The organism is Mycobacterium hainanense, assembly GCF_041890355.1.
GTDB classification, from domain to species: Bacteria; Actinomycetota; Actinomycetes; order Mycobacteriales; family Mycobacteriaceae; genus Mycobacterium; species Mycobacterium hainanense.
Window position 1 is genome coordinate 170,555 of the sequence record NZ_CP169059.1, and the last position, 461,373, is coordinate 631,927.

At 68.3% G+C, this 461,373-nt stretch carries 412 protein-coding genes, 8 tRNA genes, 1 other RNA gene and 1 pseudogene (1 of these 422 running past the window's edge); 229 read left to right on the forward strand and 193 right to left on the reverse strand.

The genetic code is table 11. The features are described 5' to 3' along the window. Positions 1 to 12: 12 nt before the first annotated feature. Together ACEL92_RS00810 and ACEL92_RS00815 are read right to left on the reverse strand one after the other, a co-directional pair. On the reverse strand, positions 13 to 1,341 hold the full coding sequence (locus tag ACEL92_RS00810) for an MFS transporter (protein WP_374023791.1): 1,329 nt from the start codon (positions 1,339 to 1,341) through the stop codon (positions 13 to 15). 177 nt (positions 1,342 to 1,518) lie between these two features. Continuing rightward, complete coding sequence (locus tag ACEL92_RS00815) at positions 1,519 to 2,103, reverse strand: hemerythrin domain-containing protein (protein ID WP_374023792.1); 585 nt, start codon at positions 2,101 to 2,103, stop codon at positions 1,519 to 1,521. A 181-nt stretch (positions 2,104 to 2,284) separates the two neighbouring features. On the opposite strand from ACEL92_RS00815, the gene ACEL92_RS00820 reads away from it, so the two are divergent. The 3 genes from ACEL92_RS00820 to ACEL92_RS00830 all read left to right on the forward strand — a co-directional run bounded on the left by ACEL92_RS00820 (position 2,285) and on the right by ACEL92_RS00830 (position 4,283). Further along, on the forward strand, positions 2,285 to 3,169 hold the full coding sequence (locus ACEL92_RS00820) for a cyclopropane mycolic acid synthase family methyltransferase (protein ID WP_374023793.1): 885 nt from the start codon (positions 2,285 to 2,287) through the stop codon (positions 3,167 to 3,169). A 122-nt stretch (positions 3,170 to 3,291) separates the two neighbouring features. Then, the gene (locus tag ACEL92_RS00825; RefSeq protein WP_374023794.1) at positions 3,292 to 3,798 is read left to right on the forward strand and encodes a hypothetical protein; all 507 of its coding nucleotides are present in this window, start codon (positions 3,292 to 3,294) and stop codon (positions 3,796 to 3,798) included. Between the two features lie 131 nt (positions 3,799 to 3,929). Then, complete coding sequence (locus ACEL92_RS00830) at positions 3,930 to 4,283, forward strand: VOC family protein (RefSeq protein ID WP_374023795.1); 354 nt, start codon at positions 3,930 to 3,932, stop codon at positions 4,281 to 4,283. 7 nt (positions 4,284 to 4,290) lie between these two features. Here ACEL92_RS00830 and ACEL92_RS00835 read toward each other — a convergent pair whose 3' ends face one another. From ACEL92_RS00835 to ACEL92_RS00870, 8 genes are all read right to left on the reverse strand, one after another. Continuing rightward, positions 4,291 to 4,557: a YdeI/OmpD-associated family protein gene (locus tag ACEL92_RS00835; protein WP_374023796.1), complete on the reverse strand. Its 267-nt coding sequence runs from the start codon at positions 4,555 to 4,557 to the stop codon at positions 4,291 to 4,293. 21 nt (positions 4,558 to 4,578) lie between these two features. Beyond that, positions 4,579 to 5,478, reverse strand: a complete 900-nt coding sequence (locus ACEL92_RS00840; RefSeq protein WP_374023797.1) for a glycosyltransferase family 2 protein — start codon at positions 5,476 to 5,478, stop codon at positions 4,579 to 4,581. Positions 5,479 to 5,576: 98 nt separating this feature from the next. Continuing rightward, positions 5,577 to 6,467 carry a hypothetical protein gene (locus ACEL92_RS00845; RefSeq protein WP_374023798.1) on the reverse strand — a complete coding sequence of 297 codons (891 nt, stop codon included), beginning with the start codon at positions 6,465 to 6,467 and terminating at the stop codon, positions 5,577 to 5,579. A gap of 8 nt (positions 6,468 to 6,475) precedes the next feature. Further along, positions 6,476 to 6,952, reverse strand: coding sequence for a (2Fe-2S)-binding protein (locus tag ACEL92_RS00850; RefSeq protein ID WP_374023799.1), 477 nt, complete (start codon positions 6,950 to 6,952; stop codon positions 6,476 to 6,478). A 4-nt stretch (positions 6,953 to 6,956) separates the two neighbouring features. Further along, on the reverse strand, positions 6,957 to 7,814 hold the full coding sequence (locus ACEL92_RS00855; protein ID WP_374023800.1) for a xanthine dehydrogenase family protein subunit M: 858 nt from the start codon (positions 7,812 to 7,814) through the stop codon (positions 6,957 to 6,959). Beyond that, a complete protein-coding gene (locus ACEL92_RS00860) occupies positions 7,811 to 10,024 on the reverse strand; it encodes a xanthine dehydrogenase family protein molybdopterin-binding subunit (protein ID WP_374023801.1) in 2,214 nt (737 codons plus the stop codon). The genes ACEL92_RS00855 and ACEL92_RS00860 overlap by 4 nt, the downstream gene beginning before the upstream one ends. A 50-nt stretch (positions 10,025 to 10,074) precedes the next feature. Further along, the gene (locus tag ACEL92_RS00865) at positions 10,075 to 11,118 is read right to left on the reverse strand and encodes an amidohydrolase family protein (protein ID WP_374023802.1); all 1,044 of its coding nucleotides are present in this window, start codon (positions 11,116 to 11,118) and stop codon (positions 10,075 to 10,077) included. 88 nt (positions 11,119 to 11,206) lie between these two features. Then, complete coding sequence (locus ACEL92_RS00870) at positions 11,207 to 12,541, reverse strand: MFS transporter (protein ID WP_374023803.1); 1,335 nt, start codon at positions 12,539 to 12,541, stop codon at positions 11,207 to 11,209. A 231-nt stretch (positions 12,542 to 12,772) separates the two neighbouring features. Here ACEL92_RS00870 and ACEL92_RS00875 point away from each other — a divergent pair, with 231 nt between their 5' ends. Then, entirely contained in the window at positions 12,773 to 13,492 is a 720-nt protein-coding gene (locus ACEL92_RS00875) for a CoA pyrophosphatase (protein ID WP_374023804.1), read from the forward strand. On the opposite strand, the gene ACEL92_RS00880 is transcribed toward ACEL92_RS00875, so the two are convergent. After that, positions 13,493 to 14,563, reverse strand: coding sequence for an LLM class flavin-dependent oxidoreductase (locus ACEL92_RS00880; RefSeq protein WP_374023805.1), 1,071 nt, complete (start codon positions 14,561 to 14,563; stop codon positions 13,493 to 13,495). Positions 14,564 to 14,617: 54 nt separating this feature from the next. Continuing rightward, the gene (locus ACEL92_RS00885) at positions 14,618 to 15,556 is read right to left on the reverse strand and encodes a catalase family peroxidase (RefSeq protein WP_374023806.1); all 939 of its coding nucleotides are present in this window, start codon (positions 15,554 to 15,556) and stop codon (positions 14,618 to 14,620) included. 517 nt (positions 15,557 to 16,073) lie between these two features. Here ACEL92_RS00885 and ACEL92_RS00890 point away from each other — a divergent pair. Continuing rightward, complete coding sequence (locus ACEL92_RS00890) at positions 16,074 to 18,989, forward strand: aminotransferase class I/II-fold pyridoxal phosphate-dependent enzyme (protein ID WP_374023807.1); 2,916 nt, start codon at positions 16,074 to 16,076, stop codon at positions 18,987 to 18,989. On the opposite strand, the gene ACEL92_RS00895 is transcribed toward ACEL92_RS00890, so the two are convergent. Then, on the reverse strand, positions 18,898 to 19,548 hold the full coding sequence (locus ACEL92_RS00895; protein WP_374023808.1) for a PadR family transcriptional regulator: 651 nt from the start codon (positions 19,546 to 19,548) through the stop codon (positions 18,898 to 18,900). The genes ACEL92_RS00890 and ACEL92_RS00895 overlap by 92 nt on opposite strands. A 121-nt stretch (positions 19,549 to 19,669) precedes the next feature. On the opposite strand from ACEL92_RS00895, the gene ACEL92_RS00900 reads away from it, so the two are divergent. Continuing rightward, positions 19,670 to 20,092, forward strand: coding sequence for a nuclear transport factor 2 family protein (locus tag ACEL92_RS00900; RefSeq protein ID WP_374023809.1), 423 nt, complete (start codon positions 19,670 to 19,672; stop codon positions 20,090 to 20,092). 9 nt (positions 20,093 to 20,101) lie between these two features. Continuing rightward, positions 20,102 to 21,139 (forward strand): LLM class F420-dependent oxidoreductase, encoded by a 1,038-nt coding sequence (locus ACEL92_RS00905; protein WP_374023810.1) that lies wholly within the window; start codon positions 20,102 to 20,104, stop codon positions 21,137 to 21,139. 53 nt (positions 21,140 to 21,192) lie between these two features. Here the strand turns inward: ACEL92_RS00905 and ACEL92_RS00910 are convergent, their stop codons facing one another. Both ACEL92_RS00910 and ACEL92_RS00915 read right to left on the reverse strand, forming a co-directional pair. Beyond that, positions 21,193 to 22,074 (reverse strand): hypothetical protein, encoded by an 882-nt coding sequence (locus ACEL92_RS00910; RefSeq protein WP_374023811.1) that lies wholly within the window; start codon positions 22,072 to 22,074, stop codon positions 21,193 to 21,195. A 253-nt stretch (positions 22,075 to 22,327) separates the two neighbouring features. Next, positions 22,328 to 23,542 carry an MFS transporter gene (locus tag ACEL92_RS00915; RefSeq protein ID WP_374023812.1) on the reverse strand — a complete coding sequence of 405 codons (1,215 nt, stop codon included), beginning with the start codon at positions 23,540 to 23,542 and terminating at the stop codon, positions 22,328 to 22,330. Between the two features lie 200 nt (positions 23,543 to 23,742). Between ACEL92_RS00915 and ACEL92_RS00920 the strand changes: the two genes are divergently transcribed. The 4 genes from ACEL92_RS00920 to ACEL92_RS00935 all read left to right on the forward strand — a co-directional run bounded on the left by ACEL92_RS00920 (position 23,743) and on the right by ACEL92_RS00935 (position 26,623). Continuing rightward, positions 23,743 to 24,021 (forward strand): hypothetical protein, encoded by a 279-nt coding sequence (locus ACEL92_RS00920; RefSeq protein ID WP_374023814.1) that lies wholly within the window; start codon positions 23,743 to 23,745, stop codon positions 24,019 to 24,021. Positions 24,022 to 24,144: 123 nt separating this feature from the next. Further along, complete coding sequence (locus ACEL92_RS00925) at positions 24,145 to 24,927, forward strand: ABC transporter ATP-binding protein (protein WP_374026418.1); 783 nt, start codon at positions 24,145 to 24,147, stop codon at positions 24,925 to 24,927. Next, on the forward strand, positions 24,927 to 25,877 hold the full coding sequence (locus tag ACEL92_RS00930; RefSeq protein ID WP_374023815.1) for an aliphatic sulfonate ABC transporter substrate-binding protein: 951 nt from the start codon (positions 24,927 to 24,929) through the stop codon (positions 25,875 to 25,877). The genes ACEL92_RS00925 and ACEL92_RS00930 overlap by 1 nt, the downstream gene beginning before the upstream one ends. Positions 25,878 to 25,912: 35 nt before the next feature. Next, complete coding sequence (locus ACEL92_RS00935; protein ID WP_374026419.1) at positions 25,913 to 26,623, forward strand: ABC transporter permease; 711 nt, start codon at positions 25,913 to 25,915, stop codon at positions 26,621 to 26,623. A 7-nt stretch (positions 26,624 to 26,630) separates the two neighbouring features. On the opposite strand, the gene ACEL92_RS00940 is transcribed toward ACEL92_RS00935, so the two are convergent. Genes ACEL92_RS00940 through ACEL92_RS00955 form a run of 4 tightly spaced genes read right to left on the reverse strand, consistent with a single transcriptional unit; the run spans position 26,631 to position 30,704 of the window. Next, positions 26,631 to 27,578: an NAD(P)/FAD-dependent oxidoreductase gene (locus tag ACEL92_RS00940; protein WP_374023816.1), complete on the reverse strand. Its 948-nt coding sequence runs from the start codon at positions 27,576 to 27,578 to the stop codon at positions 26,631 to 26,633. A gap of 21 nt (positions 27,579 to 27,599) precedes the next feature. Beyond that, positions 27,600 to 28,817 (reverse strand): GNAT family N-acetyltransferase, encoded by a 1,218-nt coding sequence (locus ACEL92_RS00945; RefSeq protein ID WP_374023817.1) that lies wholly within the window; start codon positions 28,815 to 28,817, stop codon positions 27,600 to 27,602. A 45-nt stretch (positions 28,818 to 28,862) separates the two neighbouring features. Continuing rightward, complete coding sequence (locus ACEL92_RS00950; protein WP_374023818.1) at positions 28,863 to 30,074, reverse strand: acyl-CoA dehydrogenase family protein; 1,212 nt, start codon at positions 30,072 to 30,074, stop codon at positions 28,863 to 28,865. Between the two features lie 27 nt (positions 30,075 to 30,101). Further along, on the reverse strand, positions 30,102 to 30,704 hold the full coding sequence (locus tag ACEL92_RS00955; RefSeq protein WP_374023819.1) for a TetR/AcrR family transcriptional regulator: 603 nt from the start codon (positions 30,702 to 30,704) through the stop codon (positions 30,102 to 30,104). 234 nt (positions 30,705 to 30,938) lie between these two features. Between ACEL92_RS00955 and ACEL92_RS00960 the strand changes: the two genes are divergently transcribed. From ACEL92_RS00960 to eccA, 11 genes are all read left to right on the forward strand, one after another. After that, the gene (locus ACEL92_RS00960; protein ID WP_374026420.1) at positions 30,939 to 32,267 is read left to right on the forward strand and encodes a sensor histidine kinase; all 1,329 of its coding nucleotides are present in this window, start codon (positions 30,939 to 30,941) and stop codon (positions 32,265 to 32,267) included. Positions 32,268 to 32,586: 319 nt separating this feature from the next. Then, positions 32,587 to 32,892: a PE domain-containing protein gene (locus ACEL92_RS00965; protein ID WP_374023820.1), complete on the forward strand. Its 306-nt coding sequence runs from the start codon at positions 32,587 to 32,589 to the stop codon at positions 32,890 to 32,892. 45 nt (positions 32,893 to 32,937) lie between these two features. Beyond that, positions 32,938 to 34,125: a PPE family protein gene (locus tag ACEL92_RS00970; RefSeq protein ID WP_374023821.1), complete on the forward strand. Its 1,188-nt coding sequence runs from the start codon at positions 32,938 to 32,940 to the stop codon at positions 34,123 to 34,125. A gap of 109 nt (positions 34,126 to 34,234) precedes the next feature. Next, positions 34,235 to 34,558: a WXG100 family type VII secretion target gene (locus tag ACEL92_RS00975; protein ID WP_067271862.1), complete on the forward strand. Its 324-nt coding sequence runs from the start codon at positions 34,235 to 34,237 to the stop codon at positions 34,556 to 34,558. A 51-nt stretch (positions 34,559 to 34,609) separates the two neighbouring features. Beyond that, a complete protein-coding gene (locus ACEL92_RS00980) occupies positions 34,610 to 34,900 on the forward strand; it encodes a WXG100 family type VII secretion target (protein WP_068081956.1) in 291 nt (96 codons plus the stop codon). Positions 34,901 to 35,040: 140 nt separating this feature from the next. After that, entirely contained in the window at positions 35,041 to 35,871 is an 831-nt protein-coding gene (locus tag ACEL92_RS00985) for an ESX secretion-associated protein EspG (RefSeq protein WP_374023822.1), read from the forward strand. Positions 35,872 to 36,002: 131 nt separating this feature from the next. Then, positions 36,003 to 37,028 carry a MinD/ParA family protein gene (locus ACEL92_RS00990; protein ID WP_374023823.1) on the forward strand — a complete coding sequence of 342 codons (1,026 nt, stop codon included), beginning with the start codon at positions 36,003 to 36,005 and terminating at the stop codon, positions 37,026 to 37,028. Next, a complete protein-coding gene (eccD, locus tag ACEL92_RS00995; protein ID WP_374023824.1) occupies positions 37,025 to 38,554 on the forward strand; it encodes a type VII secretion integral membrane protein EccD in 1,530 nt (509 codons plus the stop codon). Before ACEL92_RS00990 ends, eccD begins: the two co-directional genes overlap by 4 nt. Further along, entirely contained in the window at positions 38,539 to 40,200 is a 1,662-nt protein-coding gene (mycP, locus tag ACEL92_RS01000; protein WP_374023825.1) for a type VII secretion-associated serine protease mycosin, read from the forward strand. The genes eccD and mycP overlap by 16 nt, the downstream gene beginning before the upstream one ends. Then, positions 40,197 to 41,756 (forward strand): type VII secretion protein EccE, encoded by a 1,560-nt coding sequence (eccE, locus tag ACEL92_RS01005; RefSeq protein WP_374023826.1) that lies wholly within the window; start codon positions 40,197 to 40,199, stop codon positions 41,754 to 41,756. The genes mycP and eccE overlap by 4 nt, the downstream gene beginning before the upstream one ends. Before the next feature lie 27 nt (positions 41,757 to 41,783). Beyond that, a complete protein-coding gene (gene eccA, locus ACEL92_RS01010) occupies positions 41,784 to 43,622 on the forward strand; it encodes a type VII secretion AAA-ATPase EccA (protein ID WP_374023827.1) in 1,839 nt (612 codons plus the stop codon). A gap of 96 nt (positions 43,623 to 43,718) precedes the next feature. On the opposite strand, the gene ACEL92_RS01015 is transcribed toward eccA, so the two are convergent. Continuing rightward, positions 43,719 to 44,561, reverse strand: coding sequence for an NAD(P)H-binding protein (locus tag ACEL92_RS01015; protein WP_374023828.1), 843 nt, complete (start codon positions 44,559 to 44,561; stop codon positions 43,719 to 43,721). A 110-nt stretch (positions 44,562 to 44,671) separates the two neighbouring features. On the opposite strand from ACEL92_RS01015, the gene sigI reads away from it, so the two are divergent. Further along, positions 44,672 to 45,550, forward strand: coding sequence for an RNA polymerase sigma factor SigI (sigI, locus tag ACEL92_RS01020; protein ID WP_374023829.1), 879 nt, complete (start codon positions 44,672 to 44,674; stop codon positions 45,548 to 45,550). A 17-nt stretch (positions 45,551 to 45,567) separates the two neighbouring features. Here the strand turns inward: sigI and ACEL92_RS01025 are convergent, their stop codons facing one another. Beyond that, positions 45,568 to 46,785, reverse strand: a complete 1,218-nt coding sequence (locus tag ACEL92_RS01025; protein ID WP_374023830.1) for a MinD/ParA family protein — start codon at positions 46,783 to 46,785, stop codon at positions 45,568 to 45,570. Between the two features lie 637 nt (positions 46,786 to 47,422). On the opposite strand from ACEL92_RS01025, the gene gltB reads away from it, so the two are divergent. The 3 genes from gltB (at position 47,423) to ACEL92_RS01040 (ending at position 53,759) form a co-directional block, all read left to right on the forward strand. Then, a complete protein-coding gene (gene gltB, locus ACEL92_RS01030; RefSeq protein WP_374023831.1) occupies positions 47,423 to 52,006 on the forward strand; it encodes a glutamate synthase large subunit in 4,584 nt (1,527 codons plus the stop codon). Beyond that, a complete protein-coding gene (locus ACEL92_RS01035) occupies positions 51,999 to 53,465 on the forward strand; it encodes a glutamate synthase subunit beta (RefSeq protein WP_374023832.1) in 1,467 nt (488 codons plus the stop codon). Before gltB ends, ACEL92_RS01035 begins: the two co-directional genes overlap by 8 nt. Before the next feature lie 144 nt (positions 53,466 to 53,609). Then, positions 53,610 to 53,759 (forward strand): hypothetical protein, encoded by a 150-nt coding sequence (locus ACEL92_RS01040; RefSeq protein ID WP_156670030.1) that lies wholly within the window; start codon positions 53,610 to 53,612, stop codon positions 53,757 to 53,759. A gap of 102 nt (positions 53,760 to 53,861) precedes the next feature. Here ACEL92_RS01040 and ACEL92_RS01045 read toward each other — a convergent pair whose 3' ends face one another. After that, positions 53,862 to 54,710: an LLM class F420-dependent oxidoreductase gene (locus tag ACEL92_RS01045; RefSeq protein WP_374023833.1), complete on the reverse strand. Its 849-nt coding sequence runs from the start codon at positions 54,708 to 54,710 to the stop codon at positions 53,862 to 53,864. A 51-nt stretch (positions 54,711 to 54,761) separates the two neighbouring features. On the opposite strand from ACEL92_RS01045, the gene ACEL92_RS01050 reads away from it, so the two are divergent. Together ACEL92_RS01050 and ACEL92_RS01055 are read left to right on the forward strand one after the other, a co-directional pair. Beyond that, entirely contained in the window at positions 54,762 to 55,187 is a 426-nt protein-coding gene (locus tag ACEL92_RS01050; protein WP_374023834.1) for a hypothetical protein, read from the forward strand. Positions 55,188 to 55,371: 184 nt separating this feature from the next. Next, positions 55,372 to 56,379 carry a PHP domain-containing protein gene (locus ACEL92_RS01055; RefSeq protein WP_374023835.1) on the forward strand — a complete coding sequence of 336 codons (1,008 nt, stop codon included), beginning with the start codon at positions 55,372 to 55,374 and terminating at the stop codon, positions 56,377 to 56,379. A 9-nt stretch (positions 56,380 to 56,388) separates the two neighbouring features. On the opposite strand, the gene ACEL92_RS01060 is transcribed toward ACEL92_RS01055, so the two are convergent. The 3 genes from ACEL92_RS01060 to ACEL92_RS01070 form a co-directional block, all read right to left on the reverse strand. Beyond that, a complete protein-coding gene (locus tag ACEL92_RS01060) occupies positions 56,389 to 57,144 on the reverse strand; it encodes a YoaK family protein (protein ID WP_374023836.1) in 756 nt (251 codons plus the stop codon). Positions 57,145 to 57,294: 150 nt separating this feature from the next. After that, positions 57,295 to 58,500, reverse strand: coding sequence for a DNA polymerase IV (dinB, locus tag ACEL92_RS01065; protein ID WP_374023837.1), 1,206 nt, complete (start codon positions 58,498 to 58,500; stop codon positions 57,295 to 57,297). A gap of 116 nt (positions 58,501 to 58,616) precedes the next feature. Further along, a complete protein-coding gene (locus ACEL92_RS01070) occupies positions 58,617 to 59,258 on the reverse strand; it encodes a TetR/AcrR family transcriptional regulator (RefSeq protein ID WP_374023838.1) in 642 nt (213 codons plus the stop codon). 76 nt (positions 59,259 to 59,334) lie between these two features. Between ACEL92_RS01070 and ACEL92_RS01075 the strand changes: the two genes are divergently transcribed. Next, entirely contained in the window at positions 59,335 to 60,804 is a 1,470-nt protein-coding gene (locus tag ACEL92_RS01075) for a flavin-containing monooxygenase (RefSeq protein WP_374023839.1), read from the forward strand. On the opposite strand, the gene rraA is transcribed toward ACEL92_RS01075, so the two are convergent. The 8 genes from rraA to ACEL92_RS01115 form a co-directional block, all read right to left on the reverse strand. Further along, a complete protein-coding gene (gene rraA / locus ACEL92_RS01080) occupies positions 60,801 to 61,280 on the reverse strand; it encodes a ribonuclease E activity regulator RraA (protein WP_374023840.1) in 480 nt (159 codons plus the stop codon). The two genes, ACEL92_RS01075 and rraA, sit on opposite strands and share 4 nt — an antisense overlap. A gap of 29 nt (positions 61,281 to 61,309) precedes the next feature. Beyond that, positions 61,310 to 61,750, reverse strand: coding sequence for a nucleoid-structuring protein H-NS (locus ACEL92_RS01085; protein ID WP_374023841.1), 441 nt, complete (start codon positions 61,748 to 61,750; stop codon positions 61,310 to 61,312). A 96-nt stretch (positions 61,751 to 61,846) separates the two neighbouring features. Further along, positions 61,847 to 62,356, reverse strand: a complete 510-nt coding sequence (locus tag ACEL92_RS01090; RefSeq protein WP_374023842.1) for a copper resistance protein CopC — start codon at positions 62,354 to 62,356, stop codon at positions 61,847 to 61,849. Then, positions 62,353 to 63,030, reverse strand: coding sequence for a YcnI family protein (locus ACEL92_RS01095; RefSeq protein ID WP_374023843.1), 678 nt, complete (start codon positions 63,028 to 63,030; stop codon positions 62,353 to 62,355). The genes ACEL92_RS01090 and ACEL92_RS01095 overlap by 4 nt, the downstream gene beginning before the upstream one ends. A 23-nt stretch (positions 63,031 to 63,053) precedes the next feature. Next, entirely contained in the window at positions 63,054 to 63,710 is a 657-nt protein-coding gene (locus ACEL92_RS01100; protein ID WP_374023844.1) for a DUF6474 family protein, read from the reverse strand. A 137-nt stretch (positions 63,711 to 63,847) separates the two neighbouring features. Then, the gene (locus tag ACEL92_RS01105; RefSeq protein WP_068081870.1) at positions 63,848 to 64,246 is read right to left on the reverse strand and encodes a helix-turn-helix transcriptional regulator; all 399 of its coding nucleotides are present in this window, start codon (positions 64,244 to 64,246) and stop codon (positions 63,848 to 63,850) included. Positions 64,247 to 64,848: 602 nt separating this feature from the next. Next, the gene (locus tag ACEL92_RS01110) at positions 64,849 to 65,382 is read right to left on the reverse strand and encodes a peptidase (protein WP_374023845.1); all 534 of its coding nucleotides are present in this window, start codon (positions 65,380 to 65,382) and stop codon (positions 64,849 to 64,851) included. A gap of 194 nt (positions 65,383 to 65,576) precedes the next feature. Continuing rightward, positions 65,577 to 66,200: a superoxide dismutase gene (locus ACEL92_RS01115; protein WP_374023846.1), complete on the reverse strand. Its 624-nt coding sequence runs from the start codon at positions 66,198 to 66,200 to the stop codon at positions 65,577 to 65,579. A 769-nt stretch (positions 66,201 to 66,969) separates the two neighbouring features. Between ACEL92_RS01115 and ACEL92_RS01120 the strand changes: the two genes are divergently transcribed. Both ACEL92_RS01120 and ACEL92_RS01125 read left to right on the forward strand, forming a co-directional pair. Continuing rightward, positions 66,970 to 68,016 (forward strand): DUF4328 domain-containing protein, encoded by a 1,047-nt coding sequence (locus ACEL92_RS01120; RefSeq protein WP_374023847.1) that lies wholly within the window; start codon positions 66,970 to 66,972, stop codon positions 68,014 to 68,016. After that, positions 68,013 to 68,837: a glycerophosphodiester phosphodiesterase gene (locus tag ACEL92_RS01125; protein ID WP_374023848.1), complete on the forward strand. Its 825-nt coding sequence runs from the start codon at positions 68,013 to 68,015 to the stop codon at positions 68,835 to 68,837. Before ACEL92_RS01120 ends, ACEL92_RS01125 begins: the two co-directional genes overlap by 4 nt. Here the strand turns inward: ACEL92_RS01125 and ACEL92_RS01130 are convergent. Together ACEL92_RS01130 and ACEL92_RS01135 are read right to left on the reverse strand one after the other, a co-directional pair. After that, a complete protein-coding gene (locus ACEL92_RS01130) occupies positions 68,834 to 70,054 on the reverse strand; it encodes an LCP family protein (RefSeq protein ID WP_374023849.1) in 1,221 nt (406 codons plus the stop codon). The two genes, ACEL92_RS01125 and ACEL92_RS01130, sit on opposite strands and share 4 nt — an antisense overlap. A gap of 36 nt (positions 70,055 to 70,090) precedes the next feature. Further along, a complete protein-coding gene (locus ACEL92_RS01135) occupies positions 70,091 to 70,885 on the reverse strand; it encodes a DUF2470 domain-containing protein (RefSeq protein ID WP_374023850.1) in 795 nt (264 codons plus the stop codon). Between the two features lie 88 nt (positions 70,886 to 70,973). Here ACEL92_RS01135 and pheA point away from each other — a divergent pair, with 88 nt between their 5' ends. Further along, the gene (pheA, locus tag ACEL92_RS01140) at positions 70,974 to 71,924 is read left to right on the forward strand and encodes a prephenate dehydratase (RefSeq protein WP_374023851.1); all 951 of its coding nucleotides are present in this window, start codon (positions 70,974 to 70,976) and stop codon (positions 71,922 to 71,924) included. Beyond that, a complete protein-coding gene (locus tag ACEL92_RS01145; protein WP_374023852.1) occupies positions 71,921 to 72,607 on the forward strand; it encodes a histidine phosphatase family protein in 687 nt (228 codons plus the stop codon). Before pheA ends, ACEL92_RS01145 begins: the two co-directional genes overlap by 4 nt. Positions 72,608 to 72,614: 7 nt before the next feature. On the opposite strand, the gene ACEL92_RS01150 is transcribed toward ACEL92_RS01145, so the two are convergent. From ACEL92_RS01150 to ACEL92_RS01160, 3 genes and pseudogenes are all read right to left on the reverse strand, one after another. Next, entirely contained in the window at positions 72,615 to 72,806 is a 192-nt protein-coding gene (locus ACEL92_RS01150; RefSeq protein ID WP_374023853.1) for a hypothetical protein, read from the reverse strand. Continuing rightward, a pseudogene (locus ACEL92_RS01155) lies at positions 72,803 to 73,220 on the reverse strand (metallopeptidase family protein). The gene ACEL92_RS01150 and the pseudogene ACEL92_RS01155 overlap by 4 nt, the downstream one beginning before the upstream one ends. Before the next feature lie 4 nt (positions 73,221 to 73,224). Next, positions 73,225 to 74,595 (reverse strand): septum formation family protein, encoded by a 1,371-nt coding sequence (locus tag ACEL92_RS01160; protein WP_374023854.1) that lies wholly within the window; start codon positions 74,593 to 74,595, stop codon positions 73,225 to 73,227. A 112-nt stretch (positions 74,596 to 74,707) separates the two neighbouring features. On the opposite strand from ACEL92_RS01160, the gene serS reads away from it, so the two are divergent. Then, the gene (gene serS, locus ACEL92_RS01165) at positions 74,708 to 75,967 is read left to right on the forward strand and encodes a serine--tRNA ligase (protein WP_374023855.1); all 1,260 of its coding nucleotides are present in this window, start codon (positions 74,708 to 74,710) and stop codon (positions 75,965 to 75,967) included. A gap of 105 nt (positions 75,968 to 76,072) precedes the next feature. Here serS and ACEL92_RS01170 read toward each other — a convergent pair whose 3' ends face one another. Continuing rightward, entirely contained in the window at positions 76,073 to 76,822 is a 750-nt protein-coding gene (locus ACEL92_RS01170; RefSeq protein WP_374023856.1) for a helix-turn-helix transcriptional regulator, read from the reverse strand. A 55-nt stretch (positions 76,823 to 76,877) separates the two neighbouring features. Here ACEL92_RS01170 and ACEL92_RS01175 point away from each other — a divergent pair, with 55 nt between their 5' ends. Next, positions 76,878 to 77,447, forward strand: coding sequence for a methyltransferase domain-containing protein (locus tag ACEL92_RS01175; protein ID WP_374023857.1), 570 nt, complete (start codon positions 76,878 to 76,880; stop codon positions 77,445 to 77,447). A gap of 234 nt (positions 77,448 to 77,681) precedes the next feature. Here ACEL92_RS01175 and ACEL92_RS01180 read toward each other — a convergent pair whose 3' ends face one another. Next, positions 77,682 to 78,161, reverse strand: coding sequence for a DUF2834 domain-containing protein (locus tag ACEL92_RS01180; protein ID WP_374023858.1), 480 nt, complete (start codon positions 78,159 to 78,161; stop codon positions 77,682 to 77,684). 70 nt (positions 78,162 to 78,231) lie between these two features. On the opposite strand from ACEL92_RS01180, the gene ACEL92_RS01185 reads away from it, so the two are divergent. Continuing rightward, positions 78,232 to 78,855 (forward strand): TetR/AcrR family transcriptional regulator, encoded by a 624-nt coding sequence (locus tag ACEL92_RS01185; RefSeq protein WP_374023859.1) that lies wholly within the window; start codon positions 78,232 to 78,234, stop codon positions 78,853 to 78,855. 49 nt (positions 78,856 to 78,904) lie between these two features. Further along, positions 78,905 to 80,467: a phytoene desaturase family protein gene (locus ACEL92_RS01190; protein ID WP_374023860.1), complete on the forward strand. Its 1,563-nt coding sequence runs from the start codon at positions 78,905 to 78,907 to the stop codon at positions 80,465 to 80,467. Between the two features lie 8 nt (positions 80,468 to 80,475). Here ACEL92_RS01190 and ACEL92_RS01195 read toward each other — a convergent pair whose 3' ends face one another. After that, a complete protein-coding gene (locus tag ACEL92_RS01195; protein ID WP_374023861.1) occupies positions 80,476 to 80,820 on the reverse strand; it encodes a hypothetical protein in 345 nt (114 codons plus the stop codon). Further along, positions 80,817 to 82,367: a Rieske 2Fe-2S domain-containing protein gene (locus tag ACEL92_RS01200; protein ID WP_374023862.1), complete on the reverse strand. Its 1,551-nt coding sequence runs from the start codon at positions 82,365 to 82,367 to the stop codon at positions 80,817 to 80,819. Before ACEL92_RS01200 ends, ACEL92_RS01195 begins: the two co-directional genes overlap by 4 nt. A gap of 405 nt (positions 82,368 to 82,772) precedes the next feature. Between ACEL92_RS01200 and ACEL92_RS01205 the strand changes: the two genes are divergently transcribed. From ACEL92_RS01205 to ACEL92_RS01220, 4 genes are read left to right on the forward strand one after another with little or no spacing between them, the layout of a single operon-like run. Further along, complete coding sequence (locus ACEL92_RS01205) at positions 82,773 to 83,540, forward strand: lysophospholipid acyltransferase family protein (protein ID WP_374023863.1); 768 nt, start codon at positions 82,773 to 82,775, stop codon at positions 83,538 to 83,540. A 6-nt stretch (positions 83,541 to 83,546) separates the two neighbouring features. After that, entirely contained in the window at positions 83,547 to 84,302 is a 756-nt protein-coding gene (locus tag ACEL92_RS01210) for a lysophospholipid acyltransferase family protein (protein ID WP_374023864.1), read from the forward strand. 14 nt (positions 84,303 to 84,316) lie between these two features. Further along, on the forward strand, positions 84,317 to 85,102 hold the full coding sequence (locus ACEL92_RS01215; RefSeq protein WP_374023865.1) for a lysophospholipid acyltransferase family protein: 786 nt from the start codon (positions 84,317 to 84,319) through the stop codon (positions 85,100 to 85,102). A gap of 12 nt (positions 85,103 to 85,114) precedes the next feature. Next, entirely contained in the window at positions 85,115 to 85,963 is an 849-nt protein-coding gene (locus ACEL92_RS01220) for an HAD family hydrolase (RefSeq protein WP_374023866.1), read from the forward strand. A gap of 6 nt (positions 85,964 to 85,969) precedes the next feature. Here ACEL92_RS01220 and ACEL92_RS01225 read toward each other — a convergent pair whose 3' ends face one another. Further along, entirely contained in the window at positions 85,970 to 87,622 is a 1,653-nt protein-coding gene (locus ACEL92_RS01225; RefSeq protein ID WP_374023867.1) for an N-acetylmuramoyl-L-alanine amidase, read from the reverse strand. A gap of 134 nt (positions 87,623 to 87,756) precedes the next feature. Beyond that, positions 87,757 to 88,815, reverse strand: a complete 1,059-nt coding sequence (locus tag ACEL92_RS01230) for a PirG (protein ID WP_374023868.1) — start codon at positions 88,813 to 88,815, stop codon at positions 87,757 to 87,759. Between the two features lie 268 nt (positions 88,816 to 89,083). On the opposite strand from ACEL92_RS01230, the gene glf reads away from it, so the two are divergent. The 12 genes from glf (at position 89,084) to ACEL92_RS01290 (ending at position 109,818) form a co-directional block, all read left to right on the forward strand. Next, positions 89,084 to 90,307, forward strand: a complete 1,224-nt coding sequence (gene glf / locus ACEL92_RS01235) for a UDP-galactopyranose mutase (RefSeq protein WP_374023869.1) — start codon at positions 89,084 to 89,086, stop codon at positions 90,305 to 90,307. 62 nt (positions 90,308 to 90,369) lie between these two features. Further along, complete coding sequence (locus tag ACEL92_RS01240) at positions 90,370 to 92,265, forward strand: glycosyltransferase (protein ID WP_374023870.1); 1,896 nt, start codon at positions 90,370 to 90,372, stop codon at positions 92,263 to 92,265. Then, positions 92,258 to 92,797, forward strand: coding sequence for a phosphatase PAP2 family protein (locus ACEL92_RS01245; protein WP_374023871.1), 540 nt, complete (start codon positions 92,258 to 92,260; stop codon positions 92,795 to 92,797). Before ACEL92_RS01240 ends, ACEL92_RS01245 begins: the two co-directional genes overlap by 8 nt. Beyond that, positions 92,790 to 93,698 (forward strand): decaprenyl-phosphate phosphoribosyltransferase, encoded by a 909-nt coding sequence (locus tag ACEL92_RS01250; RefSeq protein ID WP_374023872.1) that lies wholly within the window; start codon positions 92,790 to 92,792, stop codon positions 93,696 to 93,698. Before ACEL92_RS01245 ends, ACEL92_RS01250 begins: the two co-directional genes overlap by 8 nt. Further along, positions 93,685 to 95,655: a terminal beta-(1->2)-arabinofuranosyltransferase gene (gene aftB, locus ACEL92_RS01255; RefSeq protein ID WP_374023873.1), complete on the forward strand. Its 1,971-nt coding sequence runs from the start codon at positions 93,685 to 93,687 to the stop codon at positions 95,653 to 95,655. The genes ACEL92_RS01250 and aftB overlap by 14 nt, the downstream gene beginning before the upstream one ends. Before the next feature lie 332 nt (positions 95,656 to 95,987). Continuing rightward, entirely contained in the window at positions 95,988 to 97,037 is a 1,050-nt protein-coding gene (gene ag85A / locus ACEL92_RS01260; protein WP_374023874.1) for a diacylglycerol acyltransferase/mycolyltransferase Ag85A, read from the forward strand. A 157-nt stretch (positions 97,038 to 97,194) separates the two neighbouring features. Beyond that, on the forward strand, positions 97,195 to 98,097 hold the full coding sequence (locus ACEL92_RS01265) for an esterase family protein (protein WP_374026421.1): 903 nt from the start codon (positions 97,195 to 97,197) through the stop codon (positions 98,095 to 98,097). A gap of 191 nt (positions 98,098 to 98,288) precedes the next feature. Next, entirely contained in the window at positions 98,289 to 99,299 is a 1,011-nt protein-coding gene (locus ACEL92_RS01270) for a cutinase family protein (protein ID WP_374023875.1), read from the forward strand. A gap of 288 nt (positions 99,300 to 99,587) precedes the next feature. Further along, positions 99,588 to 101,486, forward strand: a complete 1,899-nt coding sequence (gene fadD32 / locus ACEL92_RS01275) for a long-chain-fatty-acid--AMP ligase FadD32 (RefSeq protein ID WP_374023876.1) — start codon at positions 99,588 to 99,590, stop codon at positions 101,484 to 101,486. An 11-nt stretch (positions 101,487 to 101,497) separates the two neighbouring features. Then, complete coding sequence (gene pks13 / locus ACEL92_RS01280) at positions 101,498 to 106,840, forward strand: polyketide synthase Pks13 (protein WP_374023877.1); 5,343 nt, start codon at positions 101,498 to 101,500, stop codon at positions 106,838 to 106,840. A 65-nt stretch (positions 106,841 to 106,905) separates the two neighbouring features. After that, on the forward strand, positions 106,906 to 108,411 hold the full coding sequence (locus tag ACEL92_RS01285; protein ID WP_374026422.1) for an acyl-CoA carboxylase subunit beta: 1,506 nt from the start codon (positions 106,906 to 106,908) through the stop codon (positions 108,409 to 108,411). 36 nt (positions 108,412 to 108,447) lie between these two features. Further along, positions 108,448 to 109,818 carry a tetratricopeptide repeat protein gene (locus ACEL92_RS01290; protein ID WP_374023878.1) on the forward strand — a complete coding sequence of 457 codons (1,371 nt, stop codon included), beginning with the start codon at positions 108,448 to 108,450 and terminating at the stop codon, positions 109,816 to 109,818. 25 nt (positions 109,819 to 109,843) lie between these two features. Here ACEL92_RS01290 and ACEL92_RS01295 read toward each other — a convergent pair whose 3' ends face one another. Then, entirely contained in the window at positions 109,844 to 110,689 is an 846-nt protein-coding gene (locus tag ACEL92_RS01295; protein WP_374023879.1) for a helix-turn-helix transcriptional regulator, read from the reverse strand. A gap of 112 nt (positions 110,690 to 110,801) precedes the next feature. On the opposite strand from ACEL92_RS01295, the gene ACEL92_RS01300 reads away from it, so the two are divergent. Continuing rightward, entirely contained in the window at positions 110,802 to 111,737 is a 936-nt protein-coding gene (locus ACEL92_RS01300) for an SDR family NAD(P)-dependent oxidoreductase (RefSeq protein ID WP_374023880.1), read from the forward strand. On the opposite strand, the gene ACEL92_RS01305 is transcribed toward ACEL92_RS01300, so the two are convergent. The 15 genes from ACEL92_RS01305 to ACEL92_RS01375 form a co-directional block, all read right to left on the reverse strand. Beyond that, a complete protein-coding gene (locus ACEL92_RS01305) occupies positions 111,730 to 113,514 on the reverse strand; it encodes an acyl-CoA dehydrogenase family protein (RefSeq protein ID WP_374023881.1) in 1,785 nt (594 codons plus the stop codon). The two genes, ACEL92_RS01300 and ACEL92_RS01305, sit on opposite strands and share 8 nt — an antisense overlap. A gap of 10 nt (positions 113,515 to 113,524) precedes the next feature. Beyond that, on the reverse strand, positions 113,525 to 113,923 hold the full coding sequence (locus ACEL92_RS01310; RefSeq protein ID WP_374026423.1) for an FHA domain-containing protein: 399 nt from the start codon (positions 113,921 to 113,923) through the stop codon (positions 113,525 to 113,527). Positions 113,924 to 113,967: 44 nt separating this feature from the next. Further along, positions 113,968 to 114,426, reverse strand: coding sequence for a hypothetical protein (locus ACEL92_RS01315; protein WP_374023882.1), 459 nt, complete (start codon positions 114,424 to 114,426; stop codon positions 113,968 to 113,970). Between the two features lie 108 nt (positions 114,427 to 114,534). Further along, positions 114,535 to 115,002 (reverse strand): hypothetical protein, encoded by a 468-nt coding sequence (locus ACEL92_RS01320; RefSeq protein ID WP_374023883.1) that lies wholly within the window; start codon positions 115,000 to 115,002, stop codon positions 114,535 to 114,537. A 191-nt stretch (positions 115,003 to 115,193) separates the two neighbouring features. After that, positions 115,194 to 118,421, reverse strand: coding sequence for an arabinosyltransferase domain-containing protein (locus tag ACEL92_RS01325; RefSeq protein ID WP_374023884.1), 3,228 nt, complete (start codon positions 118,419 to 118,421; stop codon positions 115,194 to 115,196). Then, positions 118,418 to 121,753: an arabinosyltransferase domain-containing protein gene (locus tag ACEL92_RS01330; RefSeq protein WP_374023885.1), complete on the reverse strand. Its 3,336-nt coding sequence runs from the start codon at positions 121,751 to 121,753 to the stop codon at positions 118,418 to 118,420. Before ACEL92_RS01330 ends, ACEL92_RS01325 begins: the two co-directional genes overlap by 4 nt. Positions 121,754 to 121,820: 67 nt before the next feature. Then, a complete protein-coding gene (locus ACEL92_RS01335; protein ID WP_374023886.1) occupies positions 121,821 to 122,444 on the reverse strand; it encodes a maleylpyruvate isomerase family mycothiol-dependent enzyme in 624 nt (207 codons plus the stop codon). Between the two features lie 16 nt (positions 122,445 to 122,460). Continuing rightward, positions 122,461 to 125,727, reverse strand: a complete 3,267-nt coding sequence (locus tag ACEL92_RS01340) for an arabinosyltransferase domain-containing protein (protein ID WP_374023887.1) — start codon at positions 125,725 to 125,727, stop codon at positions 122,461 to 122,463. Then, the gene (locus tag ACEL92_RS01345) at positions 125,727 to 127,679 is read right to left on the reverse strand and encodes a galactan 5-O-arabinofuranosyltransferase (RefSeq protein ID WP_374023888.1); all 1,953 of its coding nucleotides are present in this window, start codon (positions 127,677 to 127,679) and stop codon (positions 125,727 to 125,729) included. Before ACEL92_RS01345 ends, ACEL92_RS01340 begins: the two co-directional genes overlap by 1 nt. Before the next feature lie 2 nt (positions 127,680 to 127,681). Further along, entirely contained in the window at positions 127,682 to 128,446 is a 765-nt protein-coding gene (locus ACEL92_RS01350) for a decaprenylphospho-beta-D-erythro-pentofuranosid-2-ulose 2-reductase (RefSeq protein ID WP_073874963.1), read from the reverse strand. Continuing rightward, positions 128,447 to 129,838, reverse strand: a complete 1,392-nt coding sequence (locus ACEL92_RS01355) for an FAD-binding protein (RefSeq protein WP_374023890.1) — start codon at positions 129,836 to 129,838, stop codon at positions 128,447 to 128,449. Between the two features lie 31 nt (positions 129,839 to 129,869). After that, on the reverse strand, positions 129,870 to 130,235 hold the full coding sequence (locus ACEL92_RS01360) for a GtrA family protein (RefSeq protein WP_374026424.1): 366 nt from the start codon (positions 130,233 to 130,235) through the stop codon (positions 129,870 to 129,872). A 106-nt stretch (positions 130,236 to 130,341) separates the two neighbouring features. Then, the gene (locus ACEL92_RS01365) at positions 130,342 to 130,821 is read right to left on the reverse strand and encodes a GreA/GreB family elongation factor (RefSeq protein ID WP_374023891.1); all 480 of its coding nucleotides are present in this window, start codon (positions 130,819 to 130,821) and stop codon (positions 130,342 to 130,344) included. Positions 130,822 to 130,915: 94 nt separating this feature from the next. Further along, positions 130,916 to 132,055, reverse strand: coding sequence for an SPFH domain-containing protein (locus ACEL92_RS01370; RefSeq protein WP_374023892.1), 1,140 nt, complete (start codon positions 132,053 to 132,055; stop codon positions 130,916 to 130,918). Positions 132,056 to 132,114: 59 nt separating this feature from the next. Beyond that, positions 132,115 to 132,330: a hypothetical protein gene (locus ACEL92_RS01375; RefSeq protein WP_374023893.1), complete on the reverse strand. Its 216-nt coding sequence runs from the start codon at positions 132,328 to 132,330 to the stop codon at positions 132,115 to 132,117. Positions 132,331 to 132,473: 143 nt separating this feature from the next. Between ACEL92_RS01375 and ACEL92_RS01380 the strand changes: the two genes are divergently transcribed. Next, positions 132,474 to 132,839, forward strand: a complete 366-nt coding sequence (locus ACEL92_RS01380; protein WP_374023894.1) for a DUF732 domain-containing protein — start codon at positions 132,474 to 132,476, stop codon at positions 132,837 to 132,839. Positions 132,840 to 132,873: 34 nt separating this feature from the next. Here ACEL92_RS01380 and ACEL92_RS01385 read toward each other — a convergent pair whose 3' ends face one another. From ACEL92_RS01385 to ACEL92_RS01405, 5 genes are all read right to left on the reverse strand, one after another. Further along, positions 132,874 to 133,704: an ABC transporter permease gene (locus ACEL92_RS01385; RefSeq protein WP_374023895.1), complete on the reverse strand. Its 831-nt coding sequence runs from the start codon at positions 133,702 to 133,704 to the stop codon at positions 132,874 to 132,876. Then, entirely contained in the window at positions 133,701 to 134,621 is a 921-nt protein-coding gene (locus ACEL92_RS01390; protein WP_374023896.1) for a glycosyltransferase, read from the reverse strand. Before ACEL92_RS01390 ends, ACEL92_RS01385 begins: the two co-directional genes overlap by 4 nt. Continuing rightward, the gene (locus ACEL92_RS01395) at positions 134,614 to 135,441 is read right to left on the reverse strand and encodes an ABC transporter ATP-binding protein (RefSeq protein ID WP_374023897.1); all 828 of its coding nucleotides are present in this window, start codon (positions 135,439 to 135,441) and stop codon (positions 134,614 to 134,616) included. The genes ACEL92_RS01390 and ACEL92_RS01395 overlap by 8 nt, the downstream gene beginning before the upstream one ends. Before the next feature lie 9 nt (positions 135,442 to 135,450). After that, positions 135,451 to 135,897, reverse strand: a complete 447-nt coding sequence (locus ACEL92_RS01400) for a bacterial proteasome activator family protein (protein WP_374026425.1) — start codon at positions 135,895 to 135,897, stop codon at positions 135,451 to 135,453. Between the two features lie 81 nt (positions 135,898 to 135,978). Beyond that, complete coding sequence (locus ACEL92_RS01405) at positions 135,979 to 137,955, reverse strand: DUF6541 family protein (protein ID WP_374023898.1); 1,977 nt, start codon at positions 137,953 to 137,955, stop codon at positions 135,979 to 135,981. Positions 137,956 to 138,073: 118 nt separating this feature from the next. Here ACEL92_RS01405 and ACEL92_RS01410 point away from each other — a divergent pair, with 118 nt between their 5' ends. Next, complete coding sequence (locus ACEL92_RS01410) at positions 138,074 to 139,270, forward strand: cysteine desulfurase-like protein (protein ID WP_374023899.1); 1,197 nt, start codon at positions 138,074 to 138,076, stop codon at positions 139,268 to 139,270. A 10-nt stretch (positions 139,271 to 139,280) separates the two neighbouring features. Here the strand turns inward: ACEL92_RS01410 and ACEL92_RS01415 are convergent, their stop codons facing one another. Continuing rightward, entirely contained in the window at positions 139,281 to 140,249 is a 969-nt protein-coding gene (locus tag ACEL92_RS01415) for an NAD(P)H-quinone oxidoreductase (protein ID WP_374023900.1), read from the reverse strand. Positions 140,250 to 140,286: 37 nt separating this feature from the next. Between ACEL92_RS01415 and ACEL92_RS01420 the strand changes: the two genes are divergently transcribed. Continuing rightward, positions 140,287 to 140,373: transfer RNA gene (locus ACEL92_RS01420), tRNA-Ser, on the forward strand. A 6-nt stretch (positions 140,374 to 140,379) separates the two neighbouring features. Here the strand turns inward: ACEL92_RS01420 and ACEL92_RS01425 are convergent. The 4 genes from ACEL92_RS01425 to ACEL92_RS01440 all read right to left on the reverse strand — a co-directional run bounded on the left by ACEL92_RS01425 (position 140,380) and on the right by ACEL92_RS01440 (position 143,894). After that, positions 140,380 to 141,498, reverse strand: coding sequence for a hypothetical protein (locus ACEL92_RS01425; protein ID WP_374023901.1), 1,119 nt, complete (start codon positions 141,496 to 141,498; stop codon positions 140,380 to 140,382). A gap of 36 nt (positions 141,499 to 141,534) precedes the next feature. Continuing rightward, positions 141,535 to 141,726, reverse strand: a complete 192-nt coding sequence (locus ACEL92_RS01430; protein WP_374023902.1) for a hypothetical protein — start codon at positions 141,724 to 141,726, stop codon at positions 141,535 to 141,537. A gap of 29 nt (positions 141,727 to 141,755) precedes the next feature. After that, positions 141,756 to 142,991 carry a lipase LipE gene (lipE, locus tag ACEL92_RS01435; protein ID WP_374023903.1) on the reverse strand — a complete coding sequence of 412 codons (1,236 nt, stop codon included), beginning with the start codon at positions 142,989 to 142,991 and terminating at the stop codon, positions 141,756 to 141,758. Between the two features lie 78 nt (positions 142,992 to 143,069). Next, on the reverse strand, positions 143,070 to 143,894 hold the full coding sequence (locus ACEL92_RS01440) for a crotonase/enoyl-CoA hydratase family protein (RefSeq protein ID WP_374023904.1): 825 nt from the start codon (positions 143,892 to 143,894) through the stop codon (positions 143,070 to 143,072). Positions 143,895 to 143,917: 23 nt separating this feature from the next. Between ACEL92_RS01440 and ACEL92_RS01445 the strand changes: the two genes are divergently transcribed. After that, positions 143,918 to 144,502 carry a TIGR03086 family metal-binding protein gene (locus tag ACEL92_RS01445; protein ID WP_374023905.1) on the forward strand — a complete coding sequence of 195 codons (585 nt, stop codon included), beginning with the start codon at positions 143,918 to 143,920 and terminating at the stop codon, positions 144,500 to 144,502. Between the two features lie 91 nt (positions 144,503 to 144,593). Here ACEL92_RS01445 and ACEL92_RS01450 read toward each other — a convergent pair whose 3' ends face one another. Together ACEL92_RS01450 and hisC are read right to left on the reverse strand one after the other, a co-directional pair. After that, positions 144,594 to 145,055 (reverse strand): DUF4334 domain-containing protein, encoded by a 462-nt coding sequence (locus tag ACEL92_RS01450; RefSeq protein ID WP_374023906.1) that lies wholly within the window; start codon positions 145,053 to 145,055, stop codon positions 144,594 to 144,596. Between the two features lie 12 nt (positions 145,056 to 145,067). Continuing rightward, entirely contained in the window at positions 145,068 to 146,135 is a 1,068-nt protein-coding gene (gene hisC / locus ACEL92_RS01455; protein WP_374023907.1) for a histidinol-phosphate transaminase, read from the reverse strand. Positions 146,136 to 146,219: 84 nt separating this feature from the next. Between hisC and ACEL92_RS01460 the strand changes: the two genes are divergently transcribed. Then, positions 146,220 to 146,311 (forward strand) — tRNA-Ser (locus ACEL92_RS01460). A gap of 29 nt (positions 146,312 to 146,340) precedes the next feature. Next, positions 146,341 to 146,413 (forward strand) — tRNA-Arg (locus ACEL92_RS01465). A 64-nt stretch (positions 146,414 to 146,477) separates the two neighbouring features. On the opposite strand, the gene ACEL92_RS01470 is transcribed toward ACEL92_RS01465, so the two are convergent. After that, positions 146,478 to 147,662, reverse strand: a complete 1,185-nt coding sequence (locus tag ACEL92_RS01470; RefSeq protein ID WP_374023908.1) for a tyrosine-type recombinase/integrase — start codon at positions 147,660 to 147,662, stop codon at positions 146,478 to 146,480. After that, positions 147,655 to 148,437, reverse strand: a complete 783-nt coding sequence (locus ACEL92_RS01475; protein WP_374026434.1) for a hypothetical protein — start codon at positions 148,435 to 148,437, stop codon at positions 147,655 to 147,657. The genes ACEL92_RS01470 and ACEL92_RS01475 overlap by 8 nt, the downstream gene beginning before the upstream one ends. A gap of 397 nt (positions 148,438 to 148,834) precedes the next feature. Here ACEL92_RS01475 and ACEL92_RS01480 point away from each other — a divergent pair, with 397 nt between their 5' ends. The 14 genes from ACEL92_RS01480 to ACEL92_RS01545 all read left to right on the forward strand — a co-directional run bounded on the left by ACEL92_RS01480 (position 148,835) and on the right by ACEL92_RS01545 (position 163,066). Continuing rightward, complete coding sequence (locus tag ACEL92_RS01480) at positions 148,835 to 149,734, forward strand: hypothetical protein (RefSeq protein ID WP_374023909.1); 900 nt, start codon at positions 148,835 to 148,837, stop codon at positions 149,732 to 149,734. Next, complete coding sequence (locus ACEL92_RS01485) at positions 149,731 to 150,270, forward strand: hypothetical protein (protein ID WP_374023910.1); 540 nt, start codon at positions 149,731 to 149,733, stop codon at positions 150,268 to 150,270. The genes ACEL92_RS01480 and ACEL92_RS01485 overlap by 4 nt, the downstream gene beginning before the upstream one ends. A gap of 421 nt (positions 150,271 to 150,691) precedes the next feature. Next, on the forward strand, positions 150,692 to 150,949 hold the full coding sequence (locus ACEL92_RS01490; protein WP_374023911.1) for a hypothetical protein: 258 nt from the start codon (positions 150,692 to 150,694) through the stop codon (positions 150,947 to 150,949). Next, entirely contained in the window at positions 150,946 to 151,221 is a 276-nt protein-coding gene (locus ACEL92_RS01495) for a WhiB family transcriptional regulator (RefSeq protein WP_374023912.1), read from the forward strand. The genes ACEL92_RS01490 and ACEL92_RS01495 overlap by 4 nt, the downstream gene beginning before the upstream one ends. Next, positions 151,218 to 151,607, forward strand: coding sequence for an NUMOD4 domain-containing protein (locus ACEL92_RS01500; RefSeq protein WP_374023913.1), 390 nt, complete (start codon positions 151,218 to 151,220; stop codon positions 151,605 to 151,607). Before ACEL92_RS01495 ends, ACEL92_RS01500 begins: the two co-directional genes overlap by 4 nt. 23 nt (positions 151,608 to 151,630) lie before the next feature. Continuing rightward, entirely contained in the window at positions 151,631 to 151,927 is a 297-nt protein-coding gene (locus ACEL92_RS01505) for a hypothetical protein (RefSeq protein ID WP_374023914.1), read from the forward strand. Between the two features lie 14 nt (positions 151,928 to 151,941). Next, a complete protein-coding gene (locus tag ACEL92_RS01510; protein ID WP_374023915.1) occupies positions 151,942 to 152,343 on the forward strand; it encodes a hypothetical protein in 402 nt (133 codons plus the stop codon). A gap of 142 nt (positions 152,344 to 152,485) precedes the next feature. After that, a complete protein-coding gene (locus ACEL92_RS01515) occupies positions 152,486 to 152,908 on the forward strand; it encodes a hypothetical protein (RefSeq protein ID WP_374023916.1) in 423 nt (140 codons plus the stop codon). Between the two features lie 2 nt (positions 152,909 to 152,910). Continuing rightward, on the forward strand, positions 152,911 to 153,393 hold the full coding sequence (locus ACEL92_RS01520) for a hypothetical protein (protein ID WP_374023917.1): 483 nt from the start codon (positions 152,911 to 152,913) through the stop codon (positions 153,391 to 153,393). Between the two features lie 293 nt (positions 153,394 to 153,686). Next, the gene (locus tag ACEL92_RS01525) at positions 153,687 to 154,016 is read left to right on the forward strand and encodes a hypothetical protein (protein WP_374023918.1); all 330 of its coding nucleotides are present in this window, start codon (positions 153,687 to 153,689) and stop codon (positions 154,014 to 154,016) included. Further along, positions 154,009 to 155,526: a terminase large subunit domain-containing protein gene (locus tag ACEL92_RS01530; RefSeq protein WP_374023919.1), complete on the forward strand. Its 1,518-nt coding sequence runs from the start codon at positions 154,009 to 154,011 to the stop codon at positions 155,524 to 155,526. Before ACEL92_RS01525 ends, ACEL92_RS01530 begins: the two co-directional genes overlap by 8 nt. Before the next feature lie 12 nt (positions 155,527 to 155,538). Then, a complete protein-coding gene (locus ACEL92_RS01535; RefSeq protein ID WP_374023920.1) occupies positions 155,539 to 156,003 on the forward strand; it encodes a phage terminase small subunit P27 family in 465 nt (154 codons plus the stop codon). Positions 156,004 to 157,079: 1,076 nt separating this feature from the next. After that, positions 157,080 to 162,383, forward strand: a complete 5,304-nt coding sequence (locus tag ACEL92_RS01540) for a phage tail tape measure protein (RefSeq protein WP_374023921.1) — start codon at positions 157,080 to 157,082, stop codon at positions 162,381 to 162,383. Next, complete coding sequence (locus ACEL92_RS01545; protein WP_374023922.1) at positions 162,383 to 163,066, forward strand: hypothetical protein; 684 nt, start codon at positions 162,383 to 162,385, stop codon at positions 163,064 to 163,066. Before ACEL92_RS01540 ends, ACEL92_RS01545 begins: the two co-directional genes overlap by 1 nt. Positions 163,067 to 163,078: 12 nt before the next feature. Here the strand turns inward: ACEL92_RS01545 and ACEL92_RS01550 are convergent, their stop codons facing one another. The 6 genes from ACEL92_RS01550 to ACEL92_RS01575 all read right to left on the reverse strand — a co-directional run bounded on the left by ACEL92_RS01550 (position 163,079) and on the right by ACEL92_RS01575 (position 166,895). Continuing rightward, positions 163,079 to 164,041 carry a hypothetical protein gene (locus tag ACEL92_RS01550; RefSeq protein WP_374023923.1) on the reverse strand — a complete coding sequence of 321 codons (963 nt, stop codon included), beginning with the start codon at positions 164,039 to 164,041 and terminating at the stop codon, positions 163,079 to 163,081. 21 nt (positions 164,042 to 164,062) lie between these two features. Next, positions 164,063 to 164,269, reverse strand: coding sequence for a hypothetical protein (locus ACEL92_RS01555; RefSeq protein ID WP_374023924.1), 207 nt, complete (start codon positions 164,267 to 164,269; stop codon positions 164,063 to 164,065). Between the two features lie 66 nt (positions 164,270 to 164,335). Then, positions 164,336 to 165,247, reverse strand: a complete 912-nt coding sequence (locus ACEL92_RS01560) for a hypothetical protein (protein WP_374023925.1) — start codon at positions 165,245 to 165,247, stop codon at positions 164,336 to 164,338. Positions 165,248 to 165,480: 233 nt separating this feature from the next. Further along, a complete protein-coding gene (locus ACEL92_RS01565; protein ID WP_374023926.1) occupies positions 165,481 to 165,747 on the reverse strand; it encodes a hypothetical protein in 267 nt (88 codons plus the stop codon). 135 nt (positions 165,748 to 165,882) lie between these two features. Continuing rightward, positions 165,883 to 166,614 carry a DUF732 domain-containing protein gene (locus tag ACEL92_RS01570; RefSeq protein ID WP_374023927.1) on the reverse strand — a complete coding sequence of 244 codons (732 nt, stop codon included), beginning with the start codon at positions 166,612 to 166,614 and terminating at the stop codon, positions 165,883 to 165,885. Beyond that, positions 166,614 to 166,895 carry a hypothetical protein gene (locus tag ACEL92_RS01575; RefSeq protein WP_374023928.1) on the reverse strand — a complete coding sequence of 94 codons (282 nt, stop codon included), beginning with the start codon at positions 166,893 to 166,895 and terminating at the stop codon, positions 166,614 to 166,616. Before ACEL92_RS01575 ends, ACEL92_RS01570 begins: the two co-directional genes overlap by 1 nt. Positions 166,896 to 167,217: 322 nt before the next feature. Here ACEL92_RS01575 and ACEL92_RS01580 point away from each other — a divergent pair, with 322 nt between their 5' ends. Beyond that, on the forward strand, positions 167,218 to 167,868 hold the full coding sequence (locus ACEL92_RS01580; protein WP_374023929.1) for a DUF1345 domain-containing protein: 651 nt from the start codon (positions 167,218 to 167,220) through the stop codon (positions 167,866 to 167,868). A 13-nt stretch (positions 167,869 to 167,881) separates the two neighbouring features. Here the strand turns inward: ACEL92_RS01580 and ACEL92_RS01585 are convergent, their stop codons facing one another. Continuing rightward, positions 167,882 to 168,391: a hypothetical protein gene (locus ACEL92_RS01585; protein ID WP_374023930.1), complete on the reverse strand. Its 510-nt coding sequence runs from the start codon at positions 168,389 to 168,391 to the stop codon at positions 167,882 to 167,884. Between the two features lie 19 nt (positions 168,392 to 168,410). Next, on the reverse strand, positions 168,411 to 169,409 hold the full coding sequence (locus ACEL92_RS01590; protein WP_374026426.1) for a phosphotransferase family protein: 999 nt from the start codon (positions 169,407 to 169,409) through the stop codon (positions 168,411 to 168,413). Between the two features lie 208 nt (positions 169,410 to 169,617). Here ACEL92_RS01590 and ACEL92_RS01595 point away from each other — a divergent pair, with 208 nt between their 5' ends. The 6 genes from ACEL92_RS01595 to ACEL92_RS01620 all read left to right on the forward strand — a co-directional run bounded on the left by ACEL92_RS01595 (position 169,618) and on the right by ACEL92_RS01620 (position 173,945). Next, positions 169,618 to 170,556: a class I SAM-dependent methyltransferase gene (locus ACEL92_RS01595; protein WP_374023931.1), complete on the forward strand. Its 939-nt coding sequence runs from the start codon at positions 169,618 to 169,620 to the stop codon at positions 170,554 to 170,556. A 62-nt stretch (positions 170,557 to 170,618) separates the two neighbouring features. Then, the gene (locus ACEL92_RS01600; protein ID WP_374026427.1) at positions 170,619 to 171,029 is read left to right on the forward strand and encodes an MmcQ/YjbR family DNA-binding protein; all 411 of its coding nucleotides are present in this window, start codon (positions 170,619 to 170,621) and stop codon (positions 171,027 to 171,029) included. A gap of 105 nt (positions 171,030 to 171,134) precedes the next feature. Then, a complete protein-coding gene (locus ACEL92_RS01605; RefSeq protein ID WP_374023932.1) occupies positions 171,135 to 171,383 on the forward strand; it encodes a hypothetical protein in 249 nt (82 codons plus the stop codon). Between the two features lie 10 nt (positions 171,384 to 171,393). Further along, positions 171,394 to 171,549, forward strand: a complete 156-nt coding sequence (locus ACEL92_RS01610; protein WP_197498930.1) for a DUF6131 family protein — start codon at positions 171,394 to 171,396, stop codon at positions 171,547 to 171,549. Positions 171,550 to 171,700: 151 nt separating this feature from the next. After that, positions 171,701 to 172,405, forward strand: coding sequence for a response regulator transcription factor (locus ACEL92_RS01615; protein WP_374026428.1), 705 nt, complete (start codon positions 171,701 to 171,703; stop codon positions 172,403 to 172,405). Next, positions 172,383 to 173,945: a sensor histidine kinase gene (locus ACEL92_RS01620; RefSeq protein WP_374023933.1), complete on the forward strand. Its 1,563-nt coding sequence runs from the start codon at positions 172,383 to 172,385 to the stop codon at positions 173,943 to 173,945. Before ACEL92_RS01615 ends, ACEL92_RS01620 begins: the two co-directional genes overlap by 23 nt. A 10-nt stretch (positions 173,946 to 173,955) precedes the next feature. Here the strand turns inward: ACEL92_RS01620 and ACEL92_RS01625 are convergent, their stop codons facing one another. Together ACEL92_RS01625 and ACEL92_RS01630 are read right to left on the reverse strand one after the other, a co-directional pair. Next, positions 173,956 to 174,423 (reverse strand): lipoprotein LpqH, encoded by a 468-nt coding sequence (locus tag ACEL92_RS01625; protein WP_374023934.1) that lies wholly within the window; start codon positions 174,421 to 174,423, stop codon positions 173,956 to 173,958. Beyond that, positions 174,420 to 174,545 carry a hypothetical protein gene (locus ACEL92_RS01630; RefSeq protein ID WP_374023935.1) on the reverse strand — a complete coding sequence of 42 codons (126 nt, stop codon included), beginning with the start codon at positions 174,543 to 174,545 and terminating at the stop codon, positions 174,420 to 174,422. Before ACEL92_RS01630 ends, ACEL92_RS01625 begins: the two co-directional genes overlap by 4 nt. 19 nt (positions 174,546 to 174,564) lie before the next feature. Between ACEL92_RS01630 and ACEL92_RS01635 the strand changes: the two genes are divergently transcribed. Further along, positions 174,565 to 176,439, forward strand: coding sequence for an alkyl/aryl-sulfatase (locus ACEL92_RS01635; RefSeq protein WP_374023936.1), 1,875 nt, complete (start codon positions 174,565 to 174,567; stop codon positions 176,437 to 176,439). Between the two features lie 66 nt (positions 176,440 to 176,505). Here the strand turns inward: ACEL92_RS01635 and ACEL92_RS01640 are convergent, their stop codons facing one another. From ACEL92_RS01640 to ACEL92_RS01665, 6 genes are all read right to left on the reverse strand, one after another. Further along, a complete protein-coding gene (locus ACEL92_RS01640) occupies positions 176,506 to 177,471 on the reverse strand; it encodes an NADPH:quinone oxidoreductase family protein (protein ID WP_374023937.1) in 966 nt (321 codons plus the stop codon). After that, positions 177,471 to 178,079: a TetR/AcrR family transcriptional regulator gene (locus tag ACEL92_RS01645; RefSeq protein ID WP_374023938.1), complete on the reverse strand. Its 609-nt coding sequence runs from the start codon at positions 178,077 to 178,079 to the stop codon at positions 177,471 to 177,473. The genes ACEL92_RS01640 and ACEL92_RS01645 overlap by 1 nt, the downstream gene beginning before the upstream one ends. Then, entirely contained in the window at positions 178,076 to 179,383 is a 1,308-nt protein-coding gene (locus ACEL92_RS01650) for an acyl-CoA dehydrogenase family protein (protein ID WP_374023939.1), read from the reverse strand. Before ACEL92_RS01650 ends, ACEL92_RS01645 begins: the two co-directional genes overlap by 4 nt. Positions 179,384 to 179,506: 123 nt before the next feature. Further along, positions 179,507 to 180,271, reverse strand: a complete 765-nt coding sequence (locus ACEL92_RS01655) for an SDR family NAD(P)-dependent oxidoreductase (protein WP_374023940.1) — start codon at positions 180,269 to 180,271, stop codon at positions 179,507 to 179,509. A 1-nt stretch (position 180,272) separates the two neighbouring features. Then, the gene (locus ACEL92_RS01660; protein WP_374023941.1) at positions 180,273 to 181,331 is read right to left on the reverse strand and encodes a phosphotransferase family protein; all 1,059 of its coding nucleotides are present in this window, start codon (positions 181,329 to 181,331) and stop codon (positions 180,273 to 180,275) included. A gap of 62 nt (positions 181,332 to 181,393) precedes the next feature. Then, positions 181,394 to 182,056, reverse strand: a complete 663-nt coding sequence (locus ACEL92_RS01665) for a class I SAM-dependent methyltransferase (protein WP_374023942.1) — start codon at positions 182,054 to 182,056, stop codon at positions 181,394 to 181,396. A gap of 104 nt (positions 182,057 to 182,160) precedes the next feature. On the opposite strand from ACEL92_RS01665, the gene ACEL92_RS01670 reads away from it, so the two are divergent. Both ACEL92_RS01670 and ACEL92_RS01675 read left to right on the forward strand, forming a co-directional pair. Next, positions 182,161 to 182,769 (forward strand): histidine phosphatase family protein, encoded by a 609-nt coding sequence (locus ACEL92_RS01670; protein ID WP_374023943.1) that lies wholly within the window; start codon positions 182,161 to 182,163, stop codon positions 182,767 to 182,769. 9 nt (positions 182,770 to 182,778) lie between these two features. Further along, a complete protein-coding gene (locus tag ACEL92_RS01675) occupies positions 182,779 to 183,825 on the forward strand; it encodes a phosphotransferase family protein (protein WP_374023944.1) in 1,047 nt (348 codons plus the stop codon). 4 nt (positions 183,826 to 183,829) lie between these two features. On the opposite strand, the gene ACEL92_RS01680 is transcribed toward ACEL92_RS01675, so the two are convergent. Then, the gene (locus ACEL92_RS01680) at positions 183,830 to 184,198 is read right to left on the reverse strand and encodes a lipopolysaccharide assembly LapA domain-containing protein (RefSeq protein WP_374023945.1); all 369 of its coding nucleotides are present in this window, start codon (positions 184,196 to 184,198) and stop codon (positions 183,830 to 183,832) included. Positions 184,199 to 184,298: 100 nt separating this feature from the next. Here ACEL92_RS01680 and ACEL92_RS01685 point away from each other — a divergent pair, with 100 nt between their 5' ends. Genes ACEL92_RS01685 through ACEL92_RS01705 form a run of 5 tightly spaced genes read left to right on the forward strand, consistent with a single transcriptional unit; the run spans position 184,299 to position 188,331 of the window. Beyond that, a complete protein-coding gene (locus ACEL92_RS01685; protein ID WP_374023946.1) occupies positions 184,299 to 185,246 on the forward strand; it encodes an ABC transporter substrate-binding protein in 948 nt (315 codons plus the stop codon). Then, positions 185,243 to 186,331, forward strand: a complete 1,089-nt coding sequence (locus ACEL92_RS01690) for an ABC transporter ATP-binding protein (protein ID WP_374023947.1) — start codon at positions 185,243 to 185,245, stop codon at positions 186,329 to 186,331. The genes ACEL92_RS01685 and ACEL92_RS01690 overlap by 4 nt, the downstream gene beginning before the upstream one ends. Before the next feature lie 3 nt (positions 186,332 to 186,334). Next, complete coding sequence (locus ACEL92_RS01695; protein WP_374023948.1) at positions 186,335 to 187,021, forward strand: ABC transporter permease; 687 nt, start codon at positions 186,335 to 186,337, stop codon at positions 187,019 to 187,021. Then, entirely contained in the window at positions 187,018 to 187,731 is a 714-nt protein-coding gene (locus ACEL92_RS01700) for an ABC transporter permease (protein ID WP_374023949.1), read from the forward strand. The genes ACEL92_RS01695 and ACEL92_RS01700 overlap by 4 nt, the downstream gene beginning before the upstream one ends. Next, entirely contained in the window at positions 187,732 to 188,331 is a 600-nt protein-coding gene (locus ACEL92_RS01705) for a putative glycolipid-binding domain-containing protein (RefSeq protein WP_374023950.1), read from the forward strand. Here the strand turns inward: ACEL92_RS01705 and ACEL92_RS01710 are convergent. Further along, positions 188,294 to 189,232 (reverse strand): prephenate dehydrogenase, encoded by a 939-nt coding sequence (locus ACEL92_RS01710; RefSeq protein WP_374026429.1) that lies wholly within the window; start codon positions 189,230 to 189,232, stop codon positions 188,294 to 188,296. The genes ACEL92_RS01705 and ACEL92_RS01710 overlap by 38 nt on opposite strands. A 146-nt stretch (positions 189,233 to 189,378) precedes the next feature. Between ACEL92_RS01710 and ACEL92_RS01715 the strand changes: the two genes are divergently transcribed. The 3 genes from ACEL92_RS01715 to ACEL92_RS01725 all read left to right on the forward strand — a co-directional run bounded on the left by ACEL92_RS01715 (position 189,379) and on the right by ACEL92_RS01725 (position 190,583). Next, the gene (locus tag ACEL92_RS01715; RefSeq protein WP_374023951.1) at positions 189,379 to 189,900 is read left to right on the forward strand and encodes a tRNA adenosine deaminase-associated protein; all 522 of its coding nucleotides are present in this window, start codon (positions 189,379 to 189,381) and stop codon (positions 189,898 to 189,900) included. A gap of 105 nt (positions 189,901 to 190,005) precedes the next feature. Beyond that, a complete protein-coding gene (locus ACEL92_RS01720) occupies positions 190,006 to 190,464 on the forward strand; it encodes a nucleoside deaminase (RefSeq protein WP_374023952.1) in 459 nt (152 codons plus the stop codon). A gap of 29 nt (positions 190,465 to 190,493) precedes the next feature. Continuing rightward, positions 190,494 to 190,583 (forward strand) — tRNA-Ser (locus tag ACEL92_RS01725). A gap of 76 nt (positions 190,584 to 190,659) precedes the next feature. Here ACEL92_RS01725 and ACEL92_RS01730 read toward each other — a convergent pair. The 3 genes from ACEL92_RS01730 to ACEL92_RS01740 form a co-directional block, all read right to left on the reverse strand. Beyond that, the gene (locus tag ACEL92_RS01730) at positions 190,660 to 190,938 is read right to left on the reverse strand and encodes a hypothetical protein (RefSeq protein ID WP_374023953.1); all 279 of its coding nucleotides are present in this window, start codon (positions 190,936 to 190,938) and stop codon (positions 190,660 to 190,662) included. A gap of 362 nt (positions 190,939 to 191,300) precedes the next feature. Beyond that, positions 191,301 to 191,801 (reverse strand): hypothetical protein, encoded by a 501-nt coding sequence (locus ACEL92_RS01735; RefSeq protein ID WP_374023954.1) that lies wholly within the window; start codon positions 191,799 to 191,801, stop codon positions 191,301 to 191,303. A 100-nt stretch (positions 191,802 to 191,901) separates the two neighbouring features. Continuing rightward, the gene (locus ACEL92_RS01740) at positions 191,902 to 193,035 is read right to left on the reverse strand and encodes a 1,4-beta-xylanase (protein ID WP_374023955.1); all 1,134 of its coding nucleotides are present in this window, start codon (positions 193,033 to 193,035) and stop codon (positions 191,902 to 191,904) included. Between the two features lie 313 nt (positions 193,036 to 193,348). Between ACEL92_RS01740 and ACEL92_RS01745 the strand changes: the two genes are divergently transcribed. The 7 genes from ACEL92_RS01745 to ACEL92_RS01775 all read left to right on the forward strand — a co-directional run bounded on the left by ACEL92_RS01745 (position 193,349) and on the right by ACEL92_RS01775 (position 198,878). Further along, positions 193,349 to 193,735 (forward strand): DUF2237 family protein, encoded by a 387-nt coding sequence (locus ACEL92_RS01745; protein ID WP_374023956.1) that lies wholly within the window; start codon positions 193,349 to 193,351, stop codon positions 193,733 to 193,735. A 71-nt stretch (positions 193,736 to 193,806) separates the two neighbouring features. Continuing rightward, positions 193,807 to 195,078 carry a sulfotransferase gene (locus ACEL92_RS01750; RefSeq protein ID WP_374023957.1) on the forward strand — a complete coding sequence of 424 codons (1,272 nt, stop codon included), beginning with the start codon at positions 193,807 to 193,809 and terminating at the stop codon, positions 195,076 to 195,078. 19 nt (positions 195,079 to 195,097) lie between these two features. Beyond that, positions 195,098 to 196,339, forward strand: coding sequence for an MBL fold metallo-hydrolase (locus ACEL92_RS01755; protein ID WP_374023958.1), 1,242 nt, complete (start codon positions 195,098 to 195,100; stop codon positions 196,337 to 196,339). Then, entirely contained in the window at positions 196,336 to 197,085 is a 750-nt protein-coding gene (locus tag ACEL92_RS01760) for an SDR family NAD(P)-dependent oxidoreductase (protein WP_374023959.1), read from the forward strand. Before ACEL92_RS01755 ends, ACEL92_RS01760 begins: the two co-directional genes overlap by 4 nt. 15 nt (positions 197,086 to 197,100) lie before the next feature. Then, a complete protein-coding gene (locus ACEL92_RS01765) occupies positions 197,101 to 197,580 on the forward strand; it encodes a VOC family protein (RefSeq protein WP_374023960.1) in 480 nt (159 codons plus the stop codon). Between the two features lies 1 nt (position 197,581). Next, on the forward strand, positions 197,582 to 198,553 hold the full coding sequence (locus tag ACEL92_RS01770) for an LLM class flavin-dependent oxidoreductase (protein ID WP_374023961.1): 972 nt from the start codon (positions 197,582 to 197,584) through the stop codon (positions 198,551 to 198,553). Positions 198,554 to 198,602: 49 nt separating this feature from the next. After that, entirely contained in the window at positions 198,603 to 198,878 is a 276-nt protein-coding gene (locus tag ACEL92_RS01775; RefSeq protein WP_374023962.1) for a hypothetical protein, read from the forward strand. 26 nt (positions 198,879 to 198,904) lie between these two features. On the opposite strand, the gene ACEL92_RS01780 is transcribed toward ACEL92_RS01775, so the two are convergent. Next, positions 198,905 to 199,555 (reverse strand): GntR family transcriptional regulator, encoded by a 651-nt coding sequence (locus tag ACEL92_RS01780; protein WP_374023963.1) that lies wholly within the window; start codon positions 199,553 to 199,555, stop codon positions 198,905 to 198,907. A 67-nt stretch (positions 199,556 to 199,622) separates the two neighbouring features. Between ACEL92_RS01780 and ACEL92_RS01785 the strand changes: the two genes are divergently transcribed. Genes ACEL92_RS01785 through ACEL92_RS01795 form a run of 3 tightly spaced genes read left to right on the forward strand, consistent with a single transcriptional unit; the run spans position 199,623 to position 203,081 of the window. Beyond that, positions 199,623 to 200,981, forward strand: coding sequence for an LLM class flavin-dependent oxidoreductase (locus tag ACEL92_RS01785; protein ID WP_374023964.1), 1,359 nt, complete (start codon positions 199,623 to 199,625; stop codon positions 200,979 to 200,981). Further along, positions 200,974 to 202,158: a CaiB/BaiF CoA transferase family protein gene (locus tag ACEL92_RS01790; protein WP_374023965.1), complete on the forward strand. Its 1,185-nt coding sequence runs from the start codon at positions 200,974 to 200,976 to the stop codon at positions 202,156 to 202,158. Before ACEL92_RS01785 ends, ACEL92_RS01790 begins: the two co-directional genes overlap by 8 nt. A 14-nt stretch (positions 202,159 to 202,172) precedes the next feature. Next, the gene (locus tag ACEL92_RS01795) at positions 202,173 to 203,081 is read left to right on the forward strand and encodes a CoA ester lyase (RefSeq protein WP_374023966.1); all 909 of its coding nucleotides are present in this window, start codon (positions 202,173 to 202,175) and stop codon (positions 203,079 to 203,081) included. Here the strand turns inward: ACEL92_RS01795 and ACEL92_RS01800 are convergent. From ACEL92_RS01800 to prpD, 5 genes are read right to left on the reverse strand one after another with little or no spacing between them, the layout of a single operon-like run. Further along, positions 203,078 to 204,163, reverse strand: coding sequence for an IS630 family transposase (locus tag ACEL92_RS01800; protein ID WP_374023967.1), 1,086 nt, complete (start codon positions 204,161 to 204,163; stop codon positions 203,078 to 203,080). The two genes, ACEL92_RS01795 and ACEL92_RS01800, sit on opposite strands and share 4 nt — an antisense overlap. A gap of 42 nt (positions 204,164 to 204,205) precedes the next feature. Then, positions 204,206 to 207,589: a pyruvate carboxylase gene (locus tag ACEL92_RS01805; protein ID WP_374023968.1), complete on the reverse strand. Its 3,384-nt coding sequence runs from the start codon at positions 207,587 to 207,589 to the stop codon at positions 204,206 to 204,208. A gap of 5 nt (positions 207,590 to 207,594) precedes the next feature. Next, positions 207,595 to 208,719, reverse strand: coding sequence for a bifunctional 2-methylcitrate synthase/citrate synthase (locus ACEL92_RS01810; protein ID WP_374023969.1), 1,125 nt, complete (start codon positions 208,717 to 208,719; stop codon positions 207,595 to 207,597). Next, positions 208,716 to 209,633, reverse strand: coding sequence for a methylisocitrate lyase (prpB, locus tag ACEL92_RS01815; protein ID WP_374023970.1), 918 nt, complete (start codon positions 209,631 to 209,633; stop codon positions 208,716 to 208,718). Before prpB ends, ACEL92_RS01810 begins: the two co-directional genes overlap by 4 nt. Then, positions 209,633 to 211,138, reverse strand: coding sequence for a 2-methylcitrate dehydratase PrpD (gene prpD / locus ACEL92_RS01820; protein ID WP_374023971.1), 1,506 nt, complete (start codon positions 211,136 to 211,138; stop codon positions 209,633 to 209,635). The genes prpB and prpD overlap by 1 nt, the downstream gene beginning before the upstream one ends. A 121-nt stretch (positions 211,139 to 211,259) precedes the next feature. On the opposite strand from prpD, the gene ACEL92_RS01825 reads away from it, so the two are divergent. Next, positions 211,260 to 212,675, forward strand: coding sequence for a short-chain fatty acyl-CoA regulator family protein (locus tag ACEL92_RS01825; RefSeq protein WP_374026430.1), 1,416 nt, complete (start codon positions 211,260 to 211,262; stop codon positions 212,673 to 212,675). On the opposite strand, the gene ACEL92_RS01830 is transcribed toward ACEL92_RS01825, so the two are convergent. Continuing rightward, positions 212,665 to 213,546 carry a PfkB family carbohydrate kinase gene (locus tag ACEL92_RS01830; RefSeq protein ID WP_374023972.1) on the reverse strand — a complete coding sequence of 294 codons (882 nt, stop codon included), beginning with the start codon at positions 213,544 to 213,546 and terminating at the stop codon, positions 212,665 to 212,667. The two genes, ACEL92_RS01825 and ACEL92_RS01830, sit on opposite strands and share 11 nt — an antisense overlap. A gap of 134 nt (positions 213,547 to 213,680) precedes the next feature. Here ACEL92_RS01830 and ACEL92_RS01835 point away from each other — a divergent pair, with 134 nt between their 5' ends. Genes ACEL92_RS01835 through ACEL92_RS01845 form a run of 3 tightly spaced genes read left to right on the forward strand, consistent with a single transcriptional unit; the run spans position 213,681 to position 217,064 of the window. Then, positions 213,681 to 214,601, forward strand: coding sequence for a zinc-binding alcohol dehydrogenase family protein (locus ACEL92_RS01835; protein ID WP_374023973.1), 921 nt, complete (start codon positions 213,681 to 213,683; stop codon positions 214,599 to 214,601). Further along, positions 214,598 to 216,058 (forward strand): aldehyde dehydrogenase family protein, encoded by a 1,461-nt coding sequence (locus ACEL92_RS01840; RefSeq protein ID WP_374023974.1) that lies wholly within the window; start codon positions 214,598 to 214,600, stop codon positions 216,056 to 216,058. Before ACEL92_RS01835 ends, ACEL92_RS01840 begins: the two co-directional genes overlap by 4 nt. A 19-nt stretch (positions 216,059 to 216,077) precedes the next feature. Further along, a complete protein-coding gene (locus ACEL92_RS01845; protein WP_374023975.1) occupies positions 216,078 to 217,064 on the forward strand; it encodes a D-2-hydroxyacid dehydrogenase family protein in 987 nt (328 codons plus the stop codon). Here the strand turns inward: ACEL92_RS01845 and ACEL92_RS01850 are convergent, their stop codons facing one another. From ACEL92_RS01850 to ACEL92_RS01865, 4 genes are read right to left on the reverse strand one after another with little or no spacing between them, the layout of a single operon-like run. Next, entirely contained in the window at positions 217,065 to 217,667 is a 603-nt protein-coding gene (locus ACEL92_RS01850; protein WP_374023976.1) for a TetR/AcrR family transcriptional regulator, read from the reverse strand. It lies immediately after the preceding gene. Next, positions 217,664 to 218,437, reverse strand: coding sequence for an SDR family NAD(P)-dependent oxidoreductase (locus tag ACEL92_RS01855; RefSeq protein WP_374023977.1), 774 nt, complete (start codon positions 218,435 to 218,437; stop codon positions 217,664 to 217,666). The genes ACEL92_RS01850 and ACEL92_RS01855 overlap by 4 nt, the downstream gene beginning before the upstream one ends. Beyond that, entirely contained in the window at positions 218,434 to 218,934 is a 501-nt protein-coding gene (locus tag ACEL92_RS01860; RefSeq protein WP_374023978.1) for a VOC family protein, read from the reverse strand. Before ACEL92_RS01860 ends, ACEL92_RS01855 begins: the two co-directional genes overlap by 4 nt. After that, complete coding sequence (locus ACEL92_RS01865; RefSeq protein WP_374023979.1) at positions 218,931 to 220,010, reverse strand: dihydrodipicolinate reductase; 1,080 nt, start codon at positions 220,008 to 220,010, stop codon at positions 218,931 to 218,933. The genes ACEL92_RS01860 and ACEL92_RS01865 overlap by 4 nt, the downstream gene beginning before the upstream one ends. A gap of 100 nt (positions 220,011 to 220,110) precedes the next feature. Here ACEL92_RS01865 and ACEL92_RS01870 point away from each other — a divergent pair, with 100 nt between their 5' ends. From ACEL92_RS01870 to ACEL92_RS01890, 5 genes are read left to right on the forward strand one after another with little or no spacing between them, the layout of a single operon-like run. After that, positions 220,111 to 220,968, forward strand: coding sequence for an SDR family NAD(P)-dependent oxidoreductase (locus ACEL92_RS01870; protein ID WP_374023980.1), 858 nt, complete (start codon positions 220,111 to 220,113; stop codon positions 220,966 to 220,968). A gap of 8 nt (positions 220,969 to 220,976) precedes the next feature. Then, a complete protein-coding gene (locus tag ACEL92_RS01875; protein WP_374023981.1) occupies positions 220,977 to 221,363 on the forward strand; it encodes a DUF1330 domain-containing protein in 387 nt (128 codons plus the stop codon). 43 nt (positions 221,364 to 221,406) lie between these two features. After that, positions 221,407 to 222,762, forward strand: coding sequence for a wax ester/triacylglycerol synthase family O-acyltransferase (locus tag ACEL92_RS01880; RefSeq protein ID WP_374023982.1), 1,356 nt, complete (start codon positions 221,407 to 221,409; stop codon positions 222,760 to 222,762). A 7-nt stretch (positions 222,763 to 222,769) separates the two neighbouring features. Further along, positions 222,770 to 223,255 (forward strand): NUDIX domain-containing protein, encoded by a 486-nt coding sequence (locus ACEL92_RS01885; protein ID WP_374023984.1) that lies wholly within the window; start codon positions 222,770 to 222,772, stop codon positions 223,253 to 223,255. A gap of 45 nt (positions 223,256 to 223,300) precedes the next feature. Then, complete coding sequence (locus ACEL92_RS01890; protein ID WP_374023985.1) at positions 223,301 to 224,527, forward strand: cytochrome P450; 1,227 nt, start codon at positions 223,301 to 223,303, stop codon at positions 224,525 to 224,527. Between the two features lies 1 nt (position 224,528). On the opposite strand, the gene ACEL92_RS01895 is transcribed toward ACEL92_RS01890, so the two are convergent. After that, positions 224,529 to 224,897 carry a hypothetical protein gene (locus ACEL92_RS01895; protein ID WP_374023986.1) on the reverse strand — a complete coding sequence of 123 codons (369 nt, stop codon included), beginning with the start codon at positions 224,895 to 224,897 and terminating at the stop codon, positions 224,529 to 224,531. A gap of 149 nt (positions 224,898 to 225,046) precedes the next feature. Between ACEL92_RS01895 and ACEL92_RS01900 the strand changes: the two genes are divergently transcribed. Then, the gene (locus ACEL92_RS01900; protein WP_374023987.1) at positions 225,047 to 225,337 is read left to right on the forward strand and encodes a hypothetical protein; all 291 of its coding nucleotides are present in this window, start codon (positions 225,047 to 225,049) and stop codon (positions 225,335 to 225,337) included. Positions 225,338 to 225,431: 94 nt separating this feature from the next. On the opposite strand, the gene ACEL92_RS01905 is transcribed toward ACEL92_RS01900, so the two are convergent. Then, positions 225,432 to 226,502: an ATP-dependent DNA ligase gene (locus ACEL92_RS01905; protein WP_374023988.1), complete on the reverse strand. Its 1,071-nt coding sequence runs from the start codon at positions 226,500 to 226,502 to the stop codon at positions 225,432 to 225,434. Positions 226,503 to 226,528: 26 nt separating this feature from the next. Here ACEL92_RS01905 and ligD point away from each other — a divergent pair, with 26 nt between their 5' ends. Next, positions 226,529 to 227,566, forward strand: coding sequence for a non-homologous end-joining DNA ligase (ligD, locus tag ACEL92_RS01910; RefSeq protein WP_374023989.1), 1,038 nt, complete (start codon positions 226,529 to 226,531; stop codon positions 227,564 to 227,566). A gap of 196 nt (positions 227,567 to 227,762) precedes the next feature. Here the strand turns inward: ligD and ACEL92_RS01915 are convergent, their stop codons facing one another. Both ACEL92_RS01915 and ACEL92_RS01920 read right to left on the reverse strand, forming a co-directional pair. Further along, on the reverse strand, positions 227,763 to 227,891 hold the full coding sequence (locus ACEL92_RS01915) for a hypothetical protein (RefSeq protein ID WP_374023990.1): 129 nt from the start codon (positions 227,889 to 227,891) through the stop codon (positions 227,763 to 227,765). Between the two features lie 418 nt (positions 227,892 to 228,309). Beyond that, positions 228,310 to 228,444: a hypothetical protein gene (locus ACEL92_RS01920; protein ID WP_374023991.1), complete on the reverse strand. Its 135-nt coding sequence runs from the start codon at positions 228,442 to 228,444 to the stop codon at positions 228,310 to 228,312. A gap of 554 nt (positions 228,445 to 228,998) precedes the next feature. On the opposite strand from ACEL92_RS01920, the gene ACEL92_RS01925 reads away from it, so the two are divergent. Then, complete coding sequence (locus tag ACEL92_RS01925) at positions 228,999 to 231,032, forward strand: glycoside hydrolase family 172 protein (RefSeq protein WP_374023992.1); 2,034 nt, start codon at positions 228,999 to 229,001, stop codon at positions 231,030 to 231,032. Between the two features lie 3 nt (positions 231,033 to 231,035). Here the strand turns inward: ACEL92_RS01925 and ACEL92_RS01930 are convergent, their stop codons facing one another. The 4 genes from ACEL92_RS01930 to ACEL92_RS01945 all read right to left on the reverse strand — a co-directional run bounded on the left by ACEL92_RS01930 (position 231,036) and on the right by ACEL92_RS01945 (position 234,708). Then, positions 231,036 to 231,743, reverse strand: a complete 708-nt coding sequence (locus ACEL92_RS01930) for a rhomboid-like protein (RefSeq protein ID WP_374023993.1) — start codon at positions 231,741 to 231,743, stop codon at positions 231,036 to 231,038. Positions 231,744 to 231,793: 50 nt separating this feature from the next. After that, positions 231,794 to 233,110 carry a diaminopimelate decarboxylase gene (locus ACEL92_RS01935; RefSeq protein ID WP_374023994.1) on the reverse strand — a complete coding sequence of 439 codons (1,317 nt, stop codon included), beginning with the start codon at positions 233,108 to 233,110 and terminating at the stop codon, positions 231,794 to 231,796. A gap of 246 nt (positions 233,111 to 233,356) precedes the next feature. Next, positions 233,357 to 234,106 (reverse strand): SDR family NAD(P)-dependent oxidoreductase, encoded by a 750-nt coding sequence (locus ACEL92_RS01940; RefSeq protein WP_374023995.1) that lies wholly within the window; start codon positions 234,104 to 234,106, stop codon positions 233,357 to 233,359. A gap of 62 nt (positions 234,107 to 234,168) precedes the next feature. Next, on the reverse strand, positions 234,169 to 234,708 hold the full coding sequence (locus ACEL92_RS01945) for a PaaI family thioesterase (protein ID WP_374023996.1): 540 nt from the start codon (positions 234,706 to 234,708) through the stop codon (positions 234,169 to 234,171). A gap of 90 nt (positions 234,709 to 234,798) precedes the next feature. Between ACEL92_RS01945 and ACEL92_RS01950 the strand changes: the two genes are divergently transcribed. From ACEL92_RS01950 to ACEL92_RS01960, 3 genes are all read left to right on the forward strand, one after another. Continuing rightward, positions 234,799 to 235,380 carry a TetR/AcrR family transcriptional regulator gene (locus tag ACEL92_RS01950; protein WP_374023997.1) on the forward strand — a complete coding sequence of 194 codons (582 nt, stop codon included), beginning with the start codon at positions 234,799 to 234,801 and terminating at the stop codon, positions 235,378 to 235,380. 83 nt (positions 235,381 to 235,463) lie between these two features. Continuing rightward, positions 235,464 to 236,297: a mycofactocin-coupled SDR family oxidoreductase gene (locus ACEL92_RS01955; RefSeq protein ID WP_374023998.1), complete on the forward strand. Its 834-nt coding sequence runs from the start codon at positions 235,464 to 235,466 to the stop codon at positions 236,295 to 236,297. 8 nt (positions 236,298 to 236,305) lie between these two features. Then, positions 236,306 to 237,508, forward strand: coding sequence for a cytochrome P450 (locus ACEL92_RS01960; protein ID WP_374023999.1), 1,203 nt, complete (start codon positions 236,306 to 236,308; stop codon positions 237,506 to 237,508). 6 nt (positions 237,509 to 237,514) lie between these two features. On the opposite strand, the gene ACEL92_RS01965 is transcribed toward ACEL92_RS01960, so the two are convergent. Beyond that, positions 237,515 to 238,099: a TetR/AcrR family transcriptional regulator gene (locus tag ACEL92_RS01965; protein WP_374024000.1), complete on the reverse strand. Its 585-nt coding sequence runs from the start codon at positions 238,097 to 238,099 to the stop codon at positions 237,515 to 237,517. 140 nt (positions 238,100 to 238,239) lie between these two features. Between ACEL92_RS01965 and ACEL92_RS01970 the strand changes: the two genes are divergently transcribed. Further along, complete coding sequence (locus ACEL92_RS01970; RefSeq protein ID WP_374024001.1) at positions 238,240 to 238,626, forward strand: PPOX class F420-dependent oxidoreductase; 387 nt, start codon at positions 238,240 to 238,242, stop codon at positions 238,624 to 238,626. Here ACEL92_RS01970 and ACEL92_RS01975 read toward each other — a convergent pair. The 4 genes from ACEL92_RS01975 to ACEL92_RS01990 form a co-directional block, all read right to left on the reverse strand. After that, positions 238,610 to 239,773, reverse strand: a complete 1,164-nt coding sequence (locus ACEL92_RS01975; protein ID WP_374024002.1) for a zinc-binding dehydrogenase — start codon at positions 239,771 to 239,773, stop codon at positions 238,610 to 238,612. The two genes, ACEL92_RS01970 and ACEL92_RS01975, sit on opposite strands and share 17 nt — an antisense overlap. A 176-nt stretch (positions 239,774 to 239,949) precedes the next feature. Continuing rightward, positions 239,950 to 240,933: an NAD-dependent epimerase/dehydratase family protein gene (locus tag ACEL92_RS01980; protein WP_374024003.1), complete on the reverse strand. Its 984-nt coding sequence runs from the start codon at positions 240,931 to 240,933 to the stop codon at positions 239,950 to 239,952. A 28-nt stretch (positions 240,934 to 240,961) separates the two neighbouring features. Further along, the gene (locus ACEL92_RS01985; protein WP_374024004.1) at positions 240,962 to 241,675 is read right to left on the reverse strand and encodes a cutinase family protein; all 714 of its coding nucleotides are present in this window, start codon (positions 241,673 to 241,675) and stop codon (positions 240,962 to 240,964) included. Beyond that, positions 241,672 to 241,845, reverse strand: coding sequence for a CsbD family protein (locus ACEL92_RS01990; protein WP_046182002.1), 174 nt, complete (start codon positions 241,843 to 241,845; stop codon positions 241,672 to 241,674). The genes ACEL92_RS01985 and ACEL92_RS01990 overlap by 4 nt, the downstream gene beginning before the upstream one ends. 61 nt (positions 241,846 to 241,906) lie before the next feature. Between ACEL92_RS01990 and ACEL92_RS01995 the strand changes: the two genes are divergently transcribed. Beyond that, positions 241,907 to 242,068, forward strand: a complete 162-nt coding sequence (locus tag ACEL92_RS01995) for a hypothetical protein (RefSeq protein WP_374026435.1) — start codon at positions 241,907 to 241,909, stop codon at positions 242,066 to 242,068. Positions 242,069 to 242,158: 90 nt separating this feature from the next. Here the strand turns inward: ACEL92_RS01995 and ACEL92_RS02000 are convergent, their stop codons facing one another. The 3 genes from ACEL92_RS02000 to ACEL92_RS02010 are packed head-to-tail and all read right to left on the reverse strand — an operon-like array spanning position 242,159 to position 245,696. Beyond that, complete coding sequence (locus ACEL92_RS02000; protein WP_374024005.1) at positions 242,159 to 243,226, reverse strand: dihydrodipicolinate reductase; 1,068 nt, start codon at positions 243,224 to 243,226, stop codon at positions 242,159 to 242,161. A 29-nt stretch (positions 243,227 to 243,255) separates the two neighbouring features. Then, positions 243,256 to 244,386, reverse strand: coding sequence for a hypothetical protein (locus ACEL92_RS02005; RefSeq protein WP_374024006.1), 1,131 nt, complete (start codon positions 244,384 to 244,386; stop codon positions 243,256 to 243,258). After that, the gene (locus ACEL92_RS02010; protein WP_374024007.1) at positions 244,383 to 245,696 is read right to left on the reverse strand and encodes a hypothetical protein; all 1,314 of its coding nucleotides are present in this window, start codon (positions 245,694 to 245,696) and stop codon (positions 244,383 to 244,385) included. Before ACEL92_RS02010 ends, ACEL92_RS02005 begins: the two co-directional genes overlap by 4 nt. Positions 245,697 to 245,780: 84 nt before the next feature. Between ACEL92_RS02010 and ACEL92_RS02015 the strand changes: the two genes are divergently transcribed. Next, the gene (locus tag ACEL92_RS02015; RefSeq protein WP_374024008.1) at positions 245,781 to 246,080 is read left to right on the forward strand and encodes a hypothetical protein; all 300 of its coding nucleotides are present in this window, start codon (positions 245,781 to 245,783) and stop codon (positions 246,078 to 246,080) included. A gap of 3 nt (positions 246,081 to 246,083) precedes the next feature. On the opposite strand, the gene ACEL92_RS02020 is transcribed toward ACEL92_RS02015, so the two are convergent. The 3 genes from ACEL92_RS02020 to ACEL92_RS02030 all read right to left on the reverse strand — a co-directional run bounded on the left by ACEL92_RS02020 (position 246,084) and on the right by ACEL92_RS02030 (position 249,695). Further along, on the reverse strand, positions 246,084 to 247,430 hold the full coding sequence (locus tag ACEL92_RS02020) for a CHAT domain-containing protein (protein ID WP_374024009.1): 1,347 nt from the start codon (positions 247,428 to 247,430) through the stop codon (positions 246,084 to 246,086). After that, positions 247,427 to 249,121 (reverse strand): hypothetical protein, encoded by a 1,695-nt coding sequence (locus ACEL92_RS02025; RefSeq protein WP_374024010.1) that lies wholly within the window; start codon positions 249,119 to 249,121, stop codon positions 247,427 to 247,429. Before ACEL92_RS02025 ends, ACEL92_RS02020 begins: the two co-directional genes overlap by 4 nt. 94 nt (positions 249,122 to 249,215) lie before the next feature. Then, positions 249,216 to 249,695 (reverse strand): lipoprotein LpqH, encoded by a 480-nt coding sequence (locus tag ACEL92_RS02030; RefSeq protein WP_374024011.1) that lies wholly within the window; start codon positions 249,693 to 249,695, stop codon positions 249,216 to 249,218. 19 nt (positions 249,696 to 249,714) lie between these two features. Between ACEL92_RS02030 and ACEL92_RS02035 the strand changes: the two genes are divergently transcribed. The 3 genes from ACEL92_RS02035 to ACEL92_RS02045 are packed head-to-tail and all read left to right on the forward strand — an operon-like array spanning position 249,715 to position 250,978. Further along, positions 249,715 to 249,870: a hypothetical protein gene (locus tag ACEL92_RS02035; protein ID WP_374024012.1), complete on the forward strand. Its 156-nt coding sequence runs from the start codon at positions 249,715 to 249,717 to the stop codon at positions 249,868 to 249,870. Beyond that, on the forward strand, positions 249,839 to 250,219 hold the full coding sequence (locus ACEL92_RS02040) for a hypothetical protein (protein WP_374024013.1): 381 nt from the start codon (positions 249,839 to 249,841) through the stop codon (positions 250,217 to 250,219). The genes ACEL92_RS02035 and ACEL92_RS02040 overlap by 32 nt, the downstream gene beginning before the upstream one ends. A 15-nt stretch (positions 250,220 to 250,234) precedes the next feature. Then, the gene (locus ACEL92_RS02045; RefSeq protein WP_374024014.1) at positions 250,235 to 250,978 is read left to right on the forward strand and encodes an enoyl-CoA hydratase/isomerase family protein; all 744 of its coding nucleotides are present in this window, start codon (positions 250,235 to 250,237) and stop codon (positions 250,976 to 250,978) included. 22 nt (positions 250,979 to 251,000) lie between these two features. Here ACEL92_RS02045 and ACEL92_RS02050 read toward each other — a convergent pair whose 3' ends face one another. Together ACEL92_RS02050 and ACEL92_RS02055 are read right to left on the reverse strand one after the other, a co-directional pair. Further along, positions 251,001 to 251,816: a hypothetical protein gene (locus ACEL92_RS02050; RefSeq protein WP_374024015.1), complete on the reverse strand. Its 816-nt coding sequence runs from the start codon at positions 251,814 to 251,816 to the stop codon at positions 251,001 to 251,003. Between the two features lie 94 nt (positions 251,817 to 251,910). Then, positions 251,911 to 251,996: transfer RNA gene (locus tag ACEL92_RS02055), tRNA-Ser, on the reverse strand. Positions 251,997 to 252,061: 65 nt separating this feature from the next. On the opposite strand from ACEL92_RS02055, the gene ffs reads away from it, so the two are divergent. The 3 genes from ffs (at position 252,062) to ACEL92_RS02070 (ending at position 255,449) form a co-directional block, all read left to right on the forward strand. Further along, an RNA gene (gene ffs / locus ACEL92_RS02060) (signal recognition particle sRNA small type) lies at positions 252,062 to 252,156 on the forward strand. 68 nt (positions 252,157 to 252,224) lie between these two features. Then, positions 252,225 to 253,517 (forward strand): aminotransferase class I/II-fold pyridoxal phosphate-dependent enzyme, encoded by a 1,293-nt coding sequence (locus tag ACEL92_RS02065; RefSeq protein WP_374024016.1) that lies wholly within the window; start codon positions 252,225 to 252,227, stop codon positions 253,515 to 253,517. 108 nt (positions 253,518 to 253,625) lie between these two features. Beyond that, a complete protein-coding gene (locus ACEL92_RS02070; protein ID WP_374024017.1) occupies positions 253,626 to 255,449 on the forward strand; it encodes a DNA polymerase III subunits gamma/tau in 1,824 nt (607 codons plus the stop codon). Positions 255,450 to 255,455: 6 nt separating this feature from the next. Here the strand turns inward: ACEL92_RS02070 and ACEL92_RS02075 are convergent, their stop codons facing one another. Both ACEL92_RS02075 and ACEL92_RS02080 read right to left on the reverse strand, forming a co-directional pair. Then, a complete protein-coding gene (locus ACEL92_RS02075) occupies positions 255,456 to 256,763 on the reverse strand; it encodes a class I SAM-dependent methyltransferase (protein ID WP_374026047.1) in 1,308 nt (435 codons plus the stop codon). A gap of 5 nt (positions 256,764 to 256,768) precedes the next feature. Next, positions 256,769 to 258,115, reverse strand: coding sequence for an FAD-binding oxidoreductase (locus ACEL92_RS02080; RefSeq protein WP_374024018.1), 1,347 nt, complete (start codon positions 258,113 to 258,115; stop codon positions 256,769 to 256,771). Positions 258,116 to 258,239: 124 nt separating this feature from the next. On the opposite strand from ACEL92_RS02080, the gene ACEL92_RS02085 reads away from it, so the two are divergent. Next, positions 258,240 to 258,677, forward strand: coding sequence for an SRPBCC family protein (locus ACEL92_RS02085; protein WP_374024019.1), 438 nt, complete (start codon positions 258,240 to 258,242; stop codon positions 258,675 to 258,677). On the opposite strand, the gene ACEL92_RS02090 is transcribed toward ACEL92_RS02085, so the two are convergent. From ACEL92_RS02090 to ACEL92_RS02110, 5 genes are all read right to left on the reverse strand, one after another. Continuing rightward, positions 258,674 to 259,396, reverse strand: coding sequence for a class I SAM-dependent methyltransferase (locus ACEL92_RS02090; protein WP_374026048.1), 723 nt, complete (start codon positions 259,394 to 259,396; stop codon positions 258,674 to 258,676). The two genes, ACEL92_RS02085 and ACEL92_RS02090, sit on opposite strands and share 4 nt — an antisense overlap. Positions 259,397 to 259,434: 38 nt before the next feature. Continuing rightward, the gene (locus ACEL92_RS02095; protein WP_374024020.1) at positions 259,435 to 278,568 is read right to left on the reverse strand and encodes an amino acid adenylation domain-containing protein; all 19,134 of its coding nucleotides are present in this window, start codon (positions 278,566 to 278,568) and stop codon (positions 259,435 to 259,437) included. Between the two features lie 2 nt (positions 278,569 to 278,570). After that, entirely contained in the window at positions 278,571 to 295,082 is a 16,512-nt protein-coding gene (locus ACEL92_RS02100; RefSeq protein ID WP_374024021.1) for an amino acid adenylation domain-containing protein, read from the reverse strand. A gap of 18 nt (positions 295,083 to 295,100) precedes the next feature. Continuing rightward, positions 295,101 to 301,316 (reverse strand): sulfolipid-1 biosynthesis phthioceranic/hydroxyphthioceranic acid synthase, encoded by a 6,216-nt coding sequence (pks2, locus tag ACEL92_RS02105; RefSeq protein WP_374024022.1) that lies wholly within the window; start codon positions 301,314 to 301,316, stop codon positions 295,101 to 295,103. A 686-nt stretch (positions 301,317 to 302,002) separates the two neighbouring features. Beyond that, positions 302,003 to 302,776 carry an Rv3717 family N-acetylmuramoyl-L-alanine amidase gene (locus ACEL92_RS02110; protein ID WP_374024023.1) on the reverse strand — a complete coding sequence of 258 codons (774 nt, stop codon included), beginning with the start codon at positions 302,774 to 302,776 and terminating at the stop codon, positions 302,003 to 302,005. 98 nt (positions 302,777 to 302,874) lie between these two features. Here ACEL92_RS02110 and ACEL92_RS02115 point away from each other — a divergent pair, with 98 nt between their 5' ends. Next, complete coding sequence (locus ACEL92_RS02115) at positions 302,875 to 303,216, forward strand: YbaB/EbfC family nucleoid-associated protein (RefSeq protein WP_374024024.1); 342 nt, start codon at positions 302,875 to 302,877, stop codon at positions 303,214 to 303,216. Between the two features lie 10 nt (positions 303,217 to 303,226). Beyond that, the gene (gene recR / locus ACEL92_RS02120; protein ID WP_374024025.1) at positions 303,227 to 303,838 is read left to right on the forward strand and encodes a recombination mediator RecR; all 612 of its coding nucleotides are present in this window, start codon (positions 303,227 to 303,229) and stop codon (positions 303,836 to 303,838) included. A gap of 6 nt (positions 303,839 to 303,844) precedes the next feature. Here the strand turns inward: recR and ACEL92_RS02125 are convergent, their stop codons facing one another. From ACEL92_RS02125 to ACEL92_RS02135, 3 genes are read right to left on the reverse strand one after another with little or no spacing between them, the layout of a single operon-like run. Beyond that, positions 303,845 to 304,288 carry a hypothetical protein gene (locus tag ACEL92_RS02125; protein WP_374024026.1) on the reverse strand — a complete coding sequence of 148 codons (444 nt, stop codon included), beginning with the start codon at positions 304,286 to 304,288 and terminating at the stop codon, positions 303,845 to 303,847. A gap of 1 nt (position 304,289) precedes the next feature. Then, entirely contained in the window at positions 304,290 to 305,009 is a 720-nt protein-coding gene (locus tag ACEL92_RS02130) for a type 1 glutamine amidotransferase (protein ID WP_374024027.1), read from the reverse strand. Beyond that, on the reverse strand, positions 305,002 to 306,231 hold the full coding sequence (locus ACEL92_RS02135; protein ID WP_374024028.1) for a MurT ligase domain-containing protein: 1,230 nt from the start codon (positions 306,229 to 306,231) through the stop codon (positions 305,002 to 305,004). The genes ACEL92_RS02130 and ACEL92_RS02135 overlap by 8 nt, the downstream gene beginning before the upstream one ends. A gap of 189 nt (positions 306,232 to 306,420) precedes the next feature. Here ACEL92_RS02135 and ACEL92_RS02140 point away from each other — a divergent pair, with 189 nt between their 5' ends. Continuing rightward, complete coding sequence (locus ACEL92_RS02140) at positions 306,421 to 307,413, forward strand: DEDDh family exonuclease (RefSeq protein WP_374024029.1); 993 nt, start codon at positions 306,421 to 306,423, stop codon at positions 307,411 to 307,413. Here the strand turns inward: ACEL92_RS02140 and ACEL92_RS02145 are convergent. Further along, positions 307,410 to 308,495, reverse strand: coding sequence for an IS630 family transposase (locus tag ACEL92_RS02145; protein ID WP_374023432.1), 1,086 nt, complete (start codon positions 308,493 to 308,495; stop codon positions 307,410 to 307,412). The two genes, ACEL92_RS02140 and ACEL92_RS02145, sit on opposite strands and share 4 nt — an antisense overlap. An 88-nt stretch (positions 308,496 to 308,583) precedes the next feature. Between ACEL92_RS02145 and ACEL92_RS02150 the strand changes: the two genes are divergently transcribed. From ACEL92_RS02150 to ACEL92_RS02160, 3 genes are all read left to right on the forward strand, one after another. Continuing rightward, positions 308,584 to 309,033: a hypothetical protein gene (locus ACEL92_RS02150; RefSeq protein ID WP_374024030.1), complete on the forward strand. Its 450-nt coding sequence runs from the start codon at positions 308,584 to 308,586 to the stop codon at positions 309,031 to 309,033. Continuing rightward, the gene (locus ACEL92_RS02155) at positions 309,033 to 309,596 is read left to right on the forward strand and encodes a TetR/AcrR family transcriptional regulator (RefSeq protein ID WP_374024031.1); all 564 of its coding nucleotides are present in this window, start codon (positions 309,033 to 309,035) and stop codon (positions 309,594 to 309,596) included. Before ACEL92_RS02150 ends, ACEL92_RS02155 begins: the two co-directional genes overlap by 1 nt. Positions 309,597 to 309,807: 211 nt before the next feature. Next, positions 309,808 to 311,439, forward strand: a complete 1,632-nt coding sequence (locus ACEL92_RS02160) for a chloride channel protein (RefSeq protein ID WP_374024032.1) — start codon at positions 309,808 to 309,810, stop codon at positions 311,437 to 311,439. A 9-nt stretch (positions 311,440 to 311,448) separates the two neighbouring features. Here ACEL92_RS02160 and leuA read toward each other — a convergent pair whose 3' ends face one another. After that, positions 311,449 to 313,404, reverse strand: coding sequence for a 2-isopropylmalate synthase (leuA, locus tag ACEL92_RS02165; protein WP_374024033.1), 1,956 nt, complete (start codon positions 313,402 to 313,404; stop codon positions 311,449 to 311,451). 242 nt (positions 313,405 to 313,646) lie between these two features. Between leuA and ACEL92_RS02170 the strand changes: the two genes are divergently transcribed. The 12 genes from ACEL92_RS02170 to egtE all read left to right on the forward strand — a co-directional run bounded on the left by ACEL92_RS02170 (position 313,647) and on the right by egtE (position 326,035). Beyond that, positions 313,647 to 314,912, forward strand: a complete 1,266-nt coding sequence (locus tag ACEL92_RS02170; RefSeq protein WP_374024034.1) for an aspartate kinase — start codon at positions 313,647 to 313,649, stop codon at positions 314,910 to 314,912. Between the two features lie 2 nt (positions 314,913 to 314,914). Continuing rightward, the gene (locus ACEL92_RS02175; protein WP_374024035.1) at positions 314,915 to 315,961 is read left to right on the forward strand and encodes an aspartate-semialdehyde dehydrogenase; all 1,047 of its coding nucleotides are present in this window, start codon (positions 314,915 to 314,917) and stop codon (positions 315,959 to 315,961) included. A 7-nt stretch (positions 315,962 to 315,968) separates the two neighbouring features. Continuing rightward, positions 315,969 to 317,117: a DUF4185 domain-containing protein gene (locus ACEL92_RS02180; RefSeq protein WP_374024036.1), complete on the forward strand. Its 1,149-nt coding sequence runs from the start codon at positions 315,969 to 315,971 to the stop codon at positions 317,115 to 317,117. A gap of 75 nt (positions 317,118 to 317,192) precedes the next feature. Beyond that, a complete protein-coding gene (locus ACEL92_RS02185) occupies positions 317,193 to 317,576 on the forward strand; it encodes a hypothetical protein (protein ID WP_374024037.1) in 384 nt (127 codons plus the stop codon). Positions 317,577 to 317,733: 157 nt separating this feature from the next. After that, a complete protein-coding gene (locus ACEL92_RS02190) occupies positions 317,734 to 318,198 on the forward strand; it encodes a hypothetical protein (protein WP_374024038.1) in 465 nt (154 codons plus the stop codon). Positions 318,199 to 318,305: 107 nt separating this feature from the next. Then, positions 318,306 to 319,754, forward strand: coding sequence for a catalase (locus ACEL92_RS02195; protein ID WP_374024039.1), 1,449 nt, complete (start codon positions 318,306 to 318,308; stop codon positions 319,752 to 319,754). Positions 319,755 to 319,793: 39 nt separating this feature from the next. Then, entirely contained in the window at positions 319,794 to 320,441 is a 648-nt protein-coding gene (locus tag ACEL92_RS02200; protein ID WP_374026049.1) for a sensor domain-containing protein, read from the forward strand. Between the two features lie 159 nt (positions 320,442 to 320,600). Further along, the gene (egtA, locus tag ACEL92_RS02205) at positions 320,601 to 321,875 is read left to right on the forward strand and encodes an ergothioneine biosynthesis glutamate--cysteine ligase EgtA (RefSeq protein ID WP_374024040.1); all 1,275 of its coding nucleotides are present in this window, start codon (positions 320,601 to 320,603) and stop codon (positions 321,873 to 321,875) included. A 44-nt stretch (positions 321,876 to 321,919) separates the two neighbouring features. After that, entirely contained in the window at positions 321,920 to 323,215 is a 1,296-nt protein-coding gene (gene egtB, locus ACEL92_RS02210; RefSeq protein ID WP_374026050.1) for an ergothioneine biosynthesis protein EgtB, read from the forward strand. Continuing rightward, the gene (egtC, locus tag ACEL92_RS02215; RefSeq protein ID WP_374024041.1) at positions 323,215 to 323,928 is read left to right on the forward strand and encodes an ergothioneine biosynthesis protein EgtC; all 714 of its coding nucleotides are present in this window, start codon (positions 323,215 to 323,217) and stop codon (positions 323,926 to 323,928) included. The genes egtB and egtC overlap by 1 nt, the downstream gene beginning before the upstream one ends. Beyond that, positions 323,925 to 324,890: an L-histidine N(alpha)-methyltransferase gene (gene egtD / locus ACEL92_RS02220; RefSeq protein WP_374024042.1), complete on the forward strand. Its 966-nt coding sequence runs from the start codon at positions 323,925 to 323,927 to the stop codon at positions 324,888 to 324,890. The genes egtC and egtD overlap by 4 nt, the downstream gene beginning before the upstream one ends. Beyond that, complete coding sequence (gene egtE / locus ACEL92_RS02225) at positions 324,887 to 326,035, forward strand: ergothioneine biosynthesis PLP-dependent enzyme EgtE (RefSeq protein WP_374024043.1); 1,149 nt, start codon at positions 324,887 to 324,889, stop codon at positions 326,033 to 326,035. The genes egtD and egtE overlap by 4 nt, the downstream gene beginning before the upstream one ends. A 13-nt stretch (positions 326,036 to 326,048) precedes the next feature. Here egtE and ACEL92_RS02230 read toward each other — a convergent pair whose 3' ends face one another. Together ACEL92_RS02230 and ACEL92_RS02235 are read right to left on the reverse strand one after the other, a co-directional pair. Continuing rightward, positions 326,049 to 326,729 carry a class I SAM-dependent methyltransferase gene (locus ACEL92_RS02230; RefSeq protein WP_374024044.1) on the reverse strand — a complete coding sequence of 227 codons (681 nt, stop codon included), beginning with the start codon at positions 326,727 to 326,729 and terminating at the stop codon, positions 326,049 to 326,051. 22 nt (positions 326,730 to 326,751) lie between these two features. Then, entirely contained in the window at positions 326,752 to 328,224 is a 1,473-nt protein-coding gene (locus ACEL92_RS02235) for a glutamate--cysteine ligase (protein ID WP_374024045.1), read from the reverse strand. Positions 328,225 to 328,360: 136 nt separating this feature from the next. Between ACEL92_RS02235 and glpK the strand changes: the two genes are divergently transcribed. Then, on the forward strand, positions 328,361 to 329,827 hold the full coding sequence (gene glpK, locus ACEL92_RS02240; protein WP_374026051.1) for a glycerol kinase GlpK: 1,467 nt from the start codon (positions 328,361 to 328,363) through the stop codon (positions 329,825 to 329,827). 25 nt (positions 329,828 to 329,852) lie between these two features. Here the strand turns inward: glpK and ACEL92_RS02245 are convergent, their stop codons facing one another. Continuing rightward, positions 329,853 to 330,560, reverse strand: coding sequence for a PadR family transcriptional regulator (locus tag ACEL92_RS02245; protein ID WP_374024046.1), 708 nt, complete (start codon positions 330,558 to 330,560; stop codon positions 329,853 to 329,855). A gap of 205 nt (positions 330,561 to 330,765) precedes the next feature. On the opposite strand from ACEL92_RS02245, the gene ACEL92_RS02250 reads away from it, so the two are divergent. Further along, the gene (locus ACEL92_RS02250; protein ID WP_374024047.1) at positions 330,766 to 331,167 is read left to right on the forward strand and encodes a hypothetical protein; all 402 of its coding nucleotides are present in this window, start codon (positions 330,766 to 330,768) and stop codon (positions 331,165 to 331,167) included. Positions 331,168 to 331,179: 12 nt separating this feature from the next. On the opposite strand, the gene ACEL92_RS02255 is transcribed toward ACEL92_RS02250, so the two are convergent. After that, a complete protein-coding gene (locus ACEL92_RS02255; RefSeq protein ID WP_374024048.1) occupies positions 331,180 to 332,058 on the reverse strand; it encodes an RDD family protein in 879 nt (292 codons plus the stop codon). 36 nt (positions 332,059 to 332,094) lie between these two features. Between ACEL92_RS02255 and ACEL92_RS02260 the strand changes: the two genes are divergently transcribed. Then, complete coding sequence (locus ACEL92_RS02260) at positions 332,095 to 333,087, forward strand: stage II sporulation protein M (RefSeq protein WP_374024049.1); 993 nt, start codon at positions 332,095 to 332,097, stop codon at positions 333,085 to 333,087. A 71-nt stretch (positions 333,088 to 333,158) separates the two neighbouring features. Here the strand turns inward: ACEL92_RS02260 and ACEL92_RS02265 are convergent, their stop codons facing one another. The 5 genes from ACEL92_RS02265 to ACEL92_RS02285 are packed head-to-tail and all read right to left on the reverse strand — an operon-like array spanning position 333,159 to position 338,596. Next, complete coding sequence (locus tag ACEL92_RS02265; RefSeq protein ID WP_374024050.1) at positions 333,159 to 334,481, reverse strand: DUF58 domain-containing protein; 1,323 nt, start codon at positions 334,479 to 334,481, stop codon at positions 333,159 to 333,161. Next, a complete protein-coding gene (locus tag ACEL92_RS02270; protein ID WP_374024051.1) occupies positions 334,481 to 335,464 on the reverse strand; it encodes an AAA family ATPase in 984 nt (327 codons plus the stop codon). The genes ACEL92_RS02265 and ACEL92_RS02270 overlap by 1 nt, the downstream gene beginning before the upstream one ends. After that, complete coding sequence (locus tag ACEL92_RS02275; RefSeq protein WP_374024052.1) at positions 335,461 to 336,606, reverse strand: DUF4350 domain-containing protein; 1,146 nt, start codon at positions 336,604 to 336,606, stop codon at positions 335,461 to 335,463. The genes ACEL92_RS02270 and ACEL92_RS02275 overlap by 4 nt, the downstream gene beginning before the upstream one ends. Beyond that, positions 336,606 to 337,259 (reverse strand): DUF4129 domain-containing protein, encoded by a 654-nt coding sequence (locus ACEL92_RS02280; protein ID WP_374024053.1) that lies wholly within the window; start codon positions 337,257 to 337,259, stop codon positions 336,606 to 336,608. The genes ACEL92_RS02275 and ACEL92_RS02280 overlap by 1 nt, the downstream gene beginning before the upstream one ends. 14 nt (positions 337,260 to 337,273) lie before the next feature. Continuing rightward, positions 337,274 to 338,596, reverse strand: a complete 1,323-nt coding sequence (locus ACEL92_RS02285) for a hypothetical protein (protein WP_374024054.1) — start codon at positions 338,594 to 338,596, stop codon at positions 337,274 to 337,276. On the opposite strand from ACEL92_RS02285, the gene ACEL92_RS02290 reads away from it, so the two are divergent. Beyond that, positions 338,595 to 339,059, forward strand: coding sequence for a GatB/YqeY domain-containing protein (locus tag ACEL92_RS02290; RefSeq protein WP_374024055.1), 465 nt, complete (start codon positions 338,595 to 338,597; stop codon positions 339,057 to 339,059). The two genes, ACEL92_RS02285 and ACEL92_RS02290, sit on opposite strands and share 2 nt — an antisense overlap. On the opposite strand, the gene ACEL92_RS02295 is transcribed toward ACEL92_RS02290, so the two are convergent. The 3 genes from ACEL92_RS02295 to ACEL92_RS02305 all read right to left on the reverse strand — a co-directional run bounded on the left by ACEL92_RS02295 (position 339,043) and on the right by ACEL92_RS02305 (position 342,133). Then, positions 339,043 to 340,752 (reverse strand): SelB C-terminal domain-containing protein, encoded by a 1,710-nt coding sequence (locus tag ACEL92_RS02295; protein ID WP_374024056.1) that lies wholly within the window; start codon positions 340,750 to 340,752, stop codon positions 339,043 to 339,045. The genes ACEL92_RS02290 and ACEL92_RS02295 overlap by 17 nt on opposite strands. After that, positions 340,740 to 342,020, reverse strand: coding sequence for an L-seryl-tRNA(Sec) selenium transferase (selA, locus tag ACEL92_RS02300; protein WP_374024057.1), 1,281 nt, complete (start codon positions 342,018 to 342,020; stop codon positions 340,740 to 340,742). The genes ACEL92_RS02295 and selA overlap by 13 nt, the downstream gene beginning before the upstream one ends. A gap of 18 nt (positions 342,021 to 342,038) precedes the next feature. Continuing rightward, positions 342,039 to 342,133 (reverse strand) — tRNA-Sec (locus ACEL92_RS02305). 27 nt (positions 342,134 to 342,160) lie between these two features. Between ACEL92_RS02305 and selD the strand changes: the two genes are divergently transcribed. The 10 genes from selD (at position 342,161) to ACEL92_RS02355 (ending at position 353,467) form a co-directional block, all read left to right on the forward strand. Further along, complete coding sequence (gene selD, locus ACEL92_RS02310; RefSeq protein WP_374024058.1) at positions 342,161 to 343,162, forward strand: selenide, water dikinase SelD; 1,002 nt, start codon at positions 342,161 to 342,163, stop codon at positions 343,160 to 343,162. A 39-nt stretch (positions 343,163 to 343,201) separates the two neighbouring features. Then, complete coding sequence (gene fdh, locus ACEL92_RS02315; RefSeq protein WP_374024059.1) at positions 343,202 to 346,489, forward strand: formate dehydrogenase; 3,288 nt, start codon at positions 343,202 to 343,204, stop codon at positions 346,487 to 346,489. Beyond that, positions 346,482 to 347,453: a 4Fe-4S dicluster domain-containing protein gene (locus tag ACEL92_RS02320; RefSeq protein ID WP_374024060.1), complete on the forward strand. Its 972-nt coding sequence runs from the start codon at positions 346,482 to 346,484 to the stop codon at positions 347,451 to 347,453. Before fdh ends, ACEL92_RS02320 begins: the two co-directional genes overlap by 8 nt. 7 nt (positions 347,454 to 347,460) lie before the next feature. After that, complete coding sequence (gene nrfD / locus ACEL92_RS02325; protein ID WP_374024061.1) at positions 347,461 to 348,546, forward strand: NrfD/PsrC family molybdoenzyme membrane anchor subunit; 1,086 nt, start codon at positions 347,461 to 347,463, stop codon at positions 348,544 to 348,546. 45 nt (positions 348,547 to 348,591) lie between these two features. Then, on the forward strand, positions 348,592 to 349,578 hold the full coding sequence (locus tag ACEL92_RS02330) for an LLM class F420-dependent oxidoreductase (protein ID WP_374024062.1): 987 nt from the start codon (positions 348,592 to 348,594) through the stop codon (positions 349,576 to 349,578). Between the two features lie 177 nt (positions 349,579 to 349,755). Continuing rightward, positions 349,756 to 350,685, forward strand: coding sequence for an SRPBCC family protein (locus tag ACEL92_RS02335; protein WP_374024063.1), 930 nt, complete (start codon positions 349,756 to 349,758; stop codon positions 350,683 to 350,685). Continuing rightward, a complete protein-coding gene (locus ACEL92_RS02340; RefSeq protein WP_374024064.1) occupies positions 350,682 to 351,854 on the forward strand; it encodes a zinc-dependent alcohol dehydrogenase in 1,173 nt (390 codons plus the stop codon). Before ACEL92_RS02335 ends, ACEL92_RS02340 begins: the two co-directional genes overlap by 4 nt. 27 nt (positions 351,855 to 351,881) lie before the next feature. After that, positions 351,882 to 352,436 (forward strand): type 1 glutamine amidotransferase domain-containing protein, encoded by a 555-nt coding sequence (locus tag ACEL92_RS02345; RefSeq protein ID WP_374024065.1) that lies wholly within the window; start codon positions 351,882 to 351,884, stop codon positions 352,434 to 352,436. A 96-nt stretch (positions 352,437 to 352,532) separates the two neighbouring features. Next, positions 352,533 to 353,222 (forward strand): HemK2/MTQ2 family protein methyltransferase, encoded by a 690-nt coding sequence (locus ACEL92_RS02350; RefSeq protein WP_374024066.1) that lies wholly within the window; start codon positions 352,533 to 352,535, stop codon positions 353,220 to 353,222. Beyond that, entirely contained in the window at positions 353,219 to 353,467 is a 249-nt protein-coding gene (locus tag ACEL92_RS02355; protein ID WP_374024067.1) for a CDGSH iron-sulfur domain-containing protein, read from the forward strand. The genes ACEL92_RS02350 and ACEL92_RS02355 overlap by 4 nt, the downstream gene beginning before the upstream one ends. Here the strand turns inward: ACEL92_RS02355 and ACEL92_RS02360 are convergent. The 6 genes from ACEL92_RS02360 to ACEL92_RS02385 are packed head-to-tail and all read right to left on the reverse strand — an operon-like array spanning position 353,415 to position 359,030. Further along, positions 353,415 to 354,434 carry an iron-containing redox enzyme family protein gene (locus ACEL92_RS02360; protein WP_374026052.1) on the reverse strand — a complete coding sequence of 340 codons (1,020 nt, stop codon included), beginning with the start codon at positions 354,432 to 354,434 and terminating at the stop codon, positions 353,415 to 353,417. The genes ACEL92_RS02355 and ACEL92_RS02360 overlap by 53 nt on opposite strands. Positions 354,435 to 354,477: 43 nt before the next feature. Further along, positions 354,478 to 356,700, reverse strand: coding sequence for a SpoIIE family protein phosphatase (locus ACEL92_RS02365; protein WP_374024068.1), 2,223 nt, complete (start codon positions 356,698 to 356,700; stop codon positions 354,478 to 354,480). Beyond that, positions 356,697 to 357,323 (reverse strand): SpoIIE family protein phosphatase, encoded by a 627-nt coding sequence (locus tag ACEL92_RS02370; protein WP_374024069.1) that lies wholly within the window; start codon positions 357,321 to 357,323, stop codon positions 356,697 to 356,699. Before ACEL92_RS02370 ends, ACEL92_RS02365 begins: the two co-directional genes overlap by 4 nt. After that, the gene (locus tag ACEL92_RS02375; RefSeq protein ID WP_374024070.1) at positions 357,316 to 357,726 is read right to left on the reverse strand and encodes an anti-sigma regulatory factor; all 411 of its coding nucleotides are present in this window, start codon (positions 357,724 to 357,726) and stop codon (positions 357,316 to 357,318) included. Before ACEL92_RS02375 ends, ACEL92_RS02370 begins: the two co-directional genes overlap by 8 nt. Then, positions 357,716 to 358,105 (reverse strand): STAS domain-containing protein, encoded by a 390-nt coding sequence (locus tag ACEL92_RS02380; protein WP_067270791.1) that lies wholly within the window; start codon positions 358,103 to 358,105, stop codon positions 357,716 to 357,718. Before ACEL92_RS02380 ends, ACEL92_RS02375 begins: the two co-directional genes overlap by 11 nt. 22 nt (positions 358,106 to 358,127) lie before the next feature. Continuing rightward, positions 358,128 to 359,030: an STAS domain-containing protein gene (locus ACEL92_RS02385; RefSeq protein ID WP_374024071.1), complete on the reverse strand. Its 903-nt coding sequence runs from the start codon at positions 359,028 to 359,030 to the stop codon at positions 358,128 to 358,130. A 163-nt stretch (positions 359,031 to 359,193) separates the two neighbouring features. On the opposite strand from ACEL92_RS02385, the gene ACEL92_RS02390 reads away from it, so the two are divergent. Both ACEL92_RS02390 and ACEL92_RS02395 read left to right on the forward strand, forming a co-directional pair. After that, complete coding sequence (locus ACEL92_RS02390; RefSeq protein ID WP_374024072.1) at positions 359,194 to 359,562, forward strand: STAS domain-containing protein; 369 nt, start codon at positions 359,194 to 359,196, stop codon at positions 359,560 to 359,562. Positions 359,563 to 359,712: 150 nt separating this feature from the next. Continuing rightward, positions 359,713 to 360,213, forward strand: coding sequence for a DUF6328 family protein (locus ACEL92_RS02395; RefSeq protein ID WP_374024073.1), 501 nt, complete (start codon positions 359,713 to 359,715; stop codon positions 360,211 to 360,213). On the opposite strand, the gene ACEL92_RS02400 is transcribed toward ACEL92_RS02395, so the two are convergent. Next, positions 360,181 to 360,873 carry an HAD family hydrolase gene (locus ACEL92_RS02400; RefSeq protein WP_374024074.1) on the reverse strand — a complete coding sequence of 231 codons (693 nt, stop codon included), beginning with the start codon at positions 360,871 to 360,873 and terminating at the stop codon, positions 360,181 to 360,183. The two genes, ACEL92_RS02395 and ACEL92_RS02400, sit on opposite strands and share 33 nt — an antisense overlap. Positions 360,874 to 361,081: 208 nt before the next feature. Between ACEL92_RS02400 and ACEL92_RS02405 the strand changes: the two genes are divergently transcribed. From ACEL92_RS02405 to ACEL92_RS02415, 3 genes are all read left to right on the forward strand, one after another. After that, on the forward strand, positions 361,082 to 361,402 hold the full coding sequence (locus ACEL92_RS02405) for a hypothetical protein (RefSeq protein WP_374024075.1): 321 nt from the start codon (positions 361,082 to 361,084) through the stop codon (positions 361,400 to 361,402). Positions 361,403 to 361,474: 72 nt separating this feature from the next. Next, on the forward strand, positions 361,475 to 361,765 hold the full coding sequence (locus tag ACEL92_RS02410) for a hypothetical protein (protein WP_374024076.1): 291 nt from the start codon (positions 361,475 to 361,477) through the stop codon (positions 361,763 to 361,765). 75 nt (positions 361,766 to 361,840) lie between these two features. Next, positions 361,841 to 362,143 carry a DUF4193 domain-containing protein gene (locus ACEL92_RS02415; protein WP_374024077.1) on the forward strand — a complete coding sequence of 101 codons (303 nt, stop codon included), beginning with the start codon at positions 361,841 to 361,843 and terminating at the stop codon, positions 362,141 to 362,143. Positions 362,144 to 362,186: 43 nt separating this feature from the next. On the opposite strand, the gene ACEL92_RS02420 is transcribed toward ACEL92_RS02415, so the two are convergent. From ACEL92_RS02420 to ponA2, 5 genes are all read right to left on the reverse strand, one after another. Next, the gene (locus ACEL92_RS02420) at positions 362,187 to 362,765 is read right to left on the reverse strand and encodes a hypothetical protein (protein WP_374024078.1); all 579 of its coding nucleotides are present in this window, start codon (positions 362,763 to 362,765) and stop codon (positions 362,187 to 362,189) included. Positions 362,766 to 362,848: 83 nt separating this feature from the next. Beyond that, a tRNA-Pro gene (locus tag ACEL92_RS02425) sits at positions 362,849 to 362,922 on the reverse strand. Positions 362,923 to 362,983: 61 nt separating this feature from the next. Then, positions 362,984 to 364,108, reverse strand: a complete 1,125-nt coding sequence (locus ACEL92_RS02430) for a PLP-dependent cysteine synthase family protein (protein WP_374024079.1) — start codon at positions 364,106 to 364,108, stop codon at positions 362,984 to 362,986. Continuing rightward, complete coding sequence (locus ACEL92_RS02435; protein ID WP_374024080.1) at positions 364,105 to 365,154, reverse strand: metallophosphoesterase; 1,050 nt, start codon at positions 365,152 to 365,154, stop codon at positions 364,105 to 364,107. The genes ACEL92_RS02430 and ACEL92_RS02435 overlap by 4 nt, the downstream gene beginning before the upstream one ends. Positions 365,155 to 365,223: 69 nt before the next feature. Next, the gene (gene ponA2, locus ACEL92_RS02440; RefSeq protein ID WP_374024081.1) at positions 365,224 to 367,653 is read right to left on the reverse strand and encodes a transglycosylase/D,D-transpeptidase PonA2; all 2,430 of its coding nucleotides are present in this window, start codon (positions 367,651 to 367,653) and stop codon (positions 365,224 to 365,226) included. A gap of 362 nt (positions 367,654 to 368,015) precedes the next feature. Between ponA2 and ACEL92_RS02445 the strand changes: the two genes are divergently transcribed. Then, on the forward strand, positions 368,016 to 368,366 hold the full coding sequence (locus tag ACEL92_RS02445) for a WhiB family transcriptional regulator (RefSeq protein WP_065443482.1): 351 nt from the start codon (positions 368,016 to 368,018) through the stop codon (positions 368,364 to 368,366). Between the two features lie 21 nt (positions 368,367 to 368,387). Here ACEL92_RS02445 and ACEL92_RS02450 read toward each other — a convergent pair whose 3' ends face one another. Both ACEL92_RS02450 and ACEL92_RS02455 read right to left on the reverse strand, forming a co-directional pair. After that, on the reverse strand, positions 368,388 to 369,557 hold the full coding sequence (locus tag ACEL92_RS02450; RefSeq protein ID WP_067270749.1) for an ArsA family ATPase: 1,170 nt from the start codon (positions 369,555 to 369,557) through the stop codon (positions 368,388 to 368,390). Further along, positions 369,554 to 370,576, reverse strand: a complete 1,023-nt coding sequence (locus ACEL92_RS02455) for an ArsA-related P-loop ATPase (protein WP_374024082.1) — start codon at positions 370,574 to 370,576, stop codon at positions 369,554 to 369,556. Before ACEL92_RS02455 ends, ACEL92_RS02450 begins: the two co-directional genes overlap by 4 nt. 77 nt (positions 370,577 to 370,653) lie before the next feature. Between ACEL92_RS02455 and ACEL92_RS02460 the strand changes: the two genes are divergently transcribed. The 3 genes from ACEL92_RS02460 to ACEL92_RS02470 are packed head-to-tail and all read left to right on the forward strand — an operon-like array spanning position 370,654 to position 372,071. After that, complete coding sequence (locus ACEL92_RS02460; protein ID WP_073871548.1) at positions 370,654 to 370,815, forward strand: DUF4177 domain-containing protein; 162 nt, start codon at positions 370,654 to 370,656, stop codon at positions 370,813 to 370,815. Next, the gene (locus ACEL92_RS02465; RefSeq protein WP_374024083.1) at positions 370,816 to 371,280 is read left to right on the forward strand and encodes a RidA family protein; all 465 of its coding nucleotides are present in this window, start codon (positions 370,816 to 370,818) and stop codon (positions 371,278 to 371,280) included. Further along, positions 371,277 to 372,071: an MBL fold metallo-hydrolase gene (locus tag ACEL92_RS02470; protein WP_374024084.1), complete on the forward strand. Its 795-nt coding sequence runs from the start codon at positions 371,277 to 371,279 to the stop codon at positions 372,069 to 372,071. Before ACEL92_RS02465 ends, ACEL92_RS02470 begins: the two co-directional genes overlap by 4 nt. A 135-nt stretch (positions 372,072 to 372,206) precedes the next feature. On the opposite strand, the gene crp is transcribed toward ACEL92_RS02470, so the two are convergent. Beyond that, entirely contained in the window at positions 372,207 to 372,881 is a 675-nt protein-coding gene (crp, locus tag ACEL92_RS02475; RefSeq protein ID WP_044508824.1) for a cAMP-activated global transcriptional regulator CRP, read from the reverse strand. A 98-nt stretch (positions 372,882 to 372,979) separates the two neighbouring features. Continuing rightward, positions 372,980 to 373,375: a hypothetical protein gene (locus tag ACEL92_RS02480; protein ID WP_374024085.1), complete on the reverse strand. Its 396-nt coding sequence runs from the start codon at positions 373,373 to 373,375 to the stop codon at positions 372,980 to 372,982. Positions 373,376 to 373,548: 173 nt separating this feature from the next. Between ACEL92_RS02480 and nth the strand changes: the two genes are divergently transcribed. Genes nth through marP form a run of 4 tightly spaced genes read left to right on the forward strand, consistent with a single transcriptional unit; the run spans position 373,549 to position 376,936 of the window. Next, a complete protein-coding gene (gene nth / locus ACEL92_RS02485) occupies positions 373,549 to 374,229 on the forward strand; it encodes an endonuclease III (RefSeq protein ID WP_374026053.1) in 681 nt (226 codons plus the stop codon). 9 nt (positions 374,230 to 374,238) lie between these two features. Next, positions 374,239 to 374,886, forward strand: a complete 648-nt coding sequence (locus ACEL92_RS02490) for a TlpA family protein disulfide reductase (RefSeq protein ID WP_374024086.1) — start codon at positions 374,239 to 374,241, stop codon at positions 374,884 to 374,886. A gap of 29 nt (positions 374,887 to 374,915) precedes the next feature. Then, positions 374,916 to 375,731 (forward strand): CoA pyrophosphatase, encoded by an 816-nt coding sequence (locus ACEL92_RS02495; RefSeq protein WP_374024087.1) that lies wholly within the window; start codon positions 374,916 to 374,918, stop codon positions 375,729 to 375,731. Between the two features lie 11 nt (positions 375,732 to 375,742). Beyond that, complete coding sequence (gene marP, locus ACEL92_RS02500) at positions 375,743 to 376,936, forward strand: acid resistance serine protease MarP (protein WP_374024088.1); 1,194 nt, start codon at positions 375,743 to 375,745, stop codon at positions 376,934 to 376,936. Here the strand turns inward: marP and ACEL92_RS02505 are convergent. Together ACEL92_RS02505 and ACEL92_RS02510 are read right to left on the reverse strand one after the other, a co-directional pair. Then, positions 376,929 to 377,882 carry an alpha/beta fold hydrolase gene (locus ACEL92_RS02505; protein WP_374024089.1) on the reverse strand — a complete coding sequence of 318 codons (954 nt, stop codon included), beginning with the start codon at positions 377,880 to 377,882 and terminating at the stop codon, positions 376,929 to 376,931. The two genes, marP and ACEL92_RS02505, sit on opposite strands and share 8 nt — an antisense overlap. Further along, positions 377,883 to 378,401 carry a phage holin family protein gene (locus tag ACEL92_RS02510; protein ID WP_374024090.1) on the reverse strand — a complete coding sequence of 173 codons (519 nt, stop codon included), beginning with the start codon at positions 378,399 to 378,401 and terminating at the stop codon, positions 377,883 to 377,885. A 283-nt stretch (positions 378,402 to 378,684) separates the two neighbouring features. Here ACEL92_RS02510 and ACEL92_RS02515 point away from each other — a divergent pair, with 283 nt between their 5' ends. Beyond that, a complete protein-coding gene (locus ACEL92_RS02515) occupies positions 378,685 to 379,383 on the forward strand; it encodes a serine protease (protein ID WP_374024091.1) in 699 nt (232 codons plus the stop codon). A 5-nt stretch (positions 379,384 to 379,388) separates the two neighbouring features. On the opposite strand, the gene acs is transcribed toward ACEL92_RS02515, so the two are convergent. Further along, on the reverse strand, positions 379,389 to 381,347 hold the full coding sequence (gene acs, locus ACEL92_RS02520) for an acetate--CoA ligase (protein ID WP_374024092.1): 1,959 nt from the start codon (positions 381,345 to 381,347) through the stop codon (positions 379,389 to 379,391). Between the two features lie 174 nt (positions 381,348 to 381,521). Between acs and ACEL92_RS02525 the strand changes: the two genes are divergently transcribed. Further along, a complete protein-coding gene (locus ACEL92_RS02525) occupies positions 381,522 to 382,004 on the forward strand; it encodes a DUF4232 domain-containing protein (protein WP_374026054.1) in 483 nt (160 codons plus the stop codon). A 6-nt stretch (positions 382,005 to 382,010) separates the two neighbouring features. Here the strand turns inward: ACEL92_RS02525 and ACEL92_RS02530 are convergent, their stop codons facing one another. After that, positions 382,011 to 382,853 carry a hypothetical protein gene (locus ACEL92_RS02530; RefSeq protein ID WP_374024093.1) on the reverse strand — a complete coding sequence of 281 codons (843 nt, stop codon included), beginning with the start codon at positions 382,851 to 382,853 and terminating at the stop codon, positions 382,011 to 382,013. A gap of 75 nt (positions 382,854 to 382,928) precedes the next feature. Here ACEL92_RS02530 and ACEL92_RS02535 point away from each other — a divergent pair, with 75 nt between their 5' ends. Genes ACEL92_RS02535 through ACEL92_RS02555 form a run of 5 tightly spaced genes read left to right on the forward strand, consistent with a single transcriptional unit; the run spans position 382,929 to position 388,741 of the window. After that, positions 382,929 to 384,560, forward strand: a complete 1,632-nt coding sequence (locus ACEL92_RS02535) for an ABC transporter substrate-binding protein (RefSeq protein WP_374024094.1) — start codon at positions 382,929 to 382,931, stop codon at positions 384,558 to 384,560. A 4-nt stretch (positions 384,561 to 384,564) separates the two neighbouring features. After that, positions 384,565 to 385,491: an ABC transporter permease gene (locus ACEL92_RS02540; RefSeq protein ID WP_374024095.1), complete on the forward strand. Its 927-nt coding sequence runs from the start codon at positions 384,565 to 384,567 to the stop codon at positions 385,489 to 385,491. Next, the gene (locus ACEL92_RS02545) at positions 385,484 to 386,347 is read left to right on the forward strand and encodes an ABC transporter permease (RefSeq protein ID WP_374024096.1); all 864 of its coding nucleotides are present in this window, start codon (positions 385,484 to 385,486) and stop codon (positions 386,345 to 386,347) included. The genes ACEL92_RS02540 and ACEL92_RS02545 overlap by 8 nt, the downstream gene beginning before the upstream one ends. Beyond that, positions 386,335 to 387,960, forward strand: a complete 1,626-nt coding sequence (locus ACEL92_RS02550) for a dipeptide ABC transporter ATP-binding protein (RefSeq protein ID WP_374024097.1) — start codon at positions 386,335 to 386,337, stop codon at positions 387,958 to 387,960. Before ACEL92_RS02545 ends, ACEL92_RS02550 begins: the two co-directional genes overlap by 13 nt. A gap of 22 nt (positions 387,961 to 387,982) precedes the next feature. Further along, positions 387,983 to 388,741 (forward strand): oxidoreductase, encoded by a 759-nt coding sequence (locus ACEL92_RS02555; protein ID WP_374024098.1) that lies wholly within the window; start codon positions 387,983 to 387,985, stop codon positions 388,739 to 388,741. Between the two features lie 437 nt (positions 388,742 to 389,178). Here ACEL92_RS02555 and ACEL92_RS02560 read toward each other — a convergent pair whose 3' ends face one another. Beyond that, positions 389,179 to 390,024: an HAD-IB family hydrolase gene (locus ACEL92_RS02560; RefSeq protein ID WP_374024099.1), complete on the reverse strand. Its 846-nt coding sequence runs from the start codon at positions 390,022 to 390,024 to the stop codon at positions 389,179 to 389,181. 430 nt (positions 390,025 to 390,454) lie between these two features. On the opposite strand from ACEL92_RS02560, the gene ssd reads away from it, so the two are divergent. From ssd to ACEL92_RS02595, 7 genes are read left to right on the forward strand one after another with little or no spacing between them, the layout of a single operon-like run. Beyond that, positions 390,455 to 391,555, forward strand: coding sequence for a septum site-determining protein Ssd (ssd, locus tag ACEL92_RS02565; protein ID WP_374024100.1), 1,101 nt, complete (start codon positions 390,455 to 390,457; stop codon positions 391,553 to 391,555). Then, the gene (locus tag ACEL92_RS02570) at positions 391,552 to 392,712 is read left to right on the forward strand and encodes a TadA family conjugal transfer-associated ATPase (protein WP_374024101.1); all 1,161 of its coding nucleotides are present in this window, start codon (positions 391,552 to 391,554) and stop codon (positions 392,710 to 392,712) included. The genes ssd and ACEL92_RS02570 overlap by 4 nt, the downstream gene beginning before the upstream one ends. Beyond that, positions 392,709 to 393,512, forward strand: coding sequence for a type II secretion system F family protein (locus tag ACEL92_RS02575; protein WP_374024102.1), 804 nt, complete (start codon positions 392,709 to 392,711; stop codon positions 393,510 to 393,512). Before ACEL92_RS02570 ends, ACEL92_RS02575 begins: the two co-directional genes overlap by 4 nt. Continuing rightward, positions 393,509 to 394,105 carry a type II secretion system F family protein gene (locus ACEL92_RS02580; protein WP_374024103.1) on the forward strand — a complete coding sequence of 199 codons (597 nt, stop codon included), beginning with the start codon at positions 393,509 to 393,511 and terminating at the stop codon, positions 394,103 to 394,105. Before ACEL92_RS02575 ends, ACEL92_RS02580 begins: the two co-directional genes overlap by 4 nt. 27 nt (positions 394,106 to 394,132) lie before the next feature. Then, positions 394,133 to 394,324, forward strand: coding sequence for a DUF4244 domain-containing protein (locus tag ACEL92_RS02585; protein WP_374024104.1), 192 nt, complete (start codon positions 394,133 to 394,135; stop codon positions 394,322 to 394,324). 23 nt (positions 394,325 to 394,347) lie between these two features. Continuing rightward, a complete protein-coding gene (locus ACEL92_RS02590; RefSeq protein WP_374024105.1) occupies positions 394,348 to 394,650 on the forward strand; it encodes a TadE family type IV pilus minor pilin in 303 nt (100 codons plus the stop codon). 52 nt (positions 394,651 to 394,702) lie between these two features. Beyond that, entirely contained in the window at positions 394,703 to 394,972 is a 270-nt protein-coding gene (locus ACEL92_RS02595) for an Rv3654c family TadE-like protein (protein WP_374024106.1), read from the forward strand. A 42-nt stretch (positions 394,973 to 395,014) separates the two neighbouring features. On the opposite strand, the gene ACEL92_RS02600 is transcribed toward ACEL92_RS02595, so the two are convergent. Beyond that, a complete protein-coding gene (locus ACEL92_RS02600; RefSeq protein WP_374024107.1) occupies positions 395,015 to 396,052 on the reverse strand; it encodes a PAS domain-containing protein in 1,038 nt (345 codons plus the stop codon). A gap of 318 nt (positions 396,053 to 396,370) precedes the next feature. Next, positions 396,371 to 398,713: a DEAD/DEAH box helicase gene (locus ACEL92_RS02605; RefSeq protein WP_374024108.1), complete on the reverse strand. Its 2,343-nt coding sequence runs from the start codon at positions 398,711 to 398,713 to the stop codon at positions 396,371 to 396,373. A 248-nt stretch (positions 398,714 to 398,961) separates the two neighbouring features. On the opposite strand from ACEL92_RS02605, the gene cspA reads away from it, so the two are divergent. The 3 genes from cspA (at position 398,962) to topA (ending at position 402,913) form a co-directional block, all read left to right on the forward strand. Continuing rightward, positions 398,962 to 399,165 carry a cold shock protein CspA gene (gene cspA, locus ACEL92_RS02610; RefSeq protein ID WP_007772268.1) on the forward strand — a complete coding sequence of 68 codons (204 nt, stop codon included), beginning with the start codon at positions 398,962 to 398,964 and terminating at the stop codon, positions 399,163 to 399,165. Positions 399,166 to 399,312: 147 nt separating this feature from the next. Further along, positions 399,313 to 399,903, forward strand: a complete 591-nt coding sequence (locus tag ACEL92_RS02615) for a hypothetical protein (protein ID WP_374024109.1) — start codon at positions 399,313 to 399,315, stop codon at positions 399,901 to 399,903. A 193-nt stretch (positions 399,904 to 400,096) separates the two neighbouring features. After that, on the forward strand, positions 400,097 to 402,913 hold the full coding sequence (gene topA / locus ACEL92_RS02620) for a type I DNA topoisomerase (protein ID WP_374024110.1): 2,817 nt from the start codon (positions 400,097 to 400,099) through the stop codon (positions 402,911 to 402,913). A 3-nt stretch (positions 402,914 to 402,916) separates the two neighbouring features. Here the strand turns inward: topA and ACEL92_RS02625 are convergent, their stop codons facing one another. Beyond that, a complete protein-coding gene (locus ACEL92_RS02625) occupies positions 402,917 to 404,596 on the reverse strand; it encodes an adenylate/guanylate cyclase domain-containing protein (RefSeq protein ID WP_374024111.1) in 1,680 nt (559 codons plus the stop codon). Positions 404,597 to 404,696: 100 nt separating this feature from the next. Between ACEL92_RS02625 and ACEL92_RS02630 the strand changes: the two genes are divergently transcribed. Together ACEL92_RS02630 and ACEL92_RS02635 are read left to right on the forward strand one after the other, a co-directional pair. Next, complete coding sequence (locus tag ACEL92_RS02630; protein WP_374024112.1) at positions 404,697 to 405,914, forward strand: DNA polymerase III subunit delta'; 1,218 nt, start codon at positions 404,697 to 404,699, stop codon at positions 405,912 to 405,914. A gap of 54 nt (positions 405,915 to 405,968) precedes the next feature. Continuing rightward, positions 405,969 to 406,044 (forward strand) — tRNA-Thr (locus ACEL92_RS02635). 224 nt (positions 406,045 to 406,268) lie between these two features. On the opposite strand, the gene ACEL92_RS02640 is transcribed toward ACEL92_RS02635, so the two are convergent. Continuing rightward, positions 406,269 to 408,077 (reverse strand): hypothetical protein, encoded by a 1,809-nt coding sequence (locus tag ACEL92_RS02640; RefSeq protein ID WP_374024113.1) that lies wholly within the window; start codon positions 408,075 to 408,077, stop codon positions 406,269 to 406,271. Between ACEL92_RS02640 and ACEL92_RS02645 the strand changes: the two genes are divergently transcribed. Beyond that, complete coding sequence (locus tag ACEL92_RS02645; RefSeq protein WP_374024114.1) at positions 408,043 to 408,987, forward strand: NAD-dependent epimerase/dehydratase family protein; 945 nt, start codon at positions 408,043 to 408,045, stop codon at positions 408,985 to 408,987. The two genes, ACEL92_RS02640 and ACEL92_RS02645, sit on opposite strands and share 35 nt — an antisense overlap. 53 nt (positions 408,988 to 409,040) lie before the next feature. On the opposite strand, the gene ACEL92_RS02650 is transcribed toward ACEL92_RS02645, so the two are convergent. The 3 genes from ACEL92_RS02650 to ACEL92_RS02660 are packed head-to-tail and all read right to left on the reverse strand — an operon-like array spanning position 409,041 to position 411,390. After that, positions 409,041 to 409,391 (reverse strand): DUF2304 domain-containing protein, encoded by a 351-nt coding sequence (locus tag ACEL92_RS02650; RefSeq protein WP_374024115.1) that lies wholly within the window; start codon positions 409,389 to 409,391, stop codon positions 409,041 to 409,043. After that, positions 409,388 to 410,089 (reverse strand): glycosyltransferase family 2 protein, encoded by a 702-nt coding sequence (locus ACEL92_RS02655; protein WP_374024116.1) that lies wholly within the window; start codon positions 410,087 to 410,089, stop codon positions 409,388 to 409,390. The genes ACEL92_RS02650 and ACEL92_RS02655 overlap by 4 nt, the downstream gene beginning before the upstream one ends. Before the next feature lie 23 nt (positions 410,090 to 410,112). Continuing rightward, positions 410,113 to 411,390 (reverse strand): hypothetical protein, encoded by a 1,278-nt coding sequence (locus ACEL92_RS02660; RefSeq protein WP_374026055.1) that lies wholly within the window; start codon positions 411,388 to 411,390, stop codon positions 410,113 to 410,115. Positions 411,391 to 411,479: 89 nt separating this feature from the next. Here ACEL92_RS02660 and ACEL92_RS02665 point away from each other — a divergent pair, with 89 nt between their 5' ends. After that, complete coding sequence (locus ACEL92_RS02665) at positions 411,480 to 412,565, forward strand: DUF475 domain-containing protein (RefSeq protein WP_374024117.1); 1,086 nt, start codon at positions 411,480 to 411,482, stop codon at positions 412,563 to 412,565. Here the strand turns inward: ACEL92_RS02665 and ACEL92_RS02670 are convergent. Beyond that, positions 412,562 to 413,254: a hypothetical protein gene (locus ACEL92_RS02670; RefSeq protein ID WP_374024118.1), complete on the reverse strand. Its 693-nt coding sequence runs from the start codon at positions 413,252 to 413,254 to the stop codon at positions 412,562 to 412,564. The two genes, ACEL92_RS02665 and ACEL92_RS02670, sit on opposite strands and share 4 nt — an antisense overlap. A gap of 67 nt (positions 413,255 to 413,321) precedes the next feature. Then, complete coding sequence (locus ACEL92_RS02675) at positions 413,322 to 413,810, reverse strand: inorganic diphosphatase (RefSeq protein ID WP_374024119.1); 489 nt, start codon at positions 413,808 to 413,810, stop codon at positions 413,322 to 413,324. Positions 413,811 to 413,923: 113 nt separating this feature from the next. On the opposite strand from ACEL92_RS02675, the gene dacB reads away from it, so the two are divergent. The 4 genes from dacB to hpt are packed head-to-tail and all read left to right on the forward strand — an operon-like array spanning position 413,924 to position 417,952. After that, a complete protein-coding gene (gene dacB, locus ACEL92_RS02680; protein WP_374024120.1) occupies positions 413,924 to 415,309 on the forward strand; it encodes a D-alanyl-D-alanine carboxypeptidase/D-alanyl-D-alanine-endopeptidase in 1,386 nt (461 codons plus the stop codon). After that, positions 415,306 to 416,349 (forward strand): zinc-dependent metalloprotease, encoded by a 1,044-nt coding sequence (locus tag ACEL92_RS02685; protein ID WP_374024121.1) that lies wholly within the window; start codon positions 415,306 to 415,308, stop codon positions 416,347 to 416,349. Before dacB ends, ACEL92_RS02685 begins: the two co-directional genes overlap by 4 nt. Further along, entirely contained in the window at positions 416,328 to 417,290 is a 963-nt protein-coding gene (tilS, locus tag ACEL92_RS02690) for a tRNA lysidine(34) synthetase TilS (protein ID WP_374024122.1), read from the forward strand. Before ACEL92_RS02685 ends, tilS begins: the two co-directional genes overlap by 22 nt. Positions 417,291 to 417,340: 50 nt before the next feature. Further along, positions 417,341 to 417,952, forward strand: coding sequence for a hypoxanthine phosphoribosyltransferase (hpt, locus tag ACEL92_RS02695; protein WP_374026056.1), 612 nt, complete (start codon positions 417,341 to 417,343; stop codon positions 417,950 to 417,952). Between the two features lie 113 nt (positions 417,953 to 418,065). On the opposite strand, the gene ACEL92_RS02700 is transcribed toward hpt, so the two are convergent. After that, on the reverse strand, positions 418,066 to 418,812 hold the full coding sequence (locus ACEL92_RS02700; protein WP_374024123.1) for an SIMPL domain-containing protein: 747 nt from the start codon (positions 418,810 to 418,812) through the stop codon (positions 418,066 to 418,068). Between the two features lie 455 nt (positions 418,813 to 419,267). Here ACEL92_RS02700 and ACEL92_RS02705 point away from each other — a divergent pair, with 455 nt between their 5' ends. Together ACEL92_RS02705 and ACEL92_RS02710 are read left to right on the forward strand one after the other, a co-directional pair. Continuing rightward, entirely contained in the window at positions 419,268 to 419,567 is a 300-nt protein-coding gene (locus tag ACEL92_RS02705) for a PE family protein (protein WP_374024124.1), read from the forward strand. 11 nt (positions 419,568 to 419,578) lie between these two features. Next, on the forward strand, positions 419,579 to 420,814 hold the full coding sequence (locus ACEL92_RS02710) for a PPE family protein (protein ID WP_374024125.1): 1,236 nt from the start codon (positions 419,579 to 419,581) through the stop codon (positions 420,812 to 420,814). A 58-nt stretch (positions 420,815 to 420,872) separates the two neighbouring features. On the opposite strand, the gene ACEL92_RS02715 is transcribed toward ACEL92_RS02710, so the two are convergent. The 3 genes from ACEL92_RS02715 to ACEL92_RS02725 are packed head-to-tail and all read right to left on the reverse strand — an operon-like array spanning position 420,873 to position 424,038. Beyond that, on the reverse strand, positions 420,873 to 421,886 hold the full coding sequence (locus ACEL92_RS02715) for a zinc-binding dehydrogenase (protein ID WP_374024126.1): 1,014 nt from the start codon (positions 421,884 to 421,886) through the stop codon (positions 420,873 to 420,875). After that, complete coding sequence (locus ACEL92_RS02720; RefSeq protein WP_374024127.1) at positions 421,886 to 423,073, reverse strand: LLM class flavin-dependent oxidoreductase; 1,188 nt, start codon at positions 423,071 to 423,073, stop codon at positions 421,886 to 421,888. The genes ACEL92_RS02715 and ACEL92_RS02720 overlap by 1 nt, the downstream gene beginning before the upstream one ends. After that, positions 423,070 to 424,038, reverse strand: a complete 969-nt coding sequence (locus ACEL92_RS02725; RefSeq protein WP_374026057.1) for an alpha/beta fold hydrolase — start codon at positions 424,036 to 424,038, stop codon at positions 423,070 to 423,072. The genes ACEL92_RS02720 and ACEL92_RS02725 overlap by 4 nt, the downstream gene beginning before the upstream one ends. 134 nt (positions 424,039 to 424,172) lie before the next feature. Here ACEL92_RS02725 and ACEL92_RS02730 point away from each other — a divergent pair, with 134 nt between their 5' ends. The 19 genes from ACEL92_RS02730 to ACEL92_RS02820 all read left to right on the forward strand — a co-directional run bounded on the left by ACEL92_RS02730 (position 424,173) and on the right by ACEL92_RS02820 (position 443,012). After that, entirely contained in the window at positions 424,173 to 424,589 is a 417-nt protein-coding gene (locus ACEL92_RS02730) for a VOC family protein (RefSeq protein ID WP_374024128.1), read from the forward strand. A gap of 324 nt (positions 424,590 to 424,913) precedes the next feature. Beyond that, on the forward strand, positions 424,914 to 427,319 hold the full coding sequence (ftsH, locus tag ACEL92_RS02735) for an ATP-dependent zinc metalloprotease FtsH (RefSeq protein ID WP_374024129.1): 2,406 nt from the start codon (positions 424,914 to 424,916) through the stop codon (positions 427,317 to 427,319). Between the two features lie 15 nt (positions 427,320 to 427,334). Further along, the gene (gene folE / locus ACEL92_RS02740; protein ID WP_374024130.1) at positions 427,335 to 427,949 is read left to right on the forward strand and encodes a GTP cyclohydrolase I FolE; all 615 of its coding nucleotides are present in this window, start codon (positions 427,335 to 427,337) and stop codon (positions 427,947 to 427,949) included. Between the two features lie 19 nt (positions 427,950 to 427,968). Then, the gene (folP, locus tag ACEL92_RS02745; RefSeq protein WP_374024131.1) at positions 427,969 to 428,802 is read left to right on the forward strand and encodes a dihydropteroate synthase; all 834 of its coding nucleotides are present in this window, start codon (positions 427,969 to 427,971) and stop codon (positions 428,800 to 428,802) included. Then, a complete protein-coding gene (folB, locus tag ACEL92_RS02750; protein WP_374024132.1) occupies positions 428,795 to 429,196 on the forward strand; it encodes a dihydroneopterin aldolase in 402 nt (133 codons plus the stop codon). The genes folP and folB overlap by 8 nt, the downstream gene beginning before the upstream one ends. After that, positions 429,193 to 429,741: a 2-amino-4-hydroxy-6-hydroxymethyldihydropteridine diphosphokinase gene (gene folK / locus ACEL92_RS02755; RefSeq protein ID WP_374024133.1), complete on the forward strand. Its 549-nt coding sequence runs from the start codon at positions 429,193 to 429,195 to the stop codon at positions 429,739 to 429,741. The genes folB and folK overlap by 4 nt, the downstream gene beginning before the upstream one ends. Further along, positions 429,741 to 430,217 carry a DUF3180 domain-containing protein gene (locus tag ACEL92_RS02760; RefSeq protein ID WP_374024134.1) on the forward strand — a complete coding sequence of 159 codons (477 nt, stop codon included), beginning with the start codon at positions 429,741 to 429,743 and terminating at the stop codon, positions 430,215 to 430,217. The genes folK and ACEL92_RS02760 overlap by 1 nt, the downstream gene beginning before the upstream one ends. A gap of 86 nt (positions 430,218 to 430,303) precedes the next feature. Further along, positions 430,304 to 431,689: a DUF6779 domain-containing protein gene (locus tag ACEL92_RS02765; protein ID WP_374024135.1), complete on the forward strand. Its 1,386-nt coding sequence runs from the start codon at positions 430,304 to 430,306 to the stop codon at positions 431,687 to 431,689. Between the two features lie 127 nt (positions 431,690 to 431,816). Beyond that, the gene (locus tag ACEL92_RS02770) at positions 431,817 to 432,728 is read left to right on the forward strand and encodes a Rossmann-like and DUF2520 domain-containing protein (protein ID WP_374026058.1); all 912 of its coding nucleotides are present in this window, start codon (positions 431,817 to 431,819) and stop codon (positions 432,726 to 432,728) included. Then, positions 432,725 to 433,663, forward strand: a complete 939-nt coding sequence (gene panC, locus ACEL92_RS02775) for a pantoate--beta-alanine ligase (protein ID WP_374024136.1) — start codon at positions 432,725 to 432,727, stop codon at positions 433,661 to 433,663. Before ACEL92_RS02770 ends, panC begins: the two co-directional genes overlap by 4 nt. Beyond that, positions 433,663 to 434,082, forward strand: a complete 420-nt coding sequence (panD, locus tag ACEL92_RS02780) for an aspartate 1-decarboxylase (protein WP_374024137.1) — start codon at positions 433,663 to 433,665, stop codon at positions 434,080 to 434,082. The genes panC and panD overlap by 1 nt, the downstream gene beginning before the upstream one ends. A gap of 2 nt (positions 434,083 to 434,084) precedes the next feature. Continuing rightward, positions 434,085 to 434,900: a type III pantothenate kinase gene (locus ACEL92_RS02785; RefSeq protein ID WP_374024138.1), complete on the forward strand. Its 816-nt coding sequence runs from the start codon at positions 434,085 to 434,087 to the stop codon at positions 434,898 to 434,900. Positions 434,901 to 435,000: 100 nt separating this feature from the next. After that, entirely contained in the window at positions 435,001 to 436,512 is a 1,512-nt protein-coding gene (lysS, locus tag ACEL92_RS02790; RefSeq protein WP_374024139.1) for a lysine--tRNA ligase, read from the forward strand. Between the two features lie 124 nt (positions 436,513 to 436,636). Continuing rightward, entirely contained in the window at positions 436,637 to 436,975 is a 339-nt protein-coding gene (lsr2, locus tag ACEL92_RS02795; protein ID WP_003875617.1) for a histone-like nucleoid-structuring protein Lsr2, read from the forward strand. Between the two features lie 318 nt (positions 436,976 to 437,293). After that, positions 437,294 to 439,828 (forward strand): ATP-dependent protease ATP-binding subunit ClpC, encoded by a 2,535-nt coding sequence (gene clpC1 / locus ACEL92_RS02800; protein WP_374024140.1) that lies wholly within the window; start codon positions 437,294 to 437,296, stop codon positions 439,826 to 439,828. 347 nt (positions 439,829 to 440,175) lie between these two features. Continuing rightward, positions 440,176 to 440,385: a CbtB-domain containing protein gene (locus tag ACEL92_RS02805; RefSeq protein ID WP_374024141.1), complete on the forward strand. Its 210-nt coding sequence runs from the start codon at positions 440,176 to 440,178 to the stop codon at positions 440,383 to 440,385. A gap of 4 nt (positions 440,386 to 440,389) precedes the next feature. After that, positions 440,390 to 441,166: a CbtA family protein gene (locus ACEL92_RS02810; RefSeq protein ID WP_374024142.1), complete on the forward strand. Its 777-nt coding sequence runs from the start codon at positions 440,390 to 440,392 to the stop codon at positions 441,164 to 441,166. Beyond that, complete coding sequence (locus ACEL92_RS02815) at positions 441,163 to 441,693, forward strand: histidine phosphatase family protein (RefSeq protein WP_374024143.1); 531 nt, start codon at positions 441,163 to 441,165, stop codon at positions 441,691 to 441,693. The genes ACEL92_RS02810 and ACEL92_RS02815 overlap by 4 nt, the downstream gene beginning before the upstream one ends. A 74-nt stretch (positions 441,694 to 441,767) precedes the next feature. Further along, entirely contained in the window at positions 441,768 to 443,012 is a 1,245-nt protein-coding gene (locus ACEL92_RS02820; protein ID WP_374024144.1) for an HNH endonuclease signature motif containing protein, read from the forward strand. A 95-nt stretch (positions 443,013 to 443,107) separates the two neighbouring features. On the opposite strand, the gene ACEL92_RS02825 is transcribed toward ACEL92_RS02820, so the two are convergent. Next, complete coding sequence (locus tag ACEL92_RS02825; protein ID WP_374024145.1) at positions 443,108 to 444,472, reverse strand: serine hydrolase; 1,365 nt, start codon at positions 444,470 to 444,472, stop codon at positions 443,108 to 443,110. After that, a complete protein-coding gene (gene mhuD / locus ACEL92_RS02830; RefSeq protein ID WP_067282414.1) occupies positions 444,447 to 444,767 on the reverse strand; it encodes a mycobilin-forming heme oxygenase MhuD in 321 nt (106 codons plus the stop codon). The genes ACEL92_RS02825 and mhuD overlap by 26 nt, the downstream gene beginning before the upstream one ends. A 63-nt stretch (positions 444,768 to 444,830) precedes the next feature. Between mhuD and ACEL92_RS02835 the strand changes: the two genes are divergently transcribed. Continuing rightward, on the forward strand, positions 444,831 to 445,586 hold the full coding sequence (locus tag ACEL92_RS02835; protein WP_374024146.1) for an alpha/beta fold hydrolase: 756 nt from the start codon (positions 444,831 to 444,833) through the stop codon (positions 445,584 to 445,586). On the opposite strand, the gene ACEL92_RS02840 is transcribed toward ACEL92_RS02835, so the two are convergent. Further along, entirely contained in the window at positions 445,569 to 446,453 is an 885-nt protein-coding gene (locus ACEL92_RS02840) for an A/G-specific adenine glycosylase (RefSeq protein WP_374024147.1), read from the reverse strand. The two genes, ACEL92_RS02835 and ACEL92_RS02840, sit on opposite strands and share 18 nt — an antisense overlap. A 30-nt stretch (positions 446,454 to 446,483) precedes the next feature. Between ACEL92_RS02840 and ACEL92_RS02845 the strand changes: the two genes are divergently transcribed. Together ACEL92_RS02845 and ACEL92_RS02850 are read left to right on the forward strand one after the other, a co-directional pair. Beyond that, positions 446,484 to 447,113, forward strand: a complete 630-nt coding sequence (locus ACEL92_RS02845; protein ID WP_374024148.1) for a carbonic anhydrase — start codon at positions 446,484 to 446,486, stop codon at positions 447,111 to 447,113. Between the two features lie 100 nt (positions 447,114 to 447,213). Beyond that, on the forward strand, positions 447,214 to 448,017 hold the full coding sequence (locus ACEL92_RS02850) for a hypothetical protein (protein WP_374024149.1): 804 nt from the start codon (positions 447,214 to 447,216) through the stop codon (positions 448,015 to 448,017). Here ACEL92_RS02850 and disA read toward each other — a convergent pair. From disA to ACEL92_RS02865, 3 genes are read right to left on the reverse strand one after another with little or no spacing between them, the layout of a single operon-like run. Then, positions 448,014 to 449,087: a DNA integrity scanning diadenylate cyclase DisA gene (gene disA / locus ACEL92_RS02855; protein ID WP_007166542.1), complete on the reverse strand. Its 1,074-nt coding sequence runs from the start codon at positions 449,085 to 449,087 to the stop codon at positions 448,014 to 448,016. The genes ACEL92_RS02850 and disA overlap by 4 nt on opposite strands. Then, positions 449,084 to 450,514 carry a DNA repair protein RadA gene (radA, locus tag ACEL92_RS02860; RefSeq protein ID WP_374024150.1) on the reverse strand — a complete coding sequence of 477 codons (1,431 nt, stop codon included), beginning with the start codon at positions 450,512 to 450,514 and terminating at the stop codon, positions 449,084 to 449,086. Before radA ends, disA begins: the two co-directional genes overlap by 4 nt. A 59-nt stretch (positions 450,515 to 450,573) precedes the next feature. Beyond that, positions 450,574 to 451,140 carry a hypothetical protein gene (locus tag ACEL92_RS02865; RefSeq protein ID WP_374024151.1) on the reverse strand — a complete coding sequence of 189 codons (567 nt, stop codon included), beginning with the start codon at positions 451,138 to 451,140 and terminating at the stop codon, positions 450,574 to 450,576. A gap of 297 nt (positions 451,141 to 451,437) precedes the next feature. On the opposite strand from ACEL92_RS02865, the gene carD reads away from it, so the two are divergent. The 6 genes from carD to ACEL92_RS02895 are packed head-to-tail and all read left to right on the forward strand — an operon-like array spanning position 451,438 to position 456,479. Next, on the forward strand, positions 451,438 to 451,926 hold the full coding sequence (gene carD, locus ACEL92_RS02870) for an RNA polymerase-binding transcription factor CarD (protein ID WP_003419482.1): 489 nt from the start codon (positions 451,438 to 451,440) through the stop codon (positions 451,924 to 451,926). Positions 451,927 to 451,942: 16 nt separating this feature from the next. Beyond that, a complete protein-coding gene (gene ispD, locus ACEL92_RS02875) occupies positions 451,943 to 452,629 on the forward strand; it encodes a 2-C-methyl-D-erythritol 4-phosphate cytidylyltransferase (protein ID WP_374024152.1) in 687 nt (228 codons plus the stop codon). After that, positions 452,626 to 453,105, forward strand: coding sequence for a 2-C-methyl-D-erythritol 2,4-cyclodiphosphate synthase (ispF, locus tag ACEL92_RS02880; RefSeq protein ID WP_374024153.1), 480 nt, complete (start codon positions 452,626 to 452,628; stop codon positions 453,103 to 453,105). Before ispD ends, ispF begins: the two co-directional genes overlap by 4 nt. A gap of 48 nt (positions 453,106 to 453,153) precedes the next feature. Beyond that, positions 453,154 to 454,563: a cysteine--tRNA ligase gene (gene cysS / locus ACEL92_RS02885; protein WP_374024154.1), complete on the forward strand. Its 1,410-nt coding sequence runs from the start codon at positions 453,154 to 453,156 to the stop codon at positions 454,561 to 454,563. Continuing rightward, positions 454,564 to 455,496 (forward strand): 23S rRNA (guanosine(2251)-2'-O)-methyltransferase RlmB, encoded by a 933-nt coding sequence (gene rlmB / locus ACEL92_RS02890; RefSeq protein WP_374024155.1) that lies wholly within the window; start codon positions 454,564 to 454,566, stop codon positions 455,494 to 455,496. It abuts the gene before it with no gap. Between the two features lie 5 nt (positions 455,497 to 455,501). Further along, positions 455,502 to 456,479 (forward strand): glycerophosphodiester phosphodiesterase, encoded by a 978-nt coding sequence (locus ACEL92_RS02895; RefSeq protein ID WP_374026059.1) that lies wholly within the window; start codon positions 455,502 to 455,504, stop codon positions 456,477 to 456,479. Positions 456,480 to 456,481: 2 nt separating this feature from the next. On the opposite strand, the gene ACEL92_RS02900 is transcribed toward ACEL92_RS02895, so the two are convergent. Continuing rightward, a complete protein-coding gene (locus ACEL92_RS02900) occupies positions 456,482 to 457,879 on the reverse strand; it encodes an FAD-dependent oxidoreductase (RefSeq protein WP_374024156.1) in 1,398 nt (465 codons plus the stop codon). A gap of 178 nt (positions 457,880 to 458,057) precedes the next feature. Between ACEL92_RS02900 and ACEL92_RS02905 the strand changes: the two genes are divergently transcribed. Beyond that, positions 458,058 to 460,676, forward strand: coding sequence for a LuxR C-terminal-related transcriptional regulator (locus ACEL92_RS02905; protein ID WP_374024157.1), 2,619 nt, complete (start codon positions 458,058 to 458,060; stop codon positions 460,674 to 460,676). Between the two features lie 89 nt (positions 460,677 to 460,765). Next, on the forward strand, positions 460,766 to 461,077 hold the full coding sequence (locus tag ACEL92_RS02910; RefSeq protein WP_374024158.1) for a DUF3303 domain-containing protein: 312 nt from the start codon (positions 460,766 to 460,768) through the stop codon (positions 461,075 to 461,077). On the opposite strand, the gene ACEL92_RS02915 is transcribed toward ACEL92_RS02910, so the two are convergent. Further along, positions 461,074 to 461,373 carry the end of an SLC13 family permease gene (locus ACEL92_RS02915; RefSeq protein ID WP_374024159.1) on the reverse strand. The gene runs 942 nt beyond the window's last position, so 300 of the gene's 1,242 nt are visible here — the last part of the coding sequence; its start codon lies beyond the right edge, outside the window — the gene reads right to left on this strand; its stop codon occupies positions 461,074 to 461,076. The genes ACEL92_RS02910 and ACEL92_RS02915 overlap by 4 nt on opposite strands.

Sequence of the window (461,373 nt, forward strand, 5' to 3'; positions counted from 1 at the left end):
CGCCGGCGTGGTTTACCGGACGCCCTCGGCCAGCTCGCGCGCCTCCTGCTCGGTTTCCACCGCGGGCCCGGACCCCGGCAGCGGCTTCCCCGCGACTTCGGGCGTGAACAGCAGCGTGACCGCGCCGACCAGGCCGCCGAAAATCAGCATGTAGGCGGGCGCCATGACGTTGCCGGTTCCCGACACCAGCGCTTGGGCGATCAGCGGCGTGGTGCCGCCCACCGCGGATATCGAGATGTTGTACGAGATTGCCAGCGCCCCGTAGCGCACGTCGGTGGGGAACAGGGCGGGCAGCATGGCGGGCGCGGTGCTGTCGAAGCACAGCTCCATCAGCCCGATCAGCAGCACCCCCATGAAGATCACCGGGTAGATCCCGCCAAAGCGGATCAGCAGGAACGCGGGGATCGAGCCCACGCCCAGCAGTGCGCAGCCCGTCCACATGATCGGCTTGACGCCGATGCGGTCGGACAAGCTGGCCACCAGCACCACCGTGACCATCAGGATCGCCAACGTCAACACGATCATCACCAGACCGGCGGTGTGGCCGGCCCGCACGAAGAGCTTGAGGTAGGTCGGCAGGTAACCGGTGAGCATGAAGTCGGCGACCTGGGAGGTGAGCACCAGCGCCGCACAGATCAGCAATCCCCGCCACTGGTCGAGGACCGTGCGCCGGAATTGCTGCCGGCGCCCGCTCGACTCGCGCGTGCCCTCCGTCGCGCTCTGGTAGGCGGACGACTCCTTGAGCCGAAGCCGCAGGAACAGCGCGAACAGACCAAACGGCGCGCCCAGCAACAGCGGGATCCGCCAGCCGTAGGTCAGCATGTCGTCGTCCGGCAGCCAGGTCTGTAACGCCGTGACCAGCATCCCGGCCAGCACGAACCCGACCAGGTTTCCCATCGGCAGAAATCCGACCATCTTGCCGCGTTTGTGGTCCGGGGCCTGTTCGACCAGGTAGGTCATCGCGCCGACGTACTCACCGCCGGTCGACAACCCCTGGAATATGCGCGCGACGACCAGCAGGATCGGCGCCCAGATGCCGATGGCGCTGTAGCCGGGCAGCAGACCCGTCACGCTGGTGCTGATCGTCATCATGAGGATCGTGACCACCAGCACCCGATGCCGCCCGATGCGGTCGCCGAGCGGTCCGAAGATGAAGCCGCCGAGCGGACGCACCACGAACGCGGCGGCGAGCGTTCCGAAGGTCGCGATCAGATGGACACCGCTGACACTCTTGCCGGGGTAGAACACCTGGGCGAGGGTGGTGGCGATGTAGCCGTAGACCCCGAAGTCGTACCACTCCATGAAGTTGCCGATGGCGGTGCCCATGATGGTCTGGCGCATGGCCGGATCGGCGACCCTGATCTCGTTACGTGCCCATCTTCCACGGCGGCGTCGAGCATTCATCGACGAATTGCGTACCCAGAAGTCCCGTGGGCCGAACAAGTTGCACTCCCATCCGGCTTGTCGTCAGCATCGGCCGGTGGCCGATCGTAGCGACCGGGCTAGGTCAAGAAGAACTCACTGACCTTTCAGGCTGCCGATGCGAAGCGAATAATCCTTGGGCGTCGACCGCTCCTCCGATTGGGAGGACTCGATTTCTTCGACATAGCGCTGCGGGTCCCGGTCGACGATCGGCAAACCCTTCGTGGTGGGGTGCTCGGCCATGAAATCGCCGTATTGCCGGCCCAGCGCTTCGCGAAGGCCGATGGGAGCGGTGCGACGAAAGTCCGACAGCCCCTCGCGCTCCTCTTCGCCCATGTGGTCGTCGTTGGCCTCCCGGGTGCGGCCGACCGCCGCCCACCATTCGTCGGTGCCCACCCCGGCGGCGTTGGCGTCGCGCACCCCGTCGCGGATGTCGTTGTGGTCTCCGATCGCATCGAGCGTCTCACCCTCGGCGTCATCGCCGACCCGCTTCAGCAGCTGCGGATAGAAGATCTTCTCTTCGATGTAGGCGTGCACGTCCAGCTTGTCGGCGAGCGGCCGCCACACGCGCGCCAGGGCGCTTTCGTCGACGGGCGTCTGCGCCTGCAGATAGTCCAGCTTGGCGAACTGTTCGCGGAACCATTCGTGGTCGGCGAGGATCAACATGGTGATGTCAGCCATCGCGACGCCCCACCTCCCTCACCGCTGCGGTTCGCGCCATGGTGTCCCATCGCGGTGCAGCCAGTCAACCGGGAGGAATGCTCTGGTTCGGCGCCGTAGACCCTGCGGATACACTGGAACACCGGCGTGCCGGTCGACCGCGATGGCACGCCGGTAATCCCACCGATGTCAGAGGTTGTTTGTGCCGGAAAACCGCAGCGAGCCCGTGAGCCTAGAGCCGCACTTCGACGACGTTCAGGCCCACTACGACCTGTCCGACGACTTCTTCGCGTTGTTCCTCGACCCGACGCGGACCTACAGTTGCGCCTACTTCCAGCGCGACGACATGACCCTCGAAGAGGCGCAGCTCGCCAAGGTCGACCTGTCGCTCGGCAAGCTGGGGCTGCAACCGGGGCAGACCTTGCTCGACATCGGCTGCGGCTGGGGCACGACGATCGTCCGGGCGCTCGAGCAGTACGACGTCAACGTCGTCGGTCTCACCCTGAGCCGCAACCAGCAGGCGCACGTGCAGCGCCGCCTCGACGAGCACCCCAGCCCGCGCAGCAAGCGGGCGCTGCTGCAGGGCTGGGAGCAGTTCGACGAGAAGGTGGACCGCATCGTGTCCATCGGCGCCTTCGAGCACTTCGGCCGCGACCGCTACCCCGACTTCTTCAAGATGGCCTACGAGGCGCTGCCCGCCGACGGCGTGATGATGCTGCACACGATCATCCAGCCCAGCCGCGAAGAGTTCGAGGAGCGGGGCCTGCCCATCACCATGACCAAACTGCGGTTCATGAAATTCATCATGGACGAGATCTTCCCGGGTGGAGACCTGCCCGCCGCCAAGACCGTCGAAGAGCACGCGACCCGCGCCGGCTTCAGCCTCAAGCTCTACCAACCGCTGCGCCTGCATTACGCGCGCACCCTCGACACCTGGGCGGCCGCCCTCGAGTCGCGCCGCGACGACGCCATCGCGATTCAGTCGCAAGAGGTCTATGACCGGTACATGAAGTACCTGACCGGCTGCGCCGACCTGTTCCGCGAGGGCTACACCGACGTCGCGCAATTCACCCTCGTCAAGGGCTGACGACCCGGCACAACTCCCCAGCCCGGTTTATCCGTGCAACGCCGGGGGTAAAACCACGAGCAACAACCTGATTCGGTGGGCGCCGGCCGTCGTCGGCGCGAAACCGCAGGGAAGGATTGATCGTGGGTGCCAAGCATCGGATGACCGGGCCGCCGGAGCAAAGAACTCCGGTGGGTCCGACGCGGCGACCGCGGTCGGGCGCAGCGGCGGTATGTGACATCCTGTCCGGCTCCCTGCTGTGCGCGGCGGCGTGCGCAGCCTTGGTGCTCAACGCGCCGCACAGCGAAAAGCGGACGATCGAGGCGAGTCAGGAGCCGCCGGCCGCGTCGCAGCCGGTTCGCCAAGAGGGCACGGTGGTCGCCGTGTCAGCCGGCTCGGTCACCGCGCGCAGCGCCAACGGCTATACACAGACCTATCTCGTCACGCCCAACACCACGCTCATCGGTGACGGGGGCCAACCAGCCGCTGCCACTTCCCATTTCACGGCCAACGATCATGTCGTCATCGTCGGAACCATTGAGGGCGACACCGCCATGGCCACCGCGGTGGCCGACCACGGCGCGGGACACGGGGACGGGCCGCCGATGGACTACCTTGACGGCCAGGTCATTCCGGCCGGGCGCAGCTGATTCCCAGCGCCCCGACACGCTCAGCGCGCGGCAATGACCTTGCGGCGCAGCGACTTGGTCGTTCGATCGGTACCGCCGCTTCCCGCCTTCTCCCGGAATAGTCTGTATGCCATCCAGCCAGAGGAGGCGCCGTGAGTGAGCACGAAGTCAAAATGATCATCCTGTCGACCGACGACCTCGACGAGTCGATCCGGTTCTACAGCGAGACGCTGGGCATGGCGCTGAAGTTCCGCGACGGGGCGCACTTCGCCGCCCTCGACGCCGGGCCCGTCACGCTGGCGCTGGCGACCGCCGTGGACCATCCCATACCGGGCCAGGTCGTCGTCGGCATCAAGACCGCCGACGTCGACGCCGCGGCGAAGGCGGTGGAGGCCAGCGGCGGCGGGATCGTCAACGGGCCGTACGACGACGCGCACGAACGCCGTGCCGTGGTCTATGACAACAAGGGCAACGGCCTGGTGCTCTACCGCTCGCCGGGCCGCTGACCCGCCGCTATTTCCCGTTACGCTCGCGGTGCCTGCACCCGGGCCAGCAGCAGGGCCGGCGCTTGCCCTCCTCCAGCTCCTCCTGCGTCCGGCGAATGCGCCGCTGCCGGGTGGCTTCCTGCTTGGCATCCTCGACCCAGCAGATGAATTCGTTTCGCGCCAAGGGCGTGATGTCCTTCCATGCGGCGAGCGCCGTGGCGTTGCCGATCAGCGACTCGCGCAGGTCCGCCGGAAGCTTGTGCACCACTCCGCCGGGTATCCGCTGGCTGCTCATGGGGTTAGGCTAACCCGCCGGTCAGGACACGTAGTTGCGGGCAGTCCCGTTGAGCTGCATGTCTTCCAGCTGTCGATAGCCTCGCTCCACACCGGCCGGCACGGGGTTTCTTTCCCGCAGCACCCAGGGCAGTCCCCGGATCGCGTCGCCGAGGCCTTGTGCCGTCACCCGATCCCGGGGCAGTCGGCGCAGCAGGCGGGCGGTCCGGACGGCCGCGCTGGGCAGCGGGCGTCGAAGCCAGGTGAACCACAACGTGTTCCGGATGCCGTGACGCCGGCGCAGGTGCGCGTCGCGAAGCGGGGAGGCGTGATGGTGGGCGACGACCTGTGGGACGTAGCTCATCCGCCATCCGGCCCGGGCCAGGTCGGAGGCCAGCAGTTCCTCCTCGCCGCCGAGCCACAGCCGGGCGGAGAACCCGCCCGCGGACAGGAACGCCTCCCGGCGCACGATCGAGACACCGGCAAGGAAACTCAGCAGGGGATGTCCGGGGATGCCGGGCGCGGGGTCCAGCGGTGATTCGGCCATTTCCGAACAGATGGAATCGAGCCTCCCGTCGGGCTCGACGGTGATGCTGCCCGTCACCACCGCGAGCGTGGGGTGTGCGTCGAGGAGGTCCGCGGCATAGCGCAGCGCCCCCGGGTCATACCAGGTGTCGTCGTCGCAGAAGGCCACATAGGGCGTGTCGGCCGCCGCGACACCGAGGTTGCGGCCGACCGCGCCGAGGTTGGCCCCCGGGGTCAAAAGGGTGACACCGGGATGGCACGAACGCACCATGTCGCCCGTCCCGTCGGTCGACGCGTTGTCGACGACGATGACGCGCGGCCTCTCGGGCAACGCGGCCAACCGGCGCAACGTTCGTTCGAGTTCCTCGCACCGGTTGTGGGTGATCACCACCACGCTGACACGCTCGTCGGGCGCCATGGGTCCTCCTTGCTGCGGCTGCGTTCCTCCTCCCCTGCTGTACCCCGCGGACCCCGAGGCAATCCGGCGCGCTGTAGCTAAGAAGTCAAATGCGCGAGCTAAGAAGTCAAATGCGCGCTGTCGTCGTGCAATTCGTCGCGGTGCAAGCCCATCGGGGTGAGGGCGGGCACATCGCCGCCGGCAACGACCGCGCGCGTGATCGGTGTCAGCACCCGGAACAGCGTCTCCACTTCGTCGTCGTCGAGCGCGTCGAGCGCGGACAGGGAAAGCGCGTCCGTGGAGCGTTCGATGTGGTCCTTCAGTTCCCTGCCGGCCGCGGTCAGCGAGCCGTCATCGTCGAGCAGTCCCCGCTCGGTCAGCCGCCGCTCGTGGTGCCGCCACGCGGCCTCGTCGTAGTCGCGGGTGCGTGCGATGTACTCGCGCGGAACGCCGCGGGCCGCGGCGTGCAACACGTTGGACTCCCGGCCCGAGATTCCCGCCGCGGCCAACACCGCCACGTGTCCGTCGCCCCGGTGCTCGCGCAGCAGCGTCGTCGCGTGCCACAGCGCGGTCAACGGATCATCCGGCCACGGCAGCGCCAAGTTGGCGGCGAACAGCGGGCGCGCGTCCAGCGGGGCCTGCCGAGCCGCCTTGCCCGCCAATTCCGCCGCGATACGGATGTTTTCGTCGTCGCCCAGCCCGTAGCGGCGCAGCGCCGCGACAGCGGATTCCTGCCGGGCCCGCAGCGCCGCGTCCGGGCCGGCGACCTCCCATGCCGCCGGCAGCGCCTTGGCGACGCGCTCGGGGGCGAAGTTGTAAAAGATCGCGGCGACCACCTCCCGGGGCACCGTCCCCAGCGGCGCCGAGCGGGCGGCGAAGTAGCCCATCCAGAACCCGCGGTAGCCCAGGCCGTCCAGCGCCGCCCGTGCCTCCGGAGCGAAATACGTCACCCCGTGCACCGGTTCGAAGCGGTCGAAGAAGCGCCGTGCCAGCGCCGGTTGTCTTTGCACGGTCGCAGTTAACCACACTCGCCGGTTCGGGTGGCCCTGACGACGGCACGCCGGATCGCCTCGTACCCGGTGCAGCGGCAGAGGTTGGAGGTGAGCAGCTCCCGCAGCCGCTCCGGATCGTCGGCGATGCCGGGATCAGCGTCCAGCGCACCCACCGCCAGCATCAGGAAACCCGGAGTGCAAAAGCCGCACTGCAACGCGTGTTCGGCCGAAAAAGCTTGCTGCAGAGGGTGATCAGTTCCGTCGGGCGCCGCGAGGCCCTCCACCGTACGGATCCGCCGCCCGCCGCATTGAACGGCGAACATCAGGCAGGAGCGCACCGCGTCGCCGTCGACCAGCACCGTGCAGGCCCCGCAGACGCCGTGTTCGCAGCCGAGGTGGGTGCCGGTCAGCCCGCAGTCCTCCCGCAGGGCGTCGGCGAGTGTGCGGCGCGACGGCACGTCGATGACGTACTGGTGCCCGTTGACCGTCAACTCGATGTGCACGGCATCATCCTCGGTCTCGGGCCTGGGTCAAAGCGCGGCGGGTGAGCACACCCACCGCGTGCCGTTGGTACGCGACGTCGGCGTGCGGCTGGGGGAGCGGGTCGGCGTCCTCCTCGGCGGCGGCGCGGGCGGCAGCGGCGATCGCGTCGTCGTCGAGCGAGTGTCCGATCAGCGCCGCCTCGGCCGCGGCGGCACGCACCGGTCGGTCCGCCGCGTTGACCAGTCCCACCGAGGCGGAGGCGACGCGGCCGCCGGCGACGGTGACGGCTACCGCCACGGCCAGTTCGGCGAAGCTGGCGTGGGTGCGCCGATGTTCGACGAAGCCGACGGCCGTGCCGTCCGGGAGCAGGGGCAGGCGCACCGCGACGAGCAGTTCGTCAGGGCGCCGGAGTGTGGTGAACGGACCGGTGAAGAAATCTCCCGCGCGCACCGTGCGGCGCCCGCCTGCGCCGAGCAGGTCGACTTCGGCTCCCAGTGCCACGGTGATCATCGGCCACTCCGCCGCCGGGTGGGCGTACGCGAGGCTGCCGAGCATCGTGCCCCTGGCGCGGATCGGGGGGTGGGCGATGTGGTGGGCGACGCGCCGCAGCAGCTCGCCCAATGGCCCTGGCGTGGAATCGGATTCGAAGGCCCGGTGCCTGACCAGCGGGCCGACCCGTAGCATGTTGCCGTCGCGCGTCGTGCGGTCGAAACCCGCGACGCCGTTGATGTCGACCAGCCGTCGGGGCCGGATGGTGCGGAAATTCATCTCCAGCACCAGGCTTTGCCCGCCCGCCAAGACGTGCCCATCGCCGTCGGCGAGCGCGGCCACGGCGTCGTCCACGCTGCGCGGGGCGACGTAGTCGAACGGCGCGGGTTTCATCGCGCAGCCCGCCAGCAGTCGTATGGGGTAAGTGGCATCTGCAGCCGCGAGGGGTCGTCGATTCCGAGCGCGTCGACGACGGCGTTGACGATCGCGGCGGGCGTTCCGATACAGCCCGCCTCGCCGGCGCCCTTCGCGCCCAGCGGTGTGTTGGGGTTGGGCGTGCAGGTCTCGGCGAAGCGCAGCGGCGGCAGCTCCGAGATGGTCGGGATCAGGTAATCGAGCAGGCTGAGCGCGGCCGGGCGGCCGTCCGGGTCGTAGCGCACCTGCTCGTACATGGCCTGCCCGAGCCCCTGCACCGTGGAGCCGTAACCCTGGCCGTCGACGATCAACGGATTCACCACGACGCCATAGTCGTCCACGGCGACGACCTTGCGCACGGTGATCTCCCCCAGCTCGGTGTCGACCTCGACGACGGCGATGTACGCGCCGAAGGGAAACGCTTCCGGAGGCGCGAAAACCTCGTCGGCGCGCAGTTGCCCGTCTGCGGCCAGGTCGGCCAGGCTCATCGTGCTGCCGCCGGCGTGCACCTCGCCCTTGCGGTATTCGACATCGGCGATCGGGACGGCGCAGACTTCCGCCATGCGCTGCCGGGCGGTGTCGATCAGCTTGCCGGCGGCCCGGTGTAGCGCCGCGCCGCCGGTCTGCATCGACCGGCTGGCGAATGATCCGATGCCCTGGGGAACGACGCCGGTGTCCCCCTCGACCAGCCGCACCCGCTCCACGTCGACGTCGAGCACGGCCGCGACCACCTGCGGGAAGGACGTCTCATGGCCCTGGCCTGTCGAGCAGCAGCCGGACAGTGCCACAAACGTGCCGTCCGGGCACGCCTCGACCGCGCCGAATTCGTCACCCGCCCCGGAGCGTTCGACGTAGGTGCACAGCCCGATGCCGATCGGCCGCTCGCCGGAGGCGCGCCGGCGGGCCTGCTCGGCGCGCCACCCCTGGTAGTCCGCCTCCCGCACGGCCAGGTCGAGGGCGGCGGCGTAGTCACCGCTGTCGTAGGTGTGTCCGGTCGGAGCGGCATACGGAAATTCCTCGGGGGCAATGAAATTCCGCCGCCGAAGCTCGACCGGATCCAAGTCGAGCCGCCGGGCCAACAACTCGACCGTCCGCTCGATCGCCGACGCGGCCTCGGGCCGGCCTGCGCCGCGGTAGGGACTGGTGGGCGCGGTGTTGGTGACCACGGCGCGGGCCCGGACATGCACGTGCGGGATCGCGTAGGCGCCGGTGGCCATCAGCGACGTCGCCGTCGGCACGAACGATCCGGTGTGCGGGTAGCCACCCACGTCGGCGTCGACGCGCAACTCGTAGGCGAGGATGCGCCCATCGGCGCTCGCGGCCATGCGGACCCGCTGGTTCTGGCCCCGGCCGTGCGGTGGACCGGTCAGCGACTCGGCACGATCCTCCAGCCAGCGCACGGGCCGGCCCAGCCGCCGCGCCGCGGCGACCACCGCCAGATACTCGGGCCACGTCTCACTCTTGCCGCCGAACGCACCCCCGACGTCGGGCACGATCACACGGACCTGCTCCGGCCGAAGCGCGAACCCGGCGGCCAGGTCGCGGCGGAGCCGGTGCGGCGCCTGATGCGAAACCCACACGGTCAGCCCGCCGCCCGGCTCCGGGCGCACCAGGATCGCCTTGGGCTCCATGAACATGTGCGAGACCAGTTGTTGGCGGTAGTTGGCCGTCACGACCACGGCCGCGTCCCGCCACACCGACTCGTCGATGCGATCACCAAAGTCCTTGTCGGTGGCGGCATTTCCCCTGCCCGGGAACAACTGCACATCGCTGCCGGCCGCCTCGGTCGGGTCGAGCAGGACGGGCAGCGGCGCGATGTCGACGCGCACCGCGTCTCGGGCGTCCTCGGCCAGATACCGGTCGGCGGCGACGACGATCGCCACCGGCTCCCCGACGTAGCGCACCCGGTCGGTGGCCAGCGCCGGCCATGGCCGGCCCTCCACTGAGCCCGGGTCCAGCATCGGGGGCGTGTCCGGCAGGAACGGAAGGTCGTCGTGCGACCACACGGCGGCCACACCCGGCAACGATCGGGCCGCCCCCGCGTCCACCGCGCCCAGCTCCCCGTGTGCGACGTCGCTGCGCACGAACGCGGCGTCCAGGCATCCGGGGAGACGCAGGTCCCCGACGTAGCGGCCCGCGCCGCGCACCAGGCGCGCGTCCTCGCGGCGCGGCAGCCGCGAACCGATCATCCGGCCCCTTTACCCATGTACCGGGCGCGACAAACGAATCGCCACAGGGCTCAAAGCCTCAGCAGCCGCTCGGCATTGAGGTGGGCGATCTTCTCCCGCTCACCTTGGTTGATCGGCATCCGGTCGAGGAACTGCCGGCACGCCTTGATGTTGCCGTAGGGGTAGTCGGCGGTGAAGACCACGCGGTCGATGCCGATCACGTTGACCATGGCCAGGTAGGCGTTGTATGACAGGCTCCAACTGGGATCCGTCGCGCCGGGCTTCTGACTGAAGAAATCGCCGGCGAGGATTCCGCCGTAGAAGTTCTCCCGCAGGTACTCCTTGACGGTGCGTTTGAGACCGGTCGCCTCGACCGGAAACGAGTAGTCGGTCCGCCAGCCCATCCAGCTGAGCCCCTCGAAGTGGTGACCGACGATGATCTGCAGCTGCGGGAACCGGTCGAACACCCCGCCCAGGATCAGCCGGAGGCAGTGCACCCCGGTGTCGATGTGCCAGCCGACCCCGGCCGCCGCGAACCGCGCGGAAACCTTGGGGTCGAAGCCGGCGTAATAGGTGTCGATGATCGGCTGGGGCGGGATGGTTGGGTGTAAAAATATTGGCACGCCGAGGGTTTCGGCGGATTCGAAGACCGGCCAGAAGAAGGTGTCGTCCAGGTAGCGCCCGTTGACGTGGCCGTTGATCAGGGCGCCCACGAAGCCGTGATCGCGGACGGTGCGCTCGAGCTCGGCGGCCGCCGCCGCGGGGTCGCGCATCGGGAGGGTGGCGAAGCCGCGGAACCGGTCGGGATGTCGGCCGACCGCGGCGACCACCGCGTCGTTGGCCCGCCGGGCCAGCTCGACCGCCGCCGAGGGGGCCAGCGTCTCGGGTCCCGGTACGGAGTGCGAAAGGATCTGCATGTCGATGCCCGCGGCGTCCATCGCGGCGATCCGGCTCTCGCCCAGGTCGTTGATGCCCGGTGGCCATTCGCCTTCCGCGCCGGGAGGGCCGTAGTCCGCGTTCTGCAGTAGTTCGGTCGCCGGGTCCGGCCTGTCGTTGCGGTGCGCTTCGCCTATGGCAGGGAGCTTGTAATGCTCTTCGAATCCGATGACCTTCATTCGTTCCCTCTCATCCATCACACCCACGAATCCGGACCGACGGGCGTTCACCGGGTACCCGGGGGAGGCGGGTCTGTCATGGCGGCCGCTAGGCCTTTTCGCCCGCTACCCTCCACCGAGTCGCCAGGACGGCGGCGATGAGTGCCGCGGCGCCCGCGGCCGTGACGACGAATCCCCAGCCCCGGCGGATCGCGGCCAGGTCGATGCCGGGTTGGTAGAGCATGGTCAGCACCGCGGTGCCCAGCACTGTGCCGAGCTGCCGCGCGGTATTAGTCAGCGCCGACCCGGCGCCCCAGCGGTGGGACGGAAGCGCGAGGCCCGCGACCGCGGACAGGCTGGGCATGACCAGGCCGACGCCCGCGCCGGTGAAGACCTGTCCGGGGAGGAAATCCGCGAGGTAGTTGGGCTCGGGAGTGATGCGCAACAGCCAGATGAGGATTCCCACCACGTACAGGCCGGCGCCGAGCGCGGCGACGGCGCCCACGCCTGCTTTGTCGATCAGCCGGCCGGCGAGCGTGAGGGAGACGAGCACCACGACGGCGGGGCCCGGGGAAAGGCACAATCCCGCTTCATCGGGCGCCTTGCCCCAGACGACGGTGAGCAGCATGACGCTGCCGAGCAGCATCGCGGCGAATGCCGCCGCGAACAGCAGCATCGACAGGCAGCTCGACCACATCGGAACCAGCCGGACCACGATGAGGTCCAATGCCGGCGAGGGATGACGCATGGATCGCCACACCGCCAGCGCCAGCGCGCACGCGGCTCCGGCCGTCGCAAGGACAATCTTCGTGGCAGCCCAGCCCGCCGCGGGCAGTTCGATCAACGCCCACACCAGCGCTCCCACGCCGACCACCAGGCTCAGCGCGCCGAAGAGATCGGGAATGCCGCCTCCGGTTGTGCTGGCCTTGGCGAGCACCATCGGGCCTAGGGCAAGGGCCAGCAGGCCCAACGGAAGGTTGACGAAAAAGATCCAGCGCCAAGATATTTCGACAAGCAGACCGCCAACCGGCGGACCGAGCGCCGCGGCCATGGCGGCCACCGCCGACCATGTGCTGACCGCCACCGCGCGGCGTGCCGCCGGAACGGCGGCCAGCAACAGCGCCAGCGAACTCGGCATCAGCATGGCGGCGCCGACCGCCTGAACCACGCGGGAGGCGATCAGCATGGCCAAAGATGCGGCGAACCCGCAGGCGGCCGAGGCCAGCATGAAGACGGCGAGGCCCCAGAGGAAGACCCGGCGATGCCCGTACCGATCGCCCAGCCGGCCGGCCGGATTCATGAACGCCGCAAAGACCAGGGTGTAGCCGTTGAGGACCCACGACGTCGAGCCGAGGTCGGCCGAATCGAAAGCCCGCCGGATCTCGGGAAAGGCGATGTTGACGATGAAGAGGTCAAGGCTGGCCAGGAAGGCGGCGGTGGACACCACGAGAACCGTTGCTACTGGGCGCGTCGCCGACTCCCGCGTCATCACCCGCACCAGCCCGCCTCGTATTCCGTTCCGTCATCCACCGGCGAGGGCAGACCGCCGCCTCTAGATATAGCAAACTATACCCAGAAGCGGGATGGTGTGGATGCCGCAGTCGCGGTTCGATGCATCACACCCACGCTCGGCGCCCAGTCCAAAAGCGGGGACACCCCGGCATAGTCTCGATCCGTGACCATCCCGTATGACGACGCGCTGCGCGAGCGAATCCGCAATCACCTGGCCGAATACCCGCGCCGCGTCGTGAACGACCCGGAGAAGCGGCACGCGGCGGTCGCCGTGGCGCTGGTCGACTCGAACGTCGGGGAGGACCGGGTGGACCCAATACCGGTCGAAGAGTGGAACGGTGACCGCCCGATACCGGCGCCCGGGCTGGACGGACGCATGGTGGGCGTGTCCGGCGGCGCGGCATTCTTGCTGTGCCGCAGGGCTTCTCGATTGAGCACCCACGCCGCGCAGTGGGCTCTTCCCGGTGGCCGGCTCGATCCGGGCGAAACCGCGGTCGACGCGGCGCTGCGGGAACTGCACGAGGAGGTTGGCATCGCCCTGCCCGCCTCCGCCGTGTTGGGCCTGCTGGATGACTACCCGACGCGGTCGGGATATGTCATCACCCCGGTGGTGCTCTGGGGAGGCGGTCGCCTCGACCCCCGCCCCGCGCCCGACGAGGTGGTGGCCGTGTACCGGGTGGGGCTGCACCAGCTGCAACGTGACGACTCCCCGCGGTTCATCACCATTCCGGAGAGTCCGCGACCGGTGGTGCAGATCCCGCTGGGCAATGACCTCATCCACGCGCCGACCGGGGCGGTGTTACTGCAGCTGCGGTGGTGGTGTCTGGAGGGCCGCCACGACCCGGTCGACGGGCTCGAGCAACCTGTCTTCGCGTGGAAGTAGTTATCCCGCAGTAACTTCGCGTCCCGACTGCGCGACCAGGGGCCGGCTCCGAATGCGTACCCGCAGCACGGGGGCGACCTCGGACTGGAACAGCTCGAAACTGCGCCGCTGCTGGTCGGCGGTCACACCGTCGGCATCGGCGGACAGGTGCATCACCTCGTGGCCGAGCTGCTCGTGGTAGCGACCTACCTTGTCGATCACCTGCTCGGGGCTGCCGATCAACGCCGAGCTTCGCTCGACGAAATCGTCCATCGACTCGAAGACGACGGGTAGCCCCGCGCGGCGCGCGAACGCCGAGCGCGCCTCGAACATCGGCCGGTAGGCGTCCACGGCCTCCTGAGACGTCCGGGTGACGTAGAACCCGGCGGTGCCCGCACCGACGAGCGCGTCCTCGGGTCGATGGCCATAGAACTCCCAGCGCTGCCGGTAGTGACGGACCAGCTCGGCATACGGCTCGACGGGATGGCTGACGTTCGCGGAGAAGATCGGGTCGCCGTGCCGTGCCGCGAGGTCGACGGAGTCCTTGCTCGTCGCGCTGCCGTGCCAAACCCGGATCCGGCGCTGCAGGGGGCGCGGCAGCGCTTTGGCGTTGACGAGCGGCGGCCGGAACCGGCCCGACCACGTCACGCTCTCGCTCTCCCACAGCTGGCGGAACAGCTCGTAGCCTTCCCGGTTGCGGTCCCACTGATCGGCGGTGGTGACGTGGAACAGCTCGGCCTGCGCCGCACCGTTGCCCTTGCCGATGATCAACTCCAGGCGCCCGCCGGACAGATTGTCCAGCGTCGAATAGTCCTCGAACGCGCGGACCGGGTCGAGCAGACTCAACGTCGTAACCCCGGTGAACAAAGATATTTTCGAGGTGCGCGCGGCGATGTTGCTCAGCACCACCGGCGGTGAGGAGGAGATGAACGGATCCTCGTGCCGCTCACCGACAGCGAATCCGTCGAAACCCAGTTCCTCGGCCAGCAGCGCCTTCTCGATGACATCGCGCAGCCGATCGGCCGGGCTCTTCTTCTCGCCCGAAACCGGATCGGGGACATGCGTGATCAGTGTGATCAAGAGGAACTTCATCGGCTTGTATAAGGCGACGGGCCGCCGAGTTCATTCCCGCATCGGCCGGCCCCGTCACGCGGCCCGGCGCCGGCGCCCGCTGATCAGGTAGAGGGCGGCGCGAAACTCCAGCAGCGGGTCGTCGGACGGCTCGATTCCCGCCAGCCGGGGGATCGGGTCAAAGATGATCTGTTTCTGCTGTGCGGCGTCGTCGGCGACCGGGGTGGTGAGCTCGATGGTGCCCAGCTCAGCGACCTCCCGGTCGGCCGGCCAGCCCACGGTGATGTCGTTGACCTCGTCGCCGTCCTCGGCCAGCTGCAGAGCAAGCGTCAGCCGCGTCGGCCCGGCCGCGATGCGCTCGACGATCTCGGTGAACAGGTAGTTGTCGCCCTTGGACCGCACCGCCTCGTCGTCCAGGTACTCGTTGCCGGCTTCCGGGACGATCCGGTAGCGCCCGAATCTGCTGTGGCCGGCTGCGTCGGTGAATTTCAGCGCGTTCAGGCCGAAATACGATTCTCGCGCAAAGCTGGCCGGAAATGGCTTGGGCTGCACGAACTTCAGCGCCGCCGGGTGTGAGCCGAGGAACGCTTGCAGCGGTGAGCCGGCCGGGTTGGCCGGATCGCTGCTTGCCAGCGCCTCGAGGAATTGCAGAAATTCCTCGCCGTTGCGGGCCGGGAAGGCGTCGGCCGAATGGCCGATGATGTCGGTGTGCACATGCTCGGCCAACACGAATCGGACACCGATTCCCTTGGGGAGGCTGTTTGGATCGGTGTCGGGAATCGTCGGGAGCCCGGTGGAGTCGGAGAAACGGACGAGCACTGGAGTCGATGCCTGCTGAAAGTGTTGCGCGACCGACAACTCGGCAGCAGCGGCGGTGGGGGTGAAGGTCCCATTCAGCAGGATGCCCTTGCCGTGGGCCGGGCGAATCCCAGGATGCTCGCCGAAGATCTTCGCGAACGCCGCCAGAACGTCGTCGCTGAGTTGCAGCAGCTTCTCGTCAGTGGGCAAGGGCATGGCGTTTCTCCTGTCCGGCGCCGGGCGGTGGCGTAGCAACTGTAAACCGGTCGGCACCCGCGGGCAGCCGGGTCGACGACCCCGCACGGCCGACGCGTGCGGCCAGGCGGATCGAAAAACCAAGGCGCACTGCGACTATGCGAGAATTGCGCCGACGACTGGTGCATCGGCGCATTCGGATCCAAACCATTGCACTTCGCGGGTGGGCGCGGTCGGATTTTCTCCGACGCCAGGCAAGGGGAGTCGATGCGGATGACGGCTACCTAAACCGTCCCGTATGCGATATCGACGAGGCGACCGCCCATGCGCTGCGCCAGGACTTCTAGCAGGGGCCAGGCGCCTCTCGCAGGGTGATCGGAGTTGACGTCCGGTGCCGCGTGCCGGGACGTCCCGCCCCGTTCGCTGACGGACACGCAGTGTTTGCCTGCTGGTCACCATGGGGGACCGGCAGGTCTGAAACCCTTGACCGCATGCACGGGGGCGGATGAGTCGCCGCGCGACTCGGGAAAGGGCCGTCATGACAGAACATCTGCGCGCATACAACAGCCTGTGGCAGGTCCGCAGCGACTCCTGGTGCCGGTTGGAGGAAGCTGCCGACCGCCTGACGCGGCCGAGCACCACCGGGACGCTGAAGGACAAATGGGCGGGCGCCTGCCAGGAGTTGCTTACGCGCCTGAGCACCTTGGAGCCCTACTGGGCCTACCCCGGCGCACCCCAGTTCGCCCGCATACAAAGGCTTTTCGCGGCCGGCAGCTATGACAAGTTCGCGCAGGCGGTCGCCCAGGTCAACCGGGCGCTGACCACCGAGTCCTACCGCACGGGGGACGTCGACAACGCCGGCGCCGACGAACTGGACATGTTCCCGTCCGATCCGCGTGCGCTCATCGAGCACCAGCCGGCGTCGCAGCGCGACCGCCCTTATTTCGAGGTGCTCGTCGTCGAAAAGATGACCGAAGACCAGGAGCGTGCCCTGCGCAGTGAGGTCCGCAAATGGCGGCGCCCCGACGACGAATTCGTCTATGAATTGGTGGTGGTCTCCAGCGGTGACGAGGCCCTCATCGCGGCGCGGCTCAACGTCAACCTTCAGGCGGTCGTGATCCGCCGACGCTTCTCCCATCAATCGACGCGGGACCTGTCCGCGCTCTCCGAGTTCGTCGACACGGCCGTATCCGAGGAGCTGAACGACCATCAGACTCCAGAGGACCGCGCGCGGATCCTGGCGATTTCACTGGCCGAACTGCGGCCGGAGCTCGACCTGTACCTGATGACCGAGATCGACGTCGAAGACATCGCCGGGCGGCTGGGCCAGTACTTCCGCAGGGTGTTCCACGCCCGCGAAGGCATGCTCGAGCTGCACCTGTCGATCCTGCAGGGGGTCGCGGCGCGCTACCGCACACCGTTCTTCAGCGCGCTCAAGCAGTACAGCCACCGGCCCACGGGTGTCTTTCACGCCCTGCCGATTTCGCAGGGCAAGTCGATCGTCAACTCGCACTGGATCAGGGACATGGTGGGGTTCTACGGCCTGGACGTGTTCATGGCCGAGACGTCGGCGACGTGCGGTGGCCTCGACTCGCTGCTCGAACCGACCGGCCCGCTGCGCGAGGCGCAACAACTCGCCGCGCAGGCCTACGGATCGCGGCACACGTATTTCGTCACCAACGGAACCTCCACGGCCAACAAGATCGTCACGCAGGCGCTGGTGGCGCCGGGTGACATCGTCCTGCTGGACCGTAACTGCCACCAGTCGCATCACTACGGGATGATGCTCGCCGGCGCGAACGTGGTGTACCTGGAGGCGTACCCGCTCAACGAGTATTCGATGTACGGCGCGGTCCCCCTGCGCGAAATCAAGTCAAAGCTGTTGGCGCTCAAACGGGCCGGCAAGCTTCACCGCGTCAAGATGATGTCGCTGACCAACTGCACCTTCGACGGCATCGTCTATGACGTCGAGCGCGTCATGGAGGAGTGCCTGGCCATCAAACCCGACCTGGTGTTCCTTTGGGACGAGGCCTGGTTCGCCTTTGCCCGGTTCCACCCCGTCTACCGGACGCGCACCGCCATGGCCGCGGCACGTTCGATGCGCGAGCGGCTGCATGACACCGGTTACCGACGCCGCTACGAGGAATACCTTGCGGCCGGCGGCAACGAGGCATCCACCGATGACGAGCTTTTGGACCGCCGGCTGCTGCCTGACCCGGCGCGGGCCCGAGTGCGGGTGTACGCCACGCAGTCGACGCACAAGACGCTGACCGCGCTGCGGCAGGGGTCGATGATCCACGTCTTCGATCAGGACTTCGACCAGAAGGTCGCCGAGCCGTTCCACGAGGCCTACATGGCGCACACGTCGACGTCGCCCAATTACCAGATCCTCGCGTCCCTGGACCTGGGCCGCCGGCAGGTGGCGCTCGAGGGCGTCGAGCTCGTGCAGCGGCAGATCGAGAACGCGATGCAGTTGCGCGACGCGATCGACAACCATCCGTTGCTCAGCAAGTACATGCGCTGCCTGCGCACGTCGGACCTGATCCCGGAGCCGTTCCGGCCGTCGGCCATCGCCCAGCCCCTGCGCTCGGGCCTGCGCAACATGATGGCGGCTTGGGACCAGGATGAATTCGTGCTCGACCCGTCGCGGATCACGTTGTTCATCGGCCCGACCGGTTACGACGGCGACACCTTCAAACGCCAGCAGTTGATGGACCGCTACGGAATCCAGATCAACAAGACATCGCGCAACAGCGTGCTGTTCATGACCAACGTCGGCACCACGCGCAGCTCCGTCGCGTTCCTGGTGGAGGTGCTGGTCAACATCGCCACCGAACTCGACCAGAACATCTCCGAAATGAGCCTCGGCGAGCGAGAGCACTTCGAGCGCGCTGTCTACCGGCTCACCGAAATGTCCTTGCCGCTACCCGACTTCAGCGGGTTCCATCCCGCCTTCCTGGACCACAGCGGAACCGAACCGACGCCCGAGGGCGACGTCCGGCGCGGGTTCTACCTCTCCTACGACGACACCAACTGTGAATACCTCACCGGCGACCAGATCGATGAACGGCTCGACGCGGGGCTCGACGTCGTGTCGGCGACGTATGTGACGCCCTACCCGCCGGGCTTCCCGGTCCTGGTGCCCGGTCAGCTGTTCAGTCGCGGCATCCTGCAGTTCATGCGTGACCTGGACACGCCCGAAATCCACGGCTACCTACCAAATTTCGGCTACCGCGTGTATACCGACAAGGCCATCGAAATGGCCGGCCACAGCGTCGGCCTGCCGTCCAACGGCCACCGCGCCCCCGAAGACCCCGACGCGCCGAAGCAGACGCCGAAGAAGCCGGGCAAGCGCACGCGGCTCACAGGCGACGGGAATGTTCCGGAGGTCGGTCAGGATGAGCTGGTCGGCCAGCAGCAGCCCGGCGACGCGGTGAGTTCGGGGTCTGCTTAGGCCGGGCGGACAGGCGGTGGTCGATGACGGCCAGCGCGCGCTCGGCCCATCGAATGTTCTCTTCCTCGAACGCAATTCCGCGCATCAGGGTCAAATAGGGCCCGATCCGCTCGGCACGGGCCAAGAATTCCTCCTCGGCGCGTCCGTCGAGTATGCGCACCCGCAATCGTTCGTAGCGTTGCAGTTTGGCCGTGGCCCACTGTAGGCGCTCGACGATGAACCCCCGCACGGCGGACGTGTCGCCGGCGTCCGCCGCCTGGACCTTGATCAGCAGTTCGTCGCGAATCGCCGACGGCTTCGGCGCGCTCGCGGTGAACTCCCGGATCGCGTCGTGGCCGGCGTCGGTCAGCGAGAACAGGCGCTTGTTCGGACGGCGCTCCTGCTGCACGACGCGCGCCCTGATGAGCCCCTGCTCGGCGAGGCGGTCGAGTTCGCGGTACAGCTGCTGAGGCGTCGCCATCCAGAAGTTCGCCACCGAGGCGTCGAACTCCTTGGCCAGGTCGTATCCGGACGACTCGCCCTCGAGGAGGGCCGCCAGGACAGCGTCACGCAGCGACATCGGAGAAGAGTACAACGATACGAGTAATCAACAAAGTGATTAATCGCACTATGGACACCGGCGGGCCGACGGCATAGCGTCAACGGCACTTCCCAACCGAATCCCAAAGGCGAGGTGTCGGATGCATCCCTTCCGCAAGGCGGTCGAAGACCGCGACGAGAGCGGCCTGTACGCGCTGCTGGCCGACGACGTCGTGTTCACCAGCCCGGTCGCGTTCAAGCCCTATGTCGGCAAGCCGATCACCGCGGCGATCCTGCGCGGCGTGTTGCGCATCTTCGAGGACTTCCGCTACGTCCGTGAGATCCACGACGGCAACGGCCGAGACCACGCCCTCGTGTTCGAGACCGGAATCGCCGGAGCGCCCGGGGTCACGATCACCGGCTGCGATTTCCTGCACTTCAACGATGACGGCCTCATCGACGACTTCATGGTGATGGTGCGACCGCTCTCGGGTGCGAAGGCGTTGTCCGAGGCGATGGGCGCCCAGTTCGAGCGGATCCAGCAGGAGGCGCTCGAACTGGCCGACACGTTCGCCACCGCGTAGGGGCCGACCATGCGAATCGGATTGGGCATCAACTATGCGGGCGGCTTCAAGGACGTGGCCGCCGAAGTGGCCGACCTCGAGCGTGCCGGGCTCGACATCGTCTTTGTCCCCGAGGCCTATTCGTTCGATGCGGTGAGCGCGCTGGGCTACCTGGCCGCCAGCACCGAACGGGTCGGGCTGGCCTCCGGAATCCTGCAGCTCTACACCAGAACGCCCACGCTGACCGCGATGACCGCCGCCGGGCTCGACTACGTCTCCGACGGCCGGTTCACCCTCGGGCTGGGCGCTTCGGGGCCGCAGGTCATCGAGGGTTTCCACGGGGTGCCCTACGACGCGCCGATCGGCCGGACCCGCGAAGTGATTGACATTTGCCGGCAGGTCTGGCGACGCGAGCCCGTCAAGCACCAGGGCAAGTACTACACGATCCCCCTGCCCGCCGGGCAGGGCACCGGCCTCGGAAAGCCGCTGAAGCTGATCAATAACCCAGTGCGAGAGCGCATCCCGATATTGGTCGCGGCGTTGGGCCCCAAGAATGTGGAGCTTGCGGCCGAGATCGCCGAGGGCTGGCAGCCGATCTTCTTCCTGCCGGAGAAGGCGCAGGACGTGTGGGGCGAGGCGCTGGCCGCCGGCCGCGCCAAACGGGCTGCCGATCTGGGTGAGTTGGACATCTACGCCGGCCCGGTGCTCGCAATCGGCGAAAACGTGGAGCCGCTAAGGGAATTCGTCAAACCCCATTTGGCCCTCTACATCGGCGGCATGGGCGCGAAGGGCAAGAACTTCTACCACGCCCTGGCCACCAAGTACGGCTACGGCCCGCAGGCCGATCGGATCCAGGAGCTCTACCTGGCCGGCGACAAGGACGGCGCGGCCAAGGTCGTGCCCGACGAGCTGGTCCGGGACGTGAACCTGATCGGCGACCGGGGGTTCGTCAAGGATCGACTGGCCGCGTTCCGGGAAGCAGGGGTCACCACCCTCAACGTCGCGCCCCTCGCATCCACCCCGGGCGAGCGGGTCAAGCTGATCGAGACCCTGCGCGAACTTCTCTGAACGCCGGCCGGGCTACCCCTCGGCGGGTGAGCGCCCCAACGCGCGGGAGCACGTCACCAAGGCGACCAACGTGACCGAAAACTACGCCGCCAGAACGACGAACGGTAGTGCGCGCTGATCATGCGGAAAGTAGGTCGCCGTGTGGATGGCGGTGACCGCGGCGCCGCTCGGCAGGGCGTGGTTGAGGAACGCGAACGGCTGCGGCAAGAGTGACGCCGAAACCGCGCCCCCCCGACGACGTGTTGCCCAGCAGAATGAACACGCCCCAGGTCGGGATGATCGCCCACCGATGGATCAACACCAGCATGGTCGAATTGAACAGCGCCGCAACGGCAATCTGCATCGAGATCAGCAACCACTTCCGGGAAGCGGGTATTGAGCGCGCCCAGCACCGGCCCGGCCACCACGGTTAGTGCCGCCCCACCGATCACGGACAGGGCGCCCACGCAGATCAGCCACCCGCGCAGCGTGAGCGTCTTGACGTTCGCGCGCAACTGGAACATTGTGACGAACCCCAAGATGGTGGCGGCGATGGTCACGTAGAACGTCGCCAGGCCGGACGGATCGGAGGGCGGCAGCGGGTGCAGGTCGGTGATCGGCAGCAGATAGCGTCCGGGCGCCGGTTCGTCCAGTTGCGTCAAGACGCGAGCCGCCGACGAGCTGCTGGCGCTCGACAGCAGGAGTTGCGGCGGCGCCGCGGTGCCGTCGATGACGGCGGTGATGGTTTGACGATCGACGGCCGCGATCGCCGCCTCCCGCGATGGGTAAGTGCGGACGTTGAATTCGTGCCGCCCTGCTGCATTCCGGCCACGATGGGCGCAGTGACCGCGACCGGCCCGACGACGCCGATGGGCAGGCTCCCGCGGGGCGGGCCGGCCCAGCGCAACCGTGTAGGCGGCCGCGAACGTCGACGTCATGACCACCGCGATGGCCATAACCGCTGCGGCCTTGCGAATCTCGAGCGGCAGTCGCCGAAGCGACAGACGGTGCACGGTGTTGCGGCCGGATTCCCGCGGGTCGACGACGTGGTCGACGTCGTCAACGGCCGGCGTCGCGATGCTCGCGGAAGCGTCTCTAGTCATGGGGCGGTGAATTTCTCCCGTCGGAGGCGGCGCTCCGCGAAACCACCCCGCCGCGGATCGTGACCACTGTGTGGTACCCGCGCGGTGCAAGGCGAAACCTGCGGTGTCACGCCCGGCGGTGTGCGTCCCCCCGGAGCCGAACGGCGCGACTCACGGCGGCCAGCAAGGCCAGCGCCGCCATCACCACCAGAATGGTCGTCGCGACCGCCGACCCGACCGTGGTCAAGATCAGCGGCAGGCCGAAGCCGACGTAGGTCACCACGTAAAAAGCGCCCACCAGCGCCCCCCGCAGGCGCTTCGGCGCCGCGGCCTCCAAGTCAATGAGGCCCTCGCGCAAACAAAGGCCGGACGCGCACCCCAGCACCAGGAACAGCGGCACACCCAACACCGGCGAAATGGTCGGCGGCGCCAGCGCGGTGACCGCGTAGCCGAGGGCCGCCAGCGCCGCACCGGCCGTGCCGGCCTGCGGCCCCCACCGGCGTGCCCGGGCGAGCACCTGGACTAGCCCGCTGACACCATTGACCGCCAGCGTGGCCACGCCTGCGGCCATCGGCGCAGTGAGCCCGGTGTGAAGCCGGGCCGGAATCGCGATGAACCCCAGCGTCGCCGACGCGAATACCCATGGCGCCAGCGGCATGGCCCAGCCCAACGCCCGCGCGGCGCCCTGCCCCGCGGACGGCTCCCATACCGGTGCGGCCGGCGGCGCTTGGGCCCGGGATCCGCGCCCCGCGACCAGCGCGATGGCCATCGCCGCCACGCCGATGGCGGCCGCCACCCCGAACGACAACCGAATGCCGGCCGGCCCGATCTCGGCGATCAGGGCGCCGACGAATGGGCCGATCGCGAAACCGCCCATCAACACCGCGCCGGCGGTGGCCGCCCCGGCGGGCCCCCTCAGATCCGAGGCCCATGCGGTGCAGGAGCTCATGGCCAGCCCGACCCCGAGCCCGACGACCAGGCGGCCCAGCAACAGGGCCTCGTACTGCTGCGAACACAGCATCGCAACCGTTCCCGCGACGGCGGTCGCCGAACCGGCCAGCGCCACGGACCGGCGCCCGAACGCATCGGACGCGCGCCCGCCGACGAGCAGACCCGGCAGCAACCCGAGCGCGTAGATGCCGAAGATCGCGTCGAGCGTGGCCGAGCCGAGGTGCTGCCGAACGCTGAGCAAGGGCATCAGCGCGACGAAATGGTTGGCGACCCAGCCGATGGACAGCAGCAGCACCAGCACGCTGGTGAACGCACCCCGGCCCGGATTCGCACGGTCTGAATGGTCCAGCGTGGCCAACGTCGACCGGGGAGTGGACCCGTTGGAGGACACGGAACATCCCTTCGCGTAGGCGCTGGGCGCGGTCGGACCGACGAAACCTAGACGACGCCGTGGACGAGGCGGTTATTCCCGTTCGCCCTGGAAATGCACGCGGAGCAAACGGCCGGTCGGCCGGCAAATCGCGTGCGGGGGTTTCAAGTCGGTCGATTTGGTGAACTGATACCACTACTGAAGCTCCAGGAGGGCAAACGATGAAGCACATTGCGGCCGCGACGTTCGCGTTAGCCGTGCTGCTGTCCAGCGCGTGTTCGGCGTCACAGGTGATCAACACCGGCGGCGACACCAAGTGCAAGGACTTCACGACGCAGGACGAGAAGAAGCAGAACGACGAAGTCAGCAAGATGCTGAAGGACAAGAACGGCACCGACCCCTCCAACGCCGAGATCACCGCCACCCGGTTGTCGGCGGCTACCTACTGTCAGACATTGGGCAAGCCGGACACCAAGATCTCGGAGGCACCGCACGGCTGACATCGGTCGCCGGGTAGCGATGGCGCGTCGCGGGTTTTAATCATCGGCAACGCAAACCTGGTGGGTGCCGGACGCGATTCCTAGGCTGCCCGGGTGATGTCGACCAGTCTCGCGCCGGCACGCGTGTCATTGCGTCGGGTCGACCGCACGTTCGGAACGCGGACCGTGCTGCGCGACGTCGACATCGAGATCGAACCCGGTCGGGTCGTCGCGCTGCTCGGCCCGTCGGGCAGCGGCAAGTCGACGCTGTTGCGACTCGTGGCCGGTCTCGACCGGCCCAGCGCCGGGCGGATCGAGATCGACGGGAAGGCCGTCCGAGGCGCCGACCCGCGTTGCGCCGTGGTGTTCCAGGAGCCGCGCCTGCTGCCGTGGCGATCGCTCGCGGCCAACGTGGCCTTCGGCCTGCCGCCCGGCACCGCGCGTGCGAAAGGTGCTGGGGAGATCCAACATTGGCTCGATGTCGTCGGGCTGACCGAGTTCGCCGACCATCGCCCGCGGCAGGTATCCGGCGGCATGGCGCAACGCGCCGGGCTCGCGCGGGCTCTCGCGCGCCGGCCGAGCGTCCTGCTCCTCGACGAGCCGCTCGCGGCCCTCGACGCGCTGACCCGGCTGCGGATGCAGGACCTGCTCGACAGGGTCCAGCACGAGGCGGGCGCCACCACGTTGCTGGTAACCCACGACGTGGACGAGGCGGCGATTCTCGCCGACCGGGTGCTGGTGCTGCGCGCCGATTCAACGGGCGCAGCCGCCATCGGCGCGACCTTCGACGTCCCGATCCCCAACCCACGCGACCGCGCTGACCCGCGCATCGCGGTGCTGCGCGAACAGTTGCTGGACGAACTCGGCGTACCGCGACGCGGCGTCGCCAATGCCGGTTCGGCGGTTTCGGAGGAGGCCAAGACGTGATGAAAATGCGCTACCTTATCGCTGTTTCGGTGCTGGCCGCTGGCTGCGGTTCGCCGACCGGGACGACGGCGGCCAAGGAGATCCGGCTGGACTACGCGTACTACAACCCGCTGAGCCTGGTGGTGCGCGACCAGCACCTGCTGGAAGGCCGGGGCTACAACGTGACGTGGGTGCTCTCGGCGGGCAGCAATAAGGCCAACGAGGGTCTGCGGTCCAAGGGGCTCGATTTCGGGTCCACCGCCGGTTCGGCTGCGTTGGTTGCGCGGGCCAACGGCACGCCGATCAAGATGATCGACGTGTACAGCAAGCCGGAGTGGACCGCCCTGGTGGTGGGCAGGAATTCGACGGCCAATTCGGTCGCCGATCTGAAGGGAAAGAAGATCGCGGTCACCAAGGGCACGGACCCGTACTTCTTCCTGCTGCAATCCCTTGCCACCGTGGGGCTTTCACCGGCCGACGTGGAGATCGTCAACCTGCAGCACGCGGACGGGAAAACCGCCTTGGAGCGTGGCGACGTGGACGCCTGGTCCGGGCTGGATCCCTTCATGGCGCAGACCGTTCAGCAGCAGGGCTCCCGGTTGCTCTACCGCAACCCGGATTTCAACTCCTATGGCGTGCTGAACGTCCGAGACGACTTCAGCGCCGCGCATCCCGATGTCGTCCAATCCGTGGTCAACAGCTATGAGGAGGCCCGGAAATGGGCGAAGGCGCATCCCGACGAGCTGGCGGCGCTGCTGGCCTCGCAGGCGAAAGTGCCACCGAGCGTGGCGCAGGAGGAGTTGCGGCGGACGGCGCTGGACATCCCGCCCGCGCCGGGAGATCCGCAGCGGACGGTGTTGACCAACATCTTGCCTATCGCGGTGGCGGACTCCGACATCAAATCCGACGACGCCGGACGCGGGGCACTCGGGACGATCATCGAGCCGAAGTACGCCCAACACGCGTCCTGAGGGTCTCGCTCGCCCTGGCGGGCCTCGCGGTCCCGCTGCTGTTGCTTGCCGCCTGGCAGCTGGTGACCGCTGCGGGATTGTTCTCGCCCAGCCAATTACCTCCGCCCGGCGATGTGGTGGCGGCGCTGGGTGAACTGCTGCGCCGCGGTGAGCTCTGGACCCATTTGCAGGCCAGTCTCGTGCGCGTCTCGCTCGGGTACTTGGTCGGCTCGGCCGCGGCGCTCGCGCTGGGATCGCTTGTCGGGCTGTCTACTACCGCGCGCAGGCTGCTCGGCCCGACTGTGGCGGCCTTCCGCACCGTGCCATCGCTGGCGTGGGTCCCGCTGCTGCTCTTGTGGTTTGGCATTGACGAGACACCGAAGGTGCTGCTGGTCGCGATCGGCGCGTTCTTCCCCGTGTACACCACGACGGCGTCGGCGCTGTCCCACGTCGACCCGCAACTGTTGGAAGTGGGCCGCGCCTATGGCCGGCGCGGGGCCGTGCTGTTGACGACGGTCATGCTTCCCGCGGCGGCCCCCGCCCTGCTGAACGGGCTGCGGCTGGGCCTGGCGAATGCGTGGTTGTTCCTGGTGGCCGCCGAGTTGATCGCCTCGTCGAAGGGGCTCGGCTTCCTGCTGATCGACAGCCAGAACACCGGCCGCACCGATGTGATGCTGTTGGCCATCGTGCTGCTCGCCGCGCTGGGCAAGTTGAGCGACGCGGCGCTGGGCGCGGTGGAGAAGCGAATGGTGCGGCGGCGCAACTGAGGTGAATTCAGATCTCGGTCAGGTCGTCGGGCAGTTCCGCTTCCAGCACGGCCCGCGCGAGCAGTTCGCCGAGTAGCGGACCGAACTTCATCAGGTTGGCGCCCACGAACGCGATGACGCGGCCGCGCCGTGCCACGGCCCAGCCGTCGCCGCCCGCGTCGAGCCACGGCGCGCGGACCGTCACGCAGTCCACCCGCCCCACCGGCGCGAGCGCCGGGAACAACGCGCGCACCGTCGCGGGGTCCGGCACCTCCTGCCCGAACGCCCAGCGCCCCGTGCCGCCGAGCGGCAGCCCGTAGCCCTCGGGCGCCGACAGGCACGCGGCGCCGGTCGCGTCGGCGCCCGCATAGGTGAACCGGGTGTGCGGCGCGAATTCGACGCCCAGCGGGCCGAAGAGCGCCGGTGTCCGAGCGCCCGCGCAGATCAGCACGCGATCGCCCCGCAGCACTCCGCCGTCGGCCAGGGACACCTCGCCGTCGTCGGAAACCGAAACGGCGTCACCACGGCGGACGTCGACCCGCCGCGCCACCGCCGACAGCGCGCGGCGGATACGCAGGCTGCCGCCGAGCGGATCCAGCACACCGGCCTCCCACGGCGGGGCGGCGAACGGGATCCGCGCGGCGATCTCCGCCCGGTCCACCCAGCGGAACGAGGCGCCCGCCTCCGTCATGGCCGCCGCGGTCTGCGCGCAGGCGCCGGCGGCAATGAAGCCCTCCGGGCCCAGCAACCGGCCCGCGCCGAGCTCGTCCTGCCAGCGCTGCCAGCCGGCGCGCGCCCGCAGCGCGAGGCGGCACAACGACGCGCGTCGATGCGCGGTCCGGAAGATGCGGGCCAATCCCGTCGACTGCTCGCCGAACGGCTGCCCGCGTTCCAGCACGAGCGCGGTCTCCCCGCGCCGGCCCAGCTCGTAGGCCGCGGCCAGCCCGCACACCCCCGCCCCGATGATGACGATCACGCGGTCCGCATACCCGCGCGGCTAGAAGAAGAACCCGGCGTGGGGCGCGTGCGGGACCGCGAACAGCCGATCGGCCGCGGCGATCGCCGCCGGGTCGTCGGCTCGGGCCACCCCCGCGACGGCGAGGTGGCGCCAGGTCGCGCCTCCGAGCAGAACGGCGCCCAGCCCCTCGACGTCGACCTCGAGTTGCGCGCGCCCCTCGGTCGGTTCGGCGCCGCCCCCGGAGATCGTGAAGCGACCCGAGTTGTCCGGCAGCATGCGGTCTTTGACCGCGATGGTCACGGCGTCACCGCCGCCGTAGCGGCGTGCCGAGAGCGCCCCGGGCACGTCGATGACACGCAGCCACGTTTCGTCATGCACGGCGGTGACGCGCGCGGCCCGCCGGTCGGCCAGCAACCAGGGCAGTGGATCGTCCATTGGCAGCATCCAAAACACCACGCGGTCAATGAGATCGAGCTCCAGCAGGAACCGCAGCAGGCCGAGATAGGCCTCCGCGGTGGGCGCGAAGAAGTCCTCCACCGCGATGGTGCGCTGATCGCTGACGAACCACCTGTCGGTGTCGACGGGGCGGTAGCGGGCGAAACCGGATTCGGCTCCCGGTGCGCCGTGCACCGCGACATACGAAGGCTGCGGCGACGATTCGGAACGCAGCCGCAAGCTCTGCCACCAGGCGTCCGGCCGGTCGATGGATCCCGGCCGCGACGGTCGATTCTCGGCGTAGATGCGCGGCAAGAGCTCCCAGGCCTGCGCCGCGTCGATCAACCGCACCGGGCCGCCGGCCCCGACGCCGCGCCGCAGCGCCGCCCGCCCGGTCTGGACCTCCACCGTCTGTGACGAGCTGGCGACGCCGTACCCGTACCGGCCGTAGATCGTCGCCTCGGACGCCCGCAGCGACGCGACCACCTCGCCGCGGGCGGTGATGTCGCGCAACTGATGACGAATCAGCTCCGTGGCGATGCCCCGCCGGGTGAAGGACGGCAACACCCCGATGTGTGTGACGGCGGCATGCCCGACCGTAGCCCCGCCGGGGAGCGTCATTCGGCTCGTCACGGCGTCCGCGGTGCCAACGAGTTGCTCGCCGACGAATGCCCCGACGGTACGGCCGGGCTCGAGCAGCTTGGCGATCTGGCCGGGCGGGAGTTCCGGCATCGGCGGGAAGCCGATCATGGCGACGCGAAACACGTTGGCCGCGGCCAGCAGTTCATCCTCGCTGTCGAGGACCCGGATCTCGGTGGTCATCCGGTCATCATGTCGCGTGCCCGCCAGGGCGCGGACCGCGGGCCGTTAACGAATCTGCAAGCCGGTCAGCGCCCGGGAGATCACCAGGCGCTGGATCTCGCTGGTGCCCTCGAAGATGGTGAAGATCTTGGCGTCGCGGTGCATCCGCTCCACGGGATAGTCGCGGGTGTAGCCGTTGCCGCCCAGGATCTGGATCGCCTCGTCGGTGACGTAGACGGCCGTCTCGCTGGCCACCAGTTTGGCCATCGATCCCTCGGCCGCGTCGAAGGATTGGTTGTTGCGCGCCATCCAACCGGCCCGCCACACCAGCAGGCGGGCGGCGTCGATCCGGCTCTTCATGTCGGCCAGCTTGAAGGCCACCGCCTGAAATTCGCCGATCTTGCGGCCGAATTGCTCACGCTGGCAGGCATAGTCGAGCGCGTACTCGTAAGCGGCCCGGGCCACGCCGACGGCCATGGCCCCGACGGTGGGCCGGGTGCGCTCGAAGGTCTTCATCGCTGCCTGGCTGCGTGCGGAGGCACCCGACTTGACTCGTGCGATGCGCGCATCGAACTTCTCCCGGCCGCCCAGGATGTGGTCCTCGGGCAGGCGAACGTTGTCCAGTACCACCTCGGCGGTGTGGGACGCCCGGATGCCGTGCTTCTTGAACTTCTGGCCCTGCGCCAAACCATTGACGCCCGCCGGGACGACGAACGTGGCCTGGCCGCGGGTGCCGAGTTCCGGGTACACCGACGCCACCACGATGTGCACGTTGGCGATGCCGCCGTTAGTCGCCCAGGTTTTGGTGCCGTTGAGCACCCACTCGTTGGTGGCCTCGTCGTAGCGCGCCCGGGTGCGGATCGCCCCGACGTCCGACCCGGCGTCGGGTTCGGAAGAGCAGAACGCACCCAGCTTCGGCTCATCGGCGGTGCCGAACATCTCGGGCAGCCACCGGCCCAGCTGTTCGGGAGTTCCGTTGCCCGCCAACGCTGCCGCAGCCAGGCCGGTGCCCATGATGGACAACGCGATGCCGGCGTCGCCCCAGAACATCTCCTCGAACGCCGTGAGCATGCCCAGTCCCGTCGGCTCGGCCGCCTGCTGCGCGAAGAAGTCGGGGGAGTACAGGCCCACCTTCGCGGCCTCCTGGATCACCGGCCAGGGGGTTTCCTCCCGCTCGTCCCACTCCGAGGCGGCCGGGCGGATGACGTCGGCGGAGAATTTGTGCACCCAGTCGCGCACCTCGATCACGTCGTCGGTCAGTTGCAGTGAGAAAGTCACGGTTTCACTCCTGAAAGGTTGTTGTGCTCAACGGGTTCCGTACTGGGCGAGGACGCTGACGGTCTGGTTGACCCACGCCTCGAAGTAGCGCTCTTCGTCGATGTTGCCGGGCAGTCGGCCGGTCAGCGCCCGCAACGTCGCGGCATAGGACAACGACCCGATGGCGACCGCCGCGGCCGCCTCGGGATCGGGTATGCGGGTCCGGCCGGACCGATTTGACGCGGCCAGTTCGTCGGCGAAGCGCTGATAGGCGTTGTCGGTGATTACCTGCCACGTCTTCTCGTCGAGGTCGCCGAGCTCCTCGGGTTCGCGCAGCATGACTTTGAGCAGGTCCTCGCTGTCTTTGAAGTTGCTCCAGATCAGCTGCCCCGCCGTGCGCACCGCCTGCTCGACGCCGGCCGGCTGCCCCGCGTCGTACTGCTCGCGCGCGGCCACGATGCTGTCGATCCGGTGTGCGACGGCGGCCTCGAGGAGCTCGCGCTTGGAGCCGAAGTGCTTGTAGAGCGCGCCCGACCCCGGAGCGAGACCCGACGCCCGCTGGATGTCGGCCACCGACGTCGCCGCGTAGCCCTTGGCGGCGAAAAGCTTCAGCGCCTCGGCGAGCAGCCGATCGCGTCCGGAGGCGAGCATGGTGAGAGAGTACTCACTCACCACGGTGGAGGCAAAACAGCACTGGTCAGGGCGGCGGCGGGCGTGGGCCCGAAATTTGGCGTTAGATTTTCTGCGAAACGCCACGACGCCTGAACGCGGCGAATCGCGAAGGGTGTGAGGGTTGTGGTCAGGTTGTCGACACCGTCGCCGGCCGGCGCCGTGAGCGCACAAGAGGAGCGTGACATTCGCGTGTTACCGCACGTACAGCTGCCGATGCGGGTGTTGTCGCTGCGCACCATCGTCGTCGTCGCCGCCCTGTCGGTGATCACCCTGGTCGTGCTGCTGGGCACGTGGGTGTGGGTCGGTGTCACCAACGATCAGTACAGCCAGCTGGACCGCCGGCTCGACTCCGTCAGCAGCCTGGGTGACATCAATTCACTGCTCAACAACGTCGAGCACGCCCGACCCGACCAGCCCATGCCGGACGGCAACCTGGTGCGCACCGCGCGCATCGGCGACGTCACGGTCTCGGTGCCCAGCAACATCGTGCTGCCCAAGCTGCCCAACGGATACGCGAACACCACCATCAACGGCGTGCAATACCGCGTCCGCACGTTCTCGGCCGGCCCCGCCTCGATCGCGCTGGCCGCGCCGTTCGCCGAAGCGCAGCACCGGATCAACGAGCTACACCTGCGGGTGTTGCTGATCTGCGCGAGCGTCATCGGCGGCACGGTGGTCGTCGGCTGGGTGATCTCGTTGATCATGGTGAACCCGTTCCTGCTGCTGGCGCAGCAGGCCCGCGCGATCAACGCCCAATCCAGCCCCGACGAGGTGCAGGTGCGGGGGGTGCGTGAGGCCGTGGAGATCGCCGAAGCCGTCGAGGGGATGCTCGCGCGCATCGGCAAGGAACAACAGCGCACCAAGGCGGCGCTGGAGTCGGCGCGCGACTTCGCCGCCGTCGCCTCCCACGAGCTGCGCACTCCGTTGACCGCGATGCGCACCAACCTGGAGGTCCTGTCCACCCTCGACCTGCCCCGCGAGCAGCGTCAGGAGGTGATCGGCGACGTCATCCGCACCCAGAGCCGCATCGAGGGGACGCTGACGGCGCTGGAACGGCTGGCGCAGGGCGAGCTGACCACCGTCGACGACTTCGTCCCGTTCGACATCACGGAACTGCTGGACCGCGCCGCCCACGACGCGCTGCGGATCTATCCGGAAGTCGAGGTGTCGCTGGTGCCCTCGCCGACCGTGCTGATGGTGGGGCTGCCCACCGGCCTGCGGCTGGTGATCGACAACGCCATCGCCAACGCCGTCAAGCACGGCAACGCCGGCAAGATCCAGCTGACCGTGGGCAGCTCCAGCGAGGGCGTGGAGATCGCGATCGACGACGATGGCACCGGGGTTCCGGAATCCGAGCGCGCCGCGGTTTTCGAGCGTTTCGCCCGCGGCTCCACGGCGTCGCGGTCGGGCTCCGGGCTGGGGTTGGCTCTGGTCGCCCAGCAGGCCGAACTGCACGGGGGAACAGCGGCATTGCAGACCAGTCCGCTGGGAGGCACCCGGCTGCTGTTGAAACTGGCCGGCGACGGTCGCGGACCCGCGTAGTTCCGGTCGGCGTTTCCGCGACGGAAAAGCCCGACCGGACACTTTTTGGTTCACGCCGCACCGAAATGCGGGTTCGTCACTGCCGGCCATTCGCCCGGATTCACCACCGGGCGCGCGGTAACCGCGTGACCTGTGTGCCTGCAGTGGCCTGCGAGGTTGTTTGACTTATGACTCATAGCGGGAATACCGGCGGACAGGCTAATCACGAAATTCGAGGCCGGAAGCCCGTGAGAAATGCGACTGACTACACGAACGGTAGAACCGCACTAGACTGATGCGCCAAGCCCGTCTTATGACGTTGAGCAATCGGAGGGAAATCATGGTGCTGCAGGTGCAATCGGAGGCTGTGCTGGCATCGGCGGCCGCGGAGTCGGGGATCAGCGCCGAAACTCAGGCGGCGGCCTCGGCGGCCGCGCCCGTGCTGTTGGGGGTTCTGCCGATGGGCGCAGACCCGGACTCGGCGATGTTCGCGGCGGCGCTGAACGCGTGCGGCGGAAGCTATTTGGGAGTGGTGTCCGAACACGCCGCCCAGCGCGGTTTGTTCGCCGGCGCGCAGAGCATTGCCTCGGGCACGTACGTCGTCACCGAACTCATGCGCAGCTTGGCGTTGGCGATCGGCGCCTGACAGTCAGCGACACCAGAATAGGGGCAGCAAAGGGGGAAGTGCGGCATGGCGGATCCGGGGTGGGCCGCGCGTACGCCTGAAGACAACGATCTGTTGCTCAAAGCGGGTGCCGGCGTCATCACTCATCTGGCCAATCAGGCCGCTTGGACAGCGCTGGCGGCCACCCACCACGGTTCGAGCATCGCCTCGGAGATCAACACCGTCGCGACGTCGGCGAGCTGGACCGGTGTCGGTTCCCTCGCCTCCGCAACCAACGCCACCACCCTGAACGCGTCGCTGCACGGGCTCGCCGGCTGGGTGGATGTCAAACCCGCGGTGGTCTCGACGGCGGTGTCGGCGTATCAGATGGCGTACGGCACGATGCGCCCGGCGCCCGAATGCATCGCGAACCGCACCGAGTGCGCCACCGACTACGGCATCAACCCAATTGTGCTGGGGGCCTTGACGCCCCGCATCACGTCGCTCGAGCTCGAGTACTTCGGATCGATGTGGCCGAACAACTCGGCCGTCGGGGCCAGTTACGGAACGATCCTGACCGCGTTGAGCGAGAGCCTCGCCATTCCGCCGCCGATTGCGACCATGGGCGCATCACCGGCCGCGCCGGCGGAGGCCGCCGCGGCGGTGGGGCAGGCTGCCGCCAATGTCGGAGCCGGTGACGGCATGCGCGCAGCCATGCAAGGCGCCCAGACCGGCACGCAAGGCGCCGGGCAGGCCGCGTCCGGCGGCCAGGACATCATGAGTCAGGCCGGCTCGTTCATGGAACCGGTGCAATCGATGGTGGGCGCGGTCCCCCAAGTGATGCAGGCGCCGATGCAGATGATGCAGGCGCCGATGCAGATGATGCAGCCGCTGCAATCGATCATGGGCATGTTCGCCAACCCCGGTGCCATGGGCGGGGCTGCGCCGGGAGTTTCGGCGGTCTCTGCGGCGGAGGTGTCGGCTGTCGGCGCGTCGGGCGGCGGCGGGGCGGCGTCCCTGGGCGGCGCCGGCATGCCCGCCACCAGCTTCACCCGCCCCGTCAGCGCGTTCGAACCGGCCAGCAGCGGCCGGCCCGTGGGGTTGCGCCCGAGCGGGGCGCTGGGCGCCGAGGCCATTCGTCCGCAGACCACGACGGTCGGCGGCGGTACACCGATGGGCGGCATGCCGGTGGGGCATGGGGCGGGAGGAGAACGGGGAGCCCGAGACAAAGCCGAACAGCCCGCGACGGTGCGGGTTGTCGACACCAGAGTGTGAAGCCGGCCCGGCTCAGGGTGAATCGACAGATAAATACAGCAGCCATACACTTCGCTCCATGCCCCAGGTAAATCCGGGGGAGGGCATCAGTAGTTAGGAGAAACCGCAAGTGGACAGTTCAACAATCCAAGTATCGGCTCAGGTGCTTCGCGATGCTTCCAACCATATCCAGGCGAACATGGAACACGCGATTGCGATTGCCCAGGGCTACATCGCGAATCACGAAAACGTGATGAACCCTTCGACCTGGTCCGGTGAGGCCGTGACCGCGTCCCACGCGACGGCCATCGAAATTCAGAACGACCTGAACAAGGTCCTCAACGGCGGAACCCGCCTGGCCGAGGGTCTCAAGCAGGCGGCGGCATTGATGGAACACCACGAGGCGGATTCGACGCACGCCTTCAGCGCGCTATTCGGCGGCCACGGCTCCTAACCCATCCACCATTCGTAATTTCACAATCGGTCTTTTGAAGGGAAGTGCACAATGTCCAACCCGATCACCTATAACCCTGGTGCCGTAGCCGATTTCGCGTCCGACATCGGATCGCGCGCCGGCCAGCTGCAGGGAATCTACGACGACACCTCGAACCGGACCAACCAGCTGACGGAATTCTTCGCCGGTCATGGCGCGAAGCAATTCTTCGAGGCGCAGGCGCAAATGCTCTCGGGGTTGCAGGGGCTGATCGACACGGTAAGCCAGCACGGCATGACGACGTCCCACGTGCTGGACAACGCGCTCGCCACCGACCAGAACATCGGCCACTTGTTCGGCTGAACAACCGGCACCAGGCTCCGATCTGCTGAGGGGGCGTGGTGGGTGAGATTGAAGGCGGGGCAGATGCGTTCGAGCGCATGTGCCCCCCTTCGGTGTGTAGCCCGCCGGTCAAGGGCGCGTGGCTTTGAAAGCGAAGTGACATGCTGACGACGACGGTCGACGGCCTGTGGGTGTTGCAGGCGGTTACCGGGGTGGAGCAGACCTGCCCCGAGCTGGGCTTGCGGCCGTTGCTGCCGCGGCTCGACACCCCGGAGCGCGCGCTGAGCCACCCGATCGCGGACGAGTTGCGGGCCGCCGGCGCCCTGGACGAGGCGGGCGGTGTCGACCCGATGATCCGCGAATGGCTGACCGTGCTGCTGCGGCGGGACCTGGCACTGTTGGTGAACATCGGCGTGCCGGGCCGCGAGCCGACACGGGCGTCCATCTGCCGCTTCGCCAGCTGGTGGGTGGTGCTCGAACGCCACGCCGAGCTGATCCGCCTGTACCCGGCCGGCACCGCCAATGACGAGGGCGGGGCCAGCGATCTGGTGGTGGGCCAGGTCGAGCGGCTGTGTGGGGTGGCCGAGGTGGCGCCGCTGAAGCCGGTCACGCTTGACACCGAGCAGTTGCTCGCCTCGGTGCGCGACGCCGCCAGCCTCCGGACGTTTCTGCTCAGCCAGAACCTCGACGTCGACCAGCTGCAGATCGTCACCATGGCCGCCGACCCCGCGCGTTCGGCGCACGCGGCCATCGTGGGGCTACAGGCGGGGGTCGGGCCGGACGAGATGGCGCGAATCGCCGTCGGCGATTCGACCGTCTCCATCATCGACACCCCCGCGGGCCGCGTCTGCGTCGAAAACGTCATCTCGGGTCAGCGCCGCTACCAGATCGTTTCGCCCGGTTCGCGCAGCGATATCAGTGGTGCCGTCCAGCGGCTCATCCGCCGCCTGCCCGCCGGCGACGAGTGGTATTCCTATCGGCGGGTGGTCTGACCCGGCGTCCGACTTCTCGACTGACCCGAGATAAGTCAGTTAACCAATGCCCTGGAATAGCAACCTGTTACGTGCTTGAAGGGTTTGTTGATCGGTAAACGTGGTATCGCCGAGCGTGTTAGCATCGCGACGTGACGAGCCCTTGGAATGACCCGAATATGTCGGACGAAGGGGCGCTCAGACGGGGGGATCCGTCAGGGGGCCGCAACTTCCCGGATTCGGTATCCGACACCATGCGCATTACCGATCTTGCCGCGCCTCGAAAGATTCCTCCGGGCTCGGGTTGGCGGAAATTCATCTACGTCATCTCTTTTAAAAAAATCAATCCCGGGGAATCGCCCGCCGAGCGGCACTACCGGGACTTGCAGAACCGTATCCGGCGGCACATCCGCAGGCAGTACGTGATCACGGTGGTTTCCGGCAAGGGCGGGGTCGGGGTCTCAACGATGGTCGCCTGCATCGGTGGGGTGTTCCGGGAATGCCGCCCGCAGAACGTGATTGCGATTGACGCCGTCCCGGGTTTCGGCACGCTGGCCGACCGCATCGACGAGTCGCCGCCGGGCGACTACACCGCGATCATCAACGACACCGACGTGCAGGGCTACGCCGACATCCGGGAACACTTGGGGCAGAACCCAATAGGGCTCGACGTCCTCGCCGGAAACCGCACGTCTGACCAGCCCCGCCCGCTGGTGCCGGCGATGTTCTCCGGGGTGCTGTCGCGCCTGAGGCGAACCCACACCGTGATGATCGTGGACACCTCCCCCGATCTGGAGCACGAGGTGATGAAGCCGGTGCTGGAAAACACCGACACTCTCGTGTTCGTTTCCGGCATCACCGCGGACCGGTCGCGGCCCGTGCTGCGTGCCGTGGACTACCTGCGGTCGCAGGGCTACCACGAGTTGGTTTCGCGCAGCACCGTGATCATCAACCACACCGATCAGATCACCGACAAGGATGCGCTGGCTTACCTGACCGAGCGGTTCAGCAAAGTCGGCGCGACAGTCGAGGAGATGCCGTTCGATGCACACCTGGCCAAGGGCGGCCTCATTGACACGGTTCATGAATTGAAGAAAAAGACGCGGTTGCGTCTTTTTGAAATTACGGCCGGCTTGGCCGACAAATACATTCCGGATGCGGAGCGGACGACGCCGTGACATCAGCGCATAAGGTCGCCTTCCCGGCGCGCTGTGCGGTCAACATTTCCTACGAGAAGCATCTCTGCTCACAAGTGTTCCCGGCCGGAATTCCGGTGGAGGGATTCTTCGAGGGAATGGTCGAGCTGTTCGACGCCGACTTGAAGCGCAAAGGCTTTGAAGGCATTACGTTGCCGGCGGGCAGCTACGAACTGCACAAGATCAACGGTGTCCGCCTCGACATCAACAAGAGTCTGGACGAGTTGGGCGTGCAGGACGGCGACACGCTGGTGCTGGTCCCCCGCGTCGCCGGCGAGTCCTTCGAGCCGCAGTACGAGTCGCTGTCGACCGGTTTGGCGGCCATGGGCAAGTGGCTGGGCCGCGAGGGTGGTGACCGGATGTTCGCCCCGGTGACGCCGTTGACGGCCGCGCACACCGCCGTCGCGATCGTCGCCATGGCGGCCGCGGTGGTGGTGGCGCTGACGCTGCGCGCGCGGACGTTCACCGACAGCCCGATCCCGGCCGCGGTGGCCGGCGCCGTCGGTGTCTTGCTGGTGATCGCGACATCCATCGTCTGGTGGGGCTGGCGCGAGCGGCGCGACCTGTTCAGCGGGTTCGGCTGGCTGGCCGTGATGGTGCTGGCGGTCGCGGGCGCCTGCGCGCCGCCGGGCACCCTGGGCGCGGCGCACGGGTTGATCGGACTGGTGATCGTGATCCTGGGTGCCATCGCCATCGGCGTGACGACGCGGAAGCGGTGGCAGACCGCGGTGGTCGCCGCGGTGGTGACGGTGTGCGGGATCTTGGCTGCCGTTGCCGCCTTCCGGATGTTCCGCCCGGCCTCCGTGCAGGTGCTGGCCATCTGCGTGCTGGTCGGACTGCTGATCCTGGTCAGGATGGCCCCGATGATCGCATTGTGGGTGGCTCGGGTGCGGCCGCCGCACTTCGGATCGATCACCGGCCGCGACCTGTTCGCCCGGCGCGAGGGCATGCCCGTCGACACGGTCGCGCCGGTCAGCGAGGACGAATCCGAGGATGAGGACAACGAATTGACCGACATCACCGCGCGCGGCGCGGCCATCGCTGCCTCCGCGCGACTGGTCAACGCGGTGCAGGTGGGTGTCTGCGTCGGGGTGTCGATCGTCCTGCCCGCCGCGGTGTGGGGGGTGCTGACGCCGGGGCGACCGTGGGCGTGGTTGGCGCTGGTGGTCGCCGGCCTGGTGGTGGGCATCTTCATCACCCAGGGCAGGGGATTCGCCGCCAAGTATCAGGCCGTCGCGCTCGCCTGCGGCGCCGCCGCCGCCGTGTGCGCCGGTGTGGTCAAATACGCCATCGCGGATCCGAAAGACGTTGCCGGCGGGTTGCTTTGGCCCGCGGTGGCGGTGGCGGCCTTCGCCGCATGCGGCCTGGCCGCGGCGCTGTTGGTGCCGACGGTGCGGTTCAGGCCCCTGATCCGGTTGACCGTGGAATGGGTGGAAGTGTTCGCCTTCATCGTCTTGCTGCCAGCGGCGGCGGCCCTGGGAGGGCTGTTTACGTGGATTCGCCACTAAAGCGGGGGGCGGCGGTGACCGTGGCCGTCGCCCTGGTCGCGCTGTCCGCGAATGTTCCTGCCGCCCAAGCCATCACACCCCCGCAGGTCGATCCGGGCATGGTGCCGCCCGACGGTCCCCCTCGAAGCGACCAACCGATGCGGCGCGCCAACAGCTGCTCGACGCCCATCACCGTGCGTAACCCCGACGTGGCGCAGCTGGCGCCGGGCTTCAACCTGCTCAACGTCAGCAAGGCTTGGCAATACAGCACGGGCAACGGCGTACCGGTGGCCGTCATTGACACCGGTATTTCACCCAATCCCCGGCTGCCGGCCGTGCCCGGCGGCGACTACATCATGGGCGAGGACGGACTCTCGGACTGCGACGCGCACGGCACGGTCGTCGGCTCGATCATCGCCGCCGCGCCGCAAGGGATTCTGCCCATGCCGAGACCGATGCCGTCGACACCGGCGTTTCCTCCCCCGGCCGGGCCTCCGCCGGCCATCGGCGCACCGCCGCCACCGGTCGAGGTCCCGCCGCCGGTCGCGCCACCGCCACCGCCGCCGCCGGTGACGATCACCCAGGTGATTCCGCCGCCGCCCCCGCCGCCCCCGCCGCCACCCGAGGGTGGGGGCGCCACCGCCGCCTCCAACGGGCCGGCGGATCCGCAGACCGAGGACGAACCCGCGGTGCCCCCGCTTCCGCCGGGAGCGCCCGACGGGGTGGTGGGCGTGGCACCGCACGCGACGCTCATTTCAATTCGGCAGTCGTCCAGGGCCTTTGAGCCGGTCAACCCCGGGCCGGGGGACCCCAACTCCGACGAGAAGGTCAAGGCCGGCACGCTCAACACGGTGGCGCGCGCGGTGGTGCACGCGGCCAACATGGGTGCGAAGGTGATCAACATCTCGGTCACCGCTTGCCTGCCGGCGGCGGCGCCCGCCGACCAGCGGGCGTTGGGCGCGGCGTTGTGGTACGCCGCCACCGTCAAGGACGCCGTGGTGGTGGCCGCGGCGGGGAACGACGGGGAAGCCGGCTGCAACAACAACCCGATGTACGACCCGCTCGAACCGTCGGATCCCCGCGACTGGCATGAGGTCAAGATCGTCTCGTCGCCGTCGTGGTTCTCCGACTACGTCCTGTCGGTCGGTGCGGTCGATGCCACCGGAGCCGCGCTCGACAAGAGCATGTCGGGACCCTGGGTCGGCGTCGCCGGGCCGGGCACCCACATCATGGGTCTGTCGCCCCAGGGGGGCGGGCCGGTCAATGCCTACCCCCCGTCGAGGCCGGGTGAAAAGAACATGCCGTTCTGGGGCACCAGCTTCTCGGCCGCCTACGTCAGCGGCGTCGCGGCCCTGGTTCGGGCAAAATTCCCCGACCTGAGTGCGCATCAGGTGATCAACAGGATCGTCCAGTCGGCGCACAATCCGCCTGCCGGCGTGGACAACAAGGTCGGGTACGGGCTCGTCGACCCCGTCGCGGCACTGACGTTCAACATCCCGCCCGGTGACCGGATGCCCCCGGGCGCCCAGAGCCGGGTCATCAGGCCGGCCCCGCCGCCGCCACCGGCGGACCACCGGGCGCGCAACGTCGCCATCGGGTTCGTCGGCGCGGTGGCCGCCGGTGTGCTCGTCGCCGCGATCGCGGCCCGGTTGAGGCGGGCACGGTGAGTTCCGGGCTGACCGGGTTCGACCCGGGCAGCAATCGGCGGGTCCTCGGGGTATGGGTGGTGTTCCTGCTCGCCGTGGCGAGTTGGGCCGTCGGCGGATACGTCGGTGCGGCTGTCGCCGTGGTGATCGGCGTCGCCGTGGTGTTCGTCCGCTGGTGGGGCCAGCCCGCCTGGTCGTGGTTGGTGCTGTGGCGGCGCGGACGGCGTCCGATTCGCTGGGATGCGCCAATCACCGTGGCCAACAACCGATCCGGGGGCGGTGTCCGGGTGCAGGATGGTGTCGCGGTGGTGGCCGTGCAGCTCTTGGGCAGGGCGCACCAGGCCACCATGGTGACCGGCTCGGTGACGGTCGAGACCGACAACGTCATCGACGTGGTCGACTTGGTGCCGATGCTGCGGCAGGCGCTGGGCCTGCAGCTCGATTCGATCAGCGTCGTCTCGCTCGGTTCCCGGCACGGCAATATCGGGGACTATCCACGCGTGTACGACTCGGAGATCGGCACCCCGCCGTATGCGGGCCGGCGTGAAACCTGGCTGATCATGCGTTTGTCGATCATCGACAACACGCAAGCGCTCCGCTGGCGCACAACCGTTGGGGCCGCGGCCATTTCAGTGGCGCAGCGCATCGCCGGGCTGCTGCGCTGCCAGGGGTTGCGGGCGAAGGTGGCCACGGCCACCGACCTGGCCGAGCTCGACCGTCGGCTGGGATGTGACGCCATCGAGGGGGACTCGCAGCGGTGGAAGGCCATCCGCGGTGAGGCGGGCTGGATGACGACCTACGCCTATCCCGCCGAGGCGATCACGTCGCGCGTCCTGTCGCAGGCGTGGACGCTGCGCGCCGACGAGGTCATCCAGAACGTGACCGTGTACCCGGATGCGACCTGCACTGCGACCATCACCGTGCGCACACCCACGCCGGCCCCCACGCCGCCCAGCGTGATCTTGCGCCGGCTCAACGGCGAGCAGGCCGCCGCGGCGGCGGCCAACATGTGCGGCCCCCGGCCCCACCTGCGAGGGCTGCGCCCCAGCCCGCTGCCCGAACACCTGCTCACCGAGATCGGCCCCTCGGGCGTGCTGATCGGCAAGCTGAGCAACGGGGACCGGCTACTGATCCCGGTCACCGACGCCGGTGAGCTGTCGCGGATTTTCGTGGCCGCCGACGACCCGGTCGCCAAGCGGATCGTGATTCGCACGGCCGGCGCGGGCGAACGGGTTTGCGTGCACACCCGCGACATGAGCCGCTGGTCCACCGTGCGGATGCCGGAGATCAGCGTCGTCAGCACGCCACGGCCCGCGCCGCGCACCACCGTCAGCGTCATCGAGCACGTCGCTCCGATCTCGCCCACCCCACGGCCCGTGACCGTGATCACCGTCGCCCCGTCGGGCACGAGGCTCCCCGAGGCGCACCGGCACAACTTCGAGGTGATCATCGAGCAGGTGGGCCCCGCGACGGTGCGGGTCAGCGCGGCGGGCAAGGATTGGCTCGCCGAGATGGACATGTTCCGCGCCGAGAACCGCTACGTGAGCCTTGAGCCGGTCACCATGTCGGTCATGTAGAACGTCAAGGATTCGAAGGCACAAACGATGGGTGATTTGCACACTGCCCGTAGGCATTTCGACCGCGCGATGGCGGTCAAGAGCAGGCAGGGCCGCGCCGCGGCGTTGCCCGACTTCGTCGCGGCCACCGACGCCGACCCGTCGATGGCCGACGCGTGGCTGGGCCGCATCGCCTGCGGCGACAACGACCTGGCCTCGCTGAAGCAGCTGTACGCCACCAGCGAATGGCTGCACCGCGAGACCACCCGCATCGGGCAGACGCTCGCCGCGGAGATTCAGCTGGGCCCCTACATCGGCATCACCGTGACCGACGCGTCCCAGGTGGGCCTGGCGTTGTCTTCGGCGCTGACGATCGCGGGGGAATACGCCGAGGCCGACAGGCTGCTGGCCAACCGGGACCTGCTGGATTCGTGGGCCAACTATCAGTGGCACCAGTTGGCCCGCGCCTTCCTGATGTACACGACGCAGCGCTGGCCCGACGTGTTGTCGGCCGCCGCCGAGGAGCTGCCGCCGCAGGCCATCGTCATGTCCGCGGTGACGGCGTCGATCTGCGCGCTGGCGGCCCACGCGGCCGCGCATCTCGGCCAGGGCCGGGTCGCGCTGGACTGGCTCGACCGAGTCGACGTGATCGGGCAGACAAACGCCTCGGGCCGGTTCGACGCGGATGTGCTGACCGCGTCCATCGGGCCGGCCGACATCCCGCTGCTGGTCGCCGACCTGGCTTACGTGCGCGGGATGGTGCACCGCCAGCTGCGGGAGGAGGACAAGGCGCAGGTCTGGCTGTCGAAGGCGACCATCAACGGCGTCCTGACCGACGCCGCCAAGGCGGCTCTGGCCGACTCCAACCTGCACCTGGTCGTCACCGACGAGGAAACCATCGCCAGCCGCACCGACCGCTGGGACGCGTCGACGGCCAAGAGCCGCGACGAGCTGCACGACGATGCCACCGCCGAGCGGCGCGCGGAGCTGCTGGCCGAGGGCCGCGCGCTGCTGGCCAAACAGGTCGGGCTGGCAGCCGTCAAGCAGGCCGTGTCCGCGCTCGAAGATCAGCTCGAAGTGCGCATGATGCGCCTCGAGCACGGGCTGCCGGTGGAGGGGCAGACCAACCACATGCTGCTGGTCGGGCCGCCCGGCACCGGTAAAACGACCACCGCCGAGGCCCTGGGCAAGATCTACGCCGGCATGGGAATCGTGCGCCACCCCGAGATCCGGGAGGTGCGTCGCTCCGACTTCTGCGGACACTTCATCGGCGAGTCGGGACCTAAGACGAACGAGCTGATCGAAAAGTCCCTTGGTCGAATCATTTTCATGGACGAGTTCTATTCGCTGATCGAACGCCACCAGGACGGCACACCGGACATGATCGGCATGGAGGCCGTCAACCAGCTCCTGGTCGCGCTGGAGGCGCACCGCTTCGACTTCTGTTTCATCGGCGCGGGTTACGAGGACCAGGTGGACGAATTCCTCACGGTCAACCCGGGTTTGGCCGGCCGGTTCAATCGCAAGCTGCGGTTCGAGTCCTATTCCCCGGCCGAGATCGTCGAGATCGGGCAGCGCTACGCCGCACCCCGCGCCAGCAAGCTCGACGACGCGGCGCGCGCGACCTTTCTCGACGCGGCTACCACCATCCGCAATTACACGACCCCCGGCGGGCGGCACGGCATCGACGCCATGCAGAACGGCCGGTTCGCCCGCAACGTGATCGAACGCGCGGAAGGCTTCCGCGACACCCGCGTGGTCGCGCAGAAGCGCGCGGGCCAGCCGGTGACGGTCGAGGATCTGCAGATCATCACCGCCCCCGACATCGAGGCCGCGGTGCGCAGCGTGTGTTCGGACAACCGTGACATGGCGGCCATCGTCTGGTGATCGGCTGGCCGTTACGTCGGATCGAACCGGGCCACCATCACCTTGTTCATGGGCTTGAGGAAGCGCGGTGGGCGCGGTTGGGACATGTCAGGTTCCTTAACCGGTGGCGGTGAAGACGTCGCGATGCTCGGCGACCCACTGGGCGAACGGGGCTGCCGGGCGTCCGAGGATCTTCTCGACGTCGTGCGTGACCAGCGCCGGCGCGTCGAGCGTCCCGGCGAGCATGGTGATATAGGCGTCGGCGAAGGCTGCCGGAAAGCCCAAGGCGATGAACCGTTGGCGGACAGCGTCGTTCGGTATTTCGCAGTAGTTCAAGGGTCGATCCAGGACGGCGCCGATCACCTCGACCAGTTCCGAATTGGTGAAGGCCTGCGGACCGGTCAGCGGGATCCGCTGTCCCACCAACTCGTCGGTGAGCAGCGCCCGCGCCGCCACCGCGGCGATGTCGCTCTCGACAATGGGTGCCACCGAAGCCGAGGCGTACGGACCATAGACGACGTCGCCGGCGCGGATCTGCGATGCCCACATGCCGGCGAAATTGGTCGCGAAAACGGTGGGCCGCAGGCTCACCCAGGCCAGGCCGGAGTCAACAGCGAGCTGCTCCACCTCTTTATTGCGGTCCCCGCGGAAGCGGGACGGTTGCAGGGCCAAGTCGTCATCGGCGTTGATGGCCGAAAGCGCGACCAGCTTGGTGACACCGGCGCGCACGCATCGTGTCACCACCCTCTCCAGGTCCGCACCCAGCGCCCGGGAGTTGAGGAACACCGCCGAAGCACCGGGCAGCGCGTCGGCCGCCGAGTCCATAAGTTCCACACCGGCGGGAAGCCCGGCTTTGTCCGGGGCGCGGGTGATCGCCCGGACCGGGGCTCCCGCGGCGAGAAGCGCGCTGACAAGGGGTCGCCCGACGTTGCCGGTCGCGCCGGTTATCACGATGGTCATGGGAAGGTTCCTCTCTGAATTTTTTGCAGTACTCCAACGACGGGGCGAGAGGTGGGAAAGTTACAGCGGAGATTCCGTAACTTTTTGCCGCAGCAGATCGTCGAAGACACATGAACCAGTCGCAATCAGCGAGCGACCACGTCGCCGAGGCCTGGCGTCGTCACCGCCCCTATCTGGTCAACCTCGCCTACCAGATGCTCGGCGACATCGGGGAGGCGGAAGATGTTGCGCAGGAGGCCTTTCTGCGCTTGTCAAGGGCCGAGATAGGTGAGATCGAGGACGTCCGGGGATGGCTGACGGTGGTGGCCAGCCGGCTTTGCCTCGACCAGGTGCGCTCGGCCCGGGCTCGCTACGAACGCCCAGGTGAAGTCGGAGAGCGGCAGGCACCGCACCGCTCCGACCCAGCCGACCGGGTAACCCTTGACGACGAGATCCGCGCCGCGCTGCTCGAGGTGTTGCGCAGACTCAGTCCGGGGGAGCGGGTCGCCTTCGTCCTACATGACGTATTCGGCGTCCCGTTCGACTCCATCTCCGAAACGGTGGGCCGACCGGTCGGTACGTGTCGGCAGCTGGCCCGGCGCGCGCGGGCGAAATTCGTTGCTGCTCAACCTAAAACAACCGTGGTGGCCTCAACCGAGCATCAGCTCGTCACCGAAAGATTCATCACCGCATGCGCCAACGGTGACCTTGCCGGGCTGGCCGCGGTGCTGGACCCGACCGTGTGGGGCGTCGGCACCATTCTCGCCGACCCGCCGCCGCCCCCGCAGATCAACCACGGGCCGGATGCGGTGGCCACCAACCTGCTGCGGTACTTGTGGCCGGACGTGACGCTGGTCAGCGGGCCCGTCGGGCAACCGGTGCTGCTGGCATTCAGCCACCGCCGACTGTTTGCCGTCATCGTGCTGACGATTCGCGGGTCGAGGGTGGCGAAGCTCGAGGCGATCGCCGACCCGTTCGCGCGGATGGGCGATGTCGCCGAGCAGGCCTAGCTGCCTGGGCAGTACACCTAGCCCGGCCGCTGGCGCTCGGAGCGGGCCGCGAAGTAGCCGGCGATTGTCGCGGTGACCTCGAGGAACTTTCGCCTGGTGGCGGCCGACATTTCGCGGCTCACATCGATGACGCCGCCGGGCCGAAGGTGCGGGTCGAAGGGGACCTCGATCACCGGACGGCCGTGGTCGGTGAACTCCCGGGCCAGCTGCGCCCGCGTGCGTTTGTCGGCGTGCCCGTCGGAATCGTTGAGCACCACGACGCTGCTCTGCAGCAGAGTGTCGAAGCCGTGGTCCGCCAGCCACTCCAGGGTTCTGGCGGCGGCGGACGCACCGTCGGCCCACGGCGACGAGACCACGATCAGCGCGTCCAGATCGCGCAGCACCTCCTGAGTGACCGGCGCGTCCATCGTCGAACCGCAGTCGATGACCGAGATCGCGAAGTGGCGGTCCAGGCGCAGCGCGGCCTCCCGGTAGATCGCGGCGTCGAGCACCCGGCGGGGACCGGACGCCGGCTCACCGGCGAGGACATACAGGCCGGCGGAGTTACGTCCCACGCGGGCAACCACATCGCCGAAGGACTGCAGGTTCTTGTCGGCGGTCAGCTCCCAGAACGAGCCGGTGGCGGCCGGGTCGATTCGGTTGCTGAGCCGGCCGAACGCCGTGTCGGCGTCGATCGCCACCGTGTGATCCTGCCGCCGCAGGTCGGCAAACAGCGATCCGACGCTGGCGGCCACCGACGTCTTTCCCACTCCACCCTTCCCGAGGACGCCGACCTTGTAGTTGCCGTGCAGACGGGTACGGATGATCGCCTCGAACTGTGCGTCCTGCTGTTGGGCCGGTGACGGGCCCAGCGTGACCAGGCCGAAAGTCATCCGCCGGAGAACGCGCCGCCAACCGCGGTCGGGCACCGCCTCGACGCCCGCCGGGGCCGGTGAGGGGCCAACCGGTGCGACGGGGGCTACGGGGGCGAGCGAGGCGGCCTGTGGGGGCGGCATCGCGGGCGGTCGGGCCGCAGCGCCGGCGGCCCCGGGTTGCTGGGGCGGCGGGGCTGGGCGCGGCGGAGGCGCAGACGGTCGGGGCGGCGCCGCCGCCAGCGGTGGCCAGGGCGCGGGGCGCTGGCCGACCGGAAACGGGGGCGGCGGCACGGACCTGGGCGGGAAACCGGGCGGGCGTGCCGCCGGGGCGCCGGTCGGCGGTTGCAGGCGGTCCCGCAGGAATTCGTCGCGCTCGTTCATGGGCTCCTCGGGTGCCAGGCGATCGAGTGGCGCTCATGTGGTTGTCCGGCGCCAGTGATAAGCGCCACGGCCCACCACCGACGCCGGGAACTCCGACCGCTACCGGTCCAGTATCTCCTGCATGGCGCGCTTTGCCACCGCGCAAACTTAGCAGGGCTTACTGCACAGCGCCCGCGGCGGGTTCGGCCGCCCGCTGAGCACGGTCATGCGGGCCAGCTGCAACGCGCCGCACACACTCACGGCTTATGACAGCAAACTTCGATGCTGGGCCGGTCCGCCGCACCGGACCGCCCGGATCCCGACGGCTGTGACGGAAATTGCAGACCCGAGACAGCATGTCGGCGCGGTTGCGGCGGCTCCCTCGCCGACAAATTTACGGGGCTGCCAGCTGGCGGTTAGACTTGACGAAGTTGGCATGTCAGGCGGGTATTGTCATATCGTTTTACGACTTGTCGAGACCGGTTTCCAGGCCACCGTTCAGCGCTGCACGGACGCATCCCTAACAGGATCATCTCCGCCTGGGGGACAGCCTATCGAGACAAGGCCGAGGGGTCACAGCCCGCAACCCTCGGGTGCGATCTCATCGGAGCAGCCGGCATCGGCCGCTCGAAACGTTTAGGTGAAGGGTCAGGTGCATATGACGCCCAAGCGCGCCGGGTTGTACAACCCCGCGTTCGAGCACGATTCGTGCGGGGTAGCCATGGTCGTCGATATGCACGGCCGTCGTAGCCGCGACATCGTGGACAAGGCCATCACCGCGCTGCTCAACCTCGAACACCGCGGTGCCCAGGGCGCCGAGCCGCGCAGCGGCGACGGGGCCGGCATTCTGATGCAGGTTCCGGATGCGTTCTTGCGTGAGGTGGTGGACTTCGAACTGCCCGAACCGGGCAGCTACGCCACCGGCATCGCCTTCCTGCCGCAGTCGTCCAAGGACGCCGCGGCCGCCTCCGACGCGGTCGAGAAGATCGCCGAGGCCGAGGGCCTGACGGTGCTCGGCTGGCGCAACGTGCCCATCGACGACTCCTCGCTGGGCGCGCTGTCCCGCGACGCGATGCCCACCTTCCGGCAGGTGTTCCTGGCCGGCGCTTCGGGCATGACGCTCGAGCGTCGCTGCTATCTGGTCCGCAAGCGCGCCGAGCACGAACTCGGCACCAAGGGGCCCGGTCAGGACGGCCCCGGTCGCGAAACCGTCTATTTCCCAAGCCTTTCCGGTCAGACGATGGTCTACAAAGGCATGCTGACCACCCCGCAGCTCAAGGCGTTTTACCTTGACCTGCAAGACGACCGGGTGACCAGCGCGCTGGGCATCGTGCACTCGCGGTTCTCCACCAACACCTTCCCGTCGTGGCCGCTGGCCCATCCGTTCCGTCGGGTCGCCCACAACGGCGAGATCAACACCGTGACCGGTAACGAGAACTGGATGCGGGCCCGTGAGGCGTTGATCAAGACCGAGGTCTTCGGCACGGAAGCCGATCTCGAGAAGCTGTTCCCGATCTGTACCCCGGGCGCCTCCGACACCGCACGCTTCGACGAGGTGCTCGAACTGTTGCACCTGGGCGGCCGCAGCCTGGCCCACGCGGTGCTGATGATGATCCCCGAGGCCTGGGAGCGCAACGAGTCGATGGACCCGGCGCGTCGGGCCTTCTACCAGTACCACGCCTCGTTGATGGAACCCTGGGACGGTCCCGCGTCGATCACCTTCACCGACGGCACCATTGTGGGCGCCGTGCTCGACCGAAATGGCCTGCGCCCCTCGCGGATCTGGGTCACGGAGGACGGCTTGGTGGTGATGGCCTCCGAGGCCGGTGTCCTGGACCTGGACCCCGCCAAGGTGGTCCGCCGGATGCGACTGCAGCCGGGCCGGATGTTCCTGGTGGACACCACCCAGGGGCGCATCGTTTCCGACGAGGAGATCAAGGCCGAGCTCGCTGCCCAGCACCCGTACCAGGAATGGCTCGACCGCAACCTGGTCCCCCTCGAAAAGCTGCCGCAGGGCGACTATGCGCGGATGGCTCATGATCGACTTGTCAAGCGCCAGTTGACATTTGGTTACACCTACGAGGAGCTCAACCTCCTGGTGTCGCCGATGGTGCGCACCGGCGCCGAGCCGATCGGCTCGATGGGTACCGACACCCCTGTTGCGGTGCTCTCGCAGCGGCCGCGGATGCTTTACGACTACTTCCAGCAGCTCTTCGCCCAGGTGACCAACCCGCCGCTGGACGCCATCCGTGAGGAGGTGGTGACCAGCCTGCAGGCCGTCACCGGCGGCGAGCGCGACCTGCTGACGCCGACCGAGCACTCCTGTCACCAGATCGCCTTGCAGCAGCCGATTCTGCGCAACCACGAGCTGGCCAAGCTGGTCAACCTCAACCCCGACGACGAGGTCAACGGGCGTCCGCATGGCATGCGGTCCAAGGTGATTCGCTGCCTATACCCGGTCGCCGAGGGCGGCGCGGGGCTGGCCGCGGCGCTCGACGACGTGCGGGCACAGGCGTCGGCCGCGATCGAGGACGGCGCTCGGGTGATCATCCTGTCCGACCGGGACTCCGACGAGCAGATGGCACCCATCCCGTCCCTGCTGGCCGTGGCCGGTGTGCACCACCACCTGGTGCGCGACCGGACGCGCACCCAGGCGGGCCTGGTCGTCGAGTCCGGTGACGCCCGCGAGGTGCACCACATGGCGATGCTGATCGGCTGCGGCGCGGCGGCGATCAACCCCTACCTGGCATTCGAGTCGATCGAGGACATGCTCGATCGTGGCGACTTCGACGGGCTCGACCGCGACAAGGCGCTGAACAACTACGTCAAGGCCGCCGGCAAGGGTGTGCTCAAAGTGATGTCCAAGATGGGCATTTCGACGCTGGCCTCCTACACCGGGGCGCAGCTGTTCCAGGCGGTGGGGATCTCCGAGGACGTGCTCGACGAGTACTTCACCGGGCTGAGCTGTCCGATCGGCGGGATCACGCTGGAGGACATCGCCGCCGACGTCGCCGCCCGTCACCGGCTGGCCTACCTGGACCGCCGCGATGAGCGGGCGCACCGGGAGCTCGAAGTGGGTGGGGAGTACCAGTGGCGCCGGGAGGGTGAGTACCACCTGTTCAACCCGGAGACTGTGTTCAAGCTGCAGCACTCGACCCGCACCGGCCAGTACAAGATCTTCAAGGACTACACCCGGCTGGTCGACGACCAAAGCGAGCGGATGGCCTCGCTGCGCGGCCTGCTCAAGTTCCGCGGCGGTGTGCGTCCCCCGGTCCCGCTGGAAGAGGTCGAACCGGCCAGCGAGATCGTCAAGCGCTTCTCCACCGGGGCGATGAGCTACGGATCGATCTCGGCCGAAGCGCACGAGACGCTCGCCATCGCGATGAACCGGCTGGGCGGGCGATCCAACAGCGGTGAGGGCGGCGAGGACGTCAAGCGTTTCGACCGTGACCCCAACGGGGATTGGCGCCGCAGCGCGATCAAGCAGGTGGCGTCCGCACGGTTCGGCGTGACCTCGCATTACCTGACGAACTGCACCGACATCCAGATCAAGATGGCGCAGGGCGCCAAACCCGGTGAGGGTGGCCAGCTTCCGGGTCACAAGGTCTACCCGTGGGTCGCCGAGGTTCGGCATTCCACACCCGGCGTCGGCCTGATCTCTCCGCCGCCGCACCACGACATCTACTCCATCGAGGATCTCGCGCAGCTGATCCACGACCTGAAGAACGCCAACCCGTCCGCGCGGGTGCACGTCAAGCTGGTCTCCGAGAACGGGGTGGGCACGGTCGCTGCCGGTGTTTCCAAGGCGCACGCCGACGTGGTGTTGATCTCTGGCCACGACGGCGGCACGGGCGCGACGCCGCTGACGTCGCAGAAGCACGCCGGCGCCCCCTGGGAGCTGGGTCTGGCCGAGACGCAACAGACCCTGCTGCTCAACGGGTTACGTGACCGGATCGTCGTACAGGTGGACGGCCAGCTCAAGACGGGGCGCGACGTGATGATCGCCGCGCTGCTGGGCGCCGAGGAATTCGGCTTCGCCACCGCGCCGCTGGTGGTGGCGGGCTGCATCATGATGCGGGTCTGTCACTTGGACACCTGCCCGGTCGGCGTGGCCACGCAGAACCCGCTGCTTCGGGAGCGCTTCACCGGTAAGCCGGAGTTCGTCGAGAACTTCTTCATGTTCATCGCCGAAGAGGTTCGGGAGTACATGGCGCAGTTGGGTTTCCGCACCCTCAACGAGGCCGTCGGCCAGGTGGGTGCGCTGGACACCACGCTGGCGCGCGCACACTGGAAGGCGCACAAGCTCGATCTGAACCCGGTGCTGCACGAGCCCGAGTCGGCGTTTATGAACCAGGACCTGTACTGCAGCTCGCGGCAGGACCACGGTCTGGACAAGGCGCTGGATCAGCAGTTGATCGTGATGAGCCGGGAGGCGCTCGATTCCGGTAAGCCGGTGCGCTTCTCCACGACGATCAGCAACGTCAACCGCACGGTGGGCACCATGCTCGGCCACGAGGTGACGAAAGCCTATGGCGGCCAAGGCCTTCCGGATGGAACCATCGACATCACCTTCGATGGCTCCGCCGGCAACAGTTTTGGGGCCTTCGTGCCGAAGGGAATCACCCTGCGTGTCTACGGCGATGCCAACGACTACGTCGGCAAGGGCCTGTCCGGCGGCCGAATCGTCGTGCGCCCCTCGGACAATGCCCCGCAGGACTATGTGGCCGAGGACAACATCATCGGGGGCAACGTGATCCTGTTCGGCGCGACCAGCGGGGAGGCGTTCCTGCGCGGCGTGGTCGGCGAGCGGTTCGCGGTCCGCAACTCCGGTGCCCACGCGGTGGTCGAGGGCGTGGGTGACCATGGATGCGAATACATGACGGGTGGTCGAGTAGTGATTTTGGGCCGCACGGGCCGCAACTTCGCCGCGGGAATGTCGGGCGGTGTGGCTTACGTTTACGACCCCGACGAGGAACTGCCGGACAATCTCAACATCGAGATGGTGGACATGGAGGCGCTGGACTCCGACGATGCCGAGTTCCTGCACGGCATTATCCAGGCGCACGTGGATGCCACCGATTCCGCGGTGGGCCAGCGCATACTGGCCGACTGGCGCGGCCAACAGCGCCACTTCGTCAAGGTGATGCCGCGCGACTACAAGAAGGTGCTGCAGGCGATCGCCGAAGCCGAGCGCGACGGCACCGACGTGGACAAGGCGATCATGGCGGCCGCGCATGGCTGATCCGAGCGGCTTCCTGAAGTACACCCACCGGGAACTGCCGAAGCGTCGGCCTGTCCCGCTGCGGTTGAAGGACTGGCACGAGGTCTACGAAGACTTCGACGAAGGCACCTTGCGCGAGCAGGCGACCCGATGCATGGATTGCGGTATTCCGTTCTGCCACAACGGCTGTCCATTGGGCAACCTGATCCCGGAATGGAACGACCTGGTGCGCAGGGGCCGCTGGCGCGACGCGATCGAGCGGCTGCATGCCACCAACAACTTCCCGGACTTCACCGGCCGGCTGTGCCCGGCGCCGTGTGAACCGGCGTGTGTGCTCGGCATCAACCAGGATCCGGTGACGATCAAGCAGATCGAGCTGGAGATCATCGACCGCGCCTTCGAGGAAGGCTTCGTGGTTCCGCTGCCCCCGGACAAGCTGACCGGGAAGAAGGTCGCGGTGGTGGGCTCGGGCCCGGCCGGTCTGGCCGCGGCGCAACAACTGACCCGCGCCGGCCACACGGTCACCGTCTTCGAGCGGGCTGACCGCATCGGCGGCCTGCTGCGTTACGGCATCCCGGAGTTCAAGATGGAGAAGCGGGTCCTCGACCGGCGTCTGGACCAGATGCGCGCGGAAGGCACCGAGTTCCGCGCCGGCGTCAACGTCGGGGTCGACATCACCGCCGAACAGCTGCGCGCCGACTTCGATGCGGTGGTGCTGGCCGGTGGCGCGACCGCCGGGCGGGATCTGCCCATCCCCGGTCGGGACCTGGACGGGATCCACCAGGCGATGGAGTACCTGCCGTGGGGCAACCGGGTGCAGGAGGGCGACGACGTCCTCGGCCCCGACGGGGAGCCCCCGATCACCGCCAAGGGCAAGAAGGTCGTCATCATCGGCGGCGGCGACACCGGCGCGGACTGCCTGGGTACCGCCCACCGCCAGGGCGCAACCGTCGTGCACCAATTCGAGATCATGCCGCGCCCGCCGGAGTCTCGGGCCGAATCGACCCCGTGGCCGACCTACCCGCTGATGTACCGGGTGTCGTCGGCGCACGAAGAGGGCGGCGAGCGGGTGTTCTCGGTGAACACCGAGCAGTTCGTCGGCGAGGACGGCCGCGTAACAGCGCTCAAGGCGCACGAGGTCACCATGCAGGACGGCAAGTTCGTCAAGGTGGAGGGCTCGGACTTCGAGCTGGAGGCCGATCTGGTGCTGCTGGCGATGGGCTTCGTCGGCCCGGAACGGGAGGGTCTGCTCACCGACCTCGAGGTCAAGCTCACCGACCGCGGCAACGTCGCGCGGGGCGCCGACTTCGACACGTCGGTGCCGGGCGTATTCGTCGCGGGGGACATGGGCCGCGGCCAGTCGCTGATCGTCTGGGCGATAGCTGAGGGCCGGGCCGCGGCCGCGGCCGTGGACCGCTACCTGATGGGCGCCACCGCGCTGCCGGCGCCGGTCAAGCCCACCGCCGTCCCGCTCCAATAGTCACAGAAGTCACACCAGAAACACCCGCACCAAAATCGGCGAGTCTGCCACCGTTTGCCAGACAGCGGGTGTCTAATGACCCGTTGTGGGCTTCGTCACACGGGCGAATGATCGGGGCCCCGGCTGAACGGAACGATCGCAGGAGTGATCACTGTGCACATCAATCCAGTACCTCGATCACGGATGGGGCGAATCGCCTGGTCCTGGTTTCGTCACCCAGTGAAGAGCCGCGAGTTCCCGGCCAAGCACGAGCGCCTGGTCACCGCCGCCGAATTGCTGATCTTCGGGGCGTAGCCACCCGAGCGCGCCCCTCCGGGCGCGACGCAGGGGGGTTTGCTCAGCGCAGCGGTTAAAGGGATTGCCGGGCCGCGCGAAATTTCGCGGTTACCCGGTTCATCAACCCAGCAATCCCGAATCGCGGAGGGCCTCGGCCAGCGGTTCCAGGACGCTCGGGTCGTGGGGCGGGTTGATGTAGACGATGCCCAGGCCGAGTCCTTCGGCCGCCAGGCCGGCCGCCTCGTCGACGACCTGCTGGTAGTTGCGCTGCTCGTCGAGGCGCAGGTGGGCCGACAGCAGGATCTCCTTCGGATCGCGCCCGAGCTTCTCGCATTCCGCGGCCAGGACGTCGCGTTTGCGCGCGAACAAATCGGGCGGGCCGCCGACGAAGTTCCAGTGCTGCGCGTAGCGCGCGGTGATCGGCAGCGTTCGTTTCTCCCCGTTGCCGCCGATGCAGATCGGCGGGTGCGGGCGTTGCACACCCTTGGGTTCGTTGCGGGCGCCCTTGAGCTGGTAGTACTTGCCGTCGAAGTCGGTGGTGTCCTGACTGAGAAGGCTGGTCAGCACCTGGCACGCCTCCTCGAATCGATCGAAGCGTTCCCGGATGCTGCCCAGCTCGATGCCGTAGGCGCCCGATTCCTCCTCGTTCCAGCCGGCTCCGATGCCCAGCTCGAGTCGCCCGTTCGAGATGATGTCGAGTGCGGCGGCCATGTTGGCCAGCACGGCGGGGTGGCGGTAGTGAATGCCGGTCACCAGGGTGCCCAGGCGCAACCGCTTGGTGGCCTGCGCCAGCGCGGTCAGCGTCGTCCACCCCTCGAGGCAGGGCCCGCTGCTGTCGGAGAAGATCGGATAGAAGTGGTCGAAGGTCCACCCGGACTCGTAAACGTCGATGTCGTCGGCGGCCTGCCAGACGGCGAGCATGTCGGCCCAGGTGGTGTTCTGCGGTGAGGTTTTGAAGGCGAATCGCATGACATCGACGTTAGTCGACGTTTATGAAGGGCAACTAAACTCATGCGCGCGATGAACCCCGGACTCGACACCAAGGTCACGCTGCTGGCGGCCGGGCTGATCTTTCTGCTGGCGCTGGTGCTCGGGGTCTGGAAGTACCGGCAGATCACGGCCGCCGATGATCACCGCGCCCATCCCTACGTCGACATCGCGCACCGGGCGGCGTTGCTCTACTCGTTTGCGACGTTGCTGCTGGCGGTCTTCGTCGAGCTGAGCGCGTGGCCGGCGTGGGTCAATCTGACCGCGGCCGGCGTGATCGTCCTCTTTTTCGTCGGCGCCATCCTCAGCTACATCGGGCACGGGGCGCGGCGCGACACGGTCAACCAATTCGAGAATCCGGTCCGCGGGACCGGGGTCATGATGGCGTCGCTGATCGCCGGTGAGATCGGAGGCTTTTGCGTGCTGCTCGCCGGGTTCATCGCCGGGCAGTTCCGCTGAACCGGGCGGCTTTGGCGGTGACCTGCGTCGCCCGGCTCCGCCGCGCTTGCAGTCACCGGGCGGCTTTGGCGGTGACCTGCGTCGCCCGGCTCCGCCGCGCTTGCAGTCACCGGGCGGCTTTGGCGGTGACCTGCGTCGCCCGGCTCCGCCGCGCTTGCAGTCACCGCGCAGGCACACTGGAGTCATGGATCCCGTAGAGGCTTTGCGGCACATCGCCTACTACAAGGACCGCAGCCGCCAGGACCCCCGGCGCGTGATGGCGTATCGCAACGCCGCCGACATCGTCGAGGGGCTCGACGACGCGGCGCGCGAGCGGCACGGCCAGGCCAACAGCTGGCAGTCGCTGCCCGGCATCGGACCAAAGACCGCGAAGGTCATCGACCAGGCCTGGTCGGGCCGCGAGCCCGACCTTCTTGTCGAATTACGTGCGGCCGCGGAGGATCTCGGCGGCGGCGACATCCGTGCGGCGTTGCGCGGTGATCTGCATCTGCATTCGAACTGGTCGGATGGGTCGGCGCCGATCGACGAGATGATGGCGACGGCGTCGGCCCTCGGACATGAATATTGCGCGCTCACCGACCACTCGCCGCGGCTGACGATCGCCAACGGGCTGTCCCCGGAGCGGTTGCGCGCCCAGCTCGACGTCATCGACAAGCTGCGCGACCAGTTCGCCCCGATGCGCATTCTCACCGGCATCGAGGTCGACATCCTCGAGGACGGCAGCCTCGATCAGGAACCCGAGCTGCTCGAGCGGCTCGACGTGGTGGTGGCCAGCGTGCATTCGAAGCTGTCGATGGACGCCGCGGCGATGACGCGGCGCATGGTGCGCGCCGTGTCGAATCCGCACGCCGACGTGCTGGGCCACTGCACCGGCCGGCTGGTATCGGGCAATCGGGGCATCCGTCCACAATCACAGTTCGACGCGGAAGCGGTTTTCGCCGCCTGCCGCGATCACGGCACCGCGGTAGAGATCAACTCGCGACCCGAACGCCGCGACCCGCCGACCCGGCTGCTCAAGCTGGCTCTCGAAACCGGCTGCGTGTTCAGCATCGACACCGACGCGCACGCGCCCGGCCAGCTGGACTTCCTCGGCTACGGCGCGCAGCGGGCCCTGGACGCGGGCGTTCCCGTCGACCGGATCGTCAACACCTGGCCAGTCGACAAGCTGCTGGAGTGGACCGGCTCGAATTGAGACGCCCGCTCAGACCCGCAGCGATTCGGCGCGCTCGGGAACGGGTCCGTCGCTGCGGCCGGCGCTCTGCAGCAGGTTGGCGGCGGCGACGGTCGCGCAGGTCGCGGCCGGGATGAGCAACGCGTAACCCCCAAATCGAGCGCCGAACACGATCCCGGCCACACCGCCGCCTAGGAACAGCAGGAGGGTCGTCGCCAGGATCGCGGCTTTCCATTTCTGGATCCCGTGCAGCCGGCTGCGACCGAGAATCAGCCCGAGGTCGGTGACGGTCCCGGTGAAGTGCGTGGTGCGGATCGCCATTCCGCGGAAGCTGGATGTCAGCCCGTTTTGCAGGCCCAGCGCCGCGGCGGCGAACAGCGCCTGCACCGCGGTCTGCTCGACCCCCAGGGCGTTGATCTGCGCCTTGACGACGGTCTCCTCGACACCAGCCGCGGCCAGCACCAGCAAGGCTGCCTCCAAGAACAGCACGGCGGCGTGGCGAGGGCCGGCAAGGGCATCGGTGGGTGCGAGGATCGCCCCGGCTATGGTCGCTCCGGTCAGGAAGCCAAAAAAGATGGCGGCGAGCACGTGACCTTCGTACAGCCACGGGTTGGCCGTGTTCATGCCCAGCTGGGTGGTGATCGCGGTCAGGTTACCGACGGGCAGCGCCAAGATCAGCAACGCCACCGCGTTGACGAAGCCCGCCGACAAGGCGAGTAGCGCACTGTAACCGAGGAGGAGACCCTCGCGAGGCAGGCCGGTGTCGCGGGCTGGCTGCGGCGGCATCGGGTTCGTTGCTCACTTTCGAGGTCGGGTTTTCGTCAGCCTAACAATCAGGCCGTCGCACACGCGGCGCCGCGAGGCTGATTCAAACCAACCTCAAATCATCGAAAGTGCTTGTCGCGGAAAGCGATTGGTGACGACAGTCACTACCCGTCAGTCGGGAAGGTGTGGCATTTCGGTACCCGGATCGCGGCCGAGGTAAACCGCGGGCGCCAGCGCGGACGTTCCGTACCGGTCGCGAACACGGTCGATGGCCGCGTCGACGGCGAGCCCCTTGTCGTCCTCGTCGAAGGGCAGCGTCAGTTGTTGGGCTCCGCTGCGGTCGATCCCCGACACCGCGAACCCGACCAGCGTCAGCCCGCGCTGCGCGATCACCGGAGCGGCAGACGCGACCAGCCCCCGAGCGGCGGCCAGGATCGGCTGCGTCGAGGACGTCGCCCACGGCAGCGTCCGCGACCGGGTCGCCCGCCCGAAGTCGTCAAAGCGCAAACGCAGCACCACCGTTCGGCCGGTACGACCGGCGGCACGCATCCGGCGGGTGATGCGGTCGATCAGGTTGATCACCACCGCGTCGATCTCGTCGGCCGACATGGTGTTGCCGGCGCGGCCGAGGGCCCGCTGCGCCCCGATCGACCGGCGGCGTACGCCGGTGGTCACCCGGCGGCGGTCGATGTTGCGGGACAGCGCGAACAGCTGGCGCCCCATTGCGCCGCCCAGCAGCGAGGCCAGCGTCGACTCGCTCAGCTCGGCGACGTCGGCGACGGTCACCAGCCCGTGGGAGTGAAGCTTCTCGGCCGTCTTGGCGCCCACCCCCCACAGCCGCCGGACCGGCAGCGGCCGCAGGAAGGCGAGCTCCTGATCGGGCGGCACCAGCAGCAACCCGTCCGGCTTGGCCTCTTGGCTGGCGACCTTCGCGAGAAACTTCGTCCGGGCGATGCCCACGGTGATGGGCAGCCCGACGCGGTCGCGCACGTCGGCGCGCAGGCGTCCGGCGATCTGCACCGGCGTCCCGGAGACCCGACGCAGCCCGCCGACGTCAAGAAACGCCTCGTCCACCGAGAGCGGCTCCACGATCGGGGTGCAGTCGCGAAACACGTCGAACACGGCATCACTGGCGCGGCTGTACGCGCTCATCCGGGGCGGGACGACGACGGCGTGCGGGCACAAACGTCGCGCCTGCGCACCGCCCATCGCGGTGCACACGCCGTAGGCCTTGGCCTCATAGCTGGCGGCGAGAACGACGCCGCCGCCCACGATGACCGGGCGGCCGCGCAACGTCGGATCATCCCGTTGCTCCACGGACGCGTAGAACGAATCCAGGTCCGCGTGCAGGATGGACGCCTCGCACCGCACGAACATATGTTCGCACGCGCCGGTGACGATCCGCTTCGCCCGGCTACGCCGCGCTTGCGATCGCCACATCATTCTCTGGTGGCGACCCGCTTCGCCCGGCTACGCCGCGCTTGCGATCGCCACTAGCCAGACTCGCCGTAGATGCTGGTGACCCAGATGTGGGTGAGCGTGTCGACCACCCGGTCCTCGTCGACCGCCGGCCTCTCGGCGGACAAGGCCGCCATCATGGTGCGCTCGTTCATCTGGTTCAGCGAGGTCGCGAGGTCCACGGCAGGGATGGTCTCCGGCGCGGCGCCGCGAACGCGTTCGGCGGCGATCAGGGCCGCCGTCTGGTCGATCCACTTCTGCATGAAGCCCAACCACACCACGCGCAGCTCGGAACTGGTCGCCAACGCCTCGGTCGCGGCGCGGGCCAGCCGGCGGTGAGTGCTGAACGCCGTGAAGAACGCCTTGATGCCGTTTCGCCACACCCGACGGGGATCCTCGGGTAGCCGCTGTACCGCGCCGTCGAATTCCGAATCGGCGCGCGCGATCACCGGCTCCAGCAGCGACAGCAGCACCGCTTCCTTGGACTTGAAATAGAAGTAGAACGTCGGCCGCGACAGGCCCGCGCCCTTGGCCAGGTCGTCGACCGAGATGTCGGCGAACGATCGCTCTTCCAACAAGCGTTCGGCGGTCGCGATGATGGCCTGCTCGCGGTCGTCGCCCGAGGGGCGGATGGCACGGCGACCCCGCAGGGCGCGAGTCTGGCCAGCGGTAGTCACGGCCGCTACTTTACACGGTGTCGAAAGTTTCGACACACTGTTGACTATGTCGACATGCCGTTGATAGCGTGACCCTATGACTGAGCACCTTGACGTGATCATCGTGGGCGCCGGCATCTCGGGCATCAGCGCGGCATGGCATCTGCAGGAGCGCTGCCCGACCAAGAGCTACGCGATCCTCGAACGCCGCGACGACCTGGGCGGCACCTGGGACCTGTTCAAATACCCGGGCATCCGGTCGGACTCCGACATGTTCACTCTCGGGTTCCGGTTCAAGCCCTGGCTGTCGGCGAAGTCGATCGCCGATGGCCCCGACATCAAGGCCTACATCAAGGAAGCCGCTGTCGAGAACAAGATCGACCGGCACATCCGCTACCGGCAGCGCGTCCTGGCCGCCGACTGGTCCGACGCCGACAACCGCTGGATGCTGACCGTCGAGTCCGACGGCCAGCAGCGCGAACTGACCTGCTCGTTCCTGTTCGCGTGCACCGGCTACTACAACTACGACGAGGGATACTCGCCCACCTTCCCCGGCGCCGAGGACTTCGAGGGCCGGATCGTCCACCCGCAGCACTGGCCGGAGGACCTTGACTACACGGGCAAGAAGATCGTCGTCATCGGTTCCGGCGCCACCGCGATCACCCTGATCCCCGCGCTGGTGAACTCGGGTTCGGGTCACGTCACGATGCTGCAGCGCTCGCCGACCTACATCGGCTCGCTGCCGGGGGTCGACCCGTTCGCCGAACGCGCCAACCGGCTGCTGCCGGACCACCTGGCGCACATCGCGAATCGTTGGAAAGCCATCGCGTTCAGCACCTTCCAGTACCAGCTGTCGCGGAAGGCCCCCGCCTACATGCGCAAGACGTTGATGACGATGGCCAAGCGTCGCCTGCCCGAGGGCTACGACGTCGAAAAGCACTTCGGGCCGCGGTACAACGTCTGGGACCAGCGGCTGTGTCTGGCGCCCGACGGTGATTTCTTCCGCACCATCCGGCACGGCAAGGCGGACGTGGTCACCGACACCATCGACAGGTTCACCAAGACCGGCATCAAACTCACCTCGGGTGAGGAGTTGCAGGCCGACATCATCATCACCGCAACGGGCTTGAACATGCAGCTGCTCGGCGGTGTGAAGCCCACCAGGAACGGTGAGCCGATCGAGCTGACGTCGTTGATGACCTACAAGGGCCTGATGTTCTCCGGCGTGCCGAATTTCGCGATTACTTTCGGCTACACCAACGCGTCGTGGACGCTGAAGGCCGACCTAGTCTCCGAATTCGTCTGCCGGTTGCTGAACTACATGGACGCCAACGGGTTTGACTTCGTCGAACCGCAGCACCCCGGCGATGACGTCGACGAACTGCCGTTCATGGACTTCAGCCCCGGCTATTTCCAGCGGGCGATGGACATGCTGCCCAAGTCGGGGTCGCGTGCGCCCTGGCGGCTCAAGCAGAACTACTTCTTCGACATGCGCACGATCCGTCGCGGCAAGGTTGCCGACGAGGGCCTGCGATTCGCGAAGAAGCGTGCGCCGGTTGCGGTTTAGGGTTTGACGACGACGATTCCGTCGTCGTCGCTGTAGGCGATCTCTCCGGGTACGAAGGTCACGCCCCCGAGCGTGATCTCGACATCGCGCTCACCGGCACCGGTCTTGGTGCTCTTGCGTGGATTGGTGCCCAGCGCCTTGATGCCGATGTCGAGGCCGCGCAGCGCGGCGGCGTCACGCACCGCACCGTTGACGACGAGACCGGCCCAGCCGTTGGAGCGGGCCAGCTCGGCGATGACGTCTCCGACCAGTGCCGAGTGCAGGGAGCCGCCGCCGTCGATGATCAGTACCCCGCCCGCACTCGGCTGGGAGAGCACCGATTTCAGCAATGCGTTGTCTTCGAAACACCGGACCGTGCTGATGGGTCCGGCGAACTCCGACCGGCCACCGAACTGGCGGAATTGGACGTCGCAGCTTCTTACGTCGGGGCCGATGTCGTCAACGAGGTCGGCGGTGGGCTGGAAGGACACGGTCACGTCTGACACCGTAGCGGCTCGGTGGCCGGTCAGCGGCGCCGGAGCTGCCGGATCAAGAGGATCGCCAGCAGGCTGACCACCAGAGCCACGAGCAACGGCAACCGGGATTGGGCCAGAACATCCATCGGAGCGTCGGGCGATACCGGGTTGTTGGCGGTGTCGACAGAGGATTTCGCTTGTGCGGCTGCGTCTTTGGCGGCTGCGGTGAGATCGCCGTTGCTTTCGATTCGCTGTTGCGCTTCGAGGGTTGGTGCGGGGGCCTTTGCCGGAGGCTCGGCGCTCTTGGCGGGCGCTTTCTTCGCCGGTGCTTTCTTGGCCGGTGCTTTTTTGGCGGGCGCCTTTTTCGCGGGGGCTTTCTTGGCGGGTGCTTTCGCGGCCTTCTTGGCCGCCTTGGCCGGGGGCTTCTTTTCCGGCGGCGGGGTGAAGCCGCCGTCGGGCTCGCTATTGGGTTGGTCCTGCGGGTCTGCCATGCGGCCGCTCCTCAAGCAATGTTCGGTGATCCTCTAGTCCAGGCGGGTTCTTCGAACCCATCATGCCAGCACGTACGCGGGCGCCTTTGCCGCCGGTCACGGCCGGCGGCGAACCGCCCACAGGGCGCCTCCGGCGACGAGCGCCACCGCGACCACGATGAACGGCCAGACGGGGACGCCCGCGTCCCGGCCCCCGGCCGGGCCACCCGCGGCCGGGGGTCCCGGCGCGCCCGTACCGGGGACCGTCAGCCGAAACGACCAGGATCCGGAGACCACGTGGCCATCCGCGGACGTGACCCGGTAGTTCACCGTGTACGTCCCGGCCGGGCCGAGCGGCCGCACGCCGATGCCGACGACGGCGCCGCGGACCGTCGGATCGCCGGCCGACCACACGTTGCCGTCGGGCCCGACGATGGTCATGGCCACGAACGTGGTCTGCAGCTGCTCGTTGAACGTGGCGCTCACGCGCTCGGGACCCGTCGCGAGCACCGCGTTGTCGGCCGGATCGGTGGCCACCCGCGCGGCGTGCGCCGAGGCCACCTGCGCGGTCATCGTCGCGATCACCCACAGGGCCCCGACGCATGCGGCAATCGCCACCCGCCTCATGCCCGGCGGCGGATCAGCGCAAGGCAGATTCCCAGCGCGCCCACGACCAGGGCCGCGCCACCCAACACCCGGGCGGTGTTGTCCGCGGGTCTTGGCGGCGGCGCGGCGGACGGCTGGTCGGCCGGCGTGGCAGCAGGCGGATGGTGGTCGGGGGACGCCACCGGTCCGGTGGCAAGCGTCAGCGCGGGCGCCGGGTGCTCCGGCTCACCGCCGCCCGGTTGCGGTGGCTGGTCCCACCTGACGACGGTGCCGTCGGAATAGGTCTGCGTGGCGGGGAAACTGACGGTGTCGGTGTCGGGCAGCTTCATCGAGACGCGGAACAGCGCGAACTGATCAACCCCGATGCCGCCGCCTGGCACGGCCGTCCACGTCACCGAGCGCACGGCGCCCGATGCCGCATCGCGATCCAGCTTGGCCGTCCATCCCGGGGCGCTTTCGGTGCTGGCTGCGGCCACGTCGGGCAGTGCGACGCTCAGCGCGGTGGTCAGCGCGCCCGCGTTCGATTCGTTGGGCACCTGGAAGGTGACGATCGCCATGGCGCCGCGCACCGCATTGTCGCTGCTGGCGTGGACGTGGGCCCACGCCGCCGGAAGCTGTGCGGCCGATGCGGCGTAGAGGGCGAGGGCGGCGACGACCGCGACGGGAAGGCGGGTCGGCCGCGCCCGGATCGACATGCCAAACCGCCGCATTCGGCTGATCAGCTCAACCCGAGCCGGGCCATCAAGTCCGCCTCGATCCCGTCGAGCTGCGCCGAGATCGCCGCGTGGGCCGCCCGCCGGCGCGTGGCCGGCATGTTCTCCGCGGCGGTGACAGCCGCCGACAGGTCGGTGAGCCGCTCGGTGATGGCGGACACGAACTGTCGCGTTTCGGGGTCCTTGGGCTTCTTGTCCTGCACCGTCCGCAGGGATTTCTCCGCCCCGGCGATCCTGGCGGACAGCTGCGCGCCGTGGCCGGAGAACCGCCCGATCTGCGCCAGGGGGATCCCGAGTTGATCCGCGCGACGCTGATCGATCAGGGCGCGCGCCGAGACGGCGGCCCGGTAGATGACTGGCGCGAGGATGGGGGCAAGCAGGCGGGACACCGTCAGTGCCCGACGGATCCGTGTCGGCGACAAGATCTTCCCTTCGCGCGCCGCTTTGAGTTGGGCCTCGGCGACTTTCAGCGCGTTGCGGTCGCTGTCCCGCTGCGCCTTGATCTGCGCCCTGAGGGCTCGGGCCTCCGCCCGGTGGGCGGCCTTGTACCGGCGGGTCTCGTTCTTGGCGGCGAGCTTGGCCTCCAGCTTGGCGCGAGCCTTGATCGCACGGGCTTCGGCGCGACGCGTCGCGCGACTCTTTCGCTTGCGGAACAAGCCCATACCCTCACCGCCTCCCCGGTCTCTCGTGGTCTCTCGCTCTCGGGCGTGCGCTATCCCGTGAGCCAACCCTAATCGGGGTGGGCGGGCACGAGCCCTCCAGGTAGGGCCGGGCAGCCCGGTGTGTGCTCGGCGGTCCGCTAAGCGTCCAGGTGCTCGGCGCGACGCAGCTCGTTGACCCGCTGCATGACCTCGTGTTGGGCCTCGGGGGACAACTCGGATGCGCGCAGGGCGATGCGGCGCACCCCGTCGTCGCGCATCGTGGCGAGGATGGACAGCTCCTTGTCGAGCTTCTCGTAGTACTCGTCGTCGGTGAAGTACGCCGGCTTGATGCGGAAGAAGTTGGCCAACGCGGCCATGGTCGCCGCCGAGGGGTTGGTGCGGTTCCCCGAACGCAACTGCGACAGGTAGGGAGCCGACATCGTGATGCCCTCCGCCTTGAGCGCCGCGATCACTTCAGCCGAGGTGTGCGGCCCCCGCCCCGGTGGATACACCGTGTCGAACAGGCGGTTCAGGCGAGCAGCGAACGTCGTGCTCATTGGATATGACCTCCACGGGGCTGTAGAAGTGAACTATTACCTAGGTGTATTTGCTGATCATGGTAGCGGGGGTTTGTGTCCCGAAACAGGTGCAAACCCCCCCGGATTCGGCGTAGGCGTAGCGGGTGCTTGCCCATACCGCACTTGACGAGCGTCTAACTGATTCGCTGGGGTGTCCACTAAATCCACGAAACTCACAGGTTATCCGCAGAATTCGGCATCCGGACGAAGGTGGCGGGCCGGAGAGCGCGGGGCTGGCCACGTGTAGAATAGCCGCGTGCTGGGCGGTCGCACCGCAACCGGGCAGCAATTTATGCTTGCTTAACGCCTTATTTGCTGTCGATGCCAGCTGGGGGCGGAAATCGCCCTTCGCGAACGCGCCGGATATGTGAATCCGGGTTCGGAAGCCGGCCGCGACGGCCGCATCGGAGGCGCCGTCGCGCCGGCCCTAAAGCGAAAGCGAATGGCGCACGGCGGCGGCCCGTAAAGGGCTCTCCGGACGGTTGAGCAGCGTCGTGCACTCCGAATCCGACGGGTGCGCATATGCCGGCGATTACTGCCGAAAAAGACTTTGATTCTCTAATTCACGCCGAAGTAAATGGCTATGCCGCAAGAAGCATCGCCAGGATGGCGGTATCGGGATGGCTGATGGGGTCGACGCCGACGCGGCTGACCATTGACGTGATCGTGCCGTCGGCCTCCGCTTCCACCCACGCCGCTCGATGCTCGAGCCCCAGGTAGGGCAATCCGGGGAGCAGGACGCATCCCGACGCCGCGCCGTTGCACTCCGGCAAGGAAGGCGTGGTCTCTGAGGGCGGGTGCAACATCATCAGCGCGGGGGGCTGATGATCGGCGAAATAGCCTGGCTGGATTGCGGATTCGCCGAAGACCGTACCCTCGGCGAGCACTAGGCCGACCGTGCCCGGCTCGGGCTCGTCGGGGAGCTCCTCACGGGCGCCGAACACCGTTGTAGTGGACAGCAATCCGGGCAGCGACGCGACGCGGACCGCGACCATCAGCAATTGGGCCCACTCCTTGGTCGAATCAGGCCAACGCCCGGAAATCACGAACCCTTTCAGGGCACCACGAGCATGGAAAGGGGAAACCCCTATCGGGCGGTCAGACCCAGTCTCCATTTCGACCTCCGCGCGACGCCTCCGTCCGATTAACCACACTGGTAGCTCGAATAATCAAGCATGCCTGCGGGTTCGGTGCCGTGCAACCCGACACGGCCAAAGGCGGACACCTTCTCGGAGTGCCCAATTCGCGACCGCGCAAACGACAGGGGCGCCGCGCAGCCGCGCGACGCCCCTGCCGATTGAGATCCGGCTCAGCCGAAGATCAGTCCGTTGGTCTTCGACGTGGCGGCCGCGTACCGCTTCTGCACGTCGGCCCAGTTGACGACGTTCCAGAACGCCTTGACGTAGTCCGCCTTGACGTTCTTGTACTGCAGGTAGAAGGCGTGCTCCCACATGTCGACCTGCAGCAGAGGAATGATGCCGAGCGGGACGTTGGCCTGCTGGTCGTAGAGCTGGAAAGTGAGCAGCCTGTCCCCGAGGGTGTCATAGCCCAGCACCGCCCAGCCCGAGCCCTGAAGTCCGTTGGCGGCGGCGCTGAATTGGGCGCGGAATTTGTCGAACGATCCGAACGCGTCGTCGATCGCCGCGGCCAGCTCGCCGGTCGGCTTGTCGCCGCCGTCCGGCGACAGGTTCTTCCACCAGATCGAGTGGTTGACGTGGCCGCCGAGGTGGAAAGCCAAGTTCTTTTCGTTCAGGAAGATCGCGGCGTGGTCGTCGTTGGCGCGTGCCTCTTCCAGCTTGGCGATGGCGTCGTTCACGCCTTTGACGTACGTGGCGTGGTGCTTAGTGTGATGGATTTCGTTGATCTGACCAGAGATGTGGGGTTCCAACGCTGCGTAGTCCCAGTCCAAATCGGGCAGGGTGTATTCAGCCACGGCGTTCCTTTCTTCGATTGTCTTCTAACGCTCATACGCGGGTCTGCCAAGCGGCAGCCAGCCGTAGATAACCCTGCTCCATGACTGCGCGGACCGCAAGAATGACCGCGATGAGCCGGAAGGCGAGTACCCGTTCAGCGTCGATTCAAGACAGAACGATGAGAAGCAGAACCGCCAGCAACGCCAGCGCGATGAGCCCCGCGCGCAAAGCGGCAACGCTATAACTGTGATTCCACGCGGGTGAGCCCGAGTACGACTTCGACGGGGCCGGAGAACCCGGACCGAACGAATGCGTGGCCATCAGTCGCCTTTCACCCGTTCCTCGCCTCGCGGTAGTGAGGTGAGTCACAACATTTTTGCGCGAACGCGATCATAGCGCTTCCGGGCGGGCTTGGAAAATAATGCTCTGAGCTGGGCGTTGCCGCCTGCCCTCGCCGGGGCCCAGCCGAGGGCTTGGCCAGGGCGCAGTGCGGGGTTGCTGAGGATGCTTAGTGAGGCAATCCATTTCGCTCAACACCGTTCTTGGGCTGTCTATGGCATGCATCGGCTCCGCGGTGTTATCCACATGTGGAACCGCGGCCAGCCGGTAAAGCTGTAGTAACGCTTCCCCTACCCAATAACCACATGTGGATAAACCTGTGGAAACTGTGGATAGTTGGGCTGGCTGAATAGATAGCCGACGGCGGGACTCCAGCCATTCCTGAGCGTCGTGCGGCACCCCATAGCTCGCCGCACGCGAAGCCGATCGTCGCGAGGCTACGCTGGTCCGGTGATCCAGGTGTGCTCCCAGTGCGGCACTCGGTGGAACGTGCGCGAACGGCAGCGCGAATGGTGTCCACGTTGCCGGGGAGCCTTGATGGCGCCCCTAGCGGAGACCCCGGCGCCCGACCCGCGGTGGGGCGTGCACACCGCGTCGCCTGCGAGCCGACCGTCCGCGGCCAGGGGCTGGCAGCGCACCCCACCCAGGCTGCCCCCGGGCTTTCGCTGGATCGCGGTGCGTCCCGGCGCCGCGCCGCCTCCCCGGCGTGGTCGACGTCCCCTCGGCCCGACGCCGCGCTATGCGGTGATGCCGCGGTGGGGTCTGGCCGATCGCGTGCAACCGACGGCCGCGCAGGCCGGTGGTCCCACCCGACCCGGGCCATCGGCGGCGAAGATTCGTACCACGCTGTTCGTGAGCGTCCTCGTGCTAGGCGTCGCCGCCCTGATCTACGTCGTGCGCTACGTGCTGCTGATCATCAACCGGAACACTTTGCTGAACTCCTGGGTGGCGGCCGGCGCGGACTGGCTCGGCGTGCTGGCCAGCGTGGCCGCGATCGCGGCGGTGCTCGCATCGGGGGCGCTGTTCATCCTGTGGCTGATCGCCCGGCGCGCGGCCGTATTCGCGCATCATGGCCTGCCGGAGCCGCGGTCCACCCGAGCGTTGTGGGCCGGATGCGTGGTGCCGCTGGCCAACCTGCTGTGGGCGCCGGTGTACGTCATCGAGCTGGCGATCCTCGAGGAGCACTACGCCCGCATCCGCCGCCAGATCGTCGAGTGGTGGATCGCGTGGGTCGCCAGCTACCTGGTCTCCGTCTTCGCCATGGCGACCAGCTTCTCCACGGACGCCCAAGGTATCGCGAACAACACCATCACGATGGTTTTCGCCTACTTGCTCGCGGCCCTGACGCTGGCCGCGGCGGCCCGCGTCTTCGAGGGATTCGAGCGCAAACCGGTCGAACGGCCGGCGCACCGCTGGGTTGTGGTCGCCGAAGATCGGCCGCCGACGCCGGGTCCGGTTGAGCTCGAGGGGCAGCACGCGGCAGCATTACGCGTATGACGTGGGCCGAGGAGGTGCTCGCCGGGCATCCCTTTGTGGTGGCCCATCGCGGCGCATCGGCGGCGCGGCCCGAACACACATTGGCCGCTTACGATCTCGCCCTCAAAGAGGGGGCCGACGGCGTGGAATGCGACGTGCGGCTGACCCGGGACGGCCACCTGGTGTGCGTGCATGACCGCCGGTTGGACCGCACGTCGACCGGGGCCGGTCTGGTCAGCACCATGACCCTCGCTGAGTTGCGCGAGCTCGAGTACGGGGCGTGGCACGACAGCTGGCGCGAAGACGGCACGCACGGCGACACCAGCTTGTTGACGCTGGATGCCCTGGTATCGCTAGTCCTGGATTGGCATCGGCCGGTGAAGCTGTTCATCGAGACCAAGCATCCGGTGCGGTACGGCTCGCTGGTGGAGACCAAGCTGCTCGCGTCGCTGCACCGGTTCGGCATCGCGGCGCCAGCCTCCGCCGACCGGTCGCGCGCGGTGGTGATGTCGTTCTCGGCGGCGGCGGTCTGGCGGGTCCGGCGCGCCGCGCCGCTACTGCCGACCGTGCTGCTCGGCAAGACCGCGCGCTACCTGACCAGCGGCGCGGCCACCGCCGTCGGCGCCACCGCTGTCGGGCCGTCGCTGTCGACGTTGAAGGAATATCCCCAACTCGCCGATCGCGCGATCGCCCAGGGCCGCGCCGTGTACTGCTGGAACGTCGACGAGTACGAGGACCTCGACTTCTGCCGGGACGTCGGGGTGGCCTGGCTCGCCACCCACCACCCGGGCCGCACCAAGGCCTACTTGCAGAACGGTCGGGCGGGCGCGGGCGGCGGTTAGTCCGGCGGAGCCGTGGGGACGGGCGCGTCGGCGGCCAGTGCCTCGAACAGCCGGCTCGCCTCGTCGTGGTTCCACACCACCACCGATCCGGCGTCGCCACTGGTGAACTCGCCGATGGGGACGGTCAGAGTCGCGGGGGGGCCGCGCAGCCCCCAGCCGAGGCGGGCCAGGTCCCACACGTGGTCGCCGCGGTCAACGGTCAGGGCGTCCGCCAGCGCGCGCGGCACCGAGTACCAGCGCCACGGATTGAGCCACACCGCGGGGCGGCCGGCGGCCTGCAGCAGCGCCGCCACGAACTGCCGCTGATTGACCATCCGGTCCAGGTCCGCCCGGGGAGTGGCGCGCGTCCGGACGTATCCAAGCGCGTTGCGGCCGTTGAGTTTCTGGCAACCGGCGGGCAGGTCGATGCCGGCCAACGGATCGTCGATCGGCATCGTCGGGCATACCGTCACCCCGCCCAGCGCGTCGACCACGCCGGCGAATCCGCCGAATCCGATTTCGGCGTAGTGGTCGAGGCGCAACCCGGTGGCCTGCTCCACCGTCTGCGCCAGCAGCGATGCCCCGCCGATCGAGAAGGCGGCGTTGATCTTGTCCTTGTCGTGGCCGGGGATGGGAACGTAGGAGTCGCGCGGTATCGACACCAACGTCACTCGCCCGCCGGACCACAACTCGGGCAGGTGCACCAGCAGGATGGTGTCGGTGCGACTGCTGCCGATGTCACCGCCGGTGGCCAGCTCCTCCTGCTGTTCGGGGCTGAGTCCCTGGCGGCTGTCCGAACCCACCAGCAACCAGTTCGTGCCGCGGTGATAGCCAGGGCGTCCGGGGTAGTCGGTCAGGATCTCGTCGCGGTGCAGCCGGCTGTCGAACCAGATCGCCCCGCACACGACGGCGATGCCGGCCAGCATCGAACCGATCACCAGGGTCGAAGCCAGCGCCCGGAGCCACCGGCGCCAGCCGCGCCGGCGCCGGGGCCGCGGTGCGGTGGGCCGCGGCGGGGGTCCCGCCGGTGGACGCGCGGTCGATGCGGGCGGGGCAGCGGCGGGCAGTGGTGGCGGCGCCGAACGCCGCAGCGGCGTGGTCCGTTCTGCCGGCGCCGGCGGGGGGAGCACGCGCCGGATGACTTGTGACGGCTCGGTGCGCGGTTCGGGCGGCTTCCGCCCGGGCGGCCCCGGTGGGCCGAGCGGGCGCGCCCGGTGCGGAGGTCGATCGCCGTTCACCCGGTTAACGTACCGGCAGCTGCGCCCGAGGTTCGACTACGAGCGGGCGCGCAGACCGTTGATGAAAGGGCACCCCATCAACACCCGGATGGCCTGGCTCAACCCGGTCATGTCGTCCACCGGCTTGTGGAACGGCAGCCGGACGTCGTGGTCGCGGTCCGGGCCTTCGACGCGGAACCGCACACCGTAGCGATCGAGTCCGAGAGGACGCACCTGTCCGCGGCGCAAGGGCGCGGGCAACCGCGACACCAGCCGCGCAACCACATCGCTGTGGGCCGTGTCCAGATGCCACAGCAGGTTCGACTCGACCTCGCAGAACGGATCGGGCCGGGCGGCGAGAAGATCGTCGACGCTGACGGGCTCTGCGCCGGTGGCGTCGGTGACGACGACCGACGCAACCTCCAGGCGGACCAGCGTGTACCGCGGCTCCTGCCCGTCCGACGGCGCGCACCGCGGCGTATCGACCTGGAGCAGCGCGGGGTGCGGCCACTCGGCGGCGATCCGGTCGACCGTCTCGGCGACCTCGGCGGAGTCGAATTTTTGCACGCGTCCCCGCACCCACACCAGCGAGCGCACCGGCTCCCGTAGCGGCAGCGGGGCGTAGTCGGTCAGCTCCAGGAGCGCCTGCGCTCCGGCGACCGCTTCGCCCGCGCTGGGAAGGGCCAGCGCGAAGGACCCGTCGGGCAGCAGGTGATGGACCGGGGTCACGACCGGATCCTGGCGCGCGGGCACGGTCTCCAGCGCCAGCAGGGCACCGCCGGCGCGGACACACGCGCTGCGGATTCGTTCGGCAGTCGTCGGGGCGGGGCAGGCGGGCAGCGGTAACACCATTCTCCTTAAATTAGGTAAGGCTAAGTTAACTTAGAGGGCGGGCCGCCGCAAGAGGCCGTATGGCGGCGGACGCCGCTAGGGTTGTGGCGTGGTCCGCATCGCTTATCTCGGTCCGGAAGGGACCTTCACCGAGGCGGCGCTGTTGCAGATCACGGCCGCCGGTCTGATTCCCGAACAGGGCGTGGACGAAGTCCGGCGATTGCCCATCGACAGCACCGCGGCGGCGCTGGACGCTGTCCGGGACGGCGGGGCCGAGTACGCCTGCGTTCCCGTCGAGAATTCGATCGACGGGTCTGTGACGCCCACCCTCGACAGCCTGGCCATCGGCTCGCCGCTGCAGGTGTACGCCGAGACCACCCTGGACGTCGCGTTCACCATCGTCGTCCGACCGGGCCGCACCGCCGCCGCTGTGCGCACCCTGGCGGCGTTCTCGGTGGCGGCCGCGCAGGTGCGGCACTGGGTCGCCACCCACCTGCCCGACGCCGAGCTGCGGCCCGCCTACTCCAACGCCGAGGCGGCGCGGCAGGTGGCCGAGGGCCAGGCCGACGCCGCGGTGACCTCGCCGCTGGCCGCCGCCCATTGGGGGCTCGCCGCGCTGGCCGAAGGCGTGGTCGACGAACCCAACGCCTGCACGCGCTTTCTTCTGGTCGGCCTGCCCGGGCCGCCGCCGGCTCGCACGGGCGCCGACCGCACCGCGGTGGTGCTGCGCATCGACAACGCTCCGGGTGCGCTGCTGGGCGCGCTGACCGAATTCGGGATCCGCGGCATTGACCTGACCCGGATCGAATCCCGGCCGACCCGGACGGCGCTGGGCACCTACATGTTCTTCGCCGACTGTGTGGGCCACATCGACGATGACGCCGTCGCCGAGGCACTCAAAGCGCTGCACCGCCGTTGTGACGACGTGCGATACCTGGGATCTTGGCCGACCGGCTCGCCCGCCGGGGTGCTGCCCCCGCCGGCCGACGAGGCGGCGCGCTGGCTGGCGCGGCTACGCGAAGGAAAACCCGAAACCGCGGCCGAAGGAATGGAGCCATGACCGGGCGGCTGGTGCTCCTGCGACACGGCCAGTCCTACAGCAACGTCGAACGCAGGCTGGACACCCGGCCGCCCGGGGCGGAGCTGACGCCGCTGGGCCGCGACCAGGCCCGCGCCTTCGCCCGTGGTACGAGCCGGCCGGCGCTGCTGGCCCACTCGGTCGCGATCCGCGCGTCGCAGACCGCAGGGGTCATCGGCGGCGAACTCGAGATGGCGCCCATCGAGGTTCCCGGCATTCACGAGGTGCAGGTCGGTGGCCTGGAAAACCGCAGCGACGACGATGCGGTCGCGGAATTCAACGCGATCTACGAGCGGTGGCATCACGGCGATCTGGACATCCCGCTGCCCGGCGGGGAAACCGGCAACGACGTGTTGGACCGTTACGTGCCGGTGCTCACCGAGCTGCGCCTGCGCTACCTCGACGACCGCGACTGGACCGGCGACATCGTCGTCGTGAGCCATGGCGCGGCCATCCGGCTGGCCGCCGCCGTGCTGGCCGGTGTGGACGCCGGCTTCGCGTTGGACCACCACCTCGACAACGCCGAATCGGTGGTGCTGGCGCCCATCACCGACGGACGGTGGAGCTGCGTGCGGTGGGGAACCCTGACGCCGCCGTTCTACCCAGAAGCCGACGCGACGCCCGTCGCCGACGCGGTGCACTCGAGCACCGACCCGATGGGTTGACGGTCGGTCAGACGGCGACCGCGATGGCTTCCGAGCAGCCGCAGCCGACGGCGTCGCAGTCGACGACGAAGGCGTGCGGCAACAGCTCGGGGCTGAAGCAATCGGGCTCCGTGCACTCCGAGCGGCGCAGGGAATGGCGAATGATGGTGCCGTGACAGTGATCCAAGCCTGCCCGGCAGTCGCGGCAGTCAGCACTCATAACCCGTTCATAGCACCGGCGACGGACAAATCCGGGATGCCGCGCCCATAGAACCGGCTGACGTCAGGCCCAGCCCAGTTCTTCCAGCCGCGTGTCGTCGATGCCGAAGTGGTGGGCGATCTCGTGGATCACCGTGATCGCGACCTCCTGGACGACGTCGTCGTCGGACTCGCAGACGTCCAGCAGCGCCTCTCGGTAAATGGTGATGGCGTCGGGCAGGGATCCGGCGTAGTCAGAGTCACGCTCGGTCAACGCCACTCCTTCGTAGAGACCGAGGAGTTCGTCGTCGTCGGGGTGGCGATCTTCGACCAGCACGACGACGTTGTCCATCGCCGCCGCCAGCTCGGGTGGGATCAGGTCGAGCGCGTCGGAAACCAGTTCCTCGAACCGCTGCGGATCCATCCGCACGGGCACTCGGCTACCCCCCGGCGGGCGGCGCGGCGGGCGGGGCCTCCGGCGGAGGGTTGGCAGGCGGAGGCGGCGCCCCACCGTCCGCGGGCGGCGGGGCCTGCGGTGGCGCTCCGGCATCCGCGGGCGGTGGCGCCTGAGGAGCCGGCGAGTTGGTCTCGGGCGCCTGGGGCGTCACGACCGGCTGCTGACCCGGGAGATGCTGGTTGTTCGGCGGGATCTCGGGGGTGGGGCTGGCCTGGCTCTGCGGGGCCTGCGCCGGTACCTGAAGCGGAATCGGCGGGAGGGTGAGCCGCTCTTCGGGAATGTCGGGGGGCGGCACCGGCGCCTGGCCATTGATCAGGAGCTGCCCCTTGGCGCTGTTGACGAGGGTGGCCCAGCCGCCGTTGCCCAGTGTCGCACCGATGCTGCAGGCGACCTCCCGGCTGCCGGCCGTCCAGCTGGCCAGCGGCACGGTCGGGTAGATCAGCGTCAGGGTGGTGGTGCGCAACTTGACCGGCGCCAGATAGGCGTCCGTCATCTTGGTGCACAGGTCCTTGATGTAGCCGTCCTGGTCGGACTCGGCCGGCAGCGCGCCGGGGAACTTCTCGGCCAGGTTGACGGTGCCGGTCACCTCCATCGCGTGCGGTGCGGCGCACTCGACCGGAGCGTCGATCGGCTGGTTGGTGGTCGAGTCGATGCCCAGGCAGGTGCCGGCCGGCCAGACCTTGGACTGGTCGACTTCGGCCACCTTGCCCTTGAAGGCCTGTTGTTGATTGTTGGTGCCGGGCAGTTGCAGGCCGCACAGCATGCGGCGCTCGCCGGACTGGCGCCAGGCCCGGTCACCGGGCCAGAGCAGGCTGACGACGAACCTGCTGTTGGGATCGAACTTGGGTCCCAGGTAGTTCCGCGCGGCGGACTCGCACTGCTCCTGGGTGATCTGCTGGATGCGAGCCGGAGACGGCGGAGCGGCGTTGGGGCCGTACTCGGAGCCGGGGAAGGTGCGCATGTCGAGGGACTCGGCGACTTCGAATTTGTGGTCATCGGCGCAGCTGACGATCTTGGCCGACTCTGGGGTGGTGTCCGGCCACATCAGGCAGTCGCCGCTCGCGGCCTTGTTGAAGGCAGCGTCGCTTTTGGTCCCGGTGGTGGGTACGGGATTGCCGTCCAGGTAGCCGGACAACCGGCCGGGACCGGTGCCGCCGACCGGCAGCGCAGTGACCACCCCGGCGATCAACAAGCCGCCCAGTGCGGTCAATAGCAGGGCGCGCCGGGTGGCCTGCGCCTGCAGGCTGCGCGGCCACCGAAACCCCGCCGGGAGCCGTTGCGGCGTGGCGGCGGGGGCGTCGGCCTCCTGGGCTTCCGGAAGGTCCGTCTCGGGCGCTTGCGACATCGGCTCCATTCTGACAGCAGCGCCTGTGAGGTGTGACAATTGTTACTGATGTGAGTCCTGGGATGACGATAGGTGGGATGCTCTGCCCGCCGGTCGGAGTCGAAAAAGTAGTGTCAGGGCCGTGATCGACCTGAAGTTGCTCCGGGAAGACCCTGACGCAGTGCGCCGCTCCCAACTCGACCGCGGCGAGGATCCAGCGCTGGTCGACGCGTTGCTGGCGGCCGACGCCGCCCGCCGCGCGGCCATTTCGTCCGCCGACGCGCTGCGCGCGGAGCAGAAGTCCGCCAGCAAGAGCGTGGGCGCCGCGTCCCCCGAGGAGCGGCCGGCCAGGCTGGCGCGCGCCAAGGAAATGGCCGAGCAGGTGAAGGCCGCCGAGGCCGAGCAGGCCGAGGCGGAGGCGGCGTTCACCGCGGCGCACATGGCGATCTCCAACGTCGTCATCGAGGGCGTGCCCGCCGGCGGGGAAGACGACTACCGCGTCCTGGACGTAGTGGGCGAACCCACTGCGCTGGAGAACCCCAAGGACCACCTTGAGCTGGGCGAGTCGCTGGGCCTCATCGACATGCAGCGCGGCGCGAAGGTGTCCGGCTCGCGCTTCTACTTTCTGACCGGCCGCGGCGCGCTGCTGCAGCTGGGGCTGCTGCAGATGGCGCTCGGCCTGGCCGTCGAGAACGGTTTCATCCCGATGATCCCGCCGGTGTTGGTGCGCCCCGAGGTGATGGCCGGCACCGGATTCCTCGGCGCTCACGCCGACGAGATCTATCGGGTCGAGGCCGACGATCTGTACCTGGTCGGCACTTCCGAGGTGCCCCTGGCGGGTTACCACGCCGACGAGATCCTGGACCTGTCCGGCGGGCCGCTGCGATACGCGGGCTGGTCGTCGTGCTTCCGCCGCGAGGCCGGCAGCTACGGCAAGGACACCCGCGGCATCATCCGGGTGCACCAGTTCGACAAGGTCGAGGGGTTCGTCTACTGCACGCCGGCCGATGCGGAGGCCGAACACGAGCGACTGCTGGGCTGGCAGCGCGAGATGCTGGCCCGCATCGAGGTGCCCTACCGCGTGATCGACGTCGCCGCAGGCGATCTCGGGTCCTCGGCCGCCCGCAAATTCGACTGCGAGGCGTGGGTTCCGACGCAGGGCGCCTACCGCGAGCTGACGTCGACATCGAACTGCACCACGTTTCAGGCGCGTCGGCTTTCCACGCGCTACCGCGACGACAATGGCAAGCCACAGACCGCCGCGACCCTCAACGGCACGCTGGGCACCACCCGGTGGCTGGTGGCGATCCTGGAAAACCACCAGCAGGCCGACGGCAGCGTGCGGGTGCCCGCCGCGCTGGTGCCGTTTGTCGGCACCGAGCTGCTCGAGCCCATTGGCTAGGGGCGATCGCGAGCGCGGCGTGGCCGGGCGCTGCGGGTCGCCCCCATTTGGCTAGGGGCGATCGCGAGCGCGGCGTGGCCGGGCGCTGCGGGTCGCCCCCATCGGCTAGGGCGCCTTCGCGATCGCCCGGCCCGGCGTGTGCCCGAAGGCCCGCCGGTAGGTGTCGATGAAGGCACTCGCTGTGGCCCAACCACATTCGGACGCCACCGATGTGACGTCGCGGCGCTGCGCGAGCAGCACCAGGGCGCGTTGCAACCGGAGCTGGGTGCGCCATTGCGGAAAGGTCATTGCCAGCTCGTCGCTGAACAGGCGGCTCAGGGTGCGCTGGGCGATGCCGATCCGGCGGCTGATCTGCTCCAACGTCAACGGCGCACGCAGGTCGTCGGCGATCAATGCGCACGCGTCGCGGAGCCGGTCGTCGACCGGTGTCGGAAGCCAAAGGGACTCACCGGGATTGGCCGTGCGCACCTGGTCATGCAGCACTTCCAGCATCCGATGGTGCTCGTCGGTCTCGGTTCCCTCCGCCCGTGAACACGCGATGATGAGTTCGCGCAGCAAAGGGCTGACCGCCAGCACGGCCGGCACCGCGGGACCGCGGCGGTAGCGGACCGGGTCCAGCGCCACGCCGTGAAACTGCGTGTGGCCGTGGAACGTATGTTCATGCCAGCAGCCGGCCGGAATCCAGATCGCGCGATTCGCCGGGGTGATCCAGGTGCCCGCGGGCGTGGTGACCGAGACCGCGCCCGTGGACGGGTAGACGATCTGGTGCAAGGGGTGTCGGTGCCGCTCGATTCGGGCGCCCGGCGCCAGCGCCTGCGACGAGGTCGCCACCCCGTGGTGGCTGATTTCCGACATAACACGGCAGAATATCGGAAGCGCGCGGTGCATGCCGCCGCCTAGCGTGGCCGTCATGGCGATGAATCTCTTGCACCGGCGCCGGTGCAGCTCGGCGGGCTGGGAGAAGGTAGTGGCCGATCAGTTGCTGCCGTGGGCGCTGGACGGCGTCGAATTAGGCGCCCGCACTTTGGAAATCGGCCCCGGGTACGGCGCGACGCTCCGAGCGCTCCTCGAGCGCACCGAATCGCTCACTGCCGTCGAGGTCGACGCCGCGATGGCCGACCGCCTGCAACGGCGCTACGGCAACCGGGCCCGCGTGATCCATGGCGACGGCACAGACACCGGCCTGCCGGCCGACCACTTCACGTCGGTGGTGTGTTTCACGATGCTTCATCACGTTCCCACCGCCGAGTTGCAGGACGGGCTGTTCGCCGAGGCGTTCCGCGTCCTGCAACCGGGTGGGACGTTCGCCGGCAGCGACGGCGTCCCGTCGCTGCGGTTCCGGTTGCTGCACGTGGCCGACACCTACAACCCGATCGCTCCGCAGGATCTGGGCGCGCGGCTGCTCAAGGCGGGCTTCGCCGATGTTCAGGTCGACCCGTCCGGCGGGCGGCAACGGTGGCGCACCCGCAAACCGACGTGAGCGCGACCGGCCGCTCTCAGACGGAGCCGATGCCGGCGAAGGTTGGGCTGCCCGGCTCGAGCGGCACCCGGGCGGCACGTGCGGTGACGCTGATCGTTGGGAGCGCGGGCTTTTGAGCGGCTCGGCGAACTGACCGACGCGGGCCTGGTGGTCCAGCGTTGCGAGCTCAGCGAGGGCGGCCTGTCACTGGGCGAGGCCCTCGATCCGGTGGGCGCGCCGCCGGGCGGAGGGAAGCTAGGCGTTTACCGTCTCGCGGGCCTGCTTGTGCCGGCGCTGCCGTTCCATGGTGGCGAAGTAGAAGGCAAAGGGAAAGGCGAAGCTCGTGAAAAAGCTCGACAGAAAGAACAGCCAGGGCCGCCGTAGGCCGCGCCGATAGCCGTCGATGATGGTAAACACCGGCATCAGAATGACATTGGCGATCATGTAGTCCTGGTTGCCCGAGCCGCACGCCGGGGTCGCGAACTGTCCCTTGATGAATTCGGGGTAGCTGGCGGGGCCCGAGATCAAGTTCCCCTGCCCATGCGCCGCCATCACGAAGTGAATGTTGAACCAGTAGCCCAACACGATCGACGCGATGCCCGCGGCGTAGTACACGCATTCCAGCGGCGAGAGCAATGCCCCGCCCGCCGGTTTGGCATAAACCTTGGGGTTGGAAGCGATGATCCAGGCAATGCATCCCAGCCCGAGTAGAAAGTGCACGACAATGGAGACCATCGGCGCAGTCTCACCCGGCGGCCAAAGTTTTGTCAATAGTGACAAAAGCTAGTTGCGGTACCTTACTTGCATGGTCAGGCCCGCGCAGACGGCGCGCAGCGAACGCACCCGTGAGGCGCTGCGCCAGGCCGCCATGGTGCGTTTCCTGGCCCAGGGGGTCGAGGACACCTCGGCCGAACAGATCGCGGCCGACGCTGGAGTCTCGCTACGAACCTTCTATCGACACTTCAGCTCCAAGCACGACCTGTTGTTTGCGGACTACACCGGGCTGAACTGGTTTCGTGCGGCGCTGGACGCCAGGCCCACCGACGAACCGGTCATCGATTCCGTACAGTCGGCCATCTTCGCCTTCCCCTATGACGTTGAGGCCGTGGCGAAAATCGCCGCAATGCGCGGTGGCGAGCTCGACCAGGACCGCATTCATCGCCACATCCGCGACGTCCAGGCCGACCTCGCCGACGCCATCGAGGCGCAACTGCAAAGGCGTAACTGCGCGGCGCCACGAAAGCCCGACGCGGGGCTGCGGATTACCGTGACCGCCCGTTGCATCGCGGCCGCGGTGTTCGGCGCGATGGAAGCCTGGATGGTTGGCGAGGAGCGATCCCTCGGGGAGCTGGCGCGGATGTCACATGTCGCGCTGGAATCGCTGCGGGACGGCATCTCCGGTACGTGGGTCACCACAGTTTTGTCATAATTGACAAAACTGTGGCCGCATGCCAGCCTGCTGTGCGGGAGGTCGTGACATGTCTGATTACGACGCGATAGTTATCGGTGCCGGGCACAATGGCCTGGCGGCGGCGGTGCTGCTGCAAAAGGCGGGGCTGCGCACGGTGTGCCTGGATTCCAAGCTGTACGCCGGCGGAATGGCATCCACGGTGGAGCTTTTCGACGGGTATCGGTTCGAGATCGCCGGATCGGTTCAGTTCCCCACCTCGACGGTGGTCGTCGAGGAGCTGGGCCTGGACGCCTTGCCGACGATCGACCTGGACGTGATGTCGGTGGCGGTGCGCGGCGTCGGCGACGATCCGCTGATCCAGTACAGCGACCCCATCAAGCTCTTCACCCACCTCAACGAGGTGCACGGGGCGGACGCGGTCAACGGGATGGCGGGGCTGATGGCCTGGAGCCAAGCACCCACCCGGGCTTTGGGCAGGTTCGAGGCGGGAACCGAGCCCAAGACGTTCGACGAGATGTATGCCTGCGCCACAAACGAATTCGAACGCTCGGCCATCGATGACATGCTCTTCGGCTCAGTCACCGACGTGCTGGACCGCTACCTTCCCGACCGCGAGAAACACGGCGCGCTGCGCGGCTCGATGACCGTGCTGGCCGTCAACACCCTGTATCGCGGGCCGGCCACCCCGGGCAGCGCGGCCGCGCTCGCCTTCGGCTTGGGTGTCCCCGATGGCGACACCATGCAGATGAAGAAGCTGCGGGGCGGCATCGGGGCGCTCACCTCGCATCTGGGCGAGCTCTTGGAAAGCCACGGCGGGCAAGTCCGGCTGCGGTCCAAGGTGACCGAGATCCTGGTCGCCGACGGGCGGGTGCGCGGGGTGCGCACCGAAGCCGGCGAGGAGTTGACAGCCCCGATCGTGGTCTCCGGCATCGCGCCCGACGTCACCGTCAACGACCTGATCGACCCGGCCCTGGTGCCCGCCGACATCCGCGAGCGATTTGCCCGGACCGACCATCGGGGCAGCTACCTGCAGATGCACTTCGCGCTGGAGGAGGCGCCGGAGTTCGCCGCGCCCTACGAGGCGCTCAACGATCCGGCGATGCAGGCATCCATAGGCCTGTTCTGCACGCCGGAGGAAGTTCAGCAGCAGTGGGAGGACTGCCGCCGCGGAATCGTGCCGGCGGACCCCACCGTGGTGTTGCAGATTCCGACGCAGAACGACCCGGACCTGGCGCCCGAGGGTAAGCACGCCGCCTCTGCGTTCGCGCTGTGGTTCCCGATCGAGGGCGGCGCCGACTACGGCGACGCCAAGGTCGAGATGGGCCAGCGCGTGATCGACAAGATCACCCGATTGGCGCCGAACTTCGAGCGCAGCATCATCCGGCACACCACCTTCACCCCCAAACACATGGGCGTGATGTTCGGGGCCCCGGGCGGCGATTACTGCCACGGGCTGCTGAGTTCGGATCAGATCGGGCCGAACCGGCCCGGCCCCAAAGGCTTTCGGGGCCAGCCAATCCCGATCGAAGGCCTGTACCTGGGCAGCGCCGGCTGCCATGGGGGTCCGGGCATCACCTTCACGCCCGGCTACAACGCGGCGCGCCGGGCGCTCGAAGAGCGCACGGACTAGCCGCGTGGTCAACCGCGCTGACTGAGCAGCTCGTCCAGGAGCGCGGTGAACTCCTCGGGGCGCGCCGGGGTGAAGGCGGGACTGGGCACAATGCCCGGCGCATCCAGCGTGATCAGCGTCGACTTGAACGGACGGCTCACGTCCAACGGCAGCCAGCGGCGCAAGTCGGAGCTTCCCCAGATCCGGAATCGATGCGTGAGTAGGCCCAAACCCTCGGCCTTATACCCCCGAACCGCGCTCAGTGCGATGACTTTCGACGTGCCGGAGGGAAAGTGGTAGCGGCGCAGCGTGATCGCCGCACGGTCCAGCTGAACCAGGCCGTCGTCGTAACACTGGCCATGGTTGGCGGTCATGCCCGCGAACTTCTCAGTTCGTGACCGCGCGCCGTCAGGCAGCGACCGTCGTCCAACCGCCATTGCCAGCCATGCAGGTTGCAGGTCAGCGTGTTGCCTTCCACCACACCGAATTTCGACAGGTCGGCCTTCAAGTGGGGGCAGCGGCGCTGAATCTCCCAACCGTCCAGCGTGACAGACGAAGAATTGTCATGCGTCTCGGCGAACCAGCCGTCGGCGTAGGCGATTCGCTCCTCGGTGAGGCATTTGAAGAAGGTGTACAGGTATTCGTTGTAGCCGCCGACGCGCCACGCCCTGAACCGGGTGGACAAGAAGATCGTGTTGACCCAATCCGGCTCCCGGTCGCGCAACACGGTGCGGACCAACTCCGGCGCAATGGCGAACCCGTAACGAAGCTTTTCGTCGGGAATACGTTCGCGCACAGTGCGTTTCGGGAAGTCCAGGACGACGGTCTCGGGTCCGATCACCAGTTCGACGGGATAGCCGATACCGTCGCAGATCTCGTCGCTTTGCGACATGATCGGTTCGAACAGCGCACGCAGCGGCTCCAGCAGCGGTTCGCCGGTGGCGGGAGCCCATCGCGACTTCTCGGCGGCCAGGACGGGTGCCATCCGCTCGGCGTAGTCGTCGATGTAAGCCCGCTTCCCGGTGGTGAAGATCGCCTCGACCTGGTCGTCGGGCAGCGGGTGGCTCAGCGAGTTCAGGGCGACGCCGGTGAAGTCCGCGGTCGAACCGGGGATCATCAGCAAGCCGCCGTCGTTGCCGTGGCCCCGCATCTGGTCAAGGAACACCATCTGGTCGGGGAAGATGTTGGCCGGGTCGCCGTGGTCGTCGTTGAGGTCGCGCAGCTCGGGGTCCAGGAAGCACGGCGGGCCGGCCGACGGGATGACCCACGTCGCGCCCACCTGGGCGATGTACTGGCGGGCTCGGTCCATCTGCCGCTGCCGCTTCTGGACGCCGAACGACTCCTTGGCGCGGGCCGGCATGTCGTAGACCATCGGGTACCAGATGGCGCCGGAGTACTGCAGCATGTGCACGTCGATGTGGCCGAACGACGACGTCAACACGTCGAGGTCGACGGGCCGGGCGTCGTTCATGTTGAAAGCCGTTGTCACGCCGTCGGAAACCACCAGTGCGGAGTCACCGAGCGGCCCGTCGGCCGGCGCGCGCAGCGCGATGATCATCACGTCCAGCTCGCCCTTCGGGCCGCTGACGCGGTGTTTGACCGAGCTGCTGGTCTCGAAGAACCGGTAGAAACCCAGCTCCTGCAACGCATTTCGGAGGTCGGGCACCGGGAAGTCCGGCAGCAAGACCACCGCGTCCTTGTTGACATGCTCGGCCAGGTTCTTGGCGTCGAAATGGTCCTTATGCAGGTGCGACAGGTACAGGTAGTCGCAGTCGCCCAGCCTGTCCCAGTCGAGCCGGCTGTTGTCGGGAAACGGGAACCAGGACGCGAAGTACGCGGGATTGACCCACGGGTCGCAGAGGATGCTGCCCGCTGGGGTCTCGATCAGAAATCCGGCGTGACCGACGCTGGTGACCTGCACAAACACCTTCCTGGGGGCCGCCAAAAGGACCTTCGCCGCCCGCGGCCGGCTAACGACTTTTCAGCCCCCGAGCTTAGCGCGAGCCAGCATCGTCGGCCCGCCCGCAGCCATCGGTAGGTCGATGCGAACGGAGGCGGGCTCGGCCCCACCGCAGCCGAGTCGCTTCACCGGCAAAGTCGGCCGCGCCGGCGTCCGCGATCTTGGCGAACTCGGTGCCAACGGCGCCGGGGCCGATGCGGAAGGCCACCCGCCGATCTCGTTCACCCAACACGGCGCACCGCCCTGCCGAAGGCAAACCTGCGGACCGCCTTGGGTGGCGGAACGGGGGCCGCGGCGAAGCTCACGGGATGGCCTCCTTTCGCCACTTCGAGTGACTCACAGCCAGGAGCATTAGGCTGATCAGCTGTGGAACCGGTATACGGGACTGTCATTCAGCTCGCCCGCCTGGTTTGGCGCCTTCAGGGCCTCAAGATCACGGTCGCGGGCGTCGACAACCTACCCAAAACGGGCGGTGCGGTCATCGCCATCAACCACACCGGCTACCTCGACTTCACGTTCGCGGGTCTGCCCGCCTACCAGCAAGGACTGGGCCGCAAGGTGCGGTTCATGGCCAAGCAGGAGGTCTTCGACAACAAGATCACCGGCCCGATCATGCGCAGCCTGCGCCACATCTCGGTGAACCGGCAGGATGGGGCCGCGTCCTACGAGGAGGCGGTCAGGAACCTCAAGGACGGCGAGCTGGTCGGCGTCTACCCGGAAGCCACCATCAGCCGCAGCTTCGAGGTCAAGGAATTCAAGTCGGGCGCCGCCCGGATGGCCGTCGAGGCCGGGGTGCCGATCGTTCCCGTGATCGTCTGGGGCGCGCAGCGCATCTGGACCAAGGGGCACCCCAAGAAGTTGCTGCGCCCGAAGGTGCCGATCACGGTGCTGGTCGGCGAGCCGATCGAACCGACGCTGGGCGTCGAGGAGCTCAAGGGGCTGTTGCACTCGCGGATGCAACACCTCCTGGAGCGCGCCCAGGAGATGTACGGGCCGCACCCGGCGGGTGAGTTCTGGGTGCCGCGCCGGTTGGGCGGCAGTGCCCCGTCGCTGGCCGAAGCCGCCCAGATGGACGCCGAGGAGGCCGCCGCTCGAGCTGCCCGCCGGGCCCGATCCACGGGACCCCCGGAGTAGCGATCAATGGTGGAGCCCGTCTTCCGCACGCTCGAGATTCTGGCTCGGCTGGTGGTCGTCGCCACCGACACCCAGATCTCTTACGGAGGCGAGCAACACATCCCCGACACCGGCGGCGCCGTGATCGCGATCAACCACACCAGCTATGTCGACTTTCTGCCCGCCGCGCTGGCCGTGCACCGGCGCGGCCGCCGGCTCAGGTTCATGATCAAGGCCGAAATGCAGCAGGTGAAGATCGTCAACTTCCTAATCAAGCACACCCGAACAATTCCGGTGGACCGCGGCGCCGGGGCCGGCGCCTACGCCGTAGCCGTGCAGCGGCTCCGCGAAGGCGAGCTGGTGGGGGTGTATCCGGAGGCCACCATCAGCCGCAGCTTCGAGCTCAAAGAATTCAAGACGGGCGCCGCCCGCATGGCCATCGAAGCGGACGTTCCCATCGTCCCGGTGATCGTCTGGGGAGCCCACCGGATCTGGACCAAGGACCACCCGCGCAACGTGGGCCGCGCCAAGGTGCCGATTAGAGTGCAAGCAGGCGCGCCAGTGCCGGCGGCCGACGACATCGCGCGGACCAACGCCGCGCTGCGCGAGTCGATGACCGCACTGCTGCACCACGTTCAGCAGGATTATCCGCACGAGCCGGGGGCGTACTGGACGCCGCGCCGGCTGGGCGGCGGGGCGCCGACCATGGCGGAGGCGGCCCGGATGGAGGCGGACGAGGCCGCGGCGCGGGCGGCGGGCCGTAGTGGACCGCCGTCGCGGTAGGCGAAGGAGAAGACATGCCCGAGGGGTTCTACCGGTTGTGCGAATGGGTCGTGCCGCCGATGGTCGCGATGCAGGGAACCAAGTTCACCTTCCGCGGCCTGGAAAACATCCCCGAACGGGGCGGCGCCCTGCTGGCCCAGAACCACACCAGCTACCTGGACTGGCTGCCAACGCTTCTTGCGGTACGCGAGCGCGGCCGGCGGGCGTATTTCATGATCAAGGCCGAGATGGCCGACGTGAAGGCGGTCAACTACGTGATCAACCACGCCAGGCTGATCCCGGTGGATCGCAGGACCGGCCACGACGCGCTCGAGGTGGCGGTGCAGCGGCTTCGGCAGGGTGAGCTCATTGGGATGCATCCCGAAGCCACGATCAGCCGTAGCTTCGAGCTGCGCGAATTCAAGAGCGGCGCGGCCCGGATGGCGCTGGATGCCCGGGTGCCGATCGTTCCGGTGATCGTCTGGGGTGCCCACCGGATTTGGCCCAAGGATCATCCAAAGAAGTTGTGGCGCAACAAGGTTCCGATCACCGTCGCCGCGGGTCGGCCGCTGCCGCCGCATGGCACGCCCGAACAGCTCAACGCGGCGCTGCGCCAGGCGATGAATGCGTTGCTGTATCAGGTGCAGGAGGAATACCCCCACCCGGAGGGCGAATTCTGGGTCCCGCGGCGCCTCGGCGGCACCGCGCCCAGCCAGGAAGATTCCCGGGCGATCCGTCTGTCGGAGCTGCAGGCACGGATGCAGAAGTACGGCACCGACGGCGTGACCCGACCCGGACAGGACCAGAGTGGAGTGCATTGACCAGACCGGTGAATGCGAACGCGAAACCGTCCAGATGACTGCACAGTGACCCAGCCGGCGCTCATAGCCTGTGACGTCGACGGCACCCTGTTCGACGACAACGAAACCATCACCCCGCGCACCCGCGGTGCCGTGCGCGCCGCCGTCGATGCGGGCGCGACGTTCGTGGTGGCGACCGGCCGCCCGCCGCGGTGGATACGCCCCGTCGTCGACGCGCTCGGCTTCGCGCCGATCGCGGTGTGCGCCAACGGCGCCGTCGTCTACGACCCCGCCACCGACCGGGTGATTTCGACGCGCACCCTGCCCGTCGACACGCTGGCCGAGCTGGCGGAGCTGGCCACGCGCGTCATTCCGGGCGCCGGCCTGGCCGTCGAGCGAATCGGTGAACGCGCCCACGACACCGCCACCCCCCAATTCATCAGCTCGCCGGGCTACGAGCACGCGTGGTTGAACCCGGATAACACCGAGGTGTCAATCGAGGACCTGCTCAGCGCGCCCGCGATCAAGCTGCTCATCCGCCGAAGCGGGGCCCGCAGCGCCGATATGGCCGCCGCGCTCGCCAAGCACGTCGGTATCGAGGGCGATATCACCTACTCCACCAACAACGGCCTCGTGGAGATCGTGCCGCTGGGCACCAGCAAGGCCACCGGTGTGGACGAGATCGCCAAACCCCTGCAGATCTCCCGCGGCGAGGTGCTCGCGTTCGGTGACATGCCCAACGACCTGCCGATGCTGCGCTGGGCCGGCCACGGCGTGGCGATGGGCAACGCGCACCCCGACGTGTTGGCCGCGGCCGACGAGGTCACCGCCGTCAACAACGACGACGGGGTAGGCCGGGTGCTCGAGCGCTGGTGGCCGTAGGGGCGGCTAGGTGGCGGACGGGTGCGCCGGTAAGGAGAAGTGTTCGGCCGGCACGCTGGGGCCGCTCGGTGATTGCGTCGAGAGCGGCGTGGTGATGCCCTCCGCGACCTCGGTGACGTTGCCAGTGAGCCGCTCGTAGTTCAGCGTTCCGTGCTGGAAATTCTGCGTAATCTGTAGCGGCTCTTGAAGTTCCGCGCTGGTCGGCAACCCGAGCGGTCCGCGTTCGTAGCTCAGCAACGCCCAGGCGTCGTAGATCGCGCCGGTGACGGGCTGCGCGCCGGTTTCCGGCGACCAGTACATCGCACCCCGGGTGAACGTGACGTACCGCGCGTCACCGTCGGCGCTGTCCTCCGGGGACGTCGGCGCGCCCAGCACACTGTTCATGCCGCCCATCGCCTGCCAGTGGTCATAGATCGCGCCGCCCTGCAGTGCCTTGATCAATTCCTCGGGCGGATCGTTGAAATGCGAAGCGACGTCACGGACTTCGTCCATCAGCGCGTAGGCGGCGTTGCCCGGGCAATCGGTGTTGCCGACATCGCGGTGCGTGAAGATCGTGGGCAGCGTCGCGATGGAACCGGCCGGGAAGGTGGTGTAGTGGCTGCCCGCCGACTCCAGCGACACGGTGCCCTTGGGGTCGACCCCGTCCAGCCCCAGGCGCCAGCCCAGCAACCGGCCCAGGGTGCGCAGTTGGATCGGCGTCGGTGGTACGTCGTCGAAATTGCCGATCATCGCCACGCCCCAGGTGTTGCGGTTGAATCCGCCGGTGTGGAAGGCCTCGACCGCCTTGGTCAGCCCCCCGGCGCTGCCCTCGAACACCTGGCCGTACTTGTCGACCAGGGCGTTGTAGGCGATGTCACACCAGCCCAGAGTCTTGCTGTGATAGGTGTAGATGGCCTTGACGATGCCGGCCGATTCCAGCGGTGAGTAGTCGTTGCTGCCCGCGGTGTGGTGCACGACGGCGGCGCGAATCCCGTTGTCGTACTGTGGACTACCGCATCGCAGCGACTCGTCTGCGCCCCACTCCGCCCGGCTGATGATGGCGGGGGCCTGGCCGGGCATCAACACCCCCGACGGGGGCGTCCACTGCGCTTTCGCCGGCGCTTGTGGCGGAGAGATGAGGATCGCGGAGATGTTCTGCCCGAAGGGTTGTTCCCGGGACGCCGGTTTGTAGCCGAGGCCGGTGTCGTTCGGGGGTGCGGACGGCGGTCCTCCGGTTGGTGACCCGGCGGTCGGCGGCGCATCGATCGGACGGGCGACCGCGATCTCGACGGTGGTGGTGGTGCCGACGAACACCGGGTCGGTTCCGCGCGGCCCTTCGAGCGATCCGGCCGCCGCCGCCCCGTCGGGCGCCGCTGTCTCGTACTCGGTCTGGTACCAGGGGCCCCACGAACCGTCTGCCCGCCTCGCCCGCACCCGGGTCGAGGTGCCCGCCAGGTCGCCCGTGAGGGCGACAAGGGAGAACGGGGTCTCTTGGCTGATCTGGCGAACGGTGACGCCGCCGCCCAACCCGACCAGCGGCTGTTCGGCCAGCTGGGTGTCATGGGTGGGCGGCGGGCTGTCAGTGCGGTGGCCGCGCGTCGTGTCCGCTACCCACGAGACGATGACGACGGTTGCCGCGATGGCGGTGAGCAACGTCGTCGGCCCGCGACTAGGAGACACCAGGCGATGTTACGTGTGTTTCTAATGTTAATGATGAGACGACACGACCTCCGGCGCGTCGAATCTGCGACCAAATTCGACGGCACCGCAGAAGAAATCTGCGGTGCCGTCTGGTTGGAAGGTTCCCCGGAGGTCTAGACGGGAGGCAGGACCGGTGCCGCGCCCGCGGCGGCCGGCAACGCCCCGGCAGCGGCCGGCAAGGCACCCGCGGCGGCACCGGGCAGGGCGCCCGCGGCACCCGGGAGGGCGCCCGGCAGCGCACCGGCGGCGGCCGGCAGGGCACCGGCGGCACCGGGAAGGGCACCGGCAGCGCCCGGCAGCGCACCGGCGGCGCCCGGCAACGCGCCGGCCCCGCCGTGCATGCCCTGCGTGATCGCCGGCATCACCAAGCCCTTCAGCAGGTCGATGGCCTGACCGGCGCCAAGCTGGTTGGCGGCCTGCATCACGTCGTTGACCAGGCCACCACCACCGCCGCTGGAGCTTCCGCCGCCCCCGCCGAGGCCGGTGCCACCACCAATCGGTGAACCGCTACCGAAGGACGACGGGTCGCCCAGGATCGGGTAGGTACCGTCGGCGCCCGGGTCCAGGCTGGCCGGAGCCGTGATCGGCACTTCACCGGCGGCCGTCGGGCTGCCCAATCCGGGCGCGACCCCGGCCGGGCTGGTCAGCCCGGGGTTGGACAGCGCCGGGTTGAGCCCCGCACCCGGGGTCGCCACCCCGGCACCCGGGGTGGTCGGCAGCGCGCCGGGCGCCGTCAGACCCGGCGTCGTGGGCGCCAGGCCCGGGCTGGTGAGCCCGGGGCTCGTCAGGCCGGGGCTGGTCAGGCCGGGGCTGGTCAACCCCGGGCTCGTCAGGCCCGGACTGGTCAGACCAGGGCTGGCGAGTCCGGGAGTCCCGAGGCCCGGAGTGCCCAGGCCGGGGCTGGCCAGGCCGGGAGTGCTGGCCGCGCCGCCGCCCAGCGCAGGCACCGGAGGCAGGTTGATCCCGAATTGGGACAGCCCCTGCGACAGCGCGCCCATCAGCTCGCCGGGCAGGTCGGTCATCACGGCCGCCTGTTTGAAGTCGTGGTGCTCAGGCGGCTTGCTGCCGGCCGTCGATTCGTAGACCAGGAAGTATGCGCATGGACTCGCCACTGCCAGGGCGGCGACCGCGCTCATGGCTGTCGAAAGCTTGCGTCGGCGTCGGTTCGGCACGGAAGTCTCCTCAATCTGGACAACTCAATCGTCAACTGTGTTGTGTCAGTGCGGCCTTACCGCTTCCTCGCTGGCGACAACCACACAGAGTCGATGGTACGAGTGAGATTGTTGTGACTAGAGTGGTGATATTGAATCGTGAGGTAATTGCGACCCGGACCGTGATCGCCCGATTCGGGGTCGAGGAAACTTCTCCCACGACCGATCGCGGACTCCCTGGCCTCGCCAAATGGGTTAGGCCCACGCCGTCGGATACCCTAAGCAACCGATGACTTCTCCTTTTAGTCGCTTTGACCTCTTTGTCGTCGGCTCCGGGTTCTTCGGCCTGACCATTGCCGAGCGCGTGGCTACCCAACTCGGGAAGCGCGTGCTCGTGGTCGAACGCCGCCCACACATCGGCGGCAACGCCTATTCCGAGGCCGAGCCGCAGACGGGCATCGAGGTCCACAAGTACGGCGCCCACCTGTTCCACACCTCCAATAAGAGGGTGTGGGACTACGTGCGGCAGTTCACCGACTTCACCGGCTACCAGCACCGGGTGTTTGCGCTGCACAACGGGCAGGCCTACCCGTTGCCGATGGGGCTGGGCCTGGTTTGCCAGTTCTTCGGCAAGTACTACAGCCCCGACGAGGCGCGCCTCCTCATCAAGGAGCAAGCTGCCGAGATCGAGTCCGCCGACGCGCAGAACTTTGAGGAGAAGGCGATCTCGCTGATCGGGCGCCCGCTGTACGAGGCGTTCATGAAGAACTACACCGCCAAGCAGTGGCAGACCGACCCCAAGGAGCTGCCGGCATCCACCATCACGCGGTTGCCCGTGCGCTACACGTTCGACAATCGCTACTTCAACGACACCTACGAGGGGCTGCCGGTCGACGGCTACACCGCGTGGCTGAAAAACATGGCCGCCGATGAGCGCATCGAGGTGCGGCTGGATACCGACTGGTTCGACGTGCGCGACGAACTCCGCGCCGCCAGTCCGGATGCCCCAGTGGTATACACCGGCCCGCTGGACCGCTACTTCGACTACTCGGAGGGCCGATTAGGATGGCGCACTTTGGATTTCGAGGTCGAGGTGCGCGACACCGGCGATTTCCAGGGCACGCCGGTGATGAATTACAGCGATCTAGACGTGCCCTATACCCGCATCCATGAGTTTCGCCACTTCCACCCGGAGCGCGACTACCCCACCGACAAGACGGTGATCATGAGGGAGTTCTCGCGGTTCGCCGCCGACGACGACGAGCCCTACTATCCGATCAATACCGAGGCCGACCGTGCCCTGCTGGCCGCGTACCGCGCCCGGGCGAAGGCCGAAACCGCGTCGGCGAAAGTTCTCTTCGGCGGGCGGCTGGGCACCTACCAATACCTGGACATGCACATGGCGATTGCCAGCGCATTGAACGTGTACGACAACACCCTCGCGCCGCACCTACGCGACGGCAAGGCTCTGGTGGAGGAAGGCGCCGGGGGGATGACCGCGGCGACGAAATGAGGCCAAATGAAGGGAGCAGCGATGAGGTGGGGGCACCACCCGCGTGCGGGGGACGGCGCTAAATGACCGCCGTAAGCCTGCTTTCCAGAATCATCCTGCCGCGTCCGGGTGAACCCCTCGACGTGCGCAAGCTGTACCTGGAGGAATCGACCACCAACGCGCGGCGCGCGCACGCGACCAGCCGTACCTCGCTGGAGATCGGCAAAGAGTCCGAGGTGTCGTTCGCCACGTACTTCAACGCGTTCCCCGCCAGCTACTGGCGCCGCTGGTCCATCTGCACGTCGGTGGTGCTGCGCGTCGAGCTCACCGGAACCGGACGCGTCGACGTGTACCGCACCAAGGCCACCGGGGTGCGAATCTCGGTGGAGGGCCGCCAATTCGTCGGGACCGACGATCAGCCGGCCATCGTCGAGATCGAGGTGCCGCTCAAGCCGTTCGAGGACGGGGGCTGGATCTGGTTCGACATCACCACCGACACCGCGGTGAACCTGATCAGCGGTGGCTGGTACGCGACCGAGCCCGCGCCAGGCACTGCCAACATCGCCGTCGGCATCCCCACGTTCAACCGCCCCGCCGACTGCGTCAACGCGCTGGCCGACCTCACCGCAGATCCGTTGGTGGACGCGGTGATCGGAGCGGTGATCGTCCCGGACCAGGGCACCCGAAAGGTGCGCGACCACCCGGACTTCCCGGCGGCGGCCGCCGGGCTGGGCAGCCGGCTGTCCATCCACGACCAGCCCAACCTCGGCGGCTCGGGAGGTTACAGCCGGGTGATGTACGAGGCGCTGAAAAACACGGACTGCCAACAGATCTTGTTCATGGACGACGACATCCGCATCGAGCCCGACTCGATCCTGCGGGTGCTGGCCCTGCACCGCTTCGCCAAGACGCCGATGCTGATCGGCGGTCAGATGCTCAACCTGCAGGAGCCCTCGCACCTGCACATCATGGGCGAGGTCGTCAACCAGTCGAACTTCATGTGGACCGCCGCGCCGCACGCCGAGTACGACCACGACTTCGCCAAATTTCCGTTGAACGACAAGAACGATCGAAGTGCACTGCTGCACCGCCGCATCGACGTCGACTTCAACGGTTGGTGGACGTGCATGATCCCGCGCCAGGTCGCCGAGGAACTCGGTCAGCCGCTGCCGCTGTTCATCAAATGGGACGATGCCGAGTACGGTCTGCGCGCCGGCGAGCACGGGTACCCGACCGTCACGCTGCCCGGCGCGGCGATCTGGCATATGGCCTGGAGCGACAAGGACGACGCGATCGACTGGCAGGCCTACTACCACCTGCGCAACCGGCTGGTGGTCGCCGCAATGCACTGGGACGGCGACATCACCGGGCTGGTACGCAGCCACCTCAAGGCGACCCTGAAACACCTTGCCTGCCTTGAGTATTCGACCGTCGCGATCCAGAACCGGGCAATCGACGACTTCCTCGCCGGCCCGGAGCACATCTTCTCGATCCTGGAATCCGCACTGCCCGAAGTGCATCGGCTGCGCAAGGAATATCCGGACGCGGTGGTGCTGCCGGCCGCGAGCGAGCTTCCGGCGCCGTCGAACAAGACCAAGGCGATGAAGCCGCCCGTGAATCCGCTGTCGATCGGTTACCGGCTGGCCCGCGGCATCCTGCACAACGCGACCAAGGCCGACCCCGAAGCCCACCGGCGCCCCCAATTCAACGTGCCGACCCAGGACGCCCGCTGGTTCCGGCTGTGCACGGTCGACGGCGTCACCGTGACGACGGCCGACGGGTGCGGCGTCGTCTACCGGCAACGCGACCGGCGCAAGATGTTCCAGCTGCTGTTCGCATCGCTGCGCCGGCAGCGCCTTCTGGCGAGCCGCTTCGACGAGATGCGCAAGACGTACCGGGACGCGCTGCCGGTGCTGTCCAGCAAGCAGCAATGGGAGACGGCGCTGCTGCCCGCGCACGCCGGGCGAGAGCATGGTTGATTCGGCCCCCCCGCGCGGCGAAGTGGCCGCCCTGGTGGCCGTGCAAGCCGCGCTGGCGGAGCGCCCCGGCGTGCTGACGGCGGCGCGCGGGCTGTCCCATTTCGGCGAGCACAGCCTCGGCTGGCTGGCCGTGGCGGCGGTCGGCGCGCTGCTGGCGCCTAAGCGGCGATGGGACTGGCTGGTCGCCGGGGCGGGGGCGTTCGCCGCGCACGCCGCCGCCGTGCTGGTCAAGCGGGTGGTGCGGCGCCAGCGGCCGCATGACCCGGCCGTCGTGGTGAACGTCGGCACCCCCAGCCAGCTGAGTTTCCCCTCGGCCCATGCCACCTCGACGACGGCCGCGGCCATCCTGCTGGGCCGGATCACCGGCCTGCCACTGGCCGCCCTCCTGGTTCCCCCGATGGCGTTGTCCCGGATGCTGCTCGGCGTGCACTATCCCAGCGACGTGGCCTGCGGCATCGTCCTCGGTGCCACCGTCGCGCGAATCACCGTTCGGCTACGGGGCCGGGCGGGGAAGGTCTGGGCGAATGAGTGAGGACGTGGTAACCGGGCGTTCGGGCAACCTGGTGGTCGGGGTCGTCAAGGCGATCCGTCCGCGGCAGTGGGTGAAGAACGTTCTGGTGCTGGCCGCGCCGCTGGCCGCGTTGGGCGGCCCGGTGCACTACAACTACGCCGACGTGCTGACCAAGGTGTCCGTGGCGTTCGTGGTGTTCTCCCTGGCGGCCTCGTCGATATACCTGGTGAACGACGTGCGCGACGTCAACGCCGACCGCGAGCACCCCACCAAGAGATTCCGGCCCATCGCGGCGGGTGTGGTCCCCGAATGGCTGGCCTACACCCTCGCGGTGGTTCTCGGTGCGGCCTCGCTGGCGCTCGCGTGGTGGCTGACGCCCGACCTGGCGGTGGTGATGGCCGTCTACCTCAGCATGCAGCTGGCGTACTGCTTCGGCCTCAAACACCAAGCGGTCATGGACATTTGCATCGTGTCGTCGGCATACCTGCTGCGGGCGATCGCCGGCGGCGCCGCCACGGGCATCCCGCTGTCGCAGTGGTTCTTGCTGTCAGCGGCGTTCGCCTCGCTGTTCATGGTGGCCGGCAAGCGGTACGCCGAGCTGCAGGTCGCCGAGCGCACCGGCGCCGCGATCCGCAAGTCCCTGGAGAGCTACACCAGCACCTACCTGCGGTTCGTCTGGACAATGTCGGCCACCGCGGTGGTGCTGTGCTACGGGTTATGGGCGTTCGAGCGGGACCGCCACTCGGGATCGTGGTTCGCGATATCGATGGTCCCGTTCACCATCGCGATCCTGCGCTACGCCGTCGACGTCGACGGCGGGCTGGCCGGCGAGCCCGAAGACATCGCGCTGCGGGACCGGGTGCTGCAGCTGCTTTTCCTAGCGTGGATCGCGACGCTTGGAGCTGCCGTTGCCTTCGGTTAGCCCCGAACTGCAGGCCCTCAAAGCGCGCATGATGCGCACCCGGCCGGTCACCAAGCGGTTGGGCTGGCCGGTGTTCCCCTATACGGCGCTGGTCCGGGTCAGCCTGTGGATCAGCGTGGCGGTGGTCTCCGTGCTGTTTGCCTGGGGCGCCTGGCAGCGGCGCTGGATCGCCGACGATGGGCTCATCGTGTTGCGCACGGTGCGTAACCTGCTCGCCGGCAACGGGCCGGTCTTCAACCAGGGCGAGCGGGTGGAGGCCAACACCTCCACGGCCTGGACCTACCTCATGTACGTCGGCAGCTGGGTGGGCGGGCCGATGCGGATGGAATACGTGGCGCTGGCGCTGGCCCTGACGCTGTCGGTGGTGGGCGTGGCGCTGCTCATGCTGGGCGCCGCGCGGTTGTACGCGCCCAGCCTTCGGGGCCGCAAGGCCGTCATGCTGCCCGCCGGCGCGTTGGTCTACATCGCGCTGCCGCCCGCACGTGACTTCGCGACCTCCGGTTTGGAGAGCGGGCTGACGCTGGCCTACCTCGGGTTGCTGTGGTGGATGATGGTCTGCTGGGCGCAGCCGGTACGGAACCGGCCGGATCGCGACGTGTTCATCGGCGCCCTGGCGTTCGTGGCCGGCTTCAGCGTCCTGGTCCGGCCCGAGCTGGCGTTGATGGGCGGGCTGGCGCTGATCATGATGCTGGTCGCGGCGCGGACCTGGCGCCGCCGGGTGCTCGTCGTCGTGGCCGGCGGGTTGCTGCCCGTCGGCTACCAAATTTTCCGCATGGGCTACTACGGCCTGCTGGTGCCCGGGACCGCGCTCGCCAAGGACGCGGCCGGCGACAAGTGGTCCCAGGGCATGATCTACCTGTTGAACTTCGACGCGCCCTACGCCCTCTGGGTGCCCGTGGTGCTCCTCCTGCCGCTGGGACTGCTGCTGCTCGCGGCGCGCCGCCGGCCGTCGTTCTTGCGGCCCGCCCTCGCGCCCAACTACGCGCGGGTGGCCCGGGCGGTTCAAAGCCCGCCGGCCGTCGTGGCTTTCGTCCTGGTGAGCGGCCTGCTGCAGGCGCTCTACTGGATTCGGCAGGGCGGCGACTTCATGCACGGGCGGGTGCTGCTGGCGCCGCTCTTCTGCTTGCTGGCCCCCGTAGCCGTGATCCCGCTGGCCATCCCGGACGGGCAGGACTACTCGCGGGAGACGGGCTATTGGGTGGCCGGCGCGGCTAGCGTGCTCTGGCTGGGTGTGGCCGGCTGGTCGCTGTGGGCGGCGAATTCACCTGGGATGGGCGACGACGCCACCCATGTCAGCTATTCCGGGATCGTCGATGAGCGGCGCTTCTACGCGCAGGCGACCGGGCACGCGCACCCGCTCACCGCCGCCGACTACCTGGGGTATCCGAGGATGGCGGCCATCCTGGCGGCGCTCGACAACACCCCGGACGGCGCGCTGCTGCTGCCGTCGGGCAACTACATTCAGTGGGACCTGGTGCCCATGGCGCAGCCGGGCCCCGACAAGCCGCCCCAAAAACCGCAGCACGCAGTGTTTTTCACCAACCTGGGCATGGTCGGCATGAATGTCGGTCTCGATGTCAGGGTGATCGACCAGATCGGATTGGCGAATCCGCTTGCGCAACACACGGAACGGTTGCAGCACGGGCGCATCGGGCACGACAAGAACCTCTTCCCCGATTGGGCGATCGCCGACGGGCCGTGGGTGAAGGTATATCCCGGGATTCCGGGCTATCTGGATCAGCAGTGGGTCGCCGAGGCGGTGTCCGCACTCAAATGTCCCGAGACCGAGGCGGTGCTGAGTTCGGTGCGGGCACCGATGACCCCGCACAGATTCCTGTCCAACCTGCTGCATTCCTATGAATTCACCAAATACCGGATCGACCGCGTGCCGCGCTACGAGCTGGCCAGATGCGGTCTGCCGGTGCCCGAAGAGGCCCCGCCGCCGCCTCGCGAGTAAGCCCCGCGCAGAAGAATTTTCGACCAATCTCAAACATTCGCTTCAGGCGGGCCCCGTGAAAAATTGCCAGCAACATCACAATTGGGCCTTGACCAGCCGGCAATGATGCCCAAGTACATGCGAAAACGCGGATTCCGTGGTCGCTGTTTCACCTGGAAAGCCCCGGGTGACGCGGGCCGAACGATGCTTTGGGGGGCCGCCTCGATGCGACCGGGCGACCGAAGGTGTGGTTGACTACACGAGCACTGCTGCGCGGAGATCGTATGCAGTACGACCCAAATCATGGACGCGTCCGGATGATCGGCGCGCCGAATAAGGATGAGGAAGCAAGGATGACGCTTGTCGACAGGTTTCGCGGCGCCGTGGCAGGTATGCCGCGGCGGCTCGTGGTGGCGGCCGCTGGTGCGGCGCTGCTCTCGGGCCTGATTGGCGCCGTGGGGGGCTCGGCGACCGCTGGTGCCTTCTCGCGCCCCGGTCTGCCGGTGGAATACCTGCAGGTTCCTTCCGCCGGAATGGGCCGCGATATCAAGGTTCAGTTCCAAAGCGGTGGGGCCAACTCGCCCGCGCTGTACCTGCTCGACGGCATGCGCGCGCAGGACGACTTCAACGGCTGGGACATCAACACCCCGGCGTTCGAGTGGTACAACCAATCCGGCATCTCGGTTGCGATGCCCGTCGGGGGCCAGTCCAGCTTCTACTCCGACTGGTACAAGCCCGCCTGCGGCAAGGCCGGCTGCACCACCTACAAGTGGGAGACCTTTCTGACCAGCGAGCTGCCGCAGTACCTGTCGGCGCAGAAGCAGGTCAAGCCGACCGGCAGCGCCGTGGTCGGTCTGTCGATGGCCGGTTCGTCGGCGCTGATCCTCGCTGCCTACCACCCGCAGCAGTTCGTCTACGCCGGCTCGCTGTCGGCGCTGCTGGACCCGTCGCAGGGGATGGGGCCGTCGCTGATCGGGCTGGCCATGGGAGACGCCGGTGGTTACAAGGCCGCCGACATGTGGGGTCCGAAGGAGGACCCGGCGTGGGCCCGCAACGACCCGTCGCTTCAGGTCGGCAAACTGGTCGCCAACAACACCCGGATCTGGGTGTACTGCGGTAACGGCAAGCCGTCGGACCTCGGTGGCGACAACCTGCCCGCCAAGTTCCTCGAAGGCTTTGTGCGGACGTCCAACCTGAAGTTCCAGGACGCCTACAACGGCGCCGGTGGCCACAACGCGGTGTGGAACTTCGACGCCAACGGCACCCACGACTGGCCCTACTGGGGCGCGCAGCTGCACGCCATGCTGCCCGACCTGCAGTCGACGCTGGGCGCAACCCCGGGCGCCGGGCCGGCCACGGCCGCCGCGGCTGCCGGGAATGGCACCAACGGCCAGGGCACCTAAGCCCACCAACAACGCGACTGGCGGCGGGAACCCTTCGGGGTTTCCGCCGCCAGTTGTTTTGGCGTGTGATTTGTTTCACTACCCCGCGGGCGGGGGAACTACGGCGCTGGCTAATGTGCTCGTCAGCGACTAGACGATGGAGGGTGACATGAGGGTCGTGCGGGGTGCGTCAGCGCTACTTCGGGTGTTCTCCGTAGCGGCGTTGGCGATCGTGCTGATCGGTGTGACCGTGACGGGCGGGCAGGCCGGCAAGGCGAGGGCGGCCGGCTACGAAAGCTTGATGGTGCCGTCGGCCGCGATGGGGCGCGACATCCCGGTGGCCTTCCTGGGCGGCGGACCGCACGCGGTCTATCTGCTGGACGCCTTCAATGCGGCCCCCGACGTCAGCAACTGGGTCACCGCGGGCAACGCGATGAACACGCTCGGCGGAAAGGGCATCTCGGTGGTGGCGCCCGCGGGCGGGGCTTGGAGCATGTACACCAACTGGGAGCAGGACGGCAGCAAGCAGTGGGACACCTTCTTGTCCAGCGAGCTGCCGAACTGGTTGGCCGCCAACAAGGGCCTGGCGCCCGGTGGTCACGCCGCCGTGGGCGCCTCGCAGGGCGGCTACGGCGCGATGGCGCTCGCCGCGTTCCACCCCGACCGCTTCGGGTTCGCGGGCTCGTTGTCCGGGTTCCTGTACCCGTCGAGCACCAACTATAACGGCGCGATTCTGGCCGGTTTGCAGCAGTTCGGCGGTGTGGACGGTAACGGGATGTGGGGCGCCCCGCAGTTGGGTCGGTGGAAGTGGCACGACCCCTATGTGCACGCGTCGTTGCTGGCGCAGAACAACACCCGCGTGTGGGTCTACAGCCCGACGAACATGGGCGGCGACGACGCCGCCATGATCGGCCAGGCGGGCGCGGCCATGGGCAGCTCCCGCGAGTTCTATCAGCAGTACCGCAGCAACGGGGGCCACAACGGTCACTTCGACTTTCCGGGCGGTGGCGACAACGGGTGGGGCTCGTGGTCGGGTCAGCTCGGGGCGATGTCGGGCGACATCGTCGGCGCCATTCGGTAGCAAGTCGCTGCCCGGCTGAGTGGCGGCGATCGCAAGCGCGGCGGAGCCGGGCGTTGGGGGCACCCCCGCGGAGCTGGGGGACGGGTCGCTGCCCGGCCGAGGTAGTCCCGCGAGCCGGTACCGTGTAGAGGTGCAGCAGGGGTCGGGAGGACCGCTTCGCTGCGATCCACCGACTCTGCTAGCGGGAGAACATGGCCACCAACGCCCGGCGTAAGCGCCACCGAGCCCTCGCCTGGACCGCCGCCTTGGCGATGGCGGGGGTGGTGTTGTTGGTCATCGTGCTCGTGGTCGTCATGCTGCGCAGCCGCGAATCACCGCCCAGCGCCGTGCCGCCGGGCGTCCTGCCGTCGCCGTCCACGACCACTCACCCGCACAAGCCCCGGCCCGCTTCGCAAGACGCGTCGTGCCCCGACGTTCAGCTGGTCAACGTCCCCGGCACCTGGGAGTCCGCCCCGCAGGACGATCCGCTCAACCCGATGCAATTCCCCAACGCGCTGCTGCACAAGGTGACCGCGACGATCACCCAGCAATTCCCCGCGTCCCGGGTGCAGGAGTACACCACCCCCTACACCGCGCAGTTCCACAACCCGCTCAGCGGCGACACGCAGATGTCGTACAACGAAAGCCGCGCCGAAGGCACCCGCGCGACGGTCCAGGCGATGACGGACATGAACGCCAAGTGCCCGCTGACCAGTTACGTGCTGATGGGCTTCTCGCAGGGCGCGGTGATCGCCGGGGACATCGCCAGCGACATCGGCAACGGTCGCGGACCCGTCGACGACGACCTGGTGCTCGGTGTGACGTTGATCGCCGACGGTCGCCGCCAGCCCGGCGTGGGCAACGACATCGGGCCCAACCCGCCCGGGCAGGGCGCCGAGGTCACGCTGCACGAGGTGCCGGTGCTCTCCGGCCTGGGCCTGACCATGACCGGCGCGCGGCCCGGGGGGTTCGGCGCGCTCAACGACAAAACGAATGAGATCTGCGCGCCGGGCGACCTCATCTGCGCCGCCCCGGACGAGGCGTTCAGCGTGGCCAACCTGCCCAACACCCTCAACACCCTGGCCGGCGGCGCCGGCCAGCCCATCCACGCGTTGTATGCGACCACCCAGTTCTGGAACCTGGACGGGCAGCCGGCCACCGATTGGACGCTGAACTGGGCTCAAGGACTGATCGCCAACGCGCCGCATCCCAAACATGGATGACCTGGCCGCGGGACACAGCCGTCAGGAGCCCGTTGCCGGTGCAGATCAGCGGTACCTTGTGATTTGGTGTGCTGCGGGCCGCCCCTTAACATTAAGAGGAATTTAAGAGCTATAACACTTTGTTGCGGACCGATCCTGGTGGAAGCCGGCCTGGATGAACAGGGGGTCGGCGCCCGCGGCGCCGCGCGAGGACTGGCCCGCGTAGAAATGGAAGCCGTCGGCATGGCCGACCGAAGGACAACAAGCCGGCGTAGCGCCGGCCTAAAACAGGTGTGACAGGAGAGCGGAATGCCGTACCACAACCCGTTCATCGTGAATGGAAAGATCAGGTTCCCGGACAACACCAACCTGGTCAAGCACGTTGAGAAGTGGGCGAGGGTTCGCGGCGACAAGCTGGCCTACCGGTTTATCGACTACTCCACCGAGCGCGACGGGGTGTACCGCGACATCGTCTGGCGCGACTTCAGCGCCCGCAACAGGGCGGTGGGCGCTCGGCTGCAGCAGGTCACCCAGCCCGGTGACCGCATCGCCATCCTGTGCCCCCAGAATCTGGACTACCTCATCGCCTTCTTCGGCGCGCTGTACGCCGGCCGGATCGCGGTGCCGCTGTTCGACCCGGGCGAGCCGGGCCACGTGGGGCGGCTGCACGCGGTGCTCGACGACTGCACGCCGTCGACCATCCTGACCACCACGGAGGCCGCGGAAGGCGTCCGCAAATTCATCCGCGCGCGCGCAGCCAAGGAACGGCCCCGCGTGATCGCCGTCGACGCGGTGCCCACCGAGGTGGCGTCCACCTGGGTCGAGCCCGAGGCCGACGAGAACACGATCGCCTACCTGCAGTACACCTCCGGCTCCACCCGTACCCCGACCGGCGTGCAGATCACCCATCTGAACCTGCCCACCAACGTGCTGCAGGTGCTCAACGGCCTCGAGGGCAAGGAAGGAGACCGCGGCCTGTCCTGGCTGCCGTTCTTCCACGACATGGGCCTGATCACGGCGCTGCTGTCGCCCGTGCTCGGCTACAACTTCACGTTCATGACCCCGGCCGCGTTCGTGCGCCGGCCCGGCCGCTGGATTCGGGAGATGGCGCGCAAGCCCGAAGACGCCCCGAACTGCGAAGTCGTCACCGTCGCGCCGAACTTCGCGTTCGAGCACGCCGCGGTGCGCGGCGTGCCCAAGGACGGCGAACCACCGCTGGACCTGAGCAACGTCAAGGCGATCCTCAACGGCAGCGAGCCCGTGTCCCCGGCGTCGATGCGCAAGTTCTACGAGGCATTCAAGCCGTACGGCCTGCGCGAGACGGCGATCAAGCCGTCCTACGGCCTGGCCGAGGCCACGCTGTTCGTCTCCACCACACCGATGGACGAGGCGCCCACGGTCATCCACGTCGACCGCGACGAGCTCAACAAGCAACGCTTCGTCGAGGTGGCCCCCGATTCGCCCAAGGCCGTCGCGCAGGTTTCCGCCGGCATCATCGGCGTCGACGAGTGGGCCGTCATCGTCGACCCCGACACTGCCAGCGAGCTGCCCGACGGGCAGATCGGCGAGATCTGGTTGCACGGCAACAACATGGGCACCGGCTACTGGGGCAAGGAAGACGAGACCACCGAGACCTTCCGTAACCTCCTCAAGTCGCGCATCAGCCAGTCGCACGCCGAGGGCGCCCCGGACGACGGCATGTGGGTGCGCACCGGCGACTACGGCACCTACCACAACGGCCACCTCTATATCGCGGGCCGGATCAAGGACCTCGTCATCATCGACGGCCGCAACCACTACCCGCAGGATCTCGAGTACTCGGCGCAGGAGGCCAGCAAGGCGCTGCGCACCGGCTATGTGGCCGCGTTCTCGGTCCCGGCCAACCAGCTGCCGCAGGTGGTGTTCGACAACCCGCACACCGGCCTCAAGTACGACGCCGAGGACAGCTCCGAGCAGCTGGTGATCGTGGCCGAGCGTGCCCCCGGCACGCACAAGCTCGACTACCAGCCGATCGCGGACGAGATCCGGGCGGCCATCGCCGTCCGGCACGGGGTGACCATTCGCGACCTGCTGCTGGTGCAGGCGGGAACGATTCCGCGCACCTCCAGCGGCAAGATCGGGCGCCGCGCGTGCCGTGCCGCCTACCTCGACGGCAGCCTGCGTAGCGGTGTCGGGTCCCCGACCGCGTTCGCCGGCGCTAACGACTGAACCCTGGAACCATGGCTGAACTAGACGACCCCCAGGACCAGCAGGAGAATCCGCCCGCCAAGAAGACGGACTTAACGGTTCCCGAGATGCGCGAATGGCTGCGCAACTGGGTGGGCCGGGCCGTCGGGAAGTCGCCGGACGACATCGACGAGTCGGTGCCGATGGTCGAGCTCGGCCTGTCGTCGCGCGACGCCGTCGCGATGGCCGCCGACATCGAAGACATGACCGGTGTCACGCTGTCGGTCGCGGTGGCCTTCCAGCATCCGACCATCGAGTCGCTGGCCACCCGGATCATCGAGGGCGAGCCGGAGCTCGACACCTCGGGTGACGACGTCTCCGACTGGACGCGCAACGGCCCCGCCGAGCGTGTCGACATCGCGATCGTGGGCCTGTCGACCCGGTTGCCCGGGGACATGAACACCCCCGACGAGACCTGGAACGCGTTGATGGAGGGCCGCGACGCCATCACCGACCTGCCCGAGGGCCGGTGGGCGGAGTTCCTCGAAGAGCCCCGGCTGGCCGAGCGGATGGCCAAGGCCCGCACGCGCGGCGGCTACCTGAAGGACATCAAGGGCTTCGACTCGGAGTTCTTCGCGGTGGCCAAGACCGAGGCCGACAACATCGACCCGCAGCAGCGGATGGCGCTGGAGCTGACCTGGGAGGCGCTCGAGCATGCCCGCATCCCCGCGTCGAGCCTGCGCGGCAAGCCCGTCGGCGTCTACGTCGGCGTCTCCAACAACGACTACAGCTTCCTGGCGGTGTCCGACCCGACCGTCGCGCATCCCTACGCCATCACCGGCACCGCGACGTCGATCATCGCCAACCGGGTCTCCTACTTCTACGACTTCCGCGGTCCGTCCGTGGCCGTCGACACTGCCTGTTCGAGCTCGCTGGTGGCCGCCCACCAAGCGGTCCAGGCGCTGCGCAACGGCGAGTGTGACGTGGCCGTCGCCGGCGGCGTCAACGCGCTGATCACACCGGTCGTCACGCTCGGGTTCGACGAGATCGGCCAGGTGCTCTCGCCCGACGGCCGGATCAAGTCGTTCTCCTCCGACGCCGACGGCTACACCCGCTCCGAGGGCGGCGGCATGCTGGTGCTCAAGCGGGTCGACGACGCCCGCCGCGACGGCGACCAGATCCTCGCGGTGATCGCGGGCAGCGCGGTCAACCACGACGGCCGGTCCAACGGCCTGATCGCCCCCAACCAGGACGCGCAGGCCGACGTGCTGCGCCGGGCCTATAAGGACGCCGGCATCGATCCCCGCAACGTCGACTACATCGAGGCGCACGGCACCGGCACCGTCCTCGGCGACCCGATCGAGGCCGAGGCGCTGGGCCGCGTCGTTGGCCGGGGCCGCCCCGCCGACCGCCCGGCGCTGCTGGGCGCGGTGAAAACCAATGTGGGCCATCTGGAGTCGGCGGCCGGCGCGGCCAGCTTGGCCAAGGTGGTGCTGGCGCTGCAGCACGACAAGCTGCCGCCGTCGATCAACTTCGCCGGCCCCAGCCCCTACATCGACTTCGACGCGATGCGCCTGAAGGTGGTCGACCAGGCGACCGATTGGCCGCGCTACGGCGGCTACGCCCTCGCCGGGGTGTCCAGCTTCGGTTTCGGTGGGGCCAACGCGCACCTGGTGGTGCGCGAGGTCTTGCCCCGTGACGTCGTGGAAAAAGAGGCGCGTGAGCCGGAGCCGGCGCCCGAACAGCAGGCCGCCTCGGAAACCGCCGAGGCCCCCACCATGGAAAGCCACGCGCTGCGGTTCGACGACTTCGGCAACATCATCCCGGATGCCGAGGCGCCCGAGGAGGAAGAGTACGAGCTGCCGGGGGTCACCGACGAGGCGCTGCGGCTCAAGGAGATCGCGCTCGAAGAGCTTGCGGCGCGGGAGGCCGCTGAGCCCACCAAGCCCCTGATCCCGCTCGCCGTGTCGGCGTTTTTGACCTCGCGCAAGAAGGCGGCGGCCGCCGAGCTGGCGGACTGGATGGAAAGCCCGGAGGGGCAGGCGTCGTCGCTGGAATCGATCGGGCGGTCGCTGTCGCGGCGCAACCACGGCCGCTCCCGCGCGGTGGTGCTGGCCCACGACCACGAGGAAGCCATCAAGGGTCTGCGCGCCGTCGCCGAGGGCAAGCAGCGGCCGGGCGTGTTCAGCGTCGACGGGCCCGTGACCAACGGACCGGTGTGGGCGATGGCCGGCTTCGGCGCGCAGCACCGCAAGATGGGGAAGAACCTCTACCTGCGCAACGAGGTGTTCGCCGAGTGGATCGAGAAGGTCGACGCGCTGATCCAGGATGAGCGCGGTTACTCGGTGCTCGAGCTGATCCTGGACGACTCGCACGAGTACGGCATCGAGACGTCCAACGTGGTGATCTTCGCGATCCAAATCGCGCTGGGCGAGTTGCTCAAGCACCACGGCGCCAAGCCCGCCGCGGTGATCGGGCAGTCCCTCGGTGAACCCGCGTCCGCCTACTTCGCCGGCGGGCTGTCGCTGGCCGACGCCGCCCGGGTCATCGCGTCGCGCTCGCACCTGATGGGTGAGGGCGAGGCGATGCTGTTCGGCGAGTACATCCGGTTCATGGCGCTCGTCGAGTACTCCGCCGACGAGCTCAAGACGGTGTTCGCCGACTTCCCGGGCCTGGAGGTGTGCGTCTACGCGGCGCCCACCCAGACGGTCATCGGCGGCCCGCCCGAACAGATCGACGCGATCGTCGCCCGGGCCGAGGCCGAGGGCCGTTTCGCCCGCAAGCTGCAGACCAAGGGCGCCGGCCACACCTCGCAGATGGATCCGCTGCTCGGCGAGTTCTCCGCGGAGTTGCAGGGCATCGAGCCGATGACGCCCACCGTGGGGATCTTCTCGACGGTGCACGAGGGCACCTACATCAAGCCCGATGGCGAGCCGATCCACGACGTCGCCTACTGGGTCAAGGGGATGCGGCACTCGGTGTACTTCACGCACGGCGTCCGCAACGCCGTGGACAGCGGGTTCACCACCTTTTTGGAGCTGGCGCCCAACCCGGTGGCGCTCATGCAGATCGGCCTGACCACCGCCGCGGCCGGGTTGCACGACGCGCAGCTGATCCCGACGCTGGCCAAGAAGCAGGACGATGTCGAGGCGATGATCGCGGCCATGGCCCAGCTCTACGTCTACGGCCACGACCTGGACATCTGGACGCTGTTCAGCCGGGCGTCCGGTCCCGAGGACTACGCCAACATTCCGCCGACCCGGTTCAAGCGCAAGGAGCACTGGCTGGACGTGCACTTCGCGCACGGCAGCAGCTCGGTGCTCATGCCGGGCAACCACGTCGCCCTGCCGGACGGCCGCCACGTCTGGGAGTACAACCCCCGGGGCCTGACGGACCTGCCCGCGTTGGTGAAAGCCGCCGCGTCGGAGGTCCTTCCGGACGCGCAGCTGGCGGCCGCCGAGCAGCGTGCGGTGCCCGGCGAGGGCGCTCGGCTGGTGACGACGCTGACCCGGCACCCGGGCGGCGCATCGGTGCAGGTGCACGCCCGCATCGACGAGTCCTTCACGCTCGTGTACGACGCGCTGGTGACCCGCGCCGGTGAAGGCGGTGTCGCCCTGCCGGCCGCGGTCGGCGCGGCCGCGGCGATCACCGCTCCGTCCAACGGGGCGGCCGCCGCGCCGGCGGAGTCCGGCGACGAGGCCGAAGCCGAAACCCTGACGGACAGCCTGACCAACCGGTATTTCTCGGCCAGCATGGGCAAGTGGTCCCCGGACTCGGGCGAGACGGTCGCGGAGCGCCTGGGGTTGATCGTCGGCTCCGCCATGGGTTACGAGCCCGAGGACCTGCCGTGGGAGGTGCCGCTGATCGAGCTCGGCCTGGACTCGCTGATGGCGGTGCGGATCAAGAACCGCGTCGAGTACGACTTCGACCTGCCGCCGATCCAATTGACGGCCGTTCGGGACGCCAACCTCTACAACATCGAGGAGCTGATCAAGTACGCGGTCGAGCATCGCGACGAGGTCGAGCAGCTGCACGAGTACCAGCAGACGCACTCGCCCGAGGAGATCGCCAAGGCGCAGGCGCAGTTGATGAGTGGTGCCTCACCCGCCACGGTGGCCGCGCCCGCGCCCGACCCGCAGGCAGAGCCGGAAACCCAGCCGGCGCCGCCGTCGGCGTCCGACATTCCGATCCCGCCGCCACCCACCGACCCGTCCGGGCCGAAGGCGAACGGCGGGCAGCCCGCACCCAACTTGGCCGGCGCCGCCCAAGCGCTGAACCAGGAGGCGGTCACCAAGGCGCTCAACTCCGACGTGCCGCCGCGCGACGCCGCCGAGCGGGTCACGTTCGCGACGTGGGCGATCGTCACGGGCAAGTCCCCGGGCGGCATCTTCAACCCGCTGCCCAAGCTGGATGGCGCGCAGGCCGAGAAGATGGCGCAGCGCCTCTCCGAGCGGGCCGAGGGTTCGATCACCGCGGAGGACGTGCTGACGTCGGAGAACATCGAGGCGCTGGCCGAGAAGGTGCGCACCTACCTTGAGGCCGGTGAACTCGACGGGTTCGTCCGCACCATCCGGGCGCCGCAAAACGACTCGCAGGTACCGGTTTTCGTGTTCCACCCGGCCGGCGGTTCGACGGTGGTCTACGAGCCGCTGCTCAAGCGGTTGCCGCCGGACACCCCGATGTACGGGCTGGAGCGCGTCGAGGGCACCGTGCAGGAACGGGCCGCCCAATACGTGCCCAAGCTGATGGAGATCAACGGGGACAAGCCGTTCATCCTGGTTGGCTGGTCGCTGGGTGGCGCGTTGGCCTACGCCTGCGCGATCGGGCTCAAGCGGATGGGCGCCAACGTGGCGTTCGTCGGCATGATCGACACAGTCCGGGCCGGCGAGGAGATCCCGCAGACCAGGGAAGAAACCCGCAAGCGGTGGGACCGGTACGCGAGATTCGCCGAGCGCACCTTCAACGTCGAGATCCCCGCGATTCCCTACGAGCAGCTCGAGGAGCTCGACGACGAGGGTCAGGTCAAGTTCGTGCTGGATATCGTTCAGCAGAGCGGCGTGCAGGTCCCGGGCGGGATCATCGAGCACCAGCGCACGTCATACCTGGACAACCGCGCCTTGGAGACGGTCCAGATCGAGCCGTACGACGGCCACGTCACCCTCTACATGGCGGATCGCTACCATGACGACGTCATCGAGTTCGAGCCGCGGTATGCCATTCGCCAGCCGGATGGCGGCTGGGGCGAGTACGTGTCCGACCTGGAGGTCGTGCCCATCGGTGGCGAGCACATCCAGGCAATCGACGAGCCGATCATCGCCAAGGTCGGCGCGCACATGACCGAGGCGCTGGAGAACATCGAGGCGGGGCGCCGCCGGAAGAGTGAGGTGGGCAACTAGTGACCGGTGCGGAGCCTTCTCGCGCTCACACGACAGCCGAAAAGCTGGCCGAGCTGCACGTTCGCATGGAGCTGGCCAAGGAGCCCGGCGGTGAGAAGGCCGTCGCCAAGCGCGACAAGAAGGGCATACCCAGCGCCCGGGCCCGCATCCACGCACTGGTCGACCCGGGCACCTTCCTCGAGGTCGGCGCGCTGGCCAAGACACCGAACGACCCGAACGCGCTCTACGGCGACGGCTGCGTCACCGGACACGCCACGATCGACGGCCGGCCGGTCGGGGTGTTCTCCCACGACCAGACGGTGTTCCAGGGCACTGTCGGCGAGATGTTCGGCCGCAAGGTCGCGCGCCTGATGGAATGGTGCGCGATGATCGGCTGCCCGATCATCGGCATCCAGGACTCCGGCGGAGCGCGGATCCAGGACGCGGTCACTTCGCTGGCCTGGTACGCCGAGCTGGGCCGCCGCCACGAGGCGCTGTCGGGACTGGTGCCGCAGATCTCGCTCATCTTCGGCAAATGCGCCGGGGGAGCGGTCTATTCGCCGATCCAGGACGACCTGCTGGTCTCGGTGCGCGACCAGGGTTACTTCTTCGTGACCGGTCCCGACGTCATCCGGGAGGTCACCGGCGAGGAGGTCACCCTGGACGAGCTCGGCGGCTCGGACGCGCAGGCTCGCTACGGCAACATCCATCAGGTGGTGGATTCCGAGGCCGAGGCGTTCCAGTACGTGCGGGAGTTCCTGTCGTTCCTGCCCTCGAACTGCTTCGACAAGCCGCCGATCGTCAACCCCGGGTTGGAGCCGGAGGTCACCCCGACCGATCTGGAGCTCGATTCGATCGTGCCGGACTCCGACAACATGGCCTACGACATGCACGAGATCCTGCTGCGCATCTTCGACGACGGCGACTTCCTCGAGGTGGCCGCGCAGCACGGGCCGGCCATCATCACCGGATACGCTCGCGTCGACGGGCACCCGGTGGGCGTGATCGCCAACCAGCCCATGCACCTGTCTGGGTCGATCGACAACGAGGCCTCCGACAAGGCGGCGCGGTTCATCCGGTTCTGCGACGCGTTCAACATCCCGCTGGTCTTCGTGGTGGACACCCCCGGGTTCCTGCCGGGCGCCGAGGAGGAGAAGCGCGGCATCATCAAGCGCGGCGGGCGTTTCCTCTACTCGGTCGTGGAGGCCGACGTGCCGAAGGTGACCATCACCGTCCGCAAGTCCTACGGCGGTGCGTACGCCGTGATGGGGTCCCGGCAGCTGACCGCCGACTTCAACTTCGCCTGGCCGACCGCGCGCATCGCGGTGATCGGCGCCGAGGGCGCCGCGCAGCTGCTGATGAAACGCTTCCCGGACCCGACCACGCCCGAGGCGCAGCAGATCAAGAAGGACTTCATCGAGGGTTACAACCTCAACATGGCGATCCCGTGGACTGCGGCCGAGCGCGGCTTCATCGACGCGGTCATCGATCCACACGACACCCGGCTGTTGCTGCGTAAGTCCATGAAGTTGCTGCGGGACAAGCAATTATGGTTCCGCACAGCGCGAAAGCACGGGCTGATCCCGGTTTAGCGTCAGGCCGAATTCGCCTGCGAGACAGGGATCTGCATGCCGGAGGATCAATATCCCGCAGTTGACCCCGTCGCGGCAGCAGCGCGGCATTGGCAATCGGCGCATGCCACGCTGGGGCCACAACACGAATCGACCTTGGCTGCGCTGCTGGCGCTGGCCGAGGCGCGGCAGAACGCCGGTGACACACTGGGTGCTGTCGGTGACGCCGGCGCAGTCCTCGACGTACGTCGCGATGTGCTCGGACCGGAACACCCGGACACTCTCGCGGTGGCCGGCGCGATCGCGCGGTGGCGCTTCCTCCTCGGTGACATCGGCGCGGTTGATCAACTGCGCGAACTAGTTCCGGCGATGGTTCGTGTGCTGGGCGCTGAGCACCCCGACACGCTGCGGGCAAGCCATGTCGTGGCCTACGCCGAGTATCCCGATGAGGATGCCGGGACCAGGCTGGCGCGCTGGGTGTGGCTGTGCGGCGCCGAAACTCGCGCGTTCGGTGTCGAGCACGAGGTGACGCTTTCGGCGGCCTACATGGTGGCGCAGGCCCGCTACGATCTCGGCGACCCTTTCGGCGCCAGCTCCGATGCGGTGGCCGTAGTCATGTACCGCCGCCAGCTCCTGGGAGAGCATCATCCCGAAACTCTGGCCACCGAACTGGCGCGGCTGGCGTGGCTCGGGGAAGCCACGGGCGTCACCAGTTTCGTCCTCAAGAGCCTCAACAAGCTGATAACGGCCGCCGAAAACGCGCTCGGCCACGACAACGAAATCACCATGCGGGCGCGTTACGTTCTTGCGCTTTGGGCGCCGAAAACGGCAGGCACCGAAGTGGACTGCATCTCCGAGTGGGAAGTACTGGCCGAGGACATCGCCCGCGGCCTCGGCGAGGCGCATCCGCTGAGTGTCGCTGCGCGCGAACAACGTTCAGCGGCGCGCGCCGAGTGGGAGCAGAACCTCAACGAGGTGCGCGACCTCGCCTTCCATTTGTACGTCGACATGGAATCCGAGGAGCGCGACATCGACCAGCCCCCGACGCGGGGGTGGCTGGACACCGGAAACCTCGACGAAGACACGGTCGAGAAGGTGACTGAGGACGCCGACGAGCAGCGGTCCGAGCGCGCCGAGTTGATGGAAAACGTTGTGGCAGCGAAGAGATCGTTGTCCCGAAGCGCCCGCACCGCGGGCAATGACGCCTACGAGACACTGCTGTGGCGTTATTATTTGGCGTGGCTGTTCTGGGAGGGGCACGAATTCGAGGCGGCCGGCCAGCGGACCCGGCGGTTGATCGACGATTGCGTGCGGCTGCTCGGCGGCGACCACGAACTCACGGAGGCGTCGCGAACGATGTTGCAGTTCATCGACACCCACACCTGGACCGGTCTGCCCCTGTTCTGGGATGGCAGCGCGATGGTCTGAAGGGGATCCAGGCTTAGCGCCTGATCTAGTCGACCAGCGACTGGGTCCCCAGGACGATGGCGAGGGCGAGCCGCTCGGCGTCCTCGGTGCCGGGTTCGGCGGTGTAGACCATGATGCGGATGTCGTCGGCGGCGACGATGAACGTGTCGCAGGCGAGGCTGATGCGCCCGACCTCGGGGTGGTCGATCACCTTGTGCCGGCCGAAGTCCTGGTGTGGTTGCGGCGCGCCGGTCTCCCAGAGCTCGACGAACCGCGGGCTGTGCGCGGCGAGCTCGCGGATCAGCGACTTCAACCGCTGGTCGGCGGGATAGCGGGCGGCGGTCAACCGCAGATCGGCGACCAAGCCGGCCTCCAACTCGGCCCTCTCCCGAGGGCTGTGAACGGCTCGGTTCCCGGGGCCGACGAGGTTGCGCCAAAGGCTATTTCGCTCGTTTCCCCGCCATGCCGTGGTGGGCCCCATCAGCGCGTCATACGGGGCGTTGGCGACCAGGAGCGTCCAGGTGGCGTCGAAGACGGCGACCGGCGTGTTCGCCAGCCGGTCCAGGATTCGCTGGACGCTGGGCGTCACCCGCGACGACACCATGTGCTGCCCGGGCGTGGCGTGCCCGGCCAGCCGGAAAAGCAATTCGCGCTCGGAGTCGGACACCCGCAACGCACGGGCGAGGGCCTCGACGACCTGGACCGAAGGTGAAATAGCCCGGCCCTGTTCGAGCCTGGTCAGGTAGTCCACTGAGATCCCGGCCAGCGCCGCGAGCTCTTCGCGGCGCAGCCCCGCCGCGCGCCGGCGCCCACCGGCCGGGACGCCGACCGCGGCGGGCGCAACGCGGTCACGCCAATGCCGCACCGTTCGCCCGAACCCCCACGTTTCCATCACTTCACTGTGCGGGACACCGGCGTCATAGGAAAGAGGTTGTCCTGGCCCTGCCAGTCCTACGACAACCGGACGACTGCCTGAACATCCGACCGGGGTCAATGCTGCAACCATGAACGACATCCCTTCCGGAACCATCTTGCTCACCGGTCCCACCGGCGGCCTGGGAAAGGCCGCGACGCTGGCCATTGCCCGACGTCCGCCGTCCAATCGTCCCGATCTGCTGCTGGTGGGCAGGCCGGGGCGGGCGCTGACCGACGTGGCCGAGGAGGCCAGGTCGGTGGGCGCGACCGTGCATGAGATCGGCTGCGACCTCTCGCGGCTTTCCGACGTGCGCAGCGCGGGCAGCACCGTTAAAAGTCTGTTGGACGCCGACGCAGTCCGTCCGCTGCGGGGGATAGTGGCCAACGCCGGCCTTTCGGTCGCCGACACCCATACCGCGTCGGCCGACGGATACGAACTGACCTTCGCAGTGAACTATCTGGCGCACGCCCAGCTCATAGGCGCCCTGGTGGACTCGTTGGCTAAGCCGTCGCGCGTCGTGCTGGTGGGCTCGAACACGTACTATCAGAACATCTTCCGGCGATTACTCAGAGTGCCGCCGGCACATTGGCGCGATCCGCTCGAACTTGCCCGACCCACCGCGGCGGACGTTCCGTCGACATTCGAGAAGTGCGGGATCGCATACTCCAATTCCAAACTTGCGCTGTTCTACTACGCGCACGAACTGCAGCGACGAGCACCGGAGGGAATCAATGTGACGGTGTTCGAGCCGGGCTTCATGCCGGGCACCGGCCTGAGCAGGGCCCACGGCCCCGGCGTGCAGCGGGTGGGGCGCCTGATCGAGCGCATCCCCGGGGTATCTTCGCCGCGCGGGTCTGGCCCCGCGCTGGCATCGATCGTGCTCGACCGCCGGTTCGAACATCTACGCGACGGCGCGTTCGTCGTCAAAACCCAAGAGCGCCCGGTGAAACCGTTCGCGCAGGACCGCCAGCGCGAAACGCGGCTGTGGGAGGCCACCGCCGAACTGCTCCACGCCGCTAAGTGACCGCTTCCCCCGCCAGCGCGCCGTCGACCAGTTCGTCGAAGCGCTCCAGCGCCTCGTCGGACTCGACGTCAATGCCGCGCAGCGCCCCGCGATCCGCAAGGTAGCGCTGCGCATAAAGCCGGGCGACCAGCGCCTTACGCTCGCCGCCGCGGGTCTCGCGTTCCCAGGCGGCCTGCTCGGTGAGCAGCGCGCCGGCGTACACATCGCCCATGAACTGAGCCAGCGGGAACAGCCGCGCCTCGGCCATGTCGCGGTCCAGCTTGGACCACGCCGTGATGGCCGCGTCGAGGTCCTCGATGCGCCCGGCGACCAGCCGCGTGGTGTCGTCGTAGTCCGACACCGACACCGCATCGCGCAGCCGCGCCAACAACGCCTCGTGCGCGCGGGTCTGCTCGATGCCGCGCCGCACATCCAGGCACAGGATGTTGTCCGGCCCCTCCCAGATGGTGTTCACCTGTGCGTCGCGCAGCAGCCGGGCCACCGGCCAGGTCTCGATATAGCCGTTGCCGCCGTGGATTTCGATCGCGTCGGACGCCGCGGTGATGCCGAGCCGGCAAGCCTTGAGCTTGGTGACCGGCACGGCGATGCGTTGCCGCATGCCGCGGGGCTGGCGATGGTTGGTCGCGCCGGTGCCGTCGAAGACCATCGCTTGCGCGGCTTCGACGTCGACAATCATCTCCGCGAGCTTGCGCCGCATCAGCGGCTTGTCGATCAGCGCGCCGCCGAACGCGTGCCGTTGGCGGGCGTAGCACAGCGACTCGACCAGGGCGCGGCGCGCGTTACCGAGCCCGAAAAGCGCGATGCCGAGGCGCGCGGCGTTGGTCAGCTCCATCATGCGGCCCAAGCCCTTGCCGTCCGACGGGCCCGCCTCGCCGCTGGGCTCCCCGGACAGCAGAAACGCCTCCGCGTCAACGAATTCCACCTCGCCGGAGGCCACCGAACGGGTACCGAGCTTGTCCTTCAGGCGGCGCACCCGCACCCCGTTGCGTGACCCGTCGCGCCGGGTGCGCAGCACCAAAAAGTTGGCGACGCCGCGTGTCGAGTCGGGCGCACCCTCCGGCTTGGCCAGTACGACGAAGGCCTCCCCGGCGCAGTTGGAGGCAAACCACTTGAACCCATTGAGAAGCCAGGCATCCCCGGCGCGAGTCGCCGTCGTCTCCAGCGTGCCCAGGTCCGAGCCGCCGGTGCGTTCGGTCAGCAGTTGCGCGGTCTCCCCGGCCCACTCGCCGGAGGCGAATTTGGCCAGCACGTGCTCGCGCACGTCGGCCGGCGCGTACGCGGCCACCAGCGAGGAGACCATGCCGCCACCGGTGCCCAGCGCGCAGCCCATCCCGATGTCTGCCTGGTTGAGCAGATAATTCGATGCGAACAGGCCCAGCCCCGAGCTCACCTTGGCCGCGCGGGTGTCGTTGCGCAGTGCCTGCTGGGCGTCCAGGACCGCCCGCTTGGACTGGGTGAAAGACGCCGGCATGACGACCCGGCTCACGTCGTGCCCCCACCGGTCATAGCGTTCCAGCCGCGGTGGGTTCTGATCGGTTTCCTCCGCCCATCTCGCGACCGGACCGCCCATCAGCTCGCCCATGCGCACCAAATGCGGCTCCACGACGGCCAGTTCCTCCGGCTGCAGGTAGTACGCCATGGTGAACTGCAGGGTGGGGTCGGTGAGGTACCAGTTGAGGCCGACGGCCCCGCGGTAGTTCTCGGTCCGGTAGCGCTGCGCCTTCTCCTCGGTGGAGAAGGGCAGCCTGTCTAACGCCTCTGCGGCGTAGTCGCTCATGGCTCAGACGCTACGCGCTCGTGAGGAAAACCAGACGGACCCTGCCGATTTGGATTTCGTCGCCGTTGGCGAGCACCGCCGAGTCGACGGGCTCCCGGTTGACGTAGGTATGGTTCATGCTGCCCACGTCGACGACGCGGAATTCACCGCCGTCGCTTCGAAATTCGGCGTGCCGCCGGCTGACAGTGATGTCGTCGAGGTAGATGTCGCTCTCGGGGTGGCGGCCCGCGGAGACGACGTCCGCGGTCAGGGGAAAGCGCGAACCGGCGTTGGGGCCGCGTTTGACGACGAGCAGCGCCGAGCCCGGCGGCAATGCCGAGGTGTCCTCGATCGCGGCGTCGGCGGTGGTCGCCGGCGCGTCGAGCTCGCCGGGCATGGCGCTGCCGATGGCGCCGGTGCGGTCCTCCAATTCTTTGCGCCGAGCTGGCAGGTGCGGCGTCGACCCGGTGTCGCTCACGCGGCTCGCGGCAGGTTCGGGTTGGCCGCCGCCGTTTGCGACGTCGTGCGCTGCGGCGCCGGCAGCCAACCGACGTAGCTCAGGTACAGGCCGACCACGGCGAAGACGACGCACGCCGTGATCCACCAGCCCCGCGCGCCGATCATGTCGTTGGCCAGCGCGGCGAAGAACTTGGGGAAGGCCACCAGCAGTAACCCGCGCAGCACGATCAGCCAGCCGAGCAGGGAAACGGCGACCGCCGCGGCGCCGCGCCAGCTTTGGTGCGCCGCGACGATGGTGAGGCCGAGCAGGAAGATGAAGGCGCCGGTTACGAAGGTCCACATCGAATTCGCCTCGAACTGCGCCAGCAGCGACTGCATGTCCGAGGCGCGCGCCACGGCCGTCACGTCGACGACGACGAGAAAGGGACCGAGCACGCGGCAGAAAAAGCGCGTCGACGGTTGAGAATCGTCCATTGGAGTACCTTTCGTCCGACGCCGGTCACGCGGCGACTCTTTTATCGGAGCACTCGACCGCGGCCTCGAGATAGGGACTTAAGGCACTGCCCGCGGCCAAAGGCGTGGTTATACCGGTGCGACGAACTCCGATGTGTAGAACTCCGCCGGATTCTGCGAGTTAGGGCTGGCCCGCTCGATAATCACCCACACGCCGGTGGTGCCGGGCCGAATGGTGTCTTGCACGGTCGTTGTTCCGTTGCCCGCCGCGTCGATATCCATGCCGGAAAAAGCGGTGCCGGGGTCACCCGGTCCGCAGGTGCTCGACGACGGCCGGGGCATCTGAATCAGCCCGACGTCGAAGTGGGTGCCGGGCCCGGGCTCGTCGTACAGGTGCACCTCGGCCACCGCTCTTGACCCGCTGGTACGGATCACCGCCGAGCCGGTCGCCAGCATCGGGCTCCCCACCTTGGGGTCTACGCCGACGCGGCTGAAATCGCAGCGTCGTAAGTAGTTGTCCAGCACCACTGTGGTGCCACCTTCGGCGTGGGCCCTGACCCCGAACGTCATCGGCCAGGTGATGGCCACCGCGACCATTGCGGCACCTGTGCGGATATGTCTCAGCGCGTACATGGGCCCCACCCGTCCCTCCCGTGTGAACTGGATCACAGCGGTTAGGTGGTAACCGGAATGCGGGAAGATCAAACCAATTCCCGACGATTACTCAATCGTTAATTAATGCGTTATTGGGCGGCTGACCAATTGCGGAAGAAAGGCGTAATAAAGCCTTACGGTTTAATGCGGATCGGCCCCGGGGACCACCAGCCGCTGCGGGTCGCGGTGCCCAGCTCGAGCTGTGCGGGATGGGCGTCGGCGATGGTGTCGAACTTGCGCAGCGATCCCCAGTCCCGGCCCCAGTCGTGCGACAGGTAGGTCGACATCACATGGGCCCGCAGCAGCAGATCGGTGATGCCCAGCAGGCCGCCATTGACACCGTCCTGCCACGTGTCGGTGTCCTGCTTCTTGGCGTTGTAGTCCGGCGTGATGCGGAACCTCGGGATCTCGGTGACACCGTTGACATGCAACATCGGCTGCTGGCACGGGAAGGCCAACCCGACCGCCCAGTCCATCAGCACCGGCTGCGTCGAACCCACGTACTCCTGCAACGAGCGCAGTTCCGGCACCCGCGGCGGGGTGACCGCGATCCAGTCGTCCGGGGTCAGGGACAGGTCCTCGGCGACCAGTCGTACGGCGACGGCGTCGCCGGGGATCTGGGAGCGCGCGAAGCGCAGGTTGCGCCACACCTTGGGTTGCTCACCGTAGAGGTCGTAGGGCACCAGCCTGCCGCCCGGTTGCACGGATCCGCCCGGGCCGGGCCTGCCGAATTCCAGCTCGACCGTCTGGCCGCTGGTGTAGTGGTGCAAGATGCTGTTGCCGGCGATGGTGCCGGCGGCGGTGACGACTACCAGCGGGTGCCCGTCATCCGCCTTCGGGAGCTGATACCACGCGGAGGTGAGCCGGCTCTGCTGTTGCGCCCCGGTCGTGTAGCTGCCGGCCAGCGGAACCTGGGCGGCGTTCAGGCCGTACGGCAGCGGCACCGTCGATCCGTTGATGCCGGGAGCCGTCAGCTTGAGCGGCGCGTCCCAGTCGTAGTCGGTGCCCGGCTGCGGCACCGCCGTCTCCTTGACCGACTCGGCCAGTGTGCGGTCCGGAACGCCGTTGGGAGCGAATCCCGTCGGGTTCACGCCGCCCAACGGCCCCAGCGGACCGTAATCGCCGGGCAGGGGCGCCATGAAGCCGGCGTTACTGTCCGGCTCGACGAGCACGTCGTCGGCCAGGCCGCAGCCTCCACTGAATTCGCGCAGGTTGTCCCAGGCATTGGAGTAGGTGGGGTACTGGCGCACGATGCCGGCCACCATTGACGCCACGAACACCAGCGCCATGAAGCCGGCCGCCAGCGGGATCGGCGCGGCCGTCAGCGCGCGCGCCAACCGGCCCTCGCCGTGGCCGGTGTCGGCGAAGTGCAACCAGGCCGCATACACGGCCGCGATCACGAACAGCGCGAAAAATATTGTGCTGATCGAGATTCCGCCAACCCTCGGCATGCTGCTGTTGAACGGCACGCCGTAGCTGGACACGTACCACCAGCCGTTGGTGGTGGCGAAGCACAGCGCCAGGATGAACAGCACCGCCGCGAGGAACGCCATTCGGTTCCGCGACCAGCGCAGCACCTTCGGCGACACCAGCACCGTCGTCAGAGCGGCCATCGCCGCGCCCACCGCGGCGAACAGCCCGAAGTGATGCACCCACTTGGTGGGGGTGAACATCAAGAAGAACATGGTTCCGAAGATGACGCCCATCAAGCGCCACGCCGGCCCGCGGGCCACGCCCGGAACCCGCTTGCGCCGCAACATGATGAATACGGCGGTGAACAGGCACAGCGCGGTGATCAGGAAGCCGAAGCGGCGGGAGAGCGAACCGTCGACGGTGGGCAGAATCAGGTAGTAGTAGCGCAGGTTTTCGGTGTACCACGCCTGACTGGGTCCGATGGCGGTCCGAATCCTGGTGGCCTCCAACACCGTTGACAACGTCTGATCGGCGAAGACCACGGTCAGGATGACCGTGCCGGCGGCCAGCATGGGCGCCACCAGCGGCAAGGTGCCGACCAGCCGATGCCGGCGGACCAGGATGCGCAGGATCGGACGGCCACCGGCGACCAGCGCGGCCACGGCGATCAATCCGGTGGGCTGGACGCCGAGGGTGAACGCCGCGGTGATGACCGCCAGCGCGGCCGGCGTCAGACGGCTGTAGCGCATGGAGCGCTCGATCAGCACATAGGTGATCAGCGAACCCACGGCGATGATCGGCTCCGGGCGCAGGCCGTTGTCGAACGGCATCCACGCGGTCAGCAGGACCATGCCCGCCGCCCAGTTCGCCGCCTTGCTGCCGGCGACCGCGGGTCCCAGACGGGGCAGCACCTCACGCGAAAGCAGGAGCCAGCAGACGATTCCCGCGATCAGGTCCGGCAGCCGCATCCACAGGCTGGCGTCGCTGACGTGGGTCATCAACGCCAGCAAGTTGTAGTACCAGCCGAACGGGTCCTCCGGACTGCCGAACCAGCGGAAGTAGTTCGACATGTAGCCGGCGCGGTCGGCGACCCGGGCCATGCCCAGGATGTAGCCGTCGTCGGACGAGTTCGCCCCGATCACGTGCCACAGCAGGAACCCGAAGATGACCGTGACGTCGGCCAGGGTGAAGGTGCGCCAGTTCGCCGGAATGAGCCGGCGCATCCGGTGACCGTCCAGCTGGTCGAGGCGCCACAACGCGATCAGCGCGACGATCGTGGACACGATGGCCAGCACCATCGCGGTCAGCTTCAAAGTCGTTGGGGTGGTGGAGAACCGGGTGTCGATCGTGGCCGACAATTTCAGGCCCGGCGGGGCGGGGCCGGTCAGGTCGGTGAACACCCCGACGATCTGCGGCCTCAGGTTCGGGTCGGGGAAACCGCCGCCGATCGGCCTGCCCGCCGAATCGTTCAGTCCGACGAAGGTGGCGAAGGCGCCGGCTTTCGTCGAGGTGATCTCGATGCGCTGACATTGGCTCGACATCACCTGGTCGCGAGACGCGCTGGCGATCACCACATTCCGGTCGGTGACGTCGACACGCTTGGCGTTGACGACGACGAACAACGCGTTCAGCGCGGCGTCCTTGCCCTTCTTGGGCGCCGTACTGAGCACGACCCCACCGTCCGGCGGCAGGGCGCCCACCACCGAGCACGGCACGGTTGCCGTCACGTTCACCGGGGTCAGCGAAATCAGCGGCGCCGTAACGCTGTTCAGCTGGCCGCCCTGCGGCCAGTTGAGGGTGGCGGTGGTCTGCACGACGGGCAGCAATGGCGTCGCGACCGACAGAACGAAGCCGATCAGGCCGGCGATCGTCGCAACCCAGCGCGTCGCCCGCACGTCTTGACGGGCGGTCACCTTGTCTTCCCGGTTGTTCACCGTCGTGACGCTCATGGAAGTGCCCGAATCGGTCCCTGGCGGCTCCAGCCGTGCACTGTCATCACACCCTGTTCGATTGCGGCGTCCGGCGCCTGGTCGGCCGGCACCAGCCGGAAGTACTGCTCCACGGAGCCCCAGTCCCGATACCAGTCGCCGCGAAGATACGTCGAGACCGTCGAGGTGCGCAGCATCGCCTGGGTGACCAGGAACGGGCCGCCGGCCTCGCTGGCCTGCCATCCGTTCGACGACGACGCCGTCTGCTTGTGATCGGGCAGGATCCGGTACTGCGGAAGTTCGGCCACGCCAAGGTGTTCGGAGAACGGGTGCTGGCACGGAAAGTTCGCAGCGGTCGCGATGTCCATCAGCACGGGCGTGCGCGACCCGATCAGCTGCTGCAGGGTTTGCAGCACCGGCACCCGCGGCGGCGTAAACGCGAACCACTGATCGGAGCTCAGGTTCGGGTCGTAGGCGACGATGCGTGCGACGTTGGCCTCGGGCGGCGCCCAGGTCAGGGGGAACCGCAGGTTGCGCCATGCCGGCTCGGGGCCGATGTCGATCGGCTGCACCTCGGCCAGCGGCTGGGTGGTGCCGTCGGGGCGGGTGACTCCCCACTGCAATTTCAGCGACTGCCCGTAGGTGAAGGTGCCGTCCTCCTTGTACGACCAGATCGCGCCCGACGCCGACACCACGACGATCGGCCGGTCCGGGGTGCGGGGCGGCAGCTGGTACCACGCCGACGTCGCCGTGGCGGCCAGCGAGTTCTCGCCGTAGCTGCCCATCACCGGGGTGCGGGCCGGGTCGAGGCCGAACGGCAGCGCCGCGTGAGAGCCGTTGACGCCGGCGGGGCCCTTCCCGCCGGCCGTGCCCGCCGAGTCGCTCATGGCGGCGTTGGGCTTGTTCGGCGACGCATCCGAATTCACCACGCCCGGCTTGGTCACCACCGGGTACGACCGCAGGTCGTCGCCGACGCCGTCGGGCTTGAAGCCGACCGGGTTGACCCCGCCGAGCGGGCCGTCGGGACCGAACGGCTGCCCGGGCGCCGGCGTCAGCATGCCGGCGTTGGGGTCGGGCTCGGCGAGCACGTCGTCGGCCATGGCGCAGCTCTGGCGGGTGGGCCCCGCAAGAACATCAGCGATGGCGGCGAGGTTGGCCTTGCCGGTGGTGTAGAGCGGGTAGCGGAACACCGCGCCCTTGGTCAGCGAGGCGACTTCGCCCACCACCATGATGCTCGCGACCACGAGCAGCGGGGTCGACGCCAGCACCCGGTTGCGCCGGTTGTCCTTGACTTCGGTGTGGCCGGCGTAGTCCATGCGGAAGTGCTGCCACGCGGCGAGTAGCCCGGTGAGGATCGACAACGTCAGGAACATCGACGTCACCGGGTGGCTCGCGATCACCGGCTGGATGTCATACCAGGGCACCCCGTAGTTGCCGACGTAGAACCAGCCGTTGATGCCCGAGGTCGCCACGGCCACGACGAACAGCAGCGCCGTGACATACAGCGTCAGGTTGCGGCGGTTGTGCAGGCCGATCCGCGAAAGCGCGAACGCGGTGACCGCCCCCAACGCGCCCGCCAGTCCGGCGAAGGCGCCGAACTGGACCGCCCACTTCGTCGGGGTGAACGTCAGGAGCAGGAGGCCGATGGCGGTGGTGCCGATCAGTCGCCAGGCCGGGCCGCTGGCCACCCCGGGCACCCGCCCCCGCCGCAGCAGGATGACCAGCATCCCGAACAGGCATAGCAGCAGCACCAGCACCGCGAATCGCCTCGCCATCGACCCGTCAGGGTTGGACTCCACCGTGAGGAAGTAGTAGCGAAGCCAGTCCTGGTACCACGCGATCGTCGGACCGACCTTGTACTTGATGCGCGCCGACTCGGCGACATTGGCCAGCGTCTGACCATGGAACACCACGACGGTGATCAGCGACAGCGACCCCGCGAGCACCGCCAGCGGCGCGATCAGCCCGTCGGTCGCCCGGCGCCGCCGGACCGTGCGGGCGATGGCCCGCGAACCGGTCAGCAGCGCGGCGACGGCGATCAGGCCCTGCGGCGCCAGCGTCACGGTGAGCATCGCGACGAAGATCGCGACCGCGGCCGGGGCCAGGCGCTGCAGCGCGATCGCCCGCTCCACCAGCATCCAGGTGACCAACACCCCGAGGGCGATCAGCGGCTCGGGCCGCAGCCCGTTGTTGAAAGGCAACCAGGCGGCCAGGAACACCGCGCCCGCGGTGAAGACCGCCACCCGATTCGCCGCCAGGCCGCCCGTGCCGGGGCCCAGCCTGCGTAGGACCCAGTGGCTGATCACCAGCCAGCACGCGATCCCGGCCAGCGTGGCGGGCAGCCGCATCCACACCCCGGCGGTGCTCACCGACGCCAGCTTGGACAGCACCCCCAGGTACCAGTCGAACGGCGCGTCCGTCGTACCGAAGTAGCGGTAGTAATCGACGATGTAGCCGGCCTTCGGGGAGACCCGGGCGATGGTCAGGTTGTAGCCGTCGTCGGACGAGGTGGCGCCGATGACGTGCCAGACCAGCAGCGTCGCGATCACCCCGACATCGGCGATCCAGGTTGCGAGGCCGACGCGGCGCCAGGAACTCCACCGCTCCCGGGGGCGATACCGGGCGAGCCAGGCGATCGGCGACCGCCAGTTGACCAGCGTGCCGCCGCCGCGGCTGCGACGGTCGAGGGCGGCAAGCGCAATGACGGCGGTCAGCACGGCCAGCGCGCCCACGGCCATCGCGAGCTGCTTGAGGGCGGTCGGGGCGGTGATGAAGCGCGTGTCGATGTCGATGCGGGCCGACAGCCCCGGCTGGGCCGGCACCTTCAGGTCCGTGAAGATGCCGCCGACTTGTGGTTTCTTCTCCGAGGGCAGCCTGCCCGCGGCGCCGGGCATGCCCACGAACTCGGCACCCGCCGCGCCCGCGTTGGCCCAGACGCGCAGCACGCTACAGGCCCCGCCGGCGACCGCCGCCCGCGGCGCGGCCGCGGCCACGGTGTCGCGGAACGCGACGACCACCAGGTCCTTGTCTGCCCGCACGAACAGCCCGTCCTTGCCGGCGTCGATGCCGCCGGCGGGCAGGGTCGAGACCACCAGCCCGCCGTTGGCGGGCAGGGTGGCGATCGCCGCGCACGGGATGGAGATGTCGAGCGCGCGCGGCGCCCCGGACACCAGGGGTGCGGTGATCTGGGTAACGTGCCCGTCCATGACGCCCTGCGGCCACAGCACCGTCGCGGTGGTCTGCTTGACGGGAAGCAACGGGACGAGCGCGCACAACAGCAGCCCCACGATGCCCGCGACGGCGGCCACGAACCGCGGGATCCGCTGCGATCGCTGATAACCGTCGTGGGGCACGAGGCTCGATCGTAAGCGAAGCAGCTTTGTCCCCGGAGGACGCGGGGCCGCGCGGGGCGGCGCGGCGTCAGCGGGGGAGCCGGGCGGCCAGGGTGCTCAGGCCCGGGCCGTCGAGGTCCGCGAGCGCCGCCGGGCGGCCCGACATCGCCATCAGCAGCGCCTCGCCGGGGCCGGTGACTTCCGGCCCGCGGCCGTGTTCCCAATCGACGTCGGTGGCGCGCAGGCGCAGCCCCCGGATCCGGCGTCCGGCGCCGAGCCTCGGGTTGCCCGGCACCAGACCGAGAACGCGCTCGAGCCGATCGGCGGGGACGGTGCGGGGCCGGTTGAGCGCGCGGCGGATGTCTTGGTGATGAATGGTGCCGTCGACGAGGGCGATCATTCCGCCGAAACCCGCTGTCAGCCCACGCGGTTGGAGGTGGGTTCGCAGGAACTCGAGCAGCTGTTCTGGACTCAGGCGGGCGAACTCGTCTACGCCCACCTGGTTGGCGCGGACGACCCAGCCCTTCGCGAAGCGCTTGACCAGCCCCAGCGGGCCCAGCTCTTCATAGCTGATCGTGTGCGCGACAACGTCTTTGACCGTCCAGCGGGTACACAGGCTGGGCGCCTCCCACTGCTGGGGCGTCAGGGTGGCCAGGAATTCCGCCAGGTCGGCCCGCTCGTCGCGGGCCATGCTCATCAGGCTTGCCGTCATTGCGGGTCCCCGGCCTTCAGCTCTTGCGCAGCGGCGCGGGGCTCCACAGACCGCTGCGGGTGGCGGTCCCCAGCTGCAGGCGGGCGGGCTGCGCGCCGGCGTAATACGGCGTCAACCGTTGCAGGGAACCCCAATCGCGCGACCAGTCGTCCTTCAGATAGGTCGCCATGGTGGTCGCCTTCAGCAGCAGCTCGGTGACGCCGAGCGGGCCGCCGCCGTTGTTGTCCATCACCGGCGAATTGGCTTCGGCGCCGAAACGGTCCGGCAGGATGCGCCATTTCGGCGTCTCGTCGACGCCGTTCTGATGGCCGAACGGGCGCTGGCAGGGGAACGCCAGGCCCACCAGCCAGTCCAGGAACACCGGGTCCTTCGAGCCGACGACGTCCTGCAGCGTGCGCAGCTGCGGGATGCGCGGCGGGGTGAGCGCGATCCAGTGCTGCGGCGCCAGGTCTTCGTCGTCGGCGACGAGCCGGATCTGGGTGGCGTCGCGGGGGATCGCCGACAGCGGCAGGCGCAAGTTGCGCCAGGCGGGGGACGCGCCGACGTCAGCCAGTTGGAACGACCCGCCGGGGTGTCCGCTGGCCGCTTGGTCGTCGGTGGCCCACTGCACCTGAACCTCGCGGGGGTCGAAGCGGCCGGCCGCGCTCACCACCAGCAGCGGCCGGGCGTTGTCGCGGGTGGGCAGCCGGTACCAGCCCGACCGCAGGTGGGCGGGCAATTGGATGCCCGACCGCCAGCTGCCGAGCACCGGGGTGCGCGCCGGGTCGAGGTTGTAGGGCAGCTGGGCGACCGAGCCGTTGATTCCCGGTGCCGGGGTGGTGCCGCCCTCGGTGCCCGCCTCGGCGCCGGTGACCAGCCTGTCGTCGTTGATGAAGCTGCGGTCGCCCGGGCGTTCCATCACCGGGTCGGCGCGGACATCGGCGGGAATACCGTTGGGGGTGAAGGCTTCCGACAGGCCCTCGCCCAGCGCGTCGGCCACCGTGGCGCTCACCGGTGCCAGCGCGCCGGCGTTAGGGTCCTGTTCCACCAGCACGTCCTCGGCCAGTCCGCAGGACTTGCCGGTGAGGGCCTCGAGGTTGGAGCGGCCTACCGTCCAGGCGGGGTACTGGTCGACCATCGCCAGGGTCAGCGAGGCCACCTCGAACACCACCAGCAGCCACGTCGCAATGGCCAACGGGGACTGGACGATTCCGGCGACCCGCGCGCCCAGGCGGGTTTTCGGTGCGCCGTTGTCCGGATCGACGAAATGGAACCACGCGGCCAGCAGCAGCACCACAACCGTCAGCCCGAGCAGCGCGGTGGCGAAGGCGTAGTGCCACGCCGGGAACGAATTCGACCATGGCACACCGAAATTGGAGACATACCACCAGCCGTTGACGCTGGCGAAGGACAGGGCCATCAGGAACAGCACCGCGGCGGCGAACATGGTGCGGTTGCGCCGGGACCGCATCGCGAGTGAGGTCACGGCGACGGCGGCCAGCGCGCCCAGCGGTCCGGCCAGCCCGGCGAACACCCCGTAGTGGTGGGTCCACTTGGTGGGCGTGAACATCATCGCGATGAACGAGATGATCGTGATCCCGACGATGCGGCGGCTCGGTCCCGCGGCCGTGCCCGGGATCCGGCCCTTGCGCAGCGACATTGCGACGGTGATCGCGAGCGCCAGCACCAGGGCCAGCACGGCGAAGCGGCGGGCGACCGAGCCGTCGGGGCTGGCCATGAACAGGCGCTCGTAGCGGATGTGTTCGTCGAACCAACTCAGGCTGGGGCCGACGGCCCGCTTGAGCATGCTGGCCTGGATTTCACCGGCCAGGGTTTGGTCGCGGAAGATCAGGATGGCGGTGACGGTGACCGCCGCGAGCAGGGGCGCCACCAGCGGCAGCGCGCCGAACCGTTTCGACCGGCGGTGCAGGATGGTCCGCAACGGTCCGATGGCGACCAGCAGGGCGCCGATCGAGGCGATCCCGGTCGGCCCGGAGAACAGCGTCAGGGCACCGATGATGCAGGCGACGGCCACCGGCAGCAGCCGGCTGGTGGCCACCGCGCGTTCCACCGAACACCAGGTGAGCAGGATGCCCAGCGCGATGATCGGCTCGGGGCGCAGCCCGTTGTTGAGCGGCAGCCACACGGCCAGGAACATGCCGGCCGCGGTCCACGCCGCGCCGCGGTTCTGTTTGACGGCGTGCCCCAGGCGGGGCATGACCTCACGGCTGATCACCCACCAGCACGTCAGCGCCATGGCCAGAGTGGGCAACCGCATCCAGATGCTGGCCGTGCTGACATGGGCCCACACCGCGAGCAGGTCGTAATACCAACCGAAGGGCGCCTCCGGCGTGCCGAACCAGCGGTAGTAGTTGGCCATGTAGCCGGCGTGCTCGGATACCCGGGCCATGGTCAGGATGTAGCCGTCGTCGGAGGTGTTGGCGCCGACGAACTGCCACCACACCAAGACGGCGATGACCAACGCGTCCAGCCCGCCAATCGACCACCAACGCGACGGCAGGAACCGGCGGTGCCGGGTGCCGTCCGCGGTGTCGAGCAGGTGCAGCGCGGCCAGCGCGGCTGCCGTCAGCACGACCCCGAGGATCATCGCCGCCATCTTCAGTTCGGTGGGGCTGCTGCTATACCGGGTGTCGATGGTCGCCGAGAAGCTCAGGCCCGGCGGCGTCGGACCGCTCAGGTCGGTGAAGACGCCGACGATCTGGGGCCGGAAGTCGTAGCCGCTCTTCTCGCCGCGCAGCGGTGAGCCGGGGTGCTCGGCGTTGGGTCCCTGGGTCAGGCCGACGAATTCGGCGGTGACCTTCTCGGCGTGCGCGGTGAAGGTCAGCCGCTGGCAGGCCGGGCTAAGCACCTGGCTCAGCGGGGCGGTCACCACCGCGACGTTGCGCACCACCACCACGAGGTAGTCGTTGGCGCGCTGGATGAGCAGCCCGCGGTCGACGGCCTTGGGGGCCTGCTTGGGCACCGTGGACAACAGCACCGTCTTGCCGGCGTTCTGCGGTCCGGCCAGCCCGGCGGCGGCCTGACACGGCACGGTGATGTTCAAGTCGGTCGCCACGTAACCGATCAGGGGAGCGTCGACGCTTGCGAACGTGCCGTTTTGCGGCCAATTCAGCTGGGCGGTGGTCTGGTTGACCGGCAACAGCGGGGTGGCGATGGCCAGCAAAGCCCCGAGCAGCCCGGCGACGATAGCAACCCACCGAGCGATCCGGTGGTTCGCTCCCGTGTCGGTCACGGTGCTAGATGCTAGTTCTTCGACGCCCGGCGTCGAGGTGTCGGTGCTCATCAGCGGCCCGCCGCCGGCTTGCGGATGGCCAGCACGAACGGGCCGGCGCTTTGGACGACGAACTGCGGGCTCTCGAAAAGGGCGGCCCGCAGGTCGACGGTGTAGCGCCGGACATTGGGCTGGTTGGGATAGACGTCTTCGGCGAGCCGCAGCGTGTAGTTGCCGTTCGCGCCGCGGCGCATCAGGAACACCGTGGGCGGCGGCCAGGGACAGGTGTCCAGCGCGTGCAGCAGCTCGTCGGCGGACTTGAGTTTGGACCACTTGTTGATCTGGGCGGCCCGCAGGTCGAACTGCGCCAGCGGGTTGGCGTAGTGCGACGTCAATCCCTGGAATCCCCAGTAGGGATAGAAGGACAGGAAGCTGTAGTCGGCGGTCATCACGACGGTGTGGTCGCGGGGCTTGCCGGTCACGGTCACGATGGCGTGGTCGATGTCGGGGTAGAACTTCTCCGAGCTGGGCGGTCGCCGGTCGCCGCGCTGGCCGTTGCCGTCGGTGTCGGTGTAGGCGACGGTGAGATCCGGACGCAGCACGTCGGGGATGTCCTGGCTGAACGCGATCGCGGCGGCCAGGCCGACGGCGGCGGCGAGGGGCAGGACGGCCCTGCCCCGCGCGGACAGCGCGCGCACGGCCTCGACGAAGCCGAACGCCCCCGCGGCGACCAGCAGCACGGTCAGGGTGGGCTGCAGCCGGAACGACAGCAGCGTGGTGCGCGCCAGCGTGGTCAGCATCGACAGCAGCGACCACAGGTAGATGGCCAGCACGCCGATCGCCAGGGCGCCGGCCCGTACCGACGAGCGGGCCCGCACCACCAGCCACAGCGCGCCCAGCAGGCAGATCGCGCCCAGCAGGGAGAACTGCAGCATCGGGAAGGTCAGCACGGCGCCGTCGGCCGGCAGGTAGTGCGCCGCGCTGCCGGAGTTGCTGACCGGGCTGCGGACCGCCCGCAACAGGAACGGCAGCCAGGTGGTGCTGCCGATGGCGGCGGCGATGACGGCGATCACGGCCAGCCGGCGCAGCGGGTCGAGCGCCGCGCTGAAACCTCCTTGTCGCCAGCGCGAGCCGGCCAGCGCGAGGCCCATCACCGCCATCGCGAACGCGGTGAAGCCGAACAGCAGCGTGTACCAGGTGGCGGTGAACCCAAGGAAGAGTCCGGCGGCGATGACGGCGGCCCATCCGCTTCTTGCGTCGGGGCGCGGCTCCTCGTCACCGCCGAGTGTCACGCCAGGGTGGCCGTCGCCGTCGAGCGCCACGCTGGCGTGACGCTCGCGGGCGCCGCCGCGCAGGCCGGACCACGTCAGCACCAGCACCGGCGGCAGCAGCACGGTGATCATCGCCGCGTACGGTTCGGGCGAGCCGTAGGCAAGCGTCGCCGCCGCCGTCGCCGTGGTGACGATCAGCGCGTACTCGAACCGGACCATCCGCCACCACAGCACCAGGGCGACGGCGACCGCGATGGCGATCGAGGTGATGGCCCAGGGCTTGTAGATCTCCCAGGCCGGCGTCCCGCTCAGCGCCGCGGCCCGGCCGCCGATCCAGAACCAGCCGGGCGCGTAGAACGGCGGCAGCCCGATGTAGGTCATGTCGCGCAGGGCGGGGCTGTCGGCCAGCCGGGTCAGGTACTCGGTGCGGAACTGCTGATCGACGGAGACGCCGAACAGGTACAGCTTGGTCGCGCCCAGCGGCATGCCCAGCGTCACGACGGTGAACGCCGACACGAACACCAGCCCGCCCAGCCGCGCCGGCCACCGCCACCGCCGCCACGCCCAACCCGCGGCGACCAGGCCGGCCAGGCAGCCGACCTGTCCCACGGTGGTCAGCGCATGCAGCTGATTCGACGACGGAAAGGCCGGCCACTGGACTCGAGAGATGGCGACCAGCGAGACCACGGCGACGACGACGGCCACCGCGGCCGCCAAAGCCATCTGGCCGAGGCTGGCCAGCGCGTTACGCATGATCAGATGGGCAGCTTGCGGAAGATGGGCCGGGGGATGTGTCGCAACACCATCATCACGTACCGGAATGCTCCTGGCGCCCAAACCAATTCCTTACCCTTTGCGGCCGCGGTCACCGCGAGGTTGGCGACATACTCCTTGTCCACCGTCAGCGGGGCTTCCTTGACGTGCGCGCTCATCCGGGTGCGGACCTGGCCCGGGCGGATCACCAGGACGCGAACCCCGTACTCGCGGAGCGCTTCTCCGAGACCCAGATAGAAGCCGTCCAGTCCCGCCTTGGTGGAGCCGTAGACGAAGTTCGATCGCCGCACCCGCTCGCCGGCGGCCGAGCTCATCGCGATGATCTGGCCGAAGCCCTGCGCGCGCATCTTCTCGCCGAGCAGCACGCCCACCGAAACCGCTGCGGTGTAGTTGATTTCGGCAGCCAAGACGGCTTTGCGCTGATCCTGCCACAGCTCCTCGGCGTCTCCGAGGATGCCGAACGCGACGATCGCCACGTCGACGTCACCGTGGGCGAAGGCCGCCTCGATCGTCTTCGGATGGCTGTCGGCGTCGGTGGCCTCGAAGTCGATCAGCTCCACCGACCGGGCGCCCGCCGCCTTCATCTGGGCGACGGCGGCGTCGCGTCCCGGGTCGTCGGGCATGGCGGCCAGCACGATCCGGGCGTGCGCGTTTTGCAGGTAGCGCTCACAGATGGCCAGCCCAATCTCGGAAGTACCGCCGAGCAGCAGGATGGTCTGCGGATTTCCCACGGCGTCCAGCACCATTTACAGCAGCTCCAAACGTCGGGCCATGTCGGAGGCGAACACCCCGGCGGGATCCACCTTGCGGCGCACGGCGATCCATTCGTCGATGCGCGGGTACATGGCGTGGAAGGTCTCGGCGCTGACGCGGGAATCCTTGGCGGTATACACCCGGCCGCCGAATTCCAATACGCGCCGGTCGAGTTCGTTGAGGAACTCGTTGATGCCCGGCTTGTTGGGGAAGTCCATGGCGACGTTCCATCCGGCCATCGGGAAACTCAGCGGCGCGCGGTTGCCCGGGCCGAACAATTTGAACACGTTCAGCGCCGAGTAATGGCCGCGGGTCTGGATCCAACGGATGATGGCCTTGAACTCGTCCATCGCGTCCGGCGGGACCAGGAACTGATGCTGCGCGAAACCCATTGGGCCGTAAGCATTGTTCCAGCCGCTGACCAGGTCGAGCATGTGGTAGAACTGCGACAGGTTCATGATCTTGCCGGTGTAAGTGCCGCCCAGCCGGTAATACACCTCGCCGATGGCCATGAACGACAGCTTGTTCATCGCGCTGACCGGAAAGATGTTCGGCACCGTCAGCAGCTGGGGCGCATCGAATTTCAGCGGATTCTTGGCCAGCTTCTTGGGCAGTTGGTCCAGCTTGGCCAGGCTGCCGCGGCTGACCGCGGCCCGGCCGAGTTTGGGCGGCGGGCTGATCAAATCGAACCAGGCGCTGGAGTACGTGTAGTTGGCCTCGCTGCCGTCGAGGTGAACGGCGACCGTCTCGTCGAGGTCCTTGGTGGCCACGCCGTCGGCGATGAAGTACGCCGTTTCCGTCGGCGTCATCTCGATGGTCGCGCGCAGCACGATCCCGGTCAGGCCGTTGCCGCCGACCGTGACCCAGAACAGTTCGGCGTCGTCACCGTCGGGAGTGATGGTGCGGACGGTGCCGTCGGCCAGGAGCAGGTCCATCGAGCGCACGTGGTTGCCGAAGCTGCCCGCGCTGTGATGGTTCTTGCCGTGGATGTCGCAGGCGATCGCGCCGCCGACGGTGACCTGGCGCGTGCCCGGCAGCACCGGCACCCACAGCCCGAACGGCAGCGCCGCCTTCATCAGCTGGTCCAGGCTGACGCCGGCGTCGACGTCGACCAGCCGGGTGTCGGCGCTGATCGAGTGAATGCGGTTGAGCGGGGTCATGTCGATGACCAGGCCGCCGCCGTTTTGGGCGTTGTCGCCGTAGGACCGGCCCAGACCGCGCGCGATGACGCCCCGCCCGTTCGGGCCGCCGGACTCGGCTACCCGGGCGACGGTCTTGGCGATCACCTCGGGATCGCGGGTCGAGAGCACCTCGGCCACCGACGGCGCGGTGCGGCCAAAGCCCGTCAGCCGGGTGGTGGTGGTCGAAACGTCGGTGCTCAACATCGTCAAAGAGGGTACCGCTTGCGCACGTGGCTCAGCGGATGCGGAAGATAACGGCTCGCTGCACGATGAAGTTGATGACCGTCGCGGTGCCCTGAGCGATCACGAACGCGACGGGGATGGCCCACCCGCGGTAGTGCAAAAGCGCCAGGCACAGGTGGTTGAGCCCGACCTGGACGGCGAAGGTGATGCCGTAGAGGATCATGACCCCGACGAAGCGGGCGGTGCTAGGGGCCGCCTGGAACGTCCACCGGCGGTTGATCAGGTAGGCGGTGATGGTGCCGACGACGAAGCTGGTGGCCTTGGCCAGGTCGACCTGGACACCCACCGCTTTGTACAGGGCCAGGTACAGGCCGAAGTCCACGATTCCCGCCAGGCCGCCGGTGGCGACGAAACGCATCACCTGTGTCGTCAGGCTCAACTGCGGGCGGGGCGGGGCGGCATCGGGCGGCGGGGCAACCATCGGGCGCAGTCTATCCGGGCCGGCGGGCCACGCCGGGGACGCTTCAGCGGGGCAGCTTGACCGCTATCAGCTCGACCTGATCCTCGCCTTGCGGCGTGGAGTAGGTCACGGTGTCGCCCGCCTTGTGTCCGGCCAGGGCCTGGGCCAGCGGGCTGCGCGCGGTCAGCGTCTCACCTTCCCGGCCCACCGGCGTCTCTTCCACGATCGAGATCACGTGCATGGTGACCACTTCACCGTCGGAGAACCGCAGGGTCACCTCGGTGCCACCCGGCAGCGTCTCCGATGCGTCGGACTCCGACGGCCCGGTCCGCAGCCGGCGGTCCAGCTCGTTGATCCGGTCGCTGAGCCCCACCAGCTCCTCGGCGCGCTGGATCGCCTCGGCGGCGTCGCCGTGATCGCCCACCATGCCGCGGTCGTTGCGTACCTCGACCTCGAGGCGGTCCCGCCGCTGCCGCAGCCGCTCCAGCTCCGCGGCCAGGTTCTCCCGCGCCGCGTCCGCCGCTGATTGCGCCTTCTTGCTCACGTCGGACCTTTCGCCCAATTTGCTCAGGTGGCGTTCCAGTGTTGCACCACGACGGGGCGGCCGCCACTGTTATTGAACAAGGGGCAATTTTTGCTCAGTGGCTGGTCGAGCCCGATTCGGAGTTGGTGGTGAGCGGCGGCGCGCCGGTTTCGTCGTCGTAGTAGTCGACGGTGCCCCGCAGGGCGTCGAAGATCGCGCGGCCCTGGGCAACCAGGCCGCTGGCCACCTCGGTGAGCCCCTCGGCGCCGTTGAGCACGGTCACGTTCGCGTTGGCGAGCCCCCGCGCCGCCTTCTCCACGATTTCGGGCAGCTGATCGATCAGCGCCTTGTCGAGGGCGACCCGGTTGTGCGAGGCCGCGGCCTCGGCCTGAATCTTCATCTTCTCGGCGTCGGCCACCGCCAGGATCCGCACGCGTTCGGCCTCGGCCTCGGCGGGTTTGACCACCTCGGCGACCAGCTCCTGCTGGCGCAGCTCGGCGGCGCGCTGGGCCAGCTCGGTGCGCATCTGTAGCACCTCGCGCTGGGCCTCGGCCTCGGCCAGCGGGCCCGCTTGGGCCGCCTCGGCCTGAGCCTTGTCGACCTCGGCCTTGTACTGCGCCTTGACGATCGCGGTCTCGCGGGCGAACTCGGCCTGCTTGCGCTGCGACTCCTGCTCGGCTTCGGCGGCGGCCTGGTTGGCCTGCGCCTGGGCGATCTGCGCCTGCTGCTGGATGGCCGCGTTGTGCGGTGCCGACATCGCGTTGATGTAGCCGAGCCCGTCGTCGTCGATGGACTGGATCTGCAGCGCGTCGACGGTGAGGCCGATCCGGGCCATCTCCTCCTTGGAGCCGTCGAGGACCTCGGTCGCCAGCTTTTGGCGTTCCCGGATGATCTGCTCGACGGTCATCGACCCGATGATCGACCGCAGGTGGCCTGCGAAGATGCGCCCGGTCAGCACGGACATCTGGTCCTGTTCGGACAGGAATCGCTGCGCGGCGCTGATGATGCTTTCGGTGTCGTTGCCGACCTTGAAGGCGATCACCGCCCGGACGTTGAGCGTGATGCCCTGCTGGGTCACGCATTTCTCGGCGACCTCGGCCTCACACATCGCCAGCGTGAGGAAGCGGGCCTTGCGGAAGAACGGCATGATGAAGGCGCCGTGGCCGGTCACGACGCGGAACGGGGCGTTGCTCTTGCTTCGGCCGCCCGAGACCAGCATCGCCTCGTCGGGGGCGGGCACTTTGTAACCGAGCATGGGGTCCTTACCTTTCGTTTCGCTGTTGTATCCCGGCGAATCCGGGTCGTCAATTCGGATCAGGCGAGGCCGTGCCACGGTTCGACGACCACCGTCCGGGCTCCCCTGACCTCCACCACCAACACCTGAGCGCCTTTTGGCAGGGGTTCGTCGGACCACGCCAGGAAGGCCTCCTTGGCGCCCCGCACGGTGACCAGCACCTCGCCGGCGCCGCGGTCGCCGCGGGTTGCCACGGTCAACGTCCCAACGCAGCCGATTGCCGAGGGGTCACTCACGAACGCATACTCCCGCATCGGCATTGCGAACGTCGTGTTTCGTCTAAACGGGACCGGCCGTGGCATGGGCCGAGCGTCCGCCGCCGGCCTTGCGGGATCCTCAATGAATTCTTGGCGGCTGATCGCGGCCTATCGTGGTGGGTATGAACGTCGGTCCGGCAACGAGGTCGACGATCGCCGCGGCCACGCTGGCCGTCGTCGCGCTGCTTTCCGCGGCCCCGGCAGCCGCCGACCCATCCGATGACGCCTTCCTGGGCGCGCTGGCGGACAACGGAATCGTCATGAACGACCCTGGCACCGCGGTCTCGATGGCCCGCTCGGTCTGCGCCGGGCTGGACAGAAACCAGAAGACGAGCGTCGTGGTGATGAAGGTAATGAAGGACACCAATCTTTCGGCGCGACAAGCCGGATTCTTCGTCGGCGCCTCGGTGTCCGCCTACTGCCCGCAATACAAAGGGCAGACCGACGGTTCGCTGGACTGGCTCAATCCGCTGCCCCCGCTGATGTGAGCGCTACAGCGATTGCCCGCCTCCTCGCGCCGCGCTAGACCCAGTACGGCACCCGGGCGCGGTATTGCCGCATCGCGAACGCCGCCAGCACCCAGCCGACGGCGGTCAGCGCCGCCACCACGGCCCAGTGCCGCAGCTCCTGGTGGGCGCCCAGCAGTGGGGCGCGCACGATGTCGAGGTAATGCAGCAGCGGGTTGAGTTCGACGACGCGCGACCAGCGTCCGGCGCCCTGCTGCCGCAACGTGTCGTCGTTCCAGATGATCGGCGTCATGAAGAACAACAGCTGGACGACCGAGAACAGCAGCGGGCCGATGTCGCGGTAGCGGGTGGCCAGGATGCCGAAACACAGTGACACCCAGATGCAATTGAGCACGATCAGCCCGAGCGCCGGGATGACCGACAGATCCGCCCACGACCACGGCTTCGGATAGATGATCGCGATGACGGCGTAGATGACGATGTTGTGCGCGAACAAGATCATCTGCCGCCACACCAGCCGGTAGACGTGCACGGACAGCGGCGTCGGCAGTTGCTTGATCAGTCCCTCGTTGGCGACGAAGACATCGGCGCCCTCCAGGATGGCGGCGTTGATGAGGTTCCAGACGATCAAGCCCAGCGTGACGTAGGGCAGGTGCACGGCGAGCTCGAGGTGGAACAGCTTCGAGTACAGGCCGCCCATCGCGACGGCGGTGGTGCCGGTCGCGATGGTGATCCAGAACGGGCCCAGCACCGAGCGGCGGTAGCGCTGCTTGATGTCCTGCCAACCCAGGTGCAGCCACAGCTCGTGCCTGCGGAAGCCGGCGATCAGGTCGCCGCGCGCGCGGGTGAAGGTCCGCGACTGGGCGGCGGCGTCCAGGAACGTCATCGGGACCCTCCCGCATCATGCTCGCCGAACTGTTCCCGACGCCCCAAGCGCCGCAACCGGATCCACTCCGACAGGCCCTTGGGATCGCGGCGGGTGACCAGGAAATACCAGCCGAACCGGACCCACTCCTGCACCAGCAACTTGCGCAGGCCGGGCTGCGACAACAGGTAGCCACGGTTGCGGTAGGTGTAGAACCGCTTGGTGGGGTCGTCGGGGTACTGGGTGTGCATGCGGCCGCCCAGGATCGGCCGGAATTCCGCCGACCCGCACGGGTGTAGGTAGATCGTGTCCAGACAGGTGCCGAACGGCAGGCCCGACCGCACCAGCCGCCGGTGCATCTCGACTTCGTCGCCGCGGATGAACAGGCGGACATCGGGGACACCGATCGCGTCGAGCGTGGACGCCCGGAACAGCGCGCCGTTGAACAGCGACGCGATCCCGGGCAGCAGGTCCTGTCCCGCCTCGGTGCGCAATTCACTTACCCGCCTACGCCATACCAGCCCGCGGCGCAGCGGAAATGCCAGCCGTTCCGGGTCGTCCATATTGCACACCATCGGGGACACCTCGGCCAGCGCGTGCTTTTCGGCGCACGCCAGCAGGGCGGCCAGCACGTGCGAATCCTGCGGCCGCCCGTCGTCGTCGGCCAACCACACCCAGTCGGCCCCCTGGGCCAGCGCGTGCAGCATGCCCAGCGCGAAACCCCCTGCGCCGCCGAGGTTTCGGCGAGAGGGCAGGTAGGTGGTCGGGATTGGCTGGCCGGCCACCAGGTCGCGGACCCGGCCGTCGCCGCACCCGTCGTTATCGACGACGATGAGATGGTCGGGTACCCGGGTCTGGCTGCTCAGGGTGCCCAGCGACTTGGCCAATTCGTCGGGACGCCGGTGGGTGACAACGACGGCGAAGATGGACTCACTCATCCCCGGCTGCTCTTTGTGCCAGCGGGTTGTCGGCGGCCGTCTCGGCGAGCACCTCGCGCACGTGCCGGGCGGCGTCCTCGCCCTCGTAGGCGCGCACCACGTCTTCGATGCCGCCGGACATGCGGATCACGCCGTGGTCGATCCACATCGCCGTCTTGCACAGCCGGGCGAGGAATTCGTTGGAGTGGCTGGCGAACACCAGGATTCCGGACCGCTCCACCAGGCTCTGCAGCCTGGACTGGGCCTTCTTCATGAAATCGGCGTCGACCGCGCCCAAACCCTCGTCGAGCAGCAGGATTTCGGGGTCGATGCTGGTGACCACGCCCATGGCCAGCCGCACCCGCATCCCGGTGGAATACGTGCGCAGCGGCATCGACAGGTAATCACCCAGCTCGGTGAACTCGGCGATCTCGTCCACCTTGGCCATCATCTGCTTGCGGGTCTGCCCCAGGAACAACCCGCGGATGATGATGTTCTCGTAGCCGGAGATCTCGGGGTCCATGCCGACGCCCAGATCGAAGATGGGCGCGACCCGGCCGGTGACCTTCGCCCAGCCGCGGGTGGGTTCATAGATGCCCGAAAGCAGCCGCAGCAGAGTCGATTTCCCCGCGCCGTTGTGGCCCACCAGGCCGACGCGGTCGCCCAGCTCCAGCGACATGGTGATGTCGCGCAGCGCCTCGACGACGACCACGTTGGAGCTGTTGCGGCCGATGGTGCCGCCCGCCTTGCCCAGGAAGGCTTTCTTCAGGGAGCGCGACTTCGCGTCGAAAATGGGAAATTCCACCCACGCGTTGTGCGTCTCGATGTGAGGACCCGCCACCGTGCTCGCTTAGAGGTATTGGCCGTGTCCGGAGCCACCCGGCTTGCCGACGCCCGGGGGCAGGGCGCCCTGGCGCATGTTCTCCAGCTGCGCACGGGCGGCCATCTGCTGGGCGAACAGCGCGGTCTGGATGCCGTGGAACAACCCCTCCAGCCAGCCGACCAACTGGGCCTGGGCGATCCGCAATTCGGCGTCCGAGGGCGCCGTGTCCTCGTTGAACGGCAGGGTGAGGCGGTCGAGCTCCTCGCGCAGTTCCGGCGCCAGACCCTCTTCCAGTTCGCGGATGCTGGTCGCGTGGATCTCGCGCAGGCGGTTGCGGCTGGCCTCGTCGAGCGGTGCGGCGCGCACCTCCTCGAGCAGTTGCTTGATCATCGTCCCGATGCGCATCACCTTGGCGGGCTGCTCAACCAGATCGGTCAGGGAGCGCTCGTCGGAGTCGTCCTCCGCCACCGCCATGCTCCGCGGGTCGACGCCGCCGATGATCTCGATGCCGTCGTCGTCGTTGCGGGTACTCAATCCTTCACCATCCTTTGTGGACTAAGAGTGCGGCGCCGCGCCGATTCCGCGCCATTCGTATATTCGGGCTCCACCGTTGTCGTAGATCAGCGCCCACGACTTCGATTTATCCAGTGAGACTAGTCCGTCGGGTACGGCGAAGCCCCGGACCGTCGGCGTGCTGGTGTAGATGTACCGAATATTGAGCGCTTTAATCGCCTCGACCACTCGCGGATCGGCATCGCCCTTGCGGGCGCCGGCCCAGAAGATGTACCGGTTGGGGCCGGGGCCCATCTGCTGCGGGTAGTCGTAGTGGGTCCACAGCGGATGCAGGTCGGCGACGGCGTACATCCACGCCGTGCCGTCGGTGTTCGCGTTGCCGATCACGGTGGTGTGCGCATCGGGCAGCGTGGCCAAATAGGCCATGGCCATCAAGTCGCGTTGGTCGATCATCACCGAGTCGTACTTGTCGCCGAACAACACCAGGTGCCGATAGAAGTAGTGCCGCGCCGTGAACACGGTCGTCACCAACAGCAGGACCGCCGTGGCGGCGGTCCAGGCCGGCGGGGGCAAAGGTTTGAATCGGCGGTCGGCGACCCGCTGGGCCGCAGCAACCACCACCGTCACCACCAGGAATAGGGCCAGCCCCGCCATCGGCATCAGTAACAGGGTGATTGCCGCCGAGATCCGCCGCGGGTCCTTGTAGAAAAACTCTCCGAAGGCGCCGGCCAGGGCGCCGAGCGGGCCGCCGAGCGGTGTGCCCGCGTCGAGGTCGACGAGCACGAGCAGCAGCCAGACCGCGAGCGGCCACCAGATCTTCTTGTAGGCGAAGACCAGCCCGCCGGCGATCGTCAGCGCCATGAGCCCGTACTGGTAAGGGAAGTCGTTGAGGTGCCGCGAGTGCTGGAAGACGGCGTCCCAGAGCCCGCGCTTCTTGCTGAGGTGGGTCAGGAAGGAGTGTCCGGCGATGATGTCTTCCTGTTGGCGGACGCTGATGAACTGCGGCAGCAGGATCAGCCCGGTGGCCACGGTCACGCCTGCGAGCGTCAGCGCGTCGGGAACCCGGCCCCGCACCGGGCGCCACAACACATCCAGTAACCACCAGGCGACCAGGAACAGGATGACGATGAACCCGCCCGTCAGGTGGACGGACATCAGCCCGACGAACGCCAGCACCGCCAGCGGGATGCGGTCGCGGTGGCGCAGCGTCGAGGCGATTAGCACGAACGTCGGGACGGCGACACCGTAGGCGGCCAGGTTTGGCATCGCGGCCACGCCGAACTCGACGTAGGGCAGGGCGGTGAACGACACCGACAGCGCGGCGGCGGTGGCGGCCACGCCGGCGGTGCGCCATTCCGCCCACTGCGGGCGCAGCAGCTTCCAGGTCAGCATCGCCGCGCTGGTCGGGAACAGCCACACCGAGGCGGCCACCGAGCTCAGCGTGTAGCCGGTGGTCGGCGCGGCGCCGGTCAGCTGGCAGTACACCGCGGCCAGAGCGTGAAACACCGACGGGTAGTACAGCGTCTGATGCGTTTCGACGTTGCGCAGCTCGCCCATGTGCGTGGACGACGCCTGCCCGGTGTCGAGAATGAACCGGATCTCGTTGGCGTGCCAGACGGCATCCCAGGTGCTGGGGATGGTCTGCCAATGCGCGGCCAGACCGCGATAGACCGCCCACATGATCAACAGCGCGCCGAGCAGCACCCCGGCCGCCACGGTCAGCGCCGGCCAGCGGCCGATACCCCGGGCTTCGGCCTCGCTGTCGCGGTAGCGGCCGAGCAGGAGCTGCAAGACAACCATCACCAGGCACACCACGACCAGCGTGGCCAGCGCCGTCCAGCCGTTCCAAGGGATTCCGACGGCGCCGAACGGGATGATCGCCAGCGCGACCGCGCCGTAGGTCAGCGCCGGGCCGACCGCGACCGCGATGGGCCAACTCAGCTGACTGATTCGCGCGATGATCGATCCGGGGGCTATCAGCAAGAACAATGCGATCAGCGTTCCGAACCAAAGGCCCACTGGACTAGTATGGCTGGCCGGGTGTCCTGTCTCGGGAAGCCACCGGTTGGCCGGAACGTCTGCAGCACCCGCTACGGTCACAGTTTCGCGGAAATGCGCAAGCTCTAAGGTGGCTGGCATGGCTTACGACGTCGCCCGGGTGCGCGGACTGCATCCGTCGCTGGGTGACGGGTGGGTGCACTTCGACGCGCCGGCCGGGATGCTCATCCCCGATTCCGTCGCGACCACCGTTTCCACCGCCTTCCGGCGGTCCAGCGCCACCACGGTGGGTGCGCACCCGTCAGCGCAGCGCAGCGCCGCCATCCTGGAGGCGGCGCGCGCGGCGGTGGCCGACCTGTTCAACGTGGATCCGGCGGGTGTGGTGCTCGGGGCCGACCGCGCGATCCTGCTCTCGGCGCTGGCCGAGGCGTCGTCATCACGGGCAGGGCTGGGCTATGAGGTGATCGTCAGCCGCCTGGACGACGAGGCGAACATCGCCCCGTGGCTGCGTGCGGCGCACCGCTATGGCGCCAAGGTGAAGTGGGCCGAGATCGACATCGAGACCGGCGAGCTGCCGACCTGGCAGTGGGAGGGCCTGATCGGGAAGTCGACCCGGCTGGTGGCGGTCGCGTCCGCCTCCGCCGCGCTGGGCACGGTCACCGACCTGCGGGCCATGACCAAGCTGGTGCACGACGTCGGCGGGCTGGTGGTGGTCGACCACTCCGCCGCGGCGCCGTACCGGTTGCTTGACGTCAAGGAAACCGATGCCGACGTGGTTGCGGTGAACGCCCTCGCGTGGGGCGGCCCGCCGATCGGCGCGATGGTGTTCCGCGACCCGGCGCTGCTCAATTCGTTCGGCTCCATCTCGACCGACCCCAAGGCGACCGGCGCGGCGCGGCTCGAGATCGGCGCGCACCAGTTCGGTCTGCTGGCCGGGGTGGTCGCCAGCATCGAGTATCTGGCGGCGCTCGACGAGTCCGCTCGCGGTACCCGGCGCGAGCGCCTCTCGGTGTCGATGCAGTCGGCCGCTTTGTACATGACTCGGATCTTCGATTACCTGATGGTGGCGCTGCGCTCGCTGCCGCTGGTCATGGTGATCGGCCGTCCGGAGGTGCGGATCCCCGTGGTCAGCCTCGCACTGAACGGCGTGCCCGCCGAGCGGGTGGTGCAGCGGTTGGCGGACAACGGGATTCTGGCCGTCACGTGCGAGAACTCCCGCGCGCTCGACGTGTTGGGGGTCAACGACGTCGGCGGTGCCGTGACCATCGGGCTGGCGCACTACTCGACGACGGCCGAGGTCGACCAGCTGGTGCGCGCCCTGGCGTCCCTGGGCTGACGAGCGGCGGCTAAACCGTCAGCACGACCTTCCCGGTCACCTTGCTCGCGGTCAGCAGTTGATGTGCCTCACCGGCCTGCTGAATGGGCAGGCGGGCCCCGATGATCGGGCGGACCCGGCCCTCGGCGATCATCGGCCACACCGACGCGATCACCGCCTGCACGATTTCCGTCTTGCTGTTGGGTCCGGTGACCGGTCGGGCGCGCAGCGTGGTGCCGATGACCCGGGCGCGCTTCATCAACAGCTTGCCGATGTTGAGCTCACCTTTGATGCCGCCCTGCATGCCGATGATGACCAGCTGGCCGTCGGTGGCCAGGGCGTCGATATTGCGGTCCAGGTACGCCGCACCCATGATGTCGAAAATGACGTCAGCTCCGCCGTTTTCCTGCAGCCGCTCGGCGAAGTCCTCGTCGCGATAGTTGATCGTGATTTCGGCGCCCAGCTCGCGGCAGAACTCCAGCTTCTCCGCCGAGCCGGCGGTGACCGCCACCCGCGCGCCCAGCGCCCGCGCGACCTGAATCGCGTGGCTGCCGATGCCGCTCGCGCCGCCGTGCACCAGCAGCAGCTGACCTTTGCCCAGGTGCGCGGTCAGCACCAGGTTGGACCACACCGTGCAGGCGACTTCCGGCAGCCCCGCGGCGTCCACCAGGTCGACGCCCTCGGGAATCGGCATCACCTGGCCGGCGGGGACAACGACGTATTCGGCGTATCCGCCACCGGCCAGCAGTGCGCAAACCTGTTGTCCGGCCGACCAATCCGCCACGTCGTCGCCGGTGGCGGCGACGACGCCGGACACCTCCATGCCGATGGTTTCGCTCGCGCCGGGCGGCGGCGGATACTTGCCGGCGGCCTGCAGCACGTCGGCGCGGTTCACGCCGGCCGCGGCAACCTTGACCAGTACCTCGCCGGGGCCGGCCGACACGTCGGGCACCTCTTGCCAGGAGAGCTGATCGGGGGATTCGGCGACGATGGCTCGCATGGTGGCCACGCTACCGACCCCCGTTACCCTTAGCAGCGGTGGCGTGGCAGAGCGGCCTAATGCACTCGCCTTGAAAGCGAGAGACGGCTAACACCGTCCGGGGGTTCAAATCCCTCCGCCACCGCAGCGGTCAGCCGGCGGGCTGGTGCAGCGTCGGCGCGTAGCGAAGCAGTGCACCGATCCCGTCGGCCGGGGTGATCCGCTCGTCGATCCGTACCAGCGCCGCCCCGACGGAAATCGCGAACAGCGGCAACGCCTCGTCGGCCCGCAGGGTCTTGTCCGGGGCCGCACCTTGTTCCGACAGCACGTTTTCGTTGGGGGCCACGGTCGTCAGGTCGGCGTCGGCGACGACGGTGGCGTCACCGACGTCACCGATGATCAACGTGTCGACCGCGCCCTGGCGCAGGGCCGAGCACACCGCGTCCAGCCCCTCGGCGGCCAGCCCGGATTGCCGGCCCACTTCCGCGGTGAAACGCTCGGCCGCAGCGGCGATCACGTCCAGGTGGCGGCGCAGGCATCCGTCCTCGATGGCGCGCTGCAACTCGTCAGCGTCGTGTCCGCTGTGGCGCGCCCCGACGTTCAGCTCGTCCACCAGCTGGATTATCCGCTCGGGCAGTTCGGCGAGCAGGTCCGAGCGCGACCGGACCTCGCCGACGACGAAGACGACCTCGATGTTCGCCCCGTCGACGAGCTCCGCGATCCGGTCGGCGACCGCGCGCATGTTCTTGCGTGCGGCCTCGTCGCTGCGCAGCTGCGGGTCGCCGTAGCCGGCCGTTTCGGCGCCCTTGGCGTGGTGGACGGGGAACCCGCCACCGTCGACGGCCTCCGAGCGCAGCGCGCCTCCGACTCGGCGAGTGATGTCCGCGCCCGTGTGGTCGACCTCCACCACCAGGTAGTCCGGGCAGTGAAAGCCGTGTTCGACAATCGGGACGATGTAAGGCAGTTCGGACACCCGCACGATCGGCTGTGCCGTTGACCTCAGCAGGTGTTCGTTGAGCAGCACGCCCTCGGCGCCGGCTACGACGGCGCGGCCGCTGCGCCCGATCGGCGGGCGCAGGTCCATCACCGCGCGCCCCATGTCCTCGACGACATTCTCGGCGGCGCCCTGGGTTTCGAGTTCTTCCTTCAACGCCCGCCACTTGAGCTCGAGCTGAGCCTCGGCGTCGTGGGTGTCATGCGAGTCATCGAAGTAGACCGACGCGAACGGGCCTGAGGCGTCGAGCAACTTGCGGAAGCGATCAGAGTCCATGCCTTTTCGGGTGCCCCGCCGACCGGGACGCAAACCCTAGTAGCTGCGATCGCCTTCGCTGTCGTCGAAGAAGCGCCACTCGCCGTCGGCCTCGACTTCCATGCGCCAGCCAAGTTCGTTGCCCTCGACCGCCTCGTCGGTGAACCACGCGTGCGCTTTGTCGGCGCTTTCGATGTCCTTGGTCGCGACGACGTCGCCCTTGGGGTTGAGCACTCGGTAGGTAGCCATGCGGGCAGTGTTCCCACCCGGGGGCGCCCTCAATCGGTGGGGATTTCGGCGGTGATCGCGTCCATCAGGGCGGTGTAGCGTTTCGCTTCCGGGTCACGCCCGGGTTTGCCGCTGCTGACGACGCCGGCCGCCAGACCCCGGGCGGGGTCGGCCCAGATCGCGATGTTGACCAGCCCCAGATTGCCGAAAGCGTTGGGGGCGTGGCGCCCGAACGGCCCCCACCGGTCGGTTCCGAGGATGAAGCCGGTGCCCCACCGGGCGGGCTGCAGTCCGACCGCGAAATCCGGTCGCAGACGGCGGCATTGCTGGATCGCGCCGTACATCGTCTCCGGGCTCATCACCCGGACCCCGTCGAGATTGCCTCCGCGACGCCAGATTTCGGCGAACCGGGACATCTCCTGCGCGGTGGACACCGTGTTGGACGACGGGATGATGGTGGTGAGAAACAGCGGCGTGTTCGTGATGGGAATCATCTCGTGCACGGTTCCGCCGATCGCTTTGCGGAAGATCTGGGCGACCACCGGCGGCAACGGGCGCCCGGTCGCGTGGCTCGGCGCGACCAACGGCAGGTCTTCCTGGGAGACGCCGAAGTTGGTCCATCGAAAGCCGAGCGGGTCGAGAATTTCGGCGGCGAGGATCTCGCGAATCTCCTTGCCGGTGGCCGCATAAACGAGCTCGCGCACCAGCGGTCCCCAGGTCAGCGCGTGGTAGATGTGCACCAGGCCTGGCCGGTAGAGCGGGCGCAGCTCGCCCAGCTTCTGCTGCGCGTACTCGTGGTCGTCGGCCCGTTTGACGTCCGGCTTGGCCCCGGTCGGGAAGGGCAGTCCGGCGCTGTGCGTCATGACATGGCGGATGGTGATGCGGTGTTTGCCGTGACTGGTGAACGTCGGGATGTAGTCGCACACCCGGTCGTCGAGAGAGAAGACCCCGCGCTCCACCAGCATGTGGATGACGGTCGCCGCCATGCCCTTGGCCGCCGAGTACACGCAGAACGGCGTGTCGGGCGTGACGGGGATCTTCTCGGCGTCGGGCGGGTCGGTCGGGGCGTTGCCCCAGCCGTGGCCGATCGCGCGGTTGAGCACGACACGCCCGTGCCGGCGGATGCACAGCTGGATGGCGGGGTGGAAGCCGCCCCGGTACCAGTGCCGGGCGGCCGCCCAGATGCGGTCGACGGCGGCGCTGTCGATATCGGAGTGGTCTTCGGCGCCGATCACCGTCACGGCGTCCAGGTCAGCCGGGAGGCGGATCCTGCCGTCTGATGTCACTGGCGCCGCTCCTCCACATCGCCGCACTCTGCATCGTCGCCCGCGCTTGTCGACGTCACCCCAGCGAGGGTACGTGCCTCACTCGCCCGTGAACTGCGGCGGCCGCTTCTCGAATGTCGCCGCGATGCCCTCGGTCAGGTCCTTCGACGGCAGGAAGGCGGCGTTCCAGGCGGCGACGTAGCGCAGGCTCTCCGAGACCGCGGCGACGCGCTGCTGGTCGAGCACATCCTTGACCCCGTGGACGGTCAGCGGCGGGTTGGCGGCGATTTCGGCGGCGGTGGCGTGCGCGGCCGCCAGGGTCGCCTCGGCGTCGTCGTACACGTCGTTGACCAGGCCGATCTTCTCGGCCCGGGCGGCGTCGATGTCCTTACCGGTCAGCGCCAGTTCGCGCAGATGTCCGTCGCTCAGGATGTACGGGAGGCGGGCCAGGCTGCCGACGTCGGCGACGATGGCCAGCTTGACCTCGCGCACCGAGAATTTGGCGTCGGCGCTCGCGTAGCGGATGTCGACCGCGGAGATCAGGTCGACCCCTCCGCCGATGCACCAGCCGTGCACAGAGGCGATGGTCGGGGTGCGGCAGTCCGCGACCGCGGTGATCGCGCCCTGCATGCGTTTGACCTCGCGATGGAAGACCGCTCTCGGGCCGGCCAACGCGTCCCCGGACAGCAGCGGGGTGAACGAGCCGCCCATCGCGGGCACGTCCAGGCCGTAGCTGAAGTTCCTGCCCGAACCGGTCAGCACGATGGCCCGCACCTCGGGGTCGGCGTCCAGCGTCGCGAACAGCTCCGGCATCTCGGACCAGAACGCCGGACCCATCGCGTTGCCCTTGCCCGGTCCGATCAGCGTCACCTGCGCGACGTGATCTTTCGTCTCCACCGTGACGGATTCGTATGCTTGCGCCATATCGAGACCGTAGCGTGGCAAATATGGCTCCTGATTTGCGGCCCGGCCCCGATTCCCCGCCCCCCGACGAACTGCACAGCGCCGAGGACACGCTCGGAGTGCTGCAGCGGGTGCTGCACACGATCGCGGCCGACGACCTGTCCCGGCGAACGCCGTGCACGGAGTTCGACGTCGCGCAGTTGACCGGTCACCTGCTGGGCTCGATCACGGCGCTGGGCGGCATGGTCGGCGCGCAGATTCCGGAGCGCGACGAAGGCGATTCGGTGGAACGGCAGGTGATTACCGCGGCCCGACCGGCGCTGGATGCGTGGCACCGGCACGGCCTGGACGGGTCGGTGCCGTTCGGCAAGGGTGAGATGCCCGCCAAGAGCGCGTGCGCCGCCCTGTCCATCGAATTCCTGGTGCACGCCTGGGATTACGCCGTCGCCGTGGGACACGAAATCAGCGCGCCCGAGCCGCTGTCCGAATACGTGTTGGGGCTTGCCCGTGAGGTCATCAAGCCGGAGTTTCGCGGTGGCGCCGGGTTCGACGACCCCGTCGACGCGCCCGAGGATGCGGGCGCGCTCGAGCAGTTGGTCGCGTTCACCGGCCGCAATCCGGCCCGGTAGCTGCCGTCAGCGCGCACGGGGTGCGAGTGTGCGGCCAGCCGCACATTGGTCGCCGAGTGTGCGGCCAGCCGCACACGCGAAGGCCCAGCCGTTAGACCCGCTCGAGGTAGAAGTAGTAATAGCGGCCGTTGTCCCGGACGCCCTTGCCGTTCATGATGCCCATGACGGCGTCGTCGTCGATCTTCTTGAAGTGGTCGTGCACGGGCTGGCCGTCGTAGACCATCGTCGCGGTGACCTCGCCGCGGAACTCCTCGAGCCACAGGCTGGCCTCGCCCTTGCCCATCGCCACGTTGGAGTACTTGTTGCCGTCGGCGTCAAGGCAGACCAGCGGCTGCACGTCGCGGGCCGACTTGAACGTCTTGCCGAACCAGCGGGCCTTCTCGAGCTGGCCGTTCATCCGGTGGCCGGTGCGGAACTCGCCGCCCTTCCACTCGCCCAGCATTCCCTCGATCGTCGCCGGCTCAAGGCTGGCCCAGAAGTCATCGAGTTCGGTATCGGGAATCTCGCCGCCGCGCTCCTTGAACTCGGTGAACAGTTTGCGCGCCAAGTCCAACGGACACTTTCCTTACGGTTCGGTGCGGGAAATCCAGTCGCAGGCGAAGTCCAACAGGGCGTCATTCTCCTCCACCGCACCGATGGTGACGCGCACCCCCTCGCCCGCGAACGGTCGCACCACCAGGCGCGCGTTGGCGGCCTGCTCGGTGAAGTCCTCGGTGCGAGCGCCCAGCGGCAGCCAGACGAAGTTGGCCTGCGACGGCGGCAGGGTGAACCCGGCGTCGCGCAGCGCCGCGCTGACGCGGGTGCGCTCGGCGACCAGCGCGTCGGTGCGGGCCGCCAGTTCGTCGGACGCCTCCAGCGACGCGATCGCGGCCGCCTGGCCGACGTTGGTCACGGCGAACGGCATGACGACCTTGTCCAGCGCGGTGATCAGTTCCGGGTGGCCGACCGCATAACCGACGCGCAGCCCCGCCAGCCCGTAGGCCTTCGAAAATGTACGCAGCACAACGACATTGCCGCGGGACAGGGCCAGCTCCAAGCTGTTGGGCAGCATGCCGTCGCGGATGTATTCGACGTAGGCCTCGTCGATGGCGATCAGGATGTGCGGCGGCACGGCTTCGACGAAGCGGACCAGGTCGTCCGGGTCGACGACCGTGGATGTCGGGTTGTTCGGGTTGCACACGAAGATCAGCCGGGTGCGGTCGGTGATCGCGGCGAGCATCGCATCGAGGTCGTGCGTGTGGTCGGTCAACGGCACCTTGACGGTCGCCGCGCCCGACACCTGGATGATGGGCAGGTAGCACTCGAAGCTGCGCCAGCCGATCATCACCTCGTCGCCGGCGGCGGCGGTGATCTGGACCAGCTGCTGGCACAGGGTGACCGAACCGCTGCCAACCGCGATGTGCTCGGGGGCGACGTCGGAGCCGAGGTGCATGGCCAGCGCGGCCTTGAGGTCCACGCTGGCGTTGTCCGGGTAGCGGTTGACGACGGCCACCGCGCGTTCGATAGCGGCGTGCACGCTGGGCAGCGGCCCGTACACGGTCTCGTTGCTGGCCAGTTTGATGGAGCCCGGCACGTTCTTGCCGGGCACATAGACCGGCAGTCCGGCCAGTTCGGGACGCAAGCGGGCAGTCACTTCGACAGTTTATGTCGCAAATGTGTACGCTATGGCCGGTTCCGCGAGACCGGGAAGGGGTCGGGTACCCTCAAACAGTCCAAGGGAGGCGTGCCAGAGCGGCCGAATGGGGCTCACTGCTAATGAGTTGTCCCCCTCAAAGGGGACCGGAGGTTCAAATCCTCTCGCCTCCGCCAAGGAACACAACGCGAGACAACTGAACACTGCGCCCGTAGCTCAACGGATAGAGCATCTGACTACGGATCAGAAGGTTAGGGGTTCGAATCCCTTCGGGCGCGCTTTGTACCTGCGGAAATGGCTTCCCAGCCACAGGCAACACGCCCGAGATCCGATACTTTCCCATCACATTCGATCTCCACTATCGCTACCTGCGAATTCCTCAAGCACCCCCCGCACGTCCGGCCCGCGCGTCTGCCGCTGCAAATAATGAGCTTCCGTGGTCGCCAGCTTGGTGTGACTCAATTGCTGCTGAGCCGCCGCTGGGCCATGCGCGTCGCGCACGACCGTCGCGACGGTGCGCCGGAAACTATGCGGTGTCACCCACTCAAGGTCACCCGGCAGCGCCGCCCGTAGCGCACGGCGCATATTCGCCAGACTCATCCACCCGCCATTACGGTTGGCGAACACCGGACCACCTAGGCCTCCCGTTTCGGCGACGAGCGTGGTCAGCGCCTCGACGCCAAACTTCGGAAGCACAACAGTGTGCGGTGGTGCTCCGTGCTTGCGGTGGTCCTGGCGATGCAGCGGCTTGCCGGCGATCTTGCCGTGATCGATCAAGGTCCCGGTGACCGTGACCGTAGGTGGATCAGCGAGGAGGTCGACGTCTGGCCACTCGATCGCGAGAACCTCGTTGGGCCGGACGCCGGTGGCCGCCAAGCATTCGATGAAGGCGGGCAGCAACTGGCTCGCTCCTCTACGCGGCCCTGGCCGTTTACGGTCAACGTGCGCCTTCACCGCTGCCCTGATGCGGGCGAATTCAGTCGGCGTCGCGGCCCTCGTTGGCTTGCGCCTAGTCCTACTTGTCCGTGTCTCCCGGACGGGATTCACGGCCAAGACGTCGTACCGCACGGCTAGGCCGCACATGCCCGACAGGATCATTCGGAGCCGCTTCGCTTGCGTGGTGGCGCCCATCTGCTGCAGCCGCGCGTTGACGCGACTAGTCGGCAACTCAGTTATGCGCAGCGCACCGAGCTGACGATCGCCATGCACCTTCCACACGTCCCGGTACTGACCCGCTGTCTGCTGGCTGACCCCGTCCACCGCGGCCTTCGTCTCAATCCAAAGATCGAACAATTCCGACAGAGTGGTCTTATCGGTGACGGTCTGACCTGCGAGCGGCGTGCGCCGGTTCGCCAGGTGACGCTGGAGAATCCGCCGGGCATCCTCGATCGATTTTTCGCTCGACCGCTCCACCCGCCGACGCTTGCCGTCGCCATCCCGAACATAGGTTGCCGCGAAATGCTTGCCACCGCCAGACCATTCGGTGATTCGTCCATGCTCGCCGGGCTGAAGGCGTTGCCTAGGCATCGTGGATCACGCCGCCGTTGTCGCGGATCAGTGCGCTGAGTCGGTCGATCTCGTCGCGGTTGCTCGACTCCTGGGTCTTGAGGGCGGCCTTGACAAGCTCGTCGGGTGCAGCGGCGGCCGCGATCTGCAAGCCGGGGAGCGTCGCAATCAACTCTGCACGCCTGCGGGTCGCGGCCAACAACTCGGCGCCCTTGGACGGCCTAGCGCCGGGGTTCGTGAACGACGGAGCCTCGCCAGTCGCCCATAGGTAGGCGTCCCAACTGCTGCCCGGCCGCCCAGGGATCAATTCAACCTCGCCGTCCGCCAGGTCGGGGTACAGCAGCACCAGTGGCGGAACCTCAAGTGCCGCAGCAAGAACCAGCAGCTCAGCGACGTTGAGAACATTGCCGCGGTGACCCGAATCCAGCTTCGCTATGACCGTGGGTGAGATCCTGTACCCAAGTTCCGCAGTGCGCTCGCTGAGCCAGGCCGCCGACTTGCCATCGCGGGCCTTTTTGACTGCGAGGCCGACGCGCTTGACCAGTTCGGAGGCCCACTTCTCGCCGGGGTCGTCATTCGCCACGCGCAGAGTATTGCACATAGTGTTGCGTCCAAGGAAGGCCATGCTAGTATATTGCGCGTAGAGAATAATCCAGCGGCAGATTATGCGCTGTGCACCGAAGGAAATTCCGATGACCAACGACTGCTTCGAGACCGCCAACAGGTTAGGAGTGGGCCGCTCGACCGTGTTCAAGCTCTGGAAGAGCGGGGAACTCAAATCGGTCACGATCGGCAAGCGCCGATTTTCCACCGACCGCCAAATTGCCGAGTACGTCCACCAGCTAGAGGTGGCCAGCGACCAACGAGTTGCCCCAGTTCTCTCGGGGGCAACTAGCCACCTAGGCCACGCAACGCAAAACCACCGTACATCAACATAATTAACCGCTCCGCCGAACCACGCACCGGCGTCAAAAGAGAGAGAGACTTCAGTTGTCCACCACCCAGACAGGGTGTGGGTCTCCGGTGCGCGCGATTTTTGTGCCGCCAGGGGAAGGTGCCGCCCCACCACAGGGCGGCGCCCACACCATCAACATCAGCCAAACCACCACCACAGAGGCTATCGCTGACGAAGTCGATATTACCACTGCACAACACAATTCGCCTCATCGCACCTCTCCGGCCAGGCCGACAGAATGAGCGGGAAGCTGGTGGGGGAAGTTATCCACGCGGCGGCATCCCTGAAGGCAAAGGGTTTGTCTGGGACGGCCTTCCACGCCCTGATCGCCATCGCCGAGAAGTGCAGCCAGGTATCGGGGCAAGGCTCGGTACGGTGGAGCCACATCTGTGACGGCATCTACGGCAGCGGCGATCAGCTCCCGTCAAAACGTACTGCGGAGCGCGCCGTCCGTGAACTAAAAGACGCCGGGTTGCTCCGTGTCGTAAGGCCCGGCTTCAATAACAACCACGGGCACGTGTGCGCCCCGGTCTACGAGATTTTGTTGCCGACCGATACCGACATCCAGCTGTCGCGATCGGTCCCGACCGATACCGACGTCCAAGTGTCGGCATCGCCACCGACCGATACCGACATCCAGCTGTCGCGATCGGTCCCGACCGATACCGACAAACACGAGACCGATACCGACAAAATCGGGACCGATACCGACACCCTGGGTGTCGTACTTGACGGTTCTTCTGACGGTACTTCTGACGGAAACGTCACGTCTGTAGGTGCACCCGCTGAGAATTCGGCGCGGGCCACGCCGGCCGACACCAAGCGCGGGTGCCGCATCCCCGGCGACTGGCGACCATCCCAAGCCACCACGCAATGGGCTCGAGAGCGTTTCGGCCACTTGGACCTGAATGCCGAATGGGAAGCCTTCGTCAACTACTGGTTGGGCGAATCGGGACAGCGCGCCTGCAAACAGGACTGGGATCGGGCATTCAGGACCTGGCTGCACCGAGCACGTCCGAAGCCAGCATTAAATCGTCCCAGCGTCAACGCTGATGGCCTCACTGCAGGCGAAGCGAAAGTCGCCGGGTGGGCCAGCCTTGGCGCCCCAAACCCCAACCCGCAGACGGAGATCGAATGACCGACTACCACCAAACCGCCGCCAGGGCTCTTGCGAAATGTGCGGCATACGACCCGTGGTTTCCCCAACCCAACCGCGCCACCGTCGACGCGTGGGCCGAAGCGATCGAGGAATACAAGCTCGGGGAGGCCGATGTGCTCAAAGGCGTGAAAATCGCGTACCGGGACAACGGGGCCGGTTTCCGGCCCCTGCCCCGCGACGTCATCCAAGCCGCACGACAGGTACGCCGCGACCGCGCCGAAGCCGAATCGGATGCCGAACGTGAGGCGCGGGAGGATCGGCACGACCAAGCGTTAGAGGCCCGAAACCGTGCCCGGCTCGGCGATGTCGTCGAGCAGATCGGCCACCGGGTAAGCATGCCCGCACCGACGCCCAGCACACCCCAACGTAACCCGCACAACCCATTAAATGTCGCCTGCCCTTGGTGCCACGCAACCATCGCACGGGCATGCACCAACGCTGCCACCGGCAACCCCACCAGCCCGCACCCCAGCCGGATAGAGGCCCTACAGGCCGCGATCGTAGGCGTCGCATGACAGACAACGTGATCGCGCTGCGCCCCCGGAAAACACAGGTAATCTGGATGGCTTACGAGGCGGCCGGAGACGCGTTACAACGCCCATGTGGGCATTGTGGCGCCCCGGCGGGCCAATTTTGCACCGCCGACGACGGACGTCGCTTACGCCGGGTGCCGTGTGTAAGTCGCTGTGCCAGCGGAGATCGGCTAAGCGCAGCAGCGCTTACCGGCGCTGATGCGGCGGTCGATTTCAGCGAACCCAGGCACGTGCGGGAGTCGACATGAACCCCGCCGACATCGCTGCCGCACTAGTCGTGAGGTGCGGCCTCTGCAAGGCCCGACCGGGTGAGCCGTGCCGCAACACGATCAAGCCCGGCCAACCGCTACCCGGCCGCGAAATCCACTACTACCGAGTCCCCACCACCTGAAAAGGAAACGCAATGACCACCACCATGTCCGCCACAGTGAACTACCCGGAACTGCTGAGGCTCAGTGACATGATCGCCACCGCCGACGAGGCGTGGGCCGAACTCAGGGCGCTCGAAAAGCGAATAGCCGATTTCGAGACCGAACACCAGGCCGTATTCGCTCGCCACAGTGAGCTGCACAGGGAGTTACGCCGCGTCGAAAACTCGGCATGGAACGCGTCAGAGGACTTGTTTGATTTCGGGCGTGAGGCCACCGGGGAAACGTCGTGACCACCGCCTCCGAACTGATTGCCGACGTGCGCGCCCAACCGGATTTGAGCGCCGGACTGTGTGTCGGCGAGCCCGAACTATGGGGCGACCCCGAGGACCCCGTACTCGTCGACCGCGCCATCGCGTTGTGCACGGAGTGCCCCGTGCTCCAAGTTTGCGCGGAATGGGCCGGCGGCTTGGCGGAGGGCAGCGTTCATGGCGTTGTCGGCGGTCAAGTGCGGCAATGGTTGTCGCCGAACCAACGCTGGCGACGAGGGCGGCGAGCGGCATGACGGGATCGCTCGTGTCGGACGACATCCCTGAAACCTGGCTGCCTATCGGCGGATACGAACACCGCTACGAAATCTCGAACCTGGGGCGTCACCGGGGCCTACCGCGCCAAGTCCGCTACAGCCCGAACGGCGAGGAACGGACGCGCCTGGTGCCCGGCGGCATCCTGGTCCCGATGCGCCGACGTGAAGGCGACAGGTGGCGCATCAAGTTGTACAAGAACAACACTGCCGCACATTTCGACCTGGCCGACCTCGTCTTGGCGACATTCCACGGCCCGGCGCCTACTCCCCACCACTATGCACAGCACATTGACTGCGATCTCGACAACTGCCACCTGGCGAACCTGCGCTGGGCGCTTCGGGACGCAGAGGAAGCCGCCGCATGACCCACCACCAGAAAAGGAACCCCATGAATACTCCGACCGAATCCGAAGAGCAGCCCACGCCTTCCGAGCTCGGGGCGCTCCTCGCGGCCACCCGCTGGTTGCTGCTCGCCGGCGTGACCGGTGACCAGGATCGCGTGGCCTCAGAGGTTATGCGGATCGCCGGGAACGGCATCGAGGTCACCGCGTTCGTGCTGGGCGCCCTGACCAAGAGGGCAGCCGCAGCGGTGGTGCGCGAACACGGGTCACGTGAGGCGGCGATTGCCGCGGTCAACGCCGAAATTGTCGCGGCGGAATTGCAGGCGGCGGGGGAAGCGGAGTAAACGTGAATCGGGCGATGGCGGAGTTGGACTCTCAGGTGATGCACCTGCCTGGGGGCAGCCTCATTGCGCCCGAAATGGTGGCCGAGTTATGCGGCGTAATCGCATTCGTTGACGCCGAATTGGCCAACCGGAGCCGTCTCGTTAGTGTTCGCCTTCGTCAACTGCACGCCGCCTTGGCGCCGGGCCGCCGTCGTCGCGTAGGCGCGACAGATGCGACCTTCAGGGCGCTCTCGTCCATACAATTCGGTAGTGCAGAGATCGACTCGACCACGGCCGCGGGGATGCTGGAGATGAAACCCGACACACTGCGTAAGAAGCTTCGGCTTGGACTTATTGAGGGGCGCCGCGACGCCAGCGGCCGGTGGTGGATGCCGTTATCGGCGGTCGAAGAACTACTACAGCAGAAGGCGGCCTGAAGTGCAGAGCAGTGACCGAACGATGAGCCGCGACGAATGGGCACACTTATGGGGCCGTCTCAAGACACGCGGCTTCGCAACCGGCTCCGCTTCAACGCATCTCGTAGACGCAGCCTTTCGAGGGGTGAGTCCGTTCCAACTCATGACCCTTCTCGACCAGGCAGCCGACGACGATGAGCGTCTGGGCGACATTGTCGTCGGCACGCTCGCCCTCTGCTGCACACTGGCCAAACGCAATCGCACACCACAGGGGTTGATGGAGATAACGGCCACGTTGCTAGACATCGAGCAGTCAGCGCAAGCGCAAACCACCAGGGCTGCTGCTCGGTTGCTGCTGGCCCACCAAATCACCTATGACGTAGCAAATCTCGACGATTCAGATCGAATCGACCCAGCTGCGCTTTGGGCTATCGGCGCCAACCAGTACAACACGGTCTTACGCGCGGCCGACGACCTTGCTTCCGCGGTCGTTGTGGAGGCGCTGATCCTGTGGGCGCGGCTGCTGCCCGAGATATCCACGAGAACCGTTAAAGCCGTGGCGGGCCAACTCTTTGGAGCTAATTAACTATGGCGCTAACAAAAGCCGGGATTCGCATCCAACAGATCCACCAGGAGCGCGAAATGATCTGGGGGCAGGTCAAAGCAGTAGTCGAGCCGGCGGCCAGCGAAGAGCGTTATTTAACCGAGGACGAGGACCATATTTTTATGGCGGGATGCGCAAAACTCGACGAGCTTCTTGAAGAACAGCGGCAACTGGAAAGGGCGCAGGCGATGCGAGACCATCCGGGAAACGAGGGTGAACACGCCGACGTCAACACGCGCCTGCGCCGCGATCAGCTTGACTTGCACGCGCGCAAGATCAAGAACGCCGATGCCGCCCGCGTCCAGCAAGAAAACATCAACCGCACCAGAGACCTTCAGAGAAAGCTGGAGTCGATTGAGGTGGACCAGAAAATCAAAGAACGGCAGATCCAACTAGATCACCACCGCCGCCGCGCGCAACAGGCCGACCTCGACCTGGCCGCACTCCAACGACGGCTGGAGACCTGAAACCCAATGCTCCCGTTGCCCCTCCCCGCTGCGTGCGACCTGGGCAGCCATCGGCCCTGGTGTGCAGCGGGGCCACGCCACCCGGCGCTGGCGGCGCTTCTTCCGTTCCCGCCGCCAGCGCCGGGCCACCAGCCGAACCAACGCGGGAAGGAAGCCCAACGGGTTCGACTGCGGTCAAGACGCCACGAAGCGATGGAAGCGCTGACGGCGGGCTTGACCACCCAACTCCGGTGCCCCCGGTTTCACCCCTCGGCTGGGGGCACCGGATCAACAAATGATTAGGAGCAGCATCCATGGGCGAAATGGGGTTCGATTGGGGCAGTCTGGCCGAGCAATTCGGCCTACTCGAATATGGCGTCGAGAGCCTCGGAGAGCGTGTGGAGGCTTTGCGTGAACTGCCTGAGGTCGCTGGCTCACAGCAGCTGCAAGACGTCCTTGGCGCGAATGGCATGAGCGGCCACCTGGAGTGGACGGGGCGGGTGCTTGCCCGCGTGGACTCCAAGCTGAAGGAGGCGTTCGAATTGCTCGGCGCCAGCTCCCTCAACTGGGAGGATTTTAAGGCCATCGCCGGAGGATGGGTGCCGCCGCGGCCGCCAACATTCGAAGGCGATGACGATGGCTGAGGTGGTGGCGTGGCCTGCCGAGGTGCCCGAGCCGCTGTCGGCACCGCCGTTGACCAACGCACCCTCCGACGGGCCTGAGGTTATCGCCTGGATCGAGCAGCATTGTGTGTACGGGGAGGGCGACTTCTACGGCCAGCCGGTAGAGCTCGAACTCTTTGAAAAGCTGCTCCTGTGGTGGCTTTTCGAGAAGAAGCCAGACGGCCGCTACCGGTATCGGCGCGCGCTGATCGAAATGCCGAAGGGCAACGGGAAGAGTCTGTTGATGACCGTCATCGCCCTCTACTTGTTGTGCAACCGGTTTTCGCCGGTGATCCCGATCGGCGCCGCCTCCTTTGAGCAGGCAGGCCTGGTGTTTCGTGACATGCAGACCAATGTGCAAGAAAGTCCCAGTCTGCGTGAGCGTCTCGTGGCTTACGAAAGCGACATCCGCCGCAAAGACGGGCCGGGCCGCGCCTACCGCGTTTTCGCAACAGACGGAACGAACGACGGTGCGAGGCCCACAACGGTTTTAGCGGACGAGATTCACGCGTGGATGTCGCCAAAGCAGGAACGCTGCCACTTGGTGTTGACCAACGGTTTGTCCAAGCGTGAGCACGCACTCGAACTGAACGTGACAACGCCGGGTTACCACCGTGATTCGCTTGCCGGCCGAATGCATGACTACGGGCTCAAGGTCAACAGCGGCGAGATCAAAGACCCTTCGTTCTTGCACGTGCAGTGGGGCTGTGAACCGGATCGATTCGACCTCAGCACGTACGAGGGAATCTGCGCCGCAATCCGCGCCGCGTCTCCGGCCGCGGACAAGTTCCTCAACGTGGAAAGCGTCGCGGCCAAATACTATCAAATCGATGAATTGGAATTCCATCGCTATCACTTAGGTGTGTGGACGGTGTCGATCGACTCATGGCTGCCCAGCGGGGCATGGGATGCGTGTGCCGATCCCGGCCGAACCATCGCAAACGGTGCACGGGTGGTGCTCGGGTTCGACGGGTCGTTCTCTCGGGACTCCACCGCACTGGTAGCGGTCACCGTCGACGACGACAAACCCCACATCGATGTTGTGGAGTGTTGGGAACGCCCGGCGAATGCGTGGCAAGGGTGGCGGGTGCCCACGCTGGACGTCATCCAGGCTATCCGGGACGCCTGCGGCCGGTACGACGTCGCCGAAGTAGTGGTCGACCTCTTCGCGTGGAAACACATCTTCGAGGAACTGGCCGAAGAGGGCGTCAACGTGGTGGACCACCCGCAACAACAGAGGCAAATGGTCGGAGCCACCGAGCGAGCTTTCGACGCCATCCGCGAAGGAAACATCACACACTCCGGTGACCCGCGGTTGGCCCGGCACGTCGCCAACGCCCGCGCGAAGACCGGGCCACGTGGCCGCACGCTGTGCAAGGAAAGCCCCCACAGCCCCAACAAAATCGACCTCGCCGTAGCAATGTGCATGGCGCTGGATAGGGCTGCCGCGCTGCGCCCAGCGCAGTACGACATTCTCGAATCCGTGTGGTGAGGAGGCAAACTCGTGAGCAGACGCCCAAACCCTAACCACAACCCCAAAAGCGATCAGCCGCGGCCGGTACCGACGCCTCCGGCCGGGCTCGGCACTGACGGTCTGGCAGCCTGGAAGTGGATCTGGTCGCCTGAACACGCCTGGATCACCAACCGCCACCTAGGGCTCGTTGAGCGTTATTGTCGGCTTCGCGACTTCGTTGACCAAGCATTCACGCAGATCCGCGAAGATGGACTCCTCGTGACCGGCAGCCAAAAGCAGCCCCGCGTACACCCCGCACTGACACTGCTGAAAAACCTGGCCGTCGAGCTACGCCTGAGTGAGATTGAGCTCGGCCTAACACCAGCCTCAGAATCCAAGACGACCACACCAACGGCAGCGCCCACCACGACAGCGCCGCCGACCAACACCGACACCAAACCCGCTGACACGTCGATCGTCACCTTGCTGAGCGACCACCGTAGCCGCAAGTCCTAAACGCAACCCCCTACCTAATCCGGACCGATTTCGCCCGCCAACAGGCAAATCAGAGCCCAACACGGGCAAAAGAAGCCCAACCAGCGGCGAGCAAAAAAAGTTTTCATTCGGCGTCGGAGAGACTTTCATTGGCATCGGGTCGAGCGCGCCCATCCCTAAAAAACCGGCGCCAGGAGGGGCCGGTAGGGGTGGTGTTGGGATGGTTGGGTTTTGGGTGGACACCCTTGCAAATCGTGCTAGTTATCACGGTTTGGCCTCTGCGGTGGTGTGTCCGCGGTTCGGTTGGTTGGTGTGCGCGGTTGTTGGCGCGGTAGGTAGTGCTAGGGCGGTTGGCGGCCGGAGTAGGTGCGCTAGGGCGTGGTTGTTGGTGGTAGGTGGGGCTCCGCGTTGGATAGCCGCAGGTGGGGCCGGTAAAAACTCCGGGCGCCCTGACCAGGCGGTTTGGTACCTGACAGTTGCCAAGCCGAGGTCAGAACGGGCAGTCGGCGACGACGTCGTTGGTGGTGTGGTTGTCGCTGTTTGGTGGGCACGCGAATTCGCGTGCCGTGGGTTCCGAATCCGCGCAATTGCGCGGGTTTGCCGCTGTGGTGGACGCCCTTGGTCGGTGGCCGCGGTTGCAATCCCTATGCTCTGGCGCTGACGGCTTGTTGGCAGTTCGTGATTCGGTGTGCCCGAGGTCCCATGGTTCGTCGGGTTGGATGAGTTGTTCGCAGCCGGGCCGGCGGCAGATGACGCCGCCTGCGGCGACGATTGGTGTCCAGTGTGCGCGTAGTGCGCGGTGTTGGGCGCCGTAGCCGCGTTGGGTGCTGGTGCCGCGTAGGTGTTCCCATTGGCGGCGGCATGTGTCGCAGCGGCCGCCGGTATTGCGGGTGAGTGCGGTGCAGCGCGCGCCGTTGACGCCGAGGCACGGCCGTGGGAATTGACTCACGTATTTGACGGTATCGCTTCGGGGCCAACGTTATCCGTTCGCGTCGCGCCGACGCGACGGCCAACGTGATTGGGCCGCAGCGCCTTTAGTCTCGGGTCATGCCGGATGATGTGCCCGACGCGGAGGGGGCCGAATAGTGCCTGTGTATTTGGATGTTGAGCTGCGTGGGGCTCAGCAGGCGGCTGCGGCGGCCGCTAAGGAAGTCACGTCGGTGTTCTCGGCTGCTGGTGCGGACATCAAGAAGATTCTGGGCGGTTCTGTCTCTGAGGCGATGAAGGCGTTGGGGGGCGCTAGCGAGCTTGATCTGCTGAAGAACAAGTTGGTGGAGGCTGGTCAGGCCGAGTTTTTGTTGGCGCAGAGGGCTGAGGCCGCGTCTGTTCGTTCTGTGGCTGCGTGGCGTGCCGCTGAGTCGGCGGTGGATAAGTACGGGGCTGCCAGCGCTAGGGCCGCGAAAGCGACCGCCGGTGCGATCGACGCGTCCGCACTGGCCACTGTTGCGGCCAATAAGCACGCCAAGTCGGTCGAAGACAGCGCCGCAGCCCACCAGGCCCTTGAGGGCGCCGTTGCGGGGTCGGTCGGGGCGATGGGTCGCTACCAGAAGGCTGCCACTTTGGCGGCGGGCGCGGTGGTGGGTGGGTTTGTTGCCGCCGCGGCTGATGCGACGAAGGCGGCCGGCGACTTTCAGGTGCAGTTGGTTCGGCTGGAGACGGTCGGTGGTGAGCTGCCCAAGAATTTGAAGACCATTCACGACGGCCTCATGAATCTGGCGAGCAGTACCGGTTGGAATCCCACGGAATTGGCGACGGGGATGTTGAAGGTCGAGCAGCAAGGGTATCGCGGTGCTGAGGCGCTGACGGTGATGAAGGCCGCGGCGCAGGGTGCTGCGGAAGAGGGCGTTGGTTTGGATGAGGCCGCTAACGCGGTCACCACGACCCTGCATGACTACCATCTCGGAGCCGATCGGGCCGCTGACGTCACGTCGAAAATGATGCAGGCCGTCCGGGACGCCAAGACGACATTCTCTGAATTCGTTGGCGCGTTGCACAATGTCGAGCCGACCGCGAACGCTGCTGGGGAGAGTATCGACGATCTCTTCGCCTCGATGGCCATGCTGACCAAGTCCGGGATGCACCCCGATCAGGCCAGCCAGAACCTGAACCACGCCATCAACACTTTGAGCGGGCCGAAGCCCGGCCAGAGCGAAATGTTCGCCGCTCTTGGCTTGGACCCCCGCAAGATTCCGAACGACATCAAGTCCCTAGGATTCATCGGGACGGCGCAGGAGATCCGCAGCGCTGTCGACCGGCGCATCGGGCCCAACGGCAACGTGATCTTGGATGCGTTCGAAAACAATCCGGCGTCGCAGGCCTTAGAGCAGGAGCAGTACGGCAAGCTCAGCCCGGCCGAGCAGGCTGTTGCCGACCGCATTATGCAAGGGCAGCTTTCGCAGAAGGAATTCCGTAAAAGCCGCGGGGGCCTTGGGGTTACCGAGGCCAAGATCGTTGACGCGTGGCTGAACACCCACGAGAACAATCAAGGGTTTAACCGCGTCCTGAAGAGCCTCAACACCGACCAGATGGGTGTGCTGCAAGCGCTGACGAAGGCCGTTGGCGGGCAGGATGCTGCCCGTACCGTTCTGCAGGTGACGGACCAGAACAATCCCGAGGCCTTGCAGCACCGGCAGGAGATCGCTGACGCCCACGCCGATCGCAACGGCGATGTTATGGAGTTCAGGCGGTCGCAGCAGAACTTCAACGCCCAGTGGAAAGATCTGAGGGGAGCGATCGATTCGCTCAAGATTGAATTCGGCGAGGACTTCCTGCCGATGGCCACCCAATGGGTACACGACCTTGAAATCGGTGTGCATTGGATGCAGCAGCACCGCGCGCTGGTCAAGGATCTGATCGAGGACGTCACCGCTTTGTCTGGCCTGTTCCTCGGCATGAAGCTGTCGAACTCCCTGATCAGCACCGTCAAGACGTTCAACTCCAACCTCGGGTTGACCAAGAAATCAGCTGATCAGGTGAACACGTCGCTGCGGGAATCCGGTCCGGCGGCGCAGGCTGGTGCGACTGGTGTCAATCGCGCCTCCACCGAGGAGGCCAGTGCGCAACAGCGCGTGAAAGACGCCGTGTATCAGGCTAACCAGGAGCTGCGCAACAGCGGTAGCGCCGCGCAGGCTGGTGCCTCCGGTGTCAATGCGGCCGCTGGCGAGGAGGTCGGGGCGCAGAACCGTGTCAAGACCGCGGCCGCGGAGGCGAACGCGGAGATGCGTGCCGCTGGTGCTGCCGCAGAGGCGGGCGCTGCAGGTGTAGTTACCGCTGCTAACACCGAAATCGGTGCCATGAACCGCGTTATGGGTGCCGCCAATAGGGCTAAGAGTGCTCTTGCGCTCGTGGGTGGTGCGGCCGCGTCGCTGGGTGGGGATGCGCTGCAGGCGAACACACGGACCAATACCAATCCGTACAAGCTCGGTGTCATCGCCTCCGATGCGGGGAATATGGCCCTGGCGGGTGGTGCGATCGGTTCGATCATTCCGGGCGTCGGCACCGGCATCGGCGCCGCTATCGGTGGTGTGCTCGGCGGCGGCTACGCCATCTGGGACCAGTACTTCAGCGGCGACCACGATGTGGCTGCCCCGGACAACGCCAGCCCTGACATGGGGCCGGTGCCCGTGATTCCGCAGCCTGATGTCGCGCAGCCGACCCCGGACCTCACGCCGCCCACACCCATGTCGCAGCCCGAAACCCCGGACGTGCCATACGCAGGTGGCGGCGGCGAAGGCGGCGGCAAGAAGCGCAAGGACGACGATCCGTTAGACGAAGACCTCAAAAGGATTGAGCGTCTTCAAACAGAAGCGAATGAAATCCAGGGCCGTATCGCCGATGACAGGGCGTCGAACGACCCGGCGCGGCGCGGCGAAATCCCGTGGCTGCAAAAGAAGCTGGACGAGATCAACCGTGAGCTTGCCGGGATCAGCGGGAAGGGCAAGGGCGGCGCGGGCGGCCAAGAGCCGTGGATGCCGGTCAAGCTCGATGACAACTGGCTGCAGGGCGGTTTGCCAAGTCTGGTTCGCAATACGGTCGGGTTCCTAGAAGACCTGGTGCTTGGCCCGCTGGAAGTGGCCGCGTTCCATGGCATTCCAGACTTCGACGGTGCGGGTGGCCGGGTCGGTAGGCATTCCCGGCGCGGCGCGGGTGCTCGGCGCTCCCACGAAGAGGGTCTGGGCGAAGAAGGCCCCGAGGGTTTGCTCCCTGGTGCCAGAGGTGCTGGATCGGGAGTGGTCCCGGTCTTTGTCACCAACTGGGCATCCGGTGGTCCAGGTGCCCCTGGTGGTGCTGCCGGAGCAGCGGGTATCGGAAACGGCGCGGCCGGTGTCGGTTTCGCCGGTGGCGCTTCCGGTGCGGGTGGTGGCTCGTTCTCAGCCGGGTCCGGCGGTCCCGGCTTCGGCGGCCCTTCAGCCGCTGCCCCGCTTGATCTGAGTGGCCCTTTGACCGCTGACCAGATCCGCAGCCTGGCACCGGATCAGCAGAAGCAACTGTTGCAGGCCGCTTTCCGTTCCGGCGGGGCTGCCGGTGGCGGGGCCGGGTATCCGGGCATCACGTTGGGCACTGAGCCGGCCCACGACCCGCAGTCGGTAGCTCGCTACATCTACAGCGCCGCGCTAGCGCGTGGTTACACGCCTGATCAGGCCACCCAAATCGTTGCCTACTCCGTTGGCGAAAGCGGGCTTAACCCCGGCATTTCCGGTGGAGTGCAAGGCGATGACGAAGTCATTGGCCTCTTTCAGGAGAAGACGGCGTTCGCCCGTGGCCGAAACCGTTCTTCGGTGGTTGGCAACGTTGAGGCATACCTCGATCAGCTTGAGGCGAACCGTAATAAAGCGTGGGGAGCCGCCTACGGAGTCGGCTACGGGGCCTTGGCGTCCACCTCTGTCGGCGGCCCTCTCTCGCGGGAGGGCGCCCAAGCATGGGAGCCGCTCATGGAGCGTGCGCGGGCCTACCTCGGCACGCCGCCGCCGCCAACTCCGGTTCCGGCCTCCCCGGCTAACGCGTCCGCCGCGCACAACTTCTACAAAGACTGGTACGGGGGCATGCCGCCGGCCCAAGACTTTGACGCCGCTCACCTGCCGCCCGACGTCCTTGCGTATGCCCGGCAGCACGGGATGCTGGACGCCGACGGCAATGTGATCGGACAACTGCCTGCCAGCCTTGGGCCGAAGTCGGTTGCGCCGCCGGTGAAGATGCAGCCCGATTTGTCGCGGCTGCTCACGCCTAAGCCACCTCAGCCGCCGGGTCCGCCTGGTCCTCCGGGACAGCCTTGGGTTAACCCGACCACCGATCAGCCGTGGTGGGGCGGTGGCCCAGGACATGGGGGCGGATTCAACTTCGGAAAGCTCGGCGATAGCGTCCGCTCGTTCTTTGACTCGAATAGCCATTGGTACACCTCGGGTGGTCTGGTCAAGTACTTCGCGACCGGCGGCCCGTCGGGTACGGACACGGTCCCGGCGTGGTTGACCCCCGGCGAGTTCGTGATGAACGCGGACGCCACTCGGCAGTACTTGCCGTATCTGCAGTCGATGAATAAGGGTGCCGGGTTAAGTACGGGTGGTTTGGTGCCGCTGTACCTTGCGCCCGGCTCGGACAACCCTGTGCCGCCGTCGCAACCCGCGCCGCCACCGCAGCCCAAGCCGGGCCAGGGCGCGCTCCCCAACGTTGCCGGTCCCGGTAGCCCGAAGGATAAGGGCTCGGGCACCAGCATGCGCGACATGGCCGTACCCGGTGCACAGCAGCCCCCTTCGCCGGGAGCGGTGGGTGGCCTGCCGCCCGGCGGCGGGGCAGAAACGCCGGGCGCACAGAAAGGCCAGGAGGGTCTTGCCACACCCGGTGCGGGTGTGCAGCAGCCCGGCGAGAACCTGCCCGCGTCACCGGGTATCGGATTCAGTGGCGGCATCATCGGCGGCCTGGAGGGCGCGGCCACGTCGGCGGCGGCGATGGGTGCCGACATGGGCACCTTCGGGGCTGGCGGCGGCGCAGCGTCGGCGGCGATGCAGATTGGGTTCCAGGAGTTGAACCGGGCGGCCGCTTATGGCGCGCAGGCGGCCGGTATCGCGGCCAAGGGCATTTTGGAGGCCTTCACGGTCAGCTCATCATCGACCGGGGGTGACTGGGCGGAAACCATTCCTGGGCGCCTGCTTTCGGGGATCGCTGGTGTGCGGCCCAGCCAAAACACCGCCGGGCAAACGCAAACCCCGCTTGCCGGTAACCAAAACGCCGGATATGCCGACGCCGGCGGCGGCAGCACCTACGAAAACCACTTCCACGGACCAGTCACCGTAAAGGCAAATGACCCCATGGAGTTCCACGACGCCATGCAGCAATTCAACAACAGCTACACCATCGCGGAGAACACACACCCCATGTCGGGCTCCATGTTCACGGGACGCAGCTAATGAGCGGGCACCTACTCGGGCGCGGCTTTCCGAACAACGCGCTTCTGAGGGCACGGCCGATCCGACTCGTTCCTGTCACGTTTGACGCGGCCGGGGGGGGCAACAACGGTGCCGCGAATCCGCTCAGCTGGTCAGAAACCATCACCGGTAACGCCGTGCTAGTCCTGGGATCGGTGCTGAGCAACACGCTCACCGGTATCACCGCAACAGTGGGCTCTGCCTCCATGAACCAGCTCCCTGGCAGCCCATTCTATGTAGGGTCGAATCTGTATCTGTTCGCGTTCGGACTGGTCAACGGACCCACCGGAACCCAAACCATCGCAGTTGATTTCGCTGGCGGGGTCAGCAACGGGTCAGCAGCAGACTCCCTCTCGTATAACAACCTCGCTGGTTTCGGCACGCCCGTAACAAATAACGCTGCCAGTGGCACCGCGATCTCCGTGTCCGCGGCATCGGCGCCTCTGAACATGGTGGCCGCCGTCATGTCTTCGGCGGGATCAACCGCATCCAGCATCTCTAACTTCAACCAGACGATCCGCTACACCCACGCCACCGTTTCTGGGGGCAGCAGGGCAACAGTGATTGGTGACGCGCCCGGCGCACCAACTGTGACATTCACTGGTACAGCACCTGGTTCATCAGCTTGGGGCGCGATGGCTGTCCCGCTGCTCCGCATCCTTTGATGCGATAGAAGCTCAATCCGACGCGTCCAGAAAGTCAAGAACCAGACGCAACAGCTCAAAGTGAACCTGTCCTAAATCTGTTGCGGTTGGCCGGGTTTCGTTCTTGCTTCTCTTGCGGTGGAGCAGCTTGCTTCGCAGATCGTAAACCGTCCGAAAGAAGGCATCGACCGCCTCCCCGTTGTACGTATCCTTCAACACCGCAGACAGTTGATCGCGGGCCGCACGCGATATTGACTCTTTTCGGTCCTCGCGGAGGATTTCCAGGAGACGCGTCCGAACGCCATCCCGGTCGTCGGGTCGGCGTTTCACCTCATCTATGAACCGGTTCAACTCCTTCAACACATCCAGATGTGGGTCCTGTTGTTGGAGAACAACTTCGATGGCAGTGACCAATTGGATATGCTGTGTTTCGGGGTTGGTGTCGCGCAAGGCATAGGTGACGAGTCGGTGGGCGAGCGTCTTTTCTGCCGACCACGGTCGATTAGTTTGTGCACGAGCGTCTTTCAGGTGACCGTCGAATTGCTCGGCGCCTCTCAAAAGAACGCCGCGGGCCTGCATACGAACGAACGTTGGCCGCGGTTCAGACTTGACCACCAGCAACCCGTGCGCGTCGACAACCAGCCGGTCGCCCGGCTGGACACCGCCTTGTATCAATTCCGCAGCAGCATCATCGATGACAACGTCAAGCGACGGCCGACCCAAATCGTCGGGGCCGAAATCAGTGCCCATATGTGTGCGAGCAAACGCAACGGTCAGCGCCCGCCGCCATCGCCGGCCGGCAGCGGCCGCGGTCACCTCGTCGGGATATCCGCTGCCCTCCACCACGAGATCGCCGGTGTCCTTAATCATCGTCTCGGCTGTGCCGGCCAGCAGGACTACCCGCTCACGGTCGGTATCGGCCAGCACATAACTGCCCGCGTCGATGTTGATGCGCTCGTTGAACGTCGTGAAGCGGTTGTGAAATGTGTACGTCAATTCAAAGCCCTACTGCCGCCGTCACGAAAAGACGATCGAATCGATCCTGTCGTCGCCACGCAACGCATCCGCGAAGAACCCCTTCAAGTAGAGATCGTTCAACACCCGCTGGGTGGTCTCATCCTCGAATCCGGTCACTTCCCTGATGGCATTGGCGGACACCGGTTGTCGCGTTCGATCCCAGATGTCCCGTGCGGCTTTGTACACAACTCGCTCACGAAGGTTCACACCGGAGACGCTACTCGGCGTCACTGACAACTTTTGTTTTCGCGTACACCCGAAAGCGGCCCTTCATCAGATTCCGCCGATTGCTCTGTCCAGCAAGACGGCGAATCCGAAGTACAGATGACTCAGCCCGACGATCGAATTTAGGGCAGCGTATGTGTAGTACGCCTGATGGCGAGGGTCTGCCAGCAAGTTGTCCAGCTGGCTCCGTTCGCTTCCGAAGTGCAGCGAGTCGCCATAGTTGAAAGTTCGGATTAGCTCTTCGGGGTTGATGTTGCCGTAGCTCACCGGGTTGTCGAAGGTGGCGTTGCCCGCTTTAAGGGCAGTAAGTGTTTGGAGGGTATGTTTCTGCAGTCTGTCCCGCGCAGCGCGCCACTGCTTCACCGTCTCGCGGAGCGGGGTTTGTTGTTCCTCCGGAAGGGTTTTGATTGCCTTGAACAGCGCGTTGGAGACCTTGATGAACGAGGCTGGCTCACCGTCGTTGTGCAGCTGACGAAACGCGGCGGATGTACCCATGAAGCTTTCGTCGCTTGGCGGGTCTACCACGCGCACATGCCACACACCGGCGTCGCTACCGACAGACAACTTGGACTTGTCGTTGTTGATCACACTGAACCCCGCGAGCCGTCGGCACAGTCCGATGTACCGTTCGACGATCTCCCGGTCGGCTTCGAGCGACGACGGGATCTCCGGGAACACATACGGATCGGGTAGTTCGAAAACGTAGTCCAGTTTCTCCCAGTGGTGACGGAACCCCTTGGCATCGCCGAGGCCGTATTGCTGCAGCGGCGGTTGAAAGGGCAGCGGTCTGGGATGGATCGTGTCCTCCACCGGCACCGTTTTGAACGACAACGTTTCCTGGCTGAGATTCACGATCCGCTCGGTGATCTTCAGCAGAAACTGGATCGACGGAGCGCCTGGCGCATCCGGTGGGAATTCGATCGACATGTACTCGGATTCCGACACCATATCCGGCGTCATCGAACCACCGCGGGAGCCCCGCGCTCTCGATGAGCCCGGTGGTCCCGCTGTCCGGAGCTTCTGCCGGGACGCCCTCGCCTTCTGTGCCTCTTCAACAGGTTTCGGACTCAGTCTCGGTTTCGGGGTCCGGTTCGGCGCCCGTTCCGTGGTGCTGCAACGCTCTGATTCCGCGCGCCGCTTGTCTCGCTGCTTGGCACGCCTTTTGTCGCCTCTCTTACTCATCTGACGCCCCGCTACGGCTGCTCGACGGGGCGCTGGGTGACGGTGTAGTCGAGCTGATCGAGATCGACCTCCCACGCCGTCGCAACCTGGGTCGCGCGTTGCTGCGCACCACCCTCGGTGGCGTGTACCGACAGATAGGTGGCCGACCCCGAGGTATGCCACGCCTGAAGGACAAACACACCGGTCAGCTCTCGGGCCAACGTCTCTTGTTGCTGGCTCAGGAGCGATCCCATGTCGACAACGCCGTCTTCGCCGGCCCCGGAGAGCTTCTTGATCACACCGGAAAGCCTATCCACGACAACTGACACGGTGGACTACAAACGGTTCGATTCCCAGCAGAAAAAAGGGCGCGCCCCCCGGAGAGCTAGGAGGCGTGCCCAACATATCCGACGCTGATCGGGGCGATCTGGTTCCTATTGCTGGTCTGGGCAGTAGGCCGTGACCGAGGCGTTCACCGTCGCCGAGGCCTGCCAGGCGGTGAACGTGGGGTCGTTGGCCAGCACCTGCTGGGTGGCGTCGTCGTGGCTGTGTCCGGCCCGGAGGTAGCCGCATACGCGGTGTGCCCCGGCCTCCGCGACCTCCCAGTTAATGACGGTGACGCCGGGGATGCCGCGCACGAAATTGCGGAACACCGTGTCGGGGTCGGGTGCTGGTGCTGGTGCTGGTGGTGGCGGAGCGTGCGGGGTTGCGGTGACGGTCACCGTGGGCGGCTGCGGTGCGGCCACCGGCGCCTGGGTCGGCGGGGCCAGCGGCTCGGACGAGATCGGCGGCAACGCAGTGGCCGGCATCGTGGTCGGAACACCCGTCACCACCGGATTGCCCAGAGCCTGGGCGTCGCGGGCCTTCTCCTGTGATCCCAGGAAAAACATGGCACCGACAATGGCCGCCAACACGCACACCACCACGATCGCGGCGGCGATACCCCACACCAACCCCCACGGCACGGCAAGGGGGTCCAGGACTCCCGCCGCCGTCGTGGACACCCTTTCGTCATCGTCGGCCGACCACGCGAGGTCGGGCGCAACCTCACTCGGCGGTGGCACTATCGTGGTCGCGTCATCACACGGCCCGACAGCCGTAGCGGGCTCCTTGTCGGGGTCAGGGTGGCGCCTCTCGGCGCCACCCTCCCCGATCGTCGTGGTCATTACCCGTCGCTGCCGTTGGAAGCCGCCGCGGCTTCAACCTCATCGGCTGCCGCGATCAACGCGCGCGCCACCTGACGAGCGTGCGCCACCGTCAGCCCGTCGTCGGAGTGCAACTGGTCCACGACGATCTCGCGTTCGACAGCACCGTCAGGGCGCTGCCAGCCGCGCACAGAGACCGTGATGTCCTGCGCACTGGAGTATGGGGCGTCGCTTCGGTCAATCACACGCTCCGGCCCCTGGAAATGGTGGTCGACAGCGTTGGTGGTGGTGGTTACAGACATGCGTGGGTTTTCCTTTCGGAGTTGAGGGGTTGCTGAGTTATAGCTCGGAGGGGCGACAGATCGCTGCAGAACGGACGTCACCGGGAGGGCCCCGCGCCGCCGCACGGTCATCACTTTCCTGATACAAACGCCCGCGGATTGACCTAGATTCGCGTGCACGGCTATGCATGGTGCTCGCCCAATAGCGTTGGGCGGCAAACGTTCATGGATTCCCACACACCCGTGCGGACGCACGAATATATCAGAAGGTTAGGGGTTCGAATCCCTTCGGGCGCGCTTTTAAAATCCCGGTTCGGCGACCTCATCTGCTTAAGTCGACGCTGTGACGTCCTATGTTCGCCTTGTCCGCGACACCGTCGCGGTGCGCCTCTTTGTCGCCTTACTGGCCGGCATGGCGGTCGCCGTCGCGATCGGTCAGGGCGTCGGGTGGAGGTTTGCGCTCCTCGGCTGGGTGGTCGCCGCGGCGGTGTACGTCGCGTGGAGTTGGCTGATCATCGCGCGGATGGATGCCGAACGCACGGCCCGGCACGCAACGCGCGAGGACGCGACGCGGTTGCTGGCCGACGTGGTCGTCGTGTCGGCGAGCCTGGGCAGCCTCGGCGGCGTCGGATACGTCGTCGCCGCGGGCGCGCATTCGGGCAGGGAATCCCTCGCCGCAGCCGGCGTCGGCGTGCTGGCGGTGGCGGCCTCATGGTTCGCCGTGCACACGCTTTTCACGGCGCACTACGCACGCCTCTACTACTCCGACGAGGTCGGGGGCATCGACTTTCACGACCCACACCCGCCGCGCTACGTCGACTTCGCCTACGTGGCGTTCACCGTCGGCATGACCTTTCAGGTTTCCGACACAGAGATCAACGCATCTCGGCTGCGGGCGACCGTCTTGCGCCATGCGCTGCTGTCGTACCTGTTCGGCGCGGTCATCCTCGCGGTCACCATCAACCTGGTCGCCGGCTTGAGCGCGAAACTGTGACGGGCGCCGGTCGCTAGCGTCCGCCGAACGGACCCCCGAACGGCCCACGGCGCGGCGGGACGGTCACGGTTTGCGTGACGGTGCTGGTCTCGGTGCTTGGTGAAACCGTGACGGTGCTCGGCGGCTCCGTGGTGGTGGGAGTAGGAGTGTCGGTGCTCGGTGGCGGCGCCGTCTCCGTGACGGTCTCGGTCGGCGCGCCGCCCCCACCTCCGCCGCCACCGCCGTGGTGCCGGGGCCGCTCCGTGGTGGTGGTCACGGTGGTCGACGGAATCGTGGTGGTCGTCGTGGTTGTCGTCGTCGCGGGGCTGTGCGCGGGGGAACCGGCCACCAGCTTGACGACAGCGAACGCCACCAGCGCCAGCACGATCACCCCGATCGCGCCGGCCGCCACCAGCGCCGCCGGACGGCGATACCACGGCGTCGGCGGCTCGGGCTCGGGCGTCGGCTCGTCGTAATACCCGCCATACCCCGCGGCCTGGGTCGGCTCGGAGTAGTAGTCGGGCTCTTCGGGGTAAGGCGGCACGAGGGGAGATTTTAGTGGATCAGCGCTCGCCCTCGATCAGGCCCAGCGCGCGCTCGAACAGGTGGACCGTGCCCGCGTGCAACTGGTCGCCGACCTGCTTCTCGGCCTTGCCCGCACAGGCCCGGGCGAGCGTGCCCTCGATGACGATGCCCAGCTTGAAGCAGGCCAGAACGGTGTACCAGGTGATGTGCGACAGGTCGCGGGTGGTGTTGGCCGCGTATCGCTCGAGCAGCTCGCCGGTGCTGGCCAGCCCGTCCTGGCCGCCAAGGGCGTGGCTGAACACGCTGGAACCGTCGGGTTGGCGCCACGTGGCCAGCAGCCAGCCCAGGTCCAGCAGCGGGTCGCCGATCGTGCACATTTCCCAGTCGACGATGGCGACCACGTCCGGGCCGGTCCGGGAGAACATCACGTTGGCGGCGTGGTAGTCGCCGTGCATGATGCCCGGGCTCCAGGCGGTCGGCCGGTGGCGCTCGAGCCAGCCCGCCACTTCGTCGATGCCGGGGATGTCCGGCCCCGGGTAGCCCTCGTACTCGCTGTAGGAGTCCAGCTCGGCAAGCCAGCGCGGCACCTGGCGTTCCAGGAAGCCCTCCGGCTTGCCGAAATCGGCGAGGCCGACCGCGACGTGGTCGACGGCGCCCAGCCTGGCCAGCGCATCGGCCATCGACAGGCCCATGCCGTGCCGCACGCCGGGATCGCCCGCATGCAACGGTGGCAGTCCCTCGCCGGCATTGAACCCGTCGATCGGGTCCATCAGATAGAAGACGGCATCACCCAGCACGCCGGTGTCCTCACAGGCGGCGATTAGGTGCGGGTGCGGCACATCCGAACCGGCTAGGGCGGCAAGCACTTTCGTCTCCCGCAGGATCACGCTGTTGCTGCGCGGACGCAGGTGGCGCGGCCCGCGCCGCAGCACGTAGGGGCGGCCGGCCCGGGTGAACCGCAACATGACGTTCTGGGTGCCGCCGGTGACCGGGGAGACGTCCTCCAACGGGCCCTCGCCGAGGCCCTGCTCGGACATCCACGCCGCGACGGCGTCCAGGTTCACGGCGTCCACGCGTGACCATTGCCGATCGGGGCGAACAATTCCGTCATGCCAGCGCTCCTCTGCAACCCTGTGGGGCGTCTGGGAAAAAGCCTAGGCGACCGTTTGGGAGCGGCCCCGGGCGGCGGAGGCTGGAACAATAGTGTGTGCAACTAACAGACTTGCCCTCGGAAGGGAACTGGCGATGCCGCGTACCGACAACGATTCCTGGGACATCACCCAAAGCGTGGGAGCCACCGCGCTGGGCGTGGCCGCGGCGCGGGCCGCCGAGACCGAGAGCGCCGACCCGCTCATCAACGACCCCTTCGCGCGCGTGTTCGTCGACGCGGCCGGTGAAGGCATGTGGAGCATTTACGCTGATCCCAAGTTGTTGGCCAATGCCGTCGAACTGGAACCCGACCTGCGCTCGCGGGTCCAGCTGATGATCGACTTCATGGCCACGCGGACAGCGTTTTTCGACGAGTTCTTCCTGGGCGCGGCCGACTCCGGTGTGCGTCAGGTGGTGATTTTGGCCGCGGGCCTGGACGCCCGCACCTGGCGGCTGCCGTGGCCCGACGGCACGGTCGTCTACGAGCTGGATCAGCCCAAGGTCCTGGAATTCAAGACCAACACCCTGCGCGAGCACGGGGCAGAGCCGAAGGCGCGACTGATCAACGTGCCGATCGATCTGCGCCAGGACTGGCCGAAGGCGCTGCAGGAGGCGGGCTTCGATCTGTCGAGGCCGGCCGCGTGGTCGGCCGAGGGCCTGGTGCGGTACCTGCCCGCGCAGGCGCAGGACCTGTTGTTCGAACGGATCCACGCGCTGAGCGCGGGCGGGAGCTGGCTGGCCTCGAACGTGCCGGCTCCCGGATTCACCGATCCCGAGACCGTCCGGCGCCAGCGGGAGGATATGCAGCGCATGCGGGCTGCGGCTGCCAAGCTGGTCGACTCCGAGGTCACCGATTTCGACGACCTCTGGTACGCCGAAGAGCGCACCGCGGTCGACGGGTGGCTGCGCGAGCACGGCTGGGAAGTCACCACCGCGACGTTCGCCGAGTTGATGGCCCGCTACGGCCGCAGCATTCCGCAGGATGCCGAGGCCACGATGCCGCCCACTCTGTACGTCTCCGCGCAGCGCCGCTGATCACCAGGGCTCGCGACCGCTGAATCGCCCACGCCCGCAAGGCCGCTACGCTCGCCGGTGTGGTGGTTGATCGACCCGCACAAGTGAGCGACGTGCACGAGATCGCCGGATCGATGCCGCACGTCGAGCGCCTGGAGGGGCCGAAGGGCAACGCCATTTATCAGGTCGGCGGCAAGTCGTTCGTGTTCTTCCGGACGCCGCAACCCGACGCCACCGATCCGGACACCGGTGAGCGCTATGCCGACGTGATCATGCTCTGGGTGGAGTCGGAGAGCGACAAGTTGGCGCTGATCCAGGATCCCGCCTCGCCCTTCTTCACCACCGACCATTTCGACGGTCATCCGTCGGTGCTGGTGCGGGCGGCCCGATTGCCCGAAATCGGCAAGGCCGAGCTGACCGAGTTGATCCAGGATGCGTGGCTTTCCCGGGCGTCGAAGAGGCGGGCCTCGGCCTGGCTGGCCGGCCGGCCTTAATGTGCGCCGGGCTCCCCTGGGGCACCGCCGAATTCGCCAGCGCGCCATGTTTAGACACAAGTCGAATGGGTAACTATCGTCCACGAGAAATTTTTCTCGACCACATTGGAGGTCACCATGCGTGGCAGCGGAATCATCGGCACGATTGCCCTGGTATGGCTGCTCATCGGGGTTTTCGCGGCATGGCAACGCGATTACTTCAAGGGTGACTCAACCAGTTGTGTCACGGCGGGAAACATCGCCTTGACCGTAATCGCGGGGCCTTTGAATTACGGGGGCGTCAACCCGAAAGTCAAGGACTGCCATGTTCCGCAGCCCAGTTCAATGCCTGGTGTCCTAGTGGCCCTGACCTAAAGGAGTCGTCATGATTGTCCTCGGCGTAATCCTGCTTATTCTCGGCTTTGTATTCAGCATCCCATTGCTATGGGAGATCGGCGTCGTCGTGCTCGTTATCGGCGCCGTGTTGTGGATCATGGGCTCGATTGGCCGCCCGGTCGCCGGCCGGCGCTACTGGTATTAGCCACTTCGCCGGAAAACGGGGTCGCGCGACTGCTCAGCGGTCGCGCGATCCCCTTCACAGCACACGCAAAGCCAGGCCATAGCGGCGGCTCAGCGCGGTGAGCATACTGGAACGTGTGACCCAGCCCCGAGCCTCCGTCGAGCGGGTCGTCATGTGTCGAGCCGATGGCAATCCGATCAATGTGTTGGTCGTCGACGACGAGTCAGTCCTGGCCGAGATGGTGTCGATGGCGCTGCGCTACGAGGGCTGGAACATCGCGACGGCCAGCGACGGGGCATCTGCCATCGCCGCCGCCCGCGCCCAACGTCCGGACGTGGTCGTCCTCGATGTGATGCTTCCCGACATGAGCGGGCTCGACGTCCTGCACAAGCTGCGCGAGGACAACCCCCAGCTGCCGGTGCTGCTGTTGACGGCCAAGGATGCCATCGAGGATCGCATCGCCGGGTTGACCGCCGGCGGCGATGACTATGTCACCAAACCGTTCAGCATCGAAGAGGTGGTGCTGCGCCTGCGCGCATTGCTGCGGCGCACGGGGGTGACGACGCTGGACAGCGGAGCGCAATTGGTGGTCGGCGATCTGGTCCTCGACGAGGACAGTCACGAGGTCACCCGCGGCGGTGAGCCGATCTCGTTGACCTCCACCGAGTTTGAGTTGCTGCGGTTCATGATGCGCAACTCCAAGCGGGTGCTGAGCAAGGCCCAAATCCTCGACCGGGTGTGGAGCTATGACTTCGGCGGCCGGTCCAACATCGTCGAGCTCTACATCTCTTATCTGCGCAAGAAGATCGACAGCGGTCGCGAGCCCATGATCCACACGCTGCGTGGCGCGGGTTATGTCCTCAAGCCCGCGCGCTAGCAGCGATCGCAAGCGCGGCGAAGCCGTGCGCGGCGGGTCGCGACCGTCGGCCGGCGCACGGCGGGCCTGGTCCCTGCGGCTGCGGCTGCTGGTCGGGCAGATCGTCGTGTTGGCCATCGTGTGTGTGGGCATCACCGCGGTGACCGAGCTGGCGCTCAACCACCACCTGGTGAAGCAGCTCGACGGGCAACTCGCCGGCACGTCTTTCCGCTCGGCGCTGATGTACCCCGAGCCGAACCGCCCGCGGCGCGAGCACTCGTACTATCCCCGGCCCGGCCCGGGCCCGCGGTTCCTGGATGCCCCGGGTCAGCCGGCGGGCATGGTCGCCGCGGTTGTCAACCACGGAAAGGCAGTCGACGCCGGCTACCTCACCAGCAGCGGCGCCCGGGCCGCGCTGACCCCGGCCGCCCAGACGCAACTGGAGCAAATCGCGGGCAGCCGCGCGCCGGTCACCCTGGACCTGGACGGGCTCGGCCGGTATCGGGTGGTGGCCGCCCCGAGCCGCAACGGCGGCGACATCATCGTCACCGGTCTTTCGATGGCCAACGTCGACGCCACCCTGATCCGGATGCTGGTGATTTTCGCGATCGTCACCGCGGTCGCGCTGGCCGCCGCGACGATCGCCGGGGCGATCATCATCCGGCGCGCGCTGGCGCCGCTGCGCCGCGTCGCGCAGACCGCCAGTCGGGTGGCCGACCTACCGCTGGACCGCGGTGAGGTCGAGCTGCCGCTCCGGGTGCGCGAAGCCGACGCCAACCCCTCGACCGAGGTGGGCCAGCTCGGGTCGGCTCTCAACCGGATGCTCGATCACATCGCGGGAGCGCTGTCGGCCCGGCAGGCCAGCGAGACCCGTGTCCGCCAGTTCGTCGCCGACGCCAGCCACGAACTGCGGACGCCGCTTGCCGCGATCCGCGGCTACACCGAACTCACCCAGCGCATGGGCGATGACCGGGAAGCGGTGGCACACGCGATGAGCCGGGTGGCCTCGGAGACCGAACGGATGACGCGCCTCGTGGAGGACCTGCTGCTGCTGGCGCGGCTGGACTCCGGCCGGCCGCTGGAACGCGAACCGGTCGACCTGTCGCGGGTCGCGGTCGACGCCGTCAACGACGCGCATGTCGCCGGGCCGGACCATCAGTGGGAACTCGATCTGCCCGAGGAGCCCGTGATCGTCACCGGCGACGCGGCCCGCCTGCACCAGGTGCTGGCCAACCTGCTCGCCAACGCCCGCCTGCACACCGGCGCGGGCACGGTCGTGACCACACGGTTGAGCACCGAGCCGGCACACACCGTGCTGCAGGTCATCGACAACGGCCCCGGGATCCCGGCGCCCCTTCAATCCGAAGTGTTCGAGCGCTTCGCCCGCGGCGACACCTCGCGGTCCCGCAAGGGCGGCAGCACCGGGCTGGGGCTGGCGATCGTGTCCGCGGTGGTCAAGGCGCACAACGGGACGATCGCCGTGGACAGCTCGCCCGGCCATACCGAGTTCACGGTGCGGTTGCCACTCAACGGGTGGCAACCGCCCGCACGCACGTCTTAACTCAATCGAGTCAGGAGCAAGTCGCGTCGATTTCGAACGGCTTGTTCACCGGCTGCATCGGGTTGGCCATGTCGACGCCGGTGGCCGTGCCGGTGACCTTGTAGGTGTTGCCGTCCTTGGACACCGACGCGTTGCCCTGACCGCCTTGCGCGTACTGCAGTGTCACGCCGTTGACGTTGCCGAGTTGGACGGCCTTCACGGTGGGCGGGTTGGCGTCACCGAGCACGACGCTGATCCCGGTCGTGTTGCCGCCGACCGCGATCGAGATATCACCGCCGGCCTTGGTGCAGATTGTGGTGCCCTGGACGCTCTGGTCCTTGCCGTCGATGATGACCTTTGTCGAGTTGTTGCCGCCGGCCGACACTGAGCCTCCCGGCACCGACGTCGAAACGCCACCCGACTTGTTGCTCGAACACCCCGATAGTGCGGCGGCCAGAATTGCCGCTCCTGCCGCTGCAACTGTCAGTCCACGCTTCACCTGTTCTCCTTCGCCCGATGGTTGCGGCCCTCGACGTTGAGGGCCGTCAAGGCAGTATGCGTGTTTGCCGGGTCGCGCACGCCGAGTTTGATGAAATATTCTCCGGCCTTCGGGAGCCGCATCGGTGGCAATGTATAGCCGGTGCAACACAAACCCCCCACGGAAGTCATCGAGGCGGCGCATCGCGCACACGCGCTGCCAATCGATGACGACACGGACTTTCACGACGCCGATCGCGGATTCATCGCCGCCCTGTCCCCGTGCGTCATCAAGGCGGCCGACGGCCGCGTGGTGTGGGACAACGACGCCTACTCCTTCCTCGCCGGTCCCGCCCCGACTTCCGTGCACCCCAGCCTGTGGCGGCAGTCGACACTGGCCGCCAAACAGGGTCTCTACGAAGTGGTTTCGGGCATCTACCAAGTCCGTGGCCTCGACATCTCCAACGTCACGTTCGTCGAGACCGACACTGGGATCATCGTCATCGATCCGCTGGTGTCCACCGAGGTCGCGGCGGCCGCGCTGGAGCTGTATCGCGCCCACCGCGGGGGCGACCGGCCCGTCGTCGCGGTGATCTACACCCACAGCCATGTCGACCACTTCGGCGGCGTGCTCGGCGTCACCTCGCAGGCGGACGTCGACGCCGGCGCCGTGGCCGTCTTGGCGCCGGACGGCTTCGTCGAGCATGCGGTCCGGGAGAACGTGTACGCCGGCCCGGCCATGACGCGACGGGCCACCTACATGTACGGCAGCATGCTGGCCCGCGGCCCCAGCGACCAGGTGGGCTGCGGCCTGGGGCAGGCCCCGTCGACCGGCGAGGTGGCGATCATCGTGCCGACCATCGACATCCGGGAGACCGGCGAGAAGCACACCATCGACGGGGTCGAGATCGAGTTCCAGATGGCGCCCGGCACTGAGGCGCCCGCCGAAATGCACTTCTACTTCCCGCGGTTTCGCGCGTTGTGCATGGCCGAGAACGCCACCCACAACCTGCACAACCTGCTGACCCTGCGCGGCGCCCTGGTGCGGGACCCGCACGCGTGGTCCGGCTACCTCACCGAGGCGATCGACACCTTCGCCGACCGCGCCGACGTGGTGTTCGCCTCCCACCACTGGCCGACATGGGGACGGGAGAACATCGTCGGGTTCCTGTCGCTGCAGCGCGACATGTACGCCTACCTGCATGACCAGACGCTGCGGTTACTCAACCAGGGCTACACCGGGATCGAGATCGCGGAGATGTTCCGGATGCCACCGGCACTCGAGCGCGCGTGGCACACCCACGGGTATTACGGGTCGGTCAGCCACAACGTGAAGGCCGTCTATCAGCGCTACATGGGCTGGTTCGACGGCAACCCGGCGCGGTTATGGCCGCACCCCCCGGAAGCCATCGCGCCGCGCTACGTCGAGGCGATGGGCGGGATCGACTGTGTCGTCGGTCAGGCCCAAAAGGCTTTTGACTCGGGCGATTTCCGTTGGGCAGCAACGTTACTGGACCACGCCGTGTTCACCGACAGCGCGCACGAGGGCGCCCGCGAGCTGTACGCGGACACGCTCGAGCAGCTGGCCTATGGCGCCGAGAACGCCACGTGGCGCAATTTCTTCCTCAGTGGCGCAACGGAATTGCGGGTCGGGAACTTCGGCACCGCCGCGCAGGTCGCCTCACCCACCATGCTCTCCCAGCTGACGCCCGAGCAGATCTTCGACAGCCTCGCTATCCGGGTCGACGGCCCGCGCAGCTGGGAACTCGACCTAGCCGTCGACCTCACCTTCGCCGATATCGCCACCAATTACCGGCTCACGTTGCGCAACGGGGTGCTCGTCCACCGGAAGGTGGCGGCCGAGCCGGCGACGGCATCGGCCACGGTGCGGCTGGACAGCAAGTTTCGGCTCCTCTCCGCGGCGATGGGTGACTTCTCCTCGCCCGGGTTGCAGATCTCCGGCAATCAGGCTGTGCTGCAGGCGCTCCTCGCTGTGCTGGATCAGCCCGACCCGAGCTTCGACATCGTCACGCCGTGACGGCGAGATTGCCGCCAGGGCGGCCGCCCGTCGGGCTCCGGCGACCGTGGCGGCAATCTCGGCGCGTCAGATGTCGATAACGACCTTGCCCAACACCTTGCGGTCGGCGACATGCCGCAACGCCGCCGCCGTTTCGGCCAGCGGGAACCGTGCGCCGATGTACGGCCGGATGATGCCGGCGGTGAACATCTCCGACAGCTCCCGCAAGTCGCGGGCCGAGTCGTCCGGGTGGTCGGTCGCGAAGGTCCGGATTTCCATGCCACGCACGCAGATGTCCTTGAGCAGAACGAGGTTGAGCGGAATCGCCGGGATCGTTCCCGCGGCATAGCCCAGGGTGACGAAGGTGCCGCCGCGAGCCAGCGCGCGCAGCGCGGGCTCCGCGTACGGCCCGCCGACGGGGTCGAGGACCGCCCGGGCGCCGTCGCCGGTCAATTCGCGGATGCGCGACTTGAGGTCCTCCCGGTCGTAGTCGACGGTCGCCTCGGCGCCCCGATGCCGGCACAACTCGAGCTTTTCGGGGCTCGACGCCGCTGCCAGCACCCGCGCCTTCATGGCGACGGCCAGGTCGACCGCGGCCAGCCCCACGCCGCCCGCGGCGCCCAGCACGACGACCCAATCCCCTTCTGTCACCGCGGCTGTCGAGCGCAGCGCATGGTAGGCGGTGCGATAGGTCACGCCGAAGGCGGCGGCCGACGCGAAGTCGACGTCGTCGGGCATCAGCGTGGCCTGGCTCGCATCCAGCAGCGCCTGCTCGGCGAACGCCCCAAAGGTGGTGCCGGACACTCGCTGTCCCTGCGCGAATCGGGCGCCCTCACCGGCGGCGATCACCTCGCCGGCGACTTCATTGCCGGGGATGAACGGCGGCGGAATCTTGACCTGGTACTTGCCGGCGATGAACAGGACATCGGGAAAGTTGACCGCCGCGGCGTGCACCCGCACCAGCAGCTGGCCAGGCCCCGGCACTGGGTCGTCGACGTCCTCGAGAACCAGGTCTTCCGGAGCGCCATAGGAACGACAGACGACGGCGCGCATCAGACCCCCAGACCACGTAGACAGAACTTCACCAGGTGCGCGATGTCCGCGGACCCGGGCCGGTTGGCAGACCCCACGTAGCGGCGCATCGTTGCGGCGGTGCAGCTGAACACGGCCTCGACATCGCGCTCGACATCCGTGCTGCCCAGGGCCGCAATGGGTTCGACAAGGAGGTCTCGCAGCGGCCGCATCATCTCCCGATCGGCCGCGCGCCAATTCGCGCCGGCCGACATCTGGCCGGCGGCCGCCCGGCTCATGCTGATCAGGTGCGGGTCGGCCACCTGCGCGAGCGTGCCCTCGATCCAGCGGGCGACCTGTTCGCGGGGCTCACGCTCCTTGGCCATCTGGTGCTCGAGGTAGGACACGACGATGGCGACCCCGCGCTCCATGACGGCCAGGATGAGGTCGTCCTTGCCGGCGAAATAGCGGTAGAACGCCTTGTTCGACGAGCCGGCCTCGGCGACGATGTCGCTCACCCGCGGCGGTTCGGGCGCAACCCGTTCCATGACGCGTACGGCGGCGGCCAAGATCCGCTCCACCTCTTCGGTCGCCTCCCGCTGGCGCTCGTCGAGCGCCCGTTCGACGGCCGCTGTCACCCGGCTGCTCATGGCGAATCGGGCAGCGCCGGAACCCGGTCGATCAGGTCGCCGTACTTGGTACGCGCAGCCTCACGGCGGATGTCGAGCAGTTCGCTCGGCCACTCGGCGTCCTCGGCCTCGTATCCCTTGAGCAGCAGCCGGGCCAAGTTGACCTTATGAGCTTCGGTCGGTCCGTCCGCCAGGCCCAATGCCACGCCGCCGAGCAGCACGTTGACCAGCGGCAGCTGATCGGTGGTCCCGAGCGCGCCGTGCACCTGGATCGCGCGCAAGCCAATGGATTTGAGCACCTGCGAGGCCAGGATCTTGCAGGCGCCGATCTCGGCGCGGGCCGCATGCTCCCCGGCGGTGTCGATGAGCCACGCCGCGTGCAGCACCGCCAGCCGGAACGGCATCAGCTCGGTATACGAGTCGGCGATGAACGCCTGCACCAGTTGCTTATCGGCTAACGAACTTCCTTGAGTAAAGCGGCTTTTCGCGCGCCGGGCCATCATCTCCACGGCCCGTTGGGCCACCCCGATCGAGCGCATCGCGTGATGCAGCCGTCCGCCCGCCAGCCGGGTCTGCAGAATCATGAAGCCCTGGCCGGGTTCGCCGAGCATCGCGTCCGCCGGCACCCGGACACCGTCGTAGTGGACCAGCGAGTGCCCGGGCTCGTGCGGCAGCGCGCCGACCAGGTGATGGGTGGCTTCGATGGTGAGGCCTTCGGTGTCGGCGGGCACCAGGAACGTCGAAGCGCCGCGGTGGACCGGCACGTCCGGGTCGGTGATCGCGACGACGATGAAAAAGGACGCGACGGAGGCGTTGGAGGAGAAGTACTTTCGCCCGGTGATCACCCAGTCGTCGCCGTCGCGGAAGGCGCGCGTCCGGAAGACGCGCGGGTCGGCGCCGCCCTGTGGCTCCGTCATCGAGAAGCACGAGAAGATCTCCCCGGACAGCAGCCCCGCCAGATAGCGATCCTTCTGCTCCTGAGTCCCGAAGCGGGCGATGATCTCGGCGTTGCCGGTATCGGGCGCCTGCGTGCCGAACACGATCGGCGCCCACGGACTGCGTCCAAGGATCTCGTTGATCAGTGTCAGCCTGACCGCGCCGAATCCCTGCCCGCCCAGCTCGGGGCCCAGATGCGGCGCCCACAGGCCACGGTCGCGAACCTGCTGTTTGAGCGGATCGACGATGCGGCGGCGCTCGTCGTTGAGCGGCAGGAACTCGCAACCGGGGAACAAAACCTCAAGGGGTTCTACCTCGTGGCGGACGAACTCGCGGACCCAGTCGATTTTCTCCTGAAATTCCGGTTCGGTGGAGAAGTCCCAAGACATTCGAATCTCCTAATCTCTCATCGGCGGCGACCCGCTGCGCCCGGCGTCGCCGCGCTTGTGATCGCCTCGTTCATCGGCGGCGACCCACTGCGCCCGGCGTCGCCGCGCTTGTGACCCGCCGCGTCAGGGAATTCCACCGTCGGCACGCAGGATGGAACCGGTGGTGAAGCTGGAGGCGTCCGACGCCAAAAACAAGGCAGCGCCGACGATTTCGGCCGGGTCGCCGGCGCGCTGCAGCGCCAGGTGCCCGAACGGCTGGCCGGGTGCCGCGTCGAGGTTCCACGCCTTGCTCACGTCGGTAAGAAACGGTCCGGCCATCAGCGTGTTGACCCGCACCGACGGACCGAACGCCTTCGCGAGCGCCTCGGTCATGGCGTTGAGCCCCGCCTTGGCTGCGGCGTAGGGGATGATGTCGGGTGTCGGGCGTAACGAGCCGGCCGTGCTCACGTTGATGATCGATCCACGGCCGGCGGCTACCATTCGCTCGCCCACCAAGGCCGACAACCGGAACGGGCCCTTGAGGTTCAGGTTGACCACCGCGTCGAACAGTTTCTCCGTGACGTCGGTCAGCTTGTCGTACAGCGGTGACATGCCGGCGTTGTTGATCAAGGTGTCGACCCTGCCGAACCGGTCATAGGTCGCCTCGACCAGTCCGTCGAGCTGATCCCACCGACCGACGTGCACCTGATACGGCAGCGCGGAGCGCCCGGTTTCGGCCTCGATTTCCTTGGCCGTGGCCACGCAGTTGTCCATGTTGCGGCTGGCGATCACCACATCGGCGCCACAGCGGGCCGCCGCGAACGCCATCTCGCGTCCCAGCCCGCGGCTGCCGCCGGTGATCAGCACCACCCGATCGGTGAGCTCGAAAAGCCGGTCGGCGTAACCCATTTCAGCGGCTTCCGAAAGGCAGTGACCGCGCGAGTTCGGCGGCCGTGGCGATCAGCTGCGGAATCATCGCCCCGAAGGCATCCTGGATCTCGGGGTCCACCCCTCCTTCGCCAGTCCCCATGCGTACCCCGATTGCGTAGGTCTTTTCCAGCACGATGCCGAGTTTCCAGTTGGCCAGGACCAGGTAGTAGTCGATGTTTTCGGTGGACAGGCCGCTGATCGCCTCGTAGTGCGCCAGCAGCTCGCTGCGTGTGGGCATGCCGGCCATGTCCAGGTAGAACCCGTCGGCCTTGGGCTCTTCGCCGTCGTAGCCCAGCAGGCACCAGGCCAGATCGAGCAGCGGGTCGCCGACCGTCGTCATTTCCCAGTCCACGATCGCGGCCAGGCGCGCCGGCTCCCCGTGCGCAAACATCACGTTGGCGAACTGGTAGTCGCCATGCATGATTCCCGGCCGGTACTGCGCGGGCCGGTTGTTCCGCAGCCAGTGGGCGGCCTCGTCGAGCCCGGGAAGGTCGCGCACCTTGAAGGCGTCCAGGAAGGTCAGCCAGCGATCGACCTGCCGCTCGTGGAATCCGTCGGGGCGGCCGAAGCCGTCGAGGCCGTGGGCCCGCCAGTCCACCCGACCCAGTTTGGCGGCGCCCTCGACGAGCTGGAAGGCCAGTCCGCGTCGGGCCGCCAAGTCGGTGTCGAACGGCGGCTGCCATCCACCGTCCATCGGGCTCCAGCCGTCGATGGCCTGCATGACATAGAACGGCATGCCCAGGACGGACCCGGTGTCGTCGGCGGCGATCAGCGCCGCATGCGGGACGTCGGTACCGGACAGCGCTCGCACCAGGCGGATCTCGCGCAGCAAGCCGTCGATGCGCGCGGCGTCGGCGCGGGCGCCGGGCATCCGCAACACCATCCGCTCACCGCCGCGATCGAGCAAGTACAGCGTGTTCTGCGAACCGCCCTTCAGCTGCTCTACGCGCGGTTCTTCACCGCTTCCCGGCGCCTCGCTCGCATCGAGCCAGCGCCCAAGCGCGGCCGCATCCAGTCCGGATTGATCCACTGCCGCCATCGGCACACCCCACTCTCTGAGCGGAGAATAGCATTCTCCGGCAGCGCGCCGGGGTTTTCTGCTCAGTCCGGCTTGTGCGCCGTCACCAGGAACCCGGGGGCCAGGAAGTGACCTTCGTCGTCGCGATCCAGGTGTGCCAGCGGGCCGTCGGCGGATTCGGGGGCGTTGCCGTAAACGTGCGCCGGACGCAGATCGTCGACCCGCCAGAGCTGCGAGACGGCCTCGCGCAGTTCCTCCTCGGCGAAGCCACGCGGCCCGCCCCCGCCGTCCGACTCGCCCAGGGCCCCGGCGGCGAAGGCCAGGATGTACAGCGCGGCTCCCGGCGCCGCCGCCCGGAAGATCGACCGCAGGTAGTCCTGGCGCCTCTCCGGCGGCAGCGCGTGCAACAGCCCGCTGTCCACGATGGTGGAGAAGCGGCCGTCATAGCCGCGGAAATTCGTGACATCGGCCTGCGCGAAGGTCGCCGTCGTCAGGCCGCGTTCGGAGGCCGCCACCGAAGCGGCCTTGATCGCGGTTGCGCTGCTGTCCAGGCCCACGACGGTGTAGCCGCGCTCGGCCAGCGCCAGCGACAGGGCGGCGTGGCCGCACCCGGCGTCGAGCACGTCGCTGCGCATCCCGCCTCCGTCGATCACTGCCGCCAGCTCCGGCTGCGGCCGCCCGATGCTCCACGGCGGTGGTGTTCCCTGCCGGTACGCGGCGTCCCAATCCATGTTCGGCTCGGTCATGCGTCCTCCTCGAAATCGGCCTCCCCCTCAGCCCTATTTTGCGGCGGCGGGTCCGCATGCTTTGAATGAACACGTCGCGCTGAACCACAGACAGGAACGAACACATGCAATTGCTTCTGGTCCGCCACGCGCTGCCGCTGCGCAGCGAACACGGCGAGGGTTCCGACCCGGACCTGTCGGACCAGGGATTGGCACAGATCGAGCGACTGCCCAAGGCGCTGGCCAGGTTTCCGATCTCCCGGGTGGTCAGCAGCCCGCAGCGGCGCGCCATCCAGACCGCCGAGCCGGTCGCGGCGGCGCGCGCGCTGACCGTCGAAATCGATGATCGATTCGCCGAATACGACCGCGACCTTCCGCTGTACATCCCCGTTGAGCAGATCCGCGAGGAGATGCCCGAAGAGTGGGCACGCCTGGCGCAGGGGCACCTGCCCAGCGCGGTCGACGAGAACGCGTTCCTCGCCCGGGTGCGCGCGGCGGTCGACGACCTCGTCTCCTCCGTCGATCCCGAGGACACCGTCGCGGTCTTCAGCCACGGCGGGGTGATCAACGTGCTGCTGCACCAGATCCTGGGCACGTCGCGGCTGTTGTCGTTCCCCGTCGACTACGCCTCGGTCACCCGGCTGCTGTTCTCGCGATCCGGTCAGGCGACGGTCGCGGGGGTCAACGGCGTTGAGCACGTGTGGGACCTGCTGCCGCGGAATCAGAGGTGGTAAACAAGTCCGGTGACTTCTGCTGACCAACTCGAGGGGCTCGACCTGGCCTCGTTGGACTCCTACCTGCGTTCGCTGGGCATCGGGCGTGTCGGCGAGTTGCGCGCGGATTTCATCTCCGGTGGCCGTTCCAATCTCACCTTCCGCGTCTACGACGACGCGACCAGCTGGCTGGTCCGGCGCCCGCCGCTGCATGGGCTGACCCCGTCGGCGCATGACATGGCCCGCGAGTACCGGGTCGTCGCCGCGCTGCGGGACACGCCCGTTCCGGTGGCGCGCGCGATCGCGCTGTGCCAGGACGAGTCGGTGCTGGGGGCGCCGTTCCAGATCGTCGAATTCGTTGCCGGCCAGGTCGTGCGCCGCCGCGCCCAGCTCGAAGCGTTAAGCCACACGGTGATCGGGGGCTGCGTCGACTCGCTGATCCGGGTCCTCGTCGACCTCCACTCCGTCGACCCCGCGGCCGTTGGCCTGGCCGACTTCGGCAAGCCCAACGGTTACCTGGAGCGCCAGGTGCGGCGGTGGGGTTCGCAATGGGCACTGGTGCGGCTGGCCGACGACCGTCGCGACGCGGACGTCGAGCGCCTGCACTCCGGTCTGCAGGACGCCATCCCGCAGCAGAGCCGGACGTCGATCGTGCACGGCGACTACCGGATCGACAACACCATCCTGGACGCCGACGACCCGACGAAGGTGCGCGCCGTCGTCGACTGGGAGCTGTCCACCCTTGGGGACCCGCTGTCCGACGCCGCCCTGATGTGCGTGTACCGCGACCCCGCCCTCGACCTGATCGTCAACGCGCAGGCGGCCTGGACGTCACCCCTGCTGCCGACGGCCGACGAGCTGGCGGATCGCTATTCGCTGGTCGCCGGTCTGCCGCTGGCGCATTGGGAGTTTTACATGGCCCTGGCCTACTTCAAGCTCGCCATCATCGCCGCGGGGATCGACTTCCGCAGGCGGATGTCGGATCAGGCTCGCGGAGTGGACTCCGACCACATGCCGGAGGTCGTCGCGCCGCTGATTTCGCGCGGGCTGGCGGAGCTCGCGAAGCTGCCCGGTTAGGCCGCTAACGGGACGCGGCGGCGTGGTGCTTCTTGGCGGCCCGGCGCAGCTGCATGATGCGCGCGGTGCCGACGGCAACCGTGATCAGCCCGCCGACCACGGCGGCGAGCAAAATGGCCACCCCCAGCGGCAGGCTCCAGTGCCAGCCCAAGAACTGGAACGACGTCGACGTCGTGTTCTGGGTGATGAAAATCAGCAACAGGATCAGGATCAGGAACCCGGTGATCAGGGACGACCACAGCGCACCGGCGCGGGTGAACCCAATGGCCGGCTCCTTGGGTGCCGGGCCGGACTTGGGCGCCGGGCCGGGCTTGGGCGCCGCGGCGGGCTGGGCGGGCGGCTGGTTGGGCGCGGCAGGGTTAGGGCTGCTCATAAGGTCATCTTCGTCCGATCCGGCACAGAATGAAACCACGCAGCGCAACCGGCCTGCTTCGTCCGGGCGCAGGGCAGGTTCTGACGTTACTGTCGGCGGTATGGGGATGCCGTCGCGCGCGCACCGCGCGATCGTCCAAGCGGCGGTGTTGCTCACGGCGATCGGTGTTCTCGCCGCGTGCAGCAGCTCCGACCCGCTGGGTGCCGAGGTCCGCAGCCCGAAATCGATCGTGGTGGGATCCGGTGACTTCCCGGAGTCGCAGATCATCGCCGAGATATACGCACAAGCATTGCAGGCCAACGATTTCGAGGTCGGCCGGCGGATGGGCATCGGCAGCCGGGAGACCTATATTCCCGCTCTCAAAGACCATTCCATCGACTTGGTGCCGGAGTACATCGGCAACCTGCTGCTCTACTTCGAGCCGGAGTCGACGGCGACCGTGCTCGATGCCGTCGAGGTGGAGCTCGACCGTAATCTCCCGGCCGACCTGGCCATCCTCACCCCGTCGCCCGCCGCCGACACCGACACCGTGACCGTGACCGACGGGACCGCCAAATCGTGGAAGCTGAAGACAATCGCCGATCTGGCGGCACATTCGGCGGACGTGAGGTTCGGGGCGCCGTCCGCGTTCGCCAACCGCCCCGCCGGCCTGCCGGGGCTGCGCCAGAAATACGACCTCGACATCAGGCCCCGAAACTTCGTCGCCATCAACGACGGTGGCGGCGCGGTGACGGTGCGCGCCCTGGTGGGAGGACGGGTCAACGCCGCCAACATTTTCACCACCTCACCCGCGATTCCGCAGAACCACCTGGTGGTGCTCGAAGACCCTCAGCACAACTTCATCGCCGGCAACATTGTGCCGCTGGTCAATTCGCAGAAGAAGTCGGACCGGCTCAAGCAGGTGCTGGACGCCGTGTCGGCGAAGCTGACCACCACGGGAGTGGCCGGACTCAACGCCGCGGTGGCGGGGAACGCCGGCATCGACCCCGACCAGGCCGCGCGGAACTGGTTGCGGGACAACGGCCTTAATCATCCGGTGGCACGATGATCGTCTTCGACGACGTCAGCAAGGCGTTCGCCGACGGGACCACCGCGGTGGACCGGCTGAGTCTGGTGGTCCCCACCGGCGAGCTGACCGTCTTCGTCGGTTCGTCGGGCAGCGGCAAAACCACCGCGCTGCGCATGGTCAACCGCATGATCGAGCCGACGTCCGGCACCATCACCGTTGGCGGCGTGGACGTGTCCACGCTCGACCCGGTGCGGCTGCGCCTCGGGATCGGCTACGTGATGCAGCACGCCGGCCTGATGCCGCATCTGCGGGTGATCGACAACGTCGCAACGGTTCCGGTGCTGAAGGGACAGTCCCGCCGGGCGGCCCGGGACGCCGCCTACGGGGTGCTCGAACGCGTCGGGCTGGACACCAAGCTCGCCACCCGCTACCCCGCGCAGCTGTCCGGCGGTGAGCAGCAACGCGTCGGCGTGGCGCGCGCACTGGCCGCCGACCCGCCCATCTTGTTGATGGACGAGCCGTTCTCGGCGGTCGACCCGGTGGTACGCGTCGACCTGCAGAACGAAATCCTGCGCCTGCAAAGCGAATTGCGCAAAACCATCGTGTTCGTCACCCACGACATCGACGAGGCGCTCAAGCTGGCCGACCGGGTTGCCGTCTTCCGGGCCGGCGCGCTGCAGCAGTACGACGAACCAGCGCGCCTGCTGTCGCGGCCGGCCAACGATTTCGTCGCGAGGTTCATCGGCCTCGGCCGCGGCTATCGCTGGTTGCAACTCATCGACGCGTCCGGCCTGCCGCTACACGACGTGCGGTGCATCCCCGCGGCCGCTCTTCCCGAGACCCTCCCCGACGGTTGGGCGGTGGTGGTGGACGGCGCGCACGCACCGATGGGCTGGATCGACAGCGACGGCCTGCGCCGGCACCGCGCCGGCGCGTCGTTGTCGGAGAGCATGAGCGGCGTCGGTTCGCTGTTTCGTCCCGGCGGCAATCTCAGCCACGCCCTGGATGCGGCGCTGTCGTCGCCGTCGGGGGTGGGTATCGCCGTGGACGACGGCGGCAAGGTCATCGGCGGCGTGCTGGCCGGCGACGTGCTGGCCGCAGCGGATGCCCGGCGGCGGGGGTGACCCATGCGCTATCTGCTCACCCACCTCGACGACGCCTGGGCCTTGACGCTCGTACATCTGCGCCTGTCGTTGGTGCCGGTGCTGATCGGGTTCGCGATCGCCGTCCCGCTGGGGGCGGCGGTGCAGCGTGCGCCGAATGCGCGTCGGTTGACGACGGTGATCGCGAGCGTCGTGTTCACCATCCCGTCGCTGGCTCTGTTCGTGGTCTTGCCGATGATCATCGGCACCCGCATCCTCGACGAGGCCAACGTGATGGTCGCACTGACCGCCTACACCGCGGCGCTGCTGGTGCGGGCGGTCCTCGAGGCGCTCGACGCGGTACCGGCGCAGGTGCGCGACGCCGCCACCGCGGTCGGGTACCCGCCGCTGAGCCGCTTGCTGAAAGTTGAACTGCCGCTGTCCATTCCGGTTCTGGTGGCCGGGCTGCGGGTGGTGGTGGTGACCAACATCGCGATGGTCTCGGTGGGCTCGGTCATCGGCATAGGCGGCCTGGGCACGTGGTTCACCGAGGGCTATCAGACCAACAAGAGCGACCAGATCCTGGCCGGCATCATCGCGCTCTTCGTGCTGGCGGTCGTCACCGACGCGCTGATCATGGTGGCGGGCCGGTTGATCACGCCGTGGGAACGGGCCGGGCGAGCGTCGCGCCGGCGATCGGTGGTCGCCCCGATCGTGGGGGGCGCGCGATGAACTTCGTGGCGCGGGCCGTCTCCTTTCTGTTGACCGCCGATAACTGGGCCGGCCCTGTTGGGCTCGCGGCGCGAATTCTGGAGCATCTGGAGTACACGGCCGTCGCGGTCGGCACCTCCGCCCTGATCGCCGTCCCCGTCGGGCTCATCATCGGGCACACGGGTCGCGGCACGCTGCTGGTGGTGGGCGCGGTCAACGGGCTGCGCGCGCTGCCGACCCTAGGCGTGCTCCTCCTCGGCACGTTGCTGTTCGGGCTGGGCCTCGGGCCGCCCCTGGTCGCGCTGATGCTGCTGGGGGTGCCGGCGCTGCTGGCCGGCACCTATGCGGGCATCGCCAATGTCGAGCCAACCGTGGTCGACGCCGCGCGGGCGATGGGCATGACGGAGCCCCAGGTGCTGTGGGTGGAGGCGCGCAACGCCCTGCCGTTGATTCTGGGCGGGTTGCGCAACGCGACGCTGCAGGTGGTCGCCACCGCGACGGTCGCGGCCTACGCCAGCCTCGGCGGGCTCGGCCGCTACCTCATCGACGGAATCAAGGAGCGCGAGTTCCACCTCGCTCTGGTCGGTGCCTTGATGGTGGCCGCCTTGGCGCTCGCGCTGGACGGGCTGCTGGCGTTGGCGGTGTGGGTCTCGGTGCCGGGCACCGGTCGACTGCGCCACACTTATCGGACACTTCCCTCGCGCTTCGCGGGCACGATTTACGGTAGGTGAGTGAACGCAGATTCCTCTGATTCGACTCGGCGCGTGTGGCAGGCGATGCTCACTTGGCGTGCACAGGACGTATCGCGAATGGAATCGGTACGAATCCAGGTGTCCGGCAAGAGGATCAAGGCCAATGGCCGCATCGTCGCGGCCGCCACCGAAACCAACCCGGCGTTCGGCGCGTACTACGACCTGCAGACCGACGAGACCGGCGCCACCAAGCGGCTCGGCATGACGGTCACGCTGGCCGAACGCGAGCGGGTGTTGTCCATCGCCCGCGACGAAGAGAACATGTGGCTGGTCACCGACCATCAGGGCGAGCACCGCGCGGCGTACAACGGCGCGCTCGACTGCGACGTGGTGTTCAGCCCGTTCTTCAACGCGTTGCCCATCCGGCGGCGCAGCTTGCACGAGCAGGCGGACTCGGTGACGCTGCCGGTGGTTTACGTCAACCTGCCCGACATGTCCATCACGCCGGACATCGTGAGCTACACCAGCTCCGGCGGCACAGAAGGCATCAAGCTGCGCTCCCCGGTCGCCGACACCGTCGTGAGTGTCGACGAAGAGGGCTTCATCCTCGACTATCCAGGCTTGGCAGAGCGGATCTGATCACCCCGCCCGCCCGGCCGGCGGCGGCCAGTTCCTCGCGCCAGTTCTCGGCGCCGATGACGACGTGGAAGATGTCCGAACGCGGGAAGCTGTCGTAACGCGTCCGGGCGGCGTGGCCGGCCTCGACGAGTTCGGCCACCGTATTGTTCGCGACCAGCGACTCGCGGGCCCGGCTCAGGAGCTCGATGACCCGGTCGGCCGCGGGTATCAGCTGGTCGGCGTTGCCCTCGCACATCGCCCGCACCAGATCAGGAGCTGTTGCGGCCACGCGCGTCCCGTCGCGGAACGACCCGGCGGCCAGCGCGAACGCCAGCGGTACCTCCCCGGCGATGACCGCCAGGGCCTCGGCGAGCAGGTGCGGCAGGTGCGAGATGGCGGCCGCCGCGGCGTCGTGGTCGTCGGATTTGGCCGGCACCACCACCGCGCCGCAGTCGAGCGCCAGCGTCATCACCATCGACCAAACCACGGGGTCGACGTGGTCGTCCACGCTGACCACCCACGGCGCCCGGGTGAACAGGCCGGGGTGGCCGGCAGCCCAACCCGAGTGGGCGGTGCCCGCCATGGGGTGGCCACCGACGAAACGTTCCTGCAGACCGGCGGCGACGACCTCGTCGAGCACCGCCCGCTTGACGCTGGTGACGTCGGTCAACGGGCAGGCCGGGGCCAGTTCGCCAATGTGGGCGAGCATGCCGGCCATCGCCGGCATGGGCACCGCCAGGACGATCAGCGCACCGGTCTCCGCGGCGCGGGTCAGCGTCGCGGTGAGATCGGTGGTGGCGTCGAAACCTTCGGCGGCCGCCGCCTTCGCGCCCTCCACGGACCGGTTGTAGCCGAAGACTTCCCGGCCCGCCGCCGTGGCGGCCCGCATGATCGACCCCCCGATCAGCCCCAGCCCGAGCACGCAGACGGGCGGTTGAGAAACAGGGCTGGCCACAGACCAAGGTTGGCACAATCCGGCGGCGGCGTGCGTCCAGGTGTCGCCCCGACCGCGGCTTCGTCGCGCTCCGTCTGGTCAGGGGCCCTGGTCTGCGACTACCGTAAGCGGCCATGGGAGCACAACGGGCCCCAGCCCAAGGCCTGTCCGCCGACACGCCGGACGGTTTCGGCGTAGCGGTCGTGCGCGAAGAGGGCCAGTGGCGGTGTTCTCCGATGGCCCCTAAATCCCTGATGAGCCTCAAGGCCGCCGAAACGGAGCTTCGGGAATTGCGCAGCTCCGGCGCGGTGTTCGGCCTCCTTGACGTGGATGACGAGTTCTTTGTCATCGTGCGGCCGGCGCCGTCGGGGACGCGGCTGCTGCTGTCGGACGCCACCGCCGCACTTGACTACGACATCGCCGCCGAAGTGCTCGACAAGCTGGACGCTGACATCGACCCCGAAGACCTGGAGGATTCCGACCCGTTCGAGGAGGGCGACCTGGGGTTGCTGTCCGACATCGGGCTACCGGAGGCGGTGCTGGGCGTCATCCTCGACGAGGCGGACCTGTACGCGGACGAGCAGCTCGGCCGCATCGCCCGGGAGATGGGCTTCGCCGACCAGCTGTCGGCCGTGATCGACCGCATCGGTCGGTGATCGCAAGCGCGGCCGTGGCGATCGCAAGCCCGGCGGAACCGGGCGCCGCGGGTCGCCACGCATGAGGAAGCCGGGCGCCGCGGGTCGCCGCCATCGGAGGCGTCGGTGATCGCTGACGAGGACCTGATCCATGCCGCGTTGGCGGTCGCCGCGACGGCCGGTCCCCGCGACGTCCCCATCGGTGCGGTGGTCGTCGGCGCCGATGGAACCGAATTGGCCCGTGCGGTCAATGCCCGGGAAGCGCTCAGTGATCCCACCGCGCACGCAGAGATCCTGGCGCTGCGCGCGGCGGCCGGCGCGCTCGGGGACGGCTGGCGGCTGGAGGGCGCCACGCTGGCCGTCACCGTCGAGCCCTGCACCATGTGCGCGGGCGCGCTGGTCCTCGCCCGCGTCGGCCGGCTGGTGTTCGGGGCGTGGGAGCCCAAGACGGGCGCGGTCGGATCGCTGTGGGACGTGGTCCGCGATCGGCGACTCAACCATCGGCCGGAAGTGCGCGGCGGCGTACTGGCCGAGGAGTGCGCCGCACCGCTGGAGGCCTTCTTCGCCCGCCAGCGATTGGGGTAAGGGGCCGACGGTTCGGTAAGCTGCTCCCCGGTGGCGTGTCCGAGCGGCCTAAGGAGCACGCCTCGAAAGCGTGTGACGGCTAACACCGTCCGAGGGTTCAAATCCCTCCGCCACCGCCAAATTTCTGCGCACGCCTGTCCGTGGAGGTCATGTTCGCCAATTCACGGGTCCGGCCCGCGAGCACCGGCGGCGGGGTCACGTAGTCAGAGTGAGATCGCCGGTTGCGGCCGCGCCCGGCAGGATCTGACCTAGCGCCATCGTCTGAAGTGTCTTCGGCGATTGGCGAGCATCAGCGGCCAGCCCGCCTCGCTGCGGACAGATCTCGCCTGTCGTCTGGTGCCCCCCGTACAGGTCCATCAGTGTCACGTGGCGCCACCAAGATGCGACTTGGAGACGCAGCCAGTCGCGCAGTTCTTCTGCGGTCATATCGCGCCAGTCGCCGTAGCGGTTGCGTGGGTGGGGGTATGTGTTCATCGGTGGTCTCGCCCTTTCATGCGGCTTAACGTGCCGGGCACCGCACCGCCCGGAACACGTCGAGTAGCACGCGTCCGCGCCGCCTGATGCCATCGCCCGCGTGGGTGTACCGCGCTCGCAGTGACATCTGGTAGTGGCCGCCGCTACCAGACCATAAGTTTGTCACATGACGAATAAGAATCGAACTAGTATGGAAAAACTGGATCGAAAATGTTCGCGGTATGGAAGGTGTCGGGTAATGGCGGGTAATGGCACAGCCGCCCAGACGGGCTTCGGGGCGAGCACTCGATCGTGAGCAGCGTTGAGCGGACCCGCCTTGCCGCTGAATTGGGCCGTGGCGGTGTCGGGCGGCCGCCCACTGTTCAGTCCTCTAGCACTCCGCGGTCGACGAGGATTGCGCGGACTTCCGCGTACCTCGTTTGCCGTTCGTCCCACTCGTAGCCCTCGACCATGGCTACCCAGTCATCGCCTTGGGCGATCGCGAACTCGGCCGCCTTGGCCAGCGCGTGGTAGAAGGCCTTGGCGACGTCATCGTCCCAGATGACCCAATAGCCGGCGGGGGTTTCGCACAGGACGCCCAGGGTCGCGAAGAAGCTGTCGGTCGCGCCGCGAGTCGGGTCCGGACTCAAGAAGTACAAGAAATGCGGAAACTCGTCGTACACGATTTTCAAGTACTCGGCGATCGCGGGCTCAAGGTACGGATAACTCTTGGGCGGCAAATCCGCGAACGTCAGGACCAGCGAGGCGCGCCACGTGCGCGACAGCGCCGGGTCGGCGCCAACTTGCGTCAGGAGGTCGCGGACTGCGCTGATGTCTCGTCGGAGCCACTGGCTGGCCGGGATGTCGAGCTGATGGGAGCTCATCGCCGGCCCCACCGTGTCGCTGTTTGCATCTGGTCCTCAAACCCGGTCCCCAACGTGTCCAACCCGCATCTTGCCAGCCGGCTTGTCGTGGCGGGCTAGTTCAGGCCTGCGTTCCGGCGAGCTTCCGTGTCGTCAACGCTTCGGCGTCTTGGAACGCCCGGCCGTCGGGGCGGAGCAGGTCGTGGAACCAGACCTTCGGAATCGCGGTGTACGGGTGATCCCACGATTCCCACGGGAAGTAAGTCTGGGTCTTCCCGGCCACCAGACCCCAGTTGATCGCGCCGACGTTGTGGCGCTTGGCAATTGGCAGAATTGCCTCCACTGTGCTGCCCCGGGGCCTGGCCATGTACTCCGTGCAGAGGATGGGCCTTCCCAGCGGGGTAAGTTCACCGATCCGGGACTCGAAGCCCGCGGGTTCGGCATAGGAATGGAACGTGACCACGTCGGAGTTGGCGAGCTGGATGTCGCTGATGGCGCTGCGCCCCTGGGGTTGCCCCCAGTCGCCGCGCCACACGCCACTGGTGAGGGGCTGGCTGGGGTCGACGGCGCGCGCCCACCGGAACACCTGAGGCAGCAGGTTCCCGACGAGCTGTTCCTTGTCGCTGCGCTCGGTTTTGCGGTACTGCTTCGCCGGGTTGTCCGGCTCGTTCCACAGGTCCCAGCCCAGGATTCGGTCGTCGTTGCGGAACTGCGTCAACACCCCGGTGACGTAGTCGCGCATGACGGCGGCATAGCGGGGGTCGCCGAGGCGTTCGGCGCCCGGGCTTTGCACCCAGCCCGAGTTGTGCACGCCGGGCGTCGGCGCGCGTTGCCGGCCCGCCCTCGGTGCTGGATCCCAACACGAATCGAAGAAGACGAACAGCGGCTTGATGCGATGACGCGCGGCGATGTCAACGAACTGGGCTAGCCGCGTCTGAAAACCGCGTTGGTCCTGGGCCCAGAGCTGATCGTGCAGGAACACCCGGGCCGTGTTGTGCCCGTAGAACCTGGCCCAGCCGAGTTCGGCGTCGATCCGGCGCGGATCGAAGGTGTCGGGCTGAAACATCTCCAGCTGGTTGATCGCGTTCGAGGTGATGTAGTTGGACCCGACCAGGAAGCCCTGCGCCTGATACCAACGGTTGGCGCGTTCGGCGGGCCACCGGCCCGCTTCCTCCGCCGAGGCGCGCGGCGCCCGGGCGAGCGCGGTGCCCGCTGCCAGGAAAAGCGGCAGCTTGAGGGCGGTTCGTCGTTGCACGATGTGACGATAGATTTTCCCGGCGATTTCCCCGGGATTTGCCCAGCGCGTCGCGCCGGCTTGACGGGGGAACTGTTATCGCCCCGTCACCTGGCGCCCGTCGGCCCCGGTCCCCACTAGCGCAACTGGCGTCCGTGATTGTCCTCGACGCCGCCGGTGAAACATGATGGCCGCGTCGACGATGGCCCAGACTCATCCGCTGGCGACCCACCGGTTGGCCGGATGGCAACCGGCGTCGGCCGGGGCAAATTTGCGCCGGCGGAGACGGCAAAGTTACTTCAAACTTCACCCCGCAGAGCGCGATACTGAAACCGTGCTCGATCGAAACGTGTTAGGCGGTCCGCTGGAGCCGTGCGGCACGGAGCCACTGACCGGTTACTACCGCGACGGCTGTTGCTCGACGGGGCAGGAGGACATCGGCCGGCACACGATCTGTGCGGTCATGACCGCCGAATTCCTCGAGCACCAGCGTTCCATCGGCAATGACTTGCTGACGCCGGTCCCCGAATACCGGTTCCCCGGCCTGCTGCCCGGCGACCGTTGGTGTGTGACGGCGCTGAACTGGCTTCGGGCGCACCAGGATGGCTGCGCGGCGCCGGTGGTGTTGGCCTCCACGCACGAGCGCACCCTGGAGGTGGTGCCTCTGGAGACGCTGCAGGAACACAAGGTCGACGTGCCCGACGACTTGGCGAACCTGTAGGGGCCACGCCAGATCGACGCCTTGCCCCTGTGTCATATTTCTCTTCGACGACACGTCGAAAAGAGGATCCGGTGGGCTCTGCCGTTGACGACATCGACTTCGATGATCTGACCGCGCCCAAGCTGACCGACGTCCAGCGCCGGATTCTCGACTACACCGAGGCCAACGTCGTCGACTTCGACATCGACCGGATGGTTGGGGAGGCGGTCGAGCAGGCCGGCCTGAACAAGGGGGCCGACCTCGACGACGCCGACGGCTTCGCCGATCGGCTCGCCGTGCATGTCGCGGCGATCGAAGGAGACGAGGGCCTGCGCCAGCTGACGCGCTCGTCGCTGCGGCAGCGAGTCGTGCGTCTGCTGCGCAACCGGTTATCGCTGACCGAACTCCTCAAGCGCTACCCCGAAATCGAAGCCATCCCGATCGAAAAGCCGTTCATCGTCGTCGGAATGCCGCGCTCGGGCACCACGCATCTGGTGAATCTCATTGCGGCCGACCCGCGCCGGCGGGCGTTACCGTACTGGGAGAGCCAAGAACCCGTCCCCGCCCGCGGCCAGGGCCCCGACATCTTCGGCGTCGACCCGCGATACGCGCGCGCCAAATCCGAACACGACGCGCTGATGGCCAGCGCCCCGGTGGTCGCCGCCATGCACGACCGATTCCCCGAGGCGATCGAGGAAGAGGTCGAACTCCTCGACCTGGATCTAGCCGCATACGTCTTGGAATGGCATGCGCGCGTGCCGGGCTGGCGCGACTACTACCTGAGCCTCGACCAGAACCGGCACTACACCTACTTACGAAAGGTGCTGCAGGCCTTGACCTTTCTGCGGGGACCGCGGACCTGGATCTTGAAGAGCCCACAGCACTGCGAGCAACTCGGCCCGCTCATGACGACGTTTCCCGACGCGACCGTGGCGTTCACGCACCGCGATCCCGTCGCGGTGATCCAGTCGGCGATCACGATGATGGCCTACTCCGATCGGCTGCGCCGAACCAGCATCGAGCCGGATTGGCTGGTGGAGTACTGGAGCGACCGGGTGCACCGACTGCTCAGCGCCTGCGTGCGCGACCGGGATCTGGTGCCGGCCGACCGCAGCATCGACATCAGCTTCCATCAGCTGAACGGCAACGAAATGTCTTTCCTAGAGCGGCTTTACCGCTGCGGCGGCGTGGAATTGACTCCGAAGGTGCGGGCGCGCTTCCAGAAGTATCTGGACGGCAACCCGCGGGGCAAACACGGCCGCATTCGCTACGACCTGCACCGGCACTTCGGCGTCACGCCCGACGAGCTGCGCGGGCGTTTCGACTTCTACTTCGACAAGTTCGACGTCCAGGCCGAGACCTAACCGGAGGGCAACGACAGCGATGAGTTTCGAACCGGTCTACCGCGGCCGCCCGGGAGCGGATGCCATGCGGCCCGCTTCTGCCGAACGGGCGGAGGAGATCGCGCCGGGGCTGTGGTGCTCACCGGGCCTGTCGAACTCCTATCTACTCACCACGCGCGACGGCCGGGTGATTGTCAACACCGGCATGGGTTTCGAAGGTCCGGTGCACCGCGCGAACTTCGACGCCGTCGATCCTTCGCCGGTGCGCTACATCGTCTTCACGCAGGGCCACGTCGACCACGTGGGCGGTTTGGACAGTGTCCGCGACCCGGACACGACCGTCGTCGCCCAGGCGAACTGGACGCTGTGGCGCGACGACAACGAACGACTCATCCCGTACCGCGCCAGCCGCAGCGCCTTCGCGTTCAAAGACACCCTGGCGGCCGGCGTCCAGGCCATTCAGCGGCGCTTGGGTAGCACCCGGCTGGCCGGCCAGAGCGTTCCCGTCGTCGACCTCGATTTCGAGGACACCCTGACGCTCGAGGTGGGCGGCCGGCGGTTGGAACTGATCTGGGTTCCCGGCGGTGAAACCACCGACTCGCTGGTGGTGTGGCTGCCGGACGAGCGGGTTTGCTTGTGCGGCAATGTCTTCGGCCCGTTGTTCGGGCACATTCCCAACCTGGTCACCATGCGCGGTGACCGGTATCGTGACGCCCTGACGGCCATCGCCTCGGTGGAGAGGGTGCGCGACCTGCGGCCCGAACTTCTGGTGACCGGTCACTTCGAACCGATATCCGGCGCCGAACGCATTCACGCAGAGCTGACCCGGCTGCGCGACGCGATCCGCTACGTCCACGATCGAACCGTGGACGGGATGAACGCCGGCAAGGACGTGCGGACTTTGATGCGCGAGATCACGCTGCCCGCGGAATGCGAAGTGGGGCAAGGCTATGGAAAGGTGGCCTGGGACGTGCGGGCCGTCTGGGAAAACTACTCCGGCTGGTTTCACCACGAGTCGACCACGGAGCTCTATCCGGTCGGGTTCGACGCCGTCGCCGCCGACGTGGTCGAGCTGGCCGGGGCCGACGCATTGGTGAGCCGGGCGCGAGAACACCTCGCCGCCGGCCGATCGCTGCAAGCCATCCATCTCGCCGAACTCCTCCCGTCCGACCATGCCGGGGCGCGGGCCGTGCTTCGCGAGGCCCACGAAGAACTGTTGGCCGGCAGCACGAACTTCTGGGAGACCGCCTGGCTCAAGAACCAGATAGCGAGGAACTCATGACGGCTCGAGTCAGCTTCGACTTCACCGGCACCACCGCGCTGATCACCGGCGGCACCAGTGGGATCGGGCACGCGACCGCCACCTTGTTCCGCGACGCCGGGGCCCGCGTCGGGGTCACCGGAACCAGGCCGGCCGCGGCCGACTACCAGGCCGACCTGTCCGGCATGGAGTATCACCAGCTGCAGATCAGCGACCCCGATTCGGTGGACGCGCTCGCGGGAAAGTTCACCAGCCTCGACGTCCTGGTCAACAACGCCGGCGCCAATTTCCCCGGCGGACTTGATGAATCCAAGCCCGACGGATTCGAGGCCTCGGTCGCGCTCAACCTCACCGGGCCCTACCGGTTGACGGTCGGGCTCTACCGCGCGTTGAAGGCATCGACCGCGGCCGGCGGCGCCAGCGTGGTGAACCTGGCGTCGATGTCGGCGCTGCGGGCCGTCCCGTTGGTGCCGGGCTACGGCGCGGCGAAGGCCGGGATCGTCTGTGTCACCAGGAACCTCGCGGTCAAGTGGGCCGGTAGGGGGATCCGGGTGAACGCGGTGGCGCCCGGCGCCGTCGACACCCCGATGACCGCACCCATGCACGGCTCGGCCGAATTGGTGGAGGCCGAGCTCGCGCACATCCCGTTGCGCCGCTTCGGTTCCGTCGCTGAGATCGCCCCGACCATCGCCTTCTTGTGCACCGAGCAGAGCAGCTACACCAGCGGCGCGGTGTTCGTCGTCGACGCCGCGTCCGACTGCGTCTGAAACCCGAGGAGACACATGACAATCGCGCTGCGCCCCGCGGATTTCTACCACACCGGCGTCGTCGTGCCCGACCTCGATGCGGCGATGGCCCGGCTGAGCGCGCTGGCCGGCTACCGCTGGATCACCCCGATGACCTACACCCTGCCGTTCCGCACGCCGACCGGCGTCCGCGAGCTGAGTTCCACGATCGTTTACTCCCTGCAGAGCCCGCACCTCGAACTGGTGCAAGAGGTGCCCGGCAGCCCGTGGATGCCCGCGCCGGGCAATGCCGTGCACCACCTCGGTTACTTCAGTGACGACCTCACCGCGACCGCCCGTGGCCTCGAGGCCCACGGCTTCACTCTCGAGATGACGGCGGACGTGCCCGGTTCCGAACTAGGGCTATTCGCTTACTACACAGACTCTTCTGGCGTGCGCATCGAAATCGTCGATCGCTCGCTGTTCCCGGACTTCCCCGCCTTCCTGCAGTCGATGGCCGCCCCACAGGAGGCGTGACATGTTGCTGACGGTGCTGCGCTTCAACTTCGCCTCCCCGCACGGCAGGCCCCGCACGCAAAGCAGGCTGTTGTCGGCCGCCCTCGAATTGGCGCAGTGGGGCGAAGCGCACGGCATCACCTCCATCAGCGTCGACGAGCATCACGCCACCGGACATGGGTGGAGCTGCAACCCCATCATGGCGGCCGCGATGTTCTTGGCCCGGACCTCGACGCTGATCGCCAGCGTGGATTGTGCGCTGGGCCCGCTGTGGAATCCGGTGCGGCTCGCCGAAGACATCGCGCTGGTCGACAACATGAGCCAGGGCCGGCTGCACACCACCGTGGGCCTCGGCTACCGTGCCATCGAATATCAAGCGATGGAAACCGATTTCGCGTGCCGGGGTGCGCTGATGGACAGCCTGCTCGAACGGATGCTGTCGGTGTGGGCGGGCGCCGATGCCGACGCGGGAATCTGCACCGGCACCTGGACACGACCGCATCCCCCGCTGTATGTCGGTGGCGGCGCGCGCGCCACGGCGCGACGGGCGGCGCGCTTCCGGTTGCCGCTCAGCCTGGCGGATCACCTGCCCGAGATCGCCGCCTACTACCGCGAGCTGTGTGCCGAGGCCGGCATGACGCCGCTGATCCTCATGCCCGGGCCGGTGAACCGCGGAATGATCTTCCTGCACGAGGATCCCGACCGAGCATGGGCGGAACTCGGCGACCACATCCTCTGGGAGGCGGTCACTTACGGCGGATGGTCGAGCGACCAGCGCTCGCTCATGCATCTGCCCGGCGTGCAGACGCTGGACGAGGTCAGGGCGTCGGGGCGGTACCGCTTCCTGACCCCCGACGAGCTGATCGCGGAGGTGCGCGGCACTGACAACCACGGGCCCCTAGTGTTGCACCCCTTGGTCGGTGGCATGCCCGTCGACGAGGCCTGGAAGTCGGTCCAGTTGCTCACCGACAAGGTGTTGCCCGCGCTCAGCTAACTGGCCAAACCCCCGATTACACACGGGAATAAGGGGTATGCGGCCGGGCATGACAAACGAAGCTTGGAAAGCGCTGACGCTCGTCGGTGGCGCCGCGACACTCGGGTTGGCTCTCACCTTCGCCGGCGGCGCGGGCGCGACCGCTTTGGCCGGCAGCGCGCCCGCGGCGCCGCCGGCGCCGACGTCGTCCAGCCCGGCGCCGCCGCCGTCGCCGCCGCCGGCTCCGGGAGGAACCTACGGTGACGGCGGTAACGGAAGTTCTGTGACCGGTGGCGGCGGGGCCGCTGGGGGTGCCGGGGGTGGAGGCGCGGGAGGCGGGGGCTGAAGGGGTTGCGTATCCGGCGCTAACTGCTAGGCGTCGCGGCGCTGCTGCAACCAGTCGGCCAGCGAACGACCGGCGTCCAGGACATGTCGTTCGGCAATCGTGCGCGCCCGTTCGGCGTCTTTGTCGCCCAGCGCGTCGAGCAGTTCCTGGTGTTCATCGAGCGAATGCTTTTCGTGCTCCGGGAACAGGGTGAGGAAGTTGCTCGGCACCACGCGCGCGGCCTGCTTGATCTGAGTGAGCAGCCGGGGCGAATGCGCGGCGCGATGGATCATCTGGTGAAAGTGCCAGTTCGCCTCGCCGATGCTGTCGTCTCCGGATCGGGCCACCACGTCGGCCGCGAGCTCCCGGAGCATCTCCAACTCCCCGGGTTCGATCCGTTCGGCGGCCCACGCCGCCGCTTGCCCGGTCAGCACCCCCAAGATGGTGAAGCTGTCGAGGACGTCGTCGGGGCTGATGCCGAGCACCGTCACGCCACTGCGCGGCGCCACCCGGACCAAGCCCTCGAACGAAAGCTCTAGCAGCGCCTCACGCACGGGCGTCCGGCTGGTCGCGAACTCCTCGGTGATCGCATCCAGGTCAACTCGCGACCCGGCCGGCAGTGCGCCGGTCAGGATGCGGTCCCGAAGTTCACGGGCGGCGCGTTCCCGCACCGTTCCGGAGATGTCGATCGCTGCCACGAGGGCAGGATATCAAACGGTAAACCTTGTGTTTGATATCTGAAATATCAGATGTTAGATTCCCGCTATGCGAACCGACAAGATGGCGCTCGTGGCGTTCATGCAGGCCGGCAGCACCTCGGTGTACGCGGGCTCGTGGCGGCACCCCGCAACGGAGCACCGGTACCTCGACGCCGCCTACTACGCCAAGATCGGCCGACAACTGGAAGAGGGCTGCTTCGACCTGATGTTCTTCGACGACCGGCTGGCGATGCCGGGCGTCTACGGCGCCTCGGTGGCCGACGCGGTGTCGTACGGCGCCCGCCCGGTCAAGCTCGATCTCGGCGTGGTGCTCGGGGTGCTGGCCGAATCCACCTCGAAAATCGGGCTGGGCGCGACGTACTCGACCACCTACTACGCGCCGTTCCACGTCGCGAGAACCTTCGCCACGCTCGATCACCTTTCCGGGGGCCGCGCGGCCTGGAACGTGGTCACCTCGGTCAACGACAGCGAGGCGCAGAACTTCGGCCTCGACGCCCACCTCGGCCACGACGAACGCTATGACCGCGCCGACGAATTCATGGACGTAGTGACCGGGTTGTGGGACACCTGGGAGGACGGCGCCGTGTTGCACGACCGGGCGGCCGGCCGCTACGCCGATCCGGGCAAGGTTCACGAACTGGCGCATGTCGGCCCGTACTTCTCGGCGCGCGGACCGCTGACCGTGCCGCGCACCCCCCAGGGCAGGCCGGTGATCATTCAGGCCGGATCGTCGGGTCGCGGTCGCGAATTCGCCTCGCGCTGGGCCGAATTGATCTTCACCGGCGACCCGGGAATCGACGTGGCGCGGAGCCACTACGCGGATCAGAAGGAGCGCATCGCCGCCGCCGGCCGCGACCCCGCGGCGGTGCGCATCTGCCCAATGGCCTATGCCGTGGTGGGGGAGTCCGAGGCGCACGCCAAGGACCGCGAAGCCCTGTTTCTCAATGACCTGGTCCATCCGATGGCGTCGCTGACGCTGCTGTCGGAGCTGATGAATTATGACTTCGCGCAGCATGACCTGGATGATCCGGTGACCGACGAACTCCTGGCATCGGCGTCCGGCATCCGCGGACTGGTGCAGAACCTGCGCGCCCACATCGGTGGGGACACGGTGACTCTGCGTGATCTGGCCAACCACCGCGCCACCCTCTTGCAAGGTCCCCGCTTCGTCGGCACCGGCGAACAGGTCGCAGAGCAAATGGCGCAGTGGTTCCAAACCGAAGCGTGTGACGGGTTCGTGCTGGCCGCAACGCATTTGCCTGGGGCGTTCGAAGACGTCGTGCGCATGGTCGTCCCGGAACTGCAACGACGCGGCCTGTTCCGCACCCAGTACGAAGCGTCGACGCTGCGGGGTCACCTCGGGCTGGAACGCCCGTCCAACACCCGGGTGCCCGCCGGTGCTTGACGGTCTCCTGGTGCTCGACCTCGCGACCCTGGCCGCCGCCCCGCTGGTGGCGACCTACCTCGGCGAATTCGGCGCCGACGTGATCAAGGTCGAAGAGCCGAGGCGCGGCGACCCGATCCGCGGTTGGGGCAACCAGCGCGACGGGATCGGCCTGATATGGAAGTCCATATCCCGCAACAAACGATCCATCACGTTGGACCTGCGCTGCGCCGAGGGACAGGAGTTGGTGCGCCGGTTGGTGGAGCGGGCCGACGTCGCCATCTTCAACACCCGGCCGCAAACGTTGCGCAAGTGGGGCCTGGACTACGAGAGCCTGCGCGCGGTGAACGAGAAGTTGGTGATGCTGCATATCACCGGCTATGGGCTGAATGGACCCAAAAGCGAGCGACCCGGTTTCGGCACGCTGGGGGAGGCGATGAGCGGGTTCGCGCACATCACCGGCCAGGCCGGCGGACCACCCACGCTGCCGCCGTTCATGCTGGCCGACGGCGTCGCGTCGTTGAACGCCGCCTACGCGGTGCTGATGGCGCTCTATCACCGCGACGTGCACGGCGGGCCGGGGCAGCTGATCGACGTCAACCTGATCGACCCGCTCGCCCGGCTGCTAGAACAGACCCTGCTGGGTTACGACCAGCTGGGACTGGTGCCGGAGCGCTCGGGCAACCGGTGGGACATCTCCGCGCCGCGCAACACCTATCGCACCACGGACGGGCGGTGGCTGGCCATGTCGGGCAGTTCACCGGCGTTGGCGCTGAGGGTGTTTCGCGCCATCGGCCGCGAGGACCTGTTACAGGATGGCGACTTCTCCGATCCGCAGCGACGCCTGGCCCGTGCCCGCGAGGTCGACCAGGTGGTGGCCGACTGGGTTGCCAGCAGAACGCTTTCGGAGGCGATGGCGGCCTTCGAGGCGCACGACGTGGCCGCGGCCCCGGTCTACGACATCCGCGATCTGCTGGCCGACGAGCAACTCGCGCACCGGGAGGTATTCGTCGCTGTCGAGGATCCACAGCTCGGCCCGATGACGGTGCAGGCCCCCGTCCCGCGATTTTCGTCGGCGTCCGGGGCGGTCGGTCACCTGGGGCCGGGTCTGGGCGAGCACAACGTCGAGGTCTACGGCGACTTGCTCGGGCTGACCGCAACGCAGATCGACGACCTGCGCGCACGAGGCGTGCTGTGACAAAAGGACATTCGATGACGCAACTTCTCCGCCGCTCCGAGCTCGCCGTCCCGGCGAGCAACGACAACATGTTCGACAAGGCCGCCGCGTGCGGCGCCGATCTGGTGTTCCTCGACCTCGAGGACGCCGTACCCGCGGCGGTCAAGGAGGAATCACGCGCCAAGGCGATCAGCGCGCTCAACGACCTCGACTGGGGCCGCACCGCGCGGGCGGTGCGGATCAACGGCCTCGACACCCGGTGGTGTCACGCCGACCTGATCGACGTGGTAAGCAACGCCGGCGAAAATCTCGACACCGTCATCATCCCGAAGGCACGCCGCGCACGCGACGTCTGGTGGGTCGACGTGCTGCTGACCCAACTGGAATCAAAACTGGCCCTGAGCAAGGAAATTCGACTGGAAGTCCTCATCGAAGAGGTCGAGGGACTGGCCAACGCCGAAGAGATCGCCCTGGCCAGCCCCCGGCTGGACGCACTGATCTTCGGTGTGGGCGACTTCTCTTTGTCACAGGGCGCGCGGGTAGACACCAACTTCGCCCCGATCGGCGAATATCCCGGCGATTTTTGGCATTACGCGCGCAACAAGGTGATCGTCGCCGCGCGGATTGCCGGCATCGACGCGATCGACGCGCCGTACCCCGACTACCGCGACCTGGAGGGTTACGAGCGCGACGCCCAGCGGGCCTCGCTGCTGGGCTACACCGGAAAATGGGCAATTCACCCTGACCAAGTGCCCATCGCCAACCGGGTCTACGCACCGACCGCCGACGAGATAACCCGCGCCGAGGCCAATCTCGCGGCCTACCGTGCGGCCGCGGCCCAGGGCCGCGGTGCCGTCGGGGTGAACGGCGTACTCGTCGACGCCGCGCACGTCAAGATGGCGGAGGAGACGCTGGCCCGCGCCGCCTTGATCGGAGAACGCTAGTGTCCTGAGTCGTTAATTCGTCGGCAGTAGTTGGCGATGCTGTCCAGGATTTGGTCGGCGGTCTTGGTCCACACGTAGGGGCGTGGATTGTCATTCCAGGTGTCGATCCAGGCGCGGATGTCGGCGTTGAGTTGTCGTACCGAAGTGTGGGTGCCGCGTCGTAGCTTCTTGGTGGTCAGTTCGGCGAACCAGCGTTCAACGAGGTTGAGCCATGACGAGCTGGTGGGGGTGAAATGCAAGATGAATCGGGGGTGATTGATCAGCCAGCGCTGGACCGCCGGGGTCTTGTGCGTGGAGGCGTTGTCGAGCACGACGTGGCAGTCCAGATCGGCGGGGACCTCGGTGTCGATCTTTTTCAAGAACGCCAGGAACTCCTGGGACCGGTGACGCGAGTGCAGTGATCCGATCACCTTGCCGGTAGCCAGATTGAGCGCGGCGTACAGGCTCGAAGTGCCGTGGCGGACGTAATCATGGGTGGCGCGTGTCGGAGTGCCGGGCAGCATCGGAAACACCGGCGCGGTGCGGTTGAGCGCCTGGATCTGGGTCTTCTCATCGACGCACAGCACGATGGCCCGCTCGGGGGGATCCAGGTAGAGACCGACGATGTCGCGAACCTTGGCCACGAACAACGGGTCCTTGGACAACTTCCACGAATCCTGTTTGTGCGGTGCCAAACCGAACGCCCGCCAGACCCGCGACACCATCGACTGGGATAGTCCTAGATGGTCGGCCATCGACCGCGTCGACCAGTGCGTGGCATCCGTGGGTGCCGTCTCTAGCGTTGCGGTGATCAACGCTTCGATCTGCTCATCGCCGACCACACGAGGCCGGCCCGGTCTCGGTTCATCGAGCAATCCGTCGCAGCGCTTCTCGGCGAACCGGTTGCGCCACTTACGAATCGTGCCCCGGTCGAGTTCGAGCCGTTCGGCGACCTCGACATTACTGCCGCCATCAGCGCACGCCAGCACGATTCGGGCACGCAGAGCCAACCCGGCAGCACTGTTCCGTCGCCGAACCCAGCCTTCCAACTCAATACGTTCATCGTCGGTCAACACGATCGTGGCAGCATGCGGCGACGGCATCACCCATACTAACAAGAGCGGGCGAATTAACGACTCAGGACACTAGCTGACTACGACCAAGAGGTCACCGCCTTCGACCTGGGCGGTTTGCGAGACAGCGATTCTGGCCACCGTTCCGGCCTTGGGGGTGGTGACCGCGGCCTCCATCTTCATCGCCTCGATCGTCGCGATCGTCTGGCCCGCTTCGACTTCCGCGCCGACCTCGATGGTCACCGTGACGACGCCGGCGAACGGGGCACCGATGTGGTCGGGGTTGTTGCGGTCGGCCTTTTCGGCTGCGGGCACGTCCGCGGCGATACTACGGTCACGCACCACGATGGGACGCAACTGCCCGTTGAGGATGCACATCACGGTACGCATGCCGCGCTCGTCCGCATCCGAGATGGCCTCCAGGCCGATGAGCAGCTCCACGCCGCGCTCCAGCTCCACTCGATGTTCGTCGCCTTGGCGAAGCCCGTAGAAGAACTGATTTGCGCTCAGGCGCGACGTGTCGCCGTACTGCTCACGATGATCCGCGAGCTCCTTCGTCGGCCCGGGGAACAGCAGCCGATTCAGCGCCGCCTGGCGCTCGCCGCCCGCCGTCGCCAACGCCCGTTCGTCTGCGGCCGTGAGCTGTTGCTCCGGCTTCGCCGGCCCGCGACCTCGTAATGCCTTGGTGCGCAAGGGCTCGGGCCAGCCGCCCGGCGGGTGCCCGAGCTCCCCGCGAAGGAAGCCGATGACCGAGTCGGGGATGTCGTAACGCTCGGGGTCGGCGGCGAAATCTTGCGCACTGACGCCCGCACCCACCAGTGCCAGCGCGAGGTCGCCGACGACCTTGCTCGACGGGGTGACCTTGACCAGGCGGCCGAGGACGGCGTCAGCTTCGGCGTATGCGTCTTCGATGTCCTCGAAGCGGTCACCGAAACCCAACGCGATGGCCTGCTGGCGCAGGTTCGACAGCTGCCCACCGGGGATCTCGTGCCGGTACACCCGCCCGGTCGGGGCCGGCAAGCCGGACTCGAACGGCGCGTACACCTTACGCAGCGCCTCCCAATACGGTTCTAAGGCGCAGACCTCCTCGAGCGATAAGCCTGTGTCGTATGAGGTGTGTGCCGCGGCCGCCACGATGGAAGACAACGCCGGTTGGCTTGTGGTTCCTGCCAGCGGCGCCGCGGCGCCGTCCACGGCGTCGGCGCCGGCCAGCCATGCGGCCGCATAGGTGGCCAGCTGCCCCCCGGGCGTGTCGTGCGTGTGCACGTGGACTGGAAGGTCGAACCGCGACTTCAGCGCCGAAACCAGCGTCGTGGCGGCGGGCGCGCGCAACAACCCGGCCATGTCTTTGATCGCCAACACGTGCGCACCCGTTGAGACGATCTCGTCAGCCAGCTTCAGGTAATAGTCGAGCGTGTAGAGCTGTTCGGCCGGATTGCTGAGATCACCGGTGTAAGACATCGCCACCTCGGCCACGGCGGTGCCTGTCTCGCGAACGGCGTCGATCGCCGGGCGCATGGAGTCGACGTTGTTCAACGCATCGAAGATCCGGAAGATGTCAATGCCGGTTGTTGTCGCTTCCTCCACGAACGCCGTCGTCACGGTCTGCGGATAGGGCGTGTAGCCAACGGTGTTACGTCCGCGCAGCAACATCTGCAAGCAGATGTTGGGCACGGCCTCGCGTAAGGCTGCCAGCCGCTCCCACGGATCCTCCTTCAGAAACCGCAGCGCGACATCGTATGTCGCTCCGCCCCAGCATTCGATCGACAACAACTGCGGGAGCATTCGGGCGATGTAGGGAGCCACCATGATCAGCCCGCTGGTGCGCACGCGCGTGGCCAGCAGGGACTGGTGCGCATCGCGGAAGGTGGTATCCGTGACGCCGACAGCGCGCGATTCACGCAGCCACGCCGCGAATCGCTCCGGCCCGAGGTCGGCGAGAAGCTGCTTGGATCCCGCCGGCGGGTCAGTCGACAAATCGATGTCGGGTAGCTTGTCGTGCGGGTACACCGTCGAGGGACGCTCGCCGTGGGGCTTGTTGACCGTGACGTCGGCCAGGTAAGTGAGTATCTTGGTGCCGCGATCGGCCGAACTGCGCGCGGTAAGCAGCTGCGGCCGTTCTTCGATGAACGACGTGGTGACGCGCCCGGCCTGAAAGGCAGGGTCGTCCAGAACCGCCTGCAGGAACGGGATGTTCGTCGAGACACCGCGGATGCGGAACTCCGCGACGGCACGGCGGGCACGCCGCACGGCCGTGGCGAAATCGCGGCCCCGGCAGGTGAGCTTGATCAGCATCGAGTCGAAGTGAGCGCTGATCTCCGCGCCCAGCGTCGTCCCGCCGTCCAGGCGGATTCCCGCTCCGCCCGGGGTGCGGTAGGCGGTGATGCGGCCGGTGTCGGGGCGGAAGCCGTTGGCCGGGTCCTCGGTGGTGATCCGGCACTGCAATGCCGCACCGCGCGGTGCCACCGTATCCTGGCTCAGGCCAATCTCTTCCAGCGTCTGGCCGCCGGCGATTCGCAGCTGGGCGGACACCAGGTCGACGTCGGTGATCTCCTCGGTGACGGTGTGCTCGACCTGGATCCGCGGATTCATCTCGATGAACACGTGCTGGCCGCGTTCGTCGAGCAGGAATTCCACCGTGCCGGCACAGGTGTAACCGATGCTGCTGGCGAAGGTCACCGCGTCCGAACAAATGCGCTGGCGCAGTTCGGGATCCAGGTTCGGGGCCGGCGCGATCTCGATCACCTTCTGGTGTCGGCGCTGGACACTACAGTCGCGCTCGTAGAGGTGGATGACGTTGCCGTGGTTGTCGGCCAACACCTGGACCTCGATGTGGCGCGGGTTGAGCACCGCCTGTTCGAGGAACACCGAGGCGTCACCGAACGCAGATTCGGCCTCGCGGCTCGCCGCCTCGATCGCCTCGGCCAGTGCGGCGGGGTCGGTGACCCGACGCATGCCGCGGCCGCCGCCGCCGGCGACCGCCTTGACGAACAATGGAAACGTCAGCGACTCGGCGGCCGTCAGCAGCTCGTCCACCGACGTCGAAGGCGCCGAGGAGGCGAGCACCGGCAGGCCGGCTTCCCGGGCCGCCGCGACGGCCCGAGACTTGTTGCCGGTGAGTTCCAGCACCGCCGCGCTCGGGCCGACGAACGTGATGCCCGCCGCCGCGCACGCCGCCGCCAGGTCGGGATTCTCCGACAGGAAGCCGTAGCCGGGGTAGATCGCGTCGGCGCCGCAGGCCAGCGCGGTTTGGACGATCTCGTCGACCGACAGGTAGGCACGGACGGGGTGTCCCTGCTCGCCGATCTGGTAGGACTCGTCGGCCTTGAGCCGATGCACGGAGTTGCGATCCTCGTACGGATAGATGGCCACGGTGGCCAGTTCCAATTCGTAGGCCGCGCGAAACGCGCGGATCGCGATCTCTCCTCGATTGGCGACCAGAACTTTAACGAACACGGTACTTACGATAGAGCCCGTTGCGGCGGTCCGACATACGCGCTGAGCGGACGTATCAACGCATTCGACGCGGTCTGCTCCATGATGTGGGCCGTCCATCCGGTGATCCTGCTCATCACGAAGATGGGTGTGAAGCAGGCAATGTCGAAGCCCATCAGGTAGTAGGCCGGCCCGGTCGGGAAGTCGAGGTTCGGTTTGATGCCGTTGGCCTCGGCCATGCCGTTCTCCAGGACCTCGTAGATGTCCAGCCACTTCTGTCCGTCGCGCACGGCGGCCACCCGCTCGAGCGCCTCCTTCATGGTGGGCACCCGGGAGTCGCCGTTCTTGTACACGCGGTGGCCGAACCCCATGATCTTCTCTTTGCGCGCCAGTTTGCCCCGTAACCATTCAACGGCGTTTTCCGCCGAGCCTATTTCGAGCATGTCGTGCATCACGGCTTCGTTGGCGCCCCCGTGCAGCGGGCCTTTCAGCGCGCCGATGGCCGCCGTGACCGCGCTGTAGATGTCGGACTGGGTTGAGGTGACCACCCGCGCCGCGAACGTCGAGGCGTTGAAGCTGTGTTCGGCGTAGAGGACCATCGACTGCTCGAACGCGTCGACCACCACCTGCTCGCCGACATCGCCGAAGCACATGTGCAGGAAGTTCTGGGCGTAGCTCATGTGGCTGTGCGGCGCGATGGGTTCCAGGCCGCGCCGGCGCCGCATGTCGGCGGCAACGATGGTTGGCAGCACCGCCAACATCCGCAGCGACTTGGCGTAGTTGGCCGACTCGTCGCTGTTGTCCTCCTCAGGGTCTTCTGCACCCATGTGACTTATCAGCGTGCGCACCACGTCCATTGGATGGCAGGTGTCGGGCAGCTTCGCCAGCAGCGACAGCATGGTCCTATTCAGCCCGCGCGATGCGCGTTCGCGTTGCGTGAAGAGTGCCAGCTGGTGGTCGGTGGGCAGTTCACCATGCCAGAGCAGGTACGCCACCTGCTCGAAGCTGCAATTCTTAGCCAGGTCTTGCACCGCGTACCCGCGATAGGTCAGCGAGTTGGTCTCCGGCACCACCTTGGAGATGGCGGTGGTGTCGACGACTACACCTGCCAGACCCTTGAAGACGCGGGGCTTGTCTTCGATGGTGCTCACGGCGTGACTCCTTCGAGCGCGAAGTTGTAGATATCGGAATCGAATCGGTTGTATTCGGCGTACCGCAGCAACTCGTAGAGCCGGCCGCGATGCTGCATGCGTCCCAGCAGGGCGGATTGTGTTCCGGCGTCGGCGATTTCACGAAGCCCAAGCTCGACGGCGTGCATGGCCAGGCGCAGCGTGGTCACCGGGTAGATGACCGCGTTGTAACCGATCTCGCTCAACTGCGTGGCGCTCAGCAGCGGCGACTTGCCGAACTCCGTCATGTTGGCCAGCAACGGCGTATCGACGGCCGCACGAAACCGCTCGAATTCCGCCGGCGTGTGCAGCGCCTCGGTGAAGATCAAATCGGCGCCCGCATCCGCGTACGCCTTCGCCCGATCGATCGCGGCGTCGATGCCCTCGATGCCGGCGGCGTCGGTGCGGGCGCAGATGACGAAATTCGGGTCGCGCCGCGCCGATACGGCCGCCCGCAGCTGCCGCACCATCGCGGCGACCGGCACCACGGCCTTGCCGTCGAGGTGTCCGCAGCGCTTCGGGTTCTCCTGATCCTCCAGGTGGCAGCCCGCCAGCCCGGCGTCTTCCAACACCGTCACGGTGCGGGCAGCGCTCATCGGTTCGCCGAACCCGGTGTCGGCATCGATCAGGGTGGGCAGGTCGGTCACCGCGGCGATCTGTGCGCCGCGACCGGCCACCTCGGTCAGGGTGGTCAGCCCGATGTCAGGCAGGCCGAGGTCGGCCGACAGCACTGCCCCGGACACGTAAACACCGTCAAACCCGAGCTCGCCGATCAGCTTGGCGACCAGTGGCGAGAACGCCCCCGGAAACCGTTGCAAACGACCGCTTTTCAGTGCTTCGCGGAAACCGGCACGCTTCCGGGATGCAGGCACGGTACCGCCGATGAGACCACTCATCAGAAGAGTCCCGGTGCTACGGTCGGCGCCTTGTCGAGCACGCGCGGACCGACCGTGATGTTGAGCGCGCCCAGCACCCCGGCCCGCAGGTCCGGAAGGGCTTCCGCCGCAGACAGGAACCGCTGCTGCTCGGCCTCGGAGACAATACCGTCCGCGAGCTCGGTGAACTTCCCGATGTACTGCTTGCGCTCAAACGGCCGGGCGCCCAGTGGATGCGCGTCGGCGACGGCGATCTCGTCGACAATGACCTCACCGTTGGTAAGTGTGACCTCCGCGCGGGCGCCGAACGCCTTTCGGGCGGGGTCGGTGGCGTGGTATCGGCGGGTCCATTCGGGGTCCTCGCGTGTGGAGATCTTGTGCCACAACGCGATGGTGTCGGGCCGGTGCGCCCGCTCTGGGGCATAGGACCGCTCGTGGTGCCAGGTGCCGTCCTGTAATGCGACCGCGAAGATGTACATCACCGAGTGGTCTAGCGTCTCGCGGGACGCATCCGGATCGAACTTCTGCGGGTCTTCCGAACCGGTGCCGATCACGTAGTGGGTGTGGTGGCTGGTGTGCAGCACGATCGTGGCGACCTGGCCCAGGTCGCCGATCTGTTCGCGCAACCGGCGGGCGAGGTCGATCAGGGCCTGGCTTTGGTATTCCGCCGAGTGTTCCTTGGTGTAGCTGTCCAGGATGGCCCGCTTCGGCTCGCCGGGCTCGGGCAATGGAACGCGGTAGATATGTTCGGGTCCCGACAGCAGCCAGGCGATGACCCCGTCCTCGCCCTCCCAGATGGGGGCGGGCGCGCCCTCGCCGCGCATGGCCCGGTCGACGGCCTCGATGGCGACCTTGCCCGCCCAGGCGGGCGCGTACGCCTTCCAGCTGGAGATGAGACCCTTGCGCGACTGCCGGGTGGAGGTGGTCAGGTGCAGCGCCTGGCCGATCGCGGAGTAGATGATCTCCTCGTCAAGTCGCAGCATGGTGCCCAGGCCGGCGGCCACCGACGGCCCCAGGTGGGCAACATGGTCAATCTTGTGCTCGTGCAGACAGATTCCCTTGGCCAGATCGATCTGGATTTCGTACGCAGTCGCAATGCCGCGGATCAGGTCGGCTCCGCCGATTCCGAGGTGCTGGGCGACCGCCACCAGCGGGGGAATGTTGTCGCCCGGGTGGGAATATTCGGCGGCCAAAAACGTGTCGTGGAAGTCCAATTCGCGCACGGCGACCCCATTGGCCCAGGCCGCCCACTCGGGGGAGTAATCACCCTGGATCCCGAAGAGCTTGGCGCCCTTGAACGAATTCGGGTGGGCCGCCGCCTGGGCACGGGCGGCGGCTACCGGGCGGCGGATGACCGACGCGGCCGACACGGCAGCGTTGTCGATAATGCGGTTGATGATCATCGCCTCGGTGTCCGCGGGCACCGGAACCGGGTCCGTGGCCACCTCGGCGATCTTCCAAGCCAGGTGCTCACCACGGGGAAAGTCGTCGGCGCTGCGCCGGGTCCGAACCTGATGTATCCGCATAAGCCGCACAGTACGCACGGGCATTGCAGCGGTAAATCCCCTGTAAAAGCGTAATTCTGTGTCCTTGGGCGCAGCGTTTTGCGAATGTTGTGTAAGGGTGCGGCGTAGGGTGACACCGGTGGTGGCGAAGACGTTCGCCGGTGCGCGGCTGCGGCGGTTACGCGAAGAGCATGGGCTTACCCAGGTGGCGCTCGCGCGCCTCCTGGAATTGTCGACCAGCTATGTCAATCAACTGGAAAACGACCAGCGGCCGATCACCGTTGCGGTGTTGCTCGCCCTCACCGAGCGATTCGACCTGCCCGCCCAATACTTCGCGCCCGACTCGGATGCGCGCCTGGTTTCCGACCTGCGGGAGGTCCTCGCCGAGACGTCCGCGACCGCCGGCCAAATCGAGGAGTTGGTCGCCCGCATGCCGGCCGTCGGTCAGACGCTGGTCAACCTGCACCGGCGGTTGCACGATGCCACCGCGGACCTGGAAGCGCTGCACAGTCGCGCCAATATCGACACCTCGACAATCGCGCAGCAGCCCATGCCGTTTGAGGAGGTGCGTGACTTCTTCTACGACCGCAAGAACTACATCGGGGAGCTGGACCTCGCGGCCGAGGAACTGTTCGTGCGGGCCGGGCTGCGGATTGGCGGGCTCGACGGGCAGCTGGCGGAACTGCTCGCCGACCGACTCGGCGTCACCGTCGTAGTGGATGACGGACAGGTGCTGGATCCCAACGCCAAGAGGCTCTTTCACCCCGAATCGAAGACTTTGTATCTGGCGCGATGGCTCCATCCCGGCCAGCGCGCCTTCCAGCTCGCCACCCAGATCGCCCTGCTCACCCAGGGGCCTTTGATCACCGGCATCGTCGCCGCAGACGACCAACTTAGCGACGACGCGCGCGGCGTGGCCCGCATCGGGCTGGCCAACTACTTCGCCGGCGCGCTACTGCTGCCCTACCGGGTGTTCCTCGACGCCGCCGAGGCGGCACGCTACGACATCGACCACTTGGCAAGGGGTTTCGAGGTGGGTTTCGAGACGGTGTGCCACCGCCTGTCCACCCTGCAACGACCGAACGCGCGCGGCGTCCCCTTCATCTTCGTCCGCACGGACAGCGCCGGAAACATCTCGAAACGACAGTCCGCGACGGCGTTTCACTTCTCCCGTGTCGGGGGAAACTGTCCGCTCTGGGTCGTGCACCACGCGTTCACCCGGCCGGGTCAATTCCTCACCCAGGTGGCCCAGATGCCCGACGCGCGCACCTATTTCTGGATCGCGCGTTCGACCGCCACCGAGGCCGCCCGCTACCTCGGGCCGGACAAACGTTTCGCCATCGGGCTCGGATGCGACATCGCGCACGCGGAGAAGCTCGTCTACTCCGTCGGCATCGATCTGGCGGACGGTGAGGCGACGGTGCCGATCGGGGCGGGCTGCAAGATCTGTGACCGGCCGGCCTGTCCGCAGCGCGCTTTCCCCTATCTCGGCCGTCCGGTGCATGTCGATCCGCACAGCAGCACCGATCTGCCCTATCCGCCCGCGGTCACACCTTGAGCCCGCTCAGGTCCGGCCGTCCGCCGAGACGCTGCACCGTGGCGCTGGCGGCCGCCGCCGCACGCCTGCCCGCCTGTCGGGGCTCGGCGCCGTTGCGCAACGCGGAGATCAGCCCGGCCACGAAGGCATCGCCGGCGCCGGTCGGATCCACCACGTCCACATCAGCCAATTCGAACAACTCGCTGCCGCCCTTCCACGCCAGCAGGTCGCCGACATCCGGCACCGCGAGGGCAACCAATTCGGGACCGGCGCTGAGCAGGTTGTCCGCCAACGCAAAAGCCTTCTCGACGGTGTCGACCTCCTCGCCCGCGATCAGCGCGGCTTCGGTGGCGTCGGCCCGTATCACGTCCACCGATGCGAGCAGGTCCGGCCGAATCTGGGCGGCCGGGACGCCATCCGCCACCACGCGCAGTCCCCGATCCCGCGCTCGCTGCGCGGCTTCCAGAGCCGTCGCCGGCGGTTGCTGCAGCTGAATGGAAACGGTGTCGGCGGCGTCCCACGCGGCCGCATGATCCAGATCCGACACCCGGACCAGCGAGCTCTCCGGCACGTCCTCCAACAGCATCCGCTCCGGGGGTCGCCCCACGACATCGATCAGAAGCGCTGTCACCCCGCGACGTACGACGCCACCGACCTCGATGCCGTCCCGTTCCGCCTGCTGCACCACCACCGTCCCGGCGTGGTCGTCACCCACCACACCGATGAGCGCGACCGGCACGCCGAGCTGGGCCAGGCCCACTGCCTGATTGGCGCCTTTGCCGCCGAGCAACTCCCTGCGCTGCACGATGTCGGTCGATTTTCCCGCGGCCGGCGGCCCCTCAGTGCGCAGCACCAGGTCACGCGCGATCTGGCCGATCACCACAACACCCATGCGTTTAAGGTGCCCGTTTTTCCCCGGCCGCCACACCGGAGCGATCGGTCTTCGATCCGCCGTTTCGGGCGGCGGTCGGCGGTAACCCTGCCTGAGCGCACTTCGAGCGCGTTGGACGAAACGGGAGGCGATACATGCGTGCGGCAGTCCTGGAAGCGGTGGGGGATATACCGAAGGTTCGCAATTTCGATGATCCCCAAGGCGATCCCCGCAGCGAAATCGTGGAAGTCGTGCTGGCCGGCTGCAATCCGGTGGACCTCCTGCTGGCCTCGGGAAAAATGGGCGAGCCGACGACGCCTTCGGTGGTCGGCCGCGAGGGCATCGGCACACTGGACGGCAAGCGGGTCTACTTCAACGCGCCGCCGGATCCATTCGGGTCGTGGGCGCAGCGGTGCCGCGTCGACCCCGCCAAGACATTTCCCGTTCCCGACGGACTCGATGACGACGTCGCGGTGGCATGCGGCATAGCCGGATTGGCAGCGTGGTTGCCGCTGACTCGGCACGCCGACGTGTCGCACGGGGAGACGGTGCTGATTCTCGGTGCTACCGGAGTGGTGGGACGCGTCGCCGTGCAGGTGGCCAAAATCCTGGGCGCGGGGCGAGTGGTCGGCGCGGGCCGCAACCCGCAGGCGCTGGAGCAGGCGCGCGACCTGGGCGCCGATGTCACGGTGCAATTGGGCGGCGACGACGACGCCGCGGCCCTGCGGAAGGAGGCTGGTGACGGCTACGACGTAGTGATCGACCTCGTCTACGGCAAGCCCTTCCTGGCCGCGTTGGACGCCACCGCCAACGGGGCGACGCTGGTAACCGTCGGTGAGGGCGCCGGACCGACGGCCGAGGTGCCGTTCCGCGCGTTGACCGGCCGTACCCACGTGGGCCATCTCAACGACGCCATGGGCCCCGATGTGTTGCGGGCGGGCTATGCGGAGATCACCAAACACGCAGCCGAAGGCCGGATTCGGATCGAGACCCAGCGCTACCCGCTGGACGAAGCCCCACAGGCGTGGCGCGAGCAACAGTCGGGGCCGCACGTCAAGATCGCCGTGGCGCCGTGACGAGCCGCTACGCGCCGTTCAACACCATGCCGATCGGCAACCGGTGGCGCGCCGGCTCGGCGGGCGAGAGCCGCGCCGACACCGATCCCTGGAGCGGGGAGACATTGATCGAGATTCCCCAGGCCAACGCGGACGACCTGGACGAGGCGTACGACACCGCGGCACAGGCGCAGGTGGAGTGGGCGACCCAACCCCCGGTGGAGCGCGCCGACGTCATGCGGGCGGCCGCCGAGGTGATGAGCCGGCGCAAAGACGAGATCACCGATTGGCTGATCCACGAAACCGGTGGCACCGTCGCCAAGGCCGAATTGGAGTGGAGCCTGGTGCGATCGGTGTTCTGGGAGGCGGCGTCGATGCCCCATCATGTCGAGGGCAAGATCATGCCGTCCGACATTCCCGGCAAGGAAAGCCGGGTGTATCGCGAGGCGGCCGGGGTGGTCGCCGTCATCTCGCCGTGGAACTTTCCCATGCAGCTGTCCAACCGCTCGGTTGCCCCCGCCCTGGCGGTGGGCAACGCGGTGGTGCTCAAGCCCGCCGGCGACACGCCAGTCACCGGCGGGCTGCTGCTGGCCCGCGTCCTGCAAGAGGCCGGGCTGCCGGCGGGCTTGCTGTCGGTGATCATCGGGCCCGGCTCCGAAGTCGGCGATGCGATCGTGGAACACCCTGTCCCCAAGGTGGTTTCGTTCACCGGATCCACCAAGGTAGGCCAGGGCATCGCGCAAAAGGCGGCACTCAAGCGCACCGCCCTGGAACTCGGCGGCAACGGGCCGGTGGTGGTCCTCGACGACGCGGACCTCGACTGGGCCATCGACGCGTCGATCTTCGGGTCGTTTTTCCATCAGGGACAGATCTGCATGATCGCCAATCGCATCATCGCCGATGCCAGCATCTATGACGAGTTCGTCGATCGCTTTGTCGCCCGGGCGAGGGCGCTGCGGGTCGGCGACCCGTCGGACCCATCGACCCAGCTCGGGCCGATCATCAACGAATCGCAACTGACCTCAATTCAGGACAAACTCGCGCGCGCCGCCCAAGACGGTGCCGAATTACTTTGTGGCGGAGATCCTTTCGGTCCGACCGGCCTCGCACTGCCGCCTCATGTGCTCGCGGCCGGCAACGACGTCGCCACCGCACGCGAAGAGGTGTTCGGCCCCGTGATGACCGTCATCCGCGCCGACGACGAGTCCGATGCCCTGCGGCTGGCCAACGACACCAAGTACGGTCTCTCCTCGGCGGTGTTCAGCGGTGACGTGGAGCGCGCGGTCGGGTTCGCCCGGCGCATCGACGCGGGAATGACCCACGTGAACGACTCGCCGGTGAACGACGACGCCAACACCGCCTTCGGTGGTGAGAAGGCCTCCGGAGTGGGCCGCTTCGGCGGTCAGTGGGCTATCGACGAGTTCACCACCGAACACTGGGTGTCCGTCCAGCACCGGCCGCGCGAATACGCAATCTGACCTACGGTTCAATGGTGGGATGGGTGACTCCACGCCCCAAGTGGCGATTCTGGACGACTACGCGGGCGCGGCCCTTCGCCTCGCCGACTGGTCACCGGTGCAAACCCGTTCCCGCATCACCGTTTTCGATCGGCACCTCGACGAGGACGACGCCGCCGACGCGCTGCGGCCCTTCGACGTGATCTGCACCCTGCGTGAGCGGATGGCGCTGCCGCGGACGCTGCTCGAACGGCTGCCGAACCTGAAGCTGATCACCATCGTCGGTAGGAGTCTGCCCAATCTGGACCTGGCCGCCGCTACCGAGCGGGGGATCCTCGTCGCCCACACCGACTTCACCCATCCGCGATTTCGCTCCGTGCACGACGCCACCCCCGAATTCGCCTGGGGATTGCTGATCGCCACGGTCCGGAATCTGGCCGAGGAACACCGCCGGATGCGAGCTGGTGGCTGGCAGACCACGACCGGCCTCACCTTGTCCGGCAAGACGCTCGGCCTGCTCGGCCTCGGGCGGGTAGGCAAACGGATGGCCGAATACGGGCGGGTGTTCGGCATGGAAGTCATTGCGTGGAGCCAAAACCTCACGGCGGATGCCGCCTCGGCCGCCGGCGCACGTCGGGTCGAGAAGTCGGCGCTGTTCGAGGAGTCCGACGTCGTCTCCATCCACGTCGTGCTCTCCGAACGCACGCGGGGCCTCGTCGGCGAACGCGAATTGGCCCTGATGAAGCCGGATGCGTACCTGATCAACACCTCGCGGGGGCCGATCGTCGACGAGGCGGCCATGATCACCGCCCTCCAATCCGGGCGCATCGCCGGCGCCGGTCTCGACGTCTACGACGTCGAACCGCTGCCGCCCGATCACCCGTTGCGCCGACTCCCGAACGTCACTCTGTCGCCCCACCTCGGGTACGTCACCCGCGAAATGCTCGGCGCTTTTTACGCCGACACCGTGGAGGCGGTGGTCGCGTGGCTGGACGGGACCCCGGTTCGGATCGCCAACCCCGGTTGATCAGGTGCGCTTGCGTTTCCAGTGCGGACTCTTGACCGCTTCGAGGGCCTCGGTGACATAACGGTCCAGCGGCCAGGGCCGTCCGGATTGCCGCACCCATCGCTGGAAGCCGAAATCCGCTGCGGCAAAAGCCAGTTGGACCAACAGGCCGGGGCGAATGTCGACGTCGTGGTCCACGCCCATACGTTCGGCGATCAGCTTGGCCGCCCGCTCCTTGTCGGCAGGGGTGTGCACGGTGACCTTGCGAAGCAGGTCGGGAGCCACCAGCAGCGCCTCTCGCCATTCGTCGGTGTCGGCCTGGTCGAAGGACCGGGTTCGCGTGACGATGGCGTTGATCAACGCGACGTCCGGGGACTCGTTGGCGGGCCGTTGCTCGAGCAGGTTCACGATCGCGGCGCCGCCATGGCGAACGGGGGCCAGCAACAGCTCTTCCTTTGTGGGCACGTGCCGGAAGAAGGTGCGCGGGGAAACACCGGCGGCGGCGGCGATTTCCTCCGTTGTCACGGCGTCGTATCCGCGCTCGACGAACAGCCGGAACGCCGCCCGCCTGATGTCGGCCCGGATCTGTGCGCGCTGCCGGTCGCGCAGCGACTGCCCGCTCACCGGAAGCAGCCGATTCCACCGTCGACGTGGATGGTCTGCCCGGTGATGAACGTCGCGTCGGTACCGAGCAGGAAGGCCACCAGCGCGCCGACGTCGGTGCGGACATCGCCGATGCGCTTCATCGGAACGCGGCTGACCGCCTTCGCATAATCCTTGGGGGCGAACTCTTTCCAGAGTTTGACACCGTCCGACTCGGCGAACGGGCAGATGACGTTGACGCGGATGTTGTCACGTCCCCATTCCAGGGCGGCGACCTTCGACAGGCCCCGAATGGCCTCTTTGGCGGCGGCGTACCCGCCCCATCTGGGTTCGCCGCCTGTCCCCGTCCCCGAGCCAAGGTTGACGATCGACCCGCCCCCCGCCGCGACCATCACCGGGTGCACGGCCTGCATCAGCAGGAACGTCGCCCGCGGCCCGACGTCGTGACCGAGCGCGAAATCCTCGGTGGTGATGTCGACGAACGCCTTGGGCTCGTTTGTGGCGATCGCGTTGTTGACCAGCCCGTGCACGGTGCCGAAGGCGTCCACCGCGGCCGCCACGATCCGTTGGGCGCTGTCCGGGTCGCGCAGGTCGGCGGTCAGTTTCTCGACGCGGCCCAGCGCGGAGAGCTCCGCCGTTGTCGCGCCGAGTAATTCGTGCTGAATGTCGACGAGCAGCACCGAGGCCCCGCGCTCCAGCAGTGCGGCGGCGACGCCCTTGCCGACGCCCTGGGCGGCGCCGGTCACGACGGCGACGTGGCCGCGCAGCGAGGAGGGGTGGGTGTACGTCACTCTGCCGGCCCCAACCGCAGAGGCACCTTGCGGTGCATCTCGTAGGTGCTGCGTGCGCCGTCGGGCAGTTCGATGAACTCGACGACAGTCCCGTCGGGATCTTTGACGAAAAACATTCGCACCCCGCCGATTTCGAAGGGCGCTTGGTCCGGTGTGTAGCCCACCGCGGTGATGCGCCGGTGGGTGTCGTCGAGATCGGTCACCGACAAGGACATGTTGTGGATACCGGTAAGGCCGCGACGCGCCGGCTTCTGGTCCGCAGGAGCGGTACCCAGCGACAGCAACTCGACCATCAGGCCGCCCAGCAGGCCGCCCACCACCCGGCCCTCCTGCTTGCGGGTGGCATGCAGGGCCGCGTCGAAAGGCTCACCGGAGATGAGGGTTTCGAACACCACCTCCATTCCGAGCAGGTCACGGTAGAAGGCCAAGGCGCGATCCATGTCGGTCACACCGACCACGAGGTGACAAAACGAGATATCACCGAGGACGCCGGTCATGACGTGGCGAGGTTTGCAGCGGGACACCCGGCGAACAGCGGTAGTTCGAGATAGGTCTTGATGCCGGGCTCTGCGGCGCAGACGTCGGGAATGGCATTGACGCAATGGTTGGCCGTGGCCACCACACCCGGATTCTTCACCAGACCTTCGGCGATCGTCTCGGGCTGCAGGCCCTTGAAGGTGAGGCTCACGGTCGGATCGCCGGTGATCTCGACCTCGAAACGTTCGCCGCGCCCGCCGAAATCCCACCCTGGATCCAGGCTTTCCTCACCCATCAACCAGTTGACGGCCGCCGTGATGACGGGTTCGCCGTCCACAAGGGCCTGCCAGCGGAAGCGGCGCGCCGCCACCTTTCCGGTGGTGATCGGGAACGGCGCGTAGTCGATGTCGGCGGTCGCCACGGCGACGTCCTGAATCGTTCGGATGTTCGGGTCGATGCGGAACCCCATGTGATCGGCGATCATTCGCACCGACTGCTTGAAGCCCGCCTCGAGCAAACTGGCCATGGGGCCCTGCATGGCCTCCTCGGGCGTGCCGCCGAACCCCATGATGTGGCGCACGACGTCCGGGGCGTTATAGGTCCGGATGTCGGAGAACTCCTCCGCGCGGATGTGGGTGACGGCCGAGGAAAGCGAGGACAGCATGAGCGGGAATCGTTCCGTGATGCCCCCCGGATGGATCCCCGAGCCGTGCAGCGTCACTCCGGCCTCGGTCGCCGCTTCCGCGACGGCCCGGTGCCGCGAGTTGTTGGGGTCGGGGTACACCCAGCCGACGGGGGTGACCACGTTCTTGCCGGACCGCAGGATCGCGATGACCTCGTCGTCGTTGGGCACCAACGGGCTGTACACGACGCAGTCGGCGTCCAGCGCCAGGATCTCGTCGGCGCTGGACGTGGCGGTGACGCCGAGGTCGTCAGTGCCCAAGATCCGGCCGACGTCGACACCGTTCTTCTCGGCGCTGTGCACCCAGCAGCCGGCCAGCTCCAGCTGGGGATGATTCAGGACGCAAGCGATGGCCGCCTTGCCGACTCCTCCGGTCGCCCATTGGATGACGCGCAGCTTGGACGGACTACTCATCTCCTGACCTCCGATGCTTTACACGCCGACAACCGAAATGGCACAGTATGACCCGCTGACAGTGACTGTCAACAATGGCTCCGGGTAGGAAGGCCTGTGCATGAGTGCCCTGGACGGCAAGGTCGCGGTCGTCACCGGAACCAGCCGGGGCGTGGGCGTCGGGATCGCCCACGAACTGCTCCGGGCCGGCGCCACCGTCGTCGGCTGTTCGCGCTCACCCCTCGACGCCATTCCCGGGGTCGAGCCGGACTGGGCGGCCCGGGCCTCCCAACGGGTCTGCGACCAAGGGGACTACCGCGCGATCGACTCGTTCGTCTCCGATGTCGTCGCGGAGCATGGCCGGATCGACATCTTGGTGAACAATGCCGGCGGAACGGTGCCTGCGCCGCACGTCGAAAGCATTCCTCAACTGGTGCAACGCATTCAGGGCGCGCCGCCCAGCGACGACGAATATGAGCGTACGGCGCTGTTCCACGCCTTCGCGGTCCAGATGAACCTGATCAGCCCGCTGTGGTTCGCCATCCGCGCCTACCGGCAGATGCGCACCCAGGACGGTGTCGGCTGCATCATCAACATCTCCAGCGGGGCCGGCCATCCCGCGGGATCACCGACGTTGGTTTCCTATGGCGCGGCCAAGAGCGGGCTCAACCACCTCACCCGCTCGCTGGCCGAGGAGTGGGGCCCCAAGGTGCGGGTCAACTGCATCGCGCTCGGACCGACGATGACCGAGAATTTTCGGTCCTTCGTGCTGCCCAAAGACGACCCAACGGGCGCAAAGTATTTCGCGGCAGTCCCGCTGCGCCGTGCGGGTGAGCCGGCGGAGGTGGGCAAGGTGTGCGTGTTCCTGGCCGGCGGGGAGGCCGACTTCGTCAACGGCACCACCATCGAGCACGACGGCGGGATGCTGCCCGGCGTGCTGTACGACGCCGGCCTCAAAACCATTACGGATCTGCTCTAATCCTGACCATGAGCAATTCCTTGGAGCCGACCGCCGAGCAGTTCGCCGCCCTGGCCGTCCGCCCGGCGAATGAGCCGGTGGTGATGGTCAACCTGTTGAAGTTCAAGACGCCCGACGGGGTGGCCGCCTACCAGCGCTACGGAGTGGCGGTGATCCCGCACCTTCAGCGCGCGGGCGCCGTGGTCCGCTACGCCGGGATAGCACCGACCGTTGTGATCGGCGATGGCGAAAGGCCTTGGTGGGACGCCATTCTCATCGTCGAATATCCGACGCCGCAGGCGTTCATCGACATGGTGACCGACCCGGAGTATCTCAAGGCTCACGAGCACCGTCTCGAGGCGCTGGAGCGCGGCGACCTGATCGCGACCTCGACGTGGTCGCTGGCTTTCGAGTGACTGGGTCCTAGCGGGTTTCTGCCCGGTCGCGTCTAATTGGTGGATGGAACTGATGATGCCCACCGACGCGATATTTCTGCTGGGAGAGTCGCGCGAACATCCCATGCATGTCGGCGGCTTGCAATTGTTCGAGATGCCCGTCGGCGCAGGTCGCGGCTTCGTCCGGGAGCTCTACGACCGTTTGGTGGCGCAGGATGATTTCCAGCCGACTTTTCGCAAGCATCCGGCGACGTTCGTCGGCGGCATCGCCAACCTGGGCTGGTCCTACGACAAAGACGTCGACGTGAACTACCACGTCCGGCGCTCGGCAGTGCCGTCGCCCGGACGCATCCGCGAATTGCTCGAGCTGACTTCGCGGTGGCACAGCGGCCTGCTGGATCGTCACCGTCCGCTCTGGGAGACCCACATCGTCGAGGGCCTCAAGGATGGCCGGTTCGCCATTTACACCAAGATCCACCACGCCCTGATCGACGGGGTCTCGGCGCAGAAACTCATGCAGCGCGCGCTGTCGACGGACCCCGAAGACACCGAGATGCGGGCGCCCTGGAGCCTGCCGAAACGCAAGCGCAAGGGCGGCCCGGTGAGCCCATTGCGTTCTGTGTTGAACGCGGCGGGATCCATTGCGGCGCTGGCGCCTTCGACGCTTTCGCTGGCACGTGCCGCGCTGTTCGAGCAGCAGCTGACGTTGCCGTTCGGCGCCCCGCGCACCATGCTGAACGTCAAGATCGGCGGCGCTCGCCGCTGCGCCGCGCAATCCTGGTCGCTGGACCGGATCAAAAGCGTCAAGAAGGCCGCCGGCGTGACCGTCAACGACGTGGTTCTGGCGATGTGTTCGGGCGCTCTGCGTTATTACCTGCTCGAGCAGAACGCGCTGCCGGACACGCCGCTGATCGCGATGGTCCCGGTGAGCCTTCGCACCGAAGACGAGGCCGACGCCGGAGGCAACCTGGTCGGCGCCATCCTGTGCAACCTGGCCACCGACAGCGACGACCCCGCGCAACGGTTGCAGACCATCGGCGAGTCCATGCGGAGCAACAAGCAGGTGTTCTCTCAGCTGCCTCGGTTCCAGGCGCTGGCGCTGTCCGCGGCCAACACCTCGGCCCTGGCGTTGGCGGCGGTCCCGGGCTGGGTGGCGTCGACGTCGCCGCCGTTCAACATCATCATTTCCAACGTGCCCGGGCCTACCCAGCCGACCTACTACGGGGGCGCTCGGCTCGACGGCAACTATCCCCTGTCCATCGCGCTGGACGGGCAGGCGCTGAACATCACGCTGACCAACAACGCGGGCAACCTGGACTTCGGCTTGGTCGGATGCCGTCGTAGCGTCCCGCACCTGCAGCGCTTGCTCGCGCATTTGGAGTCCTCGCTCAAAGACCTGGAACTCGCCGTCGGGGCATGATCAGACGATGCCGAAGCTCAGTGCGGGCGTGCTGTTGTACCGGATCCGCGACGGCGTCGTCGAGGTTCTGATCGCGCATCCGGGCGGGCCGTTCTGGGCGCGGAAGGACAGCGGTGCCTGGTCGATTCCCAAAGGGGAGTACACCGACGGCGAGGATCCCTGGGCAGCCGCGCAACGCGAGTTCGCCGAGGAGTTGGGGCTTTCGGTGCCGTCCGGGGCCCGGCTGGAACTGGGCCAGCTGAAACAGTCCGGCGGGAAGGTGGTCACCGCCTTCGCCGTCCGAGGCGACCTCGACGTGGCCGACGCGCGCAGCAACACCTTCGAATTGGAGTGGCCGAAGGGTTCGGGAAGGCTGCGAGAATTCCCGGAAGTCGATCGGGTGGACTGGTTTTCGGTGGCGCAGGCGCGCGGCAAGCTGCTGAAGGGACAACTGGCGTTCCTGGACCGGCTGATGGCGGACTCGGATCTGGCGGGGTTACGGGAAGGCGCGTGACGTGCGTGGACGCCCGTGTGTCATGCGGGCGGGCAGAATGGCCGCATGACGACCGCCCCGACCGAATCCCAGGGGTTGCTGCTGCAGCTGCTGGACCCTGCCAACCGGCCCGACCCGTATCGACTCTGCGCGCGGTTTCGCGACGGCGGAGCGCTGCGGCTGCCCGATGCCAACCTGGCGGTCTTCTCGAGCTACCGCGATTGCGACGAGGTGTTGAGGCACCCCCTGTCGAGCAGTGACAACGTCAATTCGACGGTCGCCAAGCGGCAGGCCGAGGCCGGCACGGCGCCACCGAGGCAGGGTCCGCCGGGCTTTTTGTTTCTCGATCCGCCCGACCACACGCGGCTGCGCAGGCTGGTCAGCAAGGCGTTCGCCCCGAAGGTGGTGAGCGCGCTGGAGCCCGATATTCGGTCGCTGGTCGACGGCCTGCTCGATCGGGCCGCCGAACAGGGTCGGTTTGACGTCGTCGAGGATTTCGCCTACCCGCTGCCGGTGGCGGTGATCTGCCGCCTGCTCGGCGTGCCGCTCGACGACGAGCCGCGGTTCAGCCGCGCGTCGGCCTTGCTGGCTCAGGCGCTGGACCCGTTCTCGACGATCACCGGCGTGCCGCCGGCCGTCGCAAACGAGCGACAACAGGCCGGTGCGTGGCTGCGCGCCTACTTCCACGGCCTGATCGAGCGTCGCCGTTCACAACCCGGCGACGACCTGCTGTCGGGGCTGATCGCGGTGGAGGAGTCCGGAGACCAGCTGACCGAGGACGAGATCGTCGCAACCTGCAATCTGCTCTTGATCGCCGGACATGAGACCACGGTGAACCTGATCGGGAACGCCGTGTTGGCCATGCTTCGGAACCACGCGGAGTGGACCGCCCTGGGCGCCGACGCCGGTCGAGCGCCCGCAATCGTGGAAGAGACCCTGCGTTACGACCCGCCCGTGCAGCTGGTTGGCCGAATCGCTCTCGCCGACATGGTGATTGGTGATGTCGAGGTGCCGGCGGGCGACGTCATGATGTTGCTGCTCGCCGCGGCCCACCGCGACCCCGCGGAGTTCGACCGGCCCGACACCTTCGATCCCGGCCGGGCACCCTTGCGCCACTTGGCTTTTGGGCGGGGGGCCCACTACTGCCTTGGGGCACCCCTGGCGCGGCTGGAAGCCGGCGTGGCCCTGTCGGCCATAGCCGCGCGCTTCCCCGACGCCAGGCTGGACGGCGAACCGCAGTACAAGGCCAACGTCACCCTGCGCGGCCTGTCCCGGCTCACGGTTGAGGTCTAGCTCACCCGCGCTCCCACGGAGGGCTCTCGCCCATCTTGTTGTAGTACTTGGCCAGGTGGCTTTTGACCCTGTCGACGTCCTCCTTCGGCAGGTCGATGCCGCCGCGTGCGCCATCCATGATGGCGCCGGCTGCCATCACTCCGCGTGGCACCGCCTTGAGCTCGCCGCCCACGACATCGGCGATCAGCAACTTGTACGCCGTGAAGTTGTCCTTCTTGCCGTTGTCGTACCAGACGTGGGCGTCGCGATACTTCTGGTTCGGTGCGTCCTCGGCCCCGGCCCACTTGCGCACCCGCTTCTCCGCCGCGTCACCGTCCCATTTGCGGTCGCGATCGGCCAACGGCAGATCCTGAAATGCTGTCACTGACATGTAGGTTCGCGTGCCCGCCCGCGGTGGTCGTTAAACGTCCCTTCAATCGACCCGCCACGCCGGCAGATAAGCGGTAGCGTCGTTGTTGCTGGCTGTGCCGTCGACGGTGTTGCCCGACGCACCAGCGGCGACGTGAACGGGAGACCACCATGAAGCACTGCATCGGCGGCGGACTGGCCGTCGTGCTGACGGCTGGAGGACTGCTCGCCTTGGCGCCGCCGGCCAGCGCGGGGTGCCAGTACGGCGGGTCTTTTCTCAGCAAATGTGATGGACCCGTCCAGCCCGACGGCACCTGGCAACGTTGCGTGGGATTCACCCACCTGATCTGGAACGGCGCGAGCTCCTACCTCGTGCCGGATAAGCGCTGCGACCTGATGGGCCCCGACCAACACCCGGGGGATCTGGCCTTCGCCGATCCGCCGACTCACATCGACGGCTGAACCGCGGGGCCGCGCGGTGGCGCTAGCTCACCCGTCCCAAGTCCCGCCGCCGTCGCCCGGCTTCCCGTGGCCGTGATTCGCGAGTGGATCACCGCTAGCCCGAGCGCAGGCCCGGCACGATGTCGTCGAGGCTGAAGGTGACCGGCTGTTCGAGTTGTTCGTAGGTGCACGAGCGCGGTTCGCGGTCCGGCCGCCACCGGTTGAACTGCGCGGTGTGCCGAAAGCGCCGGCCTTCCATGTGGTCGTAGCGGACCTCGACCACGCGTTCCGGCCGCAGCGGCACGAACGAAAGGTCTTTGCCAGCGTTCCAGCGGGAGAATTCGTTCTTTCGCGGCGTTCGTTCTCCGGCCTCGTGGGCGGCCCAGTTCCATGGATGGCCGTCGAAATCGGTAACGAGCGGCTGCAATTCGGTGAATAGGCGACGCCGCTCGGCCATCGGGAATGCCCCGATCACGCCGACGGAGGCGAGTTGACCATCGTCCTGGTAGAGCCCGAGCAGCAGCGAGCCGATCGCTTCGGCGCCGGACTTGTGCACGCGATAGCCGGCCACCACGCAGTCGGCGGTGCGCTCGTGCTTGATCTTGAACATGACACGCTTGTCGGGCTGATAGGTGACGGTCAGCGGCTTGGCGACGACACCGTCGAGGCCGGCCCCCTCGAATTCGTCGAACCAACGCCGCGCGAGGTCGATGTCGGTGGTGGCGGGGGTGACGTGGATCGACGGGCCGGAGTCTGCCAACGCCTCGACGAGAGCGGCGCGCCGTTCGGTGAACGGTCGCCGGGTGTAGTCGACGTTCCCGAGGGCGAGCAAGTCGAACGCGATGAACGATGCGGGCGTCGCCTCGGCGAGCATCCGTACCCGCGAGTCGGCGGGGTGGATCCGTTGTTGCAGCGCCTCGAAATCCAGGCCGTGGTCCGTGGCGATGACGATCTCCCCGTCGATCACACAGCGCTGGGGCAGCTCAGCCCGCACCGCGGCAACCAGCTCGGGGAAATAACGCGTCATCGGCCGCTCGTTGCGACTGCCCACCTCCACTTCGTCGCGGTCGCGGAAGCAGATGGACCGGAATCCGTCCCACTTGGGTTCGTATGACGCATCGGGCGGGATCGATCGCACCGACTTGGCCAGCATCGGCGACACCGGGGGCATGACAGGTAAGTCCATAGGCCGATTGTGCTGGAATCGTTGGTATGGCTGCTGCAGAAGAGCTCGACGTCGACGGTGTCGCGGTGCGCCTGACAAATCCGGACAAGGTCTACTTCCCCAAGTTGGGCGCCAACGGCACCAAGAGGCAGCTCGTCGAGTACTACAGAGCCGTGGCGGGCGGTCCGATGCTCGATGCGCTGCGCGACCGGCCCACCCACCTGCAGCGCTTCCCGGACGGCATCGACGGCGAAGAGATCTATCAGAAACGGGTTCCGCAGCACCATCCCGAGTATCTTCAGACCTGCCAGGTGACGTTCCCCTCGGGGCGCACCGCCGACGCGCTGAAGGTGACGCACCCCTCGGCCATCGTGTGGGCGGCGCAGATGGGCACCATCACGTTGCATCCGTGGCAGGTGCGCTGTCCGGACACCGACCATCCCGACGAGTTGCGCATCGACTTGGATCCGCAACCCGGCGTGGCCTTCGAGCAGGCGCGGACGGTCGCGGTCGACGTGTTGCGGCCGCTGCTCGACGAGCTCGGTCTGGTTGGCTACCCGAAGACATCCGGCGGCCGCGGCATTCATGTTTTTCTGCGGATCGCCACGGACTGGGATTTCGTCGAGGTGCGCCGCGCGGGCATCGCGCTGGCCCGCGAGGTGGAGCGCCGCGCACCCGAGGCCGTCACCACGTCGTGGTGGAAGGAGGAACGGGGCGAGCGCATCTTCATCGATTTCAATCAGAACGCCCGGGACCGAACCATGGCGTCGGCATACTCGGTGCGGCGCACCCCGATCGCCACGGTGTCGACGCCGTTGACGTGGGACGAGCTCGCCGCTGCGGAACCCGACGACTACACCATGGCGACTGTGCCCAGCTTCGTGAAGGACCGTGAGGATCCCTGGGGCGCTATGGATGATGTGGCGCAGTCGATCGCCCCGTTGCTGGAGATGGCCGAGGCCGACGAAGAACACGGCCTCGGCGACATGCCGTATCCGCCGAACTATCCCAAGATGCCCGGGGAACCCAAACGCGTTCAGCCCAGCCGGGATACGGATTTGAAGAAAGACAACAAGTCGAAGTGAACTCGCTTCGGCGGGCGTGTGGGTGAACCTTTGGTGCGATTTGTCGTTGCCACTTCAAGGCAGCCCGAATCGACTTGAGGTGCAACCGCGCGAGGGCGTTGTCATCTCAGCGCGTCGGTACGCGCTGACTGGCACGCCCATGGGCCCAAAAATGGTCCGCATCAAGCGAAACGTGCCAGTCAGCGCGACGGCCCTTCTACGGTGTGCAGGTGATGCCGGTGACACCGCCGCTGCAGGAGAAGGTAGGCAGCGTACATCCGGAGCTTGTCAACGCGGTGAAGGCCAGGACCAGGCCGAGAACAACCTTGTACTTCAAACGAGACATGACCACTCCATTCGTTGAGAAGAAATGCTTCGCCCGAGAAAGACTATTATACGTGAGTACAATGCGTAAGGCTATGGTACTCAACAATTTTGCGCTGATTTAGATCGGGTAGTTCATCGAATGGAACTGCTCACCCGTGGAAGCTTGCCCTTCCCGCGAATGAATTTGGTTGTGCTGCAATGGGAAAGCGAGCTCGGCGAACGCGCAAGTCGCCGGCCCGAAGTCCGTCCGGCGGCGAGCGCCTAAGAGCGTGCATGCACGAAAAGCTACGATGGATGTGAAAGTGCCTGATTCATAGGCTATTTCATCCTGAAGTACATCCCGCATCGGGACGCGCGGACTGGCGCACTCAGTTGCAAAGACGAACTCGGCAAGGGGAGTGGCCAGTCGCGCGGCCCCTAGGCGGAAGGGCCGCCGCCTACGGCACGCAGGTGATCCCGGTGACCCCACCGGCGGTGCACGAGATAGTCAGCGGCACCGTGCAGCCGGAGCTGGTCAAAGCGGTGAAGGCCAGAACCAGGCCGAGGACAACCTTGTACTTCAAGCGAGACATGAACCACTCCATCCCCTGAGGAGAAATGTGACGCCCGAGGGGGGTTATATTACGTGAGTGCAATCCGGAATGCTATGGGATTTAGTAAATTTGCGGCAATCTACGTCGGCCGATTGAAGGCCGCGATCGGCGCCGCGGAGCCGCCTCCCGCCGTCGGCTGATGCGTCGCAGGGCGCACTTTTGCATTCATGTCGAAATCTCCCCGAAGTCGTAGGGCGCGCGATAATATGGGGCAGCGCACGATCCGACCTACATTTCCAACAATGCAGGTCGATGTGGAACGTGTTCGGGGGAACCGACATACGGGTCTGGCCGACGGAGTGCGGCCTTCGTTCGCGCCTCCCAATGCCGGCATCCCGATTGCCTCCTGCCGATGCGCTGGATAAGCTGACCCAACGACCAACACCGACCGCGCCGGCGGTTCCGCATGTGCCAATTCCGGTCTCCTTCCCGAACCGTCAATGTATTGAATGCATTTCACGAAGAAGTGCCGCCGAGCCCGCGAAAGATTCCAAACCCGGCCAACTCGACCGGGAAAAGTAAGCTTGACCGTTATGCGTCCGGCGATTGGTGCGTGGTGCCTGGGATTGGCCTTGGCGCTCGCTGCCGCGGCCGGCGTCACCGTCGCAACCGCGGCGCGCGCCGAGCCGGTCGGCCGCAGCACCGGTGATCGGCTGGTTGGGTGGGACGCCTACCGCCGGCTGGACCGGCTGCCCTATCTGCGCACCGACACACAGGCTTTGCAGGTGTCCAGCTTCGACCGCAGCGGTGGTGATTTCGACCTTTCCACCGGAAACCGCAACGGCACCGGCGGGTGTTTGGCGTCGGGCGGCGCAGGCTGCATCGTCGCGGAGGATCGCGGTGCGGGCGAAGTCGATTCGATCTGGTTCACCCGCGACGGCGGCAAGGTGACCCGCATCGGAAACATCCGGGTGGAACTCGATGGACGGACGGTGTTGGACGCCCCCTTGCAATCGGTGGTCAATGGTGCGCTGGGTGCGCCGTTCGAATGGCCGCTGGTCGCCAATGCGGCGCAGTCACCGGGGGGCGTGTACATCAAGGTGCCGATGCCCTACCGCGAGTCGATGCGCATCAGCGTCACATCCAATCTCGAGTACTACCACGTCGACTATCGGCAATTCTCCACGGGCGAGGGCATCACGACTTTCTCGCCCTCCGACCGAGCCCTTGATGTGCTCGCGACGCTGCGCGGGGCGGGCACCGCCGACCCGAAACCGCCGGCAGCGACGGTGGTTCACGACGAGCGGGTTGTCGATCTTCCCGCCGGCGCCGCGGCGACCATCGCGGAAGCGGGGGGCCCGGGCAGCATCACGGCGGTGCGACTGCAACTGCCCGAACCGAACGATCGACTGTTGAACGGCTTGCGGCTGCAGATGGAGTTCGACGGGCGGACCATGGTCGACTCCCCGGTCGGGGAGTTCTTCGGGGCCGGGCTGGGCGCCGTGGCGGTGCGGTCGCTGATGTTCGCCGTGACCCCGCAACCCGGGGGATCGCTGACGCTGTCCGCATGGTGGCCGATGCCCTACGCCCATTCAGCTCGCCTCGCGCTCGTGAACACCACCGGTGACGCCGTAGCCGGAATCGTCGGCGACGTGGCGACCGCGCCCGACCCGCAATGGGAGTCGGCGCTGGCGGGCGGACGCGCCGGCTATTTCACCGCCCGTTCCCACTCCGCGCCGACCACCCTCGGCCAGGACTGGTTGTTCGCCGACGAACAGGGCCACGGCAAGTTCGTCGGCGTCAGCCAGACCATTCGCGGGGCCCGAATCAAAACCGCGTTCAGTGACACCGCCCCGTACTTTCTCGAAGGGGCGGAGCGCGTCTACACGGACGGCGCCGCATCGCCGCAGTGGTACGGCACCGGCACCGAGGATCTCTACGAGGGTGGCTGGTACTTCAAGGCCGGCACCCGGTTCAGCGACCCGCTCACGGGTCAGCCAGATCAGCGCACGGCGACCGGGGGCTGCGCGGACTACTGCGTCGCCGTCTACCGGCTCATGCTCGCCGACGCCGTCGACTATCACTCCGCGATCCGCTTCGGCATCGAACATGGCAAGCGGAACATGGTCCAACCCGACTACAGCTCGACCGCTTTCCTCTACACCCAACCCGACGACACCCTGGCCGGCGGGGACGACGTCCGCCCCGGCGATCCGGTCAGCCGACTCCTGCACGGCTACGCCGACGCCGACGCCACCGATCAACTACTGGTCAGCGAATACGAGGGCAGCGAAGACACCCGTCCGGTCATCGGGTCGGTCCGCTCGACGGCGGCCGCGATCACGTTCCACGTCGAAACCGACCCGAACAACCGCGGCGTCCTGTTGCGCCGCACATCGGACCAAGCGAACGGATTCCAGTGCGTGGACGTCGCGATCGACGGGATACCCGGGGGGACCTGGTTGCAGCCGCGGAACAACCCCATTCACCGCTGGCTCGACGACACCTATCTCTTACCGCCACCGCTGACTGCCGGCAAGGCGCAACTGACGATCACCCTTACGCCCACGCCCGACTCACCGCCTTGGACGGCGAGCCGCTACCTGCTCGAGACGGTGACCGGTTGACCGCTAGGCAGCGGTAGTCCGCATCACCCGAGCGGCCAAGAACGAGGCGATCAACACCCCTGTCGACCCGGCGACGGGAGCCACCGACGACGACCACCCCGACAACACGAAGTAGCCGAAGGCGGCGCCAACGACCAGCAGGGCGGCGTGCGCGGGGGTCCAGTGCTCGATCGACGGCAACCAGAACGCCAACCCCATGCCGAGAAGCAGCGCCACAACGTGACCGAACGCGGTGAAGTCCGCGTCGAGCGTCCCCACCAACGCGATGCCGAGCCACCAACCGATCCAAGCCGGGCGCCAGCGCGCCGGTATCGATGCGGTCAGCGCGCCCAACACGCACACCGCGCCGTAGCTGGTCCCGACGTCGGTGGCGTGCGCCACCGAGAACGGGAGCCATCCCGTCTCCACCGCGGCCACCAGCCCCACCGCCACGATCACGGTGGCGCCGATGTGGCCGACGGCAAAGGTGATCAGCAAACCCCGGCCACGCCAAATCAGTTCGCCCAGCGCCAGCAGGCACACCAGCCCGGGCAGCCAGAGATAGACGTCGCCGCTATCGCTGACGAAAGCGCTACCGATCAAGCTGCCAAGGTTGCCGTGCGCCAGGTTGTGCAGGTTGGTGCTCATCTCCCTGACCACCGCGGCGCGAGTGTGCCCACCCAGCGCCGACAGGGTGACCGAGCTGGCGATCAGCATGACGGCATATGCCACCGTGACACGCACGCGGTCTGGGCGCACGCGAAGGTCGGTGCGGGACAGCATTATTGACTGTTCCAGCCCCGGTCGCGGGCCAGCAGGTCGGCGACGGTTTCTCTACGCACCAGTTCGCGAGACCTGCCGCCGCAGACCGCGACCAGCGGTGGGCGGCCCACCATGCTGTGCCTGGGCAGCATCGAGTGTTGGTAGGCGCCGGTGCAGGCGACGGCCAGCAGATCTCCAGGGCGGATGTCCGCGGGCAGTTCGACGTCGCGGGCGAGTTCGCGACCGTCGCCGTGCCGGCCGACCACGGTGACCGGCGCGGTCGCGGTCGGACGGTGCCGATTGGCCAGCGCCACCGTGTATTTCGCATTCGGGCGTTCCGCGCCGGCCACGTCACTCGAGCCGCCGTCCACCGCGACGAAGGTGCGCCCTCCGGGTTGGCGTTTGACGGCGATGACCCGGCAGAGCATCATTCCGGCCCGCGCGGCGACGGCGCAGCCCGGCTCGATCACGATTCGGGGGCGAGGGAATTCGTGCTCGGCACAAGCCGATTCCAGCGCGCCGTCGATGGCGGTGCCCAGCGCGCGTACGTTGAGTTCGGGGTCGCCGGAGAGGTACGGGACCGCATGTCCACCGCCGAGATTCAGTTCGGTGAGCACGACCTGATGGCGGTCGCGGACCTCGGCCATCACACCGATCATCTGGCGAATCGCCTCGCCGTAGACCGAGGCGTCGGTGAGCTGTGACCCGAGCCGGCAGTGCAACCCCACCAGATCCAGCCACGGCTGGTCCACGACACGCCTCAGCGCGCCGGCCGCCTGCCCGCCCGCGAGCGCGAAGCCGAATTTCTGATCGATCGCCCCGACGTCGGGGATGACCCCCACCAGGACCCGTTGACGCTGACGCACGCGGCACGCCAGCAGGGAGACCTCGCTCGGCGTATCGACGACGATCCGTCCGACCCCGGCGGCGACCGCGTCGCACAGTTCGGCCGCGGTGATGACACCGTCCAGGATGATCCGTGACGGCGGGACGTCGGCGGCCAGCGCGGTGGCCAGCTCACCGGCCGAGGCGACGTTGACACCGGCCCCTTCGCCCGCGGCCCACCGGGCCACGTCGACGCTCAACAGCGCCTTGCCGGCGTAGATCAGCTCCGCGTCGGGCAGCGTCGCGCGATAGCAGCGGATGCGGGCCCGAAAATCCTCCTCGTCCACTACGTACGTGGGCGTGCCGAACTCGGCGGCGAGGTCGTCGGCGGCCACGTCACCCACGCACAGCCGGCCCAGGTCGTCGACGTAGGCGCTCAACGGCCAGATCGCGCGGTCGAGGTGCGGGTTCAGCCCGTGCCTCAGCGACGGAAGCAGCTCGAAGAGCGTCATGCCTCCACGGTGCCGGTCCGGCCGGGCCCGCGCCGCATTCTTAACGAAGCCTTCACACCGGGGCGGCAAATCTTCACAGATCCGGAACACCGGCCGCGATCGAGGCGATCACCTCGTCCGCGGACACGATCGCTTCCGGCGCTTCCACACCTTGCCGCCCGGGGAAATGAAGTCGTTGTAGGGATCGATCAACACCAGCCCGGTCGTGTCCTTGCCCAACGTCACGGGTAATCATGTCTGGCCCCGCTACGGGACGAAGGGGATGTCGTCGGATGCGGTGCGCCGGGCGGCCAGCAGCGTCCGGGCGGCGTCGCCGATGGGAATGCGCAGTGACAGTTGCGGCTTCTCGGCGGCGTCGGCAACTTCGGCGGCGACCTGCTCGGGGCTGATCATCCCGGCCCGGGGCCCACCGCCCGCCAGAATTGCGGCGTAGGGGTCCTCGGGCAGGGCATAAGTCGTCACATCGTCGAGCGCCCCGGAGCTCACGGCGCCGGGCTCCAGCAGGCAGGCCTGCACGCCCAGCGGCGCGACCTCGATGGCGAGCGCCTCGACGAGGGCTTCGAGCGCCCACTTGGTCGCGGCATAGGCCGCGCCGGGTGGCAGCACGATGCGCCCGACGACGCTGGACATGAACATAAGCTTGCCGTCGCCCCGTTCGCGCATCTGCGGCAGCACCGCCTGAGTCACCCGGAGGGCACCGACCGTGTTGACGTTGAGAAGCCGCTGCAGTTCCGGCAGCGGGATCGCTTCGACCGCCGCATAAAAGATCACCCCGGCGTTGGAGATGACGACGTCGAGATCACCGGCGGCGGCAACCGCCGCGGTGACGCTCGAGTGGTCGGTAACGTCAAGGGCCAGCCGTTGGTCGACGTCGAGACCGGCGAGGGTCTGCGGGTCGCGCGCCGTGGCGACGACGCGATGACCGCGACGGGTGAACTCGACGGCGATGGCGCGGCCGATGCCGCGGCTTGCCCCGGTGATCAAGACGGACAACATGGTGCGCTCCTTTGTCAGGGGTGGGTGGTCGCCGGCGGCGCCGCCGACCGGAATTGGTGGCGTCATCGCCGCGAGTCGAAGATCAGCAGGGTGCTGCTCGCCGTGGCGACGAGGTTTCCCGACGAGTCGGTGACCTTGCCTTCGGCGAAGCCGATCCGTGAGCCGGCCTTGACGACGGTGCCGACGGCCAGTAGCGGCCCGCTGGCGACGGTCACCGCTTTGAGATAGTTCACCTTGATCTCGACTGACGTGTACCCGACGCCCTGCGGCAAGGTGGTGTGCAGCGCGCAACCGGTCACTGTGTCCAGCAGTGTGCACACGGCCCCGCCGTGAACCATGCCGAGCGGGTTGTACGTTGACGTGTCCGGGCTGCAACCGAACGCGATGGCGCCCTCGTCTACCTGGACGACGCGCATCGGAATCAGCTGCCCGATGGGTGGCGGCGGCAAGTGCCCGTCGGCCACCGCGCGCCAGTACGCCAGCCCCGACATGGACGCCACGTTGCTCTGCGTCGTGATCGGGTCGTGCCACGTCACCACCCGCGACTGCTCCTCGCCCCAACGTGCGGTGGGCGCGGGATGGGCCTGTTCAGAAGTCGTCATCGATTCCTCGGAAACTGATCGGTTTACTTGTGCAGCCCAAATTATCGCGACTTCGGCCTCTTGTAAACCGATCGGTGTAGATTGGTCGCCATGGTCGACTCTGCGCCGCACACCTCCGGCGGCCGCGGGGCGCGCGACCGTATCGAGCGCGCCGCGGCGAAACTCTTCTACCGCAATGGAATTCACGCGACCGGGGTCGAGCTGATCGCCCAAGAGGCAAACGTGTCCAAGCGCACGCTCTACCAACACTTCTCGAGCAAGAACGAGCTGGTGGACAATTACCTGCGCTCTGTCGACGCCCGCGGCGGCTCGCCCAACGAGCGACGTCTGCAGGACGGGACGCTGCCCGCACGCGAGAGGCTGCTGGCCATCTTCGAGATGGCACACCGGGACGTGCTGCGGGGCTGCCCCTTCCACAACGCCGCCGTAGAGTCGGCGGGATCGCTCGCCAGCACCGACGAGATCGTGCGGGCCCACAAGCTGGATTTCACCCGGCGCCTCACGGCAGTCGCGCGCGAGGCCGGCGCCGAAGATCCCGAACTGCTCGGCCACCAACTGGCCGTGCTATTCGAAGGCGCCACCGCGATGGCCACCTCGCTGAACGACACCGCGCCCGTCGTGCATGCGCGCGCGGCGGCCTCCACGCTCATCGACGCGGCGCTGAAGTCTTGACTACGGAGTCTTCCGGCTGTTAGACAAGGCGTGCCCCATAAAATTGGGCGATCGCCCAAAAGGGCACGGGCTTGGAGGTGGCGATGGGCCGGATGGACGGCAGGGTCGCGTTCGTGACAGGCGCGGCGCGCGGGCAGGGCAGGAGTCACGCCGTCCGGCTCGCGCGGGAAGGCGCGGACATCATCGCCGTCGACATCTGTCGCAAATTCGAGGCGTCACCCGTGGAGGGGGCGACCCCCGAGGATCTCGACGAGACCGCCGGCTTGGTGAAGGACGCGGGTGGCCGCATCGTCACCGCCGAGGTCGACGTCCGCGATTTCGACGCGCTGCGGGCGGCCGTTGACAGCGGCGTGGAGCAGTTGGGGCGTCTCGACGTCATCGTGGCCAACGCCGGCATCGGGACGACGGCGGGAAAGCTGCACAAGACCCCTGAAGCGCTTTGGCAGGAAATGATCGACGTTAACCTCAGCGGCGTCTGGAAGACGGTGAAGGCCGGGGTTCCGCACGTCCTGAACGGTGGCCGGGGCGGCTCCATAGTCCTGACATCGTCGGTGGCCGGGTTCAAGGCCTACCCGCACGTCGGCCACTACGTCGCCGCCAAGCACGGGGTTATCGGCCTGATGCGCTCGTTCGCAGTCGAATTGGGTCAGCACATGATCAGGGTCAACGCCGTCCTGCCCACCCACGTGAATTCACCGCTGCTGATGAACGAGACCACCTACCGCGCCTTCCGGCCGGAGCTGGACAATCCCGGACCCGATGACCTGGCGCCGGTGTGCCAGAGCTTCCACTACCTGCCCATCCCCTGGGTGACCCCCGAAGACATCAGCAACGCCGTGCTGTTCCTGGCCTCCGACGAAGCGCGCTACATCACCGGCGTCGCGCTGCCCGTGGATGCCGGCAGCTGCCTGAAATAGAGGAACCAATGACCGTCACCCGCGACACCGACGTCTACTACGACCCCTACGACGTCGACATCAATGCCAACCCGTACCCGACCTATGCGCGGCTGCGTGAAGAGGCGCCCATCTATTACAACGAGCGCTACGACTTCTGGGCGCTGTCAAGACATTCCGACGTCGAACGCGCGCTGGCCAACTGGGAGACGTTCTCCAACAGGCGCAGCGACATCCTCGAGCTCATCCAATCGAAATACGAGATGCCCGGCGGCGTCATGATGTTCCAGGATCCCCCCGAACACACGCGGCTGCGTGGCCTGATGTCGCGCGTATTCACCCCCCGCCGAATGGCCGAACTCGAAGACCAGATCCGGCAATACTGCGTGCGGTGTCTGGACCCGCTGGTCGGTTCGCGGAGCTTCGACATCATCGCCGAGCTGGCCTCGATGATGCCGATGCGCGTGATCGGAATGCTGCTGGGAATACCGGAATCCGAACAGGTGTCGGTGCGCGACGCCAACGACGCCAACCTGCGAACAAAGCCGGGCGCCCCGTTGAAGGTCGCCGACGCCGACTCGATCGCCGACGGCCGGATCTACGCCGACTACGTGGAATGGCGCTCCAAGAATCCCTCGGACGACCTGATGACGACGCTGCTCAACGTCGAGTTTGACGACGAGCACGGCGTGCACCGCAAGCTGACGCGCAAGGAGGTCCTGCATTACACGCAGGTAGTCGCCGGGGCGGGCAACGAGACGACCGGTCGGCTGATCGGCTGGCTGGCCAAAGTGCTCGCCGAGCATCCCGACCAGCGCCGCGCGGTCTATGAGGACAGGTCGCTACTGACCCGCACCGTCGACGAGACGCTGCGATTCGAACCGACGGGACCGCACGTCGGGCGGTGGATGGCCAGGGACTTCGAGTGTTACGGCACGACGGTTCCGGCCGGCAGCGCCATTCTGCTTCTCTTTGGCGCCGCCAATCGCGATCACCGCCGTTACACCGACCCCGACACCTACGACATCCGTCGCGACAACATCTCGCACATCACGTTCGGGAAGGGCGTGCACTACTGCCTTGGCGCCAATCTGGCCCGCCTCGAGGGGCGCGTGGCGCTCGACGAGATCCTCAACCGCTGGCCCGAATGGGGCATCGACTACGAGACCGCGCAATTGGCGTCGACGTCGACCGTCCGCGGCTGGGAGCGGTTACGAATTGTGTTGCCCTGAAACGGGTTAGCCTGGCATCTCGAACCTGTCGATGATCCGGTTCACCAGCGCCACGGCTTCCTGGTGGCCAGCCGTGGCGCCCAGTCCCTGCTCCAGGATCAGCATGCGGCCAATCGCCGCGATGATGACCGCGATGCCGGCGGGCGGGAAATCGCCGGTGTCCAGTCCGTGCTCGCGGACGATGAAATTCAGCGCGGTGATCTGCACTTCGCGCCAGCGGTCCGACCAGGCCGCGATCTCGGTCCGGATCTCCTTGCGGTGGTTGGCCAGTCCCATGAACTCCAGCAGCAGGCGGGTGTCCTTCGGCTCGATGAGGGTTTCCCAGAAGGCATGCAGGGGGCGGTCGGAGGCGAGCGCCCGCTGTTGGCGCTCCAGGTAGGCGGCCGCGCCGCGGCGGAAGACGTTCAGGTAAAGCTCATCCATGGTGGGGAAGTAGTAGTGCACCAGTGCCGGTTTGACGCCGGCCTCGGCCGCCACCCGGCGAGAGGTGGCCGCGGCGTAGCCCTCGTCGATCATGATCCCAATGGTCGCGTCGATCAGCATGTCGCGCGTCGTGGAGTCACGCGCCTTCGGTCGTTCGGAAGCGGTCATGGTGTGGTGTTCCTGTCGGCGGACCGTGGCGGGCCTGAGCTTGGGCGAGCGCCCAAATTCTAGCCTCCCGGGACGCAGGGTTAGGAAGTGGCGTGGTCGGGGAACTTCGTTCCCATCATTCAGGAAACGGAAGGAAGGCTGTGCCTCCCACTTTCGCCGACGTCATCCAATCGAAGTACCTGCTGCTGACGACGTTCACCAAGGACGGCCGCCCCAAGCCGACGCCGATCTGGGGTGTCCCGGACGGTGACAGGCTGTTAGTGATCACCGACGACGGGTCGTGGAAAACCAAGCGGATCAACAACACGCCCCGGGTCACGATCGCCAAGAGCGCCGCGCTGGGCAAGCCCAAGAGCGAAGAGGTCGAGGCAGTCGCCCGGGTGCTGCCGAAGTCCGAGACGCGGCGGGTCTACAACGCCGTGCTGCGGCGGTACTGGTATCACGCCTGGTGGTTCTACGCCCACTCGATCCTCCGAGGCGGCATCGACAAGGTCCACGTCGGCCTGGAAATCAGGCCGGCCGCTTAGCGTCGCTCTTGGGATCGATCAGGATCTTCGCGTGCGCCTCGGGATCACCCAGGGCATCAAACGCGGCTTCGACGCCGGACAACCCGACCGTCCCGGTGATCAGCGGCCCAACGTTGACCTTGCCGTCGGCGAGCATATGCAGGGTGTCGCGGAACTCGAGCGGCGTGTAGCCCAGCACGAACCGCAGGTCGATCTCCTTGTTGATCGCCATCGCCGGACGGATGTGGTCGGCACCCATGCAGACGCCGACGACGACGACCCGGGAGAACAGCGGTGCGCCGGCGATGATGCCGTCGATGACGCCGGGCACGCCGACGCACTCGAAGACAACGGGATGTTTGGGCGTCGCGGCGCCGGCCGCCTCGGCGGCGCGCCACAGATGCCACCACGGCAGCCGCAGCCGCTGAAGCTTTTCGATCGTCCCCACCGCAAGGTCGAATGCCTCCAGGATGCCGTGCAGGTGTTTGCGCCCGGCCCGGGTCTCATAGGGCGAGTCCTGCGCGGGGTCGACGACGATATCGGCCCCGCAGGCCGTCGCCAGCGCCCGGCGGCCGGGCGAGAAGTCGCTCGCGATCACGGTGCGGACGCCGTGCGACTTGAGCATGCAGATCACCGCGAGACCGATTGGCCCGCAACCGATGACGATCGCGACGTCGCCTTTGCCCACCTCGCCGCGCCGGACGGCGTGCCACCCGACGGCCATCGGCTCGGTCAGCGCGGCGATCTCGGGGGACAACCCATTGGGAACGGCGAACGTCAACGACTGCTCGACGAGCAACTGTTCGGCGTAGGCGCCGGGCGCCATCGTCGAGAGTCCGATCCCGTGCACCTCCTTGCCGCGCCGCAGCAGCGGCAGGGCCACGACGCGGGTCCCCGGGCGTGGGGCCTTGCGGGTGCCGGGCCCGTAATCGAGCACCTCGCCGCAGAATTCGTGACCGAACACGACCTGCTGATCCGAACGCATGAATGCGTCGTACCCGGATTCGGCCATCACGCCGGCGAGTTCGTCGCAGTGGCGGCGGGCGTGCAGATCGGATCCGCAGATGCCACATCTGAGCACCTCGAGCAATAGCTGACCCTTGGCGGGGGTGGGCGTCGGCCCCTCGGTTACCTCGAGTTCTGCGTTGCTGCACGTGACGCTCTTCATCCTTTGATCCTGCTACACGGTGGCCGATTTGGGACCAGCCGGTTGCAGTCCCGCGCGCACCGAGCGGGACCCGGTAGGTCGTCGAGCGCCGCGGCTTTGGCGAGAAGCCGAAGTCCATGCCGTCGTGGTGGGACGCGGACGTGGTTCCCTCAGCAGAGTGACGCGCTGCGCCCGGTTCAGCTGACGGCGCGTAGCGCTTCGAACGTGTCAGCCAGAGTCTCTTGCGGAGCCCGGTAGGTAATGCCGAGTTCACGTTCGCTCGGTGAATCGTCGGAGGCCGGCATTTGCGTGTAGTACTGCATCCCGGCCCAGGTGAAGGGCGTATCAAAGGGTACGAACCGGCTGGCGCGATCCATGACCGCGCCGGCGACGCGCAGGGCGGTATCGGGAATCGGAACCGAGACCATGGCCGACCCGGACACCTCGCCGAGCATCTTGGCCAACTCCGCCGCCGGAACGCGGTGGCCGCCAGCCATGTACCGGCGCGGGCCGCGGCCGGGCTGGAGCAGCGCCGCGTGCAACGCTGCCAAATCGCGGACATCGACGATCAACCAGGCCCCGCTCCGGCCCGGGATCACATGCATCTGCAGGGCGGCCTTGACGCCTTCGCCGGCCTCCCCGAACTGGTCACCCACCGGCGGACCGATGACCATGCCCGGGTAGGTGATGTTCACCGGCGCGCCCGCGTCCTGCAGACCGCGGGCATAGATCTCGACCTGAGCCTTGGAAGTCCCGTAGCCGTCCGCCCCTCCGACCACCGGCAGGTCGGCCGAGAGCTCTTCCAGCCCGGCATGAAAGAGCGCGCTGAAACTGGACACGTGGACGATGGGGTCCAGGCCGAGCTCGACGGCTTGGCCCAGGACGTTCTGGGCGCCCTGCATGTTGGTCGTGAGCATCTGCGCCGTCTGGCGCGGGTCGGTGGCGACCAGGGCCGCGCTGTGCACGACGGCTTCGCAGCCGTCCAGCGCCTCGCGAACCGCCATGCGGTCCGTGATGTCGGCGACGGCGTAGTCCGACACGTCGACGCCCAGCTTGGCCACCGAAGTCTCCAGCTTGGCGGGGTTGCGCACCAGAAAGCGCAGGTCGTGGCCCGCGTCGTTGATGGCTTTGGCCGTCCAGCCGCCGACGAATCCCGTACCGCCTGTGATCAGAACGCGCATAGTGGAATCTTCGCAGGCCCCGGGCGGCCTACAGATGACTGGAGGCGAAGTTGGCGGCTTGGCTCGTCATGCCGTTGAGCCCGTAGGAGGTGTGCGCGGCGAAGCCGTCGACGCCGCCGGCGCTGCCGCATATCGGGTCGCCCTGAGCGCAGAGCTCCAGCGTCTTCGGCTGATACAGCGGGCCGATGGCCAGCGGCGGCGCATGGTACTTCTGCAGAAAGTCGCCCGACGGCGTGCCGAACAGGGTGACCGCTGCGACGTGGTTGGCAACGTCCGCCGGCATGGGCGGCGGCACCGCAGACGCGGGCACGCCCGCCGGCACGGCTGCCGACGTGACATACCCCGTTAACGCGGCGCCCTGCGAGTATCCGCCGAGGACCTCGCGGGTGTTGGGGCAGTTCTTGGCCGTGGCCTCGACGTGCGAGCTGGCGTCACGGATGCCGTCGACGACGGTCTGCGGGAAGTTCGGGTTCGAAAAGTCAGTGCTCGCAGGGTAATTGACCGCATACACCCCTAGCGAGCGGGAGCCGAGCTGCGAGCGCAGCGCGTCCACGAACGACCCACCGATGCCGCCGACGCCGGGCGGTTCGCCCGACCCGCGGGCGAAGACCACTTCCACATCGGGACACGATGGATCCGCGGACGCCCACGGGCTGGGCGCGCTGGACACCAGGGCGCCAGCCGCCAATGCCGCCAATCCGGCGAGCACCGACAGCCGGCGCAGCCCCGGTAGGCAGCTCACTTCTTAAACGCGTCTTTCACCTTTTCGCCGGCGTCCTTCAGGCTGGACTTCGCCTGGTCGGCCCGGCCCTCGTCCCGGGTGTCATGGTCGCCGGTCGCCTTGCCGATGGCCTCCTTGGCGCGGCCGCCCAGGTCCTCGATCTTGTTCTTCAGCTTGTCTTCGTTACTCATGCCGGTGTGGCTACCCCGCATTGGCACAGGTTGAAACCCGACCCCTGCCATCATGGAGCTCGTGAGCGCCGCAATCGTGGTGGCAATAGTCGTGGGGCTGATGCTCCTGGGCGTCGGCATCGTGGTCAATCAGCTGCTCCGGTTGCGGCGGTATTTGCGGGATTCGCCGAGCCCGCCCCCACCCGGCGTGGACGGCCCTGAGCCCCCGGAGCCGCCGAGCTAGCCGAAACACCCCCGCGTTCAGGTCGCGATCGCCTCGATCCTGCTCGGGATCTCGCGCCGATGACCGCCTGACCCACCTGGCCGACGCCGATCACCGCTCCACGCCGACATAGGCGTTGCCACGCGGCAGTGTCAGCGGAAGGTCGGCGTAGGTGACGATGCCCGGGGCCGCGGCGACGACGGCCGGGATCGCGTTGATCGCGGGCATCGCGGTCATGATGTGGCCGAGGTCCATGAACTCCTCGAGCGTGGTGGCCGCGAAGTACGGCGGCGGCAGGAAGCCCACTTTGGTGGTCACCGTCGGCTGTCCGTCGATCTTGATGACCCAGCCGTCCTGCTCGATCTTCCAGTCGGGCTCGAGCGTCTGTCCTTTGCGCCACCGCACGTTCAGGTCGATCAAGGTGGTGTCGCCGACGGTGCCCTGCCAGCTGATGTACACGCCCGCAACGCATCCCGCGGGGATGGTCCACGACGCCATCTCGAGATCCGCGGTGGTCTGCGCGAATTCGGCGACGCATTTCACCTCGTCGAGCTCGACGCCGAGCGCGTCACCCACCAACCGGACCGCCTCGCCGAAGATGGCCGTCCCCTTCTGCGCCATCGCCTGCAGGTCCGGGTGGTCGATCGGCTGGCCGAAGCCCACCGGCTTCTCGGTCTCCGGTGAGTCGTAGAAGGTGGTGTCGGCGGCCTCGTTGACCGTGACCTTGTCGATCCGGTTGCACACCATCGCCGACACGATGGCCAACAGCTCGGCGAAACCCGGGCTGACGCCGGACCCGAAGATGGTGGAGCCGCCCTTCTCGCAGGCCTCCGAGAGCTTCTCGCGCCCGGCGTCGAGGTTGTGGCCCGTGATGAACGACGCGGTGGTCACCACGTTGACGCCGGCCGACAGGATGCGGACCAGCTCGTCGACGTCGATCCACATCGGGTTGTAGACCACGCAGTCGGGTTTGAGCGCGAGCAGCGCGTCGACGTCGTTGGTGGCCGCCACGCCCAGCGGCGGGATGCCGACGAGGTCGCCGGCGTCACGGCCGACCTTGTCCGCCGACCAGGCATAGCAGCCCACCAGTTCCAGGATGGGATTGGTGACGATCGACTTCAGCGAGCTCTTGCCGACGTTGCCGGTGTTCCACTGAACCACGCGATAGGTGTTTGGCACTCGCTCAGCATAGGGAATCGCGCCCCGGGTTAGTAGGCGGATTCGGCCGCCAATATCTCGGCGAGGAAGGCGTCGTCCGCCGGCCGGTCCAGCCGCGCACGCGACCACCGGCGCACCCGCTCGCGGGTGCGGGCCGACTCCGCGGTCTCGGCCCCGACGAGCACGGACGCCGCCGACCAGTCGTGATCCCAGGCGGCCGATTCCGAAAGTGGGCGTTGCCCGGCGTCGGTCAGGGGGAGGGTCGCGCGGCCGTCGGCGTCCAGGGCGCCGGCGCCGGATACGGTTCCCGAGCGCAGTCGCACGCCGATGCCGGTGGGTGCGTCCGGTCCGATGACGGCCACCCGCACGAGGGCGACGACCGCGGTTCTGCTCGCTTCGATCGTCCAGTCGATGGTGTTCTCGCCCGCATCGAAGATCCCGGGCGGAACCCCACCCCAATGGACCGACGCGACACCGCGGGCGATCGGGGCCGCGGAGCGCGGACCCGCGTCCGCGCCGGCGGCCAGCGCGTAGTCGTCTCGGCGGCCGCTCGGCAAGGACAACGCCCCAGCCGAATCGTCAAGGGCGGCAAACAGTTCGGGCCAACCGGGGCCGTCCACGCCCAATTCGTCGGCCAGGGCGGCGCCCGCACGCACGAGATCCAGGGCGCGTGGGTCACCGTCGGCGACGTGCGCGACCAGGGCGTCGGCGTGCGGCGCCAGCAAGCCGGCGACGTCGGAATCCAGGGTCTCGTCGGCGAAGAAGCTTTGCGCACCGGCGGTCAACACCGCGACCTCGAGGTCCAGCAGCGCGCGATCGAGGCCGGCGATGCCGTCCTGTCGGCTCGCGGGCCACCAGCGCCGCAGCCAGTGGCCCACCGCCAACCGGCGTAGCGGCTCGACCGACCCGGGCAGGATGTCCACGCCGGCGAGATCGATACTGCGGGGCTCGTCCGCCGAACCCACCGCGGAAGCGAGTGCGACGTGTCCGGACTCACCAAGGACCCGCCAGAGCCAGTCGGCGCGGCCGAAATCGGTGAAGGTGATGTGGGCCGCCGCATCGTTCGGGTCGTCCAGGGTCCAAGACAGCACCGCGCCGCTGACCTCGAGCACCGCGGCCAGCGGAGTCGCCTCGCTGATGGGCCCGGTGCTCCACAGGCCGGAATCGGCGCTCAACCTCATCCGGCCACCTGCAATTCCAGCATCGCCTTGATCCGCTGGCGATGATCCAGGCTCACCGACCGTGCGACCCCTTCGAGTAGCGACCGCACCTCATCGACGTCGTCGCAGGGCTCTTGCCACACGTCGCGCCCGTGCAGCCGCGCCCACAACCGGCTCAGGTAGGGCTGCGCGTAGGCGGCCAGGTCGTCGACCACCTGCCGTTGGCGCGGATGGATGGGGCCGCCCTCGGCGAGGTAGCGGCGGGCGTGCAGCACGTAGGCCTCCTTGCGCAGCCGCGCCTGGATCTGCGCCGCCAGGGCGTAGCGGCTGGCGACCGATGGGTCCAGCGGGGCCAACTCGACCGCGATCTCGATGCCCGCGACCAGCGTGGCCTGTTTGTCCTCGGATAGCAGCCCCCAGGGTGCGCAGGCCCGGTCGACCTCCTCCTCGCACAACAAGGGGATGTCGGGCAGCGCGTCGCGGTCCAGGGCGCGGCGCAGGGTGGCGCGCACCCGGTCCACCACGCTGCGGTCCAGCGGCCGGTCGCTATCGGCGCCGCCCGAGACGCGCGGCGGTCGTTGCGGCGCAACTGAACTCAGCCCCAGTTCCACGATGGACCACGGCAGCTGCGCCGCCTCGATGCGGGCCAGGGCACCCAGGTTGTACGGCGTGGCATCGGTGATCATCGCCGACCAGACGCGCTGGCGCGCCGTCGCGGTCCGGTGGCTGTTGGCCGGTCCGAGCACGGTGGCGAGTTCGGCCAGGAACGGGCCGGTGACGGTGTCGCCCGCTCGCACGTCGCGCCAGCTGCGGTCGAGCTGGTCGGCCAGCTTGGCCACCACGTCGGAGTCGGCCACGTACTGGTGCAGCACCTCGATCGCGGTGCGGTCGCGACCCTGATGGACGTCTTCCAGCACCGCGGCCGCCGTCTCTTGATTCTCCGCTGCCGGTTGGCCTTTCGTCACCGCCAGCTCGAAGCACACCGGGAAGTACAGCTCCTGGGCGTTTCCGGTGCGGATGCGCCGGCGGCGCCGCTCCATCTTGAGCACCTCGAACCATGCTGCGGCCGAGCGCAATTCGGGTGCGCTGCCGACGATGAGGTCACGCATCGCGGCGGCCGTCTCCGGGGTGACGACGGGTGCAGAATACTGCGGGTTGGACCGCAACCGGAGCACCAACGGGTCGATGATGCGTTTGACGGTGCGGCTCAGCGGCCCGCCGTCGTCGCTGCTGAGCACCTCCACGCCGGGGCCGATCGCCCGCCACGCCGCGTCGATCACCGACCGGCGGGGGTGGCCGACCGCCACGGCCAGCTGTGAATCCGCACTCATCTGGACAGAATAGGGGCATGGCGCCGAACGCGGCAGCCGAAAACTTGGGTTCGGTAGCGGGCCGGCGGCCGCACCCTTGGAGGCATGAACAAGCTGTCAGTACTGGTTGACCGGGTCCGGTCCGCCCGGCGTCGCGGCACAGTGGACCGCGCCGTCGGGGTCGGCACGGTGCGCGCGGTCGAGCGCCAGGTTTTCATCGAGGTGGTCGCCGTCTCCGGGGAGACGTTCATCGGCAAATTGGCCCGATGCGGCGACGATCTCGACGTCTCGCTGCTGCGGCCCGGTCTGGTAGTGCTGGTGGCGTTCGATCCCGCTGAGCGGGAACGTCTTTCGCTGCCCGACGACGTGCTGGCAGTGCACGCGGCGTGGGTGGCCTCGCTGTGAGCGCTACCGGGCGCCGTCGACCGCGAAGCTGACGACCGCGCCCCAATACAGCGGGCTGGCCGTGATATCGCCGTCGCGCCAGCGCCGCATCTGTTCGCGCTGCCACCGGTTCACGGCGCACCCCGCGTCGCCGTCGGCGCCGTGGGCGCGGTCCACGGCGACCACGGCGTCGGCCATCGGATCGGCGGTGGCCGTAGTGAACTGGCGATACGCCGCGGTGGTGGGCAGCGACCACAGGGTGGCCGTCACCAACTGCGCGCCGCCCAGGATCATCGCCGCGACCAGCCCGGTCGCCTCGTCGAATTGGTAGTCCCCACCCGAGCCGCAGGCGAAGAGGGCCACCCGCGGTGGCATCGGCAGCTGCATGCCCATTAGGTCCGAGGCGGTCAGCGGGCGGTGATCACCGATCGCCTTGGCGTCGCCGGGAATTTCGGCGGTGTCGGCGAGGTGCAGCGCGGCCCGATCGGCTTGGCCGTCGGCGGAACTGGCGTGCCCCACATACAGCAGCCTGCTCGGGGCAAGGGTCAGCAGCTTGGCCAGCCAAGTACGGTCGGCATCCTGGCGGCGGAACAATTCGACCGCGGCGTCGACGGCCGGCAGCACCGGCCGGCGTTCCAGCACGTCGGTGAAATACCGCGCCAACGGCGTCGCCGGCGAGGGCCTGCCGAGCACCGACCCCAGCGCCGAGTCCGGACGCTGCCCCGGGACCCGGGGGTCGAGAATCAGGAGCGGCGGACCGTCCTTACGGGCGGCCCACCCGGTCGTCACTCGCGAGGAGTGCACGATATTCGGCGGGACCGCCAGCAACACGTCGACCAGTTCCATCAGCCGGTGGCCGTCGGTGTGTTTCCCGATATCGGCGAGCTGCCAGGGGATTCGGGCCGCGGCCCGGCCACTGGCGGTGATGGCCTCCTGACGCGCGCGCACCAATTCTTCCTTGCTGGGTCCCGATTTCGGAAGCGCCAGCAGTCCCCACGGCACCCGCGCCAACCGCGCGCTGGGCGAGACGAACAACACCGCCCGCGGCTGGGCGACGCACTCGCTCAACAGCTGCCAGCCCGGGGTGCCGATCAGCAACACCCCGAGGATGTAGGCGAGTGTCAACTCGCTGTCCGGCGCCGCGAAGGGCCCGGTGGTCAGCGCGCGCTCGATGGCGTCACGGCGGCCCTCGGAGCCGTGCGGCTCGGGCAGGGCGCCGACCAGCTCTTCCAGCGCGGTCAGCAGCAGCGGCTCTTCGATGACCCAGTTGACGGTTCGCAAGGGCTCCCCGACGACCCGCAAGCTGGCGTAGGTGGCGATCCCGACGTCGGCGTACCTCAGGATCAGGGTGGTCCGTTGGGCATCGCTCATGGCCACGTCGACCAGGCGGCCTCGGCCGCGGTGACGGCGCGGCCGTAGCGCTGGAAAGCCAACTCACGGTAGTGGCTCAGGATCGGCTCCGCGTCCGGCTGCATCCGCAGCGGCGGCAAGGGCCCGAGCCGGGTCAGCGATGCGCCACCTGCGGCCCGCGGGCCGGCCGCCGCCAGAGCGGCCGCCGGCTCCGGGTCGACGAGGATCGCGGGGGTAGCCGTCGAAGCCCACTCACCTGTGCGCGGCCGTTGGTCACCGGTATCAAAAGTCCCTCGCGCGCTGTGGTATTCGACGAGCTCACTGATCAGCTCGGTGTTCTCCCACTCCCAGGCGACGGCGAAGGCGCCGGCCAGGACGGGGCCGGAAACGCTGGCGGCCCAGCGGGATCTCGCGTCGGCGTCGGCGATCGAATACCGCACCGAGTCGACGGCCAGCGCGGCCGGCACCTTGAGCTCGGCGGCCTGCTGGAGTTTGGTCATGCCGCGCCGGTATTTCTCGGTGCCGACCTCGCCGTGCAGAATGCCGAGCCCCTCCGCCTGCCGCGCCTCGGTCTCCTGCAGCGTCTCGTCGGGATCGCCCGAGCTGTCGAAGCCGAGGTCCGCCAATGCGTCCGCGCGCCACACCGTGCCGAGATGATTGTCCAGCAGCGCGTACTGCAACCAACTGCTGCGCGGCGACGAATCGAGCAGTTCGCGGGCCTGGGCGATCAGCTCGACCGCTTCGGCGAAGCGGCTCCAGAAGATCGCTATCCAGCTGCGTTGCAACAGGATACGGTGCAGATACAGCGGCTTTCCCAATTTACGCCAGTGCCGCTCGGCGTGTTCCCAGCATTCGTCGGCGGCTTCCAGCACGCCGGCCCCCAGCCGAGCGAGCCCCATGTACAGCCAGCAGCGGGCGACGTCGTGGGCCCGGTCGTGGCGGGCGATGACGGGGTAGGCCTGGGCAACCAGTTGCTCGGTCGCGGCGTGGTTGTTGGCCGCCCAGCACGCCGCCGCACGCTCCAATTGCGCTCGCGCCGTGGCGAGTTCCCAGCCGTTGGCCTGGGCCCGGGCTTCCGCGCGGCGCAGCCACGGGTCGGCCTCCGATAGCCGGCCGGTCTCGACGCAGAACCTGCCGTAGCCGGTGCCGGCGACGACCCGGACGTGGTCGGCGCCCGCGCCCGCGCCACCGTAGTCTTCGATGGCGCCAACGACGTTCTCCCACAAGGGAACCGACCGGACATGCAGGTCGTCCTCGCACAGTGCGGTCGCGCACAGGACCCTGGCGTGGATTCGCAGTCGCGCGTGTTCGTCGGCCAGGTCGGAAATATCCGCGTGCTCGTCGTCGCCATCCAGCAGGACCAGCGCCGCTGCCGCGCCTTCGTGATCGCCGATCGTCGCGGCCAAGCCGGCCTGCAGAAACTGGGCCCGCCGCGAGTACCGACGGATCATGCGCGTTGTGTCGGTGTCGGCGGGCATGCTCGCGTAAGCCGATACGCAGTCTTGAATGCGCCGGATCGATTCGCGCACGCCGTCATTCGCGCCGCGGTCGAGGTAGATCTCGCCGAGCTGGGCGAGGACTTCGAGCATCAGATCGTCCCGGTCTTCCCGCTCGATGCGCGGTATCAAGGACAGCAACAGATCGCGTGCCCCGGCTTCGTCGGCCGCGTACGCCAGGCGCCGCGCGCGGTTCAACTCGTCGAGGATCGGCACGGCTGCATCATAAGTCCGCGGATATGGTCGGGGGAGGGAAAGCGGCGAGCGGCGGACGCGTGAGTGAGCACGTCCGCCGCCCGCTCGTGACCGATCAGCCGCAGCTCACCTTGATGTTGAAGTCCTTGGTGATCATTCCGGCCATCGGATTCTTCAGGTCGGCGCCCTGCGCCTGGCCCGTGATGGTGTAGGTCTTGCCGTCCACCGCCACGTCGGCCGAGCCGACCTTCGCACCCATGTTGTTGCTGACCGACAGCGCGTTGCCGTCGACAACCATCGCCAGCGACTCGACCTTCGGGGTGGCCTCGTCGCTCATCACGACGGCGAGCGCCTGCCGTCCGCCGCTGGAACCACTGCCGATGTTGATCTTGCCGCCGGTCTTGACGCAGGTCACCGAGGCCGGGTCCAGGCCCGCCAGGTCGGTGCCGCCAACCTTGACCTGTGCCCCGCCGCCGTGGGCGACGCTGGGCGCCGTGCTCGATGCCGGGCTGGCCGTGTGGCCGCCGCTGGAACATCCCACGAGCACCGAAGCGGCGCCCAATGTCCCAATCGCAGCTGCGAGAAGTCGTTTCACCTTGCGATTTCCTTCCTCCATGCGCCGCCCCGATGGCGTCGTCATGGCGCAAGTACAAACCCCCGGATTCGCTACCGATCCCAAATTTCGCGGCGTCGAGCCGGTAGGCTGCGTCGAGGTCGGCGCGACGAAGGAGGCCCGCGATGCTGAGCGTGAAGTGGTTGGAAAAGCCTGAGGCCCATGACTTTCCGGCGGCAGCGGACTACCTCACCATGCTCGCGGACCCGGCGACCGTAAAAAAGGTGATCAAAAAGTTGAAGGCCGGCGCCGTCACGCACCGCAAGGCCAAGGACATCCTGCGTGCGGCCCGGCTGGGTCTACTGCCCGTCGACAATCCGCACGTCGCCGCGGACCTGACCAAAATCGAGAAGGGGCAACCGCTGTCGCCCATCCTGCTGGTGCGCGGCGACTTCGCGACCGGAGCCCCGTTGCAGGTCGCGGACGGCTATCACCGCGTGTGCGCGAGCTACCACACCGACGAGAACACCGACATTCCGGTCGTCATCGCGGCCGTGAGCCGCTGACCCGAGGATGTGACCATGATCGACATCAAGACCGTGGAAGCCGTGCAGGTGCTGACCCTTTCGTCGGGTCCCGTCAACGCCCAGGACGTCGAGCTGCTCGAAGAACTGACCTCGACGGTTCGTGATCTCGGGCGTTCGGACGCCGGCGCGCTGGTTGTCACCGGAGCCGGCCGGGCGTTCAGCGCCGGGGTCGACCTCAACCGCGTGGTCGACGGGGCCACCGCCTACACCGACCGGCTGGTCCCGGCGCTGTCCGCGGCGTTCGAGGCGATGTTCTCCTATCCGGGACCGACCGTCGCGGCGATCAACGGCGCCGCCATCGCCGGCGGTTGCGTGCTCGCCTGTGCCTGCGACCGCCGGCTGATTGCGCCCGAGGCGCCCATCGGAGCGGCCGAGGTGCGCGTCGGGGTGCCGTTCCCGGTGGCGGCGCTGGAGGTGATGCGCTACGCGTGCGGTGACCACGCCGAGGAAGTGCTGCTGGTTGGCCGCAACTATCGGGGGCCCGAGGCCGTCGCTCGTGGACTCGCTCATCGCGTGGTCGCCGACGACCTCCTCGAAGAGGCCGTGGCGGAGGCATCAGATCTCGGCGGCATCCCCGCCGCCGCCTATCGCCAGACCAAAACCCAGTTGCGGGCCCCTGCGATGGCGAGGATTCGCGAAGGGGGCGCTATCGACGACGAGGTCCGTCAGATGTGGGGCGCGGACGAGACCCAGCAACGCATCGCCGCCTACGTCGAGCGCCTGCGGCGCCGCGACTGATCAGGTCCGGCTATTCCTCGTCCTATTCCTCGTCGAGGGCGACCCCGCCCCTGGTGCGCCGGCGCCGCATCCGGTGCGACCCCTTCCCCGTCGGGCGACGGTTGCGCAATCGGGCCTGGCCTTCTTCGGTCTCCCCGGTGGGCTCTTTCGTCGGCTCTTCGATGGCGGCTTCGGGTTCCGCCGCGGCCTCCGGCTCGGCGGCCTCGGAGGTCTCGGCCGTGACGGTCTCGGCCTCCTCCGTCTCGCCGGCCTCGGCTTCTTCGGTGGCCTCGGTGTCTTCGGCGGCCTCGGTGTCTTCGGCCTCGGTCTCCTCGGCGGCCTCGGTGTCTTCGTCGGTTTCGGCCTCGTCGCCCTTCTTGCCGCGCAGCCGACGTTTCTTGGGTTGCTTCGCCTTGATCGGTTTCGGCGGCGGGGGCGGCAACTCGGCGACAAACGACAGGTAGAAGGCGAAAAACCCGAGCAGCGCGATCGCGGCGGCCGCCCCGTAAATGGCGAACAGATACTGCCCCGCGGCGTCCAGGCTGAGCCAGATCTCGCTGATCGCCGTGCCGATGATCAGCACCCCCGCCAGCACATGGCAGACGATCGAGGCGACCCGCAGCGTCAAGGCCAGGCGCGGGGTCCCCAGCTCCGGCTTGCGAACCCGCAACAGGTTGAACACCACCGGCAGTGCGGCCAAGGCGAACAGCGCACCCGTCGTGATACGCAGGGCCGTCCCCAACGAATGCGTGGTGTCGCCCATCAGCTCCGGCCAACGAGGCAACACGAAAAAGAAGTAGAGGGCGCCGGCGACGAGGGAGAACAGCAGGTGCCACGGCACGGCAATCTTGCGCCCCATACCCCTCCTCGTGCTGTTTGAGTTCACGCCAGCCTAAAGGCGGCCAACCCGAATGCATACCGATTCGCGCTTTGTCCGCATGGCGGACCCATTGCGGAGGATGCGGGATTTGAACCCGCGAGGGCTGTTAACCCAACCCGCGTTCCAGGCGAGCGCCATAGGCCACTAGGCGAATCCTCCGTGGCCATGGTAACCGAGGCCGCCATAGCGGCCGCCACTCGCTCCGCGCCAGGTATTACACTCGCGATGGACCCCGCGCGGCGTCTATCCTGTGAACTCCCCCAGGGCCGGAAGGCAGCAAGGGTCAATGGGCTCTGTCGGGTGCGCGGGGTCCCCTAATGTCGGGGCGCAGGCTCGTCCACCGCATGACCCCGACGTCCACCGCCTTCGACAGCGAAAGGGTCCACCGTGTCGCTGGATTCCCTCAGCCCGGAAGAGCTCGCCGCCGCTCACGCGCGCAACCAACAGGATTACGCGGATCTGCAGGCCAAGAAGTTGGCGCTGGACCTGACCCGCGGCAAACCGGCGCCGGAGCAACTCGACCTGTCCAACCAGCTGCTGAGCCTGCCCGGCGACGACTACCGCGACAGTGAGGGCACCGACACCCGCAACTACGGCGGCCTGCACGGCCTGCCCGAGTTGCGGGCGATCTTCGGGGAACTGCTCGGCATCCCGGTGCAGAACCTGATCGCCGGCAACAACTCCAGCCTGGAGCTGATGCACGACCTGGTCGCCTTCTCGATGCTGTACGGCGGAGTCGACTCGCAGCGCCCTTGGAAGGACGAAGCGAGCGTCAAGTTCCTGTGCCCCGTTCCCGGCTACGACCGGCACTTCGCCATCACCGAGACGATGGGCATCGAGATGATCCCCGTCCCTATGCTGCCCGACGGTCCCGACGTGGACCTGATCGAGGAGCTGGTCGCCGCCGACCCCGCCATCAAGGGCATGTGGACCGTGCCGGTGTTCGGCAACCCCACCGGGATCACCTATTCGTGGGAAACGGTGCGTCGGCTGGTCCAGATGCGGACGGCGGCCCCCGACTTCCGGCTGTTCTGGGACAACGCCTACGCGGTGCACACCCTGACGCACGAATTCATCCGTCAGGTCGACGTGCTCGGGCTGGCGGCCAAGGCCGGCAACCCCAACCGCCCCTACGTCTTCGCGTCCACGTCAAAGATCACCTTCGCCGGTGCCGGCGTGAGCTTCCTGGGCGGATCGCTGGGCAACATCGCGTGGTACCTGCAATACGCAGCGAAGAAGTCGATCGGTCCGGACAAGGTCAACCAGCTGCGGCACCTGCGCTTCTTCCGCGACGCCGACGGCGTGCGCCTGCACATGCTGCGGCACCAGCAGATACTGGCCCCCAAATTCGAGCTGGCGCTGGACGTTCTGGACAAGCGGCTGGGCGACTCCAAGATCGCCACGTGGACCGAGCCCCAGGGCGGCTACTTCATCAGCCTCGACGTGTTGCCCGGGACGGCGCGCCGGACCGTGGCGCTGGCCAAGGACGCGGGGATCGCCGTGACCGAGGCGGGCGCCTCGTTCCCGTACCGAAAAGATCCGGAGGACAAGAACATCCGAATCGCGCCCACCTTCCCGTCGCTGCCCGACCTGCGTGACGCGGTCGACGGGCTGGCCACCTGCGCGCTGCTGGCGGCCTCGGAGTCGCTGCTCGTCTCCGCCGCATCGAGTGTGAGCTGAGCGCGACGACACGCCGCGCGAGTGCGCCGCAGGTGCACGCTGGAAGCCGCTGCCGCACACGCAAAGCCCGCCGCGCTCTAGTCACCCCGCGCCGGTAGCCTGCTGACCGTGGCCCTCTACCGCAAGTACCGACCGGCAACCTTCGCCGAGGTGGTGGGGCAGGAGCATGTCACCGAACCGCTGTCGATCGCCCTGGAGGCCGGCCGGATCAACCACGCCTACCTGTTTTCGGGCCCCCGGGGCTGCGGGAAGACGTCGTCGGCGCGCATCCTGGCCCGGTCGCTGAACTGCGCGCAGGGCCCGACCGCCACCCCGTGCGGGGTCTGCGAATCCTGCACGGCGCTCGCCCCGAACGCCCCCGGCAGCATCGACGTGGTCGAACTGGATGCCGCCAGCCATGGCGGCGTGGATGACACCCGTGAGCTCCGGGACCGCGCCTTTTACGCGCCGGCACAGTCGCGCTATCGGGTGTTCATCATCGACGAGGCGCACATGGTGACCACCGCGGGTTTCAACGCCCTGCTCAAGATCGTGGAGGAACCGCCCGAGCACCTCATCTTCATCTTTGCCACCACCGAACCGGAGAAGGTGCTGCCGACCATCCGGTCGCGCACCCACCACTACCCGTTCCGGCTGCTGCCACCGAAGACGATGCGGGCGTTGATCGGGCGGATCTGCGAGCAGGAGGGCGTCGTCGTCGACGACGCGGTGTACCCGCTGGTGATCCGCGCCGGCGGCGGGTCGCCGCGCGACACGCTCTCGGTGCTCGATCAGCTGCTGGCCGGCGCCGAGGGTGCCCACGTCACCTACCAACGCGCGCTCGGGCTGCTGGGCGCCACCGACGTCGCGCTGATCGACGACGCGGTGGACGCCCTGGCCGCGTCGGACGCCGCGGCGCTCTTCGGTGCCGTGGAATCGGTGATCGATGCGGGCCACGACCCCCGGCGCTTCGCCACCGACCTGCTGGAGCGGTTCCGCGACCTCCTCGTGCTGCAAGCCGTTCCGGACGCCGTCAGTCGCGGCGTGGTGGACGCCCCCGAGGACGTGCTCGAGCGGATGCGCGACCAGGCGACCCGCCTCGGGGCGGCCACGCTGACCCGTTACGCGGAGGTGGTGCAGGGGGGGCTGGGCGAGATGCGGGGCGCGACGGCCCCGCGCCTGCTGCTCGAGGTCGTCTGCGCGCGGCTGCTGCTGCCCTCGGCCAGCGACACCGAGTCGGCGCTGCTGCAGCGCGTCGAGCGGATCGAAACCCGGCTGGACATGTCCATTCCCGCCTCCGAGGCCGTCGCCGCGCAGCCGCCACCGCCGGTTGTCGCCACGCCCGGGCGCCCCCGCAGGGAGGTCACCCGGCCCCGGGAGGCTGCCCCGCCCAGGTCGGCACCGCCCGCACCCATGCCGGAGGCGGTCCCCGAATCGGTCCCGGCGCCCGCCGTCCCCGAACCCGTCCCGGCACCGGCCCCCGAAGCCGTGGGCGCGCCGGGCGAGCTGAACGCCGCCGCGGTGCGAACCATGTGGCCGACGGTGCGCGACAAGGTGCGACAGCGTAGCCGCACCACCGAGGTCATGCTGGCGGGCGCGACCGTCCGCGCGATCGAGGAAAACACGCTGGTGCTGACCCATTCCTCGGCTCCGCTGGCCAAGCGGCTGTGCGAACAGCGCAACGCCGACGTCATCGCCGAGGCGCTCAAGGACGCCCTGGGCGTCAACTGGCGGGTGCGCTGCGAGGTGGGCACCGCGGCGCCGGTCGAGTCGGCCCCGCCGGCGCCGAGGGCCGCCGAGCCCACGCCCGACGTGGCCCAGCGCGACGAAGAGGAACACATGCTCGCCGAGGCTGGCCGCGCTGAGCCGTCCGAGCTGCGCCGCGACCCCGAGGAGGTCGCGCTCGAACTGCTGCAGAATGAGCTCGGGGCCCGCCGGATCGATAACGCCTGACCCGCGCTAGGGCGTCCACCAGGGCCGCAGCGGCAGGTGATCGTCGCCGCGCGCGTCGACGTTGGCGGCAAGCACATGGTGCAGCTGCAGGTTGTTTTGCTCGAAGGCCACCCGCGAGGCCGCCATGTACAGGCCCCACACCTTGGCGGTGGCCAAGCCGACCTCGGCCACGGCTTCGTCCCAGTGCTCGACCAGGTTGCGGCACCAGTCCCGCAGCGTCATCGCGTAGTGGTGCCGGAAGTTCTCCTCGTGCAGCACCTCGAAGCCGACGTCCTGGACCTCGGTGATGATGCGGCCCGAGCCGGTCAGCTCGCCGTCCGGGAAGACGTACCGGTCGGTGAAGCCGCCCGCGAAGGACGTCGACTTGTTGTCGTGGCGGGTGATGCAGTGGTTGAGCAGAAGACCGCCGGTGCGCAGCTTGGACTTCAAGAACCCGAAGTAGGCCGGGTAGTTCTTGACGCCGATGTGCTCGGTCAGCCCGATCGAGGACACGGCGTCGAATCCGCCCTCGGCGATGTCGCGGTAGTCGGAATGGCGGACTTCGGCGAGGTCCGCGAGCCCCTCCCGCTCGATCGCGCGCTGCGCCCACTTCGCCTGCTCACCGGACAGGGTTGCGCCGATCGCCCGGACGCCGCGTCGCGCGGCGAAGCGGACCATGCCGCCCCATCCGCAGCCGACGTCGAGCAGCCGGTCGCCCGGCTGCAGCCGCAACTTCTCGAAGACCAGCCGGTATTTGTTGTCCTGGGCCTCTTCCAGCGTCGCATCGGCGTCGGGGTACACCGCGCACGTGTACGTCATTGACGGGCCGAGCACCCACTCGTAGAAGGTGTTGGAGACGTCGTAGTGGTGGTGGATGGCCTCGGCGTCGCGGGTCTTGGTGTGCACCAGCCCGTCGGCGATCCGACGCCACCGCGGCGGCGTCTCCTGCGGCGGCGGGGCGACCGGTACCAGCCGCTCCAGCCCCATCGATCGCACCACGTTCGCCAGCACGCGCGCCGGCGGCCGCTTGAATTGGACCCGGTCGGTCAGCGTCTTGAGCAGCTGGTAGGGATCTCCGGCGTGGACGCCGTACAGGTCCAGGTCGCCTGCCACGTACGCGCGGGCGAGGCCCAACTCGCCGGGAGCGGTGGCCAGATAGGTGGCGCCGCGCGGGGTCCGCAGGTCCAGGCCCAGCTCGGCGTCCGCGCTGCCTGCGGTGCTGCCGTCGTAGGCGGTGAACTTGAGGGGATGGCGCCCGGTGGCGGCGAAGATCTCCAGGATCTCCGCCATGCTGAGCTTTCCGGTGGTGCGGTGGGGTTCTTTGGTCTCGCTGATGGAAGTCATCGCCGTTGTACCGCCTTTGCGTAGAGGTCGAGGAGACGGGAATCGGGATCGTAGGTTTTCTTGACCGTGTTGTAGGCCTCGCCGCCGTACAACTCGTCGAATTCCTCGCGGGCGTAATACGAATCGGAATATAGCGATTTGTGCCCGTCGAGTTCGCTCACCTTCGCCTCGATCGTCCGGTTGGTTCCACCCTCCGTGGTGCCCGCCGGCACCGAAGACCAAAAGCCGACATTGACGTACGTGTGGTCGGGCCGCATCGGATACAGCGGCCAGCCCTCGCGGTCGCGCAGCCGCAGCGGGCACAGCCAGAGCGGGGTGATAGGCACGTTGTCCAGGAACCACTCCAAGAATTCGCAGGTCCGTTCGACCGGCACCTCTACGTCTTGGACCACCCGCTCGCGCGGGGGACGGCCCTTGCGCTTCTCGATCCGGTCGGCGATACCGAAACGCTGGTCCATGGCGACGAGCTTGGAGTAGACGCTGCTACGCCGGTAGCGGCGCGGCCACCAGGGCCGCAACCGGGGGTTCTGCACACCGAACGCCCGCGAGCACCAGAACCAGTCGGTGTCCCAGCGCCAGAAATAGTCATGCATCGTCAGCCGGTCGTCCTTGGTGGCTTCTTGCGCGAGTTCGGGGCCGGGGGAGTCGTGCCGAATCGACTCGTAGTAGATGTTTTTGCCGGTGTAGTCGCTAACCGGTCCGGGGGTAGTGGTTCGCCGGGCCACGCACAAGTAGCTCTCGTCCGCGCTGAACACCACGCCGTCGAGGTAGTCGACCGGTGTTCCGCCCTGGCCGCCGGTGTCGATGATGCGTTCCATGGCCGCGACCAGCGCGGGCAACGAGCGGAAGCGGACATGGCGCAATGCCACAAACGGCGCGACTGGCTCCAGTTCGATCCGCAGCCGGGTCGAATAGCCAAGCGTTCCATAGGAATTGGGGAAGGCGCGGAACAGGTCGGCGTGCTGGGTGCGCGACGCGGTCAGCAACTCGCCGGCGCCGGTGAGAATGTCCATCTCCTGCACCGATTCGTGCGGTAGGCCATTGCGAAACGATGCGGATTCGATGCCCAAGCCGCTGACCGCCCCGCCCAGTGTGATGGTCTTCAGCTGCGGGACGACCAGCGGTGAAAGGCCATAAGGCAAGGTCGCGGCGACCAGGTCCTCATAGGTGCACATGCCGGCCACGTCCGCGGTACGGGATTCGGGATCGACATTCAGCACGCCGGTCAGGCCCGATGTGTCCAGGCCGGGGGCATCGCGTTTAGTGCGGGCGCGGAACAGATTTGACGTTGGTTTGGCGAGCCGGACGACCGACGTCGCGGGGATGGATCGATAACTCGCCATCAACCGGTCAACGCCCGACTTGTGCGCCGAGAGTGCAGATCCAGAGGCAGGCACCACATATACCCTAGTCTTCGACCACAGCCCGTGCACCCGCGTGCGGGCGGGCATAGCTTCAGGAGTTGTTTTGGGACAGGTGAGTGCTGCGAGCACGATTTTGGTGAATGTTGAGCCGGCCGCCACCCTGGCGGCCGTCGCGGATTATGAGACGGTGCGTCCGAAAATTCTGTCCCCGCAGTACAGCGACTACCAGGTGTTACAGGGCGGTCAGGGGGCGGGCACGGTGGCCAGATGGAAGTTGCAGGCCACCAAGTCGCGCGTCCGCGACGTGCAGGTCAACGTCGACGTCGCCGGCCACTCGGTGATCGAGAAGGACGCGAATTCGTCGATGATCATCAACTGGACGGTGGCCCCCGCCGGACCCGGCTCGAGCGTCACCGTGAAGACCACCTGGACCGGCGCAGGCGGCGTCAAGGGATTCTTCGAAAAGACTTTTGCACCACTGGGATTGAAGAGGATTCAGGGCGAGGTTTTGGAAAACCTCAAGCGGGAGCTGGAGGGCTAGGCGCGACTGGCGACTGCCACCGTCGGGCCGAGCGCCCGAGTGCGGAACTCGATCTTGATCGCCGGATCCGCATGCTCCGCGAGCGCCGTCAGGGCCGACGGGCTGTAGGCCCGTAACGAGCTGATGACCCCGTCGTGTGCCAACGGGACGAGTCGAGTGAACGGGAGCACCGCCGCGAGCACCACGACGTGCAGCGGCGCCGGGGGCCTACGAAGGTCGATGATCAGCAATTTCTTCGCCGCGCGGGTCCCTTCGGCGAACACCCGGGCGGCCTGCTCGGGCGGCAGGTGGTGCAGCGACAACGCGAACAGCGCCAGGTCGTAGTGTCCGTCCGGGGCGTCAATCGCGGTCGCGTCCATCTGCCGCACCGTGGCGCGCGGGTGGGCCCCCAGGTCGCCGGCTGCGACCTCGGCGACGAACGCGGGATCGACGTCGGTGACCGTCACATGCGCCGTGGAGTGATTGGCCAGCAGCCTGCGCGACAGACCGCCGAACCCGGCCCCGAGTTCGAGGATCGTCGGGGAGGGCACATCGGCCACCTCGGCGAGCGCCACCCGGGCCAGGCCCTCGTGCGTGCGGGGCCGACGTCGTTCGGCGCGGTCGAGCGCGGCGATCACCTTGCGCTTGAGATCGTCGACGTCGTCACGGTCCAGGTACTCCAGCCGATCCGTTTGCAACCTCCGGTCCAGCCAGGAAGCGTCCGGCCCGCCGCGGGGCATGTTTGCAAAGTCGACCAAATCAACCGCTTGCCGCTTCTTCACCGTGACCGCCTCGGGTTCTCCAGGGCAAATTTCAAGTGCTCGCCGTACATGTTGAGCGACGACGTGGTCAACATGTCGTAGTGCGAGCAGTCGATCGAATACGCCGTGAACGCCCCCGCCGTATGGGATTTCCATTTCTTCAGCCGGGACCGGGCGGCCAGTTGGGTTGCCATCTTGTGCATTTGCGCCAATAGCGTTGGGTCGCTGCCGTTTCGGTGCCCATTGTCGGCAGCGGAGAACACGACCATGTCGCCGTCGAACACCCCTGGCACGTGTTCGGCTAGGAACGATTGGCTGGCATCGGCGCTGTTGACCATGAACTCCAACAGTTCTCCCGGCGGCAGGATGGAGCCGCCCAGCTTCCCGCGAATCAATTCCTCGGCGCGCTGATAGGTAAGGGGCTCCGACGGGGTGTCGATGCCGTTGGCTCGCAGAATGCGCGCCAGGATCTGGCTCTCGACCGATGCGCGGATCCCGTTGGCGCCGAACCTGGTTATCCCCTTGGTCGCGGAGTAGGGAGCGTCCAGCAAGACCAGGCTTTCGACCACGCATCCGCGTCGCTGTAACTCGACGGCCAGTTCGTGGGCGACGACGCCACCGAACGACCAGCCCAGCAGCTTGTAGGGCCCGTCGGGGTAGAGCGTCTGAAGGGTGTCGGCGTATCGCGCCGCCATGGCCCGAATCGATTCGGGTTCGCCCTCACCGTTTTGTGGGACTCGGTTGATGCCGATGATCGGGCAATCCAGATATTGGCCGAGCGTTCGATATGGCCAGCTGAGTCCGAAACCGTCATGGATGCACCACAGCGGAACGCCGCTACCCTCCTTGAGGGTCTCGATGGGCACCAACTCCTCGGCGCTCGCAGGCGTGCCCAGCAGCTGGCTCAGGCGCCGGACGGACGGCGCGGAGAACAAGGTGCGCACCGCCAGTCCCGCGTCCAGGGCCGCGTTGATCGCGGCCGTTGCCCGCATCGCCAAAATGCTGTCCCCACCCAGGTCGAAGAACGAGTCGTCGACCCCGACCCGCTCCACACCCAGCACCTGCGCGTAGACGTCGGCCAGGATCTTCTCAACCGAATTCGCCGGGGCGCGGTACCGGTCGCCGTCCGCGTACCGGGGCGCTGGCAGCGCGCGGGCGTTCAGCTTGCCGTTGACGGTCAGGGGCAGCGCCTGCAGCGCCACCACCGAGGCGGGCACCATGTGGGCGGGTAGCCGCTCGGCCAGTGCCGCGCGCACGGCGACCGGGTCGGCGGTGCCAGTGATGTAGCCGACCAGCCGCTTATCGCCGGGACGGTCCTCGCGGGCGATCACGGCCGCGTGCTCGACCCCGTCGAGTTCGGTCAGGGCGCTTTGGATTTCACCGAGTTCGATCCGGTAGCCGCGGATCTTGACCTGATCGTCGGTGCGCCCGAGGTACTCGAGTTGCCCGTCGGCGCGCCATCGCACCCGATCGCCGGTGCGATACATCCGCGTTCCGGGCGGCCCGAACGGGCACGCCACAAAGCGTGAAGCGGATAGCCCGGGTCGACGCCAATAGCCGACTCCGACACTATGTCCGGCCACGTAGAGTTCGCCGACGACGCCGGCCGACACCGGGCGCAGCCAGCCGTCGAGCACGACGAGCGCCGCGCCGGGCACCGGCGCGCCGATCGGCACGACGTCGGATCCGGCTGTGAGCGGGGCGCTCAACGTCACCCACATCGTCGTCTCGGTTGGCCCGTATTCGTTGATCATCACCCGCCCTGGGGCCCAACGGTCCACGAGGTCGAGCGGGCAGGGCTCACCGCCGACCAGCAGCGTCACCGATTCCAATCCGTCGGATGCGAGCATGCTGACCGCCGTCGGCGTTTGGCACAGCACCGTGACCTCTTCGGTGACCAGCAGGTGGTGGAAGTCGGCCGGGGAGGCGGCCACCGACTCCGGCACCACGACCAGCCGCCCGCCATTGAGCAGGGCGCCGAAGATCTCCCAGCCCGAGATGTCGAAACTGTAGGAGTGCCATTGTGTCCATACCTGTTGTGGCGACGCCAGATTGGGATCGAGCGACCCGACGAGTTGGGTGACGTTGTGGTGGGTGATCGACACGCCCTTGGGGGCACCGGTAGTGCCTGAGGTGTAGATGACGTAGGCCAGGTCCGCGGGGTCCGGCGGCGGCAAGGGTGTCGCCGGGTATGTCGTGACCCGGGGGTCGTCGACGTCGATGACCGGCAGTGCGGACCCGCCCAACCGGTCGGCCAGCCCGCCGGTCGCTATCGCGGCGATCGGCGCGGCATCGGCGATCATGAACTCGATCCGCTCCCGCGGCAGCGCCGGGTCGATCGGCAGATAGGCAGCGCCGGCCTTCAACACCGCGAGGATGCCGACGATGGCGCCAGTTGTGCGGGCGGACAGCAGCGCTACGCACCGTCCGGGGCCCGCGCCCTGCTCGGTCAACAGGTGCGCCAGGCGGTTCGCCGACGCGTCGACTTCGCGGTAGGTCAACGAGCGCCCGGCACAGGTGACCGCCACGGCATCGGGGGTTCGACCGACCTGAGCGGCGAAGGACACGGGAATCGAAACGGTTGTGGTGGGCCGGTCCAGCGATGCCAGGTTGCCCCAGGCTTCCAGGCGGGTGTGTTCGGGCTCGTCGACTAGATCGAGGGCGGACAATCGGGCGGTCGGGTCGGCGGTCATGGCCTCCAGCACGCGCTCCAACCGCGTGATGAGTGTGTGGATGGTGTCGGTGTCGAAGATGCCGGTGTCGTATTCGAGGCGCACGCCGAGTTGCTCGCCCGTGCGGGCTTCCAATGTCAGCGGGTAATGGGTGGATTCGTGAGTGGTCATGTCGGTGACCGCGAACTCATCGCCGCCCGCCATCACGCTGGCGTCGACGGGATAGTTCTCATAGACCAAGAGGGTGTCGAACAATTGCTCGAGGCCGGTGATGTGGTGGATCGCCGTGAGCGCCAGGTGCTGGTGATCCAACGTGCGGTTGTGGGCCTGTTGGAGTTGGTTCAGCAATTCGGTGGTGCTGGTCGTCGCGCCAACGGTGGCGCGCACCGGGACGGTGTTGATCAACAGCCCCACAAGCGATTCCGCGCCGGGCAGATCGGTTGGGCGTCCGGAGACCGCGGCGCCGAAGACGATGTCGTGCTGGCCGGTCAGCCACATCAGCAGTTGCGCCCAGCCGGCCTGCAACACCGTATTGATGGTGGTGTGATGCGAGCGCGCCAGTTCGGTCAGCGCGTGAGTTATCCCCTTGGAGAACCGGTATGAGGCCTCGCCTCGGCGGCCGGGTCCCGCTCGGTTCGCGGAGCCGACGAGGGTAGGTGTGTCAAATCCGGCGAGTACCTCGCGCCATGCGGCGTGGGCGGCCTCGAGGTCCCGATCGGCCAGCCAGGCGACGAACCTGCGGTACGAGGTGGACGCCGGGAGCCGGTGCCCGTAGTACGCGGCGAACATCTCCTGCAGCAGGATCGACGTCGACCAACCGTCGAGGACGATGTGGTGATTGGTGACCACGATCCGATGTTGGTTCGGTGCCGTGCGGATCAGTGCCACCCGGAAAGCCGGCGGATCCGAAAGATCGCAGACGGCGACGCGTTCGGCCGCGCACAGTTGCCGGATTCGTGTGTCGGCGTCGTCGACGTGGTCCAGTTCGATGTAGTGCCATGCCGGCTGGGGATCGACCGGAATGAGTTGAACCGGTTCGTCTTGGGTGCAGAAGCGGGCCGCCAGGTTGGGGTGGCGGTCGACCACCGTTTGCACCGCCGCGCGCATGCGGTCGGGGTCCAGCGGACCGGTCACGCTGAAATCCAGCTGCACGGAATACAGTTCGGCCAGGCCGTCGAAACCCTGTGTGGTGCTGGCATGGAACAGCAGGCCCTGCTGCAGCGGGGTGAGCGGCAGGATGTCGGCGATCGAGTACTGCTGTTGCAGGGTGTCGATCTGCTGTTGGGTGAGCCGCGCGGGGGCGATGTCGGAGGGGGTCAGCCCGCCGCCGCCGCGCGCAACGTGGGCGCAGATGCCGGCCAGGGCTTCGAACCACAGCCGGTTGAGTCGGCGGACGCCGGCGTGGTCCAGTGCCGAGGGCGCCCAGGTCCAGGTGGCGCTCAGTGCAGGGCCGGAGTCGGTTTCGACGGTGACTGCGCTGACCTCCACGGTGTGCATCAACGGCATGCTCACCGCAGACGCGACCGCGGTGAACGTTGAGCCTTCCGCACTGATCAGCCACAGATCCTTCGATGCGTCGGGGTCGGCGCCGTGGGCGCCAAGGCGTCCGAGGTAGTTGAATCCGATCGTGGGTTCGGGCCCGGTAAGCGTGGTGTTGAGGTAGCGCAGCAGTCCATAGGTGAGGGGATCGGGAAGCGCTCGGAGTTGCTCCTTGGCGCGCTTGATGATTGGGCCAAGGCGTGCGTCGCCGGCAGCCACCAGCGGCCAGGGCAGGGCGCCGGCCCTCAGCGCGACGGGGTATTTGGTGGTGAACCAGCCCACGGTGCGGGACAGGTCGACGTCGGCGGCCAGTTCTTCGTCGCGGCCATGGCCTTCGACGTCCAGAGCGATCGCCGCGTCGCCGGTGCCCAGGAATTCGGCGCAGGCCAACGCGAACGCGATCAGCAGGATGTCCTGGATTCCCGCGTGGAATGCGGCGGGTGCGTCGCTCATCAGCAGGCGGGCGGTCTCACCGTCCAGCGAGGCGGTCAGGTGCCCGGCGGTGGCGTAGGTGTCCGGCGCGTCCGGTAGCGCCGGCGGCGTCGCCAATACCCGTTGCCAGGTCTCGTTGTGCGCCAACACCTCTGGGCTGCCGGCATGTTGGGCGAGGAGTGCGGCCCAGCGCTGGAATGACGTCCCCACCGGTGCGAGGGCCACGGGCTGGCCGCTGTGGTGTTGGGCCCACGCGATGTTGAGGTCTTCGAGCAGGATCCGCCATGACACCGCGTCGACGGCCAGATGGTGGATGATCATCGCCAACTGACCGGTGGCGCTCGCCCACACGGCGCTGAGCACGGCCCCGGCGCCAGGATCGAGCCGTGAGCGGGCGGCGATGATCGCCTCGTCGGTGAGTGCGTCGACGGTGTGCAGGAGCGCCTCGGCATGCACCGATCCCGGTCCGGGCACAGTCAGTTTCCAGCCCTCGGGACCGTCGTCGGTGCGTAGCCGCAGCATGGCGTGCCGGTCCAGCAGGGCCTGCAGCACGACCGTGACGTCGCCCAGGCTCACCCCCGAGGGTGCCTGCAACACCATGGTCTGGTTGAACTCGTCGACGGGGCCGTCCACGCTGCGCAGCCAGCGGATGATCGGGGTCGCCCCCACCTCACCGATGCCCTCGTCGAGGGTGCCGGTGTCGGCCATTTTGACCACCCGGGCCAGCCCGGCCACCGTCTGCTCGACGAAGATGTCGCGGGGCCGGCAGCTCAAGCCTGCCGCGCGGGCCCGCGACACCACCTGCATCGACATGATGCTGTCGCCGCCCAGGTCGAAGAACGACTCGTCGACCCCGACCCGGTCCAACCCGAGTACCTGGGCGTAGATCGCCGCCAGGATTTCTTCGGTCGGGGTCTGTGGAGCGCGGAAGGGCGTGTCGGCAAAGACCGGCGCCGGCAGCGCCTTTCGGTCGATCTTGCCCGACGATGTCATCGGGAACTCGTCGAGCACCATGATCTGCGTCGGCAACATGTAGTCCGGTAACCGGGCGCTCAACCGGCGACGTACCGCGCCGATCCGCGTGTTGTTGCGGGGGTCGTTCGCCGTGTCCTGCCCGCCATCCGGTCCCGGCAAGTACGCGCCGCTGACCGTCGGAACACGTTCCTCAGCAGCATCGGTGAAAATCGCATCGAGCGTGCCCGGCTGAGCACCCCAGGTGACCGCGACGCGAAAGCCGAGGGCCTCGCCGAGGCGGTGCAATTCTTCGGGTGTCACGGTGCCGGTTGACTCCGCGCCGGAGGCCTGGGCGAGCGCGTCGGCCACGGATAGCCCTGCGGCCAGGCCCTGTTCGATTCGGACGTCGGTGACCAATCCGGCGCGCGGGATGCCGGATATCCGGATGTCGGCGGGACGGGGGGAGGTCAGTCGATCGTGCAGTGCGTCCAGGCCGGCGCAATCGGCCCACGCCCAGGTGGGGGCGGCGGCCAGGGAATGCACCGATGTCGGCGCCTTATGCACGACGACGTCGTAGCGGTACCGGGTGAGTTCGTTGTCGGCGGCTCCGCGCTTGACTTGGATGTCGAGTGCTGACACCGCCGGATGGTCGGCCGCCCAAGCGGTGAAAAACTCTGGGGCGAGCAGGAGTTCGGCCTCGCCGATCAGGGCGCGCTGGATACGGTGACGAAGTTCGGCGGTGTCGGCGTTGCCGCTGCGGGCGAGCGCGACCGATGTCTGGAAGGCACCCTGCAAGCTGTGGTTGCGGACATCGCCGATGAACAGGGATCCGCCCGGGCACAGGAGCTCCATGACGCTGTCGATGAGGTCGCCCAGATAGCCCGCGTTGGGGAAGTACTGAACGACCGAGTTGAGGATGACGGTGTCGAAGAAGCCCAGGGGCAGGCCCTCGGTCACGTGGGCGGGCCGAGTCAGCAGCTGGACGCGATCCCTCCATGGCAGCTCCAGTCGTTCCATCGAGCGGGCCAGGTAATCGGTTGCAGCCGCGGACATGTCGGTCGCGACATACCGCTCGCAGCGCGGGGCGATGTGTGAGAGAACCAGGCCCAGGCCCACGCCGATCTCCAGCACCCGCCGTGGTCGCAGGGCCATGATCCGATCCACCGTGGCTGACTGCCATTCCTCCATCTCCGCGAGCGGGATCGGCTCGCCGGTGTAGCTGCTGTTCCATCCCCGGAAGTCGGTGCCGAGCCCGGAGGTGCCGGCCTCAGCGGCGTAGAGGTCGTCGTAGACGTGCTGCCACTGCGCGACGATTTCGTCGTCATCGTCGTCGGTGGTGGCGGCGTGTTCGAGGGTCACGTAGGCGACGAGGTTGGCGCCGGTGCCGTGGTTGTGCACCGCGGCGGCGGCCATGGTGACGTGCGGGCAAGCCAGCAGGCTGTTCTCGATCTCCCCCAGCTCGATGCGTTGTCCGCGGAGCTTGACCTGGGTGTCGGCGCGTCCCAGGTAGTCCAGTGTCCCGGCCGCAGTCCAACGGACCAGATCACCCGTGCGGTAGAGGCGTGAGCCGGGATCCCCAAAGGGGTTGGCGATGAACCGTTCTGCGGTCAACGCCACTCGGCCGACATAGCCGTGAGCGACGGCACGTCCGCCCAGGTACAGTTCGCCCACGACGCCGATGGGCGCGGGGTTGAGCCGGGTGTCCAGCACGAGTGCGCACACGCCCGGGATGGGGTTGCCGATTCCCACCCGTTGGCCCGGCGACAAGGGTGTGCCGCAGGTGGCCCAGACGGTGGCCTCGGTGGGGCCGTAGGCGTTGAACATTCGCCTTCCCGGCGCCCACGCCGCCGCCAACTCGCTTGGGCAGGCTTCCCCCGTGGTGATGAGCGTATCGACCGCGTCGAGCCGTGCGGGGTCCAGCGAGGACAGCACCGACGGGGTCAAGACCGCAGCGTTGACGCGATGGTCGTGCAGCAACGCTGTCAACGCCTCGCCCGCAGCGGCTTCCGGTGGTGCCACCACCAGCGCTGCCCTCGACCCAACCGCCAGCAGCAATTCACCGATCGATACGTCGAACGTCGGCGCGGCCAGCATCAGCAGTCGCGAGCCCGAGTTCAGTCCGAAGCGCTCGGCCAGGGCTGCGATTTCCAGCAGGCCGCCGTGGCTGACCGCGACTCCCTTTGGGGCGCCGGTAGATCCAGACGTGAAGATGGTGTGGGCGGTGCTGTCGACCGTCAGTGGTGCCAGGCGGTCGGCGTCGGTGATGGGGTCCGCGCTTCGTCCGGGGAGGTCCAACTCGCCGACGCGCAGGACGCGGCGGTCGCCGGCCCCGGCAACGGCGTCGGCATCGCGGGTCAACACACATATCGCGTCGACGGTGTCCAGGACGGTGGCGATTCGCTCGACGGGGTGCGTCGGGTCGACGGGCACATAGGTCCCGCCGGCTTTGACGACGGCCCACCAGGTGACCACCAGTTCCAAACACCGATCGATCGCGACGGCCACCGCGCGCTCCGCGCCGGCGCCCGCCTCTATCAGTACCCGCGCCAAGCGTGTCGACGCCTCGTCAAGCTCGCGATATGACATCGAGCGGGCGCCGTCGACCACCGCCACCGCGTGCGGGTCGATCGTCACCGCCGCGGCCATGAGCTGCGGCGCCACCCCCACCGATGCCTCCACCCCGGTACCGGCCCAGGTCGACTGCACCAATTCGCGCTCGCCGCAATCCATCAACGAGATGGCACCCACCACCACCGCGGGGTCCGCGACCGCCGCGTCTAGTACCCGCCCGAACCGTTCGACCAGGCGCTCGACGGTGGAGCGTTCGAACAGATCCGTCGCATATGTCACCGATCCGGCGGCCCGCGGCGCCCCCGGTTCGTCGCTGGGCACCTCCACCAGTTCGAAGTCGAGATCGAAGCGGGCCGAGGAGGTGGGCACCGCCCACTGTTCGACGCCGAGGCCGTCGATCGCGAATGCGTCCGGGCGCACGTTGTTTTGCAGCACCATCAGCACCTGGAACAAGGGGTGGTGCGCGGCGGAGCGTGCGGGATTCAGCTGTTCCACCAACCGCTCGAACGGCACGTCCTGATTGCTGTACGCGTCCAGGGCTTTATTACGCACTCGCGCGAGGACATCGGTGAACCGGGATGCCGGATTCACTTCCACCCGCAACACCCAAGTGTTGACGAAGAATCCGACCAGGTCGCTGAGCGCCCGATCCGATCGCCCCGCGATCGGCGTGCCCAGCACCACGTCGTCACCCGCCCCGGCCCGGTGTAGCACCACCGCCATGGCCGCCTGCAACACCATCGACGCCGTCGCATTGTGCGTCGCTGCCAGCTGCTTGACCCCGGCCCAGACTTCCGGTTCGATCAGCATCTCCACTTCGTCGCCGCGGTAGCTGGGCTCGCGTGGCCGGACGTGATCGGTGGGCAGTGACACAATCTCCGGCAGGCCGGCCAATTCGGTTTGCCAGTAACGCAATTGGTGAGCGGCCACACTTTCCGGGTCGGACTCGTCTCCCAGCAGCTCCTGATGCCACAGCGTGTAGTCCACGTATTGCACCGGCAGTTCCGCCCAGCTCGGTACGTGCCCCGCAGACCGACTCGCATAGGCGACACCGATGTCCCTGAACATGGGGGCGAGTGACCAACCGTCAAAGGCGATGTGGTGCAGCACAATCGCCAGCACGTGCTCAGCGGTTCCCGTCGAGTAGATTTGCGCGCGAATCGGGATCTCCGTCGCCAGGTCGAACCGGTGACTTGCGAGTGCGATCAACTCGCGGGCAACTTCCTGTTGATCGGTCAGCGACACCACGGTTGCGTCGCCGCGCCGCCACATTGCCGGCTGGGCCGCCAAGACCTGTTGGTGCGGGACACCGTCGACGTCAGGGAAGACCGTGCGCAGCGATTCGTGGCGGGCGATCAGATCGTCGATGGCCGCCGTGAGTGCGTCGACGTTCAGCTCTCCGGTGATCCGGAAGGCGGTCGGCATGTTGTACGTCGCCACCCCGCCCTCGAACTGGTTGACGAACCACAGGCGGTTCTGCGCGAACGACAGCGGGATTCTCGCGGGGCGCTCTCTGCGCACCAAGGGCTTCCGGCGGCTCCCTCCGACGAGGCGTGGCGCCAGCGCGGCAACGGTGGGCGCGTCGAACAGCGTGCGCACCGAGACGTCGGAGTCCAAATCGGCGTTGATGGCCGCGATCAGGCGCATGGCCGACAGCGAATCGCCGCCGAGGTCGAAGAAGGAGTCGTCGATGCCGACGCGGGTCAGGCCGAGGGTTTGGGTGTAGATGGTGGCCAGGAGTTCTTCGATGGGGGTGTTGGGGGGGCGGTAGTGGGTGGTGTGGGTGTAGTCGGGTGGGGGCAGGGCGCGGGTGTCGAGTTTGCCGTTGAGGGTGGTGGGCAGGGTGTCGAGGGTGATGATGGCGGCGGGGACCATGAAGCCGGGGAGTCGGTCGGCCAGGGCGGTGCGCAGTTGGGCGGGATCGGCGGTGCCGGGGTGGGTTTCGGTGATGTAGGCGGTGAGGCGTTTGTCGCCGGGGCGGTCTTCGCGCACGATGACCGCGGCGTGTTCGACGCCGTCCAGGTGGGTTAGGGCGGTGTGGATTTCGCCGAGTTCGATGCGGTAGCCGCGGATTTTGACCTGCTGGTCGGCGCGGCCGAGGTAGTCCAGTTGTCCGTCGGGGCGCCAGCGCACCAGGTCTCCGCTGCGATACATCCGCGCGCCGGGGGGCCCGAAGGGGCAGGCCAGGAACCGGGCCGCGGTCAACCCCGCCCGGTGCAGGTAGCCCAGCCCGACGCCGCGCCCGGCCACGTAGAGTTCGCCGACGACTCCGGGCGGCACCGGGCGGCACCAGGGGTCCAGGACGAACAGGGCCGCCCCGGGCACCGGCGCCCCGATCGGCACGGTCCCCGACTCGGGGGTCAGCGGGGCGCTGATGGTGGCATACACGGTGGTTTCGGTGGGGCCGTAGCCGTTGACCATGACCCGCCCGGGGGCCCAGCGGTGCACCATCTCGGGTGGGCAGGCCTCCCCGGCGGCCATCACCGCCACCCCCGCCAAACCCTCTGCTGAGAGCGCGGCCAGCGCGGAGGGGGTTTGACTCAACACGGTGACCTGTTCGGTGATCAGCAGGGTGTGCAGGTCGTCGGGGCAGCGGGTGACCTCCTCGCCCACCACCACCAGCCGGCCCCCATGCAGTAGCGCCCCCCAGATCTCCCACACCGAGAAGTCGAAGGCATAGGAGTGGCACTGCGCCCACACCTGCTCGGGTCCCAACCCGATGCCCACCTGCAACTGGTCGAACAGCCGGGTGACGTTGTGGTGGGTGACCGCAACCCCTTTCGGGGTCCCGGTGGTGCCCGAGGTGTAAATCAGGTGCGCCACCTCATCAGGGGCGGGCAACGGCAAACCCGTACTGGGCTGGGCGTCAATGCGCGGGTCCTCGACGTCGAGGACCACGACACCATGGCGTTGCAGCCGCTCGGCCAGCCCGGCGGTGCTCAGCGCGGCCACCGGGTCGGCGTCGGCCAGCACGAACCCGATCCGCTCATCGGGCAGCGCGGGATCGATCGGCAGATAGGCCGCCCCGGTCTTGAGCACTCCCACGATCGCCACAACGGCCGCACCCGACCGCGGGAGAACCAGTCCCACGCATTGTCCTGGGCCGGCACCGTAACCCATCAGCAGATGCGCCAGCCGGTTTGAGGCCTCATCGACTTCGCGATACGTCCAGGACCGTCCCCCGCAGCACACCGCCACCGCCCCCGGCGCACGCCGCACCTGCCCGGCGAACACCTCCGGAATCGACACCGCCGCCACCGACTCGGACAACACCGTCCGATGACCCCACTGCCCCAAACGGGTCAGCTCACCCTCATCGAGCACACCGATCGACGACAACCGCGCACCCGGATCAGCAGCCATCGCCACCAACACCCGCCCCAACCGAATGATCAGGGCGCGAACGATTTCCGTGTCGAATACGTCGGTGTCGTACTCGACGCGAAGACCCAGTTCGGACCCGGGCGTCGCCTGCACGGTCAATGGGTAGTGATTGGATTCGCTGCTGGTGAACTCGGTTATGGTCAGCCCGTCGGTGCCACTCAGCTCGGCGGTGTCGACGGGGTAGTTCTCGTAGACGAACAGGGTGTCGAACAGTTGGTCGTGGCCGGTGGCGCGGTGAATCTCGTTGAGGGACAGGTGTTCATGGTCGAGGGTGCGGTTGTGGGCGTCGTGCAGTTGGTTGAGCAGGTCGGCGGTCGTGGTCGTCGTGATGATGTGCGCCCGCACCGGCACGGTGTTGATCAGCAGGCCGACCATCGCTTCCGCGCCGGCTAGCTCGGTGGGCCGCCCCGACACGGCGGTGCCGAAAACCACGTCGCGCTGTCCGGTCAGCCCCATCAGCAGCTGTGCCCACGCCGCCTGCAGTACGGTGTTGATCGTGGTGTGATTCGAGCGCGCCAGCTCACCGACAGCCTGAGTGATCTCGGCGGATAACCGATCCGAGGCGACGGCGCGGGGCCCCAATGCCAACCGGCCCGGCGGAGCGACGAGGGTCGGGGTGTCAAAGCCTGCGAGTGCCTGGCCCCAGGCGGTGCGGGCGGCGTCGAGGTCGCGTTCGGTGAGCCAGGTGACGAACCGGCGGTAGGGTGTGGCCGCGGGCAGCTGCTGGCCCTGGTAGGCGGCGAAGATCTCGTGGAGCAGGATGGGCAGGGACCAACCGTCGAGCAGGATGTGGTGGTTGGTCAGCACGATGCGGTGCCGCTCGTGGGCGGTTCGGATCAAGGCCACCCGGAAGACCGGCCCGCCATCGAGGTTGCAAACTGCCGCGCGCTCGGCCGTGCACAGACGCGCTATGTGGTCTTCCGTATCCCTCTCGAATTCGAGGTATTGCCAAGGCACTTGGGCAGCGGCGGGGATGATTTGTACGGGTTGGTCGAATTGTCGGCAGAAGCGTGCCGCGAGGTGCGGGTGGCGGCTGACGACGGTGTGGACGGCATCGCGTAGCCGGTGCGGGTCCAGCGGCCCGGTCACCGAAATCTGCAGCTGGAGCGCGTAGACGTCGTCGGTGTCGTGCGTGCTGGCGTGGAACAGCAGCCCTTGTTGCATTGGGGTCAGCGGCAGGATGTCGGCGATGTTGTATTGCGTTTGGAGTTCGTTGATTTGGTGTTGGGCGAGTCGGGCGGGGGCGATGTCGGAGGGGGTCAGACCGCCGCCGCCGTGGCGGACGTGGGTGCAGATTCCGGTCAGGGCGTCGAACCATAACTGGCTGAGCCGAGCGATTTGGGTGTCATCGAGAACCGAGGTGGCCCAGGTCCACGTGGCATTGAGTTGAGGGCCGGTGTCGGTGTCGATGGTCGCGGCGTTGAGAGCGGCCGTGTGGGACAACGGCATTGGCGCCGTGCTGGCCGCGGCGATGTCCGACAAACCGTCCTCGCTGATCCGCCACAACTCCTCGATGGCCCCGGGCGCGGTCGCGCCGAGGCGTCCGAGGTAGTTGAATCCGATGGTGGGGTCGGGTGCGGGTGGGTCGGTGTTGGGGTTGAGGTAGCGCAGCAGGCCGTGGGTCAGGGGGTGGGGCAGGGCGTGAAGTTGTTCCTTGGCTGCCTTGATGATCGGGCCCAGTGCGGCGTCGCCGGCTGTGATGTGGTCCCAGTGCAGCCCGGCGACGTTGAGGGCGACGGGGTATTTGGTGGTGAACCAGCCCACGGTGCGTGAGAGGTCCACCGTGTCGGTGAGGTCGTCGTGGCGGCCGTGGCCTTCGACGTCGATCGTGATGGGTTGCTCGGGCTGGCCGAGGAATTGGGTCCAGGCCAGCGCGTAGGCGATGAACAGGATGTCGTGGATGCCGGTGTGGAAGGCGGCGGGGACGTCGGTGAGCAACGCCCGGGTGGTGTCGGTGTCCAGGGTGGCGCTTAGGTGTCCGGCGTTGGTGTAGGTGTCGCCGGGTTGCGGTGGGGGCAGCGCGGCCGTGGTCGCGGTGATCTGGCGCCAGGTGTCGGCTTGTGCGATGACGGCTGGGGTATGGGCGTGGTCGTCGAGCAGCGCGGCCCAGCGTTGAAACGAGGTGCCGGTGGGGGGTAGGGCGATCGGTTGGCCGCTTCGGTGTTGGGCCCAGGCGATGTTGAAGTCTTCCACCAGGATCCGCCACGACACCGCATCCACGACCAGGTGGTGAATGATCAACACCAGCTGACCGGTGGTGGTCACCCACAGCGCGCTGAGCATCGTTCCCGCGGCGGGATTGAGGCGGGATCTGGCTTGGGTCAGTGCTTCGTTGGTGAGGGTGTCGATGGTGTGCAGGCAGTCGATGGCGTCGACTGCGCCGGGTTCGGGGACGGTCAGTGACCGCGTGGTGGTGTCCGCGTGTGCCCGCAGCATGGGGTGGTGGTCGAGCAGTGCTTGCAGGATGGCGAGCACCTCGTCGTGGGTGGCTTGGGTCGGTGCCTGCAGCACCAGGGTTTGGTTGAATTCATCGATCGGGCCGTCGATGTCGAACAGCCAGTGCATGATCGGGGTGGGCGTGACCGGCCCGATCCCGTCGTCGAGGATCTGTTGGTGGCCGTCGGTGAGGCCGGGGATGCGGGCCAGCCGGGCCACGGTCTGCTCGACGAAGATGTCACGGGGACGGCAGGCCAACCCGGCGGCGCGGGCGCGGGCGACCACTTGCATCGACAGGATGCTGTCACCGCCCAGGTCGAAGAAGGAGTCATCGACGCCGACGCGGGTCAGGCCGAGGGTTTCGGCGTAGATGGTGGCCAGGATTTCCTCGATGGGGGTGGCCGGGGCGCGGTAGTGGGTGGTGTGGGTGTAGTCGGGTGGGGGCAGGGCGCGGGTGTCGAGTTTGCCGTTGACCGTGATCGGCAGGGTGTCCACCGCGACGATCGCGGCGGGCACCATGAAGCCGGGCAGCCGGTCGGCCAGCGCGGCGCGCAGCTGAGCCGTGTCGGCGGTGCCGGTGATATAACCGACTAGCCGCCGGTCACCGGGCCGGTCCTCACGGGTGATCACTGCAGCCTGTCCGACGCCGGGGAGTTCGCCCAGGGCCGAGCGGATCTCGCCGAGTTCGATGCGATACCCGCGAATCTTCACCTGTTCGTCGGCGCGGCCGTGGTAGTCCAGTTGCCCGTCGGGCCGCCAGCGCACCAGATCCCCGCTGCGATACATCCGGGTGCCGGGCGGGCCGAACGGGCAGGCCACGAACCGTGAGGCGCTCAACCCGGCCCGGCGCCAATACCCGAGGCCGACCCCGCGCCCGGCGACGTAGAGTTCCCCGACGACTCCGGGCGGGACCGGGTGCAGCCAGGGGTCCAGGACGAACAGCGCCGCGCCGGGCACCGGCGCCCCGATCGGCACCGCGGCCGAACCGGGCGCCAGCGGGGCGCTGATGGTGGCATACACGGTGGTTTCGGTGGGGCCGTAGCCGTTGACCATGATCCGCCCGGGCGCCCACCGCTGCACGATCTCGGGTGGGCAGGCCTCGCCGGCGGCCATCACCGCCACCTGATCCAAACCGGTCGGGGACAGGGCGGCCAGTGCGGAGGGGGTCTGACTCAAGACGGTGACCCGCTCGGCGAGCAAGAGCGCGCGCAGCTCGTCGGGGGAGCGGGTCACCTCCTCGCCCACCACCACCAAACGGCCCCCATGCAGTAACGCTCCCCAGATCTCCCACACCGAGAAGTCGAAGGCATAGGAGTGGCACTGCGCCCACACCTGCCCCGGCCCCAGCTCGATGCCCACCTCCAGCGCGTCGAACAACCGGGTCACGTTGCGGTGCGTGACCGCAACCCCTTTCGGGGTCCCGGTGGTGCCCGAGGTGTAAATAATGTGCGCGACATCGTCCGGCGCCGGGAACGCCAAACCCGTACTCGGCTGGGCGTCAATCCGCGGGTCGTCGACGTCGACGACGATCAGGCCGCGCCCGTCCAGCCGTGGCCGCAACGCGGCGGTGGTGAGCGCGGACACGGGCGTGGAGTCGGCCAGCAGAAAGTCGATCCGCTCGTCGGGCAACGCCGGGTCGATCGGCAGGTACGCCGCCCCGGTCTTGAGCACCGCCACGATCGCGATGACGGCCGCACCGGAACGCGGAAGAACCAGTCCCACGCATTCTCCTGGGCCGGCACCGTAACCAATCAGCAGGTGAGCCAGCCGGTTTGATGCCTCATCGACCTCGCGGTAGGTCCAGGACTGTTCCCCGAACCGCAGCGCCACCGCTTGCGGGGCCCGCAGCACTTGCTCGGCGAACAGCGCCGGGATCGACACCGCCGCCGCCGACTCGCTCAACAGCGGCCATCGGCCGATCTCTCCCAGACGGGTGCGCTCACCCGGGTCGAGCACATCGATCGACGACAACCGCGCCTGCGGATCAGCGGTCATCGCCACCAACACCCGCTCCAACCGCTCCACCACGCCGGCGACCGTGTCGGGATCGAACACGTCGGTGCGGAACTCCACCGCACCCGAAATCCCGCCCGGCTCAGCGTCCTCAGTGAAACGCTCCGCCAAATTGAACGTCAGATCCATCCGGGCGGTATGGGTGTCGATGGGCATCTGGGCGACCTGCAAATCCCCCAACACCAACCCCGGATCACCACCAGACCCCGGCAGGTTCTGCCACGCCAACATCACCTGCACCAGCGGATGGTGGGTCAACGACCGCGCCGGGTTGAGCCGCTCCACCAGCACCTCAAACGGCACGTCTTGGTGGTCATAGGCGGCGAGGCTGCGCCGCCGCACCTGGCCGAGCAACTCATTGACGGTCGGATCAGCCGCGACGTCGACGCGCAGCACCAGTGTGTTGACGAAGAAGCCCACCAGGCCGTCGAGCGCGGGGTCGCGACGTCCAGCGATCGGGAAGCCCACCGGCACATCCGAACTCCCGCTCAGCCGCGACAACAACACCGCCAACGCCGCCTGGACCACCATGAAACTCGTCGCGTTGCACTCACGGGCCAGCCCGCGCACCCGCTGCTGCAAGTCGGCCGCCCACTCCACGGCCACCGTCGCCCCGCGCTGATCGGCCACCGCCGGATAGGGTCGATCCGTCGGCAACTCCAACCGCTCCGGCGCCCCCGCCAGCGCATCCTCCCAATACGCCAACTGCGCGGCGATGGGGCTGCCGCCATCGTCGAGATCACCGAACTGCGCCCGCTGCCACAACGTGTAATCCGCATACTGCACCGGTAATTCAGCCCAGCTGGGGGCCTGGCCGCCGCACCGGCTGGCGTACGCCGCATTCAGATCACTCACGAGGGGAGCGATGGACCAGCCGTCCGCGGCGATGTGGTGCACCACGCCGACGAGCACGTGGTCGTCGGCGTCGACGCGAAAGAGCCTGGCACGAAACGGGATCTCCGACCTTAGGTCGAACGTGTGCTGCGCCGTGGCCTCGATGGCCGCACGCAGCGCGTCCGATGTCCACCCGGTGGCGTCGGTGACGGTTACGACATCACCCCGCCCACTCGGCAGCACCCGCTGGAAGGGCACGCCGTCAACGTCGGGGAACACCGTGCGCAGCGTCTCGTGGCGGGCGATGACATCATGAACGGCCATCCGCATTGCGTCCGGATCCAGCTTGCCCCGCAGACGCAATGCCACCGCCAAGTTGTAAACCGCTGAGGGGCCGTGCAATTGGTCGAGAAACCAGAGCCGCCTCTGGGCGAACGACAACGGAATGACGTCGGGACGCTGGACGGACAGAAGCGGCTGAAGCCGTTTGCTGTCGCCGCCGACGTGGGCTGCCAGTTGGGCGACCGTTGGCGCGTCGAACAGAGTTTGCATCGACAAGTCTGTGGCCAGGTCGGTGCCGATCGCCGCGATCACGCGCATCGCCGAAACCGAATCACCGCCGAGATCGAAAAAGGAGTCGTCGACCCCGACGCGATCGAGGCCGAGCACGTGCGCGTAAATGCCGGCCAGGATGTCCTGGGTGGGGTCCTGGGGGGCGCGGTACCGCTCGCCGTTGGTGTATTCCGGCGCCGGAAGGGCGCGGGTGTCGAGTTTGCCGTTGACCGTCAGCGGCAGCGCGTGCAAGACGACGATGGCCGCCGGAACCATGTAGCCGGGCAGCCGCCGGGCCAGCGCCTCCCGTGCGACAACAGGATCGACTGTGCCCGTATTGGTTTCGGTGACATACCCCACGAGCCGCCGGTCGCCGGGCCGGTCCTCACGGGCGATCACCGCCGCCTGTCCGACGCCCGGGAGTTCACTCAGGGCCGCGCGGATTTCGCCGAGCTCGATGCGGTACCCGCGAATCTTCACCTGTTCGTCGGCGCGCCCGAGGTAGTCGAGCTGTCCGTCGGGCCGCCAGCGCACCAGATCCCCGGTGCGATACATGCGCGTTCCGGGTGGCCCAAAGGGACACGCCACAAACCGCGAAGCGGTCAGCCCGGCCCGACGCCAATACCCGATCCCCACACCGCGTCCCGCGATATACAGCTCACCGACCACCTTGGGCATCACGGGACATAGCAACTCGTCGAGGACGAAGAACGCGGCCCCTGTGATCGGTGATCCGATGGGTGGCGAGCCCGAGCCAGGCAGCAGGGGGGCGCTCTTGGAAGCCCACATCGTGGTCTCCGTGGGGCCGTAGACGTTGGTCATGACCCGGCCGGGTGCCCAGGTGTCGACCAGCGCCGGAGGGCAGGCTTCGGCACCGATGACCAACGCCGTGGATTCCAGTCCGTCAGGGGATAGGCCGCTTACCGCAGAAGGGGTCTGCGTCAGCACGCTGACTCGCTCTTTCGCCAGTAGGTCGTGAAAGTCGCCCGGTGATCGCGCCACCGACTCGGGCACCACCACCAACCGGCCGCCGAACAGTAGCGCGGCCCAGATCTCCCATACCGAGAAGTCGAACGCGTAGGAGTGGAACTGCGTCCACACCTGTTGCGGTCCCAGCGGAATCCCGATGTCGAGCGAGTCGAACAGCTGGGTGACGTTGTGATGGTTAACCGCGACGCCTTTCGGCTCTCCGGTAGTCCCGGAGGTGTAGACGATGTGGGCTATGTCGTCCGCCGCAGGGAAGGGTAGGGCGGTGTCGGGTTGAGTGTCGATGCGGGCGTCGGCGGTATCGATGACGGTCAGGCCACACCCGTCGAGTCGCGACCGCATGTCGGGGGTGGTCAGGACGGCAATCGGCGCGGCGTCGGCGAGCATGAACGCGATGCGGGCCCCCGGATGCATGGGGTCGATCGGCAGATATGCCGCCCCGGTCTTGAGCACCGCCAGGATCGCGGATATCGCCTCGGCGCATCGAGGGAATAGCAGTGCAACACTCACGCCCGGGCGCGCGCCGTGGTCGATCAATAAATGTGCCAACCGATTAGCGGCCTCGTCGAGCTCGCGGTAGGTCACCGAGCGGCCCTCAAAGGTCACGGCCACCGCTTCGGGGACTCGCGACACCTGGGTGGAGAACAGCGCCGGAATCGACACGGGCGCTGCGGGTTGGGTCAACACCGCGCGGTTGCTCCAGTCGTTCAGGTGCGCGTGCTCAGCCTCGTTGAGCAGATCGATGGACAACAATCTCCGCGTCGGATTGGTGGTCAAGATCATCCCCCTAGGTCAGTGGTCATGGCCACCAACGCGCGCTGGAATCGGTCGATCAATGATTCGATGGCGTCTGCATCGAAGGCGTGGCTGTCGTATTCGACGCGAAGGATCAATTCGCGGTCGGGGCGGGCTTGCATTGTCAGCGGGTAGTGACTGGATTCTGTGCCGGTCAGGTCGGTGATGGCCAGGCCGTTGGTGTGCGACAGCGCCGTAGCGTCGATCGGGTAGTTCTCGAACACGAACAGCGTGTCGAATAGCTGGTCGAGCCCGGTGATCCGGTGAATCTCCTTGAGCGCCAGATGTTGATGGTCCAGGGTGCGTTCGTACGCGGTGTGCAGTTGACCGAGCAGGTCGGCGACGGTGGTGGCCGGGGTGATGGTGGCTCGAACGGGCACGGTGTTGATCATCAGACCCACCATCGTTTCCGCGCCGACCACCTCGGTCGGCCGGCCCGAGACCGCCGCGCCGAATACGACGTCACGCCGGCCCGTCATCGACATCAACACCTGCGCCCAGGCGCCCTGCAGCACCGTGTTGACGGTGGTGTGGCAGCAGCGGGCCAGTTCGCTGACCGCCTGGGTGGTGCTTTCGGGCACGCGAGCCGACGCGAGGCCTCGGGCTCCCAGCGTCGGGCCGCCCGGCGGTGCGACCAGAGTCGGAGTGTGGAAGCCGGCGAGCACCTCGCGCCAGGCCCGTTCCGCGGCGTCGAGGTCGCGTTCGGCGAGCCAGTTGACGAACCGCCGATATGGGACTGTCGCGGGCAGTCGCTGGCCGTAGTAGCCGGCGAAGATCTCCTGCAGGAGCACGGGCAGCGACCAACCATCGAGGACGATGTGGTGGTTGGTCAACACCACCCGGTAACGTTCCGGCGCGGTGCGGATCAGGGCGACTCGGAAGGGCGGCGAACCCTTCAGGTCACACACCGCGGCACGTTCGGCGCCACATATGCGCTGCAACTGCTCGTCGGCATCGGTATCGAGTTCGACGTATTGCCAGGTTGTTTGGGGGTTGGCCGGGATGATCTGCACCGGCTCGTCGAATTGAGTGCAGAACCGGGCGGCCAGGTTGGGGTGGCGGCTGACGACCGTGTCCACGGCGCCGTGGAGACGATCCACGTCCAGCGGGCCGGTGACGGTGAAGTCGAGCTGCATCGAGTACAGGTCACCGTCGCTGTTCTGGGACGCCGCGTGGAACAGCAAACCCTGTTGGAGGGGAGTGAGCGGCAGTATGTCGGCGATCGGGAAATGGTTTTGTAATTGGTCGATTTGGTGCTGAGCGAGGCGCGCGGGCGCGATGTCCGAGGGGGTGAGACCTCCGCCGCCGCGCCGGACGTGGGCGCAGATGCCGGTGAGGGCGTCGAACCAGAGCTGGTTGAGCAGGGCGATCTGCGCCTCGTCGAGCACTGAAGGCGCCCAGGTCCATTCGGCCTGCAAGTGGGGCCCGGCACCCGTGTCGACGGCGCCCGTGTTGAGTTCGAGGGTGTGTGCGAGCGGCATCGGCACCGCGCTGGCGAACGTGGTGACCGCCAGACCGTCCTTGCTGATCCGCCAGAGATCGCCGGAGACGTCCGTCTCGTGCAGTCTTCCGAAGTAGTTGAACCCGATAGTCGGGTCGGGCCCAGCCAGTGCAACGTCGGTGGTGAGGTAACGCAGCAGTCCGTAGGTCAGCCCCTCGGGCAGGGCCCTGAGTTGTTCCTTGGCGCGCTTGACGAACGCCCCTATTGCGCTGTCGCCGGCTACCAGTTGCGGCCAGCGCGGCCCGCCGGCCGGCAGCGCGACCGGGTATTTGGTGGTGAACCAGCCCACGGTGCGCGAAAGGTCGACATCGGCGGCGAGGTCTTCGTAGCGGCCGTGGCCTTCGACGTCGATCGCGATCGACGCGCCTTCGCCGGCGCCCGAGAACTCGCCCCACGCCAGCGCGAATGCGATCAGCAGAATGTCTTGGACGCCGGCGTGAAACGCGGCGGGAACCTCGCCGAGCAGCACGCGGGTGGTGTCGGTGTCCAGGGATAGCGTCAGGTGGCCAGCACCGGCGTACGTGTCAGTCTCGGGCTCGGGTGGGGGCAGGGCCGGGTGAGCGCGCAGCGTGTGTTGCCATGCGCCGGCCCGGTCGATAACCGCGGGTCGGTCGGCATGCTCGGCCAGCAGTGCCGCCCAGCGCTGGAAGGACGTACCGCCGGCCGGCAGCGCGACCGGTTGACCGCTCAGGTGTTGAGCCCAGCCGATGTTGAGGTCTTCCAAGAGAATTCGCCAGGACACGGCGTCGACGGCCAGATGGTGGATGATCAGCACCAGCTGTGCGGTGGTGGTCACCCAGACCGCGCTGAGCACCGTCCCGACGGAGGGGTTGAGCCGTGACCGGGCGGTCGCCACCGCATCATCGGTCAACTCGTCGACGGTAAGTAGGCAGCTCTCCGCGTCAACCGCACCCGCCGCGGGTACGGTCAACGACCGCTTACCGGCGTCGCCGTCGACGACACGGAGCCGCAGTATCGGGTGGTGGTCGAGCAGGGCTTGCAGCAGCGTGACCACGTCGGGCCGGGAGGTGCGCTGGGGCGCTTCTATCACCATCGTCTGGTTGAACTGATCGACGGGCCCGTCGATGTGCCACAGCCAGTGCATGATTGGAGTGGGCAGCACCGCCCCGACGCCCGCGTCGACGCAGACGCCCGCGCTGTCGCTGATCTGGGCGACGCGGGCCAGCCGTGCCACCGTCTGTTCGACGAAGATGTCTCGCGGGCGGCACATGACACCGGCTGCGCGGGCCCGGGCGACCACCTGCATCGACGAGATGCTATCGCCGCCAAGGTCGAAGAAGGCGTCGTCCACTCCGACGCGATCAAGTCGTAGTACCTCGGCAAAGATGCTCGCCAAGATCTCCTCGATGGCGTCGGACGGCGCGCGATAGTTGTCGGTGGCGTGGTAGTCGGGCGCCGGCAGGGCGCGGGTGTCGAGTTTCCCGTTGATCGTCGTAGGCAGCGCATCGAGCACCACGACCCCCGCGGGCACCATGTAGCCGGGCAGCCGCTGGGCCAGCGCGGCACGCGCGTCGACGGGATCGGCGGTCCCAGTGATGTAGGCGACGAGCCGCTTGTCGCCCGGATGGTCTTCGCGGGCGACGACCGCGGCGCGCTCGACGCCGTCGAGTTGAGTTAGCGCGGCGCGGATTTCGCCGAGCTCGATGCGGTAGCCGCGGATCTTCACCTGCTCGTCGGCGCGTCCGAGGTAGTGCAGTTGGCCGTCGGCGCCCCACCGCACCAGATCCCCGGTGCGATACATGCGCGCCCCGTGGCCCCCGAACGGGCAGGCCACGAACCGTGACGCGGTCAGCCCCGAGCGGCGCAGATACCCGACACCCACGCCTCGTCCGGCGACATACAATTCTCCGACCACCCCGAAAGGCACTTGGCGCAATGACTCGTCGAGGACGAACAGCGCCGCCCCGGGTACCGGCATACCGATGGGCACCAGTCCGCACCCGGCCGTCAGCGGCGCGCTGATCGCGACGCACATCGTCGTCTCCGTCGGGCCGTAGGCGTTGATCATCACCCGCCCCGGCGCCCATTGATCGACCACATCGGCGGGGCACGCCTCACCGACCACCACCAGCGCCGCCGATTCCAAACCCTCCGGCGACAAAACGGCCGCAGCCGAGGGGGTTTGGGTGAGCACGTCGGCGTGTTCGGTGACTAACACGTCGTGGAAGTCGGTCGGTGACGTTGTGACGTCCTCGGGCACCACCACCACTCGCCCACCTCGCAAGAGTGGACCGAAGATCTCCCACACCGAAACGTCGAAGGCCAGCGAATGACACTGCGGCCATACGCCCGGGTGGGGCAGACCGCCATCCAGTGATCCCAGCAGTTGCGTCACGTTGTGGTGGTTGATGGCAACGCATTTCGGTAGGCCGGTGGTTCCGGAGGTATAGATCAGGTACGCGATGTCGTCGGGGCCGGGCGCGGGTAGCGCCGTGCTGGCGTGGTCGCCGGCCGCGCCGTCGCTGACATCGAGGACCGCCAGGCGATGCCCGGCCAGGCGTGGCCGCAGCCTCGCGGTGGTGATGGCGGCGATCGGCGCGGCGTCACCGAGCATGAATTCGATTCGGGCATCCGGAGCAGCCGGGTCGATCGGCAGGTAGGCCGCTCCCGTCTTGAGCACCGCCAGCATCGCCGTGATCGCCTCGGCGCAGCGGGAGAACAGCAACGCGATGCACTCGCCCGGTCCCGCGCCCCACTGGACTAGCCTGTGCGCCAGTCGGTTCGAGGCGGTGTCGAGGTCGCGGTAGCTGCAGGACCGGGTTCCGTCGGTGATCGCGATCGCGTCGGGGTGCCGCGCCACGTGGGTGGCAAACAAGGCCGTAATCGACACCGGTGGCGGGGCGGGCCGGTCCAGCACCGCCCTGTTGGACGCGTCATCAAGGCCGGCGTGCTCGTCGGCGCCCAGCAGATCGATGGACGACAGCCGGGCCTGGGGGTCCGCGGTCATCGCGCGCAGTAACCGCCCGAACCGCTCGACAAGTGTGGTGATGGTGTCGGGCGCGAACACATCGGTGCGGAATTCGACCGTCCCGCGGATGCCCGCCGGCGCGCCGTCGTCGGCCCAGTGCTCGGACAGCGAGAAGGTCAAATCCATGCGGGCGGTGTGGGTGTCGAGCGGCAACTGGCTGATGTGCAGGTCACCCAACTCCAGTCCGGCGATGGGGTCGCTCGTGTGGCCGGGCAGGTTCTGCCACGCCAACGCCACTTGGGCCAGCGGGTGATGGCTCAGGGAGCGGGTGGGGTTGAGCCGCTCGACCAGCACCTCGAACGGCACGTCCTGATGCTCGAAGGCCAGCAGGCTGCGCCGGCGAACTTGATCCAGCAACTCGGCAACGGTCGGGTCTCCGGCCACATCCACCCGCAGCACCAAGGTGTTGACGAAGAAGCCCACCAGGTCGTCGAGTGCGGGATCACCTCGCCCGGCGATCGGGAACGCCACGGCCACATCGGTTGTCGCGCTCAGACGCGCCAACAGAACCGCCAGGGCGGCCTGGACCACCATGAAGCTCGTCGCGTTGTACCCGCGGGCCACCTCGCGGATGCGCTGCTGCAATTCGGCCGGCCAGTCCACGGTGACGCTGTCGCCGCACTGGTCGGCCACCGATGGATAGGGTCGATCCGTCGGCAACTCCAAGCGGTCGGGCAGGCCGGCCAGGGCGTTTTCCCAGTAGTCGAGCTGGGCGGCGATTCGGCTGTTGGATTCGTCGAGATCACCGACCTGCGCCCGTTGCCATAACGTGTAGTCCGCGTATTGCACGGGCAGCGGGGGCCAGTCCGGAGCGGCCCCCTGCCGACGCGCGCGGTAGGCCTCGCCGAGGTCGCGGATCAACGGCGCCAGCGACCAGCCATCAAAGGCGATGTGGTGCACGACACCGACCAACACGTGCGCGGCGGCGCCGACGCGGAACAGCTTTACCCGCAACGGTATTTCGGACTCCAGCGCGAAGGGATGACGGGCCGTTTCATCGATGGCCTCATCGAGCCTGGCCGGCGCCCATCCGGTTGCGTCGATGACATCCCAGCCGAAATTCGCGCGGGTGGAAGGCACAATGAGTTGGTGGGGTAGCCCGTCGGGCGCGGGGAATATCGTGCGCAGGCTTTCATGCCGGGCGACCACATCGGCGAGCGATGCAGCCAGCACGCCGGCATCGAGGTCACCGCGCAGCCTCAGTGCCACCGCCAGGTGGTAAACCCCCGAGGGGACTTGTAACTGGTCGAGAACCCAGAGCCGGTTCTGGGTGAACGAGAGCGGAACCACCGCGGGCCGTTGGCCCGCGGTCAACGGCTCACGTCGGCGCACCTGGCCGTCGAGAAGGGGTGCCAATCGCGCGATCGTGGGCGCGTCGAACAACGCGTGTACGGCCAGATCCGTGTCGAGGCTGGTGTTGATGGCGGCGATCAACCGCATCGCCGACAGCGAATCCCCGCCCAAATCGAAGAATGAATCGTCAACACCCACCCGTTCGGCACCCAGAACGTGGGCATAGGCGCCGGCCAGGATCTCCTCGACGGGGGTGGCCGGGGCCCGGTATCGGCTGCGGTCCTGGTACTCCGGGGCGGGCAGGGCCCGGGTGTCGAGCTTGCCGTTGACCGTCAGTGGCAGCGCCTGTAACACCACGACCGCTACCGGCACCATGTGACCGGGAAGCCGCTCGGCGAGTGCGGCCCGCGCGGTAGCGGGATGGACTGTCCCGGCGACAGTTTCGACGACATAGCCGACAAGCCGTCTGTCGCCGGGGCGGTCTTCGCGGACGACGACGGCGGCCTGTTCGACACCGTCGAGGGCCCCCAGGGCGGCCTGGATCTCGGTGAGCTCGATGCGATAGCCGCGGATCTTGACCTGCTCGTCGGCCCGGCCGAGATAGTCCAGTTGTCCGTCGGGCCGCCAGCGCACCAGGTCGCCGGTCCGATACATCCGCGTGCCGGGGGTGCCGAACGGGCTGGCGACGAATCGCGCCGCGGTCAGGCCCGCCCGGCCGAGATAGCCGACGCCGACGCCGCGGCCGGCGACGTACAGTTCGCCGACCACCCCGGGTGGAACCGGGCGCAGCCAATCGTCCAGGACGAACAGTGCCGCGGTGGACACCGGCGCTCCGATCGGTACCGTTCCCGAACCCGCGGTCAACGGGGCGCTCAACGTGGCGTACACCGTTGTTTCGGTAGGCCCGTAGGCGTTGATCACCACGCGCCCGGGTGACCACCGGTCCACCAGTTCGGCCGGGCATGCCTCACCACCGAGCAGCAGCGCGACCGAGTCCAGGCCGTGCTGGGTAAGCGCCGCGGCCGCCGACGGCGTCTGGGTGAGCACGGTGACCTGTTGGGCGACGAGCAGGGCGTGGAAGTCTTTCGGTGAGGCCGTCACCCGCTCGGGCACCACCACCAGTCGCCCACCGCCGAGCAAGGCGGCCCAGATCTCCCAGACGGAGAAGTCGAACGCGTAGGAGTGACACTGCGTCCACACCTGATGTGCGGGCAGGTGGGGTGACGCCGACTCGACCAGGTGCGCCACGTTGCGGTGGCTTATAGCAACACCTTTCGGCACGCCCGTCGTTCCCGAGGTGTAGATCAGGTAGGCGATATCGTCGGCTGCCGGGGCCGGAAGCGCTGATCGCGGCTGGGCGATCACGCGGTCGTCGGTGATATCGACAACCGCCAGCGGGCGCCCGGCCAGCCGCGGGCGCAGCGCGGTGGTGGTGACGGCTACGGCCGGCGCGGCGTCACTCAACATGAATCCGATCCGGTCGTCGGGCAGCGACGGATCGATCGCCAGGTATGCCGCCCCCGCCTTGAGCACCGCAAGCATGGCGATGACGGCCTCCGCGGAGCGCTCCAGCACCAGCGCCACGCACTGCCCGGTTCCGGCTCCACAGCCGGATATCAAGTGCGCCAGTTGATTCGAGGCCTCGTCGACCTCCCGGTAAGTCAACGACCGGTCCTGGTCGCTGATGGCCACGGTGTGCGGAGAGCGGGTGACATGACCGGCGAACAGTTCCGGGATCGACACCGGTGCGGGTGCGAGCGCGGTGAGCATCGCGCGATTGCCCATGTGGTCGAGGCGGCTACGCTCGTCAGCGCCAAGCATGTCCGTAGCAGACAATGGGAGCCGCGGATCGGTGATCATCGTCGACATGACGCGCCGCAGCCGATTGATCAGTGTGCTAATGGTTTCCGCGTCGAATACGTCGGTGTCGTACTCGATGCGGAATCCGAGTTCGGCTCCGGGGGTGGCCTGCACGGTCAGTGGGTAGTGGTTGGATTCGCGACCGGTGAACTCGACGACGGTCAACCCGTCGACGTTGAGGAGCGCGGCGGTGTCGACGGGGTAGTTCTCGTAGACGAACAGGGTGTCGAACAGTTGGTCGTGGCCGGTGGCGCGGTGAATCTCGTTGAGGGACAGGTGTTCATGGTCGAGGGTGTGGTTGTGGGCGTCGTGCAGTTGGTTGAGCAGGTCGGCGATCGTGGTCTTTGTGGTGATGTGCGCGCGCACCGGCACGGTGTTGATCAGCAGACCGACCATGGAGTCGGCACCCGGTATCTCGACGGGCCGCCCCGACACGGCGGTGCCGAAGACCACGTCGCGCTGGCCGGTCAAGCCCATCAGCAGCTGCGCCCACGCCGCCTGCAGCACGGTGTTGATCGTGGTGTGATTCGAGCGCGCCATTTCGTTCAGCGCCAGCGTGTCTGGCTCGGAGATCACGAAAGAACTGGTGCCCTTGGGACCGGACCTGAGTCTGGCCGGCGGACCGACCAGGGTGGGGGTCTCCAAACCCGCGAGCGTCTCTTGCCAGGCGGTGCGGGCGGCGTCGAGGTCGCGTTCGGTGAGCCAGGTGACGAACCGGCGGTAGGGTGTGGCCGCGGGCAGCTGCTGGCCCTGGTAGGCGGCGAAGATCTCGTGGAGCAGGATGGGCAGGGACCAACCGTCGAGCACGATGTGGTGAAACGTCAGCACGATGCGGTGCCGCTCGTGGGCGGTTTGGATCAACGTCACCCGGAAGACCGGCCCGTCATCGAGATTGCAGGCCGCAGCCCGTTCATCGGCGCAGATCTCGTGGATCCGACCTACGTCGTCGAGGGCCTCGTATCGCCACGCCGCCGAGGGCTCGGCGGGGATGATTTGTACGGGTTGGTCGAATTGTCGGCAGAACCGAGCGGCCAGGTGGGGGTGGCGCGCGATGACCCCTTGGACGGCATCGCGCAGCCGGTGTGGGTCCAACGGCCCGGCGACGGTGATGTCGAGTTGCATCGCATACAGGTCAGCGATGTCCCGACCGGTGCCGGCGTGGAAGAGCAATCCTTCCTGGAGTGCGGTCAGCGGAAGAATGTCGGCGGTGTCGTAGTGCTGTTGGAGGTGGTCGATTTGGTGTTGGGTGAGCTGGGCGGGGGTGATGTCGGAGGGGGTCAGGCCGCCGCCGTCGTGGCGGACGTGGGTGCAGATTCCGGTCAGGGCGTCGAACCATAATTGGCTCAGGCGGGTGATTTGGGTGTCATCGAGAACCGAGGTGGCCCAGGTCCAGGTGGCGTTGAGTTGAGGGCCGGTGTCGGTGTCGATGGTCGCGGCGTTGAGAGCGGCCGTGTGGGACAACGGTATTGGCAGCGCGGCGGCATCGCCGGCGATTGCCAGGCTGTCCGCGCTGATCCGCCACAGGTCGCCAGGAATGTCTTGGCCGCCAAGGCGTCCCAAGTAGTTAAATCCGATGGTGGGTTGGTTCCCTGTGAGCTCGGGGTTGAGGTAGCGCAGGAGGCCGTGGGTCAGGGGGTGGGGCAGGGCGCGGAGTTGTTCTTTGGCTGCTTTGATGATTGGGCCCAGTGTGGGGTGGCCGGTGGTGAGGTGGTGCCAGTGCAGCCCGGCGACATTGAGGGCGATGGGGTATTTGGTGGTGAACCAGCCCACGGTGCGTGAGAGGTCGAGGTCGGGGGTCAGGTCGTCGTGGCGGCCGTGGCCTTCGACGTCGATCGTGATGGGTTGCTCGGGCTGGCCGAGGAATTGGGTCCAGGCCAGCGCGTAGGCGATGAACAGGATGTCGTGGATGCCGGTGTGGAAGGCGGCGGGGACGTCGGTGAGCAACGCCCGGGTGGTGTCGGTGTCCAGGGTGGCGCTTAGGTGTCCGGCGTTGGTGTAGGTGTCGCCGGGTTGCGGTGGGGGCAGCGCGGCCGTGGTCGCGGTGATCTGGCGCCAGGTGTCGGCTTGTGCGATGACGGCTGGGGTATGGGCGTGGTCGTCGAGCAGGGCAGCCCAGCGTTGAAACGAGGTGCCGGTGGGGGGTAGGGCGATCGGTTGGCCGCTTCGGTGTTGGGCCCAGGCGATGTTGAAGTCTTCCACCAGGATCCGCCACGACACCGCATCCACGACCAGGTGGTGAATGATCAACACCAGCTGACCGGTGGTGGTCACCCACAGCGCGCTGAGCATCGTTCCCGCGGCGGGATTGAGGCGGGATCTGGCTTGGGTCAGTGCTTCGTTGGTGAGGGTGTCGATGGTGTGCAGGCAGTCGATGGCGTCGACTGCGCCGGGTTCGGGGACGGTCAGTGACCGCGTGGTGGTGTCCGCGTGTGCCCGCAGCATGGGGTGGTGGTCGAGCAGTGCTTGCAGGATGGGGTGGATGTCGGTGCGGGTCGTCCCGGTTGGTGCTTGTAGCACCAGGGTTTGGTTGAACTCATCGATCGGGCCGTCGATGTCGAACAGCCAGTGCATGATCGGGGTGGGCGTGAGCGGCCCGATGCCTGCGTCGACGATCCGTTCGTGGCCCTCGGTGAGGCCGGGGATGCGGGCCAGCCGGGCCACGGTCTGCTCGACGAAGATGTCACGGGGACGGCAGGCCAACCCCGCGGCCCGGGCGCGGGCGACCACTTGCATGGACAGGATGCTGTCGCCGCCGAGGTCGAAGAAGGAGTCATCGATGCCGACGCGTTCGAGGCCGAGGGTTTGGGCGTAGATGGTGGCCAGGAGTTCTTCGATGGGGGTGTTGGGGGGGCGGTAGTGGGCGGTGTGGGTGTAGTCGGGTGGGGGCAGGGCGCGGGTGTCGAGTTTGCCGTTGAGGGTGGTGGGCAGGGTGTCGAGGGTGATGATGGCGGCGGGGACCATGAAGCCGGGGAGTCGGTCGGCCAGCGCGGTGCGCAGTTGGGCGGGATCGGCGGTGCCGGGGTGGGTTTCGGTGATGTAGGCGGTGAGGCGTTTGTCGCCGGGGCGGTCTTCGCGCACGATGACCGCGGCGTGTTCGACGCCGTCCAGGTGGGTCAGGGCGGTGTGGATTTCGCCGAGTTCGATGCGGTAGCCGCGGATTTTGACCTGCTGGTCGGCGCGGCCGAGGTAGTCCAGTTGTCCGTCGGGGCGCCAGCGCACCAGGTCTCCGCTGCGATACATCCGCGCGCCGGGCGGCCCGAAGGGGCAGGCCAGGAACCGGGCCGCGGTCAACCCCGCCCGGTGCAGGTAGCCCAGCCCCACACCGCGCCCGGCCACGTAGAGTTCGCCGACGACTCCCGGTGGGACCGGGCGGCACCAGGGGTCCAGGACGAACAGGGCCGCCCCGGGCACCGGCGCCCCGATCGGCACGGTCCCCGACTCGGGGGTCAGCGGGGCGCTGATGGTGGCATACACGGTGGTTTCGGTGGGGCCGTAGCCGTTGACCATGACCCGCCCGGGGGCCCAGCGGTGCACCATCTCGGGTGGGCAGGCCTCCCCGGCGGCCATCACCGCCACCCCCGCCAAACCCTCTGCTGAGAGCGCGGCCAGTGCCGAGGGGGTTTGACTCAACACGGTGACCTGTTCGGTGATCAGCAGGGCGTGCAGGTCCTCGGGGCAGCGGGTCACCTCTTCGGGCACCACCACCAGCCGGGCGCCGTGCAGTAGCGCCCCCCAGATCTCCCACACCGAGAAGTCGAAGGCATAGGAGTGGCACTGCGCCCACACCTGCTCGGGTCCCAACCCGATGCCCACCTGCAACTGGTCGAACAACCGGGTGACGTTGTGGTGGGTGACCGCAACCCCTTTCGGGGTCCCGGTGGTGCCCGAGGTGTAAATCAGGTGCGCCACCTCATCAGGGGCGGGCAACGGCAAACCCGTACTGGGCTGGGCATCAATGCGCGGGTCCTCGACGTCGAGGACCACGACACCATGGCGTTGCAGCCGCTCGGCCAGCCCGGCGGTGCTCAGCGCGGCCACCGGGTCGGCGTCGGCCAACACAAACCCGATCCGCTCATCGGGCAACGCGGGGTCGATCGGCAGGTACGCCGCCCCGGTCTTGAGCACCGCCACGATCGCCACAACGGCCGCACCCGACCGCGGGAGAACCAGTCCCACGCATTCTCCTGGGCCGGCACCGTAACCCATCAGCAGATGCGCCAGCCGGTTTGAGGCCTCATCGACCTCGCGGTAGGTCCAGGACTGTTCCCCGAACCGCAGCGCCACCGCTTGCGGGGCACGCCGCACCTGCCCGGCGAACAGCGCCGGGATCGACACCGCCGTCGCCGACTCGCTCAACAGCGGCCATCGGCCGATCTCTCCCAGACGGGTGCGCTCACCCGGGTCGAGCACATCGATCGACGACAACCGCGCACCCGGATCAGCGGTCATCGCCACCAACACCCGCTCCAACCGCTCCACCACGCCGGCGACCGTGTCGGGATCGAACACGTCGGTGCGGAACTCCACCGCACCCGAAATCCCGCCCGGCTCAGCGTCCTCAGTGAAACGCTCCGCCAAATTGAACGTCAGGTCCATCCGGGCGGTATGGGTGTCGATGGGCATCTGGGCCACCTGCAAATCCCCCAACACCAACCCCGGATCACCACCAGACCCCGGCACGTTCTGCCACGCCAACATCACCTGCACCAGCGGATGGTGGGTCAACGACCGCGCCGGGTTGAGCCGCTCCACCAGCACCTCAAACGGCACATCCCGATGCTCGAGGGCGGCAAGGCCCTTTTCCCGGGTCTGACTCAGCAACTCCGTGATCGTCGGATTACCGGTCAGATCCAGCCGCAGCACCAGCGTGTTCACGAAAAATCCGACCAATTCCTCGAGAGCGGGATCGTCTCTTCCGGCGGTCGGGAAACCCACTGGCACATCCGAACTCCCGCTGAGCCGCGACAGCAACACCGCCAACGCGGCCTGGACCACCATGAAACTCGTCGCGTTGCACTCACGGGCCAGCCCGCGCACCCGCTGCTGCAAGTCGGCCGCCCACTCCACGGCCACCGTCGCACCCCGCTGATCGGCCACCGCCGGATAAGGCCGATCCGTCGGCAACTCCAACCGCTCCGGCATCCCCGCCAGCGCATCCTCCCAATACGCCAACTGACGGCCGATCGGACCATTGTCGTCGTCAAGATCGCCGAACTGCGCCCGCTGCCACAACGTGTAATCCGCATACTGCACCGGCAGTTCGAACCAGTCCGGCGCACGGTCTTGCTCGCGCGCCCGATATGCCACGCTGATGTCCCGCACCATCGGCGCCAGCGACAGCCCGTCAAAGGCGATGTGATGCAAGATGATTCCGACCACATGCTGCTCCGGGCCAATCGCGTAGATCTGCACGCGAATCGGTATCTCGCTGGACAGGTCGAATCGATGGTCGGCGAGGGCCACCAACTCGGCGGCCACATGCTCCTCCAGCAACGGCATCACCGCCGCGTCCCCGCGTTGCCACATCCCGCTCCGAGCCGGCAACACCCGCTGGAACGGGACACCGTCGGCGTCGGGGAACACCGTGCGCAAAGACTCGTGACGACCGATGACGTCGTCGAGGGCAGCCCCAAGGGCCACGACATTCAATGGTCCGCTGATCCAAAACGCGGTGGGCATGTTGTACGTCGCGGCGCGGTCCCGCCACTGCTCGAGGAACCAGAGCCGGCTCTGGGCGAACGACAGTGGGATGACCGCGGGCCGGTCGCCCGCCACCAGCGGCTCGCGCCCAGCCCCGTCGTCATTGAGACGGGGCGTCAACAGCGCCACGGTGGGCGCGTCAAACAAGGCGCGCAACGACAGGCCGGCTTTCAGCGATTTGTTGATAGCGGTGACGAGGCGCATGGCCGACAGCGAATCGCCGCCGAGGTCGAAAAACGACTCGTCCACCCCCACCCGGTCAAGACCGAGCACCTGTGCGAAGGAGCTGGCCAGCACCTCCTCAACAGCGGTGACCGGGGCACGAAATCGGTTGGCGCCGCCGTATTCCGGTGCAGGAAGGGCTCGCTTGTCGAGTTTGCCGTTGACCGTGAGCGGCAGTGCGTCCATCACCACGACCGCGGCCGGCACCATATAGCCGGGCAGTCGCTCGGCCAGCGCGGCGCGCGCGCCGGCCGTATCGATCGTCCCAGTGACGTAGCCGACCAGGCGCCGGTCGCCGGGTTGGTCTTCGCGGGCGATCACCGCCGCCTGATCGACCCCGTCCAGCGCGGCCAACGCGGCCCGAACTTCGCCGAGTTCGATGCGGTACCCGCGAATCTTCACCTGTTCGTCGGCGCGGCCGACGTAATGCAGCTGCCCGTCGGCGTCCCAGCGCACCAGATCCCCGGTGCGGTACATGCGCGCTCCAGGTGATCCGAACGGGCAGGCGACAAACCGCGAAGCGGTCAGCTCGGCCCGGCGCCAATACCCGACGCCCACACCGCGTCCTGCGATATACAGGTCGCCGACCACATCGACCGGGACCGGGCGTAACCACTGGTCGAGGACGAACGCCGCCGCCCCGGATACCGGTGCGCCGATCGGCGGTGTGCCCGAGTCCGGCGTCAACGGTGCGCTTCTGGTCGCGCACACGGTGGTTTCGGTCGGGCCGTAGCCGTTGACCATGACACGTCCCGGAGCCCATCGATCGACGACCTCGGCAGGGCACGCCTCGCCGGCCACCAATAGCGTTGCCGCTCCGAAAGTTTCGGCCGGGAGCGCCGCCAGCGCTGAGGGCGTTTGACTCAACATCCCGACGTGTTCGCCGACCAGCAAGGCGTGGAAGTGGTCCGGCGATTGGGCGACCGAATCGGGCACCACCACCAGTCGGCCGCCGAAGAGCAGCGCGCTCCAGATCTCTTCGACAGAGGCGTCGAAGGCCAACGAATGCCACTGCGCCCAGACCTGTCCCGAAGGGTTGAGCGATTTCAAGAGCTGCGTCACGTTGTGGTGGGTGACGGCGACACCTTTCGGAACACCGGTGGTCCCGGAGGTGTAGATCAGGTATGCGATGTCGTCGGGAGCGGGCGCCGGCAAGGGGGCGTCGGGTTGAGTCACCACCGCGGGATCGGCGATGTCCACGACGGTCAGCTCGCATCCGTCGAGCCGCGGCCGCAGTTCCGCCGTCGTCACGACGGCAATCGGGGTGGCATCAGCGAGCATGAACGCGATCCGTGCCTCCCGCAGCCCCGCGTCGATCGGCAGATACGCCGCCCCGGTCTTGAGCACCGCAAGCATCGCGATGACGGCATCGGGCGAACGAGCAAGGAGCAGCGCAACGCATTGTCCGGGAACCGCGCCCCGGCCGGCCAGGAAATGGGCCAACCGATTAGCGGCCTCGTCGAGTTCCCGGTAGGTCATCGAGCGGCCCTCGAAGGTCAGCGCCACGGCCGACGGCGCGCGCGACGCCTGCTCGACGAACAGGTGCGGGATCGACACCGGTTTGGGTTCGGGCTGAGTCAGCACCGACCGGTTGCCCCACCCATCGATCCGCGCGTACTCATCGGTGCCACACGGGTTGATCGACAACAGTCGACGTTCTGGATCGCCGGTCATGGCCGCCAGCACCCGCATCAAGCGTTCAGCCAGCTCCGCGACGGTGAAGCCCGCAAACGGCTCCCCAGCACCCTCGATGCCGAACAGCAGTTGGTCGCCGACGGCGGAGAAGAACAACCCGAAGCCGTCGGCGAGACCGGAATTCGTGTACGACGCGGAGGCCGGCAGACCACCGAAGTCCAAGGCGAGCACGGCGGGAAGGAAGTTGACGCTCACCCGCTGGGCAACATGCCGGGGGTCGCCGGAGCGTACTTTGCGTTCCAGCGCCCGCACGGGAAAACGTTGGTGGCGCACCGCCTCCCGTATTCGAGCATCGACGTGCAGACAGAGGTCGCTGACCGTAGCGTCCGGCTCGAGTCTCAACACCAGCGGAACGACGCCGGAGACCATGCCGGGAAGGGTCTTCGATTCAGGGGTAACACGCCTGCTCACCGGGAAGTCGAGCACCACCTCCGGACCGTTGCCACTCCACGTCCGCACCAACAGGGCGCACGCGGCGGTGATGACCGATGACCGGGGCATCCCCCAGGCGTGGCACAACTCGTCGACTCGGCGAAGGACCGCAGGATCCAGCTGGATCGGCGCTGAGGAACGGTACGGACCGCGCTCGCTCACAGCTCGCCGGAACCATCGATCCGGTTCGTCGTCGGATGGCAGATTCTGCGACCAGTAAGCCTCATCCTCGAGGTAGTCGGCCGACGCTTCGTACTCCGATTCGCACGCGACCAAAGCTGCCAGCGAGCCGAAGAACGGGGACGGCATGGGCGCGCCCGAGATCACCGCGGAGTAGATGGTCGCGATCCGATGGCCTACGAGCGCAATGCCCGACGCGTCGGCGACGATGTGGTGACAGCAGGTGAACCAATAGAATTCGTTGACACCCGTCTGAAAGAGCGCGAACCGGAACAACGGTCCGGTGAATGGCATGGGTGTGCGCTGAATTGACGCCGCGATTTCCTGGGCGTCCCGCACGGCATCATCCGAGCCGCGCAGGTCGTGGAACGCAAGGTCAACCTCCGGCTGGTCAAGCGCTTGCTGCAGGACCTGGCCGTCGTCGGAAAAGAACGCCGCCCTAACGGGTTCGGCCTCCAGAAGCGCCCGGTGGATCGCCCACTCGAGAGGCTTTCGCTCAAGGCGCCCTTTGATTTTGACGAAGAGGCCAAGTTGCCAGTCGGTGGCGGAGCGGCCCGTCTCCTGTGCCAGCCAGATGTCCAGCTGCCCCGATGTCAGGGGAAGCGCGCGCTCGTCAAGTTGCATCCATCACCCCCCTCGAAATCAGGCGACTTCCGCGGGTGCCAGTTTTTCGCACAACAGCCCCGCCAGACCGCGAATCGTGATGGTGGAGATGTCGGCGGATGGGATGCGAATCCCCGTTTCGGTCTCGATGCGGGTTCGGAGTTCGAGCGCACCAAGTGAGTCCAGGCCGTATCCGGACAGCGGCCGATCGGGATCGACGCTACGACGCAGGATCAAGCTGACCTGATCGGAAATCAGGCGCCGCAGCGATGTGGGCCACTCGTCCACGGGGAGCTCGCTGAGCTCGGTGCGCAATTTGCCTGTGCCCGGGGCATTTCCGACGGGGCGAAACGCCTCGGCGAACGTGCTGCGCTCAGCCAACCGGTTCAACCACGAAGCGCCCGTGATCGGCGCGTAGCCGGTGTAGGCCCGGTCGTGACGCAGCAGTGTTTCAAACGCGTACCCGCCCTCGTCGGGCCTGATCGCCATGTCCGAGCTCTCCGCCAGCGCGGTGGCCCGCCCGATCCGGGCCCAGGGTCCCCAGCCGATCGTGGTGGCCGGCAGGCCTTGAGCCCGCCTCCAGTGGGTGAAGCTGTCCAGCCAGCTATTGGCCGCGGCGTAGGCGCCCTGGCCGGGAGAACCCACCAGCGCGGCGGCCGAGGAAAACGAGCAATACCAGTCCAACGGCTGGTCGACGGTGGCGGTGTGGAGGTGCCAGGCGCCGTAAACCTTTGGAGCCCAATCACGCTCGAGGAGATCCGCGCTGATGTTGGCCAGCGTGGCGTCGTCTACTACCGCCGCTGCGTGCAGCACACCGCGCACCGGGAGCCCCGTGGCCGTAGCGGTGGCTACCAATCGGCGCGCGGTGCCGGGTTCGGCGATGTCACCGCACTCGACCGCGACGTCGGCGCCGCTTGCCCTGATGCCCTGGATCGTTTTCATGGCTTCGGGCGTCGGCTGCGAGCGTGAGCACAACACGATGCGCCCGCAGCCGTCCGCCGCCATCTTCTCCGCAAGGAACAGGCCGAGGCCCCCGAGCCCGCCGGTGACGAGGTAGGCGCCGTCGCGGCGGAAGACCGGGGCCTGTGCCGGCGGCACCGGCACGCGTCGGACACCGCTTCGCGGTATGTCGAGCACGATCTTGCCGGCGTGCCGGGCACCAGCGATGAGGCGAATGGCGGTGTCCGCGTCCGCAAGCGCGTAGTGCGTGATGTCCGGCACCGGTAATACCCCGTCGGCGATCAACCGGTACACCGCGGCAAGCAGGGCGCGCACGCGGTCCGGCTCGCTGGCCGACAGCAGCGCCATGTCTACGCTGTGGAAGGCGATATTGCGTGCGGGGATTTGCCCCGGCCGCGCTTCACGCCGGCTGATGTCGACGAATCGGCCGCCCGGCGCGAGCAATTCGAGTCCGGCCCGTTGGATGGCACCGGAGGCTGAGCTGAGCACGATGTCCACGCCCCGCCCGTCGCTTTCGCGACGTATCATTTCGCCGAAGTCGGCGTCGCGCGCGTCGTAGACGTGGTCAATTCCCTTGTCCCGCAGAAGCTGCCGGCGCGCCTCACTGCCCGCGGTGGCGAAGATCTCGGCGCCCGCCGCACGGGCGATTGCGATCGCCGCTTGTCCCACCCCTCCGCTCGCGGAGTGGATCAACACGCGATCTCCAGCCGCGATGTGGGCCCGCTCATGCAAGGCGTGATAAGCGACGGCGTGCGCGGTCGGCACCGCGGCCGCCTGGCCGTCGGACAGTCCCGTCGGCAGGGCGACCGCCAGCCGCGCATCGCACGTGATGAAGGTGCCCCAGGAGCCGCCGCCGCACAGCCCGCCGACTCGATCGCCGACGTTGTGGTCCGCGACGCCGTCGCCGACCGCGGTTACCACCCCGGCGAAATCGGTGCCCAGCGCCTGATGCGGGTCGTGGCCAAGCGCGGCCAGCACGTCGGGGTAGCTGACGCCGGCGGCGCAGACCGCGACCTCGATCTCCCCGGGCCCCGGCGAACGCCGTTGGTGGAAAACGAGTTCCATCGACGCGAGCTCGGCGGGTGTCCGGACGTGCAGACGGATTCCGTCACGCCCCGGGTCCACGGTGGCGGTTCGTCGCTCTTCAGGTCGCAGCGGGGTGAGCGACAAGCGCGCGGCATACCAGGTGTCCTCGCGCCACGCGGTCTCGTCCTCTTCCGAGCCGCTGAGCAGTTGCCGGGCCAGCTGATCCGCATCGGTGGCCTGGTCCGTATCGATCTGGGTCACCCGCAGGTGCGGATTCTCGGTGCCGATCACCCGCACCAAACCCCGCAGACCGCCCTGCTCCAGGTCGGGTAAGTCGCCGGCGACCACGGCCTGGGCGTTGCGGGTCACGACATAGAGCCGCGGGAGTTCGCCTGGGAAGTCGGGCAGATCGCGGGTGATGCTGATCAGATGCCGCACGGAGTCAGGGCCCAGGCGCGCGGCTTGGTCAGCGGTGCCGGCGTTTCTGGGACCCATCAGGATCACCATCCCGGTGAAGCCGCCCGTACGCAGGTGGTCTCGAAGCTGTTGCGCCGCCACCTCGTGGTCGGCGTTCGGTGGCCAGCACATGGTGATGCACTGCGCACCAAGCCCCTTCAGTGCGTCGGTCAACGCGGCACCGAGGTCACCGGCGGTGGTGATCAACAACCACGTTCCGGCGCCGGCGTATTGGTCGCCGGGCAACTCGCGTTGCCGCCAGTCGATCGTCAGCAGCCGCTCGGCCAGCAGCCGGCCGGCGCGGTCGTCCTCGGCTGCCCTCGCGCCCAACCGCAGCCCCCGCACCGAAAGTAGGGTCGTCCCGTGCTCGTCGAGCACGTCGAGGTCGGCCTCGACCCCAGCGGTATCGGCGTGGGTCACCCGGGTGTAGCAGTAGCGGGCGCTCCGGGTGGCACCGTGGAGACGGAGCGCCCGGACTTCCAGCGGCAGCGCCAACGCGTCGTGGTCGAGCGCCTGCACCTGCCGATGAGCAGCAATCGACTGAAAGCACGCGTCCAGCAGCGCCGGGTGTACCGCGTAACCGTCTTGCTGCGAACGGATTTGGCCGGGAAGCGCGACCTCGGCGAGCACGGTATCGGGCGCTTGGTCGCCGGTGCGCAGCGCCACCAATCCGCTGAATGCCTGGCCATAGTGAACACCGCGGCGGTCCAGCCGCCGGCGCACCTCGGCGCCGTCCTCGCGGTGCGGGTGGGCGGCCAGCAGCGCGGGCATGTTCCGCGGGGCCGGCTGCTGGCCGGTGGCGGCGCGAAGGACCGCCGTCGCGTGCCGGCCCTGCTGCTTGGTCTCCACCGTGAACTGAACGACATCCGGTGCTGACACCGTCGCCGAGGCGCTGACCGTGGATTTTTCATCCAGCAGCAGCGCGCGTTCGAACGACAAGTCACCGACCTCGGCGTCGTCGCCCAGCACGGCGCTCGCGGCGCCCAGCGCCATCTCGCAGTATGCCGCCGCCGGCAGCACCGGCACATCGCGGATACGGTGATCGTCCAACCAGGTTTGGGCGCCGGTGCCCACCTCGGCCTGCCAGACGTGCCGTTCCGGCTCCTCCAGCAGCCGCACGTGCGCACCCAGCAGCGGGTGGACCGAAATGCTGCGACCGTGCGTCGGGGCTTCGTGATCGCGGCGCAACAACAGCGGCCGGTGGGCCCAGGTCGGCAGCGGCGCGTCCACCAGCCGGCCTTCGGGGTGGAGCACCGAGAAGTCCACCGCGGCGCCCGCGCTGTGCAGGTCGGCTAGAAAGTTGCGCAGCCCGAACGGCAGCGTCTGCCCGCGGCGCATGACCGCCAGCGCGGCCAGCGGCATGTCGAGGCCGCGGGCGGTCTGCTCGACAGCATGGGTGAGCAGCGGGTGGGGCGCCATCTCGGCGAAAACCCGGTAGCCCTCTTCCAAGGCGGCCCGCACCGCGGGCGCGAATCGCACCATCTGGCGGAGGTTTTGCACCCAGTAGTCGGCGTCGCACACCGGCTGCTCACGCGCGTCGTACAGGGTCGCCGAATAGAAGGGGATTTCCGGCCGCATCGGCTGGAGGTCCGCAAGTGCGTCCGCCAGGTCGTCGAGGATCGGGTCGACCTGGGGGGTATGCGACGCGACGTCAACGGCGATCTCACGGGCCAGCACATCGTGGAGCTCCCAGGACGCGACCAGATCGCGAACGGTTTGGGTGGCCCCGCCGATCACCGTGGACTGCGGTGAGGCGACCACCGCCACCACTGCGTCGTCGACGCCGCGGGTGATGAACTCCGAAAGCACTTGCTGGGCGGGAAGTTCCACCGACGCCATCGCGCCGGATCCGGCTATGCCGGACATCAGCCGCGAGCGTCGGCAAATGACGCGCACCCCGTCTTCCAGCGACAGGGCGCCGGCGACGACGGCTGCGGCGACCTCACCGAGGGAATGCCCGATGACCGCGCCAGGGCGCGCCCCGTACGAGCGCAGGGTGGCGGCGAGCGCGACCTGCATGGTGAACAGGGTCGGCTGGATTCGGTCGATGCCGGTGACGGTCTGCGCCGTGGTCATCGCGTCGGTCACCGAGAATCCGGATTCATACGCGATCAGGGGCTCGGCCTCGGCGACCGTTGCGGCGAAAACCGGCTCCGTAGACAACAATTCGGCGCCCATCTGGGCCCACTGTGACCCCTGCCCGGAGAAGACCCATACCGGCCCCCGGTCGTCGTGTCCGGTCGCGGCCGGCAGGGGGCTGTCGCCGGCGGCCGTTTCCCGCAGAGCCGCAATCAGTTCCGGGCGGGTCCCCGCAATGACGGCGCTGCGCACCGGGCGGTGCGTGCGCCGTCGCGCCAGGGTGTAGGCGAGATCGGGTAACCGTACGTCCTCGTGTACTGCTATCCAGTCGGCCAGCCTGCCCGCGGTGCGGCGCAGCTCGTCGGCAGAGCTCGACGACAGCGGGAACAAAAGAGGTCCGGTCGTAGGCGATACAAGCGAAAAGGCGTGCATGGCAGCGGGTTCGGGTGCCTGTTCGACGATGGCGTGAGCGTTGGTTCCGGAAAGGCCGTACGACGACACGGCCGCCCGTCGCGGCTGCCCGGCACCGCCCGGCCAGGGCGTAACCGTTTGCGGGACAAAGAGTTGCGTCTGGATGGCGGCCAGCTGCTCGGGCAGCCTGGTGAAGTGCAGGTTCCGGGGTACCACGCCGTGTTGCAGGGACAGGATCGCCTTTATGAGCCCCAGCGCGCCCGCCGCCGCCTGGGAATGCCCGAGATTGGTTTTCACCGCGCCCAGCACACAGGGGCCGTCGACGCCGTAGACGCCGGCCAGGCTGGCGTATTCGATCGGGTCACCGATCGGCGTGCCGGTGCCGTGGGCCTCCACCATGCCGATGGTGGCGGCGTCGACACCCGCGGCGGCCAACGCCGCGCGATACACCGCGGTCTGCGCCGCGACCGATGGGGTGGCGATGTTGACGGTGTGGCCGTCTTGGTTGACTGCGGTGCCGCGGATGACCGCCAGAATCCGGTCACCGTCACGCAGTGCGTCGGCTAATCGCTTGAGTAGCAGTACGACACAGCCTTCGGCGGACGCGAATCCGTCAGCCTCGACGTCGAACGCATGGCACCTCCCAGTGGGGGACAGCATGCCTTCCGCGGAGCCCGCGACGAACTTGCGGGGATCGAGGATCACCGTCGCGCCGCCCGCCAGTGCCAGGTCGCTCTCACCGTCGCCGAGACTGCGACAGGCCAGGTGCACCGCCGTCAGGCCGGACGAACAGGCGGTGTCCACCGTGACCGCCGGACCGTGCACACCCAACGCGTACGCGATACGGCCGGACGCCAAACTGAAGCTGCTGCCGGAGAATCCGTACGGCATCTCCACGGCGTGCGCGTCGGCGGCCAGCAGTTGGTAGTCGCCGTGGGTCAGACCCACGAACACTCCGGTGAGCGATTCCGCCATGGCATCTCGGGTGAGCCCGGCGTGTTCGACGGCCTCCCATGAAGTTTCCAGCAGCAGCCGGTGCTGCGGGTCGATCGCGGTGGCTTCGCGCTCGGTGATCCCGAAGAACTCGCAATCGAAACCGGCGACGTCGTCGAGGAATCCGCCCCACTTCGTCACCGAGCGGCCCGGCACGCCCGGCTGGGGGTCGTAGTACTCGTCGGCGTCCCACCGGTCGGGGGGCACCTCGGTGACGAGGTCATCCCCGCGCAGCAGCGCCTCCCACAACCGCTCGGGAGAGTCGATGCCCCCAGGCAGTCGGCAGGCCATGCCGATGACAGCAGTGGAAGTGCAACCCGATGGCTCCACGGCCGTTCACCCCTCTTCTTATCCGCCGGGGCGGGTGAGCGGTTCGCGCTCTTGCCGTGATTTGCTGAATTCTCGATCAAGCAAACCGGCCCCGACCGCGGACCCGGCGTTCGTCGCCGAAACGGGCCGCCATTGCGGGTGAAAGTGACCGGATTTGCAGCGAGCCCACACGTTCGGCTCTCGCCCCGCTAGGTGGCGTGTCCGACCCTCAAAATTCATCCGACTTCGCCCGCCCCGATCGCTTGTATGTGCTCGACCATGCCCGAGTGGCCGCTTTCCCGTATTCGTCGGCACCTGAGGCCGATTCCCGCTGCCGCGCCGCCGACATCCAGCGCAGATGGCCGATCCCTCGACCACGCGCAAGCCGGATCAAGCGTCGGCGAGTCCCCGCCACCGGCAGGGTGGCGCCAAATCTCACCGATCGAGGCGAACAAGGTGCCGTTGCCGTTGTCGACGGGTTGATAAGCATCGGTTCTCCCACACCGCAAGTCGACATGCGTGGAACAAACCATACCGAAGGTCGAGTGAATGCGCGGCGCGTTGAGGCAAATTTATGAAACCGCCCGCTGTGTTAGCCGGGTGTTAAGCCGCGATTGGTCAGACGGCACCCCGGACGGACCTCGTCCGGGTGGCGCCCGGCGCGTCCCCAGCGGCGGTTGGGCCGCCGCTCGCGGCCCTTCCCGGGATTAGCGCGCCTGGCCCTGGGTGGCCAGGAAACCCGCGACGCCGCGGACCATGGCATCGGCGTATTTCTGCCTGCCCTCGGCCGACTCCATCAGCGCCGAGTCTGCGGGGTTTTTCATATTGCCGCACTCGACCAGGATCGATGGGTACTGCGCCAGGTTCAGCCCGGTTAGATCCGACCGCCCGTACAGCCCGCTCTGGCCGATGTAGTTGGCGGGCGGGATGCCGGACGCCTGCATCTGGTCGCGCATGATCCGGGCGTACTGCACCGACGGCCCGGCCTGCACCTGGTTCAGCGGCGGGGCGGAATAGTTGACGTGGAATCCGCGGCCCGACGCCGGCCCGCCGTCGGCGTGGATGCTCAGGACGGCGTTGGGGTGCAGCGCGTTGGCCATGTTGGCGCGCTCGTCGACGCACGGTCCCAGACCGGTGTCGTTGCCGCGCGCCATCGCGGTCCGGACGCCCAGGGCATTCAGCTCCGCACGGACCCGCAGCGCCGTGTCCCAGGTGAAGGTGTGCTCCTGGTAGCCGCTGTTCGTCGACGTTCCGCTCGCCTGGCAGTCTTTGGTGCCGCCGCGACCGGTGGGCACCTGACGGCTGATGGATGCGTCGTTGGAACCGTTGTGGCCGGGATCGATGAAAACCACCATGCCTGCGATGTTGGACGGGACCGCCCATGCGGCCGGGGTCGCGGTCGGGGTGATCGCCGCCGAAGCGGCAACCAGCACACCGATGACCATCCTGATGCCGACACGCCTGCTCACTCGTAGGTCCACGGCGCAAAGGTAGCCTCGCGCGGTCTACGCTGGGTGTTTCGAATCGCCGGACACACGCAGGCGAAACCAACTCGAGACCAAGATGCGAGGGGACTGTCATGCAACCCGGAGGCGACATGTCGGCGCTGCTGGCCCAGGCGCAGCAGATGCAGCAGAAGTTGATGGAGGCACAGCAACAGCTCGCCAACGCCGAGGTGCACGGACAGGCCGGCGGTGGCTTGGTCAGGGTGACGGTCAAGGGCAGCGGCGAGGTGGTCGCCGTGCAGATCGACCCCCAGGTCGTCGACCCCGGCGACGTCGAGACGCTGCAGGACTTGATCGTCGGCGCCATGGCCGACGCCTCCACACAGGTCACCCGGATGGCGCAGGAGCGGCTGGGGGCGCTGGCCGGCGGTTTCGGTGGGCCGCCGCCAGGACAGCCGCCGGCGCCGGGGCTGTAGATCCCCCAACATGTTTGAAGGACCGGTCCAGGATTTGATCGACGAGCTCGGCAAGCTGCCGGGTATCGGGCCCAAGAGCGCCCAGCGCATCGCCTTCCACCTGTTGTCGGTCGAGCCGCCGGACATCGACCGGTTGACCGCGGCGCTGGGCAAGGTCCGCGACGGCGTGCGGTTCTGCGCGGTGTGCGGCAACGTCTCCGACAACGAGCGGTGCCGGATCTGTTCGGATCCCCGGCGGGACGGCTCGCTGGTGTGCGTCGTCGAAGAGCCCAAGGATGTGCAGGCCGTCGAGCGCACCCGCGAGTTCCGCGGCCGCTACCACGTGCTGGGCGGCGCGCTGGATCCATTGTCCGGGGTGGGTCCCGAGCAGTTGCGGATCCGCGAGCTGCTGAGCCGGATCGGGGAGCGGGTGGACGAAGTCGACATCAGCGAGGTGATCATCGCCACCGACCCGAACACCGAGGGTGAGGCCACCGCCACCTACCTGGTCCGAATGCTGCGTGACATCCCTGGGCTCACCGTGACGCGCATCGCGTCGGGGCTGCCGATGGGCGGGGACCTGGAGTTCGCCGATGAGCTGACTCTGGGCCGCGCGCTCGCCGGTCGCCGGGCGATGGTCTGAGGTTGCTCAGATTTTGGTCAGTTGGAACGGACGGGTGACCGTCGAACCCGGACCACCACACCCGTCGGATGTGGTCGTCCGGCCCTCACCGGCGAGCGACACGGCGTCGAAGCTGTAGTCGACGGTCGCCGGGACCGATGTTCCGTTCGCGCACGGCGCCCGCGTCGCGCCGCTGTGTGTCCAGCGTCCGTTCGCCAGGTCGAACTCCCAGCTGATGACGAACGTCCCGCCGTCCTGCGAGGTCGCCAGCGTGCAGTCCGACCCGCAGGGGGCGAAAAGCCACGTGGTCGACTTGTCGCTGTCGGTATAGAGCACGGTGTAACTACCGCTCGGCACCTCCGGACCGGCGTGCGCCGGCACCGGCGTGATCAACGCGGCCCCGACCAGCAGGACGCCGCCGGCCGCCAACCCCGGCCGGCTGATCCCCGCGATGCCATTCCGCTTTCGCACGTCAGCGCGCCGCCAACCGTTCGCGGCGCAACAATTCCACCTCGGGCAGCTCCAGCGGTGCCAGCTCACCGACCACTTTGCTCAACAGCAGGTCGGCCAGCTCGGGATTGCGGGCCAGGCAGGGGCCGTGCATGTAGGTGGCCACGACGCTGCCTTGCACCGCCCCGTCGAAGCCGTCCCCCGCGCGGTTGCCCGCCCCCTTGGCCACCGCGCCCAGCGGCGACGCGGCGGGGCCCAGAACGGTCCCGCCCCGGTGGTTCTCGAAACCGGTGAGCCGTTGGGACAGCCCCGGCAGCAGCGGCTTGGTGATCAGTTCGCCGATGGTGCGGGCCCCCTGCGGCGAGGTGGTCGCGTCGAGCAGGCCCACGCCCTCCACCCGTTCACCCGCCGACGTCTCGTACCACCGCCCGAGCACCTGAACGGCGGCGCAGATCGCCAGCACGGGCGCCCCGCGCTCGGCGGCGCGCTGCAGACCGGGGTGCTTGATCAGGTGCTTGGTGGCCAACCGCTGCGCGTAGTCCTCCGCCCCGCCCAGCGTGTACAGGTCCAGTGAGTCCGGCACCGGGTCGTCCAGCGTGATCTCGACGATCTCCGCGGCGATGCCCCGCAACCGCAACCGCTGGCGCAGAACCAGCGCGTTGCCGCCGTCGCCGTAGGTGCCCATCACGTCGGGCAGCACCAGCCCGATCCGCACCTTCGAAAAGGACGATGTATCAGCCATGGCGCGCCAACGCCCGTTGCAGCTGAAGGAATGCGGTGTAGTTGGCGACGACCTCGACCCGCCCCGGCGGGCACGACGCGATGGCGGCCACGGTGTCGTGCACCAGGGTGTGGTCGACGCCCGCATACCCGAGGCGGACCGCGAGGTCGGTGCCCCGCTCCCCAGCCGCGACGACCGAAGTCTCCTCGAAGTGCTCGAACCGCACGTCCCACAGCCAGGACAGGTCCTCACCGTCGGGCACCTGCCCGTTGACCGAGATGACGACGCCGGCCGCCTGCTTGTCGACCATCGACAGCGCCTCCTGCCAGCCGGCCGGATTCTTGGCCAGCAGGATCCGCGCCTCGTGGTCGCCGACGCGGACGGTCCGGTAGCGCCCGGCGACCTCGTCGACGCTCGACACGGCCGCCACCGCCTTCGCGGGGTCGGCGCCCAACGCGACGGCGGCGGCGACGGCCTGGGCGGCGTTGCCGCGGTTCACCGCGCCCGGCAGCGCCAACCGCATCGGCAGGGCCAGCCCGTCGGGCCCGTAGAGGGTGTGGTCGTCGAACCACCACTGCGGGCTGGGCCGCTTGAAGTCGGCACCGGTGGAATACCAATGCCCCTTGTCGCGGACGATCACCTCGCCGCTGCGCGGGCAGCTGACCGAGTCGTTCGCCCACGAGCCGCCCGCGGCCACCCACACCACGTTCGGGCTGTCGTAGGCCGCCGACGTCATGAGCACGTCGTCGCAGTTGGCGACGACGACGGCGTTGGGGTGCCGGGCCAGCCCGGCCCGCAGGGTGCGTTCGATGACGTTGATCTCGCCAACCCGATCCAGCTGGTCGCGTGACAGGTTGAGCAGCACGACGACGGCGGGCAGCACGGCGTCGGAGACGTGTGGCACGTGCATCTCGTCGACTTCCAGGGCCGCGAGCGGCGCCTCGCGGTTCGCCGCCAGCGCGGCCACCAGCCCGGCGTCCATGTTGGCGCCTTCGGCGTTGGTAGCCACCGAGCCCAGCGTGCCCAGGGCGGCTGCGGTCATCCTGGTGGTGGTCGACTTGCCATTCGTTCCGGTGACGACGACGGTGCGGCGTCCCTCCGCCAGCTGACGTAGGACCGAGCGGTCCAGGGTCATCGCGATCAGGCCGCCGATCATTGCGCCGGCACCGCGTCCGGTCACCCGCGAGGCCCAGCGCGCGCTCGCTCCCGCGGCGAGGGCAAGGCGTGCACGGGTGGTAACCACCCGGGCAGTTTAAGGGCGATCGCAAGCGCGGCGCAGAGCGCCGGGCGCAGCGGGTCGCCCGCATCGAATCCGGCGATCGCAAGCGCGGCGCAGAGCGCCGGGCGCTGCGGGTCGCCCGTATCGAATTCAGCGACCGACACGGCGTTGCAGCGACCCCGTGATGTCGGCCTGCCGTGCCATCCTGTCGTCATGAACCGGGTGTCCTGGGGGCGGCCGGCCAGCGAGCCGGACGGGGGTTGGGCCGTCATCGACGTCGAGACGTCGGGTTTTCGGCCCGGTCAGGCGCGGGTCATCAGCCTGGCGGTACTGGGCCTCGACGCCTGCGGCCGGGTGGAGCAATCCGTCGTCAGCCTGCTCAACCCAGGCGTGGATCCCGGGCCAACCCACGTGCACGGCCTTACGGCGGCCATGCTGGAAGACCAGCCGCAGTTCGCCGACGTCGTTGACGACGTGGTCAAGGTGCTGGACGGGCGCACACTGGTGGCCCACAACGTCGCGTTCGACTACGCGTTCCTGGCCGCGGAAGCCGAGCTGGCCGAGGCCGAGCTGCCGATCGACTCCGTCATGTGCACCGTCGAGCTGGCCCGGCGGTTGGACCTGGGCATCGACAACCTTCGGTTGGAGACCCTCGCCGCCCACTGGGGCGTCACCCAGGAGCGGCCGCACGACGCCTTCGACGACGCGTTGGTACTGACCGGCGTGCTGGCGTCGGCGCTCGAGCGGGCGCGCGAGCGCGACATCTGGCTGCCGGTGCATCCGGTGACCCGGCGGCGGTGGCCGAACGGCCGCGTCACCCACGACGAGCTGCGCCCGTTGAAAGTGCTGGCCTCGCGGATGCCCTGCCCGTACCTCAATCCCGGGCTCTACGTGTCCGGCCGGCCGCTGGTGCAGGGGATGCGGGTGGCTCTGGCGGCCGAGGTAGCGCGGACCCACGAGGAACTGGTCGAACGGATCCTGCACGCCGGGCTCGCGTATAGCGACGCGGTCGACGGGGAGACGTCGCTGGTGGTCTGCAACGACCCCGCTCCGGATCAGGGCAAGGGCTACCTGGCCAAGCAACTCGGGGTGCCCGTGGTTTCCGACGCGCAGTTCATGGCCTCGATCCGCGCGATCGTCGGGGGCACCAGCATGGAGGAGTTCACCGATACCACTACGGTCGACCAACAGCTCGCGCTGTTCTAGTGTTGTGAGTCGTTAATTCGTCGGCAGTAGTTAGCGACGGATTCGAGGATTTGGTCTGCGGTCTTGGTCCAGACGTAGGGGCGGGGGTTGTCGTTCCAGGTTTGGATCCAGGTGCGGATGTCCGTGTTGAGTTGGCGTACTGAGGTGTGGGTGCCGCGGCGTAGTTTCTTGGTGGTCAGTTCGGCGAACCAGCGTTCGACCAGGTTGAGCCAGGAGGCACTCGTCGGGGTGAAGTGCAGTACGAAACGCGGATGTGCTGTGAGCCAACGCTTTACCGCGGGCGTCTTATGTGTCGAAGCGTTGTCCAGTACGACGTGGCAGTCGAGGTCGGCGGGCACCTCGGCATCGATCTTTTTCAAGAATGCCAGGAATTCCTGAGCGCGGTGTCGGGAGTGCAGCGAGCCGATGACCTTGCCGGTCGCCAGGTCGAGTGCGGCATACAGGCTCGAGGTGCCGTGACGGACGTAGTCGTGGCTGGCCCGTGCTGGTGTGCCCGGCAGCATCGGAAACACCGGCGCGGTGCGGTTGAGTGCTTGAATCTGAGTCTTCTCGTCCACGCAGAGCACCAGGGCCCGCTCCGGGGGATCCATATACAACCCGACGATGTCGCGGACCTTTTCGACGAACAGCGGGTCCTTAGACAGTTTCCACGAATCCTGTTTGTGCGGAGCCAATCCGAACGCCCGCCAGATCCGCGACACCGCTGATTGCGACATCCCCAGTTCAGCGGCCAACGACCGCGTCGACCAGTGCGTGGCATCGCGAGGAGTGCTCTCCAGCGTCGCGGTGATCACCGCTTCGACCTGCTCGTCGGCAACCGTGCGTGGCCGGCCGGGCCGTGGTTCATCGAGTAAACCTTCCAGCCGCAAGGTCACAAACCGCGTTCGCCACTTCCGGGCGCTGCTGATATGCACATCGAGCTTGGCAGCGATGGCGGTATTGCTCATTCCCTCGGCGGCGGCCAACACGATTCGTGACCGCGTCGCCAACCCGTTAGCACTGGTCGACCGCCGCGACCACGCCAACAACTGGGAACGCTCGTCCTCGGTCAGATCCACCACAGGCGCGACAGGATTCGGCACCCACCAATTCTAAAACACTACATGTGAATTATTGACTCACGACACTAGCCATGTTGCACCACTACGCACGTAGTGATACCGTCGCGGCATGAGTACCACTACTGATGTAGTACCGACGGGGTCGTGGTGGGCGTCCTATCGCCGTCACGGCTACTTCTTCCGCCCGACGGCCATGCTGACGATCTCGCTGGGATTCGGGCTGCATCTATACCGCGTGATCTTCGGTGACGGCCTCACCCTGCAGCACGTCGCGACGTTGACCAACGACCGGCTCCTACTTGTCCCGATGACCTACGCCGGGATCACCGGGATCGTGGTGTGGCGGCGGGTCCGGTTTTCCAGCAACCGGCAGCGGGCGCTGTTCACCGCATCGGTGGTCTACATCGCGGGCAGCGTGCCGCTCCACGTCTACCTCGATTACGTGATCAAGGACCTCACGTTCGTCACCTGGTTTCCGATGTGGTTCAGCTACCTGCTCCTGGTCGTCGTCTACCCGGCGTTTCTGACCATGTTCTGGCGACTGCGCTTCCAGGACTGATGCCGCCGAACCCGGAGCGCCGCGCGCAGCTGCTCGACGCCGCGATCGACATCCTCGCCGACGTGGGCGTCGGGGGCCTGACGCATCGCCAGGTCGACGAGCGGGTGGCACTGCCCGCGGGCACGACTTCGAACTACTTCCGGACCCGCCAAGCCCTGCTCGAAGCCACGGCGGCCCGGACCGTCGACCTGCATTGGCGGCGCGTCGAGGCGCTGCGGACCGCGATCGGGCCGCTCACCCCCGACGGGGTGAGAGCCCTGCTGACGCGGATGATCTCCGAGCCCGACGAACAGACTCGCCGGTACACGCTGGCCCGGTTCGAGCTGTTCATGGAGGGCACGCGCCGGCCGGAACTGCGGCCGTTGCTCAAGGATCTGCAGGCGGCGGCGGTGAAGTCCGCGACGGTGATCCTCGAGGCCGCGGGCTACACACCCGAGCCGGAGCAGACGGAGGAGCTGAGCCGCCTGCTCAACGGCTACGTCTTCAGCAGTCTCACGCTTCCCGGCACCAACGACCCCGCCGAGTTGGTGGACCGGCTGCTGCGCGCGTACTTCCCCGCCTAGCCCCCGCAAGGGCCCGCTCGACCGCGGGTCAATTCCAGAAACTTCTCAGCTGGAATACGGGAACTTTCCAGGCGTTGCCCCGAGGCTAGTCACGATCGGCACGCCAGCGTGTGGCGCAAACGCCTCCTGCGCGTGCCGTTCTGGGGACCGATCTCAAAGCGATGACCGCTTGGCGGCGTCGTGCGCGCCGGCAGTGAGGACAACGCTTTCAGTGAGTGGACCGTTGGCCGATTTCGCCGTCGACCGGCGGGTACTGCTGATCACCGGCATCGCGCTGTTCGTCGGTGCACTATCGGCGGGGGTGGCGTGGTGCCTTCTCCAGCTGATCGGACTGGTCACCAACCTTGTCTTCTATCAACGGGTCTCGGATGCCCTGGTGTCGCCCGCCGCCAATCAGCATCCGTGGTGGCTGATCCTGGGTGCCCCCGTCGCAGGGGGCTTGGTTATCGGTCTCATGGCCCGGTACGGGTCTGATCAGGTTCGCGGCCACGGCATGCCCGAGACGATCGAGGTGATCCTCACCGGTAGCAGCCGTGTCGAGCCGAAAGTGGCCGTGCTCAAACCCATCTCGGCGGCAATCAGTATCGGCACGGGCGGGCCGTTCGGTGCCGAGGGCCCCATCGTCATGACGGGCGGCGCGACGGGTTCGGTCGTCGCCCAGTTTTTGCATCTGACCGCGGACGAACGAAAGATTCTGCTCGCCTCCGGCGCCGCAGGTGGCATCGCAGCCACCTTCAACGCCCCGCTGGCGGCCATCTTGCTGGCGGTCGAGCTGCTGCTGTTCGAATTCCGGCCGCGCAGCCTGGTACCCGTCGCCGGCTCGGTCGCCGTCGCCACCGTGGTGCGATTGCTCATCCTGGGCAGCGCACCGATATTCCCCGTCACTACGTGGTCAGCCGAAATCCGATGGTCCATTGACGCTTTGGCGGTCGTGGTCGGGCTCGCCGGCGCCGCGGTGGCTATCGGTGCGACGCACTTGGTCTACTGGGCCGAGAGCGCGTTCCCGCGTCTGCCCATACATTGGATGTGGTGGCCGGCGCTCGGCGGACTCATCATTGGCATTGGCGGGTTGATCGAACCGCGCGCCCTCGGGGTGGGTTACAACGTGATCGGTGCACTTCTCTCCGGGCACGCCGGCCTGTCGCTGATTGTCGGCATTCTCGTGGTGAAGACCGCAATTTGGGCGCTGTCACTCGGCTCCGGGACTTCGGGCGGCGTATTCGCCCCCGTGTTCATGATCGGCAGTGCGCTCGGAGCCTTTGTCGGACACTGGCTGCCGCCGGTGTTTCCGGGCTTCTGGGCAATGTTGGGCCTGGCCGCCGTGGTGTGCGGCATCATGCGGGCACCGCTGATGGCCATCATGTTCACCCTGGAGCTCACCCGCGCGTGGCCCGCGATGCTTCCGGTGATCATCGCCACCGTCACCGCCTACGTGATCTCCGTTCTGTTGCTGGCGCGTTCGGTGCTCACCGAAAAGATCGCCCGCAGCGGCATGCACCTGACCCGCGACTACACCACCGACCCGCTGGAGGCATTTCTGGTCGCCGAGGTGGCGCGTCCCGGGCCGTCAGCGGTACCGGCGGGCGGCACGATAAGCGCCCAGGCCACATTGCGGCACGCCGCGAATGTTTTCGCCGAATCGGACGGCAGGCCGCTGCGGGTGTTGTCGCCGGAGGGCACCGACCAGGGCCATCTGCTGATGAAGGATCTGCTCACCGCCCGGCTGCACGACCTCAACGAAGACACGGAACGGACCCGGCACCTGATGCCCTATTTCCCGAGGCCGCCGCGAACCGCCGTTCGGCGCTGGGTATCGGCTCGGCGCAATGGCCGCGCGAGCTGACCGTGCGCCCTAATCCCGCGAAGCGCGGTTGACCGCCGACACGACGGCCCGCAGCGACGCGGTGGTGATCGACGGCGCGATGCCGACGCCCCAGACGGTGCGGCGCTGGCTGGTCGCGTGCCGACCCGCTTCGCCCGGCTGCGCCGCGCTCGCGATCGGGTCGCTGGATGCGTGCCGACCCGCTTCGCCCGGCTGCGCCGCGCTCGCGATCGGCACGGCTACCGACGCCTCCACGTAGGCCGCGGCCTGCGCGTCGTCCCCGGCGCTCATCGCGTGCTCGGAGTAGTCCAGCACCGCGACGTCGAACCCGACGGAGCCCAGCGCGTGGACGAAGGCCGCGAGCGGACCGTTGCCCGCGCCGCTGATCTCGGTCTCCACCCCGTTGACCTTCACGGTCGCCGCGATCGTGGTGGCGCCGCTGTCGTCTTCCGACGCCTCGACGCGCTGCTTCATCCGCTCCAGCGGCCACACCGGGGCCAGGTACTCCTCGGAGAACACGTCCCACATCTCCTTCGGGGAGACTTCCCCGCCCTCGCCCTCGGTGATCTTCTGGATCGCCTGGGAGAACTCGATCTGCAGCCGCCGCGGCAGGGCCAGGCCATGGTCGGACTTCATGATGTAGGCCACCCCGCCCTTGCCGGACTGCGAGTTGACCCGGATCACCGCCTCGTAGGTGCGCCCGACGTCCTTGGGGTCGATCGGGAGATAAGGCACCTGCCATAGCATGTCCTCGACGTCGGTGTTCGCGGCGTCGGCGTCGATCTTCATCTGGTCCAGGCCTTTGTTGATCGCGTCCTGATGACTGCCGGAGAATGCGGTGTAGACTAGGTCCCCGCCGTAGGGATGGCGCTCGTGGACCGGAAGCTGGTTGCAGTACTCCACCGTGCGGCGGATCTCGTCGATGTTGGAGAAGTCGATCTGGGGGTCGACGCCGCGGGAGAACAGGTTGAGGCCCAGCGTCACCAGGCACACGTTGCCGGTGCGCTCGCCGTTGCCGAACAGGCAGCCCTCGATGCGGTCGGCGCCGGCGGCGAAGCCCAATTCCGCTGCGGCGACGGCCGTTCCGCGGTCATTGTGGGGGTGCAGGCTCAGGATGACGGATTCCCGGTTGGCCAGGTTGCGGCTCATCCACTCGATCGAGTCGGCGTAGACGTTGGGGGTGGCCATCTCGACCGTGGCGGGCAGGTTGAAGATGATGGGGTTCTGCGGTGTCGGCGCGATGATTTCGCCGACGGCGTCGCACACCTGCCTGGCGTATTCGAGTTCGGTTCCGGTGTAGGACTCCGGCGAATACTCGAAACGCCATTGTGTCCCAGGGTATTTGGCGGCCTCCTCGACGCACTTGCGGGCACCGTCGGTCGCGATGGCCTGTACCGCGGCCCGGTCGGCGCGAAAAACCACGCGGCGTTGCAGGATGGACGTCGAGTTGTAGAAGTGCACGATGACCCGCGACGCACCCTCGCATGCCAGGAACGTGCGCTCGATGAGCTCGGGGCGGCACTGCGTCAGCACCTGGATCGTGACGTCGTCCGGGATGGCGCCGTCGGTGATGATTTCGCGGACGAAGTCGAAGTCGGTTTGGCTGGCCGACGGGAAGCCGACCTCGATCTCCTTGTAACCCATCCGAACCAGCAGATCGAACATGCGGCGCTTGCGGGCCGGGCTCATCGGGTCGATCAGCGCCTGGTTGCCGTCGCGCAGGTCCACCGCGCACCACAGCGGGGCGTGGTCGATGACGCGGTCGGGCCAGGTGCGGTCGGCCAGCCGGATGGGCTCGACCTCCTCGGCGAAGGACCGGTACCTGTTGACCGGCATCGCCGAACCACGTTGCGGATTCCAGGCGGGCTGACCGGGGCCCGGCGGGCCCGCGGGTTTGACGATCGAACGGGCTGACGTATAGGCGTCGGGATTGGAAGTCACGGTAGTTGCTCCGGGGGTGTCAGAAGGAACCTCAGACCGGCGCATCGCGAACACCCGCGACGGGAAGCCGGTCTGGATCAGACCCCGTCGCGGCGTCCGAGGAGGAGCACCCGCTGCACGCCCTGAACTCTACCGCGATTGGCGCCCGGGACGAAAATCGTCGAAAATCATGACAAAACCGCAGGCTGTGGCGCTCAGCATCGGGGCGTAAACCGTTATGTGCGGCCACGTATTCTGTTGTGGACATAAGACGTGCCCGAGGGCGGGAAGATTGCGGGATTCATAACGTGGCGCTGGTCGTGCAGAAGTACGGCGGATCATCGGTGGCCGACGCCGACCGGATCCGTCGCGTCGCCGAACGCATCGTCGCGACCAAGAAGCAGGGGAACGACGTCGTCGTGGTGGTATCCGCGATGGGCGACACCACCGATGACCTGATGGACCTGGCCCAGCAGGTGTGCCCGGCGCCGCCGCCGCGGGAACTCGACATGCTGCTGACCGCGGGCGAACGCATCTCCAACGCGCTGGTGGCCATGGCGATCGAGTCGCTGGGCGCGGAGGCGCGGTCCTTCACCGGCTCGCAGGCCGGGGTGATCACCACCGGCACCCATGGCAACGCGAAAATCATCGAGGTCACCCCCGGGCGGCTGCAGGCCGCGCTCGACGAGGGCCGCATCGTGCTGGTCGCCGGCTTTCAGGGCGTCAGCCAGGACACCCGGGACGTCACCACGCTGGGCCGCGGCGGTTCGGACACCACCGCGGTGGCCCTGGCGGCGGCCTTGCACGCCGACGTCTGCGAGATCTACACCGACGTGGACGGCATCTTCACCGCGGACCCGCGGATCGTGCACAACGCGCGCCGGTTGGACAAGGTGACCTTCGAGGAGATGCTCGAGATGGCGGCCTGCGGCGCGAAGGTGCTGATGCTGCGCTGCGTGGAATACGCCCGCCGCTACAACATTCCGGTGCACGTCCGCTCGTCGTACTCGGACAAGCCCGGCACCGTCGTCGTCGGATCGATCAAGGACGTAGCTATGGAAGACCCCATCCTGACCGGAGTCGCGCACGACCGCAGCGAGGCCAAGGTGACCGTCGTCGGCATCCCCGACATCCCCGGCTATGCGGCGCGGGTCTTCCGGGCCGTCGCCGACGCCGACGTGAACATCGACATGGTGTTGCAGAACGTCTCGAAGGTGGAGGACGGCAAGACCGACATCACCTTCACCTGCTCGCGGGACAGCGGGCCCACGGCGGTGGCCAAGCTGGACGCGCTCAAGCACGAGATCGGGTTCACCCAGTTGCTCTACGACGACCACATCGGCAAGGTCTCGCTGATCGGTGCGGGCATGCGCAGCCACCCCGGCGTCACCGCCACCTTCTGTGAGGCCCTGGCCGCGGTCGGCGTCAACATCGAGCTGATCTCCACCTCAGAAATCCGCATCTCGGTCCTGTGCCGCGACACCGAACTAGATAAGGCCGTCGTCGCGTTGCATGAGGCGTTCGGGCTTGGCGGGGACGAGAAGGCGACGGTGTATGCGGGGACTGGCAGGTAGATATGGGCGCTAATCGGCTGTCAATAGGTGTTGTAGGGGCCACCGGCCAGGTGGGTCAGGTGATGCGAAGGTTGCTCGAGGAGCGGGACTTCCCCGCGACCTCGGTACGGTTTTTCGCGTCGTCGCGGTCGCAGGGCCGCAAGCTGGGATTCCGCGGGCAGGAGATCGAGGTCGAGGACGCCGCGACGGCGGACCCGTCCGGCCTGGACATCGCATTGTTCTCCGCCGGCAAGACCATGTCGCTGGTGCAGGCGCCGCGCTTCGCCGCGGCCGGGGTGACGGTCATCGACAACTCGTCGGCCTGGCGCAAGGATCCCGACGTGCCGCTGGTGGTGTCGGAGGTCAACTTCGAGAGGGACGCCCACCGCCGGCCTAAGGGGATCATCGCCAACCCGAACTGCACCACGATGGCGGCGATGCCGGTGCTCAAGGTGCTGCACGACGAGGCCGGGCTGGTGCGCCTGGTGGTCTCGAGCTACCAGGCGGTGTCCGGCAGCGGGCTCGCCGGGGTGGAGGAGCTGGCCGGGCAGGCCCGCGCGGTCATCGACGGCGCCGAGCAGTTGGTGCACGACGGCTCCGCGCTCGAGTTCCCCCCGCCCAAGACCTACGTGGCGCCGATCGCGTTCAACGTCGTGCCGCTGGCCGGCTCGCTGGTGGACGATGGTTCCGGCGAGACCGACGAGGACCAGAAGCTGCGGCACGAGAGCCGAAAGATCCTCGGCATCCCGGAGCTGGCGGTGAGCGGAACCTGCGTGCGCGTGCCCGTCTTCACCGGGCACTCGCTGTCGATCAACGCCGAGTTCTCCCGGCCGCTGCCGCCCGAGCGCGCCCGGCAGCTGCTCGACGGTGCGCCCGGGGTCAAGGTGGTCGACGTGCCGACGCCGTTGGCCGCGGCGGGGGTCGACGAGTCCTTGGTCGGCCGCATCCGGCACGATCCGGGCGTGCCCGACGGGCGCGGCCTGGCCCTGTTCGTCTCGGGCGACAACCTCCGCAAGGGGGCGGCGCTGAACACCATCCAGATCGCCGAGCTGCTGGCCGCCCAGCTGTGAGAAGCGGGTGAGCGCCGCCCCTATCCGACTGATCGCGCGGTGCTCCCTTGCATTGAGTCTCATTGCGCCGCAATGGGTTTGGCTCGCGCATGCGGACCCTCCCGCGCCCGAACCCGAGCCCATCCTGGGGCCGCTCGCGCCCGGTCAGGTGTTACGGATCGGCCCCACCGCCGGCACCGGCACGCCCACCGGGGACTACGGCATCGGTGCGACCGACCTCTGTGAGTTCGTCGAATTCCCCGCCGAACTGTTGCAGGTCTGCGGCGACAGCTTCGCCGGCCAGGGCGTCGGGTTCGGCGGCTGGTACGCACCGGTGGCGCTTCATGTGGACACCGCGTCTGTCGACGACCCGGCCGGCGTGCGCTACACCGGCGTCACCGGCATCAGCAAACCGCTGTTGGCCGATCCGCCTCCGCCGGGTGCCTCGCAGCTGCCCGCCGGGGTGGTGCAGATCAACCGGCGCAACTACGTGCTGGTGACCACGGCGAAGAACCTGGAACCGCAAAGCTCGCGGCTCGTGACGGCCGAGCCGGCGCGGGCCGGTTGGCAGACCATTCCCGGGTCGCGCCGGCCCGCCTCCTACCAGGGCGGCTCGCAGACGCAGATCAGCGGGTACTACGACCCCATCCCCACCGCGGATTCGCCGACCGGTTGGGTCTACATCGTGGCCGACAGCTTCACCCGCAGGGATCCCGTCGTGCTGTACCGGGCTACCCCGCAATCGTTCACCGACCGGTCCCGCTGGCAGGGTTGGGCGGCCGGGCCGGGCGGTGGCTGGGGCAAGCCGCCCACGCCGCTGTGGCCGGAAGCGGTGGGCGAGATGTGCATCCGGCAAATCGACGGCAAGGCGGTGCTGTCCTACTTCAACGCCGTCACGGGCAACATGGAGGTCCGCGTCGCCGACGACCCGACATCCCTCGGCGACGCGCCGGTCACCACCGTGGTCCAGCACGACGAGTGGCCCGATCCGGCGGACAGCCTGCCGCCGCCGTATGACAACCGGCTCGCGCAACCGTACGGCGGCTACATCTCGCCCGGTTCCACGCTCGACGAGCTGCGAATCTTCGTGAGCCAGTGGGACACCCGGGCGCGCGTGGCCGCCCCGTACCGGGTGATCCAGTTCGCGGTCAACCCGCTCAAGCCCGACGTCGACTGAGCGCCGAATCACTCACAGCTGCTACATAAGTGATGCATAGCCGCAGCTATTGTTAACGCCTTCATCATTTGTCTCATGAGTGAAACATCTGAAACCCCCACCACGCGGTCCTCGACCGCAACTGCTCCGGCAGCCGCCGCGGCAGCAACAGCCCCCTACCGGGCGGCACGCGTTTTCCACCTCGCGGCGTGGGTCGCCATCGTCGCCGGGATCGTGTTCATCGTCGCGGTCATCTTCTTCACCGGCTTCATCCTTGGCCACCGCGGCGGCCACCACGGCCATCACCACCACAAGCACCACGCGGCGTGGATGCACCCGCACCGCATGGGCGGCCCGGGTGGCCCGGGTGCGCAGCAGGGTGGACCGGCCGGCATCCAGCAGGGCGGACCCGGCGCGGCGACCGGCGCCCCCGGCCCGAGCCAGATCCCGACGTCGGTCGTCCCGTCGCGGACGCCGTAGTCCAACCCCACACTGAACAACCAGCAGCCCGGTGCCCGCGAGGGCACCGGGCTGCACGTCGTTTTGCCACCGGCGATGGGTCGCCGCGGATCGATTCACAGCAAGTTTTCTGCGGCGAACCTGTTATGCCCGCAGGGCCCCTGGGCAATATGAAGGCATGACCGAGACACCGGAACCGACGACGCCACCGCCGACTCCCGCCGCCGGCGCCGCACCCGCGCCCCTACCCGCGGAGCGGGTCAAGCCGCCGGCGCTCTACACGGCCGCGGCGTGGGTGATCATCGTCGCGGGCATCGTCTTCATCATCTCGACGGTGTTCTTCGTCGGTGCGTTCGTGTACGGCTATTACCACCACTGCCACCATCACCACGGCCCGATGTTTCGACCGGGCGGCGGTCCCGGTGGCCCCGGACCGTACGGCCCCGGCCCGGGCAACGGGCCGTGGGGCCCCGGCCCAAGCGGCCAGTGGGGCTACGGCGGCCCGGGGCTGATCGTGCCCATGCCGCCCGGCGGTCCGGGCGGCCCCGCCGGACCCGCCGGCGGACCCGGCCTGAGCGGCCCGGGCCAGCCACCGGCGAGCGCAGTCAGCCCAACCCCCGCCGCGCCCGCGCCGCGTCCGTAACGGCCGATGTGTTTCTTGACGTGATCCAGAAAAGGCGTAGTTATTGGCGCACCGGGGTATTCGTCGCCAGTAGCTGAGGGCAGCCCACCAAAAGAGGAGATAGCGATATGACGGAGCGATTCACCACCACAGATGCCGGCATCGCTGCGCCCAGCGACGACCAGTCGTTGACGATCGGTCCCGACGGGCCGATCCTGCTGCAGGACCATTACCTGATCGAGCAGATGGCCCAATTCAACCGGGAACGCATCCCGGAACGTCAGCCGCACGCGAAGGGCGGCGGCGCTTTCGGCACCTTCGAGGTCACCAACGACGTCAGTAAATACACCAGGGCAGCGGTCTTTCAGCCGGGCACCAAGACGGACATGCTGGCCCGGTTCTCCACTGTCGCCGGTGAGCGCGGCAGCCCGGACACGTGGCGTGATCCGCGTGGCTTCGCGCTGAAGTTCTACACCAGCGAAGGCAATTTCGACCTGGTCGGCAACAACACCCCGGTCTTCTTCATGCGCGACCCGATGAAGTTCCAGCACTTCATCCGGTCTCAAAAACGCATGCAGGCAACGAATTTGCGTGACCACAACATGCAGTGGGACTTCTGGACGCTCTCGCCGGAGTCCGCGCATCAGGTCACCTGGCTGATGGGCGATCGGGGCATCCCCAAGTCGTGGCGGCATATGAACGGCTACAGCAGCCACACGTACAGCTGGATCAACGCCGGCGGCGAAATCTTCTGGGTGAAATACCATTTCATCACCGATCAGGGCATCGACTTCCTGCCCCAGGAGGACGCGGACCGACTGGCCGGCGAGGATGGCGATTACCACCAGCGCGACCTCTACGAGGCCATCGAGGGCGGGAACTACCCGAGCTGGACCCTCAAGATGCAGATCATGCCGTACGAGGAGGCCAAGAATTATCGGTTCAACCCGTTCGACCTGACCAAGGTGTGGCCGCACGGCGACTACCCGTTGATCGATGTCGGCAAGATGACGCTGAACCGCAACGTCACCGATTACCACACCGAGATCGAGCAGGCGGCCTTCGAGCCGAACAACACCGTGCCGGGCACCGGGCTGAGCCCGGACAAGATGCTGCAGGCCCGCGGGTTCTCCTACTCCGACGCGCACCGCGCCCGACTGGGAGCCAACTACCGGCAAATTCCCGTGAACACCCCGAAGGTCGAGGTGAACAGCTATTCGAAGGACGGCGCGATGCGGATGAAGAACGTCTCCGATCCCGTCTATGCGCCCAACTCCTACGGCGGCCCGCACGCCGACCCGGCGCGCGCCGCCGAGGTGCGCTGGCACGCGGACGGCGACATGGTGCGCGCCGCATACACGCTGCACGCCGAGGACGACGACTGGGGGCAAGCCGGCACCATGGTCCGCGAGGTCCTCGATGACGCGGCCCGGGATCGATTGGCGCACAACATCATTGGTCACGTCTCCAAGGGCGTCAAGGAGCCGGTGCTGTCGCGGGTGTTCGAGTACTGGCGCAACGTCGACCCCGACCTGGGCAAGAAGGTCGAAGAGGGCGTGCGCGGCAACGGGGGCTGACCAACGCGCCGGCGTCCTGGCATGATCGCTGGAATGACCATGCGGGTTCGCGGCGCCGCGATCACCATCGGCCTGGCCATCGAGTGCGCGGTCGCCCTTCCCGTTGCGACCGCCCACCCGTCGGAACCGGGCGCGGTGAATTACGCCGTGCTGGGTAAGGGCTCGGTCGGCAACATCGTCGGCGGCCCGATGGGCTGGGAGTCGGTGTTCACCCGACCGGTCCAGGGCGACTGGGTGGACGTTCCCGTGTGCAACAACTGGGCCGACATCGGGTTGCCCGAGGTGTTCGACGACCCCGACCTAGCGTCGTTCAACGGTGCCGTCGCGCAGACGTCAGCCAACGACCAGACTCACTTCGTCAAGCAGGCCGTCGGGGTGTTCGCCACCAACGACGCCGCCGACCGCGCCTTCCACCGCGTGGTGGACCGGACGGTGGGCTGCTCGGGCCAGACCAGCGCGATGCATCTGGACAACGGGGCCACTCAGGTGTGGTCGTTCGACGGTGGGCCGCCCGGCGGGGCCGATGCGAGCTGGACCAAGCAGGAAGCCGGCACCGATCGGCGGTGCTTCAATCAAACCAGGCTGCGCGAAAACGTGTTGCTGCAGGCCAAGGTCTGCCAATCTGGCAACGCCGGGCCGGCGGTCAACGTGCTGGCCGGGGCAATGCAGAACGCGCTGGGTCAGTGAGCGGGGGTTCCGAGCCGGGGTCGGACAGGCTTGAAAACCGGCGCGAACGGGAATATGTCGGGGCCATCTGTTAGATGAAGAGGTGGCGGTTACCGGGGTGTGGAGACAGGTCCGCAGACGCGCGTGTTGAGCCTTGCTCAGGGCCGAAGGGACAGTGATATGACGTTCGCCGCTATCACTACCTCCGGCTCCGAGCCGGCCACTGCCGAGATGACCGATTCCCAAGCCGCCGCCCGCTACATCGCGGACGGCTGCCTGGTGGACGCCCCGCTGGGGCGCGTGGGCCTCGAGTTGGAGGGCCACTGCCACGACCCGGCCGACCCGCACCGCAGGCCCGGCTGGGACGAGATCGGCGAGGTGTTGGGGCGCCTGCCCGAGCTGCCGGGGGGCAGCCGGATCACCGTGGAGCCCGGCGGTGCGGTGGAGCTGTCCGGTCCGCCGGCCGACGGGGTGCTCAGCGCCATCGACGCGATGCGGCGCGATCAGGCCGTGCTGCGGTCGGCGTTCGCCGACGCGGGGCTGGGTCTGGTTTTCCTAGGTGCCGATCCGCTGCGGCCGCCCCAGCGCATCAACCCGGGCGCGCGTTACCGCGCGATGGAGCAGTTCTTCGCGTCCAGCCGTTCGGGCTACGCCGGCTCGGCGATGATGACGTCCACCGCGTCCATACAGGTCAACCTCGACGCCGGGCCGCGGGCCGGCTGGGCGGCGCGCGTGCGGTTGGCCCACGCGCTGGGGCCCACCATGATCGCGATCGCCGCCAACTCACCGATGCTGCGGGGCGAGTTCACCGGTTGGGTCTCCACCAGGCAGTGGGTGTGGGGCCAGATGGACTCGGCGCGATGCGGGCCCATCCTCGGCGCCAGCGGCGACGAACCCGGCACCGACTGGGCGCGCTACGCGCTCAAAGCCCCGGTGATGCTGGTGCACGCCCCGGACGCCGCCCCGGTCACGCATTGGGTCCCCTTTGCCGATTGGGTGGACGGCCGGGTGTTGCTCGGCGGTCGCCGGCCCACCGTGGCCGACCTGGAATACCACCTGACCACCCTGTTTCCGCCGGTGCGCCCGAGGCAGTGGCTGGAGATCCGCTATCTCGACAGCGTGTCGGACGAGTTCTGGCCGGCCGTGGTGTTCACCCTGACGGCCCTGCTCGACGACCCGGCCGCGGCCCAAATCGCGGCCGAGGTGGTCGAACCGGTAGCGACCGCTTGGGACACCGCGGCCCGGGTGGGCCTGCGTGACCGGCGGCTGTACGCCGCGGCCAACAAGTGCGTGGCCGTCGCCGCCGAGCTCGCGCCGCCCGACCTCCGGGATTCGATGCAACGGCTGGTGGACGCCGTCGAGCGGTGCCGATGTCCCGGCGACGACTTCTCCGATCAGGTGATCGAGCACGGCATCGCGCCCACGGTGGCGCGCCTGGCCCAAGGGGGGCTGTGACTTCAGCGGATGATTCCGACCCGCTGCGCCCGGTTGCGCCGCGGTTGCGATCGTCATGCCGGGCGGGCCTCGCCGACGACTTGGCGCGGGCGCGGGCGCGAACGTTGCGGCTGGTCGAGTTCGACGACGCCGAGCTGTACCGCCAGTACGACCCCCTGATGAGTCCGCTGGTGTGGGACCTCGCGCACATCGGTCAGCAGGAGGAGTTCTGGCTGCTGCGCGCCGGTGACCCCGGCCGGCCGGGCATGTTGCCGCCCGCCGTCGAGGGCCTCTACGACGCGTTCGTGCACTCCCGTGCGAGCCGGGTCGAGCTGCCGCTGCTGTCCCCGGATCGCGCGCGGGCGTATTGCCGGACGGTGCGCTCGGCCGCCCTCGACGCCCTCGACGACCTGCCCGAGGACGCCGACAGCTTCCCGTTCGCGTTGGTGATCAGCCACGAGAACCAGCACGACGAAACCATGTTGCAGGCGTTAAACCTGCGCGCCGGGCCCCCGCTCCTGCGCGACAGCGTGGCCTTGCCGACCGGCCGGCAAGGCGTGGCCGGCACCTCGGTGTTGGTGCCCGCCGGCCCGTTCGTGCTGGGCGTCGACGCCGCGAGCGAACCGTATTCCCTGGACAATGAGCGTCCCGCCCACGTCGTCGACGTGCCCGCATTCCGGATCGGCCGGGTGCCCGTCACCAACGGCGAGTGGCGACACTTCGTCGAAGACGGGGGATATCGGCAGGCGCGCTGGTGGTCCGCGCGCGGCTGGGAGCATCGCCAGCGCGCCGGCCTCACGGCGCCGCAGTTCTGGAGTCCCGACGCGCGGACGCGGACCCGGTTCGGGTACGTCGAGGACATCCCGGCCGATGAGCCGGTGCAGCACGTCACCTACTTCGAGGCCGAGGCGTACGCCGCCTGGGCGGGCGCGCGGTTGCCCACCGAGATCGAATGGGAAAAGGCCTGCGCGTGGGATCCCGCCACCGACAGCCGGCGCCGCTATCCGTGGGGGTCGCAGGCGCCGTCCGACGCCCTGGCCAACCTGGGTGGCGCGGCGTTGCGTCCGGCACCCGTCGGCGCCTACCCCGCCGGCGCCTCGGCGTACGGGGCCGAGCAGATGCTTGGCGACGTGTGGGAGTGGACCACATCCCCGCTGCGGCCCTGGCCGGGCTTCGTCCCGATGATCTACGAGCGCTACTCCCAGCCGTTCTTCTTTCGTGACTACCGGGTGCTGCGCGGCGGCTCGTGGGCGGTGGAGTCCAGCATTCTGCGGCCGAGCTTTCGTAACTGGGACCACCCGATACGTCGCCAGATCTTCGCCGGCGTCCGGTTGGCTTGGGACGTCGAGGATTTCACCTGATGTGCCGGCACCTCGGTTGGCTCGGGGCCGACGTCACCGTCTCCTCGCTGGTGCTCGACCCGCCGTACGGCCTGCGGGTGCAGTCGTATGCCCCGCGCCGGCAGAAGCACGGCCTGCTCAACGCGGACGGCTGGGGCGTCGGGTTTTTCGATCGCTCCGCGGAAGGCCTTGCGCCGCGCCGCTGGCGCAGCGCGGCACCGCTGTGGGGGGACGCTTCGTTCGACTCCGTCGCGCCGGCGCTGCGCAGCCACTGCGTGGTGGCCGCTGTGCGCTCGGCGACGGTCGGCATGCCGATCGACATCAGTGCGACGGCGCCGTTCACCGACGGCCGATGGTTGTTGTCGCACAACGGAGTCGTCGCCCGTGCCGTGTTGCCCCTGGCATCGCGGGCCGAATCGGTCTGTGATAGCGCGCTTCTCGCGGCCGCCGTTTTCGAACGCGGCCTCGACGCACTCGGCCAGACCATCGTCGAGATTGCGGCGGCTGACCCCAACGCCCGGCTGAACATCTTGGCGGCCAACGGTTCTCGCCTGTTGGCGACGACCTGGGGGGACACGCTGTCGATTCTGCGCCGCGCCGACGGTGTCGTCCTGGCCAGCGAGCCCTACGACGACGACACCGGTTGGGAGGAAGTGCCGGACCGCCACCTCGTCGAGGTCACCGCGACGGGTGTCGCGCTGACCCCGCTGGATCACTCGGAAGGTTATCGATGACGCTAACACTGTCTAACCACCTGGCCGCCGACTCCGCGTACCAGGCGTTGCGCCGTGACGTGTTCGACGGCCTGCAGCAGACGCCAAAGTCGTTGCCACCCAAGTGGTTCTACGATTCGCTGGGCAGCCACCTGTTCGATCAGATTACCCGGCTGCCCGAATATTATCCGACCCGCGCCGAGGCCGAGATCCTGCGCGAACGGTCGGCCGAAGTCGCGGCGGCCAGCGAGGCGGATACCCTGGTGGAACTCGGCAGCGGAACCTCGGAGAAGACCCGGCTGCTGCTCGACGCGCTGCGTGACCGCGGATCGCTGCGCCGATTTGTCCCGTTCGACGTCGACGCCGGAATCCTCTCGACGGCCGCGGCGGCCATCCAGCGGGAATACGTCGGCGTCGAAATCAACGCTGTGTGCGGTGATTTCGAGGAACACCTGACCGAGATCCCGACCGGCGGACGTCGGCTGTTCGCGTTCCTCGGGTCCACGATCGGCAACCTGACACCGGGACCGCGCGCCGAGTTCCTCTCGAGCCTGTCCGCCCAAATGCGGCCGGGCGACAGCCTGTTGCTGGGGACCGACCTGGTCAAGGACACCGACCGACTGGTGCGGGCCTATGACGACTCGGCCGGGGTGACCGCGGCGTTCAATCGCAACGTGCTGGCGGTGATCAACCGGCAACTCGACGCCGACTTCGACGTCGAGGCCTACCAGCACGTGGCGCGCTGGAACGCGGAGGAGGAGCGCATCGAAATGTGGTTGCGCGCCGGCCAGGCCCAGCGGGTCCGCGTCGACGCGCTCGACCTGACCGTCGATTTCGCGGCCGGCGAGGAGATGCTCACCGAGGTGTCGTGCAAGTTCCGCCCGGACGGGGTAAGCGCTGAATTGACCGGCGTGGGACTGCGGCCCACCCGGTGGTGGACGGACGCCGCGGGTGACTTCGGGTTGTCGCTGGCCGTGAAGTGACGCCCGCGGGTTCGCTGGCTGACCGATGGCGGGCGGCCCGCCTGCCGGCGGCCGGCCTGCACCTGGACAGCGCGGCCTGTTCGCGCCAAAGCCTCGCGGTGATCGACGCCGCCGCCCAGCACGCGCGCAACGAGTCCGAAGTCGGTGGCTACGTCGCGGCCGAGGCCGCCGCACCCGCGCTCGATGCCGGGCGCCTCGCGTTCGCCGCGCTGGCCGGCATGCCCGACGCCGAGGTGGTATTCACCACGGGTTCGCTGAACGCGCTAGATCTGCTGCTCGGCGGCTGGCCGGCGGACCGCCGCAGGGTGGCGTGCCTGCCCGGCGAGTACGGTCCCAACCTGGCGCTGCTGGCCGCCCACGGATTCGACCGGCAGCTGCTGCCGACGCTCGAGGATGGCCGGGTGGCGCTCGACGACGCGGCGCTGTCGCTCGAGGACGACCCACCCGATCTGGTCCACCTGACCGCGGTCGGCAGCCACAGCGGTGTGGTGCAACCGCTGTCGATGGTGGCGCAACTGTGCCGGGAATTGGGGCTGCCGCTGGTCGTCGACGCCGCTCAGGCGCTGGGCCAGGTGGACTGCGCGGTCGGCGCCGACGTGACCTACGCGTCGTCGCGCAAGTGGATCGCCGGGCCCCGCGGTGTCGGTGCCCTCGCGGTGCGCCACGAGCTGTTGGAGGGTCTGCGGCCGCGGCTGGCCGCGCCGGATTGGCTCGCGGGGTCGTTCTCGGTGGCCCAGCAGCTGGAGTTCGGTGAAGCCAATGTTGCGGCACGCCTTGGGTTTTCGTTGGCATTGGGCGAGCATCTGGCGCACGGGCCGGAGGCCGTGCGCGCGCGGCTGGCCGCGTTGGGCAGCGACACCCGCCGGGTGCTGGCCGACGTGGCCGGCTGGGCGGTGGTCGAGGAGGTCGACGAGCCCAGCGCCATCACCACGGTGGCCCCCGTCGGGGGCGCCGACCCGCAGGCGGTGCGATCGTGGCTGCTCGCCGAGCGGCGGATCCTGACCACCTTCGTGGGTGTGCAGCGGGCGCCCCTGCAGCTGACCGGACCGGTGCTGCGGATCTCGCCACACGTCGACACCACTGCCGACGATCTGGAGACGTTCGCCGAGGCGCTGATCGCCGCGACCGCGGCGACGTCGGCTTGAGAAGGCGTGAGGATTACCCCGCCTTGTGCGCCGTCAGCAGGTAGGCGGGCATCTTGATCCGGCCCTTCTCGTCGCGTTCATGCGGCGGGAATTCGAAGGGCGCATCGGCAATCTCGACGGCGTTCGACAGAATGTGGGCAGGGCGGATCTCGTCGACCTCCCAATACTTGCCCACCGCGGCGCGCAGTTCGTCCTCGTCGACTTCGTTGGGCTTCGGTTGCATCTCGGCTGGAAAGGCGCCCTTGGCGAACACCAGGATGAACAGCCTGGCGCCCGGCGCGGCCGCGCGGTGGATGGAGCTCAGGTAGCCGTCGCGGCCCTCGACGGGCAATGAATGAAACAGCGTGGAATCGACGATCGTGGCGAACCGGCCGTCATAACCGCTGAACGACGTGATGTCCGCCTGCACGAAGCTGGCGGTGGTCAAGCCGCGCTCCTGGGCGGCCCTGGTGGCCGCCGCGACCGCGGTCGGCGTCAGGTCGACGCCGACCACGGTGTAGCCCTGGGCGGCGAGCGCCAACGACAGCTCGGCGACTCCGCAGCCGGCGTCCAGCACGTCGCTGCGGAACTTGCCGGCCGCGGCCAATGCGGCCAGCTCCGGTTGCGGCTCACCGATGTTCCACGGCGGCGGGCCCTGGAAGTGCGCTTGCTCGCGGTATGCGCTGTCCCAGTCCATGACCTGATCGTCCGGCATGGTTTTCAACGTACCCCCGCGGTCAGGGCTCCCAGGTGTGCACCGGTTCGTTGGCGTGCATGTGCTCGCAGTACCGGCGCAGCATCTCGGCCAGTGCCGCTGGACGGGTCATTCCGGTGTCTTCCAGCGCGCGCACGGTCGACACCTGCCAGCTGGCGCCGTTGCGGCCGGTTCGGGCGCGGCCCTCGATGACCCCCAGGAATCGATCCCGCACCTCGGCGTCCACGCCCCAGCGGCGCAGCCCCTCGTCGGCGATGGGCAGCAGCGTGTCGAGGACCAGCCTGGTGGCCAGCACGTCGCCCAAACCCGGCCAGTGCAGCCGGGCGTCGACACCATTGCGTGCCGCCTCGAGGAAATTCGCTTGTGCCGCAGCGAAATCCATGCCTGCCCAGACGGGATCGTGGTCCTCGGCCAGACTGCGCAGCAGGCCGTAGAAGAAGGCCGAATTCGCCAGCATGTCCACCACGGTCGGGCCGGCCGGCAACACCCGATTCTCCAGCCGCAGGTGCGGCCGCCCGTCGACCACGTCATAGACCGGCCGGTTCCACCGGTAGACGGTGCCGCTGTGCAGCCGCATCTCGGACAGCCGCGGTGCCCGCCCGGAGGCCAGCTCGGCCAGCGGATCCTCGTCGGACACCTCGGGCAGCAAGGGCGGGAAGTAGCGGATGTTCTCCTGGTACAGGTCGAGCACCGAGGAGATCCACCTTTCGCCGAACCACACCCGCGGCCGCACCCCCTGGGACTTCAGCTCGTCGGGCCGGGTGTCGGTGGACTGCGTGAACAGCTCGATGCGCGTCTCGGACCACAACTGGTGGCCGAAGAAGAACGGCGAGTTGGCGCCGAGCGCCAGCTGCGGCCCGGCTACCGCCTGGGCCGCGTTCCAGTTGGCGGCGAACGCCTCCGGCGCGACCTGCAGATGCAATTGAATGCTGGTGCAGGCGGATTCGGGCGCTATGGACACCGCCTGCCAGCTCAGCGGTTCGGGGCCGGAGATGTTGATCGGGATGTCCTCGCCGCGGGCGGTGAAGATCGAGTCGTTGAGCGCTGCATAGCGGCGCGAGTCGCTCATCCAGCCGGTGGCCAGATGCTCGGGCATCAGCGTGGGCAGGATTCCGATCATCACGATGTGCGCCCCGCCCAGGCCGGCCTTGATCTCGGCGTCGTTCAGGCTGGCCCGCACCTCACCTTCCAGGTCCAGCGCGGTGTGCCCAGGAAGGGCGTGGGGCGGCACGTTGAATTCGATGTTGTAGGCGCCCAATTCCGGCTGAAACGCCGGATCCCCGATGGCGTCCAGCACGTCGCGGTTCGACATCGCCGGCTGGTAATGGGCGTCGACCAGGTTGCACTCGATCTCCATGCCGGTGAGCGGCTTGTCGGAGTCAAAGCGCGACTGCGCCAGCATCGTCGCGAAGGCGTCCAGGCATAACTGGAGCTTGCGCCGGTATTCCCGCCGATGTGCGCTGTCGTACGTGGTGCGCTTGACCTCTTCGCCCACACCGCCGATGGAACAGGGTAACGGGCGGCAACGCAAGCTACGCGGTGAGCTTGTCGAGTCGGGCAGACCATGATGGACTCCTGACGTGTCCGACTTTGTCGCCGCCATCGACCAGGGAACCACCAGCACGCGTTGCATGATCTTCGATCACGACGGCGCCGAAGTGGCTCGCCATCAGCTCGAGCACGAACAGATCCTGCCCCGCTCCGGCTGGGTCGAGCACGACCCGGTCGAAATCTGGGAGCGTACCTCCTCGGTGTTGATGTCGGTATTGAACCGCGCCAATCTGGCCGCCGAAGACATTGCCGCCCTTGGCATCACGAATCAGCGGGAGACCACGTTGGTGTGGAATCGGCGCACCGGGCGGCCCTATTACAACGCCATCGTCTGGCAGGACACCCGCACCGACCGGATCGCGTCGGCGCTGGAGCGCGAGGGCCGCGGCGAGGTGATCCGCCGCAAGGCGGGCCTGCCGCCGGCGACGTACTTCTCCGGGGGCAAACTGCAGTGGATCCTGGACAACGTCGACGGCGTGCGGGAGGCCGCCGAAAGCGGCGACGCCCTGTTCGGCACCCCGGACACCTGGGTGCTGTGGAATCTGACCGGCGGTCCGCGCGGCGGCGTGCACGTCACCGACGTGACCAACGCCAGCCGGACCATGCTGATGGACCTCGAAACCCTCGACTGGGACGACGAGCTGCTGTCATTCTTCGCCATCCCGCGTGCGATGCTGCCGGCGATCGCCCCGTCGTCGTCGCCGCAGCCGTACGGCGTCTCCGCACAAACCGGGCCGGTCGGCGGCGAGGTGCCGATCACTGGGGTCCTCGGTGACCAGCACGCGGCGATGGTGGGCCAGGTGTGCCTGTCGCAGGGCGAGGCGAAGAACACCTACGGCACCGGAAACTTCTTGCTGCTCAACACCGGTGAGACCATCGTGCGATCGGACAACGGGCTGCTGACCACCGTCTGCTACCAGTTCGGCGACGCCAAACCCGTTTACGCGCTTGAGGGTTCGATCGCGGTCACCGGGGCTGCGGTGCAATGGCTGCGCGACCAGCTGGGCATCATCAGCGGCGCCGCGCAAAGCGAATCGTTGGCGCGCCAGGTCACCGACAACGGCGGCGTGTATTTCGTCCCGGCGTTCTCGGGGTTGTTCGCGCCCTATTGGCGATCCGACGCCCGCGGCGCGATCGTGGGGCTGTCCCGGTTCAACACGAACGCGCACCTCGCCCGCGCGACGCTGGAGGCGATCTGCTACCAAAGCCGTGACGTGGTGGACGCGATGGCGGCGGATTCCGGTGTGCGCCTTGAGGTTTTAAAGGTGGACGGCGGCATCACCGCCAACAACCTCTGCATGCAGATTCAGGCCGATGTGCTCGGGGTCGACGTGGTGCGGCCGGTGGTCGCCGAAACGACCGCGCTGGGCGCGGCCTACGCGGCGGGTTTGGCGGTGGGGTTCTGGGCCGATCCGTCCGACCTGCGGGCGAACTGGCACGAAGACAAGCGGTGGACGCCGAACTGGACGGAGGAGCAGCGCGCCGCCGGCTATGCGGGTTGGCGCAAAGCGGTGCAGCGGACCCTGGACTGGGTCGACGTGACCTGATCCAGGGTCCGCTGTGTGTCAGGGCTCAGTCTTCGCCCAGGATGCCGTAGACCTCGCGCCGCGCGTTGTTGAGTATCTCGACGATGCGCTGCTGTTGCTCGGCGGTGGCGGTGTGCGCGGACTGCGCGACCGCGCCGAACAGTTGGCCGACGGCCGCCCGCAGGTTCATGTGACCCGGGTCGGCCCCTTCGGCGATCTCGTCCCACGGCGGGGTCTCGACCTTCTCGGCCGCCGCGCGGCCCTCGTCGGTGAGCTCGAACAGCTTCTTGCTGCCCTCGCTCTCGCTCGCGCTGATCAGGCCCTCGTCGGTTAGCAACTGCAGCGTCGGGTAGACCGAGCCGGGGCTGGGCTTCCAGAGCCCGTTGCTGCGTTCGGCGATCTGCTGGATCATCTCGTAGCCGTGCATCGGCCGCTCGGCCAGCAGGGCCAGGATGGCCGCGCGGACGTCACCGCGCTTGCCGCGGCCGGGGCCGCCCCGTCGCCATCCGCCGCGCCGGCCGCCCGGGCCGAACCCGAAACCGGGTCCGAAACCGGGACCGAATCCCGGTCCGAAACCGGGTCCGAAGCCGGGACCAAATCCCTGCTCGCCCGCGTGGTCGCGGAGGTTTTCGAAGAATTCGCGCCGAGCCTGGCGCCTGGCGCCGTGCAGGGCACGCCGTTGCACCGGGCCGGCGCCGAAGCCGAAGCCCTGACCAGCGAACGGTCCGATGGGTGGAGTGAATGGGTTGCTCATGGTTGTTGTCCTTACGTTCTCGGGAGGTAGCGCACCGTCTGCGCGCTTCGAAGTATCACGATATATCGGAAACGATCGCGATGCAACGGCTGAGGCCGATCGGCCGACGCGAGCCGCCATGACCTGCGCTTCGGCGACCGCGCCGGCCGCCACCGGCATGCCAAGTCCGGTTTGCGCCTGACAGGCGGCGGGTAGGAACTTTGGGATGAACGCTGATAACTCCAACCTCGCGGTAGGCGGCGGAACCTCCGGCGCCACCGGTCCCGCGCAGGGTGGCAGCGGTCGCAGAAATGGCAGCCGCAACGTGTGGCCGTGGGCCAACTGGGCGCTGGCGCTGGCCACCGTGCCCGCCGCCGCCATCGTGATGCTGTTCGCGCTGGGCGCGGTGATGAGCGCCGACGGCTGCGCCGACCGCAGTTGCCCCAACCTGGGCCACGGTGGGATCAATTTCGGGGTCGCGTTCTACGGCGCCCCTGCGGTCGCCGTCGTGGTGATCGTCATTTCCCTGTTCACCGCCAAGCGGCGCGGCGGCATCGCGGTTCCCCTGTTCGGGTGGGCGCTGTTGATCGCCGACGTCCTGCTCATGGCGCTGAGCGTCTCCGGCTAGCAAGCGCGCCCGTCAGCTCGGCGGCGAGAAACCGCCCGTGGCGGGATTCGATGGCGCCCGCTGCGGCGCACCCGGATCCGGCCACGGGACAGCCTGTTGCGGTGGCGCCGGCGGCGAGGATGGCCACGGTGCGGGGGTCGGCTGCGGCATGGTGGGGCGCAGCCGTGCCAATTCGCGGCGATGCCGTTCGGCGAGTACGGCGGCGAGCACCAGCTCGGGCGGGGCGCCGGGCGGGGGCGGCGGCGCGATGCGGGACACCACGTCGCCGGCGATGCGGTACGCCATCTGGTGGCGCAACTGGCGATCGAGTTGCGTTGCACGCGAGAGGAATTGGCGTGCAACCTCGGCCTGGCCGGGAGACAGGCCGGAAAGTTGCAGCGACGAGGCCCACCAGGCCAGCGACGGCGGCATCACCGGCGGGGGACCCAGCCGGGGGCCGCGTTCGTTCACCACCACCGTGCCGGCGAAGATGTCGCCGATCCGCTTGGCCTTCGGCGACAGGATGCTGCAGATGACCGCCGGACTCCCGAACAGCATCCAGATCTCCACCACCGCGGCCAAGGCGCGAAACAGGGCCTGCCGGAACCGTTCTGGGCCGCCGTCGTCGGACACCACGCGCAGGCCCATCGCGATCTTGCCGACCGAGCGCCCGCGCGTTGCCCTTTCGAGCGTCACTGGGTAGCCGACGAGCACCAGCACCGTGAAGATGAGCAGCACGGCCGTGCTCAGCGCCGAGTCGTACTGGGTCAGCGTGGCGGCCCACAACATCAGTCCGAGCAGATAGCAGACGACCATCACGGCGATATCGATCAGTGCGCTCAAAGTCCGCACCGGCAGCTGGGCGATCTGCACGTCGAGCACGACCGCGTCGCCGGTCACCACCTCGGACATAACACCGAACGGTACAGGGCCATTAGGCTGCGCAGGGTGGACGTCGACGCATTCGTGGTGGCCCATCGCGGCACCTGGGACCGCCTGGACCGGCTGGTCGGGAAACGCCGGTCGCTGACCGGCGCCGAGGTCGACGAACTGGTGGAGCTGTATCAGCGGGTGTCCACCCACCTGTCGACGTTGCGTTCGTCGTCGTCGGACTCGCTGTTGATCGGTCGGCTCTCGAGCCTGGTCGCGCGCGCACGTTCCGTGGTGACCGGCGCCCATGCGCCGTTGAGCAGTACCTTCGTGCGGTTCTGGACGGTGGCCTTCCCGGCGGTCGCCTACCGGTCGTGGCGGTGGTGGTTGGGCACCGCGGTGGCGTTCTACGCCGTGGCCGTGGTGATCGCCTTGTGGGTGGCGGGCAATCCGGAGGTGCAGTCGGCCGCCGGAACCCCAAGCGACATCGAACAATTGGTCAACCACGACATCGCCGCCTACTACAGTGAACATCCCGCCGCCGCGTTCGCCCTGCAGATCTGGGTGAACAACTCCTGGGTGTCCGCGCAGTGCATCGCGTCGTCGGTCCTTCTGGGCCTGCCGATTCCGTTCGTGCTCTACCAGAACGCCGCCAACCTGGGATTGATCTCCGGGCTGATGTTCCAGGCCGGCAAGGGCGGCCTGCTACTCGGGCTGCTGCTACCGCACGGGCTGCTGGAGCTCACGGCGGTGTTCCTGGCCGGTGGTGCCGGCATGCGGCTGGGGTGGTCGGTGGTCGCGCCCGGCGACCGGCCGCGCGGGCAGGTGCTGGCCGAACAGGGCCGCGCCGTGGTCTCGGTCGCCATCGGGCTGGCCGGCGTGCTGTTGGTCTCGGGGCTGATCGAGGCGCTGGTCACCCCATCGCCGCTGCCGACTTTCGTTCGGGTCGGCGTCGGGGTCCTCGCCGAGGCGGCGTTCCTCGCCTACATCGTGTACTTCGGTCGCCGCGCCGTGCGGGCCGGCGAGACCGGCGACATCGAGGACGCGCCCGACGTGGTCCCCACCGGCTGAAGCCGATTGCCGGCTGAAGCCGAGCGCCCGCCTTCTCCTCCCGCCGTTGCACGGCGGGCATCGTCGGCGGGCTAAAGCCGGCCGGTGGCCTTCATCGCCAGGTAGCGGTCGGCCAGGGCGGGCGCCAGCTCGGTGGGCGGGGCGTCGACGACCTCCACCCCGCCGCGGCGCAGGCGCGTGGCGATCGCGCGGCGGTCATTGCGGGATCGTTCGGCGGCCGCCGCGTCGTAGACGGCGGCGGGATCCGAACGCCCAGCGGCCATTTGGTCGACCCTCGGGTCCGCGACGGCCGCGACCATCAGGTGGTGTTTCGCCGACAGCTGCGGCAGCACCGGCAGCAGACCCTCGTCGAGGGCGGTCGCGTTGAGATCGGTCAGCAGCACCACGAGTGAACGCCGGCGGGCGCGCCGCGCAATGGCGGAAACCATTGCGGTCCAATCCGGTTCGAGCAGCGCCGGTTGTAGGGGAGCCATCGCCTCGACGAGGTGCGCGAGCAGTTCGGTGCGCGACGCCCCGAAAACGCCGGCCCGGGTGACCCGGTCGTGGGCGAGGAAGTCGACATGGTCACCGGCCCGCGACGCGAGCGCGGCCAGCAGCAGCGCGGCATCCATCGACCAGTCCAGCCGGGGCCAGCCCGCCGGGTCGGCGGCCGTCGGGTCGACGCCCACCCGGCCCGCCGCGGTGCGCCCGGTGTCCAGCACGATCACCACACGCCGGTCGCGTTCGGGGCGCCAGGTGCGCACGACGACGTCGGCGCGACGCGCGGTGGCGCGCCAGTCGATCGACCGCACGTCGTCACCGACCACATACTCGCGCAGTGAGTCGAATTCCGTTCCCTGCCCGCGGATCAGCGTGGGGAGCAGCCCGTCGATCTCACGCAGTTTGGCCAGCCGCGCCGGCAGGTGCTTGCGGGACAGGAACGGCGGCAGGACCCGAAGCAGGCCGGGCACCGCTTGCGAACCCTGCCGACCGGCCAGCCCGAGGGGGCCGATGGATCGGGCGGTGACCACCGCCGCGCGCTGCTCGCCACGGCGGACCGGCCGCAGTTGGGACTGGACGTGCTGGTGCTGCCCGGCGGGGATGTTGACGGCATGGATCCGCGGCCGCGCTCCCGCGCTGGGCGGCCAGGCGTCGCGAACCTGGCCGCGGAACCGCCTCCGGCCGTCGTTGTGGATCAGCAGCCCCACGTCCACCTGCTGGGCGAGTCGGGCGGAGCGATCCGGCGACCGGACGTAGCGCAACTTGCGGGTGTTGGCCGCCAGCGCGATGTCCGCGATCACCACCGCCAGGAGGGCGACCAGCAGGGCCCAGAAAGTCCTTGCCGGCCAGGGGGACAGCGCGATGGGCAGGACGCACGTCAGCGCGACCAGCCCGGTGCGTCCGGTCAGGACCACTAGCGGGGCACCGGGACCGACGCCAAGATTCCGTCGAGGACGCCGTCGGGCGTGGCCCCTTCGAGTTCGGCCTCGGGGCGCAGCATCACCCGGTGCCGCAGCGTCGGGCGGGCCATGGCCTTCACGTCGTCGGGAGTGACGTAGTTGCGGCCGGACAGCCATGCCCAGGAACGGGCCGTGGCCAGCAGGGCCGTCGCCCCGCGCGGCGAGACGCCGAGCTGCAGTGCGGGCGAGGACCGGGTGGCCCCGACGATGTCGACGATGTAGCCCAGCACCTCGTCGGCGACCAGCACGTGCCGCACGGCGTCGCGCCCGGCCGCCAGTTCGGCGGGACCGGCCACCGGTTTGATCGCCGACAGGTCGCGCGGATCGAAGCCCTGGGCGTGCCGGCCCAGGATGGCGATCTCCGAATCCCGCGGCGGCAGCGTCACATTCAGTTTCAGCAGGAAGCGATCCAGCTGGGCTTCAGGCAACTGGTAGGTGCCCTCGTATTCGACGGGGTTCTGGGTCGCGGCGACGATGAACGGGTCGGGCAGGGGTTGGGCCACGCCTTCCACGCTGACCTGACGCTCTTCCATGGCCTCGAGGAGCGCGGCCTGCGTTTTCGGTGGGGTGCGGTTGATCTCGTCGGCAAGGAGCAGATTGGTGAAGACCGGGCCGGGTCGGAACGTGAACGCGGCGGTGCGTGCGTCGTACACCAGCGACCCCGTGACGTCGCCGGGCATCAGGTCGGGGGTGAACTGCACCCGCTTGAACTCCAACCGCAACGCGGCTGCCATCGCCCGCACCAACAGCGTCTTCGCCACTCCTGGAACGCCTTCCAACAACACGTGACCGCGGCACAGCAGCGCGATCACCAAACCGCTGATCACCCCCTCCTGTCCGACGACCGCCTTCGCGAGCTCGCCGCGCAACGCCAACAGCGCGTCTCGTGCCGACTCGGCGGTGGGGGTGGTCTCTGCGGGGGAAGGGGTCTGCGTCACGTCCGGGTGACCTGCCTTTCGATGTCGTCGAGCGCACGCGCAAGTTGTAACAGGTCGTTGTCGGTCGCCGGGGGCGGGCCGAACAGCTGGTAGGACACGAACGCCGGATCCGCTCCGCTGCGTGCGGCCACCGCCCCCGCCACCGCGGGCGCCGACGCGCCGGTGTTCAGACCGAGACGGGGCAGCAGCCGTTGCAGTGTGGCGGTGCGCAGCGCGGCGGCGGCGCGGTCACGCGCCCGGCGGGACCGGTACAGCCGGCCGCGGCCCTCGACGGTCTCCGACGCGCGCACCACGACGGGCAGTTCCTCGGCCACCAGCGGGCCGGGCCGCCGGCCGCGCCACAGGGCGACCAGCAGCACGACCAGGCACAGTTGCCAGACGATCCACGTCACGCTCCGCGGGATCAGGTCGGCGATCGAGCCGGGCGGCGGCGCTTCGCCCTCGATCCGGTGCGGCGCGTACCAGACGAGCCGGGGCCGGGCGCCCGCGAGGTTCATCGCCAGGGCGGCGTTGCCCGCCTGCAACAGGGCGCCGTTAGTCAGGAAGTCGGTGCTGCCGACCGCGGTGATGGTCCGCCCGCCGTCCCGGAAGCGGATGAGCGCGCCGTCGTAGCAGCGGGTTAGCGGCCGGTCGTCGGTGGCGCGGTAGGTGTCGCTGGGGCCGAATCGAACCGGCCCGGCCCGGATCGCCTCGCGCAGCGTGCAATCGGGGTCGGTGTTGAAGGTGTCGGCCGCCGAGACGCGCAGGCCGGGCATCAGCGCCTCGCGGGTGCGCGAGGTCGGTTCCACCAGCAGCAGATCGCCCGGCGCCTGCGACAGCCGGTCCAGCAGCGACTCGGTGAGGTATTGGCTCTGCGCCACCAGGATCAGCGCGTCGGGGCGCGCCGCCCGTTCGACGTCGGCGATGCTGTCGGCCACGACGACGTCGACCCCGCCGCCGCGCAGCAGCGCCACCAGCGCGTGGGCACCGTCGGGGCCCGTCGACGCCGGGTCCATCCGTGCTCCGGGACGCGGCGCGGTCAGGTAGGCATCGACGCCGGCGATGACGGCGAGCACGATCAGGGTGAGGACCACCCAGCGCCAGGATCGCCAGCGCTGCAACGCCGTCGGGCTCGTGGTGTAGGGCCGCGCGGTGGTCGCCATCACCGCACCTGCGCCCACGAATCGCGCGCGACGGGTTGCCCCGCCCCCGTGGGAACGGCCGCCGAGCGGGACCGCAGGTGGTCATCCAGGTCGGCGATCATCCGGTATGCGCTCTGGGTTCCGGGTTGCTCACCGTAGGTGACGTCATTGAAAGCCGTTGCGGCCTGGGTTAATTCACCGGCAAGATGCGGCAGTGCGGCACCCGCGTCGACGGCCAGTTCGTTGGCGGTTCGGCCGGGTGCAGGGTTCAGCACGCCGGTCTCCTCGAGCTGGCGGGCGACCGCCCGCAGCCGGTGCCGAATCGCCGCGGCCCATTGCCTTTGCGCCGCATAGTCTTCTGCCGTCGCGCGATGCTGGGCCGCGGTGAGCTGCGCGGCTTCGAACAGCTGGTAGTCACCGCCGCGGTTGGTGCGCATGGTGCGCCGCGCGATGTGGATCGCGACTGCCAACGCGATTGCCAGCAGGATGAAAAGCACGGTGGCCGTGAGCCAGCCGCCGGGGAGCGAGGCGGTCTTCTGCAACAGCCGGTAGATGATCTCGTTCAGCCACTCGGCTATCTGATGCCCGGCCGAGCCCTTGGAGTAGATCGGCTTGTTCAGTTCGTCCTGGGCGGCCTGATGCGCGGCATCGCGATCGATGTCGATGGAGGGCACTGTCCCACTCGTCCTCAGGCCGGCCTGGTCAGCCAGAGGTTGTCGGTGGAGGCGTCCGCGTACGACCCGCCGGCGGCCCCGGTCTGCAGCACCAGATCGAATGCCTCGGCTCGCATTCGGCGATCCGTGTACAGCAGCGCGATGACCCCGGCGTTGAACGGCGCGGTGATGATTTCGCCGATCGCGCCGCCCACCGACGCGATCGCGGTGCTCACCAGGAAGGCGGTGGTGGACGAGGTGATCATGAAGAACTGGCTGACGATGTTGAACGGCACCGCGACCGCCCCGCCGACAACGGAGGTCACCAGGAAGGTGAGCAGCCGGATGCCCAGCACTCGCCAGAAGCCGTTGCGGACCAGTCGAAACGATCGGGTGATGGCGTCGAGGACGGGCAGTCGCTCCAACACGATCAGCACGGGCGCGAACGACACCACGGTGTACAGGTACACCAGCAACGCGATCACGGCCAGCGCCAGCGGCAGACCCAGGACCACCACCGCCGCGGCGCGGCCGATGGCCGCCAGCACCCCGATGATCACTGCCACCAGGCCCGCGATAACCGCCAGGGCGGCACCCTCCAGCGCCGCCAGACCGAGCAGGGGCAGCAGCCGGCCACGGATCTTGGCCCAGGTTTCCCCCATGGTGATCGGCGTGCCGAACACCGCCCGCCCGACGATGACGGTGAGCATCCCGGACAGCAGCATGCCGCCCAGCCAGGCCACCACCGCGCCGGCGCCCACCGACGTCAGCCACGCGCCGATGACACCGGTGGTCAGCTGGTCGGCCCGATCGGTCGTCAGCTTGCCGTAGGCCGCCAACGGTCCGAAAAAGGCGGCCTTGGTGATGAGCTGGATGGCCACCACCACGATGGCGGTCAGGCCCAGCGTCGCCTTCGGATTGGCCCGGACATAGCCGACCGCGCCGTTGAAGATGTCGCCCAGCGTCAGCGGTCGCAGCGGGATGATGCCGGGCTTGACCGCTACGGGTGCCAGGTGGGGCGGCCCGGACTGCCACGCTGGCGGTGGTCCGTAGCCGGGCGGGGGCCCGTAGCCGCCGGGTGGGGGGCCATAAGCGGGTGGGGGGCCGTAACCGGGTGGCGGGCCATAGCCCGGTGGCGGGCCGTAGCCGGGCGGGGGCCCGTAGCTGGGAGGGGGGCCGTAACCGGGTGGCGGGCCGTAACCCGGCGGCGGGCCGACCGGATAGCCAGGGGGTGGCGCGGTCACCGTGTTCCGCGTTGTTGGCGGGCGGGCCCGTCGTTCGTCATGGGCTCCATCCTGTCGGTGGTCCGGGCATTTCTCAATCAGGGCCGGGCGGTCGGCGCGTAGCGTCTCTGGCATGGCCGAACTCAAATCCCGGCTGCGGGCCGACCTCACCGACGCGATGAAGAGCAAGGACAAGCTGCGCACGGCGACCCTGCGCCTACTGCTCGCTGCGATCCAAACCGAGGAAGTCTCCGGCAAGCAGGCCAGGGACCTCTCCGACGACGAAGTGATCAAGGTGCTGGCGCGGGAGTCCCGAAAGCGGGCCGAGTCGGCGGAGATCTACACGCAGAACGGTCGCGGGGAGCTCGCCGCCAACGAGCACGCCGAGGCCCGGATCATCGACGAATATCTGCCGACTCCGCTCACCGAGGCCGAACTGGCGGACGTCGCCGACACCGCGATCGCCCAGGTCGCCGAGGAGATCGGGGAGCGCCCGAGCATGAAGCAGATGGGCCTGGTGATGAAGGCCGCCACCGCGATCGCGGCCGGCAGGGCCGACGGAGCCCGGCTGTCGGCGGCGGTCAAGGAGCGGCTGTAGTCAGCACCACCCGGGTGCCGTCCGGGGCCCGCCTGGTCACGCGCCGGGCGTCGAGCTGCTCCAGCAGCGGGACCGCCACCCGCCGGGTGGTGCCGAGGGCGCGGCGCGCGTCGCTGACGGTGAACGGCTGTGGCAGCCCCGCGAGGACGCCGGCCGCCCGTTCCAACGCGCCGGCCCCCAGCACGACGCCGTCGGCGATCCGGGCGAGCCGCCCGGCGCGCACCGCCGCGGCCAGCTCCCGGGGGCCGAGCTTGAGCTCGGCCAGTTCGTCGGCCTCCGGGGCCCGAAAGGGCTCGGCGGCCAGCCACTCCTCGACGGTGCGCACAGCCTTGTCGACGCGGGCCGGCAGGCCCCCGCCCGGCGACCGAACCACCCCGTCGGCCACCTGAAGCCCGGTGCCCTCGAGCAGCTTCGGCAAGAGCTCGGCTGCCGGCAGCCCGGCCCGCTGCCGCAGCGTCTCCAGCGGCATCCCGGCCGCCACGTCGTGGTCGTCCGCCCAGAGCCGCACCGCCGCGGTCGCCCGCTCGCGCCGCTCGGCCCACCATTGCGGATCCACCACCCAGTCGCCCACCCGCCGGCCGACCGGCGGCAGACCCATCGCGCGCAGTTCGGCCGCCTGCGCGCACGCCGGCGGGCGGGCCGCGCCGGCCGCCAGCTCCGCGGCCCGCTCCCGCGCGGCGCCCCGGCGGCGCAGCGCCGGGGGCCGGACGTCGAGCACTTCGATCCCCGCCGCGATCCGATGCTCGCCAGGGTCGCGCAGCAACCCGACGTCCCCGACGCGCAGCGGCAGGGGCCGCGCCAGCCGCAGCCGGGCCGCCGCCGCCCCGAGCGGACGCACCCGCACCGGCACGGCCGCCGACCCGAGGTGCAGCACCAGCTCCCGGTGCAGCGCCCCCGCCGACCGCAGCGCGACGTCCACCTCCGCCGTGTCCAGCCACACGCCCGGTGTCCGGACGGTGTCACCGCGACCGATGTGCTGGCGGTCGACTCCGCGCAGGTTCAGCGCGACGCGCGCCACCGGACCGACCGCGACCTGGTCGCGACCCAGCGACTGCACCCCGCGAACCGTCACCCGCCGGCCGGCGTGCTCCAGCTCGTCGCCCACCCGCACCGTGCCCGCGGCCAGGGTGCCGGTCACCACGGTGCCCGCGCCCCGAACGGTGAAGCTCCGGTCCACCCACAGCCGCACGTCGGCGTCCGGGTCCGGAGCCGGCAGCCGGTCGGTCAGCGCCAGCAGCTCCGCGCGCACCCGCTCCAGGTCGGTGCCGATCGCCACGGGCGCGTCGGCGAGCGAGGTGACGGCGAATCTCTCACGCGCCTGCTCGATGGCCGGGCCGGGATCAGCGAGGTCCGCCTTGCTGATGACCAGCAGCCCGTGGCGGACCCCGAGGGCGTCCAGCGCCGCGAGGTGCTCGTCGGACTGCGGCATCCAGCCCTCGGTGGCGGCGACGACGAACACGACCGCCGGGACCGCGCCGACGCCGGCGAGCATGTTCGCCACGAACCGTTCGTGCCCGGGCACGTCGACGAACGCCAGCTGCCGGCCGCCGATCTCGGTCCACGCGAAGCCGAGGTCGATCGTCAGGCCGCGGCGCTGCTCCTCGGCCAGCCGGTCCGGCCACATGCCGGTGAGCCGGTGCAGCAGGGTTGACTTGCCGTGGTCGACGTGGCCGGCGGTGGCTAGGACGAACATGCCCGCACCGCCGCCGCCAGCAGCGCGTCGTCCTCCGGCGCCACCGTGCGCAGGTCGAGCAGGCAGCGGCCCGCCTCCAACCGCCCGACGACGGGCGGGCTGGCGGCGCGCAGGGCGGCGGCGTAGGACTCGGGCAGGCTCACCGCGGCGCTCGGCAGCCGCACGTCCGGGGCCCCGCCTCCGCCGACGGCGGCGACACAATCCACCGCCTCGGCGCCCGGCAGCGCGGCGGCCAGCGACGCGGCGCGGGCCCGCAACTCGGTCAGGTCGGCGACCAACGCCTCGGCCACCGGCGGGGGCGGGCCCGTCAGGGTGGCTTCCAGCGCCGCCAAGGTGAGTTTGTCGACCCGCAACGCGCGTGCCGCCGGGTGGCGGCGCAGCCGCTCGACGAGCTCGGCGTCGCCCAGCAGCAGGCCGGCCTGCGGGCCGCCGAGCAGCTTGTCGCCGCTCGCGGTAACCAGGTCGGCGCCATCGCGCAGCGTCGACGTCGCGTCTGGCTCGTCCGGCAGCACGGGATGCGGGGACAGCAACCCGGAGCCGATGTCGACCACCAGGGGCACACCCAGCTTCACCAACTCCGCGACGCTCACCGCCGAGGTGAACCCGGTGACGTGGAAGTTGGACGGGTGCACCTTCAGGACGAAGCCGGTCTGCGGCCCGATCGCCTCGGCGTAATCGCGCAGGCTGGTGCGGTTGGTGGTGCCGACTTCGCGCAGCCGCGATCCGGCCGATGCCAGCAGCTCGGGAATGCGGAACCCGTCGCCGATCTCGACCAGCTCGCCGCGGCTGAGCACGATCTCTTTGCCCGGCGCCAGCGTCAGCGCCGTCAGCAGCAGCGCGGCGGCGTTGTTGTTCACCACGTGCACGCCGCCGGCGGGGGGCACCGCCCGCGCCAGCGCGGTCAGGGCCGCCCGGCCCCGACGCCCACGGCGGCCCGTCGCCAGGTCCAGCTCGACGTCCGTGGTCCCGGCCGCGGCGACCACCGCGTCGACGGCGGCCCGCGACAGCGGCGCCCGGCCCAGATTGGTGTGCACCACCACGCCGGTGGCATTGATGACGGGCCGCAGGCTGGACGCGGTGGCCGGGAGGGCCGCGACGGCGTGCTCGGCGACCTGTTCTGGGTCGATCTCCCCGGCGCGTGCGCGCTGCTGCGCCTCGGCGATCACCGACTTCACCAGCGGACGGCCCAGCACCCGCTGCGCTTCGACCAGGCGAGGGTCGGCGAGCAGGCTGTCGGTGCGCGGCACCCGCCGGCGCGGGTCGCTCATGCCGGGCCCGACGAAGTATGGCGGAGGCGGACGGGAATCGAACCCGCCAGCGGCAGCGTCTGCCGTTCGACGGTTTTGAAGACCGCGCCGGTCACCAGACCGGACACGCCTCCTCGGACCATGCCGACAATTATGTATCCGTGACCTATCGACTGACCCAGTACGCCCACGGCGGCGGCTGCGCATGCAAGATCCCGCCCGGCGAGCTGGAAGATATCGTGCGCGGGCTGGGGGCGAGCGCGCCGCGCGACCCGGTCGGCGAGTTGCTGGTGGGCCTGGACCACGGCGACGACGCGTGCGTGGTGCGCCTCGAAACTGGCACGCCCGGCACGGCGCTGATCGCGACGACCGACTTCTTCACACCCGTGGTGGACGACGCCTACGACTGGGGACGCATCGCCGCCACCAACGCGCTGTCCGACGTCTACGCGATGGGCGGGCGTCCGGTGGTGGCGGTCAACCTGCTGGGCTGGCCCCGCGACGTGCTGCCGTTCGAGCTGGCGGCCGAGACGCTGCGCGGCGGGCTGGACGTCTGCGGGCTGGCCGGCTGCCACCTCTCCGGCGGCCACAGCGTCGACGACCCGGAACCCAAATACGGCCTGGCCGTGACCGGGATCGCGGACCCGAACCGGTTGCTGCGCAACGACTCCGGCAAGCCCGGCGCGCCGCTATCGCTCACCAAGCCGCTCGGCGTCGGGGTGCTCAATAGCAGGCACAAGGCCACCGGCGAGCGCTTCGAGCAGGCCATCGACGCGATGACCACGTTGAACGCCGACGCATCCGCCGCGGCGCTGGCGGCCGGCCTCGAATGCGCCACGGACATCACGGGTTTCGGGCTGCTCGGGCACCTGCACAAGCTGGCGCGGGCCAGCGGGGTGACGGCGATCATCGACGCGGCGGCGGTGCCCTACCTGGACGGCGCGCGGGAGGCGCTGGCGGCGGGCTACGTCAGCGGGGGCACCCGCCGCAACCTCGACTGGGTGGCCCCGCACGCCGACCTGTCCGGGGTCGGCGAGGAGGACGCCCTGCTGCTGGCCGACGCGCAGACCTCCGGCGGCCTGCTGATCGCCGGCGAGATCCCGGGCGCGACCGTGATCGGCGAGCTGGCGCCGCGCGGCGAGCACACGATCGTGGTCCGGTGAGCGGGCGGGGTTTCATGCGCGCGCACTAGGGTAGAGGCCATGGCTATGCGCAAGCTCTTCCTCGAGTGGCCCGTCGTGCGTCAGCTGCGTTCACCGGACAAGCTGGGCCGCGGGTCGGCCGTCACCTCGAAGCAGACCCGCGCCGTCACGCCGCGCACGACGACGGCCGACCGCGTGGTCCAAAGCATCTGTCCCTACTGCGCGGTTGGCTGCGGGCAGAAGGTGTACGTCAAGGACGACCGCGTGGTCCAGATCGAGGGCGACCCGGACTCGCCGATCTCGCGGGGCCGCCTGTGCCCCAAGGGCGCTGCCAGCGAACAGCTGGTCAACTCGCCCGGCCGGCAGCTGCACGTGCTCTACCGCCCGCCGCGGGCGACCGAATGGCAGCCGCTGGATCTCGACACCGCCATCGACATGGTGGCCGACCGCTTCGTCGAAGCCCGCCGCCACGCCTGGCAGGACATCGACAAGAAGGGCCATCCGCTGCGGCGCACCATGAAAATCGCTGCACTCGGCGGCGCCACACTGGACAATGAAGAGAACTACGTCATCAAAAAGCTCTTCACCGCCGCCGGTGCCATCCAGATCGAGAATCAAGCCCGTATTTGACACAGCTCCACGGTTCCCGGTCTGGGGACCTCCTTCGGGCGCGGTGGCGCCACCCAATCACTGCAAGACATGGCCAATGCCGACTGCATCGTCATTCAGGGCTCCAACATGGCCGAGTGTCATCCCGTCGGCTTCCAATGGGTTGAGGAAGCGAAAGCACGCGGCGCCAAGGTGATTCACATCGACCCGCGCTTCACCCGCACTTCGGCGGTCTCCGACAAGCACATCCCGATCAGGGCCGGCTCGGACGTGGTCCTGCTCGGCGCCCTGATCAATCACGTCATCTCTGGCGACCTGTGGTTCAAGGAATATGTCGTCGCCTATACCAACGCGGCCACCCTGATCAACGAGAACTACCGTGACTCAGAGGATTTGGATGGTTTGTTCTCCGGTTTCGATCCCGAGACCGGACAGTACGACTCGTCGAGCTGGGCCTACGCCGGACAGGAAGAGGGCGCTCGCCGTCAGGAGCAGGGCGCCAGCGCCTCCGCCCGGGCCGCCGGCGACGTGCACGGCAGCGGTGGTCCACCCTTGCCACACGCCCGCGTGGTTCGCGACGAGACCCTGCAGCATCCCCGAACGGTGTTCCAAATCGTCAAGCGGCATTACGCCCGCTACACGCCCGAGATGGTGCGCGACGTGTGCGGTATCAGCCTCGAGGACTTCGATTACCTGGCGCGCGCTGTCACGGCGAACTCCGGCCGCGAGCGCACCACCTGTTTCGCGTATGCCGTCGGATGGACGCAGCACACGCTGGGCGCCCAATTCATCCGCACCGCAACGATTCTGCAGCTACTGCTGGGCAACGTCGGCCGCCCGGGCGGCGGCATCATGGCGCTGCGCGGGCATGCCACGATCCAAGGGTCGACCGATATTCCGACGCTGTTCAATCTGTTACCCGGCTACCTGTCGATGCCGAAGGCCGGTGTGCACGACACGTTCCGGGAATACATCGAAGCGGTCGGGCCGAAGAACCAAAAGGGTTTCTGGGCCGACGCGGACACGTACATGGTCAGCCTGCTCAAGGCATGGTGGGGTGACGCGGCCCGGGCGGACAACGACTGGGCCTACGACTATCTGCCGCGGCTGTCCGGGCCGCACGGCACCTATCAGACGGTCATGTCGATGCTCGAGGACGAGGTCGACGGGTACTTCCTGCTCGGCCAGAACCCGGCCGTCGGGTCGGCCCACGGCCGGCTGCAGCGCATGGGTATGTCGCACCTGAAATGGTTGGTGGTACGCGACCTCAACCTCATCGAGTCGGCCACCTTCTGGAAGGACGGACCCGAAATCGCCTCCGGCGAGCTGAAGACCGAGGAGATCGACACCGAAGTGTTCTTCTTCCCGGCCGCGACGCACGTCGAGAAGGCCGGCTCCTTCACGCAGACTCAACGCCTCGTGCAGTGGCGGCACAAAGCGGTCGACCCGCCCGGTGACTGCCAAAGCGAATTGCAGTTCTTCGTCGAGCTGGGCAAGCGAATCCGCCAGCGGCTGGGCGGATCCACCGACGAGCGCGACCGGCCACTGCTCGATCTGACTTGGGACTATCCCACCGACGAGCACGGCGAGCCCGACGCCACCGCGGTGCTGGCCGAGATCAGCGGCTGTTACCTCACCGGCCCCAAAGCCGGCCAGCCGGTACCGGGATACACCGAGCTGGGCGCCGACGGTTCGACGTCGTGCGGGTGCTGGATCTACTCGGGCGTGTACGCCGAGGGTGTCAACCAGGCCGCCCGCCGGGCGCCGCTGGGCGGTCCGACCCCGAGCCAGTCGGAGTGGGGTTGGGCGTGGCCCGCCGACCGGCGGATCCTGTACAACCGCGCGTCGGCCGACCCGGACGGTAAGCCGTGGAGCGAGCGCAAGCGCTACATCTGGTGGGACGAACAGCGCGCCCGCTGGGTGGGCGACGACGTGCCCGACTTTCCCGTCGACCGCGCCCCGCACGTGCGGCCGGACCCGGACATCGGCGGCCCGGACGCGTTGGCCGGCGACGACCCCTTCATCATGCAGGCCGACGGCAAGGGCTGGTTGTTCGCGCCGAAGGGCATGGTCGACGGGCCGCTGCCCACCCATTACGAACCGCAGGAGTCGCCGGTCGCGAACGCGTTGTACCCGCAACAGCGCAATCCGGGGCGAATCACTTTCCCGCGCAAGGACAATCTCAGCGCGCCCAGCGCAGGAGAGCCCGGGGCCGACGTGTTTCCGTACGTGTTCACCACCTACCGGCTCACCGAGCATCACACCGCCGGCGGGATGAGCCGGTGGCTGCCCTATCTCTCGGAGCTGCAGCCGGAGATGTTCTGCGAAGTTTCGCCGGAGCTGGCGACCGAACGCGGTCTGGAACCCTACGGGTGGGCGACCATCATCTCGCCGCGCGCGGCAATCGAGGCCAGGGTGTTGGTCACCAAACGGGTTGCGCCGCTGGTGATCAACGGCCACACGGTGCACCAGATCGGGCTGCCATACCACTGGGGCGTCGGCAGCGACGCCGTGGTCAGCGGGGACGCGGCCAACGACCTGCTCGGCGTGACGCTCGACCCCAACGTGCAGATCCAGGAATCGAAGGCCGGCTCGTGCGACATCCGCCCGGGGCGGCGGCCGCGCGGCGAGGACCTGCTGCGTCTGATCGCCGAGTATCAATCCCGCTCGGGTGCCACCACCGAGACCGGCAACGTGCGGATCAGCGACGGCGTCTGGGAAGGGCAAGCCGATGGGTAAGCTGAGCGGACCGACCGACCCGACGCGGGACGCCGGTTGGGTAGAACCCAAGCCGCGCAAGGGGTTCTTCACCGACACCTCGATCTGCATCGGCTGCAAAGCATGCGAGGTCGCCTGCAAGGAGTGGAACCGCAACCCGCGCGACGGCGACCTGGAGCTGCTGGGTTCGTCCTACGACAACACCGGAGCGTTGGGCGCCAGCACCTGGCGCCACGTCGCCTTCGTCGAGCAGGGCCGCGACCGGATCGAGGAGGCACGCGAATCCGGCCGCGCCCTCACCGATTTGGGCATGCCCGCGCTCCCGGGAACCGCCCCGGCACCCGACCTCACCCCGCCGGACACTCCGGAATTCCGCTGGCTGATGTCGTCGGACGTGTGCAAGCACTGCACGCACGCGGGCTGTCTGGACGTCTGCCCGACGGGCGCATTGTTCCGCACCGAGTTCGGCACCGTCGTCGTGCAGGCCGACGTCTGCAACGGGTGCGGAACCTGCGTCGCCGGCTGCCCGTTCGGCGTGGTCGAGCGCCGCAGCGACGGCACTTTCACCACTCCGGCGCAGCGGCCGGATCGTCCGGCCGAGAAACCGGTGGCCGGCGTGGCCCAGAAGTGCACCCTCTGTTACGACCGGCTCGTCGAAGACCAGATTCCGGCCTGCGCCAAGACCTGCCCGACGACGTCGATCAAGTTCGGCGACCACGACGACCTCGTGACCACGGCCCGGGAGCGGGTCGCGCGGCTGCACGCCCAGGGCCAGACGGAGGCGCGCCTCTACGGCGCCAACGAGCACGACGGCGTGGGTGGCACCGGCTCGATCTTCCTGTTGCTCGACGAGCCGGAGGTTTACGGCCTGCCGCCCGACCCCCGGGTGTGCACGGCCGACCTGCCGCAGATGTTCAAGAGGGCGGGCGTTGCCGCGGCGGGAATGTTCGCCGCCGCGGCGCTGGCTTTCTGGAAGGGTCGGTGAAAAACCGATGAGCACATCGGAATACGACAGCCTGCGCCCCCCGGAGCCGGCGGGTGGCAAACGCGGCAAAGGCAGGCGCGCGGGTCGCCGGGGCGGCGGCGACGGATCCCGCGAGATGCCGATGGTCCCCGAGGTCGAATTCGGCTCGTACTACGGGCGCCCGGTGGTCAAGCCCGCGCCATGGGGTCACGAAGTCGCCGCCTACCTGTTCCTCGGCGGCGTCGCGGGGGGTTCGGGCCTGCTCGCGGCCGGCGCTCAGCTCACCGGCCGGGACACGTTGCGCCGCAACACCAGACTGTCCGCTCTGATCGCGGTGATGTTGGGCGCGGTCGCGCTGGTGAAAGATCTGGGCCGTCCCGAGCGCTTCGTCAACATGCTGCGCACGGTCAAGCTGACCTCACCGATGAGCATCGGGTCGTGGATCCTCAGCTTGTTCAGCGCCGGCATCGGCGTCGCCGCCATCTCCGAGGTCGACCGGATGACCGGTGAGCGAATCCCGTTGGGCCCGTTGCGGCCCGTCCTGCGCGCCGTCGAGGGACCGGCCGGATTGGAAGCGGCTGTGTTCTCCCCGCCGCTCGCCGTCTACACCGCGGTGCTGCTCACCGACACCGCGACCCCGACGTGGAACGCCGCGTACCGGGACCTGCCGTTCGTGTTCGTCAGCTCGGCGAGTCTGGCCGCGTCGGGCCTGGCCATGATCACCACCCCGGTCACCGAAGCCGGTCCCGCCCGCGCGCTGGCCGTCATCGGCGCGATCGGTGACCTGATCTCCGCGAGATTCACCGAATACCGGATGGACTCGGTGACACGGGAACCGCTGCACCACGGCAGGCCCGGCCGGCTGTTGGCCTGGAGCGAACGGCTGGCCGCCGTGGGCGGCTTGGGCGCGTTGGTGGGCGGGGGACGCCGCGATGTCGCAGCGCTGTCCGGCCTGGCGTTGCTGTCCGCGTCGGCGATGCTGCGGTTCGGTTTCTTCGAGGCGGGGCTGGAGTCGACGCGCGATCCTCGGTACACGATCGAACCGCAGAAGCGTCGGCTTGAGGCGCGCCGCGCGGCCGGCATCACGGGGGACTCGATCACCACCGCGCGCTGACCGTGGCGCGGTTTGCCCGCGGCGGACCGGGGTAACTATAGGGACATGACGAAATTTGGCTACACTTTGATGACCGAGCAGAGTGGACCCAAAGACCTTGTACGGCAAGCTATTTCGGCCGAAGAGCGCGGGTTCGACTTCGAGGTGTGCAGTGACCACTTCTCTCCCTGGCTGACCTCGCAAGGGCATGCGCCCAACGCTTGGACCGTGCTGGGCGCGGTGGCGCACGCCACCGAACGGGTGGACCTCTACACCTACGTGACCTGCCCGACGATGCGCTACCACCCGGCCATCGTCGCCCAACAGGCCGCCACCGTGCAGATCCTGTCCGACGGCCGGTTCACCCTGGGTCTGGGCAGCGGCGAGAACCTCAACGAGCACATCGTGGGCAAGGGCTGGCCGACCGTCGAGCGCAGGCAGGACATGCTGCGCGAGGCCATCAAGATCATCCGCGAGCTGTTCGGCGGCCAGTTGGTGAACTTCAGCGGCGAGTACTTCCACGTCGATTCCGCGCGCCTGTGGGACGTGCCCGATGTGCCGATCGGCATCGCGGTGGCGATGGGTGGCGCCAAGGCCATCGAAAAGTTCGCCCGGCTCGCCGACCACTTCGTGGCGGTCGAGCCCGATGGGGAGCTCGTCGACGCCTGGCACGCGGCGCGGCAGGCCGCCAATCTGGCCGGCGGCGGCCGTGTGGTCGGACAGATCCCGGTGTGCTGGGACCCCGACCGCGACGCCGCCATCGAACGCGCCCACGACCAGTTCCGTTGGTTCGCCGGCGGCTGGAAGGTCAACGCCGACCTGCCGACGCCGGCCGGCTTCGCCGGCGCGACCCAGTTCGTCCGTCCCGAAGACGTCGCCGGGTCCATCCCCTGCGGGCCGGACCTCGATGCGATCGTCGACGCCGTCCGGCCCTACTGGGAGGCCGGCTTCACCGATATCGCGCTCGTCCAGGTGGGCGGCGAATCGCAGGATCTGTTCCTGAACGAAGCCGCCGAACCTTTGCTTGCCGCGCTGCGTAACGCGGCAAAGTAACCCACGTTTGGGTGGTATCTGCCCGGGTATCCGGCCTCCATCGTGCGTGTCGGCCGTACGCGTTGCTGGTCCGCGCGACACCGGCAAGCAGTGCCGAGTGCCTGATGACCTGCAAAGCAGCTGTCTTGCAGCAACTTTGCCCGAAATGAGTTCGCCGCAAGGCAGAAAGAGCTGACGATGGGCGATCGAAACGCCAATACCACCTCCGCGTTGGTCAAGGCGCTCGCCGGGGCCAGTTTCGGCTTGGGCTTGACCGAGCTGGTGGCCCCCGGGAAAGTTGCTGCGCTCGCCGGTGTCGACGACACGGCCCGGACGCGCCGGGTCATCCGCGCGCTGGGCGCGCGGGAATGCGGCCATGGCGCGGCGCTGCTGGGCGGTCCCGACAAGCTGGTCTGGACCCGGGTGGCCGGAGACGTCCTCGACGTGGCGCTGCTGGTGGCCGGAGTGGCCGCCCGCGGCCCGGGACGGCGGCGGCGGGGCACCATCTCGGCCGCCGCGCTCGCCGGCATCGGCGGGCTGGACCTCTACACGGCGCTGCGCACGGTCAATGGCGGCGGCCGGCACGTCAGTGGTTCCCGGCATCGCACCTTGCGGGCCGCGGTCACCGTCCGGCGTACGCCCGAGGAGGTGTACCGCTTCTGGCGGGACCTGGAAAACCTGCCCCGCTTCATGCACCACCTGAAATCCGTCACGCCGACCACCGACAAGCAGTCGCACTGGGTCGCCAACGCCCCGGCCGGCCGGTCGGTCGAGTGGGACGCGCAGATGACCGAGGACGACACCAACAGGCGGATCGCGTGGCAGTCGCTGCCCGGCTCGGTGATCGAGAACGGCGGAAGCGTCGAATTCACGCCCACCGCAACCGGCGACGGCACCGAAATTCGCGTCAGGATCGGCTACCACATCCCGGGCGGCCTGTTCGGCAAGGCGGCCGCGAGCCTGTTCGGGGAATCCCCCGAGCAGCAAGTCAACGACGACCTCCGACGCTTCAAGCAAATCCTTGAGACCGGGCAGGTGTTGCGTTCGGACGGGTCTCCCGAGGGGACGGCGTCGGCCCGGCAGATGCATCAGCAGCCCGCGCAACCGAACGAAGGAGCAAGCGTATGAAGGCCACCGTCTGGGCGGGCCGCAACAGCGTCCAAGTGGAGTCGGTCCCGGACCCGAAGATCCTCAACGATCGGGACGCCATCGTGCGCATCACCTCCACGGCGATCTGCGGCTCGGATCTGCACCTCTACGACGGTTACATCCCCACCGTGAAGCACGGCGACGTGCTCGGGCACGAATTCATGGGTGAGGTGGTCGAAGTCGGCAAGGGGGTCAGCAGCCTGGCCGTCGGCGACCGCGTGGTGGTTCCGTTCCCGATCGCGTGCGGGGCGTGCTCGGCCTGCCAACGCGACCTGTACTCGCTGTGCGAGAACTCCAACCCCAACGCCGGCATCGCCGAGAAATTCATGGGCCACTCGCCGGCGGGGTTGTTCGGCTATTCGCACATGCTGGGCGGTTTCGCCGGCGGCCAAGCCGAATACGCGCGGGTGCCATTCGCCGACGTGGGGCCGCTGAAGATCGAAGACGACCTGACCGACGAGCAGGTGCTGTTCCTGTCGGACATCCTGCCGACGGGCTACATGGGTGCCGACATGTGCGGCATCACCCCTGGCGACGTCGTGGCGGTGTGGGGCGCCGGACCGGTCGGCCTGTTCGCGATCATGAGCGCCTACCTGCTCGGAGCGTCGAAAGTCATTGTCGTCGACCGGGTTCCGTATCGCCTCGAGCTCGCCCAGAAGATCGGCGCCGTTCCGGTCAACTTCGCCGAGACGTCGGTGCTGGAGGAATTGCGCGACCTCACCGCCGGCCGGGGACCCGACCATTGCATCGACGCCGTCGGCATGGAGGCTCGCAGCGGATCCACCCCCGTGGATGCCTACGACCGCGTCAAGCAGGCCGCCCGCCTGGAAACCGAACGCCCGCACGCCATCCGGGAGGCGGCGATGAGTTGCCGCAACGGCGGCACCCTTTCGATCATCGGGGTCTACGGCGGCCTGATGGACAAGTTTCCCATCGGCGCGGTCATGAACCGGTCGTTGACCATCAAGACAGGTCAGTGCCACGTGCACCGCTACATGCGCCCGCTACTGGATCGGATTCGCAACGGTGACATCGACCCGACCATTGTCGTCAGCCACCACTTGACCCTCGACCAGGCGCCCCACGGCTACGAAATCTTCAAGAACAAAGAGGACCGCTGCACCAAGGTGATCCTCAATCCGACGTAAAAATCCGGGGATAAAGGGAAATCAACCATGGCAAATGAATTGCAAGGCAAGAAGGTCGCGATTCTGGCGGCCGACGGCGTGGAGAAGGTCGAACTCGAACAACCCCGCGCCGCCCTGAAAGATGCCGGCGCCCAAGTCGAGCTTCTTTCGCTGAAGACCGGGGAAATCCAGGCCCGCAACCACGATCTCGAGCCGGCCGGAACCTTCAGCGTCGACCGCGCGGTGTCGGACGTCTCGGCTTCCGAATTCGACGGCCTGGTGCTCCCGGGCGGCACGGTGAACCCGGACAAGCTGCGCATGGATAGCTCCGCGGTCTCCTTCGTGCGTGACTTCGTCGCTTCCGGAAAGCCGGTCGCCGCAATCTGCCACGGTCCGTGGACGCTGGTGGAAGCGGGTGTGGCCGAGGGGCGGACGCTCACGTCGTATCCGTCCATTCGCACCGACCTGCGCAACGCGGGCGCGAACGTCGTCGATGAGGAGGTCGTCGTCGACGGCAATTTGATCTCGAGTCGCTCCCCGTCGGACTTGCCGGCGTTCTGCGCGACCATTGTCAAGCAATTCGGGCATGCAGCCGCTGGTTAGCGGAGATCGGCCTTTCCCCACCCCGTTTGAAGGCAGCGGTTTGCGGGCATTACTGCCAAGCAGTGATCGCCGCGGCGATCTGTCGAAAGGCCAAAGTTGACCACAACATATCCAGGACCCGCTGTCTCGGCTGCCTCGAACGTGTATCAGCCGCAGGATGATTCCCGATTACTGGTGAATGTGATGCGAGAAAGCGCTCTCATTCCGGGGCGGCGGGTGCTCGACTTGTGTACTGGCAGCGGATTCGTGGCGATCGCCGCCGCCGAGATGGGCGGGGCCGACGTGACGGCCTTCGACATCTGCCAGCACGCCGTGGGCTGCGCTCGCGGTAATGCGGCCGCCGCAGGCGTGAATGTCGATGTGCGCCAAGGTACCTGGAGCGATGCGCTCGACTGTGCACCGTTCGACGTCGTCGTTTCGAACCCCCCGTATGTGCCGACCCCGCCGAACGGCGACACGGAGTACATCAGCCCCAGTGCGGGCCCGGCGCGGGCATGGAACGCCGGCCCGGATGGACGGATGTTGTTGGATCCGCTGTGCGAAGCGGCGCCGAAGTTGTTGTGCGACGGTGGTTCCCTGCTGCTCGTGCACTCGGCGCTGGCCGGCGTTCAGCAATCACTGGATTCCCTGAAGTGGGCGGGCATGGACGCGAGAGTCGTTGCCTCCCAGTGGATACCGTTCGGGCCGGTGATGGCGGCGCGCGCGGCCTGGCTGGAGAGCATCGGCCTGATACCGGGCGGGCTCCGGCAAGAGGAACTGATCGTGATCCGGGCGGACAAACGATGACCGCCGCCCGCGTGCAGGTGGTTGCCGGCGGCCCGGTGCTGGTGGCCGGACCGGTGCGCATCGAGATGCCGAACGGGGAGGTCGTCGAGTCCGACCGGTTCATGGTGGCGATTTGCACCTGTCGGCGCAGCGAGAAGTACCCCCTGTGCGACACCAGCCATCGCCGATGCCGGAACCTGGCTAGCCGGACCGCTAGTCCAGCGCCCGCCGCAACGACGTCCGACCCTGCTGCCACGACGCCATAACCGCGTCGGCCAACCGGTTTTCCATCGCGGCGTGCGCGCGGATCCCGAACACGATGTCGCGATCGAGCTGCGGCTCCCGTGCGACCAGGTCCCCGACCACATCGATGCGCACGACGTGCTCGTGCACCGCGTCGGCCTCGACGTGCTCGGCGTAGAACTCGACGCAGGCGGCCGGTGCGCCCATGCGCTGCAGCGCCTGCACCATGCGGCGGGACCCAGGCGGTGAGGTGATCTCGGTCGACGCGAAGTGCCCGATCGCCGCGCCACGCAGCTCGCGGTGCAGCCCGAGCAGTGACATCAGGTTCACCGCCGCCAGCGCTTCGGCGGGGACGGCGTCCGCGTAGGCCAGATACGTGGCGTCCAAGTTGGCGGCCGCCATCAAATCGGCGAAAAGCTGCTGGTGCAGCCGGGGGCCCTGCCCGGCGCCGTATTCGTCGAATTCGATTGCCACGAAAGCCGCTTTCGCGACACCCATCAGACGCGGAATCGCCCACGCATGCGGGTCGCCCTCCTTGAGGTGATACACCGACCGGTGCACGAAGTATTCGCGCATCTGCTGCCAGGTGCCGCTGTCGCGCAGGTAATACGACGGGCCGGTGCCGTCGGCCGGTTCGACCGAAATGGCGTCCATTTCAGCGGCCGCGGTGTGATCCGGAGCGATGGGCCCAACGTCGCGGCGCACACCGGCCAGGAAAACGCGCTCCAGTTCGCCGCGCAACGCCAGCAGGGCCGGATTCCACTCCCAGCCGGGGTCCACGGCCGCAAAGCCCCGGTAGTGCAACTCGTAGCACATGCACAGCGCCAGCTGCAGATCCAGGCCGTAGGGGTCCGAGTCGCGAACGGACGCGCCGATGCGGGTCAGATGGTCATGTGACGGCGGCCCGGCCAGGGCGCGGCGAACCGCGGTCGACAGCGGCCCGTGTGCCGCAGGCAAGGCGGGTTCGGTCGAGATCGATGCGCGGGTCACGCCCACGACTACCCCCTATCCGGGGGGCACAAACGGTGCACCGTCACTCCCGCCCCGGCTCGGTGGGCAGGCGAAAGGTGATTTCGGCGGTGGTGCCGGTGGGGGTGCAGTCCATCTCCATCGCGTTGCTGAGCGCTCTCATCAGCAACAGGCCCCGGCCCCCGTTGCGCGGGTCGGCGGCCGGCGTCTTCCACGAGCCCTGGTCGGTGATCCGCGCGCGGAAGTCGCCGTCGGCGAGTTCGACGTCGAGGGACATCGCGCCCGTCGGTTGCCCGGAGTAGGCGTGTTCGACGCAGTTGGTACACGCCTCGTTGACCACGAGCACGATGTCGGCGGTCAATTCGTCGGGCACGCCGGCGCTGTTCAGCCAGTCGGCCAACCGGTGCCGGATGCCGACCAATCGCTCTGCGCTGGCCTCGGAGTCGATCCGCAAGGGGGACTGCTGGTGCCGGTAGATCACCATCGCCACATCGTCGTCATACCCAGCCGGAGGCGCCAACTCACGCAAAACGGCATCGGCGACCGAATCCAGCGGCAGCGTCGTCGTCTTCGCCAGCACCGCCGCGGCCCGGTCGATTCCGTCGTCGATGGGCTCGTGCTTGCGCTCCACCAGCCCGTCGGTGAACAGCATCAGGGCGGACCCGGGTGGCAGCACGCGACTGGCCTGCGGGCGGGCCTCCGCGCGGCGCACCGCGAGCGGCACCGAAGCCGCGTCGGTCAGCATCGCGGTCGTGCCGGGTTCCGGCCCCACCAGCAGGGCGGGCATGTGGCCGGCGTTGCTGTATTGCAGGACCCCGGATTCGGTGTCCAGGATGGCCAGGAAGACGGTCGTGCAGTACGCGTCCGGAATGAGCGAGGCCGCCGAGTCCAGCTGTTCGAGCAACAGCGCGGGCTCGGCACCGTTGATCAGCAGCGCCCGCGCCGAGCTGCGCAGCTGACCCATGACCGCGGCCGCCGGCAGACCGCGGCCCACGCAGTCGCCGACCACGATGCCGATGCGGTGGTCACCGATCGGCAGCACGTCATACCAGTCGCCGCCGATCTCCAACGGCGGGACTGCGGGCTCGTAACGCACGGCGAAACCCGGTGGCGGCTCCATCGTCGGCAGCAGGGCGCGCTGCAAGGTCAGCGACGTCTCGCGAGCGCTCTCGAATTGGCGGACGTGTTGCATTGCGAGGCTGAGGTGTCCGACGAGGACCGTGACCAGCAGCCGGTCCTCGGCGCTGACCCATCGTGGCGAGCGCAGCTCCAACCACAACGCCAGGTCACCCACGCCGGATACCACCGCCACCAAACCCTGCGCCTTGCCGGGATTCTCGGGCCGCTCAACCGTTTTCGCGGTCAGCGGCAGCTGATAACGGGCATCCTCGAACGTCCGGCGCAGCCACGGATCCAGCCCGCGCCACGGTATTTGGGACGGCTCGCCCGCCTCCTGCACGGTCGGTTCCCCCTCGCCGGTCGGCCAGGAGATCGCGACCACGCGGTGGACGTCGAGCGCGGTGCTGCACTCGTCCAGCGTGATGGACAGCAGCTCATCCACGCTCCTGGCGACCGCCACCGCGGTCGCCAGGCGCAGGACCGCGCTTTCCCTTGCGGCGAAGGCACGTTCGGCGGTGATGTCACGGATCGTCCCCACGAAGACGTCTTGATCGCTGCCGCTGCCCTGAACGGCGTTGATGCTGACCGTCACCCAGACCAGGTGTCCGTCGCGGTGCCGGATGGGTGTCTCGTAGGCGGCGGCGCCGACGCTCTGAACCAGCGCCTGTTGTTGGGTGGCGCCCTTTTGGTCGACCAACCACGGGTGCGGCCAGCGGTAGGGCAGACCCTCCGCGGGATAGCCCAGGATCTCGGTCAGGGCGTTGTTCATCTCGATCACCGAGCCCTCGTGATCGGCGACGAAGAATCCCTCCTGCAGCGAATTCACGAGCGCGGTGCGGAATCTGTCGCGGTCGGCCAGCCCCTCGGCGCGGGCGCGTTCGCGCGCGAAGCGCTTGGTCCCGTCCAGGAACCCCCGGGTGGCGATGTCGAGCGGGACCAGCATCTGCAACAGGAATTCCAGGGCGATCGGTGCGTCGACCTGAATGTCCTTGGCCAGACTGAGGATCAACTGAACGTGCCGCTCGATGATCGCGAGCAGGCTGACTTCTTCCTGCAGGGCCCGGCGGCCGAGTTCATATGCGATGGCCAGGCTGTCCTCGTCCCGCGCCTCCATGTAGCCGCGCAACGCCGCGGCGTACTGGGCGTGGAAGTCGTCGCTGTCGGTCACGTCGAAGCCCCCCGGTGGCGGGCGGTCAGCACCATGGCATCGTCGGTTTCCTTGGCATCCTTGGCGAGCAGGCCCTCGGCGATCACGACGGCGGTGGCCGAGAAGTCGATGTGGTCCAGGTAGTTCTCGGAGATCCCGTCGGTACTGATCACCAGAAGGTCCCCCGGACGGATCGAAACAGTTTGCGCCGGCTTGATTTCCGGTATGCGGTAGCCCACGATTCCGGCGGTCAGAATCGCGCTGGATCGGATCTGCGCGCCGGTCGGGGACTTGGCCACTAGATGGGCGGTGACGTTGCCGACGCCGGCCCACGTCAGCGTGTTGGCCGCAAAGTCCACCCGCGCCAAGGTCATCGCGACCCCTCTGGTGCCCTCCAGCACGCGGTGGCACAGCTGGATCAGCACCTCCAGGCGCTCGGTGCTGGAGCGGTTGACGGCTTCGATGGCTCGCAGCGCGGCGGTTGCGGCGTCCGGACCGTGGCCGAGGCCGTCCACCACGCCGAATAGTGCGGCGTCGCCGTGGATGTCGAGTGCGAGACCCCGGTCACCCGAGGTGTACTCGCTGGGGAGGGGGCGCCCCGCCCTCGCCCACTCGATGGGACCGAACCGGCCATTCTTATGCACGGGGCGGCACCCATTTCCACATCTCGACGACCGTTCCTTTGCCGAGCGCCGACTCCACGAACAGCCTGTCCATCAGCCGGCGGGAGCCGGGCAGACCCATCCCCAGGCCGCGACCGGTCGAATAGCCGTCCTCCATCGCGCGGTCGATGTCGGCAATGCCCGGGCCCTCGTCCTCGGCGCGCACCACCAGGGCCTTGCGCCCCTCCCGATCGGCCACGAACACCCGGACGGCGCCCCGGCCGGCGTAGCTGGTGATGTTCCGGGCGATCTCGGAGATCGCCGTCGCGATCATCGTGACGTCGGTGAGGGAGAATCCCAGATCGAGGGCGAGTTGGTGTCCGGCTTTGCGCGCTTCGACGATGTCGTCGGAATTGTCGATGTCGACGACGATATCAGCCGCCACCGTCGCGCCCGATCGTCGGTTTTCGTTGCGCCAGTTGGCGATTCAGCAGCGCCAGGCCCTCTTCGAGGTCGAGCGCGGTGTTCATGTCGTCGAACGCCAATCCCAGCTGGACCATGGCGAACGCCACCTCGGGCTGCAGCCCGACGATCACCGTGTCCGCGCCGCGCAACCGGGTCATGTGCGCGATCGTGCGCAGCGACCGCGCCGCGAAGGAATCCATCACGTCGATGGCGGTGACGTCGACGATGATGCCCTGCGCGCGGAACCGGCTGACCCGCTCCATCAGGTCATAGCGGAGCCGCTCGGCGTCGGAATCGCTCAACGCGGCCTGCACCGAGGCGATCAGGATCGCACCCTGTTTCAGGATCGGTACCGGCATGGGGCGCTCGCGTTCCCGACGTCTAGCCCGGCTGCTCGCCGGTGCGGGAAACCTCGTAACCCAGCAGACGCTCGGCTTCCTCGATGCCGCCCTGCAGGTCGCCGACCGCGTTCATCTTGGACAGGTCCAGGCCGATCGTCACCAGGGTCAGGGCGATTTCGGAGGACAGGCCGGTGATGATGACGCTGGCGCCCATCAGGCCCGAAGCGTCGACCGTCTGCACCAGGTGGTTGGCCACCGTGGAGTCGATGGTCGGCACACCGGTGATGTCGATGACCACCACTTTCGCGCGGTTCGCGCGGATGGCCCTCAGCAGCTGCTCGGTGACCTGGCGGGCCCGCTGGGAATCGAGCACACCGATGATCGGCAGAATCAGCAGCTGTTCACGCACCTGCAGCACCGGCGTCGACAGCTCGCGGATCGCCTCCTGCTGCTGGCGGATGATGCGCTCGCGCTCCTGCACGAAGCTGACGGCCACGGTGTTGGCGATCCGGTTGGCCGCCGGTTCGTAGGCGTCCAGCACCCGGTTGAGCATCTCGAATTCGGCCTGGTACTTCTCGAACAACGAGCGCGCCAGCACGTCGCGCAGCAGCAACACGATGCCGACGACCTCGTCGGTTTCCACGCCCCGCGGAATGATGCGTTCGGAAAGGTCGCGCGCGTAGGCCTGCAGCGCCTCGACGCTACCGGTCTCGAGAACCTCCACGTAGTTGTCGTAGACGGCGGTCGCCTCGGAGAACAACTCCTCGGGCGTCATCGCGGTGAGTAGTTCGGCCTCGGTGATCCTGCGCGCCCACTCCTCGCGTAGCACCGTTCGGTTCTGCCGCAGATGCTGGACGAGCTGGGGCAGTAGGCCCTCACTGGAAATGCTGATCGCCTGGGCGGTGGCGCCCGCGCTACTGAACTCCGACGGCGAATCTGACATGTGGCCTCCCGGGTACCGGTCCGCGCCCCGCCGGGTGCAGGCTCGATTTTGCGAGACTAGCGTGGGTTGTCGCGGGGCAGGTGTTGAGGGCATATTCTTCTCGCAGTTTCGCAACGCAGGCTAGGCTTGCACCACACTTAAAGCCCAGGACAAAGGATCGCCGTTGTCAGCTCCTGATTCGATTACCACGTTGGTTGAGGACCACGATGGCGTGTCCGTGGTCAGTGTCAGCGGCGAAATCGATCTGGTCACGGCGCCGGCCCTGGAGCAGGCCATCAGCGCGGTAGTGGCGGAGAACCCCACGGCACTGGTCATCGACCTTTCGGCGGTGGAGTTCCTCGGTTCGGTGGGGCTGAAAATCCTGGCGGCGACGTACGAGAGGCTGGGCAACACGACGGGGTTCGGCGTGGTCGCCCGCGGGCCCGCGACCAGGCGACCGATTCATCTGACCGGGCTGGACAAGACCTTCCCGCTGCACCCGACGCTGGACGACGCCCTGACCGCGGTCCGGGACGACAACATCAGCCGCTAGGCGCTCGGGCATCAGCACCGCTTGCGGGACAACATGTTTGGCGAGATTGATTGCAAATAGGCGGACCGCCGAATGCAATTCGAATCTAATACTGCGATTCTCTGCGGCGAAACGGCGCTGGCGCATACGACAAGTGCGATGATCACCGCTATGGACGTCGATCGACCGCAAGACGACCAGCGCTGGGACAGCCGCGAGCGCGGCGAAACAGAAATCCAACGGCTGGACCGCAATTGGAACAGCCTCCTGCAGGAGCTGCGCGTGGTGCAGACCGGGGTGCAGCTGTTGACCGGTTTCCTGTTGACGTTGCCGTTCCAGCAGCGGTTCGACGTCCTGGCGCCCGCCCTGCGCGACGCCTACCTCATCACGGTGGGTTGTTCGGTGGGTGCGACGGTCCTGCTGATCGCCCCGGTCGGCATGCACAGGATGCTGTTCCGCCGTCACCGCCTGCAGGTTTTGGTGTCGGCCGCGCACCGGTGCGCCTACGCCGGGCTGGCCCTGCTGGGCCTCGCGCTGACCGGGGTGACGCTCATCGTGTTCGCCGCCGTGGCCGGTCGTAGCCCGGGCCTGATCGCGGGAGCGTGTGCGCTGACGCTGTTTACGTTCTTCTGGTGGCTGCTACCGCTGCTGCTGCGCACTCGCGGCATGTAGCGCGAGTTCGCTGATGCGGGTGGAGTCCAGCTGGTTCAGCAGGTCTTGGGGATCGGCGAAGACCGGCGACGCGCCCGCCGCCTGCAGCTCCTCCCGGGCGATGCCGCCGCTGAGCAGCCCGATGCACGGCACTTTGGCGCCCGCGGCGGCATGCGCATCCCACACGGCATCCCCGACGAACACGGCATGCTCGGCGTCCACCCCGGCGCGGTCGAGTGCGACCTGCACGATGCCCGGCTCGGGTTTGGCGGTGTCGACGTCCCGCGACGACGTGATCTCCGAAATGACCTGCTCGCAATCGAGGACCTTGCGCAGGATCTCTAATTCGTCGTCGGGCGCCGACGTCGCCAGCACGACCTGCAGGCCCAGGTCCGCGACCCTGTGCAGCAGCGCCTGTGCGCCGGGCAGGGGCGCGAGCAAGTGGGTGCTCTCCCGGTAGTAGCGGGTGTGCCCGTCGCTCAGTCGCTCCTGAACCTCGTCCGGTGCGTCGTCGGACAGGGTTCGGACCAGCGTGGAGCCGTCCATCCCGATGCAGCGGTGGATCTGCCAGGCGGCCACGGGCAGTCCCTCGTCGTCGAAGGCGCGCAGCCACGCGTAGACGTGCAGATAGTTGGAGTCGACCAGGCTGCCGTCGACGTCGAATAGAACGGCGGGTTTCATCTGCGCGGCATACCCACGCTAGGGCCCTCTGACACCGACGTGCGGCGCGGTTTGGGACGGGGGGCGGCGGGTAACCGGCGTGGGTGATCCCGCGAAGCGGTTGCGGCTACCCGGCCGCGGGACGGTTGCCGCGGGCGCCAGCCCGATCGGCGAGCCGCGTGCCGCGTGAATCACTCTGACAGACAAGCTTTCTCGCGAGGGAGGCCAGTTGAATTCCCACAACCGTGACCCGGTCGATCACCAACGGACCTTTCGTCAGCACGCCGGTGAAACCGTCGCCAATGGCGCCAACGCGCCCGGCCTGGCCGGCTCGGCCGTCGCGGTGCTCGCCCTGATCGTGGGTCTGTTCGCGCTGGCGACCCGGCACTTGTCGGCGGGCCTGACCGCCGTGGTTCTGGCGGCGCTGCTGGGCGCGGCGAGCGCGGTGTGGCTGGCGCGCACCCATCGTAAGGTCCGCGACGCCGAAGTCGCCTGGCACGCCGCGAATTCCGGCCGGCCCGCCCCGCCACCGACCCAGCTGACCGTGTGAGCTAACCAACACCGGCCGGCGTGGGGCCGACCAGACGTTTGATTGCGGTGGTGACCGGGTAAAAGCGGATTTATGGTCGCGTCGGTCCCACTGCGAGCAGCAAACTATCCGCTCGAGGATGAGCGGGACTTCCCGCTGCTGGGCCTCGCTGCGGTGGCGGTTTGGGCGATCAGCCTGGCGATCGGCCTGTTCGAGCTGTTGGTGGGGCACGAAGGGGTCGCCATCGGGGCGCTGATCGTGTCGGTCGTCGCGCCGTGGTTGGGCCTGGCGCTGGCGCATTACCCCGCTGCGGCCCGGCGCCTGAGGCAGCTCAGGTTTCGCCGGCGCAACTTTTTCCGGACGGCCGGTGTAACTCGCGGCTGAATGGGGTACAGCCTGCGCCACGGGATGACTACAGGAACGTGCGTCAGCCCGGTTCATCAGCAGGAAGGAACTGCCATGACGACCGCAAGCGACTATGACGCACGCCGGGTCTCCGATCTGGACACTCAGGACAAGTCGCCGATACGCGAGCTAGCGCCGACCTTGCAGGGGTCCGCCACCGCGGTGGTCGACGAGGACCCCAACGACGTCCACTTTTTCGAGCTGCCCGGCGCCGACCTGTCCGGCGAGGAGCTCTCGGTGACGGTGATTCCCCAACGGTCCGACGAGTTCACCTGCTCGAGTTGCTTTTTGGTGCAGCACCGCAGCCGGTTGCGCAGCACTAGCGCGGGCCTGCAGATCTGCGCCGACTGCGCCTAGCGCCGCCGCCCTGAGCACGGGCCTCGTTGGCGGGCAACAGAATTCAGGACTGCGCCCATTCGCGGTCGCACACGGCGCAGCGGCGCGTGACCATCGCCCAGCCCGGTTCGTCCTTGCCCGGCTCGCGGATCAAGTGCGCGGAGGTGTCGCCGCAGCCCGGGCACGCGCAGATCGCGCGGTAGGGCTCCACCGGTTGGGTCGCCATGAGCCGCAGGTTCTCCGCCCGGGTGAAGGGCACGATGGCCAGCGACTCGGGGCGGGGCAGCGAGTGGGGATTGTCGAACCACAACAGGCCACACGTCACCGTGGCCACCGCGGTGAACACGGCCAGGATCATCGTCGGAATGTCCCAGGGCCAGTTCGGTGGAAGAGGGGTCACCACGAGAACCACCAGCACGGCGGAGACCAGCGCCCCGATGATGGTGCCGGGTTTGGCGAACCCGTAACCGCCGACGTTCAACGCTTCCCACGCCTCGATCTCCCGCCGGCGCTGTGCGATCTCCGCCAGGGTCGGGTGGCCGGGTGCGCCAGCGGCAGGCGACGTGGCATCAGCAAATCGGGTGACCGGACGGCCACCCTGGCGTCGATGCCCTGGCTCGGGCGACGGCCTTACCAGCGCCATGCGGGCTGAGCTTAATGGCAAAGCCGCATGCCCGCAGCGTCAGACGCCGTGGCCAGCTGTTCTGCCAGCTAACACGAACTGGGTCGGGGTGGCGGGATTTGAACCCACGGCCTCTTCGTCCCGAACGAAGCGCGCTACCAAGCTGCGCCACACCCCGCTTGAAGCTCCGACAGCCTATCGCACCCGCCCATCGGCTGGCCAAACCGCTGCGCGCCGGGTCACTGCCACCGGCAGGAATGCTCGAACTCCACCAGCGCCTCGGCCGGACCGCTCAGATCCAATCCCTGTGCGCCGACCCATCCGTCGTCGAAGTAGGTGTCGTGATAGCGGTCGCCGCTGTCGGCGAGCAGCGTGACCACCGAACCGCTGCGCCGCTCGGCGACCATCTCGGCGATCAGGCCGAACGCACCCCACAGGTTGGTGCCCGTCGAGGGCCCCACCCGACGGCCCAGAACCGCGCTGACGTGGCGGGCGGCGGCGATGGACGCCGCGTCGGGCACCGCCACCATCCGGTCGACCACGCCGGGCAGAAACGACGGCTCCACCCGCGGCCGGCCGATGCCCTCGATGCGGGACGAGGCGGGCATCACCAGGTCGTCCGGGTCGTTGCGCCCTTGGGCGTAAGCGGGGAAGAATGCGGAGTTCTCCGGGTCGACGACGCACAACCGGGTCGCGTGCCGCCGGTACCGGATGTAGCGGCCGATCGTGGCGCTGGTGCCGCCGGTGCCCGCCCCGACGACGATCCACTCCGGAATCGGATGCGCCTCCTCGCCCATCTGCTCGAAGATCGACTCGGCGATGTTGTTGTTGCCCCGCCAGTCGGTGGCGCGTTCGGCGTTGGTGAACTGGTCGAGGTAATGCCCGCCGGTGTCGCGGGCGACGCGCTCGGCCTCGGCGTACACCTCGCTCGAGTTCTGCACGAAATGGCAACGGCCGCCCTGGGCTTCGATCAGTGCCACCTTGGACGAGCTGGTCGACGCGGGCATCACGGCGACGAACGGCAGACCGAGCAGGGCCGCGAAGTAGGCCTCCGATACCGCCGTCGAACCCGACGAGGCCTCGACCACCGTGGTGTTCTCGTTGATCCACCCGTTGCACAGGGCGTACAGGAACAGCGAGCGCGCCAGCCGGTGCTTCAGGCTGCCTGTGATGTGGGTGGTCTCGTCCTTGAGGTACAGCGCCACATCGGCGTCTGGACCGCTTCTAGCCCATGCCTCCGGCAGGGGGTAGCGCAGCAGGTGCGTGTCCGCGCTGCGGCGGGCGTCGGCCTGGATCAGCCGGACCGCGTTGTCCGTCCAGAACCGGGAGTGGCTGCGGACCGCGACCCGGGTCCGCTCGGTCAACGCACCGAAACTGTTGGCTGCGAACGGCTCAGGTCGCTGGCCGAATCCCGCCCGCCCATCGGCGTGGCGATCAACGTCAGCAGGGTGGCCTCGGGCCGGCAGCAGAAGCGCACCGGCGCGAACGGCGACGTGCCGATCCCGGCGGAGACGTGCAACTGCATGTTCGCGCCCCACCGGGACGGTCCCTTGGCGCGCGACCGGTCCAGGCCGCAGTTGGTCACCAGGGCGCCGTAGAGCGGCAGGCAGACCTGCCCGCCGTGGGTGTGGCCGGCCATCACCAGTTGGTAGCCGTCGGCGGCGAAGCGGTCCAACACCCGCGGCTCCGGGGAATGGGTCAGCCCGAGTCGCAGGTTCGCGGCCGGGCTGGCCGGGCCGGCGATCGTCTCGTAGCGGTCCCGGTCCAGGTGCGGGTCGTCGACGCCGCCGGCGGCGACGTGCAGGCCGGCCACCTCGAACTCGCGCCGGGTGTGGGTCAGGTCGAGCCAACCGCGCTCGGTGAAGGCCGCCCGCAGGTCCTGCCAGGGCAGCGGTTCACCGCGGACCCGGTGCGACGGGTTCGTCACGTAATTCAGCGGGTTCTTCAGGCGCGGGCCGAAGTAGTCGTTGCTGCCGAAGACGAAAACACCGGGCCGCGACAGCAGGTCGCCCAGGGCCTGCACCACCGCGGGCACCGCCTTCGGGTGCGCCAGGTTGTCGCCGGTGTTGACTACGAGGTCGGGCTCCCAGTTGCTCAGCTCCCGCAGCCAGGCCTGTTTGCGGCGCTGGTTGGGCAGCATGTGCAGGTCGCTGATGTGCAGCACCCGCAGCGGCGTGGAGCCCGGCGTCAGGACCGGCATGGTGATCTCGCGCAGCACGAAGGCGTTGCGCTCGACGACGGCGGCGTAACCGATGCCGGCGACGGCCGAACCGAGCGCGACGGCACTGGCGCGAATCAGCGTGGGCAACGCCCCGCGACGATGCGGTCCGCGCAGCGGACCACCGTGGGGGCGCCCCCAGCCGCGTAGCGGCGAGGGGGAAAGCGGGGCCATTGAACTTGCGTCAGCCATGTTGGCAGCCTACTGCCGTTGCGCTTTGGCAACGTATAGCTTGCGCGGCGGCGTCACCGGTCGCCCGGTCTACGGGGGCGGCTGCCCCGGCGGCGGAGGCGGCGGCGCCAGGAGCGGAATGGTGATCGGGGGCAGACCCGGGATCTCCACCACCTGCGAGCCGACCGGCACCGGCGCACCCTCCGGCGGCGGCGGGGGTGCCGGCGGGATGCCGTTGCTGACCTGGATGGTGACGATCGACCCGGGGATCGTCGCGCCGCTCGGCGAGGTTCCGACCACCTCGCCCTGCTTGGCGGAGCTGTTGACGAAGTTGTTCTGATCGGCGACCTGGAAGCCGGCTTCCTTCAGGCGGGCGCGCGCCGCGTCGATGTCCAGGCCCGCGACGCTGGGCACCCGCGACCCGGGTGAGCCGTCGACGTAGCGGGGATCGGTGGGCGGCAGCTGCACTGGGCCGAAGTTGGTGGCGATCGGCTTCATCGCCGTGAACCAGGTGCGCGCCGGTTCGTTACCGCCGTACAAGTCGCCCTCGCTGCAGTGGCGCAGCGGCGAGGAGCACAGGTCCGTCGGCGAGGGGGAGTCGTCGTAGATGTAGTTGGCGGCGGCGTAGTGGTTGGTGAAGCCCACGAAGCCGGAGGAGCGGTGCGCCTCGGTGGTGCCGGTCTTACCGGACATCGGCAGCGTCCAGCCCGCGGCGCCGGCCGAACCGGAGGCCGTGCCGCCGCCGACCGCGTCTTTGCTCATCGCGTTGGCCAGGGTGTTGGCCAGGCCTTCGGGCACCACCTGGTCGCAGGTCTCGGTGGTGACGGCGACCTCGTTGCCGTGCCGGTCGATCAGCTTGTCGATCGGGTTGGGCGGGCACCACGTGCCGCCGGAGGCCAGCGTCGCCGCGACGTTGGACAGCTCGAGCGCGTTGACCTCGATGGGGCCCAGCGTGAACGAGCCGATGTTCTGTCTTTTGACGAAGTCGGCGAGGCTTTCGTTGCTGTCGGGGTTGTAGTCGCGCGCGGTGCCGGGATCGGCGTAGGACCGCAGGCCGAGCTTGATCGCCATGTCCACGGTGCGGGTCACCCCGACCTGCTGAATCAGCTTGGCGAAGGCGGTGTTTGGCGAGGTGGCCAGCGCCTCGGTCACGTTCATCGACCCGCGGTAGTTGCCGGCGTTGACCACGCACCAGTTGTCCTTGGGGCAGCCCTTGGCCCCACCGCTTCCCATGCCCTTGGTCTGGAAGCGCGGCGGCACGTCGAGCGTGGCGTTGATGCCCATGCCCATGTCCAGGGCGGCGGCCGTCGTGAAGATCTTGAAGACCGAGCCCGCGCCGTCGCCGACCAGCGAGAAGGGCTGCGGGCGCATGGTTTGCCCGGCGTCGCTGTCCAGCCCGTAGGTGCGGTTGCTGGCCATCGCCATCACCTTGTGCGAGGTCTTGCCCGGCTGGATCACGCTCATCACGCTGGAGATGCCCGGCAGCGTCGGGCTCGCGTACTGGTCGATCGCCGACTTCACCGGGACCTGCACGTCGGGGTCCAGCGTGGTGCGGATCAGGTAGCCCCCGCGGGCCACCTGCTCTTTGCTGATCCCGGCGCGCGACAGGTACTCCTGGACGTAGTCGCAGAAGAACGCGCGATCGCCGGCGGCAATGCAACCCCGGGGCAGCTCGTTGGGCTGCGGCAGCACGCCCAGCGGGGCGGCCTTGGCGGCCCGCAGCGCGTCGGCCTCCTGCGGGATGTTCTCGATCATGGTGTCCAGCACCAGGTTTCGCCGCGCCAGCGCACCCTCGGGATTGGTGTAGGGGTTGAGCGCGCTGGTCGACTGCACCATGCCCGCCAGCAGCGCCGCCTGCTGCCAGTTCAGGTCCGAGGCGTTGATGCCGAAGTAGGTCTGCGCCGCGTCCTGCACTCCGAACGACCCGTTGCCGAACGACACCAGGTTCAGGTAGCGGGTGAGGATCTCGGGCTTGGTGAAGGTCTTGTCCAGCGTGAGCGCCATCCGGATCTCGCGCAGCTTGCGCGCCGGGGTGGTCTCCACGGCGGCGCGCTTCTCGGCGTCGGTCTTCGCCGTCACCAGCAACTGGTAGTTCTTGATGTACTGCTGCTCGATGGTCGAACCGCCGCGGGTGTCGACGTCGCCGCGGGCGTAGCCGGCCAGCCCGGTCAGCGTGCCCTTCCAGTCCACCCCGGCATGCTCGGCGAACCGCTTGTCCTCGATGGACACGATCGCCAGCTTCATGGTGTTGGCGATCTTGTCGCTGGGCACCTCGAAGCGCCGCTGGGAGTACAGCCAGGCGATGGTGTTGCCCTTCGCGTCGACCATCGTCGACACCGCGGGCACCTCACCCTCGAGGAGTTGGGCCGAGCCGTTGGCGACGACTTCGGAGGCCCGGTTGGACACCAGTCCCAATCCACCCGCGAACGGAAACATCAACGCGGTGGCGACGACACCGGCCAGCAAGCAATACCCCGCAAGCTTGAGGATGGTGAGGAAGGCCCGGGGGCGGTCTGACATGGCTACTACAGTAGCGGCCCCCTGTCACGCCGCCACGCTGCGCGTTCACCCACTTTTTCGCCCTGCCATTGACCAGCGTTTTACGGCTGCGGTAGGGATAAAACTTACGCCTGCGTCAGTAGTGCACCTCGCAGTGGGCGTGTCCAAGATCACTTCTTCGTCTATCGTTTTTGACGAGACGGCACGCCCGTCCCAAAAAAAGCGTTATCGGACTGTTGCGCAATTGGTGGCTGACCACCTAACTTAGACACACGGTGAGATTCAGGTAACACCGATGTACACAGTGTGGCGTAGATCGCAGGTGATGATCTGCACCCCAGGAGGGCGGTCGTGAGAGCGGCCGGTAGGGAAGGGAACAGTTCGTGTCAGGAACACGGCCTGCGGCGCGAAGGACAAACATTGCGGCCGCTCAAGGAGTACTCCGCAGCGTTGATGCCGAAGAACGGATCGCCTGGGTTTCCAAAGCACTGTGTCGAACCACCGATCCGGACGAGCTTTTCGTCCGTGGGGCCGCGCAGCGCAAAGCGGCCGTTATTTGCCGGCACTGCCCGGTGATGCAGGAGTGCGGGGCCGACGCCCTCGACAACAAGGTCGAGTTCGGCGTCTGGGGCGGCATGACCGAGCGTCAGCGCCGCGCCCTGCTCAAGCAGCACCCCGAGGTGGTTTCCTGGGCGGACTTCTTCGACAAGAGGCGGACCCGCAGCGTCGGCTGACCCGCGGACCGAGCGCCGCTGCTAGCGCAGGGGTCCTTGCGCCGCCGCGCGGGCCGCGTCATCGCCGACCGGTGCGATCTGATCGGCGAGGGCGCGCAACGCTTCCAGATCCGAGACGTCGAAAGGCAGCGACGGAACACCGATGACGGGCACGTGCGGATTGGCCCCGGTGAACCGCGACAGCAACCTGATTTCCCTCTTGGCGGTCTGCGCGCGGTCGGCGTGAATCCTGAGTACGGCCGCCGCCAGTGACGCCGCTTCGGAGTCCGTCTCGGCCTCGAGTGTTTCGGTTCCGTCGATCGCCCGCTCGGCGGGCAGCGAGCACAACGTCGGATGGGTGCGGTTCAAGACCAGTCCGGCCAGCGGCATGCCTTCGGTGGACAGCCGGTCGACGAAGAAGGAGGCCTCGCGCAGCGCATCGGGCTCGGCCGCCGACACCACGACGAACTGCGTGCCCCTCCGCTTCAGGAGCGCGTACGTGCGGTCGGCCTTCTCCCGAAAACCGCCGAAGGTGGCGTCCAGCGATTGCACGAAGGCGGCCGCGTCGCTCAACATCTGTGAGCCGAGCACGGTGGACATCGCCTTCATCGCCAAACCCATTGCGCCGGTGACCAATCGGCCGATGCCCCGGCCCGGCGCGAGCAGCAGCCGCCAAAGCCGGCTGTCCATGAAGCTGCCCAGCCGCTTGGGCGCGTCCAGGAAGTCCAGCGCGTTGCGCGACGGCGGGGTGTCCACCACCACCAAATCCCAACGGTCCTCGGCCAATAGTTGGCCGAGCTTTTCCATCGCCATGTACTCCTGCGTGCCGGCGAGCGAGCTGGCGACCGTTTGATAGAACTGGTTGTCCAGAATCGCTTGGGCGCGACCGGTTCCGGAGTACTGGACGACCATTTCGTCGAACGTGCGGCGCATGTCGAGCATCATTGCGTGCAGCTCGCCGGGAACCTCGGGGGCCAGGGGCACGCGTTGTGGGGTGTTGCCCAGGTCGTTGACCCCGAGCGCCTGGGCCAGCCGCTTGGCCGGGTCGATCGTCAAAACGCAGACGTTGCGGCCGTATTCGGCCGCGCGCAACGCCATCGCGGCCGCGGTGGTGGTCTTGCCCACCCCGCCGGCCCCGCAGCACACCACCACACGATTCGTCGTGTCGGCCAGGATCGCCGCCATATCAAGCCTATTCGGCGTGGTACTCATCGGACCCCCTGCTGCGCAAGCACTTCCGAGAGCTCGTAGAGGCTGCCCAGGTCGACACCGTCGGAGATCGTCGGCAGTTCGAGCCGCGGCACCTTCAACGCGTCCAGCTGTTGCGCGATCTCGGCGCGCGCGGCGATGACCGTCGCGTGTTCGATGGTTTCGGTCAGCAGACCCGCGAAGTCGGTGTCGTTCAGCTTGATCCCCGCCATTTCCAGCCCGGTCCGCACCGAGTCCGCGTCGACGTGACCCTCGGCGGCCTTGGCCAGGTCGGCGGGCTGCAGGTGCGACGCGATGTTGCGATTCACGATCACGCTGCCGATCGGCAGCTCCATCTCGGCGAGTTCCTCGATCGCCTCGAGCGTTTCCTGCACCGGCAAGGCCTCCAACAGGGTGACGAGGTGGATTGCGGTCTGCTCGGAGTGCAGCAGTTTCACCACGCCCTCGCTCTGCGAGTGCACCGGCCCGCCCTTGGCCAGATCCGACACGGCCTTGGTGACGTCCAGGAAGCGGGCGATCCGTCCCGTCGGCGGCGCGTCGACCACGACCGCGTCGTAAACGGGGTTCTTGGACCCCTTGTTCAGCCGCACCACCGATTCCTTGATCTTTCCGGTCAGCAGCACGTCGCGCAGGCCGGGCGCGATCGTCGTCGCGAACTCGATGGCCCCGATGCGGCGCATCGCCCGCCCGGCGATGCCGAGGTTGTAGAACATGTCCAGGTACTCCAGGAAGGCCGCCTCGATGTCGATCGCCAGGGCGTTGACCTGGCCGCCCCGCTCGGCCGTCGCGATCTTGACTTCCTGGTAGGGCAGCGGCGGCACGTCGAAGAGTTGCGCAATGCCTTGCCGTCCTTCGACTTCAACGAGGAGGACCTTGCGGCCCCCCGCCGCCAGGGTCAGCGCCAGCGCGGCCGCTATCGTCGATTTGCCCGTGCCGCCTTTGCCGGTGACGAAATGCAGGCGGGCCTTCGACAACCGCGCCGGCCAGCCGACGGCGCCACCGCCGCTCGATGTGTTTGCCACCTTCGCATGCTAGCCCGGCCGGGGCGCGGCCCCCGGGCAGGCCAGAGTCGTTCACACCCGACCGATAAGCTCGCGCCATGAGCCAACCGATCGCATGGGAATACGTCACGGTCCCGCTGCTGACGCACGCCACCAAACAGATTCTCGACCAGTGGGGTGCCGACGGTTGGGAGCTGGTGTCCGTGCTGCCCGGGCCGACCGGCGAGCAACACGTCGCGTATCTGAAGCGCCCGAAGTAGATGACCGCTTCGGCCCGGCTCGCGGAACTCGGTGTCGTGCTGCCGGAGGTGGTGGCCCCGTTGGCCGCCTACGTGCCCGCGGTGCGCACGGGCGACCTGGTCTACACCGCGGGTCAGCTGCCGATGAACGCCGGGCAGCTGGCCGCGACGGGCAAGGTGGGGGCCCACGTCAGCCCGGAGGCGGGCAAGGCGCTGGCGCGGATCTGCGCGCTCAACGCCTTGGCCGCCGTCGATTCGCTGGTAGGTATCGACGCGGTGACGCGGGTGGTCAAGGTCGTCGGCTTCGTCGCGTCGGCCCCCGGTTTCAACGGCCAGCCCAGCGTCATCAACGGGGCCTCCGAGTTCCTGGCCGAGGTGTTCGGCGATGGCGGCGCGCACGCGCGGTCGGCGGTCGGCGTGTCCGAGCTGCCGCTGGATGCGCCGGTGGAAGTGGAGCTGATCGTGGAGGTCGGGCCACGACCGTGACCGCCGCGCCCGAGTCGCTGAGCCACCCCGCCTACGGCAGGCTGCGGGCGGTCACCGAGACCGCCTCGGTCCTGCTGGCCGACAACCCGGGGTTGCTGACCCTCGAGGGCACCAACACGTGGGTGCTGCGCGGCAAGGGCAGCGACGAGCTGGTGGTGGTGGATCCCGGCCCGGACGACGACGAGCACATCGCCCGGGTTGCCGGGCTGGGCCGGATCACGCTGGTGCTCATCAGTCATCGGCATGGCGATCACACCGACGGCATCGACAAGCTCGTCGAGCGCACCGGCGCGACGGTGCGGTCGGCGGGCAGCGGGTTCTTGCGCGGCCTCGGCGGTCACCTGACCGACGGCGAGGTGATCGACGCGGCCGGTCTGAAGATCAAGGTGATGGCCACCCCCGGCCACACCGCCGACTCGCTGTCGTTTCTGGTCGACGACGCGGTGCTGACCGCGGACACCGTGTTGGGCCGCGGCACCACCGTCATCGATTCCGAAGACGGCAGCCTGGCCGACTATTTGGAATCGCTGCGGCGGTTGCGCGGCCTGGGGCCGCGTACGGTGCTGCCCGGTCACGGGCCCGACCTGGCCGACCTGGAGGCGGTCGCATCGGGTTACCTCACACACCGGCACGAGCGCCTGGAGCAGGTGCGCGCGGCGCTGCGCGACCTCGGCGAGGACGCCACCGCGCGCCAGGTCGTCGAACACGTCTATGTGGACGTCGACGAGAAACTCTGGGACGCGGCCGAATGGTCCGTTCAGGCGCAGCTGAACTATTTGCAGCGAGACTGAAAATCTGCGGGAGAAGTGCGTAAAAGGGCCCGCGGAATTACAGGCTCGGCGCACAATTTGCGCCCGCGCTTCGCGCGCGCTTACCTCGCTCGGGGTTCGGATTCTCGCTCGGTTGCGCCCGCGCTTCGCGCGCGCTTACCTCGCTCGGCGCGCGAGCCTTTCGGAGTCCGAAATCAGCACGCTCTTGCCCTCCAGGCGGATCCAGCCGCGGTGGGCGAAATCGGCCAGCGCCTTGTTCACCGTCTCCCGCGAGGCGCCCACCAGCTGGGCGATCTCCTCCTGGGTCAGGTCGTGGGTGACCCGCATGGCGCCACCCTCCTGGGTGCCGAAACGCTGGGCGAGCTGCAACAGCTGCTTGGCCACCCGGCCGGGCACGTCGGTGAAGATGAGGTCGGCCAGGTTGTTGTTGGTGCGGCGCAGCCGTCGGGCCAGCACCCGCAACAGCTGCTCGGCGATCTCGGGCCGGTCGGCGATCCACGCCCGCAGCGCGTCGCGGTCCATCGACACCGCGCGCACCTCGGTGATGGTGGTCGCGCTGGAGGTCCGCGGGCCGGGGTCGAAAATAGACAGTTCGCCGAACATGTCCGACGGGCCCATGATCGTCAGCAGGTTTTCCCGGCCATCGGGTGAGCGACGGCCGATTTTCACCTTCCCGGAGACGATGATGTAGAGCCGATCGCCGGGCTCGCCTTCGGCGAAGACCGTGTGCCCACGGGGAAAGTCGACGGGTTGCAGCTGCTTGGTCAGCGCGGCGACCGCGCCCGGCTCAACCCCCTGGAAGATTCCTGCTCTTGCCAGGATCTCGTCCACATTGCCTCTTCAGATTTTCAATGTTTGTGATACGGCCAGGTTAATCCCGAGCTCGCGTGATGAGTCTAGCGGTAGGTCATTTTGTCCAACGTGCAACGCTACACACGATTGACGTGTCTAGTGGCCTTAAACTGCGGATTGCTGCGCGAATGCGCGTGAATTCGCGTCGGCAATGTCAGCTCGGCGTGGTCGACGAAGCTGGCGGCAAACGACGGCGCCGCGTGCCGGGGCGCGGCGGTCAGCCCGGCCGGCGCGGCGTCGGCGAGTTCGCGAGCCTCGCGCCGATGCAGGAATTCCAGGGCCTCCGGCATGCCCTCGCGCGCCAGCGTGCGCAGGTCCACGAGCTCCGCCTGCTCGAAAAGCTCGGTGACCGCGATCATCGCGACGTCCTCGCGGGCCAGCCCCCGTTCGAGCCGTCCCAAGCCGAGCGCCGCCAGCATCAGCAGCCCGGGAACGCAGGCCACCAGCAACCATGACACAAGGAGAGTAAACATGGCCTTCAATCAACACGAGGTCTCGGCGAGATCACGAAATCAGTACTCTGTCGTAGGTGACCGCCGCAAAGTCGTCCGGACGCTCGAAGTCGGCACCGGCCCCTGCCGGCGGCGACGCCGCGCGGCGCTGGGCTGAGGAAACCCGGGTCGGCCTGGTGCGGCGGGCTCGCCGAATGAATCGGGCGCTCGCGCAGGCGTTTCCGGACGCGCACTGCGAGCTGGACTTCACGACACCGCTGGAGCTGACGGTCGCCACCATCCTGTCCGCGCAGAGCACCGACAAACGGGTGAATCTGACGACGCCGGCCCTGTTCAAGCGGTACCCCACGGCGCTGGACTACGCGCAGGCGGACCGCGACGAACTGGAGACGCTGATCCGTCCGACGGGGTTCTTCCGGAACAAGGCGACCTCGCTGATCGGCCTCGGTCAGGCCCTGGTCGAACGGTTCGACGGCGAGGTGCCGTCCACCATGGAAGAACTGGTCACGCTGCCCGGGGTGGGCCGCAAGACCGCCAACGTCATCCTGGGCAACGCCTTTGGGGTTCCGGGCATCACCGTCGACACCCATTTCGCGCGGCTGCTGCACCGATGGCGCTGGACCACCGACAAGGACCCGGTCAAGATCGAGCGGGCGGCGGGGGAACTGATCGAGCGCAGCGAGTGGACCATGTTGAGCCACCGCGTGATCTTCCACGGCCGTCGGGTGTGCCATGCGCGCAAGCCGGCTTGCGGGGTCTGCGTGGTGGCCAAGGATTGCCCGTCCTTCGGCCTTGGCCCCACCGAGCCGCTACTGGCCGCGCCCCTGGTGCGCGGACCGGAGACCGAGCACCTGCTGGCGCTGGCCGGCCTGTAGAGCACGGCTTTGACGCGCACCACGCGCTGGACGATCGCGATCCTCGCGGTGGTGGCGGCGCTGATCGCGGCCCTGGTGGCCCAGCTGCGCGACCAGTCCGCGTCGACGACTCGGCCCGGCGCCGCGGTCAACGCGCCGGACCGCGAACATCGGGACGCCGACACACCCGGGGCGCTGGCGGGACCGCGGCAGCGGGCCGATCTGGCGCCCTGTCCGGGCGCCGGCGACGGCCCCGGGCCGCCGGCGCTGCGGGGCATCACGGTCGAGTGCGCGGCCGACGGCTCGGTTGTCGACGTGGCACGCGCGCTGGCCGGGCGACGGGTGGTCCTCAACCTGTGGGCGTATTGGTGCGCGCCGTGCGCGGCGGAACTGCCCGCGATGGCGGAGTATCAACGGCGAGCCGGGCCCGACGTGACGGTGGTGACGGTGCATCAGGATGAGAACGAGACGGCCGCGTTGCTGCGGCTCGCCGAACTGGGCGTTCGGCTGCCCACCCTGCAGGATGGCCGCCGCCGGGTCGCGGCGGCGCTGGGTGTCGCAAACGTCATGCCCGCGACGGTGGTTCTGCGGCCGGACGGTAGCGTTGCGCAGATGCTGCCGCGGGCTTTCGACAGTGCCGACGAAATCGCCGCCGCAGTCGGAAAAGACAAGGGATAAGCCGAAAATTGGACCGACTGGAGCGCCCGGTGAGCGTTGGGGGCACGCCCCCGCCCGCGGGCGGCGCGGCACGGGACCCGGCGCGGGGGGCGGTTGCCCTGACGCCCGACGCCGCCCCGCCTTGGCTGCGCCCCCTGGTTGATAACGTCGAGCGGATGCCGGAGGCGTACCGGCGGCGGCTGCCGGCCGATGTGCTGGCGATGATCACCGGCAAGGCGGTGTCGGCGCTGCGGGGCGGCGGCCGGGAAGCGGCCGTCCTGGTGTTGTTCTCGGGGCCGGAGTTGGCGACCGACGGCGGCGGTGTCCCCGACGACGCCGACTTGCTGCTCACCGTGCGAGCCTCCACGCTGCGCCACCACGCGGGCCAGGCCGCCTTTCCCGGCGGGGCTTCCGATCCGACCGACGACGGCCCGGTGGCCACCGCGTTGCGGGAAGCCCGGGAGGAGACCGGAATCGACGTCTCCCGGTTGCGCCCTCTGGTCACGATGGAGCGCACGTTCATCGCGCCGTCGCGGTTTCACGTCGTCCCGGTGCTGGCCTACTCACCCGATCCCGGACCGGTGGCCGTGGTCAACGAGGCCGAAACCGCGATCGTCGCGCGAGTTCCGGTGCGCGCCTTCATCAATCCGGCCAACCGGCTGATGGTGTACCGGGGCGACCTCGGGCGCCGCTGGGCCGGACCGGCGTTTCTGCTGAACGAGATGCTGGTTTGGGGATTCACTGGCCAGGTGATTTGTGCGATGCTCGACGTCGCCGGCTGGGCCCAGCCCTGGGACACCACCGACGTCCGCGAATTGGACGCGGCGATGGCGCTGGTCGGCGACCAGGGTGGTGCCCACCGATGAACATGAATTCGATGACCCCATCCCAATGGCTGGACATCGCCGTGCTGTCGGTCGCGTTCATCGCGGCCGTCTCGGGCTGGCGTTCCGGCGCGGTGGGGTCGCTGTTTTCGTTCGTGGGTGTGTTGCTGGGCGCGATCGCGGGCGTACTGCTGGCGCCCCACCTGGTCAGCCACATCGCCGCGCCGCGGGCCAAGCTGTTCGCCGCCCTGTTTTTGATCCTCGCCCTGGTGGTCATCGGCGAGGTCGCCGGGGTGGTGCTGGGCCGGGCGGTGCGCGGCGCGATCCGCAGCCGCACCATCCGAACGGTCGACTCGTTCATCGGCGTCGGGGTCCAGCTGGTGGTGGTCCTGACCGCGGCCTGGCTGTTGGCCACCCCGCTGACGCAGTCCAAGGACCAGCCGGAGCTGGCCGCCGCGGTCCGCGGCTCGCGGGTGCTGGCCCAGGTCAACGATGTCGCCCCGCCGTGGCTGAAGACGGTGCCCAAACGGCTTTCGGCCCTGCTGAACACCTCGGGCCTGCCCGCCGTGCTCGAGCCGTTCAGCCGCACTCCGGTGATTCCGGTCGCCTCGCCGGACCCCGCGCTGGCCAGCAATCCGGTGGTGCAGTCCACCGCGCCCAGCGTCGTGAAGGTGCGCAGCCTGGCTCCCAGTTGCCAAAAAGTGTTGGAGGGCAGCGGGTTTGTGGTCGCCCCCGACCGGGTGATGACCAACGCCCACGTGGTGGCCGGCTCCAACAGTGTGCAGATCTACGCCAGCGGAAATCCGCTGGACGCCACCGTCGTCTCCTACGACCCGTCGGTCGACATCGCCATCCTCGCCGTGCCCAACCTGCCGCCCCCGCCCTTGGCGTTCGCCCAGACCGAGGCGAAAACGGGTACCAGCGTTGTGGTGCTCGGTTATCCCGGCGGCGGTAACTTCACCGCGACCCCGGCCCGCATTCGCGAGGTCATCAAACTCAGCGGCCCCGACATCTATCGCGACCCCGCGCCGGTCACCCGCGACGTATACACCATCAGAGCCAATGTGGAGCAAGGGAATTCGGGCGGGCCGTTGATCGACCTGAACGGTCAGGTGCTCGGTGTGGTGTTCGGTGCGGCGGTCGACGACCCCGACACCGGGTTCGTGTTGACGGCCGACGAGGTGAACAGTCAGCTCGCCAAGATCGGTGACACCCAACAGGTCACCACCGGCGCCTGCGTCAGCTGACCACCGAGTCCAGGAACCGCGTCAAGTGCCGGTTGATTTCATCCGGGGCCTCTTCGTGGCTGAAATGCCCTGCGCCGGAGATTGATACATAACGTCCCTGCGGCGCATAACGCTGCGTCCGGTCGACCGGGTCGGCCAGCACGTAGGGGTCCGCTTCGCCGCGCAGGTGTAGCAGCGGCACGCTGAGCTGCTGGCTCATCGACTTCATGAATCGCCGCCCCTCGTCGCGCAGCTGGCTGCGCACCGCCCAGCGCTGATATTCCAGCGCGCAGTGCGCCGCCGACGGAATCTGGATTGCCAGCCGCTGGTAACGGATTGCTTCGGAAAAGTCCTCTGAGGCAAGCCATTTGGCGCAGCTGCGGCTGCGGACCAGGCGCTCGATCTCGGCCCCGTTGTCGCGGGTCAGCAGCCGTTCCGGCCACACGGGCACCTGGTAGCGCAGCAGCGTCGCCAACAGCGCATAACCTTGGTCGCGGCGGGTCAGCGTGGACCGGCGCAGCGCCGCCGGGTGCGGGGAACTGATCAGGGCGATGGCCGACACCAACCGCGCGTGCAGCAGCGCGGTGGCCCAGCACGCCAGCCCGCCGTCGGCGTGGCCGACCAGCGTCGCCGAGGAGTGCCCCAGCGCCCGGATGAGGCCGGCGGTGTCGCCGGCCAGCGTCCACCCGTCGTAACCCCGGGGTGGCTTGTCGCTGCCGCCGTAGCCGCGCAGGTCGACCGCGACCACCCGGGCCCCGGTCAGTCCCCGTAACTGGTGGCGCCACGACCACCAGAACGAACCGAAACCGTGCAGCAGCATCACCAGCGGTCGGGCCGTGGACGCTGCGGTCGGGTCAGCGTCGGGGCGCAGCGCCTCCACGACGTGGAACCGGATGCCGTTGGCGTGCACGTCCAAATGCCGCCACGGCCCGTCGATGCGGGTTACCGACGGGTCCGGCGGGGCCACTTACCAACCCGATGGGTCGGTCTCGTGCTTCCCGCGCTCCTCGAGCTGTTTGGCCGCGCCCTGCGCCTTGTCATGGCCCGGGGTGAGGGCGGTACGCGTCTCCTTGACCGACTCGATGGTCTCCCGCGGCCCGCGGATCCGGCGCACCTTGAGGAAGCCCAGCAGGGCCAGCACGGCCCCGACCACCACCTGGATCCCGAACACGATCAGGAAAGCCACCCAGCGCCACAGCCAGGTGTCAAGCAGCTCGGCCACGAAGAAGAAGAAAAAGAAGGTGGAGTAGAACAGCACCACCAGCGCCGCGATGAAGAAGACGCTGCCGGTCAGCCCCTTCTTGACGTCGCGGGTGATCTCGGCGCGGGCCAGCTCGACCTCGGCGCGCACCAGCGTGGAGACCTGCGTCGTCGCGTCCTTGATCAGATCACCGATCGAGGGTTCCGCGGGGCGGGCGTGCGGGTCGGTCAGGGGGACCGTGGTCAGGGTGCTGGGCACACCGTTCTTGCCATCGGCTTTGCTCACAGACGGTCCCCTCTTTCGTCGCTGCCCGGCTCGCTGTCGTCGCGGTTCATGTTGCCATGCGCCGCCAGGCCAGACGAGGCCAGCCGAAGACGGCCGCGTCGGGATCCGGGCCGACCAGGCGATCTGCGGCCCGTCGAGCGACTGATACCCGGTCGGAACGCGCCGAACCGGGCCCTTTGCCCGACGCGGTCCGCGCGGCCGCGCCGGGCGGCGCGGCCGAGACGCCCGGCCGACTAGACTGGCCAGGCCGGTCCGGGTCCGGCCTGTCGATGGGAGTGGTGCTGTGCAGACGGCGCACCGGTGCTTCGTGGCGGCAATGGGGGCGGCACTCCTGGTACTCCTGGGCTATCCCGTGCGTGCCGCGGCCGCCGACGTCAGGGTTCCGATGGGCGGTGGGGCCGGCATCGTCATCAACGGGGACACCATGTGCACCCTGACGACCATCGGGGGCGATTCCGCCGGAGACCTGATCGGCTTCACCTCGGCGCACTGCGGCGGCCCGGGCGCGCAGGTCGCCGCCGAGGGCGCGGAGAACGCGGGCATCTTGGGCACCATGGTGGCCGGCAACGACAACCTCGACTACGCGGTGATCAAGTTCGATCCCGCAAAGGTGACGCCGACGGCCAACTACAACGGTTTCGCGATCAACGGCCTGGGCCCCGACCCGGCGTTCGGCGAGATCGCCTGCAAGCAGGGCCGCACCACCGGAAACTCGTGCGGCGTCACCTGGGGCCCGGGCCAGGACCCCGGCACCATCGTCATGCAGGTGTGCGGGCAGCCGGGCGACTCCGGGGCGCCGGTGACCGTGAACAACATGCTGGTCGGCATGATCCACGGGGCGTTCAGCGACAACCTGCCGACCTGCATCATCAAGTACATCCCGCTGCACACCCCGGCCGTGGTTCAGTCGTTCAACGCGATCCTGGCCGACGTCAACGCCAAACACCGGCCGGGTGCGGGGTTCACCCCGCTACCGGCCTGATCCGGCTACTTCGAAGCCTGGATCGCGTCGAAAACGCCGGGGTCCAACAGCGTCGACGTGTCTCCGAGCTCCCGCTTCTCGGCGATGTCACGCAGGAGCCTGCGCATGATCTTGCCGCTGCGGGTCTTGGGAAGTTCTGGTACCACGTGGATCTCGCGCGGCTTGGCGATGGGTGAGATCTCCCGGGCCACCTCGGCGCGCAGCTCGTCGACGATCCCGTCGTGCACCTCGTACTCGGCGCACAGGACGACGAACGCGCAGACGGCCTGGCCCGTGGTCTCGTCGGTCTTCGCGACCACCGCGGCCTCGGCCACCCCGTGGTGGCCGACGAGCGCCGACTCCAACTCGGCGCTCGAGAGCCGGTGCCCCGACACGTTCATCACGTCGTCGATGCGGCCCACCACCCAGATGGCGCCGTCGCGGTCGTAGTAGGCGCTGTCTCCGGCGAAGTACCAGCCCTGCTCGGCGAATCGAGACCAGTAGGTCTCGACGTAGCGCTCCGGATCGCCCCAGATGCCGCGCAGCATGGAGGGCCACGGCTGGTCCAAGACGAGATAGCCGGTGACGTGCTCGCCGTGATGGACGGTGGGCGTCAGGTGTTCGCCGTGGTCATCGACGATGCTGGCGGAGATGCCCGGCAGGGCCCTCATCGCCGAGCCCGGTTTGGCCGCGGCGACCCCGGGCAGCGGGGAGATCATCGCGGCGCCCGTCTCGGTCTGCCACCAGGTGTCCACGATCGGCAGGCTGTCGGCGCCGATCACCTTGCGGTACCAGCGCCACGCTTCGGGGTTGATCGGCTCGCCCACCGTGCCCAGCAGTCGCAGGCTGGACAGGTCGTGCGCGTCGGGGATCTCGCGCCCCCACTTCATGAACGTCCGGATCAGCGTTGGTGCGGTGTAATAGATTGTGACGCCGTACTTTTCGATGATCTCGAAATGCCGGTGCTGGGTCGGGGAGTCGGGCGTGCCCTCGTAGAGCACCTCGGTGACCCCGTTGGACAGCGGACCGTACACCCCGTAGGTGTGGCCGGTGACCCAGCCGATGTCGGCGGTGCACCAGAAGACGTCGCGTTCGGGCTTGATGTCGAAGATGTAGTAGTGCGTGTAGGAGCACTGGGTCAGATAGCCGCCGCTCGTGTGCACGATGCCCTTGGGCTTGCCGGTGGTGCCGGAGGTGTACAGCAGGAACAGCGGCTGCTCGGCGTCGAAGGGCTCCGGGGTGTGTTCGGGCGACGCGGTGTCGACCACGTCATGCCACCACAGGTCGCGGTCCTCGTTCCACGACACGTCGATCCCGGTGCGGCGCACCACCAGGATGCGTTCGACGGGGCTGTCGGGATCGTCTGCGTTTTCAACGGCCTCGTCGGCGGCGTCCTTCAGCGGTGCCGGCTTGCCGCGGCGGAACTGCCCGTCGCTGGTGATCACCAACTTCGCCTGGGCATCGGCGATGCGGGCGCGTAGCGCCTTGGCGGTGAAGCCGGCGAACACGACGCTGTGCATGATGCCCAGCCGGGCGCAGGCGAGCATCGATATCACCGCTTCGGGGATCAACGGCATATAGATCGCGACGCGGTCGCCGGCGACCAGGCCAAGGCCGGTCAGCGCGTTGGCCGCCTTGCACACCTCGGCTTGCAGCTCGGCGTAGGTCAGGCTGCGGCTGTCGCCGGGCTCACCCTCCCAGTGGATGGCGACCCGGTCGCCGAGGCCGGCCTGCACGTGGCGGTCCACGCAGTTGTAGGCGACGTTGAGCTTGCCATCGGCGAACCACTTCGCGAACGGCGCCTGCGACCAGTCGAGCACCTCGGTGAACGGCGTCGACCAGGACAGCCGGTTCGCCTGTCTGGCCCAGAAAGCCAGCCGGTCGTCTTCGGCCTCGCGATACAACTCCTCACCCGCGTTGGCCTGCTCGGCGAACGCCGGGGGCGGGGGATACGACGACGGGCCCACGGCGTCGGTTGCGGTCACTGGCTTCCTCCTAGTGTCGAGGCTCGTCAACCGTCAGAGCCTAACGCCGCAAGGTGAAAAGGGAAGCGCCAAATTCGGGCCGAAACCGCGGGCCCATGGCGGATAATCACCGGTGTGTCCGGCCAGGGGCGGCGCATCCGCCGACTTGTTCCCAGCTTCGCCGCGGCCACAACGATTTACGCGGCCACCGCCCTGCTGGGATCACCGGCGTGGGCCGTGCCGATCGACACCGCCGACGCGCCCACCCCGTGCTGGTCGGACCAGATCGCCGTCACCGCCGCGCCGACCCAGGCCGCCGTGGGCCACCGCGCGGCCACGCTGGTGTTCAGCCTCGCCGGCGGCGCGGAGCCCTGCACGCTGACCGGCTACCCCGGCGTCGACTCGGGGTCCGGTGGCCCGCTCATCCACGCCCAGCCCACCCCGCATGGCTACATGGGCGGGCTGCCCGGCGGCGCCGACGTGCCGCCCACCGTGATCCTGTCCTTGTCCACCCAGGCGCAGGCCGTCGTGGAGGGGGTGGCCATCGACGCCAACGGCGAGCCGTGCCCGACCTATACCGATCTGCTGGTCAATCCCCCGGACACGACCGTGGTGCTGAGCGTGCCGGCCACCATCGACGCCTGCGCGTTGCAGGTGCATCCGGTGACGCCCGTCTGATCGACGTCACGAGCCGGTTTGCACCAAGCAGTAGACCCGCGGCGGCGTGGGATAGGTGTTTGCCTTTGTCCCCGGCGGACACTGCGTTTCGTCGGTGCTGCCGTCGATGCGCTTGTCGACCTTTAATTTTGCGTAGCGTGCTTCACCGCAATCGGCCGGTGTCCACGTCGTCGTCTCACGCTGGCCCGTCCTCAGGTAGCAGAGCCCTTCTTTGAGGTTGGGGGCAAAACACAGCGTGTGGGATTCGTTGGTGAGGCGCGCGTAGACAGAGTCACCGCGCTTGTTGTCAGGGCACGTCGCCGTCGGCCCGCCTATGGCGGCTAGCTCATATGTCGCCCCAGGATCACCGCAGTCGGTCGGTTGGCTGAGCGAACCCATTTCGACCTCGAATTCGGTGAAGCACTGACCGATTTCGGGCATCGCGGCTCTGCCCGTCGGGGTTGGCCGGGCGGTCGTGTGCGAGCCACGATCGTCGCTCGACACGGCGCGCGCAGCGTGGAAGAGGATGTCCAGCCCGCCCAGCCCCAGCAGGACGGCGCCGACGGTGATCAGTGTGGTGGCCGACTTGCTCGTCGGCCGCCGCGGCGGCACGGCGGGCGGATAGCCCGGGAAGGGCGGCGGAGCGGGGTACGGGCCCGCATAGCCGATCGGCGGTGGCGGCGCCGGCGGGTACCGGTAGCCGGTCTTGTACGGCGGCGGGACGGGAGGGGACTGTCGGCGGCTGCGCGAGCGCTCCAGCAAGCCGGCGATCAGACACACCAACCCGATCGCGGGAACGCCGAGCAAGAACATCAGACGACCCGCTTGCTCAGCGGCGGATTCATCGGATGCCAGGTGCACGACGATCACGGCGAGAGCGTAATTGGCTTAACCGCGCCGGGCACTTCACCGCGGGCGCGGCGGCAGGCCCTAGGGTCGGGAGTCATGCGTCGGATGCGGGCCCGTGCGACCAGCGTGGTCGCCGCTGGCCTCCTGGTGCTCGCTGCGCTGACCGCGTGCGGCGGCGGGGCGCTGAGCCCCGACCTCGTGGTGGTCAACGGCGGGGAACCGCCGAACCCGTTGGTTCCGACCGGCACAAACGACAGCCTCGGAGGTCGGATCCTGGATCGGCTCTTCGCCGGTTTGGTGTCCTACGACGCCGCAGGAAAACCGTCGCCGGAAGTGGCGCAGTCGGTCGAGACCACCGACAACGTCAACTACCGGATCGTTCTCAAGCCCGGCTGGAAGTTCACCGACGGTTCGCCGGTGACGGCCCATTCGTTCGTCGACGCATGGAATTACGGCGCGCTGAGTACCAATGCCCAACTGCAACAGAGCTTTTTCAGCCCGATCGTCGGCTATGACGAGGTCGCCGGCCTGACTTCTGACGGCAAGCCGGCCCGGACCACCATGTCCGGGCTGCAGGTGGTCAGCGATCTCGAGTTCGACGTGCGGCTCAAGGCGCCGACCGTCGACTTCACGCTGAGGCTGGGACACAATGCGTTCTACCCGTTGCCGGACAGCGCTTTTCGGGACATGGCCGCGTTCGGCCGCAACCCGGTCGGCAACGGACCATACGAGTTGGCCGACGGTCCCGACGGCCCGGCCTGGGAACACAACGTCAGGATCGACCTGAAGCCCAACCCGGGCTACCACGGCAACCGCAAACCCCACAACAAGGGCCTGCGGTTCGAGTTCTACGCCAACCTGGACACCGCCTACGCCGACCTGCTGTCCGGCAATCTCGACGTGCTGGACACGATTCCGTCCAGCGCGCTGACGATCTACAAGCGTGACCTGGGCGGCAACGCGGCCAGTGGGCCCGTCGCGGTCAGCCAATCGCTCGACACGCCGTTGCGGCTGCCGCATTTCGGTGGCGAAGAAGGCCGACTGCGCCGCTTGGCGTTGTCGGCGGCCATCAACCGGCCGCAGATCTGCCGGCAGATCTTCAACGGTACCCGCAGCCCGGCCCGCGACTTCACCGCCAGCTCGTTGCCCGGATTCGATCCGCACATCCCGGGTAACGACGCATTGGACTTCAATCCCGAACGGGCACGCCAACTCTGGGCGCAAGCCAACGCGATCTCGCCGTGGAGCGGGCGGTACTCGATCGCCTACAACGCCGACAGCGGCCATCAAGAGTGGGTGGACGCGGTGGCCAACAGCATCAAGAACGTGCTGGGCATCGACGCCGCCGGCGCGCCGCAACCCACGTTCGCGGGTTTCCGCACCCAGATCACCAACCGCACCATCGATACCGCGTTCCGCGCGGGCTGGATCGGTGACTACCCGTCGATGATCGAGTTCGTGGCTCCGCTGTACGCCACCGGAGCGGGATCCAATGACGTCGGATACTCGAACCGAGATTTCGACGCCGGCCTGGTCGCTGCCGAGGCCGCACCCAACCTGCAACAGGCGGATGTGCTGGTCAATAAGGCCCAGCGAATCCTGTTGCGCGACATGCCCGCCGTGCCGCTGTGGTACTACATCGCGGTGGTCGGGTGGTCGTCGCAGGTGAGCGGCGTCAAGCTCACCTGGAACGGTCTGCCCGACTACGAGAACATCGTCAAGGCGTAATGACATGGGCTGGTACATCGCGCGCCGGATCGCCGCCATAGTGCCCGTTTTCCTCGGCGCCACGCTGCTGATCTACGGCATGGTGTTCCTGTTGCCCGGCGACCCGGTCGCCGCGATCGCCGGGGACCGTCCGTTGACGCCCGAGGTCGCCGCGCAACTGCGGGCCCGCTACCACCTCGACGACCCGTTCGTCGTGCAGTACCTGCGCTACCTCGGCGGCGTCGTGCACGGTGACCTGGGCCGCTCCTATTCCGGGCTGCCGGTGAGCGACGTTCTGGCCCATGCCTTTCCGGTGACGCTACGGCTGGCGCTGATCGCCCTGGTCGTCGAAGCGGTGCTGGGCATCGGTTTCGGGGTGATCGCCGGCCTGCGCGCCGGTGGGATCTTCGACTCGACCGTGCTGATCGCGGGGCTGATCATCATCGCGGTCCCCATCTTCGTGCTGGGGTTTCTGGCCCAGTTCGTGTTCGGGGTGAAGCTGGGCCTCGCGCCCGTCACGGTGGGCGAGAGGTCGACGATCGGGCGTCTGCTGCTGCCCGGCGTCGTGCTGGGCTCGGTGTCGTTCGCCTACGTGGTGCGCTTGACCAGGTCGGCGGTGGCCGCCAACGCGCACGCCGACCATGTCCGCACCGCCACCGCCAAGGGGCTGTCCCGGCCCCGCGTGGTGACGGTGCACATCCTGCGCAATTCGCTGATCCCGGTGGTGACGTTCCTGGGCGCGGACCTGGGGGCTTTGATGGGCGGAGCCATTGTGACGGAAGGCATTTTCAACATCCACGGCGTCGGCGGCGTGTTGTATCAGGCCGTCACCCGGCAGGAGGCGCCGACCGTGGTGTCGATCGTGACGGTGCTGGTGCTGATCTACCTGATCGCCAACCTCGCGGTGGACCTGCTGTATGCCGCGCTGGACCCGAGGATCCGGTATGGCTGAGCGCAGCGGCTTTTGGCGCGACACGTGGCGGGGGCTGCGCCGCCGGCCGAAGTTCGTCTTCGCCGGCCTGCTGATCCTGTTCATCGTTGCGGTGGTGATGTTTCCGGCGGTGTTCACCGGGGCCGACCCCAGCTATGCCGATCCCAGTCAGAGCCTGCTTCCGCCGTCGTCGGCGCACTGGTTCGGCACCGACCTGCAGGGGCACGACGTCTATGCCCGCACCGTCTATGGCGCGCGGGCATCGGTCACCGTCGGTTTGGGGGCCGCCGTGGTGGTGTTCGCCCTCGGCGGCGCGCTAGGCGCGCTGGCCGGCTTCTACGGCGGTTGGGTCGACGCGCTGGTGTCCCGCGTCAGCGACGTGTTCTTCGGCCTGCCGCTGCTGTTGGCGGCCATCGTGCTCATGCAGGTCATGCACCACCGCACGGTGTGGACCGTGATCGCCATCCTCGCCTTGTTCGGCTGGCCGCAGGTGGCCCGCATCGCGCGGGGATCGGTGCTCGCGGTGCGCGCCAGCGATTACGTGCTCGCCGCGAAAGCGTTGGGGCTGAGTCGGTTTCAGATCCTGCTTCGCCACGCGTTGCCGAACGCGCTGGGCCCGGTCATCGCGATGGCCACCATCGCCCTGGGCATCTTCATCGTCACCGAGGCCACGCTGTCCTACCTGGGTGTCGGCCTGCCGCCGACGGTGGTCTCCTGGGGCGGCGACATCAACCTCGCCCAGACGCGGCTGCGGGCGGGTTCGCCGATCCTGTTCTACCCGGCCGGCGCGCTGGCGATCACGGTGCTGGCCTTCATGATGATGGGTGACGCCCTGCGCGACGCCCTGGACCCGGCGTCCCGAGCGTGGCGGCCGTGACCGGCGCACCGCTGCTGGCCGTCGAGGGCCTCAAAGTCAGCTTCGGCGATCGCGCCGCCGTCCGCGGCGTGGACCTCACCGTCCTGCCCGGCCACACCGTCGCGGTGGTGGGCGAGTCGGGATCGGGGAAATCCACCACCGCGGCCGCGGTCCTCGGGCTGCTTCCCCCCGGCGGACGGATCACCGCCGGCCGCATCCTGTTCGACGGGTCCGACATCGCGGGCGCGGACCGTCGGACGCTGCGCGCGATCCGGGGCCGGGAGATCGGCTACATCCCGCAGGACCCGATGAGCAACCTCAACCCGGTGTGGAAGGTCGGCTTTCAAGTCTCGGAAGCGCTGCGGGCCAACACTTCCGATCGCCGTACGCGGCGGCGCGCGGTCGAGCTGCTGGGCCAGGCCGGCATGTCCGACCCCGCAAAACACGCGGGCCGCTACCCGCACCAACTGTCCGGCGGCATGTGTCAGCGGGCGCTGATCGCGATCGGGTTGGCGGGCCGTCCACGGCTGCTGATCGCCGACGAGCCGACGTCCGCGCTGGACGTCACCGTGCAGCGTCAGGTGCTCGATCACCTGCAGGCGCTGACCGCGGAACTCGGGACCGCGCTGCTGCTGATCACCCACGACCTGGCGCTGGCCGCCGAACGCGCCGAATCCGTCGTCGTGATGCGCGAGGGCGTCGTGGTGGAAGCCGGTGCGGCGCGGTCCATCCTGGGCGACCCGCGGCACGAGTACACCCGGCGGCTGGTCGCCGCGGCGCCGTCGCTGGCGGTGCAGAGCCCCACTCGGCCACCTCCGGCGGACCACGGCGCGTCCGACGACATCCTGGTCGCCTCCGAGCTGACCAAGGTCTACCGCGATTCACACGGCGCGCCGTGGCGACGTGCGGAATACCGTGCGGTGGACGAGGTTTCGTTCCGGCTGCGGCGGGCCAGCACCCTGGCGATCGTCGGCGAGTCGGGCTCGGGCAAATCCACGCTGGCGCAGATGGTGCTCGGCCTGCTGGCGCCGAGTTCGGGCACCGTCGTCTTCGACGGCACCCGCATCGACGCCGCGTTGAGCCGAGACCAGCAACTGGCCTTCCGGCGGCGCGTGCAGCCGATCTTCCAAAACCCTTACAGCAGCCTGGATCCCATGTACACGGTGTTTCGCGCTATCGAGGAGCCGCTGCGCATCCACCGCGTCGGTGACCGCCGGCAGCGGGAGCGCGCGGTGCGCGAGCTGGTCGACCAGGTGGCCCTGCCGTCGTCGGTGCTGGGGCGGCTGCCCCGCGAGCTGTCCGGTGGTCAACGGCAGCGGGTGGCGATCGCTCGGGCGCTGGCGCTGCGGCCCGAGGTACTGGTCTGCGACGAGGCGGTGTCCGCGCTCGACGTCCTGGTGCAGGCGCAGATCTTGGACCTGCTGGCCGATCTGCAATCCGAGCTGGGCCTCACCTACTTGTTCATCAGCCACGACCTGGCGGTGATCCGTCAGATCGCCGACGAAGTCCTGGTGATGCGCGCCGGCCGCGTGGTGGAGCGGGGCGCCACCGCGGAATTGTTCACCCGGCCCCGGCACGAATACACCCGCCAGTTGCTGGCGGCCATCCCGAAGGTGCCGGCATCCGATCGATGAACCCGGGATAGGTTGGCAACCTGTGACCGCCGATCCGCTGGCTCCGCTGATGGAGTTGCCGGGCGTCGCCGAGGCCAGTGACCGCGCCAGCGACGCCCTGGGGCGCGCCCATCGCCACAAGGCGAACTTGCGTGGCTGGCCGGTGACCGCGGCCGAGGCCGCGTTGCGGGCCGCCCGCGCGTCGTCGGTGCTGGACGGCGGCCCGGTGCGGCTCGAAGATCTCGCCGATTCGGCGATTGTCAGCGATCCGGTCTTCGGCGGGGCGCTGCGGGTGGCCCAGGCGCTGGAGGGCGGCGAGGGGCCCCTGGTCGGGATCTGGCGGCGGGCCCCGCTGCAGGCGCTCGCGCGGCTGCACATGCTGGCGGCGGCCGATCAGGTCGAGGAGGACCGGCTGGGCCGGCCCCGCGGCGACGCCGGTGTCGGGCCCCGGCTGGAGTTGCTGGCGGAGTTGGTGAGCGGCGGCACCCAGGCTCCTGCGCCGGTGGTCGCCGCGGTCGCGCACGGCGAGCTGCTGACGCTGCGGCCGTTCGGCAGCGCGGACGGCGTGGTGGCCCGCGCGGTGTCGCGGTTGGTCACCATCGCCAGCGGGCTGGATCCCCACGGCTTGGGTGTGCCGGAGGTGAGTTGGATGCGCCAGCCCGCGGACTATCGCGATGCCGCGCAGGGCTTTGCGGACGGAACGCCGACCGGAGTCGGGCGCTGGCTGGTGCTCTGTTGCCGGGCGATGCGAGCCGGTGCGCAGGAGGCGTTGGCGATCGCGGAGTCGATGTCGAGCCGATAGCTGAATCGGTAGCCGGCGGCCCTCGAAAACGCCACCGGACAATGCAAAGCGGGCGACGTCCCGAAAGATTCGGTCCGCCGCCCGCTAACACGGACTCGGTTACCATGCGTGCATTTCTGGGCTGCGTGGGTTGGCCTCGGCGATCTTGCGATACTTCCGGTTGCAACCCCACCCAAAGGGCCGTCGACGCCGTCCATATTTCGCAATTACGCAGGCCCGCAACACTTCTGCCATTATCGCGGCTATGACTCCGCGTGGGTGCCGAGCACCGTGCTGGGCGCCCGGATCGGGAGATCGAACCTTCTCTTCCGGTCCGACCTAGGCCTCACCGGGCTTCCGTGGTTTCCTTTGTACTACTAGACCCTTAGCGCAGCAAGGCCCAATTTTGCGAAAATTGCGAAGCCATGCGGAAATGCGTTTGCTGCGAAACGCGAGGGCTAAAACGCGAAGCGGCGCAGCAGCGAATAGGTGACCGCGCCGGCGGCCAATGCACTGACGCCCACCGCGGCGGTCGTGGCAATCGCGGCGCCCGACGGCGCCGAGATGCGGTCGCGCAGCGACACCGGCCGGGAGAACGAGAGCACCGGCCAACCGCGCTCGACGGCTTCCCGGCGCAGCCCACGGTCGGGATTCACCACGCTGGGGTGGCCGACGGCTTCGAGCATCGGCAGGTCGGTGATGGAGTCGGAATAGGCATAGCAATGCTCCAGCGGGTAGCCCTCGCGGGCGGCCAGCTCGCGGATCGCCTGCACCTTGCCCTCGCCGTAGCAATAGAACGCTATCTCGCCGGTGTACCGACCGTCCTCGACGACCATGCGGGTCGCCATCGCGTGGGTGGCGCCGAGCGCGCGGGCGATCGGCGCAACGATCTCCTCGCCGGAGGCCGAGACCACGACCACGTCGCGGCCGCACAACTTGTGCGCTGCGATCAGGTCCGCGGCTTCGGCGAACACCAGCGGGGTCACGATGTCGTGCAGCGTCTCGTTGACGATCGACTTGACCTGTTCCACGTCCCAACCGGCGACCATGTTCGTCATGTGGATGCGCATCCGGTCCATCTGGTCATGATCGGCACCGGAGAGCAGATAGATGAACTGGGCGTAGCTGGATTTGAGCACGGCGCGCCGGTTGAGCAGTCCTTGGTTGAAGAAGGGTTTGCTGAAAGCCAGCGTGCTGGACTTGGCGATGATGGTCTTGTCCAGATCGAAGAAGGCCGCTGTGCGGGCGCCGGGAGCCGTGGTAGCCGACGTCTGCTGCCCCTCGGCCGGGTCGAAGACGGTCACCGCCTTAGCATAGGTGGGTCATCCGCCGGGGCTGCGGTTCTGGGACCGAAATGGCCGCTCAGCAAAGCGGTACCGGCGGTAACGTCAGCGTTTTTGCGGCTCAACGTGTTCTTTCATAGAAAGAGCTATTGCGTTACCGCGGCTTGTCATGTGTATAGTAAGCATTACTCGGCCTGAGCCGAGGGTGTATCAGCCCGACCCCCCGGGGCTGATGCACGACGACCCTCGCCTCCTCCCCCCCTGGCGGGGGTCGTCCCTTTTCTGGGGTCAGTTCCGCCCCCACCGGACCGTATAGCATGACCGTCCGATTGGTTGCGGGCTTTTAGCCTCCGCTGTGCCGGCCGACGCGTTTGTGCACACTCGCGTCTCTCTCCACAAATCCCCAGTTTGGGACTGGTGTCCAATATCGCGGGCCCGCAGAGTGGAGCCCGTGACGAGCACCTCGCACTCCGAAGCGGCGGCTTCGGCGGGCGTCCTCGCGGTCCTCGCGGATCCGGAACTGCGCCGCGAATTGGAGCGCGTAGCCGCCGCCGTCGGCGTCCGGGTGGTCCACGCCGGCGGCACCCCGAGCCGCAAGACCTGGTCGGCCGCCGCGGCCGTCGTGCTGGACGAGGCGGCGGCCGAGCGGTGCGGGCGGTCGGCGCTACCCCGCCGCGCTCACGTGACCGTCCTGACGGTGGCCGACCCGGCCACCGCAACGTGGGCGGCGGCCGTCGCGGTCGGTGCCGAGCACGTGTTGCGGCTGCCCGAACGCGAGCGCGACATGGTCCGCGCTCTGGCCGAGGCGGCGGAATCGTCGCGCGACGACGGGACGCGCGGCGCGGCCGTCGCCGTCATCGGCGGGTGTGGCGGGGCCGGCGCCTCGACGCTGGCGGTCGGGCTGGCGCACGCGGCCGCGGACGCGCTGCTGGTCGATCTCGACCCATGGGGTGGCGGGATCGACTTACGGCTGGGCGCCGAGACCGCCCCGGGCCTGCGCTGGCCGGACCTGGCGCTGCAGGACGGCCGGCTCACCTGGTCGGCCGTGCGGGAGGCGTTGCCGCGACATCGGGGAGTCAGCGTCCTCTCCGGCGCCCGGCACGGGTTCGAGTTGGCGGCTGGGCCCGTGCAGGCCATCGTCGACGCCGGCCGCCGCGGCGCGGTGACGGTGATCTGCGACCTGCCGCGTCGCCTGACCGATGCGGCGCAAGCCGCGCTGGATGCCGCCGACCTCGTCGTCGTGGTCAGCCGCTGCGACGTGCCCGCGAGCGCCGCGACCGGCGCACTGGCGCCGGTGCTCACCGCGGTCAACCCCAACGTGGGATTGGTGGTGCGGGGCCCGTCGCCGGGCGGGTTGCGGGCGGCCGAGATCGCCGACATCACCGGGCTGCCGTTACTGGCGTCGATGAGAGCGCAGCCGCAGGTGGCCGAGCAGCTGGAGCGTGGGGGCCTGCGGCTGGGGCGCCGTTCGGCGCTGGCGGCGGCGGCCCGGCAGGTGCTGGCGGTGCTGCCGCGCGCGTCGGGACCGGCACGAAAAGGCAGGGCCGCGTGAGTGGTTCGTTGATCGACCGGGTGCGCGAGCGGCTGGCCGCCGAATCCGCGCCGCTGGGGCCCAACGTCGTGGCCGCCGCGATCCGGGCCGAGTCCGGCGGCATGCTCGGTGACACCGAGGTGCTGGCCAACCTGCGCGTGTTGCAGACCGAGCTGACCGGCGCCGGCATCCTCGAGCCGTTGTTGTGCGCGGACGGCACCACCGATGTGCTGGTCACCGCGCCCGACGCGGTGTGGGTCGACGACGGAAACGGCCTGCGGCGCACCCATGTTCGGTTCACCGACGAGGCGGCGGTGCGGCGCCTGGCGCAGCGGCTGGCGCTGGCGGCCGGTCGCCGGCTGGACGACGCGCAGCCGTGGGTGGACGGCCAGCTCACCGGGATCGGCGCCGGGTTCGCGGTGCGACTGCACGCCGTGCTGCCGCCGGTGGCGGCCGCGGGCACGTGCCTGTCATTGCGTGTGCTGCGGCCAGCCAGTCAGGACCTGCCGGCACTGATCGCGGCGGGTGCGTTGGCGCCCGAGGCCGCCACAATGGTCGCCGACATCATCGCCGCCCGGTTGGCCTTTCTCGTGTGCGGCGGAACCGGAGCGGGCAAGACGACGCTGTTGGCCGCCATGCTCGGTGCGGTCGCGCCCACCGAGCGGATCGTCTGCGTCGAGGACGCCGCCGAGCTGGCGCCCCGGCACCCGCACCTGGTGAAGCTCGTCGCGCGGTGCGCGAATGTCGAAGGCGTCGGCGAAGTTCCGGTGCGCCAACTCGTTCGTCAGGCCCTGCGGATGCGCCCGGACCGCATCGTGGTCGGCGAGGTCCGGGGCGCCGAGGTGGTGGATCTGCTCGCGGCGTTGAACACGGGCCACGACGGGGGAGCGGGCACCGTGCACGCGAACAACCCCGCCGAGGTCCCCGCCCGGCTGGAGGCGCTGGGCGCGCTGGGCGGTCTCGATCGCGCGGCGCTGCACAGTCAACTCGCCGCGGCCGTGCAGGTGCTGTTGCACGTCGCGCGTGACCACAACGGGCGGCGCCGGCTCGGCGAGGTCGCCGTGCTGCGCCAGATCGCGGGGCGGGTGCGGGCGGTCACCGTCTGGCGTGCCGACGAAGGCATGACCGGCGACGCCGAGCTCCTGCATCGCTTGCTGCGCAGCCGGGCACCGGCGTGAACGGCCCAGTCACCGCCGCACTGCTGCTGGCGCTCGCGCTCTTCGTCCTTCCGCCCTCACCGCGGCGCCGCCTGGCGCCGCGTGCGGTGAACCGCCGGTGGCACCAGCTCGGCGGGCCAGGTAGGGCGGTCGGCCTTGCCGCGTGCGTCGTGGCCGCGGCCGCGGTGCTGCTGCCGGCGACGACGGTGCTCGCCGTCGCGATCGTGGGCGCGACCGCGAACCTGCGTCGCCGGCGCCGCCAACGCATCCGCTGCGCCCAGCGCGAGGGGCAGGCGCTCGAGGGCGCGCTGGACGTGCTCGTCGGGGAGCTGCGCGTCGGCTCCCACCCGGTGCGCGCGTTCGAGGTGGCCGCCGGTGAAACCGCCGGTGCGGTTGCGGAGTCGTTCCGCGCGGTCGCGGCCCGGGCCAGGTTGGGGGCCGACGTCGCGGCCGGTCTGCGCGCCGCGGCGAAATCGGCGGCCCTGCCCGCGCATTGGGATCGCCTCGCGCTGTGCTGGCAACTGGCCAGCGAGCACGGCCTGGCGATAGCCACCCTGATGCGTGCCGCGCAGCGCGATATCGCCGAGCGGCAACGGTTTTCGGCGCGGGTGACGTCGAATATGGCGGGCGCGCGCGCAACCGCGACGATCCTGGCGGGCCTGCCGGCGCTCGGCGTGCTGCTGGGCCAGCTGATCGGCGCGCGACCGCTGGCCTTCCTGCTCGACGGGCGCGCGGGTGGCTGGCTGCTGGTCGTGGGTTCGGCACTGGCGTGCGCGGGCATGTTGTGGGCCGACCGCATCACCGAACGGCTCGGGACGTGACCACGGCGGCGGTCCTGCTGGCGATGGCGGCGTGGATCGGCCCCGGCCCGGCGCTGGTGCGTGCGCGGGCGCGGAGACCAGCCCGCGAACACGGGCCGCGCCCGGGGCGCGGCCCGGCGACCGGCCCCGACCCGTTGGCGGTCGCATCCTGTCTCGACGTGCTGGCCGTGTGCCTGGGCGCCGGCATGGCCGTGGCCACCGCCGCATCCGCCGCCGCGGCGTCCGCCCCGCCCGCGCTGGCCCGCGTGCTGCTGCGCGCCGCCGACCTGCTGGCGCTGGGTGCCGATCCCGTTGTCGCTTGGACCATTACGCCGGATCGGCGGCCGCAGGAGGCCGCCCCGCAGGTCGCGGCGCTGCTGCGGTTGGCCCGGCGTTCGGCAGCCTCGGGGGCGGCGCTGGCCGAGGGCGTCGCCGAGTTGGCCGAGGACTCTCGGCACGACGCCGCGCAGGCGGCCACCGCGGCCGCCGAGCGCGCCGGGGTGCTGATCGCAGGACCGCTCGGGTTGTGCTTCCTCCCGGCGTTCGTGTGCCTGGGGATCGTGCCGGTGGTGGCCGGGCTCGCCGGTGACGTCTTGCAATCGGGATTATGGTGAAAGGAAAGGGAAGCATTGCTACACAACATGTTTCGAGCAATGATCGCCCGCACGACGGTCGTGGTGTCCGACGAGTCGGGCATGTCCACGGTCGAGTACGCCATCGGGACCGTGGCGGCGGCCGCCTTCGGCGCGATCCTGTACACCGTCGTGACCGGAGACTCGATCGTGTCGGCGCTGACCAACATCATCGGTCGCGCGCTCAACACCAAGGTCTAGCCGGCGATGCGGGCGCCAGCACCGTGGAAGCGGCCCTGGGCGTCGCCACGTTGGTGGTCGTGCTGGTGCTGTGCCTGGCCGGCGTCGCGGCCGTCTCGATGCAGGTCCGCTGCGTGGACGCCGCCCGTGAGGCCGCCCGGCTCGCCGCGCGCGGCGACGAACGCTCGGCCCTCAGCGCGGCCCGCCGCATCGGCCCGGGCGGGGCGCGGGTCGAGGTGCACCGCGACGGCGAGTTCGTGGTGGCCACCGTCGTCGCGCACTCGAAGTTGTTGCCGGCGCTCGACATTGCGGCCAAGGCGGTCGCGGCGTCGGAGCCGTCGGGATGATCGGGGCTCGGCCACGCTGGTTGCGGCCTGGATGGTCGCGGTGCTGCTCTGCGTGACCGGGGCAGCCGCGTACCTCGGCGCGGCGGTGGTGGCCCGTCACCGCGCGCAGGCCGCGGCGGATCTGGCCGCGCTGGCCGCCGCCGCCCGGCTGCCGTCCGGAGCCGAAGCGGCCTGCGCCCGCGCGACGGCGGTGGCGCGCCGGATGCAGGCCGACGACACCGGGTGTGCGGTGGACGGGCTCGATGTTGTCGTCACCGTGCGCATGGCGGTCTTCGGCGGCGCGGCGAGCGCCGCCGCACGGGCGGGCCCGGCCAGCGGGTGACGCGGCCCGGCGCCCTCCGGACGTGATAGGCGTCCTGGCCGGTTAGCCTGGCGGCTCGGGGCCGCCCGAGAGCCCCGCGGCGGCGAGTTCCTCATCGGAGGGCAACCGCAGCGACACCAGACCGGCGTAGGTATCCGGTTCGAGCTCCACCCTGTTGACCGTGACGTGTACCGGCACCCAATCCTGGTGGTTGCCGGGCATGCGCAGCACCCGGCTGGTGGCACCGTGAGCGAATTCCTCCGTCATCGACTCCACCAGGTGTTGATCGTCGGGATGGACCTTCGGTTTGCCCGTCTCGCTGCCACGCCAGTCGTAGAAGGTGCAGGGCTCGTCCAGCCATTTCAGCAGCGCCCAGTTCTTGAGGTCGATCAGTGCACGGTGCACCCCGGCCTGGGCCAGTCCGCTCAGGATCCGTTGCGCCAGATCGTCGGTCGACACCGCCGGGCCCTTGAGTTCGGCGCGCCAATTGATCGCCCGGGCCACCAGATGGTCCCGGCCGTCGGGCCCCTCTTCCAAGCCGGTGCGCGCCACAAAGCCGATACGCATCGGGTTGCCCTGCCAGTCAGTGAGATCCCAAGTGCTGCAGATCGTTTGGTCGGGCTTGGCCTTGACGGCCATGGCGAGGACCTTGGTCTCGTTGGGGTTGAGCTCCCGGGAGGGGAGGTCCTCCGCGAACGCTCTGCCGAAGGTGACCTCGACCTCGGGATTCTTTCCGCTGTTCACTAACGACTCCCGGGTGTCGGTGGCGACGCCCTGGGTCAGGTCCCACTTCAGCGGACCGGGGATCGGCCGCTCCGGTGGTTCGGCGTCGGCGGGGCCGGTCCAGACGTGCACGCCGTGGATAAAGCCGTCGGACATCACCACCGGCTCGGTGCGAATCACGCGGTCGCGCTTAGGCGTGATGCTGGTCAGGCTCTGCCCGGTCTGCACCGTCTCGGCGATCGCGGTGCGGACCGCGGAGAGATAGGGACTGCGGCGCAAGAACGTGGTGATGGGCACGAGGTTTTTGAGTTGGCGGCCCTGCGCCACCACCGTGGGTTCACCCCCCAGTGTCTCCACGAGCAACCAGTCGTGGCCCATGTGGGGAGATTTTACGGCGAGGGCGCGAGTCCTTGGGGCCTCGGGCCCGCCGGCCGTGTCGGACCCGACCGCAGAAGCGCTATCGTTGTCTGCGCCAACGCCTTCGGGCCGCGACGCCGATGCCGATGAAGTTGCCATGTCGCCGGGGCTTTTGATAGTTTGCTGCTGCGCCCGCCTAGCCGGGCCGCCAACCGCTCACCGGTGAGCGTTCGTTGGACCGTGCGACAGCACGCCGCCATTTCTTAAGCAGCAGGAAATGCGCGCTCGGCACCGGTGTCCAGAGCATATCCGCGGGGTCGACCGTCGAGGGGTCGGTCGTCATCCGCCGGGTTGCTCGGCGCGCGGCAACTGCGCGAGGACGAGTTCCAGCACCCGCACCGCACCCGCCTTATCGAGCGGGTCGTTGCCGTTGCCGCACTTGGGGGACTGCACGCAGGACGGACATCCCCGGGGGCACTCGCACGCCTTGATGGCGGCGGCTGTCGCACTCAGCCACGTGTCCACCTTGCGGTAGCCGCGTTCGGCGAACCCGGCGCCGCCCGGATAGCCGTCGTAGACGAAGACGCTGGGCAGACCGGCCGGGTCCGGTCCCACCGCGGTGGACAGGCCGCCGATGTCGCCACGATCGCAGCTGGCCACCAGCGGCAGCAGACCGATCGCCGCGTGCTCGGCGGCATGCAACGACCCGGGGATCCGCGGCGCGTCAATACCTTTGCGCAGCAATGCTTCTTGGGTGATGGTGTACATCACCGCGGTGGTGGCCAGCGTCTGTTCCGGCATGTCCAACTCGATGAAGTCGATCACCTCCCCGGAGAGCCGGCGGCGCAGATACCCCACCACCTGGTGGGTGACGGTGACCGGCACCAGACCCAGGGTGACGGGCCCGAACTGCGCGCGTTCGCCGGTGCCGGTGACGGCGATGTCGGTGATTTCGCGGGCGAACGTGGCGTAACCGGGGTCCTCGGCGTGCACGAAGGCGATCGCGTCGTCGAGGTCCAGTGAGTCGACGACGTAGCTCTCGCCCTGGTGCAGGTAGACGGCGCCCGGGTGGACCGAGGCCGGCGCTTGACCGACGCCCGTGCTGCCGAGGAGCCGCCCGGTGTCGGCCTCCACGATCACGATCTGGCCGCCCGCCGACCCCCGGATGTCCACGGCGCCATGCGGTTCCAGGCCGGCCGCGGGGAAGTACTTGCCGTTGCGGCGGCGCAGCAGGCCGTCGTCGAGCAGGCCCTCGGCCACCTCGGTGGCGCCGAAGTCCCGCACTTCCGCCTCGTCGAGCGGCATTTCAGTTGCGGCGCAGAGCAATTGGGGTCCCAGGAGGTAGGGGTTGGCGGGGTCGATCACCACGCGCTCGACGGGCTTGCCCAGCAGCGCGGCGGGATTGTGGACCAGGTAGGTGTCGAGCGGGTCGTCGCGGGCGATCAACACCACCAGGGCGCCCTGCCCGCGTCGGCCCGACCGGCCGGCCTGCTGCCAGAACGAGGCGACCGTCCCGGGGAATCCGGCGAGCACCACCGCGTCCAGCCCCGCGATGTCGACACCGAGTTCCAGGGCGTTCGTGGTGGCCAGCCCGCGCAGCCGGCCCTCGGCGAGGGAGCGTTCCAGCGCGGTGCGGTCCTCGGCGAGATAGCCGGCCCGATACGAGGCCACCTTGCCGGCGAGCTCCGGGGCGATCTCGTCCAGCCGCGCCTGGGTGCCCAGCGCGGTCAACTCCGCGGCGCGGCGCGACCGCACGAACGTCAGCGTCTGCGCACCCTCGGCGACCAGGTCGGCCATCACCCGCGCCGCCTCGGCACCCGCCGAGCGGCGCACCGGCGCCCCGTTCTCGCCGAGCAGATCGGGCCGCAGCGCCGGTTCCCACAGCGCCACCGTCCGCGCGCCCTGCGGGGAGCCGTCCTCGGTGACCTCCTCGACCGGATGCCCGATGAGTTCGGCGGCCGTCGCGCCCGGCGCGTCCGTCGTCGCGCTGGCGAATATCACGGTGGGCCCGCAACCGGGAAGAGCCGAGTACCGCGCGCACAGCCGCAGCAACCGGCGCAGCACCATCGCCACGTTGGAACCGAAAACCCCACGGTAGTAATGACATTCGTCGACGATCACGAATCGTAGACCCCGGAGCAACACGGCCCAGCGGGCATGGTTGCGCAGGATCGACACGTGGATCATGTCGGGATTGGAAAACAACCACCGGGAACGCTCGCGCGCGAAGCGCCGGACTTCCGGCGGGCTGTCACCGTCGTAGGCGGTCGGCGCGACGTCATGCAGGCGCGGCACGGCGGCCGTCAGCGCGTGCGCGGTCCGTAACTGGTCGTGTCCCAGCGCCTTCGTCGGCGACAGGTACAGCACCCGGGCGCGCGGATCGGTGGCCAGCGCATTGAGGACCGGCAGCTGATAGGCCAGCGACTTGCCCGACGCGGTGCCCGTGCTCACCACCACGTGGCGGCCGGCGTGCGCCAATTCCGCGGCCGCCGACTGGTGTGACCAGGGCGAACTGACGCCGCGGTCGGTGAAGGCCCGCACCACGTCGGGCTCGGCCCACGCCGGCCAGCGGTGCGGGCGGCCGCTTCGCGGCGGCAGCTCGGCGACGTGGCGCACCGGGTGCTCGTCGGCGGCGGTCCCGGCGAGCGCGGCGGCGAGCAGCTCGCTGCCGAAACTCGCCATCAGCACCCTCCTTGGACTCGGCGACAGCGCAAGTCTGTCGCCGAAGCGGCGAACATGGTTGACTATTTGCGGTCGCAGCTTCTGTGTTCGTGTCAAACTTTCGCAGGATCTTGTGTTGCGGCCGCGGTTCCTGCGAGGTTAATCGGTCGGGTGAAGTTCCGGCGACTGAGCGAGGTATGGCGGTCGTACCAGGCCCGGGGCATCGAAAGGCGATGCCCCGCACCCAGAAGAAAAGGAAAGATCGAGAGATGCCACAGGGAACTGTGAAGTGGTTCAACGCGGAGAAGGGCTTCGGGTTCATTGCCCCCGAAGACGGCTCCGCCGACGTGTTTGTCCACTACACGGAGATCCAGGGTTCGGGCTTCCGCACCCTCGAAGAAAACCAGAAGGTCGAGTTCGAAATCGGCCACAGCCCTAAGGGCCCCCAGGCCACCGGAGTCCGCTCCCTGTAGAAGGACGAGCCGAATCTCCACGAACCCCCCGTGCAGTCCCGCCTAGCGGGCCCGCCGGGGGGTTTTCGTATTGCGGCTGGTTTGCAAACCGCCGCCGCGCCGGTTGCCTCAAGACGCGGGCGGCGGACCTGGCCTACTGTCGGTGGCGTGAGCCAGCTTTCCTTCTTCACGGCGGAGTCGGTGCCCCCCGGGGTCGCCGATCTCTCCGGGGTGCTGGCGGCCTCCGGTCAGATCGTCATGGTAGGCGGCCCGGAGGGTCAGGGCGCGCGACTCTCCGTGGTGGTGGACCAGGCCTGGCGCGCTGCCGCGTTGGCCGAGATGATCCGCGAGGCGGGGCTGGAGCCCGAGATCGGCCGGACCGACGAGGACACCCCGTTGGTGCGGACGACCGTGACCCCGGCGTTGGTGAGCCTGGCCGGCGAATGGACGCGCGGGGCGGTCAAGACGGTGCCGCCGCGCTGGCTGCCCGGCCCGCGTGAATTGCGGGCCTGGACGCTGGCAGCCGGCCACCCCGAGGGCGACCATTTCGTCTTGGGCCTCGATCCCCACGCGCCCGATACCCATTCCCCGCTGGCGTCGGCTTTGATGCGGGTCGGAATCGCGCCGACACTCATTGGCACCCGCGGCGGCCGCCCGGCGCTGCGGATCAGCGGCCGTCGTCGGCTTTCGCGCCTGGTAGAGAACGTGGGTGAAGCTCCCGACGGCGCTGACGCGTCAGCCGTGTGGCCGCGGGTATAACCGCGGAAAAAGATTTGTCGTGTGGGCGGTCGGTTTGCGCAGTCGCGCCCAAGGGTGCGAAATTGGCAGGTGCCCGAAGGCGAAGGAACGCTGGCGTATCTGAATTTCCGCGGAATTTCTGACGCTCGCCTGTCATTCTTCTGCGGGGCGGCCTCGCAGGGGGGCCGGGATAAAGGATGGAGCGTAAGCGTAGTTGGCCGACCCGAATCTCAAGGACCGCGAAAGCGGCCGGGCTGGGAGCCGTAGGCGACTCGTCATCGTCGAGTCGCCGACCAAGGCGCGCAAATTGGCCGGCTACCTGGGCTCCAACTACATAGTGGAATCCTCCCGCGGTCACATCCGCGACCTCCCCCGCGCCGCGGCCGACGTGCCCGCGAAATACAAGTCGGAGCCGTGGGCGAGGCTCGGCGTCAACGTCGACCACGACTTCGAACCGCTCTACATCATCAGCCCGGAGAAGAAGAGCACCGTCAGCGAACTGAAGGGCTTGCTCAAAGGGGTCGACGAGCTCTATCTGGCCACGGATGGTGACCGCGAGGGCGAAGCCATCGCCTGGCACCTGCTGGAAACGCTGAAGCCGAACGTCCCGGTCAAGCGGATGGTGTTCCACGAGATCACCGAGCCGGCCATCCTCGAGGCCGCCGAAAATCCCCGCGACCTGGACATCGACCTGGTCGATGCGCAGGAGACCCGCCGCATCCTGGACCGGCTGTACGGCTACGAGGTCAGCCCGGTGCTGTGGAAAAAGGTGGCGCCAAAGCTCTCGGCGGGCCGGGTCCAGTCGGTGGCCACCCGCATCATCGTGCAGCGGGAGCGCGACCGGATGGCGTTCCGCAGCGCCTCCTACTGGGACATCGTCGCGCAGCTGGACGCCAGCGTGTCCGACCCGCAGGCGTCACCGCCCACCTTCGCCGCCCGGTTGACCTCCGTCGACGGCCTGCGGGTGGCGACGGGCCGCGACTTCGATTCGCTGGGCCAGCTACGCAAGGCCGACGAGGTGACCGTGCTCAACGAGGCCCAGGCGACCGAGCTGGCCGCCGGGCTGCGCGGTGCCCAGCTGTCGGTCGCCTCGGTGGAGGAGAAGCCCTACACCCGCCGGCCCTACGCGCCGTTCATGACGTCGACGCTGCAGCAGGAAGCGGGCCGCAAGCTGCGGTTCTCGTCCGAGCGCACCATGAGCATCGCCCAGCGGCTCTACGAGAACGGCTACATCACCTATATGCGCACCGACTCGACCACGCTGTCGCAGTCGGCGATCGACGCCGCGCGCACCCAGGCGCGCCAGCTCTACGGCGAGGAATACGTGTCGCCGTCGCCGCGCCAGTACACCCGCAAGGTGAAGAATGCCCAGGAGGCGCACGAGGCCATCCGGCCCGCCGGCGAGGCGTTCGCCACCCCGGACGCGGTGCGACGCGAGCTCGACGGCGACGAATTCCGGCTCTACGAGCTGATCTGGCAGCGCACCGTGGCCTCGCAGATGGCCGACGCGCGCGGGACGACGCTGAGCTTGCGGATCAACGGCCAGTCAACGGCGGCCGGGACCCGAAGAGAAGTGGTGTTCTCGGCCAGCGGGCGCACCATCACCTTCGCCGGTTTCCTCAAGGCCTACGTGGAGACCGTCGACGAATTGGCCGGCGGCGAGGCCGATGACGCCGAGAGCCGGTTGCCGCAGCTGACGCAGGGCCAGCGGCTGGACGCCATCGAGCTCACCCCCGACGGCCACGCCACCAACCCGCCCGCGCGCTACACCGAGGCGTCGCTGGTCAAGGCGCTCGAGGAGCTGGGCATCGGCCGGCCGTCGACATATTCGTCGATCATCAAGACCATCCAGGACCGCGGTTACGTGCACAAGAAGGGCAGCGCCCTGGTGCCATCGTGGGTCGCGTTCGCCGTAACCGGTTTGCTGGAACAGCATTTCGGCCGGCTCGTCGATTACGGCTTCACCGCCGCGATGGAAGACGAGCTCGACGCGATCGCCTCCGGGCAGGAGCGGCGCACCGACTGGCTCAACCGCTTCTACTTCGGCGGCGAGCACGGCGTGGCCGACTCGGTGGCGCGCTCCGGCGGCCTCAAGAAGCTCGTCGGCGTCAACCTCGAAGGCATCGACGCCCGAGAAGTCAACTCCATCAAGCTGTTTGACGACGAGCAGGGCCGGCCGGTCTATGTCCGGGTGGGCAAGAACGGGCCCTACCTGGAACGCATGGTCGCCGGCGACCCCGATGATCCCAGCGGCGAACTGAAACCGCAGCGGGCCAACCTCAACGACTCGCTGACGCCCGACGAGCTGACGCTGGAGGTGGCCGAGCAGCTGTTCGCCACGCCGCAAGAGGGGCGCACGCTGGGCGTCGATCCGGAGACGGGACACGAAATCGTCGCCAAGGATGGCCGCTACGGGCCGTACGTGACCGAGGTCCTGCCGCCGCCGCCCGACGAGGAGGGCGGCGCCCCGGCGAAGAAGGGGAAGAAACCCACCGGGCCCAAGCCACGCACCGGTTCGCTGTTGCGCAGCATGGACCTGCAGACCGTCACCCTCGAGGACGCGCTGAAGCTGTTGTCGCTGCCCCGGGTGGTCGGCGTCGACCCGCAGACCGGTGAGGAGATCACCGCGCAGAACGGTCGATACGGCCCATACCTGAAGCGCGGCACCGATTCTCGTTCACTGGCGACCGAGGAGCAGATCTTCGATATCACGCTGGACGAGGCGCTGAAGATCTACGCCGAGCCCAAACGCCGCGGCAGGCAGGGGGCCGCCGCGCCGCCGCTGCGGGAGCTGGGCGCCGACCCGGCGACCGGCAAGCCGATGGTGATCAAGGACGGCCGATTCGGGCCCTACGTCACCGACGGCGAGACGAATGCCAGCCTGCGCAAGGGCGATGACGTGCTGTCGATCACCGACGAGCGCGCCGCCGAACTGCTGGCCGACCGGCGGGCGCGGGGTCCGGTGAAGCGGCCCGCAAAGAAGGCCGCCCGCAAGAAGGCGCCGGCCAAGAAGGCCGCCAAGCGCACGTAGGTCTCAGTAGCCGGGGCCGATCGACTCGCTGTGCAGCTCGTCGGCGGACCGTACGGGGTGGGGGTCGGTGGATCCGGCCAGCTTCACCGGCCGGGCCAGCTGGGTGGGGGCGGTACGGCCACGCAGCTCGACGACCTCGCCGACATCCCAGCACAGGGCCTCGGCGTCCAGCGCGCCGCTGACCGCGATCGCCGACGCCAACACGTGGCCGGGCTCCAGCTTGGCCAGCTCGGTCAGCCGGGCGGCCTCGTTGACCGGGTCGCCGATCACCGTGTATTCGAAGCGGGCCTGTGCGCCGATGTGCCCGGCGATCGCCCTGCCCGCCGACACGCCTATCCCGAATTCCGCCGACCCGATCACGGGGAGGAGCTCGTCGTGCAGCTCGCGGGCCGCGGCGAGCGCGCCGCCCGAAGCGTCGGGATGTTCGATCGGCGCACCGAAGATGGCCAGCGCGGCGTCGCCCTGGAACTTGTTGACGAAACCGCCGTGCCGGCCGACGGTTTCGACCACCACCCGGAAGAACTCGTTGAGCAGCAGGACCACCTCGGCGGGCGGTCGGGTCGAGGCGAGCTTGGTGGAGCCGACCAGGTCGACGAACAGGACCGCGACGTTGCGCTCCTGGCCGCCCAACTCGGTGCCGCGCTCCAGCGCCCGGCGGGCCACGTCTTCGCCGACGTAGCGACCGAACAGGTCACGCAGCCGCTGCCGCTCCGACAGGTCGCGCACCATGTCGTTGAAGCCGGCCTGCAGCAGGCCCAGCTCACTGGCGTCGTAGATCTGCATGTGTGCGTTGTAATTTCCGCGCTGCACCTCCGACAGCGCCCAGCGCAGCTGGCGCAGCGGATCGGCGATCGACATGGCGACCAGCAGTGTGCTGACGAAGCCGATGCCCAGCGCCGCCAGCGCCAGCAACAGGATCGGGGTGAACAGCTTCTCCGGGGTGGCGTGCAGCAGGGACGCCTTGTCCGCCACCACCGCCAGCACGATGGCCAGCACCGGGACGGCGGTGGACAGCATCCACGTCAGGATCTGCCGCAGGATGACACCCGGCGCCTGGACGTTCTCGGGGACACCGCTGCGCAGGGCCGCGACGGCGACCGGTCGCAGCACCCGCTCGGACTGCAGGTAGCCGATGATGGCGGTCGCCGCCGCGCCCAGCCCGGTGGCGACCGCCACGACGGGTGCGGCGTACCGGGCCACCGACCAGCTGGCGATGATGAACACCACGCCGCCGATCAGCCAGGCCAGGATGCTGATCAGCGTGCGGTAGAAGGGCATTCGCAGGGCGCGGCTGCGGGCCAGCTCGGTGGCGGCCGGGTCGGCCTCGGCCAGCAGGTTGTCGCGGCGCTGCCAGCGAAAGACCGGCATCAGCAGCTTCAGGTTCACCATCCAGCCGGCCAGGAACAGCACCACCAGCGCGGTCCCGAAGACCGCCAGGTTCAGTGCGGGCAGATCCTGCAGCTGGATGCGGTCCTCGGGCGGCAGCGCGTACCGCAGGAAGCCGAGCACGAAGAGGGCGCCGATGATGTCGGCCTGCAGCATGCTCAGCGAGAACAGCGGCCACGGGGTGCGCACCACCCACCGGACGAATCCGCTGATCCGCCCGGGCAGTGCTGCCGGTGTCGCCACGATCCCACCGTATCGGTCAGCAGGGACTTGTCGGAAACTTACAACGATCTCCACGCGGCCCCGCGCCGACCGAAAAGAGGGCAAATGTAACGGGATTGTCGCGATCCGGTGGCCGATCGGTATCTGTCGGCGATGGTGGCTACTGTTACCGGTGATGTCGGGGGTGTTTACGCGGCTGGTAGGCCAGGACGTGGTGACGGCCGAACTGATCGCCGCCGCCAGGGCGGCCCGTAGTGACCTGGTTCACAGCGCCGCGGGCGGCGGGACTATGACACATGCCTGGCTGATCACGGGTCCCCCCGGCTCGGGGCGCTCGGTCGCCGCGCTGTGCTTCGCCGCCGCGTTGCAGTGCACCTCTGCCGGTGAAGACGGGGAGCCCGGCTGCGGTCAATGCCACGCCTGCACGACGACGATGGCCGGCACCCACGCCGATGTCCGCCGGGTGGTCCCGGAGGGGCTGTCCATCGGGGTGGACGACATGCGGGCCATCGTGCAGATCGCGTCGCGGCGCCCGGCCACCGGGCACTGGCAGATCGTGGTGATCGAGGACGCCGACCGCCTCACCGAGGGCGCCGCAAACGCGCTGCTCAAGGTCGTCGAGGAGCCACCGCCGTCAACGGTTTTCCTGCTGTGCGCGCCGTCGGTCGATCCCGAGGACATCGCGATCACGCTGCGTTCCCGCTGCCGGCACGTCGCGCTGGTCACCCCGCCGACCGAGGCGATCGCCCGCGTGCTGGTCGAGAGCGACGGGCTGAGCCCCGAAACGGCGGATTGGGCGGCGTCGGTCAGCGGCGGCCACGTGGGCCGGGCGCGGCGGCTGGCCACCGACCCCGAGGCCCGCGAGCGCCGCGAGCGGGCGCTCGCACTGGTGCGCGACGCCGCGACGCCGTCGCGCGCCTATGCCGCCGCCGAGGAGCTGGTCTCAGCGGCCGAAGCGGAGGCGGTGGTGCTCACCGCGGACCGCGCCGAGGCCGAGACCGAGGAGCTGCGGACGGCCCTGGGCGCCGGCGGCACCGGCAAGGGCACCGCCGGGGCGATGCGGGGTGCGGCGGGCGCGATCAAAGACCTCGAGCGGCGGCAGAAGTCGCGTCAGACCCGCGCCTCGCGCGACGCGCTCGACCGGGCGTTGATCGACCTGGCTACCTATTTTCGCGACGCGCTGATGGTCTCCGCAGGCGCCGGGTCGGTGAGGCACAACCACCCGGACATGGCCGAGCGGGTGTCGGCGCTGGCGGCGCACGCCTCGCCCCAGCGGCTGCTGCGATGCATCGAGGCGGTCTTGGCGTGCCGCGAGGCGTTGGCCATCAACGTCAAGCCTAAGTTCGCCGTCGACGCCATGGTGGCCACCTTCGGCCAGGAACTGCGCGACTAACTTGGGGGTGCCCGCCCGCCTGCCGTAGACTCGTGCCGCCCGGCGTGAGGGTGTGCCGCCTTAGCTCAGTCGGTAGAGCGATTCACTCGTAATGAATAGGTCGGGGGTTCGATTCCCCCAGGCGGCTCCAAATTTTTGTCGAGAGCGTCCCGTGCAAGCGGGCGCCGTACGTTCTGCGATCCCGTTTCCCGCTCCGCCCACCCGGGTAGGTACACGCAAACACCCCGCCGGGACGGAGAACTTCGTGACGACCGCAGAACAGCCGCCACCAGAAGGCGACCAACAGCCACCGCAAGCCACCGAGGGCGACGACGAAAAGCCCACCAGCGAGCGCGACGACGACGCGTCGTCCGGCTAGGCCGGCGCGAGGAAACCGATGGGGCCCGACGCGATGCACAACGCCAGCGCGGTCGTGTCGGCGCGCACGGTGATCGCATCTCCGGCGCCCGGCAGGCGGGCGAACACGCGGTTGAGTCCCGGGTGCACGGGCACCTTGACCTCGGGCCCCTGCGTCAGCGCCAGCGCCATCGTTCCCTCGCTGTTGGCCAGGTAGTTGAGCTCGACGCTCCAGTCGGCGGGCAACAGCGGCCCGTCGAGGACCAGGCGCGCGGGCTTGTCCGGCTGCGCGAAATATCCGCACTGCGGCATCGGTCCCGGCACGATGGTCCGCACCCAGGTCACCCGCGCCCTGACCAGTCGGCCCGAACGGTCCAGCATCCGCAATTGCGTTGTCGCCGAGGCGAATTCGGGCCTGTCCCGCAGCAGGGCGAACAGGTGGCTGGCCAGGTTCTCCGGCGCCGCCACCCGCTGCAGCACCAGCGGATCGACCTCCTGATCCAGCAGCGGCGCCGTCGAGGCGGCGCGCGCCGCGGCCAAATCGGCCCGAGCGTTGCGCAGATAGGGCTGGGCCGGGTTGTCGCGCCAACTGGTCAAGAACGTCGCCGTCGAATACAGGCTGCTGGCGACGAACAACGCCGCCAGGCCCAGCGTCACCGCCGCGCGCTTGGGCGAGGCGTCCAGCCAGCGCGGCGCGGCGGGCCGGTTCGGCGCGCACAACACGACGGCGGCCAGCAGCGCCAGCACAAACACGAGATCCGGGAAATACCGCAGGGTTTGGGCCAGTTCGAGGGCGGTCTGCTTCGACGAGCGCATCAGGTAGATCGGCACCTGGCAGGCGACGGCGTAGCCGGCCGCGGTGACCCACACCGGCCCGATGCGCTGCTTGCGCAGCAGCGAGACCGCAAGCGTGCCGGCCAGCACCAGCCAGCCGAGCGCCATCACCGTCGGCGGGGGCGTCGCCCACGGCGAGGCCGGCGCCCACCGGTCCCAGTGCCACGGCCCGCCGGCCAGCCCCGGCACGATGCCGTGCGTGATCGATCGCACCAGCAGCTCCGAGGTCATCACCAGGTCCGAACTCCACCGCCGCTGGTTCACCACCGCCAGATACAGCGCGATCCAGCCGGCGGTCAGCGACAGCGTCGCGATCCACAACCGCTGCCCGGCCCGCCACACCGTCAGCGCCGCCGCCGAGTCCCCTTGGACGTGGCGGAGCAGCGCGGCCACCGCGAACGCGACGAACGGGATCACCGCGGCCTTCTCGAAGAACAGCAGCCCGCCGAAGTAGACCAGCGTGCCGGTCGCGGCGTAGCGGCGGTTGCCTGTGCGGACCAGCAGCACCGCGTCGGCGCAGACCCACGCCAGCGCCGCCAGCATCGGCAGCGAGTTCAGCGCCGCCGCCCACCACGCGAACCCCGGCACGGCCAGCGGGGTGAACAGCGCGAACGTCAGCGGGAGCAGCAGCACCGGCCGCCAGCCCAGCACGACGTGCAGGGCCCGCAGCAGCGCCAGCGAGGCCAGCAGCTGCAGCACCAGCAGGCTGATCGCCGGACCCGTCCAGTTCAACGGGGCCAGCCGGATGATGGCGCCGCCGACCAGGAAGGCGCCCGGCATGACGTGGCCGTCGTGGTCGTCGAACAGGTACGTCGGTGACAGCAGGTTGTGGGTGCCGGCCTTGCCGATCAGGATCAGATCGTCCCAATAGAAGTAGCCCCCGAACGCCAGCGCCGCGCGGATGCCCAGCCCAATGGCGACCAGCGCGATGGCCACGGCCGCTATGTATGGTGGGCCGGTGCGCGCACTGGTAACCGGGGCAGCCGGATTCATCGGGTCGACGCTAGTCGACCGTCTCGTGGCCGACGGCCACGCGGTCGTGGGGCTGGACAACTTCGCCCGCGGACGCGCGGCCAACCTCGAGCACCTGGCCGACAACCCGTCGTTTTCCTTCGTCGAGGCCGACATTGTTACCGCCGACCTGCAAGCCATCCTTGCCGAGCACCGTCCCGAGGTGGTGTTCCACCTTGCCGCCCAGATCGACGTACGGCAATCGGTGGTGGACCCTCAATTCGACGCCTCGGTCAACGTCATCGGCACGGTCCGCCTCGCCGAGGCGGCGCGGCAGACCGGGGTGCGCAAGGTCGTGCACACCTCGTCGGGCGGATCGATCTACGGCGCCCCGACGCAGTTCCCGACCCCCGAGACGGTGCCGACAGACCCCGCCTCGCCGTATGCCGCCGGGAAGGTGGCCGGCGAGATCTATCTGAACACCTTCCGTCACCTCTACGGCCTGGACTGCTCGCACATCGCGCCGGCCAACGTCTACGGCCCGCGCCAGGACCCGCACGGCGAGGCGGGAGTGGTGGCGATCTTCGCCCAGTCGTTGCTGTCGGGCAAGCCGACCAAGGTGTTCGGCGACGGTGGCAAGACGCGCGACTACGTGTTCGTCGACGACGTGGTGGACGCCTTCGTCAAGGCCGCCGGAGAGGCTGGTGGCGGTCAGCGCTTCAACATCGGGACCGGCATCGAAACCTCGGACCGGCAATTGCATTCGGCGGTTGCCGCCGCCGTCGGAGGTCCCGACGACCCCGAGTTCCACCCGGACCGGCTGGGCGATCTGAGGCGGTCGTGCCTCGACAACGGTTTGGCCGAACGCGTTTTGGGCTGGCGGCCGCAGGTCCGGCTCGACGAAGGCGTGCGCCGCACGGTCGAGTACTTCCGCACGGCGCACACTCTTTGACGTTGCGCCGAGCGTGCACTGACTGCGAAATTCGGCGAGGTTTTTCGCAGTGACTACACGTTCGACGACTCGTCTGGCTCCCTGGCGCCCTCGAGCGCTACCGCCCGGGCCAGGCGGGCATAGCGCAGCTCCAGGTCCTTGAACCGCATGTAGGTGCTGAGCGTGGTGAAGCAGAACGCCATGACGAGCGCGTAGAGCATCAGGTCGGTGCCGCGGCGCACCCCGAACCAGTTCGCGACGACAGTGGTGTCGTCGGGCCGCAGCACGGCATAGACGCCAGCCAGCACGAAGACGACGTAGCCGACCTTGACCCAGGCCCGCGACCGCGCGTTCCTGCGGGACCGCAGCAGGTAGACCAGCAGCGCGATGATCGTCCCGATCAGCAGCACCTGGATCCAGTTCATCGTGCAGTCCTCCCTCGCAGGAATCCGTCGAAGATGATGTTGACGCCGTTGAGGAGCGGCTGGCCCTTCGACTTCGAGTAATCGGTGTAGAGCACCTCGACCGGTTGTTCGACCACGCGCCAATGGTGTTCGGCGATCAGCACGATGAACTCGTTGGCGTGGCTCATGCCGCTCATCGTGATGTCGAGCGCGTCGGCGACCTTCTTGTTGAACACGCGCAGCCCATTGTTGGTGTCCGTCAAGCCAAGTCGGCGACCGCGCCGGCTCAGCCGCGCGGCGGTCTGCAACACCAGCCGCTTCACGAACGGCGGCCGGGCGCCCACGCTGGAGCCGAAGCGCGTCCCGATGACGACGTCGACGTCCTCCGCGCAGAGCCGGTCGACCATCGCGGCCAGATCCTTGACCCGGTGCTGCCCGTCTCCGTCGAACGTGGCGAAGACCCGCGCCCCGGGCTGTTTGCGCGCGTACTCGACGCCGGTTTGGATGGCCGCGCCCTGTCCCAGGTTGATCGGGTGACGCACCAGGTGAGCACCGGCCCGCCTGGCGATCTCGCCCGTGTCGTCGGTGCTGCCGTCATCCACGCAGACCACATTGTCGAAGACCGAACGCACATCGGCGACCACCTCGCCGATGACGGCAGCTTCGTTGAAGGCGGGGATGACGATCCAGGCGCCCGAGTATCTGGCTTCAGTAACCATCTAGCCCACCAGGTTAGCCAGGATCAGCCCGCTAAGCGGTCGGCGCGCGCCAGCGCGACCAGATGAACGCCGATTCCGACCAGCGGGCCGCACAACAGGCCGACCACGGTCCGCGTCTGCAACGCCAGCGGCAGGAGCAGCAGCAGTCCGGATGCCACCGTCGCGCCCACCCAGCCCAGCGCGTACGCCCGGTGCAGCGCGGCCGCGACCGCGCCGGCGCCGGTGAGTGTCAACATGGCGATCGCCACCGCGGCCGCCGTCAGCCACGCCAGCAGCGCGCCGCTGGCCTGGTACTGCGACCCGAACCCGACCCGCAGCAGCCACGGACCCACCACCCCGGCCGCCAGCACCCCGGCCGCGCCGATGCCCCCGATGATTGCGGCGGGGGCGATCAGGGCGCGGATGCGGTCGCTGCGCGCGTCGACGAAATGCGCGATCAGGTTGCCCTGCATGGCCGTCAACGGCACCAGCAGCGGCGCCCGCGTCAACGTCACGGCGAGGATGATCACCCCGCCCTCGGCGCCGAGCTCGGTGCTGGTCAGCTTCAGCAGCACCGGAAACCCCATGACCAGGATCGCGCTGGCGCCCGCGGCGGTGATCGAGTGGGCGGCCCCGCGCAGGAAGGTCTGCGCCCCGCCCGGCGTCAGCAGCCGGGACGCCGCCCGGGCCGACGGCGAGGCGACCAGCATGATCAGCCACGCGACCGCGCCCGCCACCGTGGCCCACAGGAAGCCGACCAGCCGCCAGCCGAGCACGACGGTCGCGGCGGCGACCGCGACCCGGATGACGGCGTCGGTCACCATCAGCGCCCCGTAGCCGGTCCACCGGTCGGTGCCGGCCAGCATGCCCAGCAGGGTGGCGTGCACGCAGAACCCGGCCAGCCCGACGCTGAGCAGCGCCACCGACAGCCAGCGTTCCTCGACGAACACCCGGCCGCTCCACAGCGGCGAGCTGCCGGCGATCACCACGGCCGCGGCCACGCCGACCAGCATGGCGACCCGCAGCGGGTGGGTCCGCGGTTCGTCGGCAACCGGCAGGAGCGCCGGCAGGTGCCGGGTCGAGCGGACCTCCCGGGTGGTCTCTTGGAGCAGGCCGTTCGCGGCGCCGGTGACCAGGCCGAACGCCCCCCAAAACACGCCGAACACCGAAAAGCCGCCCGGGGCCAGGTCGCGGGCGGCCAGGTAGATCACCGCGTAGCCGCACAGCGCGGTCAGCGCCGTCGCGGCGGCGACCCGGGCCACGCTGCCGCGCGTGATCGGACCGGCACTCCCCGAGGCTGGGGTACCGCCGACTTCGGGCATCGCCACAATCTGAAAATAGTAAGTCCCGTGGATACGGGCCTGCGGCGGCGACCGGTGTTCGCTATCGTGGGCGGCTGTCGGAAAGGACCTTGGCCGCCTTGCGCATCTTCGGGATCTCGCTGTTGGTCACCGTGGCGGCCCTCGCGGTCGGATATGCCCACGGCGGCCTGAAGGACCTCTTCCTGCTGCTGGTGCTGGCCACCCTGGAAATCTCGCTGTCGTTCGACAACGCGATCATCAACGCCGCGATCCTCAAGCAGATGAGCCCGTTTTGGCGGCAGATGTTTCTGACGGTCGGGATTGTCGTCGCGGTGTTCGGCATGCGGCTGCTCTTCCCGCTGCTGATCGTGTGGGCGACCGCGGGCCTCGATCCGGTTCGCGCGATGGAGTTGGCGCTGCATCCGCCGCCGCATGGCGCCCTGGAATTCCCCGACGGTTCACCCAGCTACGAAAAGCTGATCGCCGCCGCGCACCCGCAGATCGCGGCGTTCGGTGGGACGTTCCTGTTGATGTTGTTCTTGGATTTCGTGTTTCACGACCGAGACATCAAGTGGCTCAAGTGGATCGAGATACCGTTCGCCCGCATCGGGCGGCTGGGCCAGGTGCCGGTGGCGGTGGCCGCCGTGGTGCTGATCCTGGTCGGCACCCGGTTGGCGCATTCCGGTGCGGAGCGCGCGACGGTGCTGACGGCCGGGTTGCTGGGTCTGGTGACGTACCTGGTCGTCAACGGTCTGAGCCGGGCGTTTCGCCCGCCGGACATCGAGGCGGCGTCGGCGGGGAAGGCGGCCGGCAAGGCCGGCCTGACCATGTTCCTCTATCTCGAGGTGCTCGACGCCGCGTTCTCGTTTGACGGGGTTACCGGCGCCTTCGCGATCACCTCGGACCCGATCGTCATCGCGTTGGGCCTGGGGTTGGTGGGCTCGATGTTCGTCCGGTCCATCACCATCTTCCTGGTCAAGCAGGACGCGCTGGACCGCTACGTGTACCTGGAGCACGGCGCGCACTGGGCGATCGGGGTGCTGGCGGTGATCATGCTGCTGTCCATCGAACCCCGATTCGAGGTTCCCGACCCGATCACCGCCTCGGTGGGGGTGCTGTTCATCGGGGCCGCGCTGAGCTGGAGCGTGCTGCGCAATCGGCGCCAGGCCAAGGCCACCGCGGCGTCGGCGGTCTAAGCCTCGATCTGGCCCGCGATGCGCCGTTCGATGCCCACCCTCGCGGGGGCCGGCAGCGCGATCAGGCCGTCGAGTTCCTTGCTCGCCCGCACGTAGGCGTGCTGTCGCTCCTCGCGGGTGGCGGCGTCGTCCTGCGCCAGGTGCAGCAGGCTTTGAGCCCGTGCCATCCGTTGTTGCTCGTCCGCCGAAAAGTCGCTGCGGCGCCGCCGGATCGCCTCCGCCTCGGCGATCTCGAACGCACTGATGTACTCGTGGACGGCGTCGCGGTATTCCGCCAGGGCGTCCCGGTCGCCGAGCAGCCCCTCGGGCGGTTCCGGCCGCAGCAGGTCCGCGTGCCGCTTCGCCTTGTGAAACGCGACGGTCAGCGGCGCTCGCATATCGGTCATCATCGGGAAGTCCAGCAGCCGCGCGATGTCGACTTCGTATTCGAACCAGCGCGCGTCGGTCCGATCATGCGCCGCAACGAGTTTGGCGATCTCGCGCCGGTCGCTCTCCCGGTTGGTCCGCGCCCGGCCGGAGGCCTCGGCCACCGCGATCTTGGCCTGCTGCTTGAGCCGATACCGTTCGAGCCGCCGCTCGGCCCGCCGCTCGTTGGCGGCGGCAATGGCGCGAAGGCCCCCGCCGATCGCGCCGCCCAGCGGAAAGACCAACCACCAGAAGTTGGCGGCGAAATGCAGCACCGGGGTCACATCGCCAGGATGCCACCGGAAATCGGCACGCGGTTACGCCATGAGCGTCACCGCACATCGTCGGGCGTCAGTGCCCGTTGGACTTGAACCGTTCCACCGAGCGCTGCACCTCGGCCTCGGCGTCCGCGCGGCCGACCCAGTCGGCGGCCTTGACGAACTTGCCCGGTTCCAGGTCCTTGTAGTGCACAAAGAAGTGCTTGATCACGTCCAGCTCGAACTCGGGGACGTCGGCGATGTCCTGGACGTGGTCCCAGCGGTGGTCGCCGGCCGGCACACACAGCACCTTGTCGTCGCCGCCCTTTTCGTCGGTCATCCGGAACATGCCCACCGGACGCGCCTCGACGATCACTCCGGGAAAGACCGACTGCGGCAGCAGCACCATCGCGTCCAGCGGGTCGCCGTCCTCGCCGAGGGTGTCCTCGATGAAGCCGTAGTCGGTCGGATAACCCATCGAGGTGTACAGGTAGCGGTCCAGGCGCACCCGCCCGGTCTCGTGGTCGATCTCGTACTTGTTCCGCTGGCCTTTCAGGATCTCGATGGTCACGTCGAATTGCACTGTGCGCTCCTTAGATCTGGGCGTTTCGCGGTGGTCCCGTCGCGTCGGGGATCACCCTAGTCGAGGCCTTTGCGGCGGATTCGGCAGAATGGGCGTAGACAGTCAGGAGAGCGATGGGTCCCACTCGCTGGCAAAAATCCACCCATGTGTTCGTCGGGTTGGCCGTGCTGGCGTTTGCCGCCGCCGTGGTGGCGGCGGCAACGTTTTTCACCTCGGCGGGGCATGGCGGCAACAACTCGCGCGCCCCGATACCGCCCCCGCACGCGCCGACCGTCAAGCCGGGAATGGTCCCGGTCAGCGACACCGCCGAGACGCCAAGCGCGGCCGGGGTGGCGGCCGTGCTCGGGGCCGTGGCGGCCGATCCCAACCTGGGCAGGTTGGGGGCGCGGGTCACCGACGCCCTGACCGGAAAAGAGCTCTGGCAGGTGGCCGACGACATGCCGCTGGTGCCCGCGTCGACCAACAAGGTGCTGACGGCGGCCGCGGCCCTGCTCACCCTGGACCATCAGGCCCGGATCAGCACGCGGGTGGTGGCCGGCAGCCAGAACGCGCAGGGACCCGTCGTGCTGGTCGGTGCCGGTGATCCGGCGCTGTCGGCGGCGCCGCCCGGCGTCGACACCTGGTACCGCGGATCGGCCCGGATCGGCGACCTCGTCGAGCAGATCCGCCGGAGCGGCGTGACGCCAACCGCGGTGCAGGTGGACACATCGGCGTTCAGCGGGCCGACGATGGCGCAGGGCTGGGACGCGGCCGACGTCGACAACGGGGACATCGCGCCGATCGAGTCGGTGATGATCGACGCCGGGCGCATCCAGCCGACCACCGTCAACTCCCGGCGCTCCCGCACCCCGGCGCTGGACGCCGGGCGGGAGTTGGCCAAGGCGCTGGGCCTCGATCCCGCCGCGGTGACGGTCGCGACGGCCCCGTCCGGAGCGCGGCAGCTGGCCGTCGTGCAGTCCGCGCCGCTGGTCCAGCGGTTGTCGGAGATGATGGACCACTCCGACAACGTGATGGCCGAGTGCATCGCCCGCGAGGTGGCGGCCGCGATCAACCGACCGCGCAGCTTCGCCGGCGCCGCCGACGCGGTGTCCAACCGGTTGAGCACCGCGCACGTCGACACCGGGGGCTTAACGCTGATGGATTCCAGCGGGCTTTCCGTCGACGACCGGTTGACCGCCAAGACCCTCGACGGCGTGCTGCAGGCCGCCGCCGGACCCGACCAGCCGGCGCTGCGGGCGCTCCTGGACCTGCTGCCGATCGCCGCAGGCAGCGGCACCCTGGCCGACCGCTTCACCGACGCCGCATCCAATCAGGGCCCCGCCGGCTGGCTGCGCGCCAAGACCGGATCGCTGACCGCGATCAACGCCCTGGCCGGGGTGCTCACCGACCGCAGCGGACGGGTGCTGACGTTCGCCTTCATCTCCAACGCCGCCGGCCCGAACGGCCGCAACGTGATGGATGCCCTGGCCACCAAGCTGTGGTCCTGCGGGTGCTCATGAGCCCGCCCTCGGAGCTGACGCTCGGCACCGCCGTCGACTGGGGATTCGCCGCCACCGTCGGCCGGCGGCTGGCCCGTCCCGGCCCGCCGTCCAGCGACTACACCCGTCGCCAGGTGATCGACGAGCTCACCAGCTCGGCCGCCAAGGCCGAACCGCCGGTGCGTGAGGTCACTGGACTGGTCACCGAGGGCCCGGTTCCCGCCGCCCGGATCGTCGACCGGCCGCAGTGGATCGGCGCGGCCGCCGAGTCGATGCGGGTGATGATGAACGGGGCCGAGAAGCCGCGGGGCTTTCTCACCGGCCGCGTCACCGGTGCACAGACCGGCGCCGTGCTGGCGTTCGTGTCGTCCGGGATCCTCGGCCAGTACGACCCGTTCGCCGCCGCGAAGCAGGGCTGCCTGCTGCTCGTGTATCCCAACGTCATCGCCGTCGAGCGGCAACTGCGCGTCGAGCCCTCCGACTTCCGGCTGTGGGTCTGCCTGCACGAGGTGACGCACCGGGTGCAGTTCACCGCCAACCCGTGGCTGTCGGAGCACATGTCGCGGGCGCTGGCGCTGTTGACGCGCGACGCCGGCGAGGACATCGGTCAGGTGGCGGGCCGGCTCGCGGAATACGTGCGCAACCGCGGCAGCGAGGCGCCCGACAGCCCGTCGGGAATCGTCGGCCTGGTGCGCGCGGTGCAGTCCGAGCCGCAGCGACAGGCCCTCGACCAGCTGCTGGTGCTCGGCACGCTGCTGGAGGGCCACGCCGACCACGTGATGGACGCCGTCGGGCCGATGGTGGTGCCGTCGGTGACCACGATCCGCCGCCGATTCGACGAGCGGCGCAACCGCAAGCAACCGCCGCTGCAGCGCCTGCTGCGCGCGCTGTTGGGGCTCGACGCCAAGCTCAGCCAGTACACGCGCGGCAAGGCGTTCGTCGACCACGTGGTGGGCAAGGTCGGGATGGAGCGGTTCAACGCCATTTGGACCGGACCCGAGACACTGCCCCTGCCCGCCGAGATCGAGGATCCTGGGCGATGGATCGACAGGGTGCTGTAGGGCAGCTGCGCGCGGCTGTCCAGGCGTTCGTCAAGACCCACGTCGCCACCGTCGAACAGTGGTGCGTGGCCCTGTCCGGCGGTCCCGATTCGCTCGCGCTCACCGCGGTGGCCGCCCAGCTGCGGCCCACCACCGCCGTAATCGTCGATCACGGCCTGCAACCCGACTCCGCCGCCGTCGCCGAAACCGCCCGGGCGCAAGCCGTCGGCCTGGGATGCGTTGCGGCCCAATTAGTTCGGGTGCACGTCGGCAACGAAGGCGGTCCCGAGGCGGCGGCCCGCGCCGCCCGCTATGCCGCACTGAGCGCGTACCACGACGGGCCGGTGCTGCTGGGCCACACGCTCGACGATCAGGCGGAGACCGTGCTGCTGGGGTTGGGTCGCGGGTCGGGTGTGCGGTCGATCGCCGGGATGCGGCCGTACGACCCGCCGTGGGGCCGGCCGTTGTTGGGTGTGCGGCGGGGCGTGACCCACGCCGCGTGCCTCGAGCTGGGTTTGACGCCGTGGCAGGATCCGCACAACGCCGACCGCCGCTTCACGCGGAGCCGACTGCGCCTGGAGGTGCTGCCGCTGCTGGAGGACGTGCTGGGCGGCGGCGTGGCCGAGGCGCTGGCCCGGACGGCGACGGCGCTGCGGGAGGACACCGAGCTAATCGACACGCTCGCCGCGCAGGCATTGCCCGACGCGAAGGCCGGTGCGGGGCTGCGGGCCCAGGCCCTGGGCGCGCTGCCCGCCGCGGTGCGGCGCCGGGTGATCCGCGGCTGGCTGCTGGCGGGCGGCGCAACCGGCTTGACGGACAAGCAGATCCGCGGCGTCGACGCGCTCGTCACCACCTGGCGCGGGCAGGGCGGGGTGGCGGTCGGGTCCGCGCTGCGCGACGAGCGGTTGATCGCGGGTCGGCGCGACGGCGTCCTGACCCTGTGGCGGGAACCGGTCCGATAGGCGCAATACCGGGGTCGCCGTTGGTTATTCGGCCGTTGGCGTGGCACTCTGTGGGCGTGGCCCAGATCTCCTCGGCGATCACCCCCGCGCAGCCCGTGGAGCTGTACCCGGGGGACATCAAGTCGGTCCTGCTTACCGCCGAGCAGATCCAGGCGCGAATCGGCGAACTCGGCGAGGAGATCGGCGCGCACTACAGCGACGTCATCGCCGAGACCGGCCAGGATCTGCTGCTGATCACCGTACTCAAGGGCGCTGTGATCTTTGTCACCGACCTGGCGCGGGCGATTCCGGTGCCCACCCAGTTCGAGTTCATGGCCGTCAGCTCCTACGGGTCTTCGACGTCGTCGTCCGGTGTGGTGCGGATCCTCAAGGACCTGGACCGCGACATCCAGGGCCGCGACGTGCTGATCGTGGAGGACGTCGTCGACTCGGGCCTGACACTGTCCTGGCTGCTGCGCAACCTCACCAGCCGCCATCCGCGATCGCTGCGCGTGTGCACGCTGCTGCGCAAACCCGACGCCAAGGGCGCCAACGTCGACATCGCCTATGTGGGCTTTGACATCCCCAACGACTTCGTCGTGGGCTACGGCCTGGACTACGACGAGCGTTACCGCGACCTGTCCTACATCGGCACCCTGGACCCCAGGGTCTACCAGCAGTAGGCAGCGCGGCGGCTCCGGACGCGGCGGCGCCGGGCGCGGCGGGTCGCCGCCATTGGGCTCTGCGGCGATCGCAAGCGCGGCGGCGCCGGGCGCGGCGGGTCGCCGCCATTGGGCTAGTTCAGCTCCCACACCGCGGTCACCGAGAAGCTCACCGTCTGCTGGCCGGGTTCCAGCGGGACAGCGCTGGGCATGGCCCTGGGCGGCGCGGGCGGCCCACCCGTCGTTGGTTCGGTCGCCTCCGAGATGGACAGCACCCTGCCCAGCCGGAGGCCGGACAGCTGGGCGTACTGCTCGGCGCGGTTCTTGGCGTCGTTGAACGCCCGCGTACGGGCATCCTTGACCAGCTGTGAGTCGTCGGCAATGGAGTAGCTCACCGATTTGATCCGGGTGGCGTCGCCACCGGTGCCGACGATGAGTGCCAGCATCCGTGACGCGGCGTCGGGCGGGTGGATTTTGACAGTGATGGCGTTGGTGGCGCGGTAGCCGGTGATGGCGGCGCTGCCGTTTGGCTCCGGGTTGTTGAACTGCGGCTGAAGCGTGACCTCGTTGGTGCTGATGTCCTTGCGGTCGAGGCCCGCACCCGCAAGCGCGTTGATGACCGCTTGCTGGCGGTCGTTGGTCTGGTTCATCGCCGAGGTCACATCGGGTGCGGTGAATTCGATACCCACGTCGGCGGTCAGGGTATCCGGAACGCCCTGGACTTGCCCCGATCCCACGACGGTGACCTGGCGAGGATTGACGCCGGGTGCGGGCGCCGAAGGCGCGGAGTCGCACGCTGACACCGTGGCGGTGGCTAACCCGGCGACGGCCAGGGTGATGCACTTGCGGGCAAATCTCGGGGCATTCCTTGCGACCGGCATGCTGGCACCCTAACCGTTGGCGCAGGCCGCGGCTACGGGTCGCCCGGTGTCGGGCGAGTCGCCCGATTCCTTGCGCGGATATTGCTGTCCGGCAATGGCATTGCTTGTAAACCGGAAGTTCGCCGGCGTTGCGCGCGGGCGGGCCGCGTGCTTGATCGCGCGGTGGGGCCGGCGGTCGTCTGCTTCCTTCGGCAAACATGTCTGGTTAATCTGGTAACCACATATAAGTACATATATGACTCCAAACATATTGGTTTTAAATGACTTTCATGCAGTACGCAAAAGTCCCAGCATTTCTGATCAGCTAAGTGAACAGTTATCGACTCAGTCATGAAATGGCCGGCCCAAGGCTGTCAATCCCTGGGCGCGATTCCCTAACGTGTCGAGGCGTCCGATTAGGTGCCCGACGGTTGGCGCTGAAAGTTGTTGATTACAGACTGATTTGAGGAGGGGATATGTCTTTCGTGCTTGCGCAGCCGGAAATGCTCGAGGCGGTCGCCGGGGAGCTGCATGGCATCAACGCTGCCGTGCGGCAGGGGAGTTCGGCCATGGCCGTACCGACGACCGAGGTGGTTCCCGCCGCCGCTGATCTGGTGTCGATACTGACCGCGGCGCAGTTCTCGTGGCATGCGCGGCTCTTCCAGGAGGTGAGCGCTGAGGCCGCGGCGGTTCGCGAACAACTGGCGACGACGCTCGGTATCAGCGCCGGTTCCTATGCCGCCACGGAGATCGCCAACACCGCCGCGGTCGGTTAGGCGGGAACGTAATGCTGGATTTCGCGCAGCTACCACCGGAGGTCAACTCCGCGCTGATGTACTCGGGACCTGGCTCGGGGCCGTTGGTAAGCGCCGCGGCGGCGTGGGACGGGCTGGCCGCCGAGCTGCACGCCGCGGCATCCGCCTATGGCTCGGTGATCGCGGGTCTCAGCGACGGGCCGTGGCAGGGGCCGGCAGCGGCCGCCATGCTGGCGGCGGCCGCGCCACAGGTGGCGTGGCTCCGCGGCACGGCCGGGCATGCGGAAGAGGCCGCGGCTCAAGCGATGGCGGCAGCGGGCGCCTACGAGTCGGCGTTCGCCGAGACGGTGCCGCCGCCGGTGATTGCGGCGAACCGCGCGCTGTTGATGGAGCTGCTGGCGACGAATGTCCTCGGTCAGAACACCGCGGCGATCGCGGCCGCCGAAGCACAATACGGCGAAATGTGGGCCCAGGACGCCGCCGCAATGTATGGCTATGCGGGCGCCTCCGCCGCCGCGGCGACCTTGCCGCCGCTCGAGCCGGCGGCCCCCACCACCAACCCGGCCGGGGTCGCGGGTCAGGCCGCGGCGGTGGCCCAAGCGGCCGCGAACAGCGGTTCGCCGGGACTGGAAGCGGTGCCGCAAACGCTGTCGTCGCTGGCCGGGTTGCCGAACAACCCCGCGGTTGCCAGTCCCACGTTTTTCCTGGGCGGAATCAGTCTGAACCCCGAAGGCGACGGGCTCGTCATCGGCGGCCCGCTGGGTGATTTGTTGGAGGGTCTGACCGGGTCGCAAACCTTGGATGCCAGCACGCCGTTCGACGCGTTCATCCGATTGATATCGCCGACAAGGCTTTTCACCACGGCGTTCAAGGACATTCAGGGGATCGCTCAGGGCATGATGCCCGCCGCGAAGTCCGCCACCGAGGGCGCCGCCAAGGCCGCCGAAGCGGCGCTGCCCGCCGCGGTATCGGGCGGCGCAGGACTGGGCTCGCTCGGCTCGATCGGCGGAGCCGTCGGTAAGGCGGCGTCGGTCGGGGGCTTGTCCGTGCCGGCAGGGTGGGCGAGCGCGACGCCCGTCCCCGCGCCGGTCACCGTGGCGCTCAACGGTTTCAGCACGGCGGGGGCCGTCGAACCTGCCACGAATGCGGTAGGCGGGGTGCCGATGACACCGCTTGGCGGGATGGGCCGCAGCGCAACGGGACAATTCGTCACCCCCCGATACGGGTTCAAGCCCACGGTGGTCGCTCAACCTCCCGCGGGCGGTTGAGAGTAGACCTTTGTCACCAGCCACTGACTATGGTGTTCCTGAGGTCGCCACCATGTATCTAGGGTGTGACGAGAACCTTGCAGTGTCGCTCGGGGTCGGCGAGGTCGTCGAAGGCCGTGCCGACCGCGTCCAGGCCGACCTCCCCGGTGATCAACGGGCTGACGTCGATGTCACCCTCGGCCAGCGCACGCAGCGAGTCGGTGAACTCCTCAGGGGTGTACGCGACCACGAACTGCATGTTGATCTCTTTGGCGATCGCGAAGAACGGATGCACCGTGTCTGGCTGCATGCAAACGCCGGCCACCACCAGGCGAGTCCCGTGCCGGGCCCGAAGCAGCACGTCGTCGATGATTCCCGGCACACCGACCGCCTCGAACACCACATGCGGCTTGACGGAGTCAAAAGGCGAGCCCTGCGCCGCGTCCAGCGTCCGATGGGCGCCCATCGCGGTGGCCAGTTCCCGCCGCTTCGGCGAAAAGTCGCATGCCACAATGCTTTCTACGCCGCGGGTACGCAGGGCCGCGATGATCGCGATGCCGATCGGGCCGCAGCCGATGACCAGGGCCGTCTCGCCGGGGGCGATGTCGGACTTGTTGACGGCGTGCAAGCCCACCGCCATGGGTTCGGTCAGCGCCGCATGTTTGACGTCCAGGCCGTTGGGGATGGGCAGCAGCAGCGGCGCCGACAGCAGCATGCGTTCGGCGTAGCCGCCGATGGTGTTGTTGCTGTAGATGATCGGCTCCGCCCCCGTGGCCGACATCAGCACCGGAAGCGAGGTGACCAGCGTGCCGGGCGGGTGGGTCTCGGTGCCGGGGCCCGCCTCGAGCACCTCAGCGCTGAACTCGTGTCCCATGAAAACGTCGTGATCGAGGTCCACGTGCATGCCGCCTCTACCGCCGGCCACCCGATCGCTCATCTCGAGCACCTGCGCGCCGTGAGCGGCGAAATGCAAGTCGGAGCCGCAGATCCCGCACGCCCGCACCCCGACGAGCACCTGCCCTGCCTCCGGCACGGGATCCGGCACATCATCCCGGTAGACCATCCGGCCGTTACGCAATACCGCGGCGCGCATCAGCTCTTCACCCCCTTCTGTTCGTCGACATGCTCGGAGATGGCCTTTACCACGGCCTCACCGGCTCGGCCGATCAGCTGATCGCGATTGCCCTTGGCCCAGTCATGCGACGAGCGCGAAGCTTCTAACTGACGCTTGAAATAGGGAATCACTTTGCGTGCCATCAGGTCATAGCAGTGATACGTCGCCTCTGGGGAGGCCCAGTCGTGACCCAGCATCAGCAACGTGCCGAAACCGCCGGAGCGCTCGAGCAGGTCCTCGATGTGGGCGATGGCGTCCTCGGGGGTGCCGATGCAGCAGTTGCCCTTTGCCGCGTAGTCCTCGACGAACTCGTGCGGTGATTGGGTGCCTTCGACGGAGTTGGCCAGCGGGACGAATCCGGCCGCGCCGAAGTAATTGGCGAAATCCTGCAACCCGTAAGTGCAGTCGTCGATCGCCTTCTCGCGACTGTCGGCGACGTGCATGATGCTCAGAACGCGCCAGTCGGCCCGATCCGGCTCGTCGCGGCCGACTTTGGCGGCCTGCTCGCGCACCACGTCCCAGGTGGTTTCCAGGGCGGCGAAGCCGCCCGGGACCGACATCGACAGCGACAGCAAGGACGTGCCCAATGCGCCCGCCAGCCGGGGGCCGGACGGCGAAATCATTGCTGCCGTGGAAATCTCGGGGTAGGGCCAGGTGTAGGGCCGGATGTGCAACTGCGCCTCGCGCAAGGTGAACCAGTCGGTGTGGCGGTCGATCCGCTCCGACGGGCCGGCCCGAAACAACGCGAGGATCGCCTCGAGCGACTCCTGCATCATGTGCCGTTGATCCACCGGGTCGATGCCCATCATGTAGGCGTCCGACGGCAGTGCGCCGGGGCCGGTGCCGAACATCACCCGGCCGCGGGTCAGGTGGTCGAGCAGCACCCACCGATCGGCCACCATGAGCGGATGGTGATACGGCAGCGAGACCACTCCGGTGCCGAGCCGGATGTGCTTCGTCCGCTCCGCGACGGCCGCGATGAACACCTCCGGGCAGGCGATCAGTTCGTAGCCGCCGGAGTGGTGTTCGCCGAACCACGCCTCGTCAAAGCCGAGCCGGTCCAGGGCGACGACGCGCTCCATGTCGTATTCCAAAGCTACCGTTGGCGATTGGCCGATCGGGTGAAACGGTGTGATGAAGACACCGAACCGCAGGGGGGCAGTCATCGCAGCTCCAATCCGTTGAGGAAGTCCAACAAAGCCGAGTTCACCTCGTCGGGTCGTTCCTGCTGCAGCCAGTGCCCCGCGCCGTCGAGCATGACCTGTTGGTAGGGGCCGGTGATCAATTCCGCCGCGCGGTCAGCGCGGGTGAACGTCAGCACCGGATCGGCGGTCCCGCCGATAAAGAGCGCGGGCACGGTGATTTTGGCGTCGGCCAGCTCCGGCGTGGTCTCCCAGTTGCGGTCGAAGTTGCGGTACCAGTTCAGGCCTCCGGTGAACCCGGTGCGGGAGAACTCGCTGATGTAGTGGTCGAGCTCGTCCTGGCTGAGCCAGTCCGGCAGCCGGTCGGGTTCGGGAAGGCGATCGATAAACCCCTCGTCACCGGGCGCCACCATGCGGGCCGCGGAGAGCGGGTCACCCGATGTGCGCAGGCCGCCCAGCATTCTGCGTATCGTGCGCGCGGGGTCGCCGTTGAGTTCCGCGTCGGCGACGCCAGGCTCCTGGAAGTAAAGGATGTAAAAGAACCTGTCGCCGAGCATCTTGCGCCACGCCCTCGTCGGCGCCACGTGTGAGCGGGGGACGGCCGGCACGCTGAGCGCGGCGACGGCCGCGACCCGATCCGGGTGCAGCAGCGGGGCATTCCAGACGACGGCGGCGCCCCAGTCGTGTCCGATCCATACGGCACGCTCGGCGCCGACGTCGTCGAGCAGGCCGACCAGGTCGGCCGTCAGATGGTGGATGTCGTAGGCCTCGATCGGTTCGGGGCGAGAGGAGCCGCCGTAGCCGCGCTGGTCGGGCGCCAGCACGTGGTAGCCGGCCTCGGCGAGGACCGGTATCTGGTGGCGCCACGAATAGGCCAATTCGGGAAAGCCGTGGGCCAAAATGACGACGGGCGCGCCGCGCTCTCCCGCCTCGACTACCCGTAGCTGTACACCGTTGGTTTCGACTAACCGTTCGGTTGATTTGGGCACCATGTCACCAAAGCACACCCCCTCCGGGGCTGAGAAGTATTCGCGCTGATTGCGAATAGCATTCCAATGGCTTTGGTCGCCTGGTAGATATCGCCGTGAAGCCTTCGGATTTCTTGGAAGTAGGGGGACGCGGCATGAGGCGGCTCGACCACGTCGTCCTCTGGACGAGTAATCCGCGGGCGTCGATGGATTTCTATACAAGGGTGGTCGGGTTGGCGCCGGTCCGATTTGCAGAGTTCGAGGCCGGCGACGCGCCGTTCCCGAGTGTTCGGGTGTGTGAGGACTCGATCATCGACCTGTCGCCGATTACCAATATCGCCGGCACCGAGGCGCTGACGCGGACGGACGGCAGCGCCGGGCACCCGGTGAACCACGTTTGCCTTGCGCTGTCGAAGTCCGAGTACGACGCATTGGATGAACGCCTGCGAGCGGAGGGAGTCGACACCGGGGCGCGGTTGGGCCCCAACTTCGGGGCGCAGGGCTGGGCGCCGCAGGCGTTCTATTTCGCCGATCCGGACGGCAACGTGATCGAGGCCCGCTATTACGAGTGAGGTGATCCCCGACGAGTGCGCCCGCCACCGAACGTCACGCTGGCGTGGCCGCCGCAGCCCACCGTTGCGCTGGCGTGACGCTCGGCGTGACCCCGAGGGAACCCTCGGTCGTTGTACCGACCAAACGGTGGCGACGCGGCCCGCGCGAGCGCGAGGTGCCCTCAGCACCCCGGCTCTGCCGGGGCTGGCGATCGCCACGGTGCCGATGGTGGCGACCCGCTGCACCCCGGCTCTGCCGGGGCTGGCGATCGCCACGAGCGGTAACCTGGACTTTTCCAGCTGCGTGTATCTCGGGAAGGACCTGGCCACCAAGGCCGATGATTGATGAACCGGAAAAACGTTATCCGCACCATCACGGCGATCGCCGTCGTGGTGCTGCTCGGTTGGTCGTTCTTCTATTTCAGCGACGACACCCGCGGCTATAAACCCGTCGACACGTCGGTGGCGGTGGCGCAGATCAACGGCGACAACGTCAAGAGCGCGCAGATCGACGACCGCGAACAGCAGGTGCGGTTGACCCTGAAGAAGGGCAACAACGACACCGACAACTCCGACAAGGTCATCACCAAATACCCGAGCGGGTACGCGGTCGACCTGTTCAACGCGCTGAGCGCCAAGAACGCGAAGGTCAGCACGGTCGTCAACCAGGGCAGCATCCTGGGCGAGCTGCTCGTTTACGTGTTGCCGCTGCTGTTGCTGGTGGGCCTGTTCGTGATGTTCTCCCGCATGCAGGGCGGCGCCCGGATGGGCTTCGGGTTCGGCAAGTCACGCGCCAAGCTGCTCAACAAGGACATGCCCAAGACGACGTTTGCCGACGTCGCGGGCGTCGACGAGGCGGTCGAAGAGCTCTACGAGATCAAGGACTTCCTGCAGAACCCCGGCCGTTATCAGGCACTGGGCGCCAAGATCCCCAAGGGCGTGCTGCTCTACGGCCCGCCGGGGACGGGCAAGACGCTGCTGGCGCGCGCGGTCGCCGGTGAGGCCGGCGTCCCGTTCTTCACCATCTCCGGCTCCGACTTCGTCGAGATGTTCGTCGGTGTCGGCGCATCACGGGTGCGCGACCTGTTCGAGCAGGCCAAGCAGAACAACCCCTGCATCATCTTCGTCGACGAGATCGACGCGGTGGGCCGCCAGCGCGGCGCCGGCCTCGGCGGCGGTCACGACGAACGCGAGCAGACGCTGAACCAGCTGCTCGTGGAGATGGACGGCTTCGACCCGCGCGCCGGTGTCATCCTCATCGCGGCCACCAACCGGCCCGACATCCTGGATCCGGCGCTGCTGCGGCCCGGCCGCTTCGACCGGCAGATACCGGTGTCCAACCCCGACCTGGCGGGCCGGCGGGCCGTCCTGCAGGTGCACTCCAAGGGCAAGCCCATCGCCCCGGACGCCGACCTCGACGGGCTGGCCAAGCGCACCGTCGGCATGACCGGCGCCGACCTGGCCAACGTCATCAACGAGGCCGCGCTGCTGACCGCCCGGGAGAACGGCACCGTCATCACCAGCGCCGCGCTCGAAGAGGCGGTGGACCGGGTGATCGGCGGCCCGCGCCGCAAAGGCCGCATCATCAGCGAGCAGGAAAAGAAGATCACCGCCTACCACGAGGGCGGGCACACCCTGGCGGCCTGGGCCATGCCGGACATCGAGCCGATCTACAAGGTGACCATCCTCGCGCGCGGGCGTACCGGCGGCCACGCGGTCGCGGTGCCCGAGGAAGACAAGGGCCTGCGAACCCGCTCGGAGATGATCGCGCAACTGGTGTTCGCGATGGGCGGGCGCGCCGCGGAGGAGCTGGTGTTCCGGGAGCCGACGACGGGCGCGGTGTCCGACATCGAGCAGGCCACCAAGGTGGCCCGCGCGATGGTCACCGAATTCGGGATGAGCTCCAAGCTGGGCGCGGTCAAGTACGGCACCGAACACGGCGACCCCTTCCTGGGCCGCACGATGGGGACGCAGGCCGACTACTCCCACGAGGTCGCCCGCGACATCGACGACGAGATCCGCAAGCTGATCGAGGCCGCTCACACCGAGGCGTGGGAGATCCTCACCGAATACCGCGACGTGCTCGACACATTGGCCGGCGAGCTGCTGGAAAAGGAAACGCTGCACCGCGCCGAGCTGGAGGGCATCTTCGCCGACGTCGAAAAGCGGCCTCGGCTCACCATGTTCGACGATTTCGGTGGCCGCATCCCGTCGGACAAGCCGCCGATCAAGACGCCCGGCGAGCTGGCGATGGAGCGCGGCGAGCCGTGGCCGCCGCCGGTCCCCGAGCCGGCGTTCAAGGCGGCCATCGCGCGGGCCAGCCAGGCGGCCGCGGGAGCGGACGCCGACCGAAACAGCAACGGCGGCAATGGTTCTCAGGGCTCTCAGGGCTCCGGTCAGCGTCCGGGAGCCCCGCACGCCCCCACGCAGCCGGACTATGGTGCGCCGGCGGGCTGGCACGCGCCTGGCTGGCCGCCCCAGGACCAGAATTACTGGTATCCGCCGCCGCAGGCCCCACAGCAGCCGTACTGGCCGCAGCCGGCGGGGCACTACCCGGGTTATCCCGGTCAGCAAGGACACTCGGGTCAGCAGGCCTACCCCGGTCAGCAGGGTCAGGCGCCGCCGCCCTACCCGCCCTACCCGCCCTACCCGCCCTACCCGCCGCCGAGTCTCCCCGACCCGGACGGTGCAAGGTCTCCCGACCAGCAGGACGACGACGTAAGCCGGTCCAACCCGCCGGCTCACGGCTGACGAACGGAGGATTCGATGGCAGTAACCGGTTTCGACCCGGACACCGCCACTGCATCGACTCGGGTGTTCGATCAGGAGCGCGCCGAGGCCGCGGTCCGGGAGTTGCTGTACGCCATCGGCGAGGACCCGGACCGGCACGGCCTGCGCGAGACGCCGGCTCGCGTCGCCCGCGCCTACCAAGAGATGTTCGCCGGCCTCTACACCGACCCCGACAGCGTGCTGAACACCATGTTCGACGAGGAACACGACGAACTGGTGCTGGTCAAGGAGATCCCGCTGTACTCGACCTGCGAGCACCATTTGGTGTCGTTCCATGGTGTCGCGCATGTCGGGTACATCCCCGGCGCCGACGGACGCGTCACCGGGCTGTCCAAGATCGCCCGCCTGGTCGACCTCTACGCCAAGCGCCCACAGGTGCAGGAAAGGCTGACCAGCCAAATCGCCGACGCGCTGATGAAGAAGCTCAACCCGCGCGGGGTGATCGTCGTCATCGAAGCCGAGCACCTGTGCATGGCGATGCGCGGCGTCCGCAAGCCCGGCGCCGTCACCACCACCTCGGCGGTGCGCGGGCAGTTCAAGTCCAACGCTGCTTCTCGAGCCGAAGCGCTCGACCTCATCTTGCGTAAGTGAGCCGGCGCCTGTGCGGGTGATGGGAGTCGTAAACGTCACTGACGACTCGTTCTCCGACGGCGGCCGCTATCTCGACACCGGCAACGCCGTTGCGCACGGGGTGACGCTGGCCGCCGAGGGTGCGGACATCGTCGACGTCGGCGGTGAGTCGACTCGGCCCGGCGCCACCCGGATCGACTCCCAGATCGAGACCTCTCGCGTGATCCCCGTCGTCAAAGAACTTGTGGCCGAGGGGATTACGGTAAGCATCGACACCATGCACGCCGACGTCGCGCGTGCGGCGCTGCAGAACGGCGCGCGGATCGTCAACGACGTGTCGGGTGGGCGCGCCGATCCCGCCATGGCGCCGCTGCTGGCCGAAGCCGGCGTGCCGTGGGTACTGATGCACTGGCGTTCGGTGTCCGCCGAGCGCCCGCACGCGGCCCCCCACTACGGCGACGTGGTGGCCGAAGTGCGCGACGAGCTGCTCACCAGCGTCGACGCCGCGGTGGCCGCGGGCGTCGACCCCGCCAAATTGGTGATCGACCCCGGACTCGGGTTCGCCAAGACGGCTCAACACAATTGGGCGCTGCTGCGGGCGTTGCCGCAGTTGGTGGCCACCGGAATCCCCGTCCTCCTGGGCGCATCGCGTAAGCGGTTCCTCGGTACGTTGTTAGCCGGGCCGGATGGCTCGCCGCGACCGCCCGCCGGCCGCGAGACGGCGACCGCGGTGATCTCCGCGCTGGCGGCGCTGTACGGGGCCTGGGGCGTTCGCGTGCACGACGTGCGGGCCACGGCCGACGCCCTCAAGGTGGTGGGGGCCTGGACACAGACCGAAACGCGGCAAACCGAGCTGGCTGGAGACGATGGCTGATCGAATCGAATTGCGGGGGTTGACGATTCGTGGGCGACACGGAGTTTTCGATCACGAGCGCGCCGACGGGCAGGACTTCGTCATCGACATGACGGTGTGGATCGACCTCGCGGAGGCCGCCGCCAGCGACGAGCTGGCCGACACCTACGACTACGCCCGCCTGGCCCAGCTGGCGGCCGACATCGTGGCCGGGCCGCCGCGCAACCTCATCGAAGCCGTCGGGGGTGATATCGCCGACCGGGTGATGCAAGACGAACGCGTGCATGCCGTCGAGGTCGTGGTGCACAAGCCGCAGGCCCCGATCCCGCATCAGTTCGCCGACGTCGCGGTGGTGGCACGGCGGTCGCGCCGCGGCGGCCGCGGCTCGGTGATCCCGGCGGAGCGGCGCCTATGACTTGGGTGGTCCTTTCCATCGGCTCCAACCTGGGCGACCGCCTCGCCCGGCTGCAGTCCGTCGTCGACGGGCTCGGCGAGACGGTGCTCGCGGTCTCCCCGGTCTACGAGACCGATCCCTGGGGCCGGGTCGACCAGGCGCCGTTTCTCAACGCGGTGCTGATCGCCAACGACCCGGCGTGCGACGGGCAGTGCTGGTTGCGCCGGGCCCAGGACTTCGAGCGGGCCGCGGGCCGCGTGCGCGGCGAGCGCTGGGGCCCGCGCACCCTCGACGTGGACCTGATCGCCTGCTACGGCGAGGCGGAGGTGATCTCCCGCGAGAACAACCTGACGTTGCCGCACCCCCTGGCCCACCTGCGGGCCTTCGTGATGATCCCCTGGCTCGCCATCGACCCCGACGCCCAATTGACCGTCGCCGGGGATACTCAGCCGGTCTCGGGTTTGCTCGCCCAGCTGGACCCCGTCGACCGGGAAAGCGTCCGGCTGACCGACCTGAAGTTGCACCGGGCGGGCGGCGCCGACGCCGACCGGAAACATCAAAGCTGATGGGCCCGACCAGGAAACGTGACCTCACGGCCGCGGTGGTCGCCGCCGCGGTGGTGGGCTATCTGCTGGTCAACGGCCTCTACCGGTGGTTTCCGCCGATAACGGTGTGGACCGGTCTGTCGCTGCTGGCGGTCGCGGTCGGCGAAGCCCTGTGGGCGCGCTACGTCCGGACGAAAATCAACGACGGCGAGATCGGCGCCGGCCCCGGCTGGTTGCACCCGCTGGCGGTGGCCCGCAGCCTGATGATCGCCAAGGCGTCGGCCTGGGTGGGGGCGCTGATGCTGGGGTGTTGGGTCGGGATCCTGGTGTATTTCCTGCCGCGACGGTCCTGGCTGCGGGCGGCCGCCGAAGACACGACCGGCACCGTGGTCGCGGCGGTCAGCGCGCTGGCGCTGCTTCTTGCCGCGCTGTGGCTGCAGCATTGCTGCAAGTCGCCGCCGGACCAGACCGAGCACGGCGAGGGCGCCGAAAACTAGTGCTGCTGTGACCGGGCCAACAACGGCGTGAGAATCGCCGGAGTAGGGCGACACGCGGATTGACCTCGCGCAGGTACAGTCAGGCCATGACCGTTCTGTCCCGCGGCGCCCGGGTTCGGCGCGGCGGCCGCAGGCCGGGGTGGGTGCTCTTGACCGCGTTGCTGGTCCTCGCGATGGGGGCCAGTTCCGCATTGGTTTTCACCAATCGGGTGGAACTCCTCAAGCTCGCTGTAATCCTGGCCCTGTGGGCCGCAGTCGCCGGCGCCTTCGTCTCGGTGCTGTACCGCCGCCAGAGCGACGCGGATCAATCCCGCGTCCGCGACCTGAAGCTGGTGTACGACTTGCAGCTGGATCGGGAGATCTCGGCCCGGCGCGAGTACGAGCTGACCGTCGAGTCCCAGCTGCGCCGCGAGCTGGCGTCCGAGCTGCGCGCACAAGCCGCCGACGACCTGGCCGAGCTGCGCGCGGAGTTGAGCGCGCTGCGGACCAGCCTGGAAATCCTGTTCGACACCGACCTCGCCCAGCGGCCGGCCCTGGAGACGCCCGAAACGGAGGCGGCACCCGAGCGCGCGTACAGCGAGTGGGACCGCAACGGCGAAACTCCGCGTGACGCGCCCTACGACTGGGTCGCCAGCGACCGGGTCACCTCCGTCGCCCAGGACAACCCACCGGCCCGCGCCGACGAGACGGCGATCATCGACGTGCCCGAGGAACCGTTGTTGCCGCCCCGTCAGCCGCAGAGCCAGCCGCAGCCCCGCCGTGAGCGCACCCCCTACCAGTACCAACCGCCGCAGGAGCCCCCGCCGCCGCAACCCTTCCCCGACGCCGCACCGCCTGAGCCCGAGCCGCGCTTGCAACCACGTCAGCCGCCGCCGTCGGCGCCACAGCCGGAGACCCAGCCGCAGGGTTGGCAGCAGCCGGCGGGCGCGTCCGGGCTGTGGTTGCCGCCCGGCGCGCCGGGCAGCAACTGGGCCGGTGCCGACCAGTCCGCCACGCCGGGCGAGCAGACGTCGGGCCGACGGCGCCGCGCCCGCCACTCCGAACCGGGCGAGACGTGGGCCGCCCCCCGCGACGAGCCGGCGCCCACGCCGCCGTTCGGCGAGCCGGGTCCCCGAGCGCGGTCGCGCCACTCCGCCGAGTACCGCGACTACGGCGCCGGCACCTTCGCGCCGGAACCCCCGAGCGAGCCGACCTTCGCGTCCGGCCCGAGTCCCGCCGCGGCCACGCCCCCTGCGCCATCGCCGCCGCAGTCGCCGTCGCCCCACACCGAAGCGGAGCCACCACCGCCGCGGCTCGCCCCGCCGCCACCGCCGGACCAAGCGCCCCGGCACGGCGGCGCGGACCCGCTGGTGCAGGGTTCCGACGGCCCGGGTGAAGGCCCCACGACGGGCGGTCAGTCGGTTGCCGAGCTGCTGGCGCGGCTGCAGGTGCAGCCGTCCGAGGGCGGCCGGCGTCGGCGCCGCGACGGCTGAGCTGGGAGCTTCCTCACAGCGGGCCTGCATTGGTCGCGGCCCGCCGATCGACTACAGTTTAAGTGACCGAACGGTACCCACGAGGTGGGACCGGAACGAACGAAAGAAATCTGTGAGGTCGTCTGCGATGGTGCAGTTCGACGGTTTGCGCCCGGCCAGGCTCAAGGTCGGAGTCATTTCGGCCGGCCGGGTGGGCACCGCGCTCGGTGTCGTGCTGGAGCGCGCCGACCACGTCGTGGTCGCGTGCAGCGCCATCTCCCACGCGTCGCGCCAGCGGGCGCAGCGTCGGCTGCCCGACACCCCGGTGGTGCCGCCGCCGGACGTGGCCGCCGCCGCCGAGCTGCTGTTGCTGGCCGTTCCCGACAGCGAGCTGGCCGGCCTGGTGTCCGGCTTGGCCGCGACGTCGTCGGTGCGGCCGGGCACGATCGTCGCCCACACCTCCGGCGCCAACGGGGTCGGCATTCTCGCGCCGCTGACCCAGGACGGCTGCATCCCGCTGGCGATTCACCCGGCGATGACATTCACCGGCTCCGATGAGGACATCAACCGGCTGCCGGACACCTGCTTCGGCATCACCGCCGCCGACGAGGTGGGGTACGCGATCGGGCAGTCGCTCGTCCTCGAGATGGGCGGCGAGCCGTTCTCCGTGCCTGAGGAAATGCGGGTGCTCTACCACGCCGCGCTGGCGCACGCGAGCAACCATCTGGTGACGGTGCTCGCCGACGCGCTGGAGGCGCTGCGGGCCGCGCTGAGCGGCAGCGAACTGCTCGGGCAACAGTCCGTCGACGACCAGCCGGGCGGCATCGCCGAACGCATCGTCGGGCCGCTGGCGCGGGCGGCGCTGGAGAACACCCTGCAACGCGGGCAGGCGGCGCTCACCGGCCCGGTGGCCCGCGGTGACGCGGCCGCGGTCGCCGGGCACCTGGCGGCGCTGAATGGGGTCGACCCCGAGCTGGCGCAGGCGTACCGGGTGAACGCCCTGCGAACCGCCCGCCGCGCCCATGCTCCCGCCGACGTCCTGCAGGTGCTGGCGCGATGAGACCGGGCAAACCACCCGCCTTCAAGGCCGGCGAACTCAACCTCTACTCGCGGCGGCGCGACGTCGCGGACGTCTCCCGCGCGCTGCGCCATACCGGCCGCCGCGTCATGCTGGTGCCCACCATGGGCGCGCTGCACGACGGCCACCTCGCCCTGGTGCGCGCCGCCAAGCGGGTGCCCGGGTCGGTGGTCGCGGTGTCGATCTTCGTCAACCCCCTCCAGTTCGGCGCCGGGGAAGACCTTGACGCCTACCCCCGGACCCTCGACGACGACGTGGCGCTGCTGCGTGGCGAGGGCGTGGAAATCGTGTTCGCGCCGACGGCCGCGGAGATGTACCCCGACGGCCTGCGCACCACCGTGCAGCCAGGTCCGCTGGCCGCCGACCTTGAGGGCGGCCAGCGACCGACCCACTTCGCCGGCGTGCTGACTGTCGTGTGCAAGCTGCTGCAGATCGTGCGCCCGGACCGGGTGTTCTTCGGCGAGAAGGACTATCAGCAGCTGGTGCTTATCCGGCAGATGGTCGCCGACCTGAACATCGACGTCACCGTGGTGGGCGTGCCCACTATCCGCGAGGCGGACGGCCTGGCCATGTCGTCGCGCAACCGCTACCTCGATCCGGCGCAACGCGAGGTGGCCGTGGCGGTGTCGGCGGCGTTGACGGCGGGAGCGCACGCCGCGGATGCCGGGCCGCAGGCCGCGCTGGACGCGGCGCGCGCGGTGCTCGAGGCGGTGCCCGAGCTCACGGTCGACTACCTCGAGTTGCGCGATCCGGAGCTGGGGCCGTTGCGGGCCAACCGGTCCGGCCGGCTGCTCGTGGCCGTCCGGCTGGGCAGCACCCGGCTGCTGGACAACATCGCGATCGAGATCGAAACTTCGCCGGCACCCGTGGGGCCGGACGGAAATCGGGACCCCCGTGAATCATCTTGGAGGAATTGATGTTACGGACCATGCTCAAGTCGAAGATCCACCGCGCCACCGTGACGCAGGCCGATCTGCACTACGTCGGCTCGGTGACCATCGACGCCGATCTGATGGAAGCCGCTGACCTGCTGGAGGGCGAGCAGGTGACCATCGTGGACATCGACAACGGCGCCCGCCTGGTCACCTACGCGATCACCGGCGAGCGCGGCAGTGGAGTGATCGGGATCAACGGCGCGGCTGCCCATCTCGTGCACCCGGGTGATCTGGTGATCCTGATCGCGTACGGGACGATGGAAGACGCCGAGGCGCGGTCCTACCAGCCGCGGATCGTGTTCGTCGATGCCGACAACAAGCCGATCGACCTGGGCCACGATCCGGCATTCGTTCCCGCGGACGCCGCCGAGCTCCTCGACCCCCGAATCACTGTGCGGTAGTCGTGCTCCTGGCGATCGACGTTCGTAACACCCACACCGTCGTGGGGCTGATCTCCGGATCCAAAGAGCACGCAAAGGTCGTGCAGCAGTGGCGGATTCGGACCGAGTCCGAGATCACTGCGGACGAGCTGGCCCTGACCATCGACGGTCTGATCGGAGACGACTCGGAGCAGCTCACCGGCGCGGCCGCGCTGTCCACCGTCCCGTCGGTGCTGCACGAGGTGCGGATCATGCTGGACCAGTACTGGCCGTCGGTGCCGCACGTGCTGATCGAGCCTGGCGTGCGCACCGGCATCCCGCTGCTGGTCGACAACCCGAAAGAAGTGGGCGCCGACCGAATCGTCAACTGCCTGGCGGCCTTTCACCGGTTCCAAAGCGCGGCGATCGTCATCGACTTCGGTTCCTCGATCTGTGTGGACGTCGTCTCGGCCAAGGGCGAATTCCTCGGCGGCGCGATCGCGCCCGGCGTGCAGGTTTCCTCGGATGCGGCCGCGGCCCGCTCCGCCGCGCTGCGCCGGGTGGAGCTGTCCCGCCCCCGTTCGGTGGTCGGCAAGAACACCGTCGAATGCATGCAGTCCGGAGCGGTCTTCGGCTTCGCCGGGCTGGTCGACGGCCTGGTCGGACGGATCCGCGAGGACGTCGAGGGCTTTGCCGGCGACGACGTGGCGGTGGTGGCGACCGGGCATACGGCACCGCTGCTGCTGCCCGAACTGCACACCCCCAGCCATTACGACCAGCATCTGACCCTGCACGGCCTGCGGCTGGTCTTCGAACGCAACCGGGACGCCCAGCGCGGCCGGTTGAAGACCGCGCGCTGACACGTAAAACCCGCGTCGACTGTGCGCCCTCGCGCAAAGCCCTGAGCGCACGCTGATGCCATGACCGCCGGCCATACCAGGTCATTTAAGCTGGCACGTCGTGAGTGACGCCAGCGAGGATGCAGCCGCAGACCTGCCCGAGCAGTTCCGGATCCGCCGGGACAAGCGCGCTCGCTTGTTGGCCGAGGGCCATGATCCCTATCCGGTCGCCATCGAACGCACCCACACCCTCGCGCAGGTGCGCGCGGACCACCCCGACCTGCCGGTCGACACCGCGACCGACGACGTCGTCGGCGTCGCCGGCCGGGTGATCTTCGCGCGCAACTCGGGGAAATTGTGCTTCGCGACACTCCAGGAGGGTGACGGCACCACGCTCCAGGTGATGCTCAGCCTCGACAAGGTGGGCGCCGAATCGCTGGACGCGTGGAAGGCCGACGTCGACCTCGGCGACATCGTCTACGTGCACGGCAACGTGATCAGCTCACGGCGCGGCGAATTGTCCGTGCTCGCCGATTCCTGGCGGATGGCGGCAAAGTCGCTGCGGCCGCTGCCCGTGGCCCACAAGGAGATGAGCGAAGAGGCGCGGGTGCGGCAGCGCTACGTCGACCTGATCGTCCGCCCCCAGGCCCGCACGGTGGCGCGGCAACGAATCGCCGTGGTCCGCGCGATCCGCAACTCGCTCGAACGCCGCGGGTTTCTCGAAGTCGAAACGCCTATGTTGCAGACGCTGGCGGGCGGGGCGGCGGCGCGGCCGTTCGTGACGCATTCCAATGCGCTGGACATCGATCTGTACCTGCGGATCGCGCCGGAACTGTTCCTCAAGCGCTGCATCGTCGGTGGTTTCGACAAGGTCTTCGAAGTAAATCGAGTGTTCCGAAACGAAGGCGCGGATTCGACGCATTCTCCGGAATTTTCCATGCTCGAGACCTACCAGGCCTACGGAACCTATGACGATTCGGCAGTCGTGACGCGTGAGCTTATTCAAGAGGTCGCTGATGAGGCGATCGGAACCAGACAACTACCGCTGCCCGACGGCAGTGTCTACGACATAGACGGAGAATGGGCGTCGATTCAAATGTACCCGTCGCTGTCCGCGGCGCTCGGCGAGGAGATCACCCCCGAGACGCCGGTGGAGCGGCTGTGGGCCATCGCGGATCGGCTGAAGGTCGAGATTCCACGCGACCGCGGCTACGGGCACGGCAAGCTCGTCGAGGAACTGTGGGAGCACACGGTCGGAAACACGCTGACGGCGCCCACCTTCGTGCGGGACTTTCCAGTGGAGACAACGCCTTTGACGCGTCAGCACCGCAGCATCCCGGGAGTGACCGAGAAGTGGGACCTCTACGTGCGAGGGGTGGAATTGGCCACCGGGTATTCCGAGTTGAACGACCCCATCGTTCAGCGGGAAAGATTCGCCGCCCAAGCCCGCGCGGCGGCGGCGGGCGACGACGAGGCCATGGTGCTCGACGAAGACTTTCTTGCCGCCCTCGAGTATGCGATGCCGCCGTGCACCGGAACGGGAATGGGTATCGATCGGTTGTTGATGACTTTGACTGGACTGTCAATTCGCGAGACAGTTTTGTTCCCGATTGTTCGGCCGCACTCCACTTGAAAAACGCAACTGTGCGCCTTGCGGCCAGATTGAGTATGCTGCCTTGTTATGGCAGATTGGTGGCCCGGGGAGGCTCGCCCAAACTGCTCAGCAACTGCTCAGGACGAAATGCGAGGATAAGCTAATGGCGAAAAAAGTGACCGTCACCTTGGTCGATGATTTCGACGGTGCCGGCGCAGCCGACGAAACGGTCGAATTCGGCCTTGACGGAGTGACCTATGAGATTGACCTTTCATCCAAGAATGCCGCAAAACTCCGCAACGACCTGAAGCAGTGGGTGGAAGCCGGTCGCCGCGTCGGCGGTCGGCGGCGTGGGCGGTCCGGCTCCGGTCGCGGCCGCGGCGCGATCGATCGCGAGCAGAGCGCGGCGATCCGCGAATGGGCCCGCCGCAACGGCCACAACGTCTCGACCCGCGGCCGCATCCCGGCTGACGTCATCGACGCTTTCCACGCGGCGACCTGACGAACTTCCGACCGGCGCCCCGGGCCAGCAGCGGCCCGGGGCGCCGGTTTGTCATTTCGCTGGCGGCGAAAGAATCGGCCAAGGATTAAGGAAACGAATCGGCACCCGGCCACGTTGGTTCGGTTACGGCACTGTGATGACAGGGGAAATCGCCCGATATGGGCCCGCGGGTCTTGAACCGCAAGGAACCACAAGGTTATGCCCCCTGGCAGGCCGACCATTACAGTGGATGGCAGGTATGAGATTCCGGCCCCAACGGGGACCGGTGGGCCATACAGAGGCCAAGTACCGATGGTGAGGGAGAGCAGGTAGCAGGCGATGTTTGAACGATTTACCGACCGTGCCCGCAGGGTCGTCGTCCTGGCGCAGGAAGAGGCCCGGATGCTCAACCACAACTACATCGGCACCGAGCACATCCTGTTGGGTCTGATTCACGAGGGCGAGGGCGTCGCCGCGAAGTCGCTGGAGTCGCTGGGGATCTCGCTGGAGGGCGTTCGCAGCCAGGTCGAGGAGATCATCGGCCAGGGCCAGCAGGCGCCGTCGGGGCACATCCCGTTCACCCCGCGCGCGAAGAAGGTTCTCGAGCTGAGCCTGCGCGAGGCGCTGCAGCTCGGCCACAACTACATCGGTACCGAGCACATCCTGCTCGGACTCATCCGCGAGGGTGAGGGCGTCGCCGCCCAGGTGTTGGTGAAGCTGGGCGCCGAGCTGACGCGGGTGCGCCAGCAGGTCATCCAGCTGCTGAGCGGCTACCAGGGCAAGGAGGCCGCGGAGGCCGGGACCGGTGGCCGCGGCGGCGAGTCCGGCAGCCCGTCGACCTCGTTGGTGCTCGACCAGTTCGGGCGCAACCTGACGGCCGCCGCGATGGAGGGCAAGCTCGACCCGGTCATCGGCCGCGAGAAGGAAATCGAGCGCGTCATGCAGGTGCTGAGCCGGCGCACCAAGAACAACCCGGTGCTGATCGGCGAGCCGGGTGTCGGCAAGACGGCCGTCGTCGAGGGCCTGGCCCAGGCCATCGTGCACGGCCAGGTTCCCGAGACGCTGAAGGACAAGCAGCTCTACACCCTGGACCTGGGTTCCTTGGTGGCGGGCTCGCGCTACCGCGGTGACTTCGAAGAACGCCTGAAGAAGGTGCTCAAGGAGATCAACACCCGCGGCGACATCATCCTGTTCATCGACGAGCTGCACACCCTGGTGGGTGCCGGCGCGGCCGAGGGCGCGATCGACGCCGCGTCGATCCTGAAGCCCAAGCTGGCCCGCGGTGAGTTGCAGACCATCGGCGCCACCACGCTCGACGAGTACCGCAAGTACATCGAGAAGGACGCCGCGCTGGAGCGCCGCTTCCAGCCGGTGCAGGTGGGGGAGCCGACGGTGGAACACACCATCGAGATCCTCAAGGGGCTGCGCGACCGTTACGAGGCGCACCACCGGGTGTCGATCACCGACTCCGCGCTGGTGGCCGCCGCGACTCTGGCCGACCGTTACATCAACGACCGGTTCCTGCCGGACAAGGCGATCGACCTGATCGACGAGGCGGGCGCGCGGATGCGGATCCGCCGGATGACCGCGCCGCCAGACCTGCGCGAGTTCGACGAGAAGATCGCCGACGCGCGGCGGGAGAAGGAATCGGCGATCGACGCCCAGGACTTCGAGAAGGCGGCCAGCCTGCGCGACCGGGAGAAGCAACTGGTCGCTCAGCGGGCCGAGCGGGAAAAGCAATGGCGCTCGGGCGATCTCGACGTGGTCGCCGAGGTCGACGACGAGCAGATCGCCGAGGTGCTGGGCAACTGGACCGGCATCCCGGTGTTCAAGCTCACCGAGGCCGAAACCACCCGCCTGCTGCGCATGGAGGACGAGCTGCACAAGCGGATCATCGGCCAGGAGGACGCCGTCAAGGCCGTCAGCAAGGCGATCCGCCGCACGCGCGCCGGGTTGAAGGACCCCAAGCGCCCGTCGGGTTCGTTCATCTTCGCCGGCCCATCCGGTGTCGGTAAGACCGAGCTGTCCAAGGCGCTGGCCAACTTCCTGTTCGGCGACGACGACGCGCTCATCCAGATCGACATGGGCGAGTTCCACGACCGGTTCACCGCGTCGCGGCTGTTCGGAGCCCCGCCGGGATACGTCGGCTACGAAGAGGGTGGCCAGCTCACCGAGAAGGTGCGACGCAAGCCATTCTCCGTGGTGTTGTTCGACGAGATCGAGAAGGCGCACCAAGAGATCTACAACAGCCTGTTGCAGGTCCTCGAGGACGGCCGGCTCACCGACGGTCAGGGCCGCACGGTCGACTTCAAGAACACCGTGCTGATCTTCACCTCGAACCTCGGTACGTCCGACATCAGCAAGCCGGTCGGCCTGGGCTTCACCCAGGGTGGCGGTGAGAACAACTACGAGCGGATGAAGCAGAAGGTCAACGACGAGCTGAAGAAGCACTTCCGCCCGGAGTTCCTCAACCGCATCGACGACATCATCGTCTTCCACCAGCTGACCAAGGACGAGATCATCCGGATGGTCGACCTCATGATCGGCCGGGTCGCCGGCCAGCTGAAGGCCAAGGACATGGCTCTGGAGCTGACCGACAAGGCCAAGGCCTTGCTGGCCAAGCGGGGCTTCGACCCGGTGCTGGGTGCTCGCCCGTTGCGGCGCACCATCCAGCGCGAGATCGAGGACCAGCTGTCCGAGAAGATCCTCTTCGAAGAGGTCGGTCCTGGACAGGTCGTCACGGTCGACGTCGACAACTGGGACGGCGAGAGTGCCGGCGAGGACGCGGTGTTCACCTTCACCGGGACCCGCAAGCCGCCGGCCGAACCGGACCTGGCGAAGGCCGGAGCGCACGCGGCGCCGGACACGCCCTAGCACGAGAGCAGACGGGCGGTTAATCCCTGACGGGATTAACCGCCCGTTTCGCATGTGAGGGGTTCGCCCGTGCTGATCGTCACCACCGACGACCTGCCCGAGTGGAAGATCCAACGCCGGGTTCGAGGCGATGTTCGGCGGCGAGCCGGCAGGCATGACCGAGATCTTGGCGGAGGGCCGCGACGGCTCCCCGCCGCCGCAGCATTGACCGCCGGTTTACACTGAGACTCGTCCTGACGGGCAACGGAATCTGGTGTAATTCCAGAACGGTCGCGCCACTGTCGAAAGTCAGACCCAAGGCCCGTCGTCACCAGCGGGGACGCGGATATCCCCGGAAGGAGTCGATCGTGCCGAACGTTGAGACGACCCGCACCCGAGCGGTAGATCTGTCGGCGACCAGCGCCGCGATCTGGTTGGCGGCGACCGCCTTCTTGGCTCTGTTGGCGCTGTACTTCGTCGGCGTGGACCAGGGCGCGGTGTCGCTGTTCGGCAGCGACTCGCACGTGCACGAGTTCGTGCACGACGCACGGCACCTGCTCGGCTTCCCCTGCCACTGATCGCGTGGAGAGGCGTCTGATCGGACGCGGCTTGCTGGCCGGTGCAATCGGCGCGGTGCTGGCGTTCGCCTTCGCCCGCCTGTGCGCGGAGCCGGTGATCGGCCGCGCGATCGCCTTCGAGGAGGGCCGGACCGACGCGGAGAACGCCCATGGTGTGCACGAGCACGGCGCCGAGCTGTTCAGCCGCGGGGTGCAGTCAAACGCCGGGTTGGGGTTCGGTTTGCTCATTTTCGGTGTCGCGATGGGCGCACTGTTCAGCGTGCTGTTCTGTGTAGTCGCCGCGCGTGTGACAAGCGTTGGGCCGCGCGCGCTTTCGCTGATCTTGGCTGCGGGGGCCTTCGTCGCGCTGTACCTGGTGCCGTTCGTGAAATATCCGCCGAACCCACCGGCGGTGGGGCAGGCGGACACGATCGGGGTGCGTACCGGCTGGTACCTGGTCATGGTGCTGGCCTCGGTGGTGCTGACCATCGCGGCCGGGTGGCTGGCGCGGTCGCTGACGGCCCGCCTCGGTGCGTGGAACGGGCGGCTGCTCGCCGCGGGCGGCTACGTCGCGGCGGTCGCGGTGCTGGCGGTGTTGCTGCCGGACGTGGACGAGACCCCCGGGCCGCTGCGTGACGCGTCGGGCGTGATCATCTATCCGGGCTTTCCGGCCGACGTCCTCTACGACTTCAGGCTGCTGTCGTTGGCCGCGCAGTTGGTGCTGTGGGCGACCATCGGCGTGCTGTTCGCGACGCTCGCGGGGCGGTTGCTCGAGGAGCGCGCGCCGAGCATCAGCGCGTGACCGCTGTCCTGCGGCTGACGATGGTGTCGCACGCGATGACCGACGCCATGGCTTGCGCGCGATTTCCGCTCGACGAACCGCTCAGCGACGTCGGACGTGGGCAGGTGGAAAAGGTTGGCTTCAAACGCAATAAGCACCTCACCGCACCCGAGCGGCGCGCATGTGAAACCGCGGATCTGCTCGGCCTGGCGGCCAGCGTCGAGCCGAGGCTGGCCGACATCGATTGCGGAACATGGCGCGGGCAAGCGGTGGAGACGATCGACCCGCGGGACCTCGAGGCGTGGCTGACCGATCCTGCCAGGGCGCCCCACGGGGGTGAGTCGATCGTCGCCCTGATCGAACGGGTGGCGCGATGGCTGCGGTCGGTGAACCGGCCGACCGTGGCGGTGACGCATCCCGCCGTCATCCGGGCGGCGATCCTGCTCGCCCTGGCGGCACCGCCGGAATCGTTCTGGCGCATCGACATTGCGCCGGTCAGTCATACCGTCATGCACCTGCGCGACGGCCGTTGGACGCTGCGGCTCTGAGATTCTCCGCGTCGAACTGCCGGACGCGGATCGTGCTTTCGAGACTTGTCGTACCGCGCTGCGATGATGGGGTCATGTCTTCGGCAGCATCTTTTGGCTCTGTGGCGGTGAGCCCCAAAGAGCGTTTGGAGGTGGTGTTTGAGGAGTTGGCGGAGTTGGCCGGTCAGCGCAATGCCATTGATGGGCGCATCGTGGACCTGGTCGCCGAGATCGAGCGTGATGAGCTGTGCGGCATGACCGGCGCGCGCTCGGTCGCGGCGTTGGTGGCCTGGAAGCTGGGTTTGTCGTCGACCACCGCGCACACGATTGCCACCGTTGCGCGCCGGGTCGAGGAGTTCCCGCGCTGTGCCCAAGGGATGCGGGAGGGGCGGCTGTCGCTGGATCAGGTCGGTATCATCGCCGCACGTGCCGGTGAGGGCTCTGACGCGCACTATGCGCAGTTGGCGCAGGTGGCCACGGTCAATCAGCTGCGCACCGCGGTCAAGTTGGAACCGCGACCTGAACCCCAGTCCCGGCCGCAGCCGCACCCCTCGATCACCAAGACCTGTGATGAGGACTTCACCTATTGGCGGATCGCGCTTTCCCACTTAGACGCCGCCAAATTCGATGCCGCCTTAGGGTCTCATCGGGACGCGCTGATCGCCGAGTGGAAACATGACCGCGCCGACGGTGGGTCAGCCAGCGCGCCGCCGCTGCCGGGCACCCTCGAGGCCTTCCTGCGCCTGGTCGAGACCGGCTGGGACGCCGAGGCGGCCCGCCGCCCGCACGGACAGCACACCACCGTGGTGGTGCATCTCGATGTCGCCCAGCGCACGGCCGCGCTGCACCTGGGTCCGCTGCTGACCGACGCCGAACGCCGCTACCTGACCTGCGATGCCACCTGTGAGGTGTGGTTCCACCGCGACGGCCAGCCTATTGGCGCCGGCCGAACCACCCGCCTGATCGGCCGACGCCTGCGCCGCGCACTCGAACACCGCGACCACACGTGCGCGGTGCCCGGCTGTGGTGCCACCCGCGGTCTGCACGCCCACCACATCCGACACTGGGAAGACGGCGGTGCCACCGAGTTGGCCAACCTCGTGCTGGTCTGCCCGTATCACCACCGGCTGCACCACTCCGGCGGCATCACCATCACCGGGCCCGCCGACGCCCTGACCGTCACCGACAGCGCCGGCCGCACACTGAGCGCGGGATCGCTGGCGCGCCCACCCACCCAACCGCCGCCCACCGTCCCCCCGTGCCCGGGACCCCTCGGCGAACGCGCCGACTGGTGGTGGTACGACCCCTTCCAACCCCAACCACCACCGTCCACGAACTAGTTCGCCCACCGGGCCGGCCGCTATCGGCCACAGCGCCCGGTCGCACTTCGACGTCGAGGATGGCGTCCCGGTAGCCCACTTATGGAGGGTGACGATCAGCGCGGTGCGATCAGCGCGAACGCCTGCTTGGCCACCTGCAACATCCACCCGGTCACGTTGGGCCCGTGGTCGCGTGGCCAGTTGAGCTGAAAGCTGACCACGTACGGCTGCTGCGTCTTGTCGACGGCGTACCAGCTGAAGGTCAGATCACCGGGCAGGCCACCGGCTTTCGCGCCGATGTAGGGCCAAACGTTGCGGTCCAACTGGATGCCTGACACCGCGGAGAGGATCTGCCTGACGGGTGCGGCCGCGCCAACGGCGTCGGCCTGCAGGGCGGCATGGATGCGGCAGATGTCCTCCGCGTTGCCATACCACTCCGCACCGTAGGACGACGCCGGCGTGTGGGCACGGGTCGGATCCGGTTCGTAGGGAGTCGCATTCGCCTGGGCAAGCAGCTGGGCGCGGACTTCCGGAGACCCGTGTTGCCATTGGGTGCGCAGGTCCGGCTTGCCCCATCCGACCGAGAACAGCTCGTACATTGTCGGGAACGGCGTCATGCTGGCCGGATCGTGGTGGCCCGCCGTGACGAGCGCCTGTTCGATCGCGTGGGTGCCCAACTTTCCGATCAGCAGGTCGGTGGCCATGTTGTCACTGGTCGCGATCATCTTCTCGGCGGCCGTTCGGACCGAAACCTGCGCCCCGGCGGGCAAGGCCAAACCGGACGAACCCACCGCGCGGCTCTTGTCGGTGACGGTCAGCTGATCGTCCCAGGACACCGTTCCGTCCTTGATTGCGCCCGCGAGCGCGTGCAGCACGTACAACTTGAAAATCGAAGCCAGCGGCAAGGATTCGGCGGCATTGGTAGCTGCCACGGGGTCGCAGCGCCCGTTGTCGACCTTGGCGACCTGATAGGAATAGCGGGCCCCGGTGTTGCTCAACACCGCATCGATGTCATGCCACGAATCGATCTTCGGCGTCTGCGTCTCGAGGTCGAACCGATCTACCCATCCGCCGTCGTCGGTGTGGATCCGGATGTCTTGGCGCGCACCGTAGGAGGACGTCAGGTGCAAGGTGGCGACGCTGGCCCGCAGATCCACGCCGTCGAGGGCGAACGGGCGGTCCCACCACAGGCCCTCCATCGTGGTTTGCACCGACTTGACCATGTCGGGCGCGGCCAGCGTGCCGACGCCGACCGGGCCGATGGGCCAGTCGGAATTGAGCATGTCCAGCGTCTGCTGAGCCCGGATCCCGGGCGGCGTCCGGACGTCGATCTGCCGTCCGGGATTGGCCGCGTTCGCCTGCGGTGAGGGGGAGGTCGAACAACCGGGCGCGAACGTGACTACCAGTGCGGCGGCGGCACTCAACGCCACCGCGCGGCGTCGGGCCGAGAACCCGCTAGCCACCCTGCTTGTTGCCGGCAACGTCCATCACAACCTCGAATTCCAGCAGCGACGCCCCGGTCGCCACCGGGTTGGCCCGCTCGCCCGCGTGCGCCTGGATGGCGGGCCCTTGCGCCCACGCCTGAAACGCCTCTTCGGACTCCCACTGCGTGACGACGAAATAGCGGTTCTCGCCCTTGATCGGGCGCAGCAGCTGAAACCCGAGAAAGCCGGGCTGGTTGTCGACCGCGTGCGCCCGGTGGGCGAACCGCTTCTCCAGCTCGGGGCCGGCGTCGGCGGGTACTTCGATTGCGTTGATCTTCACCACTGGCGACATGCCGCTAGGCTACCCCTTCGCCCGACCTGTCCAACTGCAGGGCGGGACACGCAGGATGGTGACATGGCCGGTGATCTGCTGACTTGCCGCGGGGGGCAGGGCGAGCCGTTGGTGCTGGTGCACGGCCTGATGGGGCGTGGCACCACGTGGTCGCGGCAGCTGCCGTGGCTGATCGGGCTGGGTGCGGTGTACACCTACGACGCGTTGTGGCATCGGGGCCGCGGCGTCGACGACCCGCACCCCATCAGCACGGAACGGTTCGTGTCGGACCTGGCCGACGCGGTGAGCGCGCTGGGGACGCCGGTCACACTGGTCGGGCATTCGATGGGCGCCCTGCACTCGTGGTGTCTGGCCGCGCAGCGTCCCGAGCTGGTCTCCGCGCTGGTGATCGAGGACATGGCGCCGGACTTCCGCGGGCGCACCACCGGCCCGTGGGAGCCGTGGTTGCACGCCCTGCCGGTCGAATTCGATTCCGCGCAGCGGGTATTCGACGAGTTCGGCCCTGTTGCAGGGCAATATTTTCTGGAGGCCTTCGACCGCACCGCCACGGGTTGGCGCCTGCATGGGCACACCGCGCGGTGGATCGAGATCGCCGCCGAATGGGGCACCCGCGACTACTGGAAGCAATGGCGGGCGGTGCGCGCCCCAGCGCTGCTCATCGAGGCCGGTAACTCTGTCACCCCGCCGGGGCAGATGCGCGAGATGGCCCAAACAGGCTCTGCGGCAAGTTATCTGCATGTACCGGCGGCAGGTCATCTGGTTCACGACGAAGCGCCGCAGGTCTATCGCGACGCCGTCGAATCATTCCTCGCCGGATAGGGCGAACCGGCCGTCGGACGTCTGGGCAACCAAGCCGTCGGCCAGCAACGAGAACAGTGCCCGGTCGCGCTGGGCAGTGTCGGTCAGCCACGCCACGTCCAGCTCCGCCCGGGTGACCGGGGAGTCGCTGGCGCGCAACACATCCAGCAGTCGGCCACGGACCTGCCGATCGGTGCCCGCGTAGGTTTGCGCGCGCCGGGCCGGGCCCTGCGCCGGCGGATGGCCGGCGTCGCGCCACGAGCACCGGTCGAGCGGGCACAGCCCGCATCGCGGTGCCCGCGCGGTGCACACCGTCGCCCCCAACTCCATCAGGGCGACGGAAAACAAAGGGGCCGTTCCGTTTTCCGGCAGGAGTGCAGCGACGTCGGCCATGTCCCGCACCGCAGACGGCGAGCCGGCATCGGCCAGCCCGTGCACCACGCGGGCCACCACCCGCCGCACGTTGGTGTCCACCACCGGGACCGACTGCCGGTATGCGAAACACGCGACGGCGCGGGCGGTGTAGCTGCCGATGCCCGGCAACGTCAGCAGGGTCTCAACATCCGCGGGCACCACGTCGCCGTAGTCGCGGGCGATGACGGTCGCGCACTCGTGCAGACGCTTGGCCCGCCGGGGATAGCCCAGCTTGCCCCACGCGCGAAGCACGTCGGCGGCGCTGGCCGCGGCGGTCGCCGAGGGGGTGGGCCAGCGCCGCACCCAATCCGACCAGATCGGCAGCACCCGCGACACCGGCGTTTGCTGCAGCATGAACTCGCTGACCAGGATTTGCCAGGCGCTGACGCCCGGTTCACGCCACGGCAGGTCGCGGCGGCACCGTTCGTACCACCCCAGAAGTTCACCCGCCGCGATTCGGGGCGGGCTAGTCATGGGCGACCGGGGGACAGCAGAATGTCTGCCATGCCCAACACCACTCCGGCGACAGCCTGGAAAACACTCAAAGAGGGTAACGAGCGATTCGTTGCCGGCAAGCCCGAGCGTCCCCACCAAAGCGTCGAGCGGCGCGAAAGCCTGACCGGCGGCCAGCAGCCGATCGCGGCGATCTTCGCTTGTTCGGACAGCAGGGTCGCCACCGAGCTGCTCTTCGATCAGGGTCTGGGCGACGTGTTCGTGGTTCGCACCGCCGGGCAGGCCATCGACTCGGCGGTGATCGGCTCGCTCGAGTACGCCGTGGCGGTGCTCAACGTGCCGCTGCTCGTCGTCGTCGGCCACGAGAGCTGCGGAGCCGTCAAAGCCGCCGTGGGCGCGGTCGACGACGGTTCGGTACCCGGGGGTTTCATCCGCGATGTGGTGGAGCGGGTGGCCCCGTCGATCCTGGTCGGACGTCGCGACGGCCTCAGCGGCATCGCCGAGTTCGAGAAGCGCCACGTGCAGGAGACCGTCGCCCAGCTCGCGGCGCGGTCCACGGTGATCGCCGAGGCGCTGGCCGCGGGGAAACTGGGAATCGCGGGCGTCACCTATCACCTCGGCGACGGCCGGGCGGAGTTGACAGACCAGCGCGGCGACATCGGCGAAGAGCGGGACCTCTAGGTCCGACGCGGCCGTCACTAACACGGCCGTCAGCCAGCAAACCCGCGACACGCCGGGGCGGGTCAGGCAACTCGACGTGACCTGGGCCTACGCTGCAAACGTGCTGGATCTGGAACCGCGTGGCCCGCTACCCACCGAGATCTATTGGCGGCGCCGTGGCCTGGCCGTGGGCGTCGCGGTCGTCGTCGTAGGGATCGTGGTCGCCGCCGTCATCGCCTTCATGGGACACAGCTCGGGTGCCAAGCCCGCCAGTGCCGACAAGCCCAATTCCGCTCAGAGCAAGCCGGGATCGGCCGCGCCCCAGGCGCCTCCGCCGGCCGCGCCCGGCGAGCAGCCCGCCCCGGTGCCGCAACAGGGGCAGAACCCGGAGATGCCCACCCCGACCGCGGCGGTGCAGCCACCGCCGGTGCTGAAAGAGGGCGACGACTGCCCGGATTCGACGCTGGCCGTCAAGGGCCTGACCAATGCGCCGCAATACTTCATCGGCGACCAGCCGAAGTTCACCATGGTCGTTACCAACATCGGCTTGGTGTCTTGTAAGCGTGACGTCGGCGCCGCGGTGCTGGCGGCCTACGTGTACTCGCTGGACAACAAGCGGCTGTGGTCGAACCTCGACTGCGCGCCCTCCAACGAGACGCTGATCAAGACCTTCACGCCGGGCGAGCAGGTGACGACGGCGGTGACGTGGACGGGCATGGGGTCGGCGCCGCACTGCCCGCTGCCGCGGCCGGCGATCGGGCCGGGCACCTACAACCTTGTCGTGCAGCTTGGCAACCTGCGTTCCCAGCCGGTCCCGTTCATCATGAACCAGCCGCCCCCGCCGCCGGGCCCGGTCCCCGGGCCGGGTCAGCCCGCGGCGGCGCCGCCGCCCGAGGCGCCACCGGCCCCGGTTCCCGCGGGCTAACTCAACGGGTCGGCGATAGTCGACTCCGCGAGCTGCGACAGACCCTCCCGCACGTGACGGGCCCACATCGCGCCGATGCCCTCCACCGACTGCAGGTCGCCGGCGCTGGCCGCCAGCAGGCCCTGCAGCGTCCCGAATGAGCGGACCAGCAGGTCGGAGTGGGCGAACTGTAGTCGCGGGATGCTGGCCAGCGCCCGGTAGCCGCGCGGGCTGACCGCGGAGTCCTGCGCCTCGGCCGTGGTCGGGTAGCCGAAAACCTTTGCCAGCGCCGTGAGTTCGAGCAGCTCGGTGTCCGAAAGGGCGTCCAACTCGTCCAGGGTCGCCGTCATCTGCGCCTTGGACAGCGGCTCAGGGCTGGCGTGGTAGTCGCGCACGGTCAATTCCCGCGCGATGTCGTTGCCGCCCAGCAGCTCGTCCAGCTGCAGTCGCAGCTGGCGCCCGTCGGTGCCGAGCTCGACGACGTCGTCGTCGATCACCAGGCCGATCCGCCGCACCAGCTCCAGCCGCTGCACCACGGTCATCACGTCGCGCAGCGTGACGAAATCCTCAATCTCGGCCAGCGACAGCTGCCTGCTGACCTCGTCGAGCCTGGTCTTGTACCGCTCCAGGGTCGCGATCGCCTGGTTGGCCCGCGAGAGGATGGTCGCGGAATCGGCCACCACGTGGCGTTCACCGCCCACATAAACGGTCACGATGTTCATCGAATGGCTGACCGAGATCACCGGGTAACCGGTCTGAATCGCCGCCCGCTCCGCCGACCGGTGCCGCGTCCCCGACTCGTCGGTGGGTATCGACGGATCCGGCACCAACTGCACGTTGGCCCGAACGATGCGGCTGCCGTCGGTGGACAGCACCACGGCGCCGTCCATCTTCGCCAGCTCCCGCAGCCGGGTCGGCGCGTACCGAACGTCGAGGGCGAAGCCGCCGTCGCAGATGGCCTCGACGTTCTCGTCGTTGCCCAGGACGATCAGCGCACCGGTGCGGCCGCGCAGGATGCGCTCCAGGCCGTCGCGCAGCCCGGTGCCCGGCGCCAGGCGGGCGACGGTCTCACGCAGTGTCGGACGAGTCACAGCGTGTCATTGTGCGGCCCCAGGGCGTTTTGCGTCCAGCCAGTGCGCGGCCCGGCGATGGCTTTCATGTGTTGCAGCGCCGCGGCGATGGTCGGCGCGCGCAGCGCCCGCATCCCGCTCGGCACGATCTCGCGGCGCGGGTCGTCGCCGTCGGGGATGAGCGCGATGCTGAATCCCTGCCGCGCGGCCTCGCTCAGCCGCCGTTCCATGCCGCCGACCCGCCGCAGGTCGCCCGCCAGCCCCACCTCGCCGATCATCACTGCGGTCGTCGGCAGCGGCAGGTCGGCGTAGGCCGACGCCAGCGCCATCGCGACGGCCAGATCCGAGGAGGGATCGGTCAACCGCATGCCCCCCACGGTGGACAGGTAGATGTCGTTGACGCCGACGGCCAGCCTGCCGTGCTTTTCCAGCACCGCACTGATCATCGCGGCCCGAGAGTGGTCGATCCCGCTGACGGCACGGCGCGGCGACCCGCCCCCCGGCGTCGCGAGCAGCGCCTGCACCTCCCCGATGAGCGGTCGCTTGCCGTCCAGCGTCACGGTGATCGCGGTCCCGGCGACCGGCGCCGGCCGTTGATCCAGGAAGAGGTTCGACGGATCGGACACGTCCTCGATCCCGCTGTCATGCAACAGGAAACAGCCGACCTCGTCGGCCCCGCCGAATCGGTTCTTGACGCCCCGAACCATCCGCAGCGATCCGTTGCGGTCGCCCTCGAAATGCAGCACCACGTCGACCAGGTGTTCCAGCGAGCGCGGTCCCGCGATAGCCCCGTCCTTGGTGACGTGGCCGACCAGGATCAGCGCGACGCCGTTGGCCTTCGCGGCCGCGGTCAAGGCGGCGGTGACGGCGCGCACCTGCGTGACGCCGCCGGCGACGCCGTCGGCCTCGGTCGTGGACATGGTTTGCACGGAGTCGACGATCACCAGCGCGGGCTGCACCGTCGCGATGTGGTCCAGCACTGTGTGCACGTCGGACTCGGCGGCCAGGTAGACCTCGTCGGCGCTGCAGCCGGTCCGGTCAGCACGCAGCCGGATCTGCCCCGCCGACTCCTCGCCGGAGATGTACAGCGCGCGCCGGCCGGAAAGCGCCCAGCGATGAGCCACCTTGAGCAGCAGCGTCGACTTGCCGACGCCCGGGTCCCCCGCCAGCAGCGTGACCGAACCGGGCACCACGCCGCCCCCGAGCACTCGATCGAGTTCGCCGATCCCGGTCGCGCGGTGCCGGCTGGCGTTGGGCTCGACGGAAGTGATCGGCACCGGCCGTGAAGCCGAACCGGCCGCGCCGATCGGGCGACGGCCGCCGACCGCGCTCAGCACCGGCACCTCGTCGACCGCGCCCCAGGTGCCGCACTCCATGCACCGGCCCACCCATTTGGCGGTGACGTGCTGGCATTCGGAGCAGCGGTATTGGGAGCGCGGATTTGCCACGCCATGACGGTATCGAGCCGGTACGACAAATCCCGGCGACGACAGGCGGTTGGCCCCGCCTAGCTTGGCTGCGCCGGGGACAGCCCGGCCGAAACGGGCACCAGGACGGTGGCCTGACCGGCCTTCTCGAAGTTGAACGTGAAGTTGTACAGCAGCCCGTTGCTGATCGGCTTGGCCAGCGTCACGGTCGCCTTGGCCGCATTGCTGGAGCCCATCGGGCCGGGCGCCACCTTCTGGCCCTCGGGCGTGCCGATCAACAACATGCCGCCCGCGGGCAGCCGACCGTCGCCGCTCAGGGTCACCGAGCCGACGTCGCTGGTGATGCTGACCAACCTGTCCGGCACGTCCGGCGACTGGTTGATGGCCACCAGCACCAGGTCCACCGCCTGCCCGGGCTGCACGAAGGCGCCGGTCTGCGACGCCTGGATGCGGATGTCGCGCAGCGCCACGTTGTTGACGGTCACCTTGTTGCCGTTGATCGCGGGCTCCTGGACGGCCATCTGCGAAACCTGCCCGGCCCCGCAGCCGCTGAGGAGCATCGCGACCATCGCGATGAGGCCGACGAACGCGGCCCGGACGGTGAACGCCGGCGCGCGGAGGGGGAGGCCGATCTCGAAGCGGTTCACTCAATGCCTCCTGCTGGGCCGGTTCGACGGATGCAACTATGCACAGTAGTAGGAAGGGTTCGCGCGCGGTAGCGCGGGGCTTAGGACCAGCCAGAGCGGCCATATCCGGGGCTCCGTCAGGGCGCTCAGGGGCCGCTTTCGGGGGCGAAACAAGGCGGGGGTAATGTGCATCACTGCACGTTCTGCTCCCCCTGTCAACCCCTAATCTGCGCGTGTTGTGCCCCTGACCTGCATCGTTGCTCCGCGCGCGATTGGGCGGCCGTGTTAGGATGAAGTAACGAAAGGGGCTCGAATCAGATGATCTTCAAGGTCGGCGACACCGTTGTTTACCCGCATCACGGTGCTGCGTTAGTCGAGGCGATTGAAACCCGCACCATTAAAGGGGAACAAAAGGAATATCTCGTCTTGAAGGTGGCGCAGGGAGACCTGACAGTTCGAGTGCCTGCCGAGAACGCCGAATACGTGGGCGTCCGCGACGTCGTGGGCCAGGAAGGCCTCGACAAGGTCTTCCAGGTTCTGCGCGCTCCCCACACCGAAGAGCCCACGAACTGGTCGCGCCGCTACAAGGCCAACCTCGAGAAGCTGGCCTCCGGTGACGTCAACAAGGTGGCCGAGGTGGTGCGCGACCTGTGGCGTCGCGACCAGGAACGCGGCCTGTCCGCCGGCGAGAAGCGCATGCTGGCCAAGGCCCGCCAGATTCTGGTCGGTGAGTTGGCCCTCGCCGAGAGCACCGACGACGCCAAAGCGGAAACCATCTTGGACGAGGTTCTGGCCGCCGCTTCCTGAAGGCCCTGACGCTTCGGTGGTCACGGGGACGGTCTCCTCGGGCACGGTCGTAGCAGTGGTTCCGGCCGCAGGGTCGGGAGAACGACTGGGCGCCGGCATTCCGAAAGCTTTCTGCGAGGTCGACGGGCGCACCCTGCTGGACCGCGCGGTCGGCGGTCTGCTCGCGGCCGAGGTCGTCGATCACGTAGTGGTCGCCGTCCCGGCCGCCCTCGTCGACGAAGCCAAGCGATCCCTGGGTGAACGGGCGACCGTCGTCGCCGGCGGCGCCGACCGCACGACGTCGGTGAGGCTGGCGTTGGCGGCCGTCGCCGGTGACCCCGAATTCGTCCTGGTGCACGATGCCGCCCGCGCCCTGACGCCCCCCGCGCTGGTCGTGCGCGTGGTGGACGCCCTGCGGGCCGGGCACACCGCCGTCGTGCCCGCGCTGCCGCTGCATGACACCGTCAAGGCCGTGGACGCCAACGGTGTGGTCCTGGGCACGCCCGAGCGGGCCGGCCTGCGCGCCGTGCAGACACCGCAGGGCTTCGCCCGGGACCTGCTGCTGCGCGCGTATCAGCGCGCCGGCACGGCTGCGTTCACCGACGACGCGTCGCTCGTCGAGCAAGTCGGAGGCCAGGTCCAGGTCGTCGAGGGTGACCCGCTGGCGTTCAAGATCACCACTGCGCTCGACCTGTTGCTCGCCGAAGCGATCGTGGGCCCGTGAACGGTATGCCTCGCGTCGGCCTCGGCGTCGATGTGCACCCGATCGAGCCGGGGCGGCCCTGCTGGCTGGTGGGCCTGCACTTCCCCGACGCCGACGGCTGCGCCGGCCACTCCGACGGCGACGTCGGGGCGCACGCGCTGTGTGACGCGCTGCTGTCAGCGGCCGGGCTGGGCGACATCGGCGCCGTCTTCGGGGTCGACGACCCGCGCTGGGAAGGCGTTAGCGGCGCCGACATGCTGCGCCACGTGATGGAGCTGGTATCGCGGGACGGCTTCCGCGTCGGAAACGCCGCCGTTCAGCTGGTCGGTAACCAGCCGAGGGTCGGCCCGCGGCGCGCCGAGGCGCAGCGCGTGCTCTCGGAGCTGCTGGCGGCGCCGGTCGCGGTGTCGGCGACGACGACCGACGGGCTTGGCCTGACCGGTCGCGGTGAGGGCCGCGCCGCCATCGCCACCGCATTGGTCGTCCCCGTCGGGTAAGGCGCGCAGCGCCGGGCTGGCGGGAACCACCCGGTAAGCTGGCACGTCGTGACCGACCGCGCCCGCTTGCGGCTACACGACACGGCAGCCGGTGCCGTGCGTGATTTCGTCCCGCTGCGCGAGGGCCACGTCTCCATCTACCTGTGCGGCGCGACGGTCCAGGGCCTGCCGCACATCGGCCACGTCCGCAGCGGCGTTGCCTTCGACATCCTGCGCCGATGGCTGATGGCGCGCGGCTGCGACGTCGCCTTCATCCGCAATGTCACCGACATCGAGGACAAAATCCTGGCCAAGGCCGCGGCGGCGGGCCGGCCGTGGTGGGAGTGGGCGGCCACCTACGAGCGCGCGTTCAGCGCCGCCTACGACGCCCTGGACGTCCTGCCGCCGTCCGCCGAGCCGCGCGCGACCGGGCACATCACCCAGATGGTCGAATTAATGGACCGCCTGATCGAAACCGGCCACGCGTACGCGGCGAGCGGCGACGTCTACTTCGACGTGCTGAGCTATCCCGAATACGGACAGTTGTCGGGGCACAAGGTCGACGACGTTCATCAGGGCGAGGGCGTGGCGACGGGAAAGCGCGACCAGCGTGACTTCACGCTCTGGAAGGGCGAGAAGCCCGGCGAGCCGTCGTGGCCGTCGCCGTGGGGCCGCGGGCGCCCGGGCTGGCACCTGGAATGCTCCGCGATGGCTCGCACCTATCTGGGGCCTGAATTCGACATCCATTGCGGCGGGATGGATTTGATCTTCCCGCACCACGAGAACGAGATCGCGCAGAGCCGCGCGGCCGGCGACGGATTCGCCCGCTACTGGCTGCACAACGGCTGGGTCACCATGGGCGGCGAGAAGATGAGCAAGTCGCTGGGCAACGTGCTGGCCATCCCGGCCCTGCTCCAACGCGTGCGTCCGGCGGAGCTGCGCTACTACCTGGGCAGCGCGCACTACCGCTCGATGCTGGAATTCTCCGACACTGCCCTACAGGATGCGGTGAAAGCCTATGTGGGCGTGGAGGAATTCCTGCACCGTGTCCGCGTTCGCGTGGGCGGCGTCGAGCCGGGCGAGTGGACTTCGCGGTTCGCCGAGGCGCTCGACGACGATTTGGCGGTCCCGGCCGCGCTGGCCGAGGTGCACCACGCCCGGGCGGAGGGCAACCGGGCCCTCGACTCCGGTGACCACGAAGGCGCCCTGCAACACGCCCGGTCGATCCGCGCCATGATGGGCATCCTGGGCTGCGACCCGCTCCACGAGCGCTGGGAAACCCGCGACGAGACGTCGGCCGCGCTCGCGGCAGTGGAGGTACTGGTGCGGGCCGAACTGGAAAACCGGGAAAAGGCCCGCCAGCAACGCAATTGGGCGCTCGCCGACGAGATCCGGGATCGGTTGAAGCTCGCCGGCATCGAGGTCACCGACACCGCCGACGGGCCGCAATGGTCACTGCAGGCCGGTCAGACCCCATAGATGGCCGGCAATTCGCGCCGCCGCGGCGCAATACGCAAGGCGGGCACCAAGAAGGGGCCCACCGTGGGCTCGGGCGGTCAGCGCCGGCGGGCACTGGAGGGCCGCGGTCCCACGCCCCCGGCGCACCTGCGACCCAACCATCCCGCCGCCAAGCGCGCCCAGTCGCCCCCGCGGCGTCCCGCCAAGCGGCCCACCGACGAGACGGAAACGGTGCTCGGCCGCAATCCGGTGCTGGAGTGCCTGCGCGCCGGTGTCCCGGCGACGGCGCTCTACGTGGCGCTGGGCGTCGACGCCGACGAGCGGGTCACCGAATCCGTTGCGCGCGCCGCGGATTCGGGCATCTCGATCCTCGAGGTGCCGCGTGCCGACTTGGATCGGATGACCAGCAACCACCTGCATCAGGGCATCGCGTTGCAGGTCCCGCCGTACAACTACGCCCACCCCGACGACCTGCTGGCAACCGCCATGAACTCCCCGCCCGCGCTGCTGGTCGCGTTGGACAACATCTCCGATCCGCGCAACCTGGGCGCGATCGTGCGTTCCGTCGCGGCCTTCGGCGGCCACGGTGTGCTGATCCCGCAGCGGCGTTCGGCGTCGGTGACGGCCGTGGCCTGGCGCACCAGCGCGGGCGCGGCGGCCCGCATCCCGGTCGCGCGGGCAACCAATCTCAATAGAACGCTCAAGGATTGGGCCGACCGCGGGATCCGCGTGATCGGCCTGGACGCCGACGGCGACACCGTGGTCGACGACCTGGACGGCGCCGACCCGCTGGTGGTGGTCGTCGGCTCCGAAGGCAAGGGCCTGTCGCGGCTGGTTCGGCAGAACTGCGACGAGGTGGTGTCGATCCCGATGGCCGGGCACGCCGAATCGCTGAACGCCTCGGTGGCCGCCGGGGTGGTGCTCGCCGAGATCGCCCGGCAGCGCCGGGTTTGACCGCGGTGCGCCGCTGGCCCGCGCTCCTGGGTGCTGCGCTGGCCGCGGTCGTTGTCCTGGCGTCGCCCGGCGCGGCCGCCCAGGCGCAGGCGTTCGACCTGCAGGCACACCGCGGCGGACGCGGGGAGACCACCGAGGAATCGTTGCGGGCCTTCGCGAAATCGCTCGAATTGGGCGTCAGCACACTCGAACTCGACATCAACATCACCAGGGACGACCAACCGCTGGTGTGGCATGATCCGACGATCGACGCCGAGAAGTGCGCCGACACCGGCCCCGCCTTCGCCGGCGATCCGCAGTACCCCTACGTGGGAAAGCTGGTGCGCCAGCTCACCCTGGCACAGATCCGCACCCTGGACTGCGGTCGGCGGCTGGCCGAGTTTCCCGACGCCGAGGTGGTGCGCGGCAACAAGATAGCCGTCCTCCCGGAAGTGTTTACGCTCGCCGATTCCTATCGAGCCGCCGTGCGCTACAACATCGAGACGAAGGTGGCGGCCGACCGCCCCGGCACTTCGGCGGAACCCCAACAGTTCGTCGACGTGATACTTGCGGCCGTCAGGTCGGCCGGCAAGGTCGGCCAGGTTGAGATCGAGAGCTTCGACTGGCGGACCCTGCCGTTGGTTCGCCAAGCCGAACCGTCAATCCCGTTGGTGGCCTTGTACAACGAGGAGACCTGGGCGCCCGGTTCGCCGTGGCTGGCCGGTGAGGACCCCGTCGCCATCGGTGATCCGGTGATCGGGGCGAAGCTGGCGGGCGCGGACATCGTCTCGCCCGCCTACCAGCTGGTCACCGGCGAACCGTACGTCGATCGCGCGCACGCCCTTGGGCTGCAGGTGATCCCGTGGACCGTCGACGATGCGGCGGCCATGCGGGAGCTGATCGCCGACGGGGCCGACGGGCTCATCACCGACTACCCGACGTTGTTGCGCGGTGTGCTGGCCGAACTCGGGATGCCGCTGCCGCCCGCCTACCACCGGACTTAGCGTCAGGGCACCGCGTCCACCAGAGTGGCGGCGGGCGCGACCCGGGCATCGATGTCGGATCGGCGCGCGCGGGCGGCGCGCCAGATCATGTTCGGGCGCAACAGCCGCGTCGCGGGGTCGACCAACGAGGTCACCCTGATGAACTGGTTCAGCGCGGCGGTGTCGGTTTCGGCCGCGGTCAGCACCCGATCGACGTACTTGTTGAACAGCCGCGCGACCAGCGGTGGGGTGCCGTGGATTTCGGGCAGTGCAAGGTCGGGATTGGTCGACAGCTGCCAGGCCTGGCGGATCGGTGCCGCCGCGGCGCGGAAGAAGCGTCGTGCCAAATCGTCGGTGCCCGCCGACAAGCAGTCGTGCAGCGCCGACGCCTCGAGCGCGGCAACGGTCATGCCCTGGCCGTAGACCGGGTTGAAGCTGCAGATCGCGTCGCCGATGACCAGCAGGCCCTCGGGGAAGCGGCGCAGCTTGTCGTAGCGGCGCCAGCGACTGCACGGCATCCGGTGGCGCACCGGTTCCCCGATGGGTTCGGCGGCTCGCACCGCGGCAAGCAGATGCGCAGGCGCGCAGTCCGCGACGAAATCACACATCACGGCGAGGTCGAGCGCCGCGGGCTCGTGCCCGGCGACCCCGATCACGGTGAACAGCCAGGTGTCGTTCTCGCAGTGCAGCGCGCCGCAGGCCCTCGGCCTGCCCGGCACGATTCCGGTGAGAAAGCCCAGCTCCCGCGGCGCCTCCGACGTCATGCGCAGCACCTGGCTCGCGTAGGTCAGCTGGACGTCGACGCGATCCTCCTGCGGGCGGTCGTACCCCAGGTGGTCCAGCCAGGCCGGGGTCCGGGCGGCACGTCCGGTGGCATCGACGACCAAGTCGGCGGCCAACGTGGTGGGCTCGCCGGTGCGGCCGCTGACCACCCGGACTCCCGTGACGCGGCGGCGGTCCAGGGTCGACACCGGGCCCAGAATGACGTGTTCGTCGAGCAGGGTGACGTTGGGAATGTCGCGCAGCCGGGCGCGGACGTGGTCTTCGAGGAAGGGCCGGGTCGCGGTGTAGGCGGTCAGCCCGGTGGCGCTGCCGCGCCGCGCCAGCAGATGGCCGCCGATGTCGTAGTAGAGCTCGGAGAGATCGTGACCGTCGAGGTAGTGTGCGCCGTCGCGAACCATCTCGTCGAGTACGCCGGGGAACATCCCCTCGATCACCTGGGCCCCCCGGGCCAGCAGGGCGTGCAGGTGCCGGCCCTGCGGCACGCCCCGGCGAGCGGCGTGAGCGTCGGGGAGCGGGTCACGTTCCACGACCGTCACCGTGTCGAAGAAGTCGGAAAGCGACCGCGCGGCCAGCAAACCGGCCATGCTCGCCCCCAACACCACCGCGTGACTGCCGGTCTTGGCCTTCATGTCGGACATGCACCCCGCCTTTCTCACCGTTGGCTGACAAAAGTCATGCTCACAGCGCTCGGTGGGGGCCGATAGCGTAGTCGGGTACGCAAGTTGGGGCCGCGCGCTGGACACCGGCGGGTGGACGCGCACGCCAAACCGTGGCAATCCGGCCCGCGCGGTGCCGCCGCGCGGCTATAGTCGCCGCGTGATCAGCGGCGACCTGCTGATTGGGCGCGACAGCGAGTTGGCAACCATTCGCCGCGCCCTGAGCGGCGCTGGCCAGCACTCCGGGGTGTTGATCGCGGGCGCCGCCGGGGTGGGCAAAACGCGGTTGGCCCGCGAAGCACTGCGGCGCGCCGGGGCCTCGGGCGAACGCATCCAGTGGATTGTGGGCACCCAGTCGGCCCAGGCGTTGCCCCTTGGGGCGTTCATCGGCCTGCTCGGCGAGGGCATGTCGGATCCGCTGACCAACGTCCGACGCGTGATCGAGTCGTTTGTGGCGCGACAACGTCGCGGCCGTGTGGTGGTCGGCGTCGACGACGCGCACCTGCTCGATGGGTTGTCCGCGCTCGTGATCCACCAGCTGGCCCAGTCCGGTGGGGCCCGGCTGGTGGTCACGGTGCGCTCCGGCAGCGAAGAGCCCGATGCGGTGACGGCGCTGTGGAAGGACGGTTTGCTCTATCGCCTCGACTTGGAGCCGCTTTCGGCCTCCGCGACGCGCGAGGTGATCGAACGCACGCTCGGCGGTCCGGTCGACGCGCGCTGTGCGGAACGGTTCCGGCGGCTCACCGGTGGGAACACGCTGTTTCTTCGGCAGCTGCTGAGCGACCAGATGGCGGCCGGGCGGGTGCGGCAGGTGGCCGGGGTGTGGATGTGGGACGGCGACGTCGCGGTCTCGGCCAGCTTGTCCGACGCGGTGGGACGCCAGCTTAATCGCCTGACCCCACCGCTGGCGCTGGTGGTCGACACGCTGTCACAGTGTGAGCCGTTGCCCGTTGACTTGTTGTGCGACTTGGTGTCTCGCGAGGAGTTGGTGGCGGCCGAAGCCATGGGTCTGGTGAACGTCGAACGCACCGCCAGCGGGTTGATGGCCAGGCTCGCGCACCCGCTGTTCGGTGAGCTGCGCCGCGCGGAAGCGGGCGAGATGTATTTGTCGAAGGTGCGGGGCCGGTTGGCGACCAGGCTGGCGCGCGACGGTGACGCCGACATGCAGGCCACGGTGCGCCGCGCGTTGCTGAGCCTCGAGTCGGACCTTCAGCCGCAACCCGAGCTGTATCTGGAATCGGCGCGGCACGCGATGACACTGCTGGACCTGGACTTGGCCGACCGGCTCGCCGGCGCCGCCGCGCAGGCCGGGGCGCCGGGTGCGGCCGGGGTGCGGGCGATGAACCTGATGCTGCTGGGCCGCGGCGAGCAGGCCGAGGGGGCGTTGCGCGCGATCACCGAAAGCGATCCGGCGGATCGCCACTACTGGGCGACCTTGCGCGCGGCCAACCTGGTCTGGATGCTCGGTCGGCCGGCGGACGCCGCGGCGATTCTCGAAGGCCTGGCCGCGGTCGACGAGACAGCGGTCCAGCTGGCCGAGCGACTGGCGGTGCAGGCGTGCGTGGATGCGGTGGCCGCACGCTGCGAGGTGGCCGCCGAAAGGGCAAGGACCGCATTGGATTCGGACCAACTGCCGGACTTCCACGCGATGATGGCGTCGGTGGCATTGATCATGGCCATGGGCGCGTTGGGGCGGGTCGACTGCCTGGCAACCGTGGCCGAGCAGGCGCTGCGCCGCGCGACGACGTCGTTCGAGGCGTCGCACATGCGGTTCTGGTTCGGAGCGGTGTACGGCCGGGCCTGCCGGTTGACGGGGCGCATCGACGAATTCGTCGGTTTCGCCAAGGGGGTGGCCGACTCGGCGCGCGACATCCCGGGCCTGGCGTATGCGAACCTGGCCCTGCTGCTCGGGAACGCCGACTTGGCCCGCGGGGCGGTGGCCGACGCGGTGCGGCTGGTGCACGAAGCGCTTGCCGGGGCGCAAATACACGCCACCACAAGCGGTTTGCGCCCGGCAAGCTACTTCGCGCTCGCCGAGGCGCACGGCAAGCTCGGGCACGCGCCGGAGGCGAACGACGCGGTCGCGGGCGCGCGGTCCTGCGTGCCGGCCGACTACCTGTTCATGCATACCGGCCTGTCGTTGGCCGACGGGTGGGCGCTGGCGGCAAGCGGTCGCCTGGGTGAGGCCGTGGCGACGGCGCGGGAGGCCGCGCGAGTCGCCCGCGACCGCGGCCAGCCGACCCATGAACTGGCCTGCATACAGGCCGCGGCGCAGTGGGGGGACGCCTCTGCGGCCGCGCGGGCCCGCGTCCTGGCCGACGCGCTGGCGCTGCCGCTGGCCGATGCCATCGCTTCGCACGCCGAAGCACTGCGGGCCGGCAACGGCGAGGGCCTCCTGGCGGTTTCGGCGGCCTACCGGGAGATCGGTGACCGGGCCGCGGCCGCCGACGCGGCGGCGCAAGCCTCCGCGGCGTTCATCGAAGGACAGCAGCACAAGCGCGGGCTTTATGCGTCGGCGTTGGCCGGCGAACTGGCCGAGGAGTGCGGCGGTTTGTGCACGCCGGCGTTGCGCACTCCGGCGGGGCTCAAACTCTCGGGTCGCCAGCGCGACGTCATCGAACTCGTCGTGGCCGGTCTGTCCAACCGCCAGATCGCCGAGAAGCTGGTGATGTCGGTGCGCACCGTGGAGGGCCACGTCTACCGGGCCTGTCAGCGGGTGGGGGCCCAGTCCCGCGAGGAGCTCGCGTCGATCATCCGGTCGAGGCCGGGGCCCGACTGAGGCACCGCGGCATTCGAGTAGGCGACTACTCGTGCGCCCCACGGAAATCGGCCATACGGTTGCGATCCCGACGAGAAAAGGAGAGCGCAATGAAGTACGTAGTGGCTTGGACATACCGCCTGAACGGCACGGCGGCCGAGAACGACGAAAGCCTGCGACGGGGCTTGGCCGCCTACTCGAAGTGGTCGCAGCCGCAGACCACGACGTATCACCAGTTCGTCGGCCGCATCGACGGCGGCGGCGGATTCGCGGTGGTGGAGTCCGACAACCCGGCCGATTTGGTCGAGACCACAAGCCAATTCGCCACGGTCCTGGATTACCAGATCTATCCCGTTGTGGACATCACCGAAGCCGCGCAGGCGATGCAGCAGGGCGTGGAATTCCGGGAGGCGATCGGCTAGGCGCCGAACACCCGCGCCGACGCCCACAATGCGAGCACCGCGAGCACCAGGGACACCGGCACGGTACACACCCCGAGGCGGGTGTATTCGCCGACGCCGGCCTCGACGTCGTGCTGGCGAAGCACCCGCCGCCACAACAGGTTCGACAGCGAACCGACGTAGGTCAGGTTCGGTCCGATGTTGACGCCGAGTAGGACGGCCAGAATGGCGACCGGCCCGCTCGGCGCCACCAGTGGCAGCAGTACCAGGGTGGCGGGCAGGTTGTTCACGACGTTGGCCAGCACGGCGGCCACCGC

Coding starts and splice junctions, on each gene's coding strand:
- ACEL92_RS00810 (WP_374023791.1), bottom strand. CDS start 1,341: ATGCGCCAGACCATCATGGGCACCGCCATCGGCAACTTCATGGAGTGG.
- ACEL92_RS00815 (WP_374023792.1), bottom strand. CDS start 2,103: ATGGCTGACATCACCATGTTGATCCTCGCCGACCACGAATGGTTCCGC.
- ACEL92_RS00835 (WP_374023796.1), bottom strand. CDS start 4,557: ATGAGCAGCCAGCGGATACCCGGCGGAGTGGTGCACAAGCTTCCGGCG.
- ACEL92_RS00840 (WP_374023797.1), bottom strand. CDS start 5,478: ATGGCGCCCGACGAGCGTGTCAGCGTGGTGGTGATCACCCACAACCGG.
- ACEL92_RS00855 (WP_374023800.1), bottom strand. CDS start 7,814: ATGAAACCCGCGCCGTTCGACTACGTCGCCCCGCGCAGCGTGGACGAC.
- ACEL92_RS00860 (WP_374023801.1), bottom strand. CDS start 10,024: ATGATCGGTTCGCGGCTGCCGCGCCGCGAGGACGCGCGCCTGGTGCGC.
- ACEL92_RS00865 (WP_374023802.1), bottom strand. CDS start 11,118: ATGAAGGTCATCGGATTCGAAGAGCATTACAAGCTCCCTGCCATAGGC.
- ACEL92_RS00880 (WP_374023805.1), bottom strand. CDS start 14,563: ATGAAGTTCCTCTTGATCACACTGATCACGCATGTCCCCGATCCGGTT.
- ACEL92_RS00885 (WP_374023806.1), bottom strand. CDS start 15,556: ATGCCCTTGCCCACTGACGAGAAGCTGCTGCAACTCAGCGACGACGTT.
- ACEL92_RS00890 (WP_374023807.1), top strand. CDS start 16,074: ATGACAGAACATCTGCGCGCATACAACAGCCTGTGGCAGGTCCGCAGC.
- ACEL92_RS00895 (WP_374023808.1), bottom strand. CDS start 19,548: ATGTCGCTGCGTGACGCTGTCCTGGCGGCCCTCCTCGAGGGCGAGTCG.
- ACEL92_RS00900 (WP_374023809.1), top strand. CDS start 19,670: ATGCATCCCTTCCGCAAGGCGGTCGAAGACCGCGACGAGAGCGGCCTG.
- ACEL92_RS00905 (WP_374023810.1), top strand. CDS start 20,102: ATGCGAATCGGATTGGGCATCAACTATGCGGGCGGCTTCAAGGACGTG.
- ACEL92_RS00910 (WP_374023811.1), bottom strand. CDS start 22,074: ATGGCCATCGCGGTGGTCATGACGTCGACGTTCGCGGCCGCCTACACG.
- ACEL92_RS00920 (WP_374023814.1), top strand. CDS start 23,743: ATGAAGCACATTGCGGCCGCGACGTTCGCGTTAGCCGTGCTGCTGTCC.
- ACEL92_RS00930 (WP_374023815.1), top strand. CDS start 24,927: ATGAAAATGCGCTACCTTATCGCTGTTTCGGTGCTGGCCGCTGGCTGC.
- ACEL92_RS00945 (WP_374023817.1), bottom strand. CDS start 28,817: ATGACCACCGAGATCCGGGTCCTCGACAGCGAGGATGAACTGCTGGCC.
- ACEL92_RS00955 (WP_374023819.1), bottom strand. CDS start 30,704: ATGCTCGCCTCCGGACGCGATCGGCTGCTCGCCGAGGCGCTGAAGCTT.
- ACEL92_RS00960 (WP_374026420.1), top strand. CDS start 30,939: ATGCGGGTGTTGTCGCTGCGCACCATCGTCGTCGTCGCCGCCCTGTCG.
- ACEL92_RS00965 (WP_374023820.1), top strand. CDS start 32,587: ATGGTGCTGCAGGTGCAATCGGAGGCTGTGCTGGCATCGGCGGCCGCG.
- ACEL92_RS00970 (WP_374023821.1), top strand. CDS start 32,938: ATGGCGGATCCGGGGTGGGCCGCGCGTACGCCTGAAGACAACGATCTG.
- ACEL92_RS00980 (WP_068081956.1), top strand. CDS start 34,610: ATGTCCAACCCGATCACCTATAACCCTGGTGCCGTAGCCGATTTCGCG.
- ACEL92_RS00985 (WP_374023822.1), top strand. CDS start 35,041: ATGCTGACGACGACGGTCGACGGCCTGTGGGTGTTGCAGGCGGTTACC.
- eccA (WP_374023827.1), top strand. CDS start 41,784: ATGGGTGATTTGCACACTGCCCGTAGGCATTTCGACCGCGCGATGGCG.
- ACEL92_RS01015 (WP_374023828.1), bottom strand. CDS start 44,561: ATGACCATCGTGATAACCGGCGCGACCGGCAACGTCGGGCGACCCCTT.
- sigI (WP_374023829.1), top strand. CDS start 44,672: ATGAACCAGTCGCAATCAGCGAGCGACCACGTCGCCGAGGCCTGGCGT.
- ACEL92_RS01025 (WP_374023830.1), bottom strand. CDS start 46,785: ATGAACGAGCGCGACGAATTCCTGCGGGACCGCCTGCAACCGCCGACC.
- gltB (WP_374023831.1), top strand. CDS start 47,423: ATGACGCCCAAGCGCGCCGGGTTGTACAACCCCGCGTTCGAGCACGAT.
- ACEL92_RS01035 (WP_374023832.1), top strand. CDS start 51,999: ATGGCTGATCCGAGCGGCTTCCTGAAGTACACCCACCGGGAACTGCCG.
- ACEL92_RS01045 (WP_374023833.1), bottom strand. CDS start 54,710: ATGCGATTCGCCTTCAAAACCTCACCGCAGAACACCACCTGGGCCGAC.
- ACEL92_RS01050 (WP_374023834.1), top strand. CDS start 54,762: ATGAACCCCGGACTCGACACCAAGGTCACGCTGCTGGCGGCCGGGCTG.
- ACEL92_RS01055 (WP_374023835.1), top strand. CDS start 55,372: ATGGATCCCGTAGAGGCTTTGCGGCACATCGCCTACTACAAGGACCGC.
- ACEL92_RS01060 (WP_374023836.1), bottom strand. CDS start 57,144: ATGCCGCCGCAGCCAGCCCGCGACACCGGCCTGCCTCGCGAGGGTCTC.
- dinB (WP_374023837.1), bottom strand. CDS start 58,500: ATGTTCGTGCGGTGCGAGGCGTCCATCCTGCACGCGGACCTGGATTCG.
- ACEL92_RS01075 (WP_374023839.1), top strand. CDS start 59,335: ATGACTGAGCACCTTGACGTGATCATCGTGGGCGCCGGCATCTCGGGC.
- ACEL92_RS01085 (WP_374023841.1), bottom strand. CDS start 61,750: ATGGCAGACCCGCAGGACCAACCCAATAGCGAGCCCGACGGCGGCTTC.
- ACEL92_RS01090 (WP_374023842.1), bottom strand. CDS start 62,356: ATGAGGCGGGTGGCGATTGCCGCATGCGTCGGGGCCCTGTGGGTGATC.
- ACEL92_RS01095 (WP_374023843.1), bottom strand. CDS start 63,030: ATGTCGATCCGGGCGCGGCCGACCCGCCTTCCCGTCGCGGTCGTCGCC.
- ACEL92_RS01100 (WP_374023844.1), bottom strand. CDS start 63,710: ATGGGCTTGTTCCGCAAGCGAAAGAGTCGCGCGACGCGTCGCGCCGAA.
- ACEL92_RS01105 (WP_068081870.1), bottom strand. CDS start 64,246: ATGAGCACGACGTTCGCTGCTCGCCTGAACCGCCTGTTCGACACGGTG.
- ACEL92_RS01110 (WP_374023845.1), bottom strand. CDS start 65,382: ATGGAGACTGGGTCTGACCGCCCGATAGGGGTTTCCCCTTTCCATGCT.
- ACEL92_RS01125 (WP_374023848.1), top strand. CDS start 68,013: ATGACGTGGGCCGAGGAGGTGCTCGCCGGGCATCCCTTTGTGGTGGCC.
- ACEL92_RS01135 (WP_374023850.1), bottom strand. CDS start 70,885: ATGGTGTTACCGCTGCCCGCCTGCCCCGCCCCGACGACTGCCGAACGA.
- ACEL92_RS01145 (WP_374023852.1), top strand. CDS start 71,921: ATGACCGGGCGGCTGGTGCTCCTGCGACACGGCCAGTCCTACAGCAAC.
- ACEL92_RS01150 (WP_374023853.1), bottom strand. CDS start 72,806: ATGAGTGCTGACTGCCGCGACTGCCGGGCAGGCTTGGATCACTGTCAC.
- ACEL92_RS01160 (WP_374023854.1), bottom strand. CDS start 74,595: ATGGAGCCGATGTCGCAAGCGCCCGAGACGGACCTTCCGGAAGCCCAG.
- ACEL92_RS01170 (WP_374023856.1), bottom strand. CDS start 76,822: ATGTCGGAAATCAGCCACCACGGGGTGGCGACCTCGTCGCAGGCGCTG.
- ACEL92_RS01175 (WP_374023857.1), top strand. CDS start 76,878: ATGGCGATGAATCTCTTGCACCGGCGCCGGTGCAGCTCGGCGGGCTGG.
- ACEL92_RS01180 (WP_374023858.1), bottom strand. CDS start 78,161: ATGGTCTCCATTGTCGTGCACTTTCTACTCGGGCTGGGATGCATTGCC.
- ACEL92_RS01185 (WP_374023859.1), top strand. CDS start 78,232: ATGGTCAGGCCCGCGCAGACGGCGCGCAGCGAACGCACCCGTGAGGCG.
- ACEL92_RS01190 (WP_374023860.1), top strand. CDS start 78,905: ATGTCTGATTACGACGCGATAGTTATCGGTGCCGGGCACAATGGCCTG.
- ACEL92_RS01195 (WP_374023861.1), bottom strand. CDS start 80,820: ATGACCGCCAACCATGGCCAGTGTTACGACGACGGCCTGGTTCAGCTG.
- ACEL92_RS01210 (WP_374023864.1), top strand. CDS start 83,547: ATGGTGGAGCCCGTCTTCCGCACGCTCGAGATTCTGGCTCGGCTGGTG.
- ACEL92_RS01215 (WP_374023865.1), top strand. CDS start 84,317: ATGCCCGAGGGGTTCTACCGGTTGTGCGAATGGGTCGTGCCGCCGATG.
- ACEL92_RS01220 (WP_374023866.1), top strand. CDS start 85,115: ATGCGAACGCGAAACCGTCCAGATGACTGCACAGTGACCCAGCCGGCG.
- glf (WP_374023869.1), top strand. CDS start 89,084: ATGACTTCTCCTTTTAGTCGCTTTGACCTCTTTGTCGTCGGCTCCGGG.
- ACEL92_RS01240 (WP_374023870.1), top strand. CDS start 90,370: ATGACCGCCGTAAGCCTGCTTTCCAGAATCATCCTGCCGCGTCCGGGT.
- ACEL92_RS01245 (WP_374023871.1), top strand. CDS start 92,258: ATGGTTGATTCGGCCCCCCCGCGCGGCGAAGTGGCCGCCCTGGTGGCC.
- ACEL92_RS01250 (WP_374023872.1), top strand. CDS start 92,790: ATGAGTGAGGACGTGGTAACCGGGCGTTCGGGCAACCTGGTGGTCGGG.
- ag85A (WP_374023874.1), top strand. CDS start 95,988: ATGACGCTTGTCGACAGGTTTCGCGGCGCCGTGGCAGGTATGCCGCGG.
- ACEL92_RS01270 (WP_374023875.1), top strand. CDS start 98,289: ATGGCCACCAACGCCCGGCGTAAGCGCCACCGAGCCCTCGCCTGGACC.
- fadD32 (WP_374023876.1), top strand. CDS start 99,588: ATGCCGTACCACAACCCGTTCATCGTGAATGGAAAGATCAGGTTCCCG.
- pks13 (WP_374023877.1), top strand. CDS start 101,498: ATGGCTGAACTAGACGACCCCCAGGACCAGCAGGAGAATCCGCCCGCC.
- ACEL92_RS01285 (WP_374026422.1), top strand. CDS start 106,906: ATGGAGCTGGCCAAGGAGCCCGGCGGTGAGAAGGCCGTCGCCAAGCGC.
- ACEL92_RS01290 (WP_374023878.1), top strand. CDS start 108,448: ATGCCGGAGGATCAATATCCCGCAGTTGACCCCGTCGCGGCAGCAGCG.
- ACEL92_RS01295 (WP_374023879.1), bottom strand. CDS start 110,689: ATGGAAACGTGGGGGTTCGGGCGAACGGTGCGGCATTGGCGTGACCGC.
- ACEL92_RS01300 (WP_374023880.1), top strand. CDS start 110,802: ATGAACGACATCCCTTCCGGAACCATCTTGCTCACCGGTCCCACCGGC.
- ACEL92_RS01305 (WP_374023881.1), bottom strand. CDS start 113,514: ATGAGCGACTACGCCGCAGAGGCGTTAGACAGGCTGCCCTTCTCCACC.
- ACEL92_RS01315 (WP_374023882.1), bottom strand. CDS start 114,426: ATGGACGATTCTCAACCGTCGACGCGCTTTTTCTGCCGCGTGCTCGGT.
- ACEL92_RS01320 (WP_374023883.1), bottom strand. CDS start 115,002: ATGGTCGCGGTGGCCATCACCTGGCCGATGACGTTCGGGGTCAGGGCC.
- ACEL92_RS01325 (WP_374023884.1), bottom strand. CDS start 118,421: ATGAGCGTCACGACGGTGAACAACCGGGAAGACAAGGTGACCGCCCGT.
- ACEL92_RS01335 (WP_374023886.1), bottom strand. CDS start 122,444: ATGACGGCAAGCCTGATGAGCATGGCCCGCGACGAGCGGGCCGACCTG.
- ACEL92_RS01340 (WP_374023887.1), bottom strand. CDS start 125,727: ATGAGCACCGACACCTCGACGCCGGGCGTCGAAGAACTAGCATCTAGC.
- ACEL92_RS01345 (WP_374023888.1), bottom strand. CDS start 127,679: ATGCGTAACGCGCTGGCCAGCCTCGGCCAGATGGCTTTGGCGGCCGCG.
- ACEL92_RS01350 (WP_073874963.1), bottom strand. CDS start 128,446: ATGGTGCTGGACGCCGTGGGAAATCCGCAGACCATCCTGCTGCTCGGC.
- ACEL92_RS01355 (WP_374023890.1), bottom strand. CDS start 129,838: ATGTTGAGCACCGACGTTTCGACCACCACCACCCGGCTGACGGGCTTT.
- ACEL92_RS01360 (WP_374026424.1), bottom strand. CDS start 130,235: ATGCGTTTCGTCGCCACCGGCGGCCTGGCGGGAATCGTGGACTTCGGC.
- ACEL92_RS01370 (WP_374023892.1), bottom strand. CDS start 132,055: ATGCTCGGTTACAAAGTGCCCGCCCCCGACGAGGCGATGCTGGTCTCG.
- ACEL92_RS01380 (WP_374023894.1), top strand. CDS start 132,474: ATGAACGTCGGTCCGGCAACGAGGTCGACGATCGCCGCGGCCACGCTG.
- ACEL92_RS01385 (WP_374023895.1), bottom strand. CDS start 133,704: ATGACGTTCCTGGACGCCGCCGCCCAGTCGCGGACCTTCACCCGCGCG.
- ACEL92_RS01390 (WP_374023896.1), bottom strand. CDS start 134,621: ATGAGTGAGTCCATCTTCGCCGTCGTTGTCACCCACCGGCGTCCCGAC.
- ACEL92_RS01400 (WP_374026425.1), bottom strand. CDS start 135,897: ATGGCGGTGGCGGAGGACGACTCCGACGAGCGCTCCCTGACCGATCTG.
- ACEL92_RS01410 (WP_374023899.1), top strand. CDS start 138,074: ATGGCTTACGACGTCGCCCGGGTGCGCGGACTGCATCCGTCGCTGGGT.
- ACEL92_RS01415 (WP_374023900.1), bottom strand. CDS start 140,249: ATGCGAGCCATCGTCGCCGAATCCCCCGATCAGCTCTCCTGGCAAGAG.
- ACEL92_RS01425 (WP_374023901.1), bottom strand. CDS start 141,498: ATGGACTCTGATCGCTTCCGCAAGTTGCTCGACGCCTCAGGCCCGTTC.
- ACEL92_RS01430 (WP_374023902.1), bottom strand. CDS start 141,726: ATGGCTACCTACCGAGTGCTCAACCCCAAGGGCGACGTCGTCGCGACC.
- ACEL92_RS01440 (WP_374023904.1), bottom strand. CDS start 143,894: ATGGCGCAAGCATACGAATCCGTCACGGTGGAGACGAAAGATCACGTC.
- ACEL92_RS01445 (WP_374023905.1), top strand. CDS start 143,918: ATGGCTCCTGATTTGCGGCCCGGCCCCGATTCCCCGCCCCCCGACGAA.
- ACEL92_RS01470 (WP_374023908.1), bottom strand. CDS start 147,662: ATGCCTAGGCAACGCCTTCAGCCCGGCGAGCATGGACGAATCACCGAA.
- ACEL92_RS01480 (WP_374023909.1), top strand. CDS start 148,835: ATGAGCGGGAAGCTGGTGGGGGAAGTTATCCACGCGGCGGCATCCCTG.
- ACEL92_RS01485 (WP_374023910.1), top strand. CDS start 149,731: ATGACCGACTACCACCAAACCGCCGCCAGGGCTCTTGCGAAATGTGCG.
- ACEL92_RS01490 (WP_374023911.1), top strand. CDS start 150,692: ATGACCACCACCATGTCCGCCACAGTGAACTACCCGGAACTGCTGAGG.
- ACEL92_RS01500 (WP_374023913.1), top strand. CDS start 151,218: ATGACGGGATCGCTCGTGTCGGACGACATCCCTGAAACCTGGCTGCCT.
- ACEL92_RS01505 (WP_374023914.1), top strand. CDS start 151,631: ATGAATACTCCGACCGAATCCGAAGAGCAGCCCACGCCTTCCGAGCTC.
- ACEL92_RS01510 (WP_374023915.1), top strand. CDS start 151,942: ATGGCGGAGTTGGACTCTCAGGTGATGCACCTGCCTGGGGGCAGCCTC.
- ACEL92_RS01515 (WP_374023916.1), top strand. CDS start 152,486: ATGACCCTTCTCGACCAGGCAGCCGACGACGATGAGCGTCTGGGCGAC.
- ACEL92_RS01520 (WP_374023917.1), top strand. CDS start 152,911: ATGGCGCTAACAAAAGCCGGGATTCGCATCCAACAGATCCACCAGGAG.
- ACEL92_RS01525 (WP_374023918.1), top strand. CDS start 153,687: ATGGGCGAAATGGGGTTCGATTGGGGCAGTCTGGCCGAGCAATTCGGC.
- ACEL92_RS01530 (WP_374023919.1), top strand. CDS start 154,009: ATGGCTGAGGTGGTGGCGTGGCCTGCCGAGGTGCCCGAGCCGCTGTCG.
- ACEL92_RS01545 (WP_374023922.1), top strand. CDS start 162,383: ATGAGCGGGCACCTACTCGGGCGCGGCTTTCCGAACAACGCGCTTCTG.
- ACEL92_RS01560 (WP_374023925.1), bottom strand. CDS start 165,247: ATGACGCCGGATATGGTGTCGGAATCCGAGTACATGTCGATCGAATTC.
- ACEL92_RS01570 (WP_374023927.1), bottom strand. CDS start 166,614: ATGACCACGACGATCGGGGAGGGTGGCGCCGAGAGGCGCCACCCTGAC.
- ACEL92_RS01575 (WP_374023928.1), bottom strand. CDS start 166,895: ATGTCTGTAACCACCACCACCAACGCTGTCGACCACCATTTCCAGGGG.
- ACEL92_RS01590 (WP_374026426.1), bottom strand. CDS start 169,409: ATGTCCGAGCAGGGCCTCGGCGAGGGCCCGTTGGAGGACGTCTCCCCG.
- ACEL92_RS01595 (WP_374023931.1), top strand. CDS start 169,618: ATGCCGCGTACCGACAACGATTCCTGGGACATCACCCAAAGCGTGGGA.
- ACEL92_RS01610 (WP_197498930.1), top strand. CDS start 171,394: ATGATTGTCCTCGGCGTAATCCTGCTTATTCTCGGCTTTGTATTCAGC.
- ACEL92_RS01615 (WP_374026428.1), top strand. CDS start 171,701: ATGTGTCGAGCCGATGGCAATCCGATCAATGTGTTGGTCGTCGACGAC.
- ACEL92_RS01620 (WP_374023933.1), top strand. CDS start 172,383: ATGTCCTCAAGCCCGCGCGCTAGCAGCGATCGCAAGCGCGGCGAAGCC.
- ACEL92_RS01630 (WP_374023935.1), bottom strand. CDS start 174,545: ATGCGGCTCCCGAAGGCCGGAGAATATTTCATCAAACTCGGCGTGCGC.
- ACEL92_RS01640 (WP_374023937.1), bottom strand. CDS start 177,471: ATGCGCGCCGTCGTCTGTCGTTCCTATGGCGCTCCGGAAGACCTGGTT.
- ACEL92_RS01645 (WP_374023938.1), bottom strand. CDS start 178,079: ATGAGCAGCCGGGTGACAGCGGCCGTCGAACGGGCGCTCGACGAGCGC.
- ACEL92_RS01650 (WP_374023939.1), bottom strand. CDS start 179,383: ATGTCTTGGGACTTCTCCACCGAACCGGAATTTCAGGAGAAAATCGAC.
- ACEL92_RS01655 (WP_374023940.1), bottom strand. CDS start 180,271: ATGGGTTACGCCGACCGGCTTTTCGAGCTCACCGATCGGGTGGTGCTG.
- ACEL92_RS01660 (WP_374023941.1), bottom strand. CDS start 181,331: ATGGCGGCAGTGGATCAATCCGGACTGGATGCGGCCGCGCTTGGGCGC.
- ACEL92_RS01665 (WP_374023942.1), bottom strand. CDS start 182,056: ATGACCGAGCCGAACATGGATTGGGACGCCGCGTACCGGCAGGGAACA.
- ACEL92_RS01670 (WP_374023943.1), top strand. CDS start 182,161: ATGCAATTGCTTCTGGTCCGCCACGCGCTGCCGCTGCGCAGCGAACAC.
- ACEL92_RS01680 (WP_374023945.1), bottom strand. CDS start 184,198: ATGAGCAGCCCTAACCCTGCCGCGCCCAACCAGCCGCCCGCCCAGCCC.
- ACEL92_RS01685 (WP_374023946.1), top strand. CDS start 184,299: ATGGGGATGCCGTCGCGCGCGCACCGCGCGATCGTCCAAGCGGCGGTG.
- ACEL92_RS01690 (WP_374023947.1), top strand. CDS start 185,243: ATGATCGTCTTCGACGACGTCAGCAAGGCGTTCGCCGACGGGACCACC.
- ACEL92_RS01695 (WP_374023948.1), top strand. CDS start 186,335: ATGCGCTATCTGCTCACCCACCTCGACGACGCCTGGGCCTTGACGCTC.
- ACEL92_RS01700 (WP_374023949.1), top strand. CDS start 187,018: ATGAACTTCGTGGCGCGGGCCGTCTCCTTTCTGTTGACCGCCGATAAC.
- ACEL92_RS01715 (WP_374023951.1), top strand. CDS start 189,379: ATGGGAGCACAACGGGCCCCAGCCCAAGGCCTGTCCGCCGACACGCCG.
- ACEL92_RS01730 (WP_374023953.1), bottom strand. CDS start 190,938: ATGAACACATACCCCCACCCACGCAACCGCTACGGCGACTGGCGCGAT.
- ACEL92_RS01735 (WP_374023954.1), bottom strand. CDS start 191,801: ATGAGCTCCCATCAGCTCGACATCCCGGCCAGCCAGTGGCTCCGACGA.
- ACEL92_RS01755 (WP_374023958.1), top strand. CDS start 195,098: ATGAGTTTCGAACCGGTCTACCGCGGCCGCCCGGGAGCGGATGCCATG.
- ACEL92_RS01760 (WP_374023959.1), top strand. CDS start 196,336: ATGACGGCTCGAGTCAGCTTCGACTTCACCGGCACCACCGCGCTGATC.
- ACEL92_RS01765 (WP_374023960.1), top strand. CDS start 197,101: ATGACAATCGCGCTGCGCCCCGCGGATTTCTACCACACCGGCGTCGTC.
- ACEL92_RS01770 (WP_374023961.1), top strand. CDS start 197,582: ATGTTGCTGACGGTGCTGCGCTTCAACTTCGCCTCCCCGCACGGCAGG.
- ACEL92_RS01775 (WP_374023962.1), top strand. CDS start 198,603: ATGACAAACGAAGCTTGGAAAGCGCTGACGCTCGTCGGTGGCGCCGCG.
- ACEL92_RS01785 (WP_374023964.1), top strand. CDS start 199,623: ATGCGAACCGACAAGATGGCGCTCGTGGCGTTCATGCAGGCCGGCAGC.
- ACEL92_RS01795 (WP_374023966.1), top strand. CDS start 202,173: ATGACGCAACTTCTCCGCCGCTCCGAGCTCGCCGTCCCGGCGAGCAAC.
- ACEL92_RS01800 (WP_374023967.1), bottom strand. CDS start 204,163: ATGCCGTCGCCGCATGCTGCCACGATCGTGTTGACCGACGATGAACGT.
- prpB (WP_374023970.1), bottom strand. CDS start 209,633: ATGAGTGGTCTCATCGGCGGTACCGTGCCTGCATCCCGGAAGCGTGCC.
- prpD (WP_374023971.1), bottom strand. CDS start 211,138: ATGCGGATACATCAGGTTCGGACCCGGCGCAGCGCCGACGACTTTCCC.
- ACEL92_RS01830 (WP_374023972.1), bottom strand. CDS start 213,546: ATGGGTGTTGTGGTGATCGGCCAGATCGCGCGTGACCTGGTGCTGCGC.
- ACEL92_RS01835 (WP_374023973.1), top strand. CDS start 213,681: ATGCGTGCGGCAGTCCTGGAAGCGGTGGGGGATATACCGAAGGTTCGC.
- ACEL92_RS01845 (WP_374023975.1), top strand. CDS start 216,078: ATGGGTGACTCCACGCCCCAAGTGGCGATTCTGGACGACTACGCGGGC.
- ACEL92_RS01860 (WP_374023978.1), bottom strand. CDS start 218,934: ATGACCGGCGTCCTCGGTGATATCTCGTTTTGTCACCTCGTGGTCGGT.
- ACEL92_RS01865 (WP_374023979.1), bottom strand. CDS start 220,010: ATGAGTAGTCCGTCCAAGCTGCGCGTCATCCAATGGGCGACCGGAGGA.
- ACEL92_RS01870 (WP_374023980.1), top strand. CDS start 220,111: ATGAGTGCCCTGGACGGCAAGGTCGCGGTCGTCACCGGAACCAGCCGG.
- ACEL92_RS01875 (WP_374023981.1), top strand. CDS start 220,977: ATGAGCAATTCCTTGGAGCCGACCGCCGAGCAGTTCGCCGCCCTGGCC.
- ACEL92_RS01880 (WP_374023982.1), top strand. CDS start 221,407: ATGGAACTGATGATGCCCACCGACGCGATATTTCTGCTGGGAGAGTCG.
- ACEL92_RS01885 (WP_374023984.1), top strand. CDS start 222,770: ATGCCGAAGCTCAGTGCGGGCGTGCTGTTGTACCGGATCCGCGACGGC.
- ACEL92_RS01890 (WP_374023985.1), top strand. CDS start 223,301: ATGACGACCGCCCCGACCGAATCCCAGGGGTTGCTGCTGCAGCTGCTG.
- ACEL92_RS01895 (WP_374023986.1), bottom strand. CDS start 224,897: ATGTCAGTGACAGCATTTCAGGATCTGCCGTTGGCCGATCGCGACCGC.
- ACEL92_RS01900 (WP_374023987.1), top strand. CDS start 225,047: ATGAAGCACTGCATCGGCGGCGGACTGGCCGTCGTGCTGACGGCTGGA.
- ACEL92_RS01905 (WP_374023988.1), bottom strand. CDS start 226,502: ATGGACTTACCTGTCATGCCCCCGGTGTCGCCGATGCTGGCCAAGTCG.
- ligD (WP_374023989.1), top strand. CDS start 226,529: ATGGCTGCTGCAGAAGAGCTCGACGTCGACGGTGTCGCGGTGCGCCTG.
- ACEL92_RS01915 (WP_374023990.1), bottom strand. CDS start 227,891: ATGTCTCGTTTGAAGTACAAGGTTGTTCTCGGCCTGGTCCTGGCCTTC.
- ACEL92_RS01920 (WP_374023991.1), bottom strand. CDS start 228,444: ATGTCTCGCTTGAAGTACAAGGTTGTCCTCGGCCTGGTTCTGGCCTTC.
- ACEL92_RS01925 (WP_374023992.1), top strand. CDS start 228,999: ATGCGTCCGGCGATTGGTGCGTGGTGCCTGGGATTGGCCTTGGCGCTC.
- ACEL92_RS01935 (WP_374023994.1), bottom strand. CDS start 233,110: ATGACGCTCTTCGAGCTGCTTCCGTCGCTGAGGCACGGGCTGAACCCG.
- ACEL92_RS01940 (WP_374023995.1), bottom strand. CDS start 234,106: ATGTTGTCCGTCTTGATCACCGGGGCAAGCCGCGGCATCGGCCGCGCC.
- ACEL92_RS01945 (WP_374023996.1), bottom strand. CDS start 234,708: ATGACGACTTCTGAACAGGCCCATCCCGCGCCCACCGCACGTTGGGGC.
- ACEL92_RS01950 (WP_374023997.1), top strand. CDS start 234,799: ATGGTCGACTCTGCGCCGCACACCTCCGGCGGCCGCGGGGCGCGCGAC.
- ACEL92_RS01955 (WP_374023998.1), top strand. CDS start 235,464: ATGGGCCGGATGGACGGCAGGGTCGCGTTCGTGACAGGCGCGGCGCGC.
- ACEL92_RS01960 (WP_374023999.1), top strand. CDS start 236,306: ATGACCGTCACCCGCGACACCGACGTCTACTACGACCCCTACGACGTC.
- ACEL92_RS01965 (WP_374024000.1), bottom strand. CDS start 238,099: ATGACCGCTTCCGAACGACCGAAGGCGCGTGACTCCACGACGCGCGAC.
- ACEL92_RS01975 (WP_374024002.1), bottom strand. CDS start 239,773: ATGAAGAGCGTCACGTGCAGCAACGCAGAACTCGAGGTAACCGAGGGG.
- ACEL92_RS01980 (WP_374024003.1), bottom strand. CDS start 240,933: ATGCGCGTTCTGATCACAGGCGGTACGGGATTCGTCGGCGGCTGGACG.
- ACEL92_RS01990 (WP_046182002.1), bottom strand. CDS start 241,845: ATGAGTAACGAAGACAAGCTGAAGAACAAGATCGAGGACCTGGGCGGC.
- ACEL92_RS02005 (WP_374024006.1), bottom strand. CDS start 244,386: ATGAGGTTGAGCGCCGATTCCGGCCTGTGGAGCACCGGGCCCATCAGC.
- ACEL92_RS02010 (WP_374024007.1), bottom strand. CDS start 245,696: ATGAGTGCGGATTCACAGCTGGCCGTGGCGGTCGGCCACCCCCGCCGG.
- ACEL92_RS02015 (WP_374024008.1), top strand. CDS start 245,781: ATGAACAAGCTGTCAGTACTGGTTGACCGGGTCCGGTCCGCCCGGCGT.
- ACEL92_RS02020 (WP_374024009.1), bottom strand. CDS start 247,430: ATGAGCGATGCCCAACGGACCACCCTGATCCTGAGGTACGCCGACGTC.
- ACEL92_RS02035 (WP_374024012.1), top strand. CDS start 249,715: ATGCGCCGCCCCGATGGCGTCGTCATGGCGCAAGTACAAACCCCCGGA.
- ACEL92_RS02040 (WP_374024013.1), top strand. CDS start 249,839: ATGCTGAGCGTGAAGTGGTTGGAAAAGCCTGAGGCCCATGACTTTCCG.
- ACEL92_RS02045 (WP_374024014.1), top strand. CDS start 250,235: ATGATCGACATCAAGACCGTGGAAGCCGTGCAGGTGCTGACCCTTTCG.
- ACEL92_RS02050 (WP_374024015.1), bottom strand. CDS start 251,816: ATGGGGCGCAAGATTGCCGTGCCGTGGCACCTGCTGTTCTCCCTCGTC.
- ACEL92_RS02080 (WP_374024018.1), bottom strand. CDS start 258,115: ATGGCGAGTTATCGATCCATCCCCGCGACGTCGGTCGTCCGGCTCGCC.
- ACEL92_RS02090 (WP_374026048.1), bottom strand. CDS start 259,396: ATGCCCCGCGGCGGGCCGGACGCTTCCTGGCTGGACCGGAGGTTGCAA.
- ACEL92_RS02100 (WP_374024021.1), bottom strand. CDS start 295,082: ATGCAACTTGACGAGCGCGCGCTTCCCCTGACATCGGGGCAGCTGGAC.
- ACEL92_RS02115 (WP_374024024.1), top strand. CDS start 302,875: ATGCAACCCGGAGGCGACATGTCGGCGCTGCTGGCCCAGGCGCAGCAG.
- recR (WP_374024025.1), top strand. CDS start 303,227: ATGTTTGAAGGACCGGTCCAGGATTTGATCGACGAGCTCGGCAAGCTG.
- ACEL92_RS02130 (WP_374024027.1), bottom strand. CDS start 305,009: ATGGCTGATACATCGTCCTTTTCGAAGGTGCGGATCGGGCTGGTGCTG.
- ACEL92_RS02140 (WP_374024029.1), top strand. CDS start 306,421: ATGAACCGGGTGTCCTGGGGGCGGCCGGCCAGCGAGCCGGACGGGGGT.
- ACEL92_RS02150 (WP_374024030.1), top strand. CDS start 308,584: ATGAGTACCACTACTGATGTAGTACCGACGGGGTCGTGGTGGGCGTCC.
- ACEL92_RS02155 (WP_374024031.1), top strand. CDS start 309,033: ATGCCGCCGAACCCGGAGCGCCGCGCGCAGCTGCTCGACGCCGCGATC.
- leuA (WP_374024033.1), bottom strand. CDS start 313,404: ATGCGCCGGTCTGAGGTTCCTTCTGACACCCCCGGAGCAACTACCGTG.
- ACEL92_RS02175 (WP_374024035.1), top strand. CDS start 314,915: ATGGGCGCTAATCGGCTGTCAATAGGTGTTGTAGGGGCCACCGGCCAG.
- ACEL92_RS02185 (WP_374024037.1), top strand. CDS start 317,193: ATGAGTGAAACATCTGAAACCCCCACCACGCGGTCCTCGACCGCAACT.
- ACEL92_RS02190 (WP_374024038.1), top strand. CDS start 317,734: ATGACCGAGACACCGGAACCGACGACGCCACCGCCGACTCCCGCCGCC.
- ACEL92_RS02195 (WP_374024039.1), top strand. CDS start 318,306: ATGACGGAGCGATTCACCACCACAGATGCCGGCATCGCTGCGCCCAGC.
- ACEL92_RS02200 (WP_374026049.1), top strand. CDS start 319,794: ATGCGGGTTCGCGGCGCCGCGATCACCATCGGCCTGGCCATCGAGTGC.
- egtA (WP_374024040.1), top strand. CDS start 320,601: ATGACGTTCGCCGCTATCACTACCTCCGGCTCCGAGCCGGCCACTGCC.
- egtC (WP_374024041.1), top strand. CDS start 323,215: ATGTGCCGGCACCTCGGTTGGCTCGGGGCCGACGTCACCGTCTCCTCG.
- egtD (WP_374024042.1), top strand. CDS start 323,925: ATGACGCTAACACTGTCTAACCACCTGGCCGCCGACTCCGCGTACCAG.
- ACEL92_RS02230 (WP_374024044.1), bottom strand. CDS start 326,729: ATGCCGGACGATCAGGTCATGGACTGGGACAGCGCATACCGCGAGCAA.
- glpK (WP_374026051.1), top strand. CDS start 328,361: ATGATCTTCGATCACGACGGCGCCGAAGTGGCTCGCCATCAGCTCGAG.
- ACEL92_RS02245 (WP_374024046.1), bottom strand. CDS start 330,560: ATGAGCAACCCATTCACTCCACCCATCGGACCGTTCGCTGGTCAGGGC.
- ACEL92_RS02250 (WP_374024047.1), top strand. CDS start 330,766: ATGAACGCTGATAACTCCAACCTCGCGGTAGGCGGCGGAACCTCCGGC.
- ACEL92_RS02255 (WP_374024048.1), bottom strand. CDS start 332,058: ATGTCCGAGGTGGTGACCGGCGACGCGGTCGTGCTCGACGTGCAGATC.
- ACEL92_RS02275 (WP_374024052.1), bottom strand. CDS start 336,606: ATGGCGACCACCGCGCGGCCCTACACCACGAGCCCGACGGCGTTGCAG.
- ACEL92_RS02290 (WP_374024055.1), top strand. CDS start 338,595: ATGGCCGAACTCAAATCCCGGCTGCGGGCCGACCTCACCGACGCGATG.
- ACEL92_RS02285 (WP_374024054.1), bottom strand. CDS start 338,596: ATGCCAGAGACGCTACGCGCCGACCGCCCGGCCCTGATTGAGAAATGC.
- ACEL92_RS02295 (WP_374024056.1), bottom strand. CDS start 340,752: ATGTTCGTCCTAGCCACCGCCGGCCACGTCGACCACGGCAAGTCAACC.
- selA (WP_374024057.1), bottom strand. CDS start 342,020: ATGAGCGACCCGCGCCGGCGGGTGCCGCGCACCGACAGCCTGCTCGCC.
- ACEL92_RS02320 (WP_374024060.1), top strand. CDS start 346,482: ATGGGTAAGCTGAGCGGACCGACCGACCCGACGCGGGACGCCGGTTGG.
- nrfD (WP_374024061.1), top strand. CDS start 347,461: ATGAGCACATCGGAATACGACAGCCTGCGCCCCCCGGAGCCGGCGGGT.
- ACEL92_RS02330 (WP_374024062.1), top strand. CDS start 348,592: ATGACGAAATTTGGCTACACTTTGATGACCGAGCAGAGTGGACCCAAA.
- ACEL92_RS02335 (WP_374024063.1), top strand. CDS start 349,756: ATGGGCGATCGAAACGCCAATACCACCTCCGCGTTGGTCAAGGCGCTC.
- ACEL92_RS02340 (WP_374024064.1), top strand. CDS start 350,682: ATGAAGGCCACCGTCTGGGCGGGCCGCAACAGCGTCCAAGTGGAGTCG.
- ACEL92_RS02345 (WP_374024065.1), top strand. CDS start 351,882: ATGGCAAATGAATTGCAAGGCAAGAAGGTCGCGATTCTGGCGGCCGAC.
- ACEL92_RS02355 (WP_374024067.1), top strand. CDS start 353,219: ATGACCGCCGCCCGCGTGCAGGTGGTTGCCGGCGGCCCGGTGCTGGTG.
- ACEL92_RS02380 (WP_067270791.1), bottom strand. CDS start 358,105: ATGCCGGTACCGATCCTGAAACAGGGTGCGATCCTGATCGCCTCGGTG.
- ACEL92_RS02385 (WP_374024071.1), bottom strand. CDS start 359,030: ATGTCAGATTCGCCGTCGGAGTTCAGTAGCGCGGGCGCCACCGCCCAG.
- ACEL92_RS02395 (WP_374024073.1), top strand. CDS start 359,713: ATGGACGTCGATCGACCGCAAGACGACCAGCGCTGGGACAGCCGCGAG.
- ACEL92_RS02400 (WP_374024074.1), bottom strand. CDS start 360,873: ATGAAACCCGCCGTTCTATTCGACGTCGACGGCAGCCTGGTCGACTCC.
- ACEL92_RS02410 (WP_374024076.1), top strand. CDS start 361,475: ATGGTCGCGTCGGTCCCACTGCGAGCAGCAAACTATCCGCTCGAGGAT.
- ACEL92_RS02415 (WP_374024077.1), top strand. CDS start 361,841: ATGACGACCGCAAGCGACTATGACGCACGCCGGGTCTCCGATCTGGAC.
- ACEL92_RS02420 (WP_374024078.1), bottom strand. CDS start 362,765: ATGGCGCTGGTAAGGCCGTCGCCCGAGCCAGGGCATCGACGCCAGGGT.
- ACEL92_RS02435 (WP_374024080.1), bottom strand. CDS start 365,154: ATGGCTGACGCAAGTTCAATGGCCCCGCTTTCCCCCTCGCCGCTACGC.
- ponA2 (WP_374024081.1), bottom strand. CDS start 367,653: ATGTCAGACCGCCCCCGGGCCTTCCTCACCATCCTCAAGCTTGCGGGG.
- ACEL92_RS02450 (WP_067270749.1), bottom strand. CDS start 369,557: ATGAGTACCACGCCGAATAGGCTTGATATGGCGGCGATCCTGGCCGAC.
- ACEL92_RS02460 (WP_073871548.1), top strand. CDS start 370,654: ATGAGCCAACCGATCGCATGGGAATACGTCACGGTCCCGCTGCTGACG.
- ACEL92_RS02465 (WP_374024083.1), top strand. CDS start 370,816: ATGACCGCTTCGGCCCGGCTCGCGGAACTCGGTGTCGTGCTGCCGGAG.
- ACEL92_RS02480 (WP_374024085.1), bottom strand. CDS start 373,375: ATGTTTACTCTCCTTGTGTCATGGTTGCTGGTGGCCTGCGTTCCCGGG.
- nth (WP_374026053.1), top strand. CDS start 373,549: ATGAATCGGGCGCTCGCGCAGGCGTTTCCGGACGCGCACTGCGAGCTG.
- marP (WP_374024088.1), top strand. CDS start 375,743: ATGACCCCATCCCAATGGCTGGACATCGCCGTGCTGTCGGTCGCGTTC.
- ACEL92_RS02535 (WP_374024094.1), top strand. CDS start 382,929: ATGCGTCGGATGCGGGCCCGTGCGACCAGCGTGGTCGCCGCTGGCCTC.
- ACEL92_RS02540 (WP_374024095.1), top strand. CDS start 384,565: ATGGGCTGGTACATCGCGCGCCGGATCGCCGCCATAGTGCCCGTTTTC.
- ACEL92_RS02545 (WP_374024096.1), top strand. CDS start 385,484: ATGGCTGAGCGCAGCGGCTTTTGGCGCGACACGTGGCGGGGGCTGCGC.
- ACEL92_RS02585 (WP_374024104.1), top strand. CDS start 394,133: ATGTTTCGAGCAATGATCGCCCGCACGACGGTCGTGGTGTCCGACGAG.
- ACEL92_RS02600 (WP_374024107.1), bottom strand. CDS start 396,052: ATGGGCCACGACTGGTTGCTCGTGGAGACACTGGGGGGTGAACCCACG.
- ACEL92_RS02605 (WP_374024108.1), bottom strand. CDS start 398,713: ATGGCGAGTTTCGGCAGCGAGCTGCTCGCCGCCGCGCTCGCCGGGACC.
- cspA (WP_007772268.1), top strand. CDS start 398,962: ATGCCACAGGGAACTGTGAAGTGGTTCAACGCGGAGAAGGGCTTCGGG.
- ACEL92_RS02630 (WP_374024112.1), top strand. CDS start 404,697: ATGTCGGGGGTGTTTACGCGGCTGGTAGGCCAGGACGTGGTGACGGCC.
- ACEL92_RS02640 (WP_374024113.1), bottom strand. CDS start 408,077: ATGAATCCGGCTGCCCCGGTTACCAGTGCGCGCACCGGCCCACCATAC.
- ACEL92_RS02650 (WP_374024115.1), bottom strand. CDS start 409,391: ATGAACTGGATCCAGGTGCTGCTGATCGGGACGATCATCGCGCTGCTG.
- ACEL92_RS02655 (WP_374024116.1), bottom strand. CDS start 410,089: ATGGTTACTGAAGCCAGATACTCGGGCGCCTGGATCGTCATCCCCGCC.
- ACEL92_RS02660 (WP_374026055.1), bottom strand. CDS start 411,390: ATGCCCGAAGTCGGCGGTACCCCAGCCTCGGGGAGTGCCGGTCCGATC.
- dacB (WP_374024120.1), top strand. CDS start 413,924: ATGGGTCCCACTCGCTGGCAAAAATCCACCCATGTGTTCGTCGGGTTG.
- ACEL92_RS02685 (WP_374024121.1), top strand. CDS start 415,306: ATGAGCCCGCCCTCGGAGCTGACGCTCGGCACCGCCGTCGACTGGGGA.
- tilS (WP_374024122.1), top strand. CDS start 416,328: ATGGATCGACAGGGTGCTGTAGGGCAGCTGCGCGCGGCTGTCCAGGCG.
- ACEL92_RS02700 (WP_374024123.1), bottom strand. CDS start 418,812: ATGCCGGTCGCAAGGAATGCCCCGAGATTTGCCCGCAAGTGCATCACC.
- ACEL92_RS02705 (WP_374024124.1), top strand. CDS start 419,268: ATGTCTTTCGTGCTTGCGCAGCCGGAAATGCTCGAGGCGGTCGCCGGG.
- ACEL92_RS02710 (WP_374024125.1), top strand. CDS start 419,579: ATGCTGGATTTCGCGCAGCTACCACCGGAGGTCAACTCCGCGCTGATG.
- ACEL92_RS02715 (WP_374024126.1), bottom strand. CDS start 421,886: ATGCGCGCCGCGGTATTGCGTAACGGCCGGATGGTCTACCGGGATGAT.
- ACEL92_RS02720 (WP_374024127.1), bottom strand. CDS start 423,073: ATGACTGCCCCCCTGCGGTTCGGTGTCTTCATCACACCGTTTCACCCG.
- ACEL92_RS02730 (WP_374024128.1), top strand. CDS start 424,173: ATGAGGCGGCTCGACCACGTCGTCCTCTGGACGAGTAATCCGCGGGCG.
- ftsH (WP_374024129.1), top strand. CDS start 424,914: ATGAACCGGAAAAACGTTATCCGCACCATCACGGCGATCGCCGTCGTG.
- folE (WP_374024130.1), top strand. CDS start 427,335: ATGGCAGTAACCGGTTTCGACCCGGACACCGCCACTGCATCGACTCGG.
- folP (WP_374024131.1), top strand. CDS start 427,969: ATGGGAGTCGTAAACGTCACTGACGACTCGTTCTCCGACGGCGGCCGC.
- folB (WP_374024132.1), top strand. CDS start 428,795: ATGGCTGATCGAATCGAATTGCGGGGGTTGACGATTCGTGGGCGACAC.
- folK (WP_374024133.1), top strand. CDS start 429,193: ATGACTTGGGTGGTCCTTTCCATCGGCTCCAACCTGGGCGACCGCCTC.
- ACEL92_RS02760 (WP_374024134.1), top strand. CDS start 429,741: ATGGGCCCGACCAGGAAACGTGACCTCACGGCCGCGGTGGTCGCCGCC.
- ACEL92_RS02765 (WP_374024135.1), top strand. CDS start 430,304: ATGACCGTTCTGTCCCGCGGCGCCCGGGTTCGGCGCGGCGGCCGCAGG.
- ACEL92_RS02770 (WP_374026058.1), top strand. CDS start 431,817: ATGGTGCAGTTCGACGGTTTGCGCCCGGCCAGGCTCAAGGTCGGAGTC.
- panC (WP_374024136.1), top strand. CDS start 432,725: ATGAGACCGGGCAAACCACCCGCCTTCAAGGCCGGCGAACTCAACCTC.
- panD (WP_374024137.1), top strand. CDS start 433,663: ATGTTACGGACCATGCTCAAGTCGAAGATCCACCGCGCCACCGTGACG.
- lsr2 (WP_003875617.1), top strand. CDS start 436,637: ATGGCGAAAAAAGTGACCGTCACCTTGGTCGATGATTTCGACGGTGCC.
- clpC1 (WP_374024140.1), top strand. CDS start 437,294: ATGTTTGAACGATTTACCGACCGTGCCCGCAGGGTCGTCGTCCTGGCG.
- ACEL92_RS02820 (WP_374024144.1), top strand. CDS start 441,768: ATGTCTTCGGCAGCATCTTTTGGCTCTGTGGCGGTGAGCCCCAAAGAG.
- mhuD (WP_067282414.1), bottom strand. CDS start 444,767: ATGTCGCCAGTGGTGAAGATCAACGCAATCGAAGTACCCGCCGACGCC.
- ACEL92_RS02835 (WP_374024146.1), top strand. CDS start 444,831: ATGGCCGGTGATCTGCTGACTTGCCGCGGGGGGCAGGGCGAGCCGTTG.
- ACEL92_RS02840 (WP_374024147.1), bottom strand. CDS start 446,453: ATGACTAGCCCGCCCCGAATCGCGGCGGGTGAACTTCTGGGGTGGTAC.
- ACEL92_RS02845 (WP_374024148.1), top strand. CDS start 446,484: ATGCCCAACACCACTCCGGCGACAGCCTGGAAAACACTCAAAGAGGGT.
- carD (WP_003419482.1), top strand. CDS start 451,438: ATGATCTTCAAGGTCGGCGACACCGTTGTTTACCCGCATCACGGTGCT.
- rlmB (WP_374024155.1), top strand. CDS start 454,564: ATGGCCGGCAATTCGCGCCGCCGCGGCGCAATACGCAAGGCGGGCACC.
- ACEL92_RS02900 (WP_374024156.1), bottom strand. CDS start 457,879: ATGTCCGACATGAAGGCCAAGACCGGCAGTCACGCGGTGGTGTTGGGG.
- ACEL92_RS02910 (WP_374024158.1), top strand. CDS start 460,766: ATGAAGTACGTAGTGGCTTGGACATACCGCCTGAACGGCACGGCGGCC.